At 36.9% G+C, this 385684-nt stretch carries 366 protein-coding genes, 13 pseudogenes, 1 riboswitch and 1 other annotated feature; of the genes and pseudogenes, 119 read left to right on the plus strand and 260 right to left on the minus strand.

Annotated features, from left to right (window positions below):
* Positions 1-203 precede the first annotated feature (203 nt).
* Positions 204-824 carry a DNA-3-methyladenine glycosylase gene (locus CNQ82_RS11210; RefSeq protein ID WP_123145316.1) on the plus strand — a complete coding sequence of 207 codons (621 nt, stop codon included), beginning with the start codon at positions 204-206 and terminating at the stop codon, positions 822-824.
* Between the two features lie 43 nt (positions 825-867).
* Here the strand turns inward: CNQ82_RS11210 and nrdG are convergent, their stop codons facing one another.
* From nrdG to corA, 5 genes are all read right to left on the minus strand, one after another.
* Positions 868-1392 carry an anaerobic ribonucleoside-triphosphate reductase activating protein gene (gene nrdG / locus CNQ82_RS11215; RefSeq protein ID WP_123145317.1) on the minus strand — a complete coding sequence of 175 codons (525 nt, stop codon included), beginning with the start codon at positions 1390-1392 and terminating at the stop codon, positions 868-870.
* Positions 1393-1398: 6 nt separating this feature from the next.
* Positions 1399-3246, minus strand: coding sequence for an anaerobic ribonucleoside-triphosphate reductase (gene nrdD, locus CNQ82_RS11220; protein ID WP_123145318.1), 1848 nt, complete (start codon positions 3244-3246; stop codon positions 1399-1401).
* A gap of 168 nt (positions 3247-3414) precedes the next feature.
* The gene (locus CNQ82_RS11225; protein WP_123145319.1) at positions 3415-3903 is read right to left on the minus strand and encodes a hypothetical protein; all 489 of its coding nucleotides are present in this window, start codon (positions 3901-3903) and stop codon (positions 3415-3417) included.
* A gap of 319 nt (positions 3904-4222) precedes the next feature.
* Positions 4223-5263: a type 2 isopentenyl-diphosphate Delta-isomerase gene (gene fni, locus CNQ82_RS11230; RefSeq protein WP_123145320.1), complete on the minus strand. Its 1041-nt coding sequence runs from the start codon at positions 5261-5263 to the stop codon at positions 4223-4225.
* Between the two features lie 98 nt (positions 5264-5361).
* Positions 5362-6309 carry a magnesium/cobalt transporter CorA gene (corA, locus tag CNQ82_RS11235; RefSeq protein ID WP_123145321.1) on the minus strand — a complete coding sequence of 316 codons (948 nt, stop codon included), beginning with the start codon at positions 6307-6309 and terminating at the stop codon, positions 5362-5364.
* A 116-nt stretch (positions 6310-6425) separates the two neighbouring features.
* Here corA and CNQ82_RS11240 point away from each other — a divergent pair, with 116 nt between their 5' ends.
* Genes CNQ82_RS11240 through CNQ82_RS11250 form a run of 3 tightly spaced genes read left to right on the plus strand, consistent with a single transcriptional unit; the run spans position 6426 to position 8029 of the window.
* On the plus strand, positions 6426-6905 hold the full coding sequence (locus tag CNQ82_RS11240; protein WP_123145322.1) for a thioesterase family protein: 480 nt from the start codon (positions 6426-6428) through the stop codon (positions 6903-6905).
* On the plus strand, positions 6905-7345 hold the full coding sequence (locus CNQ82_RS11245; protein WP_123145323.1) for a hypothetical protein: 441 nt from the start codon (positions 6905-6907) through the stop codon (positions 7343-7345). The genes CNQ82_RS11240 and CNQ82_RS11245 overlap by 1 nt, the downstream gene beginning before the upstream one ends.
* A gap of 45 nt (positions 7346-7390) precedes the next feature.
* The gene (locus CNQ82_RS11250; RefSeq protein WP_123145324.1) at positions 7391-8029 is read left to right on the plus strand and encodes a hypothetical protein; all 639 of its coding nucleotides are present in this window, start codon (positions 7391-7393) and stop codon (positions 8027-8029) included.
* A gap of 322 nt (positions 8030-8351) precedes the next feature.
* Here CNQ82_RS11250 and CNQ82_RS11255 read toward each other — a convergent pair whose 3' ends face one another.
* Both CNQ82_RS11255 and CNQ82_RS11260 read right to left on the minus strand, forming a co-directional pair.
* The gene (locus CNQ82_RS11255; protein ID WP_123145325.1) at positions 8352-10271 is read right to left on the minus strand and encodes a DHA2 family efflux MFS transporter permease subunit; all 1920 of its coding nucleotides are present in this window, start codon (positions 10269-10271) and stop codon (positions 8352-8354) included.
* A 12-nt stretch (positions 10272-10283) separates the two neighbouring features.
* The gene (locus CNQ82_RS11260) at positions 10284-10931 is read right to left on the minus strand and encodes an HlyD family secretion protein (protein ID WP_123145326.1); all 648 of its coding nucleotides are present in this window, start codon (positions 10929-10931) and stop codon (positions 10284-10286) included.
* A gap of 128 nt (positions 10932-11059) precedes the next feature.
* On the opposite strand from CNQ82_RS11260, the gene CNQ82_RS11265 reads away from it, so the two are divergent.
* Positions 11060-11632, plus strand: a complete 573-nt coding sequence (locus CNQ82_RS11265; protein ID WP_123145327.1) for a TetR/AcrR family transcriptional regulator — start codon at positions 11060-11062, stop codon at positions 11630-11632.
* 129 nt (positions 11633-11761) lie between these two features.
* A complete protein-coding gene (locus CNQ82_RS11270) occupies positions 11762-14263 on the plus strand; it encodes an MMPL family transporter (protein WP_123145328.1) in 2502 nt (833 codons plus the stop codon).
* Between the two features lie 67 nt (positions 14264-14330).
* On the opposite strand, the gene CNQ82_RS11275 is transcribed toward CNQ82_RS11270, so the two are convergent.
* The 3 genes from CNQ82_RS11275 to CNQ82_RS11285 all read right to left on the minus strand — a co-directional run bounded on the left by CNQ82_RS11275 (position 14331) and on the right by CNQ82_RS11285 (position 18001).
* On the minus strand, positions 14331-15551 hold the full coding sequence (locus CNQ82_RS11275) for a putative multidrug effflux MFS transporter TcaB (RefSeq protein ID WP_123145329.1): 1221 nt from the start codon (positions 15549-15551) through the stop codon (positions 14331-14333).
* A gap of 146 nt (positions 15552-15697) precedes the next feature.
* On the minus strand, positions 15698-17065 hold the full coding sequence (locus CNQ82_RS11280; RefSeq protein ID WP_123145330.1) for a TcaA second domain-containing protein: 1368 nt from the start codon (positions 17063-17065) through the stop codon (positions 15698-15700).
* A gap of 474 nt (positions 17066-17539) precedes the next feature.
* Positions 17540-18001, minus strand: a complete 462-nt coding sequence (locus tag CNQ82_RS11285; RefSeq protein WP_123145331.1) for a MarR family transcriptional regulator TcaR — start codon at positions 17999-18001, stop codon at positions 17540-17542.
* A 324-nt stretch (positions 18002-18325) separates the two neighbouring features.
* Between CNQ82_RS11285 and CNQ82_RS11290 the strand changes: the two genes are divergently transcribed.
* Entirely contained in the window at positions 18326-19159 is an 834-nt protein-coding gene (locus tag CNQ82_RS11290) for a YdcF family protein (RefSeq protein ID WP_240624887.1), read from the plus strand.
* Between the two features lie 61 nt (positions 19160-19220).
* On the opposite strand, the gene CNQ82_RS11295 is transcribed toward CNQ82_RS11290, so the two are convergent.
* Together CNQ82_RS11295 and CNQ82_RS11300 are read right to left on the minus strand one after the other, a co-directional pair.
* Positions 19221-19910, minus strand: coding sequence for an ABC transporter ATP-binding protein (locus tag CNQ82_RS11295; RefSeq protein WP_123145332.1), 690 nt, complete (start codon positions 19908-19910; stop codon positions 19221-19223).
* Entirely contained in the window at positions 19910-20968 is a 1059-nt protein-coding gene (locus CNQ82_RS11300) for an ABC transporter permease (RefSeq protein ID WP_123145333.1), read from the minus strand. Before CNQ82_RS11300 ends, CNQ82_RS11295 begins: the two co-directional genes overlap by 1 nt.
* Positions 20969-21133: 165 nt before the next feature.
* Between CNQ82_RS11300 and CNQ82_RS11305 the strand changes: the two genes are divergently transcribed.
* Both CNQ82_RS11305 and CNQ82_RS11310 read left to right on the plus strand, forming a co-directional pair.
* Positions 21134-21808 carry a response regulator transcription factor gene (locus CNQ82_RS11305; RefSeq protein WP_123145334.1) on the plus strand — a complete coding sequence of 225 codons (675 nt, stop codon included), beginning with the start codon at positions 21134-21136 and terminating at the stop codon, positions 21806-21808.
* Entirely contained in the window at positions 21801-23180 is a 1380-nt protein-coding gene (locus tag CNQ82_RS11310) for a HAMP domain-containing sensor histidine kinase (protein WP_123145335.1), read from the plus strand. The genes CNQ82_RS11305 and CNQ82_RS11310 overlap by 8 nt, the downstream gene beginning before the upstream one ends.
* A gap of 59 nt (positions 23181-23239) precedes the next feature.
* Here the strand turns inward: CNQ82_RS11310 and mqo are convergent, their stop codons facing one another.
* A complete protein-coding gene (gene mqo, locus CNQ82_RS11315; RefSeq protein ID WP_123145336.1) occupies positions 23240-24718 on the minus strand; it encodes a malate dehydrogenase (quinone) in 1479 nt (492 codons plus the stop codon).
* 325 nt (positions 24719-25043) lie between these two features.
* Between mqo and CNQ82_RS11320 the strand changes: the two genes are divergently transcribed.
* Positions 25044-26195 carry a glycosyltransferase gene (locus CNQ82_RS11320; RefSeq protein WP_123145337.1) on the plus strand — a complete coding sequence of 384 codons (1152 nt, stop codon included), beginning with the start codon at positions 25044-25046 and terminating at the stop codon, positions 26193-26195.
* A 115-nt stretch (positions 26196-26310) separates the two neighbouring features.
* Here the strand turns inward: CNQ82_RS11320 and CNQ82_RS11325 are convergent, their stop codons facing one another.
* The gene (locus CNQ82_RS11325) at positions 26311-27912 is read right to left on the minus strand and encodes an L-lactate permease (RefSeq protein WP_123145338.1); all 1602 of its coding nucleotides are present in this window, start codon (positions 27910-27912) and stop codon (positions 26311-26313) included.
* Between the two features lie 385 nt (positions 27913-28297).
* Here CNQ82_RS11325 and CNQ82_RS11330 point away from each other — a divergent pair, with 385 nt between their 5' ends.
* Complete coding sequence (locus tag CNQ82_RS11330) at positions 28298-30025, plus strand: CDP-glycerol glycerophosphotransferase family protein (RefSeq protein ID WP_123145339.1); 1728 nt, start codon at positions 28298-28300, stop codon at positions 30023-30025.
* A 65-nt stretch (positions 30026-30090) separates the two neighbouring features.
* On the opposite strand, the gene CNQ82_RS11335 is transcribed toward CNQ82_RS11330, so the two are convergent.
* Complete coding sequence (locus CNQ82_RS11335) at positions 30091-30858, minus strand: hypothetical protein (protein ID WP_123145340.1); 768 nt, start codon at positions 30856-30858, stop codon at positions 30091-30093.
* Between the two features lie 217 nt (positions 30859-31075).
* Here CNQ82_RS11335 and CNQ82_RS11340 point away from each other — a divergent pair, with 217 nt between their 5' ends.
* Both CNQ82_RS11340 and glcP read left to right on the plus strand, forming a co-directional pair.
* Positions 31076-32068 carry an NADPH:quinone oxidoreductase family protein gene (locus CNQ82_RS11340; RefSeq protein ID WP_123145341.1) on the plus strand — a complete coding sequence of 331 codons (993 nt, stop codon included), beginning with the start codon at positions 31076-31078 and terminating at the stop codon, positions 32066-32068.
* Between the two features lie 173 nt (positions 32069-32241).
* The gene (gene glcP, locus CNQ82_RS11345) at positions 32242-33606 is read left to right on the plus strand and encodes a glucose transporter GlcP (protein WP_123145342.1); all 1365 of its coding nucleotides are present in this window, start codon (positions 32242-32244) and stop codon (positions 33604-33606) included.
* A gap of 60 nt (positions 33607-33666) precedes the next feature.
* Here the strand turns inward: glcP and CNQ82_RS11350 are convergent, their stop codons facing one another.
* The 3 genes from CNQ82_RS11350 to CNQ82_RS11360 all read right to left on the minus strand — a co-directional run bounded on the left by CNQ82_RS11350 (position 33667) and on the right by CNQ82_RS11360 (position 35816).
* Complete coding sequence (locus CNQ82_RS11350; protein ID WP_123145343.1) at positions 33667-34704, minus strand: NAD(P)/FAD-dependent oxidoreductase; 1038 nt, start codon at positions 34702-34704, stop codon at positions 33667-33669.
* A gap of 152 nt (positions 34705-34856) precedes the next feature.
* Positions 34857-35288 carry a DUF2871 domain-containing protein gene (locus CNQ82_RS11355; protein ID WP_123145344.1) on the minus strand — a complete coding sequence of 144 codons (432 nt, stop codon included), beginning with the start codon at positions 35286-35288 and terminating at the stop codon, positions 34857-34859.
* A 93-nt stretch (positions 35289-35381) separates the two neighbouring features.
* Positions 35382-35816 (minus strand): MarR family winged helix-turn-helix transcriptional regulator, encoded by a 435-nt coding sequence (locus CNQ82_RS11360; protein WP_123145345.1) that lies wholly within the window; start codon positions 35814-35816, stop codon positions 35382-35384.
* Between the two features lie 159 nt (positions 35817-35975).
* Here CNQ82_RS11360 and CNQ82_RS11365 point away from each other — a divergent pair, with 159 nt between their 5' ends.
* Positions 35976-36911, plus strand: a complete 936-nt coding sequence (locus CNQ82_RS11365) for a magnesium transporter CorA family protein (RefSeq protein WP_123145346.1) — start codon at positions 35976-35978, stop codon at positions 36909-36911.
* Positions 36912-36963: 52 nt separating this feature from the next.
* Here CNQ82_RS11365 and CNQ82_RS11370 read toward each other — a convergent pair whose 3' ends face one another.
* Positions 36964-37524 (minus strand): LOG family protein, encoded by a 561-nt coding sequence (locus CNQ82_RS11370; protein WP_123145347.1) that lies wholly within the window; start codon positions 37522-37524, stop codon positions 36964-36966.
* Between the two features lie 129 nt (positions 37525-37653).
* Here CNQ82_RS11370 and CNQ82_RS11375 point away from each other — a divergent pair, with 129 nt between their 5' ends.
* A complete protein-coding gene (locus CNQ82_RS11375) occupies positions 37654-38004 on the plus strand; it encodes a DUF4889 domain-containing protein (protein ID WP_123145348.1) in 351 nt (116 codons plus the stop codon).
* Between the two features lie 400 nt (positions 38005-38404).
* On the opposite strand, the gene CNQ82_RS11380 is transcribed toward CNQ82_RS11375, so the two are convergent.
* From CNQ82_RS11380 to CNQ82_RS11390, 3 genes are all read right to left on the minus strand, one after another.
* On the minus strand, positions 38405-39682 hold the full coding sequence (locus CNQ82_RS11380; protein ID WP_123145349.1) for a cation:dicarboxylate symporter family transporter: 1278 nt from the start codon (positions 39680-39682) through the stop codon (positions 38405-38407).
* A gap of 179 nt (positions 39683-39861) precedes the next feature.
* Entirely contained in the window at positions 39862-40764 is a 903-nt protein-coding gene (locus CNQ82_RS11385) for an EamA family transporter (RefSeq protein WP_123145350.1), read from the minus strand.
* A gap of 220 nt (positions 40765-40984) precedes the next feature.
* Positions 40985-41344 (minus strand): DUF3139 domain-containing protein, encoded by a 360-nt coding sequence (locus CNQ82_RS11390; protein WP_095103741.1) that lies wholly within the window; start codon positions 41342-41344, stop codon positions 40985-40987.
* Positions 41345-41629: 285 nt separating this feature from the next.
* Between CNQ82_RS11390 and CNQ82_RS11395 the strand changes: the two genes are divergently transcribed.
* Both CNQ82_RS11395 and CNQ82_RS11400 read left to right on the plus strand, forming a co-directional pair.
* Positions 41630-42067: a MarR family winged helix-turn-helix transcriptional regulator gene (locus CNQ82_RS11395; RefSeq protein WP_123145351.1), complete on the plus strand. Its 438-nt coding sequence runs from the start codon at positions 41630-41632 to the stop codon at positions 42065-42067.
* Between the two features lie 153 nt (positions 42068-42220).
* Positions 42221-42625, plus strand: coding sequence for an Hsp20/alpha crystallin family protein (locus tag CNQ82_RS11400; protein WP_240624888.1), 405 nt, complete (start codon positions 42221-42223; stop codon positions 42623-42625).
* Between the two features lie 69 nt (positions 42626-42694).
* Here CNQ82_RS11400 and CNQ82_RS11405 read toward each other — a convergent pair whose 3' ends face one another.
* On the minus strand, positions 42695-43975 hold the full coding sequence (locus CNQ82_RS11405; RefSeq protein WP_123145353.1) for a hydroxymethylglutaryl-CoA reductase, degradative: 1281 nt from the start codon (positions 43973-43975) through the stop codon (positions 42695-42697).
* Positions 43976-43981: 6 nt separating this feature from the next.
* Complete coding sequence (locus tag CNQ82_RS11410) at positions 43982-45133, minus strand: thiolase family protein (RefSeq protein ID WP_123145354.1); 1152 nt, start codon at positions 45131-45133, stop codon at positions 43982-43984.
* Positions 45134-45245: 112 nt separating this feature from the next.
* Here CNQ82_RS11410 and CNQ82_RS11415 point away from each other — a divergent pair, with 112 nt between their 5' ends.
* The gene (locus CNQ82_RS11415) at positions 45246-46415 is read left to right on the plus strand and encodes a hydroxymethylglutaryl-CoA synthase (protein WP_123145355.1); all 1170 of its coding nucleotides are present in this window, start codon (positions 45246-45248) and stop codon (positions 46413-46415) included.
* Positions 46416-46612: 197 nt separating this feature from the next.
* Here CNQ82_RS11415 and CNQ82_RS11420 read toward each other — a convergent pair whose 3' ends face one another.
* The 24 genes from CNQ82_RS11420 to CNQ82_RS11535 form a co-directional block, all read right to left on the minus strand.
* Positions 46613-47773 carry a nitrate/nitrite transporter gene (locus CNQ82_RS11420; RefSeq protein ID WP_123145356.1) on the minus strand — a complete coding sequence of 387 codons (1161 nt, stop codon included), beginning with the start codon at positions 47771-47773 and terminating at the stop codon, positions 46613-46615.
* A 287-nt stretch (positions 47774-48060) separates the two neighbouring features.
* Positions 48061-48714 carry a nitrate respiration regulation response regulator NreC gene (gene nreC, locus CNQ82_RS11425; RefSeq protein ID WP_095103718.1) on the minus strand — a complete coding sequence of 218 codons (654 nt, stop codon included), beginning with the start codon at positions 48712-48714 and terminating at the stop codon, positions 48061-48063.
* A gap of 11 nt (positions 48715-48725) precedes the next feature.
* Positions 48726-49775: a nitrate respiration regulation sensor histidine kinase NreB gene (gene nreB, locus CNQ82_RS11430; protein ID WP_123145357.1), complete on the minus strand. Its 1050-nt coding sequence runs from the start codon at positions 49773-49775 to the stop codon at positions 48726-48728.
* A complete protein-coding gene (gene nreA / locus CNQ82_RS11435; protein ID WP_123145358.1) occupies positions 49759-50217 on the minus strand; it encodes a nitrate respiration regulation accessory nitrate sensor NreA in 459 nt (152 codons plus the stop codon). The genes nreB and nreA overlap by 17 nt, the downstream gene beginning before the upstream one ends.
* A 15-nt stretch (positions 50218-50232) precedes the next feature.
* Positions 50233-50916, minus strand: coding sequence for a respiratory nitrate reductase subunit gamma (narI, locus tag CNQ82_RS11440; RefSeq protein WP_123145359.1), 684 nt, complete (start codon positions 50914-50916; stop codon positions 50233-50235).
* Positions 50909-51484: a nitrate reductase molybdenum cofactor assembly chaperone gene (narJ, locus tag CNQ82_RS11445; protein WP_123145360.1), complete on the minus strand. Its 576-nt coding sequence runs from the start codon at positions 51482-51484 to the stop codon at positions 50909-50911. Before narJ ends, narI begins: the two co-directional genes overlap by 8 nt.
* Entirely contained in the window at positions 51477-53054 is a 1578-nt protein-coding gene (narH, locus tag CNQ82_RS11450; protein WP_123145361.1) for a nitrate reductase subunit beta, read from the minus strand. The genes narJ and narH overlap by 8 nt, the downstream gene beginning before the upstream one ends.
* Positions 53044-56718 carry a nitrate reductase subunit alpha gene (locus tag CNQ82_RS11455; RefSeq protein WP_123145362.1) on the minus strand — a complete coding sequence of 1225 codons (3675 nt, stop codon included), beginning with the start codon at positions 56716-56718 and terminating at the stop codon, positions 53044-53046. Before CNQ82_RS11455 ends, narH begins: the two co-directional genes overlap by 11 nt.
* A 388-nt stretch (positions 56719-57106) precedes the next feature.
* A complete protein-coding gene (gene cobA, locus CNQ82_RS11460; RefSeq protein WP_123145363.1) occupies positions 57107-58060 on the minus strand; it encodes a uroporphyrinogen-III C-methyltransferase in 954 nt (317 codons plus the stop codon).
* Positions 58051-58365 carry a nitrite reductase small subunit NirD gene (nirD, locus tag CNQ82_RS11465; RefSeq protein WP_123145364.1) on the minus strand — a complete coding sequence of 105 codons (315 nt, stop codon included), beginning with the start codon at positions 58363-58365 and terminating at the stop codon, positions 58051-58053. Before nirD ends, cobA begins: the two co-directional genes overlap by 10 nt.
* A gap of 2 nt (positions 58366-58367) precedes the next feature.
* Entirely contained in the window at positions 58368-60773 is a 2406-nt protein-coding gene (nirB, locus tag CNQ82_RS11470) for a nitrite reductase large subunit NirB (protein WP_123145365.1), read from the minus strand.
* A 3-nt stretch (positions 60774-60776) separates the two neighbouring features.
* Positions 60777-61232 carry a precorrin-2 dehydrogenase/sirohydrochlorin ferrochelatase family protein gene (locus CNQ82_RS11475; protein ID WP_123145366.1) on the minus strand — a complete coding sequence of 152 codons (456 nt, stop codon included), beginning with the start codon at positions 61230-61232 and terminating at the stop codon, positions 60777-60779.
* Positions 61233-61234: 2 nt separating this feature from the next.
* Positions 61235-61954, minus strand: coding sequence for a sirohydrochlorin chelatase (locus tag CNQ82_RS11480; RefSeq protein ID WP_123145367.1), 720 nt, complete (start codon positions 61952-61954; stop codon positions 61235-61237).
* Between the two features lie 128 nt (positions 61955-62082).
* Positions 62083-62913: a formate/nitrite transporter family protein gene (locus CNQ82_RS11485; RefSeq protein WP_123145368.1), complete on the minus strand. Its 831-nt coding sequence runs from the start codon at positions 62911-62913 to the stop codon at positions 62083-62085.
* Positions 62914-63131: 218 nt separating this feature from the next.
* Positions 63132-63320: a hypothetical protein gene (locus CNQ82_RS11490; RefSeq protein ID WP_123145369.1), complete on the minus strand. Its 189-nt coding sequence runs from the start codon at positions 63318-63320 to the stop codon at positions 63132-63134.
* A 109-nt stretch (positions 63321-63429) separates the two neighbouring features.
* Positions 63430-63900 carry an SRPBCC family protein gene (locus CNQ82_RS11495; protein ID WP_095103683.1) on the minus strand — a complete coding sequence of 157 codons (471 nt, stop codon included), beginning with the start codon at positions 63898-63900 and terminating at the stop codon, positions 63430-63432.
* Positions 63901-64029: 129 nt separating this feature from the next.
* On the minus strand, positions 64030-64545 hold the full coding sequence (locus tag CNQ82_RS11500; RefSeq protein ID WP_123145370.1) for a YceI family protein: 516 nt from the start codon (positions 64543-64545) through the stop codon (positions 64030-64032).
* Between the two features lie 73 nt (positions 64546-64618).
* The gene (locus CNQ82_RS11505; protein WP_123145371.1) at positions 64619-65536 is read right to left on the minus strand and encodes a CobW family GTP-binding protein; all 918 of its coding nucleotides are present in this window, start codon (positions 65534-65536) and stop codon (positions 64619-64621) included.
* Positions 65537-65560: 24 nt separating this feature from the next.
* Positions 65561-66892 carry a nucleoside recognition domain-containing protein gene (locus CNQ82_RS11510; RefSeq protein WP_123145372.1) on the minus strand — a complete coding sequence of 444 codons (1332 nt, stop codon included), beginning with the start codon at positions 66890-66892 and terminating at the stop codon, positions 65561-65563.
* A complete protein-coding gene (locus tag CNQ82_RS11515; protein WP_123145373.1) occupies positions 66886-68004 on the minus strand; it encodes an NAD(P)/FAD-dependent oxidoreductase in 1119 nt (372 codons plus the stop codon). The genes CNQ82_RS11510 and CNQ82_RS11515 overlap by 7 nt, the downstream gene beginning before the upstream one ends.
* Before the next feature lie 263 nt (positions 68005-68267).
* Complete coding sequence (locus CNQ82_RS11520; protein WP_123145374.1) at positions 68268-68867, minus strand: DsbA family protein; 600 nt, start codon at positions 68865-68867, stop codon at positions 68268-68270.
* A 210-nt stretch (positions 68868-69077) separates the two neighbouring features.
* Complete coding sequence (locus tag CNQ82_RS11525) at positions 69078-69815, minus strand: amino acid ABC transporter ATP-binding protein (protein ID WP_123145375.1); 738 nt, start codon at positions 69813-69815, stop codon at positions 69078-69080.
* Positions 69812-70546 (minus strand): amino acid ABC transporter permease, encoded by a 735-nt coding sequence (locus CNQ82_RS11530; RefSeq protein WP_123145376.1) that lies wholly within the window; start codon positions 70544-70546, stop codon positions 69812-69814. Before CNQ82_RS11530 ends, CNQ82_RS11525 begins: the two co-directional genes overlap by 4 nt.
* Positions 70530-71315 (minus strand): amino acid ABC transporter substrate-binding protein, encoded by a 786-nt coding sequence (locus tag CNQ82_RS11535; protein WP_123145377.1) that lies wholly within the window; start codon positions 71313-71315, stop codon positions 70530-70532. The genes CNQ82_RS11530 and CNQ82_RS11535 overlap by 17 nt, the downstream gene beginning before the upstream one ends.
* A 241-nt stretch (positions 71316-71556) precedes the next feature.
* On the opposite strand from CNQ82_RS11535, the gene CNQ82_RS11540 reads away from it, so the two are divergent.
* Complete coding sequence (locus CNQ82_RS11540; RefSeq protein ID WP_123145378.1) at positions 71557-71667, plus strand: putative metal homeostasis protein; 111 nt, start codon at positions 71557-71559, stop codon at positions 71665-71667.
* A 269-nt stretch (positions 71668-71936) separates the two neighbouring features.
* Here CNQ82_RS11540 and CNQ82_RS11545 read toward each other — a convergent pair whose 3' ends face one another.
* A complete protein-coding gene (locus CNQ82_RS11545) occupies positions 71937-72623 on the minus strand; it encodes a 2,3-diphosphoglycerate-dependent phosphoglycerate mutase (RefSeq protein WP_123145379.1) in 687 nt (228 codons plus the stop codon).
* Between the two features lie 284 nt (positions 72624-72907).
* Between CNQ82_RS11545 and CNQ82_RS11550 the strand changes: the two genes are divergently transcribed.
* Positions 72908-73276, plus strand: coding sequence for an aggregation-promoting factor C-terminal-like domain-containing protein (locus CNQ82_RS11550; RefSeq protein WP_095103654.1), 369 nt, complete (start codon positions 72908-72910; stop codon positions 73274-73276).
* Between the two features lie 92 nt (positions 73277-73368).
* Here CNQ82_RS11550 and CNQ82_RS11555 read toward each other — a convergent pair whose 3' ends face one another.
* Complete coding sequence (locus CNQ82_RS11555) at positions 73369-74259, minus strand: cation diffusion facilitator family transporter (RefSeq protein WP_123145380.1); 891 nt, start codon at positions 74257-74259, stop codon at positions 73369-73371.
* A gap of 174 nt (positions 74260-74433) precedes the next feature.
* Entirely contained in the window at positions 74434-74817 is a 384-nt protein-coding gene (locus tag CNQ82_RS11560; protein ID WP_123145381.1) for a GtrA family protein, read from the minus strand.
* A 370-nt stretch (positions 74818-75187) separates the two neighbouring features.
* On the opposite strand from CNQ82_RS11560, the gene CNQ82_RS11565 reads away from it, so the two are divergent.
* The 3 genes from CNQ82_RS11565 (at position 75188) to CNQ82_RS11575 (ending at position 78904) form a co-directional block, all read left to right on the plus strand.
* Positions 75188-76384 carry a putative multidrug effflux MFS transporter TcaB gene (locus tag CNQ82_RS11565; protein ID WP_123145382.1) on the plus strand — a complete coding sequence of 399 codons (1197 nt, stop codon included), beginning with the start codon at positions 75188-75190 and terminating at the stop codon, positions 76382-76384.
* Positions 76385-76583: 199 nt separating this feature from the next.
* Positions 76584-77195, plus strand: coding sequence for a C39 family peptidase (locus CNQ82_RS11570; protein ID WP_123145383.1), 612 nt, complete (start codon positions 76584-76586; stop codon positions 77193-77195).
* Positions 77196-77506: 311 nt separating this feature from the next.
* Positions 77507-78904, plus strand: coding sequence for an amino acid permease (locus CNQ82_RS11575; RefSeq protein WP_123145384.1), 1398 nt, complete (start codon positions 77507-77509; stop codon positions 78902-78904).
* Between the two features lie 325 nt (positions 78905-79229).
* Here CNQ82_RS11575 and CNQ82_RS11580 read toward each other — a convergent pair whose 3' ends face one another.
* Positions 79230-80132 carry a 5'-nucleotidase, lipoprotein e(P4) family gene (locus CNQ82_RS11580; RefSeq protein ID WP_123145385.1) on the minus strand — a complete coding sequence of 301 codons (903 nt, stop codon included), beginning with the start codon at positions 80130-80132 and terminating at the stop codon, positions 79230-79232.
* Positions 80133-80303: 171 nt separating this feature from the next.
* Positions 80304-82124: an APC family permease gene (locus tag CNQ82_RS11585; RefSeq protein WP_123145680.1), complete on the minus strand. Its 1821-nt coding sequence runs from the start codon at positions 82122-82124 to the stop codon at positions 80304-80306.
* 304 nt (positions 82125-82428) lie between these two features.
* Here CNQ82_RS11585 and CNQ82_RS11590 point away from each other — a divergent pair, with 304 nt between their 5' ends.
* Complete coding sequence (locus tag CNQ82_RS11590) at positions 82429-83742, plus strand: serine hydrolase domain-containing protein (RefSeq protein ID WP_123145386.1); 1314 nt, start codon at positions 82429-82431, stop codon at positions 83740-83742.
* The gene (locus CNQ82_RS13180; protein ID WP_164711968.1) at positions 83724-83978 is read left to right on the plus strand and encodes a hypothetical protein; all 255 of its coding nucleotides are present in this window, start codon (positions 83724-83726) and stop codon (positions 83976-83978) included. Before CNQ82_RS11590 ends, CNQ82_RS13180 begins: the two co-directional genes overlap by 19 nt.
* Before the next feature lie 44 nt (positions 83979-84022).
* Here the strand turns inward: CNQ82_RS13180 and CNQ82_RS13185 are convergent, their stop codons facing one another.
* Positions 84023-84193 (minus strand): hypothetical protein, encoded by a 171-nt coding sequence (locus tag CNQ82_RS13185; RefSeq protein WP_164711969.1) that lies wholly within the window; start codon positions 84191-84193, stop codon positions 84023-84025.
* 178 nt (positions 84194-84371) lie between these two features.
* Complete coding sequence (locus CNQ82_RS11595) at positions 84372-85766, minus strand: MFS transporter (RefSeq protein ID WP_123145387.1); 1395 nt, start codon at positions 85764-85766, stop codon at positions 84372-84374.
* Positions 85767-86010: 244 nt separating this feature from the next.
* Between CNQ82_RS11595 and CNQ82_RS11600 the strand changes: the two genes are divergently transcribed.
* The 7 genes from CNQ82_RS11600 to CNQ82_RS11630 all read left to right on the plus strand — a co-directional run bounded on the left by CNQ82_RS11600 (position 86011) and on the right by CNQ82_RS11630 (position 91543).
* On the plus strand, positions 86011-87777 hold the full coding sequence (locus CNQ82_RS11600) for a sensor histidine kinase (protein WP_123145388.1): 1767 nt from the start codon (positions 86011-86013) through the stop codon (positions 87775-87777).
* Entirely contained in the window at positions 87774-88574 is an 801-nt protein-coding gene (locus CNQ82_RS11605; protein WP_123145389.1) for a response regulator transcription factor LytR, read from the plus strand. Before CNQ82_RS11600 ends, CNQ82_RS11605 begins: the two co-directional genes overlap by 4 nt.
* A gap of 237 nt (positions 88575-88811) precedes the next feature.
* Positions 88812-89273, plus strand: coding sequence for an antiholin-like murein hydrolase modulator LrgA (gene lrgA, locus CNQ82_RS11610; protein WP_123145390.1), 462 nt, complete (start codon positions 88812-88814; stop codon positions 89271-89273).
* Positions 89270-89971, plus strand: coding sequence for an antiholin-like protein LrgB (gene lrgB, locus CNQ82_RS11615; protein ID WP_123145391.1), 702 nt, complete (start codon positions 89270-89272; stop codon positions 89969-89971). Before lrgA ends, lrgB begins: the two co-directional genes overlap by 4 nt.
* Positions 89972-90249: 278 nt before the next feature.
* Complete coding sequence (locus CNQ82_RS11620) at positions 90250-90609, plus strand: DUF3147 family protein (protein ID WP_123145392.1); 360 nt, start codon at positions 90250-90252, stop codon at positions 90607-90609.
* A gap of 18 nt (positions 90610-90627) precedes the next feature.
* Entirely contained in the window at positions 90628-90990 is a 363-nt protein-coding gene (locus CNQ82_RS11625) for a DUF3147 family protein (protein ID WP_123145393.1), read from the plus strand.
* A 1-nt stretch (position 90991) separates the two neighbouring features.
* A complete protein-coding gene (locus CNQ82_RS11630) occupies positions 90992-91543 on the plus strand; it encodes a TetR/AcrR family transcriptional regulator (protein ID WP_123145394.1) in 552 nt (183 codons plus the stop codon).
* An 88-nt stretch (positions 91544-91631) separates the two neighbouring features.
* On the opposite strand, the gene CNQ82_RS11635 is transcribed toward CNQ82_RS11630, so the two are convergent.
* The 6 genes from CNQ82_RS11635 to CNQ82_RS11660 form a co-directional block, all read right to left on the minus strand.
* A complete protein-coding gene (locus tag CNQ82_RS11635; RefSeq protein WP_123145395.1) occupies positions 91632-92402 on the minus strand; it encodes an alpha/beta hydrolase in 771 nt (256 codons plus the stop codon).
* 21 nt (positions 92403-92423) lie between these two features.
* Positions 92424-93107, minus strand: a complete 684-nt coding sequence (locus CNQ82_RS11640) for an ABC transporter permease (protein WP_095103628.1) — start codon at positions 93105-93107, stop codon at positions 92424-92426.
* Positions 93107-94051: an osmoprotectant ABC transporter substrate-binding protein gene (locus CNQ82_RS11645; protein ID WP_123145396.1), complete on the minus strand. Its 945-nt coding sequence runs from the start codon at positions 94049-94051 to the stop codon at positions 93107-93109. The genes CNQ82_RS11640 and CNQ82_RS11645 overlap by 1 nt, the downstream gene beginning before the upstream one ends.
* Positions 94052-94069: 18 nt before the next feature.
* Positions 94070-94705, minus strand: a complete 636-nt coding sequence (locus tag CNQ82_RS11650) for an ABC transporter permease (protein WP_095103619.1) — start codon at positions 94703-94705, stop codon at positions 94070-94072.
* Positions 94705-95988, minus strand: a complete 1284-nt coding sequence (locus CNQ82_RS11655; RefSeq protein ID WP_123145397.1) for a betaine/proline/choline family ABC transporter ATP-binding protein — start codon at positions 95986-95988, stop codon at positions 94705-94707. Before CNQ82_RS11655 ends, CNQ82_RS11650 begins: the two co-directional genes overlap by 1 nt.
* Positions 95989-97031: 1043 nt before the next feature.
* Entirely contained in the window at positions 97032-97628 is a 597-nt protein-coding gene (locus tag CNQ82_RS11660) for a YdeI/OmpD-associated family protein (protein ID WP_123145398.1), read from the minus strand.
* A 503-nt stretch (positions 97629-98131) separates the two neighbouring features.
* On the opposite strand from CNQ82_RS11660, the gene CNQ82_RS11665 reads away from it, so the two are divergent.
* Entirely contained in the window at positions 98132-99790 is a 1659-nt protein-coding gene (locus CNQ82_RS11665) for an APC family permease (RefSeq protein ID WP_123145399.1), read from the plus strand.
* A gap of 104 nt (positions 99791-99894) precedes the next feature.
* Entirely contained in the window at positions 99895-101259 is a 1365-nt protein-coding gene (locus CNQ82_RS11670; protein WP_123145400.1) for a carboxylesterase family protein, read from the plus strand.
* Positions 101260-101312: 53 nt separating this feature from the next.
* On the opposite strand, the gene CNQ82_RS11675 is transcribed toward CNQ82_RS11670, so the two are convergent.
* From CNQ82_RS11675 to CNQ82_RS11705, 7 genes are all read right to left on the minus strand, one after another.
* The gene (locus CNQ82_RS11675) at positions 101313-102506 is read right to left on the minus strand and encodes an MFS transporter (RefSeq protein WP_123145401.1); all 1194 of its coding nucleotides are present in this window, start codon (positions 102504-102506) and stop codon (positions 101313-101315) included.
* A gap of 159 nt (positions 102507-102665) precedes the next feature.
* Entirely contained in the window at positions 102666-103439 is a 774-nt protein-coding gene (locus CNQ82_RS11680; RefSeq protein WP_123145402.1) for an ABC transporter permease, read from the minus strand.
* Positions 103436-104104 carry an ABC transporter ATP-binding protein gene (locus tag CNQ82_RS11685; RefSeq protein WP_123145403.1) on the minus strand — a complete coding sequence of 223 codons (669 nt, stop codon included), beginning with the start codon at positions 104102-104104 and terminating at the stop codon, positions 103436-103438. Before CNQ82_RS11685 ends, CNQ82_RS11680 begins: the two co-directional genes overlap by 4 nt.
* A gap of 123 nt (positions 104105-104227) precedes the next feature.
* The gene (locus CNQ82_RS11690; protein WP_123145404.1) at positions 104228-104974 is read right to left on the minus strand and encodes a CPBP family intramembrane glutamic endopeptidase; all 747 of its coding nucleotides are present in this window, start codon (positions 104972-104974) and stop codon (positions 104228-104230) included.
* A gap of 153 nt (positions 104975-105127) precedes the next feature.
* A complete protein-coding gene (locus CNQ82_RS11695; protein ID WP_123145405.1) occupies positions 105128-105928 on the minus strand; it encodes a CPBP family intramembrane glutamic endopeptidase in 801 nt (266 codons plus the stop codon).
* Between the two features lie 339 nt (positions 105929-106267).
* Positions 106268-107083 (minus strand): nuclease-related domain-containing protein, encoded by an 816-nt coding sequence (locus tag CNQ82_RS13410; protein ID WP_123145406.1) that lies wholly within the window; start codon positions 107081-107083, stop codon positions 106268-106270.
* A gap of 222 nt (positions 107084-107305) precedes the next feature.
* Positions 107306-107770, minus strand: coding sequence for a DUF1307 domain-containing protein (locus tag CNQ82_RS11705; protein ID WP_123145407.1), 465 nt, complete (start codon positions 107768-107770; stop codon positions 107306-107308).
* Between the two features lie 340 nt (positions 107771-108110).
* On the opposite strand from CNQ82_RS11705, the gene ppx reads away from it, so the two are divergent.
* Both ppx and CNQ82_RS11715 read left to right on the plus strand, forming a co-directional pair.
* Entirely contained in the window at positions 108111-109643 is a 1533-nt protein-coding gene (gene ppx / locus CNQ82_RS11710; protein ID WP_164711999.1) for an exopolyphosphatase, read from the plus strand.
* 211 nt (positions 109644-109854) lie between these two features.
* Positions 109855-112032: an RNA degradosome polyphosphate kinase gene (locus CNQ82_RS11715; protein ID WP_123145409.1), complete on the plus strand. Its 2178-nt coding sequence runs from the start codon at positions 109855-109857 to the stop codon at positions 112030-112032.
* A gap of 201 nt (positions 112033-112233) precedes the next feature.
* On the opposite strand, the gene CNQ82_RS11720 is transcribed toward CNQ82_RS11715, so the two are convergent.
* The 5 genes from CNQ82_RS11720 to CNQ82_RS11740 form a co-directional block, all read right to left on the minus strand.
* Complete coding sequence (locus tag CNQ82_RS11720) at positions 112234-113469, minus strand: acetylornithine deacetylase (RefSeq protein WP_123145410.1); 1236 nt, start codon at positions 113467-113469, stop codon at positions 112234-112236.
* A gap of 42 nt (positions 113470-113511) precedes the next feature.
* Positions 113512-114360, minus strand: coding sequence for a hypothetical protein (locus tag CNQ82_RS11725; RefSeq protein ID WP_123145411.1), 849 nt, complete (start codon positions 114358-114360; stop codon positions 113512-113514).
* A gap of 75 nt (positions 114361-114435) precedes the next feature.
* A complete protein-coding gene (locus CNQ82_RS11730; RefSeq protein WP_123145412.1) occupies positions 114436-115797 on the minus strand; it encodes a gluconate:H+ symporter in 1362 nt (453 codons plus the stop codon).
* Positions 115798-115916: 119 nt separating this feature from the next.
* Entirely contained in the window at positions 115917-117452 is a 1536-nt protein-coding gene (gene gntK / locus CNQ82_RS11735; protein ID WP_123145413.1) for a gluconokinase, read from the minus strand.
* Positions 117453-117477: 25 nt separating this feature from the next.
* A complete protein-coding gene (locus tag CNQ82_RS11740; RefSeq protein WP_123145414.1) occupies positions 117478-118158 on the minus strand; it encodes a GntR family transcriptional regulator in 681 nt (226 codons plus the stop codon).
* A 121-nt stretch (positions 118159-118279) separates the two neighbouring features.
* On the opposite strand from CNQ82_RS11740, the gene CNQ82_RS11745 reads away from it, so the two are divergent.
* Positions 118280-118885, plus strand: coding sequence for an FMN-binding negative transcriptional regulator (locus CNQ82_RS11745; protein ID WP_338062280.1), 606 nt, complete (start codon positions 118280-118282; stop codon positions 118883-118885).
* Positions 118886-118942: 57 nt separating this feature from the next.
* On the opposite strand, the gene CNQ82_RS11750 is transcribed toward CNQ82_RS11745, so the two are convergent.
* The 4 genes from CNQ82_RS11750 to CNQ82_RS11760 all read right to left on the minus strand — a co-directional run bounded on the left by CNQ82_RS11750 (position 118943) and on the right by CNQ82_RS11760 (position 123406).
* Positions 118943-119557: an SA1002 family membrane protein gene (locus CNQ82_RS11750; RefSeq protein ID WP_123145416.1), complete on the minus strand. Its 615-nt coding sequence runs from the start codon at positions 119555-119557 to the stop codon at positions 118943-118945.
* A gap of 174 nt (positions 119558-119731) precedes the next feature.
* Entirely contained in the window at positions 119732-121837 is a 2106-nt protein-coding gene (locus CNQ82_RS11755) for an AAA family ATPase (protein WP_123145417.1), read from the minus strand.
* 162 nt (positions 121838-121999) lie between these two features.
* Positions 122000-122161 (minus strand): hypothetical protein, encoded by a 162-nt coding sequence (locus CNQ82_RS13190; RefSeq protein ID WP_164711970.1) that lies wholly within the window; start codon positions 122159-122161, stop codon positions 122000-122002.
* A 546-nt stretch (positions 122162-122707) separates the two neighbouring features.
* Complete coding sequence (locus tag CNQ82_RS11760; RefSeq protein WP_123145418.1) at positions 122708-123406, minus strand: GTP pyrophosphokinase; 699 nt, start codon at positions 123404-123406, stop codon at positions 122708-122710.
* A gap of 254 nt (positions 123407-123660) precedes the next feature.
* On the opposite strand from CNQ82_RS11760, the gene CNQ82_RS11765 reads away from it, so the two are divergent.
* Entirely contained in the window at positions 123661-124860 is a 1200-nt protein-coding gene (locus tag CNQ82_RS11765; protein ID WP_123145419.1) for a GTP-binding protein, read from the plus strand.
* Positions 124861-125098: 238 nt separating this feature from the next.
* Here CNQ82_RS11765 and CNQ82_RS11770 read toward each other — a convergent pair whose 3' ends face one another.
* The 5 genes from CNQ82_RS11770 to CNQ82_RS11790 form a co-directional block, all read right to left on the minus strand.
* Positions 125099-125512: a DUF2188 domain-containing protein gene (locus CNQ82_RS11770; RefSeq protein ID WP_095103569.1), complete on the minus strand. Its 414-nt coding sequence runs from the start codon at positions 125510-125512 to the stop codon at positions 125099-125101.
* 86 nt (positions 125513-125598) lie between these two features.
* Positions 125599-127419, minus strand: coding sequence for an FUSC family protein (locus tag CNQ82_RS11775; RefSeq protein ID WP_240624890.1), 1821 nt, complete (start codon positions 127417-127419; stop codon positions 125599-125601).
* Positions 127420-127629: 210 nt separating this feature from the next.
* Positions 127630-128337, minus strand: coding sequence for an acetolactate decarboxylase (gene budA, locus CNQ82_RS11780; RefSeq protein ID WP_164711971.1), 708 nt, complete (start codon positions 128335-128337; stop codon positions 127630-127632).
* 87 nt (positions 128338-128424) lie between these two features.
* On the minus strand, positions 128425-128727 hold the full coding sequence (locus CNQ82_RS11785; protein ID WP_123145421.1) for a putative quinol monooxygenase: 303 nt from the start codon (positions 128725-128727) through the stop codon (positions 128425-128427).
* A 147-nt stretch (positions 128728-128874) separates the two neighbouring features.
* Positions 128875-130149, minus strand: coding sequence for a pyruvate MFS transporter (locus CNQ82_RS11790; RefSeq protein ID WP_123145422.1), 1275 nt, complete (start codon positions 130147-130149; stop codon positions 128875-128877).
* 515 nt (positions 130150-130664) lie between these two features.
* On the opposite strand from CNQ82_RS11790, the gene uptA reads away from it, so the two are divergent.
* Both uptA and CNQ82_RS11800 read left to right on the plus strand, forming a co-directional pair.
* Complete coding sequence (gene uptA / locus CNQ82_RS11795; RefSeq protein ID WP_123145423.1) at positions 130665-131285, plus strand: undecaprenyl phosphate transporter UptA; 621 nt, start codon at positions 130665-130667, stop codon at positions 131283-131285.
* Between the two features lie 271 nt (positions 131286-131556).
* A complete protein-coding gene (locus CNQ82_RS11800) occupies positions 131557-133509 on the plus strand; it encodes a fructose-1,6-bisphosphatase (RefSeq protein ID WP_123145424.1) in 1953 nt (650 codons plus the stop codon).
* 368 nt (positions 133510-133877) lie between these two features.
* On the opposite strand, the gene CNQ82_RS11810 is transcribed toward CNQ82_RS11800, so the two are convergent.
* A complete protein-coding gene (locus CNQ82_RS11810) occupies positions 133878-136886 on the minus strand; it encodes a glycoside hydrolase family 2 TIM barrel-domain containing protein (protein ID WP_123145426.1) in 3009 nt (1002 codons plus the stop codon).
* Between the two features lie 90 nt (positions 136887-136976).
* Here CNQ82_RS11810 and CNQ82_RS11815 point away from each other — a divergent pair, with 90 nt between their 5' ends.
* Entirely contained in the window at positions 136977-137840 is an 864-nt protein-coding gene (locus CNQ82_RS11815) for an AraC family transcriptional regulator (RefSeq protein WP_123145427.1), read from the plus strand.
* A 12-nt stretch (positions 137841-137852) separates the two neighbouring features.
* On the opposite strand, the gene melB is transcribed toward CNQ82_RS11815, so the two are convergent.
* Positions 137853-139280, minus strand: a complete 1428-nt coding sequence (gene melB / locus CNQ82_RS11820; protein ID WP_123145428.1) for a melibiose:sodium transporter MelB — start codon at positions 139278-139280, stop codon at positions 137853-137855.
* Between the two features lie 267 nt (positions 139281-139547).
* On the opposite strand from melB, the gene CNQ82_RS11825 reads away from it, so the two are divergent.
* Entirely contained in the window at positions 139548-139883 is a 336-nt protein-coding gene (locus tag CNQ82_RS11825) for a YbjQ family protein (RefSeq protein WP_164711972.1), read from the plus strand.
* A 50-nt stretch (positions 139884-139933) separates the two neighbouring features.
* On the opposite strand, the gene CNQ82_RS11830 is transcribed toward CNQ82_RS11825, so the two are convergent.
* A complete protein-coding gene (locus CNQ82_RS11830) occupies positions 139934-140956 on the minus strand; it encodes a metal ABC transporter solute-binding protein, Zn/Mn family (protein ID WP_123145682.1) in 1023 nt (340 codons plus the stop codon).
* 283 nt (positions 140957-141239) lie between these two features.
* Here CNQ82_RS11830 and CNQ82_RS11835 point away from each other — a divergent pair, with 283 nt between their 5' ends.
* Positions 141240-141521: a GNAT family N-acetyltransferase gene (locus CNQ82_RS11835; RefSeq protein WP_123145429.1), complete on the plus strand. Its 282-nt coding sequence runs from the start codon at positions 141240-141242 to the stop codon at positions 141519-141521.
* Positions 141522-142006: 485 nt separating this feature from the next.
* Here CNQ82_RS11835 and CNQ82_RS11840 read toward each other — a convergent pair whose 3' ends face one another.
* The 9 genes and pseudogenes from CNQ82_RS11840 to CNQ82_RS11875 form a co-directional block, all read right to left on the minus strand.
* A complete protein-coding gene (locus tag CNQ82_RS11840; protein WP_123145430.1) occupies positions 142007-143794 on the minus strand; it encodes an ABC transporter ATP-binding protein in 1788 nt (595 codons plus the stop codon).
* On the minus strand, positions 143781-145574 hold the full coding sequence (locus CNQ82_RS11845) for an ABC transporter ATP-binding protein (RefSeq protein WP_123145431.1): 1794 nt from the start codon (positions 145572-145574) through the stop codon (positions 143781-143783). The genes CNQ82_RS11840 and CNQ82_RS11845 overlap by 14 nt, the downstream gene beginning before the upstream one ends.
* 55 nt (positions 145575-145629) lie before the next feature.
* Complete coding sequence (locus tag CNQ82_RS11850; protein ID WP_123145432.1) at positions 145630-146625, minus strand: D-2-hydroxyacid dehydrogenase; 996 nt, start codon at positions 146623-146625, stop codon at positions 145630-145632.
* 209 nt (positions 146626-146834) lie between these two features.
* Positions 146835-147506 carry an NAD(P)H-dependent oxidoreductase gene (locus CNQ82_RS11855; protein WP_123145433.1) on the minus strand — a complete coding sequence of 224 codons (672 nt, stop codon included), beginning with the start codon at positions 147504-147506 and terminating at the stop codon, positions 146835-146837.
* Positions 147507-147578: 72 nt separating this feature from the next.
* Positions 147579-148112 carry an NAD(P)H-dependent oxidoreductase gene (locus CNQ82_RS11860; RefSeq protein WP_123145434.1) on the minus strand — a complete coding sequence of 178 codons (534 nt, stop codon included), beginning with the start codon at positions 148110-148112 and terminating at the stop codon, positions 147579-147581.
* A gap of 80 nt (positions 148113-148192) precedes the next feature.
* Complete coding sequence (locus CNQ82_RS13195; RefSeq protein WP_164711973.1) at positions 148193-148369, minus strand: hypothetical protein; 177 nt, start codon at positions 148367-148369, stop codon at positions 148193-148195.
* Between the two features lie 192 nt (positions 148370-148561).
* A complete protein-coding gene (gene sdaAA, locus CNQ82_RS11865) occupies positions 148562-149452 on the minus strand; it encodes an L-serine ammonia-lyase, iron-sulfur-dependent, subunit alpha (RefSeq protein ID WP_095103529.1) in 891 nt (296 codons plus the stop codon).
* Between the two features lie 12 nt (positions 149453-149464).
* Positions 149465-150142, minus strand: a complete 678-nt coding sequence (sdaAB, locus tag CNQ82_RS11870; protein WP_095103528.1) for an L-serine ammonia-lyase, iron-sulfur-dependent subunit beta — start codon at positions 150140-150142, stop codon at positions 149465-149467.
* Between the two features lie 42 nt (positions 150143-150184).
* Positions 150185-150751: pseudogene (locus CNQ82_RS11875) on the minus strand (PTS sugar transporter subunit IIC); the annotation flags it as partial.
* Between the two features lie 364 nt (positions 150752-151115).
* Here CNQ82_RS11875 and CNQ82_RS11880 point away from each other — a divergent pair.
* On the plus strand, positions 151116-151676 hold the full coding sequence (locus CNQ82_RS11880; RefSeq protein WP_123145436.1) for a hypothetical protein: 561 nt from the start codon (positions 151116-151118) through the stop codon (positions 151674-151676).
* 147 nt (positions 151677-151823) lie between these two features.
* On the opposite strand, the gene CNQ82_RS11885 is transcribed toward CNQ82_RS11880, so the two are convergent.
* Entirely contained in the window at positions 151824-152840 is a 1017-nt protein-coding gene (locus CNQ82_RS11885) for a LacI family DNA-binding transcriptional regulator (protein WP_123145437.1), read from the minus strand.
* Between the two features lie 73 nt (positions 152841-152913).
* Positions 152914-153684 carry an alpha/beta fold hydrolase gene (locus tag CNQ82_RS11890; protein ID WP_123145438.1) on the minus strand — a complete coding sequence of 257 codons (771 nt, stop codon included), beginning with the start codon at positions 153682-153684 and terminating at the stop codon, positions 152914-152916.
* A 273-nt stretch (positions 153685-153957) separates the two neighbouring features.
* Between CNQ82_RS11890 and CNQ82_RS11895 the strand changes: the two genes are divergently transcribed.
* The gene (locus CNQ82_RS11895) at positions 153958-154971 is read left to right on the plus strand and encodes a HoxN/HupN/NixA family nickel/cobalt transporter (protein WP_123145439.1); all 1014 of its coding nucleotides are present in this window, start codon (positions 153958-153960) and stop codon (positions 154969-154971) included.
* 12 nt (positions 154972-154983) lie between these two features.
* On the opposite strand, the gene CNQ82_RS11900 is transcribed toward CNQ82_RS11895, so the two are convergent.
* The 4 genes from CNQ82_RS11900 to CNQ82_RS11915 all read right to left on the minus strand — a co-directional run bounded on the left by CNQ82_RS11900 (position 154984) and on the right by CNQ82_RS11915 (position 157227).
* Positions 154984-155310 (minus strand): branched-chain amino acid transporter permease, encoded by a 327-nt coding sequence (locus CNQ82_RS11900; protein ID WP_095103517.1) that lies wholly within the window; start codon positions 155308-155310, stop codon positions 154984-154986.
* A gap of 1 nt (position 155311) precedes the next feature.
* Positions 155312-156022, minus strand: a complete 711-nt coding sequence (locus CNQ82_RS11905; RefSeq protein ID WP_123145440.1) for an AzlC family ABC transporter permease — start codon at positions 156020-156022, stop codon at positions 155312-155314.
* 169 nt (positions 156023-156191) lie between these two features.
* A complete protein-coding gene (locus CNQ82_RS11910) occupies positions 156192-156587 on the minus strand; it encodes an acyl-CoA thioesterase (protein WP_123145441.1) in 396 nt (131 codons plus the stop codon).
* 82 nt (positions 156588-156669) lie between these two features.
* On the minus strand, positions 156670-157227 hold the full coding sequence (locus CNQ82_RS11915) for a GNAT family N-acetyltransferase (RefSeq protein ID WP_123145442.1): 558 nt from the start codon (positions 157225-157227) through the stop codon (positions 156670-156672).
* Between the two features lie 123 nt (positions 157228-157350).
* Here CNQ82_RS11915 and CNQ82_RS11920 point away from each other — a divergent pair, with 123 nt between their 5' ends.
* A complete protein-coding gene (locus CNQ82_RS11920) occupies positions 157351-158100 on the plus strand; it encodes an amidohydrolase family protein (protein WP_123145443.1) in 750 nt (249 codons plus the stop codon).
* Between the two features lie 89 nt (positions 158101-158189).
* On the opposite strand, the gene CNQ82_RS11925 is transcribed toward CNQ82_RS11920, so the two are convergent.
* From CNQ82_RS11925 to CNQ82_RS11955, 7 genes are all read right to left on the minus strand, one after another.
* Positions 158190-159932, minus strand: coding sequence for a pyruvate oxidase (locus CNQ82_RS11925; protein ID WP_123145444.1), 1743 nt, complete (start codon positions 159930-159932; stop codon positions 158190-158192).
* A 113-nt stretch (positions 159933-160045) separates the two neighbouring features.
* Positions 160046-160732 (minus strand): LrgB family protein, encoded by a 687-nt coding sequence (locus tag CNQ82_RS11930; RefSeq protein WP_123145445.1) that lies wholly within the window; start codon positions 160730-160732, stop codon positions 160046-160048.
* Positions 160729-161115, minus strand: coding sequence for a CidA/LrgA family protein (locus CNQ82_RS11935; protein ID WP_123145446.1), 387 nt, complete (start codon positions 161113-161115; stop codon positions 160729-160731). Before CNQ82_RS11935 ends, CNQ82_RS11930 begins: the two co-directional genes overlap by 4 nt.
* A gap of 349 nt (positions 161116-161464) precedes the next feature.
* Complete coding sequence (cidR, locus tag CNQ82_RS11940; RefSeq protein ID WP_123145447.1) at positions 161465-162352, minus strand: cidABC operon transcriptional activator CidR; 888 nt, start codon at positions 162350-162352, stop codon at positions 161465-161467.
* A gap of 234 nt (positions 162353-162586) precedes the next feature.
* The gene (locus CNQ82_RS11945; protein ID WP_123145448.1) at positions 162587-163762 is read right to left on the minus strand and encodes an ABC transporter permease; all 1176 of its coding nucleotides are present in this window, start codon (positions 163760-163762) and stop codon (positions 162587-162589) included.
* Entirely contained in the window at positions 163759-164439 is a 681-nt protein-coding gene (locus tag CNQ82_RS11950) for an ABC transporter ATP-binding protein (protein WP_123145449.1), read from the minus strand. The genes CNQ82_RS11945 and CNQ82_RS11950 overlap by 4 nt, the downstream gene beginning before the upstream one ends.
* Complete coding sequence (locus tag CNQ82_RS11955) at positions 164436-165530, minus strand: efflux RND transporter periplasmic adaptor subunit (protein WP_123145450.1); 1095 nt, start codon at positions 165528-165530, stop codon at positions 164436-164438. Before CNQ82_RS11955 ends, CNQ82_RS11950 begins: the two co-directional genes overlap by 4 nt.
* A 246-nt stretch (positions 165531-165776) precedes the next feature.
* Between CNQ82_RS11955 and CNQ82_RS11960 the strand changes: the two genes are divergently transcribed.
* Positions 165777-166385 carry a YIP1 family protein gene (locus CNQ82_RS11960; RefSeq protein ID WP_123145451.1) on the plus strand — a complete coding sequence of 203 codons (609 nt, stop codon included), beginning with the start codon at positions 165777-165779 and terminating at the stop codon, positions 166383-166385.
* A gap of 122 nt (positions 166386-166507) precedes the next feature.
* The gene (locus tag CNQ82_RS11965; RefSeq protein WP_123145452.1) at positions 166508-167329 is read left to right on the plus strand and encodes an alpha/beta hydrolase; all 822 of its coding nucleotides are present in this window, start codon (positions 166508-166510) and stop codon (positions 167327-167329) included.
* A gap of 21 nt (positions 167330-167350) precedes the next feature.
* On the opposite strand, the gene CNQ82_RS11970 is transcribed toward CNQ82_RS11965, so the two are convergent.
* The 4 genes from CNQ82_RS11970 to CNQ82_RS11985 all read right to left on the minus strand — a co-directional run bounded on the left by CNQ82_RS11970 (position 167351) and on the right by CNQ82_RS11985 (position 170291).
* Positions 167351-167860, minus strand: a complete 510-nt coding sequence (locus CNQ82_RS11970; RefSeq protein ID WP_123145453.1) for a methylated-DNA--[protein]-cysteine S-methyltransferase — start codon at positions 167858-167860, stop codon at positions 167351-167353.
* Positions 167861-168168: 308 nt separating this feature from the next.
* Entirely contained in the window at positions 168169-168930 is a 762-nt protein-coding gene (locus tag CNQ82_RS11975; protein ID WP_123145454.1) for a tyrosine-protein phosphatase, read from the minus strand.
* Positions 168927-169619 (minus strand): polysaccharide biosynthesis tyrosine autokinase, encoded by a 693-nt coding sequence (locus tag CNQ82_RS11980; protein ID WP_123145455.1) that lies wholly within the window; start codon positions 169617-169619, stop codon positions 168927-168929. The genes CNQ82_RS11975 and CNQ82_RS11980 overlap by 4 nt, the downstream gene beginning before the upstream one ends.
* A 12-nt stretch (positions 169620-169631) precedes the next feature.
* On the minus strand, positions 169632-170291 hold the full coding sequence (locus CNQ82_RS11985; protein WP_123145456.1) for a Wzz/FepE/Etk N-terminal domain-containing protein: 660 nt from the start codon (positions 170289-170291) through the stop codon (positions 169632-169634).
* 289 nt (positions 170292-170580) lie between these two features.
* Between CNQ82_RS11985 and bioB the strand changes: the two genes are divergently transcribed.
* Positions 170581-171591 (plus strand): biotin synthase BioB, encoded by a 1011-nt coding sequence (gene bioB / locus CNQ82_RS11990; protein ID WP_123145457.1) that lies wholly within the window; start codon positions 170581-170583, stop codon positions 171589-171591.
* A gap of 40 nt (positions 171592-171631) precedes the next feature.
* Here bioB and srtA read toward each other — a convergent pair whose 3' ends face one another.
* Positions 171632-172240, minus strand: a complete 609-nt coding sequence (gene srtA, locus CNQ82_RS11995; RefSeq protein WP_123145458.1) for a class A sortase SrtA — start codon at positions 172238-172240, stop codon at positions 171632-171634.
* A gap of 148 nt (positions 172241-172388) precedes the next feature.
* On the opposite strand from srtA, the gene CNQ82_RS12000 reads away from it, so the two are divergent.
* The gene (locus CNQ82_RS12000) at positions 172389-172655 is read left to right on the plus strand and encodes a hypothetical protein (protein WP_123145459.1); all 267 of its coding nucleotides are present in this window, start codon (positions 172389-172391) and stop codon (positions 172653-172655) included.
* A gap of 46 nt (positions 172656-172701) precedes the next feature.
* On the opposite strand, the gene CNQ82_RS12005 is transcribed toward CNQ82_RS12000, so the two are convergent.
* Positions 172702-173001, minus strand: a complete 300-nt coding sequence (locus CNQ82_RS12005; protein ID WP_123145460.1) for a hypothetical protein — start codon at positions 172999-173001, stop codon at positions 172702-172704.
* Between the two features lie 206 nt (positions 173002-173207).
* On the opposite strand from CNQ82_RS12005, the gene CNQ82_RS12010 reads away from it, so the two are divergent.
* Positions 173208-173834 carry an FMN-dependent NADH-azoreductase gene (locus tag CNQ82_RS12010; RefSeq protein ID WP_123145461.1) on the plus strand — a complete coding sequence of 209 codons (627 nt, stop codon included), beginning with the start codon at positions 173208-173210 and terminating at the stop codon, positions 173832-173834.
* A 503-nt stretch (positions 173835-174337) separates the two neighbouring features.
* On the opposite strand, the gene CNQ82_RS12015 is transcribed toward CNQ82_RS12010, so the two are convergent.
* The 3 genes from CNQ82_RS12015 to CNQ82_RS12025 form a co-directional block, all read right to left on the minus strand.
* Positions 174338-175294, minus strand: coding sequence for a cation diffusion facilitator family transporter (locus tag CNQ82_RS12015; protein ID WP_123145462.1), 957 nt, complete (start codon positions 175292-175294; stop codon positions 174338-174340).
* An 86-nt stretch (positions 175295-175380) separates the two neighbouring features.
* Positions 175381-176811: a phosphate--AMP phosphotransferase gene (locus CNQ82_RS12020; RefSeq protein WP_123145463.1), complete on the minus strand. Its 1431-nt coding sequence runs from the start codon at positions 176809-176811 to the stop codon at positions 175381-175383.
* Between the two features lie 146 nt (positions 176812-176957).
* The gene (locus CNQ82_RS12025; RefSeq protein ID WP_123145464.1) at positions 176958-177827 is read right to left on the minus strand and encodes a fructosamine kinase family protein; all 870 of its coding nucleotides are present in this window, start codon (positions 177825-177827) and stop codon (positions 176958-176960) included.
* Between the two features lie 230 nt (positions 177828-178057).
* Here CNQ82_RS12025 and CNQ82_RS12030 point away from each other — a divergent pair, with 230 nt between their 5' ends.
* Positions 178058-179080, plus strand: a complete 1023-nt coding sequence (locus tag CNQ82_RS12030) for a PTS sugar transporter subunit IIC (protein WP_123145465.1) — start codon at positions 178058-178060, stop codon at positions 179078-179080.
* 51 nt (positions 179081-179131) lie between these two features.
* Here CNQ82_RS12030 and deoB read toward each other — a convergent pair whose 3' ends face one another.
* Positions 179132-180322 carry a phosphopentomutase gene (deoB, locus tag CNQ82_RS12035; protein WP_123145466.1) on the minus strand — a complete coding sequence of 397 codons (1191 nt, stop codon included), beginning with the start codon at positions 180320-180322 and terminating at the stop codon, positions 179132-179134.
* 39 nt (positions 180323-180361) lie between these two features.
* Positions 180362-181663, minus strand: a complete 1302-nt coding sequence (locus CNQ82_RS12040; protein ID WP_123145467.1) for a pyrimidine-nucleoside phosphorylase — start codon at positions 181661-181663, stop codon at positions 180362-180364.
* A gap of 257 nt (positions 181664-181920) precedes the next feature.
* Between CNQ82_RS12040 and CNQ82_RS13320 the strand changes: the two genes are divergently transcribed.
* Both CNQ82_RS13320 and CNQ82_RS13325 read left to right on the plus strand, forming a co-directional pair.
* On the plus strand, positions 181921-182553 hold the full coding sequence (locus CNQ82_RS13320) for an NADP-dependent oxidoreductase (RefSeq protein ID WP_240624891.1): 633 nt from the start codon (positions 181921-181923) through the stop codon (positions 182551-182553).
* A complete protein-coding gene (locus CNQ82_RS13325; RefSeq protein WP_240624892.1) occupies positions 182538-182924 on the plus strand; it encodes a zinc-binding dehydrogenase in 387 nt (128 codons plus the stop codon). Before CNQ82_RS13320 ends, CNQ82_RS13325 begins: the two co-directional genes overlap by 16 nt.
* Positions 182925-183020: 96 nt before the next feature.
* On the opposite strand, the gene CNQ82_RS12050 is transcribed toward CNQ82_RS13325, so the two are convergent.
* Positions 183021-183200 carry a hypothetical protein gene (locus CNQ82_RS12050; RefSeq protein ID WP_206125364.1) on the minus strand — a complete coding sequence of 60 codons (180 nt, stop codon included), beginning with the start codon at positions 183198-183200 and terminating at the stop codon, positions 183021-183023.
* Positions 183201-183261: 61 nt separating this feature from the next.
* Between CNQ82_RS12050 and CNQ82_RS12055 the strand changes: the two genes are divergently transcribed.
* Positions 183262-183936, plus strand: coding sequence for an IS6-like element IS257 family transposase (locus CNQ82_RS12055; RefSeq protein WP_001105987.1), 675 nt, complete (start codon positions 183262-183264; stop codon positions 183934-183936).
* A gap of 519 nt (positions 183937-184455) precedes the next feature.
* On the opposite strand, the gene dld is transcribed toward CNQ82_RS12055, so the two are convergent.
* Positions 184456-186135, minus strand: coding sequence for a D-lactate dehydrogenase (gene dld / locus CNQ82_RS12065; RefSeq protein ID WP_070039771.1), 1680 nt, complete (start codon positions 186133-186135; stop codon positions 184456-184458).
* 128 nt (positions 186136-186263) lie between these two features.
* Here dld and CNQ82_RS12070 point away from each other — a divergent pair.
* From CNQ82_RS12070 to CNQ82_RS12120, 11 genes and pseudogenes are all read left to right on the plus strand, one after another.
* Positions 186264-186943: pseudogene (locus CNQ82_RS12070) on the plus strand (IS6-like element IS257 family transposase).
* Positions 186944-186978: 35 nt separating this feature from the next.
* Positions 186979-188148 (plus strand): type II sulfide:quinone oxidoreductase Sqr, encoded by a 1170-nt coding sequence (gene sqr, locus CNQ82_RS12075; RefSeq protein WP_070039775.1) that lies wholly within the window; start codon positions 186979-186981, stop codon positions 188146-188148.
* A 172-nt stretch (positions 188149-188320) separates the two neighbouring features.
* Entirely contained in the window at positions 188321-188914 is a 594-nt protein-coding gene (locus CNQ82_RS12080) for a recombinase family protein (RefSeq protein ID WP_123145468.1), read from the plus strand.
* On the plus strand, positions 188886-190328 hold the full coding sequence (locus CNQ82_RS12085; protein ID WP_123145469.1) for a Mu transposase C-terminal domain-containing protein: 1443 nt from the start codon (positions 188886-188888) through the stop codon (positions 190326-190328). The genes CNQ82_RS12080 and CNQ82_RS12085 overlap by 29 nt, the downstream gene beginning before the upstream one ends.
* Positions 190321-191136, plus strand: a complete 816-nt coding sequence (locus CNQ82_RS12090; protein WP_123145470.1) for an AAA family ATPase — start codon at positions 190321-190323, stop codon at positions 191134-191136. The genes CNQ82_RS12085 and CNQ82_RS12090 overlap by 8 nt, the downstream gene beginning before the upstream one ends.
* 255 nt (positions 191137-191391) lie before the next feature.
* Entirely contained in the window at positions 191392-191940 is a 549-nt protein-coding gene (locus CNQ82_RS12095; protein ID WP_123145471.1) for a recombinase family protein, read from the plus strand.
* Between the two features lie 205 nt (positions 191941-192145).
* Positions 192146-192238, plus strand: a pseudogene (locus tag CNQ82_RS12100) (permease); the annotation flags it as partial.
* A gap of 13 nt (positions 192239-192251) precedes the next feature.
* Positions 192252-192380 carry a hypothetical protein gene (locus CNQ82_RS13415; RefSeq protein WP_002473436.1) on the plus strand — a complete coding sequence of 43 codons (129 nt, stop codon included), beginning with the start codon at positions 192252-192254 and terminating at the stop codon, positions 192378-192380.
* Between the two features lie 709 nt (positions 192381-193089).
* The gene (locus CNQ82_RS12110) at positions 193090-195150 is read left to right on the plus strand and encodes a heavy metal translocating P-type ATPase (protein ID WP_164711974.1); all 2061 of its coding nucleotides are present in this window, start codon (positions 193090-193092) and stop codon (positions 195148-195150) included.
* A 14-nt stretch (positions 195151-195164) separates the two neighbouring features.
* Positions 195165-196598 carry a multi-copper oxidase Mco gene (gene mco / locus CNQ82_RS12115; protein WP_031926379.1) on the plus strand — a complete coding sequence of 478 codons (1434 nt, stop codon included), beginning with the start codon at positions 195165-195167 and terminating at the stop codon, positions 196596-196598.
* 19 nt (positions 196599-196617) lie between these two features.
* The gene (locus CNQ82_RS12120) at positions 196618-197163 is read left to right on the plus strand and encodes a YdhK family protein (RefSeq protein ID WP_002510756.1); all 546 of its coding nucleotides are present in this window, start codon (positions 196618-196620) and stop codon (positions 197161-197163) included.
* A 299-nt stretch (positions 197164-197462) separates the two neighbouring features.
* Here CNQ82_RS12120 and CNQ82_RS12125 read toward each other — a convergent pair whose 3' ends face one another.
* From CNQ82_RS12125 to CNQ82_RS12140, 4 genes are all read right to left on the minus strand, one after another.
* Positions 197463-198338, minus strand: a complete 876-nt coding sequence (locus CNQ82_RS12125; protein WP_123145472.1) for a hypothetical protein — start codon at positions 198336-198338, stop codon at positions 197463-197465.
* 249 nt (positions 198339-198587) lie between these two features.
* The gene (locus CNQ82_RS12130; protein WP_011276848.1) at positions 198588-198683 is read right to left on the minus strand and encodes a type I toxin-antitoxin system Fst family toxin; all 96 of its coding nucleotides are present in this window, start codon (positions 198681-198683) and stop codon (positions 198588-198590) included.
* A gap of 501 nt (positions 198684-199184) precedes the next feature.
* Positions 199185-200579 (minus strand): helix-turn-helix domain-containing protein, encoded by a 1395-nt coding sequence (locus CNQ82_RS12135; protein WP_123145473.1) that lies wholly within the window; start codon positions 200577-200579, stop codon positions 199185-199187.
* A 202-nt stretch (positions 200580-200781) separates the two neighbouring features.
* Positions 200782-201216 (minus strand): plasmid mobilization protein, encoded by a 435-nt coding sequence (locus CNQ82_RS12140; protein ID WP_123145474.1) that lies wholly within the window; start codon positions 201214-201216, stop codon positions 200782-200784.
* A gap of 707 nt (positions 201217-201923) precedes the next feature.
* On the opposite strand from CNQ82_RS12140, the gene CNQ82_RS12145 reads away from it, so the two are divergent.
* Entirely contained in the window at positions 201924-202124 is a 201-nt protein-coding gene (locus CNQ82_RS12145; RefSeq protein WP_228161203.1) for a DUF3923 family protein, read from the plus strand.
* 267 nt (positions 202125-202391) lie between these two features.
* Here CNQ82_RS12145 and CNQ82_RS12150 read toward each other — a convergent pair whose 3' ends face one another.
* The 4 genes and pseudogenes from CNQ82_RS12150 to CNQ82_RS12165 all read right to left on the minus strand — a co-directional run bounded on the left by CNQ82_RS12150 (position 202392) and on the right by CNQ82_RS12165 (position 205282).
* The gene (locus tag CNQ82_RS12150) at positions 202392-202739 is read right to left on the minus strand and encodes an ArsR/SmtB family transcription factor (protein ID WP_037538777.1); all 348 of its coding nucleotides are present in this window, start codon (positions 202737-202739) and stop codon (positions 202392-202394) included.
* Between the two features lie 17 nt (positions 202740-202756).
* Positions 202757-203374: a CadD family cadmium resistance transporter gene (locus CNQ82_RS12155; RefSeq protein WP_037538780.1), complete on the minus strand. Its 618-nt coding sequence runs from the start codon at positions 203372-203374 to the stop codon at positions 202757-202759.
* Positions 203375-204037: 663 nt separating this feature from the next.
* Positions 204038-204340: pseudogene (locus CNQ82_RS12160) on the minus strand (protein rep); the annotation flags it as partial.
* 16 nt (positions 204341-204356) lie between these two features.
* A pseudogene (locus CNQ82_RS12165) lies at positions 204357-205282 on the minus strand (replication initiator protein A).
* A gap of 418 nt (positions 205283-205700) precedes the next feature.
* Between CNQ82_RS12165 and CNQ82_RS12170 the strand changes: the two are divergent.
* Positions 205701-206435 (plus strand): DUF536 domain-containing protein, encoded by a 735-nt coding sequence (locus CNQ82_RS12170; protein WP_123145476.1) that lies wholly within the window; start codon positions 205701-205703, stop codon positions 206433-206435.
* A gap of 112 nt (positions 206436-206547) precedes the next feature.
* Here the strand turns inward: CNQ82_RS12170 and CNQ82_RS12175 are convergent, their stop codons facing one another.
* The 4 genes from CNQ82_RS12175 to CNQ82_RS12190 all read right to left on the minus strand — a co-directional run bounded on the left by CNQ82_RS12175 (position 206548) and on the right by CNQ82_RS12190 (position 208235).
* A complete protein-coding gene (locus CNQ82_RS12175; protein WP_002509686.1) occupies positions 206548-206682 on the minus strand; it encodes a hypothetical protein in 135 nt (44 codons plus the stop codon).
* Positions 206683-206695: 13 nt separating this feature from the next.
* The gene (locus CNQ82_RS12180; RefSeq protein WP_123145477.1) at positions 206696-207580 is read right to left on the minus strand and encodes a permease; all 885 of its coding nucleotides are present in this window, start codon (positions 207578-207580) and stop codon (positions 206696-206698) included.
* A 90-nt stretch (positions 207581-207670) separates the two neighbouring features.
* Positions 207671-207991 (minus strand): ArsR/SmtB family transcription factor, encoded by a 321-nt coding sequence (locus CNQ82_RS12185; RefSeq protein ID WP_069821051.1) that lies wholly within the window; start codon positions 207989-207991, stop codon positions 207671-207673.
* Positions 207992-208040: 49 nt separating this feature from the next.
* Positions 208041-208235, minus strand: coding sequence for a hypothetical protein (locus CNQ82_RS12190; protein ID WP_123145478.1), 195 nt, complete (start codon positions 208233-208235; stop codon positions 208041-208043).
* A 284-nt stretch (positions 208236-208519) separates the two neighbouring features.
* Between CNQ82_RS12190 and arsD the strand changes: the two genes are divergently transcribed.
* From arsD to arsC, 6 genes and pseudogenes are all read left to right on the plus strand, one after another.
* Positions 208520-208867, plus strand: coding sequence for an arsenite efflux transporter metallochaperone ArsD (gene arsD / locus CNQ82_RS12195; protein ID WP_011304044.1), 348 nt, complete (start codon positions 208520-208522; stop codon positions 208865-208867).
* Complete coding sequence (gene arsA, locus CNQ82_RS12200; protein ID WP_164711975.1) at positions 208848-210575, plus strand: arsenical pump-driving ATPase; 1728 nt, start codon at positions 208848-208850, stop codon at positions 210573-210575. The genes arsD and arsA overlap by 20 nt, the downstream gene beginning before the upstream one ends.
* The gene (locus CNQ82_RS12205) at positions 210575-212239 is read left to right on the plus strand and encodes an FAD-dependent oxidoreductase (protein WP_123145480.1); all 1665 of its coding nucleotides are present in this window, start codon (positions 210575-210577) and stop codon (positions 212237-212239) included. Before arsA ends, CNQ82_RS12205 begins: the two co-directional genes overlap by 1 nt.
* Complete coding sequence (locus tag CNQ82_RS12210) at positions 212236-212550, plus strand: ArsR/SmtB family transcription factor (protein WP_002509693.1); 315 nt, start codon at positions 212236-212238, stop codon at positions 212548-212550. Before CNQ82_RS12205 ends, CNQ82_RS12210 begins: the two co-directional genes overlap by 4 nt.
* A complete protein-coding gene (gene arsB / locus CNQ82_RS12215) occupies positions 212550-213842 on the plus strand; it encodes an arsenite efflux transporter membrane subunit ArsB (protein WP_164711976.1) in 1293 nt (430 codons plus the stop codon). Before CNQ82_RS12210 ends, arsB begins: the two co-directional genes overlap by 1 nt.
* A gap of 17 nt (positions 213843-213859) precedes the next feature.
* Positions 213860-214253: pseudogene (gene arsC / locus CNQ82_RS12220) on the plus strand (arsenate reductase (thioredoxin)).
* A 306-nt stretch (positions 214254-214559) separates the two neighbouring features.
* Here arsC and CNQ82_RS12225 read toward each other — a convergent pair.
* Positions 214560-214691: pseudogene (locus CNQ82_RS12225) on the minus strand (helix-turn-helix domain-containing protein); the annotation flags it as partial.
* 283 nt (positions 214692-214974) lie between these two features.
* Here CNQ82_RS12225 and CNQ82_RS12230 point away from each other — a divergent pair.
* Complete coding sequence (locus tag CNQ82_RS12230; protein ID WP_103211189.1) at positions 214975-215361, plus strand: TIR domain-containing protein; 387 nt, start codon at positions 214975-214977, stop codon at positions 215359-215361.
* Between the two features lie 13 nt (positions 215362-215374).
* Complete coding sequence (locus CNQ82_RS12235) at positions 215375-216181, plus strand: RipA family octameric membrane protein (protein ID WP_103211188.1); 807 nt, start codon at positions 215375-215377, stop codon at positions 216179-216181.
* Between the two features lie 395 nt (positions 216182-216576).
* Here CNQ82_RS12235 and CNQ82_RS12240 read toward each other — a convergent pair whose 3' ends face one another.
* The 14 genes and pseudogenes from CNQ82_RS12240 to CNQ82_RS12305 all read right to left on the minus strand — a co-directional run bounded on the left by CNQ82_RS12240 (position 216577) and on the right by CNQ82_RS12305 (position 229889).
* Positions 216577-217608 carry a PIN domain-containing protein gene (locus CNQ82_RS12240; protein ID WP_103211187.1) on the minus strand — a complete coding sequence of 344 codons (1032 nt, stop codon included), beginning with the start codon at positions 217606-217608 and terminating at the stop codon, positions 216577-216579.
* A gap of 350 nt (positions 217609-217958) precedes the next feature.
* A pseudogene (locus CNQ82_RS12245) lies at positions 217959-218396 on the minus strand (two-component sensor histidine kinase); the annotation flags it as partial.
* Entirely contained in the window at positions 218393-219079 is a 687-nt protein-coding gene (locus CNQ82_RS12250) for a response regulator transcription factor (protein ID WP_123145481.1), read from the minus strand. The pseudogene CNQ82_RS12245 and the gene CNQ82_RS12250, both read right to left, overlap by 4 nt.
* Positions 219051-219539 (minus strand): DoxX family protein, encoded by a 489-nt coding sequence (locus tag CNQ82_RS12255; RefSeq protein ID WP_123145482.1) that lies wholly within the window; start codon positions 219537-219539, stop codon positions 219051-219053. The genes CNQ82_RS12250 and CNQ82_RS12255 overlap by 29 nt, the downstream gene beginning before the upstream one ends.
* 108 nt (positions 219540-219647) lie before the next feature.
* Complete coding sequence (locus CNQ82_RS12260) at positions 219648-220079, minus strand: DM13 domain-containing protein (protein WP_123145483.1); 432 nt, start codon at positions 220077-220079, stop codon at positions 219648-219650.
* A 180-nt stretch (positions 220080-220259) separates the two neighbouring features.
* Complete coding sequence (locus tag CNQ82_RS12265) at positions 220260-221669, minus strand: hemolysin family protein (protein WP_123145484.1); 1410 nt, start codon at positions 221667-221669, stop codon at positions 220260-220262.
* A 428-nt stretch (positions 221670-222097) separates the two neighbouring features.
* Positions 222098-224056: a PTS fructose transporter subunit IIABC gene (locus CNQ82_RS12270; RefSeq protein ID WP_123145485.1), complete on the minus strand. Its 1959-nt coding sequence runs from the start codon at positions 224054-224056 to the stop codon at positions 222098-222100.
* A 6-nt stretch (positions 224057-224062) separates the two neighbouring features.
* Positions 224063-224983, minus strand: coding sequence for a 1-phosphofructokinase (pfkB, locus tag CNQ82_RS12275; RefSeq protein WP_123145486.1), 921 nt, complete (start codon positions 224981-224983; stop codon positions 224063-224065).
* The gene (locus CNQ82_RS12280; protein ID WP_123145487.1) at positions 224980-225744 is read right to left on the minus strand and encodes a DeoR/GlpR family DNA-binding transcription regulator; all 765 of its coding nucleotides are present in this window, start codon (positions 225742-225744) and stop codon (positions 224980-224982) included. Before CNQ82_RS12280 ends, pfkB begins: the two co-directional genes overlap by 4 nt.
* 126 nt (positions 225745-225870) lie before the next feature.
* On the minus strand, positions 225871-226359 hold the full coding sequence (gene ybaK, locus CNQ82_RS12285; protein WP_123145488.1) for a Cys-tRNA(Pro) deacylase: 489 nt from the start codon (positions 226357-226359) through the stop codon (positions 225871-225873).
* A 116-nt stretch (positions 226360-226475) separates the two neighbouring features.
* Positions 226476-226835: a hypothetical protein gene (locus tag CNQ82_RS12290; protein WP_123145489.1), complete on the minus strand. Its 360-nt coding sequence runs from the start codon at positions 226833-226835 to the stop codon at positions 226476-226478.
* A 297-nt stretch (positions 226836-227132) separates the two neighbouring features.
* Complete coding sequence (locus CNQ82_RS12295; protein WP_123145490.1) at positions 227133-228077, minus strand: lactate/malate family dehydrogenase; 945 nt, start codon at positions 228075-228077, stop codon at positions 227133-227135.
* Positions 228078-228098: 21 nt separating this feature from the next.
* Positions 228099-228917: a MetQ/NlpA family ABC transporter substrate-binding protein gene (locus CNQ82_RS12300; RefSeq protein WP_123145491.1), complete on the minus strand. Its 819-nt coding sequence runs from the start codon at positions 228915-228917 to the stop codon at positions 228099-228101.
* A 101-nt stretch (positions 228918-229018) separates the two neighbouring features.
* A riboswitch (SAM riboswitch) is annotated at positions 229019-229122 on the minus strand.
* A gap of 155 nt (positions 229123-229277) precedes the next feature.
* Positions 229278-229889: a TetR/AcrR family transcriptional regulator gene (locus tag CNQ82_RS12305; protein ID WP_123145492.1), complete on the minus strand. Its 612-nt coding sequence runs from the start codon at positions 229887-229889 to the stop codon at positions 229278-229280.
* 204 nt (positions 229890-230093) lie between these two features.
* On the opposite strand from CNQ82_RS12305, the gene CNQ82_RS12310 reads away from it, so the two are divergent.
* A complete protein-coding gene (locus CNQ82_RS12310) occupies positions 230094-230735 on the plus strand; it encodes a YhgE/Pip domain-containing protein (RefSeq protein WP_123145493.1) in 642 nt (213 codons plus the stop codon).
* A 17-nt stretch (positions 230736-230752) separates the two neighbouring features.
* Complete coding sequence (locus tag CNQ82_RS12315) at positions 230753-231364, plus strand: hypothetical protein (RefSeq protein ID WP_123145494.1); 612 nt, start codon at positions 230753-230755, stop codon at positions 231362-231364.
* A gap of 119 nt (positions 231365-231483) precedes the next feature.
* On the opposite strand, the gene norA is transcribed toward CNQ82_RS12315, so the two are convergent.
* Positions 231484-232653: a multidrug efflux MFS transporter NorA gene (gene norA / locus CNQ82_RS12320; RefSeq protein ID WP_123145495.1), complete on the minus strand. Its 1170-nt coding sequence runs from the start codon at positions 232651-232653 to the stop codon at positions 231484-231486.
* 296 nt (positions 232654-232949) lie between these two features.
* Here norA and CNQ82_RS12325 point away from each other — a divergent pair, with 296 nt between their 5' ends.
* Positions 232950-233567: a DUF1361 domain-containing protein gene (locus tag CNQ82_RS12325; RefSeq protein WP_123145496.1), complete on the plus strand. Its 618-nt coding sequence runs from the start codon at positions 232950-232952 to the stop codon at positions 233565-233567.
* Positions 233564-233839, plus strand: coding sequence for a hypothetical protein (locus CNQ82_RS12330; protein ID WP_123145497.1), 276 nt, complete (start codon positions 233564-233566; stop codon positions 233837-233839). Before CNQ82_RS12325 ends, CNQ82_RS12330 begins: the two co-directional genes overlap by 4 nt.
* 88 nt (positions 233840-233927) lie before the next feature.
* Here the strand turns inward: CNQ82_RS12330 and CNQ82_RS12335 are convergent, their stop codons facing one another.
* The 5 genes from CNQ82_RS12335 to CNQ82_RS12355 form a co-directional block, all read right to left on the minus strand.
* The gene (locus CNQ82_RS12335) at positions 233928-235466 is read right to left on the minus strand and encodes an SLC13 family permease (RefSeq protein ID WP_123145498.1); all 1539 of its coding nucleotides are present in this window, start codon (positions 235464-235466) and stop codon (positions 233928-233930) included.
* A gap of 384 nt (positions 235467-235850) precedes the next feature.
* Complete coding sequence (gene mdh, locus CNQ82_RS12340; protein WP_123145499.1) at positions 235851-236789, minus strand: malate dehydrogenase; 939 nt, start codon at positions 236787-236789, stop codon at positions 235851-235853.
* A gap of 173 nt (positions 236790-236962) precedes the next feature.
* Entirely contained in the window at positions 236963-237253 is a 291-nt protein-coding gene (locus CNQ82_RS12345) for a hypothetical protein (protein WP_095106615.1), read from the minus strand.
* A 28-nt stretch (positions 237254-237281) separates the two neighbouring features.
* Positions 237282-238190, minus strand: a complete 909-nt coding sequence (locus CNQ82_RS12350) for an aldo/keto reductase (protein ID WP_123145500.1) — start codon at positions 238188-238190, stop codon at positions 237282-237284.
* 189 nt (positions 238191-238379) lie between these two features.
* The gene (locus tag CNQ82_RS12355; protein ID WP_123145501.1) at positions 238380-239312 is read right to left on the minus strand and encodes a CobW family GTP-binding protein; all 933 of its coding nucleotides are present in this window, start codon (positions 239310-239312) and stop codon (positions 238380-238382) included.
* Positions 239313-239563: 251 nt separating this feature from the next.
* Between CNQ82_RS12355 and mgrA the strand changes: the two genes are divergently transcribed.
* Entirely contained in the window at positions 239564-240004 is a 441-nt protein-coding gene (mgrA, locus tag CNQ82_RS12360) for a global transcriptional regulator MgrA (RefSeq protein WP_095106621.1), read from the plus strand.
* 111 nt (positions 240005-240115) lie between these two features.
* On the opposite strand, the gene cydC is transcribed toward mgrA, so the two are convergent.
* Positions 240116-241801 carry a thiol reductant ABC exporter subunit CydC gene (gene cydC / locus CNQ82_RS12365; RefSeq protein ID WP_123145502.1) on the minus strand — a complete coding sequence of 562 codons (1686 nt, stop codon included), beginning with the start codon at positions 241799-241801 and terminating at the stop codon, positions 240116-240118.
* Entirely contained in the window at positions 241798-243438 is a 1641-nt protein-coding gene (locus tag CNQ82_RS12370; protein ID WP_123145503.1) for an ABC transporter ATP-binding protein/permease, read from the minus strand. The genes cydC and CNQ82_RS12370 overlap by 4 nt, the downstream gene beginning before the upstream one ends.
* A 413-nt stretch (positions 243439-243851) precedes the next feature.
* Between CNQ82_RS12370 and CNQ82_RS12375 the strand changes: the two genes are divergently transcribed.
* The 4 genes from CNQ82_RS12375 to CNQ82_RS12390 all read left to right on the plus strand — a co-directional run bounded on the left by CNQ82_RS12375 (position 243852) and on the right by CNQ82_RS12390 (position 246886).
* A complete protein-coding gene (locus CNQ82_RS12375; protein WP_095106627.1) occupies positions 243852-244742 on the plus strand; it encodes an undecaprenyl-diphosphate phosphatase in 891 nt (296 codons plus the stop codon).
* 423 nt (positions 244743-245165) lie between these two features.
* A complete protein-coding gene (locus CNQ82_RS12380; RefSeq protein ID WP_123145504.1) occupies positions 245166-245834 on the plus strand; it encodes a hypothetical protein in 669 nt (222 codons plus the stop codon).
* Positions 245835-246287 carry a YaiI/YqxD family protein gene (locus CNQ82_RS12385; protein ID WP_123145505.1) on the plus strand — a complete coding sequence of 151 codons (453 nt, stop codon included), beginning with the start codon at positions 245835-245837 and terminating at the stop codon, positions 246285-246287.
* A 32-nt stretch (positions 246288-246319) separates the two neighbouring features.
* The gene (locus CNQ82_RS12390) at positions 246320-246886 is read left to right on the plus strand and encodes an LOG family protein (RefSeq protein WP_164712000.1); all 567 of its coding nucleotides are present in this window, start codon (positions 246320-246322) and stop codon (positions 246884-246886) included.
* A gap of 414 nt (positions 246887-247300) precedes the next feature.
* Here the strand turns inward: CNQ82_RS12390 and CNQ82_RS12395 are convergent, their stop codons facing one another.
* The 3 genes from CNQ82_RS12395 to CNQ82_RS12405 form a co-directional block, all read right to left on the minus strand.
* Complete coding sequence (locus CNQ82_RS12395) at positions 247301-247846, minus strand: GNAT family N-acetyltransferase (RefSeq protein ID WP_123145507.1); 546 nt, start codon at positions 247844-247846, stop codon at positions 247301-247303.
* Between the two features lie 235 nt (positions 247847-248081).
* Positions 248082-248393: a hypothetical protein gene (locus CNQ82_RS12400; protein ID WP_123145508.1), complete on the minus strand. Its 312-nt coding sequence runs from the start codon at positions 248391-248393 to the stop codon at positions 248082-248084.
* 84 nt (positions 248394-248477) lie between these two features.
* A complete protein-coding gene (locus CNQ82_RS12405) occupies positions 248478-248933 on the minus strand; it encodes an SA0632 family lipoprotein (RefSeq protein WP_123145509.1) in 456 nt (151 codons plus the stop codon).
* Between the two features lie 188 nt (positions 248934-249121).
* Here CNQ82_RS12405 and CNQ82_RS12410 point away from each other — a divergent pair, with 188 nt between their 5' ends.
* Positions 249122-249808: a DUF1129 family protein gene (locus tag CNQ82_RS12410; protein ID WP_123145510.1), complete on the plus strand. Its 687-nt coding sequence runs from the start codon at positions 249122-249124 to the stop codon at positions 249806-249808.
* A gap of 155 nt (positions 249809-249963) precedes the next feature.
* On the opposite strand, the gene CNQ82_RS12415 is transcribed toward CNQ82_RS12410, so the two are convergent.
* The 9 genes from CNQ82_RS12415 to CNQ82_RS12455 form a co-directional block, all read right to left on the minus strand.
* Positions 249964-250446, minus strand: a complete 483-nt coding sequence (locus tag CNQ82_RS12415) for a DUF456 domain-containing protein (protein ID WP_164712001.1) — start codon at positions 250444-250446, stop codon at positions 249964-249966.
* Positions 250447-250464: 18 nt separating this feature from the next.
* Positions 250465-251661 (minus strand): sugar efflux transporter, encoded by a 1197-nt coding sequence (locus CNQ82_RS12420; protein WP_123145512.1) that lies wholly within the window; start codon positions 251659-251661, stop codon positions 250465-250467.
* A 157-nt stretch (positions 251662-251818) separates the two neighbouring features.
* Positions 251819-252682: a LysR family transcriptional regulator gene (locus tag CNQ82_RS12425; protein ID WP_123145513.1), complete on the minus strand. Its 864-nt coding sequence runs from the start codon at positions 252680-252682 to the stop codon at positions 251819-251821.
* Positions 252683-252810: 128 nt separating this feature from the next.
* A complete protein-coding gene (locus tag CNQ82_RS12430) occupies positions 252811-253383 on the minus strand; it encodes a ribonuclease FAU-1 family protein (RefSeq protein WP_095106649.1) in 573 nt (190 codons plus the stop codon).
* Positions 253384-253660: 277 nt separating this feature from the next.
* Positions 253661-254143 carry a cupin domain-containing protein gene (locus CNQ82_RS12435; RefSeq protein ID WP_123145514.1) on the minus strand — a complete coding sequence of 161 codons (483 nt, stop codon included), beginning with the start codon at positions 254141-254143 and terminating at the stop codon, positions 253661-253663.
* Between the two features lies 1 nt (position 254144).
* On the minus strand, positions 254145-254864 hold the full coding sequence (locus tag CNQ82_RS12440) for a YebC/PmpR family DNA-binding transcriptional regulator (protein ID WP_123145515.1): 720 nt from the start codon (positions 254862-254864) through the stop codon (positions 254145-254147).
* A 214-nt stretch (positions 254865-255078) separates the two neighbouring features.
* Entirely contained in the window at positions 255079-255438 is a 360-nt protein-coding gene (locus CNQ82_RS12445) for a transcriptional regulator, SarA/Rot family (RefSeq protein WP_095106654.1), read from the minus strand.
* Positions 255439-255597: 159 nt separating this feature from the next.
* Positions 255598-257772 (minus strand): helix-turn-helix transcriptional regulator, encoded by a 2175-nt coding sequence (locus CNQ82_RS12450; protein ID WP_123145516.1) that lies wholly within the window; start codon positions 257770-257772, stop codon positions 255598-255600.
* 297 nt (positions 257773-258069) lie between these two features.
* Positions 258070-258699 carry a Bax inhibitor-1/YccA family protein gene (locus CNQ82_RS12455; RefSeq protein ID WP_123145517.1) on the minus strand — a complete coding sequence of 210 codons (630 nt, stop codon included), beginning with the start codon at positions 258697-258699 and terminating at the stop codon, positions 258070-258072.
* Positions 258700-259044: 345 nt separating this feature from the next.
* Between CNQ82_RS12455 and CNQ82_RS12460 the strand changes: the two genes are divergently transcribed.
* Positions 259045-259860 (plus strand): CHAP domain-containing protein, encoded by an 816-nt coding sequence (locus tag CNQ82_RS12460; protein WP_123145518.1) that lies wholly within the window; start codon positions 259045-259047, stop codon positions 259858-259860.
* 311 nt (positions 259861-260171) lie between these two features.
* Here the strand turns inward: CNQ82_RS12460 and CNQ82_RS12465 are convergent, their stop codons facing one another.
* From CNQ82_RS12465 to CNQ82_RS12490, 6 genes and pseudogenes are all read right to left on the minus strand, one after another.
* Positions 260172-261179: an inorganic phosphate transporter gene (locus tag CNQ82_RS12465; protein ID WP_123145519.1), complete on the minus strand. Its 1008-nt coding sequence runs from the start codon at positions 261177-261179 to the stop codon at positions 260172-260174.
* Between the two features lie 13 nt (positions 261180-261192).
* The gene (locus CNQ82_RS12470) at positions 261193-261810 is read right to left on the minus strand and encodes a DUF47 domain-containing protein (RefSeq protein ID WP_123145520.1); all 618 of its coding nucleotides are present in this window, start codon (positions 261808-261810) and stop codon (positions 261193-261195) included.
* A 494-nt stretch (positions 261811-262304) separates the two neighbouring features.
* Positions 262305-264203, minus strand: a complete 1899-nt coding sequence (locus CNQ82_RS12475) for an FtsX-like permease family protein (protein WP_123145521.1) — start codon at positions 264201-264203, stop codon at positions 262305-262307.
* Positions 264193-264954 carry an ABC transporter ATP-binding protein gene (locus CNQ82_RS12480; RefSeq protein WP_123145522.1) on the minus strand — a complete coding sequence of 254 codons (762 nt, stop codon included), beginning with the start codon at positions 264952-264954 and terminating at the stop codon, positions 264193-264195. The genes CNQ82_RS12475 and CNQ82_RS12480 overlap by 11 nt, the downstream gene beginning before the upstream one ends.
* Positions 264955-265045: 91 nt before the next feature.
* Entirely contained in the window at positions 265046-266089 is a 1044-nt protein-coding gene (locus CNQ82_RS12485) for a sensor histidine kinase (protein WP_123145523.1), read from the minus strand.
* Positions 266076-266755: pseudogene (locus CNQ82_RS12490) on the minus strand (response regulator). Before CNQ82_RS12490 ends, CNQ82_RS12485 begins: the two are co-directional and overlap by 14 nt.
* Before the next feature lie 209 nt (positions 266756-266964).
* Here CNQ82_RS12490 and CNQ82_RS12495 point away from each other — a divergent pair.
* Positions 266965-267471: a GNAT family N-acetyltransferase gene (locus tag CNQ82_RS12495; protein ID WP_095106677.1), complete on the plus strand. Its 507-nt coding sequence runs from the start codon at positions 266965-266967 to the stop codon at positions 267469-267471.
* Between the two features lie 516 nt (positions 267472-267987).
* Here the strand turns inward: CNQ82_RS12495 and CNQ82_RS12500 are convergent.
* The 9 genes from CNQ82_RS12500 to CNQ82_RS12540 all read right to left on the minus strand — a co-directional run bounded on the left by CNQ82_RS12500 (position 267988) and on the right by CNQ82_RS12540 (position 278985).
* Positions 267988-269010 carry an alpha/beta hydrolase gene (locus CNQ82_RS12500; protein ID WP_123145524.1) on the minus strand — a complete coding sequence of 341 codons (1023 nt, stop codon included), beginning with the start codon at positions 269008-269010 and terminating at the stop codon, positions 267988-267990.
* Positions 269011-269234: 224 nt separating this feature from the next.
* Entirely contained in the window at positions 269235-270302 is a 1068-nt protein-coding gene (locus tag CNQ82_RS12505; RefSeq protein WP_123145525.1) for a YkvI family membrane protein, read from the minus strand.
* Positions 270303-270657: 355 nt separating this feature from the next.
* Positions 270658-271158: a hypothetical protein gene (locus tag CNQ82_RS12510; protein ID WP_046100190.1), complete on the minus strand. Its 501-nt coding sequence runs from the start codon at positions 271156-271158 to the stop codon at positions 270658-270660.
* 118 nt (positions 271159-271276) lie between these two features.
* On the minus strand, positions 271277-272293 hold the full coding sequence (locus tag CNQ82_RS12515) for a FecCD family ABC transporter permease (RefSeq protein WP_123145526.1): 1017 nt from the start codon (positions 272291-272293) through the stop codon (positions 271277-271279).
* Positions 272290-273297, minus strand: a complete 1008-nt coding sequence (locus tag CNQ82_RS12520) for a FecCD family ABC transporter permease (RefSeq protein WP_123145527.1) — start codon at positions 273295-273297, stop codon at positions 272290-272292. The genes CNQ82_RS12515 and CNQ82_RS12520 overlap by 4 nt, the downstream gene beginning before the upstream one ends.
* A gap of 10 nt (positions 273298-273307) precedes the next feature.
* Complete coding sequence (locus CNQ82_RS12525; RefSeq protein ID WP_123145528.1) at positions 273308-274111, minus strand: ABC transporter ATP-binding protein; 804 nt, start codon at positions 274109-274111, stop codon at positions 273308-273310.
* Between the two features lie 357 nt (positions 274112-274468).
* A complete protein-coding gene (locus CNQ82_RS12530; protein ID WP_123145529.1) occupies positions 274469-275305 on the minus strand; it encodes a YitT family protein in 837 nt (278 codons plus the stop codon).
* Between the two features lie 426 nt (positions 275306-275731).
* The gene (locus tag CNQ82_RS12535; RefSeq protein WP_123145530.1) at positions 275732-276961 is read right to left on the minus strand and encodes a NupC/NupG family nucleoside CNT transporter; all 1230 of its coding nucleotides are present in this window, start codon (positions 276959-276961) and stop codon (positions 275732-275734) included.
* A gap of 293 nt (positions 276962-277254) precedes the next feature.
* Positions 277255-278985, minus strand: coding sequence for an ABC transporter ATP-binding protein (locus tag CNQ82_RS12540; protein WP_123145531.1), 1731 nt, complete (start codon positions 278983-278985; stop codon positions 277255-277257).
* Positions 278986-279214: 229 nt separating this feature from the next.
* Between CNQ82_RS12540 and pbp4 the strand changes: the two genes are divergently transcribed.
* On the plus strand, positions 279215-280507 hold the full coding sequence (pbp4, locus tag CNQ82_RS12545) for a penicillin-binding protein PBP4 (protein WP_123145532.1): 1293 nt from the start codon (positions 279215-279217) through the stop codon (positions 280505-280507).
* A gap of 90 nt (positions 280508-280597) precedes the next feature.
* On the opposite strand, the gene tagD is transcribed toward pbp4, so the two are convergent.
* From tagD to CNQ82_RS12565, 4 genes are all read right to left on the minus strand, one after another.
* On the minus strand, positions 280598-280996 hold the full coding sequence (gene tagD / locus CNQ82_RS12550; RefSeq protein ID WP_095106704.1) for a glycerol-3-phosphate cytidylyltransferase: 399 nt from the start codon (positions 280994-280996) through the stop codon (positions 280598-280600).
* Positions 280997-281109: 113 nt separating this feature from the next.
* On the minus strand, positions 281110-282168 hold the full coding sequence (locus tag CNQ82_RS12555; RefSeq protein ID WP_123145533.1) for a glycosyltransferase family 2 protein: 1059 nt from the start codon (positions 282166-282168) through the stop codon (positions 281110-281112).
* Positions 282168-283262 (minus strand): teichoic acid glycerol-phosphate primase TarB, encoded by a 1095-nt coding sequence (gene tarB, locus CNQ82_RS12560; protein WP_123145534.1) that lies wholly within the window; start codon positions 283260-283262, stop codon positions 282168-282170. Before tarB ends, CNQ82_RS12555 begins: the two co-directional genes overlap by 1 nt.
* A gap of 82 nt (positions 283263-283344) precedes the next feature.
* Complete coding sequence (locus CNQ82_RS12565) at positions 283345-284148, minus strand: ABC transporter permease (protein WP_123145535.1); 804 nt, start codon at positions 284146-284148, stop codon at positions 283345-283347.
* Between the two features lie 309 nt (positions 284149-284457).
* On the opposite strand from CNQ82_RS12565, the gene tagH reads away from it, so the two are divergent.
* Entirely contained in the window at positions 284458-285255 is a 798-nt protein-coding gene (tagH, locus tag CNQ82_RS12570) for a teichoic acids export ABC transporter ATP-binding subunit TagH (protein ID WP_123145536.1), read from the plus strand.
* Positions 285256-285602: 347 nt separating this feature from the next.
* On the plus strand, positions 285603-286007 hold the full coding sequence (locus tag CNQ82_RS12575) for a Na-translocating system protein MpsC family protein (protein WP_095106714.1): 405 nt from the start codon (positions 285603-285605) through the stop codon (positions 286005-286007).
* A 1008-nt stretch (positions 286008-287015) separates the two neighbouring features.
* On the opposite strand, the gene thrS is transcribed toward CNQ82_RS12575, so the two are convergent.
* Positions 287016-288923 (minus strand): threonine--tRNA ligase, encoded by a 1908-nt coding sequence (gene thrS, locus CNQ82_RS12580; protein ID WP_123145537.1) that lies wholly within the window; start codon positions 288921-288923, stop codon positions 287016-287018.
* A 409-nt stretch (positions 288924-289332) separates the two neighbouring features.
* A complete protein-coding gene (gene tarA, locus CNQ82_RS12585; protein ID WP_123145538.1) occupies positions 289333-290085 on the minus strand; it encodes an N-acetylglucosaminyldiphosphoundecaprenol N-acetyl-beta-D-mannosaminyltransferase TarA in 753 nt (250 codons plus the stop codon).
* A gap of 142 nt (positions 290086-290227) precedes the next feature.
* Between tarA and CNQ82_RS12590 the strand changes: the two genes are divergently transcribed.
* The 3 genes from CNQ82_RS12590 to CNQ82_RS12600 all read left to right on the plus strand — a co-directional run bounded on the left by CNQ82_RS12590 (position 290228) and on the right by CNQ82_RS12600 (position 292123).
* Positions 290228-290785 (plus strand): sugar O-acetyltransferase, encoded by a 558-nt coding sequence (locus CNQ82_RS12590; protein ID WP_123145539.1) that lies wholly within the window; start codon positions 290228-290230, stop codon positions 290783-290785.
* 84 nt (positions 290786-290869) lie between these two features.
* Positions 290870-291622, plus strand: coding sequence for a M50 family metallopeptidase (locus CNQ82_RS12595; RefSeq protein ID WP_123145540.1), 753 nt, complete (start codon positions 290870-290872; stop codon positions 291620-291622).
* 12 nt (positions 291623-291634) lie between these two features.
* Positions 291635-292123 carry a GNAT family N-acetyltransferase gene (locus CNQ82_RS12600; RefSeq protein ID WP_123145541.1) on the plus strand — a complete coding sequence of 163 codons (489 nt, stop codon included), beginning with the start codon at positions 291635-291637 and terminating at the stop codon, positions 292121-292123.
* Positions 292124-292355: 232 nt separating this feature from the next.
* Here the strand turns inward: CNQ82_RS12600 and CNQ82_RS12605 are convergent, their stop codons facing one another.
* Positions 292356-293012 (minus strand): metal-dependent transcriptional regulator, encoded by a 657-nt coding sequence (locus CNQ82_RS12605; RefSeq protein WP_095106730.1) that lies wholly within the window; start codon positions 293010-293012, stop codon positions 292356-292358.
* A 127-nt stretch (positions 293013-293139) separates the two neighbouring features.
* Here CNQ82_RS12605 and CNQ82_RS12610 point away from each other — a divergent pair, with 127 nt between their 5' ends.
* From CNQ82_RS12610 to mntC, 3 genes are read left to right on the plus strand one after another with little or no spacing between them, the layout of a single operon-like run.
* Complete coding sequence (locus CNQ82_RS12610) at positions 293140-293895, plus strand: metal ABC transporter ATP-binding protein (RefSeq protein ID WP_123145542.1); 756 nt, start codon at positions 293140-293142, stop codon at positions 293893-293895.
* Positions 293888-294724 carry a metal ABC transporter permease gene (locus tag CNQ82_RS12615; protein WP_123145543.1) on the plus strand — a complete coding sequence of 279 codons (837 nt, stop codon included), beginning with the start codon at positions 293888-293890 and terminating at the stop codon, positions 294722-294724. The genes CNQ82_RS12610 and CNQ82_RS12615 overlap by 8 nt, the downstream gene beginning before the upstream one ends.
* Positions 294721-295650 (plus strand): manganese ABC transporter substrate-binding lipoprotein MntC, encoded by a 930-nt coding sequence (mntC, locus tag CNQ82_RS12620; RefSeq protein ID WP_123145544.1) that lies wholly within the window; start codon positions 294721-294723, stop codon positions 295648-295650. The genes CNQ82_RS12615 and mntC overlap by 4 nt, the downstream gene beginning before the upstream one ends.
* 259 nt (positions 295651-295909) lie before the next feature.
* On the opposite strand, the gene CNQ82_RS12625 is transcribed toward mntC, so the two are convergent.
* Complete coding sequence (locus CNQ82_RS12625) at positions 295910-297946, minus strand: cation:proton antiporter (RefSeq protein WP_123145545.1); 2037 nt, start codon at positions 297944-297946, stop codon at positions 295910-295912.
* A gap of 377 nt (positions 297947-298323) precedes the next feature.
* Here CNQ82_RS12625 and CNQ82_RS12630 point away from each other — a divergent pair, with 377 nt between their 5' ends.
* Both CNQ82_RS12630 and CNQ82_RS12635 read left to right on the plus strand, forming a co-directional pair.
* Positions 298324-298527, plus strand: coding sequence for a DUF1659 domain-containing protein (locus tag CNQ82_RS12630; RefSeq protein WP_095106738.1), 204 nt, complete (start codon positions 298324-298326; stop codon positions 298525-298527).
* A gap of 13 nt (positions 298528-298540) precedes the next feature.
* Positions 298541-298753: a DUF2922 domain-containing protein gene (locus CNQ82_RS12635; protein ID WP_123145546.1), complete on the plus strand. Its 213-nt coding sequence runs from the start codon at positions 298541-298543 to the stop codon at positions 298751-298753.
* Positions 298754-298795: 42 nt separating this feature from the next.
* On the opposite strand, the gene CNQ82_RS12640 is transcribed toward CNQ82_RS12635, so the two are convergent.
* Positions 298796-299029: a hypothetical protein gene (locus CNQ82_RS12640; RefSeq protein WP_123145547.1), complete on the minus strand. Its 234-nt coding sequence runs from the start codon at positions 299027-299029 to the stop codon at positions 298796-298798.
* A 247-nt stretch (positions 299030-299276) separates the two neighbouring features.
* Between CNQ82_RS12640 and CNQ82_RS12645 the strand changes: the two genes are divergently transcribed.
* From CNQ82_RS12645 to sarA, 3 genes are all read left to right on the plus strand, one after another.
* Complete coding sequence (locus CNQ82_RS12645; protein ID WP_123145548.1) at positions 299277-300209, plus strand: DMT family transporter; 933 nt, start codon at positions 299277-299279, stop codon at positions 300207-300209.
* A gap of 134 nt (positions 300210-300343) precedes the next feature.
* Positions 300344-301258: an efflux RND transporter periplasmic adaptor subunit gene (locus CNQ82_RS12650; RefSeq protein ID WP_123145549.1), complete on the plus strand. Its 915-nt coding sequence runs from the start codon at positions 300344-300346 to the stop codon at positions 301256-301258.
* A 325-nt stretch (positions 301259-301583) separates the two neighbouring features.
* The gene (gene sarA, locus CNQ82_RS12655; protein WP_095106746.1) at positions 301584-301958 is read left to right on the plus strand and encodes a global transcriptional regulator SarA; all 375 of its coding nucleotides are present in this window, start codon (positions 301584-301586) and stop codon (positions 301956-301958) included.
* Positions 301959-302084: 126 nt separating this feature from the next.
* Here the strand turns inward: sarA and CNQ82_RS12660 are convergent, their stop codons facing one another.
* The 13 genes from CNQ82_RS12660 to CNQ82_RS12720 form a co-directional block, all read right to left on the minus strand.
* Complete coding sequence (locus CNQ82_RS12660; protein WP_123145550.1) at positions 302085-302798, minus strand: hypothetical protein; 714 nt, start codon at positions 302796-302798, stop codon at positions 302085-302087.
* 122 nt (positions 302799-302920) lie between these two features.
* On the minus strand, positions 302921-303427 hold the full coding sequence (locus CNQ82_RS12665) for an SA0570 family protein (protein WP_123145551.1): 507 nt from the start codon (positions 303425-303427) through the stop codon (positions 302921-302923).
* 165 nt (positions 303428-303592) lie between these two features.
* Positions 303593-304423, minus strand: coding sequence for an alpha/beta fold hydrolase (locus tag CNQ82_RS12670; RefSeq protein ID WP_123145552.1), 831 nt, complete (start codon positions 304421-304423; stop codon positions 303593-303595).
* Complete coding sequence (locus CNQ82_RS12675) at positions 304398-305141, minus strand: HAD family hydrolase (protein ID WP_095106752.1); 744 nt, start codon at positions 305139-305141, stop codon at positions 304398-304400. Before CNQ82_RS12675 ends, CNQ82_RS12670 begins: the two co-directional genes overlap by 26 nt.
* A gap of 78 nt (positions 305142-305219) precedes the next feature.
* A complete protein-coding gene (locus tag CNQ82_RS12680; RefSeq protein ID WP_123145553.1) occupies positions 305220-306158 on the minus strand; it encodes a FecCD family ABC transporter permease in 939 nt (312 codons plus the stop codon).
* Positions 306159-306163: 5 nt separating this feature from the next.
* A complete protein-coding gene (locus tag CNQ82_RS12685; RefSeq protein ID WP_123145554.1) occupies positions 306164-307066 on the minus strand; it encodes an ABC transporter substrate-binding protein in 903 nt (300 codons plus the stop codon).
* Between the two features lie 248 nt (positions 307067-307314).
* On the minus strand, positions 307315-308979 hold the full coding sequence (gene argS, locus CNQ82_RS12690; RefSeq protein WP_095106756.1) for an arginine--tRNA ligase: 1665 nt from the start codon (positions 308977-308979) through the stop codon (positions 307315-307317).
* Between the two features lie 3 nt (positions 308980-308982).
* Entirely contained in the window at positions 308983-309396 is a 414-nt protein-coding gene (locus CNQ82_RS12695; RefSeq protein ID WP_095106757.1) for a YwiB family protein, read from the minus strand.
* Positions 309397-309542: 146 nt separating this feature from the next.
* Positions 309543-310736 carry an amidohydrolase gene (locus CNQ82_RS12700; protein ID WP_123145555.1) on the minus strand — a complete coding sequence of 398 codons (1194 nt, stop codon included), beginning with the start codon at positions 310734-310736 and terminating at the stop codon, positions 309543-309545.
* Positions 310737-310901: 165 nt separating this feature from the next.
* Positions 310902-311429, minus strand: coding sequence for a YwhD family protein (locus CNQ82_RS12705; protein WP_164711977.1), 528 nt, complete (start codon positions 311427-311429; stop codon positions 310902-310904).
* A 55-nt stretch (positions 311430-311484) separates the two neighbouring features.
* A complete protein-coding gene (locus tag CNQ82_RS12710; protein WP_095106766.1) occupies positions 311485-312783 on the minus strand; it encodes an HD domain-containing protein in 1299 nt (432 codons plus the stop codon).
* Positions 312784-312826: 43 nt separating this feature from the next.
* Positions 312827-313303, minus strand: a complete 477-nt coding sequence (locus CNQ82_RS12715) for a GNAT family N-acetyltransferase (protein WP_123145557.1) — start codon at positions 313301-313303, stop codon at positions 312827-312829.
* Between the two features lie 398 nt (positions 313304-313701).
* On the minus strand, positions 313702-314268 hold the full coding sequence (locus tag CNQ82_RS12720; RefSeq protein ID WP_123145558.1) for a flavodoxin family protein: 567 nt from the start codon (positions 314266-314268) through the stop codon (positions 313702-313704).
* Between the two features lie 264 nt (positions 314269-314532).
* Between CNQ82_RS12720 and CNQ82_RS12725 the strand changes: the two genes are divergently transcribed.
* Entirely contained in the window at positions 314533-314766 is a 234-nt protein-coding gene (locus tag CNQ82_RS12725; RefSeq protein ID WP_095106774.1) for a hypothetical protein, read from the plus strand.
* Positions 314767-315074: 308 nt separating this feature from the next.
* Positions 315075-315905 (plus strand): nuclease-related domain-containing protein, encoded by an 831-nt coding sequence (locus CNQ82_RS12730; protein WP_123145559.1) that lies wholly within the window; start codon positions 315075-315077, stop codon positions 315903-315905.
* Between the two features lie 326 nt (positions 315906-316231).
* Here CNQ82_RS12730 and CNQ82_RS12735 read toward each other — a convergent pair whose 3' ends face one another.
* The 6 genes from CNQ82_RS12735 to pta all read right to left on the minus strand — a co-directional run bounded on the left by CNQ82_RS12735 (position 316232) and on the right by pta (position 322080).
* Entirely contained in the window at positions 316232-316573 is a 342-nt protein-coding gene (locus CNQ82_RS12735) for a YuzB family protein (RefSeq protein WP_095106780.1), read from the minus strand.
* 244 nt (positions 316574-316817) lie between these two features.
* Positions 316818-317894, minus strand: a complete 1077-nt coding sequence (locus CNQ82_RS12740) for a phosphomevalonate kinase (RefSeq protein WP_123145560.1) — start codon at positions 317892-317894, stop codon at positions 316818-316820.
* The gene (gene mvaD / locus CNQ82_RS12745) at positions 317891-318886 is read right to left on the minus strand and encodes a diphosphomevalonate decarboxylase (RefSeq protein WP_123145561.1); all 996 of its coding nucleotides are present in this window, start codon (positions 318884-318886) and stop codon (positions 317891-317893) included. The genes CNQ82_RS12740 and mvaD overlap by 4 nt, the downstream gene beginning before the upstream one ends.
* A gap of 6 nt (positions 318887-318892) precedes the next feature.
* The gene (mvk, locus tag CNQ82_RS12750; RefSeq protein ID WP_123145562.1) at positions 318893-319816 is read right to left on the minus strand and encodes a mevalonate kinase; all 924 of its coding nucleotides are present in this window, start codon (positions 319814-319816) and stop codon (positions 318893-318895) included.
* A gap of 435 nt (positions 319817-320251) precedes the next feature.
* Positions 320252-321091 (minus strand): lipoate--protein ligase family protein, encoded by an 840-nt coding sequence (locus CNQ82_RS12755; RefSeq protein ID WP_123145563.1) that lies wholly within the window; start codon positions 321089-321091, stop codon positions 320252-320254.
* Positions 321091-322080, minus strand: coding sequence for a phosphate acetyltransferase (pta, locus tag CNQ82_RS12760; protein ID WP_123145564.1), 990 nt, complete (start codon positions 322078-322080; stop codon positions 321091-321093). Before pta ends, CNQ82_RS12755 begins: the two co-directional genes overlap by 1 nt.
* 163 nt (positions 322081-322243) lie before the next feature.
* Here pta and hemQ point away from each other — a divergent pair, with 163 nt between their 5' ends.
* The 4 genes from hemQ (at position 322244) to CNQ82_RS12780 (ending at position 326080) form a co-directional block, all read left to right on the plus strand.
* Complete coding sequence (hemQ, locus tag CNQ82_RS12765; protein WP_123145565.1) at positions 322244-322993, plus strand: hydrogen peroxide-dependent heme synthase; 750 nt, start codon at positions 322244-322246, stop codon at positions 322991-322993.
* 866 nt (positions 322994-323859) lie between these two features.
* Positions 323860-324642 (plus strand): threonine/serine exporter family protein, encoded by a 783-nt coding sequence (locus CNQ82_RS12770; protein WP_123145566.1) that lies wholly within the window; start codon positions 323860-323862, stop codon positions 324640-324642.
* A 13-nt stretch (positions 324643-324655) separates the two neighbouring features.
* Positions 324656-325117, plus strand: a complete 462-nt coding sequence (locus CNQ82_RS12775; RefSeq protein WP_123145567.1) for a threonine/serine exporter family protein — start codon at positions 324656-324658, stop codon at positions 325115-325117.
* A 174-nt stretch (positions 325118-325291) separates the two neighbouring features.
* The gene (locus CNQ82_RS12780; RefSeq protein ID WP_164711978.1) at positions 325292-326080 is read left to right on the plus strand and encodes a hypothetical protein; all 789 of its coding nucleotides are present in this window, start codon (positions 325292-325294) and stop codon (positions 326078-326080) included.
* A 69-nt stretch (positions 326081-326149) separates the two neighbouring features.
* Here the strand turns inward: CNQ82_RS12780 and CNQ82_RS12785 are convergent, their stop codons facing one another.
* The 5 genes from CNQ82_RS12785 to CNQ82_RS12805 all read right to left on the minus strand — a co-directional run bounded on the left by CNQ82_RS12785 (position 326150) and on the right by CNQ82_RS12805 (position 330033).
* Entirely contained in the window at positions 326150-326776 is a 627-nt protein-coding gene (locus tag CNQ82_RS12785; protein ID WP_123145569.1) for a DedA family protein, read from the minus strand.
* Positions 326777-326946: 170 nt separating this feature from the next.
* Positions 326947-328485, minus strand: a complete 1539-nt coding sequence (locus CNQ82_RS12790; protein WP_123145570.1) for an APC family permease — start codon at positions 328483-328485, stop codon at positions 326947-326949.
* 66 nt (positions 328486-328551) lie between these two features.
* On the minus strand, positions 328552-328920 hold the full coding sequence (locus CNQ82_RS12795; RefSeq protein WP_095107333.1) for a DUF423 domain-containing protein: 369 nt from the start codon (positions 328918-328920) through the stop codon (positions 328552-328554).
* Between the two features lie 98 nt (positions 328921-329018).
* Entirely contained in the window at positions 329019-329375 is a 357-nt protein-coding gene (locus CNQ82_RS12800; RefSeq protein ID WP_123145571.1) for a DUF5327 family protein, read from the minus strand.
* On the minus strand, positions 329368-330033 hold the full coding sequence (locus CNQ82_RS12805; protein WP_123145572.1) for a uracil-DNA glycosylase: 666 nt from the start codon (positions 330031-330033) through the stop codon (positions 329368-329370). The genes CNQ82_RS12800 and CNQ82_RS12805 overlap by 8 nt, the downstream gene beginning before the upstream one ends.
* A gap of 174 nt (positions 330034-330207) precedes the next feature.
* Here CNQ82_RS12805 and thiD point away from each other — a divergent pair, with 174 nt between their 5' ends.
* Positions 330208-331038, plus strand: a complete 831-nt coding sequence (gene thiD, locus CNQ82_RS12810; RefSeq protein ID WP_123145573.1) for a bifunctional hydroxymethylpyrimidine kinase/phosphomethylpyrimidine kinase — start codon at positions 330208-330210, stop codon at positions 331036-331038.
* Between the two features lie 754 nt (positions 331039-331792).
* Here the strand turns inward: thiD and CNQ82_RS12815 are convergent.
* Positions 331793-333161: pseudogene (locus tag CNQ82_RS12815) on the minus strand (MFS transporter).
* Positions 333162-333558: 397 nt separating this feature from the next.
* Here CNQ82_RS12815 and CNQ82_RS12820 point away from each other — a divergent pair.
* Complete coding sequence (locus CNQ82_RS12820) at positions 333559-333669, plus strand: type I toxin-antitoxin system Fst family toxin (protein WP_123145574.1); 111 nt, start codon at positions 333559-333561, stop codon at positions 333667-333669.
* 279 nt (positions 333670-333948) lie between these two features.
* Here the strand turns inward: CNQ82_RS12820 and folE2 are convergent, their stop codons facing one another.
* Genes folE2 through CNQ82_RS12835 form a run of 3 tightly spaced genes read right to left on the minus strand, consistent with a single transcriptional unit; the run spans position 333949 to position 335881 of the window.
* Positions 333949-334827 (minus strand): GTP cyclohydrolase FolE2, encoded by an 879-nt coding sequence (gene folE2, locus CNQ82_RS12825; RefSeq protein WP_123145575.1) that lies wholly within the window; start codon positions 334825-334827, stop codon positions 333949-333951.
* 16 nt (positions 334828-334843) lie between these two features.
* Positions 334844-335509: a bacillithiol biosynthesis deacetylase BshB2 gene (gene bshB2, locus CNQ82_RS12830; protein ID WP_123145576.1), complete on the minus strand. Its 666-nt coding sequence runs from the start codon at positions 335507-335509 to the stop codon at positions 334844-334846.
* 12 nt (positions 335510-335521) lie between these two features.
* Entirely contained in the window at positions 335522-335881 is a 360-nt protein-coding gene (locus CNQ82_RS12835) for a YojF family protein (RefSeq protein ID WP_164711979.1), read from the minus strand.
* Between the two features lie 446 nt (positions 335882-336327).
* Between CNQ82_RS12835 and nagB the strand changes: the two genes are divergently transcribed.
* The 3 genes from nagB to hxlB all read left to right on the plus strand — a co-directional run bounded on the left by nagB (position 336328) and on the right by hxlB (position 338356).
* Complete coding sequence (gene nagB, locus CNQ82_RS12840) at positions 336328-337071, plus strand: glucosamine-6-phosphate deaminase (protein ID WP_123145578.1); 744 nt, start codon at positions 336328-336330, stop codon at positions 337069-337071.
* Between the two features lie 103 nt (positions 337072-337174).
* Positions 337175-337807 (plus strand): 3-hexulose-6-phosphate synthase, encoded by a 633-nt coding sequence (hxlA, locus tag CNQ82_RS12845; protein ID WP_012664254.1) that lies wholly within the window; start codon positions 337175-337177, stop codon positions 337805-337807.
* Positions 337808-337810: 3 nt separating this feature from the next.
* Positions 337811-338356 (plus strand): 6-phospho-3-hexuloisomerase, encoded by a 546-nt coding sequence (hxlB, locus tag CNQ82_RS12850; protein WP_123145579.1) that lies wholly within the window; start codon positions 337811-337813, stop codon positions 338354-338356.
* A gap of 255 nt (positions 338357-338611) precedes the next feature.
* Here hxlB and CNQ82_RS12855 read toward each other — a convergent pair whose 3' ends face one another.
* The 4 genes from CNQ82_RS12855 to tadA all read right to left on the minus strand — a co-directional run bounded on the left by CNQ82_RS12855 (position 338612) and on the right by tadA (position 341218).
* The gene (locus tag CNQ82_RS12855) at positions 338612-339178 is read right to left on the minus strand and encodes an NADPH-dependent FMN reductase (protein ID WP_123145580.1); all 567 of its coding nucleotides are present in this window, start codon (positions 339176-339178) and stop codon (positions 338612-338614) included.
* Positions 339179-339262: 84 nt separating this feature from the next.
* Positions 339263-340141 (minus strand): Cof-type HAD-IIB family hydrolase, encoded by an 879-nt coding sequence (locus CNQ82_RS12860; protein ID WP_123145581.1) that lies wholly within the window; start codon positions 340139-340141, stop codon positions 339263-339265.
* A 215-nt stretch (positions 340142-340356) separates the two neighbouring features.
* Positions 340357-340656: a hypothetical protein gene (locus CNQ82_RS12865; RefSeq protein ID WP_123145582.1), complete on the minus strand. Its 300-nt coding sequence runs from the start codon at positions 340654-340656 to the stop codon at positions 340357-340359.
* Positions 340657-340729: 73 nt separating this feature from the next.
* Positions 340730-341218 carry a tRNA adenosine(34) deaminase TadA gene (tadA, locus tag CNQ82_RS12870; protein ID WP_123145583.1) on the minus strand — a complete coding sequence of 163 codons (489 nt, stop codon included), beginning with the start codon at positions 341216-341218 and terminating at the stop codon, positions 340730-340732.
* A 64-nt stretch (positions 341219-341282) separates the two neighbouring features.
* Here tadA and CNQ82_RS12875 point away from each other — a divergent pair, with 64 nt between their 5' ends.
* A complete protein-coding gene (locus tag CNQ82_RS12875) occupies positions 341283-341900 on the plus strand; it encodes a deoxynucleoside kinase (RefSeq protein WP_123145584.1) in 618 nt (205 codons plus the stop codon).
* Complete coding sequence (locus CNQ82_RS12880) at positions 341893-342555, plus strand: deoxynucleoside kinase (protein WP_095106829.1); 663 nt, start codon at positions 341893-341895, stop codon at positions 342553-342555. Before CNQ82_RS12875 ends, CNQ82_RS12880 begins: the two co-directional genes overlap by 8 nt.
* Positions 342556-342601: 46 nt before the next feature.
* Here CNQ82_RS12880 and CNQ82_RS12885 read toward each other — a convergent pair whose 3' ends face one another.
* The 8 genes from CNQ82_RS12885 to CNQ82_RS12920 all read right to left on the minus strand — a co-directional run bounded on the left by CNQ82_RS12885 (position 342602) and on the right by CNQ82_RS12920 (position 348807).
* Entirely contained in the window at positions 342602-343414 is an 813-nt protein-coding gene (locus CNQ82_RS12885; RefSeq protein WP_123145585.1) for an HAD-IIB family hydrolase, read from the minus strand.
* A gap of 24 nt (positions 343415-343438) precedes the next feature.
* Entirely contained in the window at positions 343439-343846 is a 408-nt protein-coding gene (locus tag CNQ82_RS12890) for a hypothetical protein (protein ID WP_123145586.1), read from the minus strand.
* A 40-nt stretch (positions 343847-343886) separates the two neighbouring features.
* On the minus strand, positions 343887-344609 hold the full coding sequence (locus CNQ82_RS12895) for an HAD family hydrolase (protein WP_206125365.1): 723 nt from the start codon (positions 344607-344609) through the stop codon (positions 343887-343889).
* A 94-nt stretch (positions 344610-344703) separates the two neighbouring features.
* The gene (locus CNQ82_RS12900) at positions 344704-345090 is read right to left on the minus strand and encodes a YbaN family protein (RefSeq protein WP_123145587.1); all 387 of its coding nucleotides are present in this window, start codon (positions 345088-345090) and stop codon (positions 344704-344706) included.
* Between the two features lie 153 nt (positions 345091-345243).
* A complete protein-coding gene (locus tag CNQ82_RS12905) occupies positions 345244-346323 on the minus strand; it encodes a branched-chain amino acid aminotransferase (RefSeq protein WP_123145588.1) in 1080 nt (359 codons plus the stop codon).
* A gap of 337 nt (positions 346324-346660) precedes the next feature.
* The gene (locus CNQ82_RS12910) at positions 346661-347623 is read right to left on the minus strand and encodes an L-threonine 3-dehydrogenase (RefSeq protein WP_123145589.1); all 963 of its coding nucleotides are present in this window, start codon (positions 347621-347623) and stop codon (positions 346661-346663) included.
* A 209-nt stretch (positions 347624-347832) separates the two neighbouring features.
* Complete coding sequence (locus CNQ82_RS12915; protein ID WP_123145590.1) at positions 347833-348294, minus strand: GNAT family N-acetyltransferase; 462 nt, start codon at positions 348292-348294, stop codon at positions 347833-347835.
* Positions 348295-348309: 15 nt separating this feature from the next.
* Complete coding sequence (locus CNQ82_RS12920) at positions 348310-348807, minus strand: GNAT family N-acetyltransferase (protein ID WP_164711980.1); 498 nt, start codon at positions 348805-348807, stop codon at positions 348310-348312.
* Positions 348808-348907: 100 nt separating this feature from the next.
* Here CNQ82_RS12920 and CNQ82_RS12925 point away from each other — a divergent pair, with 100 nt between their 5' ends.
* Complete coding sequence (locus CNQ82_RS12925) at positions 348908-349906, plus strand: choloylglycine hydrolase family protein (RefSeq protein WP_123145592.1); 999 nt, start codon at positions 348908-348910, stop codon at positions 349904-349906.
* 77 nt (positions 349907-349983) lie between these two features.
* On the opposite strand, the gene CNQ82_RS12930 is transcribed toward CNQ82_RS12925, so the two are convergent.
* Complete coding sequence (locus CNQ82_RS12930; protein WP_123145593.1) at positions 349984-351171, minus strand: glycine C-acetyltransferase; 1188 nt, start codon at positions 351169-351171, stop codon at positions 349984-349986.
* A gap of 194 nt (positions 351172-351365) precedes the next feature.
* Between CNQ82_RS12930 and CNQ82_RS12935 the strand changes: the two genes are divergently transcribed.
* Positions 351366-352547 (plus strand): M20 family metallopeptidase, encoded by a 1182-nt coding sequence (locus tag CNQ82_RS12935; protein ID WP_123145594.1) that lies wholly within the window; start codon positions 351366-351368, stop codon positions 352545-352547.
* A 247-nt stretch (positions 352548-352794) separates the two neighbouring features.
* On the opposite strand, the gene tuf is transcribed toward CNQ82_RS12935, so the two are convergent.
* The 28 genes and pseudogenes from tuf to CNQ82_RS13080 form a co-directional block, all read right to left on the minus strand.
* Positions 352795-353982 (minus strand): elongation factor Tu, encoded by a 1188-nt coding sequence (gene tuf / locus CNQ82_RS12940; RefSeq protein WP_123145595.1) that lies wholly within the window; start codon positions 353980-353982, stop codon positions 352795-352797.
* A gap of 191 nt (positions 353983-354173) precedes the next feature.
* Entirely contained in the window at positions 354174-356255 is a 2082-nt protein-coding gene (gene fusA, locus CNQ82_RS12945; RefSeq protein WP_123145596.1) for an elongation factor G, read from the minus strand.
* Between the two features lie 111 nt (positions 356256-356366).
* The gene (gene rpsG / locus CNQ82_RS12950; RefSeq protein WP_012664233.1) at positions 356367-356837 is read right to left on the minus strand and encodes a 30S ribosomal protein S7; all 471 of its coding nucleotides are present in this window, start codon (positions 356835-356837) and stop codon (positions 356367-356369) included.
* Between the two features lie 70 nt (positions 356838-356907).
* The gene (rpsL, locus tag CNQ82_RS12955; RefSeq protein WP_012664232.1) at positions 356908-357321 is read right to left on the minus strand and encodes a 30S ribosomal protein S12; all 414 of its coding nucleotides are present in this window, start codon (positions 357319-357321) and stop codon (positions 356908-356910) included.
* A 95-nt stretch (positions 357322-357416) separates the two neighbouring features.
* Positions 357417-357671 carry a ribosomal L7Ae/L30e/S12e/Gadd45 family protein gene (locus CNQ82_RS12960; RefSeq protein ID WP_123145597.1) on the minus strand — a complete coding sequence of 85 codons (255 nt, stop codon included), beginning with the start codon at positions 357669-357671 and terminating at the stop codon, positions 357417-357419.
* A gap of 217 nt (positions 357672-357888) precedes the next feature.
* A complete protein-coding gene (gene rpoC / locus CNQ82_RS12965) occupies positions 357889-361500 on the minus strand; it encodes a DNA-directed RNA polymerase subunit beta' (RefSeq protein WP_240624954.1) in 3612 nt (1203 codons plus the stop codon).
* 207 nt (positions 361501-361707) lie between these two features.
* Positions 361708-365259: a DNA-directed RNA polymerase subunit beta gene (gene rpoB / locus CNQ82_RS12970; protein WP_123145599.1), complete on the minus strand. Its 3552-nt coding sequence runs from the start codon at positions 365257-365259 to the stop codon at positions 361708-361710.
* A gap of 221 nt (positions 365260-365480) precedes the next feature.
* A complete protein-coding gene (locus tag CNQ82_RS12975) occupies positions 365481-366086 on the minus strand; it encodes a class I SAM-dependent methyltransferase (RefSeq protein WP_123145600.1) in 606 nt (201 codons plus the stop codon).
* Between the two features lie 260 nt (positions 366087-366346).
* The gene (gene rplL, locus CNQ82_RS12980) at positions 366347-366712 is read right to left on the minus strand and encodes a 50S ribosomal protein L7/L12 (RefSeq protein WP_012664224.1); all 366 of its coding nucleotides are present in this window, start codon (positions 366710-366712) and stop codon (positions 366347-366349) included.
* 40 nt (positions 366713-366752) lie between these two features.
* Entirely contained in the window at positions 366753-367256 is a 504-nt protein-coding gene (gene rplJ, locus CNQ82_RS12985) for a 50S ribosomal protein L10 (RefSeq protein ID WP_095106871.1), read from the minus strand.
* A gap of 46 nt (positions 367257-367302) precedes the next feature.
* Positions 367303-367452: a sequence feature (ribosomal protein L10 leader region), on the minus strand.
* Between the two features lie 141 nt (positions 367453-367593).
* On the minus strand, positions 367594-368289 hold the full coding sequence (gene rplA / locus CNQ82_RS12995; protein ID WP_123145601.1) for a 50S ribosomal protein L1: 696 nt from the start codon (positions 368287-368289) through the stop codon (positions 367594-367596).
* 205 nt (positions 368290-368494) lie between these two features.
* The gene (gene rplK, locus CNQ82_RS13000; RefSeq protein ID WP_095106875.1) at positions 368495-368917 is read right to left on the minus strand and encodes a 50S ribosomal protein L11; all 423 of its coding nucleotides are present in this window, start codon (positions 368915-368917) and stop codon (positions 368495-368497) included.
* A 182-nt stretch (positions 368918-369099) separates the two neighbouring features.
* A complete protein-coding gene (gene nusG, locus CNQ82_RS13005; RefSeq protein WP_012664220.1) occupies positions 369100-369648 on the minus strand; it encodes a transcription termination/antitermination protein NusG in 549 nt (182 codons plus the stop codon).
* 20 nt (positions 369649-369668) lie between these two features.
* Positions 369669-369866, minus strand: a complete 198-nt coding sequence (gene secE, locus CNQ82_RS13010; RefSeq protein ID WP_123143538.1) for a preprotein translocase subunit SecE — start codon at positions 369864-369866, stop codon at positions 369669-369671.
* A 46-nt stretch (positions 369867-369912) separates the two neighbouring features.
* Positions 369913-370056, minus strand: a complete 144-nt coding sequence (rpmG, locus tag CNQ82_RS13015) for a 50S ribosomal protein L33 (protein WP_095106879.1) — start codon at positions 370054-370056, stop codon at positions 369913-369915.
* Between the two features lie 115 nt (positions 370057-370171).
* The gene (locus CNQ82_RS13020) at positions 370172-370816 is read right to left on the minus strand and encodes an RNA polymerase sigma factor (RefSeq protein WP_240624893.1); all 645 of its coding nucleotides are present in this window, start codon (positions 370814-370816) and stop codon (positions 370172-370174) included.
* 11 nt (positions 370817-370827) lie between these two features.
* Positions 370828-371352: an NYN domain-containing protein gene (locus CNQ82_RS13025; protein ID WP_123143539.1), complete on the minus strand. Its 525-nt coding sequence runs from the start codon at positions 371350-371352 to the stop codon at positions 370828-370830.
* 3 nt (positions 371353-371355) lie between these two features.
* Positions 371356-372099 carry a 23S rRNA (guanosine(2251)-2'-O)-methyltransferase RlmB gene (gene rlmB, locus CNQ82_RS13030; RefSeq protein WP_123143540.1) on the minus strand — a complete coding sequence of 248 codons (744 nt, stop codon included), beginning with the start codon at positions 372097-372099 and terminating at the stop codon, positions 371356-371358.
* 5 nt (positions 372100-372104) lie between these two features.
* Entirely contained in the window at positions 372105-372506 is a 402-nt protein-coding gene (locus tag CNQ82_RS13035; RefSeq protein WP_206125366.1) for a Mini-ribonuclease 3, read from the minus strand.
* The gene (gene cysS / locus CNQ82_RS13040; RefSeq protein WP_123143541.1) at positions 372499-373899 is read right to left on the minus strand and encodes a cysteine--tRNA ligase; all 1401 of its coding nucleotides are present in this window, start codon (positions 373897-373899) and stop codon (positions 372499-372501) included. The genes CNQ82_RS13035 and cysS overlap by 8 nt, the downstream gene beginning before the upstream one ends.
* Positions 373883-374512, minus strand: coding sequence for a serine O-acetyltransferase (gene cysE / locus CNQ82_RS13045; protein ID WP_186824455.1), 630 nt, complete (start codon positions 374510-374512; stop codon positions 373883-373885). Before cysE ends, cysS begins: the two co-directional genes overlap by 17 nt.
* Before the next feature lie 303 nt (positions 374513-374815).
* Positions 374816-376270, minus strand: coding sequence for a glutamate--tRNA ligase (gene gltX / locus CNQ82_RS13050; protein ID WP_123143542.1), 1455 nt, complete (start codon positions 376268-376270; stop codon positions 374816-374818).
* Positions 376271-376558: 288 nt separating this feature from the next.
* A complete protein-coding gene (locus tag CNQ82_RS13055; protein ID WP_123143543.1) occupies positions 376559-377617 on the minus strand; it encodes a PIN/TRAM domain-containing protein in 1059 nt (352 codons plus the stop codon).
* A gap of 27 nt (positions 377618-377644) precedes the next feature.
* Positions 377645-379015: a DNA repair protein RadA gene (radA, locus tag CNQ82_RS13060; RefSeq protein ID WP_123143544.1), complete on the minus strand. Its 1371-nt coding sequence runs from the start codon at positions 379013-379015 to the stop codon at positions 377645-377647.
* 176 nt (positions 379016-379191) lie between these two features.
* Positions 379192-381657, minus strand: a complete 2466-nt coding sequence (locus CNQ82_RS13065; RefSeq protein WP_123143545.1) for an ATP-dependent Clp protease ATP-binding subunit — start codon at positions 381655-381657, stop codon at positions 379192-379194.
* Between the two features lie 11 nt (positions 381658-381668).
* Positions 381669-382673 (minus strand): protein arginine kinase, encoded by a 1005-nt coding sequence (locus tag CNQ82_RS13070; RefSeq protein WP_095106897.1) that lies wholly within the window; start codon positions 382671-382673, stop codon positions 381669-381671.
* A 4-nt stretch (positions 382674-382677) separates the two neighbouring features.
* Positions 382678-383064 (minus strand): annotated as a pseudogene (locus CNQ82_RS13075) (UvrB/UvrC motif-containing protein); the annotation flags it as partial.
* Positions 383065-383223: 159 nt separating this feature from the next.
* On the minus strand, positions 383224-383685 hold the full coding sequence (locus CNQ82_RS13080; protein ID WP_095106901.1) for a CtsR family transcriptional regulator: 462 nt from the start codon (positions 383683-383685) through the stop codon (positions 383224-383226).
* Positions 383686-383858: 173 nt separating this feature from the next.
* Between CNQ82_RS13080 and CNQ82_RS13085 the strand changes: the two are divergent.
* A pseudogene (locus CNQ82_RS13085) lies at positions 383859-385068 on the plus strand (NupC/NupG family nucleoside CNT transporter).
* Between the two features lie 359 nt (positions 385069-385427).
* Positions 385428-385669: pseudogene (locus tag CNQ82_RS13435) on the plus strand (ASCH domain-containing protein).
* Positions 385670-385684: the final 15 nt, after the last annotated feature.

Raw genomic sequence — 385684 nt, forward strand, 5'->3', positions numbered from 1 at the left:
ATTTTGACTTAAGTATTTATTATTATATTAACACAACACTTTGATATATCTGATTCTCTCAACGATTTTTTCATAATATTTACAATCGACATCAGTGGTATATCTCAACCTTTTTTATAATCACATTATTGTTATTATGATTAAAAATTGCTTAAAATAAATAACAAGTATAAATATAAATTTATGATACAAGGAGGTCAGTCATGGACTTTATCAATCGTACTACGCCAGAAATTGCAAAAGATTTATTAGGCGTGAAATTAACCTTTGATGATGGAGAGAACCAATTTTCTGGTTATATTGTGGAAACTGAAGCTTATCTTGGAGCGATTGATGAGGCAGCGCATACTTATAATGGCCGCCAAACGCCTCGCGTACAATCCATGTATAAAGATGGAGGAACTGTCTACGCTCATGTGATGCATACGCATTTATTAATCAACTTAGTTACTCAGCCTGCAGGTACCGCTGAAGGAATCCTTATCAGAGCGTTAGAACCTGAATTTATTACAGATCAAATGATAGAAAATAGAAATGGCAAAGAAGGCATCGACTTAACGAATGGTCCTGGCAAGTGGACACGCGCTTTTAATATGACGATGGAATTGGATGGCACACGCTTAAATGAAGGACCGCTGTCCATTGATGTCGAGGCACGTAAAATACCTGTTTCAATCGTCGAAAGCCCACGTATCGGTGTGCCGAACAAAGGAGAATGGACACATAAACCACTTCGCTTCACTGTTAAAGGCAATCCTTATGTCTCTCGCATGCGTAAATCTGAAATGACTGCTCCAGACAAGACTTGGAAAGGTCAAAATTAAAACCGGCTGCAATTGGATTTATTTCCAATTCAACCGGTATTTTTTAATAATCTACAACGTTACAAGCTTTCAAAGAAGTTTGCACATCAATAATACGTTGATTCAACGAGCCCTTGTAAGCTAAACCAGGTTGATACAACTTTTCCATAAATGGTCCATCTACAAGTACATCAATCTCTTTCAGCAATTCCCCTCTTCTGCCTTTATTTTTCTGCAAAGCTTCAAAAATAAATCCTGACCAAATCCAAATAGATTTTTCCTTACCGAATTTTTTTCGAAAGGCCTGAACTATAGGTTCTACCGTATCTAGATTACAAAACGGCTCTCCACCTAAAATGCTTAAACCTGCAATATACGGAGGGGAACAAGCTTCTATAATAGTCATCAGTACCTCATCATCGAATGGTTCGCCATAAGTGAAGCGCTGGGATGCTTGGTTATAACAGCCTTTGCAATTGAATGGACAACCAGATACATAGACGCTGCACCGCACACCTTCTCCATCTGTAAAGCTTTCTCTTTCAATTTTAGCAATATAACCTTGTCCGGTTTCTAATTGTTCAAACACCTTGCATCATCCCTTATCTTTCAGATGTTTGACGCGTGCAGTAATTTCTTTTTGGCGTCCTTCGATTGTCGGTCTTTGCACCGGGTTGCCTAAGTAGCCGCAAGTACGTTTCACCACATCTACCGTTTCAGGATTATGATTACCGCAAGTTGGACACGTATAACTTTTAGCTGTCGTATTAAATTCACCTTCAAAGCCGCATTCATAACATTTATCAATAGGCGTATTAGTCCCAAGATAACTGACTTTATCATACGCATAGTCCCAAACCGCTTCCAACGCCTTCGTATTATGCGTCAATTTTGGATACTCGCAATAATGAATATAGCCGCCGCTTGCCAAAAACGGGTAATCCTTTTCAAAATCCAGCTTTTCAAAAGGAGAAACAGCTTTACGTACATCATAATGAAATGAATTCTGATAATACCCTTTATCTGTGATATTCGGAATCAAGCCAAAACGTTCACAATCCAAACGACAGAAACGATCAGTCAACGATTCACTCGGTGTACTATAAAGACTGAAGAAAATGTCATATTGTGCTGTCCACTGTTTTTGAAAATCCTTCATGCGACGCAATATATCTAAAGTAAAAGTTTTCGCTTCAGGATTTGTTTCCCAATTAGGACCGTAAAATACAGTGGCCGCTTCATACAAGCCGATATAACCAATGGAAATCGTTGCCCGTTGATGTTTAAACAACGCCATCACATCATCCGTTTCAGTTAAACGCTGATGAAACGCACCGCTCTTATACAATATAGGCGCATTGTTCGGCACCGCATCTTTCAATCGCTCAATACGATAAGCCAACGCATCATGAATCAATTCCATGCGCTCATCTAACAAACGCCAGAACGCTGCTAAATCTCCGCTCGTTTCAATCGCAATCCGTGGCACATTCAACGTTACCACACCTAAATTCATACGCCCGCTATTCTCAAGCTCCCCTTGCGCATTCTTCCATGCCGGCAAGAAAGAACGACAACCCATCGGCGCCTTGAAATCACCTAAAATTTCCACCGTCTTATCATAATTCAAAATATCCGGATACATCCGCTTCGTTGAACAATCCAACGCCAACCGCTTCACATCATAATTCGGGTCTCCCGGTGCGAAATTAACTCCTTTTTTGATGGAAAAGACAAGCTTTGGAAAGATGGCTGTCACATGATGGTGCCCCAAACCTTGAATACGCGTGCGCAAGATAGCCTTCTGAATCATTCGGCTATATTTATCAGTACCTAGACCAAAGCCTAAGGTTACAAAAGGTGTTTGACCATTAGAAGTATACAGCGTATTAATTTCATATTCTAAACTTTGCATCGCATCTTGAATATCCTTCTCAGTTTGTTGGTTCACATATGTATCCAATTGATCAGGGTAGACAAACTGTTCAGCCATTTTACGATGTTTCTCGGCGTTTAATTCCGCATATTGACTTAAAATCTCATCAATTCGGTCCACTGTACATCCGCCGTACTGACTGCTGGACACATTTGCAATAATTTGGACAATCTGTGCAGTCGCAGTTTGAATAGATTTCGGAGAATCGACTTGTGCATTTCCGATTTCAAAGCCGTGTTCTAACATTCCTTTAATATCTATCAAACAACAATTCGTTAAAGGTTGAAATGGATGATAATCTAAATCATGAAAGTGAATATCGCCAGATTGATGTGCAGCCGCTACATGTTTCGGCAATAATTTTTCTAATGCGTAAGATTTTGAAACGACCCCCGCCGTTAAATCACGCATCGTTGTAAAGGTTTCACTGTCTTTATTAGCATTTTCATTAATAACAGTCGGATCTTTATTGATTAAGTTGCTTAGGCTTTCTTCAATTTTAAACATAAAATACCCCTTCCATTTCTATATATAGTGTTCTAATTACAAAATTACCACAATATATAGTAAATGAAAGAGGTTCTTGGAGTGTTAACAGAGATGTCATAGCTTTATGTCTTTCTTTTGAATTTCATGTTATCTGCAATAAAATTTATTTTAAAGTTAGATGAAGTATTAAATTGAGTAATTAAGCGGACGTTCTTGGATTACAGAAGTATCATTTAAACGGTGATTTTTAAATTCAATCAACTTGCAATCTGGTAGTTGTGCGTTAGTTTCATCATGTAATAATCCTAAATAGAGATAATTTTCTCTGTCTTGCAGATAAGGTGTAATATCATAGATTTGGGACTCTTCCGCTTGGCTGATTTCCATTCTGATTTGATGATTCAATTCTATTAAAACTGTCTTGTGTTTCATTGGATTAATCTCCAAATGATACGTATAGTCTGGATTGAAATGATGAAGATCAAAATATTGTTCTGCAATTTCCACTTTCGTATTTACATTAATTACTGATGGCCTTTCCCATTGTGCTAATTTAATAATATTTTCTAGTCGGTGAATCGATGAAATTTTTTCCATTTTGGTTTTATAAAGCTGCTCAATTTTGTGCATACATTGTTGTATTGGATTGATAGTTTCAACATAATAATAAGTCAATATTCAGTCCCTCCAATGGTTTTCTTTTTTCTAGTAAAAATTTAGCATGATTTTTAAAAGAGTCACATAGCATTATGTTTCCAATTACAGACGATTTGTTGCCAATTTATATTTTATAATTATATGCTGTCACTATTTATACAAATATTAGTTAATTTACTCAAATATGTATTTGAAATCAACAACTATTTGGATTATACTATATGTAAGCGTTACCAAGATTGTGATCTCCTTCGCAGTCTTTCTAATGCAATTACCAAAACCAAAATTGCTACAAAAATAAGCAGTTCAACCTTCTACCAGTTGAACTGCTTATTTTTTATTGATCTAAGCCGCGTTGCTCGATCCATGATCTTAATGTTGTATCTAAGACTACATCAGTATGATGCAATGCTTCAATATCAGATGCATTGACCATAACTGCAATTTTCTTCATTTGTTCAATGAATTCTTCTACAAACTCTACAGTTTGTGCAATACCATTGGATTCGACTTGTTCTAAGAACGGGCGAGACATACCGACTGCTTCTGCTCCCAAAGCCAGACACTTAATCGCATCAAGTGGATTTCTCACTCCACCGCTAGCAAATACAGTAACTTGGTTTTGCAGATTTTTACTTTCTAATAAAGATTCTACTGTCGATTGACCCCAATTCTTCAGATAAGACATGTCTTTCAGTTGGCGTCTTTCATTTTCAATATTTACAAAGTTTGTACCGCCTCTGCCACTTACATCCACATAACGGATACCGATTTCTCTTAAATCTTGAATCAGTTCGCGGCTCATTCCGAAACCGACTTCTTTTACGATAACTGGAACATCAACTGTTTGCACTATCTCACTTAAATTGTCCATCCAATTTGAGAACGTTCGATTTCCTTCAGGCATTACGAGTTCTTGCGGAGAATTGACGTGCACTTGCAATGCGTTCGCCTCTAACATTTCCACTGACTGCTTGGCTAAATCAGCTGGCACATCAGCTCCTACATTACTAAAAATAATACCCTTTGGATTCGTTTTGCGAACGATATCGAAAGAGCTTGCCATTTTACTGTTACGTAACGCAGCATGGGTTGAACCTACAGCGATAGCCAGCCCAGTTTCACGTGCTACTACGGCTAACTTCTCATTAATTTGTTTCGTCCATTCACTGCCTCCAGTCATCGCATTGATATATAGCGGTGCAGACATTGAAAAGTCCGACAAATTTACTGATAAATCGACTTGATCAACATCTATACTCGGAATAGAATGGTGCACGAATCTGACTTTATCGAAATCCGTCAGTTGCGGATCATTTTGCGCCATCGCTATTTTTACGTGGTCGTCCTTTCGTTGTTCCCTTTTTGAATCGCTCATCGCATTTCCTACTTTCTGTTCTCTTAAACTCATATTATTGTAAGTGTATCAATCTCTGAGTGCTTCTGCTACCTATTTGCAAAAATCACACCGAAAAGTTAAAACATATTTTTACGTTTGAAATACCAAATACATCCTAATGAAATCACTAACATCAGGAGCAATACGATGTAATAACCATAATGCCACTTAAGCTCAGGCATATTTTGGAAGTTCATACCATAAATACCCGCAATCAAAGTCAAAGGCATGAAAATAACCGAAACAATCGTCAATATCTGCATGACTTTATTCATTCTAAAGGTTGTATAGGATTCGAAGTTATCTCTGATTTCTCGCGTAATATCTTGTGCCGTCTGTAACATGCTTTCTTCTTTCGCAATATGGTCAATAATATGCTGGATATACATTTTATGACGTTTATCCTGTACTAATCGACTTTCATTCTGCAAAGTATCGATAACCTCTTTCATAGGCATAATTACTCTGTTTAATTTAATGATATCCGACCGTAAATCAAAGATATGGTCCATCATGTATTTATTCGTGCGATCTCGGCCATGTTCATCCTCAAACATAAAGACCTTATCTGAAATATCTTCCACGTAATAAAAATAATTATCCACGATATGATCTAAAATAAATAAGACAATATCTTCACAATCAAGGTTCTTGTCAAAATGATTTTTCACTTGCTTATTCACAGTGTTGACTTCTCTTATATTTCTATGATGATAAGTAATTAGCACATTATCTTTAATAAAAATATTCAATACCTCAATCTCATATTCTCGCGGAGAAATTGTATGAAACACGATATTTTGATAATTTTCATAGGCTTTATATTTAGCTCTCGGATTTGCATGAATGGTATCATCCATTTCTAATGGATTAAATTCAAAGTGTCTGAGTAAATAATCACTCTCTTCTTCTGTCGGTTCATTCAAATCATACCAAATAATCGTTGCGTCGCTCGGAATATCTTCGGCATGCTTGATTGAAGTTAAGGATTGTTCTTTTGTTTGATAATATATGGAAACGCTCATTGCTTATTACTTCCCTCCTTTTTCAATTCAAGATAAATTCTTTTGTGTGTAGCATACCGTTATTTTTAGTAAAATAGAAGTAATTCTGAAAGACAAGAAAAAAGGAGAAATTCGTAATGACAGAATGTTTTACTATTAACGGTACTGTGGATACTTCAATGATTGACCACAATCAACATATGCATGATGCGGATTTCAATAAAGTATTCAGTGAAGCTTCTAATGCATTCAATTATCAGCATGGTTTATCATTAGAAGATAGAACTCGTTTAAATTATACTATCTTCACCTTAGAAGAACACACAACTTTCCTTTCTCAACTTAAATTAAATGATTATTATTCCATTCGTATTTACCTTTATAACTATGATTATAAACGCGTACATTTCTTTTTAATGATGTATGGCAGTGAAGATCAATTGGTTGCAACGAATGAATTGATGATGATGGGTATTGATCGCGATACTGAAAAATCTGCACCTTTTCCAAAACAGTATTTGGAACAAATAGAAACGTATTATCAACAACAGCCGAATATCGACTGGCCGAAGCAATTAGGTCATCGTATTGTGATTCCAAATAAGGAGGATAAATAATGACTGAAACGATTCAAAATCAAATTAAAATGACACTCTATGATTTATCTGATGAAGTTAAGATGCAATTAAGCGAGTTAAATCAGTCTACTGAGAACATTACGCGCGGGCCCGACCATAAACTCTTTGAACGCGGAATATTATTAGGTTACTTGCAAGGACAGCGCCAAATGATTCATGGTGTCGAAGAATTGCTAGAACAAAGTGTGAGTGATGAGGTCTTCAAAAATGAATTAACGGATGTTCAATCACAACTTGAAAAGGACTTCGCTTCTGAAAATCAAACGCAAAATGACTTGAAAGCTCAAACAATTTTCACCCCAGAGAAAATCTACCAATCAGCACTGGCACTCTCTCATGCTTATGAAATACAAGGCAAACTCTATATTGTTCAAAGTATAGGTGCTAAAATAAAAGAGATCTCTTTAAATGAAGATTAGTTATCAAATTGTGAAAGCAGAAGAAAGGAGTTGTTGATCTTATTTATGAACGCTCAACAATCATACTCTCAATTTCAAGAGAGAATTAATCAACAACCGTTGCATCGCGGTCATCAGTTTTCTAACAAAAGAAAACATTCATGGTTCAGTTTGATTATTCATCTGATTGTACTCATCTTGCTTGCTATCACGATGTATAGTATGTGGAAAGAACCGATTTTTAATATTGTGCTCGTTAACCAACCTATTAACTTCTCACAAATATTGAATTTCCAAGAAACCTTGCAAAATATCTCTACACAAAATATTGATCTCACTCAGATTAATCAGCTTCAAGATAATATTGCTAAATTGAAAGCGGCGTTTTATATTTTCTTCTTTGCCGGTGCGATAAGTATTCTATTAACTGTTTTGACGCTTATTTTTAATCGTACTGCAATTAAAATCATTAATATGGTAATCATTGTGATTATGTTTGTAGTGCCTTTCAGTTTATCATCTATTATTAAAGAAACTGCAAAACGTGTAGCAGATAATCTCAGTCAATATTTCTTGAGTTTCAAACCTGACCAAATTTTAACGACAGCAGATGCTTTAAATAACGCTGTTACATTGTTGGCATGCTGTTTTGGTCTGTTATTTATCAGTCTATTCTTTAGAAATCGCCGTGTTAGAATTAAATAATTGAATGTAAAACTGGGGCATACGTGATGTCCCAGTTTTTCTATTGTGGATTACTGTCTTGCATAATCTAGACACTTCTCAGAATCTTGTGTCTAGATTACACCCTTTTCTAGACACTTCTCGGAATCTTGTGTCTAGATTCACCCCTTTTCTAGACACTTCTCAGAATCTTATGTCTAGATTTTTCCGCTCCCAGCTTCCGCATAAAGCACGGCTCCCCCTATATCAACTTTATCTCCGCCTCATTAATATCCTTCTTTTTCCAGAAAAAAACGACAGTGCCGCTACAACACTGTCGTTTACCCCATAATATTTAATTAGCTTATTTGTTATGCTCTTTAGCGTATTTAGCAGCTTTCTTTCTACTTTGAATGAAGAAGCTCATAACTAACGCGATAAGACTGAAGAGTGTCGCTATCCAGAATGCGTCATTAACGCCTTCAACTGTAGCAAGTTTCTTGAGGAATCCCATCAATACTTGCATAGCGCCATCTTCACCGCCAAATTTCATGGCAAGTTGTTTCATTTGATCTTGAATAGCTGGATTTGTTTTATCTAAATCTTGTGCAAAAGTGTTCATGTGTTGCGTTGTTTGGTTAGTCATAACTGTAACCAAAATAGCTGTACCGATAGAGCCAGCTAATTGACGCAAAGTATTTACAAGTGCATTACCATGTGAGATTAAACGTGCTGGTAAAGCATTCATACCTGCAGTCATAATCGGCATCATAATGAATGCCATACCGAATGAACGCAATACATAAATACCCATGATTGATAGATAAGGTGTATCCATGGTTAATTTAGTTAACTCCCAAGTTGCGTATGTCATAATCGCAATACCGAAGATAGCCAACGGTTTAATTCCGATCATGTCATAAAGTTTACCTGCAACTGGTCCTAACAGCCCCATTACTAAGGCACCTGGTAGGAGAAGCAATCCTGAATCGATTGCTGTAAATCCACGTAAATCTTGTAAATAAATTGGAAGTAATAACATACCGCCATATAAACTCATCATCACAACAACGTTGATGAGTGTAGTTAAAGTGAATGTCGGGAATTTCAATACTTCGAAATTCAACATAGGCATTTTCATTCTTGTTTCTCTGATTACAAAGAGCACAATAAAGATAGCACCTATAATGAATGAAATTACGACTGTATTAGAACCCCAACCATCATTACCTGCTTCACTGAATCCATAAAGCAATGAACCGAATCCAATGGTACTGAAGATGATACCTGGGATATCTGCTTTTGGATTTTCAGTACGTTGATATAATCTGAACCAAATAAATCCTACTACAACGGCTACGATTCCGATAAAGAACATGCCGTAGAACATAACGTTCCAGTGATAGTTCTGTACGATGTAACCTGATAAAGTTGGTCCGATTGCAGGTGCTAAAATCATCGCGACACCCATGGTACCCATGGCTGAACCACGTTTTTCCGGTGGGAAAATTGTCATAATAACATTAGAACCTAATGGCATTAAGATACCTGCGCCGGCAGCTTGTAATACACGACCTGTCATCATAATTGTAAAGTTCGGTGCCAACGCACAGACTAAAGAACCTATAGTAAATATGACAAGTGAGAATAAATACAATCTTCTATAAGAATACTTTTCAAATAGAAACGCACTGACAGGTATGAAGATACCGTTAACTAACATGAATCCTGTCATCAACCATTGCCCAGTTGAAGCAGAAATATTAAAGTCAGTGTTGATTTTCGGTAATGCCACGTTCAAGAGTGTTTGGTTCAAGATAGCAATGAACATACCGAATAACATCGCCGCTAAAATTACATTTCGTGATACGCCATTACCGAAGCGGAACATAGATTCTTGTTGGTTATTATAATTTTCTCTGGTTTGACGTAATTTTTCTTGATTACGTTGTTTTCTTTCTTCTTCTGTTTCTGTTTCTTCTTTGTCTTCTTGATCTGCTTTATCATTGACTGATTCATCATCTGATGGTGATGTTGAATCTTCGGCTGGTACAGTATGATGTTCCTCATCATGTGGTTGCTCAGTCATTCTTTCATTTTGAGAACGCGAAGGTTGTCGATCTAAGTCGCTCGCTTTAAATTTAGATGTTTGATTTCTGTTACGTGCTTGACGTTGTTCCAGTTTTCGCGAAACTTGTTTCTTATTACGTTTACGAACAAACACATTCACTAACGCAATAAGAACCAATGCGATAACAATATATATAATTAAGGCAAGTGTCATTTAATGACCTCCTTAATTCTTATGAATACTTACTTCAGCATTCATGCCTGGAACAACAGAATTAGATGGTGCAGAGTCTAAAGAAATTTTGACAGGGACAACTTGTGATACTTTAGTATAGTTGCCGTCACTGTTAGAAGAAGGCATTAGTGAGAAGCTGGATGCAGTTGCTTTACCTACTTCGTCTACTTTACCTTTGACTTTAGAATTTTGTCCATCAATTTTAATATCTACATCATTGCCTTTTTCGACATCAGAAACATCTTTTTCATCAACGTTTGCAGTGATGTACAAGTCATCTAAATTATAAGCGTATGCAATCGGAGAACCTGCTTGAACCATGTCGCCTTCGATACCGTCAGTTTTTACAATAGTACCATTTTGAGGCATTTTGATGTCCATTTTTTGAGGTGAACCATCTTCACCTTTACCAGTTACTTCGGCAAGTTTATCGCCTTTGCTGTAATCTTTATTTTCTTTAGCGTCAAATGAGTCTAATTTACCAGAGAGAGGACTGGCTATTTTCATTTGCTCCCCGTCTACTTTCGCATTATCTGTTTTAATATATCCTGTTGCTTGGTTATAGTAATAGAATCCGCCGATTCCGATAAGTACCAAAACAATGATTGTAATGATATTAACCATTATGATCTTCTTCATTTTCTTTCCTCCTATTTGCTATTTAAAGTCACTTTATCTATTATAAAGACGTGTAACTAAAAAAAATACCAACATTTTGTAAAAATGTGTCGGACTGATTTCTCGCGATTAACAGAGGTGCCTTTATAATGAAGAAAAACGCAAAACGTAAAATTTTTGTAAATACCATCGATTTGATGGAAGAATATTCAATTGACGAAATTACTATAAAAATGATTTGTGCATATAGCGGCATTAACCGGTCAACATTTTATGCCCACTTTACCGATAAATATGATTTATTTGAACAAATTCAAGCCTATCACATATCAAGGTACATACAGATAACCAACACGCTCTATCAAAACTTTGGTCGAGTCAGATATAATAAAGAAAAGCTTTTACAATTTTTCCGTATTCAATTCAGATATATTCATCGCTATCGCCGTTTTTTTCATGCGGTATTCATCAGCCACCCTCAAAAAGACTTTGTCATAGAAATGGTGCATCTTACTTATGAGTCTTATGAGAAAGTAATGGCTAAATATACTGATATGGATCATCACATGTATTATGTCCAATATTTAATCGGCGGACAACTCGGCGTCGTATTTTCATGGTTGCGACGTAATTGCGAGGAATCTCCCGAAGAAATGGCACGTATTATGTTGAGAAATACTATAAAAATGCGTGAATTAGAAGAAACTGACCTGCCTAGTTAAATCCGCTACACGCAGGTCTTTTCTTTACAATAATCAACTTCTTTACTATGATTGTAGAGTAAAGAAACTATTAGTTGATTAAAGTCAACTAATTTACATTCAACTTTTAACATTATTGGGAGGTTATTTATGAAAACCATATTGAAGTTCAGATGGATAATTTCAATTATTGTGGTGATTGCAATTGCATGTTCCATTATTTTTGCTCCGAATTTAGCGCAACTTGCTAATGACAAAGGGAAAATCGCTCCACCTAAAGATACAACATCTCAACAATATGATCAGAAATTGAAAGATGTCGGTGCAAATTATAAGAGCATCAGTGCTGTAGTGCAGCTGAATCATAAATTAGATGCATCCAGCAAAAAAGATTTAAAGGATTACATCAAAAAGGTCAAAGATGTTAAGCATGTTAAAACTGTCATTGATCCTTTCGAAAACAAAGATGTTGAAGATAAGTTAGTATCTAAAGATAAAAAATCTGTGATGATTCCAATTGAAACAACGGATGACAAAAATAAAACGTTAGATGCTGTAAAAGATATTAATAAAATCAAACATCAGGATTTTAAAGGGGCTTACGTCACTGGTAACGAAGTTATTAATGATGATATCAATAAAAGTGTCAACGAAGGACTAAAAACAACTGAAATTATTACGGTGATTTTAATTTTAGTTATTTTATTCTTAGTATTCCGTTCAGTCGTAACTCCTTTCGTGCCGCTTCTACTTGTAGGTTTAGCTTATGCCTTTTCGCAAGGTGTATTAGCATTCTTAGTAAAATATATTGATTTCCCTATTTCTATTTACATCCAACCCTTCTTAATTGCATTGCTCTTCGGTATCGGAACCGATTATTGCATTCTGTTATTAAATAGGTATAAAGAGGAATTAGGTAAAGATCAAAGTAATTTCGATGCTGTGTTAAATACTTTCAAACATGGCGGTCGCACAATCTTGATTTGTGCGATTACAGTACTTGTCGGTTTCGCTGCATTATTCTTTGTAGAATTCAGCTTATTCCGTTCTGCTATGGGTATCGCAGTCGGTGTCTTGTGCTTAATGATTATTCTCTTCACATTATTACCGACACTATTGCTCCTACTAGGTGGCAAAGTATTCTGGCCAAGCAAGAAAGCAGCTGATCATAGAGATAATAAATTATGGGGTGCATTAGGTAAATTTACGAATAAGCGTTCTTTCTTAGCATTAGTCATCGTCTTAATTATTATGGTGCCGATTATTGTTTTCGCGCCTAACACGATTACGTATGACAATACAAATGAAATCGGCGATGAATATGATTCTATTAAAGCTATCAATATCATTAAAGACGATTTCAATATGAGCCAAGCATTCCCTGTAAACATTGCTATTAAAGACGATAAGAAATTAAACAATGCTAAAGGTGTTAATGATTTAGAAGCACTTTCCCAATCTATTGAGAAAGTAAAAGGCGTTAAAAGTGTCAGCACTATCACACGCCCTACTGGCAAACCTATTAAGCAATTATCAGCTACTGATCAATTAAATCAAATTCAAAGTAAATTGACAGACGCTAATAATGGTCTCGGTCAGGTCAATGAGGGACTTGGTCAAATGGACTCACAAGTTAAACCTTATACTGACCCAAGTCGTGTTCAACAAGCGATGCAACAAGGCAGTCAATCACCGCAGCAAGCTGGACAACAAGTCACACAACAAGCTGGTGAAATGTCTAAAGCGCTTGAACAATCTCAACAAGGTATTTCTAAAGTACAAAATGGACAATCACAAATTCAAGAACGTCTTAAAGACATGTCTGAAGATAAAGGCATGAGTAAGTCAGGCATGTATGTGACAGATGATATGTTGAAAGATAAGAAATTAAAACAATCTGTCGATCAATATAGTAAAGGTGACGGCAAAGTACTGTTATTGAATGTTGAATTAAAAGATGATCCGTTCTCTAAAGCTTCAATGAATACAGTTGAACGTATTCATAACACTGTAGATAACCAAGTCAAAGGAACTGCGTTTAAAAATAGTGATATTGAATATGGCGGTACATCTTCTTCTAATAACGACTTGCAAAAAATCATTGATAGCGACATGGCTAAAGCCATCGCGCTTATAACAGTATTCTTGTTCGTTGTACTCTTGATCTTTGAACGTTCAATTATTATGCCGTTGTATATGATTGCTTCTATTTTAATCACTTACTATGCTTCTATCGGTGTCGCTAATTTAATCTTTAACGACATGCTCGGCATGGGAGGTTTATTATTAGTCGTTCCATTCTTCAGTTTCGTTGTACTGATGGCGCTCGGTATTGATTATGCCATCTTCTTAGTCAACCGCTTCAATGAAGAAGTCGACGCAGGCAAATCGATTACTGAAGCGTTGCTGACTTCAATGAGTAAAATGGGTACGGTTATCATGACTGCTTGTATCATCTTAATCGGTACGGTTGCAGCGCTTTATACTTCTGGTGCAATGACATTAATGGAAATTGCAACTGTTATTATTTTAGGTTTAATTATTTATAACCTATTCATGTTGCCACTCTTCATTCCAGCATTGATTAAATCATTCGGACCTGGAAACTGGTGGCCATTTAAAACACATGTTAAGAACCACAAAGACGCGTAAGATAAAAATGGAGCGGGAGAACGACCTGTAAAGGTGGTTCTCCCGCTCTTTTGCTTTTTCTGCCCTGCTACTCTCCAGGGGTTTCTTTTCCCGAAAAGGTTTTAGCGATTAAGAGGTGCAGTATGATTAAGATGACTGAGGTGATGCTGATTATGATCAGATACGGTATATAGCTGTGCTCGCCCATCAGGCCTACGAGTGGAGTACTGATGCCACCTATCAGGGTTTGGACTAATCCCAGCAGACTTGAAGCGCTGCCGCTGCCGCCTGTTCTTTCGTCCATCGCTACTGAAAAGGAGATGGTCGCGATTCCTGTAACGGGTCCTACTAGCAGCAGGAAGGCGATGAATAAGAAGATAATCGGCAAATGAAGGGTCAAGACGATGGTAATGGTGATGACGCCTATGATTTGCACGAGTGTATAGCCGCGCATAATGGCAAGTGGTTCGAAGTAATCTACGAGTTTACCTGCAAGTTGTGACGAGATAATCAACCCAATTCCGATGATTGCAAACATCCAGCTGAAGGCTTGGGGTGAAAGCGTGTAGATGCGTTGGGTGATGAAGGGTGAAGCGGATATGTAACTGAATAAGATGACAAAGGTCATGCCTTGTAAGAGCATCGGCAAGACAAATTTCGGTCTTTGCAAGAGTGCTTTGAATTGCTTGATAATGGATAGAATATCGGCAGGTTCGCGTGCTTGTTTGCTCAATGATTCTGGAATGCGCAAACTGGTTGAGAGCACCATGAAGATGCCGAAAATTGTTAAGATGATGAATACCATGTGCCAGTTCGAGAAGATTAAGATAATTCCTCCCAATGTGGGTGCTAATACGGGTGCGACACCGTTGACGAGCATAAGGACTGCTAGGAATTTAGTTAGTTCTTTCCCGCTATACATATCGCTGGCAATTGCACGTGAAATCACGGCTGCAGCGCCTGCACATAATCCTTGTACTAATCGTAAGCTAATCATCATCGTGATATTGATTGAAAAGATGATGCCGAGGCTTGCAAGTGTATAAACAATCATCACAATAACGAGTGGTTGTTTTCTTCCGACAGCATCCGAAATAGGTCCCATCAATAAGTTACCGAATGCCAGCCCGACCATAAATAAAGTCAGCGTCAGTTGTGCTGCGGACGTTGTTGTATGGAAATCAGTTCTGATTTGGGGCAATCCTGGTAAGAACATATCAATTGATAGTGCGCCGATTGCGGTTAAGGCACCTAATATGATGACTAGAAAGATGGTTGGTTTCTCTCTTTCTATATGGGTGTGGCTCACAAAATCTCCCTCTTTCTCTATAGATAAACATTAGTTTAATCGTATACTTTAATACGACTGAAATAAAGTATTATTTTAAGATTGTTGAAAAGAAAAAGAGCAAAATAGAAATCTATGGATGGATTTCATTATTTCGCTCTTCAGTATTATTCTTTATTACTGATAATTTTCAAATCTGACTCATCATCGCTTTTAGCTGGGTGCTTTGCTGAATCTTCTAATTTATATTTAGAAGTGACCCATACACCTTGGCTATTGATATTTTGTACTTCCGCATAGACATTAGAACCTTCTTGTGAGACATCCACAACTTGCGGACTTTGTATCAAAGACTGAATGCCCTGTCCTGTCTGAAAGTTTTGTTTCATCGTTTTATAATCTGCAGTATCCGGCTTGAAAAAATTTGAAATGCTCGCAAAGTTATTTGTGCCTGCTGCGTTATTCATAGCTAAGGAATACTTATTGAAGAATTTAGTGACTTTATTTTTCAAACTATTTTCTTCTTTTTCTTTCTCTTTCACGTATTTATCAATTTTATCTTTTTCAAATTCTAAACGTACTGGGGTATTTGATTTCAGCTCATTCGGATATAGTTTAATAGTACTTGATTTGAAAGTTTTACCTTTAGCTTTCCCTTCAGCAGTAACTTCTATTTCTTCAGTTACGGGATAAGGTCCATATAATTTAGCGTGATCATAGCTGTATTGCTTGCCGTTAATTTTAACTTTTGTATCCTTTTTATCTAGTTTGTCTGCACCTTCTAAATTGATATTCAAGTTAGCTTCTGGGAAGTTTTCATGAACATCGACGGTTTCACTGTTGCTGTTTTTAAATGAGAAGGTTAAGTAACCGATGAACTTTCCGTTATCATTCTCTTTAGTAGCTGGAATTTTATAGATACCTGGGATAAAGTTGCCTAACATCGTCGGCTTATTCGGTTCTGCAATTACCTTTCTCTTCTTGTCATCTGCACGGAAAACATAAGTCGTTTTTGATTTTTTCTTGATAATCGCTTTTTTAGTTTCTGTAGCAAAACCGATATTATCAAAGAAGATATAACGACGTCCGTTCATAGTGACTCTTAATATTTTGTTTCCGTCAGGCGTTTTAATGTATCCAGCATCTTTTTGATGTTGGTCAATATCATGGACAGTAGCGTTCAACTCTTTATCAAATTTTTTCAAACCGATTTCATTCTTAATATATTTGATAAAGGTCTCCGCTTCATCGCTGCCCACTTTATTATCCCGTGTACTTAAAATATTCGAAATCCGTTGCGTGTCATTACTTTTCACGGCGTTTACAAATATTTTAGCTTGGGCTTCGGGAGAGTTATAATTCTTCAACAAGGAAAAGAGGATAATCAATAATATCACTATAAATATCCCAATGCCCCACGGTACCATTTTACGGATAGTTTGATTGATATTCTCTTTAGAATTTGTTTCCGTCTTTCTTTTCTGCACATTTCTATTTTCCGAATTATCTTGTTTTCCATCCTGAGATTGTACCATTGTCATTCACCTCAATTAATCCGATTCTTACGAAGAAATATTTCCTGGGAAATTTCTTCTAGGTTGTGCTTATCGTTTCTATCTCGTCTATTGATATTGCATATGTATTTAATTCATCAGTTTAAATTAATTTTTTTTACATTTAACCCGAACAAATTTTACAGGGAATTTACTTGAAAGTAAAATTATTTCTCTATTCGCCTTCAGTTTTCGTATCATTACTATTATAAAGTACCCCTCGCTAAAATAATATACTTATTTAGACTTAGCTTCGAAATTATAACTAATGAGGAAGCGAGACCGAGATAACTGTAATTTGTAATGTTTTTGTCGTCTCTTTTTCATGTCATTTTTGGTTAACTGGACTCTATTAAAAAGTTTGAAGTGAACTAATGCCCTATTTGCTTTGCTGCTCGCTGTTGATAAAACAGGCTGAGACTTAAATTTTTGTCCCAGCCTGCTTCTTATATATACTTATAATTGATTCTCTTTCACATATTCTTTTATACGTTGATCTATGATACTTAAATTTTCAGCAGTTTCTTCAATTTGCTTTTCACTTAAATCCTGTACTAAATAAACAGCGACTTCACTGACTATCTTTTTAGAACGCTCGATATATTCGCGCCCTTTCGGGGTCAACTTCACATATTTTAAACGTTGGTCTACACTCGCATTTTGTTTCTCCCATTGGATGAGATCTAGTTTAATCAACTTTTTCACACGACGGCTGATTGCTGCTTTATTGACGCCTTGTTTCTCAGTGATTTCTGATAAGGTGAGTGATTTATTGTTGTCTAATAACAGCACTGCTTGAGATTGTTCCATAGATACATTGTATTCATGTCGCAAATCTTCTAGCAGTTTGGCAACCATGGAATTGATATCTTCCAAGAAATGATCCATAAAGTCGATATGTTGTTCAATATTTTGCATGAGTTTTCTCCTTCATTTAGTTAAATATTTTTCCGAAGTATCGTTTAGCTTAAACTACACTATTCTTCTTCTGTCTTTTTAAGGATACCATATTGAAAGAAACTTAAGAAAAAATAGGGTAAAATTAAGTACATGAATTCTTGAGGACTGAGGTCAATGACATTGTTTATTTCTATAATACTTAGTATTTTACTGTTATGCAGTTATATATATTTATTTTTCAACCAACGACATGGTTTAAATATTATCTCGTTTTTTCTTAGTTTAATCACTGGTTTCTGTATAATTATTATACATTTATTAACAGATACATTTCCATATGATTTGACCATTATAACTTTAATCGGCGGACTCTTATTACTGTATAAGCACCGTGCGATTTTCGAATGGAAAAGCGCTCGTATGTTTTTATTACGTTTGTTTGGCTTAGCAATAGCTATTGGATTACTTGCTTGTGCCTTTTACCTGCTCAGCTGGCTGCCTGTTCCTATTTTAAATGGTATTTTATTATGGTTATGTTGGATTACTGCCAGTGCATTATTTGCGCTCGTTCATTATTTAAGTTGGTCTTCTGCTTATAGTATGATTGATTACCCTAAGCCGACCGATTTAATTATTGTCTTAGGGGCAGGACTATACCGTGAAAAAGTAACCCAGATGCTGGCTTGGCGTTTAGATCGTACAGTCGCGCTCTATCTAGCACAAGACCACCCTACTTATATTGTAGTGAGCGGGGGCAAAGGCGAAGGTAACCAAGTATCAGAAGCTGAAGCGATGAAAACTTATTTAATAGAACAGCATGTACCCGCTTCACATATTATTATGGAAGCTGCTTCTCATAGTACTTATGAAAATTTATATAATACCAAGCAGATTTTAGCAGATCAATTATCCCTCCGCCCACGAAATGTTACTATCGTTTCAAGTCAATTTCACGTTTTGCGCGCCTTACGTTTGTCACAAGTATTAAAGTTGAAAGCAAGCGGTCTTGGAAGCCGTACACCTTATGCCTTTTTCGATACAGCCTTAATTCGTGATTACTTAGCATTAATGTATTGTTATAAATTATTACTTACCATCTATTTCGGCTTACTATTCATCTTCAGTATTCTAGAGACCAACCCTTTCTTATTGAAACTATTAGGGATAGCAAATTAAAAAGTCGACGAAAATTTTGAAAGTTTTCGTCGACTTTTATTTGTGTTCAAATGTTTATTGTTTATACTATTTCACTTGCATCTTCTTTATTTAATATTTTTCCATCAAACAAATCGATCACGCGGTCTGCATATTTAAATAATCTGCGGTCATGCGTAATGAGAATGCCTACCATGTTTTCTTTAGTAATACGCTCACGAATCATTTGCGTCACTTCTGTAGCGCGGTGAGCATCTAAACTGGCTGTAGGTTCGTCTGCCAAGATAATTTTCGGATTATTCATAAAGGCACGCATAATCGCCACGCGTTGTTTTTCTCCTCCAGATAACATATGCGGATATGCTTTCAAACGGTGTGTCAACCCGATTTGGTCGAGCAAACGGCGTGCACGCTGATCTGCATCTGCTTTGCTCATTCCCGCTTCTTGCCCTACAATTGTCAATTGTTCTAGCACTGATAAGTAAGGGACTAAATGCGAAGCTTGGAAGATGAATCCAATTTCAGTCAACCGCATTTCTGCTTTGGATTTTGCTTTATTGAACAAGGGTTGCTGATTATATAATATCTCGCCAGAATCTTGATCTTGCAAGCCACCTAATATTGTTAATAATGTTGATTTACCAGAACCAGAGGCGCCACTTAAAATAACGAATTCGCCAGGCTGTACTTCGAAATCCACACCTTTGAGAACATCTGTCTTCGCTTCTCCAGTACCGAATGATTTTGTAATATTTTTAACTTCTAAAGTCATTAAGCTTCCCCTCCTATTGCTTGTATTGGATTCACTTTGACTAATTTAATGAATGACAGTGACGCGCCGATAATCGCTACAAGTATAAATACTCCGATAACCAGCAGCATATTGGTAATAGTGATATGGAACGGCATCGTAACAGGCATAAACATCGATAAGACGCTAATAATAAGAACTGAAATAACTACACTTATCATCGTTACTAATAAAATTTGGAACACAAGCGACCATAAGAGATGTCTTGTACGAATACCAATCGCTTTCAAAATACCAATTTCTGATATTTTTTGAATTGTCATGACATAGAAGAATGCACTTAATACAATAGCAGTGATGAAGAATAAGCTGATGATCATCATATTTAACGGCGCTTGTTCCGCATTATAACTTGGTATATTATCTGTTAACGTTTTTTCGCTTACCACTTTCACACCAGAGATGTCATCTAATTTATGCTGTTCTGCTTTTGTCATGTTTTTTACAGGATAAAAAGATGCAGCTTTCGGCATGAGTTGATCAAATTCATGATTGGTCGTCATCACGGCTGAACTATGTGAATACATCGTATCGTTCATAATCCCTACAATCTTATAAGCTTCGCCATGCCCTTTCATTTTAACTTTGTCGCCAATTTTCAATCCTTCTCCAGTCAGTTTTTTATTGACCGCAATTTCATTGTTTGATTGAGGATAATGCCCTTTCGTTAAGGCTGGTTTGAAATCTTTGACAGGGTTAATCAATAAAATGTCCAAATCATTCGTTTGATCTGAAACCATTGTTTGTTGTCCTAATTTAAAAGGTTTCTCATTAATAATATTTTCGATATCGTTTTGCTTGTCAGGTTTAATTATCGATTTCTCAATCACAGGTTGCTTGATATCTTGCACTACAAATTTATCTGCTTGCATATTATTTAGCATGGAAATATTTTCGCGTCCAAGCCCTTGAGCAAGTCCGCTGATGAACAGTACCATGCTTGAAAGTAGCAAGATAATCAACATGATTAAGATGAATTTGAATTTATAGAATGTCATTTCTTTCCATGCTAATTTCATTGTTCATTTCTCCTTCTTTTTTTATGATACTTTTATTCTAGAAGGACTATATGAACTGAATATGAACTTTAAGGAAAAAAGAAAATCCGTATGAGAGATAGCGGTTGAGGGTGTATGAATGAAATAGGTATAATAACTTTAAATCATATTGTAGGAGAGGATAGAATGACAACGTGCTTAATTGTAGATGATGATTACCAAATTCTGCATTATGTTTCTTCCTATTTAGAAAAAGAAGGATTTAAAACAGCGACACAACCAAGTGCTGAAGGTGCTCTGACTTATTTAGAACAACATCATATAGATATTGCGATTGTGGATATTATGATGAATGGTATGGATGGCTTTGAACTATGTCAGAAGCTAAAGGAAAACTATGAATTACCTGTCATTATGCTGACCGCACGTGATGCGTTAAGTGATAAAGAAGAAGCTTACTTAACAGGCACAGATGACTATGTAACGAAACCGTTCGAAGTGCAAGAGCTTATTTTTCGCATCAAAGCTGTATTGCGTCGTTATCAAATTAATGCAGAAAATGAACTGGAAATCGGCAATTTAACATTAAATCAATCTTATTTAGAAATCGCTACAGAAAATAAAACGATGACCTTACCTAATAAAGAGTTTCACCTGTTATTTTTATTAGCCAGCAATCCTAAACAAGTATTTAGTCGTGAAGAATGTATTGAACGCGTATGGGGATTTGATTATGACGGCGATGACCGAACTGTGGATGTACATATCAGACGTTTGCGTAATCGTCTGGCTAAAATCGGAAGTAATGTCAGCATTGAAACGGTACGCGGTTTAGGTTATAAGGTGGAAGCTCATGTTTAAAACACTCTATTCCAGAATTGCGATTTATACTGTCGTCATTATGTTGTTTAGTGCGGTCGCAAGTTTTATTCTGTCCAACATTTATTACCATGTGCAACTGAAACCTTCTAATGACCATAAAATTATGACCACACTGAAAGAAGCCAAGCATTATCAAGAAGAAACGCATACTAAGGATATGCCGGCTTATTTCCAACACATCAGTGAGCTGAATTTTCAAGTTTTGACCATCAATCAAGCAGGTCAAAGACAGTTTTACGGTGACCATTTTCGTCGCGATAATCTCTCTGAAAAAGCAATTCATCAAGTAATGCATGAAAAAGATTATCACGGTATACGTAATCATCCTTATCAACTATTTGTTACCGGCTTTTTCGATAACGAAACGGCCAATACAGTCGGTACCGCTTTTCATACGCCTGAAGGCAAAGTAGCTGTCTTTATTCGCCCAGATATTGGAAAATCATTCAGTGAATTCCGCGTCTTTTTAGCAATTCTATTAGTGTTATTGTTGCTCATTTCAATGCTCTTAATCATCAGTTCGACTTATGCTCTGATTAAGCCGATTTCGCAATTAAAACGTGCAACGAACCGATTAATGGAGGGCGATTTCAACACGCCGATTGTGACTACTCGAAAAGATGAACTCGGAACCTTGCAATATCGCTTTGATCAAATGCGTTTATCCTTAAAACAATTAGATGATATGCGTCAGCACTTTGTGCAAAATGTTTCGCATGAAATTAAAACGCCTCTGACACATATTCATCAATTATTAGATCGATTGAGTATGACTGACAGCGAGCAGGAACGTGAATATTATATTGCAGAAATCTATGCAGCAACGAATCGTTTGAGCAATCTCACACGCGCTTTATTATTGTTGGCAGAATTAGATAATCATGAGCACCTTGAATTTAAAGACAAGATTGAACTTGCTGAACTTATCCGTTTAATTATCCGCCATGAACAATATTCCATTGATGCTAAAGATCTGATTGTCTTGACTGATATTGAAGATATGGCTATCCAAGGTAATTATCGGTTAATTTACCAAGCCTTCCAAAATGTAATTTCTAATGCGATTAAATATTCAGAACAAGATGGCAGTATTGATATTGAAATTGCACCTTCGGAAAAAGATAGAAATCAAATCGTCTGTCGTGTGACTGATGATGGGCCAGGTATGACTGAAGAAACCCAAGCACACTTATTCGAACGTTTCTATAAAGGAACGCACTCGGCTACCAGCAATGGACTTGGTTTGGCTATTGCTCAAATGATAGTTCAACTCCATGGAGGGACTATTGAAGTTGAGAGTACACCTGGAGAAGGCAGCACCTTTATCATTACACTGACTAAAAATATTTAAAAATAAGTGGCTGGAACATTGATTTGTCCCAGCCACTTCTGCTTTTATACTTTATGAAATTATTGTAAGTTTAAATATTTATCTTCTTCGGCTTTTACTTCTTTATATAGTTCAGCATTTTTAGCTAAAGATTGTCCGAAAGATGGAATCATTTCTTTGATTTTATTTTCCCATTGAGGAAATTCATCTTTAAAGCAACGTTGTAAGATGTCCAGCATTACGTCGACTGCAGTAGAGGCACCTGGAGAAGCACCTAATAACGCAGATAACGTGCCGTCTTCATTCACGATAACTTCAGTACCGAATTGCAACGTACCTTTACCTTTGTCTGTATCTTTGATGACTTGCACACGTTGTCCAGCCACTACAGGACTCCAGTCTTCTTTCTTCGCAGTTGGAATAAATTCTCTTAATTCTTCAATGCGTTCTTCATCAGACAACATTAATTGTGAAATCAAGTATTGTGTTAAAGGCATTTCTTTCACACCTGCTGAAAGCATTGTTAACAAGTTGTTTGGTTTTACAGATTTGATTAAATCCATGTTAGTACCTGTTTTCAAGAACTTCGGTGAGAAGCCAGCAAATGGCCCAAACAATAAAGATTTTTTACCGTCAATGTAACGTGTATCTAAGTGCGGCACAGACATTGGAGGTGCGCCTACTTTAGCTTTACCGTATACTTTCGCATCATGTTGTTCCACAATTTCAGGATCTTGGCATACTAAGAAGATACCGCTGACCGGGAAACCGCCGATGTGTTTAGATTCTTTAATGTTTGTTTTTTGGAGAAGCGGTAAGCTTGCGCCGCCTGCCCCGATAAATACAAAGTCAGATTCATAAATTGTGACATCGTCAGTAAGTAAATCTTTGACTTTCACTTTCCAAGTGCCGTCTTTTTGCTGCTTGATATTCAACACTTGATGTTCATATTCAACTTGTACACCATTTTCTTCTAAGAAATTGAATAATTTACGTGTCAACGCTCCGAAGTTGACATCTGTACCTGATTCATCACGGCTTACAGCTACTGGCACAGGACTCGTACGATTTTCCATCATCAATGGCAGCCACTCAGCAATTTTATCTTTATCTTCAGTCATTGTCATTTCTTTAAAAAGTGCATTCTCAGTCAGTGCTTTGACGCGACGTCTCAAGAAGTCGACATTACGTACGCCGATGACAAAACTCATATGCGGTACGCTGTGAATAAATTCTTCTGGCTGTGTTAAATTTCCGTGTTTCACTAAATAAGTCCAAAATTGTTTGGAAACTTGGAATTGTTCATTGATTTTTAATGCTTTTGAGATATCTAGAGAGCCATCAGGCATTTCTTTAGTATAGTTCATCTCACATAATGCAGAATGCCCTGTCCCTGCATTATTCCAAGCATTTGAACTTTCTTCTGCTGGTTCTTTCAATTTTTCAAAAACTTTAATTTCTTTTTCCGGTGCAACTTTCTTTAGTAAAGTACCTAATGTCGCACTCATGATTCCGCCACCGATTAAGATGACATCTGTTTTGCTATGTTGTGCACTCATAACAAATACAGCCCCCTTTTTAATAATAAAGATGACATCAGCTTAAGCATGCCTCTCAACCCTCTCTTGAGAAAGCGCTTTCTGCTACAAAAATAAAACACACCTAAGAAACGTCTTTAGTTGTTAGGTTACAACCACTTTGATGTAGTGAAGATTATTTTGTTCTATTCCTTTATTATATACGGAAACCATGCAAGACAAAAGGGGTAAGGGTACTTATTCAACAAATTAATCATTAATACCTTTTTAAGACATAGGTACTTTGCATTCAATCATGGGTAATATGCTATAATTAAGTGAATATTTCAGGAGGAGCTGACAAGATATGAAATCAATTACATTCTTAATGCACAACATATTTGCTATGGGCGGAACGGTCAAAGCTGTGACCCAATTAGCGAATGTATTGGCAGATAAAGGACATGATGTAGAAATTATTTCCGTATTCAAAGGCAGCAAGACTCCTTACTTTAAGCTTCATGGCAATATCAAAGTCACTGCTTTAGTTGACTATAACTTAAGACCTGCCAACATCTTAAGTATTACCATGAATCGATTGCGTAAATGGACGCCTTTTTTCAAACCATCTACCATTTCTAGTTACGAACCTGGTTTGAACCAGTTTTCCAGCTATGTTGAAAAAAAGATCCTGCGTGCCATTTCTGAAGTGGATACAGATATCTTAGTAGGTACACGTGCAAGTTATAATATCTTAGTTGCAGAACACGCTTCAGATACAGTCACAACTGTAGGAATGGAGCATATGAATTTAAATGCCTATCCTCGTGCCTACCAAAAAGAAATCATTGAAGCTTATAAAAATTTAGATGCTATTACAACATTGACGGATTCTGATAAAAAGGTATATGAAAAATTAACACATATTCCAGTCTATACGGTTCCTAATATGATTAATGAATCACGCATTGAAATTCCTAAAAAACCTCAAATTATTGCGGCTGGACGCTTGGAATATGAAAAGGGTTTCGATTTGCTATTACGCAGTATTGAATTGATCCAAGATAGCTTACGGGAAATGAATTACTCACTTAAAATTTATGGCGACGGTCAGCAGCGCCATGATTTAGAAGAATATATTCAACATCATCAATTAGGCGATATCGTTTCTATCCATCCTTCTACGATGCATTTGCCCTTACGGTTGGCAGAAAGTACCATCACTGTCGTCCCATCTAGAAATGAAGGTTTCGGTTTAATTATTTTAGAAGCGATGAATCAAGGCAATATCGTTATCAGCTTTAAAGGAAATGCTGGCCCTGAAACTTTAATTCGTTCTGGTTATAACGGCTATTTGTCCGAATATCATAATATCGAAGATTTAGCGGATGATATTTCAAATGTGATTTCTGCCCCTCCTTCTGAACAAGGAAAAATCGTAGAGCGTGGCTTTGAAACTGTAGCGCACTATTCTCCAGAGCGTGTCTATCAAGATTTCATGAAAGTAATTAACGACTAATAGTCAGGGGGAGCAGAACAGCTGTCTATACACTTTCGACAGCTCGCTCCTCATTACCACGCAAAAAAGACGACTTTCACTTTCATTCGTGAAAATCGTCTCTTTTTTATACCAATTAGAATATTAACGCTAAGATAAATGTCCAGATACAGATGAATGCCAAGATACCCACACTGAATCTAAGTGACATTTTCAAGAGTTCAGATTCTTTACCTACTTCTTTAACTGCAGCAGTGGCAATCGCAATGGATTGCGGAGAAATAATTTTTGCTGCTACGCCACCTACAGTATTCGCAGCTACAAGCAAGCCGCCGCTTACGCCGATTTGGCTAGATACTGAAGCTTGAATTGGTGCGAATAAAGAGTTGTTGTTCACAACGGAACCTGTCATGAATACACCAATCCAACCTAAGATTGGTGAAAGTAATGGGAAGATACCGCCTGTTTTAGAAATACCTTGTCCCATTGCAGCACTTAATCCGCCATAAGTTGTTAATTTAGATACAGCTAGGATGAAACAAATTGTGAAGATGGAAATCCATAACTCTTTAAATGTTTCTCCTAATAAGTGTCCTGCATCTCCCCAAGTTGTATTTTTAGAAAGCAGCAAAGTAATGATAATTGTAAGTAAAATTGCTGTTCCTGTTTGACCAATAATATTGAAATTCAATGTGATTGCTTTATGAGTCGCTTCGCTCATTGTACCTGGCAATGGAATTGCAGCTGTTAAGAAACTCAATGCACCGCCTGGTAAGAATAATTTTTTAAAGAACGGCATACTCCAAATCATTACGAATATAGTTAAAATGTAGAAAGGACTCCAAGCATAAAGCACTTCTTTAACTGTTAATTTTTTGATAGCAGGAGGTTCTGCATCTTTCTGAATTCTGAAAATATGTTTCGGTTGGAATTTTCTGCTGAATAAAGCTAAAGCACCCATTGTTGCAAGCGGCGGAATGATGTCTGCCAATTCAGGTCCTTGCACTAAAGTAAGGATACCTTGCAACACTGTATAAGTAATGGATACTACTAAGATTGCTGGTAAAGTTTCTTTGATTCCTTTGAAACCATCAATAATGAAAATCAATAAGAATGGAATAAAGAAGTTAATTAAAGCTAAAGTAAATGTTGAATAACGTGAAACTTCAATAGCAGTAATGCCGCCATGCAAATTCAATGTATCAATAACTGCAACTGGCAAACCGATTGCCCCAAATGCGCCAGCTGCTGCATTCGCTACTAAACATAACATCGCTGCTTGTAATGGCTTAAATCCTAAATAAATCAATAACAAAGCACAGATTGCGATGGGTACACCGAAGCCGGCTGCACCTTCTAAGAATGCGTTGAAACAAAAACCGATTAATAATAATTGAATACGTTGGTCTTGTGAAATGCTTGCGATACTATCTTGAATCATTCCGAACTGACCAGTTTTAGTTGATAATTTGTACAACCATACTGCCATGACAACAATGTAACCGATAGGCAGCCAACCTTGATAGAATCCTTCGACTACTGCCCCAGCTGCCATTCCTCCTGGCAATTTAAACAGAATAACTGCTACGAGCAATGTCACTACTAAAGTGGTAATTGCTGCATAAATCCCTTTCATTTTGAAAATAGTCAAACATAACAAGAACAAAATAATTGGAATACTTGCTACTAGACTAGATATTACAAGATTGTTAAATGGATCAAATGATGAAACTAACATATCTTACCCCGCTTCTTTCTATTTTTTTATTTGTTTTATGTTTTACTTTATTTATCATTGTGAATTAATTCACATATAATATACCACGTTTCCCATGCCTGTACAATCTTTTTTTCAACATTTTTTCGAGCTGTTTTGCATGTTGAAATCCTGTGTTTTCAATGTATACGCTTACATCCATGCTATTACTCGCATTACTGTTATAGTCATTTTTCAAAATTTAATAATACAGTTTTTCGGTTTCGGAAAAACTTTCTCCCATTACCCTTTACGTTCTCTTTCCTTCTTTTTAATGGAAGTGATAAAATAGAGTTTAATAGATTATGACAATAATGCTTTAAAACATGTGGCATTTTATTCATATGAAAATCAAAGAGGTTTTATAATGAAAATATTAAAATTAGATTATCAGCCAAAGGATGAAATGTTATTTGCTTTAAAAAAAGCACTGAAGAATGGTTATACGCATTTTATTCCTAGTGATTTAAATATAGATATCTATCCAGATCAACTGGATGCGCTCACGCCTATAGAAACGAAACAGTCTGTAATTGTCGATTATACGATTGACCACTATTATCAAAATGACTGTCGTTATTTTGGTAATCATTCACTCACTTTTGACGAATGGATGAACAATATCAATCATTATCCGAATATGATTTTTAATATTAAACAAAGTATTCAACGGTTAAAAGCTGAGGGTTTGGAAACAGCTTTCGATCTTGCCGTGTCTATTTTGCTTTTTAATAAAGTAGAAGTGAATGGGCACGTCGTCTTTGACTTTAAAGAAAGTTGCCGTACATCTGCTTCTTTCTATACATTGCTTAAGGAAAAGGAATTCTCAGGCCTGACACAGTTTAATTTAAATAAATTAGCCTATCTGCATTATCATAAAAGACCTTTCAAACTTAATACGTGCGAATTACCAGATCATCCACGCTTTATAGACAAGATGTTATGGAATACACGCTTTACGGCTCCGCATTTCGTTACGAGTGCATTGCTTGATCGTTCATATACTAAACATCAGAATGCTAGTAATATCTATGAACCAACGTCAACAGACTTAAATGGAGCCGTAGTCTTCCTCGGATTTGATTATAGTTTCAGAGGGAATTCGCGTTATCTATTTAACTATTTTGCGAAGCATCATTCGCAGTATCCGGTTTATTTCATTACTTCAGAAGCTACTGGTCCGCATTTTATACAACCGGATGACCCTGAAGCTGAAGACTTAATCAACCAAGCCAGCGTCATCGTAGCTGAAAGCTATATTCCTGACCATCTGAAACCTAATGGTACAATTATTCAACTATGGCACGGCACACCTATCAAGCAGTTATTTTTAGACAGTAAAGAACCATATCAAAACCAAGAAATCTATAATTATCGGGCACGCAAATACAATAAATGGACCCATCAAAATTATTTGATTTGCGATAGTATACGAGCTGCAGAATTATTTAAGACAGCCTTTCCGATGCAATATAGTGAAATTGCAGCTTGTGGCTACCCGCGTGTACGCTATCTTATTGATAAGAAGAATGATAGACCTTATGTCCGCTTTATTAAAAATGAACTTCAATTGAATCCAGATAAGCCGACACTGCTCTATGCGCCAACTTGGCATCACGAGAGTCATCAAGAAGATTTACTGCCGATGACAGAGCAATTGCTTGCACATTATAATGTGATTTACAAAGGTCATATCGAAGAGGAACACAATATGGCGGAATACTTGCCGAAAGAAGTCATTATTCCTACTGCACATTTGGAGACACAAGATTTAATCCTCGCATCCGACGTCGTATTGAGTGATTATTCTTCTATCGTATTTGACGCCTTAACTATCAATATGCCGACTGCACTTTATACGCCAGATGTAGCAACTTATGAAAAGGAACGTGGCTTATATCCAGAAGTGTGGCAAACATTCGAGCGTGTGCGTTATGAAAATGCGGAACCTCTAATAGAAGATTTAATTCATCAACGTATTAAGCCTATCGGCAATCCTTATATCAATCGTAATAACCATTCAGTTGAAACTATTTCAAGTTTAATCGTGCAAAATCTGCCCGCTTCAACGCGCAAACGTAAGTCTACTAAATAAAATAAATAGCAAAAGCTCGAGTACAGAAATTAAGAGTCTGCACTCGAGCTTTTTTAACTTCCTAATTATTGTTGACCATTATATGCTGGATCGATTACACTTGCTTCGCCTTTTTGGTTGATACTAACAATGGTATAGGTTCCAGGTTGCGCTTGATTAGCAAAACTGAAGACATAAGAATAATTTCCATTACCTAAATTGTCGATGCCATAATCATTGTAAACATTTTGTTGACCATTTAAGGCATTCGCTTCATTTTGAGCTGTTGTTAATGATTGCGGGAAATTCGGTAAATGTTTCAAAGCATCTTGGTTATTAGCGGGTGCTTGTACAATAGTGCTGGCTGCAGGTACTGCATTTTGACCTTGATACGGTGCAATATAACCCGTTTGCGTAGTATTAGCATTTTGACGTGCATCTGCACTAGCATTAGTGGTATTCGCAGCCCCTTGATTTTGACTTGCATTATCCGTTTGAGCGGCCTGCTGATTGTTTTGACTATTACCATCACTGTTACCAGTATTATCTGCCGAGTTGCCTTCTGTCCCAGCAGATGCATTGCTAGAGTTGCTGTTTGAAGTAGCTTTATCAGAACTGTTGCTGTCACTAGAAGATGAATCAGCAGAAATTGATGCATTCTTATCATCTGACTTTGAATCTTTCGCAGCCTTATCATCTTTCTTACTCTTACTGTCGTCTTTTTTACTGTTGTTACTTTCTTGTGTCGTCTTATCTTTGTCCTTGTGCTCATCTGCTTTCTTACTGTCATCGCTATTGCCACACGCAGCAAGCACCAGAGATAAAGTTAAGATGCCGGCAAATAATTTCTTCATTGAATTTCCTCCTCATACTATAAATCTTTTTTAAACACTTACTAAACTATACACCACTATTATATTTTACAAACCTTAAAATTGTTAAAATTCTTTTAATCTTTAATTCTTATACACTTTGAAGCCTCACAAATCAGCAACCACTCTTCCAGTTGTTGTCCCCTTTCTTTCATGTTAAACTTTTTTTAATTTAAATTATCGAAAGGGAGCAATAGATATGACAGAGACATTCCAAGCTTATTTTGCGGAAAAGAAAGATGGGAAAGTGACTTCCTCCTTTAAGAATTTACCTTTCAGTGAATTAGACAATGGCGATGTGCTAGTACGCGTCGATTATACAAGCATTAATTTCAAAGATGCCTTAGCAGCAGTCAAAGGTGCAGGTGTGGTAAAAGAATATCCGATTATTCCAGGAATCGATTTAGCAGGAACGGTAGTAGAAGCTGATTCTTCTGCCTATAAATCTGGAGATAAAGTCATTGTAACAAGTTATGATTTGGGGGTTACACACCACGGCGGTTTCAGTGAATATGCACGCGTAAAAGAAGATTGGATTGTACCGCTTCCTAAAGGATTAACTTTAGAAGAAGCTATGATTTATGGCACAGCCGGCTATACAGCTGCGCTAGCGATTCAGAAATTAGAAGATAATGGGCTAACTGTTGAAGGTGCGCCTGTTTTAGTTCGAGGCGCGAGTGGCGGTGTCGGCAGTTTAGCGGTAATGATGTTGAGCAATATCGGTTATAAAGTAGTAGCAAGTACAGGCAACGAAAGCGCTGCAACGTACTTAAAATCTTTGGGAGCGAAGGAAATCGTTCCACGCTTAGAAGAGACTTCCGATAAACCGCTCGGTAAACGTGAATGGCAAGCGGTGATTGATCCAGTCGGCGGCAGTCATGTCGGGGATATCTTAAAGCACTTGCATATTAGAGGCAGTGTAGCTTTAATCGGCAATACTGGCGGCGTTGCATTCGATACCACTGTGCTGCCGTTTATTTTACGCGGTAATAACTTATTAGGCGTAGACTCAGTTGAAACGCCAATGTTATTGCGTAAACAAATTTGGCGCCGCTTAGCAACAGACTTGAAACCCAATCAACTGCACACGATTAAAAATATTGTGGGCTTCCAAGATTTGCCTGAAGCTATTGATAATGTATTATCCCATCAAGTAACTGGACGCTATGTCGTTAAAGTAAGCGAAGAATAACGAACAGGAGCGAGACTGAATAAGGTCTCAGCTCCTGTTTTTTATCGAAAACGCCAGTGATTTTTCTTTAAATTCCAAATAATTTAATTATTAAAACGCTATTATAATCATATTTACTTTAATTTTATGAAAGCGTATACTTAATTTAAATTCAATAAACTGGAGGTTTACTTATGGGGAAAAATTTTAATAAAAGCCTCATCTTTTTCCTAGGCGCATTAGGCGGTTTATTATACGGCTATGATATGGGAATCATTTCAGGCGCGCTGTTATTTATCGGAAAAGACATCCACTTAACAAGTAGTACTGAAGGACTTGTCGTATCATCTATGTTAATTGGTGCGATTGCTGGTTCTGCTTTGAGTGGTCCTGCTTCTGATAAACTCGGTCGTCGTCGTGTCGTATTTATTATCGCAATTGTCTATATTGTTGGTGCTTTAGTTTTAGCATTTGCACCTTCTATGCCGGTCTTAGTCATCGGACGTATTGTAATCGGACTTGCAGTCGGCGGGTCTACAGCCATTGTACCTGTTTACTTATCCGAAATGGCACCAACAGATTCACGTGGTTCGCTAAGTTCCTTGAACCAATTAATGATTACTATCGGTATTTTGTCTTCATATTTGATCAACTATGCATTTTCAGGTATCGAAGGATGGAGATGGATGCTTGGGCTAGCCGTAATACCATCTTTAATTTTATTAATCGGTGTAGCCTTTATGCCGGAAAGTCCAAGATGGCTGCTTGAACACCGTGGTGAAAAAGCAGCACGTAAAGTCATGGCAATGACTTTCCCAGCCAATGAAATCGACAAAGAGATTGCAGAAATGAAAGAAATCAATGCGATTTCTGAAAGTACATGGAATGTATTGAAATCACCTTGGTTACGTCCAACGTTAATTATCGGTAGTGTTTTTGCCTTGTTCCAACAAATTATTGGTATTAATGCTATTATTTACTACGCACCGAAAATCTTTACTAAAGCAGGATTAGGAGATTCCGCTTCAATCCTTGGCTCAGTAGGTATCGGTACAGTAAACGTATTAGTTACCATCGTGGCGATTATGATTATTGATAAAATTGATCGAAAAAAATTATTGGTAATCGGTAATATCGGTATGGTTGCTTCATTAGTAATTATGGCGATTTTAATCTGGTCTATGGGAGTACAATCCTCTGCATGGGTCAGCATTATCTGCCTAACTATCTTTATCATTTTCTTCGGTATTTCATGGGGACCTGTATTATGGGTAATGTTGCCAGAATTATTCCCGATGCGTGCACGTGGTGCTGCAACAGGAATTGCAGCTTTAGTCCTTTCAATCGGAAGCTTATTAGTTGCACAATTCTTCCCAATGTTAACAGCAGTAATGCCGACACAAGGTGTATTCTTAATCTTTGCTGTAATTGGTATCGGAGCCCTCTTCTTCGTTATCAAATACTTACCAGAAACACGCGGTCGCAGTTTAGAAGAAATCGAAGCAGAATTACGCGCACGTACTTCTGCAACTTCAGCTGATTTAAACCGTCATAAATAAAAATAAATTTTAAAATAGGAAAACCCGCAGAATTCGTCAGTTCTGCGGGTTTTTAATACGTTATTCTTGATTATATTTTTCAATAATCTCTTTATTGTCTTCTTTAAAGATTTCGTTGTGACTGGATACATACCCTTCTTCAGCTGCATTAGGTTCAATATAAAGCTTAGCTAAGTTCGCAGCATTCCCTGCATCGCTAAAGGCACTTGCAATCAAATGAGCTTTGGCACCATGATGAATGATATCACCGCATGCAAAGATGCCGTCAACACTTGTCTGTGTATTCCCTTGTCCTTTGATTTGGTATTCATTTTCCATTTCTAATTGTGTTGCCGCTTCTTCTAACAGGGGATTTTCAATATCGAATCCATGGCTGATAATCACTTCATCAACTGGAATGGTTTCTGCTTCTCCGGTTTCATTGTTCTCGAGCACGATTTCTTTGATTTTTTCATGCTGATCATCACCGATTAGTGCCGTAATTTGAGAGTTAGGATGCAGTATGACGTCCTTATCACATAATTTAGCTTGCGTTCCCTCATAACCTTTCATTTTATCTTTGCGATAAACCAATCTCACACTTTCAGCATAAGGCGCCATATCACAAGCCCAGTCCAGCGCTGCATTACCTGCTCCGGAAATCACAACTTTTTTCCCAGCAAAGCGTGAAAGTTTCTGCACAACGTAATGCAAGTTCGAAATTTGATAACGTTCAGCGTCTTTAATATCCAACGGTTTCGGATTAATAATTCCGCCGCCTACTGCAATAATTACTGACTTCGTTTCAAACACTTCATCTTTATCTGTCGTAATTTTGAAATGACGTTCACCTAATTTTTCAATATTCGTCACACGTGTTTCTAAATTGACTTCGGGTTGAAAATGTAAACCTTGCTCAATCATATCTTCAATAATTTGGTAACAAGGTTTCGGAGCAATGCCGCCGATATCCCAAATAATTTTTTCAGGATAGAGCTGCATCTTGCCGCCTAATTTATCTTGAACATCTATTAAACGCACCGACATACCGCGCAATCCTGCATAGAAACTGGCATATAAGCCTGCAGGTCCACCGCCGATGATAGTTACATCTTTCATAAATTTATCCTCCAATTATCTCTCTCGAAACAATTTTAATTGAAAATTATTCTCAACTACATTTTACAACACTTTATCTTATTTGGCATCCTTTCCCTTTTGAAAAATAAAAAAGAGACCAGGACAATATAATGTACTAATCTCCTTGAAAATTATTTTTGTGATGGTTTACCATCAATCGGATCTGTTAAAATAGCTTTCTTCAATAAGAAGAATAAAATAATGAAGCCAGCAGATAATGTCATGTGACCAAGTCCTGCGATGCCTGCAAGTCCTGGCGAAACATGAGCGCCTACTACTTGCATTGTACCTTTAGTCGCCATCATTCCTACTGTCACAACTACACCGATGTTATAAACATAATAGAACCAATTGAATAAATAATATTTACTTAGTTGGAAAAGTTTTTCAAAGACAATTAATATCAAGAACATAAACATACCTAACATTAAAGTATGCGTATGTACCACGACAAGTTGTGTGTCACCCGTAAAATTATAAGCTTTTGTTAGCTCTCGATAATAGACGCCGCTTAGTAAACCGATAATGGTATAAGTCAAAAATGTATATAGTATTCTGCGCATCAAACTTCCTCCTCTATATCCATTCATATTATATATGATATTGGCTATTTCAGAAAGTGCCTTACCTATAGTCAGACGATTGACACACAATGTTTACATTTCATCTAACTCTTGCAAATTATCGTGCATAGTCAATAGGATAGCTTTCAATGCAGCGCGGTCTGCTTCAGGAATCCCTTCAAATATCGCGCTCTCTACCTTATTCAATATTTCAATAATATCCCTTACTTCTTTATATGCTGTTCGGCTGAGTCCGACTAACTTCTTTCTGGTGTCCTCTTCATCTACATAGTGCTCTATCAATTTTTTCTTTTTCAAACTCGTCAAAGTGCTGCTGACAGTCGCACCTTTCAGTTGGAAGGTTTCTAAGAAATCGTTCTGCGTGATTGCTTTATCTTCATGCTCAAAAATAAAGCGCAAGATTTGAGCTTGTTCTTGTGTAATCCCATAAGGTTCTAAAAGACGATCGGCTTTCATTTTCATTTCATTTGAAATCATTCTGATTAAGTATTGTATTGTAGTGGCCATTCGTGTCACTCCTTTTCAAGTTAGACTACACAAATAATTAAATTATGGTACTATAATTAAGCGTATATTTATTAAATTAAGCAAAGCATTACTCTATATTGTAAACTAAATAACTTTAATTAAAAATCAATTCAAATTTCAGAAAGGAAGTTTTTTGCAATGATTACTGCATATAAACATAATATTCATCAAGATATTCACACAACTTCCTTAAAAGAAGGCTTATGGATCAATATGATTGAGCCTAGCCGAGAAGAAGTAGAAAGTATGATTGAGGACTTTAATATTCCTGAAGATTTTCTGAAGGACCCCTTAGATGCGGATGAAAGTGCCCGTGTTGAATTCGATGATGAAACCGGCTATTCTTTGATTATTATCGATATTCCTATTGTAAATAAGAATAATCATAAAATCTTGTCGTTTATGACTATTCCATTAGGGATTGTGATTGGCCATGGGCGTCTTATAACAGTATGCGATCACGATATTGAATTCCTAGAATCCTTTACAAAACCTGGCAATAACCTGCATTATCGCAGTCAACTTGCTTTGAATATTCTGGTCACAGTTTCCAATCATTATAATAGAAATTTACGCTTGTTGAATAAATCACGTTTGCGTATTGAACGTGACTTGAAGAAATCGGTGACCAATAAACAACTTTATAATTTGATGGAAGTTGAAAAGAGTCTGGTTTACTTCTTAGCCGCACTCAAAGGTAACGAAGATGTCTTTAAGAGACTCTTTAAATTACCTCCAATCAAGCGCTTTGATGAAGATGAAGATTTAATCGAAGACTTGTTTGTCGAAACGAACCAAGCGATTGAAACGACAGAATTGCATACGCGTATCTTAGAAAGTATCACGACATCGTATGAATCACTCTTGTCGAATGATATGAATACGATTATGAAAACTTTAACGCTCTTTACTGTTTTCCTTACTTTACCGACATTAGTATTCAGTTTCTTCGGTATGAACGTGCCACTGCCGATTAATGACCATAGTCCGGTCTCTTGGATAGTCACATTATGTATTTCGTTAATTCTAGTAACTGTTGTCTTTATTCTCTTATGGAGACGAGGCAAGCTTTGAACTGAAATATCGCATCATATTCCCATTATTTGTGGATATGATGCGATATTTTTTAGTATTGGCGAATATTGGGAGCGCGATATTTTTCAACGAATTGGTTTAATTCATCATAGCTATCAGTGAAACAAATTAAATCACGATCGGTTTGCGTTAAGAATCCTTCTTCTACCATTTGATTGTAAAATGCTTCTATCTTGTTGTAGTAACCATTTACATTCCAAAAGACACACGGATTAGGGTTTTGTCCGATGCGTGCCCAAGACACCATTTCCGTAATTTCTTCTAATGTACCTGGCCCGCCTGGTAAAGCTAAGCACACGTCTCCCTTTTCTAACATAGCAGCTTTACGTTCTGCCATGCTGTCGACAATAATAAGTTCATCTAAACCTTGATGTGCGATTTCACGATCAGCTAAAAACTGCGGCATAACACCGATAGCGTGGCCGTCTTGTGCTATGACAGTATCAGCTAATTTACCCATCAGCCCTACTTTTCCTCCGCCAAAAACGAGACCATAACGCTGTGCTGCCATCCATTCCCCAAGAGATTCCGCAGCTTTGGAATATAGAGGATTGTTTCCCTCGCTGGCGCCGCAATATACAATGATGTTCATCAATCAATCCCTGCCTTTCTGAGAGTTTTCTTTTTCATTGTATCAAAAATCTACTTTAAGTAATCATTACTCTTTGCATTCTGGTGATAAATTATGTATAACTGACTATAAAGAAAGGAGTATTTCGAAATGAAAAATAAAAAAGCTTTAGGCTTTACTTTAATTGGCATAATGGTAGTCATTTGTGTTGTTTTAGTCATTATGATGATGTCTTCAGGTAAAAAAGATACATACTACGGTATCATGAAAGACAATCATACTGTAGAAAAAATGGTACGCGAAAAAGACCAAAAAGTTGAAAAAGATGTACACATCAAAACTGATGATAATTTCAAACCTGAAAAAGGTCAATTCGTAATGTTAGTTAAAAAAGAAGGCTCTGATGATTTCAGTAAGAAAAAAGTTGTCAAACATGATGATATTCCTCATGGCTTAATGATGAAAATTCATGACATGAAGCATATGGATATGAGCCATTAATTTAAATAAATATTTGATTGAGCGAGCTGGGACATTATTACGTGTCTCAGCTTTTTTGTTGTAATAAGTGTGGGGGGAGGTCGTGCGGATGGGGAGGTGCGGGCGACAAGCGGATTCTAGACACTAGTTTCTGAGAAGTGTCTAGAAAGCACCATAATCTAGACACTAGTTCACGAGTAGTGTCTAGAAAACATAATAATCTAGACACTAGTTTCCGAGAAGTGTCTAGAAAACACTATAATCTAGACATTAGTTTCTGAGAAGTGTCTAGATTCCCGCACCGCCCCACGCAAAAAAGGCACCAGCCAAAACATGACCAGTGCCTCATAGAATATAAATTATGTCAGAAAGTTTAATATACGTAAGACCGCAGTCTCCGTCAAAATTTTTAAAAAATCGACTAAATGGAATTTAAATAATCTTTGTTTTGTTCTTTATCAAATACGCCTTCCCATTTAGCAATTACAACAGTAGATAAAGCGTTACCTACTACGTTAACACAAGTACGTACCATATCTAGTATACGGTCAACACCGATTATCAATGCAAGTCCGGCTGCCGGCAAGCCCATGGAACCTAATGTTGTTAATAATACAACAATTGATGTACCTGGTACGGCTGCCATACCTTTTGAAGTAATCATTAAAGTAAAGATTAAGACTAATTGGTGAGGTAAACTTAAATGAATACCGTACATTTGTGCTACGAATAATGCTGCAATTGATTGGTACAATGCTGAGCCGTCTAAGTTGAAGGTATAACCAATCGGGATTACAAAAGATGTAATATCTTTTGGTGAACCAAATCTTTCCATTTTCTGCATCATTACTGGTAATACTGCTTCAGAACTTGATGTTGAAAATGCCAGTAAGATTTCACTTTTCAGTACTTTTATAATATCAAATACACTTGAGCCTACCATTTTCGCAACAATTCCTAGTACCACGACTACAAAGAATACCATTGCGCCGACAACTACAAGGACCAGTTTCAATAATGGAATTAATGCTGAGGCACCAAATGTCATTATTGTTACACAAATAAATGCAAACACGCCGAGTGGAGCGAGTTTTAAGATTTTATTGATCATCCAGAATGTCGCTTCCAACACACCGCCTAAGAAATCTTTAACGGGGTTTCCTTTTTCACCGATAGCCGCAATACCTAAACCAAAGAATACTGCAAAGAAGATAATCGGAAGCAATTCGCCTTTGGATAATGCTTCGAAAAAGTTGGTTGGAATAATATTTACAATCGTATCAATAAAATGATTACCGTATGTAGAATGTTCAGCTGCATGTGCTGATGATTCGTACTTCGAAATATCACCTTTAGGTAGTTTGTCAGGATCTAAGCCCGTCCCCGGTTTAAATAAATTTGCAAACAAAACACCTAAAGCAATTGCGATAGTCGTTATAATCTCAAAATACACAATTGTTTTCAAACCATAGCGCCCTACTGTTTTAGATTCACCTACACCTGAAATGGATAATGCGAGTGAACAAAACACGACCGGAATGACAATCATTTTAATTAAGTTTAAAAATATGTCACCAAGCGGTTGGATATAGTTCGCAACATCTTTATGTCCATATAATAATAGTCCTACAACAACGCCAAGAACCAGTGCAATCATAACCTGCATTGGTAAACTAATTTTTCGCTTAAATAAAGCCATTGATGCATCTCCCCTTTTTCTGACATTGTTTAATTATATCAGAAAACAAATAATTAGGATAGAAAAAATTAAAAGTTCAACCTAATTTTACACTAAATGATTAAAAAGAAAATATAGATTAGTGTAGTTAGTGTTTAAAAATAACTTATAACTTTCTATCCTAATTATGAAATGAGAGGCTAATCTTTGACGACTGCCAAGAATATGACCATCAAGACGATACAAAATACGCCTGCAACTTGCCAGATACCGAATGAAACACCTAACCAAACTACTGATAACAAAATCGCTGTTAACGGTTCGATTGTCCCTAACACACTGGCTTCTTGAGGGTAAAGGTAATTCAAACTAGAAATGAACAACCAAAAGGCAAACATTGTTCCTAAAATAACTGATATGAAAATATAAATTAATACTTTAATATCCCAATTAGAAGTGTCTACTTGCCAAATCGGGTGCAAGAAATTCAAGAAAATACCTGCGATGAACATAGCCCAACCTACTACATTAACAGTTCCCCATTTTGCTAGAAGCTGCACAGGGTAAATTGTGTAAAAGGCCATAGCAAACGCTGATAGCAGCCCCCAAACAATCGCTGGCATAGGGACTGATAAAGTTGCTAAAGAACCATTTGTTAATAATAAGAAAGTACCACTTAATGCTAAGGTAACCGCGATACCTTCTTTCCATTTAAAGTTGATCACTTTAGTAGCCACAAGATATAAGATAATGATGACTGGCCCTAGATATTGCAACAATGTCGCTACAGCTGCATTCCCATAATGAATCGTTGCCATGAAACAATATTGCACACCTAGCATACCTAAAAGTGAATAGACCAATAATTTTAGAATAGCTTTTTTATCGGCCCAGATTGTAATTGTCTTCTTCCCTTCTAAAAAGAAGGAAGTAAGAATCAATAGCAGACCAGATACTAATAATCTCACGCCCACGAACCAAGTCACCGGCAAATGTTTGTTTTCAAATAACCATTGAGAAACCGTTCCCCCGACTCCCCAAAATATTGCTCCTACGATTACTAAAACAAATCCCGGCCAACGTTTTTGATTTCTGTGTGCCATACCGTCCCTCCTATCATGTTTTTTCTCTGTGCTGATACTAAAGGTGTTATAACCATTTTGAGTGATGTTAATCACATTATGGTAAAGTTGATGAAAATGTCATTTAATACGCTTCCCCAACTTTGATGTTAAAAATTTTATCTTTAACGCAAAGAAGACACTAAACACTATTTATCGTGCTTAATGTCTTAATCACATTTATTCTAACATACTTAGTCAGTTATTTGAGCTTATAATTGTCATCAAAGAAATTATGTTTTGCTTTTTTCAGATGTTTCTTAGTTTGTGTATCGAAAGCTTGAGCAAATAACCCTCGAGAAGTACCCATTGGTTGGATTACATACGTTTTATCAGGCTCATCTTTGAACACTACTTCTTTATAATAAACGCCATCTTTTGCATTGAATTTCTTTTTCTCTGAAGTAATCTTAGATTCTAAATGATGTTCGGTAATATATTGATCAATCAACTTCAAATTTTGATGTCCTTGATATATCTTTAATCCAAAAAAGAATAGGGTCGCTAATATAAGTGAGCCGATTAAAATTAATATAAGCGGTAAAATTCTTTTCTTCTTCATAAATTGACTCCTTTGAGCGATATGCTATCGCTATGCACTTGTTAACTCTATCTTTTCAATTATGAACGATTTCCACAAATTTAGTAACTCTTTTGATTGTATTGTAACAAAATTGTCGTAAGTTATTCTAACGCTTTTAGTTCTTTATTTCTTCAAAACCTCACCATTTATATACTTACTTTTAAAAATCATTAATTATAAAACACAAATTTTATATTTTTCAACTTTGTTCTTGACAAGTGCAAGCGTTCATAATATCGTGGTTTTAAATAAGGAGTGATTTAATTGCATGAGAATAACAGTTTTCTAGAGAAACAATTATGTTTTTTATTCTATGTGTCATCTAAAGAGATTATCAAACGCTATAGTCCTTACCTCAAGAAATTTGATTTAACTTATACTGGCTATATTGTACTTCTAGCGTTAGAACCCCACGAAACTTTGAATATTAAAACTTTAGGTCAACGTATTTATTTAGATTCAGGTACTTTAACTCCCCTTTTAAAAAAGCTTGAAAAAAATGGGCTCGTTACGAGAACGAGAGAAGCAGATGATGAACGTAACTTGAAAGTTGCGCTGACTCAACAAGGTGTGGAAATACGCCAGGAAATTTCACAGATTTCAAAAGAAGTCTTCGATGGTTTAGATGTATCGCTAGAGGATGCTAAAACAATTAAATCTATCCTTTCTAAATTTATTGCCGATAACTTTTCTAAAGAATAGTAGTGAAAGCCTGAAAATATCTATCCGAGCTCTGCCATGATATAATCATTGTAAGAACCTCACGTATCTCAATGCTAAGATTATCAGTCTTAGCTGCAGGGTAATATATCATTAATAGAGGTTTTAATAAATAATGATTAAAGGAGAGATATGATGCCTTTCGAAAGTAAACCAACAGATTTATTCAAAGAATTCGGACGTCAATTTATAGATCAAATCCCTACAATCAATCCAGTTAAAACAGATATCAGCGAAAAAAATAATCAATATATCTTGAAAGCAGACTTACCTGGCTTTGAAAAGAAAGATATTAACCTTTCTTATAATGAAGGAACTTTGACTATTAGTGCCAAACGTTCAATTGAAAGCCGTACGGAAGATGAAGAAGGCCGTGTCATTCAAAGAGAACGCAGTGATAGTAGCGTTAAGCGTGAATTTTCATTCAGCAATATTAAAAGCGATGAAATCAGCGCGCACTACAGAGACGGCGTGTTGACAGTAACATTGCCTAAACGCACTGAAGATAATTCAGCTAGTTCTAACATTTCAATTGATTAATTTTAATATGAAGAAAGCCCCATTTGTTCAACTTATACTGAACAATGGGGCTTTTACTTTTACTTTTGCTTATTCTTCTTTTCTCAACTCTGCAAGAATTTCTTCGGCTTTAGCCATATTTGCTGTATCTGCTGTTTTTAAAGCATTCGCAACTTTCTCGATTTCCTCGCCTTTAGCACCTGCTACTATAGCTAGTGATTTATATTGCAGGCTCATGTGTCCTTCTTGAATACCTTCTGAGACTAATGCTCGGCAGGCTGAGAAATTTTGTGCTAAACCGACTGCTGCAGCTACCTCTCCTAATTCTTGAGCAGAATCAACGTGTAGCAGTTCTTGCGCTAAACGTGCAATCGGTACTACCTTTGTACCTCCGCCTACTGTCGCCAAGGTCATTGGAATTTCAATTGTTCCACGCAGGCGTTCTTTCTCAGGCAAGTATTCCCATTTTGTCATACTGCGGTATTGTCCTTCCTTGCAAGCATAAGCATGCGCACTTGCTTCGGCGCTGCGTGTATCATTGCCGGTTGCTAGTACTACCGCATGTATACCATTCATAACGCCTTTATTATGCGTAACAGCACGATAAGGATCGACATAAGCTAAAACCGATGCTGCTTCTAAACGGCGTGCAACTTCAGCGCCCTCCATCTCTCCTCGCGCTAAATCTGCAATGTCGATTTCTCCTGACACGCGTACTACTGAAGCTGTTGCATGATTAGATAAGATACTCATCAGAACATTAATATCAGGCCATTCGCCTTTTAAGAAGCTTGAGATGCCTTCTAAGATAGTGTTCATCATGTTTGCGCCCATAGCATCTTTTGTATCAATATAAACTTTCAAAGATACGAGCTGTTCTTCTGAAAAGGTATCAACATCGATTTTACGGTAACCCCCGCCTCTTTTTAAAATAGAAGGATATGCAGTATCCGCAATTTGATGGATCTGAGTTTCTTTCGCTAATAATTGTTCAGCCAATTCTGCAGGTTGTGCAACATCCATAAATACAATTTGGCCGATCATTAAGCGTTCACTAGAATCAACGTGAAAACCTCCTGTTTTATTGACAAGTTTAGCACCGTAACTTGCAGCGGCTACTACAGAAGGTTCTTCTACCATCATAGGTACAACATAATGTTTGCCGTCTACTTCAATATCAGGAAGTAGTCCTACTGGCAAAGCCCCTTGCGTAATAACGTTCTCGATAAGACTGTCCGCGACTTCTTCAGAAAGCAGCGGATACTCAAGAAGTTCTTGCTGACTTTCTTTCGATATCCAGCCGTTTTCTTCAAGTCTTTGCAATTTATCTTTTCTCGATAAGTGTCTGAAATCTTTCCCCAATGCTTTCATGATTCATTATTCTCCTTTTTCAACTGCTAAAGCGAGACCTAGTCCGCCGCCGATACAAGCTGTAGCAATACCAGTTTGTTTATTTTCTTGATGTAATTCGTTCACTAATGAAGTGACCAGACGCGCGCCGCTCGCACCAATTGGATGACCGATTGCTACTGCACCGCCATAAATATTCAATTTCTCATCTGGAATATTCAAGTTGTCTTTAACGGCTATACTTTGTACCGCAAAAGCTTCTGTCATTTCAACTAAATCAATATCATTCATTGTTTTGTCTGTTTTTTCGAGCAACTTACTTACGGCATAAAATGGCGCAATGCCCATAATTTCAGGGTCGCAGCCGACTTCTGCATAATCGCCGAGGGTCGCAAGCACTTCAAAACCATTTTCTTTAGCATAATCTTCGTCCATTAAGATTAACGCTGATGCACCATCATTAATGCTGGATGCATTTCCTGCAGTCACAGAACCATCTTCTTTAAAGATAGTATCTAATGCGGATAATTTTTCAACTGAACTATTGCCGCGAATGCCTTCATCTGCAGTCATCATTTCGCCATCCGCATCTTTCAACGGAATCATTTCTTCATTGTATTTGCCTGCTTGAGTGGCTTCATAGGCTTTTTGATGAGATTTTACTGCGAACTCATCTTGTTGTTCACGTGTAACTTCATATTGATCTGCAATACGTTCTGCCGTGATGCCCATGGGTACATTTTCAAAGGCATCTGTTAAACCGTCATGCATAAAGCTCGGTACGGGTTTCTCTTTGCCTTCAATTAGCAATTTAGGCGCATTCGTCATACTTTCAACTCCACCTACTGCTACGACTTTAGCTTCTCCTAACTGAATGAGTTGTTTACCTAGAATCACCGCTTTCAATCCAGAACCACAGACTTCATTAATAGTCATCCCAGGAGTTGTAGTAGGTAAACCTGCATTGACTAAAATTTGACGTGCTGGATTTTGGCCGTTTCCTGCTTGAAGCACATTACCGAAAATAACATTTTCGATGGTATCTTTGGGTAATTCAATAGCATCGATAGCCGCTTCTAAAGCGATCGTACCAAGCTGTACTGCAGAATAATCTCTTAACTTCCCTCTGAATTTTCCTACTGGTGTACGTTTAGCGCTGACAATTGCAATTTTACTCATAATCTTTATCTCCTTTTTTATCACTAGCTACTAATTTAAAATTGTATTTCTGTGCTTTCTTTTGATATGATTTAAAGTGATTTAACATATCAAGAAAGGATGTTGGTTATTTATGACAATTGGTATCGACCAACTTAATTTTTATATTCCGAACTTCTACGTAGACATGGCTGAGCTTGCTGAAGCACGTGGCGTAGACCCGAACAAATTCTTAATCGGCATCGGCCAATCGCAAATGGCTGTAAGCCCTGTCTCTCAAGATATTGTATCTATGGGTGCTAACGCTGCTCAACCTATTCTATCAGAACAAGACAAGAAAGATATTACCATGGTGATTGTTGCAACAGAATCAGCCATTGATTCTGCAAAAGCCTCTGCGGTGCAAATTCATCATCTCTTAGGAATCCAACCTTTTGCGCGTTGTTTTGAAATGAAAGAGGCTTGCTATGCAGCAACGCCAGCCATTCAATTAGCAAAAGATTATTTAGTACCACGTCCTAATGAAAAAGTGTTAGTCATCGCCAGTGATACTGCACGTTATGGATTGAACAGCGGCGGCGAACCTACACAAGGTGCAGGAGCAGTCGCAATGATCATCAGCCATAACCCTAGTATTCTTGAATTACATGATGATTCAGTTGCTTATACAGAAGACGTTTATGATTTCTGGCGTCCGTCTGGAGAAATTTATCCGCTAGTGGCTGGTAAATTATCTAAAGATGCTTATATCAAGTCTTTCCAAGAAAGCTGGAACGAATACGCGAAACGTCATCATAAATCATTGTCTGACTTTGCTGCTTTATGCTTCCACGTTCCATTTACAAAAATGGGTCAAAAAGCACTTGATTCTATTTTAACAGATAGTGCGTCAGAAGATACACAAGCAAGACTGAATGAAGGCTATAAATCTGCGACAGATTACAACCGTTACGTTGGAAACGTCTATACAGGCTCTTTATATCTCAGCTTGATTTCATTACTTGAAAACCATAAATTAAATGATGGAGACACTATCGGCTTATTCAGTTATGGTTCTGGTTCAGTTGGAGAATTCTTCAGTGCAACGCTGATGAATAATTATCAAGATCATCTCGATATCAAAGCTCATAAAGCCATGTTGGATAATCGTAAAGCTTTATCAGTAGAAGAATATGAAAAATTCTTCAAGCGCTTCGATAACTTAGAATTCGATACTGATACTGAATTAGCAGTAGAACCGAAAGGCAACTTCTATCTTAAAGAAATCTCAGATAATATCCGTTATTATGATACTGTAAAATAATATAGAAACAATTTACTTCAATAATCCGCTGTTCTCATGCTTTGATGCATAGTACTGCGGGTTATTTTTTTAGAAATTTGAATTTAAAAAAAGACGGCTGATGCCTCATCACACACCAGTCGTCTATCCTGTCTTCAAACATTTACGTTTATAAAATTAAATTCATCATATCTTTTCCATTTTCAACAATAATCCGTTTAGGCTAACGCACGTTGTTTACGACTCAAATGCCACATTGTAATGAGTGCAATCACACCGAAACATGCTAAGAAAATAAACGCTAAGTGGCTTGTGCCTGTCAAACTTGTTACATAAGTAATAACTAATGGAGGGAAGAAACCTCCTAATCCACCCATCATTGATACAATACCGTTTGCAACTCCAGCTTCTTTTTGGAAGTATTGAGGTACAAGTTTGAATACCAAACCATTACCGATACCTGCACAAACACTGACAGTTAAACAGCCCACTGTGAATAAAATTATATTACTGGCAACACCTAGAATGACAGCACCGATAATCATGAAGATAAAATCTACTTTCAGTGCTTTAACAGCATCAATTTTGTCACCAATAATACCGCCAAGTGGTCTTAAGAATGTCGCAATTGCGATAAAGATACCTGCACGGATACCTGCATCTACTGTCGTCAACTCATAATGATCTACTAAATATTTCGGTAAGAAGATACCGAAAGCTACGAATGAACCAAAGGTAATAAAATACCAAAAGCTTAAATAGTAAGTTCTTAAATCTTTTAATAAATCTTTAGTTTGTGCAATTAAAGGAATTTTGACTTTAGTTTCCTTCGCATCTCCTAAGAAGAACATAATAATCGCAAATACTGCCATCACGATTAAATATAATCTTACTGTAGATTGCCAGCCGATTGCGCCAGCGATTGGAGGCGCCAAGAATGAAGAAACTGCGGTACCTAAGTTCCCCATTCCATAAATACCATTAGCTAAGCCCACTTTATCTTTAGGAAAATATTTAGGAATAGACGTTACACCTACTGAAAAGACAGCTCCACCGACTCCTAAGAAAAACCCTGCCAACATCAGCATATTTACTGATTGCGCTTGGCTCAGTAAGAAAATTGGGAATAAAAGTATAATAAAACTAGAAAAGAAAACCCATTTTGCACCAATAATGTTCGTCAAATAACCGAATGGAATACGTAAAACTGATCCTAAAATAACCGGTATTGCAAGTACAATAGAAATTTGAGAACTTGTAATCTTAATGTCTTGTGAAATCATCGGCATCAAAGGCGCAATGATACTCCATACCATAAACCCGGCGACCAAACTTAAAGTTTGGACTGTTAATTGTAAACCACCTTTTGATTTGTTCATTTTTTTCACCCTAACGTTTTCATATCAACAAAAATAGCAGTATCTTAGTGAAATTTTTACTTTGAGTCGAAGTTTTTATTAATATTCTAAGATACTGCTTATATTTATATTTTATAGTGGGTGGATAAAGATGCATATCAGGGCATTCCCTTAAATCATTCGGCTTTTCCCTAATACATATTTAACAGTCTCAAGCCTTGTCATATCAGTAATTATAGTCATATTTTCGACACAATTAAAACCCCAAAAAAAGAACCTGTCTTTGTCGACAGATTCTTTAAAATTCTTCAGAAATCTAACAGTTTTTTCTTCAAAGCATACTCTACCAGTTCTGGCTTTGATTTTAAATTTAATTTCTGCATAATATGTGTTTTATGTGCTTCTACTGTTTTCACTGATACAAATAGTTTTTCGGCGATTTCTTTATTTCCATATCCTTTAGCAATTAAAGGCAGAATTTCTAATTCACGTTTTGACAAGATTCGAAATGGATCGTTCGTATTTTTAGCATCTTGCCCAGTACTGTTCACGAATTCATTGACTAATGAGGTTGTCATTTTAGGGTCAATATACGTATCGCCACGATAAACTGTACGCACAGCAGAAACTAGCTGCTCATCAGGCGCATTTTTCAAAATATAACCTTTAGCGCCATTACGCAAAACATGAAATAAATATTCTTCATCATCATACATCGTTAAAATTAAAATCTTTGTATCAGGAAAGCTTTCTACAATCTTACTTGTAGCAATCAGTCCTGATTCTCCTGGAGGCATGCTTAAGTCCATAATTAAAACATCCGGATGGTGCTGCATTACTTTTTGGTAAGCTTCCACACCTTCAGCAGCAGTGTCGACTACTTCCATGTCCTCTTGAAAATTCAAAATCATAGAGAAGCCGGTTCTTACTACTGCATGATCATCTGCAATCACTATCTTCAAATTCAAGTCTCCTATCGTTTATCAGTTATTGGAACTTCCAACGTTACAATGGTGCCGCGACCGATTTGAGAATCTATATTAACTGTCCCATTCACTTGTTCAGCACGTTCATTCATGCCAAATAAACCTAACCCAGTGCCTTTCGGATTATCTCCTCGCTTAAATCCGACGCCACGGTCACTGACTTCTGCAATAATCGTTTCATCACCTAATTGTATTGAAACTTCAATTGTATCAACTTGCGCATATTTCAATGCATTGAATAATGCTTCTTGCACTACTCGGTATACCACTGTTTCAATTTCACTGTCAAACCGTTGCGCTGAAACGTTCGTATGATAATCGATGTGCACACCATAATTTCTTTCAAATTGTTTGAAATATGAACGAAAGGCGGCATCTAAACCTAAATCGTCTAAAGAAGAAGGACGTAATTCTACCGACAAATTACGAACATCATCGATTAAACGTGACATAATGCCTTCAATCCGCTTCGAATTATTTATTAATTCATCCTTATCTTGCTGGTACTTTAATAAACGCAGCTCAACATCCACATTGATTAATTCTTGTACAATTCCATCGTGTAGCTCTCTTGAAATACGTTTACGCTCATTTTCTTGAGCAGAAATCGTTTTTTGCATCATTTTACGTTCATACATACGTTCTTGCCGCTGAATTTGCGGAGAAATATTGTGTAATGTAAATGCATAAATGCCTTTGTCGTGATCTATCAATTCATAGGATGCTGTATAAGGTTGGATTTTATTCTCTTTAGTACGCATGAACACTTGGAAGCTTCCTTTTCCGATTTCTAAAGCTTCTAAAAAACAATTCTCGCAAGACATGATATCGTATTCATTGGAATAACCTTCACATCTTCGGCAGATGGCATTGGTCATTTGCGAATAATCATTGTCCTCAGCAAACACGTCTTCTGCCGCTTCATTAAGTGCAATGACTTCACCCAGGCTGTTTAAGAAGACCATTTTCTCATTAGTATTCAAATAATATTGTGTCAATAACTCTTGTAATTTGCTGCGGTTATTTGTTGATTTCATCTGTAAAACTCCCTAACCTGCTCTGAATACGAAATTTCTCACTGCCTGCGGGTAACGGTCGACCCTCTCGCTGTCCTAAAAGTAAAGCACCGTAAACGCGATTGTTCTTCCATAAGGGAATGGCAATCATAGCCGTCAACACTTCACTTAAGACAATCGGGTAACCTAATTTATCATTTTGACTCAATTCAGCCTCAATATCTGCGATAACCTTTCGAGCGCCTGTTCGAATCACCAATCCAGCCAATCCTTTGCCAGGTCTTAAAACAATCATACGATAACGGTTATTAATATTGCCGGATGCATATTTCCATTTAATGATTGCGCAATGGGAATCATCTTCAGGCAATGCAATCGCTGCAAAATCAAATCTCTCTGTTACTCTGATTTCATCCAAAGCGGCTTGATAGTCAAAGTAGTCTGAAGCAATTACACTATTCAATACCTCCACTCCTTACTATGATCTTGCTTTATTTTTACGATAAATTATATAACTTCTGTTTGCATAAGACAATGGCACACTCCAAACATGCACTAAGCGCGTGAACGGCCACAAAGCGAAAATTGAAAAACCTAAGAATATATGCAGTTTAAATGACCACGGTACATTTGTCATTAAACTTGCATTAGGATTAAAGGTAAATAAATGTCTGAACCAAATTGAAATAGTTTGTCTATAGTCAAAATCTGGTGATATCGCGTTGGTTACAAGTGTAGAATATAAACCCATACAAATAATCACAAGTAAAAAGAAATTGACTACCATATCTGATGCAGAACTTAAACGTCTAATATTCTTAATAGAGACACGACGATATGTCAGTAAAATCATACCGATTAAGACCATAAATCCGAAAAGACTGCCGATATAAACGGCACCAATGTGATAAATGTGATTGTCAACACCGATACCTTCAAGCCAAGATGCCGGAATCACTAAACCAACAAAGTGACCAGCTGCCACTGGTATAATACCTAAATGAAACAGCAAGCTGCCCCATTTCAAACGTTTCTTTTCAATAAATTCACTAGATTTTGCTGTCCAGGAAAATTGATCATATTGATAACGGGCAATATGTCCGATAATAAAGATGGCTACACATAGATAAGGATAAATAATCCATAAAAATTGATTAAGCATGCTGGCTCACCTCTTCGTTTGGTTGTAGACATCGCTTCAATGTTTCTCTCAAACCTTTAATTAAAGGTGCATAAGGACTATCTATTTCTATTAGTTGCTGCAGCATGGCATATGTTCCATCTTCAATGACCATAATTACAAATTCAATATTGTCTTCTGCACGGTCATCATTTTGCCACTGTGCCACATATAAAAATTCCAACATCAACGGCAAATAATCCGATAATTCATTATCAACCATTTCCAAACCGAACATCTCATATAAGACTTTTAACTTCGCCAACATTTGACCGCGTTCTTTTTGCGTGTCGAATTTATTGTAAGTCATATACAGCGGTGCTTGCTTGTTGAAATCAAAGGTATCTGTATAGAGTTGTTTGATTTCAGTTAACGTATAACTTTGAATTTGTTCACGATACGCTGCCACCTCAGCATAGGCTGGGTGGTTTGTATTAAAAATATCATTGAATGTTTTAGGATGGAAAGTTAATTTTTCAGGAAAATTCAATTGTTGCGCGAAGTAACCGATAGATTCTTGATATTGATAAAAGTTATCTAAGTTAATCACGGAAAATCCCTCCATAAAAGCTTTCGTTGTAAGCTTCTTGACCAGTTTGACCCGGTTTCAATGCAACAGGGGCACCGCAACCTTCACAACCGCTGCTATAAGAATCAGTTGTTGTCGGGTCGCCGAATTGATAACCTTGACTGCCTTGTGCTGCATAAGTGTCCATGTACTGTTCTTTATGGGAAGTTGGAATAACGAAACGATCCTCATATTTGGCAATAGCCAATAGTCGATACATATCTTTAGTTTGACGTTCAGTTAAACCTAGACGTGCTAAACGGTCTGTATCAAAGTCTTTGCCAGTCACTTGCGCACGCATATAACTTCTCATCATGGCCATACGCTGCAAGGCTTCTTTCACTGATTTGGTATCTCCGGCTGTTAATAGACTTGCGAGGTATTCAATCGGCAGACGCATTTCTTCGATAGCTGGGAAGATTGCATCTGGATTTTTAATTGAATCTTTGCCTTCAAAGTAATTCATAATCGGACTTAATGGCGGGCAGTACCAAACCATTGGTAATGTACGATATTCAGGATGTAACGGAAATGCAAGTTTATATTCAATTGCTAATTTATAGACTGGAGAGTTTTGTGCTGCTTCAATCCAATCCATTGTAATACCGTCTTTTTTAGCTTGTTCAATGACATCTTCATCATAAGGATTCAAGAACAATTCACATTGTTTTTCATACAAATCTTGTTCATTCTCACAAGATGCTACTTCATGTACACGGTCAGCATCATAAAGTAATACACCTAAATAACGCATACGTCCTGTACAAGTTTCAGAACAAACTGTCGGCATGCCTGCTTCAACACGTGGGAAGCAGAAAGTACATTTTTCTGCTTTATTTGTTTTCCAGTTGAAGTAGACCTTTTTATAAGGGCAGCCTGTCATACAATAACGCCAGCCGCGACAAGCATCTTGGTCTACTAAGACGATGCCGTCTTCATCACGTTTATACATTGCACCAGAAGGACACGATGCTACACAGCTTGGGTTCAAGCAGTGTTCGCATAAACGCGGTAAGTACATCATAAATGTTTGATCGAAATCAAATTGAATTTTTTCTTCAATGCGTTGAACATTCGGATCTTCAGGTGCAGTGACATGCGCGCCTGCTAAATCATCCTCCCAGTTCGGGCCCCATTGCAAATCGATCTTATCGCCAGAAATTACTGAATGTGCAGTGGCAACTGGAGAATGTTTGCTGGCTTTCGCTGTTGTTAAATGCTCATAGTTGTATGTCCAAGGTTCATAATAATCTTTGATGACTGGCATATCAGGGTTGTAGAAAATTTTACCGAAAGCGATTTTTGACCATCTGCTTCCAGATTTCAAATCTAATTTCCCTTTTTTATTTAAAGTCCAGCCACCTTTATAGTGTTCTTGATCTTCCCAACGTTTCGGATAACCGACACCTGGTTTAGTTTCTACATTATTGAACCAAATATATTCTGCGCCCGGACGGTTTGTCCAAGTATTTTTACACGTCACACTGCATGTGTGGCATCCGATACACTTATCCAAGTTCAATACCATGGCTACTTGTGCTTTAATCTTCAAGCCAATCTACCTCCTTCATCTTTCTCACTGCTACATAAACATCTCTTTGGTTTCCAATCGGACCATAATAGTTGAAGCTGTAACTGATTTGCGCATATCCTCCGACTAATTGTGTTGGTTTTAAGTGGATTCTAGTTGGCGCATTATGTGAACCACCACGTAATCCTGTAATTTCAGATCCTGGTGTTTGAATGTGTTTGTCTTGTGCATGATACATAAACATTGTCCCTTTAGGCATTCTGTGTGAAGTAACGGCTCTCGCTGTTACAACACCATTCCGGTTATACACTTCTAACCAATCATTATCGTGAATATCATGTGCTTCAGCATCTTCTTTAGCAATCCAAACTGTCGGTCCGCCACGGAATAATGTCAACATATGTTGGTTATCTTGGTATGTTGAGTGGATATTCCATTTACCATGCGGTGTTAAATATCTTAAGACTAAGTTGTCTTGACCACCGATGACTTGCTTGTCTCTAGTACCAAATACCATTGGCGGTAAAGTCGGTTTATATACAGGCAAGCTTTCACCGAATTGCTGGAAGATTTCATGATCTAAATAATAACTTTGACGTCCTGTTAAAGTACGGAAGGGTACGAGACGTTCAATATTTGTTGTGAATGGTGAATAACGTTTGTTCCCTTTATTTGAACCTGAAAAGACTGCAGTCGGAATCACCTCGCGCGGTTGAGAGGTAATATTCATAAACGTAATCTTTTCAGCACTGCGGTCACTAGAAATATCTGTAAGCGGCATTCCTGTTTTATCTTCTAAGTCTTTATACGATGCTTGTGATAATTCACCATTTGTAGCTGATGAAATATTTAAGACCACATCTGCTGCACGTCTTGCTGTATCGATACGCGGACGTCCATCTTTGATTGTGCCGTCACTCCAAGTACCGACTATATCTTTAGCTTCTTCGTATTGTTTTTTCACCGGGAAGCTGACACCGTGTGCACCTAATTTCGCTGTTTCTAATAAGGGACCAGCAGTAACATATTTATCGTAAATCAGTGTGTAATCACGGTCTACGACTGCAAAGCCTGGCATTGTTTTACCTGGAATGGCTTCAACTTCGCCTTTTGTCCAGTCTTTTACTTTTCCGTAAGGTGTCGCAATTTCTTGTTTAGAATCATGTGCTAATGGTGAAGTTACAACGTCTTTATACGTACCTGGCATGTAGACCTTAGCCATATCAGACACGGTTTTACTTAATGATTTGAAGATATCCCAGTCGGAACGTGACTCCCATAACGGATCGATAGCTGGATTGAATGGATGCACGAACGGATGCATATCAGTAGATGATAAGTCATGTTTTTCATACCATGTCGCAGCCGGTAAAACGATATCTGCTTTAAGCGGTGTTGAAGTCATGCGGAAATCAAGTGCAACGATTAAATCTAATTTACCTTGTACATCGTCACGCCAAATCATTTCTTCCGGTTTATCTTCTTCATTGGGTTCAGCTAATAATCCAGAACTTGTACCTAACATATGTTTCATGAAATACTCTTGTCCTTTAGCTGAACTTGATAACAAGTTAGAACGCCAGATAAATAATGATTTCGGATGGTTCGTACGTAAATCCGGATCTTCCACTGCAAATTTAGTTTCACGGCTTTTCACTGATTCTACAGCACGTTTCAATACTTCTTCGTTCGTAAATTCGCCCGCTTCTTTCGCATCTTCTCCAAATCTCAAACTATTAGTATTGAATTGCGGATAAGATGGCAGCCAGCCTAAACGGGCAGCTGTTACATTGTAATCTGCAGGGTGCTGATGTTTAAGTTCGCCTGCAAGTGGTGATGCTAATTTATCGACACCTGATTCTTCGTATTTCCATTGATCTGTTGTGAAATAGAACCAGCTTGTACCATTTTGCAGACGTGGTGGTCCTTGCCAGTCTTTTGCAAAGGCAATTGTGCTCCACCCTTCAATTGGACGACATTTTTCTTGACCTACATAGTGCGCCCAACCACCGCCGTTGACACCTTGGCAGCCGCACAGCATTACTAAGTTTAAGACAGCACGATATATCGTATCTGAGTTGAACCAGTGGTTGATACCCGCCCCCATGATAATCATTGAACGGCCGCCTGTATCCACTGCATTTTGTGCAAACTCAGTTGCAACTTGCGTAATCACATCTTGTTTTACACCTGCAACCGCTTCTTGCCATGCTGGTGTATATTGAGTTTCAGCATCATCGAATCCTTTAGCTTCTAACTGATGATTGAAACGGCGTACGCCATATTGGCTTGTCATCAAGTCATACACGGTTGCGACTTTGACTTTTTTACCGTCTGCTAAAGTCACTTCACGTGAAGCAATCGGACGTTCGAATATACCATTACCTGCATTATCGAAATATGGGAATTTCATGATGTCGATGTCATGTTCACCTTCAGCAACTGACATAGCCGGATCAATTTTAGAACCGTCTTCATTCTCTAATTTCAAGTTCCATTGTTTGCCTTCTTCCCAACGTTGGCCCATCGTACCGTTCGGAACAATAATGTTGCCTGACGCGTTATCTAATACAACAGGTTTCCATTCATTATTCTCAGATTCCATCCCTAAATCGCTTGCGCGTAAAAAACGGCCTGCTTTATAACCGCCTTCGTGTTCGTCAAACATAAGTAAGAAAGGCATATCAGTATATTGTTTCGCATAGTTGATAAACATTTCAGAGGGTTCGTCCACATAATATTTTTGCAAAATAACGTGAGTCATTGCTTGTGCTACTGCCGCATCTGTACCAGGATTCGGTGCTAACCAGTTGTCTGCGAATTTCACATTTTCCGCATAGTCTGGTGCGATAGAAACGACCTTAGTTCCTTTGTAACGAACTTCTGTCATAAAATGCGCATCTGGTGTACGTGTTAAAGGTACGTTGGACCCCCACATAATGATGTAGTTAGCATTATACCAATCACTCGATTCTGGCACGTCAGTTTGTTCGCCCCAAATTTGTGGTGAAGCAGGAGGTAAATCTGCATACCAGTCATAAAAGCTCAGCATTTCTCCGCCCATCAAGTTGATGAAACGTGCACCTGATGCATAACTCAACATAGACATAGCTGGGATTGGTGTGAATCCTGCGATACGGTCCGGGCCGTCTTTCTTAATTGTGTATAATAATTGTGCTGCAATTAACTGCAAGACATCTTTCCAAGATACACGCATGTGGCCACCTTTACCGCGAGCATTTTTATAAATCTTTGCCTTTTCGGGATCTTCTACAATTGAAGCCCAAGCCGCAATATGATTACCCTCGTGTTCTTCTAAAGCAGTTGTCCACAGTTCCCATAATTTGCCACGCATGTAGGGGTAACGTACACGAAGCGGACTATATTCATACCAAGAGAAAGACGCACCACGCGGACATCCACGCGGTTCGAACTCAGGCATATCTGGTCCGCAGCTTGGATAGTCAGTTTGTTGATTTTCCCATGTAATGACTCCGTTTTTCACAAATACTTTCCACGAACATGAACCTGTGCAGTTTACCCCATGTGTCGTACGTACTACTTTGTCGTGACTCCAACGTTCACGATACATTTTCTCCCATTCTCTGCTTTTATCTGTTAAAACCGACCAATTGCCGTTAAATTTTTCAGTTGGCTTAAAAAAATTCATTCCAAATTTCGCCATAGATAACATCCTCTCATCAAATTACGTTGCTCATTCGGTTAAAAAATTATTCACGATTGCCTTTTCGACTTAATTTCATTGTATATTTCTGAGCAGCATTGAGATATTAGGGATTCTCCTATATGCCTAGGGGGATTCCCTATTTTTTGTAGTAGTTGTGGGGAGAGGACGTGAGGAACGGAGTGGGAAAAAGAAAGAAGAGTAGAGGGCGGAAAAGGAATGGTCGGCGGAATCTAGACACTAGTTTCCGAGTTGGGTCTAGAAAACGACCGAATCTAGACACTTGTTCACAAGCACTGTCTAGATTCTCTCCCTAGCCCCCTGCCCGCTACATCTCCACCACCGACTTCCCCATCAACACAAAAAAACGGGCTACGGCCCGTTTTTCTCATACTTTTACAATCATCGTATTATCATTCACTTGCATATAGCGATATATTAAATCCAGCTGGCTCTGATGATAGTGCTCCTCAATATTCGGATCGATCATACACCAGCCCCCTGCGTCATATATTTCAAAGGCTTTTTCAATAGCCGCTTCTCTTGGCCCCGTCACAATGCACTCTTTACCGAAGTATTGAGACATAGCTTCTAGCTCGATATGTGTATTCTCATCAGCAAATTCTAAAGCATCGCCGATTAGTAAGATGCCCGGAGCATCTTCAGGTGCTTCAGCGTGCACCTTTTTTTCAATATCAGAAAGATGTCCCGTAATTACTTTTTGCGTAGCGTATGAAACATCGAATACCGCGCAAATCGGATAATCTTTCCCGACCTGTTGATATATCTGAGTGATAATCGTATGCAGACGTTTGATGCCCATATAAATTGCTAGTGTGCCGCCATCGATTAAAGAAGCAATATCAATGACTTGTTCCTCAGAACCTTTAAAGCTGCCCGTAGTCAAAGTCACACTCGTTGAGACGTTGCGACATGTCAGACCGACACCTAGTGCGGCTGCAGCAGCACTCGCTGTAGTAATTCCTGGCACAATTTCACAAGGAATTTGATGTGCCTTCAAAATATCTACTTCTTCATGCACTCTGCCGAAAATCGCCGGGTCCCCGCCTTTCAAGCGCACTACATTTTGATGTTTATAAGCAGCATCTAATAAAACCTCGTTAATTTCGCCTTGTTTAATATGACGGCTATAAGGCTTTTTTCCCACATCAATAATTTCAACTTCAGGAGGCGCAAGCTGTAAAATGAAAGGATTGACTAAGCGGTCATATAAAATGATATCCGCTGTTCGAATAAGATGTTCTGCCTTACGTGTCAGGAGGCTCGGATTCCCTGGACCTGCGCCGATAAGGTAAACATGACCGGTTGGGCTTACAGACATAAATATACATCTCCATCTATAACTTCGACTTCGTAAGTTTCGACACAGCCCGTATCAGGTTCTTGCACTATGCCTGTCTCTAAGTCGATTTGCTGGTCGTGAAGCGGGCAGAATACAGAGTGCTCGCTCACAGTACCTTCTGAAAGTGGTCCTTGTTTATGCGGACATACATTATTGACTGCATAAATGTGCTCATCTTCTGTTAAAAATAAACCGATTTCTTTGTCATCTACGAGTACCTTAGTACCGATAAGCGGCGTCAAATCTTCTAATGCTGCTACTCTGACTTTCTCTAATGCACGCATGCTTACACCTTCTCTACTTTAAAGATTTTTTGATCATTTTGATCATTCACAATTTCTGACCATGGCTCTTCAGCTACTGCACTTTTCGCATCCATAATACGCTCAAATAAAGCTTTTTGACGTTCAGGATCGAGAATATATTCTTTCACATTTTCAAAGCCCATGCGCTCCAACCATGGCGCTGTACGTTCCGCATAAATACCCGTTTCACGATAATACTGCATCAATGCACCGCAAAGTTGAATCACATCATCTTCAGTTTCAACTGTGGTTAAAAGTTGACCTTTAGTGACATCAGTACCGCCGTTACCACCAATATAAATCTGGAAGCCATTCTCAACACCGATGACACCGAAATCTTTAACGCCGGATTCTACGCAACTGCGCGGACATCCAGAAACGCCCATTTTAAATTTATGTGGTGTATCGATATATTCGAAAGTTTTTTCTAAACGGATACCGAGGCGTGTTGTATATTGTGTACCGAAGCGGCAGAATTCTTTGCCGACACAACTTTTCACTGAACGTGTCTTCTTAGCATAAGCAGATGCTGAACGCATGCCTAAGTCTTTCCACACATGCGGCAAGTCTTCTTTACGGATGCCATATAAACCGATACGTTGTGAACCTGTGACTTTTACTAAAGGTACGTCGTATTTCTTCGCTACTTCGCCTAAACGAATCAATTGATCAGGATTCGTTACGCCACCGCGCATTTGCGGAATCACTGAAAATGTACCATCATTTTGAATGTTGGCATGATAACGTTCGTTTGCAAAACGAGAGGCTTTTTCATCTTCATGTTCATGAGGATACACCATATTTAAATAATAGTTGACTGCAGGACGGCATTTCGGACAACCGCCTTTATTTTTCCATCCTAAAACATGGCGCACTTCTTTAGAGGTTTTCAAACCTTTCGCACGGATTTGTGTCACGATTTGATCGCGTGTTAAATCGGTACAATCACAAATGCCTGTAGGTTTAGATGCGACAAAGGCACCACCTAAAGTATGTTCTAGTAATTCTCCGATAACGGGTTTACATTTACCACAAGAGTTGCCGGCTTTCGTAGCTTTCGTTACTTCAGCAACTGATGTTAATCCATCTTCAACTATAGCACTGACGATTTTACCTTTCGAGACACCATTACATCCGCAAATCGTCTCGTCATCCGCCATATCAGCCACTGAGGAAACCGCTTCTTCTCCGACTTTCTGTAACAGTGAAACCAAAGTATAATCTTCAATCGGTTCACGCTTTTTCATCATATTGAAGAAACGTGTACCGTCATCTGTATCTCCATAAAGCACAGCACCTACGACGCGTTCCTCTTTTAAGAAAATCTTTTTATAGACATGGTCATGACTATTATAAATTTCTACGCCTTCAACTTCATCATCTTCTTGAATTTGACCGGCACTATATAAATCACAGCCAGAGACTTTCAACGAGGTAAAAGTAGTAGAACCTTGATAACCTTCAGTTGGACGGTCAGTCAGAACATCGGCCAACACTTTACCTTGTTCATACAAAGGTGCTACTAAACCATATACGCGGCCATTATGTTGTGCACACTCACCCACTGCAAAGATTTCAGGATCGCTGGTACGCATGTAATCATCCACTACAATCCCGCGTTCGACTTCTAACCCAGAATCTACAGCTTCTTGAGTAAATGGACGAATACCGACTGCCATCACTACTAAATCGGCAGGAAGTTCACGGCCATCTGCTAAACGAATTGCTTCAACATCTTGGTCTCCGATTATTTCTTTCGTATTGGCGCCTAATTCAAAACGCATGCCTTGCTTTTCTAAATCTTCACGCAACATTTCTCCTGCTTGACGGTCTAACTGCATTTCCATCAACCATTCACCTAAATGTACTACTGTAACATTCATACCTTGGTCTAATAAACCGCGCGCACATTCTAATCCTAGCAACCCGCCGCCGATCACAATCGCTTCCTTTTTATTTTGCGCAATTTCAATCATGCGTTCTGTATCTTCAATAGTACGCCAACCAATCACACTTGGTAATTCATGCCCTGGAATCGGTAAGACAAATGCTTTAGAACCTGTGGCGAAAATACAGACGTCATAAGGAATTCTACGTCCTTTCTCAGTTTCTACTACATGTTCGTCACGATTCACACGTATAGCACTTTCGCCTGTAATTAAGGCAATCCCATGCTCTTCATACCAAGTGTAAGGATTCATAATCGTTTCTTCTACCGTCATCTTCTTCTGCAAAATATTAGATAACATGATGCGGTTATAGTTCGGATAAGGTTCTTTCCCAATAATCGTAATATCAAATTTATCAGGGTTTCTATCGATAATTTCTTCAATTGTTCTGACGCCGGCCATCCCGTTACCGATCATCACAAGTCGTTGTTTTGACATCTTCTATTCCCTCCCGTATTCCTCTCGTAAATACTTTTCTATCGCTTTTGACACTTGTTTTGCCTTTTTATAATCTCCGCCGTTTGAACGCACACTGATTGCTAAATCTTCAAAGTCAAATTCTCGCATATTAAAAAAATCTGATTGAGATTTGTCGCCTGTATGATTCACCAACTGTTCAGGGGTCGTATCTTGTTTAATTTTGTCATTAATTTCAGGTGAATCTGTTGCAATGATTACAATATCCGCTTCTGCAATATCTTCCTTATCATAATCTTTCGTAATTAATTTAATATCTGGATAGCATTGTTCGAAAAATTCTGGCAAAAAAGTTTTGCTGATAACCGTAACGCTGCCGTAATCTGCTTTAGCCAGATGTTTGAACTTACGATAACCGATGCGTCCGCCGCCGATGAGCACTACGTTTTTATTTTTTAAATTAAGTTGTATTGGATACACCACTAAAACTCCTTAACTTGATTTAATCTTGCTGCCAGCATTGCATCGAGTTCAGGTTCGAAATTCAGTGCTGGTGCAATCGTAATATCAGAATCTCCTTTAAGCGTATTAATTTTCTTCTTGATTTTATTGACTAAGAAGCCATCATAGAAAAACACAGGGATGACTAAAATATGCTGATAGTCATCTTTCATATCAGGCAGGAGCCCTTCAAACTGCAAATCACCGTAAAACATCATGGTATAAATCGGACATTCTGTTTGACATTGTGCTTTCAACATATTCAACTCATCATCCGGTTCGGTCAAGAACGGGCTGCCATGTGCAATCAGCACAATTGCTGAATACGGATCATTCTGATACTGCCAAGCATCTATACGTTTTTGAATCCACTCTGTCAATGCCGGATGGTAACAGAGGGGCTGACGAATTTGGTAATGGATACTTCCAGGAAACATCAATTGCATTTCCCGCATGATGTCAGGGAGATCCTCTAAATAATGTCGCCCTGAAAATAGTAGCAGTGGCACAATCGTGAAGTAATGTTCACCCTCTTGCAAATGTTTACGTATCACTTGCGGCAACGATAACTCATCGCTTTCAATAAAAGCGACATCGAAATCATCCTCAATTTGTGTGCCCACTTTGTCTAATTCTTCCATTAATAATTGATTTTGTTTACCTCGTCTCATACCATGCATGACTATAATCGTTTGTGACATGATGTGTTTCCCCCTTTATGTGCATTGTACCTTATTTTAAATTTTTATGTGAATAGTTTCACATTTATTTGTAAAAAATAGGGAATCCCCTTATCTCAATATTGAGGGGATTCCCTAACAAATTTCAACTATTTTTGTTCATCGATATAGTGATTTCTTTTTCCATTAAAGAAAGCATATAACAGACCTACAAAAATACCGCCGCCGATATAGTTACCGATAAAGGCCCACACGATATTTTTCAAAACATCTATCCAAGATAATGCATCAAAGTTGTAGTACATCATACCTGAGAATAAGTTAGCGTTGTAAACAACGTGTTCATAACCCATAAATACAAAGACTACTACGCCGCATGCGATAAAGAAAGCTTTAGATAAACCTTCTTTGAATTGGATAGACACGTAGATACCGATATTGATAAAGAAGTTAGCAAAAATAGCTTTAACTAAAATACCATCCCATGTTCCAAGTGTCGTTTTCTTATCCACAATCTTAGTTAATGCAGTGACCATTTCTGGTGTCATGACATTAGTGAATTTCAATAAGCCGAACAGTATGAAGCCTCCGACAATATTACCAATGAAACATACTGTAAATAACCAGATGATCTTAGCAATTGGCACTGCTTTATAATAAGCGCCTGCTGTCATATACATAAAGTTACTTGTCAGCAACTCAGAGTGTGTAAGCACGATTAATACTAAGGCTAAACTAAATGCCAAAGCGCCTAACAAGTTAATCGTACCTTCATTGATACCGTTATGTTGTGTTTTAATTGCTAGCATGAAGACTGCCACAATAGATAATAAGAAACCAGACATCATGGCTTTAAGAAAATAACGCACAGGCGTTTTACTTAACATGACAGATTTCATTTGAGACGAACTAACTACATTATTCATCGTCTCACGTGAAGCATATGTATCTTCAACCGATTTATGATTTTGCATAACCATAAAAATACTTCCCCCTACATATCATTTTACGATAGATATAGTATATTATTATTTGCTTGTTATGCATAGAGTAAATTTCAAAATATTGTCATAATCATTTTAAGAAATTAGCTCGAAATTGAAATCATAAATTATTAATCGACATTTTCAAAATAAATGACGATTAACTTTGCAGTAAAAAAAGAAGCAGCATTACGCCGCTTCTTTATCTATCATTATTATGCTTGTTTTTTATTTTTTTGTTTCACCATAAATTTCAAGCCGGCTGAGAAAATTCCGCATCCTGCAACTGTACGTAGTAACCATCTCAAGAAGCCGTTCGAAACACATTTAGAACTAAATAAAACAGAAGGTACTAAACTACTTAACGTATACAGAATAACGACTTTAACATAACGTTCGTTCATTCCTTTTCACCTCTTTATCAGAATTTACAAATCAAGTCTTAACACCTAATAGTGTAGCACTTTCTATAAAGAAGCGGAATGCGGTCAGACAGAAATCAGGGAATTCCTATTACTTTTTAAGTAATTCCTCTAACTGATCTAACGTACTCGTCATGCCTTCTTCTAATCCCATTTCTAATAATTGCTGAGCAGCTTGAGCTGTAGGCAGCACAGAAACAGACTGCACCTCTGTTTGCGCTTGTCCTTTAGATTTAAAATAAATTTCTACTTTCATACCATTCATATTGGGGTTAATTTGACCTTTTTCATTTGCAAAGTAATCATGATAAATAATTTTATAAGGCGCTTCAATCTCATCATATTGCATCACCGTATAACTTTGACCATCTGGCGCATTAATTTTAAAGAAATTTTTGCCGCCTGGTTGTGGATTAAAATCATACACTTCAGTCGTACCGCCTTTGGGATGGAACCATTGCTCAAACTTTGATTTCGTCGTATACGCATTAAACACATCTTGAATACGCGCATCAAATATACGACTGAAAATAATTTTATTGCCGTCTCTTTGTATTGTCATGAATTTCCACTTCCTTTTGAAAGAATGCTTTGAAAAGTTATATCCCCATTATGATATACTCCGGACTTTAATTACCAACAAAAAGACTGTAATACAGCGTATTATACTGCACCACAGCCTATATATAAATTAGTTTTTAACTTCAAATTCTAGTGCGGCTTCAAATTTAACATCGTTCCCGATTAAAACACCGCCTGTTTCTAATGTTTTATTAAATGACATACCGTATTTTTCACGGTCTACTTTACCAGATACTGTGAAACCTGCTACGTTAGTATCATTTTGCGGATTTTTGATGACTCCTCCGAAATCGTAATCGAAAGTTTCTTCGTTTGTCACACCTTTAATTGTTAAGTCACCTGTTACTTTATCCTTTGTTACTTCTTTAATTTCGAATTTAACTTCAGGATAGTTATCTGCATCAAAGAAATCGCTTGTACGTAAGTGGTTGTCACGATCTGCTTGATTTGTATCGATTGATTTAACATCAATGGATGCTGAACCTTTCAATGAGCTTAAGTCATCTAAGTCACCTGATAATTCAACATTGAATTGAGTAAAGCTGCCTTTCACTTTAGACACCATTAAGTGTTTAACTTGGAATTCGATAGATGAATGAGCTGGATCAAAAGTAAATTGGGTCATAAAAAAACCTCCATCTTTTTATTTGTTTACAACGCTCATTTATCATTACCCGCTTCTCTCAACTTTAAATGGTTTAAGCGACAGGCGACTCAAGATGTTCAAGATTGCTGCCGATGACGACTAGATAACAAGGCACCTTAGAAGTCAATTCAATAGGTGATATTTCTAGTTGACCTGTTGTATATTGGACTAACTGTGTTTCTGGATGCTCTGTAAATTGCATAAAGCCTTTAACGCGATAAATAGATTGCGGCAGGTCTTCTAGCCATTTTACTAATTGCTCTAAAGATATGGCTTGCTCGAATTCAAAATAACAATGACCGATACCTTCATGGTGCCGATGTTCATGTACTGCACAAGCAGCAGAACTGCTTTCTTTCGATCTTCCGCTCTCCAAAGTTTTCTTTTCAGTAAATAAATCACTTTCCAGTTTGCCATAGCTGCCAACCGTGATTTCCGCACCTGGATTAAGGACGGTCAGGTCGCTGTATATTGTAGTAATGGCTTCGGTTTCGCACTTGTCGACTTTATTAATGAACAGGTGTGAACAGTGTGCGAGTTGCTCGTAGTAAAGTTTCTGCATCTCGCCTGAGTAAGTATCAAGCTTTGCGTAGAGTGAAGCATCCACCACACCGACTACTGCTTGAATGGTTGAAATGGGTGTGAGTGCCGGAGTCAGACAAGCATCGATGACGGACTGCGGTTCGGCTATACCGCTGCATTCTACAAATACGACATCTGGCTGGTAATCAAGGTAAATCTGATGCAGCTGCTGGGAAACGTCGGCTTTCATGGCGCAGCAGATGCAGCCTTCTATAATTTCATCCATGGGGACAGTTTGGTTTATGAGATGGCTGTCGACGCTGGCTTGGCCGAAGTCGTTCATGATGACAGCAGGTTGCAAATGTTGTTCTAGTGCTTGTTCGATGAGATGGTTCAAGGTCGTTGTTTTTCCGCCGCCTAAGAAGCCTCCGAGTATAATGATGTCCATATTGATTTCCTCTCTTTTATGGTATTAAATCAAAATGCCGGCAATCAGTGCTAGGAATAAAGTACAAATAATAGCAGTTGTCATTTGGCGCCCTACAATACCTGCGCCCTTTTTTACACCCAAGTGTTTTACCATCATGGAAACTGTTACCATGCAGGATGAAAATGTCGAACTGAAGAAGACTAAGATAAGTAAACTTGCTGGTGACAGCGCTTGTAAAACGGTACCGTGATCGAAGTTAAAGAGCAACATGCCGTCTTTGCGAATCATTGAAAAAAGAATGCCTGGTGCCATGGAATCTGGAATATGCAAGAGTGCAAGTAATGGCGTGAAAATTCCTGAGATGATAGTGAGTATTGGTGTCAACGATAGAATACTCACAACAATACAGATCGCAATGAATATTGGTAAAGCTTGCAATAAGAACTTTTGGATGGTGCTCCAAATTTGGATGAGCAGCGGTTTCATATCTGGCCATTGTAGTTTGGAACGATAAATCGGCGGTGCGACATGGAACGTTGTCGGTTTTCTGTACCATAATTTGTTATGCAAGATGCCTCCTAAAAAGACGAGCAATAAGTAAGGTACAAATAACCATGAGTGATGGGCTGCGCTGAACAATGACAGTGTAGCACCGATTTGATAACTGCATGAGGAGCCGAAGCTGATAATGCTCATACAATTTTCTTTGGTACAACTACTGCATTGACTATTAGCTTGTGTAATGGCTGCTGCGTTGCAACCGAATCCTTCTAAGACAGGAATGATATCTTGACCGTCTAGACCTATTTTGCGCATCGTGGGTTCTATAGACCATACGACGTACTGTTTAAGATGGGTTTGGTCGATTACGGCAGTAGAAATACCGATCATGACTACTACCGGCAAGGCCCACACTAGTGAATAAATGCCGAGTGATAAGACGCCGTAATCTCCATACAGAATATGGTTAACCCATTGATACGGTGTATTAGCTTGCTTCGTCATTTGATCAATCCATTGTGTCACGTAAGTATTTTGCAGCCAATCAGAGAAGTGATAGGCCAAATATATCGGCAGTGCAAACATTAAAAAGATAATGAGCCAGCCGAGCAGAGTGTCTTGTATTTTAGGGTGATGTTGACGACTTTCTTCTATATAATCTTTAAGTTTCTTAAAGTCTGCTTGCGTAGTTTGCGCGTCAGATTCTACCGCTTTATAAGGTGAAGCATGAATGTGTTTTTTCAGAATAAACTGGCGCAGCAGAAATTGCTGGCCAGTAGTCAAACGATGGTAATGTGTCAGTTTCAGTTGATGTGGTGCATCTGGGATGGATGTAGCTTCTCCAGTAGCCAAGTTGAATTTAACTTCTAGCATGAGCAATCCACTTCACAGCAACTGTAATCATCTAAGTACATGTTGTTAGCTTTGTAAGTTTCTAGTGCTGTTTGATCAACTTCTAAAGCTTCACGGTCCATTACTTGTTCTGCAAGTACTGCGAAACGCGCACGGAATTTGTAAATATAACATAAAATCGCGTCTGCATGACGTACAGTCGGACCGATAAGAAAAACATTAGGGTAGCGTGTAGATTCATCCAGTTCAGTAAGTTCAATTTCGCCATCTGCAGTACTAAAGAGTTGGCGGACAAGCGGATTCGTGGTAGCATCGAATCCTGTCGCTAAAATCGGTTCGTTGCGTGTGGCCACTTGTTTGCCATTATTGAATTTAACCACGTACTTGTTATCCATATCGGAGAAGTCGATAGTTGAAGCAGTATAGCCTACATTCAACTCTATAGCTGCACCCTTCTCAACAGCACGTTGCAGGCGTTGATGTGTATATGGAGAAAGTCGGATACTTGGATCTGCATTTTCTTGATCTAATCCTGTAGTATGCGTATAGATAGAAACTTGTTTCCCTTTTTCAGCCAAACAAACGGCAGCATCAAAGGCACTTTCATTTCCGCCGATAATAACGTATTCATCACCTGGCATTTGCGTGAAATCTTCAACTTCACTGTAATGCTGTCCATATTTAAATGGTTTGCGGGCAAATGAGAAATCTCCGGTAGCTACGAAAATATATTCGCTAGTAATTAAGCCTTGTTCTGTTTGAATTTCGTAATGTCCATCAACAAATTCAATACTAGATACAGGTGTTTCTTCTTGAATTGGTAATTCATAATATTCTGCGACTGTCTGCAAATATTCTGCATAAGTTTCTCCTGAAACATGTTCTTCATTGAAAGTAAATGCAGGGGAAGTTTCTGTGGAAACGGCATTGATGTCTGGCATACCGAAACCATTTGTCGTAAATGAAGGGGTAATGGTACGAGTGGATTTTGGCCAATTTAAGAATGACTGACCTACTTTCCCTTTATCTAAAATTGTCATATCTTCTTTATCTAATCCTAACTGTTGAAACGCGATTGCCATTCCGATTCCGGCTGCTCCTGCTCCGATAATTGCGACGCGGTAGTGTTGCATATTAAAATACTCCCTTTCCTTATCTATCAATAACTGTGTAATACACATTTGAATGCGGGTAATAAATCGTAATCGTTACGTTTTATATCCTTGTATTTTAGCACTTCACTATCCGTAATACAAGCACGTTTTCTCCGAGTTGGATCATACGAATTCCCTAATACTCATGAAAAAAACTGAGCTTAGGACTGAAATAATAATAGGTTAAAATTATTTCGTCGTCCCAGCTCAGCCTGTTGGTTGTTTTAGAATTTAAGCTTATTTTATTTTTCGAGTAAATCTTTATATTCTTTAAAATGATATGGATCATCTAATTTGGTACCATCCACAAATACTACAGGGACCGTATCAATATTTTTTCTCTTCGCAAATTTTTTATCTTTTTCAGCATCTTTCCAAGATTGACTGTCTTTCGTTTTATAATCCTTTTTAATATCTGCTTTTTGTTGATCAGAGATATTTAATTCATCAATAATTTTGTCTAATAACTTTTCGTTAATCCAAGGTTTCTTATGGTCTTCTGTATTCGGCTGTGCTGCAAAAATTTTCTTTTGGAAAGCCAAATATTGATGAGGTGCTATATTTTTGACTGCGTGGCCTGCACGAGAACCGATAATAGAATCCTTACCTAAGAAAGCGACATTGACTAATTGATAATCTACTTTATTTTTATCAATATAATCTTTTTGTAATTTAGGCATGACATTGTCTTCTACCTTTTTACAGTAAGGACATTTGTAATCTGCAAATTCTACAACTTTTACTTTGCCATTTTTACTTGTTAAATCTGTATCTTTTTGTGAACAACCTTGTAATACAGCCGCTAGAATAGCGATACTGATAAATAATACTAATTTCTTCATTCAATAAACGCCTCGATTCTTATTATTTCTATCCGCTTGAATCGATATTTCCCTGATTCATTCACAACTATTTCTATTCATAGTGTGCTTTCAATTCATTCAATTCTCTCAAATCATATCATACACTGTATTCTGGCAGAGCGCTATGCTGAATTTAATGAAAAAAATAAAACTCCCGATCTGCTTAAAAGCAAACCGAGAGTTGCATGTTTAAATTTCTTGTTCTTGAATCACATTTAAAAAGCGTTGCAAATCTTTCGTTTGCGGGTGATTAAAGATTTCAGAAGGTTTCCCTTCTTCACCAATCACGCCTTCATGAATGAAAACAGTTTTGTCTGAAACTTCTTTAGCAAAGCGCATTTCATGGGTAACAATGACCATTGTCATCCCTTCTTGCGCAAGTTCTTTGATAACACGTAAAACTTCATTTACCAATTCTGGATCAAGTGCTGAAGTCGGTTCATCAAACAACATTACTTTAGGATTCATAGCCAAAGCTCTGGCGATGGCAACACGTTGCTGCTGCCCGCCGGATAATGCATTCGGGTGTTGATCTTTCACTTGTGTTAACCCGACTTTTTCAAGTAAGGCTTCAGCGCGTTGTCTTGCTTCCTGCTTATTCATCTTTTTCACTACGATAAGACCTTCCATGACATTCTCAATGGCAGTCTTATGAGGAAAAAGATTGTAATTTTGGAATACCATTCCAGATTGTTTGCGTACACGAATTTGTGATTTCTTATCATTCTCTGTATAAGTTTCACCGTTTACAAAGACTTGTCCTTCTGTGGGTATTTCTAAGGCATTCATCATACGCAGTAAAGTTGTTTTACCTGAACCGGAACGTCCGATTAAAGTAACCACTTCACCTTCGTCAACATTCAAGTTAACACCTTTAATGACTTCTTTATCACCGAAAGATTTTTTAATATTTTTCAATTCAATCATGAACGATAACCTCTTTCTAAGTAAGATTCATAGAAGGATTGAATCACTGAAATGATAAAGCAAACAACCCAGTATAATAACGCCACAAGTATATAAATCGTTAAATATTCGTACGTTGTTGAGGCTACTTCTTGTGCCTTTCTGAACATCTCAGCTACTAAGATAAATCCGAGCAAGGAAGTATCTTTCAGCAAGCTGAGGAAGGTATTGCCGAGCGCAGGTACAGAGACTCTGATTGCTTGCGGCAAAATAATACGTTGAATCGTTTGACGATAATTCATACCGATTGAATAGGCCGCTTCAGTTTGTCCTTTCGGAATTGACAGAATGCCACCACGGATAATTTCTGAAGCATAGGCACCGACATTCAGAGATAACCCGATAATTGCCGCTACTACTGATGGTAAGGTCCATTGTGTATCAGGATTGTTCGTCAATAATCTGCCTAGTTCCGGCAAACCATAGAAAATAATGAATAATTGTACAATCATCGGTGTCCCACGGATAATCGATACATAAACTCTGGCAATACCACGTAAAATTTTACTTGTACTGATACGCATCAAAGCTGTAAATAATGCAATAATTAGTCCTAATACAAATGTCGCTAACGTAATTGGAATGGAATACTTAATCAAACCGCTCAACATAGGCAAGAAAGCTTGTCGTGCTGCATCAAGGGCATGCAACTGCTGTTCATTCAATGCGATTGCATTAAGATTTAGAAACATCTTGACCAAACCATTTCTTACCGATTTTAGCTAACTCGCCATCTTTTTCTAATTTATCTAAAGCTTTGTTAACTTTTTTGATTGTTGCATCGTCTTCTTTTTTATTGAAAGTGAAAGCAGTTTTACTTTTTTCAGCATTACCTTTGATTTCTTTGATTTTAGCATCAGGTTTTTGCTTTTTGTAATCTAAGTAAGACAAGCTGTCATTGAAAGTACCTTCCACACGGTGAGATTGTAATAAATCCATCGCTTGGTTGAAGCCATCTACTTTAACTAACTCAGCGCCTTTAGATTTTGCAAGTTCACCATAGTTAGAAGTAAATGTTTGTGCCATTTTCTTACCTTTAACGTCATCGAATGACTTGATATTTTTATTATCTTTATTCACTACTAATACACCGCTTGAATAAGTGTAAGGTTTAGAGAATTTATATTTTGCTTCTCTATCTTTATTAATACCGACTTGGTTGGCAATCATATCGAAACGACCTGAATCCAAGCCTGCAAACATAGAATCCCATTGTGTTTCTTTGAATTTAACTTTATAACCCATTTCTTTCGCTACTGCTTTAGTTACATCGATATCGTAACCTGTTAAGTTTCCTTTTTTATCATGGTATGTAAAAGGCGCATAAGTCCCTTCTGTCCCTACCACTAAAGTTTTATCATCTTTAGATTTAGATGATTTGTTATCACTTGAACCGTTGCCGCATGCAGCTAAAGCTACAGTTAACACGATTGTTAAAACAGTTAATAATATTCTCTTCATAACCTTTTCTCCTTTATCCTTATCATTCTCATCGGAATAACATTAATTTTAAGCTTTATGCCCCTATCCGTCAATATTTAAATCATTTAGGTTATTCCCAAAATTTCCTTATTATATGCACGCGTGATTCCAACTTGTCGATAACTTAAATCTTAACTTATTCTTAAATCGTAATCATTACTATTTACATTACCGCAAAAATAAGGCATACTAGAGTCAGTTCAATTAGGAGGCGAATACAATGAAACAAGATTTAGCAACAGCGCGTCGTAATTTGCATAGTCCTAATATCAAGACACGTAAACGTGCCTTGAAAATTATTAAGACGCATAAACGTAACCAAAAAGCATAATCATATAGATTTCTATTTTGCAAATGATCCTTTAAACACTTAAACATTAATCTCTGATCCGTTTCACTCAAACTGTAAAAATAATCTTTTCCCAGATTATTCCCTAGTTAAGAGTTACTCTCTGCATGCGGATTGTTTAGTATTTCATATTTAAAAATATTCCCTAAAGTATTATTTATAACGTAAATTTTTAAAACTCTATCCTGGTCATTTGCAAAAAAAGGATTCCGAATCATACAACTCGGAATCCTTTATTTTTATATATTCACTTATAAATAATGTTTAGAGACAAATCCTAAGTTATCATCTAATTCATAGATTAATGGTGAGCCTGTTTTAATTTCATAACCTACGATATCTTCATCAGAAACACCTTCAATATGTTTGATCAGCGCACGTAATGAATTACCATGTGCAGATACCAATACAGTTTTATCTTGTAATAATTCTGGTGCAATTGCGTCATTCCAATAAGGGATTACACGGCCCAATGTATCTTTCAAACTTTCTGATGTCGGTATGACACGATGGTCTAACCCTTGATATTTACGATCTGCTAAGTCTAATTCACGTTGTTCTGCAGTTGCTTCTGGAGGGGCAATATCATAAGAACGTCTCCAAATGTGTACTTGATCCTCGCCGAATTCTTCACGTGCAGCATCTTTATTCAATCCTTGCAAACCACCATAATGACGTTCATTCAAACGCCAAGTTTTAGTAACTGGAACAAAGAGTTGATCCGATCTTTCTAATAAATAGTAAGTTGTTTTAATTGCACGTTGCAAAACTGAAGTGAAAGCAACATCAATTTCAATACCTTCTTGCTTCAAACGATCTCCTGAAGTTGTTGCTTCTTCCACACCTTGTTCTGATAAATCTACATCAGTCCATCCGGTAAATAAGTTTTCTGCATTCCAGACACTTTGTCCGTGTCGGCATAATATTAATGTTGGCATACTCAACATCCCTTTCTATAAAAAATCTTTCACTAAAAATATAGCACTTTTGTATACAATAGTATAACTTTTCACACAACTGCCTTATTTTTTTGCAAAGAGATTAAAAAAAGACAAAAACTTCCCGTTTTGAAATTTTTGTCATATGGATGTTACATTTTAAATTTTTCGTAAGTAGTTTGTGAAAATGGTGTAACCTAAGCTACAGTTTTAGATGTTATAGTAGTTTTTGTGAATTACGAACGACATAGAGATAAATTCAATTCAGGAGGATATTTTTTATTATGAAAAAATTATTGTTGTCATCATTTGCTGCTTTTTCAATCGCTACAGCAGCAAGTGCAGGAATCCAAGCAGATACGAACACAAACACAGCGCACGCAGCTGAACAATCAAGTACACAATCTGTACATGACCGTTTTATCGCTGCAGGCGGTACTGAAGCAATGTGGGAAAATATTGTGATGCCTGAATCAGGCGGCAATCCGAATGCTGTAAATGAATTAGGTTATCAAGGTCTAGGTCAAACGAAAGAAGCTTGGGGAACAGGTTCTGTTGAAGAACAAACTAAAGGCATGATTCAATATGCTGAAGATCGCTACGGTTCAATCGACCAAGCTATTCAATTCCGTGAAGCAAACGGCTGGTGGTAATCCCATCTCAAATAATATCTCTTAACGACACAAAACCGCTTGAGACAAATTTCGTCTCAAGCGGTTTTAATTTTTATTTCAGAAGCCGCCAATTATTTTTCTAACTCTTGATTTCTTTCTGGATGATAAGGTTCTGGATGCACATAAACAGAAGAGACCCCTCTCTCATGCATGTAAGTTTCAACTCTATCACAAATTTCGTGCGCTTCATCTAAGGTGATATCAGGCTTTACTACAATCGTAACATCCACGAATACACTGCTTCCGTGATAACGGCCTTTAATGGTCTTAACATCAATCACATCAGGTACTTCCAACACTTCTTGACGATACATTTCTAAGTCTCGTTCATTAAAACCATCACTTAACGTAAAAATAGATTCTCTAAAAATAGAGAAACCTGTGTAAACAATTAATAATCCTAGAACAGTGGCTAAAATGATATCGACAATCGGAAATCCGAATTGTGTAAAAATCAAACCGACGCCTGTACCTAAACTGACAACACTATCTGATAGGTTATCCAATGCTGATGAATGTAAAGAGCGACTATTTGTACGCTTAGCTAATCTGAAATTGTAATAAAAAACAGCTAACATAATAATGCCGCTGACCACACTGACGACAATCGTAATCGGATTGGGAGTATGATAATCGTTTCTAAATATACGCGGAAAGTTTTGCATGACCACTTGTACCCCTACAAACATAATGATGAAAGAGACAAGCAATGTTGCGATATTTTCAGATTTCAAATGACCATAAGGATGGTTTTTATCTGCAGGTTTAATGGAAATCTTCAACCCGACAATAACCGCGACTGAAACTAAAATATCTGTCATATTATTCAAGGCATCTGCACGTACAGCTGCTGAATGGAAGGTATATCCTACAATAAACTTAGCTGCTGATAAAATGATATACACAACTAAACTTAAATAGGCACCACGTTGCGCTTTCTGTAAATTATCGCTTGCTGACATTCTGATTCCCACCTTCTCAACTTCTTATATTTAATTATGCGTCATATTTTTGAGAGATTCAATTTTTTTATTTTTAATTATTTTTTAATTTATTATGCTAATTTTTAAGTTAGCGCAGCCTAAAAAAATACCATTGGAGTGCTTAATTTCTCCAACGGTATCTTTAGATTTGTATTAGCGATCACGTAATATATATTTAGATAAAATAAAGGTAATCGGTATAGTTAATATCAAGCCGGCGAACGGTGCGATAACAGACGAAATATGTAACCATTGAACAAAGATATATAATAATAGCGTCTGCATTCCCATATTAACGACTTGAGTGAGTGGAAATTGAATAAATTTTCCCCAAGTCGGTTTCACTTTATAGACAAAATAACAATTTAAATAATACGAAATCACAAAGCTGACTATAAATCCTGTAATATGGCTGAGCATATAATTCAATCCGATTCCTTTTAATAACAACAAATAAACAAGGTAATAATCTAAAGTATTAATGCCGCCGACAATAATAAACTTAATAATTTCATAATGTGTTTTAGTGAGTCTCATTTTCTAGCTCCATCATTCTTTATTTTCATATATTACTCAGTGAGATATTTATCTGGATAAATGACTGAGTTTTTTATTCTTTTTAACAGCACAATGATAATAACATACAAAATTATAACAAAGCTTATTAAAATTTGGATAGCGAAGTGATAACAGTTCATTTAATATTTACAAACTTTACAAATCTTTCGTTTTAAAATTTTAAATTACGTCTTTTTGATACTTTGTCATCTCTAGCTCATTCAGTTTTTTATAATCACATTTTTCTGTATATTCAATTTTTAAACAATAAAATGCAAAAAGGTCGTTACAAAGTTAAAAGTATATCGTTATAATGGAGAGTAATTAATTAAAGAGGAGAAATTTACAGATGATTAAAAATGAACAATCGAGATTGCCTTTAATCATGATCATCGTTTTAGGTGCGATGACAGCTTTCGGTCCAATGTTGGTCGATATGTACAATCCAGCTTTACCGCAAGTACAAGATGATTTCGGGGTATCCACTTCAACATCTCAACTCACGCTGTCCTTCGTTATGATTGGTATGGCGTTAGGTCAATTTATTTTCGGTCCCCTATCAGATATTTATGGGCGTAAACGAACAGTAATGACTATTTTGATATTAATGGCACTCGTCTCAGTTGGATGTGCCTTTATCAGTTCAATCAACCTATTTTTAGGATTACGTTTTATTCAAGGTCTGCTCGGCGGCGGGGCAATTGTAATTGCACGTGCTACAGTAGGAGATCAATTTGACGGTACCGCTTTAACACAAGCATTAGCAGCATTATTAGTGGTAAACGGAATTATTACCATCGTAGCACCGCTTGTAGGAGGCTACACGTTAGCTTTTGCATCATGGAAAATGATTTTTGCAGCTTTAACTATTATTTCCCTGGTAATATTTGTAGCCGCGATGATCTTGATGAAAGAAACGCGTTCAGATGCAGTTGCACGTTTGAATTTCGGTGAAATCATCAAAGACTTCGGTCATTTATTAAGCAAACCGAAATTCGTGGTACCAATGTTAATGCAAGGATTAACATATGTCATGTTATTCAGTTATGCAGCAGCCTCTCCATTCATTACGCAAAAAATTTACCATATGACCCCTCAAGCATTCGGCTGGATGTATGCGGTAAACGGTGTGGGTTTAATTTTAATGAGTCAGGTAACAGCATTTGCTGTTAAATATATTTCGCGTGAAAAATTATTGCACATCTTAACAGCTATTCAATTAACAGGTGTATTCTTAGTAATTATCACTACATGGTTCCACCTTCCATTATGGTTATTAGTAATTGCTTTCTTCATTATGGTTTGTCCTGTAACAGGTATCGGACCAGTCGGATTTGCGTTGGCGATTGAAGAAAGATCTGGAGGAAGCGGTAATGCTTCAAGTTTACTAGGTCTTTTCCAATTCATTTTAGGTGGTATTATTGCACCTCTAGTAGGTATTAAAGGCGGCACAAATGTAGGGCCATTTATTGTTATTATCGTTATTACAAGTATTTTAGTAATTGTATTGAATATTTGGTTAAGCCGCTTAATTAAAAAAGCATAATTCTGAGAGTCACTTAGATAGGAGGAGTTGGAACATAATATGGTCCCAACTCCTGTTTTTTATGAATTGGCAAAGCGACGAAATAATTTCAACCCATGTTATTTATGCTCTGCTCCCTTTTCTTGTAAACAAATCATTATGTTCTAGAAGTGTCAGGAATTATAATTAACCTACTACGCTAAGAGATGGAGTATGGAATATGAGTAAAAAATTATTGAATGTGAAACCTAAAAGTCAATTAGCACCAATTCCGATGGTGATGGGATGTGAAGGTACAGCAGCTTCGATGTTGCTGAATTATAACCATATTTATGTTCATCCCTATTCATTAATGAAACGTTGGCCTAAACACTCGAGCAATCCGAATAAAGGATACGTCGGACATTTCTTAATGATTAAGCCAGGTGCTCACCAAACAATATTCCCGCAAGCTTTCGCTCCTTACTTGCAACTATACGATACTAAAATTATAGATGGTACAGGCACCACTCTAGAAGAATTAGAAACTTTAATCGACAATGGACAACCTGCCTTGATATATCATACTGTGTTAGGTCAACAACCTCATAAACGTACGTTCAAAGTAGACTCAGGGCGAGAAGAATGGGTTTCTAACATCCATATCACGTTGTTGGTAGGTTATGATGACACACATTATTACTATATTGACCCCTTATGGTCGCAATTGGGTAATAAATTAATAGTGCCTGCCCTTATTCCTTCAAAATTACAAACGATTAAAATACCTAAAGAAAAAATGAAAGAAAGTTATGATTCTGTAGGACGTCTTGCAATTTATCATAAAGCATAATCGTTAAGAGCGCGGGACAGAAATTAAAATGATTTCGTCGTCCCGCCTCTTCTTGTTTTTCAGCGAATGTTTCAATAGTAAGGTTTCTTGTTGTAAATCTGAACTTTTCAAAAAAGTGTAAAATTAACGCTCGCTTGTGTGTTTACTTTTATTCAATTTCGGCTAACTATATTTTATGCACTTTATTAAACTTGCTTATATTTTTTCATTATTAATTGCAATATCAAAAACTTTTATATATCATTAGTAACATCATTCGACGTCAACATAAAACCCCTTTGCTATATATAAATCTGAAAGGGTGTCATAATTTGGGGCAAAAATTACAAAAGGAGCTTTCCAATAGGCATATTCAATTGATTGCCATTGGTGGAGCAATCGGTACAGGCCTCTTCTTAGGTTCTGGCCAAACTATTAAACTGACAGGTCCAAGTATATTTATCGCATACTTAATCATTGGTATGTTCTTATTTGCATTTATGCGTGGACTGGGGGAACTGTTACTCAGCAATACGAGATTCAACTCATTTGTAGATATTGCAAATGAGTATTTAGGACCGTTCGGCGGTTTCGTTATCGGATGGACATATTGGTTATGTTGGATTGTATCAAGTATGTCCGACTTGACAGCTATTGGACAATATATCGCTTACTGGCTGCCACAAGTACCCAACTGGATTTCGGTCCTTTTTGTCGTACTAGTCTTAATCGCCTTCAACTTATTAGGTGCTAAACTATTTGGGGAGTTAGAATTCTGGTTCGCTTTGATTAAAATTATTACGATTCTCGCTTTAATCGTTGTAGGTTTAATCTTAATCTTCTTCTCTTTCAAAACAGATCACGGAACAGCAAGCTTCAGCAATTTAGTATCACATGGAGGTCTGTTCCCTCACGGAGCATTCGGATTCTTAATGGCCTTCCAAATGGCAATTTATTCATTTATCGGTATTGAATTAATCGGCGTCACAGCCGGCGAAACGAAAGACCGTGATAAAACGATACCGAAAGCTATTAATAATGTTCCAGTACGTATTTTACTTTTTTACGTCGGGTCATTAATTATTATCACATCTGTAGTACCTTGGAATACACTCAGTGAAAATTCAAGCCCCTTTGTAAAAGTATTCGGCTTGATCGGTATTCCGTTTGCAGCCAGCTTAGTCAACTTTGTGGTAATTACAGCTGCCGCTTCAGCAACGAATAGCGGTATTTATTCAAACAGCCGTGTTTTATTCGGTTTAGCTGAACAAGGTCTCGGACCGAAAGTTTTAGGGAAAGTCAATAGTCATGGTGTCCCGCATATTTCTATGTTAATTTCATCAATACTATTGCTTTTCGCAGCATTATTAAACTATGTGTTCCCAAATGCTGTCCAACTCTTTATTTACGTAACAACACTATCGACTGTATTATACTTATTCGTATGGACGTTGATTATTATTTCTTACATCGTCTATGCTTTTAAAAATAAAGAAGAACATAAAGCGAATAAATTTAAATTACCCGGCGGACCGTATGCTGGATTTGTAGTTTTAGCCTTCTTCATTTTTGCATATGTATTATTACTATTTACTGATGAAACGAGAAAAGCTTTATTTGTTTCTCCAATTTGGTTCATCTTTATGATTATTATGTATCAGAAATATAAAAATAATGCACGTGCTAACGTACAAAAATTCAGAGATAGCAACAAACCTAAAGCCGATTAATAAGTTAGGAGCTAGACATTAATTTGTCTAGCTCCTTTGTTGTATATAGATAATTATTATCTCATTAGTAATTTTGGAAGGGGAGTTTTGAATGAGTAGTGCAGTTTTGGCGATTGTTTTATAGTAGGGTTAATAAACTGTATAGGCTCACATACTCTGCTTATACAGATTTCGTCCTATGTGTATAGGCGAGCACAACTTGCTTATACAGTTATCGTCCTATCTGTATAGGCTGCACATTACTGCTTATACAGATTCCATCACAATCTTATCGTCTCGCTGCCTATACGCTCCGTACGCCCTGATTACTAAGGCTCCACGAACTTTATTGTTGTACTTGCTTTACTTCTCCTGTTTGCGGATTAAAAGTTGTTAATGATGCTTTACGCAATTGGTCTTTTTCGGTAGCAGATTTACTATAATCATTGTGATATAACGTCGATTCCCAACTACCGTACATTGGATTTGGGAAAATAATATATTTGCGTCCGAACTCTTCTTTTTTCTTATTGATTAAATCTGTACGGGCTTGTGCTGTTTTAGCCTTAGGATCATCAAAATCCAGCAAATTATCGCCGAACAACATTAATAAGTTATGATTCTTTTTCACAGCATCGCGACGACTTTGTTTACTTTTATCATTCTTGCCTTTAAGTAAAATATGGGACTTATCATTTTGCGGCAAACCTTGAGCTTTCAAATTCTTAGCCGTTGCTTCTAATTCTGTCTCTTTATCACGGTCAGACACATAATAAATGGCTACCCCTTTTTTATTCGCATAATTTAAGAAAGCTTTAGCGCCGTAAACTGGTTTAGCCTTAGCAGCCATTACCCACTCATGCCAACCATCCGGAAAAGTAGTGTTATTGAGAGAAGCATAAGCTTGATAAGGTGAATTATCTAACACTGTTTCATCAATATCTAAGACAATAGCAGGTTGCTTCTTGCCTTTTCCTTTGCCATGATAATGTTTCAATTCTTTATCTAAGTTATCCTTGGCAGTATTATAACCTTGTAAATACAACGCTTTAGCCTCGGCTGAATTTTGATACCAAGATACACTCATGGTATTTTGTTCTCCTAAGTTAGCTTCTTGCTGTGTCGAAGGTTGTGCTTTCACCACTGTCGAAGTTGGAGCACCACCTGCAGCTTGCGCGCTTGTCGGACCCGCTACTAAAAGTGAACTTGCCAATCCTACGATTGCTGAATACTTTGCAATTTTGTTCATATTATCTCCGCCTAATTATGTATTTAAGAATAATTACTACTTTTCTAATTATTCTTATGCAAATCATTATACTGTACAGATAATATAATTTCACTGTCTTTTTCACAAAACAAAAAGAACGGCAGGAAAAAACCTTCTCTCAGTTTCTCTGCCGCTCCAGCAATCTTATCTTTATTTTTTCAATTTCATTGGAATCATAGCTAAAATACAATTTTTTTGATAGAACAAGGTCCATCTCAAGGCAATTCCTGTTTGGTTATGCAATAAGTTCTGCCAACCTTTTTTCGTAATAAATTGAGGGACAATCACTGTGATAACAAAATGGTCGTTCTCCGCTTTACTACGTATTCTATCGATGAAACGTGCTAATGGTCGTACAATACTGCGGTATTCAGAATGTACAATCACTAAACGGATGCCAGGATAATGTTTTTTCCATTTTTCTTGAAAGGCTTTATCTTTGGTTCTATCAAAGGACACATGTACCGCAATCGTACGATCAGCAGTCAATTCCGCATATTCAATCGATTTGTCTACAATTGCAGATATACTGCTGACAGGTATCAAAGCTAAATTTTTATCAATATGTGCCAACTCTTTGAATACTGCGTCTGTACGTAATTCTTCAGCGATGTCGCGATAATGCGAACGTATTTTCAACAAAACAAATACGACAAAAGGTAAGAAAATTAAAATCGGCCATACATGCGAGAATTTAGTAATCAAGAAAATCATGAACACGACAAAAGTAATCGTACCACCAACAGCGTTAGCAGATAATTTTAATAACCAGCCTTTCGGACGTTCTCTGATCCATTTAATAACCATGCCGTACTGCGCCAATGTAAAGGGAATAAATACTCCTGTAGCATATAGCGGAATTAGATTTTCAGTAGCGCCTTTAAAAGCAATGATGAGCATGATAGCCACACTGCCTAAGATAATCATTGAATTAGAAAAGCCTAAACGGTCACCGCGTACAGTAAACATATGAGGCATGTATTTATCTTGCGCCATATTCGCTGCTAATAACGGAAATGCTGTAAATCCAGTATTTGCAGCTAATACTAGTATTAAAACCGTAGTCGCTTGGATAAAGTAAAACGCTACGTTTTCTCCAAATACATGAGTCGCTAGTTGTGATAAAACAGTAGTTTCCATATGCGGTACAATGCCATACCAATATGAAAGCCCCACAATCCCTATCAATAGAAAGGCTAAAATACTGCCCATTGCGACTAAAGTTTTTACCGCATTTTTCGGTGCAGGGTTATGGAAATTGGTTACAGCATTGGAAATTGCTTCGATCCCTGTTAAAGAAGACGCACCTGAAGAAAAAGCACGCAATAACAAGAACAAAGTAACTCCTGGAACCGCTGTACCTACTGTTGCATGTATATTGGGTTGCGCTTGGCCAGTAGCGACTTTAAAAGTGCCATATAGAATCAATACAATCATACCAAAGATAAACAAATATACAGGGTACGATAAGACCTTCGCCGAATCAGTCAAACCGCGCAAATTTAAAATGATGACTACCAATAAACAAGCAATCAACACTTTATGTGCATGCAGATTGGGAAAGGCTGCTATAAATGCATCAGCCCCTGATGAAATACTTACTGCTACTGTTAAGGTATAATCTACGAGCAACGAGCCGCCCGCTAACAAAGATAATTTTTCCCCTAAATTATGTTTAGTTACCACATAGGCGCCACCGCCTTCTGGGTAGGCATAAATAATTTGTCTATAAGATAAAATCAAAGCTAAAAGTAAAATCAGTATGCCAGCTGTAATTGGCAAAGTGAACCATGTAGCTGCTGCACTGACTACAGTTAAAGTAATTAATATCTGTTCTGGCCCATAAGCCACTGAAGATAAAGCATCAGATGATAAAATAGCCAACGCTTTGACTTTAGTGATTTTTTCATGAGAAAGTTCTCTATTTCTTTTTGGTTTACCAATCAACAGATGTTTTAATTGATTAAATATCATAATCCATTACTCCTATATCTATTTCTATATAGTTAATTACGTATATATTGTTATAGTTACCCATTTTTTAAAGTTCATGCAAAATGCATTCACTCGTGAATGAGAAAAATATACGCCTATAAACCTAAAATGTATAGTACACAAACTTAAATAAATATAGAACTTTTACACTTTCGTAATCTTGTTAACAAAATCGTAAACGCCTTATTCAATTTTCTTTCTTCAATCTTGAAACATCCTCATCAAGAAAAAATAATGATATACTATTGCATATCTTATTACTCTTAAAGCAGGTAAACCAATGAAAAATCGTAGTCATCCACCTTTTTATATCATTTTATTATTTGTGCTGAGCAGCTTACTCTTTTTAGGAATTGCTTTAATACTTATACTTCAATCGACGTACGCTGCTTCCAGACAATCCAGCCGCCAAACTTTGAATCATTCTGCCAATCATCAAATTCACGAATTGATGAAACAGCAGGATATACCAGGAATGAGCGTCTTAATGATACAACATGGCAAAGTCATTTTAAATCAAGGATACGGGTATCAAAATCTCAGCAAGCACCAGCATGCTACCAAGAACACACAATATGAAATTGCTTCAGATACTAAAGCATTTACTGGACTGGCCATACTACAACTTTCTAAAGAACATAAAGTCGACTTGAAAGCACCTGTCAGAAAATATGTACCCTGGCTGCATCTGTATTATAAAGGTCGACAAACAGATGTCACTATAGAACAATTACTCGCACAAACGAGCGGTATCAGTGATAGTATGTCTAGTGATGATGAAGAAACCCTTCCGAAAAGTAAGGACAATTTAAAAGACCGCGTCAAAAGTATCAATCATGCCACTCTAAAAGAAGCACCTGGCCAACAATTCAATTACGCCAATATGAATTATAATGTGTTAGGTTACGTGGTTGAACAAGTTTCGCATCAATCTTATGAAGCATACATCCATCAACACATCTTGACGCCGCTTCACATGCAGCAGACTTACTTTAAGACCGAGAAACCTACCGCCGTACAAAAACGTTCTTTATCAAAAGGTTATGTTGAAGAGCATGGCAACATCCAAGCGGACCGCCCTGCTTATTTCAAAGGCGACACGCCCGCTGCATACATGATCAGCAGTACCACTGACCTGATTCCTTGGGTTAAATATCAGCTGAAACCTGGAGCATCAAGTCGGTCGATAATAGCGCAATCACACCAGAAACTCGCTGATACACCTTACGATAAAAATGCAGTCGGCTATGGCTCAGGATGGTTCCTTAATCCAGAATCAAACCAAGTATTACATCCAGGAACCTTGCCTAATTATGCATCCTTTATACTCTTAAATACCAAAGATCAAAACGCCGTCGTAATCCTATCTAATCTTAATTCATCAGGCATACCAAATTTAGCGAAAACGTTAGATCATCAACTTGCCTATTTTAACGAGCATCAGATGATCAACCATTACGTCGCACAACATGCTACACTCATCGGCATTGTACTATGGCTCTTAAGTTTAATCAGTACCGGCTGCTTAATCGGAATCGGTTTACTGGTTTATCATTTCAGACAGCATCGCCGTACTTGGCGCTATCACTCATAGCTAACAGCGCCATCATCTTAATCAGCATCCTGATACTCGTGTCAGTCGGTATCGCTTTAGAACAGACACCAAGCCGCATCATTCATGCACTCAACTGGGATATCGCCTTAATTGCTTTTTCTCCACCGTTTATCCTAGTCATCTTGCTCAGTTTCTGTACTATCGTATTGCTGACGGTTTACTTAAGTCTGCTGCTCTTGTGGAAAAAGAAGAAAGACAGTGATAGCCACTACTAAAAAACAGAATCTGCGACTTTAGGTTGTCGCAGATTCTGTTCTTTTTAATCTAATAAATCCATGAATAATACGAAAACTAGAATAATCATGATAATAATAGCGCTATATAATGTCTTATGCGTTTTATGAGAGATTTTATTTTGCACAATATCTCGCACACCCATAATTAAAGCTGCTAAAACAATCAACGCTAAGATAAACGACAACGTATCCATAGCATCCTCTCCTCTTATTCTTTCTGCATTACCCTTTTCTTACTTTTACCTAACAAAAAAACGGAACCATCCCCCGATGCTGCAATTCCCTCATTAACTGCAACACCGATTATGCTTCCGTCTTTCAAGAATCATATTTACCATACAAATGCGTGGCGGCAATATTTAGTCTTTCTTTTTAATAAGTTTCTCCAGTAGATTTCGGAACAAGTACCCATACTGCTAAGAATGCAAAGATACCTAATAGTATATTGAACCCGATTCCTGCCATCGCGCCAGCCGCTAAGTTGAAGTGGTGTGACACAACTGCATAAATCGTACCAGAAATGGCGATACCAAAAGCATTCCCTAATGAAGAAGCCATCTTATAGATACCTGAAGCAGCTCCGACTTTATTGTCGGGCGCAGAAGAAACTGCTGTATCAGTAGATGGTGTCGCATACATTCCTAGGCCGAGTCCGAATAGTAAATATCCGAGCACACTGCTGACTACATAAATCGGTGTCGGCAAGAAAGTAAGTGCAATCAACAGCATCCCAACTGCATTTAATAAAGCGCCAAACATCATCGGACGTTTTGCACCCAGTTTTTGCATTACTTTTTCACCAATACGAATCATTATCAACACGGTCACTAAGTAAGTAATACTCATCATACCGGATTGGTTTGATGTAAATCCTAATCCTTGTTGGAAATAAGTATTAGCGACAATTAATGTTCCGGCTACCGCATTTAATGCGAAATTGGATAATACAGCTCCAGAATAAGCTTTATGTTTAAATAGTCTAAAATCAATCAAAGGATTTTTAAGTCGTTGTTCATAGAAAGCAAAGAAGATAATTGAAACAATGAACACGACAATTAAACTTAAAATAATTGGTGAAAGAAAACCGTAGTTTGATGATTGTGTGATAATTACATTTAAGCTTAACATCATGATTGCTAACACGATTAAACCTACAACGTCTAGTTTACCGCGTTGTACGTCACTGCCCGCATCAGCTTTTGTTTCTGGAGTTTTACGCATCAACCACATTGCAAGCAATGCAACAATGATTGAAATAATGAATATCCAACGCCACCCTACGAACGTTGACATTAATCCACCGAAATAAGAACAGATACCTGATCCGCCCCATGAACCGATAGACCAATAACTAAGGGCACGCTGTCTATCCTTGCCAATGTAATATTCATTTACAATGGCCAGTGTGGCAGGCATAATACATGCTGCAGAAAAACCTTGAATAATACGACCGATAATTAAAAATGCCGGTATATTAGTTATAATAATTAACAATGATCCCACAACACTGAGAATTAAACCGATATACGTGATTTTTACGCGTCCTACTTTATCTGCAATACTTCCGGCACCCACAACAAATAAACCGGAGAATAATGCAGTCAAACTTACCGCAGTATTAATAATTCCTGCATTTGTACGAAAGGATTCTTGCAATGTCGGCACTACATTCAAAACCGATTGCGCAAACAGCCAGAATGTAATAACACCAAGAATAATGCCTAACAACAATTTGTTGTCTCCTCTGTATGATCTGGTTGTTGTCATATTAAATTCCTCCTATACCCCTGCAAAAAAACTGAAAAAAATAGCGATTTAGCTTATCATTAATTTGCAATATAAACTAAACCTATCATTTTCAATATATGAAGTATCTTACACCAATTTCAAGCGAATTTCTATAAATACCTAATAGCTAATCTATTTATTCGTAACATATTACATATTTAGTATAAACATTTTTCATTTATATATAAATTGTCATAAAATTCTCATAAATAAGGTGGTTCCTTTGCTCAATTTATTTATTTTACTCTTAGAACGTGTCGGTTTGATTATCGTTCTTGCTTATATTCTTATGAATTTCAAATACTTCAAAAATTTAATGCAGCACCGGGAAACTTGGCGAGCAAAGTGGCAACTGACACTGATGTTTGTTATTTTCGCACTGCTTTCTAATGTAACCGGTGTGGTCCTTCGTGATTCTCACATCCTCTCAGGCCAGCTGTATACACATTTAGCGCCTGATACTTCACTAGCGAATACACGTGTGTTAACAATCGGTGTTTCTGGACTTGTCGGCGGCCCGGCAGTCGCCTTAGTAGTAGGACTTATTTCTGGTATTTATCGTTTTTACATCGGTGGTGCCAATGCCTTTACTTATTTCATTTCTTCCATACTTATTGCTTTGGTTTCCGGTTACGTCGGACGGTATTATTTAAGAGCTCGACGCTATCCACCTATTTTACTTGGAGCACTCGTCGGCGCTTCTTTAGAAATTATACAGATGCTTTGTATCTTAATATTTGCAGAACATGGCGGCCATGCATGGTCGCTCGTCAGTTTTATTGCTTTGCCGATGATTTTAATCAATAGTATCGGAACAGCTATTTTCTTGTCGATTATCATTTCAACTTTGAAGCAAGAAGAACAGACTCGTGGCGTTCAAACACATGACGTCCTTCAAATTGCTAATGAAACGTTGCCTTATTTTCGAGAAGGATTAAATGAAGCTTCTGCCAATAAAGCAGCACATATTATTAAAGATTTGATGCGCGTTTCCGCAGTCGCGATTACCAACCGCCATGATATTTTGGCGCATGTCGGTGCTGGCAGTGATCATCACGTTCCGCAAAAAGAAATCATTACTGAGCTTTCTAAAGAAGTCATTTTAACCGGGCAATTAAAAGAAGCACATTCCAAACATGAAATCGGCTGTCACCATCCGAATTGTCCATTAGAAGCTGCCATCGTTATTCCATTGCATATTCGAGACAAAGTGGTAGGCACGCTCAAATTATATTTTACGGACGCTCATCGCCTCACCTTTGTCGAAAAGCAACTCGCTACAGGACTTGCGAATATTTTTTCCAGTCAGTTAGAATTGGGACAAGCTGAAGCACAAAGTAAATTATTGAAAGATGCAGAAATCAAATCTTTACAAGCTCAAGTCAATCCGCATTTCTTCTTCAACGCAATCAACACGATTTCAGCCATGGTGCGTATAGACAGTGAGAAAGCACGCAAACTGCTCTTACAACTCAGCCAATTCTTCCGCTCTAATTTACAAGGAGCACGCAACAACACGATTACCTTAGATAAAGAATTGCAGCAAGTAGAAGCCTATCTATCTCTAGAACAAGCGCGGTTCCCAGATCGTTTCAACGTTTCCTTCGATATTGATCCGGCTTGCCGCAACGCTTTGCTGCCACCATTCATCATTCAAGTGCTAGTAGAGAATGCAATCAGACACGCTTTCAAGAACCGACGTACTCATAACATCGTCCAAGTCACTGTACGCGGCGAAGACGGACAACTTTATTTAGAAGTCCAAGATAACGGTATCGGCATCCCTGAGGATAAACTGCCTTATATCGGCAAGGCCATCGTACATTCCGATACCGGAGGCACAGGCAGCGCGCTAGAAAACTTGAATCTGCGGCTCTCTGGACTCTTCGATACTAATGCACTGCTGCATATCGATTCAGATACACACGGCACTACTGTCAGCTGCCATATTCCATTCCGATCCGACAACAAGGAGGTAGAGAGAAATTGAACACACTCATCGTTGACGACGAACCCTTAGCGCGTAATGAATTAAATTACTTGCTCACTCAAAATGGTCATTTTGAAACGATAGACGAGGCAGAAACCATCGCCGAAACACTCGAAAAATTACTATACGAAACCTACGATGTTATATTTCTAGACATCAATCTAATGAACGAAAGCGGCTTAGACTTAGCCGAAAAAATTCAAAAAATGAAGCAAGCGCCTTACATCATCTTTGCGACAGCCCACGACAACTTTGCGGTCAAAGCCTTCGAACTCGATGCCACAGATTACATCCTGAAACCCTTCGAACAAAATCGCATTGACCAAGCAGTCGAACGCGTTGCAGCCAAATTAAATGCCGCTTCACTTCCTGGAAAAGAAAACGCTGAAGAGCAGACTACCTCAGAAAAAGTCGGCGAACCCGTGAGGCACCAATCCGACCGAACTTCCGACGTTCCTATCAAGCAGCCTTCAGTTCTGCCGATTGAAGTAGACGAACGTATTTATGTCTTGAATCAAAGAGACATTATCGCCCTCTCCGTCAATAATGGGAAAACGACCTTGCACACCTTGAGTCGAGATTATGAAACAACAGAACCTTTAAATACCTTTGCTAAACGTTTGAATCCAACACAATTTTTGCGTATCCATCGTTCTACGATTATCAATCAAGCACACATTGAAACGATAGAACATTGGTTCAATTATACCTATCAAGTTACTTTAACTGGCGGACTGAAAGTGCAAGTCAGCCGTTCTTATATGAAAGCTTTCAAAGCTGCAATCGGTTTAATATAAGCCTCCTAACTCCCTTTTAGCTGTAAAACAGCGAAGGGGGTATTTTGATATTTCACCCTCTAATTTGTGCAGCTTATTCTCTCGATATTTCCTTTCATCTATACTGTATGAAACTCATCTTGTGAATGATGCAACTCGCATACTGATTCTCGCATTTCACCTTGAAAACGCACACAAAAACTTATTTTGGTCGTACAATTTAATCAAGATAAAGAAACGAACGGAGGCAGAAATGCTATGGAAAAGGTCAAAACAAGCGCAAAAAATGTGGGCAAAGCGTCAAAAACCTATTCATTCTTGCATCAAGTGTTAGTTATCGGAATTATACTATTAATTTCTAAAATAATTGAAAGTTTCATTCCTATTCCGATGCCGGCATCAGTTATCGGGTTAGTACTGATGTTTATTGCATTATCCACTGGAATTATCAAACTCGGCGAAGTTGAGGGCGTCGGCAGTGCATTAACGAATAATATCAGTTTCTTATTCGTGCCTGCAGGAATTTCAGTTATTAATTCACTCGGCATTTTAAGTAAAAGTCCAATTTTAATTATTTTATTAATCATTATTTCTACAATTTTACTATTATTATGTACTGGTTTTGTTTCGCAAATATTGGTCAAAGGGTTGCCATTTGCGCATAAATCTACTAAAGGTACAACTAAACATCACAACAAAGTAGCGGAGGAACATGTATGATTGAACATTTAGGCATTAATACACCTTATTTCGGTATCTTGTTATCTGTGATTCCATTCTTAATTGCCACTTATTTCTTCAAGAAAACAAATGGCTTCTTCCTGCTGGCGCCTTTATTCGTCAGTATGGTCTTCGGTATTGTCTTCTTGAAAGTAACAGGAATCAGCTACGCAAACTATAAAGTTGGTGGCGATATCATCAACTTCTTCTTAGAACCTGCAACGATCTGTTTCGCCATTCCGTTGTATAAAAAACGTGAAGTCTTAAAAAAATATTGGGCAAAAATCTTCGGTGGTATTGCTTTAGGAACTGTCGTGGCACTCTTCGGTATCTTTGCCGTATCTAAACTCTTTATGTTCGGCGGTAATGTTATCGCATCCATGTTACCACAAGCTGCTACTACAGCGATTGCATTGCCAGTATCTGATGGCATCGGCGGTGTCAAAGAACTCACTTCACTCGCAGTTATCTTGAATGCAGTTATCATTTACGCATTAGGTAATAAGCTATTGAAATTCTTCCATATCGACAATCCGATTGCACGAGGACTCGCACTAGGCACAAGCGGTCACACACTCGGTGTATCAGCGGCAACTGAACTCGGTGAAACTGAAGCTTCCATGGCCAGCATTGCAGTCGTACTTGTAGGGGTAATCGTAGTAGCCATAGTGCCATTCCTTGCTGGCGCATTACTATAATTTTAAGGAGTAGAACAGAAATAACATAGGTTCAAATTATTTCGTCGTTCTGACAGTGAGCTGAGACTTTATTTTGTCTCAGCTTTTTTGCATGCAGAAAGGGTAAGAAAACGCTTTAATTTATCACTCTTTTAATGAAAGCGTTTTATTTTAAATATTTTTTAATTTATCTTATTATTTAAGTTAAAGCTGTTTACATTCTGATGATGTGGTATTACACTAATAGTAAACGATACGTTTCGTTTATAAATTACTAAAGATTGGGATGATAATTAATTATGTTTGGCATTTCTTTTGCAAGTTTAGCCATTCGTTTTGTCTTCGGCGGATTAGCAGTCGCTTTAGCAACCGTCATTTCTGCTAAACTCGGAGGTAAATTAGGCGGTATCTTTTCAACTTTCCCCGCAGTTTATTTAGCAGCCTTAGTCACACTTGCCGTAGATTTCCGCGGTCAAGATTTAATTCAACAATCTATCCATCTTAGTTCCGGTGCTGTCATCGGTATCGTCGGTTGTATCCTCAGTGTTGCTTTAACAGCCTATGCCGTACAAAAAATCGGATTCAGACGCGGAGCTGTCTTTTCAGTAATCAGTTGGTTTATCTTATCTTGCATTATTTTGGCACTTAAACATATTTAATTGGAGGCTAGAATTAAAATGAAAATGTTACTTGTAAAATTCCTTGCAGGCGGTGCGTCAGTCGCATTAAGTTATATTGTGTCTGTGTTAATGCCATGGAAAGAATTCGGTGGAATTTTTGCAGTATTCCCAGCAGTATTTCTAATTTCTCTCATTATGTCCGGCGTGCAATACGGTGATAAAGTAGCATCACACGTCAGTCGCGGTGCTGTCTTCGGTATGACCGGTGTACTCTTCAACATCTTAGCCACTTGGTTGATGCTAGTTTGGACAAATGACTGGATTTTAAGTATTCTTGTAGGCGTTGTCGTTTGGTTCGTCAGTGCTATTATTATCTTTGAAATTGTAGAAAAAATTGCGCATTTGAAACGAGGTCATTAATATGGCAGGAAGACCGAAAGATCCTAAAATCAATCTACGCATTTACGAAGAGTTAGGACAATTGTTAGAACAACAACCTTACTCAGCTATTACCATCGATGAACTCGCAGAAAACACCCAAATTTCCAAAGCGACGATTTACCGTCGTTGGAAAGATAAAGACACTATGATTATTGATATGTTTTTAAATGAAGTACATGGTACATCAGAGGTTAAAGGAGAATTTTTCAATGATTTGTATGCAATGCTGCTGAAAATGACACGTATTTATACACGTCCACTCGGCAAAGCAGTCATTCAGATATTGCTTACAAACGAAGAAAATAGCTTGCGTAATCATTTTATGGAAGATTATTTCAATGCCTATCGTCAGGTATTAAAAGACATTGCCAGCCAACGCATTCCAGAAGATCAACAAGATATCTTTATCGATTTAATATTCTCCCCTATCTATTTCAACATCTTGATTAAACCAGAAACCCTCACCGACCAATACATTCATGACATGTTAAAAACCGTGATTCGTTCCTTTATTCCAGACGAATCTTATTAGAGACAAGATGCAATTTCCATTAATTCATCTTGTCTTTTTTGCTACATAAAAAAACTGCCATGAAATTTAATTCATGACAGTCTATAAATTATGCATGCGGGTTGCCAGCAAACCATTCTAAGGCATATTTGATTGCTTTGTCCCAATAGGCATAATCATGTACGCCAGGACCATCCACAAACTGATACGGAATATTTTTTCCATCCAAGAATTGAATGAAGTTTAAATTGTCTTGATATAAATCATCTTCCGTGCCACACATAATCAATAGTTCTGGAATTGTTTTATTCTCCTCTAGAGCTTTATCAACCAAATAATAAGGGTCAAGCTCTGTTCCTACCGCAGTTTCTTTTTCCCCTAAAATTGCTTTGCCAGAGAAATCATTCCAATCAATCTCCATTAAGAATTGAGGTGCAAACACTGCAGACAACGGCGCCGCTTTACTGAAGCGCTCACCTTGCGTCAACGCATATTTGATTGTACCGTAGCCGCCCATCGAGTGTCCCGCGATAAAATGATCTTCGCGACGTTTCGACAACGGCAGAATTTGTAGCGCATAATCAAATACTTCCAGCACATAATCATAATAACTATGCCCATACGTCATATTCGCATAACCGCTATGATCGCCCGCCGGCATAATCACTGCGATACCATTATTCTTGGCATAGCGTTCCAGACTCGTAAACCTTAAATACGACGTCTCATCACTCGATAAACCATGCAATAACAACAACACCGGCAACTGCTTAGGCGCCTCATTCGTATCAAATTGCGAGGCATCCTCCGGCAACATCGCCATAAAACGCTGCTCCTTGCCTAACACCTCAGAATTATAATTCACTTGCATCCAAGCCATGTTCTATCACTCCTCTTCCTGTTAAATATCCATACCTTGAGGTTGCGGTCCTTTTTTCTTTTTCACAGGGTCTAAACGTTTCTCTAATAATCTCAAGAGTACATCAATCAAGACAGCAATTAAAGCAATCGGCAAAGCGCCTGCTAAGATAAAGGTTGTGCCGTCTGTGGCATTCGTTCCGCGGATAATAATATCTCCCAATGTCGGCGCTCCAATAAAGGAACCGACTGCTACCACACCGACCGCCACGACTAAAGCAATGCGCAATCCGCCGATAATGACTGATAGCGCGAGCGGCAACTCTATCATGCGCAAGACTTGATTCTTAGTCATGCCCATACCTTTACCCGCGTCTTTAATATTGGCATCCACGCCAGTAATTCCAGAATAAGTATTTTGGATAATTGGCAGCAATGCATATAAAAATACTGTCACAACTACAGTCGTCGGCCCAAGTCCCATGACAAGCATTAAGATTGCCAACATCGCGATTACTGGCACAGTTTGAATAATATTCGCAATCGTAATCACCAATTTAGACATGCGACCAAAACGTGAAATCAAGATACCGATCGGAATTCCGACAATCGCCGCGAATACTACGCCGTATACTGACATTAATAAATGTTGAAAAAATAAACTCCAGAGATAGCCGGCATTCAATGAATAATACTCTATCAATTGTTGTAATAAATTGCCCTTCATTATTTTTGCCCGCCTTTCTTACCACCATCAAAGTAATGATGTTTTTTCAAGAATTCTTCTGCTACTACAGCAGGTTCTTTACCTTTACCGTCCGCTTCATAATTCAACTTCTGCATATCTTTCGTTGAAATCTGACCCGCCATTTTATCTAATGTACGTTTAATTTCCGGATGTTTTTTTAATAAAGCATCGGTCGCAACTGGACTTGCATCATATGGAGGGAAGAAACGTTTGTCATCTTTCAACACCTTCAAGTCATATGCCGCAATACGTCCATCTGTCGAGTAACCTAATGCTACATCTAATTTCTTGTTATTTAAGGCATCATAAACTAAACCGATTTGCATAGGGCGGACCGTATCAAAACTGATACCATATTCTTTTTTGAATCCTGGGTAACCGTCACCTTTACGATTCAACCATGAACTGTCCACTCCGAGTCGTAATTCTTTCTCATGTTTTCTCAAATCAGAAACGGTTTCCAAATGATATTTCTCAGCCGTTTCTTTCGTCACCATAAATGCGTAAGTATTATCAAACCCATAAGATGGGAAAAATTTCTGATGAAATTTCTTTTGGAATCCTTCTTGCGTGGCTTTCAGTGCTTTCTGCGGGTTTTTAATCGGATCTTCTTTTAAAGCGCCGACTAAATCTGTACCGGTATAACGTACACCTGAAATATTTGCATCGCCATTTACCAAGGCATTATATTGAATCGTACTGGAGCCCATATTGTTTAACAGTGTCGGTTTTATCTTGCCATGGGTATCATGCTCAATCATCAAACGCACCATATGGGACATAATTTGAGATTCACTTGTTGCTAAGGCAGTAATTTTTACATCATCGTTTGAACGGCTGTCCCCTAGTCCAGGCAAGCTGCATCCAGACAGGACAACCAGACACGCCGCCATCAGCAACAAATAGTATTTGATTGTCTTCATAAAATGTCTAAGTCCTCCTTATCTGGATATTTTCAAGCCTTTAGGTACGGCCCATTTTTCAACTACGCGCAATAAGTAATCGACAATTAACGCTAAAGCTGTTACGAGCACAGCAGCACTGACAATCATCAATGGATCATATAAATTCAATCCGTTAAAGACGAAGTCACCTAAACCGCCTGCTCCGACATAACTGGCTAAAGTAGCCCAGCTGATGACATACACACTAGATAAGCGGATGCCGCCGAGTATTAATGGCAAGGCTAACGGCAATTCCACATCTTTCATCAATTGAAATTTCGTCATGCCCATACTGATGCCTGCTTGTCGAATTTCCGGATTAATATTTTGCACACCTAACACCGTATTATTCAAAATCGGTAACAACACATAAATAAACAGTGCAATAATAGCCGGTGTTTTCCCGACACCGAAAATCGGTATCATAATCGCTAAGACAGCAAGTGTCGGAATCGTTTGCAGCACACCTGCAATCGTCAAGACAACACCTGCGAGTTTCTTCGTTTTCGATAATAATATGCCGAGCGGTACTGCAATCACAATGGCGATTAGTAGTGCAATAATAGAAATATAGAAGTGTTCGCCAGTTTTCTGCAGTAATTCACCGCCATATTGTTCTAAAAATGCTTTCATTAGCGTTCAACTCCTGAGTCTGACTTGTGGTCATGACGCACTTGGTCCTCAGCCGATTCGTTCGCATCCTTATCAGCCACAGCTGCTTTAGCAGATGCCTCCGCTCTCTCACGGCCATCCGACTCTTCCGCTTCTTTCTTTTCAGCAGCGAACTGCGCGTCTTCTGCACCTTCGCCCCAAATACTGTCGTAGACGATATCCACCAGGTTCGCACGGGTAATCAAGCCCACCAATGTATCGTTGTCGTTCACGACAGGGACGTTGCGGACGTTACGTTTTAAAATAGTGCGCACGGAATCTTGCAATTTGGAGTTGATATTCACGCGATAAATATCACGCTGCATGGTATCTATCAATTCCTTGCCAGCACGCAATCCTTGGTTGATGTCTTCAATATCTAAATAGCCGAGGAATTTGTTTTGGTTATTCACGACGAAAATTGTGTCGATGCGGTGGCGACGCATAATATCGACGGCTGTATTCAAGGATTCGTTCGCACCCACCGTAATTGGCGTTATCATCGCATCTTGCACGGTACGCATATTCGGACGGTCTTGAATCAAGCGGTTCTGTCCAATAAAGTCGCGTACGAAATCATTCGCTGGATGACGCAGAATGTTGTCTGGTGTATCGAATTGGACCACTTTGCCTTTCGACATAATACAAATTCTATCTGCCAACTTGATGGCTTCATCCATATCATGCGTGACAAAGATGAACGTTTTCCCTAACTTTTGCTGCAACTCTTTCACTAAATCCTGCAATGTATCGCGTGTAATCGGATCCAAAGCACCAAACGGCTCGTCCATCAAGATGATATCTTGTTCCGCTGCCAAAGCACGTACTACGCCAATCCGTTGTTGCTGACCGCCAGATAATTCAGACGGATAACGGTCCAAATATTCCTCAGGCAGATCCACCAACTTAATCAATTCACGCGCCTTCTGATCCTTCTTCTCTTGAGACCATTTCAATAATTTCGGTACCAGTACAATATTTTCCTTAATTGTCATATGCGGCATCAAACCAATCTGTTGAATCACATAGCCGATACTGCGACGCAATTCCACCGCATTCATCTTTCTGACATCCTTGCCGTCAATCGTAATCTGACCGCTCGTCGCCTCAATCATTCGATTAATCATACGCAGCGCAGTCGTCTTACCGCTGCCGCTCGTGCCGATAAACGCGACAAACTCACCCGATTGCACGTCCAACGAAATATCATCCACGGCCTTCTTGCCGCCAGAATAAACCTTAGTTAAATTTTTAATACTAAGCATGCATTTAATTCCTTTCTCTATTAAATTCAATTCAAAGATAAGAACAGCTGATTTGGGAAAAGAAACCTTTGGAGAGTTGTATGGCGAGAAGAGCGTCTTTTAATGTGGGGTGGATAGTAATACGAGGTGATAGTGTAAAGTTAGAACGCAATGTGTCACATAGTCCGTTGCGCATTTCGATGCAATTATATAGATTTATTGAATGTAAATTGCATATATAGAATGAAAACGCACAGTATTGCTTCTCTTCCCTATACAATAAAAAAAGCATTTGCCTCAATGTTTCATTAACTTACGGGTAAGCTCCAGAACAAAGTCGCAAATGACTCTTGTTAGACTATCGACAAAACAAACTCACTTACCAAAGGAGTTCACTTTTCTCAAATCGCTATGACACAACAACAGCGTCACGCTGTTGTCTATTTAAACTTTCAATATAATCTTTGCTGTGCCTGTGTCCTACTCTTTCAGTAGATTACTCTCTAATTATAGCATACAAAATCTAATAAATGACGGATAATCAATGAAAATTGCATTTAAAATGTACTTATTCAACGAATAGACAATTAATAAGGTGCAACTTGTGTGAATTGTGTGAACATGCGATTGCAAACGTTCTCATGAGAGATAGAATGGGAAATAATAGTTGAAGTATATTTTTTAGGCAATGTTCGGATTTTGTAGATATGAAAAAACCGCCGCAGCGGTTTTTTCTTACTTAATTTTAGGAGCAAGAGGTGTCGCTTTATCCTAATTGTAAGTTTGTTCCTAATCTTGGCCAATATATCCATTTATTGGACACATTCGCCCTCATCTTGGCCAATATATCTGTTTATTGGACACATTCGCCCTCATCTTGGCCAATATATCTGTTTATTGGACACGTTGCTCCATATCTTGGCCAATATATACGTTTATTGGACACGTTGCTTTCATTCTTGTCCAATATATCCATTTATTGGACACCTTGCCCTTATATCTCGCGGTCAATACATTCCGCTTCAGCCACAATGAAAAAAACCGCCGCAGCGGTTTTTCCTTACTTAATCATTCAAGCCCTTACCTTTTAAAATTAAAGGAATATATTTATCAACACGATTTTGTCGCGTAGAAGCACGTTTCGCTTGCCTGATTGTATACATATATTGACGTTGACGCCCTGGCGTCAAATTATGAAACGCTTCATCCAACGCCTTATCCGCTTCCAATGCTTCCTTCAATTCTTCAGGCATATCGTATTGGTCTGTCGTTTTCATTTCTACTTTTCTACCGGATTGCTCCACAGCAACAGCTTCTTTGACGTAATCGCGGATTATATCCGTTTCTTCTATAATTTGTGCTACGGAAGTAAAACGCAACTGACGCGCAGCTTGCACATTCTTAGTTTGTTGTACTAATTTTTGATTAGGATCCGACAGTAGTGCTCCTTTATGAAAAAGCAATGCGCAATAATTTTTAAAGCCATGAATCAACACTACATTATGACCTTCATATGTATAACAAGGTTTCATCCATTTGTAATCCTCGACTAAGTCTGGCTGCTCCATAATAATTTTTCTTAATGCTTCATATTCAGCTTTCCATTCTCCCGCCCTTTGGAAAAATGCGTCCGCCTTAGGATTTGTTCGTTTTTCAGTCATCTCCATTCTCCTTTTCATGTTTTGTACAATTGTAATATACCACACAATGTAGACATTATATCATTTTTCATTGTTTTTAAATTACACTTAATGTTTATATTGAAACTTTTAAAAATTCTTTTGAAAGTTCTCCTTTTATAAGTGCAATCGCTTGCCGTTTCTTACTTCGCAGCTACTCAAAATATCACCAAGTCTAATCAATTTTCCTTTTCAAAAATGTATATTTAACTTTCCTAGATTATTCCGTTCTATTTTAATAAGCCCAATACTTCAAACCTTCTCTTAAGCAAGGACTCAATATTCACAACCAATTAATATAGCGTATATTCATACATATTAATTAATAAATTCCGCCTATTCAACTCAATTTGACTTGAAAGGTCTAACTTGTATAATATCTTATCATGCATTCATGAAATCCAAAAATCGCGTGTCACTTTTTAAAATTATACAACGCAGCATGTAGAAATTACTGTATGCTCGCAAATATTAGAAGACTTTCGATGGAAAATAATCATAGTAGTAAAATAAATCTTTCCCAACTTGTTTTGCTGGGACTTGGATCGCTTATTGGTTCAGGCTGGCTCTTCGGTGCTTGGGAAGCTTCATCTGTCGCAGGTCCGGCAGCAATCATTTCTTGGATTATCGGATTTATTGTTATAGGAACAATTGCCTATAATTACATAGAAATCGGTACTATGTTTCCGCAATCAGGCGGCATGAGCAACTACGCTCAATACACTCACGGGTCTTTACTCGGCTTTATTGCTTCATGGGCCAACTGGGTTTCACTCGTTACAATCATCCCTATTGAAGCCGTTTCAGCGGTCCAATATATGAGTTCATGGCCTTGGGATTGGGCGAAATTCATGGGAAAATTAATGCATAATGGTACGATCAGCACCATTGGATTATTCGCTGTTTTTGTCATCATCATTATCTTCTCTTTACTCAATTACTGGTCAGTGAAATTATTAACTTCTTTCACAAGCCTGATTTCATTTTTCAAATTAGGTGTTCCGACTTTGACTATCATATTATTAGCAATTTCAGGATTTCACCCTGGTAACTACGGACATAGTTTGAATAGTTTCATGCCATATGGCAGTGCGCCGATCTTTGCGGCTACCACAACTTCAGGTATTATCTTTTCATTCAATGCTTTCCAAACGATTATTAATATGGGTTCTGAAATTCAACGTCCTGAAAAAAATATCGGGCGCGGCATTGTCATCAGCTTAACTTTAGCTGCAACTTTATACGTAGTCTTGCAAGTAATCTTCATCGGCTCTATGCCTGAAGGAATGCTGGCCAAACACGGATGGAACGGTATTCAATTCAACTCTCCATTCGCAGATATGGCGATTCTGTTAAACTTGAACTGGTTAGCTATTCTATTGTATATCGAAGCGGTCGTTTCTCCATTTGGTACAGGTGTTTCCTTCGTAGCCGTCACTGGTCGTGTCTTGCGCGCGATGGAAAAAAATGGACATATTCCAAAGTTCTTAGGTAAAATCAATGAAACCTATAATATTCCGCGTGTAGCTATTATCTTTAACGCGATTATCAGTATGGTCATGGTTTCAATCTTCCGCTCATGGGGAACATTGGCTAGCGTTATTTCAACAGCGACTCTTGTAGCATACTTAACAGGTCCGACGACTGTTATTGCTCTTAGAAAAATGGCACCGAGTATGCATCGTCCTTTCAGAGCTAATCTTTTGAAAGTCATGGCGCCACTGTCATTTGTCCTTGCTTCACTAGCTATTTATTGGGCAATGTGGCCGACGACTGCAGAAGTCATTTTAATTATTATTTTAGGCTTGCCGATTTATTTCTTCTATGAATATAAAATGAATTGGAAGAATACGAAAAAACAAATCGGCGGCAGTTTATGGATTATTATTTATCTCTTAATTCTTGCGCTGCTTTCGTTTATCGGCAGTAAAGAATTCAACGGTATCAATATAATTCATTATCCATATGACTTTCTTGTGATTACAATCGTGGCTTTAGTATTCTATAAACTCGGTACAACTAGCTACTTTGAAAGTATTTATTTCAGACGTGCCAAACGTATTAACACTAAAATGAACAAAGATATGACAGAACGTTTGGATAATGAAGCAGAGGATTCAAACCAAGCCGGTGAAACTAAATAAGAAGAAGTATTTGAGACGGGATTTCTATCTCGTCTTATTTTTTTGAAAAAATTTGTGTCTTAAAGAGCGGTAGACTATAGTTAAATCAAAAGGGGATGAACCATATGGATACGATTATACGTGAAACTGCTGCTGGAACTATTAAAGGAACATCACAAAATCAATTAGAAATATATTACGGTATTCCTTATGCTGAACCGCCTATTGATACAAACCGCTTCAAACATGCAGCGTTGAAAACACATTGGGATAACAACAACTTAGATGCAACTTCATTCGGTCCCATTCCTCTTCAACCTTACAATAAACTTGAAACTTTCTTTTCTACACATAACCAAGATTTCGAACAAAGCGAAGACTGTCTTTATTTAAATATCTACAAGCCGGTATCTGCTGAACATAGTGAAACACTTCCTGTCATCATCTGGTTTTACGGAGGTGGCTTCCTTAATGGTCATGGATCTGCTGAGTTATATCAACCGCAGCACCTTGCTGAAACTGCACATGCCATTGTAATTACATTTAATTATCGTCTTGGTGCATTAGGTTTTACAAACTGGCACTTACTTAACGAAGATTATGATATGAATTGCGGACTTTCTGATCAGCTTGCTGTACTTAAATGGGTACAATACTTCATCCCGGATTTTGATGGTGATAAAGATAATGTCACTTTAATGGGGCAATCTGCGGGTGCGATGAGTATTCAAGCTTTAATGCATCTCAATGAAGCCGAACACCTTTTCCATAAAGTTATTTTAAGCAGCGGCACTCTCAATTTTGATTCAATTGAAAACAGCAGAGTCAACGCCTATCTTTTCAAAATGATGACAATGTTTCAATATAATCAATCATTTGAAACTTTAACGACACCACAAATGATAAAAATAATGGATAAAGATTTGGAAGAACGCAAACCTTCGAAGGGACTTGAACTTTTCTATCGTCCTATTTTCAACCCTGACACGATGTCAGAAAGCATTCTTGGTGACAAACCTGTCTTAGCAGGCTATACAGCTAGTGAGGGTGATATTTATATCCGCGGCAGATTTCATAAACTTAAGCCTAAACGTTTTATAGAAGTTGCAGAATTCAATGATATCAATATTGATACACAACTGTTCAACATCAAAAAGCATGACGGACAAGCCGCAGCAATTACAGAGTATTATTTTAAACAGCCCTTGCTCGATTGGTTGAATCACTATTCAGGTTCAAATAAATGGCTATATCGCTTTGATTGGTCTAATCCCGCATCTAAAGATTTCAAATCGCCCTACCATATTCTTGATGTCATTTTCTGGCTCGGGCATCTCGATATTTTATCAACATATGGTACACCTGCTGATGGAGAAACACTTAAACTGGAAAATGAGATGCAAGAAACCGTAGGCAAATTTATAAGAAGCGGAGAATGCAGTTGGAAGCCATATACTCAATATGACGCTTCACCCCATATTTTTAGATAACTATCCACCTATAAATAAAATAGACATAGAAAAAAGCGCTCAATCTCTAAGGATTAGGCGCTTTTAGACTCTGCGGCACTCTTCGCCGGCGTATGCCGGACTTTTTTCAAGAAAAGAATAATAATAACGATAATAAAGCCGAGCAGACTTGAGCTGTAAGTTACAGCGTTGATGCCGATATGTGACACAATCAGCCCGCCGAGCATTCCGCCTGCTGCGATACCTGCATTCAAGCTGGACATGTTCCAACTGAGGACTTGACTGGCGTCTCCTTGCACGTGTTCAATAATACCGCTTTGGACTGCAGGGTTGGTACTCCATTGCATGACATTCCACACAAAGATAATGAGGATGAGCATCCAGGAAGCGGATAAGAACCAATTGATGATGGCCAAGGCGATGGCAAAGGTCAATGTGGCTGTCAGCAGCCAAGTCTTACTGGACCATTTATCAGCCAAGAAGCCTCCCATTGAGGTACCAAGCGTTCCAGCAATCCCATTAATCAATAGGACGAAGGATACGAATTTCAAATCGTGTCCGTTAGATAACATTAATGGATTGACGTAAACGAACGTAATTGAGTTAGCTGTCAACAATAAGAAGGTAATCGTTAAATATTTGATGACTTCAGTGCGATTAATAATTTTCGACTGCGGTGTTTGCCCGTTGCCTTGCCCATCTGATACATAGGCGAGTTCTGAAGCGGTCGGAAGATAACGCACCATCAACAAAGCAGCCAATACACTGATGACGATGATAAATACAAAGGTTGCACGCCAACCGAGCCAACCGCCGAGCATTGTTCCAACCGGTACTCCGAGTACATTCGCGCCGCTGAAACCAGAATAGACAATACCAATCATCTTGCCGCGATGTTCCGGCGCTGTCAACATAGCAGTCAAAGCCAATACTTTAACTATAATCAAGGCCGCGGCTGCTGATGAAATAATACGTCCGATAATCAAGACAGCAAAGTTTGGTGAAATGACTATTAGTGCGTTACCGATGACAAATGCTACAATTGTCCATAACAACACTGACTTCGCATTAAAGCGATTCGTTATCTTAACCAAAATCGGTCCGCACACTGCAAAGGTCACTGCATATAGTGTCACCAACTGACCGACCCACGCTTCTGACACATGTAAATCATGGCTCATCAAATTCATAATTCCAGCAACCATCATTTCCACCATGCCGACAATAAACACGCTGATGATAAAGGTCACAATACGCATGAAAGACATACTCTGCCACTCCTTTCAAATGAAATTAATTTGTAAATTCAACCTATCCATTATAATTGAAATTCACATAGAATGTAAGCCTTCCACTCTAATTCTTTTTTTATAAAAAGCAAAGCTGAGACGTTGTTATGTCCCAGCTTTTCCAGAATATAATTTAAATTATGCATTATCAGCATCGAGTGTGCTGCCGATAAGTTGATCGCGATGATTAAAGAATTGTTTATAGCTTAAGTAAGTAGCGATAAGTGCTGACATAATCGTTGCAGTCATATGGATGAATACTACTAATAATTGGAATTTGATGGCTTGAAGCGGATCCACTCCACTGATGATCAAACCCGTCATCATCCCTGGTATAGAAACTAAACCATATGTTTTCACAGAATCAATTGTCGGAACAATCGCCATTTTAATACTTTCACGTACGGCTGATTTCGAAGCCAATTTCGGCGAAGCGCCAAGTGAAAGTTTGCATTCAATCGTACCATACTCGCGCACAAAGGAACGGTCTAAGTTCTGATATGCCAAGTTAATCGCGATTAAACCATTGTTCGCTAACATCCCAGCGATCGGAATCAATTCATTACCGGTAAATTTAATAGCACCTGCTGCTACAATAACAATTAATGGCAATGCCGTACCGATAAAAATAGAAACAAAAGAAATCCAAAATACATTGTGCATCACTTTAGAAGCACGGCTGATGGTATTCCAAGATGCATTGACGATAATCACCAAGACAAATAAAATCAATATCCATGGTGAATTCAAATTAAAAATAAAATGCAGAATAAAACCGAGAATCACTAATTGCACCACGGCTCTTACAGATGCAATAATTAAATCTTTAGCAATATTCAACTTCTCTTTAATTGAAATTGCGATTGGTATAATCAGGAGCATTGCTGATATACATAAGGCTGTCGTACTCATACGTCAATGTCCCCCTTTTTATCTTTATTGATTTTGCCGTCCACAATATCAATACGTCGGTCAAAGTGTGACATGCTTTGATCGTAGCTATGTGTAATCCACATGATAGAAACACCTTCGTCTTTTGCCAAACCGAAAATCGCCTCTTCTGCCTTCTTCGTATTATCGGCATCTAGTGCGCTTGTTGCTTCGTCGAGTAATAAAATATCGGGTATGTACATTAATTGGCGTGCCAAACAAATACGTTGGCGTTCTCCGCCTGATAAAAATTCAACATGAGTATCCAGCTTATAATCACCTAATCCGAAACTTGAGAGTAATTTCTTCGCGCGATCTGAATCGAATTTATCATTACGTGCTAATGCTGGAAATGCAAGATTCTCACCGATTGTCGAATCAAATAATTCTGTAGATTGTGGCATATAACTGATTTGTCGCCGTAACGCTTCAGGTTTGAAATCTTTATAAGGTTTGCCCTTATAAAATAACTTGCCGTCTGTGGGACTGATTAAATTGTTCAATAAGTGAAAAAGCGTACTTTTACCACTGCCAGATGGACCCACGACGGCAATTTTCTCTCCATCTTTAACTGTTAAATCGATATGATCAATAATCATACGCTTGTCTACTTCATAGCAGACATCCTTTAATTCTAAAATAGCCATATCTTCTGCCCCTTTTCTAATACGTTGGAAAAAGTGTGTGTACACAATACCTTTCTATTCCCTTTCCTATTCAATTTAACATATTTGGTTTTTGAAAAATATGACAATTTAGAGCATATCAGTTTATTGAAACAGTTGTTGATAGATGATGGTCAATACAATTACACTATTATTGAGAATATGCAACATACTGGAGACTGCTAAATTTTTACCCGACTTAAAGTAGACAAATACTAAAATGAAACCACCATATAAATAAGGAATAAATTCAAAAGGCGACGACCCTGCATGCAAGTGTAAAACTGCGAAAAACAGTGTTGATAAGATAGCTGCTCCGATATAAGTAATCTTCTTACCCAGTTCATGTATCAATACATGACGAAAGATTAATTCTTCGGCAATCGGTCCCAATATGCCAGTAGTTAAAAAGAGTACAGGCCATAACCACGGTGTGTCGAATTGTTGAATAATCAGAGATTGATTTTGTGATTCTTCAAATTGATAGTGTTTCGGCAAAAATTGCAAAGCATAGGAATAAGCATGATCTACAATCAAGTAGACTATATAAGTAATAATAACGAGCCAGATATAGGCCTTCGCTTGCTTAATCCTTTCAATGATAATCGGAATAATGTAAGATTGGTGCATTTTATAAAAAATATAAAACAACAACGAAAAACTAATAATGTCACCAAAGCCGCTCGCAATTGCATTACTGTTATGCGGAATTTTCATGTGGAAAGTTTCTATGACAATCAGCCCAACACCGAGTACGATAACTTGACCGACGTTAAGCAGTAGAAAATACAGTGGAATTAACCCAAAGTCACGTTTCATGACTTTCGGCGAATCAAATGGATTGTTTATCATGATGTTCACCTCTAGATGTATATTTTCATTATTATATCATGCTAAATCTTAAAAATATTGTATTTATCTGCTCAAGAGGTATTTTTCGGCGTTGAAGATAAAAAAACTGCTGAGAGCGTTGCGCGTTCTCAGCAGTCCTTTTCCCGTTAGGGGTCAAGTAATATATTGAAAGACAATCGAAATGAAGCCTAATAAGTTAATCAGCATGTGCAATGAGATGGAGGCTGCTAAATTTCTGCCTGACTTCATGTATACAAAGACGAGTGCAATGGCCATAATCAAGTAAGTGCCGTATTCGAAGGGGGAATGGGCACCTGTCACGTGCGTGAATGCGAAAAGCAGAGCGGAGATGACTGCCCCTGTGATATAGCCGATCTTTTTACCGAGTTCATGGATAATGAGATGACGGAAAATGAGTTCTTCTACAAATGGTGTCAGGATAACAATGTCTAAGAAGAGTACTGGCCATGCCCATGGATTATCAAACATTTTTAAAATGACGAGTTGATTTTGTGTTTCGGTAAATTGATAGGCTTTCGGCAATAGTTGCATCAGCCCATTGTAAGCAGCAGTCGCCAACATCATTGCGATATAGGCAGAGACAATCAGCAAGATGTGATGTTTCACCTGAGAAAATCGCTTGATGGCGAGTGGAATCAGATATTTGCGGTGCATTAAATAGAAAATCAGTAGTAAGATGATTTCTCCGATTAATGTGCCTAATGTTAAAGTAAATGTTTCAGTCGTTTTGGGAATCTTTACGTGAGTAGAATTGCTATATATCCAAAACGGCAGTATTAGTAGGAATGGTACGATATTTAATAGAATGATGTAAAGCGGGATGAGCCAAAAATCCCGCTTCATTACTTTTGATGTGTCATACGGTGTGCGTATTGTATTTGCAGCTTTCGATGGTTGCTTTGTATCTTTATTTCTTGCGGATGGATTCGACATGATTTCACCTCTGTTGTGAACTGGAGCGCTGGCTTTCGTGTGCGGCGGTGATATGGGTATATGAGCAGTGATGCGAGCTCGTGTGCGTGTATGATTTTGCGTGAAAGCGCTTTACATGGCTCCGATTGATTTATGTATACTTCAATGACAAAGTATATCATATATCGTGAAGCCATTTGTTAAGCGGAGATAAAAATTAAGGCAGTTGGGTCGGACGACGGGTGGGGCAGCCCAAAGTGTCGAGGCTCACATCGTCTGCCTATACAGTTTCCGCCCTATAACGCTCTCACTGCATCAAACTCTCCCTCTCTTCACATAATCCCTGGCCACTCACACCTCCTACAAGAAATAATGTAAATAAAATTTCTCTCCTTTACTTTTAAAGTTTTTCTTCAGAATTGTGTAAATCGAATGTCTGGATATGCCAACGTCTCCTATCCAATGTCTTGCTTCTCTGGAGGTAATCGGTTCCCCTTTGATAAGGTATAAATCTTTCAAAGCTGCGTATATAAGTGCTGATTTTTTTAATGAAGAATGACAATACGAACATACAATATAATTTGAACTCGAAATGTCAGTACTGCTCTCTAATATTATTTTCTTGCAATGTGGGCATTTTATTCCGCTTGCCACTTCATGCAACGGGCGGCGTTTTACTGTCATGTATTTCTCTTCAAGGTTTGTATTTTTCGAAAGAATTTGCTTTTTAATAAAAAGAAGTTTGGGGGTCTTACCATAGCTGAAGAGGTGTTTGAATTGATGAAATTCATTGGGCAGGAAATAAGTACCTTGCGCAGATAAATCGCCTCGCAGGCTGAATTGAGGGTGTGAAAAGGTTAAAATAGACATTATTTTGAATTGGTGAGAGAGTTCTAGAAAATGATACATAAAGCATTCGCGTGCGTCATGCATTTGTAAAAAAGGGTTGTCTACACGTTTGTGGTTCCGAGAGTATAAGTGGCCGTCTATGAATTGATAGCTGCTTTGATAGTGTTTGTTTTCAATGAGGAAAATGGTTTGCGGCGTGAGGACTACAAAATCGATTTGTGTTTCGTGATATCTCTCGCCTAGTTGCAGATCAGCTATATAATTTATGTCTGGTACATTATCGAGTGCTATTGCGAGTAGGGTTTCCCCCTCCTGCCCTTTTGTAATCTGATTGAACTGTGCTTGTTCACTGACAGCGACCTTCTAATGCTTGGAGATATTCTAAGGTGTTAGTTGTCATGTATACACTCCTTAATTAATTGTTCTGAACTTATTTTACTCGAAAGCGACCTTATTGTCTGTTTCAAACTGTGCTTTGAGGACAGTTCACGGAGATAAAAAAACTGCAGCTCGTCGCAACTTTGCGACTTACTGCAGTTTCATCTTTTCTTAGTCATTATCTTTCAATGGTTTCTTTTCTTCAAAGCCTGCTTTTTTCATAGCGCGTTCCACATCTTTGACATTCACATAGTCTTTACCTTTTTCAGGTCCTGTGATGCCGACTTTTTTCGTCATTTCTTTCACATTTTTAGTATCATAATCAATCACGATTTTTTGCACGGCTTTATCTTTTTTAATTTCTTTTTTATAAGAAATACCGTCTATGCCTTTAAATACTCTTTCTTGCTTGGCTAAAATTTGCTTAGCTTCTGATTTTGACACACCGTTTTCATCGTAATTTATCGTTAGAATACTGGATTGTTTGAGTAATTTATCACCTTTATAAGTCAATGTTGTGATGATGTCAGCACCTTCGAGGTCACCTTCATAGGTTTTAGATTGTTCTTTTTCACATGCTGCTAATAAAAAGACACCCGCTAACAGCAAGACTATTGCTAGGAAGCTACGTTTCATAAGCCTACCTCTTTCCCCGTTTTTAATTATATATTGGTATTATATCATCATTATTGTAAATAAACTTTCAATATCACTTCAACTTTGAAAAATCGTTGCTTATCTCAGAAATTATTTTTTCTACAAAAAGTGCATTTATATTGTATTTTAGTCTATACAGATAATGTGCAAACTTGCACTTTGTGATAAAATTAAAGTGAAAAGAAAATGTGATTTCTCTTGCCAGACAAGGCATTAAGCGATTACATTTTTTCAAAGAAGGAGTTAGAAATTTATGATATTTCCGGCCAAAAAATTATTTACCCGAATACTGACTTCTTCTAAGCAATCTGAGGGGGTTATTATGAAACGCATTGGTTTAATTGACATCGGTTCCAACACCATCAGACTTGTGGTCTTTGAATATGATAAAGAAACAGGTCTTTCAGAAATACAAAATATTAAAACACCAGCACGACTTAGTCAATATTTGGAAGATGATTTGACTATGAATCAAGAAGGGATTGATGTATTGATCGATTCCTTAGAAAGTTTTAAAAAGGTGGCAGATGCTTACAAAGTTGATGAATTGCATCCAATTGCAACAGCAGCAATTCGTCAATCTAAGAACCGCGACGATATTTTAAAACAAACTAAGAAGAAATTAGGCATTAAAATTTCGATTGTGCCCGAATTGGATGAGGCATTTTACGGATTTTACGCGATTATCAATTCCACTGATATCGAAAATGGACTTTCAGTCGATATCGGGGGCGGCTCTACTGAAGTCACGCTTTTCAAAGATAAAGAACTTATCCATTCTCATAGTTTCCCATTCGGTGTCGTCACTTTAACACGTAAATTCTTTGGTGATAAAGCGCACGATGATAAGGATGCTATTAAAAAAATGCAGAAATTCTTGGAAAAAGAGTTCAGTTCATTGAGCTGGATTAATAATCAAAAGGTTGCATTAGTCGGCGTCGGCGGTTCTGCACGTAATACCGCACGCATACATCAATCAGAGGTTTCTTATCCTATCGGAGGCGTGCATTGTTATTCAATGTCAGGCAAAGATTTAGATCAAGTATTCGATTTGATTAAAGAGAGTTCGCGTGATGATTTGACGAATTTAGACGGCTTAAGTCGCGACCGTGTCGATATTATTTTACCAGCCGTTGCAGTGTTCAAAGCTTTGTTTAAACAAGTGGATGCGACGCAGTTTACTTTTTCCAGAAAAGGTCTGCGTGAAGGTTACGTGATGAATCATCTGAACCAAAAGTATCCAGACGCATTTGATCGTTTTAACGTTCAAGATCGTGCACTTTACCAGTTATCAAATGCGTATAAACATGAACAAGCTGGTGCTGAGCAACGTGTCGTGCTTGCAAGAGATTTATTAGAACAGCTGACTGAATTGGACACGATTTCTTTATCGGATAAGGAAAAACGTTTATTCGAGCAAGCTGCCTATGTATATTATTTAGGACGTTTCATCGATTCAGACTCAGGTTCCCAACATACGTATTACATTATTTCCAACTCAATGATTGACGGTTTCAACCATCACGACCGAGTGAAACTTGCTATGATGGCAAGCTTTAAGAACAAATCGTTATTAAAATTCTACAATAACGAAACAGGTTGGCTCGATAGTGATGAACTGAGCGATTTACAATCATTAGGCGGTATTATCAAATTTATTGATGCTTTGAATGTTTCGCATACAAACCCTGTGAAACGCGTTGAACTTGAAAAGAAAGATAAAGATCACTACATTTTAAATGCTTTCCACACTGATAATCCAATTGCGGAAGAATATCAAGCAAATCGCCAAAAGAAACATCTGGAAAAAGTTTTAAAAGCAAAAGTATCTATTAACTTTACAAAATCTTAACATTTCTATGTTAATGTACTAATGGATGTATATGAAAAAAATGAGTTTGAATGCAATGATTTACTTATTACATTAAATTGTATTCTTGCATCCGTCGAACAATTAAATTGTAAACTACTGACATCTAAGACACATCACCTATGATGTTTATCTTTTGATTTTATTAAATTAATATACAAATAGTCTATTTATTTACCGTGGGGTGGCCATTATGCAAAATCAAGTCATAGAAAAAGACATCAATCAACCAGAATACTATAACAACCGAGAATTAAGCTGGCTCGACTTTAACTACCGAGTATTACAAGAAGCGAGCGACAAAACAAATCCTTTACTAGAACAATTAAATTTCGTGGCGATTTTCGCTTCGAACTTAGATGAATTTTTCATGGTCCGTGTTGCCGGATTACAAGACCAAGTCAAAATGAATTTCAATAAACCGGAAAATAAATCTCAAATGACGCCCAAAGAACAATTGGATGCTATCAAAAAGAAAAATGCGAAATTTGTTGATTTACAATATGAACGCTATAACGAATTAACTGAAGATTTACGAGAATATGATGTCATTACAACTAAACCTGAAGCATTGGACGATGACTTACAAGAACAGTTGGAACGCGAATTCAGAGACAATATTTTGCCGACACTTACACCGCTCGGTATTGATGCGTACCATCCTTTCCCTAAATTGGTTAATAAAAGCTTAAATATCTTTGTGGAGTTGGATACCGACGATGCAACTAATACTGCTATTGTTCAAATCCCTTCATTAATTGACCGCTTCATGATTATGAAAAAAGACGGCAAACAATATGTCTTGATGGTAGAAGATGTCATTGACTACTTCATCGAATATCTTTTCCAAGGCTATGACATCCGAAATACTTTCACTTTCAGAATCACAAGAAATGCTGACTTGACGATTCATGAAGATGGCGCGGAAGATTTATTAATTGAAATTGAACGTTTCTTAAAAATGCGTAAAAGCGGTTCTGCTGTTCGTTTAGAAGTAGATGCGCGTAATGCAAATGAAGCTGATATTCAAGAATTGAAAGAACAATTAGAAATCCATAATAATGATGTTTATTTTGTAGACGGCCCATTAGATTTAACGATGTTATTCGGCCTAGTCGGACGTTTGACTCCTGATTTAAGCAACTTGCGTTACGATCCTTATACACCGCAAGTCCCTGCTTCATTAGGCTACAATAATATTTATGATTTAGCTTTAAAACGCGACATTTTCTTCCATCACCCATATGAATCTTTCGAACCGATTGTGGACTTCATCAGAGAAGCTTCCGAAGATCCTGACACAATTGCGATTAAACAGACTTTATACCGCGTAAGTAAAGATTCACCTATTATTAAGAGCTTAAAGAACGCTGCTGAAAAAGGAAAACAAGTGACAGTACTTGTAGAATTGAAAGCGCGTTTCGATGAAGAAAACAATGTACATTGGGCACGAATGTTGGAAGATGCAGGATGCCACGTGATTTATGGTATGACACATTTGAAAACACATAGTAAAATCACATTAGTTGTTAAACGACTAAAAGGTCAGTTGGTACCATTCGTGCATTTAGGTACAGGCAACTACAACGATAAAACTGCTGAAATTTATACTGATATGGGTATCATTACTACTGATAAAGGCATTGCAGAAGATGCTATCAATTTCTTCAACTATTTAAGCGGCTATTCTTTAAAACCGCAATATAACGAATTGATTGTGGCACCATTTGATATCCGTGATGTCTTTGTAGAACGTATTGATACTGAAATAAAAAATCATAAAGAAAACGGCAATGGCCATATCATTATGAAAATGAACTCCTTAACTGACAAAACAATTATTAAGAAATTGTTTGAAGCTTCTCAAGCCGGTGTTAAGATTCAATTAGTCATCCGCGGTATCTGCTGCTTGAAACCAGGTATCCCTGGCATCAGCGAAAATATTGAAGTAGTCAGCATTGTAGGTCGTTTCTTAGAACATTCTCGTATCTATTACTTCCATAACAACGGCGATGAAAAAATCTATTTATCATCTGCTGATGCGATGACACGTAATATGATTAAACGTGTGGAAATCTTATTCCCAGTACACGATCAAAAAATCAGAGAACGTCTATTGAAATTCTTGAACTTACAACTTTCTGATAACCAAAAAGGACGTTATCAAGACCAAAACGGTGTTTATCATTATGTGAATAACAATCAATTACCATTAAATTCACAATTATATATGATGCACGAAGCGGTTGAACGTGCCAAAACTATCAACAAACATGAAACACAAGTCGTCGAGAACCGACCACATAAAGCGAATCGCCCTAGACGCGGATGGATTTCACGCTTAAAAAATTCATTTAATAGCAATCGCTAGAAGCAGGTTAAAACCTCCAATCTTAATTTCAGGTTGGAGGTTTTATTTTATTATCTTTTATTTTTTAAGGCGATAAAGGTTTCTAGTAGGCAAAGTGTGTAGGCGGCCGACTCGCGCCTTGACACTTTCGACCCCTAACCCACCCATTACAACTCAAAGAAGCTGTCCTCCACTTTCAGGACAGCTTCTTTCATATACACATTATTCTTTTTCAGGCTTCGCATACCATGACTTCAAGAATTTGTAGAGCACCTCACTATAGTGGGCCAACTCTTCTTTCTTTACCTTTTCATCCACACTATGCGCCTCCGTTAAACTGCCAGGCCCATATAAAATGGTAGGCACACCGGCATCGGCCAACCAGCCGCCGTCAGTCACGGTCGTTGTCATGCCGGATACGAGTTGTTCGTCATAAACCGCTTCATGTGCCGCTTCCAACATCTTGTAGCCAAGATGTTCTAACGGCAAGGTAAAGCTTGGGAAGACTTCGCCGCGGTCTTCGATCATCGACGTGCCGCCCCAGTCAAATTGCAAGGGATTCTCACGCAGCCAGACATCTGCCTCAGCCACGCGATTCAAGTACGCCTCAATTTCCTCCACGACCTCATGATAATCCTCATCCGGCAAGAAATGCACCGTCACCCATAAGCGACATTCATCCGCAATAAACGCCGGATTGCGGCCGCCTTCAATCACTGCAGGATTAATTGTGTTCGCTCCTGCAGGCATATCTGGGTAAGACTTCATGACTGCCCAATGCTGCTCCAGTTCCTTCAACGCCGTGATAATCTTAGCCATTTTTTCAATCGCACTGGCCCCATACAGCCCGCCACCAGCATGCACCATCTGACTACGTGCACCGTCATGGACCGTCTCCTTGCTTTGCACCGTAATCCAACCTGTAATTACGCCGCCTTGCCCGAGCGCTTGGTTATCACTCGTATCCATCACTAAAGCCAAATCTGCTTCAGGACTCATCTCACAAGCATATTTCGTCCCCGCTTCACCGACTTCTTCGCCGACAACCGACTGCACAATAATATCGCCCTCAGGTTCAACGCCCTCTTTACGCAGACGCTCCAACACATAGAATAGTGATGCGACGCCGCCCTTCATATCACTCACGCCGCGGCCGTACAGCCAATCATCCACCTCCGTCAATTCAAACGGCGGATACGTCCAATACTTCGGATCTTCCACATTCGCAACATCCACATGACCATTCAATATCAACTTCGGCGCACGCGGATCTTTACCCTTCAACACACCGACCACAATACTATCATGGTCATACATTTTACGACGCTGCACCTCAAATCCATTCTCCTCCAGAAACGCTTGAATCTCATCCTGCAACGGATCCGTATTACGCGCCGGCGGACTCTCCGTATTGTACTCCACCAACAGCTTCAACAAATCAAAGTGACGTTTATTCATTTCGCCATCCACCTTTCCAAAGCATTCTTTACCCCCATCATCTCAATCTTTAGGACTTCTGTACACTCTTAACCATCTTCCGAATCCAGCCATCACCGCATCATGAATTACCGCTTGCGTACACAGATACAGCCACCACGGCAACGCGGACTCATAGCGATACAGCAATGTCTGCAATTCTGTCTTGCTCACTTTCGTGAAAAGGAAAGACATGGAAGAGCTGGAGACATCCTTTGAGAGCAATCCTTCTGGCAGGATGTGCAATTGTATGGCTTCTACAGCAGGCATCGTTTGAGGATGCATCGCAATAAGCGGACGTTGAGTGCCTTTAAGATAAATATTATATTGATGTGGCCAATCGCGGATTTCGATAAGTCCGAATGTTACTTTGCGCAAATAGGTTGCGTAAGTCTTCAATAAAGTCTCAGGTGTGTCTGTAGCACGGACTTGCATAGCTTGCAGGGAAGAAGCGGTTTCGGTATGCACATTACTATTGCTGAAAAAGTAAGATTTCGGCAAGGTATATACCTCTGCTTCTGCAAATATAGGTGCTTCTTTTTTCAAGGTCAATTCAATCATATGGCGAGGTGTACAGCAACGCACAAACTGTCCAATCAAGCGTCTCAGATCTGACCGATAGCCATGCCACAAACTACTGTTGAACATTTTGCTGTGAACATTGAAAATAACGTATTCTGCCTCATTTAAGTGACGCTCCCATTCTTGAGTATTCAACCAATCGATAGGCTGATAGGTAATGTAGGGATGTGCGTCTGTAGTATGCACGGAGGTATCTACTAATACAGTCAGCGGAATTTCCGCTTCTGAAAAAGTCTTGATGATAGTTTGTGCAATTTGTGAAACACCTTCTGTCAAAACAAATTTCGCCATCTTGCTCACCGCCTTTTTCTCTATTATCTTTACTATAACAAAAAAATCGGCAGCCGTAGCCGCCGAAGTCTGTGCTTAAACAAATAAGCTGATAAATAAGATGAAAATAATACCAGATACAGAAATAACTGTTTCCAGAAGTGACCATGTTAAGAATGTTTCTTTAACAGTAAGGCCGAAATATTCTTTGAACATCCAGAATCCTGCATCGTTGACGTGTGAACAAATAACACTTCCGGCACCGATTGCCAATACTACAAGTGCGACGTTGACATCACTTGCTTGAAGCAATGGCAACACGATACCCGTGGTAGAAATCGCTGCAACGGTTGCTGAACCGAGTGCTAATCTTAAGACTGCTGCGACAATCCATGCTAATAAGATTGGAGACATTGTAGAACCTTCGAACATTTTAGCAATTGTATCGCCGACGCCGCCGTCGATGAGTACTTGTTTGAAAGTACCGCCGCCGCCAATGATTAAGATCATCATACCGATTGGATAAATCGCTTCTGTAACTGAAGTCATAATTTCTTTATTTTTACGTCCTTGTTTAATACCCATTGTAAACATCGCGAATATTACTGCAATCAGCATTGCTGTATCTGCTGTTCCAATGAAATAAATAATCTTTTCGATAATATTTTTTCCGCCGTCAACAGAGCCGGTAGCTAATTGTACAATGGTAGCAATTAACATTAAAATAACCGGTAAAGTAGCAGTTAATACACTTATACCGAAGCTTGGCATTTCAGAAGGTTTGAATTCTCGTTGTGCACCTAATGATGAAATATCGCCTTCACGTGTATAAGCAGTCGGTGTTAATTTCGGTGCAATTCTACCGAATAACGGTCCTGCAATAATAGTTACTGGAATAGCGATAATAATACCGAACATCAATACTTGTCCTAAGTTAGCATGCAATTCTTTTGCAATAACCACTGGACCAGGGTGCGGCGGTAAGAAGCCGTGCGTCACTGATAATGCGGTAATCATCGGCAAACCGATTTTCAATGGTGAAACTTTAGTACGTTTTGCTAATGTAAAGACGAGTGGAATTAATAAGACTAATCCTACTTCGAAGAATAATGCAATACCGATGACAAATGCTGCAATCACCATTGCCCATTGCACATTTTTCTCACCGAATTTTTCAATCAAGGTATCGGCAATGCGTGTTGCTCCGCCGCCGTCTGATAATAATTTACCCAATATAGCACCTAAACCGAAGATAAGCGCGATGTGACCCAGCGTGCTGCCCATTCCTTTTTCAACGGTTTCAACTACTTTGTCTAATGGCATACCCAGTAAGATGGCAGTAACCATGGAAGTAATAATCAATGAAATAAAAGTATTTAACTTCAATAGAATAATTAAGGCTAATAAAATCAAAATTCCGATTACCACTGTAATCAGCGGCCAAATTTCCCCAAACATAAGTTTTCCTCACTTTCGTGATGATGAGTCATTCGGAGGAAGCGTTTACATCTCCCTTTCATAAAAACATCAGCTTTACGCTGATGTTTCTATGCTATTGGACTCATCTCTTTTATTATTTATAGATGATGACGTTGAAAGTCTGCTATCTTAGCATATTGGCTTTCAAGAGAGCGACTTAAATCAATAAAGATACTGATTAATTGCTGATATGTTTCTACAGCGTCTTGGTTCGGTTGATGAGCGTGTGTAGTACCGACCATTTCTTCAATAATAGAGAAATCATCAATCTCACCGAGTGCTTTCAGACCGAGTACACAAGCACCTAAACAGGAACTTTCATAACTTTCAGGTACGATGACATCTGTCGCAAAAATATCTGCCATCATTTGACGCCATACTTCACTTTTTGCAAAACCACCTGTGGCTTTAATCGCTGTCGGTGTTTCTCCCATCACTTCAATTAAAGCCAGATACACGGTATAAAGATTGTAGAGCACGCCTTCAAGTGCTGCTCTAATCATGTGTTCTTTTTTATGAGCTAATGTAAGGCCGAAGTAAGAACCGCGAGCATTCGCATTCCACAGCGGCGCACGTTCTCCAGCCAAATAAGGATGGAAGATTAAACCTTTGGCACCTGGTTCTACACGGCTGGCAATCTTAGTTAAGACATCGTAAGGATCGACGCCGAGTCGTTTCGCTGTTTCAACTTCGCTCGCTAAGAGCTCATCACGCAACCAGCGTAAAATGATGCCGCCATTATTAACCGGTCCGCCGATGACGTATTGGTCTTCTGTTAAGACATAGCAGAAAATACGTCCTTTATCATCAGTCCGTGGATGATCGATGACTGTTCTGATAGCGCCTGATGTACCAATAGTGACCGCCACTTCTCCTTTTTTATAACTGTTCACCCCTAAGTTAGAAAGCACACCGTCACTAGCACCTACGATAACCGGAGTATCCGGTTTAACACCCAACAAATTAGAATAGCGATGTTTCATACCAGTCATCACGTGTGTCGTTGGTACTAACTCAGGTAATTGGTCTTTAGTAATGCCAAGTAACTCTAGCGCTCCATTATCCCAATCCAATGTTTCTAAATTCATCATACCTGTCGCTGAACCGATAGATTGATCCATCACATATTTACCGTAAAGTTGATATAAGATATAGCTTTTAATATCGATATATTTCTTAGCATTGTTATAAATTTCTGGTTTCTCATTTTTCATCCAAAAAATCTTAGATAACGGCGACATAGGATGAATCGGTGTACCTGTGCGTTTATAAATCTCATGCCCATTATGTTCAGAATGAATAGCATCCGCATATTTGCTTGCACGATTATCTGCCCAAGTAATACTCTCTGTGAGAGGTTGTTGATTATTGTCCATCGCTATCAAACTATGCATTTGTGCACTGAAGGCAATCAATTTCACATCCTCTGCAGCTACCCTTTCTTCACGAATCACAGCTTTGATAGTCATCAATACTGCGTCAAAAATTTCATCAGGATTCTCTTCGGAAGTGTCAACGTTAGGTGTATCCATATCGTAACCAATGTTGTGTTTACGAATAAATTGTCCATTCTCGTCATACAAAACTGATTTTGTACTTGTTGTGCCGACATCGACCCCAATCATATACTTCATGGCTTATCCTCCTCCAAAAGTTAAATCATCTATAAAACAAACCGGCAATATTATCTCCTACATCATCAAAATTCAAATGGAACGCTTCTTTTAATTGTGCTGTATCGTTTTTCTCAACTGCTTCTGCATATACCTCATGATTATGATGAATGCGTTCAAAGTCTTCAGGCTCTTCACGCATTCGTTTTCTCATGGATAACAAAATCAAACATAGCATCAAAGGTTTCAAATTATTCCAACTGCTGAGCAGATAACGATGTTGTGTCGCGTAAATTAAGACTTCGTGAAACTTAATGTCATGTTCAGTATAAGCTTCTGCATCTTGAAATTGTACAGCGACCTTCATGATTTCTAAATGTTTGCGCATTTCTTTCGCTAATTCTGCTCTTTGATGGTCTTTTACTTTGGTAAAAGCAAAGGATTCCATCATAATACGCAAATCATAAATTTCACGGCGTTCTCCCTCACCGAAATCTAACACATCAGCGCCCATACGTTCCAAACAAATTAATTGATCTTGTTTCAATAATTTAAATGCATCGCGCACAGGCGAACGACTGACATTAAATTGTTTGGCGATTTGATTTTCTGTCAAACACGTCCCAGCTTCTATATTCCCCTCTACAACTTGAAGTCTTAATTCAGCTGCGACTTTCTCCCCCGTTGTCATGTTTTCCATCCATTGTTGTGGATAATTTTCTCCCATGTGTAGTACAACCCCTTGTTTCTACATACTTGTATACAAGTATATTAATACAAATTCGCTATAAATGCAATCGCTTACATTAATTTTCATAAAAAAAGGAATAATAAAGTGAGGCTTGGAGGTGATAAAATTGTATATTCCAAAGTATTACCAAGAACATGATATGAACAAAATTAAAGCATTTATTAATGACCATCCATTTGCGACCATTGTTTCGACTGCTGAAAATGGACGGCCTTTAGCCACGCATTTACCGATATTGATTCATGAAGATGGCGAGAGTTTAATACTCGCTGGCCACTTTGCGAAAGCGAATCCGCAGTGGCAAACTTTAGAGCATAGCGATGAGGTTTTGATTATCTTTCAAGGCCCGGATGCATATGTTTCTTCTACTTGGTATGGCCACGAAGATGTACCGACATGGGATTATCAAAGTGTTCAAGTATATGGCCAACCCGACTTATTGACTGAGGTTGAAGTAAAGAAGGATCTGATTCAGTTATTAAACCGCTTTGAAAAAAGTGATGGCGCACGCTGGGACAATTTGTCTGAAGAGACCTTGCAGCAAATTCATGGTGTGGTCGGTTTTCATATTACAGTATCAGAAGTATTTGCTGCTTATAAATTGAGTCAAAATCGCAATCATACAGATTATCAAAATATTATTCACCATTTAGAAGATGAACATAATAGTGTGGCTGACGCAATGAAGGATGAGCAGGAATAAAAAAGTGTTGGGGCTCCAGGCGGATAGCTCCAACACTTTTAGGTTGAGGTACTTTCTTCAGCTTTTCTGCTCTCCAGAGGTTTCTTTTCTAGAAGTAGAATTAGAATCGTTCTCTTTGTTCTCTTCGTCTTGTGCTTCGCTTTCTTCTTCGGCCCATTTATGGTCTTTAATGTACAGACGAACCATGGCAAGTGCGATCCAGCTGATGAGGAGGACTGGCAGGATGATGATGTTGAGCAGGTTCAAATCTAGGGTATCGGTAGAGATTTCTAGTTTGGCAATGCTCTTCAGGTTCTGCGGACTGGAGGTCAAGAATTGGTAGAGTGTGAAAAAGATGGTAGTCCACTGTATGTAATATTCTAGTATGGCGACGAGCATTTCGTTATAATCGTTCCATTTAATGAGTTGGTGAACGATGAAGTAGTTCATGATTCCGGCAAGTAAGATAATGATGATGCCGAGTACGAAGATGCTGCTGCGGTCGCCGAGTAAGCGAATAAGCAACCAGTAGATGATGAATCCGGAAATTATGAGTGAGAGGAATCCGGAAATCACCATGCCCACACTGATTAAAAAGGATTTGGCAAATAGGTATTTATCTTGGTAGCGTCCTGATAAAAAGCCGGTTAATAAGAATAAGATGAGTACGATAATTAAATTGACTATAAACATGATGCAACCTCGCTATTAATATAATATATTTTAATGGTCTGTGATTAGACGCTTAATGCATTCTATACCCTTTTTTCTCTTATGTAAAAAGCACCCTGCTTCAAACGCTATGGAATGAAACGAGGTGCTTGTTTAATAGCTATTTAGGATTTGTTTGTTTTAACGTTTTACAACTTATAGTGAATCTACTTTTTCACCATTGATTAAGATGTTGTCGTCTTCTAATGTGACTTTAACATCACTTACATCTGTGTGTTCTAGGTAGTAGTCTGTGATACGGTCACGTACTTCTCTTTCAACTACACGGCGTAATGGACGTGCACCGAGTTCTTCGTCGTAACCTTGATCGATTAACCAATCTTTAGCATCTTGACTGACTTCTAGTGTGATGCCTTTTTTCTCAAGAGTGTTTTGTACATCGTCAAGTAATAAGTTGATGATGTCTTGTAAAGCATCTTTGTCTAAGTGAGTGAATTCTACGATACCGTTGAAGCGGTTAAGGAATTCTGGACGGAAGAATTTTTTAAGGTCTTCCATTAAGTCTTCGCGTTCTTTTTCACTTTCATCTCCGAAACCAGCGTTTGAAGTACAGATAATGATTGTGTTTTTGAAGTTTACGACGTTACCTTGACCGTCTGTTAAGTTACCGTCATCCATAACTTGTAATAATAAAGTTAGGATTTGAGGATTTGCTTTTTCAATTTCATCGAATAAGATAACTGAGTAAGGATTACGTCTTACTTTTTCAGTTAAAGTATTTGAGTTGTCTTCATAACCAACATAACCAGCGCTTGTACCGATTAACTTAGATACAGCTGTACGGTCCATATATTCACTCATGTCTAATTTGATAAGTGCTTCTTTGTTACCGAATAAGTCGATAGATAATTGTTTAGCTAATTCTGTTTTACCTACACCAGTAGGGCCTACGAATAAGAAGCTGCCGATTGGTCTGTTGCCTTCGTCGAATCCTGCACGGTTACGACGGATTGCACGAGATACCATTTCAACGGCTTTGTCTTGTCCGATAATTTTATCTTTCAAGCGTTTTGAAATGTTTTTCAAGCGTTCGATATCATTATCGTCCATTTGTGATACTGGAATGCCAGTAATACGTTCTACAGTAGCAGCCACGTCTTGTACAGTAGCTGTTGTAGCTTCGCCGCTGCCAGACTCTAAGCTGTCTTGTAATTCTTTAATTTGTTTTTGATATTTATCTGCTTCAGAATAAGCTTCTTCGCTGACTGCTTTAGATTTTTTATCTTCTAATTCTTTGATTTGTTTTTCAACTTCCACTTTATCTACAACTGGATTTTTAGCAGCTAAGTGTGCAGCTGTAATATCCAAGATGTCTAAAGCTTTATCTGGTAATAAGCGTTGTGGAATATATTGAATAGATAAGTCTACACATGCTTTTAAGACTTCGTCAGGTAATTTCACGTTATGGTGTTTTTCAAATGTTTCGCGTACACCTTTCAAGATTTCTTCAGTATCTTTAGCTGAAGGTTCTTTGACAACTACTTCGTTGAAACGACGTGCTAATGCTGGGTCTTTCAAGATGTTGTTGCGGTATTCGTCTTGAGTTGTAGCACCGATTAATGAAATTTCTCCACGACCTAATGCTGGTTTGATGATGTCAGATAAGCCTTTGCTTCCTGAGTCTCCGCCAGTTGAACCAGAACCGATAATTTGATGGATTTCATCAAAGAATAAGATGACATTTTTTCTTTCTTTTACACTGTTAATCAAGTTTTGGATATTTTCTTCAAAAGCACCACGATATTGTGTGCCTGCTTCTAATGAAGAAATATCTACTGCAATAATTTCTTTGTCTTTAATTGCAGCTGGCACGTTACCTTTTACAATGGCTTGTGCTAAACCTTCAACAATTGCTGATTTACCTACACCAGCTTCACCTACTAAGATAGGGTTGTTTTTATTTCTACGGCTTAACACTTCTGCAGTGTCTTGAATTTCTTTGTCGCGGCCGATAACTGGATCTAATAAGCCGTCTTTAGCTTCTTGTGTTAAATTACGACCGATTTTTTCTAAGTAATCGTCGCCGCCTTGACCACCGCCAGCTTGACCAGGTTGTCCCGCTTGAACACCTTGTGCTGGTTGTCCACCTTGAGCTTGTTGTTGTTGAATTTGTTGCAATTGCTCAGGTGACACTTCACGGCCGTTGATATAATATTTTTTATTTCCATCTGCGTTTTGCATATCTTGCATCATTCTTCTAAAAATTGAGTCAAAATCATTTCCGAAAAATCCGTTATTCATATAATTATAACCTCCGTTAATTGGTGAAACTCCATAATAAAAATTTCTGTCTGTTTGTAATTTGAATTACTGTTTCACACTTTTCTTAAAATTTCATTTGTTCTTGCTTTCATGTGGCAAGCGACACAAATCATTGATTATTACTTTTCTGCCTTGTGTCCTTTAAAGGTCTGAGTCTTGTGATGAATGCTGCGATTTGATTGCTTTTACAGATGTAACGCGTTTTGAAAGAGAGTGATTTAAATATTGTTGCCACTCATTGGTTACAATCTTTATATATCCGCTTCCAGCATTTCTCAAACACTTCTCTGATGCGACTTTCATTACGTAGAGCACAACACGTGCGTCGTTTATAGAATTTGTCGCTGTATTTTTCTTGTTTTTACGATAAATTTCAATTTTATTTTATAATCTTTGATTTATTGTTGTATATTTATACTTTGGTCAATTAAAGTCAAACAATGGATTTGTTGTTTTTATTCGCTTTATCAACCTTACATATGTAAGTATAACGCATAATTATACATAAATCAAGTATTAAATATGCATTTTTCAAACTTTTTTACGTTTTTTGTGCATGTAACTGTTTGTGTTGATCAACTATTCTATTTTTCTTCTATCTTCAAGTTGGATAAGGGGCGGATAACATGCTTTTTCTAGACACTTCTCCGAAACTTGTGTCTAAATAACATCTTTTTCTAGACACTTCCCAAAAACTTGTGTCTAAATAACGCCCTTTTCTAGACACTTCTCGAAATCTTGTGTCTAGATTCACCCGCTTTCTAGACACTTCCGCATAATTAAAAGGAGCGAAACATACAAATGTCTCGCTCCCCCCTACTTATTTCTTCCTTTATATATATACCTATATTAGTTCTGTTTTAATATTTCTCCATGCATTTGTTGCAACTTACTTTCAACTTCTTTGATTTCTTCTGCACATTGTTTGAGTGTATCTCGATAGACCTCTGTGTCGGTCGCATTCTTATAACGCAATTTATGTTCTAAGCTGGCCCACATATCCATACCGATTGTGCGTATCTGGATTTCGACTGGGACATGTTCTACATTATCTGTCAGAAATACTGGAATTGAAACTACCAGATGTAAACTGCGGTAGCCATTCTCTTTCGGGCTTTTCACATAGTCTTTTCTTTTCAACAGCTTGACGTCAGCTTGTTTTAATAATAATGAAGCTACCACTTCGATATCTTCTAAGTAATTGCATACTACGCGAATACCCGCAATATCCGTAATGTTCTCTCGTGCAGACTCTGTCGTCACCGGCAGCCCGCGTATCTCTAATTTTCGGACTAAACTGCTGATTTCTTTTACGCGACGTTCCATATGATGGATCGGATTATGTTCATAAAGAATCTGAAAATCATTATCTAAAATACTGAGTTTAGTACTGACCTCTTCTAAGGCGGAAGCATATAAATGATGCAAGCTGACAAAATCAACAAGCTCTTCTATCTGATAATGATTGTCTTGAAATTTTGTAATATTGCGCTGGACATCTCTTTTAAGCGCATTTATATTGAGCGTTTCTCTTCTTTCTACATACATAATATTTCCTCCGTTCTTTACACACTTATATTATAACGGAGTTCACATGCAAACAAAATTTATTTCATTTCCAAAAAATCGCTTTAAAAATTATTTTGGATTACTCTTCAGTCTAGCGAATCTCTCGCTTTCCACCCCCTTTTTAAAAAGTAAAATATTTTTGCATCTTGCGCCGAGTCGTTTTTTTCTATACAATATAAATCGTAATTATTACGATTAACGAAATGTGCATAGATAAATAGGAGGATTTTTTTATGGCTAAAATACCTGTAACGGTACTGAGTGGTTACCTCGGCTCAGGAAAAACAACATTATTAAACCATATTTTACAAAATAGAGAAGGATTACGCATTGCTGTCATTGTCAATGATATGAGTGAAGTCAATATTGATAAAGATTTAGTCGTTGAAGGTGGGGGGCTTTCACGTACTGATGAGAAATTAGTTGAATTATCAAATGGTTGTATCTGCTGTACTTTACGCGAAGACTTATTACAAGAAGTAGAACGTATTGTGAAACGCGGCGGTATTGATCAAATCGTGATTGAATCTACTGGTATTTCTGAACCTGTACCAGTTGCCCAAACTTTCTCATATATTGATAACGAATTAGGCATCGACCTTACTAGCATTTGCCGTCTGGATACGATGGTGACAGTAGTTGACGCGAACCGCTTCATCAATGACATCAAATCTGAAGACTTACTTGTCGACCGCGACCAAGGTGCGAGTGATGAAGATGAACGCACTATCGCTGATTTGTTGATTGACCAAGTGGAATTTTGCGATGTGCTTGTATTGAATAAAACAGACTTAGTCACTGAAGAACAATTAGATCGTTTAGAAGGCATCTTGCGTAAATTGCAACCTACTGCCCGCTTCATCCGCACAGTCAACTCTGAAGTAAAATTGAGCGATGTCTTAAACACAAGCTTATTTGATTTTGAAAAAGCCAGCAATTCTGCAGGTTGGTTACAAGAACTAACAAATGGCGGTCATGCTGAACATACACCTGAAACTGAAGAGTACGGTATTTCTTCCTTTGTATATGAACGTCGTTTACCATTCCATGCTGAACGCTTCCATGAATGGTTAGAAAACATGCCGAATACAGTCGTACGTGCTAAAGGTATTGTTTGGTTAGCGCAATATAATCACGTAGCATGCTTGATGTCTCAAGCAGGTTCTTCAGTCTCTATCCACCCGGTTACTTTCTGGGTTGCAGCAATGTCTGAACCTAAACAACGTGCGATTTTGCATGAACGCGAAGATGTGCGTGAAAATTGGGATCCTGAATTTGGCGACCGTCATACTCAATTTGTCATTATCGGCACAGATTTGGATCAAGAAAAAATCACTAAAGAATTAGACGCTTGCTTACTTACTACTGAAGAATTTGATTCAGACTGGTCACAATTGCCTGAACCATACGGTTGGCAAATTACGCAAGCTTAATCAGATAAAAGAACGAAGAGAAATGCCGAAATGGTATTTCTCTTTTTTAATACCTATTAAAAACCTCTTAAAGCGGCACTCGTTATGCGAGTAACCCTTTAAGAGGTCAATTCAATTAAATGCAGTTGGTTCATCTGTGGCTCCCTCACGATTCGTGTTACCGATTCATCTTCTCACGAATCAATAATTCTTTTTACCACAATCCATCATTTTATAATCGTCTTCTAGCATTTATTACTTATTCGTCTGCTTTTTTCACATGTACTTTGGTACCGCGATTATCTGCAATATGTTCAGCACGTTTCACCGCTTCTTCTTTATTATCATAATCGTCCGCAGCACGTTTGGCACCATATGTGCGTACTTTCCATTTACCATCTTCTTTATAGACTTCGACGTCATTTTCATTTAGTTCAGGATTTGCATCTTTATCTTTCTGATGTTTGGTAACATCTTTATGCTTTAATTCATCCAGTTCTTTTTTTGTCGCGTCTTTATACCAATTCTCAGCTTGTTCTGTGGCAATCGGAATCGCGCGTCCTTCTTCATAACCATCTTCCAACATTGCGTTGGCAATATCAATCGCTTTCTTACGTTCTAATTCATCCATGTTCTTCCAAGTATTCGGATAATCATCTAAAGTCCAAGGCATAAGCGTCCTCCTCATCATTTTAATGTTAGTTCACTATACCACGGTTTAATGCATCTCAATCAAACCGGTTCGGCAAGGTATTTTCTTTATTTTTGCAAACGCGTATATTGCTGAACATTCAGCAAGGCAGAACGGATATGCACATATTGCGGCATGGAAGGTAAGCCAGTACCGAATGTCATAGGTATACCTTTTTCAAAATGTAAAGCCATTTCTTCGAACGCAATCAAGTATTGACCCATTTCGGCATCATCAACCGTATGAGGATGACCATTATGCTGCGCACGTGACAGCATGAAACTGATTTCTTCGAGCGCAAACATAACGGGATAATACTGGCTGACTTGCTGTGTATCGGTAAATAATTCACCATGCGCGTTGTTATACATACCGTACATGTTGCTTAATTTAATATTCAGTTTCATTTCATCAAAGCGTGGTGCTTGATGTTCAAGGTAAGCATTTTTGGAAAAAAGATAATAAAAGAATGAACTTTCATAACGTACCACTTCAGAGATGGCAATCGGCAAGGTTTGCGAGGCATTTTTACGTCCTAAAATCAACAAGCCGATAACTGCAATAACAACACCCATCACGAAATCCAACATTCTTGGCAAGGCGATGAGAATCGATAGTTTGCCCGAAGCCAATCCATTCAAGGTGATGACTTGTGTCGTAATGAAAATCATTGCTAAAGCATAATTAGCACCTACTAACGCTTCTGTAAACATGGCACTGACAGACAAGATAAAGATACTGACGAGCATCGGCGGATGGAATGCCAGAATAATACTTAAAGCAATGACCCCGGCAAAAGTACCGATTGTCCGCGCCACGGCCCGTTCCATACTATGGATAGTATTCGTGCCAATCAATATCGTATGCGTCGTCAACGGCACCCAATACGCTTTATCGAAATCAAACATCAACGCAATAAAAATAGCCACACCCATAATCACACAATAACGCATGGTGTTCATAAAGACTAAAGAATCTAAAGTAAGATTATAGATCAGCTGCTTTCCATATAAAGGCTTACGTAAATGCGCCTCATATTGCACTTGTCCTTCTGGGCTGTGTAAAATCTCATCGGTACGATAGATTTGTTTTTCCAATCGTTGGAAATCTGGCGAGAGTTCTACCTTTTCTTTCCATTGTACTTGATTCTCAGATGCATTATTATGCAGCACACTTTGCGCCACATATTCCATCATTTCAAATAGGATGTCTGGTAATGCTTGAACTTGTTTCGTTTTCAATTCTAGTATTTCAGCGAAAATCCCTTCTGCATTGTTATGCAGCAAATATAGGCGATGCAGAGTATTCGATTGCTTTTTACCTGCGCCGGACGAAGTAATCAATTGTTTATCAGTTGATTTAAATTGGTCGACCAACTGTTTCGTGGTCGTTTTATATTGCGCTTCATTTGTATAATCATGAAATAATTGGATTAATAGTTGGTACTCTTTTTCTACTGCGCTGACTTCCCCGCTTTTCTTTTGAAACTTCAACATTATCCAAAGTACTAGCATCGTCAACATTCCGCCGGCAAAGACCATTGTACCGCGCATTAAAGCTTCTGCAGGTGCGACGGGCATGTTGATCGGCAAGGCAAAGGTTACAATGAAGAAGGTTGAGGAAGCACCCGGGATTTCTAAGGCACTGAAGATGTAGTAAGCGACTACAGTGACAAACAGCAGTAAGAGGCCGAAGAGAAGCGGAATCGGTACAGTAATGGTGCCGAGTACGATACAAAGTGTGAATCCTACCGCACACCACCATACAATCCGTAATTTCGACTTATTAGAACCGCCGAACACATAAATGTTCGTCAAAGTACCTGTCGCCATCAACAGGCCCCATTGGAACTGTCCGGCAAAATACCCGACTAATAAAGGAATCAGCATTAATAAACATTGCCTGAATCCTTTCTTAAAATTGACATTCTGCCGAGTGAATTGAAACAGTGAACTTATGTAATGTGTCATGAGACAGATTCCTTTCTTTGTTTTTCTTAGTTATCTACTCATTCCCATTGTATCATCTCTTTCAAACCAGAATGCGAGACATAAAAGAGCAACCCTCTAAGCAGAAGGTTGCTCTTATAATAGTACGTATTATTCAGCTAGACGAATTTCTTCATCAATATTTTCGTAGTCAATGTCAGCGTTTAAAAATTCCTCGTCATGAACTGGGAAATTTTGTTCGAAAGTTTCTACATCATTAATTTCCACTGTACCACGTTCTAATTCAAAGTCTAAGACATGACCGCCGACTGTGCGTTCTTGGTCTACAAAATGCAAGTGGAATCCTGCTGTACCGACGCCATGGAATAATTCTGGTGTAAAGAAGCCGACGATAGTACCATTTACTGTTTCGAACGTCAACTCTGGCTGTCTATTAACCGATTCCATCAAACGTTGATAAGGCGGTTCTTGTTTCGGCATCATACGCACATGCACTTTTTTAAAGCTGCCATGAATCTTGACGGCAGAAAATAAATTTTGACTTTTCATTCTGACTAAGATGGTATCTAGCAAGTTTTCCGAACTGATGGTGTTATGGATGTCGAATTTTTTATTAGGTTTGAAATCTGTCACCGTTGAAAAAGGTGTCATTTCATCACCATTTAACTTTTTGAACTCGCCGTATTCATTAGCATGAAATGCTTCGTTATCCAAAATAATAACTTCACCGTCGCATCCGTCTAACGTACCGATTCCCAAATCGCCATGTTTCAGCATTTCTTCAATCGACGCTGTTCCCTTAAGCATTCCGGCCATTAAAGTTCCTAAAGTTCCATGTTGGTAAATCATAACACTCAATCTCCTTATCGTTCCTTAATTTTGCATCTGTTTATGAATACCTATATTATAGCACTTTCCAATTGATATAGAAGTGCGCAGAGCGATTTATTCGTAGCTGATCTCATCACTATCTTCAAACATCTGGATTGTCGGCTCATTAATGCAGAGTTGTGTAACTTCTTGCCAATATACTTTGAAATGATCCGCTTCAATATGCGCATTCAACGCCTGTCTATCTTTCCACTGTTCAATAATTACAAAGGAATTAGGAATACTGGCATTTTCATAATGTTCATAACTGACATTTCCTTCTTCAGCTTGTGAGGCAACCACTAATTGGCCGATTAAACTTGAATAACGGTCATAATTTGCATCGTTGACATTCGTTTTTGCAATTACAGTAATCATGTTGTTCTCCCTTTCTTTATTCCAAATTTTTCTTATCTTTACTTTTCCCGAAAAATAATACTTTGAACCACGCAAAAAGAAGCACCTATCTTGAAACACCGCATTTCCTCGGTGAATCAACCATAGATACTTCTTATATTATCTTACTTAATATTTATCCTTTTCAGCTACTAAAGCTGTATCAGGTTTTACAAAGAACCACATTACAATTGCGATGACTACGAGTATTAATAAAGATTGTAATGTCCAAGTCCAACCGATTAAATCAGCAAAGAATCCAGCAAGTAATGGACTCAGCATCGCACCGACATTCCCCCATAAGTTCATCCAGCCTGATACAGTACCAGAGAAGTTACGGCCGATATCTGCTGCAGCTGCCCAACTCATACCTGTTGTAATACCCATACCGCTTAAGCAGACTGCTAACCACGCGATATTGACTTCTAATACTTCACTGCGGATAGCAAACAGTAAACCGATACTGAAGATAATCATACCGATAATAGCGATAGAACCACGTGCTACAAAACGTGATTTTCCAGCTTGCAATAATCTATCTGATAAAGCACCGAATCCTAAGATACATAGCAACATTGCTAACCAAGGAATCCCTGCTAATGTACCTAGAGAAGTATATTTCACATGATATTGTTCCATCACATATGTCGGCAACCAGATTAAGAATAAACCGACAATAAACTGTACTACAAAGTATTGTGCAGCAATCGCATAGAAACTGAAGTGTTTAAAGAAGGCACTCCAAGGTGCGCTTTGTTTCTCTCCAGCATCTTGAACATCACGGTTTTCCATGATGAAACGTTTCTCAGCTTCATTGACCATCTTGTGGTGTTCAGGCAAGTCTTTCGCGATTATCGCCCATAATAATACGATTAAAAATCCAACCGCACCGAAGATATAAAATACGGCTTGCCAATTGAACATTGTGACAATTAAAACTGTTACACCTGGTGCAATAACTGGACCGAAGTAAGAACCAGCAAGCAAGAAGCTAGAGGCACGGCCTTTTTCACCACGAGAGAACCAGTTTGAGTTGAATACTGCATTGGCAGGGTACATCGGAGCTTCCCCGATACCAAATAAGAAACGTACTAAATATAATAAACCATGATGTTTAACAACCCCTGTTAAAATCGTAAATGAACTCCACCAAATCAATGCAATCGACAACATCTTCTTTGGACCGAATTTTTCAGCCATAATCCCTGAAGGCACTTGCATTAATGCATAACCTGCTGAGAAGAATGTAGCTAATAATCCAAATTGCGCCTTTGTCATATGTAAATCTTCCATCATTGGTCCAGCAATTAAGGAGATGTTCGATCTATCCATATAAGCGATAACTCCGATAATAAAGAAGGCAATCGCAAAATACCATCGAACGTTACTCTTTCTTTCAGTCATATATATCCCAACTTTCCTGAATAAAGATACATTAGGTCATCATATGACCTAAGTTATTTTAGTAAATATTACCACGATTTGAAATCGTTTACAATAACTTTTTTACAAAAGTATGAACTTATAGTTGTACAATATATTATTTTCTTTAAAATTGACATGCCTTATGCTATCTGCATTAAGGTAAAAACTAAGTCGACTTGATTAGTCGGTTTTTATTAATTTGTAAATCTTTTTGGTAAAAAAGGTAAATTTCTCAATCTTAATATTTTACAAAAAAGAAACTTCTCTATTGTTTTCTTAAATGAATAAATATTAATTTGTGAGTGAATGAAAAAGTGAGATTACCGTATTTCCTACTCCATCTCAAGATGTATTTTCACTATTTCAGCCTCAAATTATGTGTAACTTTCCGCATTCTTTAGTACAATGATTATCGATGTATGTATTCTTGAATCATCATAAAATTACATAAATTAACTATATATAAAACTTCAAAAGGAGTCACATTATTAAAAATGGAACAAATTCTAACGGATTTTATTAGCCGCTGGGGATATTTGGCAATTTTCATCCTCATTCTCTCAGAAAATATTTTACCTTTTGTCCCTTCAGAGGTTGTGTTGACTTTCGCTGGCGTCTTATCAGCTAAATCTCACATTTCTATTTGGATGCTATTAATCGTTGCTACCGTTGCTTCATTTATCGGTCTGCTAGTCTTGTATTATATCTGTCGCTTAGTCAACGAAGAGAAACTTTATCGTTTCGTAGACAAATACGGTAAATGGATGAAATTAAAAGGTAAAGATGTTAAACGTGCCAATGATTGGTTCAGAAAATATGGAGCTGCTGCAGTATTTTTATGTCGCTTTGTTCCCGTGTTACGTGTCTTAATTACTATTCCAGCAGGCGTCAGTCGTATGAATGTTGTGACTTTCGCGACGCTTTCATTATTAGGGACGACTATTTGGAACTTTGGTTTGATTTATTTAGGTAAAGCACTGAGTGACAACTGGCATCAAATTCTCAATGCAATGCACACTTATTCCACAATTATGTTGGTTATCCTAGCCATTTTATTTATTATCTTTGTTATCCGTTTCATTTCAAAACGTCGCAAAAATTCAAATGCAAACTAATTAAAAAACGTATGGACATGCTTGAATTACAAACTGCATGTTCATACGTTTTGCTTTTTAAGAAAGATTTCTGTATTCAATAGGAGTCTTGCCTTTTAAATTTATTTTACTCTTATACGTATGAAATAACGCTTTTTACGTATTTTTTGAAATCGTTTACTTTTTAGTGCGACTTATTTTCAACAATTCCATCACTACCATTGAAAAATTTTAAAAAAAGTACAATAATCAAATGTAAGCGCTATTAATAATAGAAGCACAGGAGGAAGAAATGAAGACCACAGATCGTGAACTTAAACATAAATACTTTGACTTGCTTGCAGAAAAATTTAATCACGAAGAGCAGTTAGCAACAGAAATTATCAGTCTAGAATCTATTTTAGAACTGCCGAAAGGAACAGAACACTTTGTCAGCGACTTGCATGGTGAATATGCTTCATTCCAACACGTATTGCGTAATGGCTCAGGCAATGTGCGTACAAAGGTGAATGACATTTTTAAAGATACTATGTCTAACCAAGAAATCAGTGATTTTACGGCTTTAATATACTACCCAGAAGATAAATTAAAATTAGTTAAAAGCAATTTTGAAACAAAAGCACCTTTAAATCATTGGTATGAAAAAACAATTGAAAAAATGATACAAATGATTCAATATTCCGCTTCAAAATATACACGTTCTAAATTACGTAAAGCATTGCCTAAAAAATTCGTTTATATTATTGAAGAACTGTTATACAAAAATAACGAACTCGACAATAAAACACCTTATTATAATACGTTAATGAATCAAATTATCGAGACACAACAAGCTGATGATTTAATTATTGGTATGTCTTATACAATTCAAAGATTAGTGGTAGACCACTTGCATGTCGTCGGTGATATTTACGACCGTGGCCCTGAACCAGAAAAAATCGTTGAAACATTGATTGATTATCACTCAGTAGATATTCAATGGGGCAACCATGATGCGATTTGGATTGGTGCGTATGCCGGCTCTAAAGTCTGCCTTGCCAACATTCTACGTATTTGCGCGCGTTACGATAATTTAAATATTGTCGAAGATGCGTATGGTATCAACCTACGTCCGTTACTCAGCCTTGCGGAAAAATACTATGGGGATAATCCGGCATTCCGTCCGAAATTACGTCCAGATTCTAATCTATCGGAACAAGATCAATTACAAATCACTAAAATACATCAAGCTATTGCGATGATTCAATTCAAATTGGAGATACCGATTATCAAACGTCGTCCTTCGTTCGAAATGGAAGACCGTTTAGTATTAGAACATGTGGACTATGAGAATCTGACTTATACGTTGCATGGAGAAACACACGATTTAACAGATACATGTTTTGTGACTGTAGATCCTGAAGATCCAGCTAAAATGTTGTCAGAAGAACAAGAAGTCATTGATAAATTGTTAGTATCGGTGCAAGAATCTGAGAAATTGAAACGTCATATGACCTTCTTAATGGACAAAGGTTCTCTTTATTTACCATACAATGGCAATCTGCTTATTCATGGCTGTATTCCAATTGATGAAAATGGCAAAATGGAAGGCATGGAAATTGACGGTGAATTTTATTCCGGCCGTGATTTATTAGATCAATTCGAAGATTATATGCGCAAAGCCTTCCGCCATAAAGATATTACTGACGACTTAGCAACAGATCTCGTATGGTATTTATGGACCGGCAAATATTCTTCCCTTTTCGGAAAAAGAGCAATGACAACTTTCGAACGTTACTTTATTAAAGATAAAGCGACGCACAAGGAAGAGAAGAACCCTTATTACTCATTACGTGAAGATGCTGAGATTGTAGGTCATTTACTGGAAGAGTTTGATTTGGATCCAGTAGCGGGTCATATTATTAATGGTCATACTCCAGTAAAAGAAATCGACGGAGAAAATCCAATAAAAGCTGATGGCAAAATGATTGTTATTGACGGCGGCTTCTCAAAAGTGTACCAATCTACTACAGGTATCGCAGGATACACATTGTTATATAATTCTTACGGTATGCAACTAGTTGCACACCAACATTTCAATACGAAAGAAAATGTATTACGCTACGGTGCAGACGAATTATCTACAAAACGTTTAGTGGATAAAGAGTTAACACGTAAACGTATCCGTGACACAAATACCGGACAATTAATTAAAGAAGAAATTGCGAATTTAAAAGACTTGATGTCTCATCGCTTTTTCGAATAAGATGATTAACTTGAATAGACAGAGGAGCGGGACATTATTATGTCCCAGTTCCTCTGTCTTTTTGTATGTTTTGGGGAAAGTGTCGGAGCTCGTCGCCTCAGCCTAGACAGTTTGTGGCCAAAGAGTCGGGGCTCGCCGTCTTCGCCTAGACAGTTTTCCATAAAACTGTTTCTCGTCCAAATAACTAATCTAAATTTACAAAAACAATTAAAAAGAGGAGCTAGTCCTCAGCTCCTCTTTCCAAATTGGCAGTAGCTATCTGAATAGAAAATACGCTTGTTCCAAGCTTTTTTCTATTCTAGTTAGCTTTGCCGAGGCAGAACGACGAAATAATTTGAACCCATATTATTTCTGTTCTGCTCCCTCATTTATTTCAACTCATTAAAATCTACTCGATAATTTAATTCGTAACATTCTTGATTAATTTGATAACGTTTCGGCAATTTAGGCCCGCAACTATTAGTACCTATTCCTCTATGTGCTGCATCGATATGCACAAAGCTATAAGGTTCTTTAACTAACTCATCATGATGTGCAGTTGCAGTCATTTGCTGGTCTGAATAATGTTTAACATTAAAACTGAAAGGTTCATCTGATATAAATCCAACTGCTTGATGCTTGCTATAAAGATTTATCAATGTCGCATTATTATGGCTGCCGTCTTCTTGTGGTCGGATATGCGGTCGGAAATTATCATCAACTGTTGTATCAAACCATCCTAAATAGCTGGCTAAGTTCTTATCGCTGTAACTGCTGAAAGGTCCGTTGCCATAATAACGCACCGCTTCGCATTCTTTCGGCAACGGCCACACCATTCCTATTCGCGGTAATGATGGCATACGTAAATTTCTCTCCGCCTTCATACTGACATCAATATGACCGTCCGAATAAATTTCCCAACTTAATCTGATATTCAGAATTCTCGGTACATGCACACTATAAAGTGCAAGGTCGAATATCAATGTGACTTTATCTTCTTCCTCATTAATTGTAAATCCGTATCTGCGTATGCTTGGATCTGAATAGCCCATTTCTTTCCATTTTTGTGACACATACATATCGTTATCCGTTGGAGCGCGCCAAATTGTAATTTGTGTAGGTGCAGTGAGCAACGGAATGTTATGATGACTTACAAAATTTAAAGAGCCCTTTTCAGTATCAAAGTGATATTCCCAATCTTTAATTTTTACCGCAGCGATATTATCACATATCTTCAAAGAAGTTTGTCCGGTGATCATACCTTCTTTTGGCGCTACTTCATTGACAGCTTGACGTTGATAAACCGCTTGATCATGCCCCAAGCAAGTTCCTGCTTTCAATAACCCGATATCTTGTTTCGCATAATAAAATAACTTGATATCACTTAGTGAATCAAAATGTATATCATTTTCTTTCAGCAAAGGTGCAAAATTAATAACGCTTTCCTCATGTGGTTTCAAGTCATTAATTTCTAAAGGAAGCATCTTGCTTTCACCATAAAGTGTTGTAAATTGAGCATTAATCGTAATGTAATCTGCCAAATTCAGAAAATCTAATTGATTACGTACGGTCCATTTCAGTTTTTTATACTTTTTCAGCACCAATGGTCGATGCACTTCTTGAAATTCGTAAAAACCGTCGTGTGGTATGCGGTCTGGACTGACAATTCCATCGACACAAAAGTTGCCGTCATGCAGACTTTCTCCTGAATCGCCGCCATATCTGAAGCAATACTGACCATTTTTGTATCCATCAGCTATCGCGTGATCGCACCACTCCCATACAAATGCGCCAATAAAGGCCGGGTATTTTTCCATTAATTCGTGATAAGCTTCTAAGCCGCCTGGAGAGTTACCCATTACATGTGCATATTCACATAAGATAAAAGGTTGTGTCACATTTTTATTAGTTAAGTACCGTTTTTTAATTTCAGTCGGAGAAGGATACATGCGACTGATAACATCTAATTCACTAAAGTCTTCTCCGCCTTCAGCATAAAAAGCGCTCTCATAATGAATCGGTCTCGTTGCATCTAATTGATGGGCTAACTTTGCTGCCTTCTTCATATTTTGACCATAACCCGATTCATTCCCTAGCGACCACATAATAATCGATGAATAATTTTGCAATTGCACTATCGAAGTTGTCACTCTGTCTAAAATAGGTGCTTCGTATTTAGGATTATTAGCAATAAGATTAAAATCTTTGGTATTTTCATCGCCATAAAGCATCACTACGCCATGCGTTTCTAAGTCCGCTTCACTCATCACATAGAAGCCGTATTGATCGGTCAATTCGTAAAAGCGTGGTGACTTAGGATAATGTGCTGTACGAATCGCATTAAAGTTTGCTTCTTTCATTAAAGTCAAATCTTCAATTAAGCGTTCTTCTGACACCGTATAACCTGTTATTGGGTCACTGTCATGATAATTAACGCCGCGTAATTTAACAGATTGGTTATTGATCCACAGTTGCTGATCTTTAATTTCAACTTCTCGTATACCGACTTTCTGCACGATGATTTCCTCTGCTGTTATTAGATGCAAGGTATATAAAGACGGCGTTTCTGCAGTCCAAAGTTCAGGAGCATCTATCGTAATTGTTGCCTGCTCTTCCAGGTTTTCTTTTTCCACTAGGGTGCCTTCAGGGTTGAAAAATGCGTAACTGATGGCAGGATTGCCTGTTTGTTTGCGAATATCGATGTGGATCTGGCCTGTGTGCGCTGAAGTATCGAGCGTAGTGTTGAGCTTGAAGTCTTCAATTCGGCGAGCGGGTCTTTCTGTAATGTAGACGTCGCGAAATATGCCTGAGTGGCGGAACATGTCTTGGTCTTCAAAGTAGGTCCCGTCAGAATATTTCATCACGAGGACGGCTATGGTGTTAGGTCCTTCAGTCACTAAGTCCGTGATGTCGAAACGGGAGATGGAGTGTGCGACTTGACTGTAGCCTGCGAATTGTCCGTTGACCCACACGTAATAAGCGCTGCTGACGCCTTCAAAGTTCAAGACGTATTGGTGGTCTTGCTCAGGATAAAGTGCGGCAAGTTCAAAGTTACGTTGGTAGTAGCCGCAGGGATTATCTGCCGGGACGTTCGGCGGATCGAAAGGAATCGGATATTTGATATTCACATATTGAATTTGGTCGTAACCTTTCAAGTTCCATACACCTGGTACAGACAGTTCTCCATCGCCTTTATGGTGCAGAGCTTGTTCAAAGGCTTCCACATCTTCGTAAAAATCAAAAGACCAAGTGCCGTTGAGCGGTGTAACGCAGACCTTCTCTAAGTCTTTCGGGTTAGCGTCCGCTTCGTCCGTGTTATGACAAGGAACAAAGTGATTAGTATAAGGTAAGGTATTAACATGTAATTGCTTTAAGTTATAATGCAAATCTAATTTCAAATCGGGAGTCCTCCTTGTAATTGAATATTTCCTAATAATTTTTATAGCAGCTGCATGTTATAATAGGGTTATCACAAGAGAAAGAGAGTGATGGTTGTGCAGTTGCTCTGGAAAAAATTTGTCAAAGAAAATTTTGAGTTTAATATCGATGAATGCGGTATTGAGTTGGGTACGCCGAATGTCGGCTATACCTATACAGTCACTAAGACCGCTGTATTGCACGTGATTACTCACGGCACCGGAACTTTCCGATATCAAGGACGTACGTATCATCTAGAGAAAGGTGATATTTTTTTATTAAAAGAAGGAATGGAAGTCAGTTACACGGCTGCTAAAAATAATCCTTGGACGTATTTCTGGATAGGTCTCAGCGGGAAACAAGCTTTAAATTATTTATCACGCTCGAGTATTGTAGATAACGTGGTCATGCAGCAGCAAAATATTGCTGATATTTCCCGGGTAATACAGAAGATTTGTCACACTGCAGAACGTATGCAAATTGAGAAATCGGATGATATTAAATTGAATCAGTATGTCTTCGAATTGTTGTATGACTTGCAGAAGACCTTTCCGAAAAAATTTACATACACGGAACCGGAAGTCGATCCAAAAGTTCAGATTGCCCTGCAATTTATGAATCAGAATTATAAACATGCTATCTCTGTTAATAAGATTGCTGATGCTGCGAATGTCAGTCGCAGTTATCTCTATAAAACCTTCCGCAAGTACTTTAATACTTCACCCAAAGATTACCTCCATCACCTGCGTATGTATCATGCTTCTCAACATTTAATACATACGCAGGAACCGATTTATGCGATTGCTGAAATGGTAGGTTACCATCATGACCCACTTATTTTTTCGCGTGCCTTTAAGCGTCATTTTAATATGAACACTTCTGAATATCGGAATATTTACAGTAAACTGCATGCTGATGACACAAAACCGTCCTGATTTCCAAACCCTTTACTCTTGGAAGGTTACCTTTTCTTCGGTGGGTGTTTCATGGTGAATCGGTGTACGTTGTTCACGTTTGCGTTTATATTCCAAAGTCTTCTCAATATCTTTCAAGAAGTCACCTTTCAAATTGAAAGCTTTATGATAGAGCAGACTGCAAAGTAAGATAAAAAACAGCGGAATCCCTACCATGCCGATACGGATTCCCCAAACGGTTTCAGCAGTTTGCGCTACATTCGGTGTGTAACCGATGAGCGATAGACCGACGCCGACACTCAATCCTGCAAAGGCTTGTGCGAGTTTGACTAAAAAGGTTTGCGTTGAGGTAATAACACTTTCATTACGTTGTCCGAATTTCACTTCGCTGTAATCAATTACATCGGCTAAAGCTACGGTATTGATACCGACTAAAGTCCCTGTGCCGAAGCGAATACAAGCGCCTCCGATGATGACCCAGATAGCTGCATGCGGTGCTATAAATCCGGCTGCTAGGATAATGATAAGCCCGCTGACAATTCCGAACACAGCATAATTGAAGACAGCACTGCGCCCTACTTTTTTAACTAAGTAAGGGAAAATCAATAGTGACACCATCTCAATCAGAATCATCGTATTAAATACAGAGAATAATCTTTCCACACCGGCAACATATTTGAAATAATAAAGAATAATGCCATTAATCATTTGTCCGCAGAGATTAAAGGCTAGAATTACTCCGATAATGGCCAACAATTCTTTATTTCTGAAAAGAATGCGCCATAAATCTTTAAAATGTACTTTAATGGTATTCTGGCGTTCAATTTCAGTGTCTTCATGCACACAAAATACGGTGATGCCGATCGTGATTAGAAAGGTAATGCTGCAAATCACTGCAAGTGCAAACATGCCTGCGCCTTTAAATGGATGTTGGAGTGCGTCATCGAGTCGATGGATAAAGAAAAGTCCGAAACTCCCGATAACAAATGCAGCAAAGCTGGCGAAGAATCTCGGAACGACTGCTACTTCTTCACGTTCTCTCGGGTTATTCGTAAAGTTTGGCAACCATGACCAATATGGAATATCCATGATGGTATAAGTCATGCCCCAAATGATGTACATGATTGAAATATAGATATACATCCCGTTGCCCGGCAGATTGAAATTAGTGAAGAGCAGGACAGTAATACCTGCGTTGATGAGCGTACCGATGACCAGCCAAGTTTTAAATTTGCCGAAGCGGTTGTGCGTGTTATCGACTACCATACCCATAATCGGATCATTAATAGCATCCCAAATACGCGCTGCAAAAAAGAGAATACCGACAAATGCCGGAGACAATCCGACAATGTCAGTGATATAGAACATCAGAAATAAACTGACAATATTAAAAATCGCATCTTTCCCTACTGTTCCGAACCCGAATGCATATTTCTCAAAGCGTGTTAATTTCCTTTCCAATCTTTCCACCTCTATCTATAGTTTGTTATGTCTAGATGCTGTATAATCAGTGCATCTTCGAAGTCATTTCTGTTTATGCTTTCTTAATGTAAACGTTAACACTTGCTTTTATTTTTATACATAGCATTATGTTTCCATTTACCGATGATTTGTTTCCACTTTTTAAAATGAATTTATTAGGTGATTGAGACAGCGCATGATTAATGTATCTCGTAGGTGAAATTAGCTACAATAAGATTGAAAAATAATAATTGGAGAGTGATATAAATGAGCAATACGTCAATTTTAGTCGTAACTAGTGATCAAATTGCTAATTACGAGATTGTTGAAACGATTGGAGAGGTTTTCGGTATTACGGTACAGTCTAGAGATGCGGTTTCAGATTTCGGGGCCTCTATTAAAAATATTTTCGGAGGGGAAATTAAAAGTTACACGCAAATGTTAGAAAATGCACGGGCGGAAGCGATTTATCGCTTGCAAGAAGCTGCTGTTGAAAAAGGGGCTGATGCAGTCGTTGCGATGCGCTTTGATTCTAATGAAATCAGCGAGACGACATCGAGTGTAGTGGCATATGGCACAGCAGTAAAAATAAGACATATTTAAAGTAAAAAAGGATCGAGACATTGATTTGTCCCGATCCTTCTTTATTAATATTATTCATCTAAAGCTTTTTTCAACGTTTCGATATTTTTCTTCATCAATGATTGATAAGTAATATCTTTGTCTTTAGCTTCATCTTTAGTCAATACTGACAAGTTATGGAAGCTTAATGGTTTTGTATTTGTTTCTTTTCTGATGATGTCAGTTACTTTAGATGGAATATTTTGTTCATACAATACGTATGGTTGTTTAGATTTTTTAACTTCGTCTACGATGCCTAAAATTTCTTTTTGACTTGGTTCATCATTGTTCATACCGTTAACGCCTTCTTGTTCGAAGTTATAACGTTTTGCTAAGTATGATAATGAATCATGAGAAATGATGACTTTATCACGTTTTTTGTCTTTAGATACTTGTTTCATATCTTTATCAACATTTGCGATATCTTTGTCTAATTTTTTGAAGTTCTTTTCATAGTAATCTTTGTGGTCTGGGTCTTTCTTAACTAATTCGTCTTTAATTTCTTTAGCGAATTTTTGGTCGATAACTGGATCTAACCAAATATGTGGATCGTATTTACCATGATGATGGTGTTCTTCACCGTGTTCATGCTCATGTTCGTGGTCTTCACCATGTTCTTCGTGGTCGCCATGTTCGTGTTCATGTTCTTCACCAGGAAGAAGGTCTTTTTTGCTGATGCCTTTAGTTAATGACAATACGTCATCTTTATTTTTAATTGTTTTCGCAATTTTACCTGCTGCTGGATCCATATCTTTATCTGTATAGATGAATAAATCACCTTTTGAGATATTCAAGATTTCTTTTTGAGTTGGTTCGAAATTATGTATGTCTGAACCAGGTGGGTAGATTGATTTTACATCTACATATTTACCGCCGATTTGCTCTGCAAAGCTTTGGAAAGCAAATACTGTTGTATTGATTTTCATCTTATGGTTTTCACTGTATTCTTTCTTCTTATCTTTACTGCCGCTGTCTTTATCATTGCCGCCGTTACCGCAAGCTGCTAAAGCTACAGTTAAGACAAGAGATAACAAAATGAATAATGCCTTTTTCATTTTCACATTAGTCCCTCCAAATCGTAATCATTATGGTTTAAACTATACCCTTTCTCTCAGTAAATTGCAATGGTATTCGACAAATCTTTTAGATTCCTAGTATTCTGAATTTTTTCTTACTTAATTTTATTCCTATTTCTGAAATATTGTGCTCTTTATTTCTTTTTTATTTTTAAAAAAATTCTGAGAAAAAAGACGAAAAAGCCTTTATTTTATTGTCTCCCCTTTTCTTTTACTGTAATATTTAATATGTAATTAAAATTAAGTAAAGAAGGGGTAAAGTATGACAGATTTACAGAAGGGTGAAAATCAATTTTACATCGGGGATGTCGATCAACCAGACGCTATTATTCAATTTCGAAAGGTGAATGATCAAACAATTGATATTCATTATGCAGCTGTAAGTGATACTTTAGGCAACCAAGGGATGGGGACCAAATTGGTTGAAAAAGTAATAGATTACGCTAATGAAAATGGTTTGAAGATAACTTGTACAAGTTCATATGCAAGAAATATCATTAATCATTTTCCAGAATTCCAACAATTTTATGCTAACAAAGAATAATCACATAAGTAATATAAAGTAAAATAAATTGAGATATTCTAATAAGCCCTCTATAAAGCAGACACTTGAAAAGTGAAAACTTTGTAGGGGGCTTTATTGTTGTTGTGTCAGACTCTGGAGATGCGATGTATGATTATCGAGTGTTTATATAGAGAGTGTTGCGGATTTATTGGACACATTGCCGCTCATCTTGGCCAATATATCTGTTTATTGGACACGTTCACCGCATTCTTGGCCAATATATCTGTTTATTGGACACGTTCACCGCATTCTTGGCCAATATATCCATTTATTGGACACGTTCACTGCAATCTTGGCCAATATATTCGTTTATTGGACATGTTGCCGCTCATCTTGGCCAATATCCCACTCCCACCCCTCTCCCTCAAGTTATATTCAGACAAATTCTTACCTCAATACGAAAGAAGGAGAGAAGCAGAAATAATTATTAAACAAAATTATTTCTATCCCGCTCCCCTATATTCTCAATGTTGCCCGTTTTGTAACAGGAACATATTATAGTATATTCCTTTTTGTTTCAATAGTGTTTCGTGTGTACCGCGTTCGACTATTTCGCCTTTATTCAATACTAAAATCTGATCGGCGTCTTGTATCGTTGACAGGCGATGCGCAATGGCTAAAGTGGTCCGTCCTTTGCGCATCACTTTGAGAGAATCTTGAATTTGTTCTTCTGTCTCTGAATCAATATAAGCAGTCGCTTCATCGAGTATCAAAATTTTAGGGTCGATAGCCATCGTTCTGGCAAAGGCGATCAATTGGCGTTCCCCACTTGAAAAGGCGCTTCCTTTTTCCACTACTTTGTGATTATATTGGTCAGGCAGTTGATTGATGAAGCGATCGGCATGAACAAATTCAGCCGCATCTTTCACTTGTTCAAAGGTCATCGTAGGATGATACAATTTGATATTCGTAAATATTGTTCCATAGAAAATAAAGGGATCTTGCAATACTAAACCAACTTTACGTTTCAAATCTTCTTTAGGAATTGTCTTGATAGAATGACCGTCCACACAGATTTCTCCATGCTGAAATTCATAAAAACGCATAAATAAGTTGATAATCGTACTTTTCCCTGATCCGGTATGACCTACTAAGGCTACTGTTTCTCCTGGATTAGCAGTGAATGTAATATGTTTCAATACGTTATGTTCACCATCATAACTGAACGTGACATCTTTGAATTCTATTTTACCGTTTGTAATGAGATGGTCTGCCACCGCTTCTTGTTTCGGCTCTAAGGTATCATTATCCAGCAGTGCAAATACACGATTCGCTGCTACTAAGGCTTGCTGGAAGATATTTAAATTCTGGCTGACCTGGTTGATGGGTTCAAAGAAACGTTGCATATATTGTACAAAGGCATAAACAACCCCTGCAGTCACAGTGGATGAAAAGCTTAATAAACCGAAATAACTCAGTATCATCACTGTTGCAAAGATGCTTAACATCCCGATGGCAGGTCGTAATAATAATCCGTCCAAGCGAATGGTCTTCAGATTATATTGGTAGTACTCCTCATTAATTTCTGCAAACTCTTCCTGCAGTCTTTTTTCCTGGTTAAAGACTTGAATCATCCGAATGCCTTCGATAGATTCCGCCAGTTTCGCATTCAAGCTGGAAAGTCTTTCTCTCGCTTCCGCGAAAAAGAGGGAAGCGTATTTACGGTAGAGTGCGAGCACTAAGATGATAATCGGCATGAATAACAGCGCCATGAGGGCCAGTCTGACATCTAAGATGAACATCATGATGAAACTGGAAATCACGGTGAAAAGGGCCATCAAGAATGAGGCAAATACGCCTGTAAACATGTCTACAATCGCTTCGGTATCATTAGTCAGTCGAGAAACGATACTGCCGCTTGGCACCTCATCGAAGTATTTCATACCGAGATTGCCGATTTTGTCGAAAGCATCAATTCTGAGTTGTTGAATAATCTTAAAGGCAAAGTTTTGGAACATGTAGATATTAATATAGGTCGTAATCGCTCCTACAAGTTCAATAACGATAAAGATGACTACGAGCCAGATAATTTCGTGTTGCGGAAAGTGTCTCGGTGTCAAATAATCGTCGATGAATACTTTCACGATATAAGGCGTGGCTACACTCGCTGCTGTAGAAATCGCCAACATACCGAAAGCTGCCGCAATCATCCATTTGAATGGGAAGGTATAACGGATTAAGCGCATTAAGACACGCCATTGATCTCGTGCGCTTAATTGATAATCGTAATGCGCTTTATTATGTCTCGGCATTAGAATCATCCCCTTCCTCTTGCGTGATATCATCGAGGTTACGTGTCAGTTCGTCACGTAATTGTTGCGATTGGTAAGTTTGGGCATACCAACCTTGATTGTGCAGCAGTTCTTCATGTGTTCCTTTTTCAGCAACAGTACCTTCATCCATCACGATAATCAAATCAGCATGACTCACCGCACTCATTCGATGTGCAGTTATAATATTCGTCTTGCCTTGACGTTCATTCTGCATATTGTCTAGAATATGTTCTTCGGTATCTGCATCGACTGCAGATAAAGAATCATCAAATATCAAGACTGGCGGATTCTGTATGACCGCACGCGCAATGGAAACACGTTGTTTTTGACCGCCGGATAAAGAAACGCCGCGCTCGCCGACAATTGTGTCATACCCTTTCGGAAAGTCTAGTATATCGTGATGTATATAACTTAATTGTGCAGCGCTTGCAACATTCTCTTCTTCCATGGCAGGGTCCGCAAAGGCGATATTCTCCTTAATAGTGGTAGAGAATAGGAAATTATCTTGCGGAACGTAACCGAACATCGCACGCAAATGGCGAATTTCATAATCACGAATTGGAATACCACCATAGGTAATGTCTTCTGGGCGCTTCGTATCAAACTCACGAACCAGCAAGCGTAATAAAGTACTCTTACCTGAACTTGTTCTGCCGACAATGCCCACAGTACTGCCTTCTTTGATGGTAAAATGAACCTCTTTGAGCGCAGGATGTTCTGCGTCTGGGAAGCGGAAACTTTCAATATTAAAAGTAATATCTCCAGAAGGATAGCCTTCCACCGTATAAGAGGTGTCGATTTCATTTTGCGTATTCACAATATCATCAATACGTTCGTAAGAGGCGTTGCCGCGTTGAATGATGTTGAAGAAAAAGCCGAGAGCGAGCAACGGCCATACCAGCATACCTAAATAAGTAGTTGCAGTAATCAGCTGTCCTAACGAAATTGTGTCATGGAAGATCATAAATGAACCGCAGACAATCGCTAAGAAATAACTTGTTCCGATGACCAGCATAATAGTTGGATCAAATAACGCATCAATTTGCGCGACCTTCAAATTCTTCTGCACTACATCATCACTAATATGTTTGAAATCTTTCTGGTCACTCTTTTCATAACCCATCGTTTTCGTTACTTTAATACCCGCAATACTTTCTTGCGTCTTATCATTCAAACGACTGAACGCTGCTTGCGCCTTCTTGAATCCCTTACTCATCAAGCGTCCGTAATAACTCGTTAAGATAACTAAAATCGGCATCGGCAGCATGATAATCAAAGTCAGCTTCCAATTAACCGTAATCGCCATCGTAATCAGAATCGAAGTTCCCGTAATCAATGAATCACTGATCATCAAAATACCTGGCCCTGCTGCACCTTGCACGGCATTAATATCATTAGTAGCATGCGCCATCAAATCTCCTGTACGTCTCTGTTGGAAAAATGAAGGACTCATCGAAGTATATTTCTCATATAAACGATTGCGTAGAATTTTGCCCAATTTATTACTCGTACCGAAAATCAACACGCGCCATGTATACCGTAAGACATAAGTCATAATCGCAGCACCGCTTAATAACAGCATATAAATCAGTAAATCATGGCCTGTCAATTTCTTTGTGCCAATCAAATCGATGGTCTTACCAATAATTTGAGGCGGTACCAATTGCACAAGCGCAATGCCTAACAAGACTAATAATCCTAATAAATATCTAGCCTTTTCCTGTTTAAAAAACCACTTTAGATTGATAAATACTTTCACGTAGCACGTCCCCCCCTTTTTATCTCATATTGGTGTAACGTATAAACTATCATATTTAATTAATACGGAATTCAGAATCTCCAGTATTTAAGACTTCAAGCGTACTATTCAAACCGCCCTCGGTTAAATTCTTAACCGCTTCACCTGTAAAGAACGCAATATGCGGCGACACTAATACATCATCTCGTTCAATCAGATGCAATAACACTTCATCTTGAACTACTTCTCCAGAATAATCTCTTCTATAATATTCCGCTTCATTTTCATACGTATCAATCACCGCGCCCGCAATTTTCTCACTATCCAAAGCCTTTAAGAAAGCTTGAGTGTCCACGACCATACCACGTGCCGCATTAACGAAAATCGTTTGCGCTTTGAAATGACGGAAGACTTCATCATCAAATAAATGATATGTCTCTTTATTGCCCGGAATATGCAATGTTACAATATCTGCTTGCGTAATTGCATCCAGCATACTCTCTTTATAATCCACAATATCTTCCATTTCAGGACGGCGCACCAAATCATAGCCTACCACACGGCAACCAAAACTATGGAATAAACGTGCTGAGATACTACCGATACGACCCACGCCGATAACCGCAACCGTCAAATCTTTGACTGTACGTGACATAATATCGCCTTTCCATCTGAAATCATGCGCCTGCACACGTTGTTGCACTAATGGAACTTGTCTGACAAAATACAACGCACCCATCACAGCATATTCAGCAATCGAGCTTGGAGAGTAACTAGGTACTGTCGTAATCAAAATGCCATTTGCCTTCGCTTTCTCCAAATCATACATATCAAATCCCGCACTGCGTTGGGCAATCTGCTTAATGCCATAAGACGCTAATATCTCAAGCAATTCAGAGTCGAACGGCCCATTATGACTTAAAGAAATGCCATCATACCCCTTCACTTCTTCAACATTCTCTTTCGTTAATGGCCCATGCTCATAATCCACTTCCACATTATGCGCTTGAACCCAATCCTTAATAAATTGTTCCTCATACGTTTCCACATCATACATTTTAATCTTAACCATCTAACCTCTCCCTTACTATGTATACCTCTTACTTACAACCCACTATCTATCTTTTCGGAAAAAAAGGCTTATAACCTTAATTATAACATTCAAACTAAATAAGCAGACACAAAATTCAGATAATTTTTCTGTAAAAAAGAGACCTCTTGAAAGGTCAGCAATCAAAAGAGTACCCCTCAAAAAGTCTCAGACAAACTATGTGATGTCACTTACATTACCCATTCCACAACTTCATCTTGTGATTGACGTGTTTTATCACGTTTAGGGTCTTCTTTACGATAACCGAATGCGACCATTACAGAAGGTAAGAAGTATTCTGAGTTCATGATACCTTCATCTTCAAGGAATTTAGTCATTTCTTTCATTTTAAACCCTTCCATTGGACATGAATCTACACCTAATAATGCTGCTGCAGTCATCATATTACCTAAAGCAATGTACGTTTGCTTGCTGGCCCAATCCCATAATGAACGCTCGCTTTCATAAAGATTCAAGTTGTCATTTTGGAAAGAAGTAAAGCCTTTAACCATATCTTCAAGCTTTTCGTCTGGTACTTTCTGAATATCAGTCAACATATGTCTGAAATATTCAGAGTCAGCTTTAACATTTCTACGTGCAAGAAGAATCACGAAATGACTTGCTGTTTCTAATTTGCCGATTGCACCTGGTGCAACTTCTCTTAATTTTTCACGCATCTCTTCATTTTGTACAACGACAAAACGCCATGGCTCAGAGCCGATAGAACTTGGTGACAAACGACCCGCTTCTAAAATTGTTTGAAAATCAGCATCGCTCACCTTTTTATCAGGATTAAATTGCTTTGTTGCGTGTCTGAAATTAAAAGCGTCTATAATAATTTGACGCATCTCTTTGTTATCCATGGAACCTCTCCTTAATTAGTGATATTCATAGTATAGAATACACCTCTCTCAGTTGAAAGGGATGTGTTTCTCTTATTGCTCAGCAAATTTCTCAACAAATCTTATATACGCGTCTGCATTGTCAGCAATAGTAGCGAAGTTTTCGATATCATCTGTATTATAGATAGCATGTATACCATAGTAATGGCCGCCTACCAAATTTATAACTGCTTTCAATGGTATCACAACTTCCTCAATCGAATAACCAATCGGACCAGAATGTTGATAATGATTTTCTGGTTGACCGCAAGAAATGGCTAAAGCAAAATGTTTACCTTTTAAAGCATCACCACCATCGAAAGCAAATCCATGTGTATATACTTCGTCAAACCACTTTTGTAATAATGGAGGATAATTCATCCAAAACATCGGATACTGAAATACAATATGATCATGTTCAGATAGTAATCGTTGTTCCTTCTCTACATCAATTTCTCCATTTGGATAAGTTTCATATAAATCATGAACCGTAACTAAGTCAGAACGCGACTGCAAAGTTTCTTTCCACGTTTGATTAACATGGGCAGATTGTATCTCTGGATGTGCAATAATCACTAGCGTAGACATATTCAATCATCCTTTCTATTTTTAAGCAAAATAAAATGAGAGGCTTCCCCAAGCCATCTCATTTTTGATTTGATATTTCGTTATTCCCCTTTTAATTCAATCATTAACTTTGCATAGTAAAAAATAAAGACGAGAATCATACTGATAGACATTGATTTCAAAAAGTTTTGTACAACTTCCCCAAAATCTACCAAATAATAAGTCAGTGTAGTGTTTGCAACAAAAGCAATTAAAATTAAAACTAATCTAAGTATCATATCTCATCAACCCCTTTTGACTAGTTTACCCATTAATGTCACAATTTTCAATCAATTTTTACGAATTATTTGAAATATTTGATAATTTTTACTAGAATACAAAAAAAGAACCGAGACAAAATTGTCTCAGTTCTTTGAATATCTTTATCTGATTGAATACATCGTTTTATGCAAATCGCATTACAATGTCTCTTATGACTTAACTTCAGCGTCGCCGAAGATTTTACGTTTAATCGCTTCACCAGTTGGAGTACCTGCTAATCCGCCTAAACCAGTTTCACGTAATTCTGCTGGTAAGTTACGGCCGATTTTGCCCATTGCTTCGATAACTTCATCAACTGGAATTCTGCTTTCTACACCTGCTAATGCTAAGTCAGCAGAAATCAATGCGTTACCTGAACCGATTGCATTACGCATTACACAAGGGATTTCAACTAAACCAGCTACTGGGTCACATACAAGACCAAGCAAGTTACTTAAAGAAATGGCTAAAGCATGACCAGAAGCTTCTGGTGAGCCTCCGAAAATTTGAACAGCTGATGCTGCTGCAATCGCTGATGCTGAACCAACTTCAGCTTGGCAACCACCTGTTGCGCCTGCAACACTTGCATTGTTTGCAACAACACGGCCGCAAATTGAAGCTGAGAATAAGAAGTCGACCATTTGATCTTCTGTTAGACCATGTGTGTCTTCTAATTTAAACAACGTTCCAGGAATTGTACCTGAAGAACCAGCTGTAGGAGTAGCACAAATGATACCCATTGCTGCATTCACTTCGTTAGTTGCAACTGCGCCCATAACCGCTTGCATCATTTCATTACCTGAAAGTGAATGATTGTTTTCATTATAGTTTTTAATTTTAATGGCATCTTGACCAGTATACCCTGTTACACTTTTAACGCCTTCGCCAGTTGTCCCTTTTTTAACTGCGTCGCGCATTACTTCCAAGTTTTGTTTCATTTGTTCACGAACTTCTTCTCTTGATTGTCCGCTTCGTTCCATCTCATCTTGGATCATAATTTCTGCGAAACTCATGTCATGTTTATTCGAGTAATCAATGATTTCTTGAATAGTATCAAACATAATTACACCTCTTTATTTAATATATGCAAAGTTTAAGTCGCTATATTTTTCTCTCATTTTATCTAATACATCTTCGCTAAGTGCTTTGTTTAGGTGCATTGCAATTAAGCAACCTTCTTGATTGATCGTCTTAATTTCTTCGTTAATATCTGCACCGTTTTCAATTAAATCATTAATCAAATGATTAATTGTAGCATTATCCGTAGGCCCATCTACTTCTAAAATAGGTAAACCATGGTTCATTAAGATACATTGACCATTTACGTTAATACTTTTAATTTTAATTGTTCCGCCACCGATTGAAATACCGTTCACTTCAATGTGACGATCGCCGCTATCAGCTTTAATTAACGCACAGTTAGGATGTTCTCCTAAACTTTTGCCTGATTCTTCGATAAATTTAATTTTAATACCTTCATCTTTAGCAATTTCAACTGAATTTTTAATACGTTCATCAAAGGTACTATAACCTAATAATCCACCAATGATAGCTACGTCAGTACCATGACCTAAATGTGTTTTTGCGAAAGATTCATAGTAATGAATTTCAATGTTTTCTGGTTCGCCTTGCAGTACTGTTCTTCCTGCGTTACCAATTTTTACTGCGCCTGCTGTATGTGAACTAGAAGGTCCCATCATTACAGGTCCGATGATATCAAATGCGCTCTGGAAATCCTTTTTTCTTGCCATAGCGTAGAGTCATCTCCTTATCTATTTGTTAGAAACGAAATATTAGTTTGCTTGAGTTGATGTTTTACGTCCTGGTAATTTTTCACTAAGTTTATTGAAATTGATTTTATTGATAAGTTTAGCCAAGATCCAACCAAGTATAATACTTGTAATGGCAACAGCAACAATACCGATAATACTAGGGATTGGTTTGTTGAAACCGAATAATACAACTGCACCAGCTATTGGTGTAGCCATACCCGTTACGTTGATTACTAAACCAACGGCAGTAACGATGATTGCATTGAATACGCCTATAATCGCATTGGCACCATAGAGTTGTATTGGATATTGGGCGATAGTATCGATTTGAGTAAGGGGTTCAATTGCAACGGCAAACGCTTTACCAAGATTACCGATTTTCAATCCTCTGAATAACATGAAGTTCGCAAATGAAGCACCTGTACATGTTAATGCACCGATTGCCATTGGAACGCCAGTTAATCCTAGCAAGCTTGTTAATACCATTGAACTTAAAGGAGTCATACCTACCACTGGAATGATCAATCCTAAAATAACTGCTAATGCATATGGGTTATTGTCTCCAACTGCTGTAATCGCACCACCGATTTATTTTCCGTTGACTACTATAACACTTTGCAAATCAAGTTTAAACCAACTATTTGCAAGAATTTGTTGGGAAAACCGAGTACATCCCTTGGCATTGTAAGCGTTTGTCTTGTATAGACATCTAAAAAGTTCTAATATACTGAAATTTACGAACTTTATCCTATATTTAACTCACCTTAAATACTTCTTAACATAACTGTGTAATGCTAAGAGTGAAGAGATTATTTGATAAGTTATTATCTTAATCACTTTCTTCATTCATAGGTTGATATTTTTTGTCTACCTCATCCTGCCGATCCAACATACCGAAATCACAACAATGGATGACCAGACACTTTCATTTTGGAATAGGAGTGTTGTTCGCATGGTAATGAAGTTAAGTACAAAGAAATGCTTGCTTCATGTTTCTACAATCGCATTAAGCGGTTTATTATTTACTAATACGTCTGGAGTGATGAATGCTGCTGAAAGCAATGATATCTCAAACCAACAATCCGCTGAGCAATCCGCTTTGGTTACAAACACTGATACGACAAAGCAAAACACTGATTACGCAAATTCAGCTCACGTGGCTGACGCTAATACAGATGAATCCGCTTCGTCTCCTCTCAAGCAAACTGCAAACTCTAATGCAGGAACCCATTCAAATACAGAGGGAAGCGTTTCAACAAATGCTGATCAGTCAACCAACAGCCAGCAAGCGACTCAAAAGAAAGAGATGCAGCAACCAGCAGCAACTCATGAAAATCAAGCAGGGAAAGATGATAGCGCAAAATCTCAAAGCGAAGCCTCATCATACTCTGACTTGCCAGAAGCAGGACACGTTGACCATCCAGAACAGGGTGCTGTCATAGCCATTATTATCGGTATCGTAGTTTCAACTATTGCGTTGATTAAAACACGCAGACAAAGTATAAAGAAATAAAACTCAACTAAAAATTTAAGTATTATTTCTAATTTAACGGTATATTTTATCCTTAATATCACCCAAAAACCCTTAACATTCAAAAAGAACCAAAACGTTTAACTTCCCTTTCATCAAACGTTTTGGTTCTTTTCTTATTTCAAATATTTATTGGCTTGAATCTCTAATTATCACTTGAGAAACCAGCCAATCTGATTTTATTTTAGTAGTTTCACCTTCGAAGAATTTTTGCAACTGTTTAAAAATAGAAGCACCGATTTCATTTGCAGCAACACCCACAGCAGTTAATTGAGGTTGAGTTGCTGTATTCCAACTGTTTTCTTCTAAAGTTACAATTGCAATATCTTCTGGTACCTTCAATCCTTTACGATGCAATGCATGTAAAACACCGTTTAACAAAGCATGATTTGCAGTAATAAGCGCAGTCGGCAATTTACCGCTATTGAATACTTGTTCGACAGCTTCACTGCCGTAGTTCTCAGTCGCATTCATACTTAAATCTGTATATTGATACGTAATTAAACGTTCATCCATGCTTAAATCATAATCTTCCAAAGCAGCTTTATACCCCATTCTGCTATCAGCAGCTGTGCTGGTTTCTGGATTGCCTAATAGTAGACCAATCACTTTATGCTGCTGTCTTAATAAGTGCTCTGCTGCCTTGTATGCTGAATCCTCATGATTCAATCCAATATAGGGTAAAGATTCATCCTCTATATGGTTATCAATAATCAGCATCGGAATATCACGCCATCTCTGTGCAATACGCATCTGTGCAGACACTGGAGAAACAATGATACCGTCTACTTGCTGGGAAACAAACCAATCAATTAATTCATCTTGACGCGCTGCATTTTCATTTGAAGCCATTGCAATAATGCGAATAGATTCGGATCCTTCTTGATGTTCAATTGCATCAATAATAGAAGCGTAATAAGCATCATGTCTTGGAATAATAAATGCAATCGTCTTGGTTTGCTCTCCTCTCAGAGATTGTATATAACGACTCGGTTCATAGCCGAGCATTTCTAATGCTTCTACTACTTTATCTCTGGCACTATCACTAGCTACATGCCGCTTATCTTCCAATATCTTGTTAACCGTTGCGATAGATAAACCTGAAATTCTAGCAATATCATGTAATGTAGGTTGTGATTTTTTCATTTTAAAAACTTCCTCACTTTATTTTACTGAAAATTAACTTTTAAGACTGCCCGCACTCTTAAATCTTTACTTTTTATTCATTATCTTGTTCTACACAAGACAATTCGAACTCTAACCAATTGACAATATCTGAAAGTAACATACCACGATAGGAGGTTACATTCAGCAACTCATGATTCAAGCCATCATAAATACGTAAAGATTTGTGTGTAGTATCTGCTTCTTTATAAAATTGAATGGCATCATCTGAACTGACTACTTTGTCGTCCCCACCATGCATAATCAGTACACGATCAGTAAACTGCTTATAATTAATATGAATTTCATGCAGACGTTGGCGGAAATTTTGAATCATCCGTTGTTTTTGTACACTTTCCATTCCCTTATCTTCTTCCTCATTAGAAGATTCATCTCCGGCATCATCTCTCAATAAAGGTTGTCCAGTCGGAGATAAACCTCCGCAAGATACAAAGCCTAATACTTCATCCGGATGCTTAATACCGAACATCGCTGCAATAGATCCTCCGACACCATGACCTAATATAAACACTTCACCCGGCAATTGCTTTTTCACATAATCTACTACGGCTTTTAAATCTTCCACTAAAATATCTATACGCTCATGTAATTCTTTAATTCCTGAAGTATTAGAATGGCTACGTTGGTCATACCGTATCACATTAAAATCATATTCATTAAAGAAAGCTGTTACTTCATCGTAATCATCCAACTCTTCAGTCAAGCCATGCACCACTATCAAATTCGCAATTGGACTTTCCCCTAAACTGATTTTGGCATATAAATTTGTAGAGTCGAATGATGAAATATAATTAATATCAGACACAAATAACAACCTCTCTCTCAATTTTGTCGTTTATACTTTATTTACCCCAACCTAATATAGAAAATACACACATTTGCTTATTAACTCCAAAGGTCATCGTAATTATTTTACATTACCTTCATTGGAGGATTAAAATAAGAAAGTCATCTACAAAAAAACTACTTTTGTTGTTTAATTAATAAAGTTTAACAAATGGATTGATATTAGGTACATTATTAGAATTCAAAAATAACATCAAGGATTTCACCTAATAATCGTGAAAGAAGGAATAATGTGAACACTAAATTTTCACAATGGAGTTGGCTGCCATATGTCAGTATTGTCTGCCTACTTCATATTATCGGCTTTGTATGCTTGTGGATTGCTGCGAAAGATGCACATATTCTTTTAGCCATGGGGTTACTTGCTTATACGCTGGGCCTGAGACATGCGTTTGATGCAGACCATATAGCGGCCATTGATAATACAGTGCGTAAATTGTTGCAGCAAAGAAAGGATCCCGCAGGCGTAGGTTTTTATTTTTCTATCGGACATTCTACTGTGGTCTTTATCATGGCAGTTTTACTTGGAATTTCCGTCCACTGGGCAAAAAGTCAATTGCCTCATTTCCAAGAAATCGGCGGCACAATTGGTACGATAGTCTCTGGAGTCTTCTTGTTATTAATCGGTATCTTAAATTTAATTATCTTAGTGTCACTCGTTAAATTATTTACAAAACTTAAAGAGCAGAAAGTCAGCCATCAAGAGCTAGATCAGTTGTTAGATTCAAGAGGATTCTTTACCCGCTTCATTGGTCCATATTTCAAATTGATCAACCAAAGTTGGCATGTTTTACCGCTTGGCTTTTTATTCGGCTTAGGATTTGACACTGCGAGCGAAATTGCTTTACTAGCATTGTCTTCAGGTGCTTCTCAGCATGCTATCTCCTTTATAGGCATTATTTCCTTGCCTATTCTATTTGCAGCAGGCATGAGTCTACTAGACACCTTAGATGGCATCTTAATGAAGTCTGCCTACAATTGGGCATTTCTAAATCCAGTCCGCAAGATTTACTATAATATCACAATCACTGCAGTATCAGTTATCGCTGCCCTTATAATCGGAATGATTGAATTGCTGCAAATTATGGGTGATAAGTTCCACTTCCAAGGTGCATTCTGGCAACTTGTTCAGTCTATGAAATTTGACTATATTGGCTATATTCTCGTAGCCGTCTTTATTTTAACTTGGTTCATATCAACTTTGATTTGGAAACTAAATCACTTTGATGAAAAAAGTTCCTCATAGAGCCCTAGCTGCTTAAAATACTAATTGCACTAGCAACATATAGACAATAGTACCTCCAGCAATAGAAATCAGCATATTACGCTTGATCAGATGCAAGCCGACCAGCACACCTATAGCAATCAATTCTGGAATTCCGTGACTGCCAGACATAATAGGAGTCTTGCGTAAAGCATAAACGACTAAGAAACCAAATACAGCTGCTGGCAAAACTGCACCTAAATATTGCACATATTTAGGTGTTTCTTTATTTTTAGAAAAAATCATGAAAGGCAGAAAACGTGTTAACATCGTGCCTAATACGACGACGCCGATTGTAATAATTTGCTGTGTCAATGTCATCTTAAGCCACACCCTTTCTAGCAAAATAACCTCGTAAAAGCGATAGTACAATTACGATTAAAATCATAGAAGGCAAGATAAATTGATTAGGACCGAATAGCACCAAACAGATGATAGGAATAACTAATCCAATTAATGAACTGACATGATTCTTTTCTTTCAACCAAGATTCTAAAAAGATAACGACAAAGAGTGCTACCATCACAAAATCTAATCCCTTAGTATCGAACTTAATCATGACACCGAACAAACTGCCTACAGTAGTTCCAAAAAACCAATACAATTGGTTCAATAATGTGACATAGAACATAAACAAACCACGGTCTACATTCTTCGGTATGTTCGCCATACTATTAATTACAAATGTTTCATCGCACATTCCAAATATCAAATAAGGTTTTTTAGCGCCTGTCCCTTTAAACTTATCCAACATAGAAATACCGTAAAACAGATGTCTGGAATTCAACATCAAAGTTAAGATGAAAGCACTGAAAGGATTAAACGGCGCAAGCAATAAACTACCCGCTACAAATTCCATAGAGCCCGCAAATATCAGTAAACTCATTAACATGGCATAAATAGGAGGAAATCCTAAAGAATGCATATAAATACCATAAGCCATACCTATAAAGGTGAATCCAGCAAAGATAGGAATCGTTTGAGGGAAAGCCGCTTTTAAAGCGGTAATATGTGAATGTTGCTTCTGTGTCATTTCTATCATGCCTCTTTTCAAATATGTAAAAAAAGAGCTGAGACATATACGCAAGAATGTCTCAACCTATATTATAGGAATAGTGAAATGAAGAGCGGTGGCTCAAAGCGTTCGCTCTAATAGCTGTATCTCTTCAAACCTGCTTCCTATTATCGAAATAAAATAATGCTTAAATGTTTCTAAAGATTTCTGGAACTGGTGTAATTTTCTGTTCTTGAATATTATAGAAACCGCCATATTGTTTTCCAGTAGCATGCACCTTATCACCAGAGGCGATTTCAAATTCAAACGTCCATTTTAAACGGCTCATCTTAGTAATCCAACATTTACCGACAGGACGATCATGAATAGTAATCGGTACTTTGTAATCTATTTCAGTGTGCATGAGAATCGGCGAAATATTCTGCTTCAACATATCTGAAGCATTCATATGTTTATTGACAAAAATCGTTCTCAAATCCTCAAACCAACGCACATACACAATATTGCTTACTATACCCATAGCATCAATATCATATCCGTTGACTTCAATTTCAGCTTCAGCTGCAAGTTTGCGCTCTTCCATTTCTCAACCCCTCCTTTTTTATCTCTACTTTGTCATTATAGCAAAATTTTAAAGAATGGTTGATAGGGGCTAATCTTAAAATTCATTTTGTATCTTTTTGAAATTCTCTTTTCAATAACGCATAGCGGGCAAAGTCTTCAAACTGACCACGTTCGAACAACTCATCTTTATCTGTCCCTACATATGTAAAGCCACAACGTTCAGCCACTCTGATGCTTGGCTGATTTTTTACATTAGCAATTATAGTTAACTTGTTTAACTTCAAAGTATTAAAAGCAAAGTCGCACAAGGTTTGAAGGCAACATGTAATGATACCTTTTCCTGTGTGTTTTTGAGCTAGCCAATAACCGATACTCGCTTTCTGATGGGTTTGGTCAATTTGATGCACATCAATCGTTCCGACTAATTCATTTTCTAAGAAAATAAAAAATAAGCGGCCTGTCCCTCTTGCATGTTGTGCTAACATCAATTTAATGAATTCAATTTCATCTTGTACTGTATTGGTATCATCGATAAAGGGTAAGTACTTAGATAAATACGCTCTATTTTCATCTATCACTTGAAATAATTGTTCTGCCATTATTAATTCTGGTTGGACTAATTTCAATTGATTATTAATAGGAATATAAGAAATTTGCATGCTTTCCCCTCATTTCTATGTGTTAATGATGAATAGGTTGATTATAGAATATTTGTCAGAATATTACAATATTAAATCGGACTTTAACTTAGAAGATTACATACTTTAATTGGAGGTTGCACAATGAAAATATTTGACTCACATTTTCACATTATTGATTATCGTTATCCTATTATTGAAAACCAAGGTTACTTGCCCCCTAATTATTTAATTAAAGATTACAAAAAAGATACTAAAAAGTTTGATATCGTAGGCGGCGCAGTAGTTTCTGGTTCTTTTCAAGGATTCGATCAACAATATTTAATTCACACACTCAATAAATTAGGAAACAGATTCTATGGAGTAACTCAACTACCTATTGATGTGTCAGATAAAGAAATCTTAAAGCTTAAATCACAGGGCGTTACTGCTGTGCGTTTCAATATTCAGCGAGGCGGTATAGAAAGTTTGAAAAATCTGCGGTATTTTTCTGAACGTATTTATGAATTGGCAGGTTGGCATACGGAACTCTATTTAAACGCTAAGACATTGTCGCAAATTGCAGATACTATAAAAGCTTTACCCCGTGTATCTATAGACCATCTAGGACTATCCAAGGAAGGTCTGCCGACATTATTAGATTTGGTTGACCATGGATTACATGTCAAAGCGACAGGTTTCAGTCGCGGTAACCTAGATGTAGTTGAAACCATGAAACAAATTTATGCAGTTAATTCTGAAGCGTTGATGTTCGGTACAGACTTGCCCTCAACGCGCGCACCCCAACCTTTTTCTCTGAATGACGTTAAAAAGATTCAAGATGCCTTTAATGAAGAAGCTTGCAGTAATATTTTTTATCATAACGCGCAAAATTGGTATCAAGAAAATATGTAAAAAAATAGAGCCGCTGATTATGATTGGGATAGTCATAACCAGCGACTCAGCTAGGGTATAGGATATTCTATTTAGATGAATGTTTCAAATTACAAGAAACGTTTAGCTGCTGTTGATAATGGTGGGATTTCATCTAAGTCTAATTTTTTATCTTCAGTGATTGATCTGTATGCCCATTTAGCATAGTTGATTGCTTCGTCAGGTACGATTTTACCTGGAAGTGGTGCAGCATTAGGATCAACGTGAACATCAACAATTGTTGGTCTATTTTCTTTGAATGCAGCTTCTACAACTGTGTCAATGTCAGATGGATCAGTTAATGTGTAACCAGCACCGCCACAAGCTTCAGCATATTTAGCCATATCCATTTCAGAGAAATCGATAGCATATTCTAATTCACCAGCTGCTTGTTGTTCATATTTAATGAAGGCTAATTCTTTGTTGTTCATAACAAAGATAACCATTGGCATATTATATTGAACTGCAGTTGCGAAGTCTTGCATTACCATTTGGAATGCACCGTCACCAGCAATACCGATAACTTGGCGGTTAGGGAATGCTACGTTTGATGCAATAGCACCTGGTAAAGCACAACCCATTGTACCTAACCAACTAGAAATGATGAATTCGTTACTTGGTTTCAAGCTAAGGTAACGCGTTGACCAAACTGTTGAAGTACCAACATCGATTGAGTAAACAGCATCATTGTCTGCTTCTCTGTTGATAACTTGCATTAAGTGTTCTGGACGAATTGGGAATGCATCATTATTAAGGTCTTTTTGCATCCATTCTTTCCAAGTTTTAAGATTGTCTAATGCTTCATTTAAGAATTTACGAGTTTTAACCGGTTTAACTAAATCAGTTAATTCAGTTAAAGCAATTTTAGCATCGCCGATAATACCAGCGTTAACATTGAAACGATGACCGATTGCTTTAGGATCAACGTCGATTTGTACTGCTTTGATATTTTTCTTAGGTAGGTAGTCAACGTAAGGATAGTTAGTACCAACCATGATTAATAAATCAGCGTTTTGTATTGCTTGATAAGAAGCTTTAGTACCGATTTTACCTAAGTTACCTAAGTTGTATGGGTGATCATCAGGAATGATTGTTTTTGCAGGTAACGTAATGATTGTCGGAATTTTAGCTTTGTTAATCAATGCTTCAACTTCTGGTCCAGCATGTTTTGCACCAGTACCCATTAATAATACAGGTTTTTTAGCTTTGTTAATTAATTTAGCAGCTTTTTTGATTTTAGATGGGTTTGGAGCTGGAATTGTAGGGCGTTTTTTGTTAACTGGTTTGTTAGTTGTATCTTTAACTTTGCGAGTTAACAAGTTGTTAGGCAAGATTAAAGTTGCCACACCTTTTTTCTCATAAGCTGTTTTAATTGCTTCATTAACGATGCCAAAGATATCGTCATCTTTTTCATTAATTTGTTTGTTATAAACAGATACATCTTCACATAGGCTTAGCAAGTTAGTTTCTTGGAAAGCTTTTGTACCAAGCAAGTTACTGTTTGATTGGCCAACAAGTACTAATTGAGGTACGCCGTCCATTTTAGCGTCGTACATACCATTTAATAAGTGAATTGCACCAGGTCCGCCAATTGCTAGTGATACCCCGATTTTACCAGTTAATTTTGTATAAGCTGCAGCTGCTAAGCTTCCAACTTCTTCATGACGTACATGATAGAATTTAATTTGTTCACTAACTGTACGTAAACTATCTACAACTGCATCGATAGAATCTCCTGGGATACCATATAAGTGATCAACATCCCATTGTAGTAATGCTTCTACAAGCGCTTGATTTGCTTTGATTTTTGCCATTTCAAAAATAGCCCCTTTCTATTTGTAAAAACTAACTGAATTCAAACTACCCTTTAGCGTTTGAAAAGTCGTTATGCTTTTGTGTCTATACAATGAATAACTCTTTCGCTACGTTAGTAGAAAAAGAGAATGAGGATGGGTAAAAGTACTGAACTAATTACCGCAGTTAATATCATTCCGATTGAACTGAAAGCTCCCGATTCCAGATCCATTTCAAGTGCTTTAGCCGTTCCGAATGCATGGGAGGCATTCCCATAAGCCATTCCTTTCGCGATGGACGATTTGAAGTGACCTATTTTCAGCAACAGAGAACCCAACATACTGCCGATTAAGCCGGTAGTAATGATAAAGAGTACAGTGATGGTATCTGCGCCGCCCATTTGGTGCGATACTTGAATACCGACTGCTGCTGTAATAGAACGCGGCAAGAGTGTTACAATATCTTCTTTCGAATAACCCAGTAATTTCAATGAAAAGAAGACTAACGTAAAGTTAAGTACCACTCCTGTAATAACACTTGCGAAAATGATATTAAAATTTTCGACGATTTTGTGTCGATTAATATATAGCGGATATGCTAAGCATACTACTGTACAGCTGAGAAGTTGGTTAATTACCTTACCACCAGACATGTACCCGCTATAATCTTGACGAAACAACACTAACACGATAATTATCCCTAGTGAAGCAATTAGGGCTGGATTAAGAAAAGGATTCTTGTATTTTTGTTGGATTTTCTTAGCGGCAAGGTACATGATAACGGTTAATGCAATCATTAAAATACCTTTAATCCAAATCATGATACATGATGTCCTTTAGTAACATGAGTTCTGTTCGCCATTTTTTCTGCAATAAGTCCAGAAGTAAACGCTACTGCAATAGTACCGAGTATAATAACAGCAAAGAAAACGATGAAGTTTAAATGAATATCACTTACAATATCCATGACTCCTACTACTGAAGGTATAAAGAAAAATACCATTGTAGTTAATAAGAAGTCTGCACCGTCTTTGACCCACTTGACAGGAATTATTTTAAATTGTAATAGTAGGAAAAAAAGTCCTAGGCCGACGATGCTTCCAGCTAATGGAATATGCAATAAGTGTTGGATGGTGTTGCCTAACATTGTAATGCCATAAATTACTATGACTTGTAATATTATTTTTAATGCTCTAGTTGTCATAAGCCAACACCTCTCCTTTAATTTAGTTGTATAGAGTGACTTATTTTTTAGTGATTCTGGTGTTTGAATCAGAGTGTAAATAAATCATTCTATGCTATTTCTTCTGACTTACAACCATTATTCTATGACAACTTTGTGTATAATAAAAATATCGATTTTGGATAGTAACTATTACTTTTTTCTATGTAAGCGATGTCATCTATTACTTTTCTTTCAAATGTGAAAATTTTAAAAACTTAACTGTGTCAGTATTGTGATGCTCAATCCATCTAGATGAAGCTTGGGATAAGCATATTTTCTGTTCAAAAAGAAAAACCAGGACATCATTATGTCCCAGCCTCCCTATTATTTATTCCGTTGTAGTTAATGCAGTTTTCATGTAGTCAATATATTCTCTTGTAGCATAATTGATATACTTTTCTTTTTTCCATATAACGCCAAGCTGCCAACGCATTGCGTCATCATTAATCTTCAGACTATGTATCGGCCCATTCAACATTTTCACAATATTTTCAGGCAAAATACTAACTCCTAAACCTTCCGTCAATAAATTCTCAATAAAGTTCCACTGCGAAATTTTAGAAATTGTTTTAGGGACAAATCCAGAACGTTTTGCTGTTTCAATTATTTTATCATTCAAGTAAAAATCCTCATTGAAAAGAATAAAATCTTCATTGGCTAGTTCTTTCATTTCCACCTTATCTTTACGGGCCAATGGATGCGTTTCGCTGACTACTAGCAATAAATCTTCATTATATAGAGGAATTGATTCAAAGATTGCGTTATCCACTGGCAGAGTAGTAATACCTATATCAATTTCATTACTGATAATTTGTTGTTCTAAGGCTTTACCGCCGTTTTCAACGAGATTATAAGTAATGTTAGGATACATCTGATGAAAATCACCTAACGTTTCTATAAACTTATTCATATTCATCACAGCAGACAAGCCAATACTGATATGTCCCGCTTCTAACCCTTTCAATTGATTCACTTCTTTAGGGAGGTTATCGAAAAGGTTCATAATTTCTAGTGATTTCTTATAAAAAATCTCACCGCTATCTGTAAGAGATAAATGACGTTTACTGCGATCAAATAAAGGACTTCCCAATTCATTTTCTAAATCCTTAATTGCTTTACTGATTGTTGGTTGAGCGACGTATAATTCCTTTGATGCATTTGTCATACCGCCTTGTTGAACAATGGCAATAAAGTAGCTCATTTGTTTAATATCCATTTGAATGTCCTCCTTTCTACATTTAATTTTATTCTCAATTTAAAGATAGCCAGTTTTGTTAAAATATTCAACTTTAAGCATGAATGAAGCGAGACATAAATAACATTGGTTGAAATGATTACGTCATGTCGCTTCTCCAAAATTAATTAGAAATAAGCACATTTCTATTCAGATAGCTACTGCCAGTTCAAAAAGTAAGAGCTGAGACAAAAACTTGTCCCAGCCCCCTCTGGCTTACTTAATAATATCAATCAATTCTTTTTTCGCTGCTGCACGTGCAGGAATCCAACCAAATACAACACCTATTAATGTTGAAACACCTACAGCTAATAGCACTGAGCCTAGACTGACTACACTCTTGATGTAGCTTGGTGTGACTGCATCAACGAGTGATGCGATAGCAATACCAAGTATTAAACCGATAATACCACCTATTAAACACAAGACCACACTCTCGACTAAAAACTGTATCTCAATATCTCGTGCTTTAGCTCCAAATGCACGCCGTATCGCAATTTCTTCAGAACGTTCTGCAACCGAAATATACATCACGTTCATTACTCCGATACCAGCAATAAAGAGTGAAATACCTGCTACTGCTGCTACAAAGTATGTGATACCGTCAAATATTTTAGTAATACCTTTCATCATTTGTTCGGTATCAGAATACTGATAAGTCCCTGCTGATTGCCCAGAACCTTTTTCACTTAATTTTTTAGCTACTTTATTAGCTACTTCTTTTTTGTTGCTGCCTTCATCTAATTTAATTTCAAGTTGAGCCATATTTTGAGTAAGATTCGGCAAATAATGATCGAATGTTTTCGTAGGCATATAAACAGTATTTTCCTCTGTACCTTCATTAGCAATGCCTATTACTTTAAACCCTTCTTCTCCAATGAAAAGTGTCTTACCGATTGCTTCATTATGAAATACTTTTTTAGCAATTTGATTGTCGACAGTTATTACTTTTTCTTCAAGCTCATTATCATCTGAAGAAAATCCATGTCCTTTATCTACGCTATCATAGGAATTCTTTTTATATACATTGAGGTCTCCATGATGTTGGCTATTAGTCATTTTGGCTTGGAAAGACTGATTCTTGTCTTCCTTTTTATGCGCACTTGCAACACCATCAACACGTTCAGCTGTCTGTATATCATTAGGAGAAAAAGGATCTGTTTTCTCATTAGAGTCTCCTGTCGGTATAAAGTTAATAATCGCTGCATCTTTAGAAGCACCTGAATCAGAGAATTGCTCTGAAGCTGTCTTCTTAAAACCATTACCTAATGACATTATGGTAATAACTGCTGCTATCCCTATGATAATACCAATCATAGTGAAGATATTACGGCGTTTATTCTTCATAATTGAACGAAGTGATACGGATAATATATTTGCTAATCGATTCATCGTATCACCTCTTCTTTTTGAATACGACCATCCAATATATGAATGATACGGTCTGCTTGTTCTGCCACTTCGCGGTCGTGCGTTACCATAATCATAGTAGTATGTTTTTCTTTATTCAATTTAGTAAACAACTCCATGATGTCTTCTGAAGTTTTGGAGTCTAAAGCCCCTGTAGGTTCATCGGCAATGATGAAATCTGGTCGATTCACTATAGAGCGTGCAATCGCTACACGTTGCTGTTGGCCCCCAGACAATTTATTCGGAACTAAGTTTTCTTTATCATATAGCCCCACGTCATGCAATGTGCTTAATACTCTCTTTTTTCTTTCTTGACTTCCTATACCTGCATAAACTAAAGGAATGCTGACATTTTCTAAAATGGTATTATTTTGTATTAATTTAAAGTTCTGGAAGACAAAACCTACCACGTGGTTTCTGATTTCAGCTAACTTATTATCCGAACTGCGTTTATAATTTTTTCCATTGAATAAATAATCACCACTATATCCGCGGTCAATAAAGCCGATAATATTAATCAATGTACTTTTACCTGAACCAGATGGCCCCATTATGGCAATAAATTCTCCTTTATTAATTTCAAGGTTGATATCCTTTAAAATATGGTTGGTTTTATCACCGTTTTTAAAAGAGCGATTTATGTTTTTTAATTTAATCATTTCGCCACCTCTATCTTATCTCCACTTTTTAAAGAAGATTTAGGGTGCTTAACAAGTTTGTCTCCTTCCTTCAAGCCTGATTTCACATATTTTTGTCCATCTCTTTCTTCTATTTTAATTTGACGTTTTTCCACTTTATTATGTTTATCAATTACGTAAACATAATTACCTTTGGTTAAAACGCTTGATGGTAATTTAATAGCATGAGAAGGAACTGAAACATCTAATGAGAAACCTGCTCTGACTGGTTTTGAAAGGTTGCTGATAACTACATTATATTTTGAAGCGTCACTTGAGCCGCCCTTTTCATCAACGTCGTTTACAACAGGATTTGAAGCTTGGCTTGCAGCGCCTCCTTCTTGACCTTCGCCTGCATCGTCTCCTCCGCTGGACATGCCAGCTGATCCACCGCTGTCACCTTGCAAATTGTCTTCATAACTTGTAGGCAATTCTGAAACTTGCTTGATTTGGCCAGTTCCTTTTTCGCCAGTGCTGTTGACTTTGAAATCAACTTCTTTACCTTTTTTAATTTTGTTAAGGTCATATTCAGACACTGTAGTTTTTATCTGAGGCTCATTGGAAACCAGTTGTAAAATTGTTTGGCCATCATTTGGTTGATCGCTTTGCACGATTTGGATTGTTCCTGGGAAACTTGCATAGATGCTGTCATTCACTTGATTATCAAAATCGTTTAATGCTTTATACGCCTTATTTAATTGTGTAAATGTATTATCATCATTCGGTGCTTTATTTCTTGCTTGCTGTGCTTGGTTCACCTTATTTACAAGGTCTTCTCTTGAATTTCCGCTCGTATCATAACTGATAAGCGGTTGTCCTTTTTCTACCTTTTGCCCGTCTGAAACTAATGTATATAAATAGTTACCAACAGAACTATTATTTAAATAAGATTTTACTGAATAAGGGGAAGCTTTCCCTTGCATAGTTAAGGGACTTTCATATTTAGTTTTATAAACTTCATATGTATTTTTGTTATCAGAATCTCCTGAGGTCTTTTTTACAACCAGAGCAATAATAAATAATACTAATATCGCTGCAATAATCGAGATAATCCAAATTGTTTTCCTTTTCAAGTCGCTCGCTCCTATCTTATATTTTGTGACTAATAAAGCGTATCATAATTTTAATAAAAAAATATACATTTACAGAGATTATAACAAAACTGTAAGCCTTGTTGGCAAAATTTCATGAATTCTTATTATTTCATCCTAAGTCTTATTAATAATTTAGAAAATTAATCTTTTTATTAAATTATGGTTATCACTTCAAAAAGAGTATGGTAAGATATGATTTAATTACAAATTTCGGAGGAATTCATCATGGATCAATCTAATTTAATTCTCGGCTCTACATTTAGTAAATTCAGAGAGCAACCTAAATGGGTGCTGAATCTTATCATTTGGCTGATTGTTGTTTCAGCTTCAATTTGGTTAACAGTTAGTTTTTCAGATTTTGCTGGACAACTTACAAATAATAATCCAGGTGCTGATATGAAAAAGGCCGATGCCATTATGGGACCTGTTTCAGCTATTACGAGTATTTTAGGTTCACTCTTCACGCTACTCTTTTCTTGGCTTATCGTCTTAGCAATCGCACGAATCTTTAAATCACAAGTTAGAAAACGCAGTATTTTCGCTGGTACACTTTTTGCTTTGTTAGTAAGTTCATGCATTGCTTTAGTAGTTACTTTAATTCAAGTCATCGTGGGATTAGATCTAGTTCAATACAGTATCACTAGTCTTAATATCTTCGACAAAGGCAACAAAGTGTTGGGTGCCTTTAATTTACAAACACTCATTTCAGGTTATCTATTCACTTTATTGCTTTATAAAACTTGTCGACTTTCAGGGAAAGTCTCAATTATTTTCGGTGTAGTATTTGTTGTTTTATCAATCGGTTCTGCTTTGATAGGTGCGATTGGACAATAATAAAATATATGTACATATAAGCGAGAGGTACAAGGACATTATTTTGTCCTTGTCCTTTTTACTTTCAATTGATTTAACTATCTTTTAATATAACTAATAATTATGAATATAGGAGATTTCAAATGACTGAAAAATTATTATCTATCAAAACCAAAGATGATTTCATTTTAAAAACTCATGTAATTCCAGCTGCCGAGAAACCGAAAGGCGTTATTGTTTATTACCATGGGGGTGGGTTGATTTCCGGTTCTCCAACTGATTTAAATGAAAATATTGTTAAGATACTTACACAATCTTTTCACTTAGTACTGGCACCTTACCGTCTCGCTCCAGAATCTGATTTTGAAACTATTATTTCAGATGCAATCGCCGTATTTGATGAAATTGATAAATTATATTCTGACTTACCCCTATTTACTTTCGGTCGTTCTTCAGGCGGTTATCTAGCTATTCAAATAGCCAATCATAGAAAAGTAGACGGTATCTTAGATTTCTATGGCTATAGTCAAATAGATTTAACTGAATTTCGTCATGAACATGAAATTTTCAAACGCAAAACTTCAAAGCTGACTGAACCTATGATCCAACTTATGTTGCAATCTTCTCCTATTACTTCCGGTCCGACTCAAATTCGTTACCCGCTCTATCTGTATACGAGAGGTAATGCTTTATGGTATGAATATGTCGGAATAGAAGACGCTTCTGCAAGTCGCTTTAATCTTTCAGATGCAGCACTCAAAAAGCTTCCACCTATTTTTATCGCACACGCTGTAAACGATATCGATGTACCTTACAGTGAAGCTTTAAGATTGCATCATTCAGTTTTAAACAGTTCTCTTGTAAGTATTCCAACAGATGAACATGATTTCGATAGAGTAATGACTCCAGAAGTAGCAGAAGTTTATCAAAAGGCCGTTGATTTTTTAATAGGACTGCTCACTTAGATAAACAGAGATTATACTAAACTACTCTTTAAAATTGTCTGAATTATGATGTTCATAGGCTAATAGTTGTTTCTTAATTTCGAGCCCACCGCCATATCCAGTTAAACTGTTATTTTGACCAACTACACGATGACATGGAATGATAATAGAAATCGGATTGCTACCGACAGCCCCGCCTACTGCTTGTGCCGCCATTTTCTTTTTGCCGCGCATTTCAGCAAGCTTTTTGGCAATTTCTCCATATGTCACTGTCTTGCCATATGGAATCTTAGTAAGTTCGTTCCAGACTTGTTCTCTGAACTCTGTTCCCACAGCTTTATAAGGAAAGTTGATTTCTGGATTCTTTCCTTCAAAGTATGCATCCAACCATGTACTTACTTTCTTGAATATCTCCTGCTCATCTTGATTTATCTTTTCTAAATGTGGGTTATCTTTATTCAATTGTCCTTCATAATAAACTCCAGTTAAGTTTTCACCATCTGATTCTAATGTCAAGATACCAACTGGTGATTGATAATCAGTAATATACATTTTAAGTCACCCTTCTTTTTTCGCCTTCATTAATATAAACGCTCTTTCTGCTCTTTTTTCTTCTTTTTCAAAAAAATTCTCAACAATAGTATGTATGAAAAAGAGACACACCTCAAATTAGATGCGCCCCTTAATACTATTAATTCAATTATTGTTCATCGTCTTCTTCTTTACGACGTCTCCAGAATAAGAAGATGGAGCCGAGTACTGCGAACTCTATTCCAGTTATCGTTTTACCTCCTTCATTTTTACCTTCTAAAATAAAAAACGACTTTCAACAATGAAAAGTCGTCTCAATAATATTTTATTTAAAATAACCAGAACTTATTCTTTTTGGGAATACTCGGAATATCTTTGATAATGTCTTGATTATCAATTAATTTTTCAGCATTTTCAATGCATTGTTTCATTTCATTTTCAACAATATTTAACTTCTTATTATCAATAAGAGAATTCATTATAAACGGTCTCTCTGCAGTATTATGTGCATCTGAAGATATAAAATGTGTTAAGTTATTTTTCAATAATTGAAGAGAGAACTTTTGTATTTTCTTCCCAAGATTACCAGCCAATGATGTAGATGTAATTTGACTTAATGCCCCACCGCTAATTAAATCAAAAAGTATTTCAACATTTTGTATAATTGCTTTATTGCGTTCAGGATGAGCAATAACCGGAATATAACCTTTACCTTGAATCTCAAAAAATAATTGTTTTGTATAATACGGAACTTCATTCGAAGGAAACTCGATGAGTAAGTATTTGGAATCATTCAATCCCTTAATCGTTTCTTGTTCAATTCCAATAATAATCTGATCTGTTATCCTTATTTCTTGACCTGGATAAATAGAAATTCCTAGTTCTTTTATTTCTTCTTGTAGATTAAGTTCTTCAACTCTTTTTTTTACTTCATTAAAATCGTTTGAATATTTAGTATGCAAATGATGAGGCGTAGCTATAACTCCTGTTATGCCTTCTTTTTTAGCTTGTTTCAACAAAGAAATCGTTTCTACATTAATATCAGGTCCATCGTCCACACCAGCAATAATATGATTATGGATATCAATCACTTATCTTCACTTCCGTAATAAGCATAATAGCTTGATGATTTATCTTTTGGCATTCTATTCAAGACGACACCTAATATTTTTGAATTCACTCTATCTAAAAGAGACTTCGCTTTGATGATTTCTGTTCTATTATTCTTTTCAGCATCAATTACTAGTATTGAATGCTTGATATACTTAGAATATATTTGAGCATCAGTTACTGTATTAATTGGCGGTGTATCTAAAACAATAAAGTTATATTGTTCTTTTAATACTTCAATAATCTCATTAAAATTCGAAGATCCGATTAACTCTGAGGGATTGGGTGGAATAGGTCCAGATGTCAATAAATCTAAGTTTTCAATTTCTGTTTCTTTTATTGCTTCCTCTAGCTCTACATTTTTAATAATAGCTGATGATAAACCATGGTTATTATTTTTGTTGAAAATGTAATGCAAAGTAGGTTTCCGCATATCTCCATCTATTATAAGTGTACGATAACCTGCTTGTGCATATGTAATCGCTAAATTTGAAGCGATAGTAGATTTTCCTGCTGCCGGTTTTTCAGCTGTTACTACTATTCCTTTTATAGCTGTATCAGCTGAAGAAAATAATAAGTTAGATCTTATACCACGGAATTTTTCACTAATCACAGATTTAGGATGATTTAAAGTGATGAGTTGATGTTTTAGTGTTGTTTTTTGTTTCATTATTTTACCCCTTTAAAATCTATTTATTGCGCCTAATACTGGTAAATCCAGAATTTTTTCAACGTCTTCTTCATCTTTGATTCTTTTATCAAATAATTCTCTTGCCGCAGCAATAAAAATTGCTATCACTAAACCAATTAGTGCACCAAGCAATGTGTTAGTCATTGGCTTTGGATAAATTTTTACACCATTTCCTGCTTTTGATAAAACTGAGACGTTATCTACTTTCATAATATTATCTATTTCTTTTTTAAAAGTATTTGCTACTTTATTAGCAATGATTTTTGAATCTTTTTCATTATGTGTAATTACTTTTATTTTTAAAATTTGTGATTGTGCCGCACTTTCTATAGTAGTCATACTTGAAAGCTGACTACCTGAATATTTGTTTTTTAAATCTTTTGATACTTCATCCATAATTCTAGGACTTCTAATAATTTCTGAATATGTATTTACAAGTTGTAAATCGGATTGAAGTTGTTGAGCTAACATCTGATCATCTTTTTCTTTTTGATTAACTATAATTTGAGTTGAAGATTCATATTTTGGTTTAATCAAAAAATGTGTACCAGCAAAAACTAATATTCCAAATATTAAAGGTAAAGTGATGAGCAACCATAAATTCTTTTTAATTGTATTTAATATTTGTCTATAATCAAGCATTGTTTCCATTTCTTACTATCTCCCTTACTTAACAACAATTTATTTAAATTATTCAAAACCAATATTGCGGTAATACTCAAATTCTCAACAAAACTAAATTCCCAAACAATTTATATTTGATTATAGATAATTTCTTCAAATAAGTTAACACATATAACCAATTATTAATAATAACTTTACATTGGATTTACATTTACTGTAGTTACTTATCCAATTTCATCTTGCGTTATTCCTTTATAAAATGTAAACTTTTTATTGTTAATAGTTAACATATTATTAAGTAAAGGGGATTTGAACCATGGAGATTGCACATAAAATAATTAACGGCGGTGCATTAACCAAGCAAGAGGCTTACGATTTATATACAGATACATCAATTGATACATTTACTTTGTTAGATGAAGCATATGCTGTACGTAAACATTATTATGGAAAGAAAGTTAAATTAAATATGATTTTGAATGCTAAAAGCGGGATTTGTCCAGAGGATTGTGGGTACTGTGGCCAATCTCGAGATATGAAGCGTAAAGATCGTTATGCTTTAATTCCAGAAAACGATATTATCGCAGGAGCGGATGCAGCTGCAGATAACCAAATTGGTACATATTGTATTGTGATGAGCGGGCGCGGACCAAGCGATAAAGAAGTTGATCATATTACTGAGTCTGTGCGTGCGATTAAAGAAAATCACCCTCAATTGAAAGTGTGTGCTTGTCTAGGTTTAGCAAATGAAGATCAAGCGCATCGTTTAAAAGAAGCTGGCGTAGACCGTTATAACCATAACTTAAATACAAGCGAGAACTATCATGACACTGTTGTATCCACACACACATATGAAGACCGCGTAAAAACTGTAGAAATTATGAAAGAAAATAACATTTCTCCTTGTTCAGGTGTAATTTGCGGCATGGGAGAAACTGCTCAAGATAGAATTGATATGGCCTTTGCTTTAAAAGAATTAGATGCAGATAGTATTCCAATTAATTTCTTGCATCCCATCCAAGGAACTAAATTCGGCAATATGGATGAATTAACACCTATGAAATGTTTGCGCATTATTGCTATCTTCCGCTTAGTCAATCCAACTAAAGAAATACGTATTGCCGGCGGACGAGAAGTCAACTTGCAATCATTGCAGCCTTTTGCATTGCTTGCTGCGAATTCAATCTTTGTGGGTGACTACCTGATTACGGGCGGCCAGCCGAACACTATGGATTATCGTATGATTCAAGATTTAGGCTTTGAAATTGATTGCAGCAATCTTCCTGAAGATACAGCTGAAAAAATCACTGCAACTTTGGAAGCTTAAAAGAGAAAAGCTGAGACATTATTATGTCCCAGCCTTTTTCTTATGCTACCCTCTTCGCTACAAAGATGGTTCTCTTTTCCCATTCATTAGTTTGAGGATTATAATCATCACATGTAATCAGCGTAAGTTGTTCTTTTTGACCTTTATGCTCATCTAATACACTGACTTCATCGGGACTTACATCTTTGATTGAAGTCATTTTATATTTGCGGGTTTCATCACCGACTTTAAAGGTTACTTCTGCACCTTTCTTCACTTTGTGCAGATTGGTAAATTGATAATCTCCACTCGTATTAGTGTGCCCTGCAATAGAAATGTTCTGTTGGTCCAAAGTTTCATCACCTTCTGCTAGACTTACACCACGATTCAACTGTTCTGGTGTAGCGGCCCCTGGATAAACCGGTTCTTTAATATTAACACTCGGAATATCTATGTAGCCTACTAATTGCGATTTATCCTTTGGCACTTTTGGTGCTGCTTTATGTTTGGCTTTATTGTCTGCTTGTTGCTTATCATATTGTTCGATTTTTTCGTCGTTTTGTTTACCTGTAATAAAATGATCAATTTGCGGTTTAAATAGGAAAAAGACCCCCACTAAAATGAGCAGTACTCCTATAATAGAGAATAAACGAGAACGCCATTTACCCATACTTTGCCTCCTAATAAAATTCTTGATGTCAGTTGTTAAATTATATCACGCTTTCTACCTTACATATAGCCTTTATCACATTCTGGTAATCTGCATAAAAATATTATACAATTAAATATAAGACTTACTTTTTCCGAGGAGAAAGATGATGTGGAAATTAATTAAAGGATTATTTATTGCATTGGCACTAGTAGGGATTTATAAATTGTGGCAAGATGATCGATTGCTCACTTTTATTCCGCAAATGTATCATCAATTTGTTGATGGACAATTTGCAGATCAAGTCAATCAATGGACGAATGAATATCCATTTTTGCAGAAACTTGAAAGCTTTACAGAACATCTGCCATCTTTATATGATTTACGACATATTGAAATTTCAGATTTCACTCAACATAATGAAGCAAAGCAGTGATTCAGACATGTCCGCACAGACATTCATGAAGCGACTGCTTTGCTTTTTATTTGGCATGTTTTAATTTTAATGATTCTTTATAAGCAGCTTCTGCAGTTTGAAAATGTTTGCTGCGTGGCAGTACGTGGTTTTCTACTGCATTTTCATAAGCGGCTAACTTTGCGCCTTCTTTCTTCTTAGGATCTTTAAAGACAGCTTTCAATTGCGCCTCTGTCGTAATGCCTTTCATCTTTTGCTTTTGAGCAGCAATCGCATTGGAGTCATGATGCATTTCCGCTTTAATCATATTATAGCCAGAACCCATAATAAGCATAACGAGCAATAATCCAATGATTAAATTCTTCATGTTGAAAAACACCTCGGTTTCATTTATTCACTTGTATTATACGCTCATCTCCTTGTCATCATAGTCTTTAGAGGCACTGTTCACGAAACGTTGCGATTTCCAAAGCTTTCTTTCACGAAGTGTAAAAATAGTACTTTACATATACTTTATGTACCGAGTATAATAAATATATCTTAAAAACAGAAAGAGAAAGAAGGATTTTTAAAATGTCTCAAGTACTTTATATTACTGCACACCCACTCAATGAAATGGTTTCTAATTCGATGGCCGTGGGTAAGGCGTTTATCGAAAGTTATGAAGAAGCGCATCCGGATGATGAAGTGGTGCATATTGATTTATTTAAAGATGAGGTTCCGGAAATTGACGCGGATGTGTTCTCTGGATGGGGCAAGTTGCAGTCTGGCGAATCTTTGTCTGAGGTTGAGCAACATAAGGTCAGCCGCTTAGCTGAATTGGTTGATCAGTTTGTGGCTGCGGATAAGTATGTGATTGTGACGCCAATGTGGAATTTATCGTTTCCTCCTGCTGTGAAGCGTTATTTTGATGCGGTTTCAATCGCTGGCAAATCGTTTAAATATACTTCTGAGGGTCCTCAAGGTTTATTGACTGATAAAACTGCGTTGCATATCCAATCTCGTGGCGGCTTCTATAGTGAAGGTCCTGCAGCGGATATGGAAATGGGCGATCGTTATATTCGTACGATTTTCACTTTCATGGGTGTGCCGAAGTATCGTTTAATCGCTGTAGAAGGTCATAATAAGGTTCCTGAAAAAGCTGAAGAGATTAAATTGAATGCGATTCAACAAGCGGAATCTTTTGCGATAGAATTTTAATAGGTGAATAAGTGGAGGCGGGAAGGAAAATTATTTCGTTGTTCCGCTGCGCCAAGGGCTAGGATGATTTAAATCCTAGTTCTTTTTTTGTGGATGAATATTTGTGGGGTCGTGGTTAGGGGATAGTGCTGGTAGATGGCGGGTTGATGAGTGGTGGGGAGTGGGGTGAAGGTCGTGAGGGCCTAACTGTCGAGGCTCACGACATCCGCTTATACAGTTTCGGGCCGAACTGTCGAGGCTCGCAACCTCCGCTTATACAGTTTCAGACCTAACTGTCGAGGCTCGCGACCGCCGCCTATACAGTTTGGGGCCTATGTGTCTAGGCTCGCGACCGCCGCCTATACAGTCCTCCCATCCTTCTCCGCCTTCCCCGACTCAGCCGCCTCAACCTACTCGCCCCACCCATCTATAACAAGCAAAACGCCCACAACGCTGACAATATGTACTCTCCCCTAAAATATTCAACTTCAGGAGTACATTATCACAGCGCTCTGGACGTTTTTTTATTGCTCATGTTCAAATTGTTCGAAATAATTTTCATCTAAATGGTTCAAATCTAAATGTTCGATTTGCAAGGTAGTATGGTGTAAACCGTACTTCGTTTTTAGCAATTGCTCTAGTTGATTGATGATTTGGTAAGCGTCTTGACTGCTTGTGCTATCTAAAACGACATGTGCAGAAAGCGAGTATTGGTCAGAAGTGACGCTCCACAGGTGGAACTCATGCACATCTATGACGCGGTCTGCTTTTTTCATATCGGCAATGATTTGATCGACATCGAGTCCAGCTGGAACAGAGGCCATCAATATCATCCAAGCATTCTTCAAGATTTTATAGCCGCCATTCAATAAAATCGCTGAAATCACAATACTCAAAATCGGGTCGATAATTTGAATGCCGGTTAATTTAATCAAGACAACTGCGACAATGACGCCCACTGAATTCAACAAATCACCGAAGAAGTGCCATAAAGCACTTTGAATATTAATGTTGTCTTCGGATTTCAATGAATTGTACAACAGCCATGTCAGTACAATGTTGACAATCAAGCCAATGACTGCCACTACCAGCATAATTCCGTCTTCAATCGGTTTAGGATAAATGATGCGCATTACCGCTTCATACAATATCCATAGTGAAATGACGACGAGTGCTAAGCCGTTTAAAAATGCTGCGATGACTTCTAACCGCAAGTATCCATATGTGAAGCGATTTGTTGGTGCTTTGCTCGCAAAATAAATAGCGAGCATTGATAAACTTAGTGCTAAAACGTCACTCAACATATGGAATGAGTCTGACAGTAATGCTAACGAATTAGAAACTAAACCGCCGACAAATTCTACGATGGTAAAAATCAAGGTGATGATTAATGAGGCCCATAGTGTCCGCTTCGAACTTTGCTGAACTTTACGATGTTCAACATGATGAAAATAATAGTTTCGAGAATAATTTCTAACCATCATTTTCCCTCCCTTTTATATATTCATTATGTAATACAACGTTTGTGCTCTCCCCCACGGCGAACACAAACGCTTCCAAACTCTAGTTAATCGTGATTCACGCCCCACAACGCTGTTTCACATGTTTTAATAATACGTTTTAAGACTGCAATACGTGCTGATTTCTTATGGTCAGCCGGTACGATATACCAAGGTGCGTGTGAAGAATCTGTTTTTTGAATCATATCTGCACTCGCTTCAAGGTATAAATCCCATTTATCGCGATTGCGCCAATCTTCATCAGTAATCTTCCATTGCTTATCTGGATTAACTTCTCTGGCTTTAAAGCGTTCTAGTTGGATATCTTTATCCAAGCTCAAGAAGAATTTCAAAATAATGGCACCTTCATCGGTCCACATTTTTTCAAAATCATTAATTTCATGATAGGCGCGCTGCCATTCATCAACCGTCGCAAACCCTTCCACACGTTCTACAAGGACACGGCCATACCAGCTGCGGTCGAACATTTCAATGTGGCCAGTACGCGGCATATCTCTAGCAAAGCGCCACAAATATTGGTGCGCTAATTCCACGTCTGTCGGAGCACTGATCGCGTTAACTTCATAACCGGTCGGATCCAATTTCTCACGAATACGTTTGATATTGCCGCCTTTACCTGCAGCGTCCATTCCTTCAAAGACCAAGATAAGTGGAATCTTGCGTTCATATAAGGCAAATTGGATTTCCAGCATACGTTGCTGTAATTTTTCAATTTGTGCATTATATTCATCTTTTTTCACTTTCGTTAAACGATTCTCAAATAAATCTGTCTTATAGTCTTTAGTGAATAAACCATCTCTTTCGACTACACGTTCACGATACGTTTTAATCGCTTTCTTCAAACGCTTGATAATGTGTTCATACATATTGATAGTAGCTTGTTCACGCTCAGTATAATCAATTACCTTCCAGTCTTTCTGTTTTGGGTCATTTAAGATTTTATGCATTTCTTCTAAATAAATATCATCCGGAATAACATTTTCATATTCTTGTGCTTTCCAGCGTGTGAGCGGATTTTCTTTAGTTTGACGGATATGATCCTGACGCTTCTTCTCATCAATTTCAATATAGAATTTGATAATTTCATAATGATCATTTTCCAACATTTCTTCAAATCCATCAATCTGGTCACGCAATACATGATAATCCTTATACTGCAAATGCTTGATACCATTGACTTTGTAATCAATATAATGCGCATACCAGCTGCGGAAGTAAATATTGATTTCCCCTTTTCCTGGCAGCGTATTCCAATATTTCTGCAAGAATTGATAGCGCAGATTTTCAGGTGTCGGCGATGCTGTAGCGATAAAGCTAGAATACTTAGCATCTAATGTTAGTAAGAGTTCATTTGATAAGCGCGTTTTACCCGCTGCAGGCACTCCTTCGAATACGATCATCACCGGAATTCCTAATTTATGTGTTTCTCTCGTTAACCTTGATGCTTCTAACTCTAATTCTTTAATCTTAGTTGACATATTCTCACCCCATTTTTTAACTTATCTCTAAATTAACATTTTTTTATGAAAAAATGCGTGAATGAGTAAAATTCCACTTTAGATATATTCCGATATGTAAAAAAACTTCCGCCGAAACGGAAGTTCAACGTTCATTTCATATTCATTTACTGCTGTTTGGCCTCAGCTAAAATTTTATCCATCGATTGTTCTACACTGCCTTCATACATAGAACCGAATTTCACTAAATGCACGAGCAGTAAATAGAGTTTATAGAATTCAATACGGCGCTCTGCTCCATCCGGTAACGGATAAGCTTTATCATACGCTTCATAGAATTCTTCAGAGAAACCGCCGAAGACACGTGTCGCACCTAAATCAAATTCACGGTCGCCATATAACGGCATCGGATCAAACAACGCCGGTTCGCCATTTTTCAAGAACATATAGTTGCCGCTCCATAAATCACCGTGCAACAACGACGCTTTACTCTTATGATTATCCAGCGCATCTACAATCACTTCTCGGACATTATCAAACTTGTTGAGCTGATCCACGTCCCATAAGTCTTTCTCCACAATCTTTTCACGCAAGTGATCCAAACGGCGATGCACGAAAATCTCTTTCCAAGAATCCGTCCAACTATTGTCAAACGCGACATCCGGACCATTATCAGGATAATCAAATCCGAATTTCTTATCTGGATTATGGAAATCATGCAACTTCGCAACCAACTTGCCTAACGCTTCTTGGCTGCCCGTTGTGCCCTCATCCAGCCACGTCAGAATCATATAAGCATCGCCCGCAATTTCACCTTTCGCGACCACTCGAGGCGCCGTCACCTCTGCATACTCGAAATCATTCAGACCTTCCGCTTCAGCAGAATAGAAATCATACGAACTATTCGGCTGCACTAACAAGAAATATTTCTCATCCTCCGTATCAATACGATACGCATCATTCACATCTCCGCCTGACACCGGCACGATATCCTTAATCCCTGAAATTGGTAGATTTTGTTGCCATAATTTATCCATGTCTGTATCCCCCGTTCATCATATTCTTCACTCTATACATATACCACTTTCACGCTCTCTCTAACTTCCTGGCGGAAAAGAAACCTTTGAAGAGGCACACTCTCCCAGAAAAATTCTTCTCTCTAAGGTTTTCCTTTTCAAATAGCAAATCATTCGAAATATTTAAGCAATAGTTTAGAAGTTCTATGCTATACTTATGGCAAATAACTGGAGGTCTTATATATTTCATTATGAAAAAATTATTACATCGTTGGTTTATTCAAGGTTTAAGTTATATGACTTTAGGGCTCTTCGGCTCTTTAATTATCGGTTTAATTATGCAGACAATTGGCAAACAGACGCTGATTCCTGCATTGAATTTGCATTTCTTAGCTGAAATCGGCACAGTGGCCATGGGCTTGACGGGTGCTGCGATCGGCGGTGCGATTGCGTATGGTTTAGGCGCGCAGCCTTTAGTGGTGTTCTCGTGTATTATTGTCGGGTCGCTAGGTTACGATAAATTCGGCGGCGGTGCGGTCGGTGCATTTGTAGCAACTTTAGTGGCGACAGAGTTAAGTCGTTTCTATGCGGCGAAAACGAAGGTCAATATTATTATTTCGCCTTTACTGACGTTGATAATCGGTGGCGCGGTGGCTAAGTTTATCGGTCCGTTCTTAAATGACTTTATGGTGTCGCTAGGTAAAATGATTATGTTGGCGACGGATCAACGTCCTTTAATCATGGGCATTCTGGTAGCTGTTATCTTCGGCTTGGCTTTAACAGCACCGATTTCCAGTGCAGCCCTCGCTTTAATGCTGGATTTATCTGGGTTAGCGGCAGGTGCTGCGACAATCGGATGTTGTGCACAAATGGTCGGTTTCGCAGTAACCAGTTATAAAGACAATGGCGTCGGCGGTTTGATTTCTGTCGGTATCGGAACGAGTATGCTGCAGGTTCCGAATATCTTGATGAATCCTGCGATACTGATTCCGCCTACTGTGGCGAGTGCGATTATCGCACCGATTATGACGACATTATTCCCGATGACGAATAATGCCGCAGGCGCAGGTATGGGCACAAGCGGTTTCATCGGACAGATTATGACCATTAATACGATGGGCGCTTCAGCCAAGACTTGGATATTAATTGCTGTATTCCAAATTATCTTGCCTGCCGTGGTCAGCTATCTGTTGTATCGCGTATGTAAAAATGCCGGCTGGATTAAAGACGGCGATCAGAAAATCAATATCGGTAATAAAAAAGTGGCAGATTAATGTGAAAAACACCCGGGCTTCCTCAGCTCGGGTGTTTCTATTTTCAAATCTTTATTTTTCAACGTTCATTTCTGACAAGAAGCTACGACCATATTCTGGCAAGGGCACATCAAAGTTGTCTGCAATCGTCGCACCGATTGAACTGAAAGTTGTATCACCGCTCAATTCATGCGCTTCTGATTTCAATTGAGGACTATACAGCAAGACCGGAATATACTCACGTGTATGGTCAGTGCCTGGCGCAATCGGGTCGTTACCGTGATCGGCTGTAATAATCACTAAATCGTCTTCTTGCAAGTTATCAATCAACTCTGGCAAGCGCTCATCGAAATCTTTGATGGCTTGAGCGTAACCTTCTTTATTACGACGGTGACCATACAAGGCATCGAAATCGACTAAGTTTAAGAAGCTGATACCCGTGAAGTCTTTTTTCACTACTTTAATCAATTGGTCCATGCCATCCATATTATTCTTCGTACGAATCGCTTCAGTCACACCTTCACCATCATAAATATCATTGATTTTACCAATCGCGATGACATCATAGTCATAGTCTTTCAATTCGTTCATCACTGTGCGGCCGAAAGGTTTCAAAGCATAATCATGTCGGTTAGAAGTACGTGTGAAATTACCTGGTTCGCCGACATAAGGGCGCGCAATAATACGACCGATCAAGTATTTCGGATCTTTCGTCAACTCACGCACTTTCTCACAGATGTCATACAATTCTTCTAACGGAATCACATCTTCATGTGCCGCAATTTGCAAGACGGGGTCAGCTGAAGTATAAACAATCAAGTCGCCCGTCTTCATTTGATGTTCGCCCCACTCATCAATAATCTGCGTACCTGAAGCAGGACGGTTCGCCACAACTTTACGACCTGTCATATCTTCAATTTCTTTGACTAATTCGTCAGGGAATCCATCAGGATACACTTTGAACGGCTGCATAATATTCAAGCCCATAATTTCCCAGTGGCCTGTCATCGTATCTTTACCAACAGAAGCTTCACTCAATTTAGTATAGAAAGCTTCTGGATGCTCAACCTTGTCTACTACAGGTAATGGCGCAATGTTGCCGAGTCCTAAGCGTTCTAAATTCGGCAAATCTTGCTCGAATCCTTCTAAAGTATGTTTCAAAGTATGGCTGCCTTCATCATTGAACGCGGCCGCATCGGGTCCCTCTCCGATACCTACTGAATCCATTACGATTAAATGTACACGTTTAAAGGGAGTTGTCATAATCACTCTCTCCTATCTCTTTCTGATTTTGAAAAATAATTATTCTGTAATCACAGTGTGAATCAAGGTCGGCGCTGTGCCAGACTCTGAAATGGTAATGTTGTCATAAATCTTCGCTTTGACATCATCAATATCTTCCTTATTGCTGTAAATCGTCATCAAGCTCTCGCCTGCTTCAACAAAATCGCCGACTTTCTTATGCAAGACTAAACCGACACTTAAATCAATGTCGTCTTCTTTCGTTTGACGACCGGCACCCAGCATCATGGAAGCAATGCCCATTTCATTAGCGACAATTTCCGTCACTACGCCGCTTTCTTTAGCCGGCAATTCACTTTGGTACTGCGCTTGCGGCAATAATTCAGGATGATCCACTACTTCAGGATTACCCCCTTGGTTCTTCAAGAATGTACGGAACTTATCTAAAGCTGCACCGCTCTCAATCACTTGTTGCAATAAATCGCGCGCTTCTTCTAAGGTCTCCGCCTTGCCTCCAAGCACTACCATTTGCGAACCTAATGTCATGACAAGTTCTGTTAAATCATCCGGTCCTTCACCACGCAATGTATCCCTCGCTTCTTTCAATTCTAAAGCATTTCCGATAGCATAACCTAAAGGCTGGCTCATATCCGAAATAATCGCCATCGTTTGACGACCAACATTATTACCGATCTTCACCATTGCATGCGCCAAAGCTTCAGCATCTGCCAACGTCTTCATAAACGCACCGTTACCTGTCTTCACGTCCAAGACAATCGCATCCGCACCTGCCGCTATCTTCTTACTCATAATAGAAGATGCAATCAAAGGAATAGAATTCACTGTACCCGTTACATCACGCAACGCATACAATTTCTTATCCGCCGGCGTTAAATTACCCGATTGACCAATAACCGCTAATTTATCCTCATTCACTAAACGAATGAAATCATCTTCCGCAATTTCTACATGGAAGCCGTCGACAGATTCCAACTTATCAATCGTACCGCCCGTATGACCTAAACCGCGACCGCTCATCTTCGCAACCGGCACACCGACTGCAGCTACTAAAGGTGCCAACACTAACGTCGTCGTATCCCCGACACCGCCAGTCGAATGCTTATCCACCTTCGTACCCTCAATTGCCGACAAATCAATTTCATCACCAGAATGCACCATTGCCATCGTCAACTCAGCACGCTCATCATTATTCATGTCTTGGAAATAAATTGCCATTGCCATACTCGACATTTGATAATCCGGAATATTGCCTTTTGTATATTCCGCAATCATCCATTTGATTTCTTCTGCTGACAACGATTCGCCGTCACGCTTCTTATCAATCAAATCCACCATTCTCATAAACCAATCACTCCTCAAAGTATTCTCTATAGACTGTCCAATGTGACTGTAATTCACTCCTATTTTACCACGTCCATACCAGTTTACCGCAACCTTTAACCCTTCTGGAAAGAAAGACTCAGAAAGCGAGGTACGCTTGAAGAGCTACCCTCTCTCTAAAGTTTTCTTTTCCCGAAATGGGCAGTGTCAGGGTTAAGCTAGGAGCGTTATGGGAATGGAGGTGTATAATTAGAGAAATGATGTGAGGAAGTGTTGTTATGGAAGCGGTGCGTATCCACAAGTATAGTAAAAGTATTCGGCCTCAATTAGATGAGGTGGCTGTGCCTGAGGTACAAGAGAATGAGGTATTGGTCAAGATTCATGCGGCGAGTGTGAATCCGATTGATTTTAAGGCGGCGCAAGGGGGTATCATGCGTTTGTTCTTTAATGAAAAGACGCCTTATGTGATGGGCCATGATTTCGCGGGGGAAGTGGTTCAGACGGGCAAATGTGTGACGAAGTTTCATGTCGGTGAAGCGGTTTACGGAATGAGAATCGGCGCATTTGCGGAGTATATTGCGGTCACGGAAAATCAATTGGCGACGATGCCGTCGAATTTGAGTTATGAGGAAGCGGCCGCGTTACCAATGGCGGGCTTGACTTCTTATCAAGCGCTGCATGATTATATGCATTTAAGTGCGGGTCAGAAGGTCTTGATTCAAGCAGGTTCTGGCGGTGTCGGCTCATTTGCGATTCAATTAGCGAAAGTGTTGGGCGCTGAGGTAGCAACAACGACGAGTGCGCGTAATCGCGAATTTGTAGAGGATTTAGGTGCAGATAAAGTCATCGATTATCATGAGCAGAATTTTGCGGAGGTGTTGAACATTATGATGGTGTGTTCGATACTTTAGGCGGTGATAATTTAATAAAAGCGTTTAAAATTCTGAAACCGCATGGAACGGTCGTTTCGATTAATGGCATTCCAGATGCGCGTACGGCTGTGGAACTGGATTTGCCTTTATGGAAGAAATATCTGTTGAGATTCGCGGCTCGAAAGATTAACAAAGCAGCCGATGAACGCCAAGTGTATTATCGTTTTATTTTCACGCGTGATAGTCGCAAGGAATTGAATAAGATTAGAAAATGGGTAGAAGCTGAACACATTCGCCCAGTCATCGATAAGATTTTCGATTTATCTGAGACTAAAGAGGCGCTAGAGTATATTCAAGAAGGACATGCACGAGGTAAAGTGATCATCCGCGTCACAGAAAATGAAATTTAAGATTTAAAAAATACCGCATCATCCTATCTGTTGCGCCCTCCCTCAACTTGCGTATGCGCGACATGATAGATTCATGCGGTATTGCTTTATCGAAAATTATTGAATGCGGATTTCAGCTTCGTCTTCAGAGTCTGAGCCGTCTTCAATTGTAATGTGTGTACGTAATACTAAGGCATTTGTTTCTTTATCTAATGTGAAATTAGCGAGTTGGAATTCGAATGGTTTCTCAATAGATTGTGCTTTTTCAACGACTTGTTCGCTTTTAATTTCGTACATTTGCAGGTTCTGTTGCAAAGTTGAATTTATAGTATAATTTTAACAAAAAGGAGTCTTCTGTATGAACTATTTCAGATATAAACAATTTAACAAGGATGTTATCACTGTAGCCGTTGGCTACTATCTAAGATATGCATTGAGTTATCGTGATATATCTGAAATATTAAGGGAACGTGGTGTAAACGTTCATCATTCAACGGTCTACCGTTGGGTTCAAGAATATGCCCCAATTTTATATCAAATTTGGAAGAAAAAGCATAAAAAAGCTTATTACAAATGGCGTATTGATGAGACGTACATCAAAATAAAAGGAAAATGGAGTTATTTATATCGTGCCATTGATGCAGAGGGACATACATTAGATATTTGGTTGCGTAAGCAACGAGATAATCATTCAGCATATGCGTTTATCAAACGTCTCATTAAACAATTTGGTAAACCTCAAAAGGTAATTACAGATCAGGCACCTTCAACGAAGGTCGCAATGGCTAAAGTCATTAAAGCTTTTAAACTTAAACCTGACTGTCATTGTACATCGAAATATCTGAATAATCTCATTGAGCAAGATCACCGTCATATTAAAGTAAGAAAGACAAGATATCAAAGTATCAATACGGCAAAGAATACTTTAAAAGGTATTGAATGTATTTACGCTCTATATAAAAAGAACCGCAGGTCTCTTCAGATCTACGGATTTTCGCCATGCCACGAAATTAGCATCATGCTAGCAAGTTAAGCGAACACTGACATGATAAATTAGTGGTTAGCTATATTTTTTTACTTTGCAACAGAACCTTATAGGGGATAAAAAACAAAGACACAACTTATAAGTTGTGACCTGATTTGCTCTGTTAATTATGGTTCTATGATATTTGGTGTTTAAGTATAAGAATAGTGTTGATGAATTTTATCTATCAACACCAAATATCATAGGCCCCAAAATTGTCTGACCAGTGTTCGGATTAATTTTACAATCTACCTTTCATGATGAAGTGTTTCGATGACAACGCGGTCTTCAAATGATAAAATAGTGGTGCCCATAAAGGTCCTTCTTTCTAGTGGAATGTTGTGATGACACCATTAAAGACCTTTATGGGTTTTTCTGTCCACTAAAATGTTCAACTTAAATTTTACAATCTATCAATTTTACAATCTACCTAAAAATAAAACATTCACATTACATAGTCCCTAATAAAAAAATAACCGATGAATCGACAAATGACGATAACGGTTATTTTTTAACAAACTTTTTATTTTAGTATTCGCCCCAATATTTAGACATTGTTTGTTTACCAACGCCAGGGTTGAAACTATTAGTTGGATCATTTTTCTTATAGTGCTTGATTAAGGCCGGTGCTGCCAAATATAGATGCCCAACATTGTGTTCGGCTGGATAAACAGCGTGACGCTCATCCAAAATTTTAAGCATTTCTTTTTTAAGTTCATGCGCATCGATGCCAGGTTTTAGAATATAATCCTGGTGCATAACGTGATCAAGTAAGTGACCATAATAAATTTTGTGTTCTATTTTGTCTTCAATCTCTTTAGGCAAATGCTCGAACCACTTATAATCATTACTTGCCAACGCGATATCTAGTGGCAAAATGTCAATACTATCCTGTTTTAATTCTTGATATCGAATCGCAACCCCAGCTGTTACATAGCGGTGAGTTTCCGCTTTACTGGTCTCATTGGCATCGGCTTCAAAGTAGTCGCCACTGGCTTTGTCAAAATAAGATTTGAGATACTCTCGCGCTTCTTCAATACCATTATCAGCCATTTTCAATTGTAGGTAATGGTCGTACTTTTCGTAATAATCATCTAACCGCTTTGGCATTTGATTAGGAAATAAATTACTTAATGTTTGAAGCAAACGATCTGGGAAATAAGGTTTGAAAAACGGAATGTGCTTCAAAAAGCGTTCGCCCCATGCTTTTAGCTTAAACATTTGGGGCAAATGACCCGTACCAATTTTTTCAATCACAATTAGTGAGTCTTTACCATATTTCTTGGCCAATTTATAAGCATTTTTATGCATATATTCACCAGAAACAGGCAATTCTTTGAATGTCGTCATAATATGGCGACGAATATCTTCCAACTCATCGGGATTATTCGTTCCAATGTAAAACATTTGTGTTTTTTTATCCATTGGGAATGTATCTAAGCGGACAGCCAATGCCGCAACGTGACCGGACGATCCAGATACTTCATACAATTGTTTAGGATTTGCATTGTATCGAATAGGCTTATCAGATTCAACGTCACGCACAACCTGTTCATGATGGAACATTGAACCATGATGTTCAGTAGCTGGTACTTGATTCAAATCAAAATTGCGGTTCTGCAAATTAGTAATAATCTCTTCGGGCGTTTTGCCCAAATCAATGCCTAAATGGTTAACTAAGTGCATTTCGTCATGTTCATCAATCCAAACATACAATGATAGCTCTGTATAAGCTGGACCTCTTCTGATCAAAGCACCACCAGAATTGTTGTTAATACCACCAATGACCGATGCACCCAAATTAGATGAGCCAATGACTGAATGTGGTTCACGTTTAAGTGGTCGCAATTCATTTTCTAAGTGAAACAGTGTCGTACCGGGGAATGCTAGTACTTGTTCCCCATTATTGATTAACTGTAAATCTTTAATTTTCATGCCGTTCACAACAACTGCAGAACGGTCATAACCTGGGGCTGGTACGGATCCCTCAGTCAAACTAGTGTTGGCTGCTTGCATAATAATGATAATATTGTTATCATGCAAAACATTAAGCACACGCCACATTGCCATTAAAGTGGTTGGAAATACGACTGCAACTGCATCGCCCTTACCTGAGCGGTACCCTTTCCTAAAACGTAAAGATTTTGCCTTGTCAGTAATAACATTTTTTTTACCAACAACATTGACTAGTTCTTCGACTAAGTCCATATTAACTTCTCCCCTCTATAACGTTTGTAAAAAACGTTTTAATCATTACGCTTTCAATGATACGCTTTTTTTGGTTCTGTTGCAAAGTTGAATTTATAGTATAATTTTAATAAAAAGGAGTCTTTTGTATGAACTATTTCAGATATAAACAATTTAACAAGGATGTTATCACTGTAGCCGTTGCGTTGGCTACTATCTAAGATATGCATTGAGTTGTCGTGATATATCTGAAATATTAAGGGAACGTGGTGTAAACGTTCATCATTCAACGGTCTACCGTTGGGTTCAAGAATATGCCCCAATTTTATATCAAATTTGGAAGAAAAAGCATAAAAAAGCTTATTACAAATGGCGTATTGATGAGACGTACATCAAAATAAAAGGAAAATGGAGTTATTTATATCGTGCCATTGATGCAGAGGGACATACATTAGATATTTGGTTGCGTAAGCAACGAGATAATCATTCAGCATATGCGTTTATCAAACGTCTCATTAAACAATTTGGTAAACCTCAAAAGGTAATTACAGATCAGGCACCTTCAACGAAGGTCGCAATGGCTAAAGTCATTAAAGCTTTTAAACTTAAACCTGACTGTCATTGTACATCGAAATATCTGAATAATCTCATTGAGCAAGATCACCGTCATATTAAAGTAAGAAAGACAAGATATCAAAGTATCAATACAGCAAAGAATACTTTAAAAGGTATTGAATGTATTTACGCTCTATATAAAAAGAACCGCAGGTCTCTTCAGATCTACGGATTTTCGCCATGCCACGAAATTAGGCATATGTTAGCCAGTTAAGCGAACACTGACATGATAAATTAGTAGTTAGCTATATTTTTTTTACTTTGCAACAGAACCTTACCGTGGCATCAAGACTATTAAGAAAAAATCAAAGCTTAAAAGGAAAAATAGCAATTATAGACCCAGCTGAATATCATTATTATCAACCTTTATGGACTTTGGTTGGTGCTGGGGCATCGAGTTTAAAAAGTTCTCGTAAAGATATGAAAAGTGTTATACCTGAAGGTGTTCAATGGATAAAAAATGCTGTTTCAAGCTTTCAACCTGAAAACAATAGCATTATTTTAGGAGATAATTCAGTCGTTAGTTACGAATTTTTAGTGGTAGCCCCTGGATTACAGATTAATTGGTCTTCTATTAAAGGATTAAAAGAGAATATAGGTAAAAATGGTGTTTGTTCTAACTATTCACCTGACTATGTTCGCGAAACTTGGAGACAAATTTCTAAATTTAAACAAGGGAACGCGATTTTCACGCATCCTAATACGCCTATCAAATGCGGAGGCGCACCTATGAAAATTATGTATTTAGCTGAAGATTATTTTAGAAAACATAATATCCGTTCTAATGCTAATGTGATATACAAAACACCAAAAGATGCTTTATTTGACGTAGGCAAATATAATAAAGAATTAGAGAAAATTGTTGAAGAAAGGGATATAATTGTCGATTACAATTATAATCTTGTTGAAATTGACGGAGACAAAAAAGAGGCTACATTTGAACACATTAAAACAAACGATAGAAAGACAATAGATTATGAAATGTTACATGTAACACCACCTATGGGTCCCTTACGTGTACTTAAAGAAAGTACACTTTCAGATAGTGATGGTTGGGTAGATGTTAACCCAACCACATTACAGCATAAAAGCTACTCTAATATATTTGCGCTTGGTGATGCTTCAAATGTACCTACTTCCAAAACAGGAGCAGCAATTCGTAAACAGGCGCCTATAGTTGTTAATAATCTATTGCAAGTAATGGATAATGAAATGTTGACGCATCATTATGATGGTTATACTTCGTGCCCTATCGTTACTGGTTATAATAAATTAATACTTGCCGAGTTTGATTATAATAAAAAACCAAAAGAAACATTTCCTTTTAACCAGGCTAAAGAACGAAGAAGTATGTATATTTTCAAAAAAGATTTGTTACCTAAAATGTATTGGTACGGTATGTTAAAAGGTCTCATTTAAATAACAAGAGTGTGCAGAAAATAACCATTTTCTGTACACTCTCTTTTTATAGCTGAATAAGTAAGTATTTCATATATTTGAGTGTTCAAAAACTCAACAAAAAATCTATGTTCATAAAAGACTTCGTAATTAAGTTATGGTACACTTAAGGTGTATATAGGAGGTTTGCATTTTGAAAATAGGTTATGCAAGAGTTTCAACTGGGTTACAAAATTTGAATTTACAGGAGGATCAATTAAATACATATGGTTGTGAAAAGATATTTAACGACCATATGAGTGGTTCAAAAAGTAAAAGACCTGGTTTAGACAAAGCAATTGAATTTGCGAGGTCAGGAGATACGATTGTTGTTTGGAGACTAGATAGACTAGGACGTAACATGGAAGATCTAATCACATTAGTTAATGAGCTTAACGAACGAGGCGTGAGTTTTCATAGCTTAGAAGAAAACATAACAATGGATAAATCAAGTTCCACAGGACAATTGTTATTTCATTTATTCGCAGCGTTTGCAGAATTTGAACGTAATTTGATTTTAGAACGTTCTTCAGCTGGACGAATTGCAGCACGTGCTAGAGGACGCTATGGAGGTAGACCAGAAAAGTTAAACCAAAAAGATTTAAAATTACTTAAAACACTTTATGATAATGGTACACCAATCAAAACAATTGCGGAGCAGTGGCAAGTTTCACGTACAACAATTTATCGTTACCTCAATAAATTGGAGGACAAGGAAGATGAAAAACAAGGAGAAGTATCTAACTAATTTTTCTGAAGCCAAGCGTAAAGAAGCTACTCAAAAGTACAATATTATAAAACCTTTTATCCTAGGCGAACAATCTTTATCAACCATTTCAAAAAGTAAAGGTATTGCATTAAGCACCCTTTATAGGTGGAATAAGTTATATAAAGAACATGGGCTTAAAGGGTTAATTTATACGACAAGAGCCGATAAAGGAACACGTAAAATAGAGCCAAATATAATTGACAAAATTGAACGTCTTACACTTAAGAATAAAAGAAATAGTATTGCTACAGTTCATAGGAAAATCGCTAATTATTGTATAGAGAATAATTTTGATAAACCCAGCTATAAACAAGTTTATAGTGTTATTAAAGCAATGCCTAAGTCTGTTATTGATTTCTCTCACAAAGGTGAAAAATATTATCAAAATAAGTACGATTTAATACAAATAAGAGAATCCTCAAGACCCAATGAAATATGGCAAGCCGACCATACTTTGCTAGATATTTATATATTAGATCAAAAAGGTAATATCAATAGACCATGGCTAACCATTATTATGGATGACTATAGTCGTGCAATTGCAGGCTACTTTATAAGTTTTGATGCTCCTAATGCTCAAAATACAGCATTAACACTACACCAAGCAATATGGAATAAGAATAATACCAATTGGCCAGTATGTGGTATACCCGAAAAATTCTACACAGATCATGGGAGTGACTTTACCTCGCATCACATGGAACAAGTCGCTATTGATTTGAAAATTAACTTGATGTTTTCGAAAGTTGGTGTCCCTCGTGGTCGCGGGAAAATAGAACGTTTTTTTCAGACAGTTAACCAAACTTTCTTAGAACAACTTCCTGGATATATAAACAATAATGATACTCCTAGCGATTTAATAGATTTTCAAAATTTCGAAGAAAAATTACGATACTTTTTAATTGAAGATTATAATCAAAAAGAGCACAGTGCTATCCAGAGCACTCCTATCAATCGGTGGAACAGTAATCATTTTTTCCCTAATATGCCAAGCAGTTTAGAACAACTTGATTTATTATTATTAGAAATACCTAAATCTAGAAAAATTCATTCAGATGGCATTCATTTTCAAGGCTTTAGATACAGTAATACAAACCTAGCTGCTTATGTAGGTGAGTATGTATTAATTCGTTATAATCCCAATGATATGGCTGAAATACGCGTTTTTTATAGAGATGAGTTTCTTTGTACAGCTATATGTCCAGAAATAGCTAATTATTCAATTGATATAAAAGATATACAACACGCACGTAGTCAGAGAAGAAAACATTTAAAACAAAATATTGCTAGTCCAAGCACCACTGATTTAATTAAGGAAGAAAAAGATTATGGTTATTCACCTCAAGAAACGACTAAAAACGTCAAAAAATTAAAGAGGTATCATAATGACTAAAAATCAGAATTTTATTGAAACGAAAGAGTATAAACGGTTTGCTGAATTTTGCGACGCTTGTATTAAATATCAATATATTGGTATCTGTTATGGTCAGCCTGGTGTCGGAAAAACTTTATCTTCAAGATATTATACAAATTGGGATACTATTGAAAAACAAGTTAATCATAGAGGTTGGGAAGATTTAGCTAGTAAAACGACAGATGATATTTTATCAGTAGATAAGATATTCTATACTGCTCCTGCTGAAAAACAAACAAGATTAAGCAATGAACTATATAGCATTAGTGCAAGTATTGATTTAGGTCAAAAATTACATGTCGTAAATAAGTACGGCCACGATCATAGTAAACATTATAGTGAGACATTTAAATATATTAACCTAATCATAATAGATGAAATTGATAGGCTTAAAGTACAACATTTAGAACAATTAAGAGCTATCTATGATGAACGTAATTTAGCGATGATATTTATTGGTATGCCGGGCATAGAGAAAAAACTATCTCGTTATCCCCAACTATATTCGCGTATAGGTTTTGCACATGAATTTGATAATCTAAGTAAAGATGAGACACATCACATATTAGAATATAAATGGCAAGATTTAGGATTTGATTTAAAACTGGAAGATTTTACAGATTATGAGGCAATAACAACGATTATTAAGATTACAAAAGGGAACTTTAGGCTGATTCATCGCTTATTTGCGCAAATAGACAGAATTATGGATATAAATGGTTTAGATAAAATAAGTACAGAAGTCGTAGAAACAGCTAGAGATAGTTTAGTTATTGGTATTCGTTAGTAGAAAAGCACCGTACTCTATTAAAGTGTACGGTGCTTTTTCCCATTTATTAGATAAAACCATTCTCATATAGCAAGTAAAGTGACATAAGAGGTTTTTCTTGGATATCGAAGTCTAAAAACTTGTGTTATAATCAATGTATCATAAATACCAAAAAACATGAGTTTTCAGACGATGAGAGACGCGTTTATTTGCATCGAGAACTAGATTTCATTAATAAGTACCCATAAAACGATTAAAAGAGGTGGTATTCAAATGGCTAAAATTGGTTATGCACGTGTATCAACACAAGATCAAAGTCTTGATGGACAGATTGATACACTTGAGGAATATGGTTGTGAACGTATCTTTAGCGAGAAAGCGAGTGGTCGTAAAACTAAAAGAACGGAACTTGATAAGTGTCTAGATTATTTACGTGAAGGAGATATCCTAGTTATCTATAAATTAGATCGTCTTGGACGTACAACGAAACAATTAATTGAGTTATCACAATGGTTAGATGAAAACAGCATTGATTTACATATTATAGATATGAACGTATCGACTAAAGATGCGATGGGCAAGATGTTCTTTACCATGATGAGTGCATTTGCGGAACTTGAAGCTAACTTATTAAGTGAACGTACGAAGAAAGGATTAGAAGCAGCACGAGCAAGAGGGCGAAAAGGTGGAAGACCTTCATTACCTGACCACAAGAAAAGAGAGATTAAATTCTTATACGATGAACAAAAACTTACTGGTGAAGAAATTGCGAAACAAACAGGTGTAAGTCGATCGACAGTATATAGGATACTTAAGGATTAAACTCGATGAAAAAACATATTACTTAAGGCTCTTATAGGTATATCTAAATCATTTTATGAACATTGATTTTATGTTGAGTTTTTAAACATATTATATAACGATATGCATAGATTTTGGATTATGAAGAAAGAGTGTGCAGAAAACAGTTATTTTCTGTACACTACAAAATAAAAAAGTCAAATGGTATATACCCCCACGCCGTATTAAATTATTCAAAAGAAATTTTGTATTATCATTCGTTATTGCAATTTTAGTTGTAGCTATCGTTACAGGTTTGATTGTAAACATCATTATTTAAAGGAGGTGAGCTAATGGGAATTAAAGATGTATTAAATAAAATGAAACCTCAGGATCAATCATGCTGTTCGGTAGAAATTGAAGAAAAGAAAGAGAAAGATGAAAAAGAACAGCAAGACAATAATAATTGTTGTAACAATTAATTTAGAAGTCTGTAGAATATATGCTTCTAATAAATAAATGAACGACAAATTCCAATGTAATAGTATGGAATTTGTCGTTCTTTCGTTTCAGTTAAGAAAAATTATTTTGCTTGTTTAGTATTTCTTTAAGACTTATAACAAAAAGGCGTTAATTAAAAACCACATCATTAACCGATACGCAGAAGCGTGCCACAAATAAAACTAAAAAATAGGTTGTATATAACTCATTTTGAACTTGATTGAATATATAGTATATTTAATAAAATGCTTCTATTGTGGCGTAGAATTTGAGAATCAAAAAATGATTAATATAGTTTGAAGAGACTGAGCATAAATACTAGAAAAATGGCCAGTAAATGAGTTTACTATAAACTCATTTACTGGCTTCTCTAATAATTATCAAGACAATTTGCGTTTCTAGGCATACTTTGAAATGCGCTATTTTCTTTAAGAATATTAATATATGACTTGTGTTGGTAATGATAACCTTGGTTAGAGTGTATTGTCATGTGATAGTTAAGATTAGATCTTTTAATTAAAACATTGTTTTAAATATCGATGACAAGGTCTAATGTAGGACGTGTAGATATAAGGTTCGGAATTATATAAATCCATAAAAGGAGATAAATCGAAAACCTTTATACCCCGGGTGGGTATATGTTATAGTATAAGTAGCTTTACTATAACATTTTCATTAGGAGGGGTTAATTTGAATAATAATGGTGAAGAGCATAATCATCAAAATCACATGAATCATTCCAATCAAATGCATCATGATAACCATGCCTCACATCATCATAGTGGCCATGCACATCATCATGGAAATTTTAAAGTTAAGTTTTTTGTTTCATTAATTTTTGCAATACCTATCATTCTTTTATCGCCACTGATGGGTGTTAACTTACCTTTTCAATTCACATTTCCAGGTTCTGAATGGGTAGTGTTAATATTAAGTACAATTTTATTCTTTTATGGTGGTAAACCGTTCTTGTCTGGTGGTAAAGATGAAATTGCTACAAAAAAACCAGGCATGATGACCTTAGTTACCCTAGGTATCTCAGTAGCTTATATTTATAGCTTGTATGCTTTTTATATGAATAACTTTAGTAGTGCAACTGGTCATACAATGGACTTTTTTTGGGAATTAGCAACCTTAATTTTAATTATGCTATTAGGACATTGGATAGAAATGAATGCTGTCGGAAATGCTGGAGATGCTTTAAAGAAAATGGCAGAACTGTTACCTAATAGTGCTATTAAAGTTATGGATAATGGCCAACGCGAAGAAGTTAAAATATCAGACATCATGACTGATGATATCGTCGAAGTAAAAGCCGGAGAAAGCATTCCAACAGATGGTATTATCGTTCAAGGACAAACATCTATAGATGAATCCCTAGTCACTGGAGAATCTAAAAAAGTACAAAAAAATCAAAATGACAACGTCATCGGGGGTTCTATTAATGGGTCTGGAACAATACAAGTCAAGGTTACAGCTGTGGGAGAAGATGGATATCTTTCTCAAGTTATGGGACTTGTTAATCAAGCACAAAATGATAAATCTAGTGCTGAATTGTTATCTGATAAAGTGGCGGGTTATTTATTCTACTTTGCTGTAAGTGTTGGCGTGATTTCTTTTATTGTCTGGATGCTCATTCAAAATGATGTTGATTTTGCATTAGAACGTCTTGTAACTGTGTTAGTCATTGCTTGTCCACATGCTTTAGGCTTGGCAATACCTTTAGTCACTGCACGTTCTACTTCAATTGGTGCACATAATGGTTTAATTATTAAAAATAGAGAGTCTGTAGAAATAGCTCAACATATCGATTATGTAATGATGGACAAAACTGGTACTTTAACTGAGGGTAACTTTTCTGTGAATCATTATGAGAGCTTTAAAAATGATTTGAGTAATGATACAATATTAAGCCTTTTCGCCTCATTAGAAAGTCAATCTAATCACCCATTAGCTATAAGTATTGTTGATTTTGCGAAAAGTAAAAATGTTTCATTTACTAACCCACAAGACGTTAATAATATTCCAGGTGTCGGATTAGAAGGTCTAATTGATAATAAAACATATAAAATAACAAATGTCTCTTATCTTGATAAACATAAACTTAATTATGACGATGACTTGTTTACTAAATTAGCTCAACAAGGTAATTCAATCAGTTATTTAATTGAGGATCAACAAGTCATTGGCATGATTGCTCAAGGAGATCAAATTAAAGAAAGCTCAAAACAAATGGTAGCTGATTTACTATCAAGAAATATTACACCAGTCATGCTTACAGGTGACAATAATGAAGTGGCACACGCTGTCGCAAAAGAATTAGGTATTAGTGATGTCCACGCACAACTCATGCCAGAAGATAAGGAAAGCATTATAAAAGATTATCAAAGTGACGGTAATAAAGTCATGATGGTCGGAGACGGTATCAACGATGCGCCGAGTCTTATAAGAGCGGATATTGGTATAGCAATTGGTGCAGGTACAGATGTTGCAGTGGATTCAGGTGATATCATACTTGTTAAAAGTAATCCATCAGATATCATTCATTTCTTGACCCTTTCAAATAATACTATGAGAAAAATGGTGCAAAACTTATGGTGGGGTGCAGGTTATAATATTGTTGCTGTACCTTTAGCAGCTGGTATTTTAGCATTTATTGGCTTGATTTTATCACCTGCAATAGGTGCTATTTTAATGTCTTTAAGTACAATTATCGTTGCAATTAATGCATTTACATTAAAATTAAAATAAAAGAGGTAAATATAATGTATAAAAAAATGTTCACAATTTTAATTACGTTATTTTCTATAATGTTTATGGTTCCTAATGATACTTTTGCAGAAGGTAAGCACAACATGATGGACATGAAAGAAAATGATCAAAAGCGAAATGATATGATGGATATGAAAAATCATGACGAAAGAAAAAATTTGAATTCTTCACAAGGAAAAAATGAAATAACATTTCCCAAAGTTTTAGAGCCTAAAAAAGATAACAATGGTTATAAAAGTTATACATTAAAAGCGCAGAAAGGAAAGACAGAATTTTACAAAGGTAATTTCTCTAACACTTTAGGATACAATGGAAATTTACTTGGGCCAACTTTAAAATTAAAAAAAGGAGATAAGGTTAAAATTAAGTTAGTCAACAACTTAGATGAAAATACAACATTTCATTGGCATGGGTTAGAAATAGATGGAAAAGTGGATGGAGGCCCTTCTCAAGTTATAAAACCAGGAAAAGAAAAAACAATAAAATTTGAGGTTAAACAAGAGGCTTCTACATTATGGTATCATCCCCATCCCTCCCCAAATACAGCTAAACAAGTTTATAATGGTTTATCAGGGTTATTATATATAGAGGATGACAAAAAGAATAATTATCCTAGCAATTATGGGAAAAATGATTTGCCTATAATAATCCAAGATAAAACATTTGTATCTAAAAAATTAAATTATACAAAAACGAAAGATGAAGATGGTACTCAAGGTGATACAGTCCTTGTGAATGGGAAAGTAGATCCTAAATTAACAACAAAAGAAGGAAAAATACGTTTGAGACTTTTAAATGGCTCCAATGCTCGGGATTTAAATCTTAAGCTAAGTAATAATCAAAGTTTTGAATACATTGCTTCAGAAGGCGGCCATTTAGAAAAGACTAAAAAGTTAAAAGAAATTAATTTAGCTCCTTCAGCAAGAAAAGAAATAGTAATAGATTTATCTAAAATGAAAGAAGAAAAAGTCAATCTTGTTGATAATGATGAAACAGTAATTTTACCAATTATTAACAAAGAAAAAAGTACTAACAAAGACACTACTCCAAAAGTAGATAAAAAAATCAAATTAGAAGGTATGGACGATAATGTTACTATTAATGGCAAAAAATTCGATCCTAACAGAATAGATTTCACACAAAAGGTAAACCGGAAAGAAACTTGGGAAATTGAAAACGTCAAAGATAAAATGGGTGGTATGAAGCACCCATTCCATATCCACGGAACGCAATTTAAAGTTTTATCAGTGGATGGGAAGAAACCTCCAGAAGATATGAGAGGTAAAAAAGACGTTATATCTCTGGAACCTGGACAAAAAGCCAAAATAGAAGTGGTTTTTAAAAATACTGGGACATACATGTTCCATTGTCACATACTTGAGCATGAAGATAATGGAATGATGGGACAAATAAAAGTAACAAAATAATTTATAAGGAGAATTCAATATGATGAAAAAATTGAGCTCAATTATAGTAGCTTCAGGATTAGTATTATCAGCTTGTTCAACTGGTAACGAAGAAGAAGAAAATTCTAAAGATCAAAAACAAGAAAAACATATGAATCATAAGAGTGAAAGTAAAGCCCCAGATAATATGAAAAGTACAGATGACAGTAAATATAAAAAGGACGATAAAATAACAATTACAGCTGATCATATGCCTGGTATGAAAAATGCCAAAGGTACTGTGAAAGGTGCTTATAAAACGTATGCTTATGTCGTGAGTTACACACCTACAAATGGTGATGAAAAAGTTAATAATCACAAATGGGTCGTTAATGAGGAAGTTGCAGATGCCCCTGAAAATGGATTCAAGAAAGGTGATACAGTTAAATTAGAAGCTGACCATATGCCTGGTATGAAAGGTGCAGAAGCTCAAATTGATGATGTAGAAAAAACAACCGTTTATATGGTGGATTATAAATCAACAGAAAACGATGAGATGGTTAAAAATCATAAATGGATGACAACTGACGAACTAAAATCTCGTTAATGTCTATCATTTTAAAGCTTTAAAGTATTTAGTTAGTTATTCACAAATGCAATATGAACTCCCTTTGTTAAGTAGACAAGCAAACAAATAAAATTTATGGCTACTCTCATTATCGTGGATATGAGAGTAGCCATTTGTATAGAAAAATCAGGAGTTATTTTTGTTTTTTGCAATTTAACAAGTAAAATTACTGCAATATAAAACGGAAAGTGACAATATAAAACCTTAAAAAAACAACATTCATTACTGACTGATTAGGGCTTACCCTAATCAGTCATAATAAAGTATTGAATAAATTATCATTTAGATAATTTATTACGGATATCTTGTTTATCATTTTCACTTAATTCTGCTAAACAATGATAAAGATACTCGAAATGCAACAATAGTATTACTGCATTTTGTTTTGTTCCATACTGATTATCATATCCATGCATAATAGAATGTCTATTAATTTCATTAATCTTTTTTTCACCAAATTCAAAATTTCGTTTTAATTTAGATTTATAATATTCTTTGATTTTGAAGTAATCAGAATCAACATAATAATCATGATTAGATTTATACTTGTTTATCGTTTCTTCAATTATAATATTAAAGAGTCGATAATTAGTTTGTCCTTTATAATTCACTGAATTGAATATCATTCCTTCTAGTCTTGCTAGTAATGCAGGTATTACAAGATAATAATATTCCTGCTTATATCCATCTAAAATCTCTTTTAATATAGTAATATCTTCTTGAGGTAGTTTATAACTGATTACTTGGCTTTTTAAATGATTAAAATGAATTTCATCAAAATACCTTGTCATTATCAAATCAATATTTTCTTTAGTTACCTCACAATGATTTGAATTCATTTCAATATAATTAATAACTTCATTTATATCTACATAATCTATCGGTGGATAATCATAGTTAATAAAAATTGAATTTACTGTAGTAGCATTATCAATAAAACTATCTAAAGCATCTTTAAATTCATCTAAGTTAGGTATACTTTTAGCTAGAACTTCTATTGTTTCAGATATTTTCTTACTGTATTTAGATTTTATATCTTTTATTGTTTCGGACATTTTATTGGTAAATTTAGAATTTATATCTTCTATATTTTCATACATACTATTAAAGTTCAATTTATCTAGTATGATGTGTTCACTAAAATTTTTCTTCATTTTAAAATCCCTTCCTTATTTACATAATGACCGTTATCTACATTTAAAACGTATTACCTCCACTTCTCAGGGTTTAACTGAATTTTTATTAAATTAGTATATTTGTTTAATAGTATATCAATTTAATGATTTTGCATTCCTATCTACTATGGTGTTATAATGTACTTAACAAGGAATCCAGCATGGATACACCAATCCCCTCACTACCGCAAATAGTGAGGGGATTTTTGTAGGTGTGGCTATTGTCGCCTATTTGTCTTTGCGATTACGCAGCCAATGCGTAAATAACGCAATAATACAACCACTGATGACTGTGGTCGTGATGTGAACAAGGATTTCCAACATGAATAACACCTCCTCCCTACGTCAAATTGACGCCTGAGAGATAGGCGACTCCATTATTATACCATCTGTATCTTTTGAAGCATATGTACTTCCGATAAGTTGAATTATGTCATTCAAATCTTAAATGGGTGTATTTACTTAGATTGAAATAATACAATTTCTACTTTTCTTTCTGTGTATACATTATACATATGGAAGTTATACATGTGGAAGTTATATATGTATAATGTATACACATATATCATATTTGGTATTCGTATAATATCATGCTAGTATAATAAATATATATAAAAGGACAACATGCGCTAACATGTTGCCCCAATGAGACTGTTAAAAAGACAAAAATAACCTTTTCGAACCTGTCAAAGTTGGAAAGTTATTTTTTGGTTATTGCTAATTAATACTGAACCAATAATTGTGAGAACAACTAAACATGCTATTCGTTCATCGAATCTCCCTATTAAGTAGAACTTAGTAGGGAGATTTCGTTGTAATTTTAAATCAATTTACTTCAGGTCTTAAATTTGTCTTTTCAGGGGATTTTAGAACCCTCTCTATATCAATTTGCTTAATTCTGTTGATAATTTGTTTTTTGTCTTTATATCCATAATTTTCAACTCTATCTAATGTTAATTGCGTTAAAAATTTCACTGGATTTTCAGGATAGTAACTATCACCTAAATACCTTTTAATTTCTTTCTCTGTATAATGAATGAAATTTTCCTTAGCAACGACTCCCGTTAATGAATAAAATAAGAATTGTCTAGCTTTGTTAAATTCATACCATTTCACAAAAAACTCTCTAGTAAATTGAATTGCTTTTTTTATTCCTATATCTTTATGAGTTTTACCTTCTAAATAATAAAACATATATTCGTAGCAATATTTGGGAATCAATATGACGCTTTGTCTTTCTGAAAAATAATAATCTTTAGATAATTCTTCAGAGTCATGAATATTAGTATTTTGCAGAATATATGACCCAACTGATTGAGAATTAATGTTGTTCAGTGTGCGTAATGAACTTGAAGAAAGTAAATCAATATTTATATTCAAGTAATCACATAATTTTATAATATTACTAATACTAGGATCAATTTCACCTTTTTCCCATTTTCTATACTCTGCACTTGAAATACCCAAATCCTTTTCAATATCTTCAAATCTTATATCAAACTTTTCTCGATAATAATTTAACAAATTAAAATATTTTGTATCTTCTTCATCATAATCAAAGTAGTCATCTTCAAAAAGTTGTCTAATTTCGCCTAATGAGAATTCTATATTTTGTATTAGTATATTCATATTAATAGGTTCACGTTTATCATTAAATTTAGTATATCCAGCAGAACCTGTCTCTAAGTTTATAGGAAATTGTAAATCATTTTCATGATTATATGAACTAAATAACTCCAAGTTATCTAAGAGGCCCTTAGCTCTCCTAATAATAATACTGCTACTTTCTTTACTAACATCTCGATATAGATAGTCATAATACTCTCTCATTATCAACTCATATTGGGGAATGGCTACCCAATCATCATGTTTTACTAAATCAAATTTATGGATTATATCAGACAAATTTTTAAACGTTTTAGGCATCCACTCTGAATAGCCATGAAAATATTCTTCAATATTATTATCAATCAAAGTAATCTCTTCTGTGTTATAAGATTTCCACTGTTTTGTTAAAAATTGGTATATTGTCATATTAAAATATTTTGCAATATCATCAACGATACAATAAGTAAATGCTTTTTGATTAGATTCTAAAAATGTTATCTCCTTTTTAGAATAATTAGAAAATCCACTAAGTTCATTTAATTCTTTAGCCAATGCTTGTTTAGTTAAATTCTTATTTTTTCTTTCTAGATAAAGCTTTTGGGATAATTTCATATAATCCCCCCCTTTATAAAAATCATACACTACTTTTTCATAAAAATAAAATATTATAATTTTTAAATTTAAAAGCGTACAGTTACAATACGGTTTATTGCTCGCTTAAAATTAAGGGGAAATATGTATTTTTGGTTAATAAAAAACCTCCACAAGTCAAATACAGGTTTTGTGGAGGTTACTCTTATTTTGAAATATCAAATTAATTTTCATAAAATTTTTGTATAACATCTCTAATCTCTTCTTTTAATTGCTCATCTCTTTTATATCCCTTTAAATTAATATATTCAGCATCATCATTTACATACTGTAAAAAACGTTTAAAGGTATCCATGTATTTGGTAACTTCAAAATATTCCTCTTCTATATTTTCATAGTCTTCTTTCAACACTTCATCTTTGTTATGATCTACTTTAAATTGTATTTTAAGAGCTTCATTTTCTTTTTCAAGCTCATTAATTCGTTCATCTACCGGATAAACAGCTGTCGGCTTAATACGATTTCCTAATGCCACAAGCCTTGTATAAGCTGTTGGATTTAAGTTTCTATCTTCTGCTAATACTTTCACTTTTTCATACTCTTCTTCAGTTAAATTAATATTAATTGTTTTAGCTTTTTTATGATTCTTGCTTACCATTTCCACCACTCCTAAAATTAGTAATTACTTAGTAAAAAGTACATTCTTAAACTAAGTAATTGATTAGTAAACACTCTATCATAAATAACTAAGCAATTACTAATACCTTATATAAGAAAATCATTGATTATAAACAATGATTTAAGGACTCCTTTCGGGAGTCTATAAGGAGTCCTTAGACTCCCGATTTTTCTATCCCTTGTGGCGCAAGGAATAGAAGAATCATTGATTTTACATCGAAATGCCATGTAATATTACGCTAAAGTCAGGTTTTATAAATATATAAGATTGCTAAAATTACTGTTATGAAAGTATTTATAACAAATGAAACATTCATTTTGAACCCCAGCTATGCTGGGTGCCATCGTGATGGCATTGTTCACCCTTATCCTGTTGTCTGGGACTCCTTTTCGAGACTCCTCTAGTTGAATTCTTAGCCACATAAATGCATTTTCAATGTTCTAAAAGTTTAAATAACTCCCCTTCTTAAAACGTATATTAGGCTTCGTTTTTTATCATTACAAATACTACTAATAAACTTCCAATAAAAAATGACCTATTGCATTAATTTATAATACATGTAGATCATTTTTCACTCACAATATTATTTTTTAAAATTCATGTTATTTTTATATATTGTTAAGCTAGAAATATTCTGATTTAATTAAGACTTTGATGAATTCAAAAAAGAAGGTAAGTAAATTGAAATTTTAAGCTTTATAGGCTTTACCATTTTTCTTTGGGCAAGAAATGTAGACGCATCAGGCGCCATACAAATGACTGAATTGAAATGGGTTAATATTGCTGTTATAGGAACTACATATTTAATTTCTTTAATCATACAGCTAATATGGCTAATCATTAATTTAGTCTTTTCGAGAAAACAAAAAGTACAAGTACTGAATTAAGTAGACGGCTTGAAAGAACCTAAACAGTCCGTATTGAAATAAAAGATACCCATTTTATCTGGGGTATCTTTTTGTTTTTATATAGATTTATTTGGATTTTAAAGGGATATTTAGAGCCAAAACAAGAGGGCTTTCTATCATTCAACATATATCGAACGAGATTTTTGGGGAATAGATTTTTATAAATTCAATTATGTTTCAAATCATTTTAAAAAGATTGTTATTTCTATATAGCATCAAGACAAGAAGAAACTCGTTTCACTCGTTTCAAAATCCCTCTTGATTTTTACAGAAAAAATCTTTAATTTCATCATCTTTAATAAAATAATAAGCCATCTTTCCATCTTTCCAAAAATCAAGAACATCATTTTTATACAAAAGTCTCAAGTGATGTGATGTAGAAGCAACACTCATATTTAATATCAAAGAAATATCACAAACACACAACTCATTTTCCTTAATCAAAGATAATATGATTTTTAACTTCTTTTCATCACATATTTTTTGAAAAATACTAAGTAGTTTTTGTGATTTATCATCTTCTAAAAATTTCAAAGCATTATTCACTTTATCTTCATGAATACAGATCACATCACAAGCATTTGCCTTGCCCATATAAACCACACCTTAATTTAAAATATAAAATCAATTATTGTTTGAATTGTATTATTTTCAATAATAATAAATAACCCTAAACCAATATAAATAACAGCCATTATCCAACGACTAAACTTCTCTACAATTTCTCCAACACCTGAAATATTAGCTAATTTTTGTGCTGAATATACTAAAACAAAAATCAATATTAAAAATACAAGAAGAGTAACTAATAAGTCGACAATATCTAAAGTCACAAAGTAAGGAACAAAAAGCCCAATATTATCTGCACCACAACTAGCGACTGTAACCAAAGCAACAATACCGACTAATTTTGACAACCCTTTTTCATCCAATTCTTTTTTAGCTCTTTTTTCGCCCTCACAATCGTCATAAATAGCAACTTTAATACCTAAGTAAATCGGTATTAAACCTAATAAACCCAACACCCATTTTTCCGGAACATAATTCAAAACAAAAGCTAGAAATAAACTAACTAATATTAAAATTACAGAACCTAAATATTGTCCGATATAAATATCTCGATATTCTTTTCTAGTATTTGCTCTAGCAAAAAATATTAATAGTATTACCAACAAATCTACTGCTGTAGCAATATATAAAACAGCAGCAGTAATCACAGTCGAAAACATAAAGCACCTCATTCAAAAATATTTTTGAATGTATTGTAGCTTATATTTAGCAAAAATCATAGATGCGTGTTCTATTTTTTATTATCGTCTTGATAATCATAAAAATAAAACACTCCTTTTTAGCAAAATTTATCACAATAGTTATCGCTTTACAGGTCTATTTTTCATCGTTATAATCCAGTTAATTCTCGCAAGGGCGCACTTATGCGTTCTAAAAGAACGCGTGTAAAAACCATAATCGACCTTCGTCGATTTTTTTAATCTTAGTTTTAAGTAATCGGCGTTGTGGCGCAGATACAAAAATTAATACTACATCAAAATTTAACTAAGATTTAAGCTACTAGTTTTTTGCTAGTAGCTTTTTTATTTTTAAAATTTTAAATACCTTTATTTTGAATTTTAAGGGGGCATTTTAAAGATTTAGGGGTAATTCATATAGTTTTTATGCCTAAAAACTTATATAAGCTCTTAAAACGCAAATATGAGCCGAATAAATATATACTATTTCCAAAAGCAAAAATTTGAGCAAAACCAGTGTCGCTTTTTAAGACACTGCCCAGTTACATGCAAATTTAAAAATTGCCATAAAAACTGGTCAACCATGCCGGTTGAACGTTATAGTTCCCGCAGGGGCAAAAATATAAAAAAACGTTAGCTTAAAAGCTAGCGTTTCAAATCTTTTAAGTAATCATTTTGTTTTTCAAAATGCCAAATTGCCGTAATTGAATGTGCTTTTTCTTCTTCGTCTGTTGTTTTATCTTCGTCACTTGTATTAATCAAATTGCCATCTTCGACATCATCTAAATTTAAAATCTTATGTTTTTGTTTAAGCAATCCACCATAACTCAACATACGTTTTCGGTATAAACCTTTTTCCAAATCGTTCACGATTTTTTGATTTCTTTCGTCATCATCAGTTAAAAAATCAGATGACTTAACCGAATATTTAGAGGTTTCTTTGATTGCTATAAGATTATCTAAATTATTGGTTAAAGATATTATGTTGTTTCATGTTTTGACGACGCATATTAAGTGCGTGTATTTCTTCAAGTTCAGCTTTAATCGATTGCATTAAATATCCTTGCATAGCTTCAACGGTTTCATTCTTTTGTAGCAGCATCGCTTTAAATCGTTTTAATACACTCACAAGTTCGAACTCCACGTCTTCTAAACGGTAATATGTATTATGCGCATTATTAAATGATTTTTTTCCTTTAAGTAAAACACTTTTAATAATACGAATTTCTCTAATTTCAAAATTACTTAAGTAATCTTTGATTTGTTGTGGCAATTCTTCAAGCACTTGGAATTTTAAGGCATCATTATTAAATTCAGTTTGTTGATGATTTGTATGATTCGAATGAGAGTTTTCAGAAATATTGTTAGGTGTATCATTCAAATCATTCGTATCATTGTTCTCAGTCTCTATATAATCAGTATTACTTAAGTCAGTATCATTAGGGTCTAAGTTTTGGGATTCTGGAGTCCCATTATTTGGGAGTCCTTGATATCACTCGATTCGTCATCGTTCGAAGTACTATTTTGTATTTCTTTTTCAATAGTTATATTCGTTTCTATTTCATGAAGATATAGTTTGTTCGGTCGATTAAACCCGGTTTTAACTTGTTCCAGTAAACCAACCTCTTGTAACTCTTTTTTTATTTTAGTTATTGTATTTTTACTTTTATCTAACACTTCTTGAAGATTTTCATTAGTAAAAATAAAGTATATATCTCCATTTTGATCTATCCAATTATTTTTAATAGATAAACTAACTCTATCATTAAGAATTGCATAGGTAACTTTAGCACTATCACTTAGCTTTTTATATTTTTCGTTGATAAATAAAACTTTATGTAGCATATAGAAATTTTGATTGGCTTGATTTTTTATATTTTTTCTAGGCATAATAAAAACCCCTTTCCTATTAAAGTTTTGGATAGAGGTAATAAAACATTACAAGAACACATAAATTTTCTGCTTGCACTTTGATGATATAGTTGTATATAATACAGATATCAAAAGATTTATAAACGTGCTGCAACGTTTTATCACCAAACCCCGACTATTACCAGTAGTTGGGGTTTTGTCATGTTAAGGTTATTATATCACTTTGAACAATCTTATAAAAGGGAAAATGCAGGCTTATCAAAGGTTCATAAAGGGTTTATAAACCTTTGATAAAAACCATCAACCCTTTATGAACCTTTGATGAAACGATTGACGGGAATCGTTTTTTAATATTGTAATTACTTTATTAACAAGCTTTATGAGTTTATACTGTTTTATAAAGGGTTGATAAACATTTTATAAAAGGGTTGATGATATGAGAAGCGTGAAAGCTTTGAGTGAAGAATTAGAAGTTAGTAAGCAAACAATTTTTAATAATATTAAAAGATTGAATATAGAAACAATAAAACAGGAAAACACTTCGTTTATTAAAGAAGATAGCGACATAGAAAAAATAGTTCAAAGAGTAAATAAAAATAAGAAGAAATATGGATTTGAAAATGTTGCTGAAAGTAAACAAAAAAAAGACCCAGATAATATTGACGTTGAATCTAAAACTGATGCTCAAATAGTGGAGATTCTTAAAAACCAGATTGATACTTTGAATAATCAAATTGAAAAGCAAGAAAGTCGTCATGAAACAACAATTGAATTTTACAGAAAAGAGTTGCAAGAAAGGTCGAAATTGCTTGAAAATCAACAAGTATTAGCATTAGAAAGTAATAAAAAGATTAAAAAATTAGAAGATCAATTAGAGGAAGAAAGACGACTTAATTATTCTTTTGATACGTCTGTTAATGAGAGACAAAATGTTAATGTACAAGAAGCAACATTTACTGGAGAGTCTAAATATACTGATCAACAACAAGAATGGGAACAGCCTACAGAGGTGCAGCATAAAGATATACCTGAAGAGAAAGAGAATGAAAGCCTCAATGAAGAACCATCCACAATAGACGATAAACAATTCGAAGAAATAGATAATGAATACGAAGATAAGGAAGAAAAACCAACTAAAAAAGGTTTCTGGAGTCGGTTGTTTGGTAATTAACACAATAAAAAGCGCTACAAGCTCATGAACTTGTAGTGCTTTTTTATGCTAGAACTTCTGATAATCAGCGATTATGTTAATAAATGCAAAATCAAACAGAACTTTTTTAATGTTAGCAACAATTTTTATTACCATTTTCTTTTTTCTCATTATTTTCGTCTTTTTTGTCTGTTTTCTCTTCAATTTCAACTGAACAACATGACTGTTCTTGAGGTTTTAATTTTTTTAATGCGTCTTTGATACCCATTTACTTCACCTCCTTAAATGATTAAGTTAACAATTAGACCAGTAGCAATAGCTACGACTAAAATTGCTATAACAAAAGATATTACAAATTTCTTTTTAAATAATTTAGATAACAATACAACTTCAGGAATACTTGCTCCTGCGCCACCTATAATTAATGCTACGACTGTTCCCAGTGACATACCTTTAGATACTAAAGCTTCAGCTATAGGAAGCATTGTTTCTGGTCTAATATACATAGGTATACCAATAACAGAAGCAATAATAACAGAGATAATACTATCGCCACTCGCATATTGTGTTATAAAGCTTTCTGGAATAAATCCATAAATAAATGCACCGATAAATACACCAATAATTAAATAAGGTAACATTGGATATAGGAAAGCCCAAGCATCATTTAGCGCTTGCTTAACACGAGATCCTGATTTATTAGTGAAAAATCCATCACCTTTGACATTAACGCCTTTATAACTCTCTGCTAAATTCACTTTTGAAAAAACAAGGCCAGTTAAAATGCTGAATATCGCTAATACAACAAAATAAACAACAGCAACTTTCCAACCTAATAGAAGCCAAAGCATAAATATCATGAGTGGATTCATGAGTGGGGAAGCGATTAAGAAACTCATAGCTGGACCAAATGGAACTTTTGAGTTTAATAATCCGGCAAGAATAGGAATTGTTGAACAAGAGCAAAATGGTGTAATAGCACCAAAAATCATTCCCAAAATATAATTAATAACTTGATTAGGTTTACTTAAAAAGTGTTTTATTTTCTCTTCTGAAACTATTTGCTGGATTATACTTACAATAAAACTCACTACTATGAATAGTACTAATAATTCAAAAAATAGCATTAAAAACGTCTTTATGAATTCTATACTTGAATCTAACATTAATATAAGTCCTCCAAATTTATTTAATCAACTTTTTTTGATATATAAATTAAAAAAAGTTGATTAATATGATGTATAAGAAGATAAATCCTATAATATTTTACAGCAAGTATCTTCAGTTAATACAACTTGAATTTGTGCTTCATTGATTTTGTAGTAGTTCCAAGTACCATATTTTTCAGGTATTAAAATCTGTGCACTTACTAATTTTTTTAAATGATAAGAAATTTTAGATTGTTTTAAATCTAATAACGCTTCTAAATCACACACACATAATGATTTATTAGAACTCTGGCTAATTTGATTTAGTATTTTCAATCTGTTTTTGTCGGCAAGTGCATTAAACATGTTTTCATAAAAATCTAATTGTTGATCTTCATTCATATCAGTTTTTGCTTTAATAACTTCCATAAAAAGAACACCTCTTTTTTATAATATTTGATTAGAGTTTATATTATCTTTATTTCAATTCTTGTATTGCTTGTTTGTAGTTATTTTCTGTTGATTCACCATACTGATGAATATTACCTTTAAAGAACTCCTTCTCCATATATATTGTAGCTTCTTTTAAAGTGACTTCTCTTGATACCATAACAAGATTTAAATAACTTACAAAGTAACCAACAGTTAAAGTACTTGCATGGTTTACTCGCAATCAGGCACACCTCCTTATTGTCTAAATAATTTTATTCCATTTAATATATCAACTTTTTTTGATATATTAAATATAAATCAATATATACATTATTGCAAGATTAAAAAACTATAATTTCACATAAACTTAGACATGCTCCACAGCAATAGTAAAAATATTTTCTTCCTAACTATATTATTAGAAACTCAAATTAAGTTAAATTTTAAAAATCCAAATCAATACATAGATGCTAATCTATATAGATGCTAATCTATGGTAGTAAAATAATTAATGAGGTGAGTATAATGTTAAATATTGAAATATACGAAGAAGCTATGTGCTGTTCTACTGGCGTATGTGGTCCAGAACCGGATGAAACACTAATAAAGACGAACCAAATCAATGAATATTTAAAACAAAATCAAATAGAAGTTCAACGTTATAATATGAGTAATAATCCGAATGAATTTATTAAAAATAAAGAAGCTATTCGTTTAATTCAAGAAAAAGGTAATGAAGTTTTACCAATCACTTTTATAGAAGGCAATATAGCTAAAACGGGTACTTATATTACCCAAGAAGAAGCCGATGAAATTATTACGGTTAATCAGATGAGAAATGGAGGATGCTGTGATGGAGATGGATGCTGTTAAATACTTAAATAAATTGAATTTAAATAATGTTGAGTTAACAAAATATTTGTTTTTTACTGGTAAAGGTGGCGTAGGCAAAACGACGATATCAAGTTCTATTGCTTTAAACTTAGCAGAGAATGGAAAGAAAGTAGCTTTAGTAAGTACTGATCCAGCTAGTAATTTACAAGATGTATTTCAAATGGAATTATCTAATAAATTAACTAAATATCAACCTATACCTAATCTCTCTATAGCCAATTTTGACCCGATTGTTGCTGCAGACGATTATAAAGCACAATCCATAGAACCTTATGAGGGTATTCTACCAGAAGATGTGCTTTCTGAGATGAAAGAACAGTTAAGTGGTTCATGTACAGTTGAAGTAGCAGCATTTAATGAATTTACAAATTTTTTATCCGATAAAACTTTAGAACAGGAATTTGATTTCATTATATTTGATACAGCTCCTACAGGTCACACCTTGAGAATGCTTGAATTACCTTCTGCATGGACAGATTATTTAAATACAACGAGTAATGACGCTTCTTGCCTAGGGCAATTATCAGGATTGGATGAAAATAGAGATAAGTATAACTTAGCATTGGAAAAATTACGCAATCCAAAAGATACGACAATGATGTTAATTGCGAGACCTACTCACTCTTCTATATATGAAATTCAAAGAGCGCAACAAGAATTACAACAACTGTCAATTTCTAAATTCAAAGTAATCATTAACAACTATATAGAAGAAAGTCACGGTTTAATTTCAAGTCAGATGAAATCAGAACAAGATAAAAACATTAATCATTTTACTGAATGGTTAAATAACAATCATGCTTATTACGTTCCATATAAAAAGCAGAAAGAAGAAGGTATAGAAAGTTTAACTAATCTATTAAATGATGATAACTTAATTGAAAATGATGACTTTATTGTTGAAGATCATCCGCAATTCAATAAATTAATAGATGAAATTGAAAATAGTAAAGTTCAATATTTATTTACAATGGGAAAAGGTGGCGTTGGTAAAACGACAGTAGCAACGCAATTAGCTACAGCATTATCTAATAAAGGATATCGTGTTCTTTTAGCAACTACTGACCCTACTAAAGAAATTAATGTTGAAACCACAAGTAATTTAAATACTGCTTATATTGATGAAGAACAAGCATTAGAAAAATATAAAAAAGAAGTACTAGCCACAGTGAATGATGATACACCACAAGACGATATTGATTATATTATGGAAGATTTAAAATCACCTTGTACAGAAGAAATAGCATTTTTCAAAGCTTTTAGTGACATTATGGAGAATCAAGAAGACATGGATTACGTAATTGTAGATACAGCTCCTACAGGCCATACCTTGCTGTTACTTGATTCTAGTGAAAATCATCATAAAGAACTAAAGAAAAAATCAACTCAAACTACCAGTAATGTTGAAACATTATTACCCAAAATTCAAAATAAAAATTTAACACAGATGATAATCGTAACACTAGCAGAAAAAACACCTTATTTAGAATCTAAACGTTTAGTAGAAGATTTAAATAGAGCTAATATAGGCCATAATTGGTGGGTTGTTAATCAATCGTTAGTTACGCTAAATCAACGTGATGACCTTTTTAGTAACAAAAAAGAAGATGAATCAATTTGGATAAACAAGATTAAAAATGAAAGTCTTGATAATTATTTTGTCATACCTTATGGAGGGTTATCATAATGAAAAAAATTGTAATCATTGGTTCAGTTGCTGCCGGTACAAGTGTCGCGGCTAAAGCAAGAAGAAATAGTGAAGATGTGGAAATTACCGTTTTTGATAAAGATAGTGATATTTCGTATTCAGTATGTGGTATTCCCTACTATATAGGCGGTAATGTATCTGATATTGATGAACTCACGCCACGAAATGCTAAATGGTTTAAAGAGCGCTTTAATATAGATATTTATACAAAATATGAAGTGAATCAGATAAATGATACTGATCAAACAATAACAGTTACCAATTTAGTAAATGATGAAAAGATGATTCAAGAATATGACGAATTAGTATTAGCAACAGGTTCATCGCCTAAAGAACTCCCTCAATTAAATAGCGAAGAATATAATAATGTGTTTAAAGTTAAAAATATTAATGATGCCAAAGCAATTTATAATTATATTAATGACCATGATGTTCAGAATATAACAATCGTTGGCGGTGGATTTATTGGTTTAGAGATGTTAGAACAATTATCTAATTACAACACTTCAATTGTTCAACGTAACACTTTTATGCCTCATTTAGACTACGATATGAGTTTTATGATTCAAGAATATATTGAAGATAAAGCTAACGTATATACCTATAATGAAATTGACATTATTGATTATGATGAGAATCATACGATAAATAGAGTCAGCTTAAAAACTGGCGAATTAATTGATACAGACTTAATCATTATTGGGATTGGTGTCACACCAAATACTAAATTAGCTAAAGAAATTGGTATTAATATTGGAGAATCTGGAGCAATACAAACCAATAAGTATTTGGAAACAAATATTCCTCATATATATGCAATTGGTGATGCAGCAGAAAGTTATAATTTAATTACTGGTAATCCTATATATAGACCGCTAGGTTCTACAGCAAATAAAATGGGTCGTATTTTAGGAGATCGATTAACTGGTGGAAATCTAGAACATAAAGGCATTTTAGGCACAGGCATTGTCCGTATCTTTGATATGACAATTGCCCAGACAGGTTTAACCGAAAAAGAAGCTGTTGAGTTAGAAATTGATATTGATGTATTACACAATGTGAAACCGAATCGTCCAGAATATATGCAAGGTCAAGAAATGGTAATTAAAGCTATATTTGATAAAAATAATTCTAAATTACTTGGTGCGCAAATAGTTGGGTATGAGGGCGTAGACAAGAGAATTGATGTACTAGCTACTGCTATAACATTTGGTGCCAAAGCAGAAGATTTATTTCATTTAGATTTAGCATATTCACCTCCTTTTTCTACAACTAAAGATCCTGTTATTTATACAGGGATGATTGGTCACAATATTACTCGGGGACGTAAAATTATAACGCCTGAAGAAGTCGTAAAACAAAAAAATGATTTATTGATTTTAGATGTACGTTCTCCAAAGCAATTTGAAGTTGATCATGTTGATGGAGCGATTAACGTCCCATTGAAAACGTTGAGAAGTTATGCAAAAACGTTAGATGAAAATCAAACAATCGTGACTTATTGTAATAAAGGTACTACTGGTAATGCTGCACAAAACGTACTTATTAATTTAGGCTTTAAACAAGTATATAATTTATCAGGTGGCAATAAAAATTATCAACGATATAAAAGATTTCAAGTAGAAAGGGAGAAGAAAAATTGAATTATAATGAGATATCACAATACTTGAAAGTGATTGCTGATAGTAGCCGTCTTGAAATATTAGATTTGTTATCTTGTGGTGAATTATGCGCTTGTGATTTATTAGAGCATTTTTCTTTTTCTCAACCCACATTAAGTCATCATATGAAAGTATTAAAAGACAATAATTTAATTACATCCAGAAAAGATGGTAATAAAAATTTATACAAATTGAATCATGACGTATTGGATGACGTTACATCACGACTGACTCTATTGAGTTCCAGTACTGTCCCATGTATATGTGAAACAGTAGAGAAAGGTGAGTGTTAATGATGACGATATTAGCAATCATAATATTTGTATTAACGTTAATTTTTGTTATATGGCAACCTAAAGGTCTAGATATTGGTATTACTGCATTAATTGGTGCTGTAGTTGCTATAATCACTGGCGTTGTAAGCTTTTCAGACGTACTAGAAGTTACTGGAATTGTTTGGAATGCGACCTTAACTTTTGTTGCAGTTATTCTTATTTCACTCATATTAGATGAAATTGGCTTCTTTGAATGGTCTGCTATACATATGGTGAGAGCATCAAAAGGTAGCGGATTGAAAATGTTTATCTTTATCATGCTATTAGGTTCAGTTGTAGCAGCTTTCTTCGCAAATGATGGAGCAGCTTTAATACTTACTCCTATTGTTTTAGCTATGGTTCGTAGTTTAGGATTTGATAAAAAAGCGATATTTCCATTTATTATTGCTAGTGGTTTTATAGCTGATTCTACATCATTACCGCTCATTGTCAGTAATTTAGTTAATATTGTTTCCGCAGATTATTTCGATATTGGATTTATTGAATACTTCAGTAAAATGATTATACCTAATATATTCTCATTGCTCGCAAGTATTCTTGTTTTATGGTTATATTTTAGAAAGTCTATTCCAAAAACATTTAATGCAGTAAACATTAGAGAACCAAGAGAAGCGATTAAAGATAAAAAACTTTTTAACATCTCGTGGATCGTACTTGGTATATTACTCATTGGTTATTTAATAAGTGAGTTTATAAATATTCCAGTATCCATTATTGCTGGTATCATTGCTTTAATATTTGTATTATTAGCGCATAAATCTAAAGCCGTGCATACGAAACAAGTAATTAAAGGTGCGCCATGGAATATTGTTTTATTCTCCATTGGTATGTATCTCGTCGTATTTGGTTTGAAAAACGTGGGCATTACAACACTTCTTGGTGATGTACTAACAAACATTTCAAGTTATGGCTTATTTAGCTGCATTATGGGTATGGGCTTTGTAGCTGCATTCCTATCCTCTATTATGAATAACATGCCAACCGTTTTAATAGATGCAATAGCAATTGGTCAATCGAGTGCTACAGGAATATTAAAAGAAGGTATGATTTATGCGAATATTATCGGATCTGATTTGGGGCCTAAGATAACACCAATTGGTTCGTTAGCCACACTTCTTTGGTTACACGTACTAACTCAAAAAGGTGTCAAGATTTCTTGGGGAACCTATTTTAAGACCGGAATTATTATCACAATCCCTGTTTTATTTGTAACCCTATTAGGTCTATATTTAACACTAATAATTTTTTAAAAGAGAGGTAATAATAAATGGATAAGAAAACAATTTACTTTATATGTACTGGTAATTCTTGTCGTAGTCAAATGGCTGAGGGCTGGGGAAGAGAAATACTCGGCGAAGAATGGAATGTTTACTCAGCAGGTATCGAAACGCATGGCGTAAATCCTAAGGCGATAGAAGCTATGAAAGAAGTGGATATTGACATATCAAACCATACTTCTGATTTAATTGATAATAAAATTTTAAGACAATCAGACCTAGTTGTTACACTTTGTAGTGATGCTGATGAGAATTGTCCAGTCATCCCGCCTAATGTAAAAAAAGAACATTGGGCGGGATGACCCAGCAGGTAAATCTTGGTCAGAATTTCAACGTGTAAGAGATGAAATAGGTCAAAAGATCAAGCAATTTTATGATAATTAAGTTAATATAAAATTCAAAAACAGAGGATAAGCATTGTTATATGTGCTTATCCTCTGTTTTATATAATGATATTTGCTGCTTACCTTTTTCTGTTAGTTCTGCATATATTGTTGTGCCACATATAGGAAAACACCCATTGTAGAATAACTCTATATTTTTTGCTAAATCTTGCCTCGCTATGCTTTCAAGTGCTAATAAAAAATTTTTTCGCTTACATCTAAAGTTTTAAAATCTACACTTTATTCTTCTCTAATCGATAACAGTACATTATACACTAAATCTTGTTTTAACAACGTTCATCACCTCTTATTTATCTAGATGACGATACAAGGTTGCTCTACTTATATTTGTCTGTTCTTTTATCTCATCTAAAGTGTATTTTTTGCTCATATACATCTCAATAGCATCTCTAAGGTTATTATCATCGCGTTTGGGTCTACTTTAATCAATCAAAAATTTAAGAGAGAAAAACACATCTATAAATTTTTTAACCAGAAGATTTTTTTCTAATTATAAATGAATAACGTTCGTAAAAGTATATGCAAAATATTGAACGTTCGTAAACTATTTTTATATGTTTAAGAACGTTTATTTTAATCTATTTCAAATGTTTTCAAACCGTTCTTAAAGTGGTAAGATCTTGTGGCCGTAATCATTAATTTACTTTATGTTAAAATAAACGTAATCACTTCTTAAAATTTAGGTTGAGGAGGAAATATAAATGAACAAGAGAGCATTTATTAGTTTTGATATAGATAATGATGAAGGAGCGAGGAGAATGTTAGCTGGTCAAGCAAAATTTCCCGATAGTCCTTTTACATTTAAAGATAATTCTGTAAAAAAACATTTGCCTGGAGATTGGGAAGCAAAAGTCCGTAGGAGGATGGACAATGTTGATGTAGTAATAGTTCTTTGTGGAACTAAAACTCATACGGCGACAGGGGTGGCTAGCGAGTTATCAATCGCCAGAGAAAAGAATAAACCATATTTTTTATTAGCAGCGTATTCTAATAAAAATTGCACTAAACCAACATCAGCCTTTGCTTCAGATAAAGTTTATAATTGGACTTGGGACAATCTCAAATTATTAATCAAAGGGAATCGATAGGAGAAATCAAACTATGAAAATATTTGTAATTCATAGGTTCAAAGAGAGTGGAAAAGCTAAAGAAATACTAAAACAATTATCAAAGGAACATAATTTGAAATTAGAACCTACTTTGTTAAATAGCACAGGAGTGGAAAAGTGGAAGCAAAAGGCTGAGAATGCTATTTATGAAGCAGAGGCTGTAATTGTTTTTAATCCTGAATCGTGCAATGAATCTAAAAACTCTCTATGGGAAATCGAAAAAGCGAAAGAAGCAAATAAAGAGATTATTGAATTTTATATTGATAGTGAAAATACATCTGCTATTTCACAATTAATTTCAAAGTATAACTTTAAGGAAGAATTCGATGAATGCTTCTCAAAAAATAATGACGATTGCTTCCAATTGTATGAAATGATGGTGCAATCATCGGAGCAGTTAATTCAAAGAAGACAAAAAACGAATGCTTTCTTTATTACAGTGATTGGTAGTTTGCTTGCTATCGCTGGTCTATTGGTTCAATCGGGAGTTTTGATGGATGAAACTGTTGGCATACTATATGGCTTATCTGTGGTGACTTTACTTCTTTGTAAGTCATGGAGTAATTTAATAGATAATTATGGGAAACTTAATAAGGCTAAATTTGATGTCATATTGCGTTTAGAAAAAGATCTTGGTGCACAGATCTATTCAGCAGAATGGGTGGCTCTCGGAAAAGGATTACGTCCCCAAAAATATAAATCATTTACAGCAACCGAAAAAAATGTACCCTTATTTTTTGGTTTGTTAATAATAGGTCTTACAGTCAGTTTGTTTATTTACAATTATGGGGGCAAGTGAGAATTTTTTAATTATCCAATAGTGTGTGACAGTTGTTGTAGTATAGATCTTATTTATTTATATATTTCTCATGATACTCCTACCAAGATTTCGCTTTGATAAGTTTGTACTATACTGAGACCCATACTTTAATTCAATTTTTTTATCGTAGTTTACATAACATCGCTTATTTATAAGAAGGTACCAAAGTATAAAGGGATAGAAGATGCTAGTTCAGCCGCATCATCTATCCCTTTTAATATGGAAAAGTATATGAAGAATTGAAGAGCAAGATTCAAGAATACATGATCTCAAATCTCCTTCAACATAGATTAGGGGGATGAATAGTATAATATAAAAAGATTACAGTAATTACCTATTTGCAGATTAACAGAGTATTGTTAGAAAACCTTAAACTATGTATCTAACATATCCCATTCATCTCCTAAAACCCATCGTAATGCAGAGAGTTTTCCGTTAATCATTCCCCATTCAAATTCATCCCACGGAATTAGCTCTTCCGAGTCATATTTCTCTTCGACTTTTTCAGCTGCTCTAAGCGCTCCTTCCCAAATATCGCGTTGGATTGGTCGTGTTGAATGGCTCTTGATTGGGAAGTTTTCTTCTTCAACAATTTGAATCATTCCTTCTTCGACTTTTTCTCTTAAAACCTGATGACGATTGTACCAAACTTTTGTGCCAAGCTCTTCGATAGCTTCGATAATTTCAGTCAGTCTTCTTGGTTCTTCAAGCCAATTATATTCAATCATTAGATCGTCAAATTCTTCTGGTTGAATATATTTTAATGCTTCACCTAAAGTTATAAAATAAAATGATTTTGCCGACGAAAAATATTCTTCGATATCCGGGTGCGGTAGTTTGTTATTTTTCTCCTGATGACTGAAATCATGAGTATTATGTGAGATAAAGACATAACGATTTTCCACCACTTCTTTTTCTCTGACAGCATCTGCATAAACCTCGATTAATATTGCATCACCAATTCCATTACGTTGTCTGTGAAACGGGGCTCGTTTATCGATAGCACGCTGTGCTGATCGAATTTTCACTGCATCTGAAATTTCAATTATGGGAGTACTACTAAACAATCTTTCTATCTGATTAACCATATCAGCTGCAGCTTCACCTAACATAGGAAGTCGATGATCAACATCATTAAGTTGAGTTATCACATCCATTTTTTGTTCTGGATCGCCAAATTTATCAATTACTTTCTTTACTCTTTTCAAAGTACTAGATAAACTTCGTCCACTTTGTTCGACGATACGGTCTTTATTTCTCTCAAATTCATCGATAATTGTCCTTGGTAGAATCAACTCCACTTTTCCTTGTTGAATTGATTCTTCAAGTGCATCTAAAGTCGCTTGTTGCTGATAATCTTTTGCAAGATCAAGCCAAACACAGGTATCAATTAGAATCTTATACAAATATTCAACATTCCTTTCATTTGATTTGAGATATTACTTTCAATTTATAACTCGGCCAATCTACAGCTTCTCTATCTATATTGAAATTATCTTCCTCTACATGTTACTTAGAGTTTTCTGCCACTGTAGGTAACTGTACTGAGATAATTAGATATTTTTTTCAAAGTCAGGAAGAAGTATCTTTCCTACGTTTTCTATACCTCTTAAAGTTCTATTTGAAAAGATATCATTGGATAATCTCTATTTGTAAATATTTGTTCTACAATAATAATAACAAACTATAGACCAACTATCAGAAATTCATGAAGGTAGAATAATAATTAAATTAAAAATAGTAGTTCAAAAAAACGTTCCGAATAAGAAATGATGCAAGCGAGTGGTGTTTTTAAATCATGTGCAAGATTTTGAATCAACTCATATTTTTCTTGCTGCTCAGATTTAATTTGTCCCATCTGTTCTGTTATTTCTTTTGCCATCTTATTAAAAGAGTGACTGAGTTCTTTGATTTCGCGTGGAGAATTGAAATTAATCGGTTCCATTTGGTAATTGCCATTTGCAAACTCTTTAGTTTTAAGATTAAACACTTTAATTCGTTGTACAAGCGGAGTTAAAAATAAACTGCAGATCAACAGTGCTAAACAACTTGAGATTATCGCACTAATGGTCAGTAGGGCCGTGGTATGACCATTAAATAACATTAACTTATAGGCCATACCTAAAATTGTAGATGCCAGCAAGATACTTGAAAGTACACCGATAATGACTTGAGTTCTAATTGAAAACATCAACTTTGTTTCCTTTCGAAAGTATATCCCAGTCCCCAAACTGTCTTAATTGTATAATCATGATAGTTGAATTGCTCGAATTTTTCACGTAAACGATGAATATGGACGTTGACTGTGTTTACATCTTCGTAGTAATCATATTGCCACACTTCTTGGATCAATTCTGATTTTGAAATGACTTCATTTTCATGTTTTCCTAAATACCACAACAATTCAAATTCTTTAATACGTAAGTTGACGGGTTCATCATAAATGAGTGCGCGTTTCTGAGTATCGTTCAATTCGAGTGCGCCGAATTTGAGGCAAGACTGCAAATTCATGCATCTTTGTACACGATTTAGCAGATTGTTTGCACGAAGTACTAATTCTCGAGGGCTGAATGGCTTGGTCATATAATCATCTGCACCTAAAGTCAGTGCATAAATAGTATCTTGTTCTTGAGTCTTAGCGGATAAGTAAATAAACGGGATGTCCAGTTGCCTCTGTTTCATTTCTTTAACAACATCGTAACCATTGAGTTCAGGCATCATAATATCTAAAACAATTAAATCAATTGAATCATTAAGGTGTTGAAGTGCTTCTTCACCGTTCGAAGCAGTCGTAACAGTATAACCTTCATATTCAAAGTAGGTTTGGCAGATATCTACAATGTCTTTTTCATCGTCTACGAGCAGGATGTGGTTCATGTTTGTATTCACCTTTTTCTTTAATATATAGGATCATAGATTTTAAGGATATCTTATTAAGAATAGCAGGATTCATAAGAAGGATAATAAAAAATGCAAGTTGTACCGGATAAGTAAAAATCATATCCGATAGAATATAATTTAGCATAACAAACGCACCAAAGAAACTCGCAATTTGTGACATTATTCCGAACAATAATCCTAGACCGATTGCTACTTCCCCTAAAGGCACTATAATATTGAAAATTCCTGTAGTATGAGCCACGATATGTTCAAAAAATAATTTAAACCATATAGGTGAATCTTCATTCTGAATGACCACAGGCACTAAACCATTGATAGTAAAGCCACCTGTTAATTTTTCCCAGCCTTGTACAAATATATAACCGCCTGAACCTACACGGATAATGAAAATGATAATGTATTGAATATAGTGAATAATATTTTGGTAATTGTTCATGTTGTTTCTCCTTTGAGGTAATTTGATTTAAAAATCGGGAGCAAATCAAAGAGCAAAAGCTGGGATATTATGATGTCCCAGCCTCGTAAATTCTATTCTGACTTTGATTTATTTTACTTTAGCTGCACCAAAAATCACATGCGCTTTCTTGCAATAAATAGTAACTTCATTATATTTATCTAAATCTGCACCTTGAATATCGAAAGTTTGATCCGGCTTATTATAATCTACCATTTCTAATTGTTTACCTTCTTTGATATTACCGTCTTTAGTCAAATATACATATAAGTCAGGACCTTTAGCTGATTTGAAGTCTGTCAGCATAATTTTGCCATGTTCAATCTTAACGTTACCTTCTACATGTTCTTCACCAGATTTAAACTCACCTGTCAGTGTTTTATGTGCCCTATCACTGTGTTGATGATTATGTTGTTCTGTTTTATGATGTTCATGTTTTTCTTCTTTCTCTTGGTTGCCGCATCCACCTAGAATAAGTGCTGTAGTAAAAGAAGCTGCTGCTATCCAATATGCTGGTTTCATCTAAACTCCTCATTTCTCTATTTATTTGAAATATGTTGAGTTAATTATATGTTGAACCTGAACGTCATACCATTAACTGTTTATTAATTGAAACATAACTTTTCATCGTGTCGAAATTGTGTCTAGGAAAAAACAAAGAGCCAAGACATTAAAATGTCTCAGCTCTGCTCCCAATAAGCATTAATCTGCTTTATCTTTACGTTCTTTCTTCTCTTTTTTATCTTTATGACGTTTTTCTCTATGATGTTTATCTTCGTCATCATCTTCTTCGATTTCTACTTTACGCTCTTCGTTATATTCATATTTTAAAATAACAGTAATGATTTGATGATTTTCAACTTCTGAAATAATCCATCTATCATAGAATGTATCTACGTAATCATTTTGTTGCAAGTTTGTGTTGTGTGCTTGCAGCCAACCGCCGATAGTATCGATGTCTTCTGAGTCTTCAAATTCGATACCGAAATCCTCTGTTAAATCTTCAAGCAATACGCGACCGTTAATTTGGTAAGTATTTTCTCCGAGTTTAACCACATCATTGACTTCATTTTCATCGAATTCATCTCGAATTTCACCGACAATTTCTTCTAAAATATCTTCCATCGTTAAAATACCTGCTGTACCGCCGTACTCATCAATAATCAAACTGATGTGTACACGTTCACGCTGCATTCTAATTAATGCATCGCTAATACGTGTAGTTTCTGAAATTAATGGGAGTTCATGAATGTAATTAGCAATTTTAAGCGGTTTGCCTGAAGCATACTCAGTTAAGAATTCTTTTACATTGATGAAACCTTTGATATGGTCTTTATCTCCATCTTCAGTAATCGGATAACGTGTAAATTGATATTCTTTAATCGTTTCTAAAAGTTCATCCACTGTAAACGGTTCGTTTAAAGTGACCATTTGCGTTCTTGGTACCATGACGTCTTTAGCTTGTCTCTCATCAAATGAAAAGATATTTTGCATATACGCTAATTCTGTCTGATTGATTTCACCGCTATTATAACTGTTGTTGATAATCATTTTGATTTCTTCTTCAGACATTGCATCGTTGTTTTCGTCGGGATCAATTCCAAAGATGCGAATAATCATACGCGCTGAGCCATTCATTAACCAAATTAACGGTTTCATGATTAAGCCGAAATAATAAAGCGGACGTGCATAAAGTAAGGCAATCTTTTCAGTGTGCTGAATTGCAAAAGTTTTAGGTGCTAATTCACCTAATACTACATGCAAATAGGTTACAACTAAGAATGAAATAACAATTGAAATGGTTGTATTTAGGGCACCCGGTAAAGGTAATAATTCAAAGACAGGATGTAATAATTTAGAAAAGACAGGCTCTCCTAACCAACCTAATCCTAAAGATGTAACTGTGATACCAAGTTGACAAGCTGACAAATAATAATCAAGATTGGTAATCATTTTCTTGACCACTTTGGCACTACCGTTGCCCTCTGATATCATTTCTTCAATTTTTGTTGCTCTTACTTTTACTAAAGCAAATTCAGATCCTACAAATACTGTAGTTAAAGCGATTAAAAATATAAATATAACTAAATTTATTATGGTCGTACTATCCAATTAGTTCCCTATTGCTAGGGATTCACCTCCAAAATTATATGCCGCTGTGTACGGCATTGATGTATATTTCGTAATACTTAATGTTACATGAATTAAAGCTACATCCTTCCCATGATCACAGCGACACCTCCCAACTAGCGTAAAATCTAACAAGAATATCATACCATAATAGCAAGTGAAATAGTAAATTTTTTGGATTGAATCACTCGGAATTCCATCACACAAATTCATCACAATTTTAAAGTACTTTGTCGAAAAAAACAGCCGATTAACCAGACAATAAAACGCTCTTGTTTATTATCCTTAATCAGCTGCTTTATTCAATATATTTATTTACCTACCACAGTAAATAACATTTTAAAGTGAGCCCGAATTAACAGGCTCACTTTATCTATAATGCGCTAAATTGAATTGAATTTCAAATTTAATTATTCATCCATAGATTCTGCAGCTGCAATTTCATCTGCTGTCGGTTTACGTTTCAATAAACCGTAGATGACAGCACCGATAACAGAACCGATAGCAATTGCTAATAATGTTTGTAAAGAATGGCTCCAGTCTGTACCGAAGATGACGAAGATACCACCATGCGGCGCATGGATAGAAGAGCCTAATGCAAGTGCGATTGCTCCAGCTACACCTGAACCGACCATCATTGATGGAATAACTCTTAATGGGTCCGCTGCTGCAAATGGAATAGCGCCTTCTGTGATAAATGAAGCACCCATTACAAAGTTAGGAACGATTGAACCACGTTGTGCTTTAGTAAATTTACGTTTGAAGATAAGCGTCGCTAAAGCGATTGCGATTGGCGGCACCATACCTCCGACCATTGCTGCAGTAATAGGAGCTGCATTACCTTCTGTTAAAGCTGCTGTTGCGAATACATAAGCGGCTTTGTTGAAAGGTCCACCCATATCGATAGCCATCATTGCTCCGATAACAAGACCTAGTAACATGATATTAGCACCTGATAAACTGTTTAAGCCGTTTAATAATAAATGGTTAATCCAAGATGCTGGCGGGTTGAATACATAAATCATGAGTAAACCAGTGATCGTTACAGATAATACTGGATAAATTAATGTAGGTTTTAAACCTTCTAATGATTGAGGCATACGGCGAGTCATCGCTTTAATACCTTCAGTTAAATAACCTGCTAAGAAACCGGCAATAATACCGCCGATGAATCCTGAGTCACCGCTGATTGCTAACATACCACCGACTAAACCAGCTGCCATACCTGGTTTATCTGCAATACTACGAGCAATGAATGCAGCAAGGATTGGAATAATTAACGCGAAGGCACTGTTTTTACCTATATTCCATAACTGTTCGGCGAAAGCATTGTAATCTGAAGCTTTCGGATCGAAGGAGTTAGGACCGAACATAAAGGCGATTGCCATTAAGATACCGCCGGCGATAACCAGTGGCAACATATTAGAAACACCGTTCATCAAGTGTTTATAAATTGTTTTACCGACACTTTGTTTCTCAGTTTTACCGCCATTTTGACCTTGTGCGCCTTTGCCGTGTCCTTCTTTTGCTCTAAATGGTGCACGGTCTGTTGCCAACGCTAAGTCGATTAATTCTTCAGGACGTTTAATTCCATCTGCTACAGGAACTTGAACTACATTTTTACCGTCAAAGCGGTCTGTTTCTACATGAACGTCTGCAGCCACAATAATACCATTTGCTTTTTCAATATCTTCTGGAGTCAAACGGTTTTTAATACCGCTTGAACCATTCGTTTCGACTTTCATTTTAACGTCCATTTTTTTAGCTTGTTTCAGCAACGCATCTTTAGCCATGTACGTATGGGCAATACCTGTAGGACAAGCAGTTACACCAAGAACGTAAGGTTCATCTGATTCCGATCTTTCACCTTCAGCAGCTGGATCTACAGTTGCTTCTTCCTCTTCATCTGGTGCTTCATCATCTGCTTTGTCAATAATTGCTAGTACTTCGTCAGGTGTTTCAGCATGCAATAATGCTTCTCTGACGTTGTCATCCATTAAAATACCTGATAATTTTGCGAGTGCATCTAAGTGTGTTTGCGCACCGCCTTCAGGAGCTGCAATCATAAAGAACAAATGCGCGGGTTGACCATCTAAACTTTGATAATCTACCCCTTCTTTAGATTTTCCGAAAGCAATAGCTGGTTTTTTAACCGCCGCTACTTTCGCGTGCGGAATCGCAATTCCTTCACCGATACCTGTTGTACTTTGTCCTTCTCTTGCAAAAATAGCGTCTTTGAAAGCTGCTTTATCACTTAAAATGCCTGCTTGGTCTAATTGATCAACTAGTGTATCAATAACGCCTTCTTTAGTCGTTGCATCAACATCCATTGCGATTGTATCGCGTGTTAACAATTCAGTTATTCTCATGCATTGTCACTCCTTTTCTAAGTCTGTCAAAACTATTTTTTCCCTTACTGCTTCGATGTCTGCTTTTTCAGCTAAATCATCACTGAATGCGGTTGCGGTACCTGAAGCAACTGCATTGCGAAACGCTTCTGTTACGTTCATTCCATTTTCCAAACCTGCAATCATACCAGCAACTGTACTGTCACCAGAACCGACAGTATTGATAACTTCACCTGTCGGAACTTCAGCTTTGATTTGGTGTTTATCATCAATATAAATCGCACCATCACCGCCGAGAGATACAATGACTGCATGTGCACCTTTCGCCAAAATTTCTGTACCGAAACGCACTACATCTGCATCCGATTTGATTTGTGTATTGAACATTACTTCCAATTCATCTTTATTCGGTTTAATGAAGAAAGGATGGTAAGGCAATACCGCTTCTACCAAGTGTTTCTCAGCATCCACCACTAACTTCGCGCCTGTTTCTTTCGTAATTTGTGCAATTTGTTCATAAGCATCATCCGGTATACTCTTAGGCACGCTGCCTGCTACCACAACTGTGTCTTCTGCTGAAGTTTGTTTAATTTGAGAAAGTAAAGATTGGAAAGCTTCTTCTGAGATAGCTGGTCCATTGGCGTTAATTTCTGTTTCTTCGCCTGACTTTAATTTCACATTAATTCTTGTATCTTCTTCTACTTCAATGAAACCTGTCGGAATTTGCGCACTTTCCAAAGCATTTTTAATGAATGCACCCGGAAAACCTCCGATAAAACCTAAAGCTGTGGAATCCGTATTTAAAGTTTTCAACACTCGAGAAACATTAATACCTTTGCCTCCAGCAAATTTATAAGTTGCATTTGCGCGATTAAGCTCTCCTGTGGCAAAATCAGCAACTTTCATTACATAATCAATAGACGGATTGAATGTTACCGTATATATCATGATTGTCCTCCTTCTAATACGAATTGTTTATGATAGGCTTTGATATCTTGGCGTTGCAATGCTTTGTTGGAAGTTACAATCAAAGCTTGTTTTTGTTTTGGCAAGTGAACGTTTGCGAAGTAAGTATGCGCGAATTTGGATGAATCGAGTAAAATATAAATTTGTCCTCCCGATTGCATGGCTGTTTCTTTCACATAAGCTTCTTGTTCATCAGGCGTAGACAGCCCTTTTTCTAAATCCACACCATTCATACCAATAAAAACCTTGTCGAAATGATATCTTTTTATTGTCTCTATAGCTTTCGGACCTACTGCTGCCAAAGTATTCGGTTTAACTTCTCCGCCGATGACGATAGTTTTAAACCCTTTTTGCAGTAACGCTTCTACATGAGTCAGTCCGTTAGTTACGGCAACGATATTTTGAGCGGTAATATAGTCGATCATTTCATAAGTTGATGATCCGGCATCAATATAGATACAGTCATTATCTTCCACTTTCAGAGCAGCTGCTTTCGCAATTTCTCTTTTTTCTTGTGTGTTGCGTCCTTTCTTCTCAGACAATTTAGGTTCACTGAGTGAAGTTGTCTTTAAAGTAGCGCCGCCATGTACACGTTGCAGTTTACCTTGATGCTGCAACTTTGATAAATCACGGCGAATAGTGGAAGCACTGCAGCCTGTCATCTCAATCAATTCTTGCAAAGTGAGAAATTCTTTCTCCTTTAATAAATTGATAATGACCTCGAATCTTTTTTCCGTTATCATATCGTCACCTCATTTCTATTCCATTATAATGTTTCCGCTTACATAAATCAACCAAAATCTTTCATTTTCATTCAAAAAACAATCATTTAAAGGTAAAAAAAGCAGATGAACGTCTGTTCATCTGCTTCAATCTGCATGATGATTAGCGACATCGGCCAATATCGCATTGGTTACTTTCGCTAAATCTTGTACATGTACTTCCATTTGAACGCCGCGTTGTCCACCACTGACAAAGATTGTTTCTTGTTGCTCGGCAGACTGATCGATGACAGTAGGATAAAGATGTTTCATACCTACGGGCGAACAACCGCCGCGGATATAGCCTGTTACTTTAGTAAGATCTTGAAGCGGAAGCAAATGCAATTTTTTCTCTTTAACCGCTTGTGCAGCATGTTTCATATTTAAATTTCCTTCAACTGGAATTACGAATACATATGGGTCGCTATCATTATTAATAAAAACTAATGTTTTAAAAACTTGTTCTGGTGAAGCATCAATTAATTTAGCTACTTCTTGTCCTTCTATATGCATTTTTCCCATTTTAAATGTACGCACATCATACTGGATACCTTCATTTTCTAGAATACGCATCGCATTGGTTTTCTTCTGTTTCATGTCATTCACCTCATGCCTCAAATATAGCATTTTTAGACTTTTAAAAGAACTCGTCCTGCTTATTTACTATTTTAGACAAAAAAACAAGGTGACTGACCATATCTTAGTGTTCGCAATCAGCGACCCTTAGTGTCAGATGCACCTTGTGAAGTGAAATCTTCTAATAAATGTTTGCTCGTTTTCAAGTTAATAGATGTAATCGAAATTACAAATGCTTTCTCTGCTTTATTTGTGTCTACATGTTGCTTACTTTCTGATTGTGCCTGATGACTAATGTCATTTCCAGCAACCGCGCTATAAGATGGAGGCGGTCCACTTTCTTTCGTTTCATTTGAAGAAACTTGCTTGCCTTGCATAAAAGTAGTCACACCGTTTTGGAATTTAGCAAGCTCTGTTTCATTCGATACTAAGACAAGTAGAAAAACCAGACAGCAAGTCAGAATGCCAGCATAAATCCATAATAATACTGTTCTCATTCTACTTCCCTCGTCGTTCTGTTATCGTGTTTACAATATTAACACACAAATAAGGCTAAATCTTTATGTAGCATGCTATTTAAACCAAATGTAATATACGTAATAAATGTAACACAATCGATATTTTTTAAAGGTGACAACTCTATTTAATGTAAGAGTTTTCAATTCAATAAACACCATGATTTCATCCATATAAAAACGTGCAGGAAACCTTTTTTCATTTCGTTTCATCTGCACGTCTTTACTTGCTTTTAATTCAATTATGTTACAAATCTAATACATTTAATTTAAGCGTCATTATTCTAACGCATTCTGCGCTTGCTCAATAGCTTGTTGAATAAAATGATGCGCAGCTGTTAGTTGTTGAAGTTCCGCTTCTGCCAATTGAATTGGTAAGCGTTTTGCAATTCCTTCTCTAGAGATTAAGGATAATAAGCTGAGTGCTCCTTCTTTAAAACCATATTCTCCATGTACTTCTGCACTGACTGGTTCAATGCTTTGTTCATTGAGCAAAATAGCATGTGCGAGTTGTACAGCCGCTCTCGAAATAGCTGAATTCGTCCAGCCTTTTTTCTGGAAGACTTCGAATGATACTTCGTCAATACGTTTGGAGATTACATTCTTATCTATTGGTGTGCTGCCTGTTAAGCTTTCAAACTCTTCTAATTCAATGCCATGGATTCTCACTCTGCTCCAAATCGGTACACCATGCGAACCATGTTCACCTAATACAAATGCTTCTACATTTTTCGGGTCTACCTTATAATGGTCTGCAATTAACGCTCTGAATCTTGAAGATTCTAAGATTCTCCCTGTACCGATAACCTTTTCAGCAGGATAACTTGAAGCCTGTCCTAAGTAAGTCATCGCATCTACAGGATTTGAAATCACTATAACGACAGCTTCTTGTGTTACTTGGTTCAGCTGTTCAAATACTGAATGAATAATTGAACTATTCGCTCGTGTCAATAAGGTACGATCTGCCATATCTGGAGTAGAAGGCGCGCTTGCAGAAACAATCACTATCTCTGCATCCGCTAAATCTTGGTAACTGCCCTCATATATCTTGATATGATGCGTATGATTTAAACCTTGTAAATGATGATGATCTAAGGCTTCCCCGTGTGCTAAATCTTCATTTGTATCTATCAATACAATTTCTGAAAAAGCACCTAGATACTGTGCATCCGTTAATACTTGGCTGCCTACGCGTCCTGTTCCGATAATGCCTAACTTTGTCATATGATTACCACCTGTTGTCAGTTATTTTGCTTCATACGGTACAACGTCTTTACCGTATTTTTTCTCAATAAAGTTTTTCATATCTTTTGATTGTAAGACTTTAATTAACTCTTGGAATTTCTTATCGTTCTTATGCCCTTCTTTTACTGCAAGGATATTAGCGAATGGAGATGATTTATCTTCCATGACAATCGCATCTTTAGAAGGTTTCAAACCGTTATCCATCGCATAGTTGGAGTTCATAATTACAGCTGCCCCTTCTCCGCTTTTATATGTTTTTGGTAAAAATTCTGCGCCTTGTTGATTGTTGAATTTCAGGTGTTTTTTATTTTCAACAATGTCATCAAATTTAGCATCTTCTATTTTGACACCTTTTTTAAGTTTCACTAGACCTTCATTAACAAAGAATGATAAGAAACGGCCTTCTTCAGCCGGATTATTGGAAACATAAATTGTAGAGCCGTCCGGAATATCTTTAATATTTTTATACTTCTTACTATAGACACCCATCGGCGTTGTAAATACTTTTCCGACTTCTTCAATCTTATAACCGTGCGACTTTTTCTCCGCGTTTAAATAAGGGACATGTTGGAATAAGTTCGCATCTATATCTCCTTTATCCAACAATTTATTCGGTACTTTATAATCATTCACTACTTTAATTTCTAGGTCATAACCTTTTTTCTTCATTTCTTCTTTAGCATGTTCTAATACTTCTCCATGCGGTGCTGGGGATGCTGCTACGGTTATTTTCTTATTTTCAGCGCTTTTGCTTTGGCCGCACGCCGCAAGTGTAAAGATGACTGCTAACAATGCAAACAAACTTATGAATTTTTTCATGTCTATTGACACCTTCCTATGTATAAGTTCTTCAATAAAATCTACTCTTCCTTCACACAGAAAAAGACTTCCTCTGTAAAAGAGAAAGCCTTAAATACTTTCTCTCATCTTTATAAGCTTACGCTTAATGTGAATTAGCACCTTTTCATATAATGATGGTTGCCGGGCTTCGTCGGGCACTTCCCTCCGCCGCTCTGGATAAGAGTTTAATTGATTGAATTGTATTAAGGTTACCACTAACTTAAAATGCGGTCAATGAGATTTTAAAATTTTCTGATAAATAATGGTTGGCAGAATATCTATTCACAACTTTTGTGTCAACTGTTGCGAGCATAGATATACTGTCTCAATATTGAATTTTTACTTTAAGTTTCCAGAAGACACTTCATCTAATAACTGTCCTAAAGGTCCTTTGTACATTAATAAATATAAACTATTAATAAGCGCTTCTTTAGATATTCTGTCAGGATCAAGCACCCAAAATTTAATAGTGGAAATAATAGCGCCTGCTATAAAACAATGAAAATATCTATAGGGAATAGTATTGATGTTTTTTTCATTGTTCAATATAGTAGTTAAATTTTGTGCTATAGTTTCAGACAATTTATCTTCGATAGCACTCTTTCTTTTCATATTAAATAAAACTTCATATAACTCAATATTCTTAAGTATAATTTCAACTATATTTTGAGAGACACCATTAAATAAGTCATTCAAACTTTTTTCATTTCTTTCTCTAAATGTAGATAGTGCATTATAATTTATATGTTTTTTGATGTTTTGAATTTCATTGTCTTCTAATGCGGTTAATAAATGGTACTTATCTGTATAATACTTATAAAATGTCGCTCTATTGATATCTGCTTCGTCAGCTATCTGTTGAATAGTTATTTCCTCTATCGAATAAGTTTTAAGCAATTGAATAAATGCACTGCTGATTGATTTTGTGGTACGTCTGACTCTGCGATCCATTTGTTCGTCTCCTTTTTTCGTTTCTAATTAACATCTCTATGATTGTAGCAATATCAGAAAATTACTTTTCTTACATATTTCTCTAATTTGTTGCTTAACATTCACATTCGTCCTAATTGGTTATTGAGTATAGTTTTTACGAGTTTATAATAACACATAGAATGATAAGCAACATCGTGTTGCTTAAAATTAGGAGGAAACTTTATGAAGAAAAAATTACTATGGCTTATCCCTATTGCAGCAACACTTATCCTTATAATCTTAGCAACAGCCTTTTATCCTGCTTATAATCCGAAACCTAAAAATGTTCCTATCGCAGTATTAAATAAAGACAGTGGTTTTGAAGTTCAAGGTAAATCTATGAATATAGGAGAAAGTTTTATTGATAAACTAAAAGAAAGTAAAAATGAAACTATAGATTGGAAGCAAGTAGATAATACAAAAAAACTCAATAAAGGGTTAGAAGATAATAAATATGTTGGAGCTATTGTGTTCGATAAAGATTTTTCAAAAAATGCTCTAAGCAATGCGCAAAATAAGATTATGTTAGAAAAACAAAAAGAAATAAAAGAAAAGGTTAATTCAGGCGAGTTATCACCTGAACAAATTAAAATCATGCAATCAAAAGTAGGTAAAGGCGCACAAAAAGTACCAGAACCGAAAGAAGCACAAATAGGAATTATCATTAACCAAGGGAGCAATGCACAAGTATCGAATATCGCCCAACAAGCTTTAACTAAAATTTCAGACAAATTAAACAATCAAATCAGCAAACAAAATGTTGAGTTATTAGCTAAAAATAATATCGATCTCCCAAGCAATTCGATCACTTCGTTAATCCTGTAAAAGTGGATACTACTACTTTGAATAAAATTAAAGACAACCAAGCTAATGGCAATGCAGCTGCTGTTATGTTTTCACCTATTTGGCTAACGTCTCTTATTATAGCTATTTTATCTTTCTTTACATTTAAAAATAGAGAGAAATTAGCTCCAAGTAAAGACAAATTGTGGTTTGTATGCAAACTCATTTTATCCATTACTACCGCCGCTTTTGTCGGTTCATTCATCTACATTTATTATATGAGCGGTGTTTTAAATTTTGATTTTAATCAACCTGTAATTACAGCAACTTATATTGCAATTGCTATTTTAGGTTTTTCTGCTCTGATATTTGGATTTATGGTATGGACAGGTATAGCAATAGTCCCTGTATTTATACTCTTATTATTCTTTACGATACAATCTGTGATGTTGCCTAATGCAATGGTACCAGAATTTTATCAGCATCTTGTTCTTCCTTGGAACCCTTTCTATTACTATATTAAGACATTAAAAGGATTATTATATGATAATACAAGTTTAGTAATGAATGGAACAGTGTGGATGTTTATTATATTTATGACATTCGGAATAATATCTCTTATCACACGTCTTTATACTAAGAAATACAAAAAGTACTCACTAGGCAACTAACAGCTTTAAAATTTCTGTTCAATATCAATTTTAAGCCGATGAAAATCCACAGAATTTTCATCGGCTTAAATGATATCTTTTAATTATTTATATACTCTTCCATATAATCGTCTCTACAATTAACTTGCTTTCGTTTGTTTTCTTTTTCTCAGTATTTTTTCTAAGAAGATAATTACAATGCCTAATAGCATGACTATAATCGACATGTATAAAGGATATTCAATATTCACATCAAATAAACCGCCTGCTACTAAAGGACCGATAAAGTTGCCCATACTAGTAAAGGTAGAGTTCAAACCACCTGCGAGTCCTTGTCGATCACCTGCAATATTTGAAAAATAATTAGTGATTGCTGGACGAATCATATCGAAACCTATAAAGACGATAAAACTGATAAGCATGATAGTCCAGTAACCATGCGCAATAATCAAACAGAATAAGACTACCGCTGAATAGAACAAAGATATTTGAATAAAAGTCAATTCTTCAAAGTATTTCATAAATTTATCAAATAGGAAGATTTGGAAAACTGCCCCGGCTATACCGCCGCCTGTAATGGCAATGGAAATATCTTTAGGCGAGTAATGAACTTTGTCCGCAGTATATAAAGAGAATAATGTTTCAAATGCAGCCAGGCCGAAAGCTAATACAAAGGTAATAATTATCGGTGTAATAAATACTTTAATATTAATTTTAGCCAACTCTTGCGGTTCAATTACAGTATGGAAACCATCTGTCGTTTCGCGTTTTGCTCCTTGAATAAAGAATAAGGAACAAATAAATGCTGCAATGCCTAGTGACCCGGCAAAATAGAACGGCAAACGATGTGAAAATTCTGCCATAAATCCGCCTAGCCCTGGTCCTAAAATAAAACCAGAGTTGATAATTGCTGACATATAACCGAAGTTCTTCGCTTTATCTTTAGCAGGAGAGATATCTGCTATCATTCCGGTTACACCCGGCATTACCATGCCTGCACTGAAACCGCCGATAATTCTGGAAATAATCAATAAGGTATAATTACTGCTCATAGCAAAGATAAATTCTGAAACAGAGAAAAGAACTAAGCCGATACAAATAATTAATTTCTTCCCTAATTTATCTGCTAAGTTGCCGCCAAACGGTGAAATTACCATTTGAGCCAATGCAAAGGCCGCAACAAGAATTCCTAAATCACTTCCATTTAAACCAAGATCTTTCAAATATACAGGTAATACTGGTACAACTAATCCGATACCTAAGAAAACAAGAAATATATTAAAATATAATGTGATTAATTGCTTACTCATGATGTCCTCCTTTATTGCTTATTTGCATCTTTTTTCGTTGACTATCTATTATACCCTATTCCCTGCCTAACGCTCAATAGATACATATTACAGCAATATTGCTTCTTATTATTCCCTAAATTAAATATCGTTATCCTTCATAAATTGAGGAAAGGAAGCAAACTACTCTGCCCTAATAAATTGATATCACGTGTGAAAAAGTGTAATATAGTCATCTAAGTCTGACTTACCTCAAACTTTAAAAGTTTAAATATAGATAATTTCCTTAATACGAAAGAAGAAAGAAGGCATTAATCATGCAATCACGTTATGTTGCTAGGATATTATTTGTGCTATTAATGTTATTAACATTGCCTTTAAATCACTTTTATAATTTTATGGCACTCAATCTCTTTTTAGCATATATCCCATTTGAATTGGTATTATTACTAAAACTCTTTATACCAAAGCGAAAGTTCGAGTGGCCATTATTTATTATCTTCGCACTTATATTTATCTTGATTCTTCCTAATACCTTCTATATGGTGACTGATTTAATTCACTTAAATCAATTTGGTTTTGATATTTATCATGGTGCGCGTCCAACAGAATGGATGTATTTTACATTCTTAGTTTCAGGAGTACTCTTTGCACTTTATTTATATGCATTGATCAACATGAAACTATTACATTTAACAGACAAGCCTGTGTTCAATTACTTAATTGTCACTTTCTTAATCATCACCAATAGCTTAGGAATATTTATGGGCAGATTCTTACGCTTACATACTGTTTATTTAATCAACCAGCCCTTGGCAATTTTGCGTGATGTCATGACCTTGCTGGATGCCAGAGGCGTCTTCTTCATCATCTTAATGGCAATCTTGCAAGTTCTATTCTTGATTTTAATTAAAGGAGTGCGGATGGTAAAATGACAGTCTATCTCGGAATCTTTATCGCAGTTGTAATCTTGCTGCAAATGGCTATCGGCCACCTTATCCGTGAGCTCGGTTTCTCATTTCCAATCAGTATTGCACTCATGTGCTTACCATTAGGTATCGGCGTGTTCTTATTGCAAATTGTTTATTATGAGCAATACTATCCAGATTGGGAAGTCACGCTCGGCGCAAAATTACGCTTGAAATATATGTACTTGCTGACGTTCTTTGAATTTGTCGCTTTATATATTTGTTTTTTTGTCTTTTAAATAAGGAAGCGCACGTCCAGGTGAAAAATCCTGTTCGCGCGCTTTTATTTTTACAAGAGAGTTGAAGTACCCTTCAAAGCGTTCTTTTTTAAATTAATCCAAGCCATTTCCAGTAAGTCATACTGAAGATGATGATAAGAATGTAGGCTACGATTGTCAGCGGTATGCCGGCTTTCAAGAAGTCTTTTACTGTAAATGTGCCTGTACCGTATGCGAGCATATTCTGCGGTGCGCTTACGGGTAGAAGGAAGCCGAAACTGATAACGAATTGCTGGATCAGTACGAAGCCGATGCTTTGATCGCCTAGATGCAAAGTTGCCGTCAAAGAGATAAAGACGGGTATTAAGGCTGATGATAGGCTGGTTGCACTCGCAAATCCTAAGTGAATCAAGATGTTGAAAAGTGTAATGAGTGCGATGGTTGCGATAAGCGGCATATGTTGCAAGCCCATTAAACCGAATGTTTTATCGCTCAACCATTGTGCGCCTCCAGTATTGAGCAAGACGTTGCCAAGTGAAATACCGATTCCAAAGACGATGATAGTACCCCATGGTATTTTATTTTCTACTTCTTTCCATGACATGACGCCGATTTTCGGTGTTAACATAACGGCCATGGCTACAAGTGTAATAGATGATGAGTCAATCGGATGTAATACTTTTTCCGTTGACCAGAAGATGAGCAAGAGTACAGAAATAGCAATAAGGCGCCATTCTCGTGCTGTAATCGGTCCGAGTTTATCAAGTTCGGCACGGATTAATTCCTTTCCACCTTCTATTTCTTTGTGTTCTGGCGGCATTACTTTCATCATAATGAAGTAAAGGGCAATTGACATCAGTACTGACCATGGTGCAGCGTATAAGAACCATTGCCCCCATGAAATATCGTGCCCGAAACTTTGGTTGATGAAGTTGATGGCTACGATATTTTGAGCTGCGGCAGTTTTGATACCGACGTTCCAGATGGAAACAGCTTGTACCGCCGTGATGATTAATAATCCGGCCAATTTACTTTCCTTCGATGCTTTAAATGCTGCAATCATTCCTAATAAGATTGGTACTACTGCCCCGGCACGTGCTGTAGCAGAAGGTACAAAGAAGGCTAATACAATGGAGACTAAAATTGCTCCGATAACAATACGATTGGTTTTATTTCCCACAATAGATAAAACCAATAATGCAAGACGTTTATGCAAATTAGTGACTTGCATGGCAGCTGCTAAGAATAACGCTGCTGCAACCAAGGCGACTGCTGGTGTCGCAAATCCGCTGAACGCTAATTTCAATGCATTAGTAGTACCGAACAGGTCGCTGCCGTGTAATGCGGCACCATTCGCTTTCGGATTGCCCAACTTTTCTGCTAAATTCTGTACGGGACTGAATCCGAGTAATAGAATCATTAACGATACAATCATAGTTGATGATACTGGATAAGAGACCGCTTCAGTCACCCACATAATGACTGCGAAAGCCAGAATTGCCAGCGATACTTTAGCCATCACTGGAATACTGCCGCCCGTCGGAATCAGCATAATAGCGATTAATACGACAAAGCTGACGATGATCCACAGCGGTTTCACTTTCTTATTTTTCTTCTCTTTTTGAGACGTAGCTTCCTTACTTGCCATAACAATTTCCTCCCTTAAAGCAAACTGCATCGCGCAGTTATCTGACAATTTATCTTTTTCAACTTCATTATAGCAATAATGCGTTTTCATTTATGTATTTTTTAAGGAATTTGTTAAAATTTTCACAATTTTGTCGAAATTATATTCTTGGCTGATATTTAGGACAACCGCCCTGCTCATCAAGGCCAGAATTCCACACAAAAAGCGGCTGGGACATAATAATGTCTCAGCCATTCTCTTTAAACTGGCAGTAGCTATCTGAATAGAAAATACGCTTGTTCCAATCTTTTTTCTATTCTAGTTAGCCTTGCCGGGGCGGGAAGACGAAATAATTTTAATCAAAGATTATTTCTGTCCCGCTCCCCCAGGTATTGCACTTTCCAATTATTTATTTTTCAAAGCAGATTTCACTTCTTTAACTGCCTCAGCTGAGTGTTGTAATTGATGTTGTTCGTCTTCAGTCAACTCTAGTTCGACGACTTTCTCGACGCCATTTGCGCCCAAAATAGTAGGTACGCCGAGGCAGATATCGTCGAATCCGTATTCACCATCTAAGTATGTGATTGCGGGTACGAGACGTTTCTCATCGCGCAAGATAGCAGCGGCCATGTCATATATCGCAGCAGCGGGTGCATAGTAAGCTGATCCGTTGCCTAGCAAGCCGACAATTTCTGCTCCGCCTTTACGTGTACGTTCTACGATGGCATCAATTTTATCTTGTGGTAGCAATGCTTTAAGCGGAACACCGCCGACTAATGTGGTACTGAGTATCGGCACCATTGTGTCTCCGTGACCGCCGAGAACTAATCCTGTCACGTCTGTTTGCGCTACATCCAAAGCTTCTGATACAAAGGTACGATAGCGCGCCGTATCTAAGATGCCTGATTGTCCTAAGACGCGTTCTTTCGGGAAGCCTGACAACTTGTACACCGCATAAGTCATAGCATCCACTGGATTAGTCAGTACGATAATCTTACTTTTCGGCGCATATTTCTTAATTCCTTCTGTCACTTGCGCCATTACATTTTCGTTGATTTGAATCAAGTCATCACGGCTCATTCCAGGTTTACGTGCTGCACCTGCCGTAATCACGACAATATCCGCACCTTGGATATCCTCATAATTTGAAGTTCCCACTACACTTCCATTAAATCCTAATATCGGACCGCTCTCTTTAATATCCAATGCTTTTCCGCGTGCCGGCTTTTCATTATCTGGAATTTCCAGCAATACTACATCCGCTAAAGCACGTTCCGCAATGATAAACGCTAACGTTGAACCCGTGTGTCCTGCACCAATAATCGCAATTTTATTCTTCGTCATTCATCTTCCCCCTAGTCTCATATCTTCTCTTCAATTCAAGCATAGCAAATTAAAGAAAACGCTTCCACTAATTTTTAAACTTTGGGAAAAGAAAGCTTTGGAGAGATTTAGACCCTAAAAAATACACCCAAGCTATACGGCTTAGGTGTAAATCCTCTTTGTGTTCCTACTGTTTAGTTATAACGTGCAGAGAAATGTGCAGTGGCTGATATTCCGAAAATCAAACCGACAAAAACGGTTAAAATCAATAATAATATCATTGTACGGTGATAATGTTTAATAAAGGCCACAAACAATAACACTGCATTGTAAATTAAGAAAATACCGAAAAGCGTCAATACGACAGTTGGTTGTGACACGATTGTCGTAAAGATAAAGACGATAATCGCAAAGATAATATAAGGCAACACGACAAAGTTACGTTCAAATTTGATACGTTGGCGTGCTTTTTCATCTGGATTCATTATTTTTTCTCCTTCAAACTCAATTAATTTATGGAATGTCTTTTCCAAGTACAGCAACATAGATATCAAACCATTCTTGGTCGCTTAATTCTATATCTAAACCTTTAACAGCATCTTGCATATGTTCAATTTGGCCTGTTCCCATAATCGGCATAATAGTTGCTGGATGTTTCATCAACCAAGCTGTAATGATTGAAGTCGGCGCAACATTATTTTTATAAGCTATAGGACTGATAATAGACATCACGCGTTTTGCCTTTTCGTCATTAAGGTTTAATAATTTGCCGCCTGCTAAAGGACTCCAACCCATAATTTTGACATGGTCTTGATACATATGGTCAATCGTCCCATCAAACATCGGCTCTGCATGATAAGGTGAGACTTGAAGCTGATTGACTGCAATATGCAATTTATGTGATTTAATATCTGAATTCAATAAATCATATTGTGTATTAGAGAAGTTAGATACTCCGAATGATTTGATTTTACCTTGTTCTACTAAAATATCCAAGGCGGATCTTACTTCATCAGGATTCATTAAAGGTGACGGACGATGCAACAACAGCGTATCTAAATAATCTGTTCCCAAGGATTTCAACGAACGGTCTACTGATGCAATGATGTGTGAACGGCTTAAATCATAGCGATGACCGTCAAATGCGTCTAAACGGTCAGTGGGCAAGATAATACCGCATTTAGAAACTAACTGAATCTTATCGCGCAATTCAGGTGATAATGCTAATGCTTTACCAAATAAGGCTTCACAGGAATAATCACCATAAATATCTGCATGATCCATTGTTGTAACTCCCAAGTCTACCAATTCATGGATAAAGCGATTCAATTCTTGTGTAGATTTCTGCCATTCCTTTGTTCTCCAAAACCCTTGAATAATACGTGAATAGTCTACGCTTCGATTGATTTGGACACGCTCCATATTGCTATCCCCTTTCTAATTCTTAAATCTTTCTTAAATATATCGATAATACTTGTGGAATTTAATTTTTACGCTATTATAGTAAGACCAAAAGAACTACAATTACAATACAATGTAGTTTTACTTTCGTAACCCATGATGCAAAATGTTGTATCTATTATAATTTTTCTTTTAGAGGTACGTCAATTTTCAAGTAAACTGCAAGGCATCTAATTGATTGCGTAAGCGTTCTTTATCCAGCTGCTCGCCTATTAATACTACCGTATTTTCTGCGTGATATTGAACCGGCTCGAAATCCGGCATACCATACGCGAATTGGAACAAATAGGTAATGTCAGGCGTATCTCTGAAACGTACATATCCTTTTAATCGGTAAACATTTTTTGGCAAGCGTAAGATAAATTGATAAAACATTTGTCGGTCAATCGGTGACGTAAAGGTATAAGCCAATGCACTAATACCATGATGGTGCAGGTGTGAATGCGCATGTGAATTGGGTCGTTCTGATGATTGAAATTGCGCTAAATCATCTGAAACTACTTGTCCATAGGTCGTCTTGATAATTGTACCTTTCGGATTCAATGTCTGTAATTGTGATACGATATCATCTTGCGCTTTTTCATCGATTAAATCTACTTTGTTCACAATAATGTCATGACTTACCTTAATTTGTTCTTCCATTAACTGTTGTGTCGCAGCAGAATAGGTGTGACGTTGCAGGAATCGTGGAGCATCTACGAGGCCAATAACCAGCGGCGGATTGACTTGATGCGCTAAGAGAGGGTCGTAACAGGCTTCGATGAGTTGAAGCGGATGAGCGATACCCGTCGCTTCAATGATGACGTGTTGTGATTGATTTTGATTTATTATCGTCTTAAGCTGGGCGACTAAATCTTGCGCTAAATCACAGCATACGCAGCCATTTTGCAATGAAACAGTTTCTATAACCGGCGCCAAAATTTGACTGTCGATGTCAAAATTACCAAATTCGTTCATAATGACCGTAATTTTCTCATCTCTTTTTAATAATTGCTCAGTATAATGTTTAAGGAAAGTCGTTTTACCGCTACCTAGAAAACCTGTTACAATACTAATGGTTATTTTATTATTATTTATTTTCATTTTTAACACTCATTTCGAAATTTCTTAAAGATACAATGAATAATGGTTGTATTATATTATGCTACAACTTGATTTAATGCAAGGTATCTTTTAAAATTTATACATGCTTTAATTTTAACATGGCTTGTAAGCAATAGACAAAATAGCATGAGATATGCTATTATCTTTGTCCTTGCTCAATTATGCAACAAAGACGGAACAAATTCCGAACAGAGAAAAAATAACGGATAGAATGTCTGGAGGAGAACTCAATGTCTGAACAACTTAATTTAGGCGGACGCTTATGCTTTAGTTTGTACAATGCTCAAAGACAAGTAAATCGCTACTACTCTAATAAAGTTTTTAAGAAGTACAAACTAACTTACCCGCAATTTCTAGTATTAACAATTTTATGGGAAGATTCACCTGTAAATGTCAAAAAAGTCGTAACTGAACTTGCACTTGATACAGGAACTGTTTCACCACTATTAAAAAGAATGGAACAAGTTGATTTGATTAAAAGAGAACGTTCTGAAGTAGATCAACGCGAAGTCTTCATTCATTTAACTGAAAAAAGTGAAGCAATCAAACCTGAGCTTGGTCAAGCATGCAACAAATTGGCTGATATTTCAGGGTTATCACAATCCGAAGAAAAAGAATTAAATCGTTTATTAGACAAACTTATCGATTCACTTGCTAAAGAAAACGCGTAAACACGAATGCCGTTAAAATTAAAGCGATAACTTCATATGTCGTTACGCTTTTATAAATAGAATTTAAGCATAGAAAAGGCATAGCCCGGAACTTTCGGACTATGCCTTTTTTTATTCGTTTAAAGTTACCATCTCATATAAATAACCTTGCTGTTCCATCAAGGCTTGATAAGTGCCTGCTTCCACGATCACTCCTTCAATCATTACTGCAATCCGATCAAAGCGCGGCAATAGTTCTAAATCGTGAGTAGCTACAATCAACGTTTCACTTTGATTGAATATACGTTGCATAAGTGCTTCTGAATTATCCCAGTCTAATGACCGTGTCGGTTCATCTAATAGCCAAATTGGTGCATTTTTCAAGAACAAACGTGCTAAACAGACACGTTGCAGTTCTCCTCCTGACAAACCGGTACCAGCCAAGGTTACCTCATAGTCTAGAGATACATGCTGCAAACCGAGTTCATCTAAGACTTGGCGCATCGAAGTATCATCAGCATCTGATAGTAAATTGTCTCTAATCGTACCATCAAACAATTGTTGATGCTGCAACATTACATTAAGCTGTTCAGCTTTTTCCGCTTCACTTAAATCATAGATATTACGTCCGTTTAACAAAGCTTCCCCTGTTTCTGTTTGATAGAGGCCGGCCATCACTTGCATCAACGTACTCTTACCAGAACCAGAGGGCCCGATAATAGCTAAATGTTCACCCTCTTGGATGTGTAAATCAATGTCCTTCAACACATTACTGAATTGATTCCAATATTTAAAGGACACTTGGTCAATATCCATCAAATGATGGGCCGTATTCTCTCCAGTACTTCCAGTTCGTTCTGCAGCATCTGCAGATTCAGGAACATCATTCAGTACTTCGCTGATATTCATAATTGCTTGGTCTGTATCCGCTTTAAAATACGCGACATTGCTCATAGGCACTGCTTGTTCAAATAAAGTTAAGAGCATTAAGACAATACTTGTCAGATACACGACATCCATATTGCCATTTTGTACTTGGATAATGCCTAACCAGACACACAAGAACAGTGAAATCATCGAAACCAAATCTAACGCAAAATCATAGAGGGTTAAGAAGCGTTGTTCGCTACGTTGACGTTGGCTGTAACGCATTAAGACATCTGCTAAGCTTCGGCGATAGGCTGTCGCTTGATGAAAGCGTTGCAATTCTCCATAGCCTTCTTTGTAGTCAAAATAACGGCTAAGAAAGCGACTTTCATCTTCTGAAGCCCTTTCACTTAATACACGCGCGCGTTTCGCACTTAACCAAGGGAGCACGCCTAGAGAAACAGCCATGCTGAAGAACAACAACAATGCATGCGCAAAAGAAAACTTAAACAGCACAACTACTGTAATCAGCGCTGTCAACCCTATGACTACTGGCGGATAATACACACGCAAATAAATATTCTGCAAAGCTTCTACACTCGAAACCATACGAGAAATCAAATCACTAGATCTGAATTTCCGATAAATATCCGGTACTACTTTAGTTAATCCTGAGAAGAATTGAACGCGCACATCACGCAACATCGTAAAGGTTGTCCGATGTGAGAAGAGACGTTCAAAGTAACGTGCAAGTGCGCGAATAAATCCGAACATCTTCACTAGGACAACCAAGATAATTAAGGCAACCAGCGGCGCATTTTGTGCTGCTTGCGAAATCATCAATCCACTTAAGAAGAACATTCCAATTGCTACAAGTGCGCCGATAATCCCGACAATAATCGCAAATATTAAGTCTTTATCTAATTTGAATCGAATAGGTCGTTTCTTCATTCTTTCTCACGTCCTTTATGCATCCCAATCGAAATCACTTGATCATCCGCTGTAATACGTCCTTGTTCCATATAAATTCGGCGATCTGCCGAGCGAATCGTACTTTGGCGATGGGCAATCATGATGACCGTCCGCTCTCCAAAGTAGTCTTTCAACGCAGTTTGAATCACTCGTTCGGTCCAGACATCCAAGCCGGTTGCAGGTTCATCGAAGACCACTACTTCTGGGCGGTCTAGCAGGACACGCGACAGTTCGATACGACGCATTTGCCCGCCTGACATCATTTCGCCGCCTTCACCAATCGCGGTGTCTAGTCCTTGAGGCAAAGCGTTGATCTTATCAGCCAATCCGACTGCGGCTATGACTTTCATGATATCTGCATCAGGAACTGCTCGAAACATCGTCACATTGTCTCGGATACTGGCATTAAAGATGTACGGCTGCTGACTTAGGACTCCTAACTTCAAATTCTTCTTATTAAAAAATACAGTGCCTTGAGAGGGCTCCCGCATTTGTAAGATCAATTGAGAAAGTGTCGTCTTACCTGCGCCGCTAGGGCCTACTAAAGCGATATGATCTCCTTGGCGTATATCGAGCGAAACGTCATTCACTGCCGAACGTTCTGCATGCGGATAATGATAGGAAACATGGTCCAAACGAATTTGCGCTGATTGCGTAGGATTAACGGCAATATCAGCTGGTTGGGCGGTGTCTGTTTCAGCATCCAACATATCGAATACGACATCTGCAGCCCCTTCGCTTTGTTTTCCGGTATGGAAAGCTTGACCTAAATCTTTGATGGAATTATAAAATTCAGGGGCCAAGATAATCGCAATTGCTGCCGTTTGGAAGTTCACATTATGGAATAAGACGAGTCCGAGACCCGCTTCTAACGCCACTAAACCAATACCGAGCAAGCTGATAAATTCTAACATCAAACCTGACATAAAGGCACTGCGCAGAATTTTCATTGTTTTATCACGGAATCGTGTACTTTCATTATAGATAGTCGTTTCAGCCTGCTTAGAGCGATTGAAGAGTTTCAAGGTAATCAACCCTTGCGCAAGGTTTAAGAAACGTTGGCTGAACTGCGTCAAATAAGTCATCTGATCCTTAGATTCGTCACGCGTCTTTAATCCGAAGAGAATATAGAACACAGGAATAAAGGGCGCTGTCACCATCATTATCAACGCAGTGTTCAGATGAATGAAACACATGGCTAAGATGATAAAGATAGGAATCATGACTGCTTTGAAGACTTGCGGCAAATAGTCTTGATAAAACGGCGCAATCCCGTCGATACTTTCAGTAATCACACTCATTTGTTCACCGATGGGTTGGCGGGAATTTTTAGCGATAGCGCGTTTACGCAGATGCGTTTTCACTTTATATGCCAGTTGTGTTCCTAGCAATTGATTCGTCATGTTGAGTAGTGCGCGTAGGATCAACACACCGAGCAAGATACCGAGAATTACCGGCAAAGCCAAGCTGCTATGCGCTTTCGTCAACATAATATCCAACACTTTGGCAATCGTAATATTCTGCACTACCACAATTATAGCGAGCACAGCACAAACGATAGCCATTAATATAGGATAAGAAATATATTTCCGAATATAACGAGATAAGTTTTTCATTTTAATTCACCTTAAATTCTCTCTATACAGGGTCTGCAACACAACAAAAGTGGAACACGTATGTATCATTTCATACTTGTCCCACCCACTGTGCTTTCATCTTATTTTAGAAGTTCAAGGTGTCACAGCAACCCTTTTGTGTCAAAAAATGTCTTAACTTCAACTTAAATCATATAGGGCATAATTTCAATTTTTTCGCCTCGGAAAAGAAAGATTTTGAAAGTGGGCTGAACATTAACCTTGCCTCGACTAGTCAGAAAGAAACTTTGTGCTTGTACTTCTTTAGTCCTATCTTTGTGTATTCTGCTATTATTATTAGCACAAATATTTTTGATTATGCTATCATAAAAGTTGTTTCAACATGTGATTACATAATAAATTTGAATATTATTCAGAAATAAGGAAGGTACGCTATGTTATTGTTAGAATTATTAAAAGCGTTGATTCTAGGTATTGTAGAGGGGCTAACGGAATTTGCGCCGGTATCTTCTACAGGGCACATGATTTTAGTGGATGATATGTGGTTGAAATCTCCCGAATTTCTTGGCTCTCAGTCAGCGTTTACGTTTAAAATTGTCATACAGTTAGGTTCCGTTTTTGCAGCCGCATGGGTCTTCAGAAAACGTTACTTTGAAATGTTGTATATCGGAAAATACCAACCAGCTGCTACAGAAACTGAAACAGCGGATGGTGCAATCGGCAAACGCGTTAAACCTAAACGTTTAACTTTATGGCACGTACTTGTAGGTATGATTCCTGCTGCCATTTTAGGTTTGCTTTTTGATGATGTGATTGAAAAATACTTATTTAGTGTACCCACAGTAATGATTGGATTATTACTAGGTGCGTTCTACATGATCTTCGCTCAAAAATTCAGCGAACGTTACGCACACCGTGAAAATATCGACCAGATTTCTTTCTTCCAAGCTTTTGTTATCGGTCTATCACAAGCCGTAGCAATGTGGCCTGGATTCAGTCGTTCTGGTTCAACAATTTCAACAGGTGTCTTAATGAAAATGAATTATAAAGCCGCTTCAGACTTTACATTCATTATGGCTGTACCGATTATGCTGGCAGCCAGCGGTTTATCATTAGTTAAACATATCGGATATATTCATTTGAATCATATTCCATTTTACATCATCGGATTCTTAGCAGCATTTATCTTCGGATTGCTTTCAATCCGTCTCTTCTTGAACTTGATCAACCGAGTAAAATTAGTACCATTTGCGATTTATCGAATCATTTTAGTGATCTTTATCGCTATTCTTTACTTCGGGTTCGGAATAGGAAAAGGGATATAAAGTAGGTGCGGAAAAGTGCGGTTAGGTTCTGAGCAATAAGAAGACATAAGCGAAAATCGTTCTTTGATTTTTGCGCGTGGCGCCTTATTGCCGAGGAACCTGCACTTTGGAGCCCGTCTATCAAAGGTGCTTGAGGAGACGGTTTGATTCCAAGCAATAAGGAGAAATGAACAGAAGACGTTCTTCAGTCTTCAGTGAATTTCGCACTTATTGCCGCGGAATCAGTCTTCGAAAGCCCGTCTATCAAGAAGCTGAGGCAATACATTGTCTCGGCTTCTTTTTTCAATCCGCTCTCTCCATCCCTCTCCAAGGGTTTCTTTTCACGGGAGTGAGTGCACTGAGATGTTATAATGGTTAGGCGGTTTAACGCGAATTGGGACAGGGTATTGAAAAGTTATAGACTAACAAATGGAGGCCACTATAATGGAGAAGAAGAGATTAATCAGAACTTTAATTACAGTATTACCAGTTATTCTTGTGCCTTTAATCGTGGAACGTAAGCGTATTAAGGATCACCCTGATGTGCAAAAGGTGAATGAAAAGACTGCGGGCTTAAGAGAGAGTGTATCTAACAAGTCTTCTCAAGCTGCGTCTGCGGTTTCAAATAAATCTTCTGAATTCGCTCAGTATGTCGGCGATAAGAAGCAAGATTTAGAGGAAAAACGTCAAGCTAAGAAGGAAGCGAAGGAGAATGATCCGGAGCGTATCAAGGCTAAGGGCGAAAAATTAGAGAAGAAAAATCGTAAAGAAGCTGAAAAGATGGCGAAGAAGTTGGATAAAAACTTGGAAAAACGCCGTAAAGATGAAGAAAAAGATGATGAAAAAACGCGCAAACGTTTGGTGAAAGAAATGAAGGATGCGCAGAAATATCAAGAGAAAGTAGGTCTAGTTCCGGGCGGTGCTTCTGATAAGCAAGTTGCTAATAAAGGTGAAGAGCTTGAGGAAGAGAATAAAGATGAAGCGTATGATATGAACCGCATCTTGGAAGATCGCATTGAACAGCGTTTGAAAAAGGAAGAGGAAGCAAGACGTGCGAATCAAGAGGAGCGCATCAAAGAAATTCAAAAACATGAAAAGAAGCCGAATCTCTAAATGACTCGGGTGATAATTGATGGTGATGCTTGTCCTGTTACAGATTCAGTGATTCGACTGACTGAGGGGACAGGCATTTTTGTTGTATTGGTGCGGAGTTATTCACATTTTTCGATGCAGGATTATCCTTCTCATGTGGAAATCAAGTATGTGGATGATGGGCCTGATAGTGTGGATTATAAAATTGTCCAGCTGGCGAAGTCATCGGATATTGTGGTAACTCAGGATTATGGGTTAGCAAGTTTGTTGCTCGGCAAGGTGCGTGTAGTGATGCATCATAATGGTATGGTGTATACTGAGGATAATATCGGACGCTTGTTGGAACAGCGCTATCGTCATGCGCAAGCGCGTCAGCAGGGTGAACGTCATAAAGGACCTAAGCGCTTTACTGAGGAAGCGAGAACCAAGTTTGAGTTGCGCTTTCAACGTGTCATTGATGAAGTAACTTCGTAAAAATTGGAGCTTGGAGTTGGTTAATTATGAGTTTGAAAAGAATAGCGGTTTATTGCGGTGCGAGTCGAGGAAAAGACCCGATTTATATGGAACAAGGTTATGCGCTCGGCAAGTATATGGCTGAGCACAACTATGAACTTGTGTTTGGCGCTGGTTCGGTCGGTATTATGGGCGCCATTCAAAATGGTGTATTGGACCATGGCGGTTCTACGATTGGTGTGATGCCTCGCAGTTTGGATGATAAAGAGATTACGAGCCAACGTTTAACGGATTTAGTATTGGTGGATTCTTTGCATGGACGCAAAGCTAAAATGTCTGAGTTGGCCGATGCTTTTGTGTTGGCTCCAGGTGGTGCTGGGTCATTGGAAGAGTTCTTTGAAACCTATAGTTGGGCACAAATCGGTATTCATGATAAACCGATGGCTGTGTTTAATATCAATGGTTTCTTTAAACCGTTGCAAAAAATGTTGGATGAGATGATTGATGCGGGCTTTATTGATGCGAAATATCGTGCGTTGGCTCCGTTATATGATGATTTAGATGCTTTGTTTGAAGGATTGGAACATTATGAAACTGTGGGTACGCGTAGTTATGATTAATATGGAGTGATTGTTGGGAGTTGGCGTGGTGTCTAGCGTAGTGCGGGGGTTATCAGGTGCGGTGCGAGTCGGCTAGCATGATGCGGGTCGGCGGGCAGCGTGGTGCAGTAGTAGTCGATAGACATGGCGGGGGTCGGTGGATGTGACGGTTGTTGGCGTTTTTTAGACATTAGTTTTTGAGAAGTGTCTAGAAAACACACTAATTTAGACACTAGTTTTTGAGAAATGTCTAGATTAGTAGGATATTGGACACTTTGCCCCCAATCTTGTCCGATATACCCGTTTATTGGACACGTTGCCCACATTCTTGGCCAATATATACACCTACTCGCCCGCTCGCCTTCACCAAGGACACACCGCCCTCACCTTGCCCACATAAAAAGAGGAAGCATTTCCGATTGGGATGCTTCCTCTTTATTCGTTAAGTTGCTTATAGTAACGAACTTGCGGTTGTAACGGATGATTTTCTGATACGCCGGGCAGCTCAAATGTATCTTTTAAGGTCATTCCTATTTTTTCCATTACTCGTCTTGAAGCGGTGTTGGATTCGGCCGTCATACTATAAATTTCGGCGACGCCTTTTTCTTTCACATATTCTACTACCGCTTCTGCGCCTTCTGTTGCTATGCCGTTATCCCATACTTCAGGTATCAATCGCCAGCCGATTTCGTAAAAGGGCAGCTCTTTAAATGAATATTGGCTGTTTTCCGGTATATGATTGACACCGATAAATCCTATCCATTCTCCGCTTTCCTTTAATTCGACTGCGAACAATCCCATGCCGTCTTGTTCTAGATTTTTCTGCATGGCTTGCATGTCGAGTTCTGATCGACGATAACTGAGTATGCTTGGAAAGAAGCGGCGGACTTGCCGGTTCGCGTTCATTCTTTGAAACGGCAGCAAATCTTTTTCTTCCCAATCTCTTAATTTTAATCGTTCTGTTTCGATATATACACTCATTGATTCCACCTCGTACACCAAATAAATCTCAAATGCTATACGTTAATTTACTATAGAAAAAAGCCCTGCAGTAAAGTTGATTTTGTGTATTACTATTCACCTCTACTTACAAGCGCCTTTATCTTTTACTTATTCGATTGTTGACGCTTGAACATACAGGGAGTCTAAGTTCATCATAGAACTGCTCTTGGCCTTTCCCCTGCTCTCCAAGTTTTTCTTTTCTCAAATTGGCAGTTTAAGCTTGCGGTAATTCTGAACGTGTGATGTAAGTGATTAATTGAATGGTTACTTGGATGTCGTTGAGGCGGTCGCGGTCGTTTTTAGGTGCTGTGAAGGTCACATCAACGAAGTCTCCAAGGTGATTCAGCTTGTATGTAGCTTGGAATGTATCTGTTTCGGATTCGAAGTTCGGTTTTTGAGCAACAATGCGTTTGATTTGGCCTGTAGGTTGTTCTAATTGATAGCCTGAAATCTTTTCGATGGCTTCGCCGACTTGTTTCAAAGTCATTTGTTTACCTTCTAATTCGTGAAATTCTGGTTCGTACATGATATCGACTCCTTTTAAGTTTATACGTGTTTTCTATTATATATTTCTTACCCTTGTGTGTTTCCCACCAAACTATTGTACAACTTAGTGTGTCGTTTTGTCTTTGGCTGGTTGGGAACCGTCTTTTTTCGGGTGTTCTTTGGCTGGTTGAGCAGCATTGTTTTTAGGTTGCTCTTTTGAAGGACGAGCGCCATTTTCTTTCGGTTGCTCTTTGGTTGGCTGTTGTGCTTTGGTGTTGTCGGATTTCGCTTTTTTATCTTCTGCTGGATTCGCTTTTTTATCTTTCGCTTCTGTTTTTGAATCTGATTTTTGTTTGATGCTTTCTGTAGCGACTTTATCTTTCACTTCATTTTGAAGTTCATCTACTCGTTTTTGTTTCTGTTCTTTATCTTTTTTCAACTTATCTTTAGTCGCTTTTAAGGATTTATTTTCTTTCTGCAGTTTATCAATGTCTTTTTGAAGTGCTGCTTTTTCATCACTTTTCCCGCATGCGCCTAGGATGAGTGTAGAGGCCAGCAGCAACATAATTACTTTTTTCATAGGTAGTGCTCCTTTGGAAAAATAAAAACTGTATCGCTTCTATTTTACCATGTTTCTTTCATTGGTTCATCGATTGAAAAGGATACTTCCGAGAAAGTGGAAGGAATCCTGAAACTTCAATTGATTTATTGTCTTAACTTAGTCATAATATTTCTTGATTGTATATTTAGAATTAGGGGGCGAAGAGAATGGCGAAGTCTACGGAACAGTTAATGCGTGAGAACAATGTCAAATCTCTGCATCTGAATAATACAGACAGAGAAATCTTCGAAAATTACATGACTTATATTCGAGCTGATTTACGCGTTAATCCGCATGACTCCGAGGTCATGTTGAATCGTATCTTAAAGCATCTGTTAAAGGCGGAAAATAAAGGAATGCTGGCTATGGACTTCTTCGATCATAACCCTAAAGCGCATGCGATTCGAACGATTAAGGAACTGAAAAATGAAACGGTACAAAACATTTTCAAATATATTTGGCATCATATTCTGTTCTTACTCGGAATCTTTTGTTTCTTCAAAGGGTTTATCGGGTTCTTTATTGGTGAAAAACCGCTTTATCTTTATACATTTCCTATTATCTTATTAGCAGGTTTATTCATTATATTCCTCTTTGTATGGTGGACCTTTAAAACTGTGCAAATACAAGCATTCAACAATTCAAATTGGGTCTGGCTGTTAACTTATGCGATTATCTTTGCTATTGTTGCCCTGCTCTTTTACGTGGTCTATATTCCGCAATCTTTCTTAGCTTTCGGACCGCACGTTAAAATCGCCAACTGGACCTTTATTATTATTTCATTCATCATTACACCATTGGCTTTCTATGTAGACCATCACTACGTGAAAAAAGATTCCAATACTTATTTATAAAAAGCAAAGCGGGCTGGGACATTAAGTTGTTCCAGCTTTTGTTGTGAGAATTGATAGTAATTAGTTGAATAAAGAAAGATAAGCTAGGAAATACTGATATCCCAACTTATCTTTCTGAACTGGCAGTAGCTATCTGAAAAAGCCTTTATTTTTCATTAAAAAATAATATCTAAGAAGAACCACAATACCATAATAATCATCACAATGGCTTGTGCAGCAGTGCTCGCCAAGAAACCGACTACTGAGCCGAAGCTTGCTGTCAAAGCGCTCATCGGATCTTTACGTAATATCATTTCCACAATAAATACAGCAACGAGCGGCACAATAATGATTCCAAATGGCGGGAAGATGAAACACCCGACAATTACACCAATCAAAGCAGTATATTCGCCTGCTTTCGAACCGCCGAAGCGACGTGTGAAATACTGACTCATCATCAAATCTGCTGCAAAGACGAGAATTGTCAAAATAATCATGGAGACAAAGAAAATCCATGATAAACGGCCATTGTGAAAGCCGATTTGGTAAATTAAGAACCCAATCCAAATCATCGGCATAGATGGAATAATCGGTTTAATCAAACCGACAAATGCGACAATAAAGCAGGCAATAATACATATCCATAAAATAGTTGCTATCATTAATTATTCAACCTCTTATTCTATAAATTTCTGCTCTTTCGTAAAGAAAACTAATATCATACCTAAGACTAAAGAAGCAGCTGATACATAAAACACATTCCCTAATCCCACGATTTGACTCATCGCGCCGCCAAGTAAATTTCCTAATAGCTGACCAATGACCATAGCATTAGCAAACAGCGTCGATGCATAACCTGGGAATGCCGGCAGAATATCTTGGAAATAACTGATGCCGATACCTAATAAAATCGCAAGGAACATGGCTAAGAAAATTTGTCCGACTATCATCATTCTTACGTCATCGAAGACTCCGATACTGAAGAAAAAGAGTGCTCCGGAAATCGCTCCTAAAATTAAAAGTGTACGTGTCTCTAACTTAGCCGACAACACGCCTAATATAATCATAAACGGTACTTCTAAGCCGGCACATAAACTAGCTAAAACACCTACATAACTTTCACTTTCATGTAAATACTTTGTCACAAACAACGGCATGTTCAAGGTATACATCCATTGTCCGATGTGCAATAGAATGAATGCGACAAAGGGAACGATTAAAGATTTCTGAGTGAACATACTCGGCGCTTTGGTTTCTACATGTGTCCCCTCTTCAATAGGTCGTTCAACTTTTACTTCTTTGAAAAAGAAGACTTGCAGAATTAAAGTAATCAGAATGACTACCACAGTTCCGCCGAATAATCCCGCATAACCCATCGATTGGTTAAGCACAGAACCAATCAACGGTCCGAATAGAAATCCAAAAGAAAACATAGAACGCAACACGGTATTGGCAAATTTCGCTCGATTACGTGAAGAAGATTGATTGATGGCTTCTCTGGCAGACGCATAAAGCTGAGGCATAGCAGGCGCAAACAGACCTTGTAAGATAGCATATAAGGCAATAAATAACCAAATACTATGAACATAAAAGTAAATACTGAAACTCATGGCACCCATAAATAAGGCGATAATAACTAATAACTTGCGGTTCACCTTTCCATTATCAGAGAACCTTGCTACTAAAGCATTGACTGTAAATTGACTGATAGCAGCCAACGCCAGCAAAATACCGAATTGAGTCGTTGTCATGTCCAATTCATTTGTAGCAAATAAGACGAGAAAAGGAATAGTGATTGCGATAGCCATTCCTAAGAGCATCATGTTGATCGCAAACAATTTATAGTTCTTGATTTGCAGTAAAGCTCGAAACATATTTTAACCTCTCTCAACGTTTATAAATAAACTGATTCTATATTATTTTAAAGAATTTAGACACGCTTTGGAATAGCTGGAAAGAGATTTGCGAAATTTTTCATAGAAAAAAGAACTTTTTATTAATACAGCGCATAAAAAGTTCTCTTCTGCTCACCTATTCTTCTCTTTTTAAATCATGTTTGACCAATTCGACAAACGATTCCACTTGCGGCAACTGCAACATACTCGAATCATAACTTAAAAAAGTCGAACGTCCGAGAGGATTACCTTCAATATCAACTTGTTCAAATTCGAAACGCGATTTATCCAATCCTTTGACCATAATCTCCGGCAAAACAGTGACTCCTACACCGCCAACCAGCATTTCTTTACAAGTAGCTACTTGGTCTACAGAAATCATTGCATGATAATCACGTTCTAAATTACGCCCGTACCACTCTTTAATTTGGTTCATATAAATAGGGTCCGCTTGGAATTCAATAAACGGCAGCTCTGCCACTTGGTCTCTTTTCCCTTTAGGGTAAATAAAATAATGTTTATCATTGAATAAATGCTCATTATTCAAATTCATAATCTTATTGCCGCGGATAATCATAATATGGTAATCCCGATGATGTGCCTTAATATGGTCACTCGAGCCGACACGCACCTGAATCTCCACATTAGGATATTTATCATTATAGTGGCTCAATACTTCCGGCAATAAAGTTTGACCAATCAAAGATGAACAACCGATAGAAATGGTACCATTGACTTCGCCGATATGTGCTTGCATTTTATCAAAGAAAAGACGCTCACGCTTCAGCATATCGCGCGCATGCTCTATTACCATAGCACCTTCCGTGGTCGTAATCAGCTGTTTCTTCGTACGAATAAAGATGTCCACTCCAAACGCATTCTCAATCGCCTTCAGCCTCTGAGTCACAGCAGGTTGCGAAATATACAGAATTTCCGCCGCTTTACGCAGCGTACGCGTCTCATCTAATGTGATCAACAAACGATAGTCTTCAATCTTCACGCCATTTCCTCCTACACCATTCAAATCCTTCTTCTAAAAAATAAAACCATGCAGCATTAGAATAGACAGCATGGTCCCCCATAATCAACATACCCCCGCAACTTCGAATTGCGGCATCCTCGCTTGACTTAACTGCGGTGATGATGCGTCGTATGCTTATCGCTCAAATATTTACGTTTAATCTTATTATAACAATACATAATATTATCTTGCATACCCGGAAAATCGTGATCAATTTTCATCATTAATTGATGTGCAATAATATATGCCTCATGATATTGTTTCTTAGAGATTTGTTTCGACTCCAACGCACGTAATAAATCGTCTTCATCAACCAGTTCATATTCCCCATTCGGCAATACGATAACGTCTAAACATAAATCGACTGTACGCGCTTTCCCTTTTTGCGTAATATTTTTAATATTAATATCAAAATAATATTCTAACGGATTTCCATGTTCATCTAGCATCACCGTTATACTGTAGCGTTTTTTATCCGGCACAATCTGCAACCATTGATAATTATCATCAGCCACCACAATGGTTTGGCCGACAACATTCACTTTCAGCGGCTCTCTTACTTTTTTCATAGTGATTAATCCAATGATTCCCTTGAATTTATTATTATTCACCTTAACTTCAGTATAATCTCTCTCGATCAGACGACGCCAGTGACGTTTATCAATGTATTTCACTTTCATTGTCACCAACTCCTTGTCATCATTATATAAAACTGAATCATACATGTCACTCAATGTTTGCTAAACTTAACATTTATACACATTATAATTTCATATTTTAAATAGATAATTAACAAGCAATTACACTGATAGAGCTATACTGACGATGAATAAAATAAAGCTTGGAACAAGCGCATTTTCTATTCAGATAGCTACTGCCAGTTCAAAGAGCAAGGAGCTGAGACATTATTATGTCCCAGCCCCTTGCTCTATAAATAACTTGTTGTTAGCTCAGTTGTTATACTGTTTTCACTGCATATTTCTTAATAACTTCAGAAAGTGCTGGAAACTGTGTTGTCAGTGTCGGTTGATCTAACAACTCGAAATGCTCAAACATAAAGCCTGGCTGACACATACACCCTACTAAAGCGTATCCCGCTTCGCCTTTAATCGAAGAAGCAAAGATTGTACCTGCCGGAACCACATGATGCAACACATCACCATCAGCAATATTTGCGCCGATATGCACTGTCTCATATTTCCCATCAGGGTATATCATATGCACCGTCAAAGTTTGGCCTGCATGATAATACCAAATTTCATCAGCATCAATCCGATGAAAATGCGAAATATGTTTGTCAGTTAAGAGAAAGTAGATACTCGTATAGGCTGCTCTGGAAGCTGTCGTATTTTTATTCTCTCGAATGACTTCTTTGAAAAAACCGCCTTCCGGATGCGGTTCTAACTCTAATAATTGTATCCACTCTTTTGCTGTATGCATATTATGCGTCCAAATCTACGTTATGATAAACATTTTGTACATCTTCTAAATCTTCTAACGCATCAATCAAGCCTTCAAAAGTTGCTTTGTCTTCATCAGATAATTGAATGTCATTTTGAGGAAGCATTTCAAATTCAGCAACTTGGAAATCTTCTACCCCATCTTGGCGTAAAGCATCTTGTACTTGTGCGAACTGATCAGGTTCAGCATAGACAATTGTCAGGTTGCCGTCTTCCACTACATCACGTACATCTAAATCTTGTTCCATCAACACTTCTAGAATTTCATCAGCTGATTTACCTTCAAAGGCAAAGGTCGCCGTATGATCGAACATATATGCTACTGAACCAGATACACCCATGTTCCCGCCATTTTTACCAAATGCAGCACGTACATCAGATGCTGTACGGTTCACGTTATTTGTTAAAGCGTCGACGATTAACATAGAACCATTAGGTCCGAATCCTTCGTAACGCAAATTATCATAATTTTCATCATCTGAGCCCTTAGCTTTATCAATTGCGCGATCAATGATATTTCTAGGTACATTATATGTTTTCGCACGTTCTAATACTAAACGTAAGTTTTGGTTAGATTCTGGATCCGGTTCTCCTGATTTTGCTGCAACATATATTTCTTTACCGAATTTAGCATAAATACGGCTTGTATTTTTATCTTTTTGGGCTTTTTTCTCTTTGATGTTATTCCATTTACGTCCCATACTTCCATCTCGCTTTCGCTCTCATTTTTAACATCAACTATTATACATGATTTTCGCACTAATATATAGTTTTAACGCACCAAATACTACTTTAGTGGAATTTTTTCTTGAATTTATGCAAAAAAGGGAGCGGGACCATATAATGTCCCACTCCCTTCATCCGTTATTATATCTCTCACTGTATTTCTATAGGAAAGTATAGATGCTTTCCGAGCTATTTCTCTAGATATTTGTCAATATCATTGAGCATAGCATTCAGTTTTTCTATGTTGCTTTCATCCATAAACAAATAAACTTTACGTTCGTCTGTATTAGATCTGACCTTGCTGACACGTTCTTGACTGACTAACTTGCGAATTGAAGCAAGTACTTTCGTACGGCTCAATTCAAAGGCATCTGTTGCAATTTTTAAGAATGGCTGCATCAACATTTTTTCTTTGGTGCAATGTTCATGAATACAGTTCAAGACTACAAAATCATTCATATTGATTTTGTGTGATGTCTCTATGTAATTCATTAGATCCATATACTTTTTATATTCGTTTAATAAAGACTCTAACTTACTTTTTTTCAAAGTATACTCCTCCATATTTTATACAGATATAATACTTTAATTATGGATATTTAAAGCCAGAAAGTCTTTAGTGTTTGCCCATATTCTTTAACCACTTTTTCCAAGTAGAACAAATTGAATTGTGTAATACTTTTTATTAAATACAGCAATTAATATGATTTATCTTTTCTTTTTATAAAAAGAAAGTAACTGTAGTGAATTAAAATTGATATTGGTATTCATTGTTCCAACACGGAAATCATGTTCAAAGACATCAAATCTAGGGTGATTCACACTTTTAATCTTTCGTTTTAAATATTCCGACCAATGATAAGTATCTAATAACGGTGGAGATATGATAGTATTCATATTACCATATTTATAGTCAGTAATTTCTCTAGTCACAAGATAATTTTTTCTTAATTGATTACTTTTGAAACCAATATTGAATTGATACCTATTTTGGTTGGTTAAATACATTTCGTTTTCAATCACACGCCAATCATATAACATAATTGCAAAGCGTTCTTTATCTTCAGTAATTACATAAGGCTTTTCATTATAAAAATAAAACGTTTCAAAATCAGATAGTTGTTGATAAAGAAAATAAAGCGTCGTTTTCAAACCATTTTTATCATACAAATATAACGTCTTGCTCTGAGTCTGTTGGACCAAGTTGATACCGATCCCATATAAAGCTCCATAAAACTGCGTAAACATATACATCATTAACGGTGTACTATCTAATAAACTTAAATCATCATTTAATAAATTACGATTAGGTAAATTAATAAGAATATACTGTCTTTCATCTAAGTGCATACGTTTCATGACGGATTTAATTTCAGTAAGTTCTGCTACTTGTTTGATAGGCAGATTATCGTATTCCTTTTCTAAATATGGATAATCTAGTTCAGCATTATCAATAAAATAATGTGTGAAACTGATTCTCTTCAATCGTGTTTCCATTGCTTTAAATTCTTCTGGCTGATTGAAAAGTTGTGTAATATCAAGATTAAAATCGATATTAAAATCTAAATCTTGTATTCTTAACATCTGTACGTATATTTCTTTTAATTCCGTATCTTTCAAATTAAACGTTAAAGAAATTTGTGTAGAATGAGATTTTAATGCTGTACAAATAGGATGCGCTAAAAATCTTTCAGATTTCATTAATCCTTCTTTCATATATTCTATGTCGTGTTGATCTTCCACCATGAAAGCTACATTTAAATTATACTGGTAGATGGTATCCAACATTTGAAAGATTTCTTCTATATCTAACTTACGGTAGATTTGTGATATGCTTATTTGTATCAACAACATTGCCTCATTATCGAAGTCGATAATAGATTTATTGTGGCAATCGATTAGCATCATTTTTAATTCGCTTACTTCATGTATTTGAATAGCCATCACAAATGGGCGCGTTGGAGAGAAACGTGGATTTATCTCATCGATGTAGACCATATTTTCTTCATCATCATTAAAATTGCGTAATGCTTCTACGAGATAAGCAATATAAGCAGTTTTTCCCTTTTCAGAAAGTGACACTCTAAAGTCTTTGAATAAATAACTTATATTCTTTTGAAATTGAGTTAATTTGCGATATACATTTGGTGTCATTAAAAGATGCTGTTTAAATTTCTTGGTATAGAGACTTGAATGGCTGAAGCCTACTCTTTCTGCTATATATCCGATCGTATCGTCAGTAGTATTCAAATACTCTAAAGATAAACCAATTCGTAACGTTTCAACGTACTTTTTAAATCCTACATTGAAAATTTCATAAAATTTTGCAGATAATGCCGTTTTGGAAGTGAAAAAAGCTTTCGACATTGAATCAAGTGTTAATTTAGAATCAATATGTTCATGTATATATTCTACAATCTCTCTATATTGATTAGGAATTGCAGGGGGCATTTGAGAGGTAATGAAGTTTTTGTTTACTGAAGCCTCTTCAACTAATATCGTACAAATTTTTCTGATTTGACGTGAAAGTGCTTCTTCTGTAAGTGTTTCTTCTAAGTAGCGAACCATTAGACTCGCCATACATTTTTTTATATCGTTTACAGATTGAATAAGTTGAATATTAAACATATAATTATAAAATCTGAAACCGCTTTCTTTAAACCAATCGCTTGCTATATAAAGAATTATCGTTTTTTCATTCTTCTTTATTTGAAAAATATCGTTGTGATTAATAATATGCAATTGATTTGATAAGGTATACGTTTCGGTAAAATGCTGAATTTCTGCAACATTGTCTGCTGGCCACAACAATAAAATACCGTCATAACATCTATTTAGCGGCAATGTTTCTGCCGTATATAATTCAATAATATCACTTTTCATAATATAACCTTTAAATAAAATAAGCGCTTCATTTTAAGAAATTAACGCTGTATCTTCATTTTATTTCCTCTCCTGTTAAATTATAAAGGATAGTTCATCTCAAATTTAGCACAGCAAAAAAATAAAAACAAATTTTAAATATTAATCCATTTTTTATGTTGCTTAAAATCACGTAATGCGTGATTGTATAGTATTATTTAAGTCTAAAAAAAAGCAGTTGGTGTTTACTTTATTATCTAACCTTTATCGTAATACACCAACTGATTGTTGCGAAACTTTTATATTATTTTTAAGAAATTAGTCTCTAAAACGGTTTGCGAGACTTAATATATTGATGATGATATTTAATAAGTTCACAAATAAGTTAAATCCCATCTCGCTTGGCTCGAATTGTCCTCTTTTCAAACGGTTAAAGTCATAAAGCGTGTAGAGTAAAAATAAACCTACAGCTATCACATTGATCACGGTATAAAAAATCGGATTATGAATAAAGAAACCGATTAATGAAGCAATAATTAAAGCCACTAATACAACAAATAAGTATTTGCCAATACTCGAAGCGTCTTGAATAAAGAAATAACCTACAATTCCGAAAGCAATAAATGCTCCGACTGCTAATGCAATATTTTTATAAAACAGGTCAGCACCCAAGTTTTGTAAATAAGTTGCAAAAGAAGCGTAAGCCAATAATCCAATAGCAATTGCGTAGATATTGCTTATAATAAAGCCGAATCTACGTGAACGATTAATAAAAAGTGAAATTAAGATTAAAACCGTTAAGCCGATTGAAAGCGGTCTGCGCCATTCTAAAGGGAGGTATTGGCCGAAATAAGTGCCGATACCGAATATTATCCAGAAATACATAAAATACAACCATACTTTTGCATATGCATGAGATCTTGTCATGGTGTTTGAGTGTTGTGCCATATTTTCGAAGCGCCTCCATTTAAAATAAGAAAAAATTAGATTTTGTATAACAATAACACATTTCTTGCATGAATAATATTAATCACATCGGCGTCTTAATATTACAATCATTACGATAACAATTTCACATAATATCAGAATATTCTGTTCTAGACAGTCATAACAGGCCTTATAGAATTATTAAAAACACATTGTTATTATTAAATATTATTACAAGAACATGACATTTCCCACAGAGAAGCATTTTTTTGCTAAGATGTGGAAGTAAAGAAAGAGAAAATTTATCATTACATACAAAGTGATTTTTATAAATATGATAATTTACATTATAAGGAGGAACTCCCTTTGAAAAAGTTAGCAGTTACATTTTCAGTTGCAACAGGTGCTGCATTAGCATTAACTCACCAAGATGCAGACGCTTCGACTCAACATACTGTACAATCCGGTGAATCTCTTTGGTCCATTGCCGATCAATATGGTGTCTCTGTAGACAGTATCAAACAAGATAATAACTTGAGCAACAACATGTTATTCCCTGGACAAGTTATTACTGTAAATGGAAGCAGCCAACAAGGCACAAATACTAACACGAATGTGGGTTCAACTAACCAAGGCGGTGCTACACATAACGTTCAAGCTGGAGAATCACTCGGTATTATTGCTGCACAATACGGTACTTCTGCTGAAGCAATCATGCAAGCTAATGGATTGAACGGTTATCTGATCCATCCAGGACAATCCCTTACAATTCCTAATGCTGCTGGTGGTCAAGGTGGCGGACAAGGCGGTACACCAACTGCTGTAGAAAATGGGAATTCTCCAACTTTCAATCACCAAAACTTATACGATTGGGGTCAATGTACATGGCATGTCTTTAATCGTCGTGCCGAAACTGGACAACCTATCAGTACTTATTGGTACAATGCAGAGAACTGGGCTTCTAATTCTCAAGCAGACGGCTACACTGTTAATAGCCAACCGACACCAGGTTCAATTTTACAATCATATGAAGGTCCAGTAGGCCATGTAGCTTATGTGGAACAAGTTAATGGCGACGGCAGTATCTTAGTTTCTGAAATGAACTATGCTACTCCTCCAGGTGTTGTCGGCTATCGTACAATTCCTGCATCAATGGTTTCTAGCTATAACTATATTCATTAATGTAAATAAATGTTTAAACAAAAAAGCTTCTTTCTGCCATATTGTTTGGTAAAGAAAGAAGCTTTTTTGGTCTTTTTAATTTTAGATGGTGGTTATGCCGCTCCCTACCTCTGCTATGTCCATTGACACATTTTTTATACAAATTACTACTGTACATAAAGTATGTATATTAAATTCTAAGAGCGACGATATAGAGAAAGAGATTTGGACAAAATTATGTCCAAATCCCTCTTTTTGAACTAGCAGTAGTTATCCGAGTAGGACAACGAAATATTTTTCAGTAATGTTATGTCTGTCCAACTCCAAATCCACTATATAAAGATGTGCATAATCCAATACACAATCGCTGCGACAATGGCAGAAATCGGTAAAGTAATTACCCAAGTTACAATCATACGTTGTGCAGTACTCCATTTAACACCTTTAGCACGGTTAGAAGCACCTACACCAAGAATTGATGAAGATACAACGTGTGTTGTAGATAATGGGAAATGTAATGATGATGCTACAAAGATTGTTAAAGCTGATGATAAGTCAGCAGCTGCACCGTTAGCCGGACGAATTTTCATGATGTTGCCGCCGACTGTTTTAATAATTTTCCAACCACCAATTGCAGTACCAAGACCCATAGCAGTTGCACAGGCCATTTTAACCCATAATGCTGGTTCTACGTTACTACCATCTTGTAAATTAGCTACGATTAAAGCTAATGTGATAATACCCATAGATTTCTGAGCATCGTTGGTACCATGTGAGAATGATTGCAATGCCGCTGTAAAAATCTGGAATATTCTAAAGTTGCGATTTGTTTTCGTTAAATTAGCATTTTTAAAGAACACTTTAATAATTGAATACATAATAAAACCAACACAAAATGCAACTAAAGGTGACACAATCAATACGATAATGATTTTAGTGAAACCTTGGAAGTGCAATACTGTAAATGATCCTTGAGAAGCGACAGCCGCCCCTGCGATTGCACCAATCAATGCATGTGATGATGAACTTGGAATACCGAAAAACCAAGTTAATAAGTTCCAAAAAATGGCAGCGAAAATGGCTGCAAGTACAACAACAAGTCCATTTTGTAATTTAAATGGATCTACGATGTCTTTAGTAATTGTTCCAGCTACACCTGTAAATGTTAACGCACCGATAAAGTTCATAACGGCGGCGAGTAAAATTGCGCGACGAGGAGTCAGCGCTCTAGTTGACACTGCAGTGGCTACCGCATTGGCTGTATCATGGAAACCATTAATAAAGTCAAATATCAATGAAAAAATGACGATAGCTACAGTGATAATTAAAACATAGTCCATAGTTTATAACTCCTTAGCTATTTTTCATGATAATTGTTTCGAAATTGTTTGCTACAGCTTGGCACTTATCTGCAACATCTTCTAGACCTTCATATATATCTTTAATTTTAATTAATGTAATTGGATCTGTTTCGCTGTTGAAGATATGTTTAATAGATTGTCTTAAAATACCATCACAGTTTGTTTCAAATTCTTTAATATTGATAGAATGAATACGCATGTGCGAAAGTTTCTTTTCTACTAATAAACCAATTGCTAATTTCATTTCAGCTACAGCTTTTTGAATGTTTTCTACAAATTCAGCCATATACTCATCTGAATACTCAATCGAATACATTTCAAACATTGCTGATGTTTCCTCCATGGCATCTAACACGTCATCGATAGCGTTACATAAAGATAGAATATCTTCACGTTCGATTGGGGTAATAAAAGTTTGGTTTAAATCTGAAATCACTTGGTGCATCAATTCATCACCATGCGATTCATAAGTTTTAATGTTATCAGAATAAGCTTTTAAATCTAGGTGAGTATTGAAGTCCATTTTTCCGAACTCAATAGCAGCACGGTCTAGATTGAACACCATTTCCTCTAACTTAACCATAAACTTATCCTTTTTCTTATTAAACATTGAAAAATCCTCCATTTTCAGCAATTGCTTCCAATCACATTTCGTAGTTTAAAAATTCATTTTCTGTTATTCTTCAAAAACTTCTAATAAATAGTTTAAAATTCTGTCATATACCCGTGCATGCGAGCAATAAACTAAATTTACCTTCCTAAAAAGAAAATAGCACAAAATTTACATCTCTACAATTATATTTACACAATCTTAACAATTGAGACATATGTTTTACATTTTCCATCATCTCCCTATTTTCAAGAGGAATAAGACAAGCATAATATTGTGCTTTGTCCCTCCCCAGCAAAGTTGACTAGAAGAGGAAAAAGCTTGCAACAAGCATATTTTCTCTTCAGAAAGTGAAGTATTTACCTCTATCAAAATCTATTAACCACTTCTATATAGAAGATAATGGTCTCTATAGTGCTATATCCTAGCCAAGTACATTTCACACATTAAAAATACGCTAAGAGAACAAAAAGCGTTCTCCTAGCGTTTTAATTTTAAATAGAATGTCTAATTGCACGTTTCATATGCGCGTAGGCAATAATTGCAAAGCATGCATAGATAATAGTATAGATAATCATCACTAAAAATATAGGTGTATGATCACTAGATCCCATTAATTTCAAAAAGGCACAGGCTGCGAAATAAGCATGTAATAACCCGACAATTAAAGGTAAACCGAAATTAAAGATAACCTTTAAAATCAATCCTCGCTTCATATCATCTTGTGTAAATCCTAGTTTACGCAGAATCTTAAAGTTTTCCATCTCATCTTCTGTTTCATCCATTTGTTTAATGTAAATAATACAACCTGCAGCAATTAAGAAAGCAATCCCTAAGAAACTCGAAACAAACAAGAATACGCTGCTGAAACTTCTAAAATCATCAGCAATTTCTTTTTTTGTCATATAGTCAGGATTGATTTGATGCAACAATTGAGTCGCTTCAGCTTCTTGGTGTTTCTCTTTAAAGGTAAACCCATATTGGCTCACTAAATCATCTTTATCATAAGCTGCTTTATTCTTAACCAACTGGTAATCTTCATGATTCAGAATTAATAACTTTCCGCCTCTAAGTGTTTCTTGGCTAAATTTAATATTCAAATCCGAAAGTCTTACTTTTACTCGCAACAAAGGTTGTTTGTCTTTATTTTTAAATTGTACATATGAATGATCATTAATATCGCCTAATGTTAGACCTGTACCATAAGGTTGTATTAACTCTCCTTTACCTTTAGTAATATGGGCACCTTCAACATATTGCTCACTTGTAACTTGAAGACCCATCATATTTCCTAAATTTCCATTATATAAATTATTCTCCACATTAAATAGAGCTAACAACTGTTTATAATTTTCATGATATTGAATGTTATGTTGTTCTAATAAATTGTGATAGCGTTCCGCATCTTGCTTTTTCTGAATCGTAGCATCGTATGGTGATGATAAATTGATTTGTACATGTTCACTTTTCAAAGTGATTGCACTGAAACATAATACAGTTACAGTAATCGCTGAAATTACCGCAATAATCGTTAATGACAAAGCATTCTTTTTCATGCGATGCATAATTGAAGAAGTGAAGATGACATCATTAATATCGATGTTTCCATTTTTTCGCTTTTTCAATACCTTAAAAAATAAAGATACGGTGCTGCGGAAGAAGAAATAAGCGCCTAGTACCGTTAAAAAGAGAATTAAAAACGGTATTACAGGAATTACGTATAACTTAACATTCAAAGCACAGTAGTAACCTGTGGCAATCATTAACACGCCGATAATTCCAAAGATAGTTTCTGCTTTAGTTATTTTATTCTCTTTAACGTCAGTAGTTTGACGTGTTCGTATCAACATTAAAATAGAACGTCTCTTAATGAAAAGAGCATTTTGCAGAATAATTAAAGCATAAGCAAGTATCAGCATTAAAACTGTAGCAATTAATGCTTTCAAACTAAATGTCAGATGGATGCTTTCTTGTATGTGCATGAGCTTCAATACGATTAACAATAACAGACGCGATCCGAGAAACCCGCCTATAATTCCTACAATGCCAGTCATTAAGAAAATCACAACTTGTTCCAACATCAACATACGGACAATATTCGATCTCGTTAAACCGATTAATTGGTAAAGTCCCAACTCATTGACCCGCTGTTTAATAAAAAGTTGGTTTACATACATCAGGAAAATCACGATGATGATGAAAAGGAATATGCTTCCGACATTCGCACCTTCGCGTATAATTTTAGCTGAGTCTTCGTTATTAATACTCTTTGCATATTTTAAAGTTACAAAGCTGAAATACAATGCAATACTAATAATTAAGGAAAATAAATATAAGCCATAATGTCTTAAGTTTTGCTTTAAATTCTTTAATACGATATGTCTAAATGTCATACTCTACACCGCCCAAGACGCTTTGTGCTTGAATGACTTCTTTATAAAAGGCTTGTTTGTCTTGCTCGCCTTGGTAGAGTTCTGAATAAATCTGACCATCTTTCAACATAATAATACGATTAGAATAACTCGCCGCAGCGGGATCATGCGTTACCATTAGAATAGTAGACTCAAAACGTTCATTCATCGCCTTCAAACGTCTCAATAAATCTTGCGCACTTTTAGAATCTAAGGCGCCTGTAGGTTCATCTGCAAAGATGATGGAAGGCCGCGTAATAAAAGCTCGCGCAGCTGATACACGTTGTTTCTGACCTCCTGAAATTTCAGATGGATATTTATCTGCCAGTTCTGAAATACCTAAAGCCTCAGTGACTTCTTCAAAATATTTTTCCGCTTCATTTTTCTCCAAATTTTGTATCGACAACGGCAACATAATGTTTTCTTTCACTGTCAATGTATTCAACAAATTATAGTCCTGAAAAATAAAGCCGATTTCGCGCTTACGTACTTCAGAAAGTTGTTTATTCGTCAAATCTTGCAGTTGATGACCGTTCAATTCTACTGACCCTTGTGTGACATAATCAATGGAACTTAACATGTTCAACAATGTCGTCTTTCCTGAACCAGAGGGTCCCATGATAGAAATGAATTCACCTTTCTCAACTTTGAAAGACAAGCCCTTCAGCACTTCTTGAGCGACGTGTTTATTTCCAAATACTTTGGTGAGATTAGATACTGTAAGAATTGCCATTTCAATTCCTCTCCTTTTGGTAATAATTTATACCTCTAGTTTATGCAATTCATTCAGCAAGGTCGTTTGTTTGAGCTAACAAATCAGGCATTTAAAATGACAAATTTGTCACTTCGGCTTTCCGGGCCACGATTTCATTTTGTTTAGGAAAAGTTAAATGTATTTTTGTCCCCTCATCAACCACTGATTCAATCTCCACTTTTATCCCTAGATTGTGTTTGATTTGGTCCACCAGGTAAAGTCCAATGCCTGAAGAAGTGGTTTCGCTTCGATGGCCAGTAGACGTAAAGCCCCGATCAAAAACCCGCGGCAAATCTTTAGCGGGTATTCCTCTGCCTTTATCACAAACCTCAAGATGGATATGGTTGCTTTGAGAAAAGGCTCTGATACTAATATCTTCGCCTTCAGGACTATATTTTACTGCATTAGTAATAAGTTGACGTAATAGCATCTTGCACCATTTCCTGTCAGATAAAACTTCATAATCTTCCTCAAAATCCATATCGAAACCGATCCCCTTTTGTTGACTGATGTGGCGGGTAAGTTGGACTTCTTCTATTATCATTCGTTTTAAAGAAATTTTTTCAAAATAAGCATCTCGTCCTTTTGAATCTAATCTCACTAGATACAGTTGATTATCCAGCATAGAATTCATGCGAGACCATTCAAATAACAATTCATTTCGTTTCTCTTTATCCGGTTCTTTTTCTACGAGCAGCTTCATTGCGGTTAAAGGCGTCTTCATTTCATGTACAAAGTGAGTCAAACTCTGTTCTTGTTCTTTTAAAGTAACAGCTTGCTTCGAAACGATTTTCTTTTGACGCGTTATTTGTGCATACAAGTAACTTAAAACTTCTCTTTCCATTGGAGAATTTGCCGCTTCTTTATGTTTCAACTCTTCGACTTCGCGCATTTCCGATAACTTTTTCAAAAAAGCAGTTTCACGTAAATAAGCAAAAAAGAGAAAAACCACAATAATCATCAAATTAAATAACGCTACATAACCGACTGCACCCACAGACAAATCTGGGTCTAAGTAACCAAAAATCAATAAAACAACTTGTAATACTAAGAGCAGCAGTATCCAATTCATGCGGGTCTCTAGGAAGTCCTTCACACGTTTAAACCACGTCATTGGCTATATATCCTTTACCTACACGTGTTTCAATTGCTTTATCCAAGCCGAAATCTGCAAGTTTTTTACGCAAGCGATTAATATTCACTGTTAACGTATTATCGCTGACAAAAGCCTCATCATCCCATAATGCTGTAATGAGATTGTCACGGCTAACTGTTTCATTTCGATGTTTTAGTAAAATTTCGAGAATCAGCATTTCCGTTTTAGATAAATGAATTTCTGCACCTTCGCGTTCTAATACACCTTTCGCCAAATCAACTTGAATCCCACCCCAAGTCATACTGCGCTGTTCTTCTAAGTTAAATTGGTAAACTCTTCGATAAACTGCTTTCAACTTAGCGATCAATACATTGGTATAAAAAGGCTTCTGAATAAAGTCATCAGCACCTAATTCCATACTCATCACTTGGTCCATAGGATTGTCCCGTGCAGATAAGAATAGAATCGGTACATTCGATTCATGACGAATTTGTCGGCACCAATAAAAACCATCGTATTTCGGCAATTCGACATCCATAATAATAATCTCAGGATTTTTTGTTCAGCCTCTGATGAAACATTGCCAAAGTCCTCTACTCCTTCAACATGCAAATCCCAATGTTCTAATTCTTTCTTTAGTTGTTTAAATAACGTTTTATCATCTTCTACGAGCAGTATCTTCATTTTCTATCACCTTTCCGATTAATATTTCAGGAATGTTTCAGAATGATTTCATTTACATTTCAACATTTTTCTTCTAAACTAGAAATTGTGCTTTTCATCAATTTTTTGTTTTTGTAAAAAAATAGAGTAGAATTAAACTAAAATAATGCTAAATACACCGAGATAGTGTACACTCAGTGTAATACTACCTTATAAAATGGAGGGTGTCTATGGAACATTCAATTAGAGAAATAAGTATTAATGATGCAGATGACTATATCAAATTGATTAAAGATATCTATGATGAGTCTGATTATATGTTGTATAGTCCTGGTGAATATGTCCCATCTCTATCAAGTGTCTTAAAAAATCTTGAGCATTTTATCACTTCTCCATCTAATACTATTTACGTCGCAGAAATTGATGGTATGCTAATTGGGTTCGCAATCGTTTCCTCACGCAAATACGAACGCACACAGCACGAAACACGCGTGCGTATCGGAATCCGTGAACATTACCGCAACAAAGGCGTCGGACACTCATTGTTGAATGCCGTTGATGCTTGGGCTTTAAATCACGGTATCAGACGACTAGAAGCATTGGTGGTTCCTCAGAACGATCATGCAGTAGAACTGTTCAAATCAGCGAACTATCAAGTTGAAGGCGAAATGCGCGATAAACTTAAAATCGACAATCAATATTATAACGAATATGTAATGGCGAAATTATTACGTTAAAGCCACTGAATTTTTAAGGTTCTTGCCCATTTGTGGTGAATGGTGCAAGAACCTTTTTTCTATTTTATTTAAAAAAATGAGACTGGCGGAGGTGGTGGGACATCGGAGTCGAGCCTAAATATTCAGGGGGTAAACTCCGGTTATTGGACATGTTGGCCTCATTCTTGGCCAATATACCCTTTTATTGGACACGTTGCCCTCATTCTTGGCCAATATACCCTTTTATTGGACACGTTGCTCTCATTCTTGGCCGATATATCCGTTTATTGGACTCGTTTGTCGCCATCTTGGCCGATATATCCTTTTATTGACCACGTTGCCCGCATTCTTGGCCAATATATTCATTTACCAATCATGTTTCACTCTCATCTCCCTCGCCAGCCGCTTTAATCACTAGACTGCCAACAATATTTCTTCGATATTTCCTTTCCCACTCGTACAATTCTTATTCTGATACCTACACTCCACAAATGAAGGGCCTAAGACATTCATCTATGTCCCGGCCCCCTATTAAAATTAGAATGGATTTAATTGAATCGGCTCAAATTGCTCATTTTGTTTCTTAATATTTGTTGAGCTCGTGTTACGACTTAGGAAATGTTGTACAGCTGCTAAATTTTCCTTAGATTCTGGTTTATCTAAATGGAATTGATATTGGTGATGCAGATGATGTGTTCCATCAAAGAAGAAAGTGTCGGTCGGTATATCGTGTTGTTTTAAAACATCAGCGAATTCAACGTTTTGACTGGCAAATGGATCCGCATCGCCTACAGATAAGAACGTTGGCGGATATTGTCTAGTAACATGCTCAACTGTAGACATCTCAGATAAGTTCTTAAATTCTGATTCCCAATGTGACGTGCCTGTGTAACTGCGCATAAATAATTGGATACGCGGAAACTCAGTTTTTTTAACCGTATTCATATTGTAAAAGCCTCCGAAGAAAATGGCTGCCCGAATATCTTTGGGTTTAAATTGTTGTTTAAAATCCATTGAACTACGCAGCGACTTATCCGTCTGTATTGCTGTATATTGACTGGAAAGCTGGGCACCAGCTGAATCGCCGCCAAATACAACTTGATCAAAATCAATCGGCAATTCATGTCTGTTCTTTTTAATGAAAGAAACAGCTTGGTCCATTTGCATTAAAGGTGTCGGATATTTGTACTCTGGTGCGAGCGCATAATTGACGTTCACTACAATATAACCTTGTTCTGCAATTTTAGATAACAATGGATTCTTATACTGCTTATCTCCAGCAATGAACCCGCCACCATGCATCCAAAATATAACTGGTAATTTAACATCCTTATCTAACTCTGCAGGTGTAATAATATCTAATTGACTCTTGGGAAAAGTCTTACCGTATGTAATATTATTAAAGATTTTTACATTTCGGTTATTCAATTGTACTTTTTCTTTCATGTCTTGTGTATGACGATAATCAAAGTATTTTTTTATACTGATGCCCGCTGCAATACAAAGAACGATAACTATGATTGTACTCCATACAAGCCAGCGTTTTTTGCGCTTGCTCATGCCACCAAGTCCTCTCTCTGTCGTTTGTCGCATTATACAATTTGCCTTTATTGTACTGTATATAACTTTATTTCTCAAAGCGTGTACTCATCATATACAGAAAAAGCGCAGCACTTAATGCGCTACGCTTACTTTTTAGAATTTCATTCAACTGTATCTGACAGTTGCTTGACCTTTTTTATAAAATAATTTGCTATATCTAGTAACTTAACACAATTGACTTATTACGCAATGTGCTCTTTGTTTGCTTTCTTACGTTTAAAGTATTTAACCAATACTGCAACTACGATTAACAATCCTACATAACCCATTGCTGGATATAAGAAGTTAATTAAGCTTGAGAATCCAACAAAGCTGAGTCCATATGCAACCAGCATCATAATGATAATTAAGATATGATACTTTTTGCTGTAAGGTGTTGTAAAGCGTGCTGCGAAAGAATAGAGCAATCCTAAAATTGTGTTATACATTACAGCTAACATTACAATTGATAATAAGATAGTAACAATTGGGTGAATACCGTGTGCTAATGTAAGCGTCGGAATTGCCGCATCTTTGATTGCTGGATATTCTGTTTGCAGTGCGAATGTAATTAAAGCGAGCAAGATAGTATAAACCACGCCGCCGAATAATGCGCCTGCACCTGATACTTTACGTCGGCTGGCATCACCGCCAATAGCCACAATTGTACTGAAACCAACTGCAAATGCTAAACCGCCGTATATTGTACCTCTCCAAATACCCATAACCGGGTTAGCGTCCGGAACCACTGAGTTAATTTGTGAAATCGGCACTTGACCTTTTACTAAGTATACGCCAGCAATTATAATTACTAACACAATTAAGAATGGTGTAACTACACCAAGCGCGCGTACAATTTTGTTGAAGTCCATTAATAATGTAATATAGATTGCAATTACCATGATTAATGAACCTAACCAGGTTGGAATACCATAACTTTCATGGAATGCAGATCCAGCCCCTGCAATCATTGTGACAGAAATTCCAAATAAGAAAAAGACGAGTATATAGTCGATGATGCGTCCAAATTGCTTCCCGAATATATACGAAAGTGTCGATTCGTGGTTTTCTGCATCGAAAGCTGTCCCAATTTTTGCTACTTGTCTTCCGATGAATCCTAAAATTAAACCTGCTATTAATACACCAATGTATGCATATAATCCATAATCTGTGAAAAATTGCATAACTTCTTGGCCTGTTGAGAAACCTGCGCCGACGACTACACCGACATAGGCAAAGCCAATTTTTACAGTTTCTTTATTAAACGTCATGATAACGTATAATACCTCCTCGTGTAATTAAACAATGCTTGCCAACGATTATACTTACTATCCATAGCGTTTTCTGTCTTTTTAAAGGTCATGAATTTTTCCATGAAAAGTATATAGTAACAAGAAAATACCTTGTTGCGCAACATGCGCTTTGTATAAACGACTCAATACATCATTAAGTTACCCTCAATATAATAATGTTACTCATAAAAAATACCGAGGTTATCCATTAGTAAAACTGAAGGATAAAATTAATGCTGTATTTACCCTGCCCCCTCCCGTAAAAACAAGGGACTCGGACAAAATAATGTCCCAGCCCCTGTTGTTTAGTAAAATTATTCATTTAAGATACTTATTATTTTGCATCACGATTTTGATTTAATTCATCAATACTGACTACTACATTATCCATGCGTTTCGCTGTTTGTTTAAGAATATTACGTGCTACGTTATTATTTGGATCTAATTTAAGAATTTGTTTAGAAATATCGAAAGCTTTCTTATCTGAAATAACAGGTTCAGGAATAGCGTGGAGTAATAACATTTGCAATAAGCTCTTCACTTCTTTGCCCTCAGTGAGTTTTATGGAAGATTCAGCATGATAATAAGCAGAGTCAAGTGCGCCTTCAACTTCACTGAGTGGATAAACCAACAGCAAGAAAGCTAAATCATGCAATTCAGCAGTTTCGCCTTCTTTCATCATGTCTAAAATGCATGTATAAAACATGACACTTTCGACATCATGTGCACTTGAAATATAAGCTTCTTCAAATTCCATAAAATCTGATTCGGACATTAATTGTTTGACTGATTCAAATTCGCCGTTTAAGACATGTCGCTTTATTAAATCTTGCATGGCAATGTCCTCCTATATTTGAACAGATTTTATTTGCAATTACTGTTATTTTACCACAATCTTTTGCAATTAACATTAATAACCTTAAAGGCTCGCAATATATTTTTACCTATTTAAATTAAAAACTTTTTGTACGATACATCAAGTATAAGAAATAAGGCGCACCAATCAAGGCTACGACGATTCCTGCCGGGATTCCGGATGGTTGCAGAATCGCTTGTCCTAAAGTATCGGAGAAGACCAATAGAAAAGCGCCGATGAAAATAGCAAGTGGCATAAATAATTGGTGTCTAGGCCCGACAATTGTTTTAGCTATATGCGGTCCCATCAAACCAATGAAGCTTATAGCGCCGCTTACTGCCACGGCTGCAGAAGATAACGCTACAGCGGTAAACAGTATAACTATACGTTCGCATCGCACATTAATTCCTAAACCTTGGGCAATTTGCGCATTAGTATTTAAGATATTCAAGATGTTCGCTTTAGTGAATAAAAATGGAATAATCACAATCAGCCATGGTATCAGAGCAATCACAAAGCTCCAATCGTCTCCCCAAATATTTCCAGCAAGCCAAGTAGCCATGAATTCTGATTGATCGCGGTCAAACTTAGACATTACTGTTAATGAACCGCCAGATAGCGCGGCAGAAAGTCCGACCCCTACTAATACCATACTAGCAGGTGTAATCCCTTTTTCTTTAGTATAACTGAAGTAAAAAATAATTGTAGCCGTCAAGATACCGCCAATAATACTTAATATCGGCAATACGTAAACAAAGTTATCTGCGTTGACATGGCCAATTACTAAAAATAATGCAATTAAAAAGCCGCTTCCGGCATTAATCCCTAATATCCCTGGTTCAGCAAGCGGATTATTCGTCACACTTTGCATCATTGCACCACTCATACTTAATGCTGCTCCTGCTAAAATAGTTATCAGCATCCGCGGTAATCTGAAATCTAACAAAATCAGACTATCTGTATACTCACCTTGACCAAATAATGTTTTGAAAAACGTACTGACTGACATATGGTATTCACCGGAAGTCACACTCCATACACATGCAGCAAACAACATGACAATCGTGATAACCAATGCAATGAGTTGTTTCATTCGTAATTTCGGTTCAATCATATTGTACGACCTCCTTTTCTAATTAAATAGATAAAGTAAGGCACGCCGATAAACGATACAATCGCGCCGACTGGAGCATCACCTAACATGCGAGCAACTGTATCAGCTAGTAACACTAAGAAACCGCCGAGCACAGCTGTTAAAGGAATGACTTTTGCATAGTCTGTGCCAATCAAGAAACGTACAATATGCGGTACAATGAGCCCGACAAAGGCAATTTGACCAACCATTGCCACAGCAATACCGGCTAAGAGCATCGTCAATATTAAGCTGATGGTACGAATCCATTTGACATTCTGTCCTAAACCTGTGGCTAAACTTTCTCCTAGATTGAGAATCGTCAGCTGTTTGCTTAAAAGAACAATTAAAATAACTGTCACAATGATAATAGGCGCGCTCCATTTTAACTGAATCCAAGTTGTACCAGAAACACCGCCCATACTCCAAAAGTTAATATCTTGATTGAGTTTAAATAACAGTGCGATTCCTTGACTCAGTGCAGTTAAGAAAGCACTTACTGCGGCCCCTGCTAAAATGATACGAATCGGATTGAAACCATCTTGGCGTGAACGGCCCATCATCAGTACAATAGTTCCGCCTAAAATAGAACCGACGAAACCAGCGATCATTAAGATGCCGAAACTCGCACTTGGATAGAAAGCATAAGTAACAGTCAACATAAAGCTTGCCCCTGCATTTAATCCAATTAAACTAGGGTCGGCTAAGCCGTTTTTTGTTACACCTTGCACTACAGCACCTGCAACTGCTAATGCCATACCGACTAATACCGCGCCTAAATCGCGCGGTATCCGGATTTCACTTATAATATTATGTTGTTCAATTGCTGGATTATAATGGAAGACAGCTTGATAGATTGTCGATAAGTGAATTCTTGCATCACCATATAAAATAGATATCAACAACATAATGAAAAGTAAGAGACAAGATAAAATAAATGCAGATGTGAAATTAATTTGTTTTTGTTTTTTCTGCTTTTGAGTCATCTAACTTTCCTCACACTTTTGAATAATGCTTACATAATAAATCATATGTGACGAGCATCGGTTTTCCTGTACGTGGATCGGTACTTAATTCAGCATCAATATTAAATACTTGTTCTAAAATATCTTTCGTTAATACTTCTTGAGTTTCACCTGAAGAGACAATGTCTCCGCCTTTCATAGCGATAAGGTAGTCGGAGAAGCGGATTGCTTGGTTAATATCATGCAACACCATCACAATTGTAGTTCCATGTTCGCGGTTTAATTCTTGAACAAGTTCCAAAATTTCTAGTTGGTGACTGATATCTAAATAAGTTGTCGGTTCATCTAAAAAGATAATGTCAGTTTTTTGGGCTAAAGCCATAGCAATCCAAACACGTTGTCTTTGACCGCCACTGAGATCATTAATTGCGCGGTGTTTAAAGTCATATGTTCCAGTTACTTTTAAAGCCCAGTCAATTTCTTCTTTATCTTCAGCACTTAAACGACCGAATCCCTTTTGGTGCGGGAAGCGTCCATAAGATACTAATTCACCAGCTGTAAGTCCATCAGCAACATCAGGAGATTGCGGTAAAATTGCAATCTTTTTAGCGATTTCTTTTGTAGATTGTGTGTGGATATTTTTACCATCTAATAAAATTTCGCCATTTTTCACAGAAAGCAGACGTGATAATGCTTTTAACAATGTCGATTTGCCGCAACCGTTCGGTCCAATGATGGATGTCACTTTGCCATCAGGAATTTCAACGTCTAAATCACTAACAATAACATGTTCCCCATATCCGATTGTTACTTGTTGACCGTTTAAACGATTCATCAATTTCTTTCATCCTTCCATTTTTTGAAAACATTTAATCAAGCTTTGAGATCAGGTATTTTTCCGATCCTTCCCCATTCCAAAGCTTTACTCAGTTTTCTTTCATCTCTTAAAAATTATTTATTTCGTAAGATTGAACTTCATTACTGCTCGTTTCAATCTAATAATATTTATCTTAAGTTCTTTATCAATCACCTTAATGTAATTGATAATCATTATCATAGGATATATTATAACACCTCAGTGTTTATTTTCCTAACAAATCTTCATATTAGACATGAAAAAACTGAGACATGAAATGAATGCCTCAGCTTGCTTTATAAAATATTAAATAATACTTTTGTCCTGCTCTATAAATTATTCATCAGCTAAAAATCCATTACCATAAACATCACGCACATCGTGAATAACTAAAAAGGCATTTTCATCTAAACTGCGAATCAGACGTTTAGCTTTCGAAACTTGAGTCTTACTGATAACTACATATAAGATTTCTTTATCTTCTTTAGAATAATAGCCGCGACCGTCGATAATCGTCACACCACGCCCTACTTTTTCATCTATGACTTTAGCTACCTCATCAGGACGGCTGGAAATAATAGTCATAGCTTTCTTAGTATTTAAACCTTCAATTACAAATTCCATAACTTTAGTTCCAATGTATAAAGAAATAATGGTTACCAAGATTTTATCTAGCGGAATAACCGTAATAGAGATGGCTACTACAATTAAATCGAAGAATAATAAAGCATACGATGTACTGACATCTAAGTACTTATGAGCTAAGCGAGCTAAAATTGTTGTTCCCGCAGTTGTTCCGCCGGCCAGGACAATCACTCCGATGCCTAAACCAACACAAGAACCCCCAAAAACTGCATTTACCACAACGTTGCCTGTCTCAATATGCCAAGATTCTGTCAATCCCAAGAAAACAGAAATTAAAACGGTTGCAATGATAGTTAAAAACATACTCCGCTTACTTAAAAATTTATAACCGATGATGATTAAAATTGCATTCAAAACAAAGTTGGTAATGCCTGGTGATAAATGAAATGCATAATATAAAACGATGGCAAGTCCGGTCACACCACCTTCGCCTAGTTTACCTGAAATGATGAATGTATTTACCCCAGCTGAAAAAACAAACGATCCAAATACTACTAACGCCAGGTCGCGCACTGTTTTTCTGTTCAAAATGACCGCCCCCTTATAAAATTGTATACACAATTAAATGTTAGCATAAGTCCCGTCATGCCTACAATATAGCGATTTATATTTTACCGTCCCAATATTTTATTAATAATTCTGAAAATTTTGTTTACTTTCGATTAGCGGTTTGCTATAATAAATTTCAACTTCTTTAATCAATAGATTAAGGGAGTTATCTCCTTTGTGTTGTTTACAATAAACAAACAAAATTTTCGCTCGAATGCACGAACAGTACCTAGTCCTTACTGATTACGTGTATCAAATTCATTTCCCGTAAAAGACCAAGTAATGTTTGTGTCTCCCCACATTCATTAATTTGGTCTTTTCATATTATTAACTTCTTTTCTTCAAATAAAAAATAAAAAACAATGCTCAACCAAAAGTTGAACATTGCTTCACGAAAATATTGACTTACCATGCAAACAATCCGACAAATGCAGCTGTAAGTAGTGAAACGAGTATACCTGATAATAACATCATCGGTACATATTTCGATACAAAATCGGATGTTTTTTGGTTTACGATTCCTTTTAATGTTCCGACAATCATACCGATTGTAGAGAAGTTTGCAAATGAAACAAGGAATGTAGAAATAACGGCTCGTCTATGCGGGTCATATGATTTAACCACATCTGAAATTTGTCCCATAACTACGAACTCATTGGTAACAATTTTCTTCGCCATTTGTTGTGCTACAATCCACGCTGTATCCCATGGCAATCCAAGAAGTAATGCAAATGGATACATAAATACACCTAGAATTTGGTTGAGGCCGAAACTGCCTTTTACGTGAATCCAACCGCCGATAATGCCTGTAATCAAATTGATGAAACGATCTAATAAGTCAGCTAATGCTACGAAACTGATTACAAATGCAATAATAATCAATACTAATTTCCCAGCATTTATTACTGAGTCACCTAAGAATGAGAAGAACGGTTGGCGTTGTGCGCCTTCTTCTTTAATATTATAAATAATATCTTCTCGTTCTTCTACACTGACTGGGTTTAAAATCGATGTCACAATAATAGCATTAATAATATTTAAAGGAATAGCAGTTAATACTAATTCACCAGGAATCATCGTAACGTATGCCCCGACAATTGCGCCTGACACTGAACTCATCGACATCATGGCGATGGTTAATACACGGACTTCGTTCATTCTTTTTAGTTGTTCACTTGAAACAGCTAATGCCTCAGTGTTTCCTAAGAACATCATTTCAATACCGAAGAATGACTCGAATTTAGGCTGACGAGTAACTTTCGCTAATAACCAACCTACTGCTCCGATAAATTTCGGCAAAATATTTAAATACATTAAGATATCAAATAATGGAACGACAAGTAAAATCGGGAATAATGCTGAAATCGCCATATCCATTTGCTTTTGGTTTACAAAACTTGCAAATGCAAAACCAGTACCTGCATTGGCAGATTCTATTACCCAGGAAATACCATCCGCCATTTTAGATACGAACCAGTTGCCCCATGGAAAGAACACAAAGAACCATGCAAGAAATAAGTTAACAACGACTAAGATTACAACTGACTTCCATTGAATTGCTTTACGGTTTCTGGAAAAGAGCACTGCAATTCCTAAAAATACCGCCAGCCCAATAATATTGATAAGTAAGTACATATGACACCCGCCTTTTATTTTTCTGAAATATGTATGAATAGATTATCACTCAAAAATAACTGCTTGTATAAGCGCTCTTTTCTTTAAGCAATAGGATTCACATCATTATAGTTGATCGTATTTACAAAGATAATTTAAATGCTTTTTTAGTATATCATGTTGAAACGTACCTTTGAATTACATTTTTAAAAGTCAAATGAAATTACTTACCTAGAAAATCGAAATGTCACATTTTTTACTTAAATTAAAAAGGAAGGGGAACTTTAGTTTGTCCTAGCCCTTCCTTAAATTTATTAATCTGTTAATTTTTGTGTCATCACAAAGTCTTTATATTTCTTATGTGTTTCCATTAATTCTTTATGTTTGCCGGTTCCAGTTACATAACCGCCGTCTAAGAAAATAATTTGGTCCGCTTTCATAATGGTAGAAAGACGATGCGCAATTACAACAGTAGTACGTTCCTCCATTAATGTTTCTAAAGATTCTTGTATTTTCTTTTCACTTTCACTATCCAGATTTGCTGTAGCTTCATCTAACAAGAGAATATCTGGATTCTTCACGAAACTACGTGCGATATCAATACGTTGTCTTTGACCGCCTGATAATTTCAAACCGCGTTCTCCAACCAAAGTATCGTATCCTTCATCGAACTCCATAATAAAATCATGGCAATTTGCGAGTTTCGTATAGTTCTCAAGTTCTGCATCGGTAACTTCTCGATTAATACCATATAATATGTTATCGCGAATCGTACCGCTCATCATGGCATTAGATTGCATAACATAGCCGATTTTATTTCTCCAATCCGATAAAGGTAATTGATAAATAGATACTCCCGCATACAGAATATCGCCGCGAGTAACATCGTACATTCTTTCAATTAAATTAAAGATAGTACTTTTACCTGACCCAGATGGTCCCACAAATGCGGTTACCTTTCCTTTTGGAATTTCAAAATTTAAATCATGCAATACTTCTTTGACATCATAGCCGAAATCTACATTATCAAAAGTAAGACTGCCATTAGATAAGTCTTGGTTTGTCGGTGCTTCAACTTTTTCTAACGGTTCTTGCATAATTTCATAAATTCGGCTGCTGGCACCTACTGCCTTTTTATAATCTGTCATTAATGTAGAAAGATTAACTAACGGCATAGACAATTGAATGACATAGAAAATCATGGCAACTAATGTTCCGGCTGTAATAGCACCTGAAGAAATTCTAATGCCCCCGAATCCAAGAATAATACCGATAGTCAATAGCATAATCAAACCAGAAATAGGTTGAATTACTGCAGCGATTTTAGCTTGTTTTAAACCTAAATTATAGATTTCTTTCAAATTCAAATGAGCTTTATCTAATTCAATTTGCTCTGTATTCGCTACTTTAACTAAGCGCATCTCTGTTAGGACACGTCCCAGCAATCCACTGAAGTTTGCGATTTCAGCTTGCGTACGCGTTGAAATCCGCTGCATCACTCTGCCTAAAGGAATCATTATCGCTACAAATAAAGGTATTGTAATAAACGTTAAAAGTGTCATCTGCCAATCCATAATGAAAAGCATGATTAATGATCCGATAAGAGTAATAATCGATGGCAATACGTTCGGTAATTTTTGAGATACAAATTCATTGATAACTTTTGTATCATCCGTTAAACGGCTCATCAGTTGACCGCTTTCGTTCACATCAAAAAAACGCATGCGCAAGCGTATAATATGAGCCCATACTACTGATCGGATTGCATAAATTATTTTTTCACCAATTTTACTCAATAAATACAAGCCGATACCGCTTAATACAGCGTTCAACGCAAAAACAGCAACAAATATAAGAATAAATTGCATGTTAAATTGGCTGCCAGTGAATTTATCTACCATTCTTCCTGTAAATAAAGGGACCAGCAGTCCACTTATACTACCTAATGAAGAAATAGAAACTGCCACTATAATAAGTCCAAGCGGCCACTTTAATTTTTTCAAAAGAAATAATAAAGGATTGCTCTTCGTTTTTGTCTGTTCCATATACTTACCTCAACTGAATTTTAAAATATCTTTACTTTAACTTTACGCTTTGCAAAACATTTACAGAACAAGAGATACAAGAGGTCCGGCACTCTTCCGTCAGACAACCCTCAGACTGACCGACCTATATCGAGTGTCTTTGCTGAAGTGCACATACCTTGTTTCCAACACCTTTTGTGATAAACTAGTTCTGTTAATAAATTAATATTGAAGGAATGAAAGTTACGTTATGAAAAAAATAATATTAATAACTCTGCTGATATTCTTCGCAAGTACAATTATAACACCATTTTCAGAAGCAGACACCAATACCCCCTCCCCTGCCGAAGTTGCAAATGAATATGGTTATAATATATCAGATGACTTCAATCCAGAGGGTGCTGTTAATATAAGTCAGACAGGTCAAGTTCTATATGACTATCATATGAACAAAAAATGGTACCCAGCCTCCATGACAAAATTAATGACGATGTATCTTACGTTAGAAGCAGTCAAAGAACATAAATTATCTCTTGATGATAAAGTGAAAATTACTGATGATGATTATAGAATGTCTACGTTGCCTGAACTCAGCAATACGAAACTTTACCCAGGTGACACTTATACTATCAAAGAACTTTTACAAATTACCGTCTCTGCATCTAGTAATGCGGCAGCTTTAATTTTAGCTAAGAAAGTAGGAGGAAACACTTCAGATTTTACCGACCAAATGAATAAAAAAGCTAAAAAACTCGGTATGACTCATACACATTTTGTGAATCCTACAGGAGCTGAAAATAACCTTTTGCAAAATTACGCACCTAAAAAGTATAAAGATGAAATGTCTAGCAGAGCATCTGCTAAAGACTTTGCAATTCTTTCTCAAAGAGTCATTCAAGATACACCGAAAGTACTTTATTTTACTAAGCAATTAGCGCCGACCCAACATGGAGTTACATACTATACCTTCAACTGGTCTCTCGAAGGCTCAGAATTGAGTTTGAAAGGAACAGATGGTTTAAAAACAGGTTCCAGCGACATTGCAGATTACAATCATACAATTACTACTAAGCGCGATGGTTTTCGTATTGATCAAGCTATTATGGGCGCCGGCGATTATAAACACCTTGGTGGCGAGAAAGAACGTAATAAAATGGGCAATAGTATTATGAATCGTTCTTTTGATCAATATAAATATGTAAAAATCCTTTCTAAAGGTGAACAAAAAATTAACGGCAAAAAGTATTATGTCAAAAAAGATTTATATGATGTACTGCCAAAAGATTACACGAAAAAAGACTATAAATTTGTAATCAAAGATGGTCGCGTACACATTGATTATCCAAGACAATTTATTTCTAATCAATATGGTCCGCCTTCCGTAGAAGTAAAAAGACCTTTAGTGCATGAAGCGACTACTTTCGCACAATCTTCATTTTCTGAACATCCTGTGTTAACTGTAATTGGATGTGCCTTTATTATCGCTGCACTAGCCATTATTATTTTCTTAATTATTGATGCCATAAGACGTCGCAAAAACTAAGTCATTCATATAAAAAGAAGCTCGCTTGCAGTCTTGAAAAAGTTGAATTTTCAGGTTCAACTTTTTCGTATTCACTGCAAAGTGAGCTTTTTATTTTGCATCTTTTCCATAAAGTTCTTTCTTAATTTGAGTTGTAGAAATACCTTCAGTACGTTTCAAGTAAACGACTTCACATTTATCTTTTAGGAAGTCGAATTCACCTTCCCAATCATGCCCCATAACGAAAGTATCTACATCATAGCGTTCCACATCACGCTCTTTTTGTCCCCATCCTTCTTCTGGAATAACAAGGTCAACATAGCGGATAGATTCTAACATCATCTTACGTTGTTCATAATTATAATATGATTTTTTATTTTTAATACGATTGAATTCATCAGTAGAAAGGGCAACAATAAGATAATCTCCCATTTCTCTGGCTCTTCTTAACAGTTCAATATGGCCATAATGTAGCAAATCATATGTTCCATATGTGATGACACGCTTCATAATATTAACTCCTCCATTATTCTTTCACTGTTTAAAAAATAACATACTTTCATTTTAAAATCATTATTTATTTCAATAATATATTAAATGAGCCACATACAATAGCTTATCTCTTATTTTTTCAAAGCTTTTTTCAGTGCATGACGGCCTCTGAACATTCCAATCTTGGGTACGAGCTGCAAGTGAAAGGCGATAAAGTTCGGGCGGCCGATCCCTACTTTATTCAATGCTTCACGCCATTGTCTGTATAATTTAGGCGACCAGCCGATACCGCCTCCTTCTACTACCTTAATAATTCTAAAAAGTGCATTTCCGTCGTAATGCGTTTTTTGCATACCTTCAATATATTGGATGACTGTATCTAAAAGTGCTTGAGTAACCTTTGGCTTTGCAGTAATATATGCTTGCAACATATAACTGACAATTAATTCATCCATGCGATAACTATAATATTCTTGAACGTTCGGCATTCTTAAATAGTCCATCACACGTTGACGCACTTTAAAGGCATCTCTCATATAAGGGAAGAAACGTTCAACACTTTGAGCTGTAATTGAATTTTCTCTCATATTATAGCCTGCAATAATATCCGGGAGCAGCTGAATATCACGGGCTTGGTTGAATGCACGCGCCATATAAGTGTGTTCTTCACAAAATACAATATCCTCATCAAAACGTAAATCTTTAAAGCGAGAACTGAACATTTTGTCACGAGGTCCGATAGACTGCAACATCTCTGGACATTGCGTCAAGTTGACAACTTCGTCTTTTTTAATCGCTTCATGTGTCGGAAAAGTTCGCCATTCTCCATGAAAATCACGTCCTGTTTGACCGATTACAATTTCTACATCCTCATTAGTTTCATATCTGCGTGCCATTAAATCTATACGACTTGGAAGAAATTCGTCATCTGCATCTAAAAACATATAGACATCGCCAGTCATTTGGGATAGTCCTACATTTCGACTTGCGGCTGCCCCTTTATTTTCTTGGCTGATAATCTTCACGTGTTTATTTTCTTTTTGCAACGCTTCTAATGTTTGTAAAGTATTATCCGTTGAACCATCGTTAATACAAATAATCTCATGGTCATATTTCGTATCAATTGATCTTACTGCACGTTTTACAACTTCTTCAGAATTATAAACGGGAATAATTATAGAAATTTTCATTACTTTTTCACCAATTCTCTAATATAGTTTGATATTTTGTCTAGTGTATCAGGAGTGCTGAAACTATGCCATTCTTTAAATAATGGCGGGTAATGTTCCGGGCCTTCTTGCAACTTATGCAATAGGTCATCTTCATTATAAGCTTTATAGGCTTCAGGGATTTCCCAATAAAAATGATTTAAGCCACGTTCTACTTCATACTCTGCTTGGTCATATACATAGAATAACACGGGTTTATTTAAGAAGCTTGCTTCAATAGCGAGCGAACTGTAATCCGTAATAATAACATCCGCCATCAAGAACAGTCGTTGCGTATCAATTTTAGATGATTCTCCTAATTTAAGCGCTGAAGGATGCAATTTATTAATCAAAGTGTACTCTGGAAGCGCATTTTCAAATTTCTCTTTATCAATCATGCGATTCGCTTGAAAATGTTCTCGGTAAGTTGGTACATAAACAGCGAGTTTCCCTTCGATTCCATATTGCTGTTTTAAAGCATCTTTTTGTGCATCTAAATCTTTTGAAAAATACTGTACCATACGTGGCAAACCTAATTGCAGCATTTGATAAGGTTTAGCATTGTAGGCATTGGTAAAGCAAATCTCCATAGGTTTCCCACCGACTAAATAGCGATCTGTAGCCTGATAAACCCGCATATATTGGTCCACCATTTTTTTATTAGTTAAGTCCACAGCATGGTCCTTCAAGCCGAAATACTTTAATGCACCTGCCGCATGCCACGTTTGAATGACAGTTTGGCCTTTTTTCTTATGAAAACCGCCCATCAGCAAATAGTAGTTATCGATAAAAATAACTTTCGCTGTAGAAAGCGCATTAATTTGTGCAAAAATATGTTTATTGCTGTTATCAATGAATCGAACACCCTGTAAATGCTTCACGCTAATTTTATCCATCGACTTTCCGATAACTGTAATTTCATAACCTTCTGCGTTTAGCCTTTTAATAATCGGCATTACATCTTCCTTAAAGGTCATAAATATAACAATGTGATTAGTATCTAATTTTCTCTTTTTAAAAACACGGTTTAATATACTGATAATCAATAAATAAACTCTTTTAATTATTTGTCTCATTTCATATTACCCCTCTGTCTTCATTCTAAAAAAACTCCAAACACGTCTTAACATGCTTGGAGTTATCTTAAGCTAACAATGATTACATAAAGTCTGCAAATTGGTCTCTGTAACGCATGTGTAAAATTGAACCTACAAAGAACAAGAACAAGACAATAAATACATTGTATAAAGCGAGTTCCCAATGCTCGATGAAATACCATTTATGGAATAACATCGCTGCACGATAGGACTCAGCAATAAAATAAATTGGATTTAACATTAAAATCTTTTGTACGATCGATCCTGGTTTAGCGACCCATAAAATAGGTGATGCATAAAATAGGACGCGCATTAATGCTTGCATCAACATTTGTGTATCACGAATCAGCACTCCTAAAGTCGAAGTCACAAGTGCGACTGCACATGTAAACAAGTATGCAAACGGTACATACAGCAATAGTTGAATAATATGAATAGTTGGATAGATTCCAGACGCTATACAGAATATGAAAACAATTAATAATAAAACAAGATGTCCATATAATTTCGCTGTTACTGTATATGTCGGAATAATAGATAATGGAAAGTTCATTTTCGCAACTTGATTATACTTCGAAACAATTGAACGTGTTCCATCTAAAATACCTTGGTTGATAAAGAACCACATACTGATACCGACAAGCATCCAATAAATAAACGGAATGCCGTCAACAGGCGCGTTCGTACGAATCCCAAATCCGAATACAAACCAGTAAACTAAAATTTGAATGAGCGGATTGATTAATTCCCAAGCCATTCCTAAATAGTTATTGTGATTGGCTATTTTCAGTTCAAACTGAGCCAATCTATTAATTAAGTAAAAACCTTTAATATGTTCCTTAAGAACAGTTATTAGTGCTCCCATGATTAAACCACGCTTTCAAACGATTTGCGCATTTCACTACAAGTCATATGTAATATTTTTGTATGCCTAATATATCCATCTTAATATTATACGTAATTATAGTATAGATTGAAACAAATTTCATCAGTTTCAAGTTGAAAACATCTGCTATATTAAAATAATGACCTTTCTATCATTTAATGGTAAAATTTAGAACATTAATAAACATGTATTGCGTTTCTCTCACTTTCACGCCTATATTATAATATAATATAAATGATGACATGCAGTGCAGCATAATTAAGCAACGTAAAATGAGGACGGTTTTTTATGAAAGATATATCTGTAAAAATGGACAATATAACAAAAGAATATCGCATTTATCGTAACAATAAAGAGAGAGTCAAAGATGCTCTGATTCCTAACCATAAAAATAAAACGTTTTACGCCTTGAATGATGTTTCTATAACCGCTCACAAAGGTGATATTATCGGCTTGGTAGGCATTAATGGATCCGGTAAATCTACATTAAGCAATATCATCGGCGGCTCATTGTCAAATACAAGCGGCAATATTGAAAAACATGGTGAAGTCAGCGTTATCGCAATTAATGCAGGCTTAAATGCACAATTGACCGGCTTAGAAAATATCGAATTCAAAATGTTGTGTATGGGATTTAAACCTAAAGAAATAAAAGAACTCACTCCTAAAATTATTGAATTTAGTGAATTAGGAGAGTTTATCTACCAACCCGTTAAAAAATATTCAAGTGGGATGCGTGCGAAATTAGGTTTCTCTATTAACGTAACCATTGATCCAGACATTTTAGTTATCGATGAAGCCTTATCTGTCGGCGACCAAACTTTCACGCAGAAATCTTTAGATAAAATCCATGAGTTTAAAGAAGCAGATAAAACAATTTTCTTTGTCAGCCATAATATTGGTCAAGTACGTGAATTCTGTACAAAGATTGCTTGGATTGAAGGTGGCCGTCTAAAAGAATTCGGCGATGTAGATGAAGTTTTACCTCACTACGAAAAATTCTTAAAAGATTTTAAAAAGAAATCTAAGGCACAACAAAAAGAATTTAAACAAGAATTGGACAAATCCCGCTTTGTCATGAAATAAGACTACATTTATTTATATATAATTTAAATGTAAATCGAGTTTGAAATACACATCAACTCGGGTAGATATATTCATGATTAAACTTAAACGAATAAGCGTATTGCTTACTTTTTTAATTTTTTAAGCAAAAGCCTTTAAAATCTTTTCTAAAAGTATTATTATTAAATACAAGTGTATTAATAACAGGCATTGAAAATCCGCTCATTTACAAGAATGTCGTGATACGTCAGCAAATGACATTTTGTACAAGAGCTAACTCAATCAGCAGCTTTCCCCTGCTTCCTTTTTCTAAGATAAAGAAGAAGAGTATGGGTAAGCATAGACAAACATACAGCCTGTAAGTCATTATGTCATATCATTTCTTAAGTAAGCAGGTGATTGATATAGCTAGCAAGAATACTAAAAATAAAACTCAAGAATTTGCTAATCTCGTACGTGCATATCGAAAGGCACATATTGGGAAAGGGCCGGAACAAATTAAAGTTTTCTTTAAAGATAACTGGGCCATTGCACATATGACAGGCAGTTTGAGTAAAGTTGAAAATTTTTACTTACGCAATACCGAAAGTAAAGAATTTGAAAGAATGCTCAAATTTGGTCGTACAGAAGAAATTAAGCAGCTTTATAACCAACATCCTCCAACTGAAATGGAAGAATTGGTAGGCGCAAAATTTGTAAAATTATTTACAGATGTTAATCTAGAAGATGACGAGGTCATTTCAATCTTTGTATTTGACCGTTCAATCGAATAAATCAGGATTGGTGTAAGGTACTCGGTGCTGTTTACTAACCCGCTTTTGAAACTCGTACTAACTTTTCAAGGAGGTGATATATGTAAACAGGATCGAGTTTTTTATTTTCCATATACAATTGAGTTGGAACTTATCATTATAAAACCCATTCATTTCTATAAAAATAAATCAAAATACTATTGCAATTTGTGCTCACCACAATTTAACAAATTGCATAGCAAGCCCAAAACAACAATATGAAGTCTTGATTCAGCCCATTCAAATGACTTCTTATTGATTGAGATCAGCGTCGAATATCTATTACTTGCGACCTCCTTTCCGAATAATAATGTGATTGAAATAATAATTCCTAAGCGTAAGTAATTCATCTGACCCTCAAACAACCCTAACAACTAATAAAACCTGATAAGTTTCAACATTAGCATAAAATAGACTTATAACATCTATAAATTAATTGATGGTTCTAAAGACGCGTTAAAAATAATAAAACGCTGAAGGTACTGTAATAAGGTGCTATTATCACAGTAGTCTGCTGAACTGAATTCCCACAATTCATCACCACCAGCAGACCCCCTCAACTCAAACTGGATATACAACACTATTACCGTGCCAGCCCACAAACCCTTAAATGAAACAGAGTCACAAATCAGCTCTATCCTATAGCCATCGATAATAAATGCAGAATTGTATATGGAAAAGAGATGATAGCCCTTCATCTCATAAATCACACGACTGCTCAGATTGTCATAGCCCTTCAATCTGAGCACATACCCTTAATAAATAAGTAATAAAAATGTCAAATAACCTGTGTTCAATTAAGTTCCCTCAACTACTTAATTGAGACACATTCACTATAAAACTATAACCCTTAAACGAAAAACGCGTTGCAGCTACCCTTTCTACTGCAACGCGTATTTTTTATATAATTTTTAAGGATGGTAGTGAAACCATTTAAACACTAAGGTATATCAAAAACACAAAATGGAAATCTAGAGATTCAATCTAAATTTACTCTACTTTATTTAAGACGTCCGCTTCTTCTTTCAACTGTTTCACGAAGTCTTCCACATTCACGCTATGTTCTTCTGATTCTCCACGTTTACGCACTGCTACTGTACCGTTTTCAACTTCATTATCTCCTACTACAAGAGTATATGGCACTTTTTTCAAGTGCGCTTGACGGATTTTATATCCCATTTTTTCATCAGATAAATCAAGCTCTACTCTGAAGCCTTCTTTTTTCAAGCGACGTTTCAAATCTTTCACTGCATCTAAATGCAAGTCTGCGTTTACCGGAATAACTTCTAATTGAACTGGTGCAAGCCATAATGGCAAGTTGCCGCCGAAGTGTTCAAGTAAAATACCGATGAAGCGATCGCTTGAGCCATAAATAGCGCGGTGAATAACCACTGGACGTTCTTTTTCTCCTTCTTGATTAACAAATGTTAAATCAAATTTTTCTGGCATTTGGAAATCAAGTTGTACAGTACCGCATTGGTGACTACGTCCTAAAGCATCTTTAATATGAATATCAATTTTCGGACCATAGAAAGCGCCGTCTTTTTCATTTACAGTATAGTCAAATCCGTGTTGGTTCAATACATTTTCTAGAGATTGTTCTGCAAAATCCCATAATTCAATTTCACCCATATAATCATCTGGACGAGTAGATAATTCAATACTGTAATCAAATCCGAATACACTATAAACTTTATGAATTAAACCTAGTACTTCCAAAATTTCAGATTCAATTTGATCGCGACGGACAAAGATGTGTGCATCATCTTGATTAAAAGTACGGACACGGAACAAACCGTTTAATGAACCGCTCAATTCGTGACGATGCACTTGACCGAATTCTGCCATACGGATCGGCAAATCACGATAAGAATGTAAATGGTTTTTATAAATCAACATGTGGCCAGGACAGTTCATAGGTTTCAAAGCATAAGTTTGTTCGTCTACTTCAGTGAAATACATATTCTCTTTATAGTGATCCCAATGTCCACTATTTTTCCATAAAGTTTCATCCATAATAAACGGAGTATAAACTTCTTCGTAATCACTTTCGAATTGCAATTGGCGCAACATATTTTGTAATTCTAAACGAATGACTTGGCCATTATGAGCATAGAACGGCATACCTGGTGCATATTCTGAGAAAGAGAAGATATCTAATTCTTTGCCAAGTCGACGGTGGTTGACTTGTTCATATTTTTCAATAAATGCGAGATGGTCTTCTAAAGCTTTCGCATCTGCAAAAGCAAATCCAGCTATACGTTGCAATGATTCATTATTAACATCTCGCAACCAGTTTGTTGCTGAAATAGATTGTAATTTGAAGTTTTTAACTTTAGATAAATTTGTTACGAGCGGTTGGTCGACCACTGCTTTGTAATCTCCATGTACGGCTACAGTTACGGAACTTTCAGCTTGTTCGATATGATGTTGCATAAATGGATTATCTTTAAATAAGTCTAATGCTTCTAATTTAGGATATTCGCGTACTTCAATAGGATGATTGGCACTGATCATTTTATTCAATGATTTAGTGATTGCTTCTAAATCTGCGGCTTTCAAATTATTTGCTGCTTTAAAGTCGCAATAAAATTGTTCTTTATTGACACCATAGTCTGCTACTTCTACTTCATGTTTTGACGCTGCTTCCCCTGCTAAAAATCCTAAAGTATAACGAATCGCTTCTAAGCCTTCTTCATCTTCATAAGTAAAGAATTCAACTTGGCAATCTTTCTCGATTTGAGAGTTCAAACCGTGTAATTCTCCATTTACAGATGCTACAGCTGCTTTTTTCGCAAAAGAACTGCCGATTTTCTGTGCAACTTGGTAAAGTGTTGTATTACGTTCCACCTCCAATTTGCGTTGATCTGGTAAAGTTACGATGACTTGTTGTTCCATATTTATTGCCTCCTTAAATTCCTCATAAAATAAAAAACTGCACTTATCCCTTTAGATATAAAGGGACGAGTGCAGTTTCTGCTCGTGGTACCACCCAGATTCAAAACAAATGAAAAAGGCTGAAAGAAGACGCTTTTCTCTCGCATCATTTCCACATTTGTTTCCTCATTGGTATGACGTAACATGTCATTAAACGGTATATTTTCATATACTTCTCTAAAGTAGTAAAACACACGTCTAAGTTTATATAGAAGCTTACAGCCGATGACTTCTATTCTCTGTTTTATTCGTGTATTTATTGTCTTTATCGCCGAATCTATTTTTAAATTGTTTATAGTATATCGCAACGATTTCGATTTATCAATATTCTTTTATGATGTTCATATTTCCGTAAAACTTAAAAGCGTTTTCATTTTTTGCGTCTCGTTTGAAATACTTTAGAGACAAATCGCGGTAAACGCTGCATCCGAGTCATACGTTTCCAATCTGTAATCAAACGATAGAACCATTCTAAATTCAATTTACGAAAAACCCACGGGGCACGTTTTTTAGTTCCGCTATAAACTTCAATCGAGCCTCCTACGCCCATTAATAAGGTATGCTGCAAACGGTGACGATGTCGTTTGATCCATTCTTCTTGTTTCGGATATCCCATACCGACAAAGACATAATCAGGATTAAAAGTACTCACTTGACGTGCTACTTTTTCATCGCCGACATCGATATAACCATGATGTGAAGCAAATTCAATATGAGGATAATCTGCTTGTAAATGTTTCACTGCTTCATTCACTACTTTTTCAGAAGCTCCTAGCAAGAATACCTTCTGGCGATGGCGTTCTGCAATCGCCAAACATGCGGCCATAAATTCAATGCCAGGCACTCTTTCTTTCAACGGTGTTCCTAAGATGCGGCCTGCTTGAATGATACCTGTGCCATCAGGAATAATAAAATCCGCTTCTCCAATCAAGTCATAATAACTTCTTTCTTCAAGTGCATAGTCGACAATTTCGGGATTCGCTGTAACTACAAACATATTATCCGTTGTATCGGCTTCTACAAATTCAGTCACATAGTGTCTCATCTCATCCATCGTCACATTATCAAATTGAACAGACAAGATATCTACTTTATCGCGCTTAACTGTTCGGTGATTTTCCATATTTTAAGTCTCCTAACTTGCGCATCTGGTTGAATCAACCTATCATTTATACCATTATACACTACCTGATTGATGGATTGCATTTCTTTCAATAAGTGGTAATCTGAATTTAATATTATTTCATTTAAAGAGGTTTTTAATTATGACAACTGAAAAAGAAAAAATGCTGAGCGGACAATTATATACTTCCAGAGATCCGCAGCTTGTAAAAGAAAGACACAAAGCACGGCACGCTACAAAAGCGATTAATAATGCATTTTCAATCAAAGAACGTCATTGTCTCTTAAGACAAAGTATCGGTCATTGCGGCGACAATGTATTTATCGAACCAGATATTCATTTCGACTATGGTTACAATATCTCGATCGGCAATCATTTTTATGCCAATTTCAACCCGGTCATGTTAGATGTTGCACCTATTACTATCGGCGATAATGTATTGCTCGGCCCTAATGTACAATTAGTTACTGCTACACATCCGCTCAATCCGGTTGAACGCGCTTCAGGATTAGAATTAGCTTTCCCGATTACCATCGGCAACCATGTATGGATAGGTGCTGGAGCCATCGTATTGCCTGGTGTAACTATCGGCGACAATGTGGTCGTAGGGGCAGGCAGCGTGGTCACTAAAGATGTCCCTGATAATCAGGTTGTTGCCGGCAACCCGGCGCGCATGATCAGAAAAGTGCCTTTGGATTAGAATAGGTCTCTAGACGTAAGCATACCTCCACCATTTTCCTTTATAATAAATATTAATTCTTAATCCTATTCAGAGGTATCTGCTATGCAATTATTTACAGAAATCATCAGTACTTCGATGACACTGCACCTTTATCTGGTTGTCATCATCGCCGTTCTCTATTTAGCAGTGCATCACTATCGTAATCGTCCCGCTCTCGCCTTTCTGGATATTTTTCTAAATTATATTCCAGTACTGACACACGAGTTTGGTCATATTGTTTTCAATAAAATCAGTGGTGGACGCACAGAAGATTTAGTCATCGTGACTTCTCCGAGAGAACGCATGGCAACTTCTCAACAAGGGTTTGCGATTACACGTGCTTCGCGCCGTTCTACTATGATAATTACAACTTTAGGCGGCTATGTGATGCCACCATTGATGCTGGCAATCGGTATTTTCAGTGCTTATTATCACTATCCTGCACTTTTCGTGTTAAGTTATTTAGTGATTTTTATTTATTTTGTCTGTATTACATCACGCAAAGGTATTCCGATTTTAATCGCGCTTTTGCTCGGAATCATGATTTATTTGCTTATCCAAAATAATCAACCAGACACCATGATACTCATTCTCTCTATTGTGTATCATTTTATTCTAGGCGTCTTATTCGGCGAGCTCTTGCAGTCAACTTGGACTATAGTTCGTCTGACTTTCACTCAATATCCGATTGAATGGGACGGCTCCGCTTTACGGAATTTAACACACATTCCAGTCGTCGTCTTTTCGACACTGTGGATTGCTTTCAACTTTTACATTGTTTATGCTGTCGTAAAATACTTACTCTTCCAAGGTTAGGAGATGACTGTTATGGTTCTATTAAAAATTGCTGAGAAAGAAGATTTGCCCCTTTTTACGAAGGTCTATAATCAGGCTATTCGCATGCGCAATGTTACAGCGGATATTGAAGAGATTACTGAAGCACAAATGGCTTCTATTTTCTCTCAGCATGATACTTCGAGACCGTTATATACTATCTTTAATGAGCAGCAAGCAATCGGTTATGCAAGTTTAAATCATTTTTATGGGCGCCCTGCCTATGACGAGACAGCAGAACTCAGTATTTATTTAGATGCTGAGACAAGAGGCAAAGGATACGGCACCAAAGTGATGAAACTTTTGGAACAAGAAGCTGCCTCACTTAATATCCACTATCTTACCGGCTATGTATTTGCTCAAAATATCCCTTGTAATAAACTTTTTGAAAAACAGGGCTATTCTCTTTGGGGAGAACTACCGCAAATTGCGCATATTGATGAAAAACGTCTCGATTTAAATATATGGGGCAAACAAATTTAAAGCCAAAACTGGAGCATACGGGCTGGGACATTCATTTGTCGCAGCCTGTATTTCCTATTCGCCCCTAAACTGGCCTCAATCAGATTTTATAACCCCCCAAATAGCGAAGGGCTGAGACCTCAATAGAAGTCTCAGCCCTTACTACATTATATTCTATTATTTGACGTTAAATATGTGTCCTTTTTTCATGAGTTCAGAACAATTATGCCCCGCCTCTACTATAATTTTTTATTTAAGCATCCATTTTTTCACCAAAAATATGAGCCGCATTTTCATAACTCAAGATGATTAAAGGATCTTCTCCTTTGCGAATCGCAATTACTCTATTAGTATCATCTTGTGATTCAACTGTGATTTCATCTCCGATAGAAATCGCTTTGCTAGATAAATAAACTAACAATTTAGTACGATCTCTTACTCTGCGGATTATCAGATGATCCCCCTCTTTAAAATCTTTTAATGAGTCATTATAAATTTCTTCAAACTTTCCATCGCGCGGAATCACGCCGCCATGCGGACAGGTAGTTGGATAATTCAACAGTTCATCCAGGCGTTCTACAAACAAATCAGAAACACGATGTTCCAAGACTTCCGCTTCCTGATGTACTTCTTCCCATGTATATTTTAAAATCTCTATTAAAAAAAGTTCTAATAAACGATGGCGTTTAATTATTTCCAACGTATGATTAAAACCTTCCTCTGATAATTTCACACCTTTATAAGGCTTCGTTGTAACATAACCCGCTTTTTCCAAACGGTTAACCATTTCACTTACGGATGGTGGTTTAATATTCAAATATTGAGAGAGTTTTTTATTTGTAACGAATGAAGTTGCGCCGCCATTATTCAAAATCGCTTTCAGATAATCTTCCTTTTCTTCCGTTAACATCCTGTCACCGATCCTTCCATCCAGATTCACTTTATTGTATCACGAAAATACTTGACACGCTAAATTTCATGTCTTATGATGAAATAAATTAGGTTAACCTAAAAATTTAGTTAGGAGGTGTTATAGAATGCTGAAAGTTGAAAACTTGAATTTATTTTTAGGACATAAACATATTTTGCAAGATATAAATTTACAGTTGCCGATTCAAGGAGAATTAATTGGAATAATGGGACCTAATGGCGCTGGTAAATCTTCTTTAATTAAGTCACTCATCGGCGAATTCAAAGCTGAAGGTATAAAACAACTGAATGACAGGCCGATTCTATCGCAATTAAATAAGATTACATACATACCTCAAAAAACGCATTTAGATTTAGACTTTCCCATTAGTGTGGAATCAGTTGTACTTTCTGGTGCATTTAAAGAAATCGGTTGGTTTAAGAAGCCGAGCCACCGCATTAAAATGCGACTGAACGATTTGCTCGAAGATATGCAGTTAACTGCATTGCGGAAACGCCAAATTGCAGAACTCAGCGGTGGCCAACTACAGCGTGTCCTAGTAGCGCGCGCATTGATGACTGAGAGTGTCCTTTATTTACTGGATGAACCTTTTGTGGGAATTGATTTCACAAGTGAACAGTTGATTATGGATAAATTACAGCAGTTGAAGGCACAAGGTAAATTAATTTTAATTGTGCATCATGATTTATCGAAAGCCGCAGAGTATTTTGATCGTATCCTCTTGCTTAATCGGACCTTACGTTATTTCGGACCTAGTAAAGAAGCAATTACAGCAGAACGTTTAAATGAAACTTATATGAATCACAGTACGCCCAGTACGATAACTTCACATAATGAGAAAGTGAGAATAAAGAATGCTTGATTTTTTTCAACACATATTTGAATACCAATTTTTAAGCCGCGCACTCATTATCTCTATTTTTGTAGGAATTGTTTGCGGGACGGTCGGCAGTCTGATTGTTTTAAGAGGATTGTCACTCATGGGTGATGCGATGAGCCATGCTGTACTGCCAGGCGTTGCATTATCATTTCTTTTCAAAATTCCGATGTTTGTCGGAGCTCTTGTCACAGGAATGCTTGCAAGTTTGTTTATCGGATTTATTTCTGATAAAAGCAAAACCAAGCAAGATGCCGCCATAGGTATTAGTTTTACAGCATTTTTAGCAGTCGGAGTCATTATTATCAGCTTAATTAATAGTACGACTGATTTGTATCATATTCTTTTTGGTAATTTGCTAGCGATTACTAAAACTGCATATTGGTCAACTATTATTGTCAGCTCGATAGTGCTCTTGCTTATCATCATTTTCTACCGCCCTTTAATGATTTCTACTTTTGATCCGACCTTTAGTAGAATGAGCGGTTTAAATACAACATTTATACATTACTTTGTAATGCTGCTACTGTCACTCGTAACTGTAGCAAGCATCCAAACTGTTGGTATCATCTTGGTCGTTGCATTGCTGATTACACCCGCTTCAACTGCTTTCTTAATCACTAAGAAACTCTGGTCGATGATGGTTGTTGCCAGTCTGATCAGTGTAGTCAGTGCAATCGTCGGCATGTATTTCAGTTATATTTATAACATTCCCAGCGGTGCAACGATTGTCTTGTGTGCATTCGCGATTTATATAGGTACATTTATCTATTCAAAAATCATTCAACAAAATAAAAAAGGAGTTGCATCATGAAAAAGTTAGTACCTTTATTAATTGCAGTTTTACTATTTTTAGCTGCGTGTGGCGGAGGAAGCGGTTCGAATTCGCATTCTTCCGATGAAAAACTAAAAATTGTCACAACGAATTCTATTCTTGCAGATATGACGCAACATATAACTGGCAAACAAGCAGAAATCCATAGTATTGTTCCAGTCGGTCAGGACCCGCATGAATATGAAGTCAAACCGAAAGATATCAAAGCTATAACAGACGCTGACATTATTTTATATAACGGATTGAATCTCGAAACCGGTAATGGCTGGTTCGACAAAGCTTTAGAACAAGCTGGCAAAAACACAAAAGATAAGAGTGTCGTACGCGTTTCTAAAGACGTCAAACCAATTTATTTAAACGGTGCAAAAGGAGATGATTCTAAACAAGATCCGCACGCATGGCTAAGTTTAGAAAACGGCATCAAATATGTCAAAACGATCCAGCAAGCTGTGATTCAACATGACAAAGCACACAAAGATGATTTCCAAAAACGAGGTGATGGCTATCTCAAACAACTTGAAAAATTAAATAAAGACAGTCACGACAAATTCGATGACATTCCTAAAAATCAACGTGCAATGATTACAAGCGAAGGCGCTTTTAAATACTTCTCCAAACAATATGGCATTACACCCGGCTATATTTGGGAAATTAACACTGAAAAACAAGGTACACCTGAACAAATGAAACAAGCCATCAAATTTGTGAAAGACCATCATTTAAAAAATCTATTAGTCGAAACAAGTGTCGATCATAAAAGTATGGAAAGCTTGAGTGAAGAAACAGACGTACCGATTTCAGGCGAAGTATTTACAGATTCTATTGGCAAAAAAGGCAGTAAGGGCGATTCCTATTATAAAATGATGGAATCTAATATTGAAACTGTCCATAACAGCATGAAATAAGCACATTATCCTTTATATTGGCGGATTACCTCCTAATTCGTTTACGAATTCCGCCATCCATAAATAATCTATCCTAAACCCTAAACATAAATAAATAAGCGTGGTCACAATCCTCCCTAGAGACCACATTACTTCTATAGAAAAGCGGTGCTGCGATGACATCGCTTTTCGAAGAGCCAGTCTCCTCCAAGTCTGGCTCTTTTTTTGCATAAAAAACTGCGGAATTCTGCTGTTCGAACAGAAATCCGCAGTTATATTGTTATGTTAAACGATCTACTAAAGCCATTTCATCATAGTTGATTGCTTCTCTTACTTTCAAGGCTGTCTTTTCACTGACTTCCCCTTCTTCAACTAAATCATTTAAGATATGGCGTTGTTCACGTAAAGCATTCAATTTAATTTTGGATAGAGAATCGTGATGCTTAGATCCAAAGAAATTAGCAGGCGTAAGATTATCCGTACGCAACAGATAACTATCGCAAATAGTGCCGATTTCTAAACGATTGTCTGGTGTCGCTTCTTTCGACAATCTTTTTACGACATTATAATGCACAATACGCATGATTTTAGAGATTTCTTTTAAGTTTTCTCTAATATCCAGTGAAGAAGCTGCATTCGTCTGCACACGCACACGACGTCTTAATAAACCTGTTTTGATACGCATCCAAATACGTCTCAATAAGGAAGCTTGACGATATACTTGTGTACGTTCAGCGTAACGCATGTAGTTATCGAAATCACTTTGAGAGATACGTCCTTCTTTTGCTAGATTATCTAAGGTTTTCGTCTCTGTATCAAAGGCAATACCTTGCAAGCGTTCTAATTCTTTAGAGTCTTCATCATCATCGTCTAATACTTTCAGGAACGCAATACGATCATGATAATCCTTAATGACATTACCGTATTTAAACGATGTTTCTGGTGTCGCATGTTGTCTTAAGTATTCAATCACATGTTCTAATATATACACACGTGTTTGTTTGAAGGACATGCCTTCTAGTTTTACCTTTTTCATAGCTGGTGTAACAAGAGGTAAGAATACTTGAGCCACTACTAAACTTAAAATAACCATTCCTGAAGAAATAAATAGTAAATCATTACGATAAATGAACGATTTATTTTCTCCAAGAACGAACGGTAAGGTTAAGGCGATAGCCAGTGAAATGGTACCGTGCACACCGCATAAGGTCATTATCAAAGCATACTTGCTGCGTTTCGGTTTCTTAGTAGGCGGTAAACCTTCTTCATTCATCGCTCTTTCAAAGGGACTGACCGGCAAGTAAAAGTAAGGATAGAGGACATAGACCCATACGAAGCGGAAGACATATACCGCAAGTGCTACAATGCCCGTCGTTGTCAATAAGAACACAAGATTTTGCGGTTCTGTCTTAATAATATTGACGACGACTTCAGGAACCATATAACCTAAAATAACAAACACAAATCCGTTTAACGCATAACTCAAGACGTTCCATGTTTGTGTGTAACTTAATTGCAGTTGCGTACTGACGTGTGTAATACGATCCCGTTCAAAACCGTGTACCAATCCAGCTACAACAGCCGCAATAATCCCTGAGGCATGAAATACCTCTGCAATCAGATAAGTTACAAATGGTGTCAGCAATTGAATAAAGATAAACATGTTATTGCTCTCTACACCACGTCTAGAAAGTGTAACGCGCAATCTTACCAATACTACACCGATAATCATACCTACAATCAAACCGCCAATTGCGGCAATCAAGAACTCTCCTACAGCATGTGTGACTGAGAAAGTACCTGTAATTAATGCAGTTACAGCAATTTTGAAAGAAATGATACCTGCTGCATCATTCAGTAAAGATTCTCCTTCCAAAATGGTCATAGAACCTTTCGGCAATACTTTTCCTTTAGTAATCGCAGAAACGGCTACCGCATCTGTCGGACAAAGGATAGCTGCGAGGGCAAATCCTGCCGGCATAGGTAAATTCGGCCAAACCCAGTGAATGAAGAAACCTACACCGATGACCGTAGTAAATACTAATCCGAGCGCCATCAGCATAACCGGCTTAATATAACGCCGTAGACTGACACGCGAAACTTGGACACCTTCTACAAATAATAACGGCGCGATTAAAGCGACCATAAATACTTCTGTATCAAAATCAAAACTGACAGGGATAGGTGTTAAAAATAATAAAGCCCCTAAAAAAATTTGGATAAATGCTAAAGGCACTTTAGGGAGAAATAGTGAATGGATTAATGAACTTATGATTACTGCTGCTAAAAATATCAGCATGCTTTCAACTATCTCCAAATTGTCACCTCTTTCTATGTTCATTCATATGAAGTGGAGGTTAAAAATTGAACCGCACCCAATTTCTAACGTCTATTTACAATCATACAATATTGAATTGCACAAAATCTATTTATATAACTTCAGAGGATATAGAACTGCGTGTTGATGGTTCAAATGTAATCTGAAATATAAAAAATAATACAGCTTAAAAAAGCAGGAAGCCGAAAGTTGAGTACTCTATCTGAGGCTATATAAATAGAGTTATGCTATTACATTTTTACCCGTTCTATCTACTGATTATTACAGCAGAAAAAAATTATTAAGATTTTTTTAACAAAGGGTGTGCTTTTTTCTCAGAGAAAACGATATATAGAGTGAGCAAGGAGGTGAAGCAGATGAAAAAAATTAAAGATGTTGCCATCACATTGATTCACGAAGAAATTGGTGAGAATGACAAAGTTGTACAAAAACGTCGTAAGTTTTCACGTTTAAACCCAGAAATCTCTACTCAAGGATTACAAACATTTAAAAATGTAATTGAAAAATTGACTGGTGAAACGTACATCAATGTCGAAGTTACTACAGTAGAAACTTTATAAGGAGGAAGAAAATATGTCTAAAACTTTAGAACTCATTTTTCTGAATGCAGCTAACAAACCTGTAAAATTGCAGATTCCTGATTTGAAAGCGGGAGTCACTGAGGAAAATGCGCGTAATGCTATGAACACGTTATTAGAAACTAACGCGTTGAATCCAACAGCTGGTAAACCTGTTGCAGTTAAAAGTGCACAAATTGTTGAAAAAGACACACACGTTATTTTCTAAAACTACTTTCCGAGTATATTCAAATTTTGAATATGCTCGGTTTTATTTTTCTATCAATCTCGGTTTAACAATATCTCCGAAGAAAATACGTTTATCTCCGAGCTTTCTGCAAATCGCATAATCTTCATACACATCTATCACTTGCGCTAAATTTTTATAGGCATGTTTGGGATTGAGTACTTCAATAAATTGTTGGCTCTGAATTTGAGCATTTAATCCTGCATCGATAAAAAATGTATCCTCATCAAGCACACGAATAATTGAAATATTATGCATTTAACCACCACTTTTCCCTCTTGATTATCAGTCCTAACTTATTACTCTTATTTTACCAAATTATATATTGATGTATTGTAAAAATCCACATTTTTTACAATTATCAAATAAAAAAAGTAGTAGAAATGGGAGAAATTAATAAAATTCATCCATCATTATCGTTAACACCTATCATCTTGTTATTGTTAAGTCTCTCTAATTGTGTTAAAGTTGTGACACTATTTAATGATTTACAAGGAGGGTTGAGATGGTCTTTTTACTACTTTTGGGATTAATAGCTGGAACGATGGTACCCATCCAAACCTCTATTAATTCTCGATTAATCGAATATACCAAATCATCATTTTATGCGTCTACTATTTCCTTTGCTGTAGGGTCACTCTTTTTAATTATCGTTAATTTAATCGTTAATCCTGGCGTTTTTAACGCTAATTACTATCATTTTGATTTTAATTATACTTGGATTGCGGGCGGAATTTTAGGAGTTATTTTCTTAACAGGAAATTTAATTTTATTCCCAAGACTCGGTGCTTCCTTAACAGTAATTATCACTATTGCAGGCCAGATTGTAATGGGTGTCTTAATTGATACTTTCGGTTGGTTCGGTGCAGAAGCGCAACCTTTTACTTTCTTGAAACTGTGCGGCATTCTGCTATTGTTCTTTGGAATCTTTATTATGAACTACTCCAAACAAAGTGGTGCCACTGAAACGCAAAATAATCCTTTAGCACTGACAGTATGGCTAGCCATCGGATTCGCCTTTGGATTCGCACCCCCTATCCAAACTGCCATTAACAGTCAATTAGGACAAACTGTGCAAAGTCCATTTCTTGCTTCCTTCATTTCATTCTTTGTAGGAACAGTCACTTTACTTATTATCACTTTGATCATGAATCGTTCATTGAAAATGCGTGCACATTCTCCTGAATTCGGCAAAATAAAATGGTTTTATTTTATTGGCGGTATATTAGGAGTGGTCTTCGTAACCGCAAATATCATTTTAATGCCCCATTTAGGCGCCGCACTCACTACTATCATTGCGATGCTCGGTCAAATGCTGATGGGCATACTTATCGATCATTTCGCTCTGTTAGGCGCACCCAGAAATCGCATCTCAATCCGCAAATGTATCGGCGTGGTTTGTATTATTATCGGAATTGTCATCCTACGTTTATTCTAGGATACAATTCCTTTCTTTTTTCATTTTTTGGAAAAAGAAATCTATTAGAGAGAAAAGTGCCTTTTAAAAGTTGCGCACCCCATATCATTATCGTATAATAATATTCAAATAAAATATTATGAGGTGATATATAATTGAAACGCCCCCTCTGGCTGGTAGTGGTAATATCTATCCTCTTATTAACACTTATAGCCGTCGGAATATATGCCGTCTTCCGACATCAACATCTCCAGGCAAAACAACATCTTAAAACGTACACTGCTGCTTACAATCGTCCACTTACTTTTAAAGGCGTGCAAGAAGCAGAATATACGCAAACTTTTCTTTATCATTCAGAATACGGAAAGATTCATGATTGGTTCATTCAATCTGGCAAGAAAGTTAAGAAAGACACACCCGTGCTGGAATATTATAATTCGAAAGCTGAGCACCAAATGACTACATTTCGTAAGCAGCTCACAGCGCTTGATAAGAAATCAAACCGCACTGTGCTTCATACCTTTTTAGAAGAACAATTTTATCTTAATCAATCCTTGCTCCGCACTCAAGAACACAGTATCCTCGAAGGTACTTTGTATATCTTAGAACCTTATCCTTCAAAAGATAAAGAAGCTTTTGCTAAAATTTACAGCACTAAAAGAATTATTAAATCCATCGTCGATGAAAATCAACGTCGTCAATTAAAAAATAACCAAGAAATAGAAATCCAACCTCAATTCGGAAAACCTTTTAAAGGAAGAATAATTAAACTGGATCAATTCCCATCCTCTGCTTCAACGACAAGCAAACCGGCGGAATATACAGTTGCTATTTCTCCCGATTCTACCTATCCCATAGGAACTCATTTTAATATTTCTCTTCCTACCCACTTAATTACTTTACCAAAAGAAGTGTTATATGATAAAAACTCAGTATTAATTAAAAAAGATGAGAAAATTGTTAAAAGAATTATTAAATGCTATGAAAAATCGGGTATGGTTATTATTAGTGAAGGATTATTATCAGGGGAAAAAGTTATTGCCCAACCAAAAAACTTCACGTTTAACTAAGTATTTTATATAATTACTCTATGTAAATACGTTTACAAGCAAAAATCAATATCTATTTATTTAATTTCTCTTAATTCAAATGATGTTCAATAAGTTAATCGAGTAAAATGGTAACTTTTTAAAAGTATCATCTTTATGAAAGAACTACACATTTATAATGTTTTTTGTTTACATTTCATTTTTATTTAGTTATAATTAAATAAATAATAGAGACTTGAATATTTTAATAGTCTGTTCAAGCCTCGATTATAGTTATTAGTGTTAATAAGTGCTTATTTACGAGCGTTATTAATAAATTTGGGAATGTTATAAGGGAGGACTACAAATGGCCGTTTCTAAAATTAAAAATTCATCTGACTTGCTAGCTATGGTCACTTATGCAGATAAAATGAAAAGTATCATCAAGAAAGAGTTTTCAATCAGCTTCGAAGAATTTGCTGTGTTAACTTTTATCAGTCAATCTGATGATAGCGAATATTACCTTAAGGATATTATCAATCACTTAAACTACAAACAACCTCAAGTAGTTAAAGCTGTTAAAAACCTTTCACAAGAAGATTACTTCGATAAAAAACGTAATGAACAAGATGAAAGAACAGTATTAATTTTAGTTAATAGTAAACAACGCGAAAAAATCAACGAATTATTAGGTCGAATTGACGAACGTATTGTAAAAGCTAATAAAGAAATTAAATTCTAATTGTATTAAACAAAGGAATTGAGTCAGGAATCATGTTTCAATTCCTTTATTTAATTCTGTATTTTTAGAGAGAAAAGGGAGCCGAAATCCATTGTATATATGGACTTCGGCTCCTTTTTTCTTCTTTTATTTCTCCCGGGTTGATAACCGGATAGAATAATAAATAATCACAGCTAAAATTAATATCCAGATAATAACTGTACCAAATTGTGCAGCATTTGGATTCACAACCACTGCATCAATAGTTTTTTGCGTCAGCAATAATCCTATGCCTGTAAACTCTAAGCGTTTGAAGTATAACCCTGCAATACTAATCGCTATACCTGCAAAGAAAACAAACATATGCGCATATTTAGTAACCACAAATACACCAAGATCTATATTGAAGGCATGCAGTCCGACAAGTAATGCTGCAATGATAATAATCACAAATCCCATCAAGACATCGATTCGGTTACTGTACAAATAATTCTTTTTTACAATTCGGAAGTAAAGCAAGACGGTCGCTGGCAATACTAAAAGACAATAAATCAGAGATAATCCAGTCGCCGCTTGAAATGGCACAAACTGTTTATCATATAAATAGGAAATCAAGAGAAAGTTCACGATGAAAAATAAAATCGGGTTCAGCTGCAGGCCGAACAAATTTCGTTGTATCGTTAAAATCACTTCTGCTGGCGCTTTGCGGCGATATTCGATATAATCTTCATCTTGTGCTTCTGACTTATGCAAATCTTCTCTTAAACTTTCTTTAATATCATCGATCATATTAGGAGAAAGGCCTTTATAATTAAAATAATCACCTATGTTTTCCAATAAAATTTTATCATTCGGTCGCATGAGGACTCTCCTTTTAATTTGCTATCTCTATCAATTTATCATTTCGCGGACAATATTTCTACTTTGAAAATCGAAAAAGCTGCCGACTTTACTCTAGTCAACAGCTTTAAAAATCTTATTTCCTATTTTTCAATATCAATGCGGTAAAGTTTCAAGTTTCTATCTTTAGGAGATTCGGTTCCGAATTGATAAGTTGTTTTTCCATCTTTCACATAACCGAAGTTACCTGTTCTATCGTCATAATGGTAACTCCATTTAACCGTATTGCCTAACTGGTGACGTACTTGGTTAAGTGTCGGACCATTAGGTTTGTTGTATTCCATAGAAATACGTTTCACTGTACCTTGGTCTTTTTTACCTTGAGCAGTTACAATCATCAAACCTTTAGAAGTCTTGAACTCGTAATAGTGTTCAGTATTATCAGGTTTATAGGAATACCCAGAAGGTTTTTGTGTTTTTAAAATATCTTGGATATTCTGACCTAATTTAACACCTTCTAATGATTGATCGCCTTGGTGGATTTGTTGAACGCTTTGAATCGTATTGCCAGATGCTGCGTCTGCTTGGTTAATACCTAGCCCTGTTAGAACTGTTGCAGAAACAATCGCTGCTGATAATATTTTTTTCATAAGCACTAACTCCTTTGTCATCTATATTTCTGTATCTTGTGCTTTACTTAATTTTACTATACCCTGAAATCGTATTACAGTAATCAGTCTGGAGTTGTAACTTTTTGTAATATTTTTCAATTTTGTGTCATTTCTTTAATATTTAGATAGTTAGGCAAATGAATATTATTCTTTATGAGACGTCTGCAAGCGTTTTTGTTCATCATCCAATACTGCTTGAACATTGAAAAAGGCAGTCGTAACTTCTAAGAATTCTCTCATTTCTTCCGCCATCGGATATAAGCCAGAGCGTTTAAAGGTTTCTAATTGGGCATCTGGAATATCATGTAAAAATGTTTCAATATCTTCTGAAGTAGAACGTTCGTCATATTTGCCTGCAATGATTAATGTCGAGGCTTTAACTTCATTCAATTCCATAGCGATAGTATCTCTAGTGAATGATTTCGCAACTGCTCTTTTTTCGTATTCCGTCATCAGACCCGTCGTGTCCGAAACATTTTTAGAGAACTTTTTAATTTTTTTCATAGAACCATAAGTATGTTTATCTAAGAATTTCTCTTGCTTATCTTCTTCCCACGTTCTGATTTTATCAGCATATTTTTTGAAAAGGCGTTCTGAAGGCAATTCTTTTTGCACAGTCGTAGGATTAATTAATATTAAAGCATCTGTATAACTTGGGTGCTTCACTGCAAAATCGACTGCAATAGAAGCTCCTAGTTCTTGGCCGACAAAGAACGCATGGCGGATATATAAGTAATCCAATAATTCTTTAATATCTGAAGCATACGTTTCGAAATTGATTTCCATTGGTTTATCAGAAAAACCATGGCCACGTAAATCAATCAACACAATTTGATAAGAATGCGCTAATTTGTCTGCAATCTGGTTAAAAATTGAATAATTCTCAAACGCAGAATGTATCATAACAAGCGGTTGGCCGCTTCCCTTTGTCTCATAATTAATAGCTGTATTATCTTTCGTCGTAAATAGTTCCATCTGCTTCTTCACTCTCCTCAGGATTTGGTGCTTCATCTGGCAGTAATTCTAACAATTCTTCAAGTGTCGCAATTTCGTAATCCATTTCATGTTCTTCAGGTGCAAGTTCTACTTCTTCATCTTCATGATTGAACCATACACTTACCATTCCCATTGCTCTGGCAGGGGCAACATCATTCAAAGCATCATCACCGACATACATGACTTCTTCAGCTTTCACACCCAGTTGATCAATAATATCTTCAAATATTTTCGGATGCGGCTTTCTGAAACCTACCATCTCTGATGTAGATAAAAAGTTAATATAGGACAAGATGCCTAAGCTGTCTAAACGATATTGTTTAATACGTGATTTGCCATTTGCAATCACGCCGATTAAGTAACCCCGCTTCACCAACCGTTCAAGCGTATACTGCGTGTCATGATATGGAAATACATAGCGGTAAAAGTGCATTTCAAAATCCGCAAATAAGTCTTTCCAAGTTAAACGATCGATATGGAAACGCTTAATAATTGCTTTATATAGTTCAGGTTTATCATGATCTTCATCATCATCCAGTTCAATAAATTGTTTCTTATAATCTTGCGCTTGAACATGAACTAAATAATCATGGAAACGCTCATATTGTTCTTCAATAAATTTATCTCTCGACTTTTTACGATCTAGCAAAGTACCTTCTAAATCAAATACAACTGCTTTAATTCCTTCTAAACTCATAGCTTCTCTCTCCTATAAATGCGTGCATGAGCATGCTTTAATCTTTTCATTTCTCTCTTTTTCAAAAGATTAAACCGTCTAACGCGGTTGTGTCGCTATTAAATACCCTAATACAGGTATGCCTAACAATGCGAGAATAATACTAGCAGGGATTTCAGTCGGTGCAATGAGTTGCGCACCTAAACTATCCGCCAAGACCATTACTGCGCCTCCAATCATACCATTTAACAACATCTGTCCACCAAGTTTCACCCTATATGTTCGGCGTATCAATTGCGGGACAATCATTCCTATAAAACCGATAATTCCCGTATAAGAGATGATGACTGCTGTCATGATGGAAGCAATCGCTAACACACTATACATCAATACTGGAACATTAATACTTAGCGATTGTGCTTTTAAAGTTCCGACTTGCAATAATTTAATTTGAGGCAGCAAAAGTATCAGCAAAACGAGACAGACTACTAATACAGGAGTAATGACTGCGACTTCACGCATTTCCGCCGCAGAAAATCCTCCGAACATATACATTACGATATTCTTTAGTCGGCGTTCGTCTAATAAGATTAATAAATAAAGAAAGGCATTGAAAAGCGCCCCAATCATAATGCCTGATAAAATCAATGCACGCATCGGATAGCCTTTGGACATGACGGAAGTCAACACCAACACAATTACTAAAGTGACAATGCTTGCTACCATAGAAGCAAGCGGAATGAATAGACTAGATAATCCGATGAACACAGCCATCCCCGCACCTAAGACAGAACCGCTCGCAAGGCCAAGCGTTAAGCTGTCTGCAAGCGGATTATTCAATACGGTCTGAAACATTTGTCCTGCAATTGAAAGCCCGATGCCTGCCAATAAAGCTTCTGACATTCTAGGCATCCGCACTTCGAATAAAATACTATTGTTTAAAGGGTTCGACCAACTGCCAAGATGCCAGAATAGACTTAGCGCGATACTCGCAATCAGTACAATAGACCAACTTACAATGATTTTTGTCTGTTTCATATCATTTATTCATTACGGTAAATCGCATCTCGCAACTCTGCTAGTCCTTGATCAATACGCGGACCAGGACGAGAAATTTTATCACCATCTACCGCTTCAATTCTTCCTTTCTTCACTGCCTCTAAATTTTCAAAACCACCGCGTTTACGGATAACTTTCAAATAATCTGAACGTGAAATCCCCTCTGTAGTAACCAAGATATCCGGATGATGTTTAATAATACTTTCTTTGCTGACCTTCTTCCATCCCTCTACATCTTTGAAACTATTTTCAGCATGCAGTTCCTCTAACATATAGTTGAAGAACGTATTTTTACCTGCTGTATAAATTTCTGGTTCATGAGAGACTTCTAAAAAGACAGTCGGTTTCTTCTCATGCTTTGGTACTTCTTTCAACACAGCTTCTACACGATGTTTCGTATCATAAACTAATGTGTCCGCTTGAGATTCGCGTCCTGTCACCTTTCCAATCTGCTTAAAGGTATCATAAATTTCATTTAAATTCTTAGCATCTTTGACATAGATGACTTTTACACCTTTATCTTTCAAAGATTGCAGCACTTTTCCATCCATACCCTTTTGCGATTCATGTGCGACAATCAAATCCGGTTTCGCTTTCAAAAGTTGTTCTTTATTCAATTTCATCGCATCAAACTTCTGCTTATGTTTCACATCTTTCGGATAATCATCCACCGTAGAAACACCCACAATATCATCGCCGAGCCCAAGCTGATACAAAATTTCTGTATTACTCGGCATCAGTGAGATAATACGATGATACTTAGCCTTAGACTTTTGAGCATTCTCAGCTTTGTCCTGATTGTCCTTCTTATCTGTTTTCGTTGGCGAGGAACATCCTGCAGCAATTAAGATAATGACGATTAAGAAAACCCATAATTTTTGTTTCATTGACTTCTCCTACTATTTTATTGTTTTGTAAATCTCATTTTAGCATATTTGGAGGAAGTTGAAATAGGAACTTTGGGAAAAGAAAACCTTGAAGAGTGGAAGGCAAATTAATGTTCTACTCCTCCTCTTATCCAACATTAATTCAAACAACTGCTATTCAATCGCAAAAATATAAAAAAATAGCTACAAAGAAATCTATCATCATAGATTTCTTCATAGCTAAACTTAGCAAGTTGTTTAAAATAATCTTACATTGTATGTGGCGCAGATACTCCGACTAAAGCCAATGCATTGCGCAAAGTAATTTGTACAGCTGCAACCATAGAAACATACGCTTGTGTTTTCTTATCGTCATCAGTTAATACTTTGTCAGCGTTATAGAATTTATGGAAAGCAGCAGCTAATTCTTGAATATAGTTTGTCACACGATGCGGTGCACGATGTTCTGCCGCGCTTTCAATCATCGGTTCGAACTCAGCTACTTTTTTCAATAAATCAATAGCTTTATCATTCGTAATTACACTGAAATCTGCATTTTCAGATGGTGTAATACCGCGTTCGCCTGCTTGTTTTAAAATTGAAGAAATACGCGCATGTGCATATTGTGCATAATACACTGGGTTTTCAGCTGAATTTTCTTTAGCTAATTCCATATCGAAATCAAAGTGTGTATCCGGACTGCGCATTGTTAAGAAGTAACGTGCTGCATCAATACCGACTTCATCCATGATTTCACGTAAAGTAATGGCATTACCTGTACGTTTACTCATTTTCACTTCTTCGCCATCTTGCATCAAACGTACCATTTGCATAATTTGAATTTCTAAACGGTCTGCATCAATACCGTAAGTTTCAACAGATGCTTTCAAACGATTGATATATCCATGATGATCCGCACCAAATAAGTTGATTAAGATATCTTGTCCGCCGTCACGATGGAATTTGTCATAATGATAAGCCACATCTGGCAAGAAGTATGTGTATGAACCGTCTTTTTTAATAATGACACGGTCTTTGTCATCATTAAAGTCAGAAGTACGCAACCAAGTGGCACCGTCCGCTTCATAAGTGTAGCCGTTTTCTTCCATCAATTTTAAGACTTTTTTAATTTCACCTTTATCGTATAAAGTTGTTTCACTGAACCAGCCGTCAAAGTGCGTATTGAAATCAGCAAGGTCTTTTTTCAATTTTTCCATTTCGTAATCGACACCTAATTGACGGAAGACTTTCAAACGTTCATCTTCAGGCAAGTCTTTCAATTCAGGACGTTTTTCAGCTAAGTCTTTACCGATATTCACGATGTCTTTACCGTGGTAACCGTCAGCTGGAAGTTCTGCCTCTTTACCCATTGCTTGGTCGTAACGTGCTTCAATTGAATGTGCTAAATTTGTGATTTGATTACCTGCATCATTAATGTAATACTCACGTGTCACATCATAACCTGCAGCATCTAAAATATTGCTTAATGTATCACCGACAGCTGCATTACGCGCATGACCAATATGCAAGTCGCCAGTTGGATTGGCTGAAACATACTCCACTAATACTTTTTGATGTTTCGGATCTTCATTGCGTCCGAAATCTTTATCTTTTTCTAAAGCTTCAGGAATAATCGCAGTTAAATATTGATTATTAAGATAGAAATTGATGAAGCCAGGGCCTGCAATTTCAATTTTCTCTACATTTGCTTTAGATTTATCTAAATGATCTACGATAGCTTGTGCAATTTCGCGTGGGTTGCGTTTTGCAATTTTAGTAAGTACCATCGCAATGTTAGTTGAGTAATCCCCATTCTTAGGGTCTTTCGGAATTTCCACTTTGACTTCAGGAACTTCTTCTGCAAGTTCAGCGGCTTTAACACTTGCTGTGATTTCTTCAATTAATGTTTGTTTGACTTGATCTATAATATTCACTCATTACAGCTCCTTATAGGTAATTTGATAAAGGTAGGTGCCCATTTTTTCTTCTTCTTGAAAAAGTTCATAACGAATTTTAAGCTTTGATGCTTCTGGCTGTATAAAATGATTGATACTTAAAGTACGGACGGTTAATGGAATTTTGCCTGCGGGTATTTCATACAAAGAAACGGTGTCTTTGCCTTCAACAAAATGCAGATTTTGCTTAATCTCTCCACTACGCATCAATTTAACTTCGCTATCTTGTATTTTCAATGTGACATGAATCGAAATATCTTCAATTTGTTCATCATAACGAATATATTCAACTTGACGCTTTTCTTGCCAAGTGCCATTTGTTTCGTATTCAAACTCATCGGTTTCTCCATCGCGTTTGATTAATTGCAATGTTTGGATCTGGATATTCTGGTCCAATTGATGCACTCACCCTATTCTTCATTTTGAATTAATACACATCATTATATCATACAAATACAAGGCATACAGTGATGAAATTCACACTGCATGCCTTGTTTTTAAGTGAAGAAGCACTCTCTTTCAGCTAGCTGCTCTCCCAGGTTTTATTTTCCCTCAGTATCTTGATTCAAGTAATCTAGTACGACGGTTCCGACCGCTTCGGCCGCACTCATCATGGACGTTTCGCTGATGTTGAATTTTGGATGATGATGCGGGTAGGCTTCTCCTTCTTCCGGCTCTGCCCCAGCAAAAATAAAGGCGCTTGGCAGTTCTTTAGCATAATAAGCGAAATCTTCGGATGGTGGCCATGGTGCACAACGTTCAACCTTTTGAATAGCGTCGTGTTCAGCATGTTTCAATGTATCTGCCACGTATTCTGTGAAGTCTGGGTCGTTATAAAGTGCTGGATAGTCGTCTATAAATTCGTAATCGCATGTCACGCCGAAGGTATGTTCAAGGCCGTCTACAATGCGTTCCAATTCAGCAGCGATTCTGTGTTTAGTTTCATCATTGAGGCCGCGGACGTCCCCTTCAATTTCAACTTTATCTTTGATGACATTAAATTGTCCTTTGGCATCAAATGAACCGATTGAGACTACGCCTGTTTCGAAGGGACTTAAACGACGAGAAACCACAGTTTGAACAGTCGTTACGAAATTAGCACCTGCTACTATAGCGTCATTAGCTGCATGCGGTGAAGAGCCGTGTCCTCCTTGACCGTGAATCGTCAATTTGAAAATGGCGCGCCCTGTTTGTACGTAGCCTTCTCGATAGTAAATTGTGCCACGTTCGCCATTACTCATCACGTGAACGCCTAAGACATGGTCTACACCTTCTAAGACACCGTCACGAATCATTCCGAGTGCACCGCCTGGAGGCATTTCTTCAGCCGGCTGATGAATTACGACGACTTTGCCTTTAAATTGATCTTTCATATCGATTAATGTATCTGCTAAAGTCAGCATATAAGCTGTATGTGCATCGTGGCCGCACGCATGCATAACGCCTGGATTCTCAGACGCAAATGGCAGCCCGGTAGCTTCTTCAATCGGCAATGCATCAAAGTCAGCACGAATTGCGATGGTTTTCCCTGGCTTACCACTGTCGATTGTTACTTTAACCCCATTATCGCCGACATTCGTTTCTACCTTACAGTCCTTTCCTTTATAGAAATCCGCAATATATTTCGGTGTTTCTACCTCTTTGAAAGATAATTCAGGATGCGCATGTAAATATCTGCGCATCTCCACCATTTTCTCTTCTTTCTCTTTGAGTCTGCGAATTAATTCTGAACTCATCTTACCCACTCCTTTGGAAAAAAATAAATACTGTTCTGGCTACTTAAAAGTTTAATAATTAAAATTATTCTGATAATTAATACTCTTACTGTAACATATTCGAACGAAATATGGGGAAAATGAAAATCTCCCAGCAAATTTTGCCGAGAGATTTATCTTAACACTTTATTTATCGTGCAATGCTTCTTTTAATTCATCACTAGAATTATTCCACATGTCAATGTCATGATTTTTCAAGAATTCACGGATAATATCAATATTTTCATTACCGATATGATCAATGACTACTTTATGTTTCATGGATTTATCCATCATATTCACGTGTTCCGGCATGCTCTTATAACCGCGGCGAATCTTCTTATTCACCATTAAATAACATGCAGTTAAACCTGCGTAATAAGCACCATGTTCGCCACGTTCTGTAGTGACCCAGCACAACCAATATTCTTTAGCTTCTGGACCTTCTACCGTTTCTTTATCGGTAATCCATTTTACGCCTTTTTCAACATCCGCACGTGCATGCATCGCACCGATATCGATAAATGCTTCTTTAGATTGCAAGTCTATAAACACGGGTGCAACGTTATCTAAACTGATGGACCCGATATTTGTACCTTTATGCCCGTCAAGCGGATCATTTTTAATAATGTTGAATTTAAAACCTTTATTCTCTGACAAAAGTCTCACCTCCAATAGTTTTTCAATGCTATTTTACTGTATCATCTGAAGTATTTCTAACACAATTTAATCAATTAAGTTCGTTTAAAATACTGATGATACGTTCGCGTATTGCGTCATCTTCAATATTATAAATCAATTCTTTAGGGAAATATAATTTATAATCTTGGCGATTGATGCCCGTAATGCTCTGTATTACCATAGATTGGCTGCTGATTTCGCGTATCTTTCCATTACGTTGCAGCAAGTGAATCGGCTGGCGGTTAGACCCCGGGCGGTCATAATCATAAGGCAAGTCGGAGAATGACTCGCTGACAAAATAGTAATTCGGGTTGATGCCCGCTTCTTCAAAGAGTTCGCGCAACTCATTCATAGTAATAATCGAACCATCGAACGGCAAGAATTTGAATAAGTCGCGGTTAATGAAACGGCGCGCTAAATCGCTTAAAATTGGGTCACGTTCTTTAATCCACTCTTTTAAGTAATAAAGGACTACCGCTTCATCCAAATCTACATATTGTTCAATCGTCATTGTGCCTTCAAAAAATGGAATGAAGTCAGTTGGAAAACGTTCGAATTCATATCCGTCTTGGTATAACTCTTTAGCCCGTTTCAATGTATTATTCAATAATACTTCCCCGCCACGGCTGACAGGATGGAAATAAATCTGCCAATACATTTGATAACGGCTCATTATAAAGTTCTCCACTGCATGCATGCCGCTTTCTTTAATCAGCACTTCATCTTTCGTCGGACGCATTAAACGCAGAATCCGTTCCATATCGAATTTACCGTAAGACACACCTGTAAAGTAGGCATCACGTTGCAGATAATCCATTCGGTCTGCATCGATTTGGGAAGATATCATCGAAATGACGAGTTTATTTTCATGTGTTTTATTAATCACCTCTGCCACTTCTTGCGGAAACGTCGGTGAAACACGGCTGAGCACTTCATTCACTTCGGTATCGCCAGTAATAATGGCTTGAGTGAATGCTTCGTGATCGGTATCAAAGATTTTTTCAAAGCTGTGAGAAAAAGGACCATGCCCTAAATCGTGTAAAAGTGCTGCACATAAGGCAAGTGGACGGTCTGCATCATTCCAGGCTTCTCTTCCTCTGAAAGATTCGTCTATAATCCGGCGTACGATTTCATAGACGCCGAGAGAATGGCCGAAGCGACTATGTTCTGCCGTATGAAATGACAGATAAAGTGTTCCAAGTTGTTTGATTCTGCGCAATCGTTGAAATTCTTTTGTTTTAATCAAGTCCCAAATAACTTGATCTTTTACATGAATGTAACGATGAATCGGATCTTTGAATACTTTCTCTTCAAATAATTTTTTAGTGCCGTAATCTGTCTCTGACATCCGATTCCCCTCCTTGTAGATGATATTTCTGCAATTGATTCACTCAGAGTTCTTTTTTCATTAAAGCTAAGTCCATCACCTCGCCATACATTTCATGATGGTAGGCACGTACTAGTTCAAAGCCATGTTGTTTATAATATTCAACGCCTTCTGTATTTTGATTATCTACTTCTAGATAAACTGCATCGTATTGGCCTTTAAAATGTTTCAAGCCAGCTTCTAACAAATCAGTTCCGTACCCTTTACGTTGAGATTCTGGACGTACATAGTGGGCGGATAAGAATAACTCGCTGCCATTAATAAAGTTGGCAAACCCTACAATCTCTCCGTCTTCTTCGGCTACTAAAAATAGCTGGTCTTTCAATCTTTTAGTTAAATGTTGTTCATTATATGCAGCTGCTAACAATTCGTTGACTGTTCTCGCAGCATAAATATTCAAATAAGTATTGTACCAAGCTTTTGTTGCGACATCTCTAATGCTCACGACATCTGCTGGTGTTGCTTCTCTTACTTTTCGCATGGCAAATCTCTCCTTATAAATTTCGAAAATAGTATTTTAATTATAGCATAGGTCCCAGTTTGGACGGGAGTGGAACGCTATCTCACCTATGTTCTTTACCTTTTGTTTTTCCCTATTATTAAAGTGATAATGAATAGACAAATAATCAACACAAAAATCGTGATATTCGTCCAAAACTTGACTTGTTCATTCGGACTGATTAGGCCTACTAAAAAACTGATTAAAGTCAATATCACCAATGTATATTGTACGATTTTAAACGTTTTGTGCATCGTGATGCCTCCTTTTCAGTTTGAGTTGTGTACTGGAGTGGTGCTTGTAACTTGAAAAAAATAAAACGAGACAAGACGATTTTCCTGCCTTGCCTCCGTTAATGAATATCTGGAACGACTTACATTCTATTTTGTTTCTTGTAGTGTTTTGCTGTTATATTTAAATTCTGAATTCCATTTTTCAGCAATTCTCACTGCATACGTATCTTTCACAATCTCTCCTGGGGCATTTGCATTACCGATTAAATAATCTTTGAGAGTTGCTCCTAAAAATTCAAGACTATATTCTATTTGATGCATGCAAGGTCTCGCTTTAATTTTAGGACAATCTCCACCGACTAAAATCAAACGAAAATCTATCTGTGCCATTTTTTCTTTGAAATCTGGATAATTCGGATCTCTTAAAGTTTCAGACCAATGATCGATAAATGCTTTCATAGAAGCTGATACGCTATACCAATATACAGGTGACACTAATAAAACGGTGTCGCTTTTTAGTACCTGGTCTATAATATTTTTATAATCATCGTTGTAATCCGAGATGATTTGCTCGTCGTGTCTAACATCTCTGACTGGATTAAAATGATATTGAGTTAAGTCAATCCAATTATATTCTAAATCTTGTAAAGTTATTTTTGCTAATTCTGCCGAGTTCCCTGCTGGTCTGCTACCTCCAAATAAAACTGTAATCATAAGACGCTTCCTCTCTTTATTTCAACGCTTTTAAAGCTATTTTTATGTATCCCTTAATAATATTCAGTTGTGAACGTTTACATTACTTTATTATTATAAGGCACTTTATCTAAATATACCATTTTGATGAATCTTACATTAATTTTTTGTAAAAATAATGAATATTTTGGTTTGAGAGTGGGTATTTGAATTTTGTAAGTATTTCCCAAGTACCACACATAAATTAGTTGCTGGTACTAAAAAACTAAAAAAGGTGATTATAATATGGATGATACGAGCTTTGGTAACATTTATATTGACTCCCAACCTGTGACATTAGATTGGGACACTTTAGTAACAGACGAATCTGAAATGGAAGTCGATGGGATTCCGTCTTCAGTTATTGACATGTGGGTCAACAAAAAACAACTCATCCCTTCTTATACGAAGGATAATCTGCGTCATTTCTATACTAAAGATGTTCTGAACGCTTGTCGGTCATATGTGAAAGTATATTAAGCAGCTATTAGAAATGCTTGATTTTCACTTATGAATTTTGTCGATATAGAAAGGACTATGCACTATTTTATTTATAAACATTCGAGACAGAATCTGAAATGAGTCGCTTTTAAATGAGTGAATGCGAAATTACAGATTCTGTCTCTTTTTTGTTGCTTGAATTCAGGTTTGTGCTTAAAATGTTATTAAAGTTTATTCACCTCGGAGGTACCTCAACATTAATATTATCCCCTATTATGAAGCCACACAATTTCGTTCCCCACAGTATTCAGTTAATCAAAATGCTTATTTAGCGGCAAGAAGCGGTATTGAAGGCGAAAGGTTTTTCGATAATTTTTTTACAATTACTTCCTGATTGCCAGTATTTAAAGCGCATTGAATTTGGAGAATTTTCTTTTGTAGAGTTTGACTTTATTGTCTTTACTTGCGAAGCACTTTACATTTTTGAAATAAAACATTATCGTGGCCCTTATCTTTTAGAAGAAGGCAGTTTAGTGCATCAATATAATAAGAAAATTATTCATAAGAACCCTTTCAACCAATTGAATCGCGCCCAACTCCTTTTACAATCTACATTGCAGGAAATAGGCGTGGACATCCCCGTAATAAGCGCGCTGGTATTCACACATCCCGAATTCACACTTCTTAACCCTCTCGCTTTGAAAAAACAAGGCACAGTCCTTCTTCGTTCTGAACTCAACCAATTGAAACAGAAATTGAAAGCCGGTTGCTTTAAGCGCAACTCTCATATTATGAACAAGCTATTGAGAAAATTTTCCCCATGTAAAAATAAATACATCAAAGTGGAACGTCTACCGTTCGACACTATGAAATCCGGATTACGTTGTCCTAAATGTCAGAAACTCACATTCGCTCCTCCACTCGCACGAAAACGTTTATGGCAATGCCCTCATTGTAAGCATGAGTTAAAGCAAGTCGATTTGATTCATCATAATTTAATAGAATTGTTTATATGTAAAGGTGAGCCGTTTTCATTGAGTGAAGCTATGAAATGGTGCAATTGTGAAAAGGGAAATAACAATCAACATAAGATGCTTTATAGAATCTTGATGACTACATTTAAACATGTCGGCATCACGAAGGATAGACGCTATTATCTAGAAATGGAGTTGTGGTAATTGCGGGATGGTCTGGCAGTAGGCGGGCGCGGGGGTTGACGGGGCTGAGTTTTTTCTAGACACTTCTCGGAATCTTGTGTCTAGATTACACCCTTTTCTAGACACTTCTCTGAAACTTGTGTCTAGATTACACCCTTTTCTAGACACTTCCTAAAAACTTGTGTCTAGATTCACCCCTTTTCTAGACACTTCTCTGAAACTTGTGTCTAGATTACACAACTCCATCCACATAGCCCCGCTGTATAATCTCAAATCAATTCATCAGCCAAAAATAAAGGGAGCGGAGATATAATAATTAATATCTCCGTTCCCTTCATTCTCTATCATCACTTGGCTTGTTTACGTTTTGCCAATTTCTCTTTAAGTTTACGATCTTGCTCTTCTTTACGACGTTTACGTTCTTCGTTACGTTTACGCAAGCGCTCTTCTTCTTCTGGGTCGCGTGGTTTTTGGAGTTGTTTTTCAACTTTTTCCATTAATTCGTCTTCCGTCAAAGCTGCAAGAGGACGGTTGTTTACGAAAGCGAATGTTTTTCTGCGACCTGGACCGCAGTATGATTGGCACCCTATTTCAATTTCAGCTTCGGGATCTAATTTCTTCAATTTTCTTTCTAGGGATTTGCAATTGACGGCTTGGCAATCATCACAAATCAAGAATTTGTTTTGCACTGCTTTGTCCACCTCTCTTTATCTATTAATCAAGTTCTCATTCAGTTCATTTTTCATCGTATTTCAACTTTATCTATTTTACCCTTTTTCCGTAAAATTTCAAGAGTGAATTCGCGTCTCGCACTCTTGACGACCTCTCGCGATACTTTCAGCCCGCCATCCCAAACACACTCTATCCAAACACAACGAAAAAAACTGCCTGGCCGCATATTCACCTGTTTGCGGTTCGACAGCTTCTCGTTCTTTATTGACCTTGATAGACATGAAACGGTAGCGGCTTGATTTCTGACGCTCTCCAACTGTTATAAATCGCAGCGCGTTCTTTATGCTCGCCCAAAATTGCGATACCGCAATCTCCGCCGCCTGCACCTGATGTTTTGGCCGCTGCGCCGTATGTCTCAGCAATATCACATAATAATTTTAATTGCGGTGTTTCAATATCGACATTCGCCTCTTGATCCATTTGTTGGATAATAGAGCGATTACGACGAATCATAGCTTGAACACCTTTTAAATTATTGGTTTTAAATGCATAAATTAAATGTTCAACACAAGATTGTGATTGTTCTAGGAAATGACCGTAGAAAATCGGGTCGGATTTCAAACGTTTGACTTCGCTCACTAAATAAGGAGAAGAGGCTGGAGAGCCGGTCCATCCGATTAACACTTCCATGTTTTCGGGAGCTTGAAGTGGTTCAGTATAAAGCCCAGGCCAGTTTTTCTTCACCACTTCTGCAACAGATGACGTTTCAATTTGCTGCATGACCCAATCATGGTCGAAGGTACTGTAAGCGAGCCATCCGGTAAAGACACTGACCGCAATATCGCCGCATGAACTTAAACTTTGTAATTTCATATTCGCGATGACAGCTAACTTATAAATATTCAAGTTGGCTAAATCGAGTTCGTAAAACTCATTTAAAACCTTTACGACCGAAACCAGCACTGCTGCGCTGGAGCCAAGGCCATATTTATGCCCAGAAGCATCATCTAAGTTGCTGTCAATTACTAAGTCGAAATGCTTCAATTCTTTGCCACAGCTCTTCGCATATTGCTCAAATACTTCTACTGCGGTAATCACGTATTTTAATTGGTTAGCAGCATTGGAATCCGATACTACAATCTTATCTTCTTCTCTTTGAAAAGTAATCGGTTCATGGTGCAACGTTTTTGAATGGATAGTTCCTGTTGCAGCTGATGCTTCTTCAATAGTCGCTGTAACAAAACGGTCCACAGCTATTAATACCGACTTATAGCCGGGCTCTGTCACTGCATATTCTCCTGCGATATATAATTTACCGGGCGCTTTGACTTGAATCATAATTCATCTTCCTCATTTAGAATTTCAACACCTGTGCCGATGTCGCTGGCAATAATTTGTTCTGGAGCAAAATATGAAGTGAGTTTATCAATCACTGCTTGCTGATCTTTCTTTTGAACTAGCACTTTTACATTAGGGCCGGCATCCATAGTGAAGTAAGCTGGAATGCCCGCTTCTCTGCATTCATGTACAAGCGACATCGCTTCATAACTGTCAGCAACTAAGTAAGTAAATGGAGGTTGCGCACCTAGATTCGTTGCATGCATGCGTAAACCATTAGCTTCCAACACTTCTCCCAAACGTTTAAAGTCTTTCTCTTGAATTGCCGCTTCAGCTTCTACAATATCCGCTTCAACGTGGTCCATCCAATATTGATAAAAACGCGAAGTATTACGGGTCAACGACATACCTGCACGGCTTTTCACTTTCTTAGATTGGTTATTAATCACTACAAAAATCATAGACAGTTCATCTTCCCAATGATCAGCATCGATTGGATGACTGTATGAAGAAGCATCATCGTGTCCTTTTTCCCATTCAGCAAAACCGCCGAAGATGCTTCTGCATGCAGAACCAGAACCGCGTCTTGCAAGTCTTGATAAATCTTTATGTGAAAGACCCATACCTAACGCTTCATTACAAGCTGCTGCGAGCGCTGCAAAGGCACTTGCTGAAGAAGCTAAACCTGCTGCTGTCGGTACAAAGTTAGTACTATCAATTCGTGCTTTTAGTCCAGTACCAGCACGTTCTCTGACCAAATCTAAATAAGCAGAAATTTTCTTTGTTTCCTTTTCATCTGCTTCTTCGCCATTCAAAAAGAAAGTATCTTTTGTGAACGCTGCATCAAAAGTTGCACGTGTTTCTGTATAAAATTTATCCAGCGTCAAAGAGATACTATTATTCATCGGGATAATCAACGCTTCATCTGCTTTTCCCCAATACTTAATTAACGCAATATTAGTGTGTGCTCTTGCTTTGCCAGTTTTCGCCACTTTGAATTACCCTCCTAAACTCTCTATCCAAGTATGCTGTGCGCCAGCTTGCGTTACTGCTTTTACTACTTTTTTAGCAGTAGCATAATCCTTAACAAGCGTAATCACACTTCCGCCGCGACCGCTTCCTGTCAGCTTGCCTGCCACTGCCCCTGCTTGTTTGGCAGCACTCAACAACTTATCAATCTTCGGATGACTGACAGTTAATGTTGCTAAGTATGACTGACATTCATTAAAAATTTCTGCCAGCAAATCAAAGTTGCGTGTAGTAATAGCTTGGTTTGCTGAATGAACGAGTTGTCCGATACGTTCAATAAATTGTTTGTTTTCATGATTATTATCGACTAATTCATGGACATCATGTACAGCCTCTTTGGTATTCCCTTTTATACCGATATCCAAAACTACCATATAGCCAGGGAGCTGCAAAGATTCTAAAGAAGTAAATACTCCCTTTTGAAACCAAGTCGGTTGATTAGAAACAATCGTTTGTGCATCGACACCACTAGGTTTGCCGTGTGCAATCATTTCTGCCCAATTGACATGTTCAATTAATTCCTCATCACTCAATGGTTTGTCTAAATAATTGAAAGCTGCTCTCGTAAAGGCTACTGCTACTGCGGCACTTGAACCTAAACCTCTAGATGGCGGCAGCTTGGCATCAATTTTAATCATAACAGGTGATTGGATATGACTCTCCGCTTCGAATCTGCTGATTAAGGCATGAAGATGTTCTGGAGCATAAGCAATTTCTCCTTCATATACATCACTTATCATCGTTGAAACAGCTAATTCAGGCATTTCTTCAATTGTGACCTTTACTTTTCCTGATGAAAAAGGAATTGCAATCGCAGGTTCACCGAACGTGACCGCATGTTCTCCAACTAATATAATTTTACCGTTTGATTCTCCGTAGCCTTTTCGTGTCATACTCTCATCACCTTTAACACTTTCCCAAATTTCTCGAAGGATACCTATGCATCGCTTGCGTGCATGCCAAAACAGCCAGCCACTTTCTTTCTATACTTATCAATGACTAGTTAGATTCTTAATTAAAGCATTCTTCTCATATACTTATTATCTTTATATACTCTGTTTATTTTAAACATTCCGCTTAAATATTACTATAATTTTACGGAAAATGTTTAAATACCGTCTTATTATAACTTAACTTTTACTCAATTCTATACTACCTAAGATGGAAAAATTAAGACCTGCTAATAAACTTCTCTCTTATTTTACCTAAAACTACAAATGATTTAAATGATTTAGACATAAATTTGACATAAAACTCTGCGATTATTTTCTATCGATGCGCACAAATAGGAGATGTGCCAGCGTTGCAGCTATTCACATCTCCATATTTTAATCGTCCATTTTTGCATTAATTTTCGCGTTACGTTCTATCATACGATCGAAATATTTTTCAAAACGCTCCCATTCTTCATCAGTAACTGGATCCATATTCAAAGTCGCCCCTAACGCTTTAAGCGCATAAAGCAACTTGAACATGACCTCATTGACAGTGAGCGGGTGCCCGAGCAAGTCTTCTAATGACGCCATACAAGATGGGTCGATGTCTGGATACTTGAATTTCGTTTCTTCGCCTTGCAGTGCACGTTGATAGAAATGACGCATCATTTCAGCCCTTCCAGCTCCAGAGCCTTCAACACACAAATAAATTTGGACTGCAATACCGCCGCGTACCCGTCTTTGTGAGATACCGGCAAATTTCTTATCATTAATACTTAAATCAAACTTTCCTGGACAGTACGAACGTTCAATTTCCTTGGTATCAATTTGAACCTGCTCATCTTCAAACATTTTACAAATGAGTTCATACATCAAATTGAAAGCTTCGTCGATTGAAACTTCAGTCTTCCCTTTGAAAATTAAAGAGATGTTTAAAATACCTTGATCTAATACAACACCTAAACCGCCAGAATTGCGCACAATCACGTTGTAACCACATTCATCGACCAGATAACGAATCCCATCATTTAAATGCGGCAAACGTGCATCATGCGTACCTAATATAACGGTGTGCTGGTGAATCCAAGTACGGACCACACTGCATGACAAATCCTTGCCCGTACTTTCTGAAAAGGTATCATCAAATGCAAATGACTGCATCGGCGCTAAACCTGTTGAATGATCGATGTAGCGCCAATCTGAGTCATTAAAGTATTTCTGCACTAAATCCATTATTGTAAAGTTTGTGCTGCAGTGATGATTGATAAATTATAGACATCTTCAGTAGAGCAACCGCGTGATAAGTCGTTTACTGGTGAATTTAAGCCTTGCAATACAGGTCCGATAGCTTCATATCCGCCTAAACGTTGTGCAATTTTATAACCGATATTACCCGCTTCTAGGCTTGGGAAGATGAATACGTTAGCGTCACCTTTGATTTTTGCATCCGGTGCTTTTTTCGCTGCTACTTTAGGAACGATAGCCGCATCAAATTGGAATTCACCGTCGATAACGACATCACTCAAACCTTCTTCTTCAGCTTTTTCTTGTGCTTGTTTAGTAGCTGATTCTACTTTTTCTACATCGTCAGATTTTGCTGAACCTTTAGTTGAAAAGCTTAATAAAGCTACGCGTGGGTCCATACCGAAACTTTTAGCTGTTTTCGCACTTTCTACTGCAATTTCTGCTAAGTCTGCCGCTTCTAAAGTAGGGTTGATAGCACAATCGCCGAAAACATATTGCTCGTCACCTTTAATCATAAAGAAGACACCTGATGTTTTAGATACACCTGGTTTAGTTTTGATAATTTGCAATGCTGGACGTACAGTGTCGCCAGTTGAATGTGCTGCACCACTTACAAGTCCGTCCGCTTTGCCTGTATACACAAGCATTGTTCCGAAGTAATTTACATTATTCAACATATCTTCTGCTTGTTCTTTTGTTGCTTTGCCTTTACGACGTTCAACAAAAGCTTCCACAAGTTCTGCTTTCAAATCACTTGTTTCAGGTGTCATAATTTCAATTCCAGAAATATCTAAACCTTTTTCTTCAGCAAGCGCTTGAACTTTGTCAGCATTACCTAAAACAATAGGTTCTACATAATCAGTTGAATGTAATTTTACTGCTGCTGTCAATACACGTTCATCTTCACCTTCCGGCAATACGATTTTTACGTTTTTCCCTGAAAGTTTGTCTTGTAATACATTTAATAAACTAGGCATAATGTCCTCCTCAAATTTACGAGTTTTATTTTTTACCATCCTTAATTATACGCCATTTGCAGCAACATTTCACGCAGTAAAACATAATCAATTTCTATGATTTCAATCACGCTTTATGATAGAATTTTTAGTGAAATAACAGATAGTAAAAGGAGCGATTTAAATGAGTCAAGCAGCAGAAACTTTAGATGGATGGTACAGTCTCCATCTATTCTATGCAGTAGATTGGCCTACATTGCGTCTTGTACCTGATGAAGACCGTATTCAAATCGTTCAAGAATTCCATGATTTCTTGGACAAATTAGCATCAGTACGTGATGACCATAATGGTGACCACGCACTTTATAATATTACAGGTCAAAAAGCAGACATTTTTTTATGGGTGCTACGCCCTGAAATGCAAGAATTGAACTCAATCGAGCTCGCACTTAATAAATTACGTATTGCGGATTATTTAGTTCCTACTTATTCATATGTTTCTATCATCGAACTCAGCAACTACTTAGCTGGTAAATCAGATGAAGACCCATATGAAAATCCGCATGTAAAAGCCCGTTTATATCCTGAATTACCACATTCAGACTACATTTGTTTCTATCCTATGAATAAACGTCGTAATGAAACTTACAACTGGTATATGTTATCAATGGAAGAACGTAAGAAATTGATGTATGACCACGGTATGATTGGTCGTAAATATGCTGGTAAAATCAAACAATTTATCACCGGATCAGTCGGCTTTGACGATTATGAATGGGGCGTGACATTATTCGCGAAAGACCCGTTACAATTCAAAAAAATCGTGTATGAAATGCGCTTTGATGAAACAACAGCGCGTTATGGCGATTTCGGCAGTTTCTTCGTAGGACACATCTTACCTGAAGAAACATTAGAAACATTCTTTAGATTATAATTTCTATGTCTGGACATCTCGAGCAGAGATGTCCTTTTAATATGCGAATTTACTATGTATAAACACGAAAGGAACTTGCCTACTCACTAGAAGCAAGTTCCTCTTTTTATTATCTATTTAAATATATTGTTTCTATGAAAAAATAGAGACAGATGACTGCACAACATTAAGAAGTGAGCGACACCTATGTACCACATGTACGCTGCCTGTCTAGCACAGTTCGAACAATAGTGGCACTGACCAAAGGCATCTCTCACTCTCAATGCCGGCAGTATCTGCCTATAAAGCGCACACATGTATGGCTTGTAAATACAGTGTCGCTCATCCCTTGTGTAGTGTCCTTGGAGAACTTTGCCACTACTTGTTAGCTGGTTAACTGTGAAACGATGTCAACCGTCGCTACCCAGTTAACAAGCTTCAACAGCCAACCACTTTAACTTTAACCGTTTTGAAATATTTGAAACATAACATAATGGTTAAAACATTATTTCTCAATACATTTAATTCTAATAAATTTTCTATTTTCTAAAATTATAAATATACGCAACCTACTTATAAAGACAATTAAACAAATAGCTTTATAAAGGCTTCACACAACTACTACTCTATTATTTTTAATTTATATTCTTAATTTACTAAGTTATTATAACAGACTTTTTCTTTTGAATTATTATTTTTAAGATAAGAAAAATCTTTTCATTTTTGCCCCTCTCTAAAGTTTTCTTTTCAAAAGTTTTACAGGAATATTACAAAATAATACCTTGAGTATCTGTGGTTTTTAAGACATAATCGTAATAACTCCTATAATTTTCACAAAAGTCGGAAATTATATATTTATAAATAATAGTTATTAAATGAGTGATGAGATGATTAAGGATAATAGAAATAGTTATATTGAAGATACGCCAGAGGAAAAGTTGGCTAAGGATGCGATTATGTTAGCGGGCCGTATTTTGCTGGAATCGGGGGCTGAGGGTACGCGGGTGGAAGGTACGATGACCCGGATGGCTGAAACGTTGGGGTATCGTGAAAGTAATAGTTTTGTGACGAATACGGTGATCAACTTTCTGCTTGATAATCACACTACGCCGCGAATGTATCGGATCGAGTCGCGAGATACAAATTTGATTAAGATTTCTCAAACGAACTCTGTGTCGCGAAAGTTAAGTGCTGGGCAGATGACGCTTGAAGAAGCTTATGAGAGGTTGAAGCGGATTTATAAAGCGCAACAAACGCATGATTTAATTTATAAAGGGATTGCAGCGGCTATTATTTCTGTTAGTTTCTTGTATTTGCAGACGGGTAATTTTGTGGATATTTTGGCGACTATATTTGCGGGTAGTTTTGGTTATTTGGTGGTTGAATCGTTGTATCGTGCTAATTTGAAGACGTTATTTATTCCCGAATTTCTAGGTTCGGCGGTTATTGGAGCGATTGCTATTTTCGGGCATACGATGATTCCTGATGGTTCTTTATCAGCCATTATTATTGCTGCAGTCATGCCGATTGTACCAGGAGTGTTGATTACTAATGCGATTCAAGATCTGTTCGGCGGTCATATGATGATGTTTACGACGAAATCTTTAGAAGCGCTCGTGACTTCGTTCGGTATCGGAGCAGGCGTCGGCACGATGTTGTTAATTTTTTAGGAGGGATATACTCATGTTTTGGTTATTAAACTTTATTTTCAGTTGTATCGCTTCTCTCTTCTTCTGTGTTATTTTCGATGCGCCTAAGCGGATGTATATTTGGGCTGGCCTGGTAGGTGCTTGTGGCTGGATGGTTTATATTGTCTTATTCCGCGGCCTAGAATTACATACTATCTATGCTTCCTTCTTCGGCAGTTTAGCCTTAGGTCTCTTAAGTCATATTATGGCCCGTATTAAAAAGGAACCTGTGATCATCTTTATGGTACCTGGTATTATACCGCTTGTTCCTGGAGGACTTGCATTTGATACTACAAAGAGCCTGGTTATTCTGCAATTCGGTAATGCAGTAAAGACAATGTTAGAAGTCACTTTGATTGCCGGTGCAATTGCGGCCGGTTTATTATTCGCAGATCAAATTGCCCGCTTAGTGGTTAGTGGAAAAAGTACTTTGCTGAAAAAGCAGTCTCTCAAATAAAAGAATCAATAAATTTTTAATGAACAGTGAAGAAACGTGAACATTTTGAGTTTCTTTACTGTTATTTTTATAAAATTTCGCTAAAAAGGATTGCAGTTAGTATTCAGAATATTTAAAATATAATTAAGAGGTAATATTATTGACCACGAAAAAATGAAAGAAGGCACTTACATCATGCAAAAACTCAAATTTCATTTTAAAGGCAGTCCTTCGGAAATTAGTTACTTAGAAGCACAGCAAAAAGAAGGTTATATGCTGACAAATATTAAAAACGGCATTTATACTTTCGAGAAAAATCCAGCCGTTAAAGATACTCAACTGCAAGTGACCTTTGCTAAGACGGAGGATTTGAAGAAAGCGAACTCCCACCAAGAAAACAGTCCATTCCTTTCCGTTTATGCGAAACAACTGAATTACTCTAAATATACTGTTCTTTACAGCTACTTAGAAGAAAAAGATAATCCACTTTATAACTTGACAGATACTAAAGCTGCAGAACACGAATATCTCAGTTTTTTCAAACGCATTATTTTTAGTTTAGCAGTTCTCACTATGTTTATTTGTGTAGCATTGTGGGCTTACTTTACTGCACTTGGCAAACCATCATCTACACTTGTGATACCCATAGAAATCATGATAGGCGTCTTTGTAGTATTATTGATTATCAACATTTTAATCAATCGTCGTATCAGAAAGCATTGCCCTAAGCCGGAAGATGAACTCTATCTCAGCTATTCTGTTTCTGTCAAAGGTACAGGTCAAAAACCTGACGTCAGTCATTTGAGATATCTTGGCGCTTGGCGTTATCAAACAGAAAAAGACGATAAGTATTATTATAATTTGTTTAGCAAAGAACCTAAGGAAGTTATTTTAGAAGATATAAGCAAAAAATTAAATATTCCTGAAAAAGATATTTATATCTATTCTCAATTTGATTTGTTTCCTGTTTATATGCATTTCTAAGGATGTTGAGAAAAAAATAATAAAGAGCAAGGACCAGGACAAATTAACATCCTGGTCCTTGTTATTTGTTTACTCGTCTGATTTAGATTTGCCAAATCGTTGCTTCACAAAGTATATAATACCGATAATAAGTAAAATAATTAAGACAATAAGTACAATACTTGAGAATGAATCGAATGCGGCAGAAATCTTCGGCCATGCTTCACCAGCTTGTTGACCAAGTAGGACGAGTACTGTATTCCAAATTAGTGTTCCGAGTGTAGTTAAGATTAAAAACGATGCGAGCGGCATATTGGTTGTACCTGCCGGAATTGAAATCAGACTTCTGATAACTGGAATAAAGCGCGCAAAGAAGACAATTTTCTTACCGTGATGATCAAACCAGTGGTCTGCTTTTTCTAAATCTTCCGCTTTAAAACGCAGTATCTTGCCTGTTTTACCATTTGCCAATTTCTGCAAACGTTCTATAGATAAGAAGCGTCCAATAAAGTACAGCACGATGGCACCAAATACAGAACCAAGGGTTGCAGCAATAATTACACCAATAACATGCATCTTAGAATGCAAGGTTAAAAAGCCGCTGAAAGTTAAAATCAACTCTGATGGTATGGGTGGAAAAATGTTTTCTAAAGCAATTAATAAGAAAACACCGAGGTAACCAAATTGATCGATAAATTGCTCGACCATTTTTTCCATATTGTTCCTCCTAATACATTTTTAAACAAACAAATTCAAAGTGTGATTTTGTTTGCTTTTAATAACTTATATAATTTCATAACCCATTGCAAGTAATATCCTTGTAGGTAGCTTATCAGTAAAAAAAGAAGCGATGAAAACGCGTCTTGGTTTTCATCGCTTCTGTATTTTTATGAATTAGTTTTTCTCTTTTGTGGGTCCCTGCTCTCCAGGGCTTTTTTTTCCGAATCGGGTTCGTCTATCATGGATTCAACTTTAGCTTGGCTCGTATCCAGAATTAAGCGACTGAGTTCGTCTTTGTTGATGTTCTTCAGTTTAGGATAACGGACGACAAAGAAGATGAGTCCGAGTATCAACCAACCGGCCAAGGCGATATAGGATGGCACGGATAGTGCAGCGGGTGATCCTGGAATAAGTAGTAGTCCTAGGAAGATGGCTGCAAAGATTGAACCGATAATGGCAAAGGTCTTGTAGATGGGTGCGTAGGTGTTGCTTGCCTTGTTGTAGCTGAATAGTTTCGCTGCTGATAAGCATGTGATGAGATAGGCTACGGATACGCCTGTTGACGACATATCGACAATCCATGTCAGCGCGGTACGTCCTAGCCATGGTGCGATTAAGGTTAGAGCGACTAGGAAGATAATCGCGACGTATGGTGTTTTATAAACGGGATGCAGTTTGCTGAAGACTTTCGGCATAATGCCTGAACGTCCCATTGAGAAGAGGAGTCTGCTGGCACTCATTAGGAAGCCGTTGAGTCCTGTAAAGATTCCCATGATAATTGCAATCGCAAGTACTGCAAGTCCGACATAACCGAATGCTGATTTTGTAACTGCTCCTGTCACCCAAAGATTCCCGTTTAAGCTTAAACCGCTTTTGCCTAACCATGCAGTGTATAAGATCATCAGAATGTATGTACCTGCTGCGGCCAGTAAGCTATAAACGATCAGTTTAAATGTTTTGTTTGGTGAAAAGCTGAATTCTTCTGCTGTTTGCGGAATGTTGTCGAATCCGACGTATGCCCATGGTGCGACAGCGACAATCATGATAATAGATGTAAACCATCCTTCATGTGCGGCTGTTAAAGGCTGCAAGTTGCTGAACGCAAAGTCCTTTCCGAAAAATGAACCGAAGAACATGAGTAATACGACAATGACCATCGCAACGCAGAAATAATACTGCAAGCTGCCTGATACATGGGCTCCGCGAATGGTAATCAACATAAATACGAGTAATAAAACAGTAGCAATGATGATTTCAGTTAAATAAACATCCCATCCTGCAATAGTATATAGCTTGCCGTGTTCTAGCACGCCTGGCAACATAAATTTCAACAGTAAACTAAAGGCGGTGGCGTTCAAGGCCACTACGCAAATGTAACCGAATGTCAGGAACCATGATGAGAAGAAACTGACATAACGTCCGAAACTTAAGTAACTGAATGCAAATGCACCGCCGGAAACTGGAAAGTGTTCGACGAGTGCGCCATAACTGACGGCGATAACAATCATCAGTAATGCCCCGATGGTAATTCCGATGGCTGCGGAAATGGAACCGGATTGTTTAATCCAGTCACCCGGCAGGATAAAGGAACCCCAACCGATACATGAGCCGTAAGCAATGGCCCAAACGAATTTCTCTGATAGGTTTTGCTGTAAATCTCCGCGATCTACTTTTTTATGGATATTTTCTTTATTTGTCTGTCCCATAATAAAAACTCACCTCATTCGATACATTATACCCTGTGAGGCGAGTTTTTGAACGTATTTTGCGGTTTATTTTTTAATTTTTAAAGCTTGTGCCAATAAAGTCACCCATGACGCAATAAAGAGAACACCGCCGATTGGAGTGATTGCGCCTAATGGTTTGATTTGTGTTAATGATAATACGTAAAGTGAGCCGCTGAAGATGACAATTCCGCCGAACATCATCCATCCTGCTGCTTTCAAATTCATTTTTGTTGTACCACTTAAGATACCGATGCCGATTAAGCCTAAGCTGTGATACATTTCGTATTGTGTGGCTTTTTGCCAAACATCTATATAGTGTTCTGATAATTTGCCTTCTAAAGCGTGGGCACCGAATGCGCCTGTTGCAACTGAAAGTGCTGCAGCTCCTGCACCTAATGCTAGAAATGTTTTCATTGATTTAAGATTCATTCTGAAATTCTCCTTTATAAAAATAATAAAATATGTGAGTGCGTTTGTTTGCTGACTGCAACTTTGTTCTCTTCTTCGATTACCTAAAAATCAAAGATGGAATCTCCATTGCCAAGTTCATCATCAGTTACCATTTTATTGGAATTGCCAGGTGGTGTCGATGTATTTGATGTGTTTACTTTGCCGCCCATTGCTTCGATTTCTGCAACTGACACCTTATTGTGTGTAGTACTGTTTGTGCTCGGCATAGAGGCGCCGGACGTCTGGTTAGATGTAGATTGCTGTACTTGTCTGTGTTGGGATGCTGGCGCACTGTCTGTATACAGCGCTGTCAGTGTGTGAATGGCATACATGTGTTTTTGAAAATCCGCTTCACTCCCTGCCTCATCTGCCTGTACGAGTTCTTGCTCAATCAACGCGATAATTTTATCTTTATCCACGCTGCGCCTCCTCTCCGCACCAATCGATGGGTGTTTCGCCGAATTTTTCTAAATATGCATTCGCTTTAGAATAAGGCTTAGAGCCGAAGAAGCCGCGATAAGCTGATAATGGGCTCGGATGTACAGATTTAATCACTGCATGTTTTGATGTATCAATCAGTCTTTCCTTTTGTTGTGCGGGTTTGCCCCATAGAATGAAAACAACATGGTCGCGATACTCAGAAACCGCTTTAATAATCTCGTCTGTAAAAACTTCCCAGCCGATATTACGGTGTGAGGCCGCTTCGCCTTTACGTACAGTTAAAACAGTGTTTAAGAGCAGGACGCCTTCTCTGGCCCAGTCTTGCAAATGCGATACCGTACGTCTGCATCCGATATCGTCTTCCAATTCCTTATACATATTGCGTAAAGATGGCGGAAATTTTCCTTCTGGCTGCACTGAAAAAGCTAAACCGTGGGCTTGTTTCGGGCCATGATAAGGATCTTGACCGATAATAACGACTTTCACTTTGTCGAAGGGGGTTAAATCGAAGGCTTGATATATATTTTCTTTATCTGGATAAACCGTTTTAGTTGAATATTCTTTGTCTAAAAAATCATGCATTGCTTTAAAATCGTGTCGACTTGTAATGTCATGAAATACTTCTGACCAGTTCATGGAATCACCTCATCGTTATCATAACATAGGACATAAAGATTTGAGCACTCTTAGGGGTGCCCCGCTTTCTGAAGCTTTCTTTCCTGTAAGGAGGGTTAGGGTGCAAGAAGATGTTTCTTGTGATTTAAACGTGATAAAATAGTAATAAAGAGTTCGTGAAGGAGTGTATGGTTTATGGCTTTGAAAAAGGTTTTAACGATTGCCGGCTCTGATACAAGTGCAGGGGCTGGTATGCAAGCAGATTTGAAAACGTTCCAAGAGTTGGATACGTACGGCATGGTCGCTTTGGCGGCGGTGGTAACGATGGATCCGAAAACTTGGTCGCATGATGTGACTCCGCTTCCGTTTGAGTTGTTCAACAAGCAATTGGAAACGGCGATTTCTATCGGTCCTGATGCTGTCAAAACGGGTATGTTAGGTTCTGAGGAAATTATTCAACGTGCAGGTGAAGCGTTTACTGAATCTGGCGCGAAATATTTTGTGGTGGACCCGGTAATGGTCTGCAAAGGTGAAGATGAAGTATTGAATCCTGGCAATACAGATGCAATGATTAAATATTTATTGCCGAAAGCAACTGTTACAACACCAAACTTGTTTGAAGCGGGTCAATTGTCTGGTTTAGGTACTTTGAAATCGATTGATGACATGAAAAAAGCAGCGAAAATCATTTATGATCAAGGTGCTGAGAATGTAATCATTAAAGGTGGCAAAGCGTTAGATCAAGAGAAATCTTATGACTTGTATTACGATGGCGACAAATACTATCAATTAACTACTGATATGTTCCAACAAAGTTATAACCACGGTGCGGGTTGTACGTTCGCAGCTGCGACAACTGCTAACTTGGCAAATGGCCAATCTCCTAAAGATGCAGTGGTTAATGCGAAAGCCTTTGTGGCTTCTGCGATTAAACATGGTTGGAAAATGAACGATTTCGTCGGTCCCGTTGTTCATGGTGCTTATAACCGTATCGAAAAAATCGACGTTGACGTTAAAGAAGTATAATTTTAAGTGAGTTGGATAGAGGCTGAGGCATTGTTGAATGTCTCAGCTTTTTTGTGTGGGGCGATTTATGGGGTGTCGGCCGTATGTTAGGGGTCAGTTCACTCGCCATCCTTGCCTAGACAGTTTTCCGAGCCACCCTACTCAATAAAGGTTCGAACCTCTTTTACGCTCCCTCTTCATTGTTCTGCATTTCACAGCATTAACCACTTTCCAAGTTTTCAACCGAACAACTTTTTTCAGAAATTGCAACTTTCACCTTCTCGGTAATTAGTCGGAGTAAAAGTTGATACTCAGGACTCATGTTTTTGAAAAGGAAATTGAATACAATAATGAGTGTAGAGGGAGCGACTGTAATGTAAATCCGAGGCAATCCTAAATACAGATTTCTAATGGTAATCGTTACACCTTTCTGCCCACCCTAAATGTCAGAGCTCCCTCTCAATCCATAATGCATCAAAATCGCGTATAACCTCCTAAATAGACGTAAATTTCATATCCTGAACGAAACATGAAATGCGATTGCATTAATAATCTAATCATTGAATTTAATTTAGTCGTAAGTTGTATTTCCCCTGATATAACTTGCAGACTCACCCTAAAAATAGAGCACCCTGTCACTGGTGAGATTGTCCCTCTCACCCGTTGCCTGATTTGTCCCTTCAGGTTTGACAGCGGTGCTTTATTTATTTTTTTGATAAAAGAAAACACGGAGAGTCCATGTCATTGAAAACTCCCCGTGTCTCTATCTTTCTATTTAATTAATGCCTTCCATATCAATACCTGTATCTTTTTCACGTTTTTTCTTTTCTTGCACCCACCATAATGATTCTTTAGGATTGTTGGCTGCTTTTTCAAAGTCTTCCTCAGTATCAACATTTGGATATGATCCTTTTAAAGACCTGCTGGCAGTATTAGTATGCAAAAAGAAGATAACCAAGAAACCAATGATACTAATGGCTGTCAGATAAAACGCCGGCATTAAAGGTAATTGCTAATGTACGATAGCGTATATGTGTAAAGAAAATTGTCGGCAGTGTGCCTGGCATCGTTCCTTCGTATGTCGCTAAGAAAATTCCTAAGATTAAAATTCCGATTGCGACCGGCAAAATGGCTTTGAAGTTAATCAACCAGAATGCCAAAATACTGAAGAGAATCACACCGCTTAAACCAAATAACATTACTTTCTTATCACCAATCTTATCTGCTGTTTTACCATAGAATAATGCTAGCGGAATCATGATCGCCATGATACAAGTTATCAAGACGGTTACCATACCATTTTTGACGCCAATCACTTCTTCTAAATAAGACGGCAAATATGAGGTTACCATATAGTTCGTTACATTAAAGAATACGACCATTACGAAACAAACAATAATGTCTTTGTAATAGAAGCGGACACTTGTCCAAAAGCTGATTTTATCACGTTCGCTTCCACTAGATAATTCATTTTCATATATTGGTGTTTCTTGTAAATGTGTTCTTAAGTATAGTCCGACAAAACCTAAAATCAGACCGAAGAAGAAGGGAATTCTCCAACCCCATGCGGCCATTTGCGCATCTGATAATGAGAAGAATAAAACACCGCATAGTACGGAAGCAGCAATATATCCTGATAAAGTACCGATTTCTAATCCGCTTCCCAATGAATTACGTCGGTTATCAGGTGCTGTTTCAGCTACATACACCATAGCTCCTGCATATTCTCCTCCAGTTGAAAATCCTTGGACAACCCTTCCGACTAATAATAGAATCGGTGCCCATACTCCTATTTGTCCATACGTCGGCAGACAACCGATCAGTACTGTAGAAATAGCCATCATTACAATTGTGATGGTCAATACAATTTTCCGTCCGAATTTATCCCCAATAATACCGAAGACAATACCTCCGACAGGGCGTAATAAAAATGCAATTGCAAACGTTGCAAAAGTAAATACTAATTTTAATTGATCATTTTGAACATCTGAAAAGAAGTTCTTACTGATGATAACAGCTAAATAAGAATAGAGACCGAAGTCAAACCATTCCATAGCGTTACCAATCCCAGTTGCGACCACACTCCTCTTAGCCACACTGGCATCCACGCGATTAATTTTGTTTTTAAACGCATGTACTTTCATCTCCTCTACGTTTAGTGATAAAACATATGTAATTATATACCACTATTCAAAAGTATCAAACAACAACTTTTCAAAAATACAATAATTAACATTTTTAACGATTTTGTAGTTTTCGTGGCTAAATTTACAAATAAGTTGTGGTTATAAAAATTTGCGTAAGAGGAGATTGTGTACAATTTTTGAAGATAATAATAATTTTTTATAGCAAATCGATCGATAAAAGCTATGACATATTCTGTCGTCCTCTTTGAGAAAAAGTTAAAAAAAGAGCGTAAAGTTCATCATTTTTATAAAATTTATAATAATTAAAAATAATATACTTGCACTATGGATAGTAGTATAATAATAAGGTCGCTATCATATATAGCGCAATCCTCCGCAAAGGAGGTGATGCGCTATGGCTGATATTTTCATCAGTGCTTTAATTACGACGCTATTTTCCACAATTAGCGGTTGTGTTATCGCATTGTTCACGCATTGGTTAAGCGAAAAACATAAAAATAAATAATTAACCAACACCTGTAGATACATAGAAATAACCCCATTCATTATGGCCTTAATGAGTGGGGTTTGGTGTGTCATTTTTTACGACTGATATTTTATAATTTTATTATACAGAAGACTCCTTTATTATGCAACCAATAATCACAGATACTCGGCTATAACTTGAAAAATAATTTCAGCTTAGTCAACCATGATTTAATAAATGAAAAAACACTCTTGAGACAGAGAGACATAAAATAACTCTTACTTCCGTCTTCTCTCCCAAGAGTGTGATATTTTAGCTTTATTTTCTATATTTTAATTTTGCGAATGCATCATGTTGATGAATAGACTCTTCATTGCGGCATTCTATATCAAAGCCTTCTGTCCAATCTAATTCAACTAAATCAGCTGCAATCAAACGAATTAAATCTTCGACAAAGCGCGGATTTTCGTAAGCGCGTTCTGTTACTCTTTTTTCATCTGGACGTTTTAAAATCGGATATAAAATAGAGCTGGCATTCGCTTCCATAGCATCTAAAATAATTTCTTTATAATCTGTCGGTAAAGTTGCTGAAGGATCGATGTACATCTTCACAGTAATGACACCGCGTTGGTTATGTGCGGAATATTCGCTGATTTCTTTCGAACATGGGCACAATGTAGTAACTGTGGCTTGAATTGTCAATTCTTTACGTGTCACTTGATTGCCTGCTACAGCTAAGCCATATGTTACGTCCGCGTTGCCTACCGCTTTCATATTAGTAACTGGACTATAACGATTGAAGAACCATTTGCCAGATACATCTACGCCTGCTGAACTTTGCTTCATGTGTTTTTCTAAAGTATGCAAAACAGCTTCTAAATTATTAAATGTCAGTTCTAATCCATTGTCATAATGTTTCTCAACACTTTCTAAGATACGGCTCATGTTGATACCTTTTTCTTCACGAGTCAGACTTGTGGAGAAAGCGAAAGTACCTGCTGTTTGATAATCATCTATCACTACTGGATAAACTAAATTTTTAATTCCTACTTCTTCAATTTCGAATAAAAAATCTTTATGTGTACTTTGTAAATCGGTCATTTCTTCTTTTATAGTAGGCTTTGTACCTTCGATTGGATCAACAGAACCGAAGTGTCTCCAACGACCTTCACGTGTTGTTAAATCAAATTCACTCATCTGTGTGCGCCTCCACTTATGATTCAAATTTATATGTCCAATAGGCTTCTTGTTCTAAAAAACCTTTGGCTTCGTCTGGCACTTGCGGTTCTGCTAATTGTTGCAAGAACGGACCAGACTGTGATGCATGTGCTTTAAATGCGTTTAATTTCATTTCTTTGTACTCGCTGATGTCATTGACTACGTCAGGTTCCCCTAATTCTTCAATAGCATCATTGCTGAATGCGACCAGTTGCAAACGTGGTCTTTCATCTTCTGGCATACGGCCGACTGTGCGGATTACCGCATCTGCAGTTGCTTCATGATCAGGATGTACCGCATACCCTGGATAAAATGAAATAATTAATGAAGGATGAAGCTCTTCAATTAAAGACTGCACCATCCCATCAATTTTTTCATAAGGTTCGAATTCTACTGTTTTATCGCGATACCCCATCTTGCGTAAATCTTTGATACCGATTGCTTTCGCAGCTTCTTCCAATTCACGTTCACGAATTTCCGGAAGTGATTCTCGTGTCGCAAACGGTGGATTCCCCAAATTACGGCCCATCTGACCGAGTGTCAAACAAGCATATGTTACAGGCACGCCATTATCGATATAGCGCGCTAATGTTCCTGCTGATGAGAACGTCTCATCGTCAGGATGCGGAAAAATAACGAGTACTTGGCTTTCCTCTGACATGTTACGTCCTCCTTATATTTGGAAAGGAACAGTGCTGATTTCTAATGTTGCAGCTAACTGTCCTTCATAATTAAAACCTGCTAATAAAAATTCATTATTCTCATTGACTTCATAATGCGTCAAACCTTGCACATAAACCCAGCCATTATCTTGCAGTTTCAAGCCTACTCTGAACGGATCTTTGCCCCCGCCTTTCAGTTTGGCATGTTCAAAAACTACCTTTATATTTCTTAAAAAAGTCCCTGCATTAAAGACGCGTTGATCGAAATGATTCGCATATGCCCCGTTCGTCGTCTCGACATGCAGATAAACCGGCTGGTCTACATACGATTCAAGCAATGCTTGAACTTTCTCGTATTCAATCGGTTCCAATTCCTTCACTCCCTTGCGTAAAACGCAACAAATAGAATTAGTTTAGTAATTCATTTATATATTTTACTTCATTATATTCAGTATTTATTAACAGTAACTGTTGCGTTACCGTGACTTGTATCACTTTATTGTACTAAATCTGCGGATATAAATATATCGTCTTGCTCAATTTATTCCGACAATTTAAATAAGATTTTTCTCTTGCCCATGCCGTTCATAATTTAGAAACAATATTTTAATTATATAACTGTTCGGCGAGTTTCTAAAGAGGTTAAAGTGATATTTCTGGAATTTTAAAGTGCTTTACTATCTGTTTATGTTTGCCGTCGTTATAATAGGTGTGTATTCAGAGTTGGAATGGACTGAAAGAGACCTGGTGTCGTGTTAGGGGCACTCTTATTCAGTCTGCTCCTCTCCCATTACTTTTTTCCCGAAGGAGGATATCAGTGAAGATTATTAATTTAGGTAATCGCCATGATGCGTCGTTTTATACAGCGTGTGAGTTGTTCAACCAGATTGAGCGTAATCCTGAGAGTAAGTTAGGGTTAGCGACTGGCGGCACTATGGTGGATGTATATGGGCATTTCGTCAATTTGTTGAAGATGAATGATGTGGATGTTTCTAAGGTCGAGACGTTCAACTTGGATGAGTATGTGGGTTTAGCGCAAACGCATCCTGAAAGTTATCATCAATATATGCAGAATGTCTTGTTCGATCAGTATCCTTTTTTCACGGCGAGCCGTGTGCATGTGCCTGTGGGTGATGCTGAGGATTTAGATGCGGAAGCTGAGCGTTATGAACAATTGGTTCGAGAACGTGGGCCTGCGGATATTCAGATTCTAGGCATTGGCGAGAATGGTCATATCGGGTTTAATGAGCCTGGGACTTCTAAGGAGAGTAAGACGCGTGTTGTAGATTTAACTGAAAGTACGATTCGTGCGAATAGTCGTTATTTTGACAATGAGGATGAGGTGCCGAAACAGGCGATTTCTATGGGGCTTTCTACTATTATGTCTGCGAAACGGATTATCTTGCTGGCTTTTGGTGAGAAAAAGAAAGCGGCTATTACCAAATTGGCAAGCGGGGTTGAAGATGCTGATGTGCCTGCGACTATTTTATATGAGCATCCGAATGTGGAAATTTATGTAGATGATGCAGCAGCTCCAGATGATATGGGACGAGATGTTTAGGTAATACAGAAATATGTGCCGTGTTTGATTTCGCTACTGCGGGGTATATTATTTATCGTGAACTCGTATTAAAAAATATTAAAATATGAAGGGATGAATCATTTTGGAACTACAATTAGCAATTGATTTATTAAATAAAGAAGAAGCGGCAGAATTAGCTAATAAAGTAAAAGATTATGTTGATATCGTAGAAATCGGTACTCCTATCATATATAACGAAGGCTTGCCATCAGTACAATACATGGACGAGCATATTGACGGTGTTAAAGTGCTTGCAGATATGAAAATTATGGACGCTGCAGATTACGAAGTCAGCCAAGCAGTTAAATTCGGCGCTGACGTAGTAACTATCTTAGGTGTGGCTGAAGACGCATCAATCAAAGCTGCCATCGAAGAAGCACACAAAAACGACAAACAATTATTAGTCGATATGATTGCAGTGCAAGATATCGAAAAACGTGCGAAAGAATTGGATGAAATGGGTGCTGACTATATCGCAGTACACATTGGTTATGACTTGCAAGCAGAAGGCAAATCTCCATTAGAAGACTTGCACAAAGTTAAATCTGTTATCAAAAATTCTAAAGTTGCGGTTGCCGGCGGAATCAAACCGGATACTATCAAAGATATCGTAGCTGAAGGTCCGGATTTAGTTATCGTTGGTGGCGGTATTGCAAACGCTGACGATCCTGTAGAAGCTGCGAAAGCTTGCCGCGACGCAGTTAAGGGTGAATAATCTATGGCCAAACTACAATATCCATTGATTTTGGACGAGTTGAAAACGACTTTATCCAATGTCAAAGATGAAGATGTTGAAAACTTTGAACAGGCTGTGAAAGATGCCAAGCATGTTTTCGTAGCCGGCAAAGGCCGCTCAGGCTTTGTCGCAAACGGCTTTACGATGCGTTTGAATCAGCTTGAACAACCTGCTTTCATTATCGGAGGCATTACAACGCCTTCGATTCATGAAGGCGACTTGTTCATCGTGATTTCAGGTTCGGGCAGTACAGAACATTTACGTCTGCTTGCTGAAAAAGCCAAAGGTGAAGGCGCTAAAGTAGCCTTGATTACCACTCAACCCGATTCTAAAATCGGTGAACTTGCCGATACGGTTATCGAATTACCGGCCGGTACGAAATATGATGCAGAAGGTTCGGAACAGCCGCTCGGCAGTTTGTTTGAACAATCTGCACAACTTTTCTTGGATGCCGTTGTGTTGGATTTCATGCAGGATTTCAATATTGATGAAACGGCAATGCAGGAAAATCATGCGAATTTAGAGTAAAATATTTTGATAAGTTGAAGGCTGGGACATGAAAAATGTTCTAGCCTTTTTTCTATGGATAGCCTGAAACTCCGCCACATACTCCCTCGCCTCTCCCCTCAAGAACTACTCTTCTCATCACACCTTCTCTCTAAAGCTTTCTTTTCCCAAAAAATCTCAAGAAAAAAAGGACTGGAACATCTAAATAGTTCCAATCCTTGCTTTCTAAGTTGGCAACAGACAATGCAACAGCATCATTTCTGCACCGCTTCACTATTATTTTAAATGTTCGTATGGACGGCTTTCTGCGAAGGACACGATTTGCTCTACGAATAAACGTGAACGTAATTGGAATTCTTCGTCTTGTAAATAGAAAGAGCCGTCGTCGAGTTTACCGAAGTCTGAATCATGCGTAGCGATTTGTGTCGGCACCGCAATACCAAGTAAAGTACGCACGATTAAGCGCAAGTGTGATAATGGTTCTGCACTGACAATACCGCCGCTATTACCCATTAAACCAACAGGCTTCATTTTGAAATCGTCCATTGTTAAATGATCGAGTGCATTTTTCAAGATACCAGAGTAAGAACCATGATAGTTCGGCGTACCTAAAATAATAAAGTCCGCTTCACGTGCCTTCTTCTGCAACGCTTCGACATTGCGCTTATATGCATCAGGCGGGTTGCTCGCTCCTGACACATCTAATGTATGAATCGGCTGATCTGCCAAATCAAAGATTTCTGTTTCAACATCTTTCTCTTCTAGTTGTCCTTTTAAGTATTGCGCAAGCGCGTTCGTATGTGAATTCACACGTGCACTTCCTACAATAATTAAGCCTTTCATAATATTTCACCTCATAATATATTTTCAAATTGACTCTCTTCAAGTGGGCGCCTTTACCCCACTGTATGCTCGCACTTTAGCGACTTATCCTTCATGCTTCTGATTTTCTACCAGCATTTTATTGATTGCTTTGCCGACACCACTATGTTCGTTAGTATCCGTAATATCTTTCGCATATTCCTTCACTTCAGGAATCGCATTTTCCATCGCAACCGGATAACCGACACGTTCTAACATCGACACATCATTCATATTGTCGCCGATCGCCATCACATCTTTCATCTCGATGCCCAGCTGTCTCGCAATCTCTTCAAGCGCAATCCCTTTTTGCGCATAAGCATTGGTAATTTCAATATTACCGCGAGCTGACGATGAAATTGCCAAATTAGAATGTTGCGCTAACTGCTTGCTGACACGTTCAATTTTCTCAACATCCGCATCATAAGCAAGAATCTTCATTACAATTTCGCCGCGTCGACCAGTGATTTGATCATAATTATCTACCACTTTCAACGTTCCTTGATCGATACGATGCTGGATATGATTGCGAATCTTTTCCACATCCGCTTTCTGACCCGCATGCTCCGCGATATCAATATAAATATCCAAGTCTTTCTGAGGATCCTCCGTATAAATACCGAAATTCGTATACACTTGATAATACACATCGTCTTGATTCAATACATCCGTGATTTGTTCAATCATCTCTCTATTCAAACTAGAAGTATGCATAATATCAAATGATTCATCACGCACTTCCGCACCATTCAAGCAGATATAAGGCACCTTCAAGCCTGTAGGTTCAATCGGAGAACTCGCTTCATAGAACGCACGTCCAGTCGCGATAACCACAGTAATCCCTTGATCCTGCGCTGCTTTAATCGCTTGGATATTTTCCTCAGAGACCTCATGTCCCGCATTTAATAAAGTACCATCCATATCAGTTGCAATCAATTTAATCATGACTTTACCTCATTTCTATTGTCTTTAACTTGCAGAAATTTAATTTTTTGAAAAAGAAAACTTTGGAGAGCTGAAAAGCAGTCAAAAGTGCCTTTGCAGTTTGGTTGGCCAAATACGCGCGCCAGCCTATAGTTCACTTGCTATTCTACCAAATTATCGGCCTATATTTCTATCGTCTGCTTGACTGATTTATTAAGTTATGTCGTCATTTCGCTTTATTTAGCAAATAATAATACGATTAAAACAAGGTACACAATCGCCATAAATACAAACCGCCAAACTGTAGGTTGCGGTGTTAATAATTTGCGGTCTGACCAAGTTGCCCAAAAGTATGAAATCAAACCGATGGCTACCAATATTTTCAAAACAACATTGGGTACAAAAACATTGATGCACGACACAATTACGAGTACCCCGCAAATCACCGTGGTACGTTTAGAAATAGTTTTAAAGCCTTGATCCAAAAGTGTACATATAAACGCGATAAATACAATGCTGAAAATTGTCGAATTCATGATGCATAACCCTCTCAAGATGTGATTTTTATAAGCTATAACGTTATTTTTATTGTAATTATACCACGCAAATTTATTCGTTTTCTGTAGATTTTTTCATTAATTTCTTCTTGTCTCGCAACTGTTTAAAAAAGTGTTTAAGCAATTGGCTGCATTCTTCTTCCAATACCCCACTGACCACTTCAGCACGATGATTGAAACGCGGTTCTTGCAATAAATCCATCAAGCTGCCGCTGCATCCACCTTTTGGATCAGCAGCCCCATACACTACACGCGGAATCCGACTCATGACGATAGCACCTGAACACATGACACAAGGTTCCAAAGTCACATATAATGTACAATCTTCTAAACGCCAACTGCCTACTGCTTCAGCGGCCCTCTCAATTGCAATGTGTTCCGCATGTGCAGTCGGCTGCTGTGCCGTTTCGCGTAAATTATGAGCACGCGCAATCACTTCACCATTTTTCACTATTACTGCACCAATCGGCACTTCACCGATACGTTCTGCTTTTGCTGCTTCTTCTAATGCAAATTTCATATAATTTTCATCTGTAGTCATATGTTCTATCTCCTGCCTTGTGATACAATAACTATTGTCTATTTTAACACTTGGAGTGTTGTTTATGAATCAACCTTATATTGCCATAGAAGGTCCTATAGGAGTAGGAAAATCTACTTTGGCGCACTATTTGAGCGACACACTGGACTATCATGAAGCTCAAGAAATTGTGGATGAAAATCCATTTCTCTCTGATTTCTATGAGGATATCTCAACTTGGAGTTTTCAAACTGAAATGTTCTTTTTATGCAACAGATACAAGCAAGTTCAAGATCTTGAGCAGCAGACTGCTGGTATTGTCAGTGATTATCATATTTTTAAAAATAAAATCTTTGCTCGTCAAACTTTGACGGATACAGAATTTGATAAATTCAGCCGCATTTACAAAATATTAACTGAAGATTTAATAATGCCGAATGTGGTGATTTTTCTAGATGCTGATTTAGAAGTTCTGAAACAACGCATTGCCAAACGTAATCGTAGTTTCGAACATCAAATTGAAGATGACTATTTATTAAATTTAAAACAAGCGTATTGGGAATTCTATCAATCTTTAAAAGCACAAGGTAAACAAGCCAAATGGATTGATACTACGGAACTTGATTTCGTCAATCATCCTGATGATTACGCACAGATATTAAACATTGTTCAAGCAATGATAGGAGGCACAACACATGAATAATTACGGTATCCCTCAAGATGCAGTGATTACAATTGCAGGTACCGTAGGCGTCGGCAAGTCTAGTCTGACACGCGCCCTTGCAAAAAAATTAAATTTCCGCACTTCTTTTGAAAATGTGGACCATAACCCTTATTTAGATAAATTCTATGATGACTTCGAACGTTGGAGTTTTCATCTGCAAATTTATTTCTTAGCTGAACGTTTTAAAGAACAAAAGCGTATGTTTGAATACGGCGGCGGTTTCATCCAAGACCGTTCCATTTATGAAGACGTTGATATCTTCGCAAAAATGCATGAAGAACAAGGTACGATGTCTCAAGAAGACTTCAAAACCTACTCTCAACTCTTTGATGCGATGGTTATGACACCTTATTTCCCTAAACCAGACGTTTTAGTATATCTAGAGTGTGATTATGATGAAGTGATTGATCGTATCCATCAACGTGGCCGTCAAATGGAAATTGATACAGATCCTGAGTATTGGAAGAAATTATTCCGCCGTTACGATGAGTGGATTTATAACTTCAATGCTTGTCCTGTCGTGCGCGTTAACATTAATGAATATGATTTGCACGAAAGTTTAGATACACTTGATCCTGTATTAGATAAAATCGCTAATATTATTAAAATACATCGTGAAGTCGATCCGAGATAAATATAAAGCAATGAGAAAAGACATTCTCATTGCTTTTTAATTTAGTCTATTTTATTTCTTTTAAATATTTCTTTACTTCATCATTCAAACCGTGGTAATATTCATATTTAGTATTTGGAAACTGTGCTTTCATTTCATCATCTGTACTGTTAGACATGACGAATGGATGTCCGATATAGCTTAAATAAGTTTCATCATTACCGCTATCTCCAAATCCTAAGACTTCAGATGCTGGAATATCAAATAAATCCAGCAAATATTTCACTGCGAATAACTTGCCGGCATTCTTAGGCGTGAAGTTCACATCATAAGCATCTTCAGGGTCTCCGGCTAACGGATTCGTCTTATTGAAATGAACTGCATAATCATAAGAGGCCGCTTCTTTCTGCAAATTCTCTAACATTTTTATATCTTCATCTTGGTCACCTTGTGAATCAAAATAATATTCGTACAAAGTTTCTTTATCTCTATATTCTCGTTGCGGTTGAAGTTTCACATCATACTTTTGTTCAAAGTTATCAATAATTTCATCGACTTTTTCTTTAGTGAAAGGTGCTTCAGAAACCGCTTCTTCATATTCTTTATATTCTTGATACTCACCTTGATCATCTAATTGATACATCTGAGAACATAAATCTGAAAAGATATATTGCGGTTTGAATTCCATCTCAGCTTTTTCCATTTTCTTCAAGATATTCGGAAAAATACTGCCAGATAAGAATGCTGTAATGACGCCATCTTCTTTCACCGCTTGTGTAAGCGTCTCTTCTAAATCACGTAAATCGGGAATATCTTCTTTTGTCGTCGCATGTTTATAATAAGTTTCGTCAAAGTCAAATAGAATTAAGTGATGTTTCATCGTCGTATCCTCCTTTAAAGTGAACTACTCTAAATCATTACGATAAATCACTGGTTCATAGTCATCTTCTTCCACAGGTTTGCTGTAATAATCTTCATCTGTTTCTTTCAAACCGTACGCTTCCGCTTTATCCGCTTCGCTAGTTCCAATATAACTTTGTCCTTGTGCATCATAATACAAATCAAACAACGTGCCGCCATAACGGGCTTCATGTTTAATCTCATACAGCGCCTCGACCTCTGTGCGTTTGACCTCTTTATAATAAAGCGTATGCGTCGTATGTTTGGTGGTTTGCACGTCGAATCCTAACGCGGCTGCTTTCGGATTTTCTGTCACTAATTTTAATTTAGAACCGAAATCATTCAGTACCCGAAAGACTTCTCCTTGATATTCTGCGTAACGTCCATCTACTATGGTGCGTTGGTCTGCCATTTCATTCACCTCTGTTTTCAAAAAGAACTGCTGTTAACAGTTATGCTTCTCTCCCGTTTTTCTTTTCCAAAATTTCTACAGCTTCGGGAGCTGACTGCACGACGTAATCTGCGTGCTGCAATTCGTGCTCTTGGCCTACTCCGGTCAATACGCCAATTGAAAGGCCTAATTCTGCGTTAATTGCAGTTTGAATATCGTTTGGCGAATCGCCGACGATTGCAATTTCGTCTGCCTTCAAGTCAGGTGCATGGTCAAAGAGCGGTCGCAGTACTTCTGGATTAGGTTTCTCTGCAGCGTTGGCTTCGGTTGATATAATGAAGTCAAAGAAGGCCTCTGTGTTTGTGGCTTCAATGAATTGTTCTGTCCCTTTTTTCGTATCACTGGTAAGAATGCCGATTTGAAAACCAGCATCTTTAAGTGTATCGAGTGCATCTGTCATGCCTTCAATCCATTTAATTTCCGGAACGCGGTGGTCTATCAAGTATTGGCTGGTTTGCCGTGTCCACTCGGATACATCTTCTCCGGCTAAAGCATTGAAGTTCTGAATAATCTCATCTAAAGAACCGCATGCCATTGGAGTACCTGGCAATACTTGATCTTGTTCTTTATCTACCCCTAAAGTTTTATAAGCATGCTCTGCATTTTCAGGAGAAATATAGCGTTCTACAAATTCATCGACCATTTGAATGCCGACTTTCATCCAACTCATATCAAAGTCAATCAACGTACCATCTTTATCAAATAATATCCATTTCAAAGCCATCTGTTAACACACTTCTTTCTGTTTACTTTCGTTTTTTGTATGAGCACATCTGAACCCTAATGTTCGGATGCTCTCTTTGATATAACACTTATATTTATTCTTTTCCCTTTTCTGAGGGATTATTCGGCAAGGTTCTTACAAAGGTAAATAGGACGACCGTTTGAATGATGACCATAACCAGCAAAGTGATTCGAATATAAAAGTTATTGATAATCAAAATGGAAAATCCCATAAGAATATATAAGCTTATTAGGATTTTAAACTTTTTCTTTAAAGTAAATCCTCTGTCTCTTTTGAAGCTTTCCACATATTCATCGTAAATCTTCGTGTTGACCAACCAATGGTTGAATTTTTCCGAACTTCTGGAAAAGCACAACGCAGCTAGTAATAAAAATGGCGTGGTCGGCAATAAAGGGACGACAATGCCTATAAATCCTACGACAGCGAAGATAAGGCCGAGTGTAATGAGCAAATATTTCATTCAAGCACCTCTAATTGATAATTGATTTCAATTATAGCAAAAAACTGCTGCGAAAGAAAAAAACAGGCCATCTGCTGTCACGAGCAGCTTCTGACCTGTTTCAACTTCAAAAGATGTTCCATCCTCTATTTATAAAGTATTTAAAACTTGTGCTTAATATTCTGGAACTACGACTCTCCAACCTTGTGGGTCGTCTAATTTACCGCTTTGAATACCAGTGTATTCATCGTATAGACGTTGAGTAATTGGACCCGTTTCATTATTATTGATTGTGATTTCACGGTCTTCGTATTTTAAAGTACCCACTGGTGAAATAACTGCAGCTGTACCTGTTCCGAAGACTTCTTCTAATTCACCTTTATCATAAGACTCTAATAATTCATCAATAGAGATATGACGTTCTTCTACTTCGTAACCTAATTCTTTAGCTAAGGCGATAACTGTTTTACGTGTAATACCTGGTAAGATACTACCGTTTAACTGAGGTGTTACTAATTTACCGTTTTCTACGAAGAAGATATTCATACTGCCGACTTCTTCAATATATTTACGTTCTACACCATCTAACCACAATACTTGGTCATAGCCTTGTTCGTTGGCATTAGATTGTGATAGTAAGCTAGCTGCATAGTTACCTGCAACTTTAGCGAAACCTACGCCACCGCGTACGGCACGTACATATTCATCTTCGACATAGATACGTGTCGGTTTCAATGAATCTCCGCCGTAATAAGAACCAGATGGTGATAAGATAATTAATAATTTGTAGTTATTTGCAGGGTGAACACCTAATCCTGCTTCAGTCGCGAAGACAAATGGACGGATATATAAAGATTGTCCTTCTCCTTCTGGTACCCAATCGCGTTCAACGTCTACTAATTGTTTCAAGCCTTCTAATAACTCTTCTTCATCAATTTGAGGCATTTCTAAACGATCGAGTGATTGATTGATACGCGCGAAGTTTTGATCAGGTCTGAATAACACAACTTCCCCATTGTGTTTATAAGCTTTCAAACCTTCGAATACAAGTTGACCATAATGAAGCCCTTGTGCAGCCGGATCTAATTCAATCGGTGCATAAGGTGTAATCTTCAAATCATGCCAACCGCCTTTTTCGCTATCGTAGTCATAACTTAACATGTAATCTGTGAAGTGTTGACCAAACCCTAAATTTTTCGGATCTGGTTTTTGTTTTAATTCTTCACGTTTTTCGAATTTTACTTTTTCTGACATGATTGTGCCTCCTATAATAAATACTTAATAAAGTGTTAACACTCAAATTATAGCAATCTCGCTCGCGGTATTCAATGAGTTTTTAGAAAATTTAAAAAACACTACTATAATTTGAACCCTTTAAAGCCCTATCATTATTCTATATGCACTGCGGGAATGCAAACGGAAGCGGTTCTCTTTAAGACTTTAACAAAAAGACAGGCACATAATATTTCTAAGCCCTCACAAGAAATACTACATTGCCTGTCTTTAATTTATATTTTGTTATATCCAACTCGTCTATTTTAGAAACTTGTACCCTCTTTTCACAAGTTACTGTGTAATGACTCAATAAGCCTTAATGTTGTGTGGCAGCGTCTTTCTCTTGAATACCTTCTAACATCGCTACTGTCATTGCGTCTAAGTCATATTGAGGTTTGAATCCCCATTCGTCTGCAGAACAGCTGACATCGATACGGTCTGGCCAGCTATCAGCAATACCTTGACGCACTGGATCGACATCGTAATTCATTTCGAAATCAGGAATATGTTTACGGATGGATTCCGCAATTTCTTCTGGTTCAAAGCTCATACCGCTTAAATTATAAGCACAGCGATGTTTAATCTTGTCTCCATCCGCTTCCATCAACTTGATAATAGCATCAATGGCATCGTCCATAAACATCATATCCATATATGTGCCTTTATCGATAAAGCTTGTATATTTGCCATTACGCAAAGCTTCGAAATAAATTTCTACTGCATAATCTGTTGTGCCGCCGCCTGGTTCTTTAACGTAAGAAATCAAGCCAGGGAAACGTACGCTGCGTGTGTCGACGCCAAATTTACTATTATAATATTCACATAACAATTCACCCGAAACTTTATTGACCCCATACATTGAAGTTGGACGTTGAATCGTTAATGCTGGCGTTTTATCTTTAGGAGTTGTAGGTCCAAATGCGCCAATTGAACTTGGTGTAAAGAATTGCAAGTTATACTCACGTGCAACCTCTAAAGCATTGACCAATCCACCCATGTTAATATTCCAAGCTAATAACGGATTCTTTTCTGCTGTAGCAGATAAAAGTGCCGCCATATGCATCATCGCATCAGGTTTGAATTCTGCTGCAACTTCTTCCATACGATTGATATCTGTAACATCTAAAAGCGCAAACGGTCCATCCTTAATTGGAGAATCCGCTTCCGGCTCTCTGATATCCGTAGCCAAAACATTCTCTTCTCCATAAATCTCACGACATTTCAATACAAGTTCCGTACCGATTTGGCCAAGTGCGCCAGTAATCATAATTCTTTCCATGCCATTCATCCCCTCAAAAAAGTTCGTAGTAAATAAACATGGTGTATTTCTGAGATGTACATTCTGTCATTATTTGTATATATTCTACTATAATTCCTTACTATTGTATATACCATACGTACAAAAATAAGTAAAGCGCTTACATTTAAAATTGCAATTTTTCATCTAGAAATTAATTTTACTTTCGTTTTCATCCTTTTTTTGAAGCATTATAATATTTTGCGACTATACTGACGTAAATTTTCATAACCTTCTTTTTCATAAAAGAAAGCTGCAGAAAGATTCTTATCCCAATAATCTAACTCTACCGTTTGGCATCCCTGCTGCTGAGCAAAAGTTTCCGCAAAGGTCATCAAAGCGTGACCATGTCCTTGTTGACGATATTCTGCTTCAATACTTAATTGGTGAATATACAACGACTTCATTCCGTAACGAAAAGGAGTTTCCATTAATGAGATAATTTGAAACCAAATATAACCGATAGCTTCTGTACCTTGATATACTGCGTAGAAATACTGATCTTCTCTTTCTAATAACTTTTGAAAGAAATCTAAGCTGTCTAAATAATTAAAAGGCTTAAAAATATCCGGATAAGCCTTGGCATGCAAGCTATGGACCGCTTCATTCAATCTTGCTAAAACGGCAGCATCTCTACATACTTTTATTTCCATTACTTTCACCTTCTTTTATTGATCCGTTGAGACTAGAAACCTTCTTACTGTTTCTCCATCTATAACTACACTTTCTAATTCTTGCGTATGAAAAGCTAATATCGTTTTAGCAGAAGCAATATTACTTTTATCGCATGTCACAAGTGCATTAGGGACACCATGTTGATTTAAAAATTCAAGTCCTGCTTTCAACAAACTCTTCGCATAGCCTTGTCTTCGATAGTCAGGACGAACGCCATAACCGATATGACCTCCGATACGTTTTAAATGCTCATTGAGATGATGTCTTATGTTGACTGAACCAATAATTTTATCTTTAACCAAAAGAAAAAGTGTCGTATTTGGAACCCATTCTTTATTTAAAGTACGCTGTTTCAATTCAGAAACCAGCTCTCTGTACGAAGCATAACGCTTAGGATCTATGGCAGTCGGTACGATTGGTTCTTTTTCCCATGATTTGATATAAGCATCAAAAGCAGCCTCATCTGTTATTTCTAACTCACGTATTTCCACTATCATACGCCCCCTTATTTAGTCGCTTATTGATTTGTCTCTATGTTATCATGATTTTAACAATTTCTTTTATTGAATACATATTCAGGGGGACGCTATCATGTGTACAAGTTTTACTTTTACTTCAGATTATGATGCAGATTATCTTGCACGTACCATGGATTTTGCTTTTCAATTAAATTCTTTTCCTAAGGTTATGCCACGCGGTTATGAATGGGAAACTGCGAATGGCCGTACATTCAACTTCGATTATGGATTTGTGGGCACGGCGATGACGGTAAATGGTGTCGTATTTGCGGATGGCATTAATGAACAAGGCTTGTCCATTGCCGTTTTATATTATTCAGGAGAAGCTTCTTATGCGACTTCGACATCTTCTAATAATATTAATTTAGAACCAGAAGAATTTATTGTGTGGTTCTTAGGCATGAATGCATCCATTCACGATATGAAGGAAAATATCGATACAGTCCGCTTGCTCAAGCAAGTGAACCCAACTTTAGATAAAGTACCGCCATTACATTTCATCGTTACAGATCAAACTGGTCAAAGTGTCGTTATCACACCAGTGGATGGCCAACTCGTCGTCCAAGATAATCCGGTTCAAGTCTTAACTAATAATCCTAGCTTAGAGTGGCATTATCAGAACTTACGCCAACATACCACATTTAATGTAGAAGCCCCGGCGCCTCAATTATTAGGTATGAAACATATCGAGCCTATCGGAGTAGAAGCAGGCACTGAACATCTGCCTGGCGGTTACACTTCTCCCGCACGCTTTGTACGGGCTGCTTATTTCCGTCAATTTATTGAAGATACTGAAGATGACAATAAACGATTGAATAATATGTTTAAATTGTTAGATACCGTGAGCGTGCCACGCGGGATTATTTTAGATGAAGGCAAACCGCATTACACTCAATATCAGTGTGTAATGAATTGCAGCAAATTGAAGTACTACTATCGTGATTATTACGGTTCTGATGTTTATACGATTGAATTAACTGAGGAGTTGTTAACAGCAGAAGAACCGAAGTCTTATACTGTGAAACCTAAATTGAGATTTTCAAATCTAAATGAAGAAGAGGCAGACGCTTAAAAATTAATAAGTATAGAGCGCAGAAAAAGAGGGAACTGAGACAAATTAATGTCGCAGCTCCCTCTTCTCATGTTTTATTAAATAACGCCTAACTCTTTTCCTACTTTTTCGTACGCATTTAATGCTTCATCTAGCATCTCTTTAGTATGCGCTGCTGTAGGCATATTACGTACTCGTCCAGTTCCGCGAGGTACTGTTGGGAATGCGATAGATTTCACATAAACGCCTTCATCTTTTAAACGTTTGCTGAATTCTTGTGTTTTCTTTTCATCTCCAATAATTACTGGAGTGATTGGTGTTTCAGAGGCACCAATATCGTAGCCTAACTTTTTCAAGCCTTCTTTTAAATAATTGGCATTATCCCATAATTTATCATGTAATTCAGTAGAGTTCATTAACTTTCTTACGGCTGCAATAATCGCTGCTGAAGATTCTGGTGTTAATGAAGTTGAGAATAGGAATGGACGTGATTGCACTTTCAACCAGTCGATTAATTCTTGAGTACCTGCGACATAACCGCCTACTACCCCTATAGCTTTAGATAATGTACCGATTTGGAAGTCGATTTTATCTTGTAAGCCGAAATGTTTTACGGTACCTGCGCCTTTACCCATCACTCCTGATCCATGTGCGTCATCAACATAAGTAATCAAGCCGTATTCTTCTGCGATTTCAACGATTTCAGGTAATTTTGCAACATCGCCATCCATACTGAAGACACCGTCTGTGATATACATTACTTTATTATATTGACCTGATTCTACTGCTTCTTTTGCTTTTTTTCGTAAGTCATCCATATCAGAGTGATTAACACGAATAATTTTAGCTTTAGACAAACGGCAACCATCAATAATTGAAGCGTGATTCAATTCATCTGATAAAATCGCATCATTTTTATTCATTACCGCTGAAATAGCTGCCATGTTACAGTTAAAGCCTGATTGGTATGCAATGGCAGCTTCTGTGCCTTTGAATTCTGCTAAGGTTTGTTCTAATTCATCATGGATGTCTAACGTACCATTGATCGAACGCACAGCCCCTGCGCCGACACCATATTTGTCTACTGCGTCTTTCGCAACTTGTTTCAAGTCCTCATTCGTTGCCAATCCTAAGTAGTTATTAGAAGATAAGTTGATATAACGTTTACCATCAATTGTAATTTCCGGCCCATTCGCCCCTTCAACTGTATCGATTTCATTATAAAGACCATTATCTTTTAAGTATTGAATGTTTTCATCAAGAAAACTGTGTAATGATTGCACCATTTAAGTGAATCCCCCTTGTTTAAATAAATTCACATCTATCATAACCTATTTTTTTAGAATATAAAAGCTGCGAATCATTAACCTGCTATAAATTGTAATTCTTTAAATTATTCACCTTTTAATGGATAAGGTTTATTGCCTTGGCTACGTGCTATAATATGTATATCTATACTTTAATGAAGGGGTTGAAACCAATGATTAACTGGTATCAGCTTGCACATGATAAAGAAAAAACAATGATTCAAATTAGACGACACCTGCACCAGTACCCCGAGCTTTCTTTTGAAGAAAGTCATACACATGATTATATTGTGAATCAGTTAGAACAGCTTTCATGCGAGATTCGTCGTCCTGTCGGTAAAAATGGCATTGTCGCGACCTTCAAGGGACAAGGAGATGGACCTACAGTTGCATTGCGTGCTGATTTCGATGCATTACCAATTACAGAACTGAATGACAAACCTTATCGTTCTAAAAATGAAGGATGTATGCACGCATGTGGTCACGATGGACATACTGCTATTTTATTAGGTGTAGCGGAAGTGATTAATGAACATCTCGCGTATTTAAATGGCAACGTTGTTTTGATTTTCCAATATGGCGAAGAGATTGTGCCTGGAGGAGCGCAACAAATGATTGATGACGGCTGTTTAGAAGGTGTCGACCGTGTTTACGGCAATCATTTATGGAGTGGCTACCCAACAGGAATAATCTATTCTCGTCCTGGTGCTATGATGGCTTCTCCTGACGAGTTTACGATTAAGATTACTGGAAAAGGAGGGCATGGAGCCAAACCGCATGAAACGATTGACCCTATTGTCATCTTGGCTGAATTTATTTTAAGTGCTCAAAAAATCGTCTCGCGTACGGTGGATCCTGTTAAACAGGCTGTTGTGACATTCGGCATGATTCAAGCAGGGTCATCAGATAGTGTTATTCCTGACTCAGCAGTTTGTAAAGGCACAGTACGGACATTTGATGCAGAAATTCAAAATCATATTATGACGAAGTTGGATAAGTTGCTGCAAGGCTTAGCAGTCGCTAATGATATCGAATATAAATTAGATTACGAACGTGGATATGTACCTGTGCACAATAATCCGCAAGCTTATGAAATTGTAAAAGAAGCGGCAGATGATTTAAATTTACGCTTTACTAAAGCAGATATGATGATGGTCGGAGAAGACTTTTCAGCCTATCAACGCGTGCGTCCGGGCGCTTTCTTTTTAACAGGTTGCGGTAACCATAAGAAAGGTACTGACCACCCTCATCATAGTCCCTATTTTGATATTGATGAAGCGGCGATGAAATATGCGGCAAGTGAGTTTTTAAAGATATTAGAATTGGAAGAAGTTTTAAAGCCTGAAAGATTATAAAAATGATATAGGGAGCGGGACAGAAATATTTTTTGGTTGAAATTATTTCGTCGTTCTGCCCCGGCAAGGCTAACTAGAATAGAAAAAAGCTTGGAACAAGCGTACTTTCTATTCAGATAGCTACCGCTAATTCAAAGAGAGGAGCTGAGACATTATTATGTCCCGCTCCCTTAATTTTTTCCATAAAAAAAGAGCCCCTCAATGAGGAGCTCTCTAATATTAAGCATCAACTATTGTTGAGCTGAAATTATTGTTGGATTTCAGTAACAACGCCTGATCCTACAGTACGTCCACCTTCACGGATAGAGAAACGAGTACCGTCTTCGATTGCGATTGGAGCAATCAATTCAACAGTCATTTCTACGTTATCGCCAGGCATAACCATTTCAGTACCTTCTGGTAAGTTAACAACGCCTGTTACGTCAGTAGTACGGAAGTAGAATTGTGGGCGGTAGTTAGAGAAGAATGGAGTATGACGTCCACCTTCGTCTTTAGATAAAACATAAACATCAGCTTTAAATTTAGTGTGTGGAGTAATAGAGCCAGGAGCTGCTAATACTTGTCCACGTTGTACGTCTTCACGTGCAACACCACGTAATAAAGCACCAATGTTGTCACCAGCTTCAGCGTAGTCTAATAATTTACGGAACATTTCTACACCTGTAACTGTAGTTTTCATGCTTTCTTCAGTGATACCGATGATTTCAACTTCTTCACCGACTTTGATTTGACCACGTTCAACACGGCCTGTAGCAACAGTACCACGACCAGTGATTGAGAATACGTCCTCAACTGGCATCATGAATGGTTTATCAGAGTCACGTTCTGGAGTTGGAATGTAGTCATCAACTGCTTGCATTAAGTCTAAGATTCTTTGTTCGTATTCAGCATCGCCTTCTAAAGCTTTCAATGCAGAACCAACGATAACTGGTACATCGTCACCAGGGAAGTCATATTCAGATAATAAGTCACGAACTTCCATTTCAACTAATTCTAATAATTCTTCGTCGTCAACCATGTCAGCTTTGTTTAAGAATACAACTAAAGCTGGTACACCAACGTTACGTGATAACAAGATGTGTTCACGAGTTTGTGGCATTGGACCATCTGCAGCAGATACTACTAAGATACCGCCGTCCATTTGAGCAGCACCAGTGATCATGTTTTTAACATAGTCAGCGTGTCCTGGGCAGTCAACGTGAGCATAGTGACGTTTGTCAGTTTGATACTCGATGTGTGAAGTATTGATTGTAATACCACGTTCTTTTTCTTCTGGAGCGTTGTCAATCATGTCATATGATTGTGCTACAGTGTCACCATTTTTTGCTAATACAGTTGCAATTGCAGCTGTTAAAGTTGTTTTACCATGGTCAACGTGACCGATAGTACCAATATTGGCATGTTCTTTTGAGCGATCGAATTTTTCTTTAGCCATTATGAAATCTCTCCTCTTCTTAATAAAAAGTTATTTTAATTTTTATCTCTCATGATAGTTTCTCACCATCATGAGAGCACTATTGTTGTGTTGTGTAAAGGACTAATTCCTTTATAAAGCATTTGCATGAAAAAATCAATTCAGGAACCCTGCCAAAGAATTCTTGGCTGTGAACCTAAAGATAAATACGATTATTCACCTTTATTTTTCTTGATGATATCTTCTGCAATTGATTTTGGTACCTCTTCATAATGATCGAAGTACATAGTGTAAGTTCCGCGACCTTGAGTGTTAGAACGTAATGAAGTTGCGTAACCGAACATTTCTGAAAGTGGAACGAATGCACGAACCATTTGAGCGTTACCGCGAGCTTCCATACCATCTACGCGTCCACGACGAGATGTTACGTCACCCATGATGTCACCCATGTATTCTTCAGGCATTAAGATTTCTACTTTCATCATTGGTTCTAAGATTACTGGATCTGCAACTTTAGCAGCTTCTTTAAGCGCTAATGAAGCAGCGATTTTGAAGGCCATTTCAGATGAATCGACATCATGGTAAGAACCATCGTAAAGCTTAGCTTTAACGTCGATTAATGGATAACCAGCTACTACACCGTTTTCCATAGCATCTTTAAGACCAGCTTCAACTGATGGGATATATTCACGAGGAACTACACCACCGACGATAGCGTTTTCGAATTCGAAACCAGCGCCGACTTCGTTAGGTGTGAATTCAATATGAACATCACCATATTGACCACGACCACCAGATTGACGAGAGAATTTACCTTGAACTTTAGCTGGTGTTTTGAATGTTTCACGGTATGAAACCATTGGCGCACCAACGTTAGCTTCAACGTTAAATTCTTTTTTCATACGGTCTACAAGGATATCTAAGTGAAGTTCACCCATACCGCCGATGATAACTTGTCCAGTTTCTTCATCAGTGTGAGCATGGAATGTTGGGTCTTCTTCTTGTAGTTTAACTAAAGCTTGAGTCATTTTATCTTGGTCAGCTTTAGATTTTGGTTCTACTGACAAGTGAATAACAGGTTCTGGGAATTCCATTGATTCCAAGATAATGTCATTTTTCTCACCGCATAAAGTATCACCAGTACCAGTTTCTTTAAGACCTACCGCAGCAGCGATATCTCCTGAATAAACTGTGCTGATTTCTTTACGAGTGTTAGCGTGCATTTGTAATAAACGACCTACACGTTCACGTTTGTCTTTAGTAGAGTTTTTAACGTATGAACCTGAGTTTAAAGTACCAGAGTACACACGGAAGAATGTTAATTTACCAACATATGGGTCAGTCATAACTTTAAATGCTAATGCAGCGAAATCTGCATCATCATCAGGTGGTGCGACAACTTCTTCATCAGGGTTGTCAGCATGATGACCAACGATAGCTTTAACATCTAATGGTGAAGGTAAGTAGTCAATTACTGCGTCTAACATTAATTGAACACCTTTGTTTTTGAATGCAGTACCGCAAAGTACAGGATAGAATTCAATATCCAAAGTAGCTTGACGGATTGCTGCTTTCAATTCATCAATAGTGATTTCTTCACCTTCAAGGTATTTTTCCATTAATTCTTCATTAGCTTCAGCAACAGATTCGATCAATGATTCACGAGCTTCTGCAGCTTTGTCTTTATAGTCATCTGGAATTTCAATTTCAACAACTTCTTCACCGAAGTCGCCGTTATATTGGTAGCATTTCATTGTTACTAAATCAATGATTGCTTCAAATTCGTCTTCTGCACCGATTGGTAATTGAATCGGTTGTGCATTCGCTTGTAAACGGTCATGCAAAGTGCTTACTGAATATTCGAAGTTTGCACCTAATTTGTCCATTTTGTTAACGAATACGATACGTGGAACACCATAAGTTGTTGCTTGGCGCCAAACTGTTTCAGTTTGTGGTTCAACACCTGATTGTGCATCAAGTACTGTTACAGCACCATCAAGTACACGTAAAGAACGTTCAACTTCAACTGTGAAGTCTACGTGTCCTGGTGTGTCGATGATGTTTACACGATAATCATGCCATTGAGCAGTTGTTGCTGCTGATGTGATAGTGATACCACGGTCTTGTTCTTGTTCCATCCAGTCCATTTGTGAAGCCCCTTCGTGAGTTTCACCAATTTTATGGATACGACCAGTATAGTACAAGATACGTTCAGTAGTTGTAGTTTTACCAGCGTCAATGTGAGCCATGATACCAATGTTACGAGTTTTTTCCAAAGAAAAGTCTCTAGCCATTGTATTGTTTCTCCTTCCAGTAATTACTGAGTAAATACTTTGATATGGCGATGCCCTAAGCATGCCTTTGGATGTACCAAGTTGAACACGCTCAGGGTTAAACCGTTAATCTTACCAGCGATAATGTGCGAATGCTTTGTTAGCTTCAGCCATTTTATGAGTATCTTCACGTTTCTTAACTGCGCCACCTGTATTGTTAGCTGCATCTAAGATTTCGTTAGCTAAACGTTCTTCCATAGTTTTTTCACCACGAAGACGTGAATAGTTAACTAACCAACGTAAACCTAAAGTAGTACGACGTTCTGGACGAACTTCTACTGGTACTTGGTAGTTAGAGCCACCTACACGGCGAGCTTTAACTTCTAATACTGGCATAATGTTGTTGATAGCTTCTTCGAATACTTCAATTGCATCACGACCACTACGTTCTTGAACGATGTCGAATGCTGAATAAAGAATTCTTTGAGCTGTTCCGCGTTTACCGTCTAACATGATTTTGTTAATCAATTTAGTCACTAACTTAGAGTTGTGAATTGGATCTGGTAAAACGTCTCTTTTTGGTACTGATCCTTTACGAGGCATAATCAGAGTCCTCCCTTCATATTATAGTATAATCTCACAATTTATCTCGAAAATTTACGCAATCTTAAACTTATTTTTTAGGACGTTTTGTACCGTATAATGAACGGCTTTGCATACGACCTTCAACACCTGAAGTATCAAGTGCACCACGAACGATATGGTAACGCACACCAGGTAAGTCTTTTACACGACCTCCACGTACAAGTACAACACTGTGTTCTTGCAAGTTATGGCCGATACCAGGGATATATGCGTTGATTTCGATGTTGTTTGACAAACGAACACGAGCATATTTACGTAATGCTGAGTTAGGTTTTTTAGGTGTCATTGTACCAACACGAGTACATACGCCACGTTTTTGTGGTGAGTTCAAGTCAGTAAATTGTTTTTTCATACTATTGAAACCTTTGTTCAAAGCAGGTGAATCTGATTTCTTCGCTTTGCTTTTTCTAGGTTTGCGCACTAATTGGTTAATAGTTGGCATTTAAGATGTCCTCCTCTCCTGTTTTATAATCCCACACATCCAGGTGGTTCATTTTTAAAGTAAATAAAATTTAGTAAGCATACACTTACTATTTCTCATTTCAATAGAGCAACAACAGCTGCATCTACGTTGATACCTGCATATTTTCCTAAAGCTTTCTTACTTTCGAAAAAAGAAACAGGCATTTCGCTATGATTGATCTTACTTAATACGTCTGAAAGCAAATAGACTTCAACGTCTTGAGCAATAATCAATGATGTAACTTGGTTTTTATCGAGCGCTTTGAGCGTCTCTCTTAAACCAACAACACTATGGTGTTTGTTAAAGCGTGCAACTTTTTCATTAGACATTGACTATCCTCCAAAGTTCTGCTTGCATCAACCTTAACTATAATAACACTTATCATAGGGTTCGTCAACACTATTGTTATCATATTGCTCACTTTTCTTATCTTAACAAATTTGCACTGTAAGTCAAACGATTTTAGCGATAATTTATCAGAAAAGCCGATACAACTTTTCTGATGAGAGAAAAGCAGCATCGGCTTAATTTAAGATATTCATTATATTATTGTTGTGGTGTGTTAGATTCAGCAAGTTCTTCGATTGCTTCTTCTACCATTGGATCGACATGTTTGTCGTATTTAGCTTCGCTATAACGTCTCATGCCTGTACCAGCTGGAATTAATTTACCGATAATAACGTTTTCTTTAAGGCCGAGCAAGTCGTCACGTTTACCTTTGATTGCAGCATCTGTAAGAACACGAGTTGTTTCTTGGAATGATGCAGCAGATAAGAAGCTTTCTGTTTCAAGAGACGCTTTAGTAATACCAAGCAATACTGGTTTAGCAGTTGCTGGACGTTTGCGTTCTTTGAATGCTTCGCGGTTCGCATCAGTAAAGTTGTGGATGTCCACAAGTGAACCTGGTAATAATTTAGTATCGCCAGCTTCGATAATACGAACTTTACGTAACATTTGACGTACCATTACTTCAACGTGTTTATCGTCGATTTCAACACCTTGCATACGGTAAACTTTTTGAACTTCTTTAAGCAAGTAGCTTTCTGTAGCATTTAAACCAGCTACTGCTAAATAGTTCTTAGGCTCGATTGAACCTTCTGTCAAGACTTCACCACGTTCAACGTGTTGTCCTTTTTCAACTTTCAAGCGTGATGTACCTGAAGCAAGATAAGATCTTGTTTCGTTAGCACCTTTAATCACGATTTCTTGTTGACGGTCTTTCGCAAGTTTAATATCTTCTACTGTACCTTCAATGTCAGTAATAACTGCTTGACCTTTAGGGTTACGTGCTTCGAAGATCTCTTGAATACGTGGAAGACCTTGTGTGATATCGCTTCCGGCTACCCCACCTGTATGGAAGGTACGCATTGTAAGTTGTGTACCTGGTTCACCGATAGATTGTGCAGCGATTGTACCGACTGCTTCACCAACTTCAACTTTTTCACCAGTTGCAAGGTTTTTACCATAACATTTTTCACAAACACCATGACGTGTGTTACATGTAAATGCTGAACGGATATACATTTGCTCAATACCTGCATCTGTAATACGTTTTGCAATTTCTGGTGTAATCAATTGATCAGGTTCTACTAATACTTCATCTGTTTCAGGGTGACGAACTGTCTCTTTAGAATAACGTCCTTCAATACGTTCGATGAATGGTTCAATCATTTCTGTGCCTTCTTTGATATCAGAAACAAGTAAGCCGCGGTCAGTTCCGCAATCTTCTTCACGAACAATAACGTCTTGAGCAACGTCAACCAAACGACGTGTAAGGTAACCTGAATCGGCAGTTTTAAGTGCTGTATCGGCAAGACCTTTACGCGCACCGTGAGTAGAGATAAAGTACTCTAATACTGTTAAACCTTCACGGAATGAAGATGTGATAGGCATTTCGATAATTTTACCTGATGGTGCAGCCATTAAACCACGCATACCGGCTAACTGAGTAAAGTTAGATGCGTTACCACGGGCACCAGAGTCACTCATCATGAAGATTGGGTTAGTTTTCTCTAAGGATTTCATCAATCGACTTTGAATTTCATCCTTAGCATCTGTCCAAATTTCAATGACAGCATTGTAACGTTCATCTTCAGTGATTAAACCACGATTATATTGTTTTTGAACACGTTCAACTAATTTTTCATGCTCGTCTAAAATTTCTTGTTTATCTGGTAATACGATGATGTCAGATACACCAACAGTAATACCGGCTTTAGAAGAATATTTGAAACCTAAGTCTTTCATACGGTCAAGCATCATAGAAGTATCAGTAATGCTGAAACGATTGAAGACTTCGGCGATAATATTTCCTAAGAATTTTTTATTAAATGGTTCTACTAATTCTTGTTCAGCAAAGTACTCTTTCAAGCCGCCTTCACCAAGTTCAGTAGCACTTACGAAATATTTATCGGGAGTTTTATCTTCTAAGTTTGATTGTGTTGGTTCGTTAATATATGCAAATGAATCTGGAATGATTTCATTGAAAATAACTTTACCAACTGAAGTTGTAAGAATTTTATTGTTTTGTTCTGCAGTAAATGTTGGGTTGTTTAATGAACCTGCATGAAGTCCGATACGTGTGTGTAAGTGCACATAACCGTTTTGGTAGGCTTTTAAGACTTCATTTGTGTTATTAAAGATAGCTCCAGTATTCACTGCATCTTTACGTTCTAAAGTAAGGTAATAGTTACCTAATACCATATCTTGTGATGGTGTAACTACTGGTTTACCGTCTTTAGGGTTCAAGATGTTTTGAGCTGCAAGCATCAACATACGTGCTTCTGCTTGTGCTTCTTTAGATAAAGGTACGTGTACCGCCATTTGGTCACCATCGAAGTCAGCGTTATATGCTGTTGTTACCAATGGATGCAAACGAATGGCACGGCCTTCAACCAATGTAGGTTCGAAAGCTTGGATACCTAATCTGTGTAAAGTAGGCGCACGGTTTAATAGAACTGGGTGTTCTTTGATAACATCTTCTAAAACATCCCACACTTCATCTTCCATGCGTTCAATTTTACTTTTAGCATTTTTGATATTTGTCGCAATTTCGCGTTGAACTAATTCTTTCATAACGAAAGGTTTGAATAATTCTAACGCCATTTCTTTAGGCAGACCACATTGATACATTTTCAAGCTTGGTCCTACTGCGATAACTGAACGGCCTGAATAGTCAACACGTTTACCTAATAAGTTTTGACGGAAACGTCCTTGTTTACCTTTCAACATATGTGAAAGTGATTTTAATGGACGGTTACCTGGGCCTGTAACTGGACGACCGCGACGACCGTTATCGATTAAAGCATCAACTGCTTCTTGCAACATACGTTTTTCGTTTTGAACAATGATGCCAGGAGCACCTAAGTCTAATAAACGTTTCAAACGGTTGTTACGGTTGATAACACGACGATATAAGTCGTTCAAGTCACTTGTTGCAAAACGTCCGCCGTCTAATTGTACCATTGGACGAATTTCTGGAGGAATAATTGGAAGTACATCCAAAATCATCCATGAAGGATCGTTACCTGAGTTTCTGAATGATTCAACTACTTCTAAACGTTTGATTGCACGTGTCAATCTTTGGCCAGTAGCTGATTCTAATTCAGTACGCAATTCTTTCAATTCTTCATCTAAATCGATTTCTGCTAGTAAGTCTTTAATACCTTCAGCGCCCATTTTAGCAACGAATTGACCAGGATATTTATCATAGTATTCTCTGTATTCTGCTTCAGAAAGCAATGATTTTTTCTCTAAACCAGTTGGACCTGGGTCTACAACCACGTAAGAAGCAAAATAGATAACTTCTTCTAATGATCTAGGAGACATATCTAATAATAGTCCCATACGACTTGGAATACCTTTAAAGTACCAAATATGTGATACAGGAGCCGCTAGCTCAATATGGCCCATTCTTTCACGACGTACTTTAGATTTAGTTACTTCTACACCACAACGGTCACAAACCATGCCTTTATAACGCACGCGTTTATACTTACCGCAACTACATTCCCAATCTTTTGTAGGTCCGAAAATTCTTTCACAGAACAAACCATCTTTTTCAGGTTTTAAAGTACGATAGTTGATAGTTTCAGGTTTCTTAACCTCACCATACGACCAAGAACGAATCTTTTCAGGTGAAGCAAGGCCGATTTTCATATAATGGAAATTATTTACATCAATCAAGGAGCCTACCTCCTTCAATTTAGATTAGCTGTGCTATTTGATTGATAAATGATCAATAAAATGAAAAATATTCAAGGTGCATATAGACAATGTATGGATTTTCCAGTGACATTGCCTAATGCAGACCTTTAATATTTACATTATTTCAGTACGCTATTTGCTTATTGAACATTGCAAGAATTAGTCAGTAGTTTCCTTTTGTGATTCAGGAATTGAAGATTGTTGGATATTGACTTTATGTTCATTTACATCATCGTCGTCAACATCTGCCATTTCAATTTCTTTATCATCTTCATCCATGACTTTAACATCTAGACCTAAACTTTGTAATTCTTTCATCAATACACGGAATGATTCAGGAACACTTGGTTTAGAGATGTTTTCACCTTTAACGATCGCTTCGTAAGTTTTTACACGACCTACAGTATCATCAGATTTATAAGTTAGGATTTCTTGTAATGTGTATGCAGCACCATAAGCTTCAAGTGCCCATACCTCCATCTCACCGAAACGTTGTCCACCGAATTGAGCTTTACCACCCAATGGTTGTTGTGTAACAAGTGAGTAAGGACCAGTTGAACGTGCATGTAGTTTATCGTCAACCATATGTGCAAGTTTCAACATGTACATTACACCGACAGAGATACGGTTATCGAATGGTTCACCTGTACGTCCATCATATAATACAGTTTTACCATCTCTAGCCATACCAGCTTCTTCGATAGTAGACCATACATCATCATCGTTCGCACCATCAAATACTGGTGATGCAACATGGATACCTAAGTTTTTAGCAGCCATACCTAAGTGTAATTCAAGCACTTGTCCGATGTTCATACGTGATGGTACACCAAGTGGGTTTAACATGATATCAATTGGTGTTCCGTCTGGTAAATAAGGCATATCTTCTTCAGGAACGATTTTAGAGATAACCCCTTTGTTACCATGACGACCACACATTTTATCCCCTACGTGAATTTTACGTTTTTGAACGATATATACACGTACTAATTGGTTAACGCCTGGAGATAATGAATCATCGCCGTCTTCACGGTTGAACACTTTAACATCTAGAACGATACCGCCTGCACCATGAGGTACACGTAATGAAGTATCGCGGACTTCACGTGCTTTTTCACCAAAGATTGCGTGTAATAAACGTTCTTCGGCAGTTAATTCTGTTACACCTTTAGGCGTTACTTTACCTACTAAGATGTCACCGTCTTTAACTTCTGCACCTACGTAAACAATTCCGCGTTCGTCTAAGTTTTTAAGTGCACTTTCTGCAACGTTAGGAATGTCACGTGTGATTTCTTCAGGTCCTAGTTTAGTATCACGTGCTTCTGATTCGTATTCTTCAATATGAATTGAAGTATAGACATCGTCTTTTACAAGGCGTTCGCTCATGATAACCGCATCTTCATAGTTATAACCGTCCCAAGTCATAAATCCTACAACTACGTTACGGCCTAACGCCATTTCACCAAGTTCCATAGAAGGACCATCCGCTAAGATTTCGCCTTGGCTTACAATGTCGCCATCTTTAACGATAGGACGTTGGTTATAACAAGTACCTGAGTTAGAACGTTTAAATTTAGCTAATCTGTACGTATCTACTTCACCATCAAATTGTTGGCCGTCTTCTTCAATAATACGACGCACTTTAATTTGATTTGATTCAACATGTTCTACACGGCCAAAGTGTTTGTTGATAACAGCAGCACCTGAATCTCGTGCAGTAGCATGTTCCATACCTGTACCTACAAATGGAGATTCCGGATTCATCAATGGTACTGCTTGACGTTGCATGTTCGCACCCATTAATGCACGGTTAGAGTCATCGTTTTCTAAGAATGGGATACATGCTGTCGCAGCTGATACTACTTGTTTAGGAGAAACGTCCATGTAGTCCATTTTTTCTCGATCCATGATTGTGTTGTTACCACGGAAACGACAAACTACTTCTTCGCTAAGGAAGTGGCCTTCATCATCTAAACGAGAGTTTGCTTGAGCTACTACATAACTGTCTTCTTCGTCAGCAGTCAGATAGTCAATTTGATCAGTTACAGTATTAGTATCAAGGTCAACTTTACGATATGGTGTTTCGATGAAACCAAATTCGTTCACACGAGCATAACTAGATAATGAGTTGATCAAACCGATGTTCGGACCCTCTGGCGTTTCAATCGGACACATACGGCCATAGTGAGAATAGTGAACGTCACGTACTTCCATTTGAGCACGTTCACGAGTTAAACCACCAGGTCCTAATGCTGATAAACGACGTTTGTGTGTCAATTCAGCTAACGGGTTTGCTTGGTCCATGAATTGAGACAATTGAGAGCTTCCGAAGAACTCTTTAATTGAAGCAATTACTGGACGGATATTAATAAGTTGTTGCGGTGTAATAGAATCAGTGTCTTGAATAGACATTCTTTCACGTACCACACGTTCCATTCTTGATAAACCGATTCTGAATTGGTTTTGAAGCAATTCGCCTACTGAACGTAAACGACGGTTACCTAAATGGTCGATATCATCAGTTTGTCCGATACCATGCAATAAGTTGAAGAAGTATGACATAGAAGCAACAATATCTGCAGGTGTAATGCATTTAACCTCTGAATCAGGGAATGCGTTACCGATTACAGTTGTTGTACGTCCTTCTTCATCATTTGGTACGTAAACTTTGATTGATTGAATTTCTACTGGTTCATTAACAATACTGTCATCTAACTCATCTACTTCGATGTTAGCATTTGATTCTAGAACATCCATGATTTCGTCTAATTTACGACGATCTAGTACAGTACCTTCTTCAGCAACAATTTCACCAGTATCACTGTTCACAATCGGTTCAGCCAATTTTTGGTTGAACAAACGATGTTTTAAATGAAGTTTCTTGTTCATTTTGTAGCGGCCTACGCTCGCTAAATCATAACGTTTTGGATCGAAGAAACGAGAGTAGAGCAAGCTTTTTGCATTTTCTACTGTAGGTGGTTCGCCAGGGCGTAAACGTTCATAAATTTCTAATAATGCTTGTTCAGTATTTTCAGTACTATCTTTTTCAAGAGTATTACGTAAGTACTCGTTATCACCTAACAAATCAATGATTGATTGGTCAGTTGAATAACCAAGTGCACGAAGTAATACAGTCAACGGCAATTTTCTAGTTCTATCAATACGCACATAAACGATGTCTTTTGCATCTGTTTCGAATTCCAACCAAGCACCACGGTTAGGAATTACAGTCGCATCATAGTTTTCACGGCCGTTTTTATCTATTTTTTCATTGAAATATACGGATGGAGAACGAACTAATTGTGAAACGATAACACGTTCAGCACCATTAATTACGAAAGTACCAGTATCAGTCATTAATGGGAAGTCACCCATGAATACTTCTTGGTCTTTCACTTCTCCTGTTTCTTTGTTAATGAGACGCACTTTGACACGAAGAGGTGCAGCATAAGTTGCGTCACGGTTCTTAGATTCCTCTAAATCATATTTCGGTTCACCTAATCTGTAATCCACAAATTCTAAAGAAAGGTTGCCTGTGAAATCTTCAATCGGAGAAATATCTCTGAACATTTCAAGTAATCCTTCTTTTAAGAACCAATCATACGATTTCGTTTGAATTTCGATAAGGTTCGGTAATTCTAAAACCTCGGAAATTCTCGCGTAATTTCTACGTTTACGATGTCTTCCATATTGGACAAATTTACCTGCCAAACAGATTCACCCCTCAAAAATTGTTCGAATGCCTTTTACTATAAAAAATAATTTGAAATGCAACAAGACAAAAAGAAAACGGCAGCACACCTGATGACACCATTTTCTATTCTGCGTTATTAATGATTTACTTTGTTATTTTATACGTAAAAGTACACACTTCTTGAACATAAATTTTTACATTCTATAACTATATCAGAAATAAAAATAAATGTCAATGGTTAACGCTTGCTTTTTAAAATATAATACCCTTTATCTTTAGTTAGGGTTGTGACATTGCCAAAAACAGCTTCCATTTTCTTTTTGGCTGATGGCATGCCTTGTTTCTTTTGAATTACGACATAAAGTTCGCCATCTTTTTTTAATTTTGAATATGCATCTTCTAATATTCCATGTACAACTGATTTACCCGCTCTGATAGGAGGGTTTGTTACAATCATGTCTGCACTGTCATCTGAAATTTCAGCTAATCCATCACTTTCTTGTATCACCACATTATCAATATGGTTCTTTTCGCTATTTTCTTTAGCCAATTCCAAAGCACGATGATTAACATCCAAAAGTATTACTTTATGATGCGGAGATACTTTTGCAATCATCAATCCAATCGGCCCATAACCGCACCCTACATCTATAATTGTTTTACTTGGACCGGGAGGATGTTCTTTTAGAAATGTTCTTAATAATAAGTCGGATCCATAATCGATCTTCCCTTTGGAAAATACGCCTGAGTCAGTCATAAGGTTTAATTCATCCTGCTGATAACGATACTTAAAATTTTCTTTATGACTTGCTACTTCTGGATCTCTATCATAATAATGACTCATACTTACACCTCATTTATTTAACACTCTGCAGATGCATTTCTATCCACCTTTAGAATACACATTTATAGTCTATAAAGCTATGAAAAGGCAATAAGGTGAAGGGATAATTCTAACGTGCTTACATTAGAAAAACCCCGTTAACTCAATAACGGGGTTTTCATTTCTCAAAGAATTCAGGCTGTGAAAACCTTAATTTTCACGATATTAACAATGGTTATTAGCCTCGTTCTCTTTTCATTCAATTCAATTAGCGATTAGAATTATTTCAATTCTACTGAAGCGCCAACTTCTTCTAATTGTTCTTTAAGTTTTTCAGCTTCTTCTTTAGGTAAAGCTTCTTTGATTACTTTAGGAGCGTTGTCTACTAATTCTTTAGCATCTTTCAATCCTAAACCAGTTGCGTCTTTAACAGCTTTAACAACTTTGATTTTAGATGATCCAGCTGAAGTTAACTCAACGTCAAATTCAGTTTTTTCAGCAGCTTCGCCGCCGCCTGCTGCACCTGCTGCTGCTACTGGAGCTGCTGCAGTTACACCAAATTCTTCTTCAATTGCTTTTACTAAGTCATTTAATTCTAATACTGACATTTCTTTAATTGCTTCAATGATTTGTTCTTGATTAGCCATTATTATATTCCTCCGTTTTATAAAATATTTACGTTGCTGATTATTCAGCACTTTCTTCTTCTTTAGATTCTCCAACTGCTTTAACTGCATAAGCGAAATTGCGAACAGGAGCTTGTAATACAGAAAGTAACATAGATACAAGACCGTCGTGTGATGGTAAAGAACCAACAGTTTCAACTTCTTCAGCTGAAATAATGCTTCCGTCCATTACGCCTGTTTTAATTTCTAAAGCTTCGTGTTCTTTTGCAAATCCAGCGATAACTTTTGCAGGAGCAACTACGTCATCAGTAGTTGTTGCAATAGCTGTCGGACCTGTTAAGAATTCGTCAAGACCTTCAAGGCCAGCTTGTTCTGCAGCACGACGTAACATAGTGTTTTTGTATACTTTGTACTCAACACCAGCTTCACGTAATTGTTTACGTAATTCTGTTACTTCAGCTACTGTTAAACCACGGTAATTCACGATTACTGTTGAAACAGAATTTTTAAGTTGATCTGCAATTTGTTCAACTAATTGTTTTTTTGCTTCAATAATTCCAGACATTCAGACACCTCCATATTAATTTAGTTCGGTGCTTTTCATTTGGTTTACCCCAATAAAAAAAGCACTTTCACCCTACGGCAAAAAGTGCTTGAAAGTTTATCATAGATCACGTTCAAGTCAATTTTAGCCTCGGTAGGATATAGATTTTAAGTTATTTATTAACTCCTACTGTCTTAGGTAAAATAATCACATTAACCAATATAACGGTTTAGATGTGATATGTCAATATGTTTTAAAAAACTAGAGAAAATAATTTCAAGTAAGTGCAGATTCAAATCAATTCGTTCGGCACGTCACATCTTGTTATTTTCTCTAGTTCATTCATTTCAGTTATATATTATAGTTTGAAGTTAGAAGTATCTACTTTAACACCAGGACCCATTGTAGTTGTAACTGCAACAGATTTGAAGTAAGTACCTTTTGCAGAAGCTGGTTTAGCTTTAGCAATCACATCTTGAAGCGTATTGAAGTTTTCAATTAAGTCTTCAGTGCTGAATGATACTTTACCAATTGAAGCGTGGATGATACCAGCTTTTTCAGCGCGGTATTCAACTTTACCAGCTTTGATTTCTTCAACTGCTTTTTTAACATCCATAGTTACTGTACCTGTTTTAGGGTTAGGCATTAAACCTTTAGGTCCTAATACACGACCTAATTTACCAACTTCGCCCATCATATCTGGTGTAGCAACAACTACATCAAAGTCGAACCAGCCTTGTTGGATTTTAGTAGCGTATTCTGATTCACCTACGTAATCAGCGCCTGCAGCTTCTGCTTCAGAAGCTTTATCACCTTTTGCGAATACTAATACACGTTGAGTTTTACCAGTTCCGTGCGGTAATACTACTGCACCACGGATTTGCTGGTCGTTTTTACGAGTATCGATACCTAAACGGAATGCTACTTCAACAGTTGCATCAAAGTTAGCAACGCTTGTTTCTTTAGCTAAGCTGATTGCGTCTTCAACACTATAGTGTTCGTTGCGATCAACTTTGCTAGCAGCATCTAGATACTTTTTACCTTTTTTAGCCATTTATTATTTCCTCCTTTAGTGGTTTTAGCGGAATGTCCTCCCACATTACTTGCTACTGCAAGTTAAGAGCAGATGACGCTGTCAGCTGTTCGCAATATAAATATTGGATTCACTTTGAGTCATCTGCCGGTTTGTTTCAAGTTTCAAATTGTTATGTTTGTTCGTTTAAGAGATGCATTATAGAATAGCTCTCTTTGCTACGTTATTATTCTACAGTGATACCCATACTACGAGCAGTACCTTCGATAATACGCATAGCCGCTTCTTCATCAGCCGCATTTAAGTCAGGCATTTTTGTTTGAGCGATTTCACGTACTTGATCTTTAGTTACTGAAGCAACTTTGTTTTTGTTAGGTTCACCAGAACCTTTTTCAACGCCAGCTGCTTTTTTAAGTAGTACTGGAGCCGGTGGAGTTTTAGTAATGAATGTAAATGAACGGTCTTCATATACACTGATTTCTACCGGAATAATTAAACCTGCTTGTTCTTGTGTTCTTGCATTGAACTCTTTACAGAATCCCATGATGTTCACACCTGCTTGACCTAATGCTGGACCAACTGGTGGTGCTGGGTTCGCTTTACCTGCAGGAATTTGTAATTTAACTACTTTTTCTACTTTTTTAGCCACGATGTGCACCTCCTTGATATCGTGATGTGGTCACAGGGCTCAATTTTGCCCTCCCACTCTTAAAACATTTCGTGACGAAATGGCCTGCCCTTCGCGAGCACGACCACAGTATTATATCATTTAAAAAATGTAAAATCAACACTATTTTCATTTTTAGTGTTTTATGCTGTTCAATTTAAATCTTAAAGTTTCTCGATTTGATCAAATTCTACTTCAACTGGAGTTTCTCTACCGAACATATCTACTAATACAGTCAATTTGAATTTATCTGCTTCGATTTCTTGCACTTCACCGACTTGGTTAGCAAATGGGCCTGATTTGATACGTACTTGTTCACCGACTTCAACTTCTACATCGATTGTTTTCTCTTTCATTCCCATTTGTTTCAAGATAAAGCGGACTTCATCCGGAAGCAGCGGATTAGGTTTAGAACCAGCACCAGCCGATCCAACAAATCCAGTTACACCTGGTGTATTTCGAACGACATACCATGATTCATCTGTCATTACTAATTCCACTAAAACGTAACCTGGAAATGTTTTTTTCGTCAATTTCTTCGCTTTACCGTCTTTGACTTGTGTTTCTTCTTCTTCTGGTATGACAACTCTAAAAATTTGTTCTGTCATATTCATCGATTCCACACGTTTTTCTAAATTCTTTTTAACTTTATTTTCGTAGCCAGAGTAAGTATGCACGGCATACCAACGCTTTGCTCCAACTTCCTCAGACATGTATGTTGTCACTCCTCATATTAACTAATTAATTTTATCAATTCACCGATTCCCAAATCTAAGGCATAGAAGAAGAGTAAGAAGAATACTACTGTTACGATAACAATAGTTGTATATTTCAACAATTCTTCTTTAGTCGGCCAACTTGTCTTCTCCATTTCAGAAATAACGCCTTTAAAGAAACTATCTTTAGGTGCTTTTTTCTTATCTTCAGCCATTGTCGTACCTCCAATTAGTCATTAAATTCATCGTGGCGCAAGGCAACTACTTCGATTCCTTGTGTATCGTATGTGCATTACAAGTTTTGCAATACTTCTTCAATACTAATCTCTCTGCAAGGTCGCTGTTCTTTGGAACGGTATAATTTCTATTTCCGCATACTTCACAATTGAGCGGGACTTTCTTCATAATACCTTCACCTTACCTATATTAAATACTCACTTACTATACATAAGAAACCCTTACAATGTCAAACGACTAATCAATTGTAAGTTGTGCCTATATGTAAAATAAGTATGGTATTTCATTCATATTGTTTGTATTCTTTGCGCAATTTTGTTTTACAGCGATAAAGAGCATTATATACTGCTTTTTCCGTAATCCCTATCGCATATGCTGTTTTTTGCGGAGAATAGTCATCCAATATATATTGTACTACTTCTTGTTCTAGTTTACTTAATTTCTTGCAATAAGAATCCAACTTTTCCCTTGCTTCTTCTATAATTAATCTTTCCTCAATGCTTTGTTCTGAAACAGCGGTCTCATATCGACTTCGCGCTTCTTCTATCAAACATTGGTGCTGTTTATTCAATCTGGTTTGTTTTCGGTAGTAATCAAACTTTGAAGTTTTAATTAAACGATTTAGAAAATGGTCAAAGGGTGTACTGGTTGATAGTTGATATTTATCTATATTTCTGCAAATTCTAAGAGAGATATCTTGGAGTAAGTCATCACAATCTGAAAATGCGATACTTTTATTTTGAATACGTTGACGGATCAAGGGCTGTAATAGGATAAGCAACTGGTTAACCGCTTCTTTGTCTTCTGCTTGAGCGCGTAAAATTAACGAGGTGATTTTCGTGGTGATTTCACTGGGATGCTGAGGCATGGCATTGTTCCTTTCACAGAAAGTGAAATTAGCATACCTGAATTCATCTTCGTTAATCAACTTGCAAAATTTTATTTTTCTTGGTTGCCGCGCCGTATTTTTTCAAATTCTGTGAGCACCTCATCTGACAGAGGAATGCGAGTTCTCGGCTTGTTATTGTCAAAGGATTTCATTGATGTATTAACGCTCGCTTCGTTCAACTTGATATTTTGCCACATTTCCCGCGAAGGGATACGATAAGCACCTGTTCCAAAAATAGCATGCTGTTCACTCAAATCACTCGTTACTACAGCGATATGTGTCGTATGCTTATCGTACAAATCATACACAAGTCGTTCTATATAGCTATCTGCTGTTTCATTTTCTTTTGTAAAAATAGTTTTAATCCCATGATAGTAACTCACGCTTTCATTGCCCTCTTGTTCGTAGGCATCAAACACACAAATAATTTCACCTGCTACTGCAGCATTATAATTACCTATCGATAACAACAACTTTTCTCTAGCTTCTTCTAAACTATCTTTAGCTAAATTTGTCAGATAGCTGCTTTGACCTATCATGTTATAACCATCAATAATTAAATAACGATCCTTCATGATTTATTCACCTGCCGGATGGCGTTTGCGATAAATCTCATATATCATCAAGCTCGCAGCTACAGAAGCGTTTAAGCTGTTGATATGGCCCGCCATAGGAATTTTAATATAAAAATCACATTTTTCTTTCACCAATCTGCTCATACCGTGACCTTCATTACCGATAACAATAGCAAGCGGCATGTCGACTGCCATTTGTCGATAGTCTGTTGCATTATCAGCAGCTGTACCTGCTATCCAGTAACCTTTATCTTTCAATTGATCCATGGTTTGAGATAAGTTTGTCACGCGTACTACAGGTACATGTTGAATGGCGCCTGCAGAAGCTTTGGCAACAGTTTGGGTCAAGGCTACAGAACGTCTTTTCGGAATAATGACTCCGTCCACATCTGCAGCATCTGCGGTACGTAGAATAGACCCTAGATTATGAGGATCTTCTAATCCGTCTAGTATTACCAAAGTCGGCAATCCTTCTTTGTCTTGCAATTGAGCGAGCAAGTCGTCTAACTCAGCATATTCATACGGTGCCACTAATGCAGCGACCCCTTGATGCGGCGCTTCAGCTAAATGATCTAATTTTGATTTTGGGACAGTTTGGACCACTATTTTTTGATTTTTTGCATGTTTTAATATTTCTTCAAGTTGTTGTTTTTTTACGCCATCTTGAATTAAGATTTTGTTGATTGAATGTCCTGATGTAATGGCTTCTTTAACGGCATGTCGTCCGACAATCACTGAATCTTCCACGTCCGTCACTCCCTTTCTTCTACTGCAGTTACAATACTTTCTAATAATGCTTGCAGTCTTTCTTCTTTATTTTCTAAATATAAATAGCCTATTACCGCTTCTAACCCCGAACTCTTACGATAAGTCTGTACGTCAGTGTTTTTAGCTTTAGTATGACTTTTAGCATTACGGCCTCGTCGTATGATTTCTTGTTCTTCTTCTGTAAACCAGTCTTCTTGCATCAGAAAATCCAGCGTAGCAGCTTGGCTTTTAGCAGTTACATATTGTTTAGCTTGCTGATGCAAACGATTCGGCTTTGCACGTAATTTCAAAATGATATGTTTGCGGACAAATTGGTCTAAAACTGCATCCCCCATATATGCTAAAGATAATGGGTTCAGCAGTTTTATATTATTTATATTATCCACGTTTGAATCTCACGCCTTGTGCAGTATCTTCAAGGATAATATTTTGTTCTTTTAATTGATCACGAATTTCATCAGCGCGTGCAAAGTCTTTATTTTTTCGTGCTTCATTACGTTCTTCAATTAAGGCTTCAATATCTTCATCCAACAATTCATCTTGTTGTTTACCTTTTAATGGAACACCTAAGACATCACTGAAGATTTGGAAGACTTCTTTAAAGCGAGCGATTACTTTTTTAGAAGTGGTATTTTCCAATACATATTTATTCGCTAATTTCGCTAAATCATACCAAGTAGTAATCGCATTTGCTGTATTGAAATCGTCATCCATTACTTTCTCAAATTGTGCCAACAATTGATCAACTTGTTCGATATATTCAGATTGTTCTTCAATATCTGTTGCAATGGCTTCACGTTCTTCGATGGCTTGATAACTGTTGCGGATACGTTCCAAACCGCTTTTAGCTGACTCAACTAGTTCCATATTGTAATTGATTGGACTGCGGTAATGCACACTGATCATAAAGAAACGTAATACATCTGGGTCCACTTCTTTAATAATGTCATGCACTAACACAAAGTTGCCTAATGACTTACTCATTTTCTCATTATCAATATTAATAAATCCATTATGCATCCAGTAGTTTGCAAATGGTGCATGGTTATGTGCCTCTGATTGTGCAATTTCATTTTCGTGGTGAGGGAATTGCAAATCACTGCCACCTGCGTGAATATCAATCGTTTCACCCAGTTCATTATATGCCATTACTGAGCATTCAATATGCCAACCTGGACGCCCTTTACCAAATGGACTATCCCAGCTGATTTCGCCTGGTTTGGCTTTTTTCCATAGTGTAAAGTCCAACGCATCTTCTTTTTGTTCACCTGATTCAATACGTGCGCCGACCTTCAAATCATCAATAGATTGATGGCTTAATTTACCATAGTCTTCGAATTTACGTGTGCGGAAATAAACATCTCCGCCACTTTCGTAAGCATAGCCTTTATCTACTAAATCTTTAATGAATGCGATAATATCATCCATATGATTCATAACGCGCGGATTAGAAGTCGCTTTTTTAACATTTAAAGCACCTGTATCTTCGTAAAAAGCTTGGATGTAACGGTCCGCAATTTCAGGGACACTTTCATTCAACTCTTTAGAGCGTTTGATCAATTTGTCATCCACATCTGTAAAGTTAGAGACGTAATTGACATCATAACCTTTATATTCGAAGTAACGGCGCACCACATCATAATTGATAGCAGGACGTGCGTTTCCGATATGAATATAGTTATAAACCGTTGGCCCGCAGACGTACATTTTAACTTTACCCGGTTCTAGCGGTTCAAAGGGTTCTTTTTGTCTTGTTAAAGTATTATATAATGTAATCATCTTGAATCTCTCCATTCTTAACTTGCTCTAGTTGCTTTTCTAATTGTTTCATTTGTTCGTAAATTGGATCTGGCAGATTGAGATGGTCAAAGTTTTTACCGATACGTTTACCATGTTGTTTCACAATATGTCCTGGAATACCTACTACTGTTGTATAGCTTGGTACATTTTGCAGTACAACCGAATTCGCTCCGATATTAACATTAGAATCTACTTTGATATTGCCTAGAATTTTTGAACCTGCAGCAATTAAAACGTTGTCCCCGATGTCAGGGTGACGTTTCCCTTTCTCTTTACCAGTACCGCCAAGCGTCACACCTTGATAAATTGTAACGTTATCACCGATAGTACATGTCTCCCCGATAACTACACCCATGCCATGGTCAATGAATAAACGTTTACCTATTTTAGCTCCCGGATGAATTTCAATACCTGTAAAAAACCGTGAAACTTGCGAAATAATACGCGCAGCCACATAATGCTGCTTATTATATAATTTATGAGCCACTAAGTGACTCCAAACTGCATGTAGTCCTGCATAAGTTGTTGCAACTTCGAATGCTGTTCTGGCAGCAGGGTCTTGTTCAAACACCATTTTTATATCGTCTCTCATTCTTCTAAACACGTAATCCCCTCCTAATTATAAAAAAAGCACCTCTAACAACTTAATGTCAGAGGTGCAATCGCACGGTTCCACTCTTCTTCAGCATGTTGAAATACCGCTCAAGCGATTTCTTACATACTCTCAAATAACCCGTATTCATTATTTCATACGCCAAGGTGCATTCAATAATAGTTATGATGTGCTCTCAGCTTCCGCACACTCTCTGAACATAAACTACTATCTACTAATCCTCAGTAATCACCTTTAATAATAGGTGGTTTATTTCAAAAATTCAAGCAACTTCAATATATTTTACAGATATTTTTTCAAGCGTGTAAGTACTTTTTCTTTACCTAATACTTCCATCGTATTTGGTAATTCTGGTCCGTGCATTTCACCAGTTACAGCTACACGAATCGGCATGAATAATTGTTTGCCTTTAATACCAGTTTCTTTTTGAACTGCTTTGATTGTTTTTTTGATTTCAGCCGCTTCAAACGGTTCTAAAGCTTCCAATTTGCCATACAAGTGATTCATTAATTCTGGCACTTGTTCACCGCTGATAACTTCTTTTTCTTCGTCATTCAATTCAATTTCATCACGGAAGAACATTTCAGATAACGGTACAATTTCACCCGCATAACTCATTTCTTTTTGATATAAGCCAATCAATTTGCGGCCCCAGTCTAAATCTGCTTCAGAAGGAGATTCAGGAATTAAACCAGCATTGATTAAGTGAGGTAAAGCCAATTCAAAGACTTTTTCAGAGTCTTTTTGTTTCATATATTGGTTGTTCACCCAAGCTAATTTTTTCTTATCAAAGAAAGCAGGTGATTTTTGCAAGCGGTTTTCATCGAAGATTTTAATGAATTCTTCTTTAGAGAAGATTTCTTCTTCACCTTCAGGAGACCAGCCAAGCAATGTAATAAAGTTGAACAATGCTTCAGGCAAGTAACCTAAGTCACGATATTGTTCGATAAATTGCAAGATTTGACCGTCACGTTTACTTAATTTTTTGCGTTGTTCATTCACGATAAGTGAAATGTGACCGAAACGTGGTGGTTCCCAACCGAACGCTTCATAAATCATTAATTGTTTAGGTGTGTTTGAAACGTGATCATCGCCACGGATAACATCAGAAATTTCCATATAATGATCATCTGCTGCTACAGCGAAGTTATAAGTCGGAACACCGTCTTTTTTCACAATAACCCAGTCGCCGATATTATCAGATTCAAACGATACTTCACCCTTAACCATATCATCGAATTTATAGACTTTACCTTTAGGCACACGGAAACGAATTGAAGGTTGACGGCCTTCTGCTTCGAATGCCGCTTCTTCTTCAGGTGTTAAATGAGCATGTTTACCTGCGTAACGCGGTGTTGCGCCACGTGCAATCTGTTCTTCACGTTCTTGTTCTAATTCTTCTTCAGTCATATAACATTTATAAGCTTTATCTTCTGCTAATAATTGTTCCACTAAAGGATCATAGAATTTCGCACGTTCTGATTGGCGGTACGGACCGTAACCTTTATCTTTGTCCACTGATTCATCCCACTCAAGACCTAACCATTCCAAATTGCTGAATTGAGAAGATTCACCATCATCTAAGTTACGTTTTTTATCTGTATCTTCAATACGTACAATAAAATCTCCATCATAATGTTTAGCAAATAAGTAGTTGAATAGTGCTGTTCTAGCGTTTCCGATATGCAAATAACCTGTTGGACTCGGTGCATATCTTACTCTTACGCGTTCACTCATTATATCGTTCACTCCTGTTTTTATTGTTTTTCGGAAAAGAAAACCTCAAAAAGCAAGTTGCTCTTTGTTGTCTTAGCTTTCTCCTTATTCATATAGAATGCCAGTGTATTCAGTGTTGCAGTCTTACACCATTGTCTGGAATCAACAGTTCATTTCGTGACACAAAAATCATCAAACATTCTGTATCCATTCTTATTTATTGTAGCATTACGAGCGCTATTTGGTAAGCCCAATGCTTGCAAAAATCTAACAGAGCGCTCTGAAGTTTTCTTTTTAAAAAGGTTGGATTTAAATTAATTTAGCAAATATAATACGGCCCGACGAAGTTTGTAAAATACTTATGATTTCAATATCTACATATTCACCTACATATGTTTTCGCATCATCAATCACTACCATCGTACCATCTTCTAAATAGCCGACACCTTGACCAGGCTCTTTCCCTATTTTTGTCAGCAAGAGATTCATCTGATCGCCTTGACGCACAGTCGGTTTCACCGCTTCCGATAAATCGTTGACGTTTAAGACTTTCACGCCTTGAACGTGGCAGATTTTATTTAAATTAAAATCAGTAGTAATCACATCTGCTTTATATTTATGTGCTAATTTAATTAACAACGCATCAATATCATTATATGATTTTTGAGGATGTATAATCCGCGTAGGATACGTATTGTCGTGCAGACGATTCAAGATATCTAACCCACGTTGCCCTTTATCTCTCTTCACGCTATCTGTAGAATCTGCCACAATTTGAAGTTCATTGATCACACCTTGCGGAATTAATATCTCACCATCTAAGAATCCGCATTCTATCACTTCTAAAATTCTGCCATCAATGACTGCGCTGGTATCAATAATTTTAGGCGCAGCACTGTAGGTGTTCAATTGTGCTGAACGTGCCATTTTTTCAGGCAGAAACATCAACATCTCGTCTCTTTTTTTCAAACCGAATTGGAACCCTAAGTAACTTAAGAAGACTGTAATGATAATAGGTAAAACATGAAGAAATAATGAAGAACCAATTAAATTTAAGATGAAAGAAATCATTACAGAAATTAATAAGCCCATAATCAAACCAATGGCTGCAAATAAAATTTCGATTGCGCTATGACGCATAATAAAGATTTCAAGCTTTCGCACATATTTCGTGATGCGCGGAATAAATATTCCAAAGATTAAAAAGAATATTAGTATACCAATTAAGCTGATAATATATTTGTTGGCAAGCCAAGGATAAGTATGCAGTATTCCTGTATCACGTGCCACTGACGGGATTATAATAACACCGAGTGTGGCACCTAAGATAATATAGCTTGCTATCACAATCATTCTAATAATTTTCACGCTGATGTCCCCCTCTCTTTATCTGTCTCAGCGTTTCATCAAGGCGAAATCAAGCGCTTCATGTACACTTGTGACGCCGATAACTTGGATTCCATCAGGGAAATCCCAACCGCCAATATTTGTTTTAGGGATAATCACACGTTTAAATCCAAGTTTCGCTGCTTCTTGTACGCGTTGCTCAATGCGTGAAACGCGACGTACTTCACCAGTCAATCCTACTTCACCCACATAGCAATCCATTCCGTTGACTGGCTGATCTTTAAAACTAGAAGCAATCGAAGCAATAATTGCTAAATCGACAGCTGGTTCAGTTAATCTGACCCCGCCTGCTACTTTGATATAAGCATCTTGCTGTTGCAATAAATAGCTTTCCTTCTTCTCAAGTACAGCCATCAATAAATTCAAACGGTTATGGTCGATACCTGTAGCCATCCGTCTAGGATTATTGAAAGTTGTCGGTGTAACCAAGGCTTGTACTTCAATCAATAGCGGTCTGGTACCTTCCATGGTTGGCACGATAGTCGAACCTGCTACATTGGTAGAACGTTCTTCTAAGAACATTTCGGAAGGATTTTTCACGCCCTTTAATCCGCTATGTTTCATTTCAAAAATACCCATTTCGTTAGTTGAGCCGAAGCGGTTTTTAACTGCGCGCAAGATACGATAGGCATGGTGTTCATCACCTTCAAAATACAATACTGTATCCACCATGTGTTCTAGTAATCTCGGCCCTGCAATTTGGCCTTCTTTCGTTACATGTCCTACTATAAAGGTCGCAATATTCATCTGCTTTGCAATGCCCATTAAAATTTGCGTACTTTCTCTTACTTGCGAGACCGAACCTGGCGCAGAATTGATATCCGGGTGGTAAATTGTTTGAATCGAATCTACCACTACTAAATCAGGTTGTGTCTGTTTGACCGCTTCTTTAATCACTTCTAAATCTGTTTCTGCAAATACGTTCAAATTGCTAGAATCTTCGTCTAGACGATCTGCACGCAATTTTGTTTGGTTAAGTGATTCTTCACCTGTTATATATAATACTTTTTTCTTTTGTGATAAGGCTGAACAGATTTGCAGCAGCAACGTAGATTTACCAATCCCTGGATCTCCGCCGATTAAGACCAGCGACCCTTGTACAACACCGCCTCCTAAGACTCTGTCGAATTCAGGAGAACTCGTTTGAATACGTGGAGTCGTCTCATTTTGTACTTGATTCAGCTTCGTTACTTTCGCTGTCTGCTCACGTGTACGCATGCCTCTGCCGCTTGGTGCTTCTTTCTTTTCAACGACTTCTTCCATTTGGTTCCAAGCTCCGCAATTCGGACATTTACCCATCCATTTCGGAGATTGGTACCCACATGCCATACACTCAAAAATGACTTTTTTCTTTGCCAATTTCACACCTCCTATTTTTTGTGAAAAGCATAATTATTTTACACCTTTACTATGCTAAATTCCATCATATCAGATTTTGAATTTTTACAGGGTCTCAAATGCATAAAGAAAGAGCACACGCTGACATTACAATGCAACGCATGCTCTTACTCTATCTATTTGATTTGTATTTGATTTTACGCTTTTGTAGCTGTTTTAACCGTTTCATCTGTTTCACGATCATTGATGTTATATTCAAATTTTTCGCCGTTATGATCAACAACTACATCTTTGCCTTCTAATTGGTTGCCGTCTAAGATCAATTCACTCAAGTTGTCTTCAACTGTTTTTTGAATTGCTCTGATAAGCGGACGTGCACCATATTGAGGGTCGTAACCTTCTTCAGCAATTTTTTCTTTAGCTTTTTCAGTAACGCTGATATTAATATCTTGTTCAGATAAGCGTTCTGTAAGTTTATTAACCATTTTAGTTACGATTTCTTTTAATTCTTCTTTATTAAGTTTGTGGAAGACGATAATGTCATCTACACGGTTTAAGAATTCAGGGCGGAAGGCATTTTTCAATTCTTTCAACATTGTACTGCGAATTGTTTCATAGTCTTGGCCTTCTGATGAACCGCCGCCGAAGCCTGTAAAGCGTTGGTCTTGTAATTCTTGTGCACCAACGTTTGAAGTCATAACAATGACTGTGTTACGGAAATCGACTCTGCGTCCTTTAGTATCAGTTAAGAAACCATCATCTAAGACTTGAAGCAAGATATTGAATACATCTGGATGTGCTTTTTCGATTTCATCAAACAAGATAACTGAATAAGGTTTACGTCTTACTTTTTCAGTTAATTGTCCGCCGTCATCATGACCTACATAGCCTGGAGGGGCACCAACTAAACGACTGACTGAGTGTTTTTCCATGAACTCACTCATGTCTACACGAATCATTGCATCTTCGTCCCCGAACATTGATTCAGCTAAGGCACGAGCCAATTCTGTTTTACCTACACCAGTTGGTCCTAAGAAGATAAAGCTTCCGATTGGACGTTTAGGGTCTTTCAATCCTGCACGAGCACGTCTTACGGCTTTACTGATTGAAGTGACAGCATCTTTTTGACCGATAACACGTTCATGCAATGTGTCTTCTAAGTTCAACAGACGTTCTGATTCTGTTTCGTTCAGACGAGTCAATGGAATACCAGTCCATCCTGCAATCACTTCAGCGATGTCATTTTCACTTAATGTGGTATTAGAACCGCCTTGTGCATTTTTCCATTCGTTTTTAGCGTCTTCATATTGTTTTTCTAATTTAGTTTGTTTATCACGAAGGTTAGCAGCATTTTCAAATTCTTGTGAATGTACAGCTGCATCTTTTTCGTTTTTCACTTTTTCAATTTCTTGTTCGATTTCTTTCAAGTTTGTTGGTGTGGTATGACTTTTAAGTCTTACTTTAGAACTTGCTTCATCGATTAAGTCGATAGCTTTATCTGGTAAGAAGCGATCTGAAACGTAACGGTCACTTAAACGTGCTGCTGCTTCGATAGCTTCATCAGAGATATTAATACGGTGATGTGCTTCATAACGATCACGTAGACCTTTCAAGATAGATACTGTGTCTTCAACAGTTGGTTCATCTACTTGTACAGGTTGGAAACGACGTTCTAACGCTGCGTCTTTTTCAATGTGTTTACGATATTCGTCTAATGTTGTGGCACCGATTGCTTGCAATTCACCACGTGCAAGTGCTGGTTTCAAGATGTTAGAGGCATCAATTGCGCCTTCAGCACCGCCTGCACCGATTAATGTGTGCAATTCATCGATGAATAAGATAACATCACCTGCTTGGCGAATTTCTTCCATTACTTTTTTAAGTCTTTCTTCGAATTCACCACGATATTTAGTACCAGCAACCACTGTGCCCATATCTAGAGACATCACACGTTTATTTTTCAATGTTTCAGGTACTTCATTATTCACAATCGCTTGAGCTAAGCCTTCTGCAATTGCTGTTTTACCTACACCAGGTTCCCCGATTAATACTGGGTTGTTTTTAGTACGACGGCTCAATACTTCGATCACACGTGTGATTTCTGCGTCACGTCCGACAACAGGATCTAATGTGCCGTCTTTAGCAATCGCTGTTAAATCACGTGCTAAACCATCTAATGTCGGTGTGTTATTAGATTTTGCGGCTTGCGCATTTTTGTTGCTCATTTCCGGACTGCCAAGTGCTTTAACAACTTGAGCACGTGCTTTTGTAATATTTAAGTCTAAGTTTGCAAACACACGTGCTGCTACGCCTTCATTTTCACGGATTAAACCAAGCAAGATATGCTCTGTTCCGACGAAATTATGGTGAAGTTTACGTGCTTCATCCATTGAAAGTTCGATAACTTTCTTAGCTCTTGGCGTATAGTGCAATGTGCCGACTTGTTCTTGACCTTGTCCGATTAGTTTCTCTACTTCTGCTACTACAAGATCTTCTGTAATACCGAAACTTTCTAATACTTTAGCTGCGATGCCTTCTGGTTCTTTCATTAAACCGAGAAGTAAGTGTTCAGTTCCGATATTTGAGTGATTCAAACGAATCGCTTCTTCTTGTGCATGCGCTAATACACGCTGTGCACGTTCTGTAAGTCTGCCGAATAACATAGCATAACCTCCTATTTTATATGTTCTCTAATAATATTTGCTCTTTGTTCATTTATCGATACTTCATCTGTGTCATTTATTAAAAATGGTGTTTGTATAGCGACCATCATTTCATTAAAATTAAAGTCTGGTATTTCAATATACCCTAAATCTATACCTAGTTTCACTTCGCTGAGTCGCATTGCCGCTTCTTCAAGTGACATCAAGCGACTATATCGCAACAATCCGAAAGAACGATAGATGCGATTTTCCATTTCAACTGAACTATGTTGATCCAATTGTTTTCTGACATTCAATTCTTCTGTAATGATTTGTTGTACAATCTCTATTAATGTTTCTATAATTTGTTCTTCTGTTCTTCCCAACGTCAATTGGTTTGAAACTTGGAAGACGTGGCCATACACTTGCGAGCCTTCACCATAAATGCCTCTGATGGTGAAGCCGAAGCGGTTAATCGTTTGCGCGATTCGATTCATACGTTTGGTAATCGAAAGGCCGGGCAAATGCAACATTACGCTGGCACGCATTCCTGTACCAATATTCGTGGGACAGGTTGTAAGATAACCAAGTGTTTCGTCAAAGCTTATGCTGAGTTTGCGATCTAACTCATCGTCCACTTCTGAAGCCTTTTGAAATAAAGATTCAAGATTCATATCGGTACTCATTGTTTGAATCCGGATATGATCTTCTTCATTTACCATTATGCTTAATGATTCATCTTCATTCAACAATACTGCTGAGGCAGGTTGTTTAATCAGCTCTGAACTAATTAAATGTTTGGCTACAAGTTTAAGTTTATCTCTTTGTTCCAGATTGCTCAGCTGCAAAGTTTGCATTTTCGGCAATGCATCTTGTACTTCATTAATTACCTTTTGACCTTCAATATCTGAAGTAAACATTAAGGGGTGCACATGATTATCCAAGTTTCTTGCGAGTCGAATGCGTGAAGACATTACCACAGGTGTTTCTTCACCATGTTCCATCCATTCACTCATATACATTGAATGTTCTTTCATGCAGCTATCCCTCGCTTTCTGCTTGAAGTGCTTTAATTTCATCGCGTACTACAGCCGCTTCTTCAAACAATTGCTTATCTACTAATTGCTGTAAATATTTATTTTTAGATTCGATTAATTTCTTAAGTGCTATTTTATGCGTTGAGGAAACAGGTGTTTTACCGACATGTTCAAATTGTCCACCTTGCACACGTCTTACAATATCCACAATATCCTCTTTGAAAGTCGTGTAGCATTGCGCACATCCGAATTTCCCTTTATAGGCAATATCTTTAATTGTCATATGGCAGTTTGGGCAGCGCTTTTCTTCTTTAACATTGAATTCTTCTAAATGAATACCATGCTTTGTCGCTAAGTGCTGCAAGATTTGTTTGATTACAAATGAACCTTCCATATCTTCTTGATGATTCTCAAATGAAGGTTCTTCATCGTAATTTTCTGCTTTGATAGGTTCAACATGTTCAGGATATGCTTCTTTCAGCATTCCATCATGCTTTTCAGAATCTATTGCTTCTATTTTATCGTCAGACATGTGCAACCTCCTTGTCTATTAATAATAATTAATGACTGGCAAGAGCTGTTTCAATATATTTGCTCGTACAATATCTCTTGCCGCTACATCCATTCTTAGCGTGTCGCGATCGACCACTGCTAGAATCATTTTCGCTTCACGAATAGTAATATATTGATTTTCAAGCAAGCCTTCAATCACATAGTGCGCTTGTTGCTGAGAAATAGAATCTCCGATAATTTGTAAGAGATGGTCAATATAACCTTTTGTATCTTTCGTTTCAACTTTGGTGATTCTTATATAACCGCCGCCGCCACGTTTACTTTCTATTTCATAACCGTGTTCATTGGTGAATCTTGTCTTAATCACATAATTAAGTTGAGAAGGTACACAGTCAAAGCGTTGCGCAATATTGGCTCTTTGAATCTCAACAACATCCTTATTTGATTCCTCAAATAAATGTTTAATGTATTGTTCTATGATGTCGGACATATTATGCATGGATATCACCCCTTTTTTGACCTTCTTTGACTATATTATATGACCAACTTTGACCTTTTTCAACCAATATGTTTCTAAAAAATTTGGTTTTCGTGAAAAATTGGGATGTAACTTACTACCATTTTAATGTATGATATGGTATGAAAATAAAAAAATAAAGGATGAAGAAAAACATGCATATCATTATTGCTTTAATAGGGATTATTTTCTTTTTAGCACTTGCATTTGTTTTTAGCTCAGATAAGAAAAATGTCAAATGGAAATATGTCGGCATTCTGCTTGTTATCCAATTCGTCTTCGCCTTCCTACTATTAAAAACTAATATAGGAATCACGGTTATTGGCGGCATTGCAAACGGCTTCTCTTACCTGTTGGCTAAAGCAGCTGATGGAGTAAACTTCGTATTCGGAGGATTTAAATACGTGGATCCTAAAAATCCGCCATTCTTCTTCAGCGTATTATTACCGATTGTTTTTATCTCAGCTATTATCGGGATTTTACAATATACTAAAATCTTGCCGTTGGTAATTAATGTCTTAGGATTTTTAATTTCCAAAATCAACGGTATGGGACGTTTAGAATCATATAACGCAGTTGCTGCGGCTATTTTAGGACAATCCGAAGTGTTTATCTCATTAAAAAAACAACTTCCTTACATACCTAAGCAACGTTTATACACACTCACAGCTTCAGCAATGTCCACAGTGTCCGCTTCAATTGTCGGCGCTTACTTTACATTGCTCGAACCTAAATATGTCGTAACAGCTATCGTATTAAACTTATTTGGCGGTTTATTATCGCTTCTATCATCAATCCTTATACAGTGGATGAAAAAGATGACAAGTTATTAGTAGAAGAAACTGAAAACAAACAATCCTTCTTTGAAATGTTGGGAGAATATATCTTAGATGGATTTAAAGTTGCGGTCATCGTAGGGGCGATGTTAATCGGTTATATCGCAATCATTGCATTGTTAAATGGTATCGTCAGCGGAATCTTCACGATGGTTTCAGGCGGACATATTAAATGGGATTTCCAAACATTAATTGGATTTGTCTTCGCACCATTTGCATTCTTAACAGGTGTACCTTGGCATGAAGCAGTAAAATCTGGTTCATTGATGGCAACTAAGTTACTTTCCAACGAATTCGTTGCTATGCAAGGTCTAGGAAAAATGCACGGCTTATCGGACCGCGCAATCGGTATTACTTCCGTATTCTTAGTATCATTTGCGAACTTCAGTTCCATCGGTATTATCTCAGGTGCAATCAAATCATTAAATAATGAAAAGGTGACGTGGTTGCACGTTTCGGACTTAAATTATTATTCGGTGCAACATTAGTGTCATTCATTTCTGCAGCAATCGCAGGATTCTTCATGTAAGATTAAGCAGCTCATAAGATGGCTTCCTAATTAAGGGAGTCATCTTTTTTATTATTTGTTGCAAAAAAAGAGCTTGTATAACAACGGCACCTATATTAAATTGCTTTCCACCACTTTTAATGTAAAATCTCACTAACATAACAGAGAAAGGAACAACCAAATGACTATGAAGAATACTGGAAACATTTGTATCATGCCAACCTGAGTATCAAAATGTATCTTATACAGCATGGCAATTTGGAGTGGATCCAAGTAATCTGCAGATTTAGTTAAACGAGGTATTAAAACTGCTACAAACAAGTGGTTTAGCTTTTTATTCAGCAGAACAAGAACCGTTGCCAAAAGTTGGCGATTTGAGCATGGTTCTAGATGCACAAGACAATCCTATCTGTATTATTAAAAACACCAAAGTATATCAAGTTCCTTCTCTGAAGTATCAGAAATGCATGCCTACAAGGAAGGCGAAGGAGACCGCACATTAAGTTATTGGGGAACTGTTCATACGGACTTTTTCGAAAAAGAATTCAGCTCAATCAAACAGTCTTTTTCTGAAAAAGAAATAATGGTCTGTGAAGAATTTGAATGTATACATACGTTTTAAATTAAAAATGAGGTG

The organism is Staphylococcus debuckii, assembly GCF_003718735.1.
Classification (GTDB): domain Bacteria; phylum Bacillota; class Bacilli; order Staphylococcales; family Staphylococcaceae; genus Staphylococcus; species Staphylococcus debuckii.

Coding starts and splice junctions, on each gene's coding strand:
- CNQ82_RS11210 (WP_123145316.1), top strand. CDS start 204: ATGGACTTTATCAATCGTACTACGCCAGAAATTGCAAAAGATTTATTA.
- nrdD (WP_123145318.1), bottom strand. CDS start 3,246: ATGTTTAAAATTGAAGAAAGCCTAAGCAACTTAATCAATAAAGATCCG.
- fni (WP_123145320.1), bottom strand. CDS start 5,263: ATGAGCGATTCAAAAAGGGAACAACGAAAGGACGACCACGTAAAAATA.
- corA (WP_123145321.1), bottom strand. CDS start 6,309: ATGAGCGTTTCCATATATTATCAAACAAAAGAACAATCCTTAACTTCA.
- CNQ82_RS11240 (WP_123145322.1), top strand. CDS start 6,426: ATGACAGAATGTTTTACTATTAACGGTACTGTGGATACTTCAATGATT.
- CNQ82_RS11245 (WP_123145323.1), top strand. CDS start 6,905: ATGACTGAAACGATTCAAAATCAAATTAAAATGACACTCTATGATTTA.
- CNQ82_RS11250 (WP_123145324.1), top strand. CDS start 7,391: ATGAACGCTCAACAATCATACTCTCAATTTCAAGAGAGAATTAATCAA.
- CNQ82_RS11255 (WP_123145325.1), bottom strand. CDS start 10,271: ATGACACTTGCCTTAATTATATATATTGTTATCGCATTGGTTCTTATT.
- CNQ82_RS11260 (WP_123145326.1), bottom strand. CDS start 10,931: ATGAAGAAGATCATAATGGTTAATATCATTACAATCATTGTTTTGGTA.
- CNQ82_RS11265 (WP_123145327.1), top strand. CDS start 11,060: ATGAAGAAAAACGCAAAACGTAAAATTTTTGTAAATACCATCGATTTG.
- CNQ82_RS11270 (WP_123145328.1), top strand. CDS start 11,762: ATGAAAACCATATTGAAGTTCAGATGGATAATTTCAATTATTGTGGTG.
- CNQ82_RS11280 (WP_123145330.1), bottom strand. CDS start 17,065: ATGGTACAATCTCAGGATGGAAAACAAGATAATTCGGAAAATAGAAAT.
- CNQ82_RS11285 (WP_123145331.1), bottom strand. CDS start 18,001: ATGCAAAATATTGAACAACATATCGACTTTATGGATCATTTCTTGGAA.
- CNQ82_RS11295 (WP_123145332.1), bottom strand. CDS start 19,910: ATGACTTTAGAAGTTAAAAATATTACAAAATCATTCGGTACTGGAGAA.
- CNQ82_RS11300 (WP_123145333.1), bottom strand. CDS start 20,968: ATGAAATTAGCATGGAAAGAAATGACATTCTATAAATTCAAATTCATC.
- CNQ82_RS11305 (WP_123145334.1), top strand. CDS start 21,134: ATGACAACGTGCTTAATTGTAGATGATGATTACCAAATTCTGCATTAT.
- CNQ82_RS11310 (WP_123145335.1), top strand. CDS start 21,801: ATGTTTAAAACACTCTATTCCAGAATTGCGATTTATACTGTCGTCATT.
- mqo (WP_123145336.1), bottom strand. CDS start 24,718: ATGAGTGCACAACATAGCAAAACAGATGTCATCTTAATCGGTGGCGGA.
- CNQ82_RS11320 (WP_123145337.1), top strand. CDS start 25,044: ATGAAATCAATTACATTCTTAATGCACAACATATTTGCTATGGGCGGA.
- CNQ82_RS11325 (WP_123145338.1), bottom strand. CDS start 27,912: ATGTTAGTTTCATCATTTGATCCATTTAACAATCTTGTAATATCTAGT.
- CNQ82_RS11330 (WP_123145339.1), top strand. CDS start 28,298: ATGAAAATATTAAAATTAGATTATCAGCCAAAGGATGAAATGTTATTT.
- CNQ82_RS11335 (WP_123145340.1), bottom strand. CDS start 30,858: ATGAAGAAATTATTTGCCGGCATCTTAACTTTATCTCTGGTGCTTGCT.
- CNQ82_RS11340 (WP_123145341.1), top strand. CDS start 31,076: ATGACAGAGACATTCCAAGCTTATTTTGCGGAAAAGAAAGATGGGAAA.
- glcP (WP_123145342.1), top strand. CDS start 32,242: ATGGGGAAAAATTTTAATAAAAGCCTCATCTTTTTCCTAGGCGCATTA.
- CNQ82_RS11350 (WP_123145343.1), bottom strand. CDS start 34,704: ATGAAAGATGTAACTATCATCGGCGGTGGACCTGCAGGCTTATATGCC.
- CNQ82_RS11355 (WP_123145344.1), bottom strand. CDS start 35,288: ATGCGCAGAATACTATATACATTTTTGACTTATACCATTATCGGTTTA.
- CNQ82_RS11360 (WP_123145345.1), bottom strand. CDS start 35,816: ATGGCCACTACAATACAATACTTAATCAGAATGATTTCAAATGAAATG.
- CNQ82_RS11365 (WP_123145346.1), top strand. CDS start 35,976: ATGATTACTGCATATAAACATAATATTCATCAAGATATTCACACAACT.
- CNQ82_RS11370 (WP_123145347.1), bottom strand. CDS start 37,524: ATGAACATCATTGTATATTGCGGCGCCAGCGAGGGAAACAATCCTCTA.
- CNQ82_RS11375 (WP_123145348.1), top strand. CDS start 37,654: ATGAAAAATAAAAAAGCTTTAGGCTTTACTTTAATTGGCATAATGGTA.
- CNQ82_RS11380 (WP_123145349.1), bottom strand. CDS start 39,682: ATGGCTTTATTTAAGCGAAAAATTAGTTTACCAATGCAGGTTATGATT.
- CNQ82_RS11385 (WP_123145350.1), bottom strand. CDS start 40,764: ATGGCACACAGAAATCAAAAACGTTGGCCGGGATTTGTTTTAGTAATC.
- CNQ82_RS11390 (WP_095103741.1), bottom strand. CDS start 41,344: ATGAAGAAGAAAAGAATTTTACCGCTTATATTAATTTTAATCGGCTCA.
- CNQ82_RS11400 (WP_240624888.1), top strand. CDS start 42,221: ATGCCTTTCGAAAGTAAACCAACAGATTTATTCAAAGAATTCGGACGT.
- CNQ82_RS11405 (WP_123145353.1), bottom strand. CDS start 43,975: ATGAAAGCATTGGGGAAAGATTTCAGACACTTATCGAGAAAAGATAAA.
- CNQ82_RS11410 (WP_123145354.1), bottom strand. CDS start 45,133: ATGAGTAAAATTGCAATTGTCAGCGCTAAACGTACACCAGTAGGAAAA.
- CNQ82_RS11415 (WP_123145355.1), top strand. CDS start 45,246: ATGACAATTGGTATCGACCAACTTAATTTTTATATTCCGAACTTCTAC.
- CNQ82_RS11420 (WP_123145356.1), bottom strand. CDS start 47,773: ATGAACAAATCAAAAGGTGGTTTACAATTAACAGTCCAAACTTTAAGT.
- nreB (WP_123145357.1), bottom strand. CDS start 49,775: ATGAAATCAACAAATAACCGCAGCAAATTACAAGAGTTATTGACACAA.
- narI (WP_123145359.1), bottom strand. CDS start 50,916: ATGCTTAATCAATTTTTATGGATTATTTATCCTTATCTATGTGTAGCC.
- CNQ82_RS11455 (WP_123145362.1), bottom strand. CDS start 56,718: ATGGCGAAATTTGGAATGAATTTTTTTAAGCCAACTGAAAAATTTAAC.
- cobA (WP_123145363.1), bottom strand. CDS start 58,060: ATGTCTGTAAGCCCAACCGGTCATGTTTACCTTATCGGCGCAGGTCCA.
- nirD (WP_123145364.1), bottom strand. CDS start 58,365: ATGCGTGCATTAGAGAAAGTCAGAGTAGCAGCATTAGAAGATTTGACG.
- nirB (WP_123145365.1), bottom strand. CDS start 60,773: ATGTCAAAACAACGACTTGTGATGATCGGTAACGGGATGGCCGGCGTC.
- CNQ82_RS11480 (WP_123145367.1), bottom strand. CDS start 61,954: ATGTCACAAACGATTATAGTCATGCATGGTATGAGACGAGGTAAACAA.
- CNQ82_RS11485 (WP_123145368.1), bottom strand. CDS start 62,913: ATGGTTATGCAAAATCATAAATCGGTTGAAGATACATATGCTTCACGT.
- CNQ82_RS11490 (WP_123145369.1), bottom strand. CDS start 63,320: ATGAACGAACGTTATGTTAAAGTCGTTATTCTGTATACGTTAAGTAGT.
- CNQ82_RS11495 (WP_095103683.1), bottom strand. CDS start 63,900: ATGACAATACAAAGAGACGGCAATAAAATTATTTTCAGTCGTATATTT.
- CNQ82_RS11500 (WP_123145370.1), bottom strand. CDS start 64,545: ATGACCCAATTTACTTTTGATCCAGCTCATTCATCTATCGAATTCCAA.
- CNQ82_RS11505 (WP_123145371.1), bottom strand. CDS start 65,536: ATGGACATCATTATACTCGGAGGCTTCTTAGGCGGCGGAAAAACAACG.
- CNQ82_RS11510 (WP_123145372.1), bottom strand. CDS start 66,892: ATGCTAGAAGTTAAATTCAACTTGGCTACTGGAGAAGCTACATCCATC.
- CNQ82_RS11515 (WP_123145373.1), bottom strand. CDS start 68,004: ATGCAACACTACCGCGTCGCAATTATCGGAGCAGGAGCAGCCGGAATC.
- CNQ82_RS11520 (WP_123145374.1), bottom strand. CDS start 68,867: ATGAAGAAATTAGTATTATTTATCAGTATCGCTATTCTAGCGGCTGTA.
- CNQ82_RS11525 (WP_123145375.1), bottom strand. CDS start 69,815: ATGATTGAATTGAAAAATATTAAAAAATCTTTCGGTGATAAAGAAGTC.
- CNQ82_RS11530 (WP_123145376.1), bottom strand. CDS start 70,546: ATGTTTCTAAATCTTAATGCAATCGCATTGAATGAACAGCAGTTGCAT.
- CNQ82_RS11535 (WP_123145377.1), bottom strand. CDS start 71,315: ATGAAGAGAATATTATTAACTGTTTTAACAATCGTGTTAACTGTAGCT.
- CNQ82_RS11540 (WP_123145378.1), top strand. CDS start 71,557: ATGAAACAAGATTTAGCAACAGCGCGTCGTAATTTGCATAGTCCTAAT.
- CNQ82_RS11545 (WP_123145379.1), bottom strand. CDS start 72,623: ATGCCAACATTAATATTATGCCGACACGGACAAAGTGTCTGGAATGCA.
- CNQ82_RS11550 (WP_095103654.1), top strand. CDS start 72,908: ATGAAAAAATTATTGTTGTCATCATTTGCTGCTTTTTCAATCGCTACA.
- CNQ82_RS11555 (WP_123145380.1), bottom strand. CDS start 74,259: ATGTCAGCAAGCGATAATTTACAGAAAGCGCAACGTGGTGCCTATTTA.
- CNQ82_RS11560 (WP_123145381.1), bottom strand. CDS start 74,817: ATGAGACTCACTAAAACACATTATGAAATTATTAAGTTTATTATTGTC.
- CNQ82_RS11565 (WP_123145382.1), top strand. CDS start 75,188: ATGATTAAAAATGAACAATCGAGATTGCCTTTAATCATGATCATCGTT.
- CNQ82_RS11570 (WP_123145383.1), top strand. CDS start 76,584: ATGAGTAAAAAATTATTGAATGTGAAACCTAAAAGTCAATTAGCACCA.
- CNQ82_RS11580 (WP_123145385.1), bottom strand. CDS start 80,132: ATGAACAAAATTGCAAAGTATTCAGCAATCGTAGGATTGGCAAGTTCA.
- CNQ82_RS11590 (WP_123145386.1), top strand. CDS start 82,429: ATGAAAAATCGTAGTCATCCACCTTTTTATATCATTTTATTATTTGTG.
- CNQ82_RS13185 (WP_164711969.1), bottom strand. CDS start 84,193: ATGGATACGTTGTCGTTTATCTTAGCGTTGATTGTTTTAGCAGCTTTA.
- CNQ82_RS11595 (WP_123145387.1), bottom strand. CDS start 85,766: ATGACAACAACCAGATCATACAGAGGAGACAACAAATTGTTGTTAGGC.
- lrgA (WP_123145390.1), top strand. CDS start 88,812: ATGGAAAAGGTCAAAACAAGCGCAAAAAATGTGGGCAAAGCGTCAAAA.
- lrgB (WP_123145391.1), top strand. CDS start 89,270: ATGATTGAACATTTAGGCATTAATACACCTTATTTCGGTATCTTGTTA.
- CNQ82_RS11620 (WP_123145392.1), top strand. CDS start 90,250: ATGTTTGGCATTTCTTTTGCAAGTTTAGCCATTCGTTTTGTCTTCGGC.
- CNQ82_RS11625 (WP_123145393.1), top strand. CDS start 90,628: ATGAAAATGTTACTTGTAAAATTCCTTGCAGGCGGTGCGTCAGTCGCA.
- CNQ82_RS11630 (WP_123145394.1), top strand. CDS start 90,992: ATGGCAGGAAGACCGAAAGATCCTAAAATCAATCTACGCATTTACGAA.
- CNQ82_RS11635 (WP_123145395.1), bottom strand. CDS start 92,402: ATGGCTTGGATGCAAGTGAATTATAATTCTGAGGTGTTAGGCAAGGAG.
- CNQ82_RS11640 (WP_095103628.1), bottom strand. CDS start 93,107: ATGAAGGGCAATTTATTACAACAATTGATAGAGTATTATTCATTGAAT.
- CNQ82_RS11645 (WP_123145396.1), bottom strand. CDS start 94,051: ATGAAGACAATCAAATACTATTTGTTGCTGATGGCGGCGTGTCTGGTT.
- CNQ82_RS11650 (WP_095103619.1), bottom strand. CDS start 94,705: ATGAAAGCATTTTTAGAACAATATGGCGGTGAATTACTGCAGAAAACT.
- CNQ82_RS11655 (WP_123145397.1), bottom strand. CDS start 95,988: ATGCTTAGTATTAAAAATTTAACTAAGGTTTATTCTGGCGGCAAGAAG.
- CNQ82_RS11660 (WP_123145398.1), bottom strand. CDS start 97,628: ATGACTGAAAAACGAACAAATCCTAAGGCGGACGCATTTTTCCAAAGG.
- CNQ82_RS11665 (WP_123145399.1), top strand. CDS start 98,132: ATGGAAAATAATCATAGTAGTAAAATAAATCTTTCCCAACTTGTTTTG.
- CNQ82_RS11670 (WP_123145400.1), top strand. CDS start 99,895: ATGGATACGATTATACGTGAAACTGCTGCTGGAACTATTAAAGGAACA.
- CNQ82_RS11675 (WP_123145401.1), bottom strand. CDS start 102,506: ATGTCTTTCATGCGTATTGTGACCTTTATCATCAGCGTGTTTATTGTC.
- CNQ82_RS11680 (WP_123145402.1), bottom strand. CDS start 103,439: ATGAGTACGACAGCCTTATGTATATCAGCAATGCTCCTGATTATACCA.
- CNQ82_RS11685 (WP_123145403.1), bottom strand. CDS start 104,104: ATGGCTATTTTAGAATTAAAGGATGTCTGCTATGAAGTAGACAAGCGT.
- CNQ82_RS11690 (WP_123145404.1), bottom strand. CDS start 104,974: ATGATAAACAATCCATTTGATTCGCCGAAAGTCATGAAACGTGACTTT.
- CNQ82_RS11695 (WP_123145405.1), bottom strand. CDS start 105,928: ATGTCGAATCCATCCGCAAGAAATAAAGATACAAAGCAACCATCGAAA.
- CNQ82_RS11705 (WP_123145407.1), bottom strand. CDS start 107,770: ATGAAACGTAGCTTCCTAGCAATAGTCTTGCTGTTAGCGGGTGTCTTT.
- CNQ82_RS11715 (WP_123145409.1), top strand. CDS start 109,855: ATGCAAAATCAAGTCATAGAAAAAGACATCAATCAACCAGAATACTAT.
- CNQ82_RS11720 (WP_123145410.1), bottom strand. CDS start 113,469: ATGAATAAACGTCACTTTGATTTGTTGAAGCTGTTGGTGGAGTACAAT.
- CNQ82_RS11725 (WP_123145411.1), bottom strand. CDS start 114,360: ATGGCGAAATTTGTTTTGACAGAAGGTGTTTCACAAATTGCACAAACT.
- CNQ82_RS11730 (WP_123145412.1), bottom strand. CDS start 115,797: ATGTTTGGGGAAATTTGGCCGCTGATTACAGTGGTAATCGGAATTTTG.
- gntK (WP_123145413.1), bottom strand. CDS start 117,452: ATGAAGTATATGATTGGGGTCGATGTCGGCACAACAAGTACAAAATCA.
- CNQ82_RS11740 (WP_123145414.1), bottom strand. CDS start 118,158: ATGGGAGAAAATTATCCACAACAATGGATGGAAAACATGACAACGGGG.
- CNQ82_RS11750 (WP_123145416.1), bottom strand. CDS start 119,557: ATGTTTATAGTCAATTTAATTATCGTACTCATCTTATTCTTATTAACC.
- CNQ82_RS11755 (WP_123145417.1), bottom strand. CDS start 121,837: ATGAATAACGGATTTTTCGGAAATGATTTTGACTCAATTTTTAGAAGA.
- CNQ82_RS13190 (WP_164711970.1), bottom strand. CDS start 122,161: ATGAAAGTCGCATCAGAGAAGTGTTTGAGAAATGCTGGAAGCGGATAT.
- CNQ82_RS11760 (WP_123145418.1), bottom strand. CDS start 123,406: ATGTATGTAGAAAGAAGAGAAACGCTCAATATAAATGCGCTTAAAAGA.
- CNQ82_RS11765 (WP_123145419.1), top strand. CDS start 123,661: ATGGCTAAAATACCTGTAACGGTACTGAGTGGTTACCTCGGCTCAGGA.
- CNQ82_RS11770 (WP_095103569.1), bottom strand. CDS start 125,512: ATGCCTTGGACTTTAGATGATTATCCGAATACTTGGAAGAACATGGAT.
- CNQ82_RS11775 (WP_240624890.1), bottom strand. CDS start 127,419: ATGCTGATTCCTTTATTAGTCGGGTATTTTGCCGGACAGTTCCAATGG.
- CNQ82_RS11785 (WP_123145421.1), bottom strand. CDS start 128,727: ATGATTACTGTAATTGCAAAAACGAATGTCAACGATGCAAATTATGAC.
- CNQ82_RS11790 (WP_123145422.1), bottom strand. CDS start 130,149: ATGACTGAAAGAAAGAGTAACGTTCGATGGTATTTTGCGATTGCCTTC.
- uptA (WP_123145423.1), top strand. CDS start 130,665: ATGGAACAAATTCTAACGGATTTTATTAGCCGCTGGGGATATTTGGCA.
- CNQ82_RS11800 (WP_123145424.1), top strand. CDS start 131,557: ATGAAGACCACAGATCGTGAACTTAAACATAAATACTTTGACTTGCTT.
- CNQ82_RS11815 (WP_123145427.1), top strand. CDS start 136,977: ATGGTTGTGCAGTTGCTCTGGAAAAAATTTGTCAAAGAAAATTTTGAG.
- CNQ82_RS11825 (WP_164711972.1), top strand. CDS start 139,548: ATGAGCAATACGTCAATTTTAGTCGTAACTAGTGATCAAATTGCTAAT.
- CNQ82_RS11830 (WP_123145682.1), bottom strand. CDS start 140,956: ATGAAAAAGGCATTATTCATTTTGTTATCTCTTGTCTTAACTGTAGCT.
- CNQ82_RS11835 (WP_123145429.1), top strand. CDS start 141,240: ATGACAGATTTACAGAAGGGTGAAAATCAATTTTACATCGGGGATGTC.
- CNQ82_RS11840 (WP_123145430.1), bottom strand. CDS start 143,794: ATGCCGAGACATAATAAAGCGCATTACGATTATCAATTAAGCGCACGA.
- CNQ82_RS11850 (WP_123145432.1), bottom strand. CDS start 146,625: ATGGTTAAGATTAAAATGTATGATGTGGAAACGTATGAGGAACAATTT.
- CNQ82_RS11855 (WP_123145433.1), bottom strand. CDS start 147,506: ATGGATAACAAAGAGATGCGTCAAATTATTATAGACGCTTTTAATTTC.
- CNQ82_RS11860 (WP_123145434.1), bottom strand. CDS start 148,112: ATGTCTACGCTAGTGATTATTGCACATCCAGAGATACAATCTGCCCAT.
- CNQ82_RS13195 (WP_164711973.1), bottom strand. CDS start 148,369: ATGATACTTAGATTAGTTTTAATTTTAATTGCTTTTGTTGCAAACACT.
- sdaAA (WP_095103529.1), bottom strand. CDS start 149,452: ATGTTTGATACTATTCAAGAAATCATTGATTACTCGAATAAACATGAC.
- sdaAB (WP_095103528.1), bottom strand. CDS start 150,142: ATGGCAAGAAAAAAGGATTTCCAGAGCGCATTTGATATCATCGGACCT.
- CNQ82_RS11880 (WP_123145436.1), top strand. CDS start 151,116: ATGGTAATGAAGTTAAGTACAAAGAAATGCTTGCTTCATGTTTCTACA.
- CNQ82_RS11885 (WP_123145437.1), bottom strand. CDS start 152,840: ATGAAAAAATCACAACCTACATTACATGATATTGCTAGAATTTCAGGT.
- CNQ82_RS11900 (WP_095103517.1), bottom strand. CDS start 155,310: ATGACATTGACACAGCAAATTATTACAATCGGCGTCGTCGTATTAGGC.
- CNQ82_RS11905 (WP_123145440.1), bottom strand. CDS start 156,022: ATGACACAGAAGCAACATTCACATATTACCGCTTTAAAAGCGGCTTTC.
- CNQ82_RS11910 (WP_123145441.1), bottom strand. CDS start 156,587: ATGGAAGAGCGCAAACTTGCAGCTGAAGCTGAAATTGAAGTCAACGGA.
- CNQ82_RS11915 (WP_123145442.1), bottom strand. CDS start 157,227: ATGCAAATTTCTTATATTCCTATTAATAATCAATTGAAATTAGTCCAA.
- CNQ82_RS11920 (WP_123145443.1), top strand. CDS start 157,351: ATGAAAATATTTGACTCACATTTTCACATTATTGATTATCGTTATCCT.
- CNQ82_RS11925 (WP_123145444.1), bottom strand. CDS start 159,932: ATGGCAAAAATCAAAGCAAATCAAGCGCTTGTAGAAGCATTACTACAA.
- CNQ82_RS11930 (WP_123145445.1), bottom strand. CDS start 160,732: ATGATTTGGATTAAAGGTATTTTAATGATTGCATTAACCGTTATCATG.
- CNQ82_RS11935 (WP_123145446.1), bottom strand. CDS start 161,115: ATGACAACTAGAGCATTAAAAATAATATTACAAGTCATAGTAATTTAT.
- cidR (WP_123145447.1), bottom strand. CDS start 162,352: ATGGATATTAAACAAATGAGCTACTTTATTGCCATTGTTCAACAAGGC.
- CNQ82_RS11945 (WP_123145448.1), bottom strand. CDS start 163,762: ATGAATCGATTAGCAAATATATTATCCGTATCACTTCGTTCAATTATG.
- CNQ82_RS11950 (WP_123145449.1), bottom strand. CDS start 164,439: ATGATTAAATTAAAAAACATAAATCGCTCTTTTAAAAACGGTGATAAA.
- CNQ82_RS11960 (WP_123145451.1), top strand. CDS start 165,777: ATGGATCAATCTAATTTAATTCTCGGCTCTACATTTAGTAAATTCAGA.
- CNQ82_RS11965 (WP_123145452.1), top strand. CDS start 166,508: ATGACTGAAAAATTATTATCTATCAAAACCAAAGATGATTTCATTTTA.
- CNQ82_RS11970 (WP_123145453.1), bottom strand. CDS start 167,860: ATGTATATTACTGATTATCAATCACCAGTTGGTATCTTGACATTAGAA.
- CNQ82_RS11980 (WP_123145455.1), bottom strand. CDS start 169,619: ATGAAACAAAAAACAACACTAAAACATCAACTCATCACTTTAAATCAT.
- CNQ82_RS11985 (WP_123145456.1), bottom strand. CDS start 170,291: ATGGAAACAATGCTTGATTATAGACAAATATTAAATACAATTAAAAAG.
- bioB (WP_123145457.1), top strand. CDS start 170,581: ATGGAGATTGCACATAAAATAATTAACGGCGGTGCATTAACCAAGCAA.
- srtA (WP_123145458.1), bottom strand. CDS start 172,240: ATGGGTAAATGGCGTTCTCGTTTATTCTCTATTATAGGAGTACTGCTC.
- CNQ82_RS12000 (WP_123145459.1), top strand. CDS start 172,389: ATGTGGAAATTAATTAAAGGATTATTTATTGCATTGGCACTAGTAGGG.
- CNQ82_RS12005 (WP_123145460.1), bottom strand. CDS start 173,001: ATGAAGAATTTAATCATTGGATTATTGCTCGTTATGCTTATTATGGGT.
- CNQ82_RS12010 (WP_123145461.1), top strand. CDS start 173,208: ATGTCTCAAGTACTTTATATTACTGCACACCCACTCAATGAAATGGTT.
- CNQ82_RS12015 (WP_123145462.1), bottom strand. CDS start 175,294: ATGGTTAGAAATTATTCTCGAAACTATTATTTTCATCATGTTGAACAT.
- CNQ82_RS12020 (WP_123145463.1), bottom strand. CDS start 176,811: ATGTCAACTAAGATTAAAGAATTAGAGTTAGAAGCATCAAGGTTAACG.
- CNQ82_RS12025 (WP_123145464.1), bottom strand. CDS start 177,827: ATGGATAAATTATGGCAACAAAATCTACCAATTTCAGGGATTAAGGAT.
- CNQ82_RS12030 (WP_123145465.1), top strand. CDS start 178,058: ATGAAAAAATTATTACATCGTTGGTTTATTCAAGGTTTAAGTTATATG.
- deoB (WP_123145466.1), bottom strand. CDS start 180,322: ATGACAACTCCCTTTAAACGTGTACATTTAATCGTAATGGATTCAGTA.
- CNQ82_RS12040 (WP_123145467.1), bottom strand. CDS start 181,663: ATGAGAATGGTGGATTTGATTGATAAGAAGCGTGACGGCGAATCGTTG.
- CNQ82_RS13320 (WP_240624891.1), top strand. CDS start 181,921: ATGGAAGCGGTGCGTATCCACAAGTATAGTAAAAGTATTCGGCCTCAA.
- CNQ82_RS12050 (WP_206125364.1), bottom strand. CDS start 183,200: ATGTACGAAATTAAAAGCGAACAAGTCGTTGAAAAAGCACAATCTATT.
- CNQ82_RS12055 (WP_001105987.1), top strand. CDS start 183,262: ATGAACTATTTCAGATATAAACAATTTAACAAGGATGTTATCACTGTA.
- dld (WP_070039771.1), bottom strand. CDS start 186,135: ATGGACTTAGTCGAAGAACTAGTCAATGTTGTTGGTAAAAAAAATGTT.
- CNQ82_RS12085 (WP_123145469.1), top strand. CDS start 188,886: ATGAAAAACAAGGAGAAGTATCTAACTAATTTTTCTGAAGCCAAGCGT.
- CNQ82_RS12090 (WP_123145470.1), top strand. CDS start 190,321: ATGACTAAAAATCAGAATTTTATTGAAACGAAAGAGTATAAACGGTTT.
- CNQ82_RS12095 (WP_123145471.1), top strand. CDS start 191,392: ATGGCTAAAATTGGTTATGCACGTGTATCAACACAAGATCAAAGTCTT.
- CNQ82_RS13415 (WP_002473436.1), top strand. CDS start 192,252: ATGGGAATTAAAGATGTATTAAATAAAATGAAACCTCAGGATCAATCA.
- mco (WP_031926379.1), top strand. CDS start 195,165: ATGTATAAAAAAATGTTCACAATTTTAATTACGTTATTTTCTATAATG.
- CNQ82_RS12120 (WP_002510756.1), top strand. CDS start 196,618: ATGATGAAAAAATTGAGCTCAATTATAGTAGCTTCAGGATTAGTATTA.
- CNQ82_RS12125 (WP_123145472.1), bottom strand. CDS start 198,338: ATGAAGAAAAATTTTAGTGAACACATCATACTAGATAAATTGAACTTT.
- CNQ82_RS12130 (WP_011276848.1), bottom strand. CDS start 198,683: ATGTTGGAAATCCTTGTTCACATCACGACCACAGTCATCAGTGGTTGT.
- CNQ82_RS12135 (WP_123145473.1), bottom strand. CDS start 200,579: ATGAAATTATCCCAAAAGCTTTATCTAGAAAGAAAAAATAAGAATTTA.
- CNQ82_RS12140 (WP_123145474.1), bottom strand. CDS start 201,216: ATGGTAAGCAAGAATCATAAAAAAGCTAAAACAATTAATATTAATTTA.
- CNQ82_RS12150 (WP_037538777.1), bottom strand. CDS start 202,739: ATGGGCAAGGCAAATGCTTGTGATGTGATCTGTATTCATGAAGATAAA.
- CNQ82_RS12155 (WP_037538780.1), bottom strand. CDS start 203,374: ATGTTTTCGACTGTGATTACTGCTGCTGTTTTATATATTGCTACAGCA.
- CNQ82_RS12170 (WP_123145476.1), top strand. CDS start 205,701: ATGAGAAGCGTGAAAGCTTTGAGTGAAGAATTAGAAGTTAGTAAGCAA.
- CNQ82_RS12175 (WP_002509686.1), bottom strand. CDS start 206,682: ATGGGTATCAAAGACGCATTAAAAAAATTAAAACCTCAAGAACAGTCA.
- CNQ82_RS12180 (WP_123145477.1), bottom strand. CDS start 207,580: ATGTTAGATTCAAGTATAGAATTCATAAAGACGTTTTTAATGCTATTT.
- CNQ82_RS12185 (WP_069821051.1), bottom strand. CDS start 207,991: ATGGAAGTTATTAAAGCAAAAACTGATATGAATGAAGATCAACAATTA.
- arsD (WP_011304044.1), top strand. CDS start 208,520: ATGTTAAATATTGAAATATACGAAGAAGCTATGTGCTGTTCTACTGGC.
- arsA (WP_164711975.1), top strand. CDS start 208,848: ATGGAGATGGATGCTGTTAAATACTTAAATAAATTGAATTTAAATAAT.
- CNQ82_RS12205 (WP_123145480.1), top strand. CDS start 210,575: ATGAAAAAAATTGTAATCATTGGTTCAGTTGCTGCCGGTACAAGTGTC.
- arsB (WP_164711976.1), top strand. CDS start 212,550: ATGATGACGATATTAGCAATCATAATATTTGTATTAACGTTAATTTTT.
- CNQ82_RS12230 (WP_103211189.1), top strand. CDS start 214,975: ATGAACAAGAGAGCATTTATTAGTTTTGATATAGATAATGATGAAGGA.
- CNQ82_RS12235 (WP_103211188.1), top strand. CDS start 215,375: ATGAAAATATTTGTAATTCATAGGTTCAAAGAGAGTGGAAAAGCTAAA.
- CNQ82_RS12250 (WP_123145481.1), bottom strand. CDS start 219,079: ATGAACCACATCCTGCTCGTAGACGATGAAAAAGACATTGTAGATATC.
- CNQ82_RS12255 (WP_123145482.1), bottom strand. CDS start 219,539: ATGAACAATTACCAAAATATTATTCACTATATTCAATACATTATCATT.
- CNQ82_RS12260 (WP_123145483.1), bottom strand. CDS start 220,079: ATGAAACCAGCATATTGGATAGCAGCAGCTTCTTTTACTACAGCACTT.
- CNQ82_RS12270 (WP_123145485.1), bottom strand. CDS start 224,056: ATGAGAATAACTGAATTGTTAACACGCGATACAATCGCAATGGATGTT.
- pfkB (WP_123145486.1), bottom strand. CDS start 224,983: ATGATATATACGGTAACATTCAATCCGTCTATTGATTATGTAATGAAA.
- CNQ82_RS12280 (WP_123145487.1), bottom strand. CDS start 225,744: ATGATAACGGAAAAAAGATTCGAGGTCATTATCAATTTATTAAAGGAG.
- ybaK (WP_123145488.1), bottom strand. CDS start 226,359: ATGAAACAGAAGAAAACCAATGCGATGCGTATTCTAGAAAATGAAGGT.
- CNQ82_RS12290 (WP_123145489.1), bottom strand. CDS start 226,835: ATGAGAACAGTATTATTATGGATTTATGCTGGCATTCTGACTTGCTGT.
- CNQ82_RS12295 (WP_123145490.1), bottom strand. CDS start 228,077: ATGACAAAGTTAGGCATTATCGGAACAGGACGCGTAGGCAGCCAAGTA.
- CNQ82_RS12300 (WP_123145491.1), bottom strand. CDS start 228,917: ATGAAAAAATTCATAAGTTTGTTTGCATTGTTAGCAGTCATCTTTACA.
- CNQ82_RS12305 (WP_123145492.1), bottom strand. CDS start 229,889: ATGGATCGCAGAGTCAGACGTACCACAAAATCAATCAGCAGTGCATTT.
- CNQ82_RS12310 (WP_123145493.1), top strand. CDS start 230,094: ATGAAGAAAAAATTACTATGGCTTATCCCTATTGCAGCAACACTTATC.
- norA (WP_123145495.1), bottom strand. CDS start 232,653: ATGAGTAAGCAATTAATCACATTATATTTTAATATATTTCTTGTTTTC.
- CNQ82_RS12325 (WP_123145496.1), top strand. CDS start 232,950: ATGCAATCACGTTATGTTGCTAGGATATTATTTGTGCTATTAATGTTA.
- CNQ82_RS12330 (WP_123145497.1), top strand. CDS start 233,564: ATGACAGTCTATCTCGGAATCTTTATCGCAGTTGTAATCTTGCTGCAA.
- CNQ82_RS12335 (WP_123145498.1), bottom strand. CDS start 235,466: ATGGCAAGTAAGGAAGCTACGTCTCAAAAAGAGAAGAAAAATAAGAAA.
- mdh (WP_123145499.1), bottom strand. CDS start 236,789: ATGACGAAGAATAAAATTGCGATTATTGGTGCAGGACACACGGGTTCA.
- CNQ82_RS12345 (WP_095106615.1), bottom strand. CDS start 237,253: ATGAATCCAGATGAAAAAGCACGCCAACGTATCAAATTTGAACGTAAC.
- CNQ82_RS12350 (WP_123145500.1), bottom strand. CDS start 238,190: ATGGAGCGTGTCCAAATCAATCGAAGCGTAGACTATTCACGTATTATT.
- CNQ82_RS12355 (WP_123145501.1), bottom strand. CDS start 239,312: ATGAAAATAAATAATAATAAAATAACCATTAGTATTGTAACAGGTTTT.
- mgrA (WP_095106621.1), top strand. CDS start 239,564: ATGTCTGAACAACTTAATTTAGGCGGACGCTTATGCTTTAGTTTGTAC.
- cydC (WP_123145502.1), bottom strand. CDS start 241,801: ATGAAGAAACGACCTATTCGATTCAAATTAGATAAAGACTTAATATTT.
- CNQ82_RS12370 (WP_123145503.1), bottom strand. CDS start 243,438: ATGAAAAACTTATCTCGTTATATTCGGAAATATATTTCTTATCCTATA.
- CNQ82_RS12375 (WP_095106627.1), top strand. CDS start 243,852: ATGTTATTGTTAGAATTATTAAAAGCGTTGATTCTAGGTATTGTAGAG.
- CNQ82_RS12380 (WP_123145504.1), top strand. CDS start 245,166: ATGGAGAAGAAGAGATTAATCAGAACTTTAATTACAGTATTACCAGTT.
- CNQ82_RS12385 (WP_123145505.1), top strand. CDS start 245,835: ATGACTCGGGTGATAATTGATGGTGATGCTTGTCCTGTTACAGATTCA.
- CNQ82_RS12395 (WP_123145507.1), bottom strand. CDS start 247,846: ATGAGTGTATATATCGAAACAGAACGATTAAAATTAAGAGATTGGGAA.
- CNQ82_RS12400 (WP_123145508.1), bottom strand. CDS start 248,393: ATGTACGAACCAGAATTTCACGAATTAGAAGGTAAACAAATGACTTTG.
- CNQ82_RS12405 (WP_123145509.1), bottom strand. CDS start 248,933: ATGAAAAAAGTAATTATGTTGCTGCTGGCCTCTACACTCATCCTAGGC.
- CNQ82_RS12410 (WP_123145510.1), top strand. CDS start 249,122: ATGGCGAAGTCTACGGAACAGTTAATGCGTGAGAACAATGTCAAATCT.
- CNQ82_RS12420 (WP_123145512.1), bottom strand. CDS start 251,661: ATGTTTCGAGCTTTACTGCAAATCAAGAACTATAAATTGTTTGCGATC.
- CNQ82_RS12430 (WP_095106649.1), bottom strand. CDS start 253,383: ATGAAAGTGAAATACATTGATAAACGTCACTGGCGTCGTCTGATCGAG.
- CNQ82_RS12435 (WP_123145514.1), bottom strand. CDS start 254,143: ATGCATACAGCAAAAGAGTGGATACAATTATTAGAGTTAGAACCGCAT.
- CNQ82_RS12440 (WP_123145515.1), bottom strand. CDS start 254,864: ATGGGACGTAAATGGAATAACATCAAAGAGAAAAAAGCCCAAAAAGAT.
- CNQ82_RS12450 (WP_123145516.1), bottom strand. CDS start 257,772: ATGAAAAGTGATATTATTGAATTATATACGGCAGAAACATTGCCGCTA.
- CNQ82_RS12455 (WP_123145517.1), bottom strand. CDS start 258,699: ATGGCACAACACTCAAACACCATGACAAGATCTCATGCATATGCAAAA.
- CNQ82_RS12465 (WP_123145519.1), bottom strand. CDS start 261,179: ATGGACTATGTTTTAATTATCACTGTAGCTATCGTCATTTTTTCATTG.
- CNQ82_RS12470 (WP_123145520.1), bottom strand. CDS start 261,810: ATGTTTAATAAGAAAAAGGATAAGTTTATGGTTAAGTTAGAGGAAATG.
- CNQ82_RS12475 (WP_123145521.1), bottom strand. CDS start 264,203: ATGACATTTAGACATATCGTATTAAAGAATTTAAAGCAAAACTTAAGA.
- CNQ82_RS12480 (WP_123145522.1), bottom strand. CDS start 264,954: ATGGCAATTCTTACAGTATCTAATCTCACCAAAGTATTTGGAAATAAA.
- CNQ82_RS12485 (WP_123145523.1), bottom strand. CDS start 266,089: ATGACGTGGTTTAAACGTGTGAAGGACTTCCTAGAGACCCGCATGAAT.
- CNQ82_RS12495 (WP_095106677.1), top strand. CDS start 266,965: ATGGAACATTCAATTAGAGAAATAAGTATTAATGATGCAGATGACTAT.
- CNQ82_RS12500 (WP_123145524.1), bottom strand. CDS start 269,010: ATGAGCAAGCGCAAAAAACGCTGGCTTGTATGGAGTACAATCATAGTT.
- CNQ82_RS12505 (WP_123145525.1), bottom strand. CDS start 270,302: ATGACGTTTAATAAAGAAACTGTAAAAATTGGCTTTGCCTATGTCGGT.
- CNQ82_RS12510 (WP_046100190.1), bottom strand. CDS start 271,158: ATGCAAGATTTAATAAAGCGACATGTCTTAAACGGCGAATTTGAATCA.
- CNQ82_RS12515 (WP_123145526.1), bottom strand. CDS start 272,293: ATGATTGAACCGAAATTACGAATGAAACAACTCATTGCATTGGTTATC.
- CNQ82_RS12520 (WP_123145527.1), bottom strand. CDS start 273,297: ATGACTCAAAAGCAGAAAAAACAAAAACAAATTAATTTCACATCTGCA.
- CNQ82_RS12525 (WP_123145528.1), bottom strand. CDS start 274,111: ATGAATCGTTTAAACGGTCAACAAGTAACAATCGGATATGGGGAACAT.
- CNQ82_RS12535 (WP_123145530.1), bottom strand. CDS start 276,961: ATGTACTTACTTATCAATATTATTGGGCTGGCGGTATTTTTAGGAATT.
- CNQ82_RS12540 (WP_123145531.1), bottom strand. CDS start 278,985: ATGGAACAGACAAAAACGAAGAGCAATCCTTTATTATTTCTTTTGAAA.
- pbp4 (WP_123145532.1), top strand. CDS start 279,215: ATGAAAAAAATAATATTAATAACTCTGCTGATATTCTTCGCAAGTACA.
- tagD (WP_095106704.1), bottom strand. CDS start 280,996: ATGAAGCGTGTCATCACATATGGAACATATGATTTGCTACATTATGGC.
- CNQ82_RS12555 (WP_123145533.1), bottom strand. CDS start 282,168: ATGAAAATTTCTATAATTATTCCCGTTTATAATTCTGAAGAAGTTGTA.
- tarB (WP_123145534.1), bottom strand. CDS start 283,262: ATGAGACAAATAATTAAAAGAGTTTATTTATTGATTATCAGTATATTA.
- CNQ82_RS12565 (WP_123145535.1), bottom strand. CDS start 284,148: ATGGGAGCACTAATAACTGTTCTTAAGGAACATATTAAAGGTTTTTAC.
- tagH (WP_123145536.1), top strand. CDS start 284,458: ATGAAAGATATATCTGTAAAAATGGACAATATAACAAAAGAATATCGC.
- CNQ82_RS12575 (WP_095106714.1), top strand. CDS start 285,603: ATGTCATATCATTTCTTAAGTAAGCAGGTGATTGATATAGCTAGCAAG.
- thrS (WP_123145537.1), bottom strand. CDS start 288,923: ATGGAACAACAAGTCATCGTAACTTTACCAGATCAACGCAAATTGGAG.
- tarA (WP_123145538.1), bottom strand. CDS start 290,085: ATGGAAAATCACCGAACAGTTAAGCGCGATAAAGTAGATATCTTGTCT.
- CNQ82_RS12590 (WP_123145539.1), top strand. CDS start 290,228: ATGACAACTGAAAAAGAAAAAATGCTGAGCGGACAATTATATACTTCC.
- CNQ82_RS12595 (WP_123145540.1), top strand. CDS start 290,870: ATGCAATTATTTACAGAAATCATCAGTACTTCGATGACACTGCACCTT.
- CNQ82_RS12600 (WP_123145541.1), top strand. CDS start 291,635: ATGGTTCTATTAAAAATTGCTGAGAAAGAAGATTTGCCCCTTTTTACG.
- CNQ82_RS12605 (WP_095106730.1), bottom strand. CDS start 293,012: ATGTTAACGGAAGAAAAGGAAGATTATCTGAAAGCGATTTTGAATAAT.
- CNQ82_RS12610 (WP_123145542.1), top strand. CDS start 293,140: ATGCTGAAAGTTGAAAACTTGAATTTATTTTTAGGACATAAACATATT.
- CNQ82_RS12615 (WP_123145543.1), top strand. CDS start 293,888: ATGCTTGATTTTTTTCAACACATATTTGAATACCAATTTTTAAGCCGC.
- mntC (WP_123145544.1), top strand. CDS start 294,721: ATGAAAAAGTTAGTACCTTTATTAATTGCAGTTTTACTATTTTTAGCT.
- CNQ82_RS12630 (WP_095106738.1), top strand. CDS start 298,324: ATGAAAAAAATTAAAGATGTTGCCATCACATTGATTCACGAAGAAATT.
- CNQ82_RS12635 (WP_123145546.1), top strand. CDS start 298,541: ATGTCTAAAACTTTAGAACTCATTTTTCTGAATGCAGCTAACAAACCT.
- CNQ82_RS12640 (WP_123145547.1), bottom strand. CDS start 299,029: ATGCATAATATTTCAATTATTCGTGTGCTTGATGAGGATACATTTTTT.
- CNQ82_RS12645 (WP_123145548.1), top strand. CDS start 299,277: ATGGTCTTTTTACTACTTTTGGGATTAATAGCTGGAACGATGGTACCC.
- sarA (WP_095106746.1), top strand. CDS start 301,584: ATGGCCGTTTCTAAAATTAAAAATTCATCTGACTTGCTAGCTATGGTC.
- CNQ82_RS12660 (WP_123145550.1), bottom strand. CDS start 302,798: ATGCGACCGAATGATAAAATTTTATTGGAAAACATAGGTGATTATTTT.
- CNQ82_RS12665 (WP_123145551.1), bottom strand. CDS start 303,427: ATGAAAAAAATATTATCAGCAGCGATTGTTTCTGCAACAGTTCTAACA.
- CNQ82_RS12670 (WP_123145552.1), bottom strand. CDS start 304,423: ATGGAACTATTTACGACGAAAGATAATACAGCTATTAATTATGAGACA.
- CNQ82_RS12675 (WP_095106752.1), bottom strand. CDS start 305,141: ATGAGTTTAGAAGGAATTAAAGCAGTTGTATTTGATTTAGAAGGTACT.
- CNQ82_RS12680 (WP_123145553.1), bottom strand. CDS start 306,158: ATGAAACAGACAAAAATCATTGTAAGTTGGTCTATTGTACTGATTGCG.
- CNQ82_RS12685 (WP_123145554.1), bottom strand. CDS start 307,066: ATGAAACAAAAATTATGGGTTTTCTTAATCGTCATTATCTTAATTGCT.
- CNQ82_RS12700 (WP_123145555.1), bottom strand. CDS start 310,736: ATGAGTTCAGAATTAATTCGCAGACTCAAAGAGAAAGAAGAGAAAATG.
- CNQ82_RS12710 (WP_095106766.1), bottom strand. CDS start 312,783: ATGTCAGAGACAGATTACGGCACTAAAAAATTATTTGAAGAGAAAGTA.
- CNQ82_RS12715 (WP_123145557.1), bottom strand. CDS start 313,303: ATGCGAAAAGTAAGAGAAGCAACACCAGCAGATGTCGTGAGCATTAGA.
- CNQ82_RS12720 (WP_123145558.1), bottom strand. CDS start 314,268: ATGATTACAGTTTTATTTGGAGGTAGCAGACCAGCAGGGAACTCGGCA.
- CNQ82_RS12725 (WP_095106774.1), top strand. CDS start 314,533: ATGGATGATACGAGCTTTGGTAACATTTATATTGACTCCCAACCTGTG.
- CNQ82_RS12740 (WP_123145560.1), bottom strand. CDS start 317,894: ATGATTCAAGTCAAAGCGCCCGGTAAATTATATATCGCAGGAGAATAT.
- mvk (WP_123145562.1), bottom strand. CDS start 319,816: ATGACACGAAAAGGCTACGGAGAATCAAACGGTAAAATTATATTAGTT.
- CNQ82_RS12755 (WP_123145563.1), bottom strand. CDS start 321,091: ATGGATTTAGTGCAGAAATACTTTAATGACTCAGATTGGCGCTACATC.
- pta (WP_123145564.1), bottom strand. CDS start 322,080: ATGCCTAGTTTATTAAATGTATTACAAGACAAACTTTCAGGGAAAAAC.
- hemQ (WP_123145565.1), top strand. CDS start 322,244: ATGAGTCAAGCAGCAGAAACTTTAGATGGATGGTACAGTCTCCATCTA.
- CNQ82_RS12770 (WP_123145566.1), top strand. CDS start 323,860: ATGATTAAGGATAATAGAAATAGTTATATTGAAGATACGCCAGAGGAA.
- CNQ82_RS12775 (WP_123145567.1), top strand. CDS start 324,656: ATGTTTTGGTTATTAAACTTTATTTTCAGTTGTATCGCTTCTCTCTTC.
- CNQ82_RS12780 (WP_164711978.1), top strand. CDS start 325,292: ATGCAAAAACTCAAATTTCATTTTAAAGGCAGTCCTTCGGAAATTAGT.
- CNQ82_RS12785 (WP_123145569.1), bottom strand. CDS start 326,776: ATGGAAAAAATGGTCGAGCAATTTATCGATCAATTTGGTTACCTCGGT.
- CNQ82_RS12790 (WP_123145570.1), bottom strand. CDS start 328,485: ATGGGACAGACAAATAAAGAAAATATCCATAAAAAAGTAGATCGCGGA.
- CNQ82_RS12795 (WP_095107333.1), bottom strand. CDS start 328,920: ATGAAAACATTTCTAGCATTAGGTGCAGGAGCTGCAGCACTTTCAGTT.
- CNQ82_RS12805 (WP_123145572.1), bottom strand. CDS start 330,033: ATGAACTGGTCAGAAGTATTTCATGACATTACAAGTCGACACGATTTT.
- thiD (WP_123145573.1), top strand. CDS start 330,208: ATGGCTTTGAAAAAGGTTTTAACGATTGCCGGCTCTGATACAAGTGCA.
- CNQ82_RS12820 (WP_123145574.1), top strand. CDS start 333,559: ATGGCTGATATTTTCATCAGTGCTTTAATTACGACGCTATTTTCCACA.
- folE2 (WP_123145575.1), bottom strand. CDS start 334,827: ATGAGTGAATTTGATTTAACAACACGTGAAGGTCGTTGGAGACACTTC.
- bshB2 (WP_123145576.1), bottom strand. CDS start 335,509: ATGTCAGAGGAAAGCCAAGTACTCGTTATTTTTCCGCATCCTGACGAT.
- hxlB (WP_123145579.1), top strand. CDS start 337,811: ATGGCCAAACTACAATATCCATTGATTTTGGACGAGTTGAAAACGACT.
- CNQ82_RS12855 (WP_123145580.1), bottom strand. CDS start 339,178: ATGAAAGGCTTAATTATTGTAGGAAGTGCACGTGTGAATTCACATACG.
- CNQ82_RS12860 (WP_123145581.1), bottom strand. CDS start 340,141: ATGATTAAATTGATTGCAACTGATATGGATGGTACTTTATTAAATGCG.
- CNQ82_RS12865 (WP_123145582.1), bottom strand. CDS start 340,656: ATGAATTCGACAATTTTCAGCATTGTATTTATCGCGTTTATATGTACA.
- tadA (WP_123145583.1), bottom strand. CDS start 341,218: ATGACTACAGATGAAAATTATATGAAATTTGCATTAGAAGAAGCAGCA.
- CNQ82_RS12875 (WP_123145584.1), top strand. CDS start 341,283: ATGAATCAACCTTATATTGCCATAGAAGGTCCTATAGGAGTAGGAAAA.
- CNQ82_RS12880 (WP_095106829.1), top strand. CDS start 341,893: ATGAATAATTACGGTATCCCTCAAGATGCAGTGATTACAATTGCAGGT.
- CNQ82_RS12885 (WP_123145585.1), bottom strand. CDS start 343,414: ATGAAACATCACTTAATTCTATTTGACTTTGACGAAACTTATTATAAA.
- CNQ82_RS12890 (WP_123145586.1), bottom strand. CDS start 343,846: ATGGCAGACCAACGCACCATAGTAGATGGACGTTACGCAGAATATCAA.
- CNQ82_RS12895 (WP_206125365.1), bottom strand. CDS start 344,609: ATGGCTTTGAAATGGATATTATTTGATAAAGATGGTACGTTGATTGAC.
- CNQ82_RS12900 (WP_123145587.1), bottom strand. CDS start 345,090: ATGAAATATTTGCTCATTACACTCGGCCTTATCTTCGCTGTCGTAGGA.
- CNQ82_RS12905 (WP_123145588.1), bottom strand. CDS start 346,323: ATGTCAGAAAAAGTAAAATTCGAAAAACGTGAAGAATTAAAACAAAAA.
- CNQ82_RS12910 (WP_123145589.1), bottom strand. CDS start 347,623: ATGGAAAGAATTATGATTACTGGCGCACTTGGCCAAATCGGTACGGAA.
- CNQ82_RS12915 (WP_123145590.1), bottom strand. CDS start 348,294: ATGGAAATAAAAGTATGTAGAGATGCTGCCGTTTTAGCAAGATTGAAT.
- CNQ82_RS12925 (WP_123145592.1), top strand. CDS start 348,908: ATGTGTACAAGTTTTACTTTTACTTCAGATTATGATGCAGATTATCTT.
- CNQ82_RS12930 (WP_123145593.1), bottom strand. CDS start 351,171: ATGGTGCAATCATTACACAGTTTTCTTGATGAAAACATTCAATACTTA.
- CNQ82_RS12935 (WP_123145594.1), top strand. CDS start 351,366: ATGATTAACTGGTATCAGCTTGCACATGATAAAGAAAAAACAATGATT.
- tuf (WP_123145595.1), bottom strand. CDS start 353,982: ATGGCTAAAGAAAAATTCGATCGCTCAAAAGAACATGCCAATATTGGT.
- fusA (WP_123145596.1), bottom strand. CDS start 356,255: ATGGCTAGAGACTTTTCTTTGGAAAAAACTCGTAACATTGGTATCATG.
- rpsG (WP_012664233.1), bottom strand. CDS start 356,837: ATGCCTCGTAAAGGATCAGTACCAAAAAGAGACGTTTTACCAGATCCA.
- rpsL (WP_012664232.1), bottom strand. CDS start 357,321: ATGCCAACTATTAACCAATTAGTGCGCAAACCTAGAAAAAGCAAAGCG.
- CNQ82_RS12960 (WP_123145597.1), bottom strand. CDS start 357,671: ATGTCTAATGAAAAAGTTGCACGCTTTAACAAACACCATAGTGTTGTT.
- rpoC (WP_240624954.1), bottom strand. CDS start 361,500: ATGAAAATCGGCCTTGCTTCACCTGAAAAGATTCGTTCTTGGTCGTAT.
- CNQ82_RS12975 (WP_123145600.1), bottom strand. CDS start 366,086: ATGAGTCATTATTATGATAGAGATCCAGAAGTAGCAAGTCATAAAGAA.
- rplL (WP_012664224.1), bottom strand. CDS start 366,712: ATGGCTAATCAAGAACAAATCATTGAAGCAATTAAAGAAATGTCAGTA.
- rplJ (WP_095106871.1), bottom strand. CDS start 367,256: ATGTCTGGAATTATTGAAGCAAAAAAACAATTAGTTGAACAAATTGCA.
- rplA (WP_123145601.1), bottom strand. CDS start 368,289: ATGGCTAAAAAAGGTAAAAAGTATCTAGATGCTGCTAGCAAAGTTGAT.
- nusG (WP_012664220.1), bottom strand. CDS start 369,648: ATGTCTGAGGAAGTTGGAGCAAAGCGTTGGTATGCCGTGCATACTTAC.
- secE (WP_123143538.1), bottom strand. CDS start 369,866: ATGGCTGAAGATAAGAAAAAAGCACCTAAAGATAGTTTCTTTAAAGGC.
- rpmG (WP_095106879.1), bottom strand. CDS start 370,056: ATGAAGAAAGTCCCGCTCAATTGTGAAGTATGCGGAAATAGAAATTAT.
- CNQ82_RS13025 (WP_123143539.1), bottom strand. CDS start 371,352: ATGAAGGATCGTTATTTAATTATTGATGGTTATAACATGATAGGTCAA.
- cysS (WP_123143541.1), bottom strand. CDS start 373,899: ATGATTACATTATATAATACTTTAACAAGACAAAAAGAACCCTTTGAA.
- cysE (WP_186824455.1), bottom strand. CDS start 374,512: ATGAGAGACGATATAAAAATGGTGTTTGAACAAGACCCTGCTGCCAGA.
- gltX (WP_123143542.1), bottom strand. CDS start 376,270: ATGAGTGAACGCGTAAGAGTAAGATATGCACCGAGTCCAACAGGTTAT.
- CNQ82_RS13065 (WP_123143545.1), bottom strand. CDS start 381,657: ATGTTATTCGGCAGACTTACAGAACGTGCACAGCGTGTATTAGCGCAT.
- CNQ82_RS13070 (WP_095106897.1), bottom strand. CDS start 382,673: ATGAAAGAACATTCAATGTATATGAGTGAATGGATGGAACATGGTGAA.
- CNQ82_RS13080 (WP_095106901.1), bottom strand. CDS start 383,685: ATGCATAATATGTCCGACATCATAGAACAATACATTAAACATTTATTT.